The sequence below is a fragment of the Stenotrophomonas bentonitica genome, from assembly GCF_013185915.1.
Lineage (GTDB): Bacteria > Pseudomonadota > Gammaproteobacteria > Xanthomonadales > Xanthomonadaceae > Stenotrophomonas > Stenotrophomonas bentonitica.
In genome coordinates, this window is sequence record NZ_JAAZUH010000001.1 from 1,946,512 (window position 1) to 2,404,426 (window position 457,915).

Annotated in this window: 405 protein-coding genes, 3 tRNA genes and 3 pseudogenes (2 of these 411 running past the window's edge); 224 read left to right on the forward strand and 187 right to left on the reverse strand. The window is 66.5% G+C overall.

Annotation, left to right across the window (positions count from 1 at the left end; all coding sequences use genetic code 11):
• Nucleotides 1-1,516: the 3' portion of a PH domain-containing protein gene (locus HGB51_RS08550; protein WP_343034358.1), read on the forward strand. 8 nt of this gene lie to the left of the window's left edge; 1,516 of the gene's 1,524 nt are visible here — the last part of the coding sequence; its start codon lies off the left edge, out of view; it ends in the stop codon at nt 1,514-1,516.
• Between the two features lie 27 nt (nt 1,517-1,543).
• Here the strand turns inward: HGB51_RS08550 and HGB51_RS08555 are convergent, their stop codons facing one another.
• Complete coding sequence (locus HGB51_RS08555) at nt 1,544-2,602, reverse strand: CDP-glycerol glycerophosphotransferase family protein (RefSeq protein WP_070207590.1); 1,059 nt, start codon at nt 2,600-2,602, stop codon at nt 1,544-1,546.
• Between HGB51_RS08555 and HGB51_RS08560 the strand changes: the two genes are divergently transcribed.
• Together HGB51_RS08560 and HGB51_RS08565 are read left to right on the forward strand one after the other, a co-directional pair.
• Nucleotides 2,601-3,419: a glycosyltransferase family 2 protein gene (locus HGB51_RS08560; RefSeq protein ID WP_070207591.1), complete on the forward strand. Its 819-nt coding sequence runs from the start codon at nt 2,601-2,603 to the stop codon at nt 3,417-3,419. The genes HGB51_RS08555 and HGB51_RS08560 overlap by 2 nt on opposite strands.
• Nucleotides 3,420-3,432: 13 nt before the next feature.
• On the forward strand, nt 3,433-4,569 hold the full coding sequence (locus tag HGB51_RS08565) for a glycosyltransferase (RefSeq protein WP_070207592.1): 1,137 nt from the start codon (nt 3,433-3,435) through the stop codon (nt 4,567-4,569).
• On the opposite strand, the gene HGB51_RS08570 is transcribed toward HGB51_RS08565, so the two are convergent.
• The 5 genes from HGB51_RS08570 to def all read right to left on the reverse strand — a co-directional run bounded on the left by HGB51_RS08570 (nt 4,555) and on the right by def (nt 10,541).
• Nucleotides 4,555-5,844 (reverse strand): O-antigen ligase family protein, encoded by a 1,290-nt coding sequence (locus HGB51_RS08570; protein WP_256123599.1) that lies wholly within the window; start codon nt 5,842-5,844, stop codon nt 4,555-4,557. The two genes, HGB51_RS08565 and HGB51_RS08570, sit on opposite strands and share 15 nt — an antisense overlap.
• Before the next feature lie 70 nt (nt 5,845-5,914).
• Nucleotides 5,915-7,639: an ArnT family glycosyltransferase gene (locus HGB51_RS08575; protein WP_070207593.1), complete on the reverse strand. Its 1,725-nt coding sequence runs from the start codon at nt 7,637-7,639 to the stop codon at nt 5,915-5,917.
• Nucleotides 7,640-7,663: 24 nt separating this feature from the next.
• On the reverse strand, nt 7,664-9,004 hold the full coding sequence (rsmB, locus tag HGB51_RS08580; RefSeq protein WP_070207594.1) for a 16S rRNA (cytosine(967)-C(5))-methyltransferase RsmB: 1,341 nt from the start codon (nt 9,002-9,004) through the stop codon (nt 7,664-7,666).
• 1 nt (nt 9,005) lies between these two features.
• Nucleotides 9,006-9,929, reverse strand: coding sequence for a methionyl-tRNA formyltransferase (fmt, locus tag HGB51_RS08585; RefSeq protein WP_070207595.1), 924 nt, complete (start codon nt 9,927-9,929; stop codon nt 9,006-9,008).
• A gap of 99 nt (nt 9,930-10,028) precedes the next feature.
• A complete protein-coding gene (def, locus tag HGB51_RS08590; protein WP_070207596.1) occupies nt 10,029-10,541 on the reverse strand; it encodes a peptide deformylase in 513 nt (170 codons plus the stop codon).
• Nucleotides 10,542-10,666: 125 nt separating this feature from the next.
• Between def and HGB51_RS08595 the strand changes: the two genes are divergently transcribed.
• The 9 genes from HGB51_RS08595 to HGB51_RS08635 all read left to right on the forward strand — a co-directional run bounded on the left by HGB51_RS08595 (nt 10,667) and on the right by HGB51_RS08635 (nt 20,206).
• Nucleotides 10,667-11,800, forward strand: a complete 1,134-nt coding sequence (locus HGB51_RS08595; RefSeq protein WP_070207597.1) for a LysM peptidoglycan-binding domain-containing protein — start codon at nt 10,667-10,669, stop codon at nt 11,798-11,800.
• A 71-nt stretch (nt 11,801-11,871) separates the two neighbouring features.
• Entirely contained in the window at nt 11,872-13,011 is a 1,140-nt protein-coding gene (gene dprA, locus HGB51_RS08600) for a DNA-processing protein DprA (RefSeq protein WP_070207598.1), read from the forward strand.
• A 42-nt stretch (nt 13,012-13,053) separates the two neighbouring features.
• The gene (locus HGB51_RS08605) at nt 13,054-13,527 is read left to right on the forward strand and encodes a DUF494 family protein (protein ID WP_070207599.1); all 474 of its coding nucleotides are present in this window, start codon (nt 13,054-13,056) and stop codon (nt 13,525-13,527) included.
• A 39-nt stretch (nt 13,528-13,566) separates the two neighbouring features.
• The gene (locus HGB51_RS20465) at nt 13,567-14,343 is read left to right on the forward strand and encodes a pilin (RefSeq protein ID WP_070207600.1); all 777 of its coding nucleotides are present in this window, start codon (nt 13,567-13,569) and stop codon (nt 14,341-14,343) included.
• Nucleotides 14,344-14,389: 46 nt separating this feature from the next.
• The gene (locus tag HGB51_RS08615; RefSeq protein WP_070207601.1) at nt 14,390-15,298 is read left to right on the forward strand and encodes an RDD family protein; all 909 of its coding nucleotides are present in this window, start codon (nt 14,390-14,392) and stop codon (nt 15,296-15,298) included.
• Nucleotides 15,299-15,487: 189 nt separating this feature from the next.
• Nucleotides 15,488-17,986 (forward strand): DNA topoisomerase I, encoded by a 2,499-nt coding sequence (locus HGB51_RS08620; RefSeq protein ID WP_070207602.1) that lies wholly within the window; start codon nt 15,488-15,490, stop codon nt 17,984-17,986.
• 12 nt (nt 17,987-17,998) lie between these two features.
• Complete coding sequence (gene tsaC, locus HGB51_RS08625; RefSeq protein WP_070207603.1) at nt 17,999-18,559, forward strand: L-threonylcarbamoyladenylate synthase type 1 TsaC; 561 nt, start codon at nt 17,999-18,001, stop codon at nt 18,557-18,559.
• A 48-nt stretch (nt 18,560-18,607) separates the two neighbouring features.
• Nucleotides 18,608-19,429 (forward strand): DUF4124 domain-containing protein, encoded by an 822-nt coding sequence (locus HGB51_RS08630; protein WP_070207604.1) that lies wholly within the window; start codon nt 18,608-18,610, stop codon nt 19,427-19,429.
• 33 nt (nt 19,430-19,462) lie between these two features.
• On the forward strand, nt 19,463-20,206 hold the full coding sequence (locus tag HGB51_RS08635) for a DUF4124 domain-containing protein (RefSeq protein WP_070207605.1): 744 nt from the start codon (nt 19,463-19,465) through the stop codon (nt 20,204-20,206).
• A gap of 2 nt (nt 20,207-20,208) precedes the next feature.
• Here the strand turns inward: HGB51_RS08635 and HGB51_RS08640 are convergent, their stop codons facing one another.
• Complete coding sequence (locus HGB51_RS08640) at nt 20,209-20,985, reverse strand: SDR family oxidoreductase (RefSeq protein ID WP_070207606.1); 777 nt, start codon at nt 20,983-20,985, stop codon at nt 20,209-20,211.
• A 139-nt stretch (nt 20,986-21,124) separates the two neighbouring features.
• Here HGB51_RS08640 and HGB51_RS08645 point away from each other — a divergent pair, with 139 nt between their 5' ends.
• A complete protein-coding gene (locus tag HGB51_RS08645) occupies nt 21,125-21,334 on the forward strand; it encodes a hypothetical protein (protein WP_070207607.1) in 210 nt (69 codons plus the stop codon).
• A 35-nt stretch (nt 21,335-21,369) separates the two neighbouring features.
• On the opposite strand, the gene sppA is transcribed toward HGB51_RS08645, so the two are convergent.
• The 4 genes from sppA to HGB51_RS08665 all read right to left on the reverse strand — a co-directional run bounded on the left by sppA (nt 21,370) and on the right by HGB51_RS08665 (nt 26,366).
• The gene (gene sppA / locus HGB51_RS08650; RefSeq protein ID WP_070207608.1) at nt 21,370-23,274 is read right to left on the reverse strand and encodes a signal peptide peptidase SppA; all 1,905 of its coding nucleotides are present in this window, start codon (nt 23,272-23,274) and stop codon (nt 21,370-21,372) included.
• 85 nt (nt 23,275-23,359) lie between these two features.
• On the reverse strand, nt 23,360-24,721 hold the full coding sequence (locus HGB51_RS08655; RefSeq protein ID WP_070207609.1) for an MATE family efflux transporter: 1,362 nt from the start codon (nt 24,719-24,721) through the stop codon (nt 23,360-23,362).
• A gap of 72 nt (nt 24,722-24,793) precedes the next feature.
• Nucleotides 24,794-25,360, reverse strand: coding sequence for a DUF3106 domain-containing protein (locus tag HGB51_RS08660; RefSeq protein WP_070207610.1), 567 nt, complete (start codon nt 25,358-25,360; stop codon nt 24,794-24,796).
• On the reverse strand, nt 25,353-26,366 hold the full coding sequence (locus tag HGB51_RS08665; RefSeq protein ID WP_070207611.1) for a hypothetical protein: 1,014 nt from the start codon (nt 26,364-26,366) through the stop codon (nt 25,353-25,355). The genes HGB51_RS08660 and HGB51_RS08665 overlap by 8 nt, the downstream gene beginning before the upstream one ends.
• A 436-nt stretch (nt 26,367-26,802) precedes the next feature.
• On the opposite strand from HGB51_RS08665, the gene HGB51_RS08670 reads away from it, so the two are divergent.
• The gene (locus HGB51_RS08670; RefSeq protein WP_070207612.1) at nt 26,803-28,989 is read left to right on the forward strand and encodes a primosomal protein N'; all 2,187 of its coding nucleotides are present in this window, start codon (nt 26,803-26,805) and stop codon (nt 28,987-28,989) included.
• Here HGB51_RS08670 and HGB51_RS08675 read toward each other — a convergent pair.
• Entirely contained in the window at nt 28,986-29,606 is a 621-nt protein-coding gene (locus HGB51_RS08675) for a glutathione S-transferase family protein (RefSeq protein ID WP_070207624.1), read from the reverse strand. The two genes, HGB51_RS08670 and HGB51_RS08675, sit on opposite strands and share 4 nt — an antisense overlap.
• Nucleotides 29,607-29,759: 153 nt before the next feature.
• Between HGB51_RS08675 and HGB51_RS08680 the strand changes: the two genes are divergently transcribed.
• Nucleotides 29,760-31,040, forward strand: a complete 1,281-nt coding sequence (locus tag HGB51_RS08680) for an NAD(P)/FAD-dependent oxidoreductase (protein ID WP_070207613.1) — start codon at nt 29,760-29,762, stop codon at nt 31,038-31,040.
• A 9-nt stretch (nt 31,041-31,049) separates the two neighbouring features.
• Here the strand turns inward: HGB51_RS08680 and HGB51_RS08685 are convergent, their stop codons facing one another.
• A complete protein-coding gene (locus HGB51_RS08685; protein ID WP_070207614.1) occupies nt 31,050-31,325 on the reverse strand; it encodes a GIY-YIG nuclease family protein in 276 nt (91 codons plus the stop codon).
• Between the two features lie 83 nt (nt 31,326-31,408).
• Between HGB51_RS08685 and HGB51_RS08690 the strand changes: the two genes are divergently transcribed.
• Entirely contained in the window at nt 31,409-32,026 is a 618-nt protein-coding gene (locus HGB51_RS08690) for a trimeric intracellular cation channel family protein (protein ID WP_070207615.1), read from the forward strand.
• Here HGB51_RS08690 and HGB51_RS08695 read toward each other — a convergent pair.
• From HGB51_RS08695 to HGB51_RS08715, 5 genes are all read right to left on the reverse strand, one after another.
• Nucleotides 32,005-32,496 (reverse strand): GNAT family N-acetyltransferase, encoded by a 492-nt coding sequence (locus HGB51_RS08695; RefSeq protein WP_070207616.1) that lies wholly within the window; start codon nt 32,494-32,496, stop codon nt 32,005-32,007. The two genes, HGB51_RS08690 and HGB51_RS08695, sit on opposite strands and share 22 nt — an antisense overlap.
• 4 nt (nt 32,497-32,500) lie before the next feature.
• A complete protein-coding gene (locus tag HGB51_RS08700) occupies nt 32,501-32,770 on the reverse strand; it encodes a type II toxin-antitoxin system TacA family antitoxin (RefSeq protein WP_070207617.1) in 270 nt (89 codons plus the stop codon).
• A 185-nt stretch (nt 32,771-32,955) separates the two neighbouring features.
• A complete protein-coding gene (locus HGB51_RS08705) occupies nt 32,956-34,029 on the reverse strand; it encodes a 3-deoxy-7-phosphoheptulonate synthase (RefSeq protein WP_070207618.1) in 1,074 nt (357 codons plus the stop codon).
• Between the two features lie 319 nt (nt 34,030-34,348).
• The gene (gene groL, locus HGB51_RS08710) at nt 34,349-35,995 is read right to left on the reverse strand and encodes a chaperonin GroEL (protein ID WP_070207619.1); all 1,647 of its coding nucleotides are present in this window, start codon (nt 35,993-35,995) and stop codon (nt 34,349-34,351) included.
• A gap of 61 nt (nt 35,996-36,056) precedes the next feature.
• Complete coding sequence (locus HGB51_RS08715) at nt 36,057-36,344, reverse strand: co-chaperone GroES (RefSeq protein WP_070207620.1); 288 nt, start codon at nt 36,342-36,344, stop codon at nt 36,057-36,059.
• A gap of 317 nt (nt 36,345-36,661) precedes the next feature.
• On the opposite strand from HGB51_RS08715, the gene HGB51_RS08720 reads away from it, so the two are divergent.
• The 4 genes from HGB51_RS08720 (at nt 36,662) to HGB51_RS08735 (ending at nt 41,819) form a co-directional block, all read left to right on the forward strand.
• Nucleotides 36,662-38,449 carry an endonuclease gene (locus HGB51_RS08720; protein ID WP_070207621.1) on the forward strand — a complete coding sequence of 596 codons (1,788 nt, stop codon included), beginning with the start codon at nt 36,662-36,664 and terminating at the stop codon, nt 38,447-38,449.
• Between the two features lie 105 nt (nt 38,450-38,554).
• Entirely contained in the window at nt 38,555-38,893 is a 339-nt protein-coding gene (gene cutA / locus HGB51_RS08725) for a divalent-cation tolerance protein CutA (protein WP_070207622.1), read from the forward strand.
• Nucleotides 38,893-41,259, forward strand: a complete 2,367-nt coding sequence (locus HGB51_RS08730; protein ID WP_171966789.1) for a protein-disulfide reductase DsbD domain-containing protein — start codon at nt 38,893-38,895, stop codon at nt 41,257-41,259. The genes cutA and HGB51_RS08730 overlap by 1 nt, the downstream gene beginning before the upstream one ends.
• On the forward strand, nt 41,256-41,819 hold the full coding sequence (locus tag HGB51_RS08735; RefSeq protein WP_070209069.1) for a TlpA family protein disulfide reductase: 564 nt from the start codon (nt 41,256-41,258) through the stop codon (nt 41,817-41,819). Before HGB51_RS08730 ends, HGB51_RS08735 begins: the two co-directional genes overlap by 4 nt.
• Here HGB51_RS08735 and HGB51_RS08740 read toward each other — a convergent pair.
• From HGB51_RS08740 to HGB51_RS08775, 8 genes are all read right to left on the reverse strand, one after another.
• The gene (locus HGB51_RS08740; RefSeq protein WP_070209068.1) at nt 41,812-44,448 is read right to left on the reverse strand and encodes an excinuclease ABC subunit UvrA; all 2,637 of its coding nucleotides are present in this window, start codon (nt 44,446-44,448) and stop codon (nt 41,812-41,814) included. The genes HGB51_RS08735 and HGB51_RS08740 overlap by 8 nt on opposite strands.
• On the reverse strand, nt 44,445-47,027 hold the full coding sequence (locus tag HGB51_RS08745; RefSeq protein WP_070209067.1) for a methyl-accepting chemotaxis protein: 2,583 nt from the start codon (nt 47,025-47,027) through the stop codon (nt 44,445-44,447). Before HGB51_RS08745 ends, HGB51_RS08740 begins: the two co-directional genes overlap by 4 nt.
• Nucleotides 47,028-47,179: 152 nt before the next feature.
• A complete protein-coding gene (locus HGB51_RS08750; RefSeq protein WP_070209066.1) occupies nt 47,180-47,962 on the reverse strand; it encodes an SDR family oxidoreductase in 783 nt (260 codons plus the stop codon).
• A gap of 18 nt (nt 47,963-47,980) precedes the next feature.
• Entirely contained in the window at nt 47,981-48,988 is a 1,008-nt protein-coding gene (locus HGB51_RS08755; RefSeq protein ID WP_070209065.1) for a bestrophin family protein, read from the reverse strand.
• Between the two features lie 30 nt (nt 48,989-49,018).
• On the reverse strand, nt 49,019-49,525 hold the full coding sequence (locus HGB51_RS08760; protein WP_070209064.1) for an Ohr family peroxiredoxin: 507 nt from the start codon (nt 49,523-49,525) through the stop codon (nt 49,019-49,021).
• Nucleotides 49,526-49,531: 6 nt separating this feature from the next.
• Nucleotides 49,532-50,281 carry an SDR family oxidoreductase gene (locus HGB51_RS08765; RefSeq protein WP_070209063.1) on the reverse strand — a complete coding sequence of 250 codons (750 nt, stop codon included), beginning with the start codon at nt 50,279-50,281 and terminating at the stop codon, nt 49,532-49,534.
• Nucleotides 50,282-50,411: 130 nt separating this feature from the next.
• Nucleotides 50,412-51,446, reverse strand: coding sequence for a LysR family transcriptional regulator (locus HGB51_RS08770; protein WP_070209062.1), 1,035 nt, complete (start codon nt 51,444-51,446; stop codon nt 50,412-50,414).
• Entirely contained in the window at nt 51,437-51,700 is a 264-nt protein-coding gene (locus tag HGB51_RS08775; RefSeq protein WP_070209061.1) for a hypothetical protein, read from the reverse strand. Before HGB51_RS08775 ends, HGB51_RS08770 begins: the two co-directional genes overlap by 10 nt.
• Nucleotides 51,701-51,864: 164 nt before the next feature.
• On the opposite strand from HGB51_RS08775, the gene HGB51_RS08780 reads away from it, so the two are divergent.
• The 4 genes from HGB51_RS08780 to HGB51_RS08795 all read left to right on the forward strand — a co-directional run bounded on the left by HGB51_RS08780 (nt 51,865) and on the right by HGB51_RS08795 (nt 54,425).
• Entirely contained in the window at nt 51,865-52,344 is a 480-nt protein-coding gene (locus tag HGB51_RS08780) for a carboxymuconolactone decarboxylase family protein (RefSeq protein WP_070209060.1), read from the forward strand.
• Between the two features lie 12 nt (nt 52,345-52,356).
• A complete protein-coding gene (locus HGB51_RS08785; protein WP_070209059.1) occupies nt 52,357-52,770 on the forward strand; it encodes a cupin domain-containing protein in 414 nt (137 codons plus the stop codon).
• A gap of 79 nt (nt 52,771-52,849) precedes the next feature.
• Nucleotides 52,850-53,737 carry an RNA polymerase sigma-70 factor gene (locus HGB51_RS08790; protein ID WP_070209058.1) on the forward strand — a complete coding sequence of 296 codons (888 nt, stop codon included), beginning with the start codon at nt 52,850-52,852 and terminating at the stop codon, nt 53,735-53,737.
• Nucleotides 53,738-53,798: 61 nt separating this feature from the next.
• Complete coding sequence (locus HGB51_RS08795; protein ID WP_141739213.1) at nt 53,799-54,425, forward strand: DNA-3-methyladenine glycosylase; 627 nt, start codon at nt 53,799-53,801, stop codon at nt 54,423-54,425.
• On the opposite strand, the gene HGB51_RS08800 is transcribed toward HGB51_RS08795, so the two are convergent.
• Nucleotides 54,411-55,046, reverse strand: coding sequence for a M23 family metallopeptidase (locus tag HGB51_RS08800; RefSeq protein WP_070209057.1), 636 nt, complete (start codon nt 55,044-55,046; stop codon nt 54,411-54,413). The genes HGB51_RS08795 and HGB51_RS08800 overlap by 15 nt on opposite strands.
• 57 nt (nt 55,047-55,103) lie before the next feature.
• The gene (locus HGB51_RS08805) at nt 55,104-56,255 is read right to left on the reverse strand and encodes a DUF1254 domain-containing protein (protein ID WP_246233415.1); all 1,152 of its coding nucleotides are present in this window, start codon (nt 56,253-56,255) and stop codon (nt 55,104-55,106) included.
• Between the two features lie 113 nt (nt 56,256-56,368).
• Between HGB51_RS08805 and HGB51_RS08810 the strand changes: the two genes are divergently transcribed.
• Together HGB51_RS08810 and HGB51_RS08815 are read left to right on the forward strand one after the other, a co-directional pair.
• Complete coding sequence (locus HGB51_RS08810; protein WP_070209056.1) at nt 56,369-57,058, forward strand: type 1 glutamine amidotransferase domain-containing protein; 690 nt, start codon at nt 56,369-56,371, stop codon at nt 57,056-57,058.
• A 102-nt stretch (nt 57,059-57,160) separates the two neighbouring features.
• On the forward strand, nt 57,161-57,556 hold the full coding sequence (locus tag HGB51_RS08815) for a response regulator (protein WP_171966790.1): 396 nt from the start codon (nt 57,161-57,163) through the stop codon (nt 57,554-57,556).
• Here HGB51_RS08815 and arsC read toward each other — a convergent pair.
• The 9 genes from arsC to HGB51_RS08860 all read right to left on the reverse strand — a co-directional run bounded on the left by arsC (nt 57,522) and on the right by HGB51_RS08860 (nt 64,849).
• Nucleotides 57,522-57,944, reverse strand: a complete 423-nt coding sequence (gene arsC / locus HGB51_RS08820; RefSeq protein ID WP_070207368.1) for an arsenate reductase (glutaredoxin) — start codon at nt 57,942-57,944, stop codon at nt 57,522-57,524. The genes HGB51_RS08815 and arsC overlap by 35 nt on opposite strands.
• Nucleotides 57,945-57,985: 41 nt before the next feature.
• The gene (locus HGB51_RS08825; RefSeq protein WP_070207367.1) at nt 57,986-58,576 is read right to left on the reverse strand and encodes a TetR/AcrR family transcriptional regulator; all 591 of its coding nucleotides are present in this window, start codon (nt 58,574-58,576) and stop codon (nt 57,986-57,988) included.
• A gap of 10 nt (nt 58,577-58,586) precedes the next feature.
• On the reverse strand, nt 58,587-59,186 hold the full coding sequence (locus HGB51_RS08830) for an NAD(P)H-dependent oxidoreductase (protein WP_070207366.1): 600 nt from the start codon (nt 59,184-59,186) through the stop codon (nt 58,587-58,589).
• Between the two features lie 96 nt (nt 59,187-59,282).
• Nucleotides 59,283-60,119, reverse strand: a complete 837-nt coding sequence (locus HGB51_RS08835; protein ID WP_070207365.1) for an oxidoreductase — start codon at nt 60,117-60,119, stop codon at nt 59,283-59,285.
• Nucleotides 60,120-60,144: 25 nt separating this feature from the next.
• Nucleotides 60,145-60,990 carry an SDR family NAD(P)-dependent oxidoreductase gene (locus HGB51_RS08840; protein WP_216666723.1) on the reverse strand — a complete coding sequence of 282 codons (846 nt, stop codon included), beginning with the start codon at nt 60,988-60,990 and terminating at the stop codon, nt 60,145-60,147.
• Between the two features lie 38 nt (nt 60,991-61,028).
• Nucleotides 61,029-61,850, reverse strand: a complete 822-nt coding sequence (locus HGB51_RS08845; protein ID WP_171966791.1) for an alpha/beta fold hydrolase — start codon at nt 61,848-61,850, stop codon at nt 61,029-61,031.
• Nucleotides 61,851-61,887: 37 nt separating this feature from the next.
• The gene (locus HGB51_RS08850; RefSeq protein WP_084738898.1) at nt 61,888-62,397 is read right to left on the reverse strand and encodes a cytochrome P460 family protein; all 510 of its coding nucleotides are present in this window, start codon (nt 62,395-62,397) and stop codon (nt 61,888-61,890) included.
• A 15-nt stretch (nt 62,398-62,412) separates the two neighbouring features.
• Nucleotides 62,413-63,477 (reverse strand): alpha/beta fold hydrolase, encoded by a 1,065-nt coding sequence (locus tag HGB51_RS08855; RefSeq protein ID WP_070207370.1) that lies wholly within the window; start codon nt 63,475-63,477, stop codon nt 62,413-62,415.
• Nucleotides 63,478-63,523: 46 nt separating this feature from the next.
• Nucleotides 63,524-64,849: an epoxide hydrolase family protein gene (locus HGB51_RS08860; protein WP_070207363.1), complete on the reverse strand. Its 1,326-nt coding sequence runs from the start codon at nt 64,847-64,849 to the stop codon at nt 63,524-63,526.
• A 185-nt stretch (nt 64,850-65,034) separates the two neighbouring features.
• Between HGB51_RS08860 and HGB51_RS08865 the strand changes: the two genes are divergently transcribed.
• The 6 genes from HGB51_RS08865 to accC all read left to right on the forward strand — a co-directional run bounded on the left by HGB51_RS08865 (nt 65,035) and on the right by accC (nt 70,182).
• The gene (locus HGB51_RS08865; RefSeq protein ID WP_070207362.1) at nt 65,035-66,570 is read left to right on the forward strand and encodes a PAS domain-containing sensor histidine kinase; all 1,536 of its coding nucleotides are present in this window, start codon (nt 65,035-65,037) and stop codon (nt 66,568-66,570) included.
• Nucleotides 66,567-66,938, forward strand: coding sequence for a response regulator (locus HGB51_RS08870; RefSeq protein ID WP_070207361.1), 372 nt, complete (start codon nt 66,567-66,569; stop codon nt 66,936-66,938). Before HGB51_RS08865 ends, HGB51_RS08870 begins: the two co-directional genes overlap by 4 nt.
• A 32-nt stretch (nt 66,939-66,970) precedes the next feature.
• Nucleotides 66,971-67,591, forward strand: a complete 621-nt coding sequence (locus tag HGB51_RS08875) for a response regulator transcription factor (protein WP_070207360.1) — start codon at nt 66,971-66,973, stop codon at nt 67,589-67,591.
• Nucleotides 67,592-67,807: 216 nt separating this feature from the next.
• Entirely contained in the window at nt 67,808-68,251 is a 444-nt protein-coding gene (gene aroQ / locus HGB51_RS08880) for a type II 3-dehydroquinate dehydratase (RefSeq protein WP_070207359.1), read from the forward strand.
• 67 nt (nt 68,252-68,318) lie between these two features.
• Nucleotides 68,319-68,804, forward strand: a complete 486-nt coding sequence (gene accB, locus HGB51_RS08885) for an acetyl-CoA carboxylase biotin carboxyl carrier protein (protein WP_070207358.1) — start codon at nt 68,319-68,321, stop codon at nt 68,802-68,804.
• Nucleotides 68,805-68,814: 10 nt separating this feature from the next.
• Nucleotides 68,815-70,182, forward strand: coding sequence for an acetyl-CoA carboxylase biotin carboxylase subunit (gene accC, locus HGB51_RS08890; RefSeq protein ID WP_070207357.1), 1,368 nt, complete (start codon nt 68,815-68,817; stop codon nt 70,180-70,182).
• Between the two features lie 60 nt (nt 70,183-70,242).
• Here the strand turns inward: accC and HGB51_RS08895 are convergent, their stop codons facing one another.
• The 3 genes from HGB51_RS08895 to HGB51_RS08905 all read right to left on the reverse strand — a co-directional run bounded on the left by HGB51_RS08895 (nt 70,243) and on the right by HGB51_RS08905 (nt 73,886).
• A complete protein-coding gene (locus tag HGB51_RS08895) occupies nt 70,243-72,375 on the reverse strand; it encodes a hypothetical protein (protein ID WP_070207356.1) in 2,133 nt (710 codons plus the stop codon).
• Between the two features lie 168 nt (nt 72,376-72,543).
• Nucleotides 72,544-72,930: a hypothetical protein gene (locus HGB51_RS08900; protein ID WP_070207355.1), complete on the reverse strand. Its 387-nt coding sequence runs from the start codon at nt 72,928-72,930 to the stop codon at nt 72,544-72,546.
• Nucleotides 72,927-73,886, reverse strand: coding sequence for a hypothetical protein (locus HGB51_RS08905; RefSeq protein WP_070207354.1), 960 nt, complete (start codon nt 73,884-73,886; stop codon nt 72,927-72,929). The genes HGB51_RS08900 and HGB51_RS08905 overlap by 4 nt, the downstream gene beginning before the upstream one ends.
• Before the next feature lie 171 nt (nt 73,887-74,057).
• Between HGB51_RS08905 and prmA the strand changes: the two genes are divergently transcribed.
• The 6 genes from prmA to purD all read left to right on the forward strand — a co-directional run bounded on the left by prmA (nt 74,058) and on the right by purD (nt 80,322).
• Entirely contained in the window at nt 74,058-74,978 is a 921-nt protein-coding gene (gene prmA / locus HGB51_RS08910) for a 50S ribosomal protein L11 methyltransferase (protein WP_070207353.1), read from the forward strand.
• A 29-nt stretch (nt 74,979-75,007) separates the two neighbouring features.
• Nucleotides 75,008-75,844, forward strand: a complete 837-nt coding sequence (locus HGB51_RS08915) for a DUF3426 domain-containing protein (RefSeq protein WP_070207352.1) — start codon at nt 75,008-75,010, stop codon at nt 75,842-75,844.
• A gap of 112 nt (nt 75,845-75,956) precedes the next feature.
• Nucleotides 75,957-76,232, forward strand: a complete 276-nt coding sequence (fis, locus tag HGB51_RS08920) for a DNA-binding transcriptional regulator Fis (protein ID WP_068854228.1) — start codon at nt 75,957-75,959, stop codon at nt 76,230-76,232.
• Between the two features lie 62 nt (nt 76,233-76,294).
• The gene (gene purH / locus HGB51_RS08925) at nt 76,295-77,878 is read left to right on the forward strand and encodes a bifunctional phosphoribosylaminoimidazolecarboxamide formyltransferase/IMP cyclohydrolase (protein WP_070207351.1); all 1,584 of its coding nucleotides are present in this window, start codon (nt 76,295-76,297) and stop codon (nt 77,876-77,878) included.
• A 76-nt stretch (nt 77,879-77,954) separates the two neighbouring features.
• Nucleotides 77,955-78,992: a virulence RhuM family protein gene (locus HGB51_RS08930; RefSeq protein WP_070207350.1), complete on the forward strand. Its 1,038-nt coding sequence runs from the start codon at nt 77,955-77,957 to the stop codon at nt 78,990-78,992.
• A 43-nt stretch (nt 78,993-79,035) separates the two neighbouring features.
• The gene (gene purD, locus HGB51_RS08935) at nt 79,036-80,322 is read left to right on the forward strand and encodes a phosphoribosylamine--glycine ligase (RefSeq protein ID WP_070207349.1); all 1,287 of its coding nucleotides are present in this window, start codon (nt 79,036-79,038) and stop codon (nt 80,320-80,322) included.
• Nucleotides 80,323-80,391: 69 nt separating this feature from the next.
• Here the strand turns inward: purD and rpoH are convergent, their stop codons facing one another.
• The 6 genes and pseudogenes from rpoH to HGB51_RS08980 form a co-directional block, all read right to left on the reverse strand.
• On the reverse strand, nt 80,392-81,267 hold the full coding sequence (gene rpoH / locus HGB51_RS08940) for an RNA polymerase sigma factor RpoH (protein WP_070207348.1): 876 nt from the start codon (nt 81,265-81,267) through the stop codon (nt 80,392-80,394).
• Between the two features lie 445 nt (nt 81,268-81,712).
• The gene (locus HGB51_RS08945; protein ID WP_246233416.1) at nt 81,713-85,318 is read right to left on the reverse strand and encodes a hypothetical protein; all 3,606 of its coding nucleotides are present in this window, start codon (nt 85,316-85,318) and stop codon (nt 81,713-81,715) included.
• 10 nt (nt 85,319-85,328) lie between these two features.
• Nucleotides 85,329-86,885: an Ig-like domain-containing protein gene (locus HGB51_RS20525; RefSeq protein ID WP_425505375.1), complete on the reverse strand. Its 1,557-nt coding sequence runs from the start codon at nt 86,883-86,885 to the stop codon at nt 85,329-85,331.
• Between the two features lie 945 nt (nt 86,886-87,830).
• A pseudogene (locus HGB51_RS20530) lies at nt 87,831-91,445 on the reverse strand (Ig-like domain-containing protein); the annotation flags it as partial.
• Between the two features lie 388 nt (nt 91,446-91,833).
• Nucleotides 91,834-94,035: pseudogene (locus HGB51_RS08975) on the reverse strand (Ig-like domain-containing protein); the annotation flags it as partial.
• Nucleotides 94,036-94,136: 101 nt separating this feature from the next.
• Nucleotides 94,137-96,242 (reverse strand): DUF11 domain-containing protein, encoded by a 2,106-nt coding sequence (locus HGB51_RS08980; protein WP_141739089.1) that lies wholly within the window; start codon nt 96,240-96,242, stop codon nt 94,137-94,139.
• 401 nt (nt 96,243-96,643) lie between these two features.
• Here HGB51_RS08980 and HGB51_RS08985 point away from each other — a divergent pair, with 401 nt between their 5' ends.
• Nucleotides 96,644-97,006: a helix-turn-helix domain-containing protein gene (locus HGB51_RS08985; RefSeq protein WP_070207345.1), complete on the forward strand. Its 363-nt coding sequence runs from the start codon at nt 96,644-96,646 to the stop codon at nt 97,004-97,006.
• Here HGB51_RS08985 and ung read toward each other — a convergent pair.
• From ung to rhlB, 5 genes are all read right to left on the reverse strand, one after another.
• Nucleotides 96,984-97,718: a uracil-DNA glycosylase gene (gene ung, locus HGB51_RS08990; protein ID WP_070207344.1), complete on the reverse strand. Its 735-nt coding sequence runs from the start codon at nt 97,716-97,718 to the stop codon at nt 96,984-96,986. The genes HGB51_RS08985 and ung overlap by 23 nt on opposite strands.
• The gene (locus HGB51_RS08995; protein WP_070207343.1) at nt 97,715-98,557 is read right to left on the reverse strand and encodes a response regulator; all 843 of its coding nucleotides are present in this window, start codon (nt 98,555-98,557) and stop codon (nt 97,715-97,717) included. The genes ung and HGB51_RS08995 overlap by 4 nt, the downstream gene beginning before the upstream one ends.
• A gap of 13 nt (nt 98,558-98,570) precedes the next feature.
• Entirely contained in the window at nt 98,571-99,521 is a 951-nt protein-coding gene (gene ftsX, locus HGB51_RS09000) for a permease-like cell division protein FtsX (RefSeq protein ID WP_070207342.1), read from the reverse strand.
• Nucleotides 99,518-100,204 carry a cell division ATP-binding protein FtsE gene (gene ftsE / locus HGB51_RS09005; protein WP_070207341.1) on the reverse strand — a complete coding sequence of 229 codons (687 nt, stop codon included), beginning with the start codon at nt 100,202-100,204 and terminating at the stop codon, nt 99,518-99,520. The genes ftsX and ftsE overlap by 4 nt, the downstream gene beginning before the upstream one ends.
• A gap of 80 nt (nt 100,205-100,284) precedes the next feature.
• Nucleotides 100,285-101,985 carry an ATP-dependent RNA helicase RhlB gene (rhlB, locus tag HGB51_RS09010; RefSeq protein ID WP_070207340.1) on the reverse strand — a complete coding sequence of 567 codons (1,701 nt, stop codon included), beginning with the start codon at nt 101,983-101,985 and terminating at the stop codon, nt 100,285-100,287.
• Nucleotides 101,986-102,528: 543 nt separating this feature from the next.
• Between rhlB and trxA the strand changes: the two genes are divergently transcribed.
• Nucleotides 102,529-102,858, forward strand: a complete 330-nt coding sequence (gene trxA / locus HGB51_RS09015) for a thioredoxin (protein WP_070207339.1) — start codon at nt 102,529-102,531, stop codon at nt 102,856-102,858.
• Between the two features lie 223 nt (nt 102,859-103,081).
• Nucleotides 103,082-104,857 carry a transcription termination factor Rho gene (gene rho, locus HGB51_RS09020; protein ID WP_171966792.1) on the forward strand — a complete coding sequence of 592 codons (1,776 nt, stop codon included), beginning with the start codon at nt 103,082-103,084 and terminating at the stop codon, nt 104,855-104,857.
• A gap of 61 nt (nt 104,858-104,918) precedes the next feature.
• Here the strand turns inward: rho and HGB51_RS09025 are convergent, their stop codons facing one another.
• Both HGB51_RS09025 and HGB51_RS09030 read right to left on the reverse strand, forming a co-directional pair.
• Complete coding sequence (locus HGB51_RS09025; protein ID WP_141739235.1) at nt 104,919-105,140, reverse strand: hypothetical protein; 222 nt, start codon at nt 105,138-105,140, stop codon at nt 104,919-104,921.
• A gap of 155 nt (nt 105,141-105,295) precedes the next feature.
• Entirely contained in the window at nt 105,296-105,871 is a 576-nt protein-coding gene (locus HGB51_RS09030; RefSeq protein WP_216666725.1) for a hypothetical protein, read from the reverse strand.
• Between the two features lie 184 nt (nt 105,872-106,055).
• Between HGB51_RS09030 and HGB51_RS09035 the strand changes: the two genes are divergently transcribed.
• The gene (locus HGB51_RS09035; protein WP_070209470.1) at nt 106,056-107,615 is read left to right on the forward strand and encodes an MASE1 domain-containing protein; all 1,560 of its coding nucleotides are present in this window, start codon (nt 106,056-106,058) and stop codon (nt 107,613-107,615) included.
• A 63-nt stretch (nt 107,616-107,678) separates the two neighbouring features.
• On the opposite strand, the gene HGB51_RS09040 is transcribed toward HGB51_RS09035, so the two are convergent.
• Nucleotides 107,679-110,207, reverse strand: coding sequence for a glycoside hydrolase family 3 protein (locus HGB51_RS09040; protein WP_084739108.1), 2,529 nt, complete (start codon nt 110,205-110,207; stop codon nt 107,679-107,681).
• Nucleotides 110,208-110,538: 331 nt separating this feature from the next.
• Here HGB51_RS09040 and HGB51_RS09045 point away from each other — a divergent pair, with 331 nt between their 5' ends.
• Nucleotides 110,539-111,546, forward strand: a complete 1,008-nt coding sequence (locus HGB51_RS09045) for a LacI family DNA-binding transcriptional regulator (RefSeq protein WP_070209468.1) — start codon at nt 110,539-110,541, stop codon at nt 111,544-111,546.
• Nucleotides 111,547-111,550: 4 nt separating this feature from the next.
• Here the strand turns inward: HGB51_RS09045 and HGB51_RS09050 are convergent, their stop codons facing one another.
• On the reverse strand, nt 111,551-112,822 hold the full coding sequence (locus HGB51_RS09050) for a sugar MFS transporter (RefSeq protein ID WP_171966793.1): 1,272 nt from the start codon (nt 112,820-112,822) through the stop codon (nt 111,551-111,553).
• Nucleotides 112,823-113,240: 418 nt separating this feature from the next.
• Between HGB51_RS09050 and HGB51_RS09055 the strand changes: the two genes are divergently transcribed.
• The 3 genes from HGB51_RS09055 (at nt 113,241) to HGB51_RS09065 (ending at nt 118,997) form a co-directional block, all read left to right on the forward strand.
• Nucleotides 113,241-116,249, forward strand: coding sequence for a TonB-dependent receptor (locus HGB51_RS09055; protein WP_171966794.1), 3,009 nt, complete (start codon nt 113,241-113,243; stop codon nt 116,247-116,249).
• Nucleotides 116,250-116,313: 64 nt separating this feature from the next.
• The gene (locus HGB51_RS09060) at nt 116,314-117,330 is read left to right on the forward strand and encodes a cupin-like domain-containing protein (protein ID WP_070209596.1); all 1,017 of its coding nucleotides are present in this window, start codon (nt 116,314-116,316) and stop codon (nt 117,328-117,330) included.
• Nucleotides 117,331-117,410: 80 nt separating this feature from the next.
• Complete coding sequence (locus HGB51_RS09065; RefSeq protein ID WP_070209595.1) at nt 117,411-118,997, forward strand: sensor domain-containing diguanylate cyclase; 1,587 nt, start codon at nt 117,411-117,413, stop codon at nt 118,995-118,997.
• Here the strand turns inward: HGB51_RS09065 and HGB51_RS09070 are convergent, their stop codons facing one another.
• From HGB51_RS09070 to HGB51_RS09130, 13 genes are all read right to left on the reverse strand, one after another.
• The gene (locus HGB51_RS09070; protein ID WP_141739251.1) at nt 118,998-119,870 is read right to left on the reverse strand and encodes an energy transducer TonB; all 873 of its coding nucleotides are present in this window, start codon (nt 119,868-119,870) and stop codon (nt 118,998-119,000) included. It abuts the gene before it with no gap.
• A gap of 16 nt (nt 119,871-119,886) precedes the next feature.
• On the reverse strand, nt 119,887-120,768 hold the full coding sequence (locus HGB51_RS09075; protein WP_171966795.1) for an energy transducer TonB: 882 nt from the start codon (nt 120,766-120,768) through the stop codon (nt 119,887-119,889).
• Between the two features lie 57 nt (nt 120,769-120,825).
• Nucleotides 120,826-122,562: a bifunctional isocitrate dehydrogenase kinase/phosphatase gene (aceK, locus tag HGB51_RS09080; RefSeq protein WP_070209565.1), complete on the reverse strand. Its 1,737-nt coding sequence runs from the start codon at nt 122,560-122,562 to the stop codon at nt 120,826-120,828.
• 83 nt (nt 122,563-122,645) lie between these two features.
• A complete protein-coding gene (locus HGB51_RS09085) occupies nt 122,646-123,008 on the reverse strand; it encodes a hypothetical protein (RefSeq protein ID WP_216666726.1) in 363 nt (120 codons plus the stop codon).
• Nucleotides 123,009-123,045: 37 nt separating this feature from the next.
• Nucleotides 123,046-123,483, reverse strand: coding sequence for a roadblock/LC7 domain-containing protein (locus HGB51_RS09090; RefSeq protein ID WP_070209567.1), 438 nt, complete (start codon nt 123,481-123,483; stop codon nt 123,046-123,048).
• Nucleotides 123,476-124,024, reverse strand: a complete 549-nt coding sequence (locus HGB51_RS09095) for a GTP-binding protein (protein WP_070209570.1) — start codon at nt 124,022-124,024, stop codon at nt 123,476-123,478. The genes HGB51_RS09090 and HGB51_RS09095 overlap by 8 nt, the downstream gene beginning before the upstream one ends.
• Before the next feature lie 2 nt (nt 124,025-124,026).
• Nucleotides 124,027-124,980, reverse strand: coding sequence for a hypothetical protein (locus HGB51_RS09100; RefSeq protein ID WP_070209568.1), 954 nt, complete (start codon nt 124,978-124,980; stop codon nt 124,027-124,029).
• A gap of 197 nt (nt 124,981-125,177) precedes the next feature.
• Nucleotides 125,178-125,678, reverse strand: a complete 501-nt coding sequence (locus HGB51_RS09105; protein WP_141739247.1) for a hypothetical protein — start codon at nt 125,676-125,678, stop codon at nt 125,178-125,180.
• Nucleotides 125,656-126,498 (reverse strand): sel1 repeat family protein, encoded by an 843-nt coding sequence (locus tag HGB51_RS09110; protein WP_171966796.1) that lies wholly within the window; start codon nt 126,496-126,498, stop codon nt 125,656-125,658. The genes HGB51_RS09105 and HGB51_RS09110 overlap by 23 nt, the downstream gene beginning before the upstream one ends.
• 332 nt (nt 126,499-126,830) lie before the next feature.
• Complete coding sequence (locus tag HGB51_RS09115; RefSeq protein WP_070208526.1) at nt 126,831-129,056, reverse strand: NADP-dependent isocitrate dehydrogenase; 2,226 nt, start codon at nt 129,054-129,056, stop codon at nt 126,831-126,833.
• A 91-nt stretch (nt 129,057-129,147) separates the two neighbouring features.
• Nucleotides 129,148-129,708 carry a hypothetical protein gene (locus HGB51_RS09120; protein ID WP_246233417.1) on the reverse strand — a complete coding sequence of 187 codons (561 nt, stop codon included), beginning with the start codon at nt 129,706-129,708 and terminating at the stop codon, nt 129,148-129,150.
• A gap of 132 nt (nt 129,709-129,840) precedes the next feature.
• Nucleotides 129,841-130,338: a hypothetical protein gene (locus HGB51_RS09125; protein ID WP_070208524.1), complete on the reverse strand. Its 498-nt coding sequence runs from the start codon at nt 130,336-130,338 to the stop codon at nt 129,841-129,843.
• Nucleotides 130,339-130,381: 43 nt separating this feature from the next.
• Entirely contained in the window at nt 130,382-130,678 is a 297-nt protein-coding gene (locus HGB51_RS09130; protein ID WP_070208523.1) for a LysM peptidoglycan-binding domain-containing protein, read from the reverse strand.
• A 142-nt stretch (nt 130,679-130,820) separates the two neighbouring features.
• Here HGB51_RS09130 and queF point away from each other — a divergent pair, with 142 nt between their 5' ends.
• The gene (queF, locus tag HGB51_RS09135) at nt 130,821-131,639 is read left to right on the forward strand and encodes an NADPH-dependent 7-cyano-7-deazaguanine reductase QueF (protein ID WP_070208522.1); all 819 of its coding nucleotides are present in this window, start codon (nt 130,821-130,823) and stop codon (nt 131,637-131,639) included.
• Here queF and HGB51_RS09140 read toward each other — a convergent pair whose 3' ends face one another.
• On the reverse strand, nt 131,640-132,953 hold the full coding sequence (locus HGB51_RS09140) for a M20 family metallopeptidase (RefSeq protein WP_070208528.1): 1,314 nt from the start codon (nt 132,951-132,953) through the stop codon (nt 131,640-131,642).
• Nucleotides 132,954-133,190: 237 nt separating this feature from the next.
• Between HGB51_RS09140 and HGB51_RS09145 the strand changes: the two genes are divergently transcribed.
• From HGB51_RS09145 to HGB51_RS09185, 9 genes are all read left to right on the forward strand, one after another.
• Entirely contained in the window at nt 133,191-134,435 is a 1,245-nt protein-coding gene (locus HGB51_RS09145; protein WP_070208521.1) for an efflux RND transporter periplasmic adaptor subunit, read from the forward strand.
• A gap of 86 nt (nt 134,436-134,521) precedes the next feature.
• Nucleotides 134,522-137,752 (forward strand): efflux RND transporter permease subunit, encoded by a 3,231-nt coding sequence (locus HGB51_RS09150; RefSeq protein ID WP_070208520.1) that lies wholly within the window; start codon nt 134,522-134,524, stop codon nt 137,750-137,752.
• The gene (locus HGB51_RS09155) at nt 137,749-140,871 is read left to right on the forward strand and encodes an efflux RND transporter permease subunit (protein ID WP_070208519.1); all 3,123 of its coding nucleotides are present in this window, start codon (nt 137,749-137,751) and stop codon (nt 140,869-140,871) included. The genes HGB51_RS09150 and HGB51_RS09155 overlap by 4 nt, the downstream gene beginning before the upstream one ends.
• A 182-nt stretch (nt 140,872-141,053) precedes the next feature.
• The gene (locus HGB51_RS09160) at nt 141,054-143,111 is read left to right on the forward strand and encodes a TonB-dependent siderophore receptor (RefSeq protein ID WP_070208527.1); all 2,058 of its coding nucleotides are present in this window, start codon (nt 141,054-141,056) and stop codon (nt 143,109-143,111) included.
• A 311-nt stretch (nt 143,112-143,422) separates the two neighbouring features.
• Nucleotides 143,423-145,606 carry a YccS family putative transporter gene (gene yccS / locus HGB51_RS09165; protein WP_070208518.1) on the forward strand — a complete coding sequence of 728 codons (2,184 nt, stop codon included), beginning with the start codon at nt 143,423-143,425 and terminating at the stop codon, nt 145,604-145,606.
• 34 nt (nt 145,607-145,640) lie between these two features.
• Nucleotides 145,641-147,530 carry an MFS transporter gene (locus tag HGB51_RS09170; RefSeq protein ID WP_070208517.1) on the forward strand — a complete coding sequence of 630 codons (1,890 nt, stop codon included), beginning with the start codon at nt 145,641-145,643 and terminating at the stop codon, nt 147,528-147,530.
• Nucleotides 147,531-147,726: 196 nt separating this feature from the next.
• On the forward strand, nt 147,727-148,017 hold the full coding sequence (locus HGB51_RS09175) for a CD225/dispanin family protein (protein WP_425505365.1): 291 nt from the start codon (nt 147,727-147,729) through the stop codon (nt 148,015-148,017).
• Nucleotides 148,018-148,060: 43 nt separating this feature from the next.
• On the forward strand, nt 148,061-148,339 hold the full coding sequence (locus HGB51_RS09180; RefSeq protein ID WP_070208515.1) for a CD225/dispanin family protein: 279 nt from the start codon (nt 148,061-148,063) through the stop codon (nt 148,337-148,339).
• A gap of 70 nt (nt 148,340-148,409) precedes the next feature.
• Nucleotides 148,410-148,832: a DUF2752 domain-containing protein gene (locus tag HGB51_RS09185; RefSeq protein WP_425505366.1), complete on the forward strand. Its 423-nt coding sequence runs from the start codon at nt 148,410-148,412 to the stop codon at nt 148,830-148,832.
• Between the two features lie 55 nt (nt 148,833-148,887).
• Here the strand turns inward: HGB51_RS09185 and ampE are convergent, their stop codons facing one another.
• From ampE to HGB51_RS09210, 5 genes are all read right to left on the reverse strand, one after another.
• Entirely contained in the window at nt 148,888-149,781 is an 894-nt protein-coding gene (gene ampE / locus HGB51_RS09190; RefSeq protein WP_070208513.1) for a regulatory signaling modulator protein AmpE, read from the reverse strand.
• Between the two features lie 115 nt (nt 149,782-149,896).
• Nucleotides 149,897-150,802, reverse strand: a complete 906-nt coding sequence (gene nudC / locus HGB51_RS09195) for an NAD(+) diphosphatase (protein ID WP_070208512.1) — start codon at nt 150,800-150,802, stop codon at nt 149,897-149,899.
• Nucleotides 150,803-150,838: 36 nt separating this feature from the next.
• Nucleotides 150,839-151,228, reverse strand: coding sequence for an iron-sulfur cluster insertion protein ErpA (erpA, locus tag HGB51_RS09200; protein ID WP_070208511.1), 390 nt, complete (start codon nt 151,226-151,228; stop codon nt 150,839-150,841).
• 46 nt (nt 151,229-151,274) lie between these two features.
• On the reverse strand, nt 151,275-151,739 hold the full coding sequence (locus HGB51_RS09205; protein ID WP_070208510.1) for a bactofilin family protein: 465 nt from the start codon (nt 151,737-151,739) through the stop codon (nt 151,275-151,277).
• A 5-nt stretch (nt 151,740-151,744) separates the two neighbouring features.
• On the reverse strand, nt 151,745-152,500 hold the full coding sequence (locus HGB51_RS09210) for a DUF6776 family protein (RefSeq protein ID WP_070208509.1): 756 nt from the start codon (nt 152,498-152,500) through the stop codon (nt 151,745-151,747).
• 184 nt (nt 152,501-152,684) lie between these two features.
• Here HGB51_RS09210 and HGB51_RS09215 point away from each other — a divergent pair, with 184 nt between their 5' ends.
• The 3 genes from HGB51_RS09215 to HGB51_RS09225 are packed head-to-tail and all read left to right on the forward strand — an operon-like array spanning nt 152,685 to nt 157,537.
• Nucleotides 152,685-153,302 carry a DUF4126 domain-containing protein gene (locus HGB51_RS09215; RefSeq protein WP_070208508.1) on the forward strand — a complete coding sequence of 206 codons (618 nt, stop codon included), beginning with the start codon at nt 152,685-152,687 and terminating at the stop codon, nt 153,300-153,302.
• Between the two features lie 24 nt (nt 153,303-153,326).
• The gene (locus HGB51_RS09220; protein WP_171966797.1) at nt 153,327-155,204 is read left to right on the forward strand and encodes an EAL domain-containing protein; all 1,878 of its coding nucleotides are present in this window, start codon (nt 153,327-153,329) and stop codon (nt 155,202-155,204) included.
• 38 nt (nt 155,205-155,242) lie between these two features.
• Entirely contained in the window at nt 155,243-157,537 is a 2,295-nt protein-coding gene (locus tag HGB51_RS09225; RefSeq protein WP_171966830.1) for a hybrid sensor histidine kinase/response regulator, read from the forward strand.
• A gap of 1 nt (nt 157,538) precedes the next feature.
• Here the strand turns inward: HGB51_RS09225 and bfr are convergent, their stop codons facing one another.
• From bfr to HGB51_RS09245, 4 genes are all read right to left on the reverse strand, one after another.
• Nucleotides 157,539-158,009: a bacterioferritin gene (gene bfr / locus HGB51_RS09230; RefSeq protein WP_070209597.1), complete on the reverse strand. Its 471-nt coding sequence runs from the start codon at nt 158,007-158,009 to the stop codon at nt 157,539-157,541.
• Nucleotides 158,010-158,094: 85 nt separating this feature from the next.
• Nucleotides 158,095-158,298 carry a (2Fe-2S)-binding protein gene (locus HGB51_RS09235; RefSeq protein ID WP_070209598.1) on the reverse strand — a complete coding sequence of 68 codons (204 nt, stop codon included), beginning with the start codon at nt 158,296-158,298 and terminating at the stop codon, nt 158,095-158,097.
• A 158-nt stretch (nt 158,299-158,456) separates the two neighbouring features.
• A tRNA-Gln gene (locus tag HGB51_RS09240) sits at nt 158,457-158,531 on the reverse strand.
• Between the two features lie 49 nt (nt 158,532-158,580).
• Nucleotides 158,581-158,657, reverse strand: a tRNA-Met gene (locus tag HGB51_RS09245).
• Nucleotides 158,658-158,778: 121 nt separating this feature from the next.
• Here HGB51_RS09245 and HGB51_RS09250 point away from each other — a divergent pair.
• A complete protein-coding gene (locus HGB51_RS09250) occupies nt 158,779-159,414 on the forward strand; it encodes an RNA pyrophosphohydrolase (protein ID WP_070209599.1) in 636 nt (211 codons plus the stop codon).
• A gap of 100 nt (nt 159,415-159,514) precedes the next feature.
• On the opposite strand, the gene rpsI is transcribed toward HGB51_RS09250, so the two are convergent.
• Both rpsI and rplM read right to left on the reverse strand, forming a co-directional pair.
• A complete protein-coding gene (gene rpsI, locus HGB51_RS09255; RefSeq protein WP_017354549.1) occupies nt 159,515-159,907 on the reverse strand; it encodes a 30S ribosomal protein S9 in 393 nt (130 codons plus the stop codon).
• A gap of 2 nt (nt 159,908-159,909) precedes the next feature.
• Nucleotides 159,910-160,338 carry a 50S ribosomal protein L13 gene (gene rplM / locus HGB51_RS09260; protein ID WP_017354548.1) on the reverse strand — a complete coding sequence of 143 codons (429 nt, stop codon included), beginning with the start codon at nt 160,336-160,338 and terminating at the stop codon, nt 159,910-159,912.
• A gap of 150 nt (nt 160,339-160,488) precedes the next feature.
• Here rplM and coq7 point away from each other — a divergent pair, with 150 nt between their 5' ends.
• Nucleotides 160,489-161,133 carry a 2-polyprenyl-3-methyl-6-methoxy-1,4-benzoquinone monooxygenase gene (gene coq7 / locus HGB51_RS09265; protein WP_070209600.1) on the forward strand — a complete coding sequence of 215 codons (645 nt, stop codon included), beginning with the start codon at nt 160,489-160,491 and terminating at the stop codon, nt 161,131-161,133.
• Nucleotides 161,134-161,143: 10 nt separating this feature from the next.
• Here the strand turns inward: coq7 and HGB51_RS09270 are convergent, their stop codons facing one another.
• Both HGB51_RS09270 and speD read right to left on the reverse strand, forming a co-directional pair.
• The gene (locus tag HGB51_RS09270; RefSeq protein WP_070209601.1) at nt 161,144-161,461 is read right to left on the reverse strand and encodes a DMT family transporter; all 318 of its coding nucleotides are present in this window, start codon (nt 161,459-161,461) and stop codon (nt 161,144-161,146) included.
• Nucleotides 161,462-161,630: 169 nt separating this feature from the next.
• Nucleotides 161,631-162,425 (reverse strand): adenosylmethionine decarboxylase, encoded by a 795-nt coding sequence (gene speD / locus HGB51_RS09275; protein ID WP_005411315.1) that lies wholly within the window; start codon nt 162,423-162,425, stop codon nt 161,631-161,633.
• Nucleotides 162,426-162,596: 171 nt separating this feature from the next.
• Between speD and crp the strand changes: the two genes are divergently transcribed.
• Both crp and HGB51_RS09285 read left to right on the forward strand, forming a co-directional pair.
• Nucleotides 162,597-163,262 carry a cAMP-activated global transcriptional regulator CRP gene (gene crp, locus HGB51_RS09280; protein WP_070207875.1) on the forward strand — a complete coding sequence of 222 codons (666 nt, stop codon included), beginning with the start codon at nt 162,597-162,599 and terminating at the stop codon, nt 163,260-163,262.
• A gap of 77 nt (nt 163,263-163,339) precedes the next feature.
• On the forward strand, nt 163,340-164,098 hold the full coding sequence (locus tag HGB51_RS09285; RefSeq protein ID WP_070207876.1) for a sulfite exporter TauE/SafE family protein: 759 nt from the start codon (nt 163,340-163,342) through the stop codon (nt 164,096-164,098).
• Here the strand turns inward: HGB51_RS09285 and HGB51_RS09290 are convergent.
• The 4 genes from HGB51_RS09290 to HGB51_RS09305 form a co-directional block, all read right to left on the reverse strand.
• The gene (locus tag HGB51_RS09290) at nt 164,095-164,811 is read right to left on the reverse strand and encodes a haloacid dehalogenase-like hydrolase (RefSeq protein WP_070207877.1); all 717 of its coding nucleotides are present in this window, start codon (nt 164,809-164,811) and stop codon (nt 164,095-164,097) included. The genes HGB51_RS09285 and HGB51_RS09290 overlap by 4 nt on opposite strands.
• On the reverse strand, nt 164,808-165,611 hold the full coding sequence (trpC, locus tag HGB51_RS09295) for an indole-3-glycerol phosphate synthase TrpC (RefSeq protein WP_070207878.1): 804 nt from the start codon (nt 165,609-165,611) through the stop codon (nt 164,808-164,810). Before trpC ends, HGB51_RS09290 begins: the two co-directional genes overlap by 4 nt.
• 63 nt (nt 165,612-165,674) lie before the next feature.
• Nucleotides 165,675-166,712: an anthranilate phosphoribosyltransferase gene (trpD, locus tag HGB51_RS09300; RefSeq protein ID WP_070207879.1), complete on the reverse strand. Its 1,038-nt coding sequence runs from the start codon at nt 166,710-166,712 to the stop codon at nt 165,675-165,677.
• Nucleotides 166,709-167,299 (reverse strand): anthranilate synthase component II, encoded by a 591-nt coding sequence (locus HGB51_RS09305; protein WP_070207880.1) that lies wholly within the window; start codon nt 167,297-167,299, stop codon nt 166,709-166,711. The genes trpD and HGB51_RS09305 overlap by 4 nt, the downstream gene beginning before the upstream one ends.
• Before the next feature lie 540 nt (nt 167,300-167,839).
• Here HGB51_RS09305 and HGB51_RS09310 point away from each other — a divergent pair.
• From HGB51_RS09310 to HGB51_RS09470, 33 genes are all read left to right on the forward strand, one after another.
• Nucleotides 167,840-168,193 (forward strand): hypothetical protein, encoded by a 354-nt coding sequence (locus HGB51_RS09310; RefSeq protein WP_128457255.1) that lies wholly within the window; start codon nt 167,840-167,842, stop codon nt 168,191-168,193.
• 228 nt (nt 168,194-168,421) lie between these two features.
• Nucleotides 168,422-169,168, forward strand: a complete 747-nt coding sequence (locus HGB51_RS09315) for a hypothetical protein (protein ID WP_003050429.1) — start codon at nt 168,422-168,424, stop codon at nt 169,166-169,168.
• A gap of 119 nt (nt 169,169-169,287) precedes the next feature.
• Nucleotides 169,288-169,500, forward strand: coding sequence for an AlpA family transcriptional regulator (locus HGB51_RS09320; protein ID WP_003050427.1), 213 nt, complete (start codon nt 169,288-169,290; stop codon nt 169,498-169,500).
• A 42-nt stretch (nt 169,501-169,542) separates the two neighbouring features.
• Nucleotides 169,543-170,418, forward strand: a complete 876-nt coding sequence (locus tag HGB51_RS09325; RefSeq protein ID WP_003050424.1) for a ParA family protein — start codon at nt 169,543-169,545, stop codon at nt 170,416-170,418.
• A complete protein-coding gene (locus tag HGB51_RS09330) occupies nt 170,402-170,671 on the forward strand; it encodes a hypothetical protein (RefSeq protein ID WP_003050422.1) in 270 nt (89 codons plus the stop codon). Before HGB51_RS09325 ends, HGB51_RS09330 begins: the two co-directional genes overlap by 17 nt.
• On the forward strand, nt 170,664-172,337 hold the full coding sequence (locus tag HGB51_RS09335; protein ID WP_003050404.1) for a ParB family protein: 1,674 nt from the start codon (nt 170,664-170,666) through the stop codon (nt 172,335-172,337). The genes HGB51_RS09330 and HGB51_RS09335 overlap by 8 nt, the downstream gene beginning before the upstream one ends.
• A gap of 14 nt (nt 172,338-172,351) precedes the next feature.
• The gene (locus HGB51_RS09340; protein WP_003050401.1) at nt 172,352-172,912 is read left to right on the forward strand and encodes a DUF2857 domain-containing protein; all 561 of its coding nucleotides are present in this window, start codon (nt 172,352-172,354) and stop codon (nt 172,910-172,912) included.
• Between the two features lie 3 nt (nt 172,913-172,915).
• Entirely contained in the window at nt 172,916-174,148 is a 1,233-nt protein-coding gene (locus HGB51_RS09345) for an STY4528 family pathogenicity island replication protein (RefSeq protein ID WP_003050398.1), read from the forward strand.
• 419 nt (nt 174,149-174,567) lie between these two features.
• The gene (locus HGB51_RS09350; protein ID WP_003050396.1) at nt 174,568-175,362 is read left to right on the forward strand and encodes a PFL_4669 family integrating conjugative element protein; all 795 of its coding nucleotides are present in this window, start codon (nt 174,568-174,570) and stop codon (nt 175,360-175,362) included.
• Nucleotides 175,359-175,886, forward strand: a complete 528-nt coding sequence (locus tag HGB51_RS09355) for a DUF3158 family protein (protein WP_003050393.1) — start codon at nt 175,359-175,361, stop codon at nt 175,884-175,886. The genes HGB51_RS09350 and HGB51_RS09355 overlap by 4 nt, the downstream gene beginning before the upstream one ends.
• A gap of 73 nt (nt 175,887-175,959) precedes the next feature.
• The gene (locus tag HGB51_RS09360) at nt 175,960-176,412 is read left to right on the forward strand and encodes a single-stranded DNA-binding protein (protein ID WP_003050391.1); all 453 of its coding nucleotides are present in this window, start codon (nt 175,960-175,962) and stop codon (nt 176,410-176,412) included.
• 276 nt (nt 176,413-176,688) lie between these two features.
• Complete coding sequence (locus HGB51_RS09365; protein ID WP_003050384.1) at nt 176,689-178,722, forward strand: DNA topoisomerase III; 2,034 nt, start codon at nt 176,689-176,691, stop codon at nt 178,720-178,722.
• A 929-nt stretch (nt 178,723-179,651) separates the two neighbouring features.
• Nucleotides 179,652-180,209, forward strand: a complete 558-nt coding sequence (locus tag HGB51_RS09370; protein WP_003050381.1) for a hypothetical protein — start codon at nt 179,652-179,654, stop codon at nt 180,207-180,209.
• A gap of 333 nt (nt 180,210-180,542) precedes the next feature.
• Nucleotides 180,543-180,764, forward strand: a complete 222-nt coding sequence (locus tag HGB51_RS09375) for a hypothetical protein (protein WP_070207882.1) — start codon at nt 180,543-180,545, stop codon at nt 180,762-180,764.
• Nucleotides 180,765-180,785: 21 nt separating this feature from the next.
• A complete protein-coding gene (locus HGB51_RS09380; RefSeq protein ID WP_003050375.1) occupies nt 180,786-181,178 on the forward strand; it encodes a hypothetical protein in 393 nt (130 codons plus the stop codon).
• A gap of 180 nt (nt 181,179-181,358) precedes the next feature.
• Nucleotides 181,359-182,045, forward strand: a complete 687-nt coding sequence (locus HGB51_RS09385) for a hypothetical protein (protein ID WP_003050366.1) — start codon at nt 181,359-181,361, stop codon at nt 182,043-182,045.
• A gap of 83 nt (nt 182,046-182,128) precedes the next feature.
• Nucleotides 182,129-182,860 (forward strand): DUF5983 family protein, encoded by a 732-nt coding sequence (locus HGB51_RS09390; protein WP_003050363.1) that lies wholly within the window; start codon nt 182,129-182,131, stop codon nt 182,858-182,860.
• A gap of 96 nt (nt 182,861-182,956) precedes the next feature.
• Nucleotides 182,957-183,235, forward strand: a complete 279-nt coding sequence (locus HGB51_RS09395; RefSeq protein WP_003050361.1) for a hypothetical protein — start codon at nt 182,957-182,959, stop codon at nt 183,233-183,235.
• 288 nt (nt 183,236-183,523) lie between these two features.
• Entirely contained in the window at nt 183,524-184,348 is an 825-nt protein-coding gene (locus HGB51_RS09400; protein ID WP_003050359.1) for a hypothetical protein, read from the forward strand.
• A 124-nt stretch (nt 184,349-184,472) separates the two neighbouring features.
• The gene (locus HGB51_RS09405; RefSeq protein WP_003050357.1) at nt 184,473-184,826 is read left to right on the forward strand and encodes a DUF3085 domain-containing protein; all 354 of its coding nucleotides are present in this window, start codon (nt 184,473-184,475) and stop codon (nt 184,824-184,826) included.
• A gap of 150 nt (nt 184,827-184,976) precedes the next feature.
• On the forward strand, nt 184,977-185,513 hold the full coding sequence (locus tag HGB51_RS20310; RefSeq protein WP_003050355.1) for an XF1762 family protein: 537 nt from the start codon (nt 184,977-184,979) through the stop codon (nt 185,511-185,513).
• A 228-nt stretch (nt 185,514-185,741) separates the two neighbouring features.
• Nucleotides 185,742-186,647 (forward strand): DUF3577 domain-containing protein, encoded by a 906-nt coding sequence (locus tag HGB51_RS09415; RefSeq protein WP_003050351.1) that lies wholly within the window; start codon nt 185,742-185,744, stop codon nt 186,645-186,647.
• A gap of 144 nt (nt 186,648-186,791) precedes the next feature.
• The gene (locus HGB51_RS09420; protein WP_003050347.1) at nt 186,792-187,619 is read left to right on the forward strand and encodes a DUF932 domain-containing protein; all 828 of its coding nucleotides are present in this window, start codon (nt 186,792-186,794) and stop codon (nt 187,617-187,619) included.
• A 94-nt stretch (nt 187,620-187,713) separates the two neighbouring features.
• Nucleotides 187,714-188,403 (forward strand): DUF3275 family protein, encoded by a 690-nt coding sequence (locus tag HGB51_RS09425; RefSeq protein WP_003050344.1) that lies wholly within the window; start codon nt 187,714-187,716, stop codon nt 188,401-188,403.
• A gap of 94 nt (nt 188,404-188,497) precedes the next feature.
• Nucleotides 188,498-188,836 carry a hypothetical protein gene (locus HGB51_RS09430; RefSeq protein WP_003050341.1) on the forward strand — a complete coding sequence of 113 codons (339 nt, stop codon included), beginning with the start codon at nt 188,498-188,500 and terminating at the stop codon, nt 188,834-188,836.
• 106 nt (nt 188,837-188,942) lie between these two features.
• The gene (locus HGB51_RS09435; RefSeq protein WP_003050329.1) at nt 188,943-189,350 is read left to right on the forward strand and encodes a hypothetical protein; all 408 of its coding nucleotides are present in this window, start codon (nt 188,943-188,945) and stop codon (nt 189,348-189,350) included.
• Nucleotides 189,351-189,366: 16 nt separating this feature from the next.
• Nucleotides 189,367-189,627: a hypothetical protein gene (locus tag HGB51_RS09440; protein ID WP_003050326.1), complete on the forward strand. Its 261-nt coding sequence runs from the start codon at nt 189,367-189,369 to the stop codon at nt 189,625-189,627.
• Nucleotides 189,628-189,703: 76 nt separating this feature from the next.
• Entirely contained in the window at nt 189,704-190,354 is a 651-nt protein-coding gene (locus tag HGB51_RS09445; RefSeq protein ID WP_003050322.1) for a hypothetical protein, read from the forward strand.
• 25 nt (nt 190,355-190,379) lie between these two features.
• A complete protein-coding gene (locus HGB51_RS09450; protein ID WP_219641870.1) occupies nt 190,380-191,528 on the forward strand; it encodes a DUF6094 domain-containing protein in 1,149 nt (382 codons plus the stop codon).
• Between the two features lie 49 nt (nt 191,529-191,577).
• Nucleotides 191,578-191,898 carry a hypothetical protein gene (locus tag HGB51_RS09455; RefSeq protein WP_003050315.1) on the forward strand — a complete coding sequence of 107 codons (321 nt, stop codon included), beginning with the start codon at nt 191,578-191,580 and terminating at the stop codon, nt 191,896-191,898.
• Nucleotides 191,899-191,983: 85 nt separating this feature from the next.
• Nucleotides 191,984-192,289, forward strand: a complete 306-nt coding sequence (locus tag HGB51_RS09460; protein ID WP_003050312.1) for a hypothetical protein — start codon at nt 191,984-191,986, stop codon at nt 192,287-192,289.
• Between the two features lie 132 nt (nt 192,290-192,421).
• Entirely contained in the window at nt 192,422-194,701 is a 2,280-nt protein-coding gene (locus HGB51_RS09465; RefSeq protein ID WP_003050309.1) for a helicase-related protein, read from the forward strand.
• A gap of 144 nt (nt 194,702-194,845) precedes the next feature.
• Nucleotides 194,846-195,619 (forward strand): competence protein CoiA, encoded by a 774-nt coding sequence (locus HGB51_RS09470; protein ID WP_003050307.1) that lies wholly within the window; start codon nt 194,846-194,848, stop codon nt 195,617-195,619.
• A gap of 66 nt (nt 195,620-195,685) precedes the next feature.
• Here the strand turns inward: HGB51_RS09470 and HGB51_RS09475 are convergent, their stop codons facing one another.
• The gene (locus HGB51_RS09475; RefSeq protein ID WP_023656982.1) at nt 195,686-197,503 is read right to left on the reverse strand and encodes an ATP-dependent helicase; all 1,818 of its coding nucleotides are present in this window, start codon (nt 197,501-197,503) and stop codon (nt 195,686-195,688) included.
• Nucleotides 197,487-199,253, reverse strand: a complete 1,767-nt coding sequence (locus HGB51_RS09480) for an ATP-dependent nuclease (RefSeq protein WP_228480065.1) — start codon at nt 199,251-199,253, stop codon at nt 197,487-197,489. The genes HGB51_RS09475 and HGB51_RS09480 overlap by 17 nt, the downstream gene beginning before the upstream one ends.
• A 243-nt stretch (nt 199,254-199,496) precedes the next feature.
• Between HGB51_RS09480 and pilL2 the strand changes: the two genes are divergently transcribed.
• The 7 genes from pilL2 to HGB51_RS09515 are packed head-to-tail and all read left to right on the forward strand — an operon-like array spanning nt 199,497 to nt 205,547.
• Nucleotides 199,497-200,096, forward strand: coding sequence for a PFGI-1 class ICE element type IV pilus protein PilL2 (gene pilL2, locus HGB51_RS09485; RefSeq protein WP_020307822.1), 600 nt, complete (start codon nt 199,497-199,499; stop codon nt 200,094-200,096).
• A complete protein-coding gene (locus HGB51_RS09490; RefSeq protein ID WP_003050295.1) occupies nt 200,093-200,737 on the forward strand; it encodes a hypothetical protein in 645 nt (214 codons plus the stop codon). Before pilL2 ends, HGB51_RS09490 begins: the two co-directional genes overlap by 4 nt.
• Before the next feature lie 12 nt (nt 200,738-200,749).
• Nucleotides 200,750-201,487, forward strand: a complete 738-nt coding sequence (locus HGB51_RS09495; RefSeq protein ID WP_003050292.1) for a TIGR03759 family integrating conjugative element protein — start codon at nt 200,750-200,752, stop codon at nt 201,485-201,487.
• A gap of 2 nt (nt 201,488-201,489) precedes the next feature.
• Entirely contained in the window at nt 201,490-202,059 is a 570-nt protein-coding gene (locus HGB51_RS09500) for a transglycosylase SLT domain-containing protein (RefSeq protein ID WP_003050289.1), read from the forward strand.
• On the forward strand, nt 202,056-202,604 hold the full coding sequence (locus tag HGB51_RS09505) for an integrating conjugative element protein (RefSeq protein WP_003050285.1): 549 nt from the start codon (nt 202,056-202,058) through the stop codon (nt 202,602-202,604). The genes HGB51_RS09500 and HGB51_RS09505 overlap by 4 nt, the downstream gene beginning before the upstream one ends.
• Before the next feature lie 4 nt (nt 202,605-202,608).
• Entirely contained in the window at nt 202,609-204,801 is a 2,193-nt protein-coding gene (gene traD / locus HGB51_RS09510) for a type IV conjugative transfer system coupling protein TraD (protein ID WP_003050282.1), read from the forward strand.
• On the forward strand, nt 204,798-205,547 hold the full coding sequence (locus HGB51_RS09515; protein WP_003050279.1) for a TIGR03747 family integrating conjugative element membrane protein: 750 nt from the start codon (nt 204,798-204,800) through the stop codon (nt 205,545-205,547). The genes traD and HGB51_RS09515 overlap by 4 nt, the downstream gene beginning before the upstream one ends.
• A 40-nt stretch (nt 205,548-205,587) precedes the next feature.
• Here HGB51_RS09515 and HGB51_RS09520 read toward each other — a convergent pair whose 3' ends face one another.
• From HGB51_RS09520 to HGB51_RS09555, 8 genes are all read right to left on the reverse strand, one after another.
• A complete protein-coding gene (locus HGB51_RS09520; protein ID WP_425505367.1) occupies nt 205,588-208,155 on the reverse strand; it encodes an AAA family ATPase in 2,568 nt (855 codons plus the stop codon).
• Nucleotides 208,156-208,221: 66 nt separating this feature from the next.
• Nucleotides 208,222-208,947, reverse strand: a complete 726-nt coding sequence (gene nucC, locus HGB51_RS09525) for a CBASS effector endonuclease NucC (RefSeq protein ID WP_003050273.1) — start codon at nt 208,945-208,947, stop codon at nt 208,222-208,224.
• Between the two features lie 36 nt (nt 208,948-208,983).
• A complete protein-coding gene (locus HGB51_RS09530) occupies nt 208,984-209,886 on the reverse strand; it encodes a CBASS oligonucleotide cyclase (protein WP_003050264.1) in 903 nt (300 codons plus the stop codon).
• Entirely contained in the window at nt 209,886-210,386 is a 501-nt protein-coding gene (gene cap7, locus HGB51_RS09535; protein WP_003050262.1) for a type III CBASS phage resistance system CD-NTase-associated protein Cap7, read from the reverse strand. Before cap7 ends, HGB51_RS09530 begins: the two co-directional genes overlap by 1 nt.
• The gene (gene cap8, locus HGB51_RS09540) at nt 210,383-210,853 is read right to left on the reverse strand and encodes a type III CBASS phage resistance system CD-NTase-associated protein Cap8 (RefSeq protein ID WP_003050260.1); all 471 of its coding nucleotides are present in this window, start codon (nt 210,851-210,853) and stop codon (nt 210,383-210,385) included. The genes cap7 and cap8 overlap by 4 nt, the downstream gene beginning before the upstream one ends.
• A complete protein-coding gene (gene cap6, locus HGB51_RS09545) occupies nt 210,850-211,764 on the reverse strand; it encodes a CBASS system CD-NTase-associated protein Cap6 (RefSeq protein WP_003050256.1) in 915 nt (304 codons plus the stop codon). Before cap6 ends, cap8 begins: the two co-directional genes overlap by 4 nt.
• A 17-nt stretch (nt 211,765-211,781) precedes the next feature.
• Complete coding sequence (locus tag HGB51_RS09550) at nt 211,782-212,357, reverse strand: PIN domain-containing protein (protein WP_003050248.1); 576 nt, start codon at nt 212,355-212,357, stop codon at nt 211,782-211,784.
• Nucleotides 212,354-212,824 carry a helix-turn-helix domain-containing protein gene (locus HGB51_RS09555; RefSeq protein ID WP_003050245.1) on the reverse strand — a complete coding sequence of 157 codons (471 nt, stop codon included), beginning with the start codon at nt 212,822-212,824 and terminating at the stop codon, nt 212,354-212,356. Before HGB51_RS09555 ends, HGB51_RS09550 begins: the two co-directional genes overlap by 4 nt.
• Before the next feature lie 293 nt (nt 212,825-213,117).
• On the opposite strand from HGB51_RS09555, the gene HGB51_RS09560 reads away from it, so the two are divergent.
• The 16 genes from HGB51_RS09560 to HGB51_RS09635 all read left to right on the forward strand — a co-directional run bounded on the left by HGB51_RS09560 (nt 213,118) and on the right by HGB51_RS09635 (nt 227,046).
• Complete coding sequence (locus HGB51_RS09560; protein ID WP_484600365.1) at nt 213,118-213,411, forward strand: integrative conjugative element protein, RAQPRD family; 294 nt, start codon at nt 213,118-213,120, stop codon at nt 213,409-213,411.
• Entirely contained in the window at nt 213,408-213,641 is a 234-nt protein-coding gene (locus HGB51_RS09565) for a TIGR03758 family integrating conjugative element protein (protein ID WP_003050225.1), read from the forward strand. The genes HGB51_RS09560 and HGB51_RS09565 overlap by 4 nt, the downstream gene beginning before the upstream one ends.
• A 16-nt stretch (nt 213,642-213,657) precedes the next feature.
• A complete protein-coding gene (locus HGB51_RS09570; protein ID WP_020307818.1) occupies nt 213,658-214,017 on the forward strand; it encodes a TIGR03745 family integrating conjugative element membrane protein in 360 nt (119 codons plus the stop codon).
• Between the two features lie 11 nt (nt 214,018-214,028).
• On the forward strand, nt 214,029-214,427 hold the full coding sequence (locus HGB51_RS09575; protein WP_003050133.1) for a TIGR03750 family conjugal transfer protein: 399 nt from the start codon (nt 214,029-214,031) through the stop codon (nt 214,425-214,427).
• The gene (locus tag HGB51_RS09580) at nt 214,424-215,116 is read left to right on the forward strand and encodes a PFL_4703 family integrating conjugative element protein (protein ID WP_003050116.1); all 693 of its coding nucleotides are present in this window, start codon (nt 214,424-214,426) and stop codon (nt 215,114-215,116) included. The genes HGB51_RS09575 and HGB51_RS09580 overlap by 4 nt, the downstream gene beginning before the upstream one ends.
• Nucleotides 215,113-216,024: a TIGR03749 family integrating conjugative element protein gene (locus HGB51_RS09585; protein WP_003050114.1), complete on the forward strand. Its 912-nt coding sequence runs from the start codon at nt 215,113-215,115 to the stop codon at nt 216,022-216,024. The genes HGB51_RS09580 and HGB51_RS09585 overlap by 4 nt, the downstream gene beginning before the upstream one ends.
• A complete protein-coding gene (locus HGB51_RS09590) occupies nt 216,014-217,432 on the forward strand; it encodes a TIGR03752 family integrating conjugative element protein (RefSeq protein WP_003050111.1) in 1,419 nt (472 codons plus the stop codon). Before HGB51_RS09585 ends, HGB51_RS09590 begins: the two co-directional genes overlap by 11 nt.
• Entirely contained in the window at nt 217,413-217,862 is a 450-nt protein-coding gene (locus HGB51_RS09595; protein ID WP_003050109.1) for a TIGR03751 family conjugal transfer lipoprotein, read from the forward strand. The genes HGB51_RS09590 and HGB51_RS09595 overlap by 20 nt, the downstream gene beginning before the upstream one ends.
• Entirely contained in the window at nt 217,862-220,744 is a 2,883-nt protein-coding gene (locus tag HGB51_RS09600; protein ID WP_003050106.1) for a conjugative transfer ATPase, read from the forward strand. The genes HGB51_RS09595 and HGB51_RS09600 overlap by 1 nt, the downstream gene beginning before the upstream one ends.
• A 24-nt stretch (nt 220,745-220,768) precedes the next feature.
• The gene (locus HGB51_RS09605) at nt 220,769-221,533 is read left to right on the forward strand and encodes a DsbA family protein (protein ID WP_003050104.1); all 765 of its coding nucleotides are present in this window, start codon (nt 220,769-220,771) and stop codon (nt 221,531-221,533) included.
• 176 nt (nt 221,534-221,709) lie between these two features.
• Nucleotides 221,710-222,204, forward strand: coding sequence for a JAB domain-containing protein (locus HGB51_RS09610; RefSeq protein ID WP_003050103.1), 495 nt, complete (start codon nt 221,710-221,712; stop codon nt 222,202-222,204).
• A 163-nt stretch (nt 222,205-222,367) separates the two neighbouring features.
• Nucleotides 222,368-222,814, forward strand: coding sequence for a TIGR03757 family integrating conjugative element protein (locus tag HGB51_RS09615; RefSeq protein ID WP_003050101.1), 447 nt, complete (start codon nt 222,368-222,370; stop codon nt 222,812-222,814).
• Between the two features lie 26 nt (nt 222,815-222,840).
• Nucleotides 222,841-223,758 (forward strand): TIGR03756 family integrating conjugative element protein, encoded by a 918-nt coding sequence (locus tag HGB51_RS09620; protein WP_216666828.1) that lies wholly within the window; start codon nt 222,841-222,843, stop codon nt 223,756-223,758.
• A 10-nt stretch (nt 223,759-223,768) separates the two neighbouring features.
• A complete protein-coding gene (locus HGB51_RS09625) occupies nt 223,769-225,163 on the forward strand; it encodes an integrating conjugative element protein (RefSeq protein ID WP_003050095.1) in 1,395 nt (464 codons plus the stop codon).
• On the forward strand, nt 225,160-225,507 hold the full coding sequence (locus tag HGB51_RS09630; protein ID WP_003050094.1) for a hypothetical protein: 348 nt from the start codon (nt 225,160-225,162) through the stop codon (nt 225,505-225,507). Before HGB51_RS09625 ends, HGB51_RS09630 begins: the two co-directional genes overlap by 4 nt.
• A 15-nt stretch (nt 225,508-225,522) precedes the next feature.
• A complete protein-coding gene (locus HGB51_RS09635; protein ID WP_003050092.1) occupies nt 225,523-227,046 on the forward strand; it encodes a conjugal transfer protein TraG N-terminal domain-containing protein in 1,524 nt (507 codons plus the stop codon).
• 6 nt (nt 227,047-227,052) lie between these two features.
• Here the strand turns inward: HGB51_RS09635 and HGB51_RS09640 are convergent, their stop codons facing one another.
• The 3 genes from HGB51_RS09640 to HGB51_RS09650 all read right to left on the reverse strand — a co-directional run bounded on the left by HGB51_RS09640 (nt 227,053) and on the right by HGB51_RS09650 (nt 228,768).
• Nucleotides 227,053-227,412 (reverse strand): DUF3742 family protein, encoded by a 360-nt coding sequence (locus HGB51_RS09640; RefSeq protein WP_003050090.1) that lies wholly within the window; start codon nt 227,410-227,412, stop codon nt 227,053-227,055.
• A gap of 84 nt (nt 227,413-227,496) precedes the next feature.
• The gene (locus HGB51_RS09645) at nt 227,497-228,129 is read right to left on the reverse strand and encodes an RES family NAD+ phosphorylase (protein ID WP_003050087.1); all 633 of its coding nucleotides are present in this window, start codon (nt 228,127-228,129) and stop codon (nt 227,497-227,499) included.
• A 12-nt stretch (nt 228,130-228,141) separates the two neighbouring features.
• The gene (locus HGB51_RS09650; protein WP_003050085.1) at nt 228,142-228,768 is read right to left on the reverse strand and encodes a hypothetical protein; all 627 of its coding nucleotides are present in this window, start codon (nt 228,766-228,768) and stop codon (nt 228,142-228,144) included.
• A gap of 315 nt (nt 228,769-229,083) precedes the next feature.
• On the opposite strand from HGB51_RS09650, the gene mobH reads away from it, so the two are divergent.
• On the forward strand, nt 229,084-230,946 hold the full coding sequence (mobH, locus tag HGB51_RS09655) for a MobH family relaxase (RefSeq protein ID WP_003050081.1): 1,863 nt from the start codon (nt 229,084-229,086) through the stop codon (nt 230,944-230,946).
• Nucleotides 230,947-230,996: 50 nt separating this feature from the next.
• On the opposite strand, the gene HGB51_RS09660 is transcribed toward mobH, so the two are convergent.
• The 6 genes and pseudogenes from HGB51_RS09660 to HGB51_RS09685 form a co-directional block, all read right to left on the reverse strand.
• Nucleotides 230,997-231,479 (reverse strand): AAA family ATPase, encoded by a 483-nt coding sequence (locus HGB51_RS09660; RefSeq protein ID WP_013520789.1) that lies wholly within the window; start codon nt 231,477-231,479, stop codon nt 230,997-230,999.
• 47 nt (nt 231,480-231,526) lie between these two features.
• Entirely contained in the window at nt 231,527-231,796 is a 270-nt protein-coding gene (locus tag HGB51_RS09665) for a hypothetical protein (RefSeq protein WP_003050070.1), read from the reverse strand.
• A 41-nt stretch (nt 231,797-231,837) separates the two neighbouring features.
• Nucleotides 231,838-232,008, reverse strand: a pseudogene (locus HGB51_RS09670) (IS66 family transposase); the annotation flags it as partial.
• Between the two features lie 46 nt (nt 232,009-232,054).
• Nucleotides 232,055-233,995 (reverse strand): esterase/lipase family protein, encoded by a 1,941-nt coding sequence (locus HGB51_RS09675; RefSeq protein ID WP_003050063.1) that lies wholly within the window; start codon nt 233,993-233,995, stop codon nt 232,055-232,057.
• The gene (locus HGB51_RS09680; protein ID WP_003050060.1) at nt 233,992-235,026 is read right to left on the reverse strand and encodes an Lnb N-terminal periplasmic domain-containing protein; all 1,035 of its coding nucleotides are present in this window, start codon (nt 235,024-235,026) and stop codon (nt 233,992-233,994) included. Before HGB51_RS09680 ends, HGB51_RS09675 begins: the two co-directional genes overlap by 4 nt.
• A gap of 8 nt (nt 235,027-235,034) precedes the next feature.
• Nucleotides 235,035-235,673, reverse strand: a complete 639-nt coding sequence (locus tag HGB51_RS09685) for a TetR/AcrR family transcriptional regulator (protein ID WP_003050058.1) — start codon at nt 235,671-235,673, stop codon at nt 235,035-235,037.
• Nucleotides 235,674-236,124: 451 nt separating this feature from the next.
• On the opposite strand from HGB51_RS09685, the gene HGB51_RS09690 reads away from it, so the two are divergent.
• From HGB51_RS09690 to HGB51_RS09780, 19 genes are all read left to right on the forward strand, one after another.
• On the forward strand, nt 236,125-237,612 hold the full coding sequence (locus HGB51_RS09690) for an efflux transporter outer membrane subunit (protein WP_003050056.1): 1,488 nt from the start codon (nt 236,125-236,127) through the stop codon (nt 237,610-237,612).
• A gap of 14 nt (nt 237,613-237,626) precedes the next feature.
• Nucleotides 237,627-238,706 (forward strand): HlyD family secretion protein, encoded by a 1,080-nt coding sequence (locus HGB51_RS09695; RefSeq protein ID WP_003050054.1) that lies wholly within the window; start codon nt 237,627-237,629, stop codon nt 238,704-238,706.
• A gap of 3 nt (nt 238,707-238,709) precedes the next feature.
• A complete protein-coding gene (gene rbbA, locus HGB51_RS09700) occupies nt 238,710-241,475 on the forward strand; it encodes a ribosome-associated ATPase/putative transporter RbbA (protein ID WP_003050052.1) in 2,766 nt (921 codons plus the stop codon).
• 1 nt (nt 241,476) lies between these two features.
• Nucleotides 241,477-242,607 carry an ABC transporter permease gene (locus HGB51_RS09705; protein ID WP_003050050.1) on the forward strand — a complete coding sequence of 377 codons (1,131 nt, stop codon included), beginning with the start codon at nt 241,477-241,479 and terminating at the stop codon, nt 242,605-242,607.
• A 47-nt stretch (nt 242,608-242,654) separates the two neighbouring features.
• Nucleotides 242,655-243,116, forward strand: coding sequence for a phasin family protein (locus tag HGB51_RS09710; protein WP_003050047.1), 462 nt, complete (start codon nt 242,655-242,657; stop codon nt 243,114-243,116).
• A complete protein-coding gene (gene phbB, locus HGB51_RS09715) occupies nt 243,106-243,852 on the forward strand; it encodes an acetoacetyl-CoA reductase (protein ID WP_003050045.1) in 747 nt (248 codons plus the stop codon). Before HGB51_RS09710 ends, phbB begins: the two co-directional genes overlap by 11 nt.
• Before the next feature lie 85 nt (nt 243,853-243,937).
• Nucleotides 243,938-246,304 carry a DUF3141 domain-containing protein gene (locus HGB51_RS09720; protein ID WP_023656967.1) on the forward strand — a complete coding sequence of 789 codons (2,367 nt, stop codon included), beginning with the start codon at nt 243,938-243,940 and terminating at the stop codon, nt 246,302-246,304.
• On the forward strand, nt 246,301-247,722 hold the full coding sequence (locus HGB51_RS09725) for a bifunctional enoyl-CoA hydratase/phosphate acetyltransferase (protein ID WP_003050041.1): 1,422 nt from the start codon (nt 246,301-246,303) through the stop codon (nt 247,720-247,722). The genes HGB51_RS09720 and HGB51_RS09725 overlap by 4 nt, the downstream gene beginning before the upstream one ends.
• A gap of 43 nt (nt 247,723-247,765) precedes the next feature.
• The gene (locus tag HGB51_RS09730; protein ID WP_003050039.1) at nt 247,766-248,518 is read left to right on the forward strand and encodes an SDR family NAD(P)-dependent oxidoreductase; all 753 of its coding nucleotides are present in this window, start codon (nt 247,766-247,768) and stop codon (nt 248,516-248,518) included.
• 79 nt (nt 248,519-248,597) lie between these two features.
• Entirely contained in the window at nt 248,598-249,836 is a 1,239-nt protein-coding gene (locus tag HGB51_RS09735) for an acetate/propionate family kinase (RefSeq protein WP_003050037.1), read from the forward strand.
• Nucleotides 249,833-251,038: a sodium/glutamate symporter gene (gene gltS, locus HGB51_RS09740; RefSeq protein WP_003050035.1), complete on the forward strand. Its 1,206-nt coding sequence runs from the start codon at nt 249,833-249,835 to the stop codon at nt 251,036-251,038. The genes HGB51_RS09735 and gltS overlap by 4 nt, the downstream gene beginning before the upstream one ends.
• 143 nt (nt 251,039-251,181) lie before the next feature.
• Nucleotides 251,182-252,933 carry a PHA/PHB synthase family protein gene (locus HGB51_RS09745; protein ID WP_020307805.1) on the forward strand — a complete coding sequence of 584 codons (1,752 nt, stop codon included), beginning with the start codon at nt 251,182-251,184 and terminating at the stop codon, nt 252,931-252,933.
• An 87-nt stretch (nt 252,934-253,020) separates the two neighbouring features.
• On the forward strand, nt 253,021-253,515 hold the full coding sequence (locus HGB51_RS09750) for a universal stress protein (RefSeq protein WP_018715727.1): 495 nt from the start codon (nt 253,021-253,023) through the stop codon (nt 253,513-253,515).
• Nucleotides 253,512-254,585 (forward strand): lipid A deacylase LpxR family protein, encoded by a 1,074-nt coding sequence (locus HGB51_RS09755; RefSeq protein WP_018715726.1) that lies wholly within the window; start codon nt 253,512-253,514, stop codon nt 254,583-254,585. Before HGB51_RS09750 ends, HGB51_RS09755 begins: the two co-directional genes overlap by 4 nt.
• Nucleotides 254,586-254,788: 203 nt before the next feature.
• Complete coding sequence (locus tag HGB51_RS09760; RefSeq protein ID WP_003050021.1) at nt 254,789-255,685, forward strand: ribose-phosphate pyrophosphokinase; 897 nt, start codon at nt 254,789-254,791, stop codon at nt 255,683-255,685.
• Between the two features lie 38 nt (nt 255,686-255,723).
• Nucleotides 255,724-258,054 carry a phosphoketolase family protein gene (locus HGB51_RS09765; protein ID WP_020307802.1) on the forward strand — a complete coding sequence of 777 codons (2,331 nt, stop codon included), beginning with the start codon at nt 255,724-255,726 and terminating at the stop codon, nt 258,052-258,054.
• 83 nt (nt 258,055-258,137) lie between these two features.
• Nucleotides 258,138-259,496, forward strand: coding sequence for an MBL fold metallo-hydrolase RNA specificity domain-containing protein (locus tag HGB51_RS09770; protein ID WP_020307801.1), 1,359 nt, complete (start codon nt 258,138-258,140; stop codon nt 259,494-259,496).
• Entirely contained in the window at nt 259,493-261,010 is a 1,518-nt protein-coding gene (locus tag HGB51_RS09775) for a thymidine phosphorylase family protein (RefSeq protein ID WP_020307800.1), read from the forward strand. The genes HGB51_RS09770 and HGB51_RS09775 overlap by 4 nt, the downstream gene beginning before the upstream one ends.
• A gap of 187 nt (nt 261,011-261,197) precedes the next feature.
• Nucleotides 261,198-262,088, forward strand: a complete 891-nt coding sequence (locus tag HGB51_RS09780; protein WP_003050005.1) for a LysR family transcriptional regulator — start codon at nt 261,198-261,200, stop codon at nt 262,086-262,088.
• 18 nt (nt 262,089-262,106) lie between these two features.
• Here HGB51_RS09780 and HGB51_RS09785 read toward each other — a convergent pair whose 3' ends face one another.
• Nucleotides 262,107-262,400: a helix-turn-helix domain-containing protein gene (locus HGB51_RS09785; RefSeq protein WP_070207438.1), complete on the reverse strand. Its 294-nt coding sequence runs from the start codon at nt 262,398-262,400 to the stop codon at nt 262,107-262,109.
• A gap of 106 nt (nt 262,401-262,506) precedes the next feature.
• Between HGB51_RS09785 and HGB51_RS09790 the strand changes: the two genes are divergently transcribed.
• Nucleotides 262,507-263,154: a substrate-binding domain-containing protein gene (locus HGB51_RS09790; RefSeq protein ID WP_020307796.1), complete on the forward strand. Its 648-nt coding sequence runs from the start codon at nt 262,507-262,509 to the stop codon at nt 263,152-263,154.
• Nucleotides 263,155-263,237: 83 nt separating this feature from the next.
• On the opposite strand, the gene HGB51_RS09795 is transcribed toward HGB51_RS09790, so the two are convergent.
• The 3 genes from HGB51_RS09795 to HGB51_RS09805 all read right to left on the reverse strand — a co-directional run bounded on the left by HGB51_RS09795 (nt 263,238) and on the right by HGB51_RS09805 (nt 268,784).
• A complete protein-coding gene (locus tag HGB51_RS09795; protein WP_003060765.1) occupies nt 263,238-264,518 on the reverse strand; it encodes a tyrosine-type recombinase/integrase in 1,281 nt (426 codons plus the stop codon).
• Nucleotides 264,519-264,714: 196 nt separating this feature from the next.
• Nucleotides 264,715-266,190: an anthranilate synthase component I gene (gene trpE, locus HGB51_RS09800; protein WP_070207437.1), complete on the reverse strand. Its 1,476-nt coding sequence runs from the start codon at nt 266,188-266,190 to the stop codon at nt 264,715-264,717.
• 212 nt (nt 266,191-266,402) lie between these two features.
• Nucleotides 266,403-268,784: a Tle-like phospholipase domain-containing protein gene (locus tag HGB51_RS09805; protein ID WP_070207440.1), complete on the reverse strand. Its 2,382-nt coding sequence runs from the start codon at nt 268,782-268,784 to the stop codon at nt 266,403-266,405.
• Between the two features lie 111 nt (nt 268,785-268,895).
• Here HGB51_RS09805 and HGB51_RS09810 point away from each other — a divergent pair, with 111 nt between their 5' ends.
• Nucleotides 268,896-269,762, forward strand: a complete 867-nt coding sequence (locus HGB51_RS09810; protein ID WP_246233419.1) for an ankyrin repeat domain-containing protein — start codon at nt 268,896-268,898, stop codon at nt 269,760-269,762.
• A 27-nt stretch (nt 269,763-269,789) separates the two neighbouring features.
• Here the strand turns inward: HGB51_RS09810 and yegS are convergent, their stop codons facing one another.
• The 4 genes from yegS to HGB51_RS09830 all read right to left on the reverse strand — a co-directional run bounded on the left by yegS (nt 269,790) and on the right by HGB51_RS09830 (nt 272,461).
• Nucleotides 269,790-270,743, reverse strand: a complete 954-nt coding sequence (gene yegS / locus HGB51_RS09815; protein ID WP_070207435.1) for a lipid kinase YegS — start codon at nt 270,741-270,743, stop codon at nt 269,790-269,792.
• Between the two features lie 181 nt (nt 270,744-270,924).
• The gene (locus HGB51_RS09820) at nt 270,925-271,410 is read right to left on the reverse strand and encodes a GNAT family N-acetyltransferase (protein WP_070207434.1); all 486 of its coding nucleotides are present in this window, start codon (nt 271,408-271,410) and stop codon (nt 270,925-270,927) included.
• 2 nt (nt 271,411-271,412) lie between these two features.
• On the reverse strand, nt 271,413-272,090 hold the full coding sequence (gene rpe, locus HGB51_RS09825; protein ID WP_070207433.1) for a ribulose-phosphate 3-epimerase: 678 nt from the start codon (nt 272,088-272,090) through the stop codon (nt 271,413-271,415).
• A gap of 41 nt (nt 272,091-272,131) precedes the next feature.
• On the reverse strand, nt 272,132-272,461 hold the full coding sequence (locus tag HGB51_RS09830) for a J domain-containing protein (protein ID WP_070207432.1): 330 nt from the start codon (nt 272,459-272,461) through the stop codon (nt 272,132-272,134).
• 143 nt (nt 272,462-272,604) lie between these two features.
• On the opposite strand from HGB51_RS09830, the gene HGB51_RS09835 reads away from it, so the two are divergent.
• The 8 genes from HGB51_RS09835 to HGB51_RS09870 all read left to right on the forward strand — a co-directional run bounded on the left by HGB51_RS09835 (nt 272,605) and on the right by HGB51_RS09870 (nt 280,308).
• Nucleotides 272,605-273,531 (forward strand): phosphoribosylaminoimidazolesuccinocarboxamide synthase, encoded by a 927-nt coding sequence (locus HGB51_RS09835; protein WP_070207431.1) that lies wholly within the window; start codon nt 272,605-272,607, stop codon nt 273,529-273,531.
• A gap of 9 nt (nt 273,532-273,540) precedes the next feature.
• On the forward strand, nt 273,541-274,026 hold the full coding sequence (locus HGB51_RS09840) for an Mpo1 family 2-hydroxy fatty acid dioxygenase (RefSeq protein WP_070207430.1): 486 nt from the start codon (nt 273,541-273,543) through the stop codon (nt 274,024-274,026).
• A 368-nt stretch (nt 274,027-274,394) separates the two neighbouring features.
• Nucleotides 274,395-277,223 (forward strand): monovalent cation/H+ antiporter subunit A, encoded by a 2,829-nt coding sequence (locus HGB51_RS09845; RefSeq protein ID WP_070207429.1) that lies wholly within the window; start codon nt 274,395-274,397, stop codon nt 277,221-277,223.
• Nucleotides 277,223-277,609 carry a Na+/H+ antiporter subunit C gene (locus HGB51_RS09850; RefSeq protein WP_070207428.1) on the forward strand — a complete coding sequence of 129 codons (387 nt, stop codon included), beginning with the start codon at nt 277,223-277,225 and terminating at the stop codon, nt 277,607-277,609. Before HGB51_RS09845 ends, HGB51_RS09850 begins: the two co-directional genes overlap by 1 nt.
• The gene (locus HGB51_RS09855; protein ID WP_070207427.1) at nt 277,606-279,141 is read left to right on the forward strand and encodes a monovalent cation/H+ antiporter subunit D; all 1,536 of its coding nucleotides are present in this window, start codon (nt 277,606-277,608) and stop codon (nt 279,139-279,141) included. The genes HGB51_RS09850 and HGB51_RS09855 overlap by 4 nt, the downstream gene beginning before the upstream one ends.
• Nucleotides 279,138-279,641: a Na+/H+ antiporter subunit E gene (locus HGB51_RS09860; protein WP_070207426.1), complete on the forward strand. Its 504-nt coding sequence runs from the start codon at nt 279,138-279,140 to the stop codon at nt 279,639-279,641. Before HGB51_RS09855 ends, HGB51_RS09860 begins: the two co-directional genes overlap by 4 nt.
• A complete protein-coding gene (locus HGB51_RS09865) occupies nt 279,638-279,922 on the forward strand; it encodes a K+/H+ antiporter subunit F (RefSeq protein WP_070207425.1) in 285 nt (94 codons plus the stop codon). Before HGB51_RS09860 ends, HGB51_RS09865 begins: the two co-directional genes overlap by 4 nt.
• Nucleotides 279,919-280,308, forward strand: a complete 390-nt coding sequence (locus tag HGB51_RS09870; RefSeq protein ID WP_070207424.1) for a Na+/H+ antiporter subunit G — start codon at nt 279,919-279,921, stop codon at nt 280,306-280,308. The genes HGB51_RS09865 and HGB51_RS09870 overlap by 4 nt, the downstream gene beginning before the upstream one ends.
• Nucleotides 280,309-280,418: 110 nt before the next feature.
• Here the strand turns inward: HGB51_RS09870 and HGB51_RS09875 are convergent, their stop codons facing one another.
• Complete coding sequence (locus tag HGB51_RS09875) at nt 280,419-281,369, reverse strand: sodium:calcium antiporter (protein ID WP_070207423.1); 951 nt, start codon at nt 281,367-281,369, stop codon at nt 280,419-280,421.
• 30 nt (nt 281,370-281,399) lie between these two features.
• Nucleotides 281,400-282,014 carry a hypothetical protein gene (locus tag HGB51_RS09880; RefSeq protein WP_070207422.1) on the reverse strand — a complete coding sequence of 205 codons (615 nt, stop codon included), beginning with the start codon at nt 282,012-282,014 and terminating at the stop codon, nt 281,400-281,402.
• A gap of 133 nt (nt 282,015-282,147) precedes the next feature.
• On the opposite strand from HGB51_RS09880, the gene HGB51_RS09885 reads away from it, so the two are divergent.
• Nucleotides 282,148-282,699 carry a hypothetical protein gene (locus HGB51_RS09885; protein WP_070207421.1) on the forward strand — a complete coding sequence of 184 codons (552 nt, stop codon included), beginning with the start codon at nt 282,148-282,150 and terminating at the stop codon, nt 282,697-282,699.
• Between the two features lie 13 nt (nt 282,700-282,712).
• Here HGB51_RS09885 and hmgA read toward each other — a convergent pair whose 3' ends face one another.
• Nucleotides 282,713-284,014, reverse strand: coding sequence for a homogentisate 1,2-dioxygenase (hmgA, locus tag HGB51_RS09890; protein ID WP_070207420.1), 1,302 nt, complete (start codon nt 284,012-284,014; stop codon nt 282,713-282,715).
• 14 nt (nt 284,015-284,028) lie between these two features.
• A complete protein-coding gene (gene hppD, locus HGB51_RS09895; RefSeq protein WP_070207419.1) occupies nt 284,029-285,144 on the reverse strand; it encodes a 4-hydroxyphenylpyruvate dioxygenase in 1,116 nt (371 codons plus the stop codon).
• 128 nt (nt 285,145-285,272) lie between these two features.
• Here hppD and HGB51_RS09900 point away from each other — a divergent pair, with 128 nt between their 5' ends.
• Nucleotides 285,273-285,764 (forward strand): MarR family winged helix-turn-helix transcriptional regulator, encoded by a 492-nt coding sequence (locus HGB51_RS09900; RefSeq protein ID WP_070207418.1) that lies wholly within the window; start codon nt 285,273-285,275, stop codon nt 285,762-285,764.
• A gap of 9 nt (nt 285,765-285,773) precedes the next feature.
• On the opposite strand, the gene HGB51_RS09905 is transcribed toward HGB51_RS09900, so the two are convergent.
• The 4 genes from HGB51_RS09905 to HGB51_RS09920 form a co-directional block, all read right to left on the reverse strand.
• A complete protein-coding gene (locus HGB51_RS09905) occupies nt 285,774-286,850 on the reverse strand; it encodes a hypothetical protein (RefSeq protein ID WP_256123595.1) in 1,077 nt (358 codons plus the stop codon).
• Between the two features lie 226 nt (nt 286,851-287,076).
• Nucleotides 287,077-287,682, reverse strand: a complete 606-nt coding sequence (locus tag HGB51_RS09910) for a thioredoxin family protein (RefSeq protein WP_070207416.1) — start codon at nt 287,680-287,682, stop codon at nt 287,077-287,079.
• Between the two features lie 8 nt (nt 287,683-287,690).
• On the reverse strand, nt 287,691-289,193 hold the full coding sequence (locus HGB51_RS09915; RefSeq protein WP_070207415.1) for a peptide MFS transporter: 1,503 nt from the start codon (nt 289,191-289,193) through the stop codon (nt 287,691-287,693).
• Nucleotides 289,194-289,435: 242 nt separating this feature from the next.
• Entirely contained in the window at nt 289,436-290,314 is an 879-nt protein-coding gene (locus HGB51_RS09920) for a tryptophan 2,3-dioxygenase (protein WP_070207414.1), read from the reverse strand.
• 334 nt (nt 290,315-290,648) lie between these two features.
• Here HGB51_RS09920 and pdhA point away from each other — a divergent pair, with 334 nt between their 5' ends.
• From pdhA to HGB51_RS09945, 5 genes are all read left to right on the forward strand, one after another.
• Complete coding sequence (gene pdhA / locus HGB51_RS09925) at nt 290,649-291,731, forward strand: pyruvate dehydrogenase (acetyl-transferring) E1 component subunit alpha (protein ID WP_070207413.1); 1,083 nt, start codon at nt 290,649-290,651, stop codon at nt 291,729-291,731.
• A complete protein-coding gene (locus HGB51_RS09930) occupies nt 291,724-292,791 on the forward strand; it encodes an alpha-ketoacid dehydrogenase subunit beta (RefSeq protein WP_070207412.1) in 1,068 nt (355 codons plus the stop codon). Before pdhA ends, HGB51_RS09930 begins: the two co-directional genes overlap by 8 nt.
• 1 nt (nt 292,792) lies before the next feature.
• A complete protein-coding gene (locus HGB51_RS09935) occupies nt 292,793-293,146 on the forward strand; it encodes an SH3 domain-containing protein (RefSeq protein WP_070207411.1) in 354 nt (117 codons plus the stop codon).
• On the forward strand, nt 293,143-294,534 hold the full coding sequence (locus HGB51_RS09940) for a dihydrolipoamide acetyltransferase family protein (protein WP_070207410.1): 1,392 nt from the start codon (nt 293,143-293,145) through the stop codon (nt 294,532-294,534). The genes HGB51_RS09935 and HGB51_RS09940 overlap by 4 nt, the downstream gene beginning before the upstream one ends.
• A gap of 122 nt (nt 294,535-294,656) precedes the next feature.
• Nucleotides 294,657-296,210, forward strand: coding sequence for a GGDEF domain-containing protein (locus HGB51_RS09945; protein ID WP_070207409.1), 1,554 nt, complete (start codon nt 294,657-294,659; stop codon nt 296,208-296,210).
• Between the two features lie 137 nt (nt 296,211-296,347).
• Here HGB51_RS09945 and HGB51_RS09950 read toward each other — a convergent pair whose 3' ends face one another.
• Nucleotides 296,348-297,283 carry a DUF808 domain-containing protein gene (locus HGB51_RS09950; RefSeq protein WP_070207439.1) on the reverse strand — a complete coding sequence of 312 codons (936 nt, stop codon included), beginning with the start codon at nt 297,281-297,283 and terminating at the stop codon, nt 296,348-296,350.
• A gap of 180 nt (nt 297,284-297,463) precedes the next feature.
• Between HGB51_RS09950 and HGB51_RS09955 the strand changes: the two genes are divergently transcribed.
• The 3 genes from HGB51_RS09955 to HGB51_RS09965 all read left to right on the forward strand — a co-directional run bounded on the left by HGB51_RS09955 (nt 297,464) and on the right by HGB51_RS09965 (nt 307,498).
• Nucleotides 297,464-299,104 (forward strand): ABC1 kinase family protein, encoded by a 1,641-nt coding sequence (locus HGB51_RS09955; protein WP_171966831.1) that lies wholly within the window; start codon nt 297,464-297,466, stop codon nt 299,102-299,104.
• A gap of 162 nt (nt 299,105-299,266) precedes the next feature.
• Nucleotides 299,267-301,369 carry a phosphoglycerol transferase I gene (locus HGB51_RS09960; protein ID WP_070207407.1) on the forward strand — a complete coding sequence of 701 codons (2,103 nt, stop codon included), beginning with the start codon at nt 299,267-299,269 and terminating at the stop codon, nt 301,367-301,369.
• A gap of 111 nt (nt 301,370-301,480) precedes the next feature.
• A complete protein-coding gene (locus tag HGB51_RS09965; protein WP_171966798.1) occupies nt 301,481-307,498 on the forward strand; it encodes a hypothetical protein in 6,018 nt (2,005 codons plus the stop codon).
• 18 nt (nt 307,499-307,516) lie between these two features.
• Here the strand turns inward: HGB51_RS09965 and HGB51_RS09970 are convergent, their stop codons facing one another.
• Nucleotides 307,517-309,898 (reverse strand): DUF3772 domain-containing protein, encoded by a 2,382-nt coding sequence (locus HGB51_RS09970; protein ID WP_084738881.1) that lies wholly within the window; start codon nt 309,896-309,898, stop codon nt 307,517-307,519.
• Between the two features lie 231 nt (nt 309,899-310,129).
• On the opposite strand from HGB51_RS09970, the gene HGB51_RS09975 reads away from it, so the two are divergent.
• From HGB51_RS09975 to HGB51_RS09985, 3 genes are all read left to right on the forward strand, one after another.
• Nucleotides 310,130-310,624: a lipocalin family protein gene (locus tag HGB51_RS09975; RefSeq protein ID WP_070207092.1), complete on the forward strand. Its 495-nt coding sequence runs from the start codon at nt 310,130-310,132 to the stop codon at nt 310,622-310,624.
• 6 nt (nt 310,625-310,630) lie between these two features.
• Complete coding sequence (locus HGB51_RS09980; RefSeq protein ID WP_070207091.1) at nt 310,631-311,845, forward strand: NAD(P)/FAD-dependent oxidoreductase; 1,215 nt, start codon at nt 310,631-310,633, stop codon at nt 311,843-311,845.
• 87 nt (nt 311,846-311,932) lie between these two features.
• The gene (locus HGB51_RS09985) at nt 311,933-312,433 is read left to right on the forward strand and encodes a hypothetical protein (RefSeq protein ID WP_070207090.1); all 501 of its coding nucleotides are present in this window, start codon (nt 311,933-311,935) and stop codon (nt 312,431-312,433) included.
• Between the two features lie 6 nt (nt 312,434-312,439).
• On the opposite strand, the gene HGB51_RS09990 is transcribed toward HGB51_RS09985, so the two are convergent.
• On the reverse strand, nt 312,440-312,874 hold the full coding sequence (locus HGB51_RS09990) for a PepSY domain-containing protein (RefSeq protein ID WP_070207089.1): 435 nt from the start codon (nt 312,872-312,874) through the stop codon (nt 312,440-312,442).
• 120 nt (nt 312,875-312,994) lie between these two features.
• Between HGB51_RS09990 and HGB51_RS09995 the strand changes: the two genes are divergently transcribed.
• From HGB51_RS09995 to HGB51_RS10005, 3 genes are read left to right on the forward strand one after another with little or no spacing between them, the layout of a single operon-like run.
• Nucleotides 312,995-313,294, forward strand: coding sequence for a PepSY domain-containing protein (locus HGB51_RS09995; protein ID WP_141739068.1), 300 nt, complete (start codon nt 312,995-312,997; stop codon nt 313,292-313,294).
• Complete coding sequence (locus HGB51_RS10000; RefSeq protein ID WP_070207088.1) at nt 313,294-313,956, forward strand: response regulator transcription factor; 663 nt, start codon at nt 313,294-313,296, stop codon at nt 313,954-313,956. The genes HGB51_RS09995 and HGB51_RS10000 overlap by 1 nt, the downstream gene beginning before the upstream one ends.
• The gene (locus tag HGB51_RS10005) at nt 313,953-315,278 is read left to right on the forward strand and encodes a sensor histidine kinase (RefSeq protein ID WP_070207087.1); all 1,326 of its coding nucleotides are present in this window, start codon (nt 313,953-313,955) and stop codon (nt 315,276-315,278) included. The genes HGB51_RS10000 and HGB51_RS10005 overlap by 4 nt, the downstream gene beginning before the upstream one ends.
• Here HGB51_RS10005 and HGB51_RS10010 read toward each other — a convergent pair.
• Both HGB51_RS10010 and speA read right to left on the reverse strand, forming a co-directional pair.
• Complete coding sequence (locus HGB51_RS10010; protein WP_070207086.1) at nt 315,264-315,596, reverse strand: DUF6122 family protein; 333 nt, start codon at nt 315,594-315,596, stop codon at nt 315,264-315,266. The genes HGB51_RS10005 and HGB51_RS10010 overlap by 15 nt on opposite strands.
• A complete protein-coding gene (gene speA / locus HGB51_RS10015) occupies nt 315,593-317,482 on the reverse strand; it encodes an arginine decarboxylase (protein WP_070207085.1) in 1,890 nt (629 codons plus the stop codon). The genes HGB51_RS10010 and speA overlap by 4 nt, the downstream gene beginning before the upstream one ends.
• Before the next feature lie 152 nt (nt 317,483-317,634).
• On the opposite strand from speA, the gene speE reads away from it, so the two are divergent.
• Nucleotides 317,635-318,489, forward strand: coding sequence for a polyamine aminopropyltransferase (gene speE, locus HGB51_RS10020; RefSeq protein ID WP_070207084.1), 855 nt, complete (start codon nt 317,635-317,637; stop codon nt 318,487-318,489).
• A 123-nt stretch (nt 318,490-318,612) separates the two neighbouring features.
• Here speE and HGB51_RS10025 read toward each other — a convergent pair whose 3' ends face one another.
• On the reverse strand, nt 318,613-319,518 hold the full coding sequence (locus tag HGB51_RS10025) for an aspartyl/asparaginyl beta-hydroxylase domain-containing protein (protein WP_070207083.1): 906 nt from the start codon (nt 319,516-319,518) through the stop codon (nt 318,613-318,615).
• A 327-nt stretch (nt 319,519-319,845) separates the two neighbouring features.
• On the opposite strand from HGB51_RS10025, the gene HGB51_RS10030 reads away from it, so the two are divergent.
• Complete coding sequence (locus HGB51_RS10030; RefSeq protein ID WP_070207082.1) at nt 319,846-320,493, forward strand: RIO1 family regulatory kinase/ATPase domain-containing protein; 648 nt, start codon at nt 319,846-319,848, stop codon at nt 320,491-320,493.
• On the opposite strand, the gene HGB51_RS10035 is transcribed toward HGB51_RS10030, so the two are convergent.
• Nucleotides 320,490-320,828 carry a P-II family nitrogen regulator gene (locus HGB51_RS10035; RefSeq protein WP_070207081.1) on the reverse strand — a complete coding sequence of 113 codons (339 nt, stop codon included), beginning with the start codon at nt 320,826-320,828 and terminating at the stop codon, nt 320,490-320,492. The two genes, HGB51_RS10030 and HGB51_RS10035, sit on opposite strands and share 4 nt — an antisense overlap.
• A 76-nt stretch (nt 320,829-320,904) precedes the next feature.
• Here HGB51_RS10035 and ubiK point away from each other — a divergent pair, with 76 nt between their 5' ends.
• Nucleotides 320,905-321,171, forward strand: coding sequence for a ubiquinone biosynthesis accessory factor UbiK (gene ubiK, locus HGB51_RS10040; protein ID WP_070207080.1), 267 nt, complete (start codon nt 320,905-320,907; stop codon nt 321,169-321,171).
• A 33-nt stretch (nt 321,172-321,204) separates the two neighbouring features.
• On the opposite strand, the gene HGB51_RS10045 is transcribed toward ubiK, so the two are convergent.
• On the reverse strand, nt 321,205-321,513 hold the full coding sequence (locus HGB51_RS10045; protein WP_171966799.1) for a helix-turn-helix transcriptional regulator: 309 nt from the start codon (nt 321,511-321,513) through the stop codon (nt 321,205-321,207).
• Between the two features lie 214 nt (nt 321,514-321,727).
• On the opposite strand from HGB51_RS10045, the gene HGB51_RS10050 reads away from it, so the two are divergent.
• Nucleotides 321,728-323,230: a YifB family Mg chelatase-like AAA ATPase gene (locus tag HGB51_RS10050; RefSeq protein WP_070207079.1), complete on the forward strand. Its 1,503-nt coding sequence runs from the start codon at nt 321,728-321,730 to the stop codon at nt 323,228-323,230.
• Nucleotide 323,231: 1 nt separating this feature from the next.
• On the opposite strand, the gene HGB51_RS10055 is transcribed toward HGB51_RS10050, so the two are convergent.
• From HGB51_RS10055 to HGB51_RS10070, 4 genes are all read right to left on the reverse strand, one after another.
• Nucleotides 323,232-324,515 (reverse strand): carbohydrate porin, encoded by a 1,284-nt coding sequence (locus tag HGB51_RS10055; protein ID WP_171966800.1) that lies wholly within the window; start codon nt 324,513-324,515, stop codon nt 323,232-323,234.
• Nucleotides 324,516-324,531: 16 nt separating this feature from the next.
• On the reverse strand, nt 324,532-326,136 hold the full coding sequence (locus HGB51_RS10060; protein ID WP_084738877.1) for a CoA transferase: 1,605 nt from the start codon (nt 326,134-326,136) through the stop codon (nt 324,532-324,534).
• A gap of 141 nt (nt 326,137-326,277) precedes the next feature.
• On the reverse strand, nt 326,278-326,925 hold the full coding sequence (locus tag HGB51_RS10065; RefSeq protein WP_070207077.1) for a response regulator: 648 nt from the start codon (nt 326,923-326,925) through the stop codon (nt 326,278-326,280).
• Nucleotides 326,926-326,981: 56 nt separating this feature from the next.
• Nucleotides 326,982-330,581 carry an ATP-binding protein gene (locus HGB51_RS10070; protein WP_070207101.1) on the reverse strand — a complete coding sequence of 1,200 codons (3,600 nt, stop codon included), beginning with the start codon at nt 330,579-330,581 and terminating at the stop codon, nt 326,982-326,984.
• A 356-nt stretch (nt 330,582-330,937) separates the two neighbouring features.
• Between HGB51_RS10070 and HGB51_RS10075 the strand changes: the two genes are divergently transcribed.
• Complete coding sequence (locus HGB51_RS10075) at nt 330,938-333,205, forward strand: ESPR-type extended signal peptide-containing protein (protein WP_070207076.1); 2,268 nt, start codon at nt 330,938-330,940, stop codon at nt 333,203-333,205.
• 59 nt (nt 333,206-333,264) lie between these two features.
• Here the strand turns inward: HGB51_RS10075 and HGB51_RS10080 are convergent, their stop codons facing one another.
• Nucleotides 333,265-336,012 (reverse strand): TonB-dependent receptor plug domain-containing protein, encoded by a 2,748-nt coding sequence (locus HGB51_RS10080; RefSeq protein WP_084738874.1) that lies wholly within the window; start codon nt 336,010-336,012, stop codon nt 333,265-333,267.
• A 311-nt stretch (nt 336,013-336,323) separates the two neighbouring features.
• Between HGB51_RS10080 and HGB51_RS10085 the strand changes: the two genes are divergently transcribed.
• Nucleotides 336,324-337,031, forward strand: coding sequence for a basic secretory protein-like protein (locus HGB51_RS10085; RefSeq protein ID WP_070207075.1), 708 nt, complete (start codon nt 336,324-336,326; stop codon nt 337,029-337,031).
• 92 nt (nt 337,032-337,123) lie between these two features.
• Here HGB51_RS10085 and yidA read toward each other — a convergent pair whose 3' ends face one another.
• The 4 genes from yidA to HGB51_RS10105 form a co-directional block, all read right to left on the reverse strand.
• Nucleotides 337,124-337,957 (reverse strand): sugar-phosphatase, encoded by an 834-nt coding sequence (yidA, locus tag HGB51_RS10090; protein WP_070207074.1) that lies wholly within the window; start codon nt 337,955-337,957, stop codon nt 337,124-337,126.
• Nucleotides 337,958-338,103: 146 nt separating this feature from the next.
• A complete protein-coding gene (locus HGB51_RS10095; protein ID WP_070207073.1) occupies nt 338,104-339,810 on the reverse strand; it encodes a peptidoglycan-binding protein in 1,707 nt (568 codons plus the stop codon).
• Nucleotides 339,811-339,869: 59 nt separating this feature from the next.
• Nucleotides 339,870-340,424, reverse strand: a complete 555-nt coding sequence (locus tag HGB51_RS10100) for a hypothetical protein (RefSeq protein ID WP_246233421.1) — start codon at nt 340,422-340,424, stop codon at nt 339,870-339,872.
• A 49-nt stretch (nt 340,425-340,473) separates the two neighbouring features.
• A complete protein-coding gene (locus HGB51_RS10105) occupies nt 340,474-341,004 on the reverse strand; it encodes a hypothetical protein (protein WP_084738873.1) in 531 nt (176 codons plus the stop codon).
• A gap of 238 nt (nt 341,005-341,242) precedes the next feature.
• On the opposite strand from HGB51_RS10105, the gene HGB51_RS10110 reads away from it, so the two are divergent.
• The 4 genes from HGB51_RS10110 (at nt 341,243) to HGB51_RS10125 (ending at nt 345,265) form a co-directional block, all read left to right on the forward strand.
• The gene (locus HGB51_RS10110; protein ID WP_070207070.1) at nt 341,243-341,920 is read left to right on the forward strand and encodes a VOC family protein; all 678 of its coding nucleotides are present in this window, start codon (nt 341,243-341,245) and stop codon (nt 341,918-341,920) included.
• A gap of 126 nt (nt 341,921-342,046) precedes the next feature.
• Nucleotides 342,047-343,366 (forward strand): peptidase MATCAP family protein, encoded by a 1,320-nt coding sequence (locus HGB51_RS10115; protein WP_216666727.1) that lies wholly within the window; start codon nt 342,047-342,049, stop codon nt 343,364-343,366.
• A 196-nt stretch (nt 343,367-343,562) separates the two neighbouring features.
• Nucleotides 343,563-344,567 (forward strand): hypothetical protein, encoded by a 1,005-nt coding sequence (locus HGB51_RS10120; RefSeq protein ID WP_141739066.1) that lies wholly within the window; start codon nt 343,563-343,565, stop codon nt 344,565-344,567.
• Nucleotides 344,568-344,587: 20 nt separating this feature from the next.
• The gene (locus HGB51_RS10125; RefSeq protein WP_171966801.1) at nt 344,588-345,265 is read left to right on the forward strand and encodes an RES family NAD+ phosphorylase; all 678 of its coding nucleotides are present in this window, start codon (nt 344,588-344,590) and stop codon (nt 345,263-345,265) included.
• A gap of 114 nt (nt 345,266-345,379) precedes the next feature.
• On the opposite strand, the gene HGB51_RS10130 is transcribed toward HGB51_RS10125, so the two are convergent.
• Entirely contained in the window at nt 345,380-345,526 is a 147-nt protein-coding gene (locus HGB51_RS10130) for a hypothetical protein (protein WP_171966802.1), read from the reverse strand.
• Nucleotides 345,527-345,964: 438 nt separating this feature from the next.
• Between HGB51_RS10130 and HGB51_RS10135 the strand changes: the two genes are divergently transcribed.
• From HGB51_RS10135 to HGB51_RS10145, 3 genes are all read left to right on the forward strand, one after another.
• Nucleotides 345,965-346,564, forward strand: a complete 600-nt coding sequence (locus HGB51_RS10135) for a restriction endonuclease subunit S (RefSeq protein WP_070207097.1) — start codon at nt 345,965-345,967, stop codon at nt 346,562-346,564.
• A gap of 107 nt (nt 346,565-346,671) precedes the next feature.
• A complete protein-coding gene (locus HGB51_RS10140) occupies nt 346,672-348,168 on the forward strand; it encodes an HsdM family class I SAM-dependent methyltransferase (RefSeq protein ID WP_171966803.1) in 1,497 nt (498 codons plus the stop codon).
• 217 nt (nt 348,169-348,385) lie between these two features.
• Complete coding sequence (locus HGB51_RS10145; RefSeq protein WP_070207067.1) at nt 348,386-351,229, forward strand: type I restriction endonuclease; 2,844 nt, start codon at nt 348,386-348,388, stop codon at nt 351,227-351,229.
• Nucleotides 351,230-351,248: 19 nt separating this feature from the next.
• Here HGB51_RS10145 and HGB51_RS10150 read toward each other — a convergent pair whose 3' ends face one another.
• A complete protein-coding gene (locus HGB51_RS10150; RefSeq protein ID WP_070207096.1) occupies nt 351,249-352,640 on the reverse strand; it encodes a short-chain fatty acid transporter in 1,392 nt (463 codons plus the stop codon).
• A gap of 136 nt (nt 352,641-352,776) precedes the next feature.
• Nucleotides 352,777-353,670 (reverse strand): 4-hydroxybenzoate octaprenyltransferase, encoded by an 894-nt coding sequence (gene ubiA, locus HGB51_RS10155; RefSeq protein WP_070207066.1) that lies wholly within the window; start codon nt 353,668-353,670, stop codon nt 352,777-352,779.
• 162 nt (nt 353,671-353,832) lie between these two features.
• Here ubiA and HGB51_RS10160 point away from each other — a divergent pair.
• Nucleotides 353,833-353,909 (forward strand) — tRNA-Arg (locus HGB51_RS10160).
• A 61-nt stretch (nt 353,910-353,970) separates the two neighbouring features.
• Here the strand turns inward: HGB51_RS10160 and HGB51_RS10165 are convergent.
• The 5 genes from HGB51_RS10165 to HGB51_RS10185 form a co-directional block, all read right to left on the reverse strand.
• Nucleotides 353,971-354,324 (reverse strand): helix-turn-helix domain-containing protein, encoded by a 354-nt coding sequence (locus HGB51_RS10165; RefSeq protein WP_070207065.1) that lies wholly within the window; start codon nt 354,322-354,324, stop codon nt 353,971-353,973.
• Nucleotides 354,321-354,662, reverse strand: coding sequence for a type II toxin-antitoxin system RelE/ParE family toxin (locus HGB51_RS10170; protein WP_218084532.1), 342 nt, complete (start codon nt 354,660-354,662; stop codon nt 354,321-354,323). The genes HGB51_RS10165 and HGB51_RS10170 overlap by 4 nt, the downstream gene beginning before the upstream one ends.
• Nucleotides 354,663-354,786: 124 nt before the next feature.
• Nucleotides 354,787-356,142, reverse strand: coding sequence for a Gfo/Idh/MocA family protein (locus tag HGB51_RS10175; protein ID WP_070207063.1), 1,356 nt, complete (start codon nt 356,140-356,142; stop codon nt 354,787-354,789).
• Between the two features lie 24 nt (nt 356,143-356,166).
• Nucleotides 356,167-359,154: a TonB-dependent receptor domain-containing protein gene (locus tag HGB51_RS10180; protein ID WP_070207095.1), complete on the reverse strand. Its 2,988-nt coding sequence runs from the start codon at nt 359,152-359,154 to the stop codon at nt 356,167-356,169.
• Between the two features lie 135 nt (nt 359,155-359,289).
• Entirely contained in the window at nt 359,290-362,574 is a 3,285-nt protein-coding gene (locus HGB51_RS10185) for a TIM-barrel domain-containing protein (protein WP_246233539.1), read from the reverse strand.
• Between the two features lie 397 nt (nt 362,575-362,971).
• On the opposite strand from HGB51_RS10185, the gene HGB51_RS10190 reads away from it, so the two are divergent.
• From HGB51_RS10190 to HGB51_RS10215, 6 genes are read left to right on the forward strand one after another with little or no spacing between them, the layout of a single operon-like run.
• Nucleotides 362,972-364,129 (forward strand): SIS domain-containing protein, encoded by a 1,158-nt coding sequence (locus HGB51_RS10190; RefSeq protein ID WP_070208232.1) that lies wholly within the window; start codon nt 362,972-362,974, stop codon nt 364,127-364,129.
• Nucleotides 364,122-365,069, forward strand: a complete 948-nt coding sequence (locus tag HGB51_RS10195) for an ROK family protein (RefSeq protein WP_070208231.1) — start codon at nt 364,122-364,124, stop codon at nt 365,067-365,069. Before HGB51_RS10190 ends, HGB51_RS10195 begins: the two co-directional genes overlap by 8 nt.
• Nucleotides 365,070-365,106: 37 nt before the next feature.
• Complete coding sequence (locus tag HGB51_RS10200; RefSeq protein WP_070208230.1) at nt 365,107-366,414, forward strand: D-tagatose-bisphosphate aldolase, class II, non-catalytic subunit; 1,308 nt, start codon at nt 365,107-365,109, stop codon at nt 366,412-366,414.
• A 33-nt stretch (nt 366,415-366,447) separates the two neighbouring features.
• Nucleotides 366,448-367,224, forward strand: coding sequence for a DeoR family transcriptional regulator (locus tag HGB51_RS10205; protein ID WP_070208229.1), 777 nt, complete (start codon nt 366,448-366,450; stop codon nt 367,222-367,224).
• Entirely contained in the window at nt 367,221-368,336 is a 1,116-nt protein-coding gene (gene nagA / locus HGB51_RS10210; protein WP_070208228.1) for an N-acetylglucosamine-6-phosphate deacetylase, read from the forward strand. The genes HGB51_RS10205 and nagA overlap by 4 nt, the downstream gene beginning before the upstream one ends.
• Nucleotides 368,337-368,385: 49 nt before the next feature.
• Nucleotides 368,386-370,194, forward strand: coding sequence for an MFS transporter (locus HGB51_RS10215; RefSeq protein WP_070208227.1), 1,809 nt, complete (start codon nt 368,386-368,388; stop codon nt 370,192-370,194).
• 16 nt (nt 370,195-370,210) lie between these two features.
• Here the strand turns inward: HGB51_RS10215 and HGB51_RS10220 are convergent, their stop codons facing one another.
• Both HGB51_RS10220 and HGB51_RS10225 read right to left on the reverse strand, forming a co-directional pair.
• Nucleotides 370,211-370,774 carry an HdeD family acid-resistance protein gene (locus HGB51_RS10220; protein ID WP_070208226.1) on the reverse strand — a complete coding sequence of 188 codons (564 nt, stop codon included), beginning with the start codon at nt 370,772-370,774 and terminating at the stop codon, nt 370,211-370,213.
• Nucleotides 370,775-370,838: 64 nt separating this feature from the next.
• The gene (locus HGB51_RS10225; protein WP_070208225.1) at nt 370,839-371,540 is read right to left on the reverse strand and encodes a ComFC family protein; all 702 of its coding nucleotides are present in this window, start codon (nt 371,538-371,540) and stop codon (nt 370,839-370,841) included.
• A 70-nt stretch (nt 371,541-371,610) separates the two neighbouring features.
• On the opposite strand from HGB51_RS10225, the gene bioB reads away from it, so the two are divergent.
• The 5 genes from bioB (at nt 371,611) to bioC (ending at nt 376,430) form a co-directional block, all read left to right on the forward strand.
• Nucleotides 371,611-372,624, forward strand: a complete 1,014-nt coding sequence (gene bioB, locus HGB51_RS10230; protein ID WP_070208224.1) for a biotin synthase BioB — start codon at nt 371,611-371,613, stop codon at nt 372,622-372,624.
• 80 nt (nt 372,625-372,704) lie between these two features.
• Nucleotides 372,705-373,916: an 8-amino-7-oxononanoate synthase gene (bioF, locus tag HGB51_RS10235; protein WP_070208235.1), complete on the forward strand. Its 1,212-nt coding sequence runs from the start codon at nt 372,705-372,707 to the stop codon at nt 373,914-373,916.
• Between the two features lie 22 nt (nt 373,917-373,938).
• Nucleotides 373,939-374,712, forward strand: coding sequence for a pimeloyl-ACP methyl ester esterase BioH (gene bioH, locus HGB51_RS10240; RefSeq protein ID WP_070208223.1), 774 nt, complete (start codon nt 373,939-373,941; stop codon nt 374,710-374,712).
• A gap of 3 nt (nt 374,713-374,715) precedes the next feature.
• Entirely contained in the window at nt 374,716-375,498 is a 783-nt protein-coding gene (locus tag HGB51_RS10245) for an SDR family oxidoreductase (protein WP_070208222.1), read from the forward strand.
• A gap of 47 nt (nt 375,499-375,545) precedes the next feature.
• Nucleotides 375,546-376,430: a malonyl-ACP O-methyltransferase BioC gene (bioC, locus tag HGB51_RS10250; RefSeq protein WP_070208221.1), complete on the forward strand. Its 885-nt coding sequence runs from the start codon at nt 375,546-375,548 to the stop codon at nt 376,428-376,430.
• 120 nt (nt 376,431-376,550) lie between these two features.
• Here the strand turns inward: bioC and HGB51_RS10255 are convergent, their stop codons facing one another.
• Both HGB51_RS10255 and HGB51_RS10260 read right to left on the reverse strand, forming a co-directional pair.
• The gene (locus HGB51_RS10255) at nt 376,551-377,168 is read right to left on the reverse strand and encodes a YdcF family protein (protein WP_070208220.1); all 618 of its coding nucleotides are present in this window, start codon (nt 377,166-377,168) and stop codon (nt 376,551-376,553) included.
• Nucleotides 377,153-378,112 (reverse strand): pyridoxal-phosphate dependent enzyme, encoded by a 960-nt coding sequence (locus tag HGB51_RS10260; protein ID WP_070208219.1) that lies wholly within the window; start codon nt 378,110-378,112, stop codon nt 377,153-377,155. Before HGB51_RS10260 ends, HGB51_RS10255 begins: the two co-directional genes overlap by 16 nt.
• A gap of 113 nt (nt 378,113-378,225) precedes the next feature.
• On the opposite strand from HGB51_RS10260, the gene HGB51_RS10265 reads away from it, so the two are divergent.
• The 9 genes from HGB51_RS10265 (at nt 378,226) to HGB51_RS10305 (ending at nt 388,567) form a co-directional block, all read left to right on the forward strand.
• Nucleotides 378,226-378,759 carry a hypothetical protein gene (locus tag HGB51_RS10265; protein WP_070208218.1) on the forward strand — a complete coding sequence of 178 codons (534 nt, stop codon included), beginning with the start codon at nt 378,226-378,228 and terminating at the stop codon, nt 378,757-378,759.
• 502 nt (nt 378,760-379,261) lie between these two features.
• A complete protein-coding gene (gene mnmG, locus HGB51_RS10270) occupies nt 379,262-381,151 on the forward strand; it encodes a tRNA uridine-5-carboxymethylaminomethyl(34) synthesis enzyme MnmG (RefSeq protein ID WP_070208217.1) in 1,890 nt (629 codons plus the stop codon).
• A gap of 47 nt (nt 381,152-381,198) precedes the next feature.
• Nucleotides 381,199-381,732 carry a gamma carbonic anhydrase family protein gene (locus HGB51_RS10275; protein ID WP_070208216.1) on the forward strand — a complete coding sequence of 178 codons (534 nt, stop codon included), beginning with the start codon at nt 381,199-381,201 and terminating at the stop codon, nt 381,730-381,732.
• An 85-nt stretch (nt 381,733-381,817) separates the two neighbouring features.
• Nucleotides 381,818-382,507: an RDD family protein gene (locus tag HGB51_RS10280; protein ID WP_070208215.1), complete on the forward strand. Its 690-nt coding sequence runs from the start codon at nt 381,818-381,820 to the stop codon at nt 382,505-382,507.
• A complete protein-coding gene (locus HGB51_RS10285) occupies nt 382,504-383,496 on the forward strand; it encodes a stage II sporulation protein M (RefSeq protein WP_070208214.1) in 993 nt (330 codons plus the stop codon). Before HGB51_RS10280 ends, HGB51_RS10285 begins: the two co-directional genes overlap by 4 nt.
• Nucleotides 383,486-385,102 carry a DUF4129 domain-containing protein gene (locus tag HGB51_RS10290; protein ID WP_070208234.1) on the forward strand — a complete coding sequence of 539 codons (1,617 nt, stop codon included), beginning with the start codon at nt 383,486-383,488 and terminating at the stop codon, nt 385,100-385,102. The genes HGB51_RS10285 and HGB51_RS10290 overlap by 11 nt, the downstream gene beginning before the upstream one ends.
• The gene (locus HGB51_RS10295) at nt 385,099-386,274 is read left to right on the forward strand and encodes a DUF4350 domain-containing protein (protein ID WP_070208233.1); all 1,176 of its coding nucleotides are present in this window, start codon (nt 385,099-385,101) and stop codon (nt 386,272-386,274) included. Before HGB51_RS10290 ends, HGB51_RS10295 begins: the two co-directional genes overlap by 4 nt.
• Nucleotides 386,271-387,272, forward strand: coding sequence for an AAA family ATPase (locus HGB51_RS10300; RefSeq protein WP_070208213.1), 1,002 nt, complete (start codon nt 386,271-386,273; stop codon nt 387,270-387,272). Before HGB51_RS10295 ends, HGB51_RS10300 begins: the two co-directional genes overlap by 4 nt.
• Nucleotides 387,269-388,567: a DUF58 domain-containing protein gene (locus HGB51_RS10305; RefSeq protein WP_070208212.1), complete on the forward strand. Its 1,299-nt coding sequence runs from the start codon at nt 387,269-387,271 to the stop codon at nt 388,565-388,567. Before HGB51_RS10300 ends, HGB51_RS10305 begins: the two co-directional genes overlap by 4 nt.
• On the opposite strand, the gene HGB51_RS10310 is transcribed toward HGB51_RS10305, so the two are convergent.
• On the reverse strand, nt 388,568-389,746 hold the full coding sequence (locus HGB51_RS10310) for a glutathionylspermidine synthase family protein (protein ID WP_070208211.1): 1,179 nt from the start codon (nt 389,744-389,746) through the stop codon (nt 388,568-388,570).
• Between the two features lie 4 nt (nt 389,747-389,750).
• Entirely contained in the window at nt 389,751-390,314 is a 564-nt protein-coding gene (locus HGB51_RS10315) for a DUF1190 domain-containing protein (protein WP_070208210.1), read from the reverse strand.
• Between the two features lie 190 nt (nt 390,315-390,504).
• On the opposite strand from HGB51_RS10315, the gene ilvD reads away from it, so the two are divergent.
• Complete coding sequence (gene ilvD / locus HGB51_RS10320) at nt 390,505-392,337, forward strand: dihydroxy-acid dehydratase (protein ID WP_070208209.1); 1,833 nt, start codon at nt 390,505-390,507, stop codon at nt 392,335-392,337.
• 113 nt (nt 392,338-392,450) lie between these two features.
• On the opposite strand, the gene dinG is transcribed toward ilvD, so the two are convergent.
• From dinG to aroE, 3 genes are all read right to left on the reverse strand, one after another.
• The gene (gene dinG / locus HGB51_RS10325; protein WP_070209112.1) at nt 392,451-394,553 is read right to left on the reverse strand and encodes an ATP-dependent DNA helicase DinG; all 2,103 of its coding nucleotides are present in this window, start codon (nt 394,551-394,553) and stop codon (nt 392,451-392,453) included.
• 108 nt (nt 394,554-394,661) lie between these two features.
• Nucleotides 394,662-395,015, reverse strand: coding sequence for a hypothetical protein (locus tag HGB51_RS10330; protein ID WP_256123632.1), 354 nt, complete (start codon nt 395,013-395,015; stop codon nt 394,662-394,664).
• Nucleotides 395,012-395,854 (reverse strand): shikimate dehydrogenase, encoded by an 843-nt coding sequence (gene aroE / locus HGB51_RS10335; protein ID WP_070209111.1) that lies wholly within the window; start codon nt 395,852-395,854, stop codon nt 395,012-395,014. The genes HGB51_RS10330 and aroE overlap by 4 nt, the downstream gene beginning before the upstream one ends.
• A 53-nt stretch (nt 395,855-395,907) precedes the next feature.
• On the opposite strand from aroE, the gene HGB51_RS10340 reads away from it, so the two are divergent.
• On the forward strand, nt 395,908-396,771 hold the full coding sequence (locus HGB51_RS10340) for a TolB family protein (protein ID WP_070209110.1): 864 nt from the start codon (nt 395,908-395,910) through the stop codon (nt 396,769-396,771).
• A gap of 177 nt (nt 396,772-396,948) precedes the next feature.
• Here the strand turns inward: HGB51_RS10340 and HGB51_RS10345 are convergent, their stop codons facing one another.
• The 4 genes from HGB51_RS10345 to HGB51_RS10360 are packed head-to-tail and all read right to left on the reverse strand — an operon-like array spanning nt 396,949 to nt 399,491.
• Nucleotides 396,949-397,218, reverse strand: a complete 270-nt coding sequence (locus HGB51_RS10345) for an SHOCT domain-containing protein (RefSeq protein ID WP_070209109.1) — start codon at nt 397,216-397,218, stop codon at nt 396,949-396,951.
• Between the two features lie 34 nt (nt 397,219-397,252).
• Entirely contained in the window at nt 397,253-398,242 is a 990-nt protein-coding gene (hemB, locus tag HGB51_RS10350) for a porphobilinogen synthase (protein WP_070209108.1), read from the reverse strand.
• A gap of 22 nt (nt 398,243-398,264) precedes the next feature.
• Nucleotides 398,265-399,182 carry a bestrophin family protein gene (locus HGB51_RS10355; protein ID WP_070209107.1) on the reverse strand — a complete coding sequence of 306 codons (918 nt, stop codon included), beginning with the start codon at nt 399,180-399,182 and terminating at the stop codon, nt 398,265-398,267.
• 60 nt (nt 399,183-399,242) lie between these two features.
• The gene (locus HGB51_RS10360; protein ID WP_070209106.1) at nt 399,243-399,491 is read right to left on the reverse strand and encodes a hypothetical protein; all 249 of its coding nucleotides are present in this window, start codon (nt 399,489-399,491) and stop codon (nt 399,243-399,245) included.
• Between the two features lie 200 nt (nt 399,492-399,691).
• Here HGB51_RS10360 and HGB51_RS10365 point away from each other — a divergent pair, with 200 nt between their 5' ends.
• Nucleotides 399,692-400,144 carry a hypothetical protein gene (locus HGB51_RS10365; protein ID WP_070209105.1) on the forward strand — a complete coding sequence of 151 codons (453 nt, stop codon included), beginning with the start codon at nt 399,692-399,694 and terminating at the stop codon, nt 400,142-400,144.
• A 45-nt stretch (nt 400,145-400,189) separates the two neighbouring features.
• Here the strand turns inward: HGB51_RS10365 and HGB51_RS10370 are convergent, their stop codons facing one another.
• The 4 genes from HGB51_RS10370 to HGB51_RS10385 form a co-directional block, all read right to left on the reverse strand.
• Entirely contained in the window at nt 400,190-401,989 is a 1,800-nt protein-coding gene (locus HGB51_RS10370) for a DUF885 domain-containing protein (protein WP_070209104.1), read from the reverse strand.
• Nucleotides 401,990-402,070: 81 nt separating this feature from the next.
• Nucleotides 402,071-402,589 (reverse strand): cytochrome c oxidase assembly factor Coa1 family protein, encoded by a 519-nt coding sequence (locus HGB51_RS10375; RefSeq protein ID WP_070209103.1) that lies wholly within the window; start codon nt 402,587-402,589, stop codon nt 402,071-402,073.
• On the reverse strand, nt 402,590-404,818 hold the full coding sequence (locus tag HGB51_RS10380) for a S9 family peptidase (protein ID WP_070209102.1): 2,229 nt from the start codon (nt 404,816-404,818) through the stop codon (nt 402,590-402,592). It lies immediately after the preceding gene.
• 154 nt (nt 404,819-404,972) lie between these two features.
• The gene (locus HGB51_RS10385) at nt 404,973-405,662 is read right to left on the reverse strand and encodes a glutathione S-transferase N-terminal domain-containing protein (protein ID WP_070209101.1); all 690 of its coding nucleotides are present in this window, start codon (nt 405,660-405,662) and stop codon (nt 404,973-404,975) included.
• Nucleotides 405,663-405,769: 107 nt separating this feature from the next.
• Here HGB51_RS10385 and HGB51_RS10390 point away from each other — a divergent pair, with 107 nt between their 5' ends.
• Together HGB51_RS10390 and HGB51_RS10395 are read left to right on the forward strand one after the other, a co-directional pair.
• Complete coding sequence (locus HGB51_RS10390) at nt 405,770-406,399, forward strand: TIGR00645 family protein (RefSeq protein ID WP_070209100.1); 630 nt, start codon at nt 405,770-405,772, stop codon at nt 406,397-406,399.
• Between the two features lie 186 nt (nt 406,400-406,585).
• On the forward strand, nt 406,586-407,605 hold the full coding sequence (locus HGB51_RS10395; protein WP_070209099.1) for an energy transducer TonB: 1,020 nt from the start codon (nt 406,586-406,588) through the stop codon (nt 407,603-407,605).
• A gap of 65 nt (nt 407,606-407,670) precedes the next feature.
• Here HGB51_RS10395 and HGB51_RS10400 read toward each other — a convergent pair whose 3' ends face one another.
• The 6 genes from HGB51_RS10400 to HGB51_RS10425 form a co-directional block, all read right to left on the reverse strand.
• Nucleotides 407,671-408,855: an ABC transporter permease gene (locus HGB51_RS10400; RefSeq protein WP_171966806.1), complete on the reverse strand. Its 1,185-nt coding sequence runs from the start codon at nt 408,853-408,855 to the stop codon at nt 407,671-407,673.
• Nucleotides 408,852-409,598: an ABC transporter ATP-binding protein gene (locus HGB51_RS10405; protein WP_070209537.1), complete on the reverse strand. Its 747-nt coding sequence runs from the start codon at nt 409,596-409,598 to the stop codon at nt 408,852-408,854. The genes HGB51_RS10400 and HGB51_RS10405 overlap by 4 nt, the downstream gene beginning before the upstream one ends.
• On the reverse strand, nt 409,595-411,106 hold the full coding sequence (locus HGB51_RS10410) for an alpha/beta hydrolase (RefSeq protein ID WP_070209538.1): 1,512 nt from the start codon (nt 411,104-411,106) through the stop codon (nt 409,595-409,597). Before HGB51_RS10410 ends, HGB51_RS10405 begins: the two co-directional genes overlap by 4 nt.
• Before the next feature lie 801 nt (nt 411,107-411,907).
• Nucleotides 411,908-412,312 carry a hypothetical protein gene (locus HGB51_RS10415; RefSeq protein WP_070209536.1) on the reverse strand — a complete coding sequence of 135 codons (405 nt, stop codon included), beginning with the start codon at nt 412,310-412,312 and terminating at the stop codon, nt 411,908-411,910.
• A 310-nt stretch (nt 412,313-412,622) separates the two neighbouring features.
• The gene (locus HGB51_RS10420; RefSeq protein WP_141739242.1) at nt 412,623-412,886 is read right to left on the reverse strand and encodes a hypothetical protein; all 264 of its coding nucleotides are present in this window, start codon (nt 412,884-412,886) and stop codon (nt 412,623-412,625) included.
• Nucleotides 412,887-413,188: 302 nt separating this feature from the next.
• Nucleotides 413,189-413,431 (reverse strand): Imm74 family immunity protein, encoded by a 243-nt coding sequence (locus HGB51_RS10425; RefSeq protein WP_070209534.1) that lies wholly within the window; start codon nt 413,429-413,431, stop codon nt 413,189-413,191.
• Between the two features lie 543 nt (nt 413,432-413,974).
• Here HGB51_RS10425 and HGB51_RS10430 point away from each other — a divergent pair.
• From HGB51_RS10430 to HGB51_RS10440, 3 genes are all read left to right on the forward strand, one after another.
• Entirely contained in the window at nt 413,975-414,550 is a 576-nt protein-coding gene (locus HGB51_RS10430) for a DUF4291 domain-containing protein (RefSeq protein ID WP_070209533.1), read from the forward strand.
• A 119-nt stretch (nt 414,551-414,669) separates the two neighbouring features.
• Nucleotides 414,670-415,881, forward strand: a complete 1,212-nt coding sequence (locus HGB51_RS10435; protein ID WP_246233422.1) for a serine hydrolase domain-containing protein — start codon at nt 414,670-414,672, stop codon at nt 415,879-415,881.
• A 214-nt stretch (nt 415,882-416,095) separates the two neighbouring features.
• Nucleotides 416,096-417,211, forward strand: coding sequence for an ATP-binding protein (locus tag HGB51_RS10440; protein ID WP_070209481.1), 1,116 nt, complete (start codon nt 416,096-416,098; stop codon nt 417,209-417,211).
• A gap of 58 nt (nt 417,212-417,269) precedes the next feature.
• Here HGB51_RS10440 and HGB51_RS10445 read toward each other — a convergent pair whose 3' ends face one another.
• Together HGB51_RS10445 and HGB51_RS10450 are read right to left on the reverse strand one after the other, a co-directional pair.
• Nucleotides 417,270-417,611, reverse strand: coding sequence for a SymE family type I addiction module toxin (locus HGB51_RS10445; RefSeq protein ID WP_084739110.1), 342 nt, complete (start codon nt 417,609-417,611; stop codon nt 417,270-417,272).
• 221 nt (nt 417,612-417,832) lie between these two features.
• Complete coding sequence (locus HGB51_RS10450) at nt 417,833-418,582, reverse strand: ferredoxin--NADP reductase (RefSeq protein WP_084739111.1); 750 nt, start codon at nt 418,580-418,582, stop codon at nt 417,833-417,835.
• A 105-nt stretch (nt 418,583-418,687) separates the two neighbouring features.
• Here HGB51_RS10450 and HGB51_RS10455 point away from each other — a divergent pair, with 105 nt between their 5' ends.
• The 5 genes from HGB51_RS10455 (at nt 418,688) to HGB51_RS10475 (ending at nt 422,967) form a co-directional block, all read left to right on the forward strand.
• The gene (locus HGB51_RS10455) at nt 418,688-419,647 is read left to right on the forward strand and encodes an ABC transporter ATP-binding protein (protein WP_070209484.1); all 960 of its coding nucleotides are present in this window, start codon (nt 418,688-418,690) and stop codon (nt 419,645-419,647) included.
• Nucleotides 419,644-420,444: an ABC transporter permease gene (locus tag HGB51_RS10460; protein ID WP_070209485.1), complete on the forward strand. Its 801-nt coding sequence runs from the start codon at nt 419,644-419,646 to the stop codon at nt 420,442-420,444. The genes HGB51_RS10455 and HGB51_RS10460 overlap by 4 nt, the downstream gene beginning before the upstream one ends.
• 132 nt (nt 420,445-420,576) lie before the next feature.
• Nucleotides 420,577-421,128: a hypothetical protein gene (locus tag HGB51_RS10465; protein ID WP_141739238.1), complete on the forward strand. Its 552-nt coding sequence runs from the start codon at nt 420,577-420,579 to the stop codon at nt 421,126-421,128.
• 82 nt (nt 421,129-421,210) lie between these two features.
• Complete coding sequence (panE, locus tag HGB51_RS10470) at nt 421,211-422,149, forward strand: 2-dehydropantoate 2-reductase (RefSeq protein WP_070209487.1); 939 nt, start codon at nt 421,211-421,213, stop codon at nt 422,147-422,149.
• Nucleotides 422,150-422,151: 2 nt separating this feature from the next.
• Nucleotides 422,152-422,967 carry a Rossmann-fold NAD(P)-binding domain-containing protein gene (locus HGB51_RS10475; protein ID WP_070209488.1) on the forward strand — a complete coding sequence of 272 codons (816 nt, stop codon included), beginning with the start codon at nt 422,152-422,154 and terminating at the stop codon, nt 422,965-422,967.
• 80 nt (nt 422,968-423,047) lie between these two features.
• Here HGB51_RS10475 and HGB51_RS10480 read toward each other — a convergent pair whose 3' ends face one another.
• Nucleotides 423,048-423,863 carry a TatD family hydrolase gene (locus tag HGB51_RS10480; RefSeq protein ID WP_171966807.1) on the reverse strand — a complete coding sequence of 272 codons (816 nt, stop codon included), beginning with the start codon at nt 423,861-423,863 and terminating at the stop codon, nt 423,048-423,050.
• An 81-nt stretch (nt 423,864-423,944) separates the two neighbouring features.
• Between HGB51_RS10480 and hrpB the strand changes: the two genes are divergently transcribed.
• Together hrpB and HGB51_RS10490 are read left to right on the forward strand one after the other, a co-directional pair.
• Nucleotides 423,945-426,449, forward strand: coding sequence for an ATP-dependent helicase HrpB (gene hrpB / locus HGB51_RS10485; protein WP_070207146.1), 2,505 nt, complete (start codon nt 423,945-423,947; stop codon nt 426,447-426,449).
• A 193-nt stretch (nt 426,450-426,642) separates the two neighbouring features.
• Entirely contained in the window at nt 426,643-427,032 is a 390-nt protein-coding gene (locus tag HGB51_RS10490) for a hypothetical protein (protein ID WP_070207147.1), read from the forward strand.
• A 121-nt stretch (nt 427,033-427,153) separates the two neighbouring features.
• On the opposite strand, the gene HGB51_RS10495 is transcribed toward HGB51_RS10490, so the two are convergent.
• Nucleotides 427,154-427,690 (reverse strand): pseudouridine synthase, encoded by a 537-nt coding sequence (locus HGB51_RS10495; RefSeq protein ID WP_070207148.1) that lies wholly within the window; start codon nt 427,688-427,690, stop codon nt 427,154-427,156.
• Between the two features lie 53 nt (nt 427,691-427,743).
• On the reverse strand, nt 427,744-428,598 hold the full coding sequence (locus HGB51_RS10500) for a class I SAM-dependent methyltransferase (RefSeq protein ID WP_070207149.1): 855 nt from the start codon (nt 428,596-428,598) through the stop codon (nt 427,744-427,746).
• Between the two features lie 174 nt (nt 428,599-428,772).
• Between HGB51_RS10500 and HGB51_RS10505 the strand changes: the two genes are divergently transcribed.
• Nucleotides 428,773-429,723, forward strand: coding sequence for an aldo/keto reductase (locus HGB51_RS10505; RefSeq protein ID WP_070207150.1), 951 nt, complete (start codon nt 428,773-428,775; stop codon nt 429,721-429,723).
• Between the two features lie 63 nt (nt 429,724-429,786).
• On the opposite strand, the gene HGB51_RS10510 is transcribed toward HGB51_RS10505, so the two are convergent.
• From HGB51_RS10510 to HGB51_RS10520, 3 genes are read right to left on the reverse strand one after another with little or no spacing between them, the layout of a single operon-like run.
• On the reverse strand, nt 429,787-430,692 hold the full coding sequence (locus tag HGB51_RS10510) for an NAD(P)/FAD-dependent oxidoreductase (protein WP_070207182.1): 906 nt from the start codon (nt 430,690-430,692) through the stop codon (nt 429,787-429,789).
• Complete coding sequence (locus tag HGB51_RS10515; RefSeq protein ID WP_070207151.1) at nt 430,682-431,134, reverse strand: Rrf2 family transcriptional regulator; 453 nt, start codon at nt 431,132-431,134, stop codon at nt 430,682-430,684. The genes HGB51_RS10510 and HGB51_RS10515 overlap by 11 nt, the downstream gene beginning before the upstream one ends.
• A 58-nt stretch (nt 431,135-431,192) precedes the next feature.
• Nucleotides 431,193-432,095, reverse strand: coding sequence for a LysR family transcriptional regulator (locus HGB51_RS10520; protein WP_070207152.1), 903 nt, complete (start codon nt 432,093-432,095; stop codon nt 431,193-431,195).
• Between the two features lie 107 nt (nt 432,096-432,202).
• On the opposite strand from HGB51_RS10520, the gene HGB51_RS10525 reads away from it, so the two are divergent.
• Nucleotides 432,203-433,417, forward strand: a complete 1,215-nt coding sequence (locus HGB51_RS10525; protein WP_070207153.1) for an MFS transporter — start codon at nt 432,203-432,205, stop codon at nt 433,415-433,417.
• Between the two features lie 70 nt (nt 433,418-433,487).
• Nucleotides 433,488-434,291: a 2,5-didehydrogluconate reductase DkgB gene (dkgB, locus tag HGB51_RS10530; RefSeq protein WP_070207154.1), complete on the forward strand. Its 804-nt coding sequence runs from the start codon at nt 433,488-433,490 to the stop codon at nt 434,289-434,291.
• A 106-nt stretch (nt 434,292-434,397) separates the two neighbouring features.
• Here the strand turns inward: dkgB and HGB51_RS10535 are convergent, their stop codons facing one another.
• From HGB51_RS10535 to mgtE, 3 genes are all read right to left on the reverse strand, one after another.
• Nucleotides 434,398-435,087 carry an alpha/beta fold hydrolase gene (locus tag HGB51_RS10535; protein ID WP_070207155.1) on the reverse strand — a complete coding sequence of 230 codons (690 nt, stop codon included), beginning with the start codon at nt 435,085-435,087 and terminating at the stop codon, nt 434,398-434,400.
• A gap of 66 nt (nt 435,088-435,153) precedes the next feature.
• Entirely contained in the window at nt 435,154-437,883 is a 2,730-nt protein-coding gene (locus tag HGB51_RS10540; protein WP_070207156.1) for a bifunctional acetate--CoA ligase family protein/GNAT family N-acetyltransferase, read from the reverse strand.
• 69 nt (nt 437,884-437,952) lie between these two features.
• Nucleotides 437,953-439,320 carry a magnesium transporter gene (mgtE, locus tag HGB51_RS10545; RefSeq protein WP_070207157.1) on the reverse strand — a complete coding sequence of 456 codons (1,368 nt, stop codon included), beginning with the start codon at nt 439,318-439,320 and terminating at the stop codon, nt 437,953-437,955.
• A gap of 306 nt (nt 439,321-439,626) precedes the next feature.
• Between mgtE and HGB51_RS10550 the strand changes: the two genes are divergently transcribed.
• Nucleotides 439,627-441,429, forward strand: coding sequence for a monovalent cation:proton antiporter-2 (CPA2) family protein (locus HGB51_RS10550; protein ID WP_070207158.1), 1,803 nt, complete (start codon nt 439,627-439,629; stop codon nt 441,427-441,429).
• Here HGB51_RS10550 and HGB51_RS10555 read toward each other — a convergent pair whose 3' ends face one another.
• Nucleotides 441,430-444,771, reverse strand: a complete 3,342-nt coding sequence (locus tag HGB51_RS10555) for an ankyrin repeat domain-containing protein (RefSeq protein ID WP_070207159.1) — start codon at nt 444,769-444,771, stop codon at nt 441,430-441,432.
• Nucleotides 444,768-445,040 (reverse strand): YcgL domain-containing protein, encoded by a 273-nt coding sequence (locus HGB51_RS10560; RefSeq protein WP_070207160.1) that lies wholly within the window; start codon nt 445,038-445,040, stop codon nt 444,768-444,770. The genes HGB51_RS10555 and HGB51_RS10560 overlap by 4 nt, the downstream gene beginning before the upstream one ends.
• Before the next feature lie 237 nt (nt 445,041-445,277).
• On the opposite strand from HGB51_RS10560, the gene HGB51_RS10565 reads away from it, so the two are divergent.
• Nucleotides 445,278-446,300: a chorismate transformation FkbO/Hyg5 family protein gene (locus HGB51_RS10565; RefSeq protein ID WP_246233423.1), complete on the forward strand. Its 1,023-nt coding sequence runs from the start codon at nt 445,278-445,280 to the stop codon at nt 446,298-446,300.
• 13 nt (nt 446,301-446,313) lie between these two features.
• On the opposite strand, the gene cydB is transcribed toward HGB51_RS10565, so the two are convergent.
• Together cydB and HGB51_RS10575 are read right to left on the reverse strand one after the other, a co-directional pair.
• Nucleotides 446,314-447,327, reverse strand: coding sequence for a cytochrome d ubiquinol oxidase subunit II (gene cydB / locus HGB51_RS10570; RefSeq protein WP_070207161.1), 1,014 nt, complete (start codon nt 447,325-447,327; stop codon nt 446,314-446,316).
• A gap of 1 nt (nt 447,328) precedes the next feature.
• Nucleotides 447,329-448,726, reverse strand: a complete 1,398-nt coding sequence (locus HGB51_RS10575) for a cytochrome ubiquinol oxidase subunit I (RefSeq protein WP_070207162.1) — start codon at nt 448,724-448,726, stop codon at nt 447,329-447,331.
• A gap of 181 nt (nt 448,727-448,907) precedes the next feature.
• Here HGB51_RS10575 and HGB51_RS10580 point away from each other — a divergent pair, with 181 nt between their 5' ends.
• Genes HGB51_RS10580 through hemF form a run of 4 tightly spaced genes read left to right on the forward strand, consistent with a single transcriptional unit; the run spans nt 448,908 to nt 453,283 of the window.
• Entirely contained in the window at nt 448,908-451,274 is a 2,367-nt protein-coding gene (locus tag HGB51_RS10580; protein WP_070207163.1) for a S9 family peptidase, read from the forward strand.
• Entirely contained in the window at nt 451,271-451,690 is a 420-nt protein-coding gene (locus HGB51_RS10585) for an NUDIX hydrolase (protein ID WP_070207164.1), read from the forward strand. The genes HGB51_RS10580 and HGB51_RS10585 overlap by 4 nt, the downstream gene beginning before the upstream one ends.
• A gap of 26 nt (nt 451,691-451,716) precedes the next feature.
• Nucleotides 451,717-452,328 carry a hypothetical protein gene (locus tag HGB51_RS10590; protein ID WP_141739078.1) on the forward strand — a complete coding sequence of 204 codons (612 nt, stop codon included), beginning with the start codon at nt 451,717-451,719 and terminating at the stop codon, nt 452,326-452,328.
• Nucleotides 452,329-452,377: 49 nt separating this feature from the next.
• Nucleotides 452,378-453,283: an oxygen-dependent coproporphyrinogen oxidase gene (gene hemF, locus HGB51_RS10595; RefSeq protein ID WP_070207166.1), complete on the forward strand. Its 906-nt coding sequence runs from the start codon at nt 452,378-452,380 to the stop codon at nt 453,281-453,283.
• 14 nt (nt 453,284-453,297) lie between these two features.
• Here hemF and HGB51_RS10600 read toward each other — a convergent pair whose 3' ends face one another.
• The 3 genes from HGB51_RS10600 to polA all read right to left on the reverse strand — a co-directional run bounded on the left by HGB51_RS10600 (nt 453,298) and on the right by polA (nt 457,585).
• Entirely contained in the window at nt 453,298-453,834 is a 537-nt protein-coding gene (locus tag HGB51_RS10600; protein WP_141739079.1) for a hypothetical protein, read from the reverse strand.
• Nucleotides 453,835-454,004: 170 nt separating this feature from the next.
• Nucleotides 454,005-454,487 carry a DUF421 domain-containing protein gene (locus tag HGB51_RS10605; RefSeq protein ID WP_070207168.1) on the reverse strand — a complete coding sequence of 161 codons (483 nt, stop codon included), beginning with the start codon at nt 454,485-454,487 and terminating at the stop codon, nt 454,005-454,007.
• A gap of 326 nt (nt 454,488-454,813) precedes the next feature.
• Nucleotides 454,814-457,585 carry a DNA polymerase I gene (gene polA, locus HGB51_RS10610; protein WP_070207169.1) on the reverse strand — a complete coding sequence of 924 codons (2,772 nt, stop codon included), beginning with the start codon at nt 457,583-457,585 and terminating at the stop codon, nt 454,814-454,816.
• A gap of 98 nt (nt 457,586-457,683) precedes the next feature.
• On the opposite strand from polA, the gene HGB51_RS10615 reads away from it, so the two are divergent.
• Nucleotides 457,684-457,915, forward strand: the 5' portion of a protein-coding gene (locus HGB51_RS10615; RefSeq protein WP_070207170.1) for a DUF2782 domain-containing protein. It continues 53 nt past the right edge of the window; 232 of the gene's 285 nt are visible here — the first part of the coding sequence; the start codon lies at nt 457,684-457,686; the stop codon falls past the right edge of the window.

Sequence of the window (457,915 nt, forward strand, 5' to 3'; positions counted from 1 at the left end):
GCAGACGCCTGACGACGACGCGCCCGACCAGCGCCTGCACCCGTGGTCGTGGCTGTTCGTGCTGCTGATGCAGCTGCGCCAGTTCCTGCTGCCGCTGGTGGCGCTGGTGGTGTTCGGCAACCGCGGCGACCGCGACGAGATGTGGTCGAACCTGGCCGCGCTGGTGGTGATCGTGGTGCTGGTGGCGATCTCGATCCTGCAGTACCTGACTTACCACTACCGGATCGGGCGCGATGCGATCAGCGTGCGCAGCGGGGTGGTTTCACGCAACCGCCGCGAGATTCCGTTCGCGCGCATCCACAACGTGGTGGTGCACCAGAATCCGCTGCACCGCATGTTCAACGTGGCCGAGCTGCGCCTGGAGTCGGCCGGCGGCAATCGGCCCGAAGCGGAAATGCGCGTGCTGCGACTGGACCAGGCCCTGGCGCTCGAGCAGCTGGTCCGCCAGCGCGGACAGCAGCCGGTGGCCGCCGCCGAGCCCGGCGGCGAAGCGGCAACGGCACTCCCCGCTGATGACGTGCTGCTGCAGCTGGACACCGCCGACGTGGTCCGGATCGGGCTGTTGTCCGACCGCGGCTGGGTGGTGGTGCTGGCGCTGTTCGGTGCGTCCTACCAGCTGTTCCCGCGCGACACGGTCAACGACGCGATCGAGTACGGCGGCCGCCAGGCGTTCGGCTACGCCAACCACCTGCATCCGGCCACGTGGGTCTGGGTGGTCGCCGCGCTGGTGCTGGTGGTGGGCTTCTGGGTGACGCTGCGGGTGTTGTCGGTGGCGATGGCGTTGCTGCGTTACCACGGCTTCCGGTTGACCGAACACGAGCGCCGCCTGACCGTGGCCAGCGGCCTGCTCACCCGCATGCGCACCAGCGTGGCGCGGCGCAGGATCCAGGCCTGGACCCTGCGTGAGAGCGCACTGCAGCGCTGGTTCAAGCGCCGCCACCTGCGCATCGATATTGCCGCCGGGGTGTCGAACAATGGCGAACGCCGCGACCTGCGCGAGCTGGCACCGCTGGCCACGCCGCAGGCCTGCGATGCGCTGGTGCAGCACCTGCTGCCACAGCTGCAATGGCCACCACCTCAGTGGAACGCGGTGCCGCAACGGGGCTGGTGGCGGCTGTGCCTGCCGGCCCTGGTGATCGTGCCGCTGCTGGCGGCCGGTGCGGTGTGGGAAGTGGGTCCATGGGGAGCGTTGATACTGGCGTGGCTGCCATGGTCGGCGCTGCGCGCGCATCGCACGATGGCGCGCATGGGGTACCACCTGGACGCCCGCTACGTGGCGGTGCGCGGTGGCTGGTGGCAGCGCTGGTGGCGCTTTGCCGAGCTGGACAAGCTGCAGGCGCTGCGGCTGCAGCGCTCGCCGCTGGACCGTTGGCTGGGCACCAGCAGCGTCTGGCTGGATACGGCGGGGGCGCATGGCAGCGTGGGCCTGTGCCTGCGGTACCTGCCGGAGGATGAGGCGCGGGTGGTGTTTGAGCGGTTGAACGCGGCGTTTGTGAAGCGGCGCGTGGGGCGCTGATCGTACGCAGCCACGCAGGGCGTGGCTCTACCGGCGTGAGGGGCCCCAATATCCCAGGTCCTTTCGGATCTGCAGCCCGCGCGTCCACGCGCCGAACGGCTTGCGCTTGAGCACCCCCATTTCGCCTGAGAGGAAATCCTCGGTCGCGGCGATGACGCGCTCGCTGGAGCGCCCATCGCGCCACGGGTGGATGTCGTCGGCATAGCGCCTGATCTCGGCCATCAACACCGGCTCCGGATGCAGCGCGCGCGCAAGCATGGCCGGCAGCTGCGACGGGTCGTCGAAATCGATCATGTGCGGCTGCGGTACCCGGTTGCGGAAGGTCACCACCGGTTTGTGCTGGACCACGAACTCGGACACGATCGACGAGGTGTCCGACACCAGCACGTCGGCGGCACGCTGCGCGGCCATGACCTGCTCGGGCTCGATGAACGCCGCGTTCGGACCGGCCAGCGCGCGATACCGGGCGAACAGCTCCGGCGGGCACTTGGGGTGCAGGGTCAGCAGCCAGTAGTGGGCGCCCCCGGCAATGTCGGCGGCAATCTGTTCGAACAGGTGCGGGGCGGCGCTGAGGCGCTCGGTGAAGGTCGACCCGAACAGGATCACCGGCCGGCCCTGCGCCGGTGCGCGCAGGGCGGCGCTGGCGTCGGCATCGTCCAGGAACAGCGGGTCCAGCTTCGGCCAGCCGGTCTCGGCCACCGCGAAGTGGCCTTCGCGCGCGGCCAGCTCCCGGAACGGCGCGGTGGTCGCCGGCCCCTGCGTGCAGTACAGGTCGAACAACCCGCGCACCCGGAAGTGGCCACGCGCACTGTCGCGCTTCTGTACATTGAAGCCGTGGAAGACCTGCACCTTGGCCCCGGCGATGAACGGCGGCACCCAGTTGGCCGCGCTGAACACCGCCCGTGGGCGCAGCGCCAGCGCCTGCTGCAGGCCGATATCCGGCACGCCCGGGAGGCTGGCCCCGGCCGCGCCGTCGGTGAACCATGCCGACACCGATTGGCCGGACGCGTGCAACGCCTGGGCCAACGGGGCGAGAATAGGCAGCGCATAGCGCTCCGTCGCAAACAGCAGGTACTCGGCCATCATGTCCTCCACGACCGCTCCCGTTGAACGGCCTCGCATTTCGGCCTGCATTATCGCGTTCAATGAGGCAGACCGCATCGGCGACTGCCTGGCCTCGCTGGCCTTCTGCGACGAGGTGATCGTCGTGGACTCGTATTCCACCGATGCCACCGTGGCCCTGGCCACGGCCGCCGGGGCGCGGGTGCTGCAGCGACCGTTCGACGGCTTCCGCAGCCAGAAGGCGTTCTGCGTGGAGCAGGCCACGCACGACTGGGTGCTGTGCCTGGACGCCGACGAGCGGGTCAGCGACACCCTGCGCGAGGCGATCCAGGCAGCCCAGGCCAGCGGCTTCACCGGCCACCATGGCTACCGTTTCGCACGCCTGTCCGAGTACTTCGGCAAGTTCCTGCGCCACGGCAATGCCTACCCGGACCGGGTGCTGCGCCTGTTCGACCGCCGCCATGGCGGCTGGCGCGGCAAGCGCGAGATCCACGAAGCGGCCAGCGTCGACGGCAGCGTCGGCACCCTGCGCGGCGACCTCATCCACTACCCCTACCGTTCGCTGGAACAGCAGCTGGCCAAGACCCAGCGCTACGCGCGGATGATGGCCGAACACGAATTCGCCCGCGGCAAGCGCGCCACCCTGGCCAAGCTGGTGCTGGCACCCGCGTGGCGGTTCTGGCGCGGGCTGCTGCTGCGCGGCGGCTTCCGCGACGGCTGGCACGGGCTGGTGTACGCCTACGTGCGGGCCAACTACGTGCGCCAGAAGACCATCATGCTGTGGATGCTGCAGCACGGGCAGCCGGTGGCCGACCCGCCGCGCGGCGGCGACGCCCCCTGAACCGAAGGCCCCGATGAAGATCCTCTACACCAACTTCCACGCCGGCGATGGAGGTGGCCACACCACCTACCTCGCGTCACTGGCCCGCGCCCTGTCGCCCCGCCACCAGCTGTTCATGGCGGCGCCGGCCGACAGTCGGGTGCTGCGCGTGGTCCGCGAGGAGCGCATTGCCGAACCGGTGGAGATCGCCTTCAGCAGTGGCCTGCCCACGCTGGGACGGCAATGGGCCGACCTGCGCACCCTGCGCCGGTTGATCGTCACCCAGGGCATCGACATCGTGCACGCCAACGGCGCGCGCGACCACCGCGTGGCGATGGAGGCGGTGGCCGGCCTGTCGCGGCGACCGAAGCTGGTGTTCACCAAGCACAACAGCAAGCCCAGCAACACGCTGGGCAACGCGGCGCGCGCCCGCTGGGGCACCGACCGGGTGATCGCCGTGTCCGCGCACACCCGCCAGATGCTGCTCGACAGTCCCTACCGCCACTGCCCGATCGACGTGGTCCGCAACGGCGTGGACCTGCAGCGCTTCTCGCCGGTCGGCCCCGGCGAAGGCGCCGCGCTGCGCGCGCGCTGGACGACCGACCCCGAAGCGCTGGTGCTGGTCAGCAACGCCGGCACCGACGACCACAAGGGCTGGATCGACCTGGCGCGCGCCATCGCCACCCTGCCCGCACCGATCCGCAGCAAGGTGCACATGGCGGTGGCCGGGCGCGATCCGGACCCGCAGCTGGTCGCTGAAGTGGCACGGCTGGGGGTTGCCGCGCAGGTGCATTTCGCCGGCCTGCTCGAAGACATCCGGCCGTTCGTGGCCAGTGGCGACGCAGGCTTCGTGCTGTCCTGGGACGTCGAAACCATCTCCTTCGCCTGCCGCGAAATGATGGCGATGGGCAAACCGGTGATGGTCAGCGACTATGCGGGCCTGCCGGAGAACATCACCCACGGCGAGGATGGCTGGATCGTGCCGGTGCGGAACGTTGCGGCGATCGCCGCGCAGGTGGAAGCGCTGTACGCCCTGCGCGGCACCTTGCCGGCGGTAGGCCAGGCGGCGCGCGCGCGCGCCGAGCGGGACTTCGGGCTGGAGACCTTCAGCCGACTGACCGAAGCCAGCTACGCCGCCGTGCTGGGCGAGGCCGCGTCAGCCGTTCGCTGAGCGCAGCCGCAGTGGGTCGGAAAGGGCCAGGAAGCAGGCCATCCAGGTGGCATAGAACGAGGCGGTGCGCATGTCGCGGAACATCATTTCGGTGATCCCGAACACGGCGAAGCCCACGCAGATCATCAGGCCCGCGCCGGCGAACAGGCGCGTGGGTCGGTCGGTCATGTCCAGCCGCAGGCGGCGCGCGAACAGCCAGCCGGGCGCGATGTACAGCAGCACCAGCCCCAGCCCGCCCAGCACGCCGTAGGTGGCCAGGAAGTACAGCAGGTCGTTATGGGTTTCGCCGAAATCACGCGCGACCGTCGGCGTGACCTGCTTGGCGTCGGCCAGCTTGGCCAGCTCTTCGCGGAAGCGGTCGCCGCCGCCAACGCCGAATACCGGCTCGCTGCGGATCATGTGCCCGGCCGCGCTCCACAGCTGCAGGCGGATGCACACCGAGGTATCGGACAAGTGCGCCACCTGGCACTGATCGAACTCGCTCACGCCCAGGTGGATGCGCTGGCGCATCGATGCATCGCTGGCCACGATCAGGCCGGCCACGCCCAGCAGCAGCGCCGCTGCCAGCAGCTTCAGGCGGTTCATGCGCCGGCCCTGCACCAGCATGGCGATGAACAGGAAAAAGGGAATCGCCAACAGCCCACCCCGGGTCTGTGTGGCCAGGAACGCCGCGACGCCGGCGATGCCGCTGACCAGCTTCAGGGCGAACTCGATCCGGCGGAAACGGGTGATGCGCAGGCCCAGCAGCAGGAACGCGATCATCGAGAACAGCAGGGTCAGGTCTCCGTAGGTCACCGCATTGAACTGCCGGGTGGCCGGCCGTTCACCCGTGCTCAGCACCAGCCAGGCCACGTTGATGACCGCATACCAGATCCCACCGAGCAGGCCGAGCGTAGCGTGGGCAAGGATGTGGCGCGGCACCCGCAGCGCGGCGGCCAGGATCAGCCCCACGGTAAGGAAACGCACGGCCTTCTCGACTTCGGACCCTTTCCAGATCCCATGCACCACCAGGCTGGTGAGCACCCCCACCAGCAGCACCGCCATGCCCGCCACCATCCACAGGTATTCGCGGCGGTTGTCGCACCAGATCGTGCCGTGGGCCGGCCGGCGCACCCAGGCCAGCACGATGAAGCTGAGCAGTACCAGCCCGTAGTAGCCCGCGCTGCCGCCGTCCATGGTCGACATCAGCAGCACCGGCGAAAGGCCGAGTGCCATGGTGAACACCCAGGCCAATGCGGGGTGGATGCCGGCGGGACGGGAAAGCGCGTGGTTCACGTTCAGGGCTACTCGGGCGGAGCGGTCGGCATTGTGGCGGATAGGTCGGGAATGATCCATGAGCGTGCGGCTAGTCCTCGCCGTCTTCCTTGCCCTGCTCGCGCCGGATCCTGGCCAGGTCCACGGCGCTGGGCAGGCAGGGCCCGACGAAGGCGTGTGCCGGCACCAGCCACCAGCCACGCCGGTTGGCCACGCCGATCCGCTCGGCCTGGTCGCGGTCCACGCATTCCAGCAGTGCCGCCTGCTGCACGAGCAGCCAGCGCCGCTCGGGCGCTTCGGCCTGCCAGGCGACGCCGTCCTGCAACTGCCGGTACCAGCGCCGCTTGAAGCCGAAGGTGCGCACGGGGCGGTCGGACATGAGCAGGTTCTGCTCCTTCCAGCCCACCAGCCCCAGCTCGGCGTCGGGGCCGATCCGTTCGCCCACCTCGCGCATCAGCCCGCGCGCGGAGCTGGAATCGTTGAACAACGGGTACCCCACCAGCCCGTAGGCGACCCAGGCCATCGCCAGGATCGACATCACGGCCAGGTGGAAGCGGCGCGGCCCGCTGAACAACAGGCTGACCACGCCCCAGCTGCCCAGCGCGATGCCGACCCAGCCGAGTGCGGCGGTCACCGACGCATCGATTCCCCGCTCCAGGATCAGCCGGCGCTCGAAGCCAGGCTCGCCGCCCAGCATCGCCACGCCCACGCCCAGCAGCGCCACGGTCAGCAGCGCGGCAAACCCGCCCAGCACCCACTGCACGTCACGCCTGCGCAGCAGGCCCGGCAGCAGCGGTGCCAGCGCCAGGCAGAAGATCGGCAACGCCGGCAGGATGTAGACGTCGCGCTTGCCGTGCGGAATCGAGAAGAACAGCACGATGAGCAACCACCAGCCCAGCAGCAGCAGGTAGCGCGGGTCGCGCCGGCGCAGTCGCCGCCACCAGGCTGGAATGGCCCAGGGCACCAGCAGGAAGGCCGGGACCCACATCGACGGCATGGTGGCCAGGAAGTACCACCACGGCTGGTGGTGGTCCCAGGACTGCGCGTAGCGCTTGGCCGTCTGCCGGAACAGGATGTCGTTCATGTACGCGCGGTACTCGACCTGGCCACTGGCGGTAGCGGCCAGCACCATCGGCACCAGCCACAGCGCCACGGCCGCAGCGAACGCCACCGGACCCAGCCAGAACCGCCAGTTGCGCAGGTCCAGCCGTACCCGCGGCCATCCCAGCGCCACCGCGACCAGCGCCGGCACCAGCATGAACAGCGCCAGCACCCCGACGCCCTTGGTGATCACGCCCAGCCCGGCCGCGAACCAGCCCAGCCACCACCAGCGCCAGGCCGGACCGCACAGCAGATGGCGCAGCAGTCCATAGTTGGCGAGGGTGATGAAGAACACCACCAGCGGGTCGATCTGGGCCTTCTTGGCCTGGAAGGTGAAGTGGACCGCGAACAGCAGCGCCCAGGCGGCGTACAGGCCGACCTTGCGGGTCCACAGGCGGCGACCGAGGTCGTACACGCAGGCCAGGGTGCCCAGCGCTGCCAACAGGGTGGGCAGCAGGAACGCCACCCGCCAGTCGCGCAGCAGCGTGTACAGGGTAGCCTGCAGCCACATCAGCATCGGTGGCTTGTCGGAGTACAGCTCGGTACCACGGTGCGGGAACAGCCAGTCCCCGCTCAGCACCATCTGCTTGGCCACCAGTGCGAAGCGCGGCTCGTCCGACGGCCACGGGTCCCGCATGCCCAACCCCGCCCCCAGTACCAGCAGGGCGGTGATGGCGAGCAACCAGAAGTCCCTCGATTGGCGTGTCGTCAGCATGGTGCCGATTCTACCGGTGCCGTGTTACCCCTTTTTCAGCAGGCGCGCATAAAAGAAGCCATCGGCACCGTGTTCGCCCGGCAGGCGCTGGCGCCCGGCCCAGGAATCATGACCGTAAGCGTCACCCAGTGGCAGGAATCCCGCGCGCGGCGTGCGCTGCAGGAACGCCTCGACCTGGAACTGGTTTTCTTCTCGCAGGATCGAACATGTCGCGTACAACAGGGTGCCACCGGGGGCGAGCATGCCGAAACAGGCGTCGAGCAGGCGTGCCTGCAGCGCGACCAGGGTCGGGATGTCGGTAGCACGGCGGTGCAGCAGCACGTCCGGCTGACGGCGGATGATGCCGGTCGCCGAGCACGGCGCATCGAGCAGGATCACATCGAACGGCTCGCCGTCCCACCAGCTGGCCGGGTCGGTGGCATCGGCCGCCCGGACCTGGGCGTGTTCGCCCACGCCGGTGCGGGCGAAGGTCTCGCTGATCCGCTTGAGCCGGCGCGGGTCGATGTCCAGTGCCAGCAGGCGCAGGCTGGGATCGCGCTCGAGCAGGTGTGCGGACTTGCCGCCCGGTGCGGCGCAGGCATCCAGCACGCGCGCGCCGGGGCGCGGCGCCAGGGCGTCGGCCACCTGCTGTGCGGAGAGGTCCTGCACCGACAGCGCGCCGTCGCTGAAGCCCGGCAGTGCGGTCACCGCCACCGGCACCGGCAGGCGGATCGCATCGGCGGCCAGGTCGGTGGCTTCTGCCGCGATGCCGGCCGCTTCCAGGCGCTGCAGCATCGCCGCGCGGTCGCCCTGCTGGCGGTTTACCCGCAGCCACAGCGGCGCCGGGGTGAGGCTTTCGCTGAAGATCGCCTCGGCCTGGTCGGGCCAGTCCTGTTCGATCTGCTCGGCCAGCCACTTCGGGAAGGCGTCGCGTGCCGGCACGGCCGGAATGCCATCACGCTGGGCCCGGCGCAGCAGGGCGTTGACCATGCCGGCCTGGCGCTCGCGACCCAGCGCGCGCGCGGCCTCGACCGTGGCCGAGAGCGCGGCGTGCGCCGGCAGGTCCAGCGCATCCAGCTGCGCGAAGCCGACCAGCAGCAGCGCGCGCAGCTCTTCGTCGCGCGCCCCCAGCGGACGCTGCATCCATTTCGCCAGTGCCGCGTCGTACGCGGTACGCCGGCGCAGCACGGCAAAGCACAGCGCTTCGAGCAGCGCGCGGTCGCGGCTGTCGTCCAGGCTGGGCAATGCAGTGGTGAGTTCGGCCTTGAGCGACCGGCCACGGCCGATCACCTGGGCCAGCACGCGCGCGGCCAGCACGCGGGTCGGAACGCCCGGGGCCATCGAAGACAGCTGCGGGGACGGTTTGCCCTGGCGGGGATGTGCCATCTCAGCCCCCTACGACCAGGTCGCGCCGCGCGTTGAGGTAATCGGCGGCGGTGATCGCCTTGCCGCCCTCACGCTGCAGCACGCGCAGGCGCAGCGCGCCTTGGCCGCAGGCGATGTCGATGCCCTCGCGGCCGACCGCCAGCAGGGTGCCCGGCGCCTTGCCCTGGTTGTCGGCCAGCGCCAGCGCACCGTGGATGCGCACGCGCTCGCCGGCCAGCTGGGCTTCGGCGATCGGCCACGGGTTGAACGCGCGCACGGTCCGTTCCAGCACCTGCGCATCGTCGGACCAGTCCAGCCGCGCCTCGGCCTTGTCCAGCTTGTGCGCGTAGGTCACGCCCTGCGCCGGCTGCGGCTGCGCGATCGGCTTGAGGCCGGCACGCAGCAGGCCCAGGCCGTCGGACAGCACCTGCGCGCCGAGTTCGGCAAGGCGGTCGTGCAACGACCCGCCGAGCTCGCCGGCCTGGATCGGGGTGTGCTGGCGCAGCAGCACCGGGCCGGTGTCCAGCCCGGCCTCCATCTGCATCAGGCACACGCCGGTTTCGGCGTCGCCGGCCTGGATCGCGCGCTGGATCGGCGCGGCGCCGCGCCAGCGCGGCAGCAGCGAGGCGTGCACGTTCCAGCAGCCATGGGTGGGGATGGCCAGCACGGCCTTGGGCAGGATCAGCCCGTAGGCCACCACCACCATCAGGTCCGGCTGCAGGTCGCGCAGCTGCTGCTGGGCCTCCGGCGTCTTCAGCGATTCGGGCTGGAACACCGGAATGCCCCGGGCGATGGCCTCCAGCTTCACCGGCGAGGGCATCAGCCCACGTCCGCGGCCGGCCGGGCGGTCCGGCTGGGTGTACACGCCCACCACCTCATGGTGGCGCGCGGCAGCGCGCAGCGACGACACGGCGAACTCAGGCGTACCGGCAAAGACGATCTTCATGGCGTTCCCACTTGCAGAAAGAAAAACGGCGCCGGAGGTCGGCGCCGAACAACCGGTCGCGGGGCGCGGGCTGGCCGCGCCGCCACGTCCGTGGCCAGGTCAGGCAACGTGCTTGCGCTGCTTGGCCAGCTTCTTGCGGACCATCTCGCGCTTGAGCGGCGAGAGGTAGTCGATGAACAGCTTGCCGTCCAGGTGGTCCATCTCATGCTGCACGCAGACGGCCAGCAGGCCGTCGGTGGTCAGCTCCTGGGCCACGCCCTGGCGGTCCAGGAAGCGCACGGTGATGCTGTCGGCGCGGGTCACGTCGGCGAAGATCCCGGGGACCGACAGGCAGCCCTCCTGGTAGACCTTGCCGCCTTCGCTGGCGGCGATCTCCGGGTTGATGAAGACCAGCGGGGTGTTCTTCTCCTCGCTGACGTCGATCACCATGAAGCGCTTGTGGACGTCGACCTGGGACGCGGCCAGGCCGATGCCCGGTGCCTCGTACATGGTCTGGAACATGTTGTCGATCAGTTCCTGGAAGGCCGGGGTGGTCACCTCGGCGGCGTCGATCCGCGCGGCCTTGGTGCGCAGGCGCGGGTCCGGGAACTCAAGAATGGGCAGGAGAGCCATGGCAAATACCGTTTGGGGGCGCCCTTAAAGCGGCGTACGTCGCAATTCTATCGCCAACGCTTGCCTTGCGCCCCGGTTTCTGGACTATAGTGCTCGAACCTGTTGGGGAATCAGGCACCACACCTATGTTTGAAAAGACACGTACGGTCGTCGCCGTCGCGATGCTGACCGTCGCTACCTATGCTACCGCCGTTGAAGTGAATGGCGGGCACCCGGAAACCTATGTCGTCCAGAAGGGCGATACCTTGTGGGACATTTCCGCGCGCTTCCTTAAAAAGCCGTGGTTGTGGCCGGAAATCTGGCAGGCCAACCCGCAGGTCAAGAACCCGCACCTGATCTACCCGGGCGACGTCCTGAGCCTGGCCTATCTGGACCGCGTCGTGGCCCAGCCCGGCCCGCGCCAGGAAGCGCCGATCAACGCGATCCCGCTCAGCGAGGTCGAGCCCTTCCTGAAGCAGCTCAGCGTGGTCGATGAGATCGCCTCGCTGCCGGACGTGGTCGGCCTGGAAGACAACCGCCTCCGCGCCACCACGGGCCAGGTGGCCTACGTGCGCGGCCTGGACGGCGCCCAGGTGGGCCAGCGCTGGGCCGTGGTCCGCCCGACCGTGCGCTTCTCGCTGCCCAAGCCCACCGAGGACCTGACCGCCCATGGCAGGGTCACCCCCGGCAGCGGCAACCTGTGGGCGAACTTCGTGGCTGAACCGAGCAAGCGCCGCGAGGTGCTGGGCTACGAACTGGCCCAGCTCAACGTGGGTACCGTGACCAAGCTGCCGGACGGCCGCTCGGACGTGACCACGCTGTCGCTGCAGGGCCGGGTCGACGGCCGTGAAGTCCGCGCCGGCGATCGCTTGATCCCGGTCGAAGCCAACCCGTACGACCTGCAGTTCGTGCCCCATGCGCCTGCTGCCCAGACCGAAGGCCTGGACATGCGGGTGCTGGCGGTGACGGACATGTTCAGCGCCGGTGGCCCGCGCGATGTCATCGCGATCTCGGCCGGCAGCGCCGATGGCATCGACAACGGCACCGTGGTCTCGCTGTGGCGCCAGGGGCGGCATGTCGCCGACCGCAAGAAGTACCCGGGCTCCTCGCGCATGGACGACTCGCTCACCGACGGTGCCGGCCGGATTTCGCTGCCGGACGAGTACGCCGCCCATGCGATGGTGTTCCGCACCTTCGACAAGGTCAGCTACGCACTGGTGATGCAGGGCGTGAAGCCGGTGCTGGTCGGTTACTCGGCCAAGCATCCTGACGCGCAATAACCGAAAAACCTGACGCACCAACACGACGGCGCCCGAGGGCGCCGTCGTCGTCTGCGGGCTAGCCTGACCCGATGCCCCAGACGCCCCCGTGTTCCACCGAGGCGCTGCTGCGCCTGGTCCTGGCCGGCGGCGCGATCGGCCCGCGCCGCACGCTGCTTACCCGCTTCGAGACACCCGCCGACGCCCTGCGCAGCGGCCCGGCGGCGTGGCGCGCCGCCGGATGCAGTGCCGAACAGCGGGCCCGGTTGGCCCTGCCCGAGCGCGAGGCGCTTGCCCTCGGGCTGCGCTGGCTGGAACAGCCCGGCCGACACCTGCTGCCGGCCGGCGACCCCGACTATCCGACCCTGCTGGCTGAACTGGACACCCCGCCACTCGCGCTTTTCATCCACGGCGACCCGGCGGCGCTGTGGCATCCGGGCGTGGCCGTGGTGGGCAGCCGAACCCCGTCCCCCACCGGCGGGGAGCTGGCGGCGGAATTTGCCACCGCACTGGCCCGCAGCGGCCTGGCGGTGGTCAGCGGGCTGGCGGCCGGGGTCGATGCGCGCGCCCACCGGGGCGCATTGGAGGTCAGCGACGGGCGCACCGTCGCCGTGGTGGCCACCGGCCTGGACCTGGCCTTCCCGCCGCGCAATACCGCCCTGCAGGCCTGCATTGCCGAGCGCGGCGCGGTGGTCAGCGAGTACCCGCCGGGGACGGCAGCGCGTCCCGGGCAGTTTCCCGCCCGCAACCGGATCGTGGCCGGGCTGTCGCTGGGTACGCTGGTCATCGAGGCGGCGCTGCGCTCGGGCGCGCTGATCACCGCGCGCCTGGCCGCCGAGGCCGGGCGCGAGGTGTTCGCCCTGCCCGGTTCGGTGCGCAACCCCCGGGCCCGGGGCTGCCACCGGCTGATCCGCGACGGCGCGCAGCTGGTGGAAACGCCCGCAGAGGTGGTTGCCGGCCTCAGCGGGGCGGCGGCACAACTCGGTCAGGCCTTGCGTTCCCGCCTGGCAGCCCCCACTGAACAGGCACGGCCCACGGTGCCCACCCCCTCCCCCGCTCTTCCACCCGACTACCAGCGCTTGTGGAAAGTCCTGGATGAAAACCCAACGGGTATGGATTTATTGATCCAGCGCAGCGGATTGACGGCGACGCAGCTGTCGGCCATGCTGCTGATCATGGAACTGGATGGAAAGGTGGTTGCCACCCATGGCCGCTACTGTAGAAAACCCTAGTTTCTTCACCTCCACAGCGTCGTTGACGCAGGCCGAGGGGCAATGAAAGAGAGCATTCTGGACGTCCTGCTGTACCTGTTTGAACACTACTTCAGCGAAGACGCGGACATCGTCCGCGATCGCGATACCCTCCAGAACAGCCTGATACAGGCCGGCTTCAGCCCCACCGAGATCAACAAGGCCTTCGACTGGCTCGACGCCCTCGCCGAGCAGCGCCCGGCCGTGAGCGTGGCCCGGGTCGACGGCCCGGTCCGCATTTTCCATGGCCCGGAGCTGGACAAGCTCGACGTGGAAGGCCGCGGGTTCCTGATGTTCCTGGAACAGCACGGCATCCTGGACGCCAACCAGCGCGAGCTGGTGCTCGACCGCGCCATGGCCCTGGACCAGGACGATCTGGACCTGGACGACCTGAAGTGGGTGGTGCTGATGGTGCTGTTCAACCAGCCCGGCGCCGAAGCCGCCTACGCCTGGATGGAAACCCAGATGTTTGTGGACGAGCCGGAACCGCTTCACTGACCGTACACTGGGTGCTTCGCGCATTCAGGGGAATGGAAAGTGAGCCAGTGGTTCTATGCAGAAGGGAATCGTCAGCAGCGTGGTCCGCTGACATCTGAAGAGTTGGTTGCGAAGTACACGTCCGGCGAGGTTGCGCTGGACTCCCTCGTCTGGCGTGACGGGCTGCCCCAGTGGCAGCCCCTGCGCAGCGTGGCTGACGAACTGGGCCTGGTGATCGCACCGCCGCCCATGGCCGGACCGGACCTGGGCGGCCCACAGCTGGAGCCCGTCGTGCCCAGCCCGCCGCGCATTCCTGGATTCGACTCGCCGTCACCGTCGCCGTCGCCGCACGCCGCCGTGCCGGGCCCGGCGCCGTCCTACGTGCGTACCGCACCGCCGCCGAAGAAGACCTCCGGCTGCCTGGTCATCGGCCTGGTGGTGGGCGTGGGCTTCCTGGTGGTGATGGGCATCCTCGCCGCCATCGCCATTCCTGCCTACAACGACTATCTGCACCGCGCCAAAGTGGCCAATGCGGTCGGCATCGTGTCGCAGTTGAAGTACCAGGTGAACGAGTTCGCCCTGAACACCGAGCGCTGCCCGGTCAACGACGACGACGGCTTCAAGAGCCCGAGCTCCTACGCCGCCGATTACGTCGGCGCGGTGCGGATCGGCCGCTTCGGCGAAGACAAGTGCGGCATCGAGATGGAATTCTCGGTGCCCGGCAAGCGTGCGCTGGATGGCAAGATGCTGTGGTTCGAGTACGACATGCAGAGCCAGGAGTGGACCTGCAGCAGCGATCTCGATGCCAAGTACGCACCGGCGCAGTGCCGCGGCTGAGCCGCGACTTCATGATTACGGATGAATCCAGAAGGGGAAGTACGCAATGACTGAGTGGTATTACGCCGATGGCCAGGAGCGCCAGGGTCCGTTGATGGCCGAAGACCTCCGCCAACGCTTCCAGCGCGGGGAGATCAGCCTCACCACGCTGGTCTGGCGCGAAGGCTATGCCGCGTGGAAGCCGGTGTCCGAAGCGGTGGAGGAACTGCAGCTGCAGAACCTGACCAGCGCGACCGACAACCTGGGCAGCGGTTTCGACCTGCGCGGGGACTACACCGCCATCGACAACGGCACCGCCCCGCTCCCGGGCACCGGGGGCGGCACCTACTCCCCGTACTCCGCGCCCGGCGCCACCGGCAGCTACGGCGCGACCGTGGTCAGTGGCGGCGAGGTGGTCTATGCCGGCTTCTGGAAGCGCTATGCCGCGTACTTCCTGGACTCGATCGTGGTCGGCATCATCAACATCCCGGTCAGCCTCATTTTCAACCTGATCGGCGCGGCCAGCGGCAACGAAACCCTGGCCGTGGCGCTCAGCCTGGTGGCGATGCTGGGCGGCTTCGTGATCGGCATCGGCTACTACGCCGGCTTCCACGCCTCGCGCGGCGGCGCCACCCTGGGCAAGATGGCGGTGGGCATCAAGGTGGTGCGCAGCGACGGCGAGCGGATCACCTTCATGCGCGGCGTGGGTCGCTACTTCGGGTTCATCCTGAGCAGCCTGACCCTGTTCATCGGCTTCATCATGGCCGCCTTCACCGAGCGCAAGCAGGCCCTGCACGACATGCTGTGCGACACCCTGGTGGTGGACAAGTGGGCGTTCACCGAAAACGCCGAGTTCCAGGAGCGCGGGCTGGGCACCGTGACGATCGTGATCCTGGTCATCAGCGGCATCCTGACCGTGATCAGCATCGGGCTGGTGATCGCCATGTTCGGGGTCATCGCCTCGTCCATGTCCTGACCGGCCCTCACACCGGGCCGCTTGACACGGGCGGCCCCGGCGTGATTCCTCTAGCAGGCGCAAAACCTGAACGCCCGGCGCATAACCGGGCGTTCAGCTTATGGAATTCGACGGCTGCCCTTCACTAATGCGGCCTTTTGCTCCACCCTAGCGCCCTCCCCCGGGCCGCTGCCCACAGAAATCAACGACATGCCCAAGCACCTGCTCATCGTCGAATCGCCCGCCAAGGCCAAGACGATCAACAAATACCTCGGCAAGGACTTCACCGTCCTGGCCTCGTATGGGCATGTGCGCGACCTGGTCCCCAAGGAAGGCGCGGTCGACCCCGACAACAATTTCGCGATGCGCTACGACCTGATCGACAAGAACGAGAAGCATGTCGACGCCATCGCCAAGGCCGCCAAGGGCGCCGACGACATCTTCCTGGCCACCGACCCGGACCGCGAGGGTGAGGCGATCAGCTGGCACATCGCCGAAATCCTGAAGGAACGCGGCCTGGTCAAGGACAAGCCGATGCAGCGGGTGGTCTTCACCGAGATCACCCCGCGCGCGATCAAGGAGGCCATGAACCAGCCGCGCGCCATCGCCAGCGACCTGGTCGACGCCCAGCAGGCCCGCCGCGCGCTGGACTACCTGGTCGGCTTCAACCTGTCCCCGGTGCTGTGGCGCAAGGTCCAGCGCGGCCTGTCCGCCGGCCGCGTGCAGAGCCCGGCGCTGCGCATGATCGTCGAGCGCGAGGAGGAGATCGAAGCCTTCATCGCCCGCGAGTACTGGAGCATCGACGCCGCCTGCGCGCATCCCTCGCAGCACTTCAATGCCCGCCTGATCAAGCTGGATGGGCAGAAGTTCGAACAGTTCACCGTAACCGACGGCGACACCGCCGAGGCCGCGCGCCTGCGCATCCAGCAGGCCGCGCAGGGCATGCTGCATGTCACCGACGTGGCCAGCAAGGAGCGCAAGCGCCGCCCGGCCGCCCCGTTCACCACCTCCACCCTGCAGCAGGAAGCTTCGCGCAAGCTCGGCTTCACCACCCGCAAGACCATGCAGGTGGCGCAGAAGCTGTATGAAGGCGTGGCCATCGGCGACGAAGGCACGGTCGGCCTGATCTCCTACATGCGTACCGACTCGGTCAGCCTGTCGCAGGACGCACTGGCCGAGATCCGCGACGTGATCGCCCGCGACTACGGCATTGCCGCGTTGCCGGACAAGCCCAACACCTACCAGACCAAGTCCAAGAACGCACAGGAAGCGCACGAAGCGGTGCGTCCGACCGCTGCGCTGCGCACCCCGGCATCGGTGGCGCGTTACCTGACCGACGACGAGCGCAAGCTGTACGAACTGATCTGGAAGCGTGCGGTGGCCAGCCAGATGATTCCGGCCACGCTCAACACCGTCAGCGTCGACCTTTCCGCCGGCAGCGAGCATGTGTTCCGCGCCAGCGGCACCACCGTGGTGGTGCCCGGCTTCCTCGCGGTCTATGAGGAAGGCAAGGACACCAAGAGCGCCGAGGACGACGACGAAGGCCGCAAGCTGCCGGCGATGCAGCCGGGCGACCGCGTGCCGCTGGACCGCATCCTCGCCGAACAGCACTTCACCCAGCCGCCGCCGCGCTTCACCGAAGCGGCGCTGGTCAAGGCGCTGGAAGAGTATGGCATCGGCCGTCCGTCGACCTATTCGTCGATCATCCAGACCCTGCTGTTCCGCAAGTACGTGGAAATGGAAGGCCGCAGCTTCCGCCCGTCCGATGTCGGCCGCGCGGTGTCCAAGTTCCTGTCCAGCCACTTCACCCAGTACGTGGACTACGACTTCACCGCCAAGCTCGAAGACGAGCTCGACGCGGTGTCGCGTGGCGAAGAAGACTGGATCCCGTTGATGGCCCGCTTCTGGGACCCGTTCAACAAGCTGGTGGAAGAGAAGAAGGAATCGGTCGACCGCGCCGAGGCCAGTGGCGCGCGCGAGCTCGGCACCGACCCCAAGACCGGCAAGCCGGTCAGCGTGCGCCTGGGCCGGTTCGGGCCGTATGCGGCGATCGGCAGTACTGCCGAGGACGCCGAGGAGAAGCCGAAGTTCGCCTCGCTGCGCCCCGGCCAGTCGATGCACACCATCAGCCTGGAAGACGCGCTGGAGCTGTTCCTGATGCCGCGCGCCCTGGGTGAAGACAAGGGCGAAGACGTCAGCGTGGGCATCGGTCGTTTCGGTCCGTTCGCCAAGCGCGGCAGCACCTACGCCTCGCTGAAGAAGGAAGACGATCCCTACACCATCGATCTGGCCCGCGCCGTGTTCCTGATCGAAGAGAAGGAAGAGATCGCGCGCAACCGGATCATCAAGGAATTCGACGGCAGCGATATCCAGGTCCTCAACGGTCGCTTCGGCCCGTACCTGAGCGACGGCAAGATGAACGGCAAGATCCCCAAGGATCGCGAACCGGCTTCGCTGACCCTGGCCGAAGTGCAGCAGCTCATGGAAGAAACCGGCAAGCCGGTGCGCAAGGGCTTCGGCAAGAAGGCCGCCAAGAAGGTCGTGGCCAAGAAGGCTGCAGTGAAGAAAGAGCCGGCGGTGAAGAAGGCGACAGTGAAGAAGGCCGCCGCGAAGAAGGCACCGGCCAAGAAGGCAGCCAAGAAGGCGACGGCAAAGAAGGCCGCCACCAAGAAGGCGGCAACCAAAAAGGCCGTCGCCAAGAAGGCTTGATGTGCCGCGCCCATGAGTGAGCTCACCTTCGACTCGGCCGTCTCCACCCTGCATGCCGGCGGGGTGATCGCCTACCCCACCGAAGCGGTGTGGGGCCTTGGCTGCGACCCGGCCAGCGAAGCCGCGGTCTTGAAGCTGCTGGACCTCAAGCAGCGCCCGGTCGAGAAGGGCATGATCCTGGTCGCCGCCGACCTGGCCCAGCTGGACGGCTGGGTCCGGGTCGATGCCCTGCCCGCCGACCGCCGGGCCGAAGTGCTGGCCAGCTGGCCCGGCGCGCACACCTGGATCCTGCCGGCGGGCCCGCGTGCACCGCGCTGGATCACCGGCGAACACACCGGCATTGCGGTGCGGATCAGCGCACATCCCCTGGTGGCCGCGCTGTGCCGTGCCTGGGGCGGACCGCTGGTGTCGACCAGCGCCAACCTGGCCGGCCACCCGCCGGCACGCACCCGCGCCGAGCTGGATCCCGCACTGCTGGCCCTGCTGGACGGCCTGGTCGACGGCGCCACCGGTGGCCTGGCCCAGCCCACCCCGATCCGCGACGCACTCACCGGGCAGGTGCTGCGCACCTGAGCTGCGGCGTTGTTTACGCGTGCACAGGCAAGGCCGCACACTGCGGCCATGCGCCCATCCCCTGCCCTCTGGTTGTTGCTCCTGCTGCCCGGTGTCGCCGCTCCGCTGGCGGCCCAGGACAGCAGCGTGCGCGTGTACCGCTGCGTGGGCAGCAACGGCGCGGTGTCGCTGCAGGACGCGCCGTGCCGTGACGGCCGCCAGGAAGTGCGCGAGATGCAGCGCCCGCGCGACCCGGCACCGCAGGTGGTGCGCAGCGACCGCGCGCCCTCGACGCCGCCACCTGCCGCGCCGGAACGCGAAGTGCGCTACGTACACGTACAGCCGCCGCAGCCGATGTACGAATGCATCCGCGACGACGGCAGCCGCTATACCAGCGAAACCAGCGAGGGCAATCCGCGCTGGGTGCCGGTGTGGACCAGCGCCTGGTTGCCCGGTCGCGGACCGGGCGGCATTCGACCCGGACCTGGCCCGGGCCCGGGTCCAGGCCCTGGTCCCCGCCCGGATCCCCGTCCGCTTCCGCCTGTCGCACCGATGGGCAGCGGTTCGATCACCTCCAGCGGTGGTTCGCTGACCGTGCAGGGCGGTGGCTCGCGTGGCGGCGGCAGTTTCACCGTGGGCAGCGGCAGCACCCAGTGGCACACCGAAGGTTCGGCCTACCCGGGCACCTACCATGACGTGGTGGTCCCGGCTGGCAATGTGCTGGTGCGCGACCAGTGCCATCCCCTGCCGGCCAGCGAAGTGTGTTCGATCCTCAGCGACCGCCGCTGGGAGCTGGTGCGCCGTTACAACAGCGCGCTGCAGGGCGAACGCGACGCGATCAGCCGCGAACAGCGCGGCGTGGACGCGCGGCTCGACCGCGACTGCCGATAGGGCGGCCGGCCGCGTGCGTTGTATCCTGCGCGGATGAAACCCTGGTGGCTCCTGTTGCTGTGCGTGGCCTCGTCGGCAATGGCCGACGACGCAATCGTGTTCCGCTGTACCGACGCCGATGGCAACAGCACCGTGCAGGGCACGCCGTGCCCGGCCGGCAGCCACCAGGTCATCCAGCGCATGAACGCGGCGCCGTCGCGTGCCGAAGTGTCGGTGTCCAGCAGCATTACGCCGCCCGCAGCGGCTCCACCGCCGGTGCCACCCGCGGCAAGCGCCCCGCCGGCGGCGGGCGACGCGCCCGCTGCGGTACCCGCCTTTGTGCCCGGCAAGGCCCGGCCGGTCGAGCGCATCATTTCAGAAGCCTACGAAGTGCCCACCGGCACCGCGATCCTCGACACCGCCAACCTGCCCAAGCCCGGAGACGATGCAACCGCAGCGGCCACGGACAAGCCGCCGCTGCCGGAGATCTACCAGTGCCAGGCACAGGACGGTGGCCGCTACCTGCATGAGCGCGAGCCCGCGCCGCCGCATTGCCAGCTGCTGTCGGTCACCGCCCTGGGCGGGGCGACGCCGGTCAATGCCGCCAGCTGCGAGGTGATCCGCGACGCGTGCGAGCCGATACCCGAAGACCAGCGCTGCAACGCGTGGCAGCAGCGCTTCCGCGACGCACGCGGCCGCGAGCGGTTCGCTTCGCCGGACAATTCGGCTGCCGCTGCGGCCGAGCGGACCCGCCTGCAGGCGGTGCTGGCCGAATCGAGCTGCGCGGTCCCCGGTTGACGTTAAAACCCGTAACGAAGGAACCCACCGTCCACCGCGATGCATTCGCCGGTGACATAGCTGGCCGCAGGCAGGCACAGGAAGCCCACCGCAGCGGCCACTTCTTCCGGCTCGCCGATGCGCCGCATCGGGGTACGGTCGATGACCTGCTCGTAATAGTCCGGATCGGACAGCGGCCCGGAGGTGCGGCGGGTGCGGATGTACCAGGGCGCTACCGCGTTGACCCGGATGCCGTCTTCAGCCCACTCCACCGCCAGGTTGCGCGTCATCTGGTGCATGGCGGCCTTGGTCATGCCGTACACCGCGCCGCTGCGCACGTGGGTGAGGCCCGACACGCTGCCCACGTTGACGATCGCCGAGGCGGCATGGCGCGCCAGCAACGGGTGCGCGTAACGCGACAGCTCGAAGGCCGAGAACAGGTTGGTTTCGAAGATGCCGCGCCATTCGTCTTCGGTGTACTCGGTGGCCGCCTTGGTGACGTTGCCGCCGGCATTGTTGATCAGCAGGTGCAGGCCGTCGCTGTGGTCTTCCACCCAGTCGAGGATCTCGCGGCGGTCCTCGTCGTCGGAGACATCGGCGGCAAGCCCATGGATCTCACGGTCGGGGTACGCGTCGGCCAGCTCGTCGCGGGCCATCTCCAGCGCATCGGCGTCGCGCCCGACAATCAGCAGGTCGGCACCGAATCCCAGCAGTTCGTGCGCGATCGCCAGGCCGATGCCGGCACTGGCACCGGTGATCAATGCGGTCTGTCCATCCAGTCGCCAACGATGCGCGCTCACCTGCTTCTCCTGCCTTGGGGCCACGCCCCGGATCGAGCGGGCAGGATAGCCCGCACGCCGGTGCAGCGCACCCCGTCACACACGCGCGGGCGCAGCGGTGCGACACTGCGCGTTCCTGGGCTCGCCCCGCGAGGTTGCCATGTTGATCCGTATCGCCCTGCCGCTGCTTGGCCTGCTGGTGCTGAGCGGCTGCAACCGCCCGGTTCCGCGGGATCCCGACAAGCGTCCCGAACCGCAGGCCACCGCCCTGCGCGACGCCGTGCAGGGGCCGCTGGACAAGGCCAAGGCTGCCCGCGAAACGCTGGAAAAGGCCCCCGACACCCGCGCCGCGGATGACACCACGCCCTGAAAAAAAACCCGGCGAATGCCGGGTTTTTTCGGGGTTCAGAGGCCGCAGAAACAATACGCCAGCGCTTTCACCGGAGCACTGCCACGCGGGTCGCGGGCGGCGTCTTCGACGAAGCGCAGCTGGGTATCCACTTCCGGCATCGAACGGGCCAGCATGATCCGCGCCATGCCGGTTTCACCCAGCATCCAGGCACCGGCATGGCTGCCGGCAAAGCCGCTCAGGAACTGCGCGAATGGCGTGGCCGCCTTTTCGATGTAGCGCACGCGGACCTTGTCCGGACCGCCCAGCTTGGCGCGGTTGGCGGCATCGGCAGTGGCGTCCTTCAGGCCACCGAAGGCGTCGACCAGACCGCGCTCCTTGGCCTGCGCACCACTCCAGACACGGCCGCGGGCGACTTCATCCACCGCTTCCACCGGCTTGTTGCGCGCGTCTGCGACCTTGCCGGTGAAGTCGGCGTAGCCCTTGTTGATCACCGACTGGATCACCTGGCCCACGGCCGGGTCCATCGGACGGGTGATGTCGAACGCACCGGCGAAGCGGGTGGTGCCCACGCCGTCGGTATGCACGCCGATCTTGTCCAGCGAACGCGACAGGTTCGGGATCATGCCGAAGATGCCGATCGAACCAGTGATGGTCGACGGGTCGGCATAGATGCGGTCGGCATTCATGCTGATCCAGTAACCACCGGAAGCCGCCAGGTCGCCCATCGACACCACCACCGGCTTGCCGGCAGCCTTCAGCGCCACCACTTCGCGGCGGATCTGCTCGGAGGCGAACACTTCGCCACCCGGCGAATCGACGCGCAGCACCACCGCCTTCACGTTGTCGTCGTCGCGCGCTTCGCGCAGCAGCGCCGAGGTCGACTCACCCCCGACGCGGCCGGCCGGCAGGTCGCCGCCGGCGATTTCGCCCGAGGCCACCACCACCGCCACCTGCGGACGCGAATCCACCGGCGAACCGCGCATGTCGAGCTGGGCCAGGTAGCCGTCCAGGTTGACGCTGCGGAAGCCGCCGTCGGCGTCTTCGTCGGCCACGCCACGGTCGGCCAGCAGGTCTTCGACTTCCTCACGGGTCTTCAGGCCGTCCACCAGCTTCTGCTGCAGGGCGAACTTGGCCAGGTCGCCACCAGCGGCGGCGATGCCTTCGGGCATCGTGTCGATGCCCGCCGCCAGCTGCGCGGCGTCCAGCTTGCGCGCCTTGGCGATGTCGGCCAGATAGCGCTGCCACACGTCGTTCATCCAGAACAGGTCGGCTTCCTTGGCCTGCGGCGAGGCGGCGTCCAGCACGTACGGTTCGGCCGCGGACTTGTACTCGCCCACCTTGAACAGGTGCACGTCCACGCCCAACTTGTCCTGCAACCCGGTGCGGAAGTACTGGCGATAACGGCCAAGGCCTTCCAGCACCACCCCGCCCATCGGGTCGAGGTAGATCTCGTCGGCCTGCGCGGCCAGCAGGTACTGCCACTGGCTCAGGTTGTCGGCGTAGGCCACGACCTGCTTGCCCGACGCGCGCACGGCCTGCAGCGACGCCGCCACTTCACGCATCGAGGCGAAGCCGCTGGGCTGCAGCTTGTCCAGCTGCAGCACCACCCGCTCGATCTTCTTGTCGTCGCGTGCCGCATCCAGCGCGCGGATCAGGTCGCGCAGCTGCACTTCCTCGGCGCTGTTGTCGCCAATGGCCTTGGCGAGCGCACGGCTGACCGGGTCAGCACTGAACTGCTCGACCAGGCGGCCTTCCGGCGCGATCACCAGCGAAGTGCGGTCCTGCAAGGCACGGTTGCTGCTGGCGCCCTTGCCCATCGCCACCACGAACAGGACGAGGATCAGCAGCAGCAGGCCGAAGAACAGCAGGTTGAGGATCAGCCTGCGGGTAAAGTTCATCACATCCCACAGCCCGATGAAGAAGCTGGCGACAGGATTGCGACGCACGGGTTGGTTCATGGGGGAAACTCCAGTTGGCTTCTTGCCGTGGTACCAGCATAGCCGCTGCCGGACAGGCCGGCATCGGACACAAGTAAGGGGGCCGTCAGGCCAGGCTGTTCCCGACGCGACGGCTGCTGACCCGCAGCCGCCAGCCCATCAGGATCGCGGCAGCGGTCAGGCCCAGGATCAGCCCCAGCCACATGCCCTGCGGCCCCATGCCCAGGCCCAGGCCGAGCCCGGCGCCGAGCGGCATGCCCAGGCCCCAGTAAGAGAACATGGCGATGAACATCGGCACGCGGGTGTCCTTCAGGCCGCGCAGCGCGCCAGCCGATAGCACCTGGATGCCGTCGGGGAACTGGAAGGCGGCCGCATACAGCAGCAGGGTCGAGGCCAGCGCGGCCACGCCCAGGTCGGCGGTGTACACGCCCACGATGGCGTCGTGCCCGAACAGCAGCACCAGCGCCGACAGCGTCTGCGTCCCCAGGATGATCAGCAGCCCGGCAATCGAGGCCCGACGCACGCCCAGCCCGTTGCCGCTGCCCACCGCATGGCCGACCCGCACGGTGGTGGCTTCGGCCACGCCCATCGGGATCATGAAGCACAGCTGGGCCACGTTGATGGCGATCTGGTGCGAGGCGGCCTCGGTCGCGCCCAGGCGGCCGATCAGCAGGGCGGTGACGATGAACAGCCCGCCTTCCATCAGCACCGTGATGCCGATCGGCAGGCCGGTACGCAGCAGGTCCCAGATCGCCGACCAGCGCGGCAGTTCCAGGTGCGAGAACAGCTCCAGGTGGGCAAAGCGGCGGGTCTTCCACAGGTACCCGGCAAAGCACAGCGCCTGGATCCACATCATGGTGGCCGAGGCGATGCCCAGGCCTTCAGCGCCCATTTCCGGGAAGCCCAGCTTGCCGTAACACAGCACGTAGCCCAGCGGCGCCAGCACCAGCAGGCCGCCAAAGCCGAGCAGCATGGTCGGCAGCGTCCAGTGCATGCCTTCGCTGAGGTAGCGCATGCAGAAGTACAGGGTGAGCGCCGGGCCACCCCAGCGCACCGCATGCAGGAAGGCGGTTGCACCGGGCACGATGTCCGGCGCGATGCCGAACGCCGGCAGCAGCGGCGGCACCACCGTGAGGAAGGTGAACATGATCAGGCCCAGGCCCAGCGCCAGCCACAGCGCCTGGCGGAACAGCGGGCCGATCTCGCGCTCGCGGCCGGCGCCGTGCAGCTGCGAGACCGAAGCGGTCAGCGAGATCAGGGTGCCGATCGGAATCAGCATCGGCAGCCACAGCAGGGCGGTGCCGATGGTGACGGCGGCCAGGGTCTGGGTGCCGTGGTGCCCGGCGATGACGTTGTCGACGAAGGAAATCAGGCCAGTGGAGATATGGCCGAGCACCAGCGGCAGCGCAAGCAGGCCGGTGGCGCGCACTTCCCGGGAGAGGCGCGGCGTGGAGGTAACGGTAGACATGGGATCACAGACCGCAGACTACGGCAGCGCGCGAAGGGCACAGGCACCGGGTTGCGGGCGGCCATCTTACGCTTACCGCACTACATTTTCCCGCAGCCACGCATCACGGGCGGCCGGCGCCAGGCCCAGGAACTGGTCGCGTACGCGGTCGCGCTCCTGGGGCGGGGTGCGCTGGGCGATCAGGGTGAGCTGGGCCAGCTGGCCGTCGTTGAGCTGGCGCAGGACGGCCAGGGCGGGTTCGCGCTGTTCCACCGGCAGGTAGCCGAACAGGCCCTGCAGCTTGGGGAACTGCTGGCCCAGCTGCGGGCCCAACCGCCAGCCGTCGCGGAAGCGCTGGTCCTGTTCGTCGAAGCGCGCGCGCAGCGCCTGCTGCTGCGCCGCCGGCAGCGCGGCCACGCGGCGCGCGGCCTCGCGGATGCGGGTGCGCTCGGATTCGGGCAGCGCCTGCCACTGTGCGTAGCGGGTGCGCAGCTCGCGCAGCTGTGCCGGATCGAGCGCGGCCGGGGTTGCGGGAATCGCCGGTGCGGTGGTCGGGGTGGGGACGGGCGCGGCAACCGGGGTGTGCAGCGGCAGTGCCCGGGGCGCGGCAGTGGCGCCAGCGGACAGGGCCATCAGGAGCAGCAGGATCGACTTATTCATCGGCGGCAGATGTCTCCAGGCCGGCGGTGGCAGGTTCGGGGCGGTTCGGTTGCGGCTGCGATTCATCGACGGGCACCGGCCCGCCGGCCGCGAACCAGGCATACAGATCGGCATCGCGGGCCAGCATCAGTTCGGGGTCAGCCAGCATCGCCGCATCGCTGGCGGCATGCGCGGGGTCGGCCGGCGCGGCCACCGGCAGGTCGTCGGCCGGCAGCTGTTCCACGGCCACCGGGTCGGCGGTGGACACCGCACCATCGGGCACGCTCGCCTCGGGCGGCACGGCGGCCGGCCGATGCTTCCACCAGGCCGCGCCACCCAGCAGCACGCCGGTGGTGACCAGCAGGATCAGCAGGCCTCGCCACAGCGGCCGCCGATTGCCGGCACGGCGGCGGGCAGGCGTGCGGCGGGTGGCAGCCTCTGCAGGCGCGGGCGCGCGCCACGAGGCCGGCCCCTTGTCCTTGCCCGCTGCGGGCACGGCGGCCGGCTGATGCAGCTGCTGCAGGCGGCTGGCCGGCATCTCGCGCAGGCGCTGCTGGACCTGCTCGGCCAGCGCGCGCCAGCCGGCGGCGTCCGGGTGGCCGTGTGCGTCGCGCGGGCAGGCCTCGGCCAGCGCGTGCTGGTAGTCGGCCACCGGCATGTCCAGGATCTGTGCGGCGGCGGCCTCGTCCAACCCGCCACCGACCCGCAGCAGCAGGGCCAGGCGCGCTGGCGGGGCCAGCTGCGGCAGGTGCGACAGTTCCGGTGCCCACTGCCCGCCTGCGGCGGGAACGCGGATCGGGGTGCGGTGCGCCAGCAGGATCCAGAAGCGGTCGGGCCATTGGGCCATCGGCACATCACTGGCGATCCCGGCGAACGCGCGCATGACCGCGACCAGGGCCTGTTCGGCAACGGTCGGATCGCCGCACTGCAGCTCGGCAACGACCAGGGCACGGCGTTCAACGCCTCGCAGGAACGCGGACAGTGCGCCCGCTGCGTTAGAGGAAACAGAGGCGTTCACAGCCGTCATAGCAACTCCATCAAGTGCCGGAATGATAGCGAGTGCGCCCCCGGTCGGGCATGCCGTTGCGGGCCGCAGGCGGCCTGACATACGCCCGGGAACGCTTGACAGCCGCGCAGGTTGTGCACAGCACCAACAAAAACGGCACAAAACCGGGGGGTGAAGCCCGCGTCACCCGTGTGTCAGCTTTGTTTCACAGCCATGCTGTTGATTTTATTGGCTTTTACTGTGTGGCTATTTTTTGACCAACACAGGTATGAGGGCGGAACTCCCTGACAATCAGCTCGGAGTTCGACACTCGCACACAGACTTATCCACAGAAGATGTGGATAAGACCGAATCTCCAATAGCCACGGATATTTAGCCGGTATTTAGGTTCCACGGCAGGCGCCGACAGGGGATTCTCCGACTGAACAGGCCGGTCCACGACCGCTACACTGGCCCGATGCTTTCGCCCGCCCCCACGCCCAGCCTGCAGGTCGTCCTGCCCGTGCCCCTGCCGCAGTGGTTCGACTATGCCCCCCCGCCGGGGGAGCTGCCGCACCCGGGCATGATCGGCCGTCGGCTGCGGGTCCCGTTCGGCTCCCGCGAGCTGGTCGGCGTGGTGGCCGGAATCGGCACACTGGCCGACGGCGCCACCCTTCGCGCCGCGGTGGCGTGGCTGGACCCGGCCCCGCTGCTGGGCGGGGAACTCTGGTCCTCGCTGCAGTGGTTGTCGCGCTACACGCATGCGCCGCTGGGGGAGGTGGTCAGCACTGCCCTGCCCGCCCCGTTGCGCAAGGGCGAACCGGTTCCTGACACCCACCGCTGGGGCTGGCAGCTCACCCCTGCCGGCCAGGACCCGGGCGTGAAACTGCGCGCGGGTACCCGGCCCCACCGCCTGGCCGAGCTGCTCGGCAACGGCAGTGTCGATGAAGACCTCCTGGACGAAGCACTGCATGACTGGCGCACTGCCGCCCGCGCGCTGGCCAAGCGCGGGCTGGTCGAGCGCGTTGCGCTCGCGCACAGCGCGGCGTTGCCCAGCCTCCGTCCCGGTCCGTGCCCGAATGCGGAGCAGGCCGACGCGATCGCTGCCATCACCGCCGGGATGGGCTTCGGTGCATTCCTGCTCGATGGCGTGACCGGCAGCGGCAAGACCGAGGTATACCTGCAGGCGATCGCGGACTGCCTGGCGCGCGGTCGCCAGGCGCTGGTCCTGGTGCCCGAGATCGGGCTCACCCCGCAGACCCTGGCCCGCTTCCGCAGCCGCCTGGGCATCACCGTGCATGTGCTGCACTCGGGCTTGAACGACAACGAGCGCGCGCGGGTATGGGCAGCCGCCGCACGCGGCGAAGCGCAGGTGGTCGTGGGAACACGCTCGGCGGTGTTCACCCCGCTGCCCAACGCCGGCCTCATCGTGGTCGACGAAGAACATGACGGCAGCTACAAGCAGCAGGACGGAATCCGTTACCACGCCCGCGATTTCGCGCTGGTGCGGGCCAAGGCGCTCGACATTCCCGTGGTGCTGGGCAGCGCCACCCCGTCGCTGGAGTCGCTGCACAACGCACACGCGGGTCGCTACACCCACCTGCGCCTGAAGCAGCGCGCCGGCGAGGCCCGACCGCCCACGGTGCGGGTGCTCGACGTGCGCAAGCGCCCGCTGAAGGACGGCCTGTCGCCGGAGGTCATGCAGGGTATCGAACAGCACCTGCAGGCTGGCCACCAGGTGCTGGTGTTCAAGAACCGGCGCGGCTACGCGCCGGTGCTGCTCTGCCACGACTGCGGCTGGACCGCTCCCTGCAAACGCTGCGATGCGCCGATGACCGTGCACGCTGGTGGGCGGCGCCTGCAGTGCCACCACTGCGGCGCGCGCCAACCCGCGCCGCTGGCCTGCCCGGACTGCGGCAGCCTGGCGCTGCAGCCGCAGGGCATCGGCACGGAACGGCTTGAAGAGCATCTGGTGGAGGCGTTCGCCGATTACCCGGTGATCCGCATCGACCGGGGCACCACGAACCGGCGCGACGCACTGGAAACCCAGTTGGCGTCGCTGGGCGACCGTGCCGGCATCCTGGTCGGCACGCAGATCCTGGCCAAGGGCCACGACCTGCCCAAGCTAACCCTGGTAGTGGTGGTGGGGATCGACGAAGGCCTGTTCTCGGCCGATTTCCGCGCCAGCGAAAAACTGGCCCAGCAGCTGATCCAGGTAGCGGGGCGCGCCGGGCGCGCGACCGATCCCGGCGAGGTCTGGCTGCAGACCCACCATCCCGGGCATCCGTTGCTGGAAACGCTGGTCAATGGCGGTTACCACGCCTTCGCCGACGCCGAGCTGCAGCAGCGCGAAGCGGCGGGCTTCCCGCCGTTCGCACACCTGGCGCTGCTGCGCGCCGAGGCGCAGCAGGTGGAGCATGCCAACGCCATGCTGAGCGGCGTGCGCGAGCTGATCGCGCATGACAGCCCGGTGGAGCGGTTCGGCCCGATGCCGGCGCCGATGCCACGCCGCGCCGGTTACCAGCGCACCCAGCTGCTGTTGTCGGCGCCGTCACGACGGCCGCTGCATGCACTGTTGGACCAGATCATGCCGCAGGTGTACGCGCTGCCGCAGGCGCGGAAGGTGCGCTGGTCGCTGGATGTGGATCCGATGGACCTGTATTAGGTCAGCGGGGTCATCACCGCCTTGATGTACGCAGGGCGCTGCTGCAGGCGCTGGTACCACGCTTCCAGGTGCGGCAGCGACGGGCGCTGGATCGGCAGTTCGAACCACGCATAGACCAATGCGCCCAGCGGGATGTCGCCCATCGCAAACTGCTCGCCGGACAACCACGGTTGCCGCTCCAGCGTGGCATCGGCCATCGCCAGCAGCTCACCGGCACGCACCACGGCCGCGTTGATGCGTGCTTCGTCGCGGTTGGCAGGGGCGGTGCGCATGATGCCCCAGATCAGTTCGCTGTACAGCGGCGCCATCCGCGAGGTGCTCCAGTCCATCCACTTCTCGGCCTGGGCACGCGCCATCGCGTCTTCCGGGTACAGCGTGCCCAGTGCGTAACGCGCGCTCAGGTAGCGCACGATGGTGTTGGACTCCCACAGCGGCAGGCCATGGTCTTCGATGACCGGCACCAAGCTGTTGGGATTCATCGCGGTGTATTCCGGCGACTGCGTGCCACCGAACGGACCACCCACTTCGATGGACTCGTACGGCAGGCCGATTTCCTCGGCGCACCACAACACCTTGCGCACGTTGCTGGAATTTTGCCGGCCCCAGATCTTCAGCATGTTGGTTTCCTGATTATTGAAGTGCGCCGCTACGATACGCCGATGGCCGTACCGCTGCGATGGCCGCTGAACCGGGTTGCAGGCATCCACGTGCACATGCAGCCCGGCATGCGACGATGCCCACATTGGAATCGACCATCCAGGAGTGTCTGCATGACCCGCGATCCCCTGCCCCACCTGGTCATCATCGGGGGTGGTTTTGCCGGCCTCTGGGCCACCCGCGCGCTCGCCAGCGCGCGCGTCCGCATCACCCTGGTGGACCGTCGCAACCACCATCTGTTCCAGCCGCTGCTGTACCAGGTCGCCACTGCGGGCCTGTCCGCACCCGATATCGCCGCACCGCTGCGCCACATCCTGGGCGAGCAGCGCAACGTGGAAGTACGACTGGGCGAAGTCACCACCATCGACAAACACGCGCGCCAGATCACCCTGGCCGATGGCAGCACGCTCGGTTACGACACGTTGATGCTGTGCACGGGCGCCACCCACGCCTACTTCGGGCACGACGAATGGGCCGCCGATGCGCCCGGCCTGAAGACACTCGACGATGCCATCGCGCTGCGCCGCAAACTGCTGCTGGCGTTCGAGCGCGCCGAGGCCGAACCCGACCCGGCGCGCAAGGCAGCCTGGCTCAGCTTCGCCGTGGTGGGCGGTGGTCCCACCGGCGTGGAGCTGGCCGGCACCCTGGCCGAGATCGCGCGGCACACCCTGCGCAACGAGTTCCGCCACATCGACCCGGCCAGCGCCAAGGTGCGGCTGGTGGAAGCGGGCCCGCGCGTGCTCTCCAGCTTCCCCGAAGTGCTCTCGCTCAAGGCGCGTCGCCAGCTGGAAAAGCTCGGCGTGGAAGTACTGACGGGAACGCCGGTGAGCAACATCAACGGCGAGGGCTTCCAGCTCGGCGAGCAGTTCATTCCCGCGCGCACGGTGGTCTGGGCTGCCGGTGTGGCGGCTTCGCCGCTGGCGCGCACGCTGGAGGTGCCGCTGGACCGCGCCGGGCGCGTGCCGGTGCAACCGGACCTCACCCTGGCCGGACACCCGGAGATCTTCGTCGCAGGCGACCTGGCCGCGCTGCAGCAGGCCGACGGACGCCCGGTGCCGGGCGTGGCGCCGGCGGCCAAGCAGATGGGCAAGCACGTGGCCGCCACCGTACGCGCAAGACTGGAGGGCAGGCAGGCACCGGGACCGTTCAAGTACCAGGACTTCGGCAACCTGGCCACGATCGGCCGCATGGCCGCCATCGTGCACCTGGGTCGCCTGCAGCTGTCCGGCGTGCTGGCCTGGTGGTTCTGGCTGGCCGCGCACGTGTTCTTCCTGATCGGCTTCCGCAACCGGATCGTGGTGCTGCTCAACTGGGCCGTGGCGTACTGGAGCTACCAGCGCAGCGCGCGGATCATCTTCGGCGACGACCAGGACGACCGCCGTCCCAGGCCGTGAGCCGCATGCTCAGGCCGGTTCCGCGTCGCCGGCCTGCAGCCACGCCAGCTTGCGCTCGCGGGGTTGCTTCTTGAGTGCCCACTCGGCCTTCGACGCCGCCGCACGGTCCGGATAGGCGCGCACGGCCAGCACCTTCAGCGGCGGATTGGCACGGGTGTAGCGCGCGCCCTTGCCGCACAGATGCGCCTGGAAGCGGGCGTCCACGTCGTTGCTGATGCCAGCGTAATAGCTGCCATTGCGGCATTCGAGCAGGTACACGTACCAGGGGGCGGGTTCAGCGGGCATACCGGGATTATCCACCGGCGCGGGGATGCTGGCTGATAGAATCCGCGCCGGACGCGGCCCCGCCTGCGTCCTGGAGTTCCCCCATGCTGCTCGCTGTCATCTACCTCATCGCCATTTCCGCTGAAGCCATGACCGGCGCCCTGTCGGCGGGCCGGCGGCGCATGGACCTGTTCGGCGTGGTCATCATCGCCTGCGTCACCGCGCTGGGCGGCGGCTCGCTGCGCGACATCGTGCTCGGCCATTACCCGCTGGGCTGGGTCCAGCACCCCGAGTACCTGGGCTTCACCATCTGCGCGGCCTTGATCGCCACCTGGCTGGCGCGCTGGATGCATCATTTCCGTCGCACCTTCCTGGTGCTGGACGGCCTGGGGCTGATCGCGTTTACGCTGATCGGGTGCGCCGTGGCGCGCGACGCCGGCCACTCGGTGCCGATCGTGTTGATCGCGGGCATGCTGACCGGCGCCTTCGGCGGCGTACTGCGCGATGTGCTGTGCAACGAAGTGCCGCTGATCTTCCAGAAGGAGCTGTACGCGGTGATCACCCTGTTCACCGGTGCCGCGTGGCTGGGCCTGCTGGAGCTGGGCGTGTCGCTCAATGCGGCCATGCTCTGGTCACTGGGCGGCGGCTTTGCATTGCGCCTGCTCGCGATCCACTACAAGTGGGAAATGCCGAAGTTCGTCTATCGTGACGAAGTGCACTGAAGCGGCAGCATCACCGTAAGCGGATGGATCGGTGACACGACGAACCCGTGCTTGAGGTAGAACGCCTTGGCCGGTTCATCGATGGCGTGGCAGAGCAATGCACGGGCACCCAGTTGGCCGCAGGCCTGCAAGGCGCGCAGCACGGCATCTTTCAGCAGGCCCTGGCCGATCCCCTGCCCGGCCCACTCTGCATGCACGGCCAGCCGCCCGAGCACGATGACCGGGATCGGATCCGGCATGTTGCGACGGACCCTGCCCGGTGCAGTGTCGTGTGATATCCCGCCAGCGGAAAGCGCGTAGTAGCCGACCACGCGTTGCTGCTCGTCGCAGCTGACAAAACACCGCGAGGCGCCCGACACCTGGTTCTGGTGCGCGCGCTCAAGCAGCCAGCGGGTCAGCGCAGGGGCGCTGCAGCGGAAGCCATCGAGCAGATGCTCCGCCTGCAGCGGTACGGGAGCGGAGAGCCGCAAGGGCTTAACGCTCCCAGGGTGCGGGCGTGCTCAACAGCCGGCGCAGCGCCGGGTTGTCTTCGAGCGGCGAGTCCAGCAGTGCGTTGAACCGCTGCAGCTGCTCCGCACTCACGTTGAACTGCGTCTGGTCGGCCAGGACTTCGCGCGCCCGGTCGCACGCCGCATCGAGGATGAACTCGGTGCGGTTCACACCGCTGATCTCAACGGCGCGGTCGATCAGATCCTGCTTGTCGGCCGGTGCGCGGAAGTTGATGACTTTGCTTGCGGTTCCCATGGGGAGCACTCGCACGTTGCTGGATTGTGCATACATTGTACATACACCTTATGGAGCCCTCAAGCGAGGCCTGAAGTCTGCGCCACTTGGGTAGGGTGTATCCAATTGATTCTAATTAATAAAACTGGGATTTCAGTAGGCCTGGTCTTTCGCGGAGCCGGCCGCTGGCCGGCCCCGCACCCGCCTCAGGCAGCCGCTGCCAGACGGCGTGCACGCCGCGCGCGCACCGCCTGGGCCAACGATTCCAGCACCTCCAGCGAGGTGTCCCAGCCGATGCAGCCGTCGGTGATGCTCTGGCCGTAGGTCAGCGGCTGGCCTTCCACCAGGTCCTGGCGACCGGCGACCAGGTGGCTTTCCACCATCACCCCGACGATGCGTTCTTCACCGCCGGCCAGCTGCGCGTTGATGTCGGCAACCACTTTGGGCTGGTTTTCCGGATTCTTGCTGCTGTTGGCGTGGCTGGCATCGATCATCAGCCGCGCCGGCAGGTGCGCCTTGCCCAGGGTCTGGCTGGCCGCATCCACGCTGGCCGCGTCGAAGTTCGGCAGCTTGCCGCCGCGCAGGATCACGTGGCAGTCCGGGTTGCCCGCCGTAGCCACGATGGCGGTGTCGCCCTGCTTGGTCACCGACAGGAAGTGATGCGGGTTGGACGCGGCACCCACCGCATCGGCAGCGATCTTGATGTTGCCGTCGGTACCGTTCTTGAAGCCCACCGGGCAGGACAGCCCCGACGCCAGCTCGCGGTGCACCTGGCTTTCGGTGGTCCGCGCGCCGATCGCGCCCCAGGCCACCAGGTCGGCGATGTACTGCGGCGAGATCACGTCAAGGAATTCCACGCCGGCGGGCAGGCCCAGCTTGTTGATGTCGCGCAGCAGGCCGCGCGCGATGCGCAGGCCCTTGTTGATCTGGAAGCTGCCGTCCAGGTCCGGGTCGTTGATCAGGCCCTTCCAGCCAACGGTGGTGCGCGGCTTCTCGAAGTAGACGCGCATGACGATCTCCAGATCGCCCGCATAGGCGTCGCGCAGCGGCTTGAGGCGATGGGCGTACTCGATGGCGGCCACCGGATCGTGGATCGAGCACGGACCGATCACCACCGCCAGGCGGTCGTCGCGGCCGTGCAGGATCTCGTGCAGGGCCGCGCGCGAGGCGCTGACCGTGTCGGAGGCTTCGTCGTCGCAGGGCAGCATGGCGATCAGCTGCGCCGGCGGGGTCAACGGGTCGAGTTTTCGGATGCGCAGGTCGTCGGTGTGCGGGGGCATGGGGGGGTCTCCTGGAAGGTGGGGGTCCCCAGCGCGGCGGCAACAAAAAAGCCGCCAGGTGCGCTGGCGGCTTTCGGGTATGCGTCTGAAGCTTTCTTCAGGTTGAGCGCATGCCTTCCTCCGCCGGTGGCTTCGGAAAGTAATACCAAAAGTAGGAACTGGCGGGGCGTGCGTTCATTGGGGACTATTGATAACACAGCTTTTGTGCGACGCAAAATGTTTCATTCGCAACTGCGACGGTGGGTCGCACACAAAAAACCCCGCCTCACGGCGGGGTTCTTCGTATGCATCACGACAGGATGTCGTGGGTGCGCGGACCTTAGAAGTCCATGCCGCCCATGCCACCCATGCCGCCCATGCCGCCGCCGCCCATGGCCGGCTCGTCCTTCTTCGGCGCTTCAGCCACCATCGCTTCGGTGGTGATCATCAGGCCGGCGATGGACGCAGCGTTCTGCAGGGCCGAACGGGTCACCTTGGTCGGGTCCAGGATGCCGAAGGCCAGCATGTCGCCGAACTCGCCGCTGGCGGCGTTGTAGCCGTAGCTGCCGGTGCCTTCCTTGACCTTGTTGACGATCACGGACGGCTCTTCGCCGGCATTGGCGACGATTTCACGCAGCGGGGCTTCCATCGCGCGCAGGGCGATCTGGATGCCGTGGTTCTGGTCTTCGTTGGCACCCTTCAGGCCGGCCAGCGCGGTGACCGCACGGACCAGGGCAACGCCGCCGCCCGGCACCACGCCTTCTTCGACCGCTGCACGGGTGGCGTGCAGGGCGTCGTCGACGCGGTCCTTTTTTTCCTTCATTTCGATTTCGGTCGACGCGCCGACCTTGATCACGGCAACACCGCCGGCCAGCTTGGCCACGCGTTCCTGCAGCTTTTCACGGTCGTAATCGGACGAGGTGTCTTCGATCTGGGTCTTGATGCGGGCCACGCGCGATTCCACGGCTGCCTTGTCGCCCAAGCCGTCGATGATCGTGGTGTTTTCCTTGGAAACCTGCACCTTCTTGGCGCGGCCCAGGTCGTTGATGGTGGCCTTCTCCAGCGACAGACCGATCTCTTCGGAGATCACGGTACCGCCGGTCAGCACGGCCATGTCTTCCAGCATCGCCTTGCGACGGTCGCCGAAGCCCGGCGCCTTGACGGCCACGACCTTGACGATGCCACGGATGGTGTTGACCACCAGGGTGGCCAGCGCTTCGCCTTCGACTTCCTCGGCCACGATCAGCAGCGGCTTGCCAGCCTTCGCGACGCCTTCCAGCACCGGGAGCAGGTCACGGACGTTGGAGATCTTCTTGTCGTGCAGCAGGATGTACGGGTCGTCCAGGTCGGCGGTCTGCGCCTGCTGGTTGTTGATGAAGTACGGGGACAGGTAGCCGCGGTCGAACTGCATGCCCTTGACCACGTCCAGCTCGTTTTCCAGGCCCGAGCCTTCTTCAACGGTGATCACGCCTTCCTTGCCGACTTCCTTCATCGCTTCGGCGATGATGTTGCCGATCGACTCGTCCGAGTTGGCCGAGATCGTGCCGACCTGGGCAATGGCCTTGTCGTCAGCGGTGGGCTTGGAGATGTTCTTCAGCTCGGCGACAGCGGCGACCACGGCCTTGTCGATACCGCGCTTGAGGTCCATCGGGTTCATGCCGGCGGCCACGGCCTTGGCGCCTTCGCGGATCAGGGCCTGGGCCAGCACGGTGGCGGTGGTGGTGCCGTCGCCGGCGTCGTCGTTGGTACGCGACGCGACTTCCTTCACCATCTGCGCGCCCATGTTCTCGAACTTGTCAGCCAGTTCGATTTCCTTGGCGACGGACACGCCGTCCTTGGTGATGGTCGGGGCGCCGAAGCTCTTCTCGAGCACGACGTTGCGGCCCTTCGGGCCCAGGGTGGCCTTGACGGCATTGGCGAGAACGTTGACGCCGCGCACCATGCGCGAACGGGCGTCTTCACCGAAACGAATTTCCTTGGCAGCCATTGCGATTACCTTCTGAATAATTGGGGGACAGGTGGCCGGGCGCTCGGCCCGGCGGCATCAATCAGCCGATGACGGCGAGGATGTCGTCTTCGCGCAGGACCTTGTATTCCACGCCTTCGCTCTTGTAGCTGCTGCCGGCGTACTGGCCGTAGATGACCTTGTCGCCGACCTTCAGCGCCGGGGCGCGCACGCTGCCGTTGTCGAGCGCCTTGCCGGTGCCCACGGCTACGACTTCACCCTTGGTCGACTTTTCCTTGGCCGAATCCGGGATCACGATGCCGCCGGCGGAAACTTCGTCGGCTTCGATGGGCTTGACCACAACGCGGTCGTGAAGCGGCTTGATGTTCATGTGGGACCTCTTAAGTGATTGATTGAGCTGAAAAAGTCCGGCGATGTTAGCACTCACCCCAGGTGACTGCCAGCACCGCTCGCGAAAAAACCCGCCAGTGCGGGACAGGGCAGAGATGGTGGCCCACAGGTGCCTTTCAAGGGGCCGGGCCCGAATTTTTCGCAGATGGGGAAACGTCGGAGAGGCTCAACCCGACAAAGTTCCGCCAATTTCTTGACGCACGTCCCATTGCGGCGTGCCGAATACGACATATCGATAGATGTGTCATATGGATTGGCTAGATTCGGCGGGCAAAACCCAATCACAAGGAGCCGTAGATGAGGTTGCTCACACCGCTTTCCCTCGCGTGCCTGCTGGCGCTGGCCGCCGGCCCCGCCCGGGCCGACGTGTTCATCAATGAACTGCACTACGACGACAGCACCCCCGCCGGGGACGTCGGCGAAGCCATCGAGGTGGTCGCCACCGGCGGCGAGGACCTCTCCAGCTACACGCTCTACCTGTACAACGGCAGCACCCCGTCCGCCGCCACCGTGTACGCCAGCAACCCGGTACCGGCCGGCACCGCCGCCGGCTGTGGCAAGGCCAGCCTCGCCACCTTCACCTATCCCACCAACGGCCTGCAGAACGGCGCCAACGACGGCATCGCGCTGGTCGATGGCAGTGGCAAGGTGGTGCAGTTCATCAGCTATGAAGGCACGGTCACCGCCGCGAGCGGTCCGGCGGCAGGGCTGACCAGCCAGAACATCCCGGTCAGCGAGACCAACAGCACCGCGCCGGGTACCTCCCTCCAGCTCACCGGCAGCGGCAGCCAGTACGCCCACTTCACCTGGGCGCCCTCGGCGGCGCAGACCTTCGGTGCCTGCAACAACGGCCAGACCTTCAGTGGCAGCGGCGCCACCGGCCCGAACACCCCGCCCTCGGTCCGCACCACCACCCCCGAGCAGGGTGCCACCACGTTCCCGGCCGCCGCGGACCTGGCGGTGACCTTCAGCGAGAACGTCACCGCCAGCAGCGGCGCGTTCGTGCTGAGCTGCGGCCAGTCCGGCAGCGTGCCGCTCACCCACGCCACCAGCGGCACCACCTTCACCCTGTCCACCAACACCGCGCTGGTGGCCGGCGAGGCCTGCCGGTTCGATATCCGCGCCGCCCGGATCAAGGACGCGCAGGGCGCCCGCCCGGCCGCCGACACCCGCATTGCGTTCACGGTGGCTGCGGGCGGCGGCACCGATCCCGGTCCCGACCCGGACCCGGGCAGCTACTACTCGAAGGTGAACACCTCCAGCCCGAGCCAGCTGCGCTGTTCGCTGCATGAAACCATCAAGGGCCACACCTCGTATCCGTACAGCGGCTCGGGGACCAGCACCTGGACCATCCTGGAGATCGCCGACGAGGATCCCAACAACAGCGGCCGGATCCTGGACGCGTACCGCAACCGCAGCTACGCCAAGGTCAGCGACCGCGCGGGCACCGGCAGCGGCCTGACCTACAACCGCGAGCACACCTGGCCCAACTCGCTGGGCTTTGCCAGCACCACCGGCGACAAGGGCCTGCCGTACGCGCCCTACACCGACACCCACATGCTGTACCTGACCGACACGCAGTGGAACGCCGACCGCGGCAACAAGCCGTTCGCCAAGTGCGACGCCGCCTGCGGCGAGCGCGCTACCGAGAACAACAACGGCCAGGGCGGAGGCAGCGGCGGGTATCCGGGCAATTCCAACTGGGTGCGCAACCCGGACGGCAATACCGGCACCTTCGAAGTGTGGGGCCAGCGCAAGGGCGACATGGCGCGTGCGGTGATGTACATGGCGATCCGTTATGAGGGCGGCAAGGACGCGGCCACCGGGCAGTCCGAACCGGACCTGGAGCTGACCGACGACCGCAACAAGATCGTCAAGACCTCGTCCTCGCCCGCCTACATGGGGCTGCTCTCGACCCTGATCGAATGGCACCTGGCCGACCCGCCGAACGCGGCTGAAAAGGCCCGCAATGAGGTGGTCTTCAGCTTCCAGGGCAATCGCAACCCGTTCGTCGACCACCCCGAGTGGGCCACCCCGGCCCTGTTCACCTCCGCGAAGCCGACCAGCTGCCAGCTGGCTGACTGACGGGTTACGTGGAGCCGGCCAGCGGCCGGCAGTACCGCTGTGTTGGCCGGCCCCGCTTGGGGGCCGGCCGGCAGCGGTGGAATTCCATCCCTATAATCGGCGGTCATGTCGACCGCCGATTCCGTATTCATTCTTCTGACCACCTGCCCCGACGCGGCCACCGCCGCGCGGGTGGCGCATGCGCTGGTCGAAGAACGCCTGGCCGCGTGCGTGACGCGGCTGGACGGGGCGCACTCGACCTACCGCTGGCACGGCGAGGTCACGGAGGACGCTGAGGTCCAGCTGCTGATCAAGACCACCGGCAGCCGCCTGGATGCGGCCATCGCCCGGGTGCAGGTGCTGCACCCATATGAACTCCCCGAGTGCATCGCGGTCGAAACCCGCGCTGGCCTTCCGGCCTACCTGGATTGGATTCGGGCCCAGACCCGAGAGGAAACCGATTGATGACGCTGTTTGGTCGCTTTGCCGCGCTGTGCGCGCTGTTCGTGGTGTCCCTGCCGGCCCTGGCCGTCAGCGAAAAAGACCTGCTGCCGGTGGATGAGGCCTTCGGGCTGAGCGCGCAGGCGCGCGACCGCGGGCATATCGAGGTCAGCTGGAAGATCGCGCCGGGCTACTACCTCTACCGCCACCGGACCACGGTCAAGAGCGACGCGGCCTTCAGCGCCGACGCGCTGCAGATGCCGGCGGGCAAGAAACACCACGATGACTTCTTCGGCGAAGTGGAAACCTACCGTGATCGGCTGGTCGCCGTGCTGCCGGGCAAGGCCGCCGACGATGCCGGCACGGTCACGCTGGAAGTGCGTTACCAGGGCTGCGCCGACGCAGGCGTGTGCTACCCGCCGCAGAAGCGCAGCCTGCAGGTGAAGCTGCCCGGCGGAAGCGGATCGGGCGCAAGCGCGGTAACCCCGGCCTTCAACGGCGCGGCCGCTTCTCCCTTCAACACGCCGCTGGCCGGTGGCGATGCCGGCGGTGGCCTGCGCCTGCCTGGAACGTCCAACGCCCAGGCACTGCCGCTGCCGTCAGAGCGCGCGTTCGGCTTTGAAGCCATCGTTGGCGACGGCAACACGGTGCTGCTGCGTTTCAGCCCGGCGCCGGGTTACTACCTGTACCGCGACCGCACCTCGCTGAAGCTGGAAGGCGCCCCCGGCATCCGCGCCGACACGCCGCGCTGGCCTGCGGCCAAGTCGCACCGCGACGAACACTTCGGCGACGTGGCGGTGTACTTCGACCAGACCGAGGTCACCCTGCCGTTGCGTCGCAGCGTCGCCGACGCCGCCGAGGCGACCCTGGTGATCACCTTCCAGGGCTGCCAGACCGACGGGATCTGCTACCCGGCGATGACGCGCCGCGTGAAGCTGGCGCTGCCGGCCGGCAAGGTCAACGCCAGCGCCGATGAGACGGTGCGCCGCAGCGACGTGATCACGCCGCTGGCGAGCCGCGACAAACGCCCGCAGCCGCGCGAAGCCAATGGCATTGCCACCCAGCCGATGCTGATCCGGCCGAACGAGCCGGTGGCGGACGCGGCACAGGCCGACGCGCCCGATGCCAGCGCCGACAACGCGCAGCGCACGCCCCCACCGGGCAACAGCGACGCCACCCCGACCACGCTGATCGCGGCCCTGCTGCTGGCGCTGGCCGGTGGCCTGATCCTCAACCTGATGCCGTGCGTGCTGCCGATCCTGTCGCTGAAGGTGCTGGGCGTGGCGCAGAGCGGTGAAAGCCGCCAGCGCGCGCGCAGCCATGCGCTCTGGTACACCGCCGGCGTGCTGGTGGCGTTCGCGGCGATCGGCGCGCTGGTGCTGGCCCTGCGTGCGGCCGGCCAGGCCGCAGGGTGGGGCTTCCAGCTGCAGCACCCGTGGTTCATCGCCGCGCTGGTGTACCTGATGTTCACCGTGGGCCTGAGCCTGTCGGGCGTGTTCACCCTCGGCGGCAGCCTCGGCGGCGTGGGCCAGTCGCTGGCCTCGCGCAGCGGTCCGGTCGGCGATTTTTTCACCGGCGTGCTCGCCTGCGTGGTCGCCAGCCCGTGCGTGGCGCCGTTCATGGGTGCGCCGCTGGCCTACGCGTTCACCGCGCCGGCCCTGCCGGCGATGCTGGTGTTCCTGGTGCTGGGCCTGGGCTTGGCGCTGCCGTTCCTGCTGATCGGCTTCGTGCCATCGCTGGCCAAGCGCCTGCCGCGCCCCGGTGCATGGATGGAAACGCTGAAGCAGGTGCTGGCCTTCCCGATGTACGGCACCGCGTTGTGGCTGCTGTGGGTGCTGGGCAAGCAGCGCGGCGTGGACGCGATGGCGCTGGTGCTGGCCGGGCTGGTGGTGGTGGGCCTGGCGCTGTGGTGGTTCGAGCGCAGCCGGTGGCGCAGCCAGCGGGTGGGCGCGGTACTGGCCCTGGTACTGCTGCTGGGCGCGCTGGTGCCGGTATGGGCGGTGACCCGCATCGACGCCCCGGGCAAGGCCACGGCGCCCACCGCCGACAACGTGGTGGCCTATTCGCCGCAGATGCTCGACCGCCTGCGCCAGGACAACCGCGTGGTGTTCGTCAACATGACCGCCGACTGGTGCGTGACCTGCAAGGCCAACGAACGTGCGGTGCTGGGCACCCATGCGTTCGAGGAAACCCTGCGACGGACCAACGCGGTGTACATGCGCGGCGACTACACCAATGTCGATGAGCAGATCACCGCGTTCCTAGACGAGCACAAAGCGGTCGGCGTGCCGCTGTACGTGGTCTATGGTCCCGGCGCACCGCCGACGGTGCTGCCGACCGTGCTGACCCAGGCGCTGGTCGACGAAGCGCTGCTGCGCACCGCACGATGAGCGCACCGCCGCGCAGGTCGCTGCTGGTGGTAGGGCTGATCGCGGCGGCGCTGGGGCTGGGTACCGGCCTCTACCAGTTCGCGCGTGAACCGCCGGAAGCCCGTGTTGCTGCGGTGAAACGTCCTGGCGCCGTCCCGGCCAGGCCCGGCGATCCGATGCCGGCGGTCACCCTGCCCGACGTGGACGGCGCGCCGGTGGACTTCGCCCGTTTCCACGGCCGTCCGCTGCTGATCAATGTCTGGGCCAGCTGGTGTGGCCCCTGCATCGAGGAGATGCCGATGCTGGCCGCGTTCGCTGCCGCGCAGGGCGCCGACGGCGTGCAGGTGGTCGGCCTGGCCATCGATACACCCGACGGCGTGCGCGATTACCTTCAGCAGGTGCCGGTGAGCTACCCGATCGTGGTCGAGCAGCCCGCGCCGGATGACGCGAGCGTACGCCTGGGCAATGCGCAGGGCCTGCTGCCGTATTCGGTGCTTGTGGACGCCGAGGGCAGGATCGTCAAACAGAAGCTCGGGCCGTTCGCCGCAGGCGAAGTGGAGACGTGGGCGAGCCTCAGGTAAAGAAGCGCCGCAGATAGCGCGCGGTCTTTCCCTGTTTCGAACGACTGACCTGCTCGGGCGTGCCTGCAGCCACCACCTGGCCGCCCTGCTCGCCCGCGCCCGGGCCCACATCGATCACCCAGTCGGTATCGGCGACCACGCGCAGGTCGTGCTCGACCACCACCACGGTGTTGCCCGCATCGACCAGGCCGTGCAGCTGCGCCATCAGCTTGTCCACGTCAGCCGGGTGCAGGCCGGTGGTGGGTTCGTCCAGCACGTACAGGGTATTGCCGTGCTGGCTGCGCTGCAGTTCGGTGGCGAGCTTGATGCGCTGCGCTTCGCCACCGGACAGTTCGGTGGCCGGCTGGCCCAGCCGCAGGTAGCCCAGTCCGATGTCGCGCAGCAGCTGCAGCGGGCGCTGCACCACCGCTTCGTCGACGAAGAACGCCAGCGCCTCCTCCACGGTCATCGCCAGCACCTGCGCGATGTTGCGGCCGTTCCACTCCACCTCCAGGGTTTTGGCGTTGTAGCGCTGGCCGTGGCAGGTCGGACATGGCGCGTACACGCTGGGCATGAACAGCAGTTCCACGTGCACGAATCCTTCGCCTTCGCAGGTTTCGCAGCGCCCTTGGGCCATGTTGAAGGAGAAGCGGCTGGCGCTGTACCGCCGCGCCTTGGCCATGCGGGTTGCCGCGAACAGCTTCCGCACGTGGTCGAACAGGCCGGTGTAGGTGGCCAGGTTGGAACGCGGGGTGCGGCCGATGGGCTTCTGGTCGACGTTGACCAGCCGCTTGATCGCGGCCTGCCCGGCATGCAGGCGGCCGCGCGTGCGCTCGATCCGGCTTGGCTGCGGCAGGTCGTCGTCGGTGTCCGCTGTCGGCGGCTCATGGCCCAGGTGGTCGCCGACCAGCTCCACCAGCGCCTGGCTGACCAGGCTGGATTTGCCGGAGCCGGACACGCCGGTGACCGCGCAGAACGTGCCCAGCGGGAAGCGTGCGTCCAGCCCGTGCAGGTTGTTGCGATGCACGCCGCGCAGCTCCAGCCAGCCGGCCGGTTCGCGCGGCGTGCGGCGCGTGGCCGCGTGGGTGTCGAACAGATAGGGCGCGGTGGCCGAGGCCTTCACCGTGCGCAGGCCGTCCGGCACACCGCTGTACAGCACCTGCCCGCCGTGCTGGCCGGCACCGGGGCCGACGTCCACCAGCCAGTCAGCGCGGCGCAGCATTTCCAGGTCGTGCTCGACCACGAACAACGTGTTGCCACCGGCCTTGAGCTGGTCCAATGCGTCGTACAGCGCCTCGCCATCGGCCGGATGCAGGCCGGCGGTCGGTTCGTCGAGGACGTACACCACGCCGAACAGGCTGGAGCGGATCTGGGTGGCCAGGCGCAGTCGCTGCAGCTCGCCCGGCGACAACGTGGGCGTGGCGCGGTCCATCGACAGGTAGCCCAGCCCCAGCGCTTCCAGTGTGCCGATACGCTCCACCAGGTCCTGCGCGATGCGCTGCGCGGCAATGCGCTTTTCTTCGGACAGGTCCGGAGTACGGCGCACGTCGCTGCTGCCTGCGTGCTGCAGGCCGCCGGCGGCCACACGCTCCTGCTCGGCCTTGCGCCCGGCGGCACGGCTGCGCGGTGCGCGTGCCGCAGGCGCTTCGAATCGGCCTTCGGCGGCCGGCCGCAGCGCGTCGGCCATGGCCGCCAGTGACAGCTGCGACAGCGCGCCGATGTCCAGCCCGGCGAAGGTCACCGACAGCGATGCGCGCTTCAGGCGCTTACCCTCGCAGACCGGGCACACGGTACCGACCATGTAGCGCGCCACGCGCTTCTTCATCATGGCGCTCTGGGTGGTGGCGAAGGTATGCAGCACATAGCGCCGCGCGCCGCTGAAGGTGCCCATGTAGCTGGGCTCTTCCTTGCGGCGCAGCGCAGCGCGGGTTTCGGCAGGGGTGAACCCTGCGTACACCGGCGCCACCGGCTGCTCTTCGGTGAACAGGATCCAGTCGCGCTGCTTCTTCGGCAGGTCGCGCCAGGGAATGTCGACGTCGTAGCCGAGCGTGACCAGGATGTCGCGCTGGTTCTGCCCGTGCCACGCCGGTGGCCACGCGGCGATGGCGCGTTCGCGGATGCTCAGCGAAGGATCGGGCACCATCGACTGCTCGGTCACTTCGTACACGTGGCCCAGGCCGTGGCAGTTCGGGCAGGCGCCCTGCGGCGTGTTCGGCGAGAAATCCTCGGCGTACAGCATCGGCTGCTTCGCCGGATACGTACCGGCACGCGAGTACAGCATGCGCAGCAGGCTGGACAGCGTGGTCACGCTGCCCACGCTGGACCGCACGCTGGCGGTGCCGCGCTGCTGCTGCAGCGCCACCGCCGGGGGCAGGCCTTCGATCGCGTCCACGTCGGGCACGCCGACCTGGTCGATCAACCGCCGCGCGTACGGCGACAGCGACTCCAGGTAGCGCCGCTGCGCCTCGGCGTACAGCGTGCCGAAGGCCAGCGACGACTTGCCGGAACCGGAGATGCCGGAGAACACCACCAGCGCATCGCGTGGAATGTCCACGTCGACGTTCTTCAGGTTGTGTTCGCGGGCACCGCGAACGCGCACGAATGCGTCAGCGGCAGCGCGGGGTGGAACGGGCTTCTTTCGGGTGCTCATGCATCCAGCATACCCACCGCGCGCATGCGCCTGGTGACGGGCGCCGCCGGCCGTTCCAGCACGAACGCGGCCACCGCTTCGGACAACTGCCCGGCCTGCCGCTGCATGGCCTGCGCCGATGCACTGGCCTCCTCCACCATCGCGGCATTCTGCTGGGTACTGCCGTCCATCTGCAGCAGGGTCTTGCCAACCTGCTCGATCCCCTCGCTCTGCTGCTGGGAGGCGGCGGAAATGCTGGCGGTGATCGCAGTGACCTGCTCCACGCTGCTGACGATGCGGGTCATGGTCGCACCGGCCTGGTCGACCTGGCGGGTGCCCGCATTCACGTTATCCACCGACGCTTCGATCAGGGTCTTGATCTGGCGCGCGGCGTCGGCACTGCGCTGCGCCAGCAGCCGCACTTCGCCGGCCACCACTGCGAAGCTGCGCCCCTGTTCACCGGCACGTGCGGCTTCCACCGCCGCGTTGAGCGCCAGGATGTTGGTCTGGAAGGCAATGCCATCGATCACCCCGGTGATGTCGCCGATCCGGCGCGACGAGGCGGCGATGTCGTGCATGGTCGCCACCACCTGCGCGACCGCGCTGCCGCCTTCCACTGCGATGTCCGCGGCGCCCACCGCAAGCCGGTTGGCCTGCAGCGCGGAATCGGCGTTCTGGCGCACGGTGGCGGTGAGTTCTTCCATCGACGAGGCGGTCTCTTCCAGGTGCGCAGCCTGGCGCTCGGTACGCTCGGCCAGGTCGCGGTTGCCCGCGACGATCTCGTCGGCCGCGCCATGGATCGCGCCCGTGGCCTGCTGGATGCGCACCACGATGTCGGAAAGCTGCTGCACGCTGGCGTTGGCGTCGTCGCGCATCTGTGCGAACACGCCCTGGAAGTCGCCCTGCATGCGCAGGCCGAGGTCGCCACGCGCGAGCCCCGACAGCAGCGCCTGCAGCCCGGCCAGGTTGCCCTGGAAGGTGTCCAGCAGCCGGTTGATGCTGACCGCCAGGGTCAGCACGAAACCCTGCTTGTCATGCACCGCGATGCGCGCGTCCAGCTCGCCATGTGCGGCAGCGTCCACCAGCGCGGCCACCTCGGTTTCCACCGTGGTCTCCAGCGCGCGGCTGCGCCATTCCACCGCAGCGCCGAGCAGCTGGCCCTCGTCCAGGATCGGATTGAGCACCAGCTGGTAGCGGACACCGCCCTGCTCGACCTCATGGGCGCTGCCCTTGCCACGCTGCAGTTGCGCGGCCACGTTGCCGAACACCGGGTGCAGCCGATGCGCGGGCTCACCGCGCCACTGTTCCGGCGTGCAACCCAGTGCGCTGCACAGCGCGCGGTTGAGGAAGCCGATGCTGCCGTCCGGGTCGAGCACCATCAACCCGGTCTGGGCACTGTCCAGCGCCTGGCGGGCGCGGGTGTTGTCGCGCGCGGCCGCGCGCTCGGCCTCGATCCGGCTGCGCAGCCGGCCCTGCATGTGCAGCAGCCGCTGCGCCAGCTGCCCGAACTCGTCGTGCGGATTACGCACGAACAGCATCGTGTCCAGCCGGTCTTCGGCGATGTCTTCGGCGAAACGCAGGGTGTCGGCGATCGGGCGCTGCACCGCCTGCAGGGTGAGCAGCAGGGTGGCGACCAGCAGCAGTGCAACCAGCAGCAGGGTCACCGCGAACGCGACCGTCATGGTCCGTGCCTGGCTCTGCAGGCGACCGCGCGCCGCCTCCAGCGACGCGGCCTGCGCCTGCTGGACCTGTTCCAGGCTGGGCGCGATCTGCGCGGCGGTGTCGGCCAGCGATTGCGCCTCTATGTCCAGGCCGACCCGGGCGGCCGTGTAGCCCAGCAACGCACCCTGGTAGGCGTCCATCGCCGCGCGCAGCGCGTCCTGCGCGTCTGCACGCAGGCCCGGCGCGGCCACCGCCAGCTCGAAGGGAAGCTTGGCCTCGCTGGCCCGGTCGGTGTGGGCGGAATCGCCGGTAAGCAGCAGAAGCGCTTCCTGCCGACGGATCGTCTGCCATTGCGCGTCCAGCGCCGGGCGCTGCACCGTGGCCAGGGCATCCTCCATTGCAGTCGCGGCGGCCTCGACCTGCGCGCGCAGGTTCTCGTCGCCACGCCCCATTTCATCCACGCGTGCGTTCAGCGCGGTGATGCCGTCGGCAAACTCGGCGATGCGTGCGGCCAGTGCCTGCAACGCCTCCGCCTTGCCATTGCCTGCGGCGGCGCGCTGCAGTGCGGCCAGCGAATCCTGCAGTTCCTGCCGGGCCTGCTGCAGCGCCTGGCGGTCGGCGTCATCGAAGCTGGTCGCATAGCGGGTCTGCAGGCGGCGTGCGTCTGCGACCTGGGTGCCCAGGGCCGCTACCAGCCCGGTGACCTGCTGGTGCCTGTCGAACGTGTCGGCGGCACGCTCGCTGTTGTACCGTGTCCACGCGTATACGATGGCCACCAGCAACAGGCCCGATACGCAGGCGACCAGGCTGATCTTCAGCTTGCGCGCCACGCTCAGCCGGCGCAGTGCAACCAGCCCGTCGCGCAGCGCATGCCGGACAGGAACGGACTCACCGCGTCGGGTGAGGGACAACCAAAGGCGGCGGGGGAAGGCCGACATCGCGTACTCCAGGCGGAATGACGCATCGGTATCGGCCAGGTCTGGCGGAACTTTAGGGTTGTTGATGCAGAACCTTGAGCGCCGTCAAACTACGCAGCCGTTGTAACGTGCGTAGACGACGGGAAGATGACGAACCGAGCCCTTCAGCCGGATCAAGGCAACGGCAGGTGCACCAGCGGCAGCGGACCGCGCGTGTGGCTGTCCAGCCAGTCGGCGAAGCGGGTGCTGCCCAGCAGCGCGCCCGGTTCCGGAGTGAGGGTGGTGTCCTTCAGCCGGGCGCCGTAGTAGCGCGCATCGGGGTCTTCCACGACCGGGCGGTCGTCCTGGTTGAAGTACATCACCCACTCCACCAGCTCGAACAGGCGGTGGCACTCGGGACCGGCGATCTGCACCATGCGCCGGGTGGGCGCGGCCGTCGCCACCTGGGCCACCAGTGCTGCGAGATCGTCGGCGGCCACCGGCTGGACCTTGGCGGGCGACAGGTGCAGGGCCCGGCGCTGGGCCAACGGGGCTACCAGCTGGGCCATGAATTCATGGCATTGCGTCGCGCGCACCAGCGTGGAGCGCAGTGCGGATTGCCGTATCAGGCCTTCCTGCACCGCCTTGGCGCGGAAGTAGGGGCTGTCCTGCAGGTAGGGCGTACCAACGATGGAGAGGGCCACCAGATGGTGCACACCGGCGCGTTCGCAAGCCGCCAACAGCTGGGTGGTGGCCCGCTGGAAGAAGTCGCCGACCTGCGGGGCGTCGAAGATCGGCGCATTGGCGGCGTCCACCACGACCTGCGCACCCTGCAGTGCGGCGGCCAGTCCCTCGCCGGTCACCACGTCCACGCCGGTGCGGCGCGACGCGGCCAACGCTTGATGTCCCTGGGCGGCCAGATGTTCCACCACCCGGCTGCCGATCAGCCCGTGGCCCCCGATGACGACGATCTTCATGTACGCGGTCCTTGTGGGTTACATCACGATGGCGCTGGCCGGTGCCTGCTGCACCGGGACATCGCGCTCATCCAGCATCTGCCGCAGGTCGCTTTCCACCGTGCTGCACAGCTGCGAGATCGGAATGTCGTTTGCACCGCCCTCGAACGGGTTGGCACTGTTCTCACCGACCTGGTCCAGCGCGGCGTACATCCACGACACCAGCGCGCCCAGCGGGATCGCCAGCCACACCATGTGCCCGGCCATCGCACCGCCTACGGTGTCGTTCATCGGCGCTATCAGGTCGATCATTCCCAGCGGCAGCAGCAGGCACAGGATGCGCACGAAGATCACGTTGATCACCGCGTACTGGCGTGGGTACGGGTAGTTCTTGATGCGCTCGCTGCGCGATTGCTGGTCGTGCAGGTCACGCAGCACGCGCTGCAGCTCTGCGAAGCTGGCCTGCGAAATCTGTCCGTCGTCGAGCAGTTGGCGCAGCGCGGCGCCCTGCAGCGACAGCGCCTCAGTGGCCCTGCTGGTCGCGCCCAGGATGCGCGCGCGCTCGTCCGGGGTCACGTACTTGGTCAATTCCGCGTCCAGCGTGCGTGCCTTTTCCGGCACATCGTAATGCTTGCGATACTCCATGTTCGGCGTCAGCTTCTGGGTTTCCCACGGCTTGCTCTCGCGCATCTGGTAGCGCAGCGCGGTCAGCCAGGCCAGGTGCCGGTACACCAGTCGCCGGGTGTGTTCGGGATGGGCCACGTAGTCGCGGCTCATCGTGCCCCACAGGCGGCTTGCCGCGGTGATCGAAGCCCATACCTGCTGTGCTTCCCATAACCGGTTGTAGGTCTGTGTGTTCTTGAAACCGGCAATCAGCGCCACGCTGGTGCCGAGCATGAAGATCACATTCCACGGCAGGGTCAGCCAGTGCAGGCCGACGACCTGGTACAGCGCCACCAGCGCTGCATTCCAAAGGATCAGCAGGTACAGCGGGCGACGGGTCCAGACCAGGAATTCGGTAAGGGTGTATGAACGACCGGCGTGCATGAGGGTTCTCTCCAGTAGGGGAAGCGGCGCTCATGGCGCTGCGGTGGGCACCACGCTCACCACGTGGGTGATGCCGTTGCGGAACATCTTTGCGTAGGGGCAGACGCGTTCGGTGTTGCGGACCAGCTCGGCGGCCACGCTGCATTCCAGCCCGGGCAGGTAGGCCTCCACCTCGGCCGACAGCAGGTACAGCCCGTCGATCGGGTCACGCGAGAAGGTCACCGCCACTTCAATACATGCATCCAACAGCACCAGTCCGGCGCGGCTGGCGAGCAGGCTCATGGCGCCGTGGAAACACGCGGCGTATCCGGCCGCCAGCAGCTGCTCGGGGTTGCTGCCACCGCCGGGACCGCCCAGCGACGGCGGCAGGCGCAGGTCCAGCGACAGCGCGCCATCGTCGGACACCACCACTCCCGAGGCACGGCCATGGCCGGTGACACCGCCCTGGACCCGTACCCGCCCGGTATAGAGCGGACGCACTTCATCGCCACGGTATTTGTCGAGTACGGCAGGCGACGGCGGCTTCAGGTCGGACATGGCCGGTCAGCGCACCAGTCCGGACTGCTGCAGCCAGGCGTCGAAGCCCTGGCGGCCCAGCCATGCCTGTCCCGCAGGAACCAGGGTGTCGTCCTGCAGCTGCGCACCGAAGTACGGGGCCTGCGCGTCGCCGACCACGCGGCGCGGGTCGCCGGTGCGGTCCATGAAGCGCTGCGCCAGCTCGTCCATCCGCGCGCGCTCGGGGCCGGCAATCTCCACCACGCCATTGACCGCGGGCTTCTGCGCCACCGCCGCCACGGCATCGGCGACGTCGTCGGCCGAGATCGGCTGTACCAGGGCGGTGGGCAGGCGCAGCGCGTCACCCGCAGACTGGATGATGCCCGGCAGGAACTCGAAGAACTGGGTGGAATGGATGATGGTGTAGGCGATGCCCGCGTCGCGGATCAGCGCCTCCTGCGCGATCTTGCCGCGGAAGTAACCGCTGGCTGCCAGCTTGTCGGTGCCCACCACCGACAGCGCCACGTGGTGATGTACGCCCGCCGACTTTTCGGCGGCCAGGATGTTGCGGCCGGCGGTCTGGAAGAAGGCCAGCACCGCCCCGTCCTCGAACGACGGCGAGTTGGCCAGGTCGATGACCACGTCGGTGCCCACCATCGCCGCGTCCAGTCCCTCGCCGCTGATGATGTCGATGCCGGTGGAAGGCGCTGCAATGACGATCTCGTGCCCGGCCATGCGCAGGCGGTCAACCACTTTGCTGCCGATGCGGCCGGTGCCGCCGATGACCAGGAACTTCATGGGAGTGCTCCACTGCTGGAAGGGGACGCCCCGCCGGAGCGGGGACTTGTGACGATGCTAGGCAGGCCGCCACGGCGGCAGTAGATCCGCGCTTGGACGCGCACTGTTGCCCGCCGGGAACCAATCGGGGTCACCGCCATGCCCCGACGTCGATGTCGCGCGCCGGGGCGCCGGCGTGCTGCACGCTTTCCCAGTGGGTGACCACGTCCAGGTCGAGCGCGCGGACCTCGCTGGTAATGAAGTCGATGAACGCGCGGATCCGTTTGGGCAGCTGGCGCCGGCTCAGGTAGCACAGGTAGTGGCCACGGTCGTCGGCCGCATACTGGTCCAGGCAGCTCACCGCGAGGCCGGCGTCCAGCGTCGCACGCACCTGGTAGTTCGGCAGCTGCGCCAATCCCTGGCCCTGCAGCACCGCCTGCAGCGCCAGGTCGGCGTCGTTGAACACCAGCGCCGAGGACGGCTCCACGCTGAGCGGCTTGCCGTCGACCCGGAATTCCCAGGGCTGCAGGCGCCCGTTCGGCTGCCGCTGGCTGATGCAGGCATGCGTGGCCAGTTCGGCCACGGTGCTCGGCAGGCCGTGCTGCTGTACGTACGCCGGGGCGGCGCAGACCAGCAGCTGCATCGGGATCAGATGCTTGGCGATCACTTCGCTGTCTTCCAGCACGCCATCGCGGAAGGCCACGTCGATGCGGTCGGCGGCGAGGTCCAGCGCGCGTTCTTCCAGCTGCAGTTCCAGGGTGACATCCGGGAAACGTGCACGGAATGCAGAGAGCAGCGGCGCGATCACCTTGCGCCCGAAGCCGTAGGTGGCGCTGACCCGCAGGTGGCCGCGTGGCGGTCCGTCGCGCAGGTCGCGCATCTCTTCCAGCGCCTGCAGGATGCGGTCCACGCCCGGGCGACAACCGTCATGGAACAGCTCGCCCTCGCGGGTCAGCGAGGTGGAGCGCGTGGTGCGCAGGAACAGGCGTACGCCCAGCTGTCCTTCCAGCTTCTGCACGCTGCGGCTGACTGCCGAGCGGCCGATGCCGAGGCGGTCTGCCGCGCGCGAGAAGCTGCCCTCGTGGGCCACCGCGATGAAGGCCATCACCCCGGCATAGCTGGCCGAAAAGCCAGTGGTGAGCGGATCGACACCGTCCTCGACGGCGCTCGTTTCGGTCAGGGACATGGGGGTAACACTCCAGAGAGGCGCGCGTGGTCACGCAGGCAGGCATGGGCGGCTTGCAGACGCTGCCGGCAATCGGTGGCGGAGAGTCCAAGCAGGGGCATGAGCGCTTCGATGGACGCCCCGGCCACGTCGTGCAGCAACAGCAGCAGGCGCGCGTCAGCAGGCAGGGCGTCCAGCGCGGCCAGGAACGTCGTCCATACCTGGTCGGCGGGGCACGGCGGGCCTGCAGCATCGGTGGCGTTCGGGGTGCTCATACCGGTCAGACGGACCAGCGCATTGCGCTGTGACAGACCCACTCCACCGGGATTGGTGCATTGCGCTCAACACGGTGCGTCCGCCGCGCCGGCTACCGGCGCAGCGGCGCCGCGCCTAGCCTGCAGCCTCCGATCTGCCCCCCTCTACCGCCAGGAACACGACCATGAGCGAACGTCTCGACTATCAGAAGCAAGCGCCCGCCCTGTTCAAGAAACTGCTCGACTACAGCATGGCCGCGCATGCCACCACCATCGAAGAACCGATCCAGGACCTGATCGCGATCCGCGCGTCCCAGCTCAACGGCTGCGGCTTCTGCGTGGACATGCACGTCAAGCAGGCCACGATCCACGGCGAGCGCCCGCTGCGCCTGCACCACCTGGCAGTGTGGCGCGAATCCACCCTGTTCAGCCCGCGCGAACGCGCCGCGCTGGCGTGGACCGAAGTGCTCACCCAGTTGCCCGCGCACGGCGTGCCGGACGAACTCTACGAGCGCGTGCGTGGCCAGCTTTCCGAACAGGAAGTGCTGGATCTCACCCATGCGGTGATGGGCATCAATGCCTGGAACCGCATCAACATCGCCTTCCGCAGCGAACCGGGTTCGCGCGACAAGGCCTGGGGCCTGGACAAAGCCGACCTCAACTGAAGGAGACACCCCATGCGCCTGTCCCTGTTCCTGTGCCCGCTGCTGCTGGCCGCCGCCAGCCCTGCCGCTATGGCGGCCACGCCCGCCCCTGCCGCACCCGAGCCGGTGGTGACATCGGTGATGAGCAAAGCCCTGCCCGAGTACCCGGGCAAGGAAGCGTTGATCCTCACCGTGGAGTACCCACCCGGCAGTGCCGACCCGATCCACAGGCACGACGCGCATGGATTTGTCTACGTTTTGGAGGGAAACATCGTGATGGGCGTCGCTGGTGGTCCCGAGGTCACGCTGGGCCCTGGCGAAGCGTTCCATGAAGGTCCGGACGACCTGCACACCGTGGGCCGCAATGCGAGCAGCACCAAGCCGGCGCGATTCGTGGTGTTCCTGCTCAAGGACGCCGACAAACCCGCCGTACTGCCACCGCAGTGAGCGGGGCGTTGCACGCCGCAGGAACCGTGCTCCTCTCCCGGCACTGTTCCTGCGGCCCCTGCTCGTGTTGAATGCCGCGATGGATACCTCCCCCGACCTGTTTACTTCGTTGCGCCCGCGCGTGCTGGGCGTGGCCTACCGCATGCTGGGCTCGATGGCCGAGGCCGAAGACGTGGCGCAGGAGGCATGGCTGCGCTGGAATGGCACCGACCGCGCGGCCATCGAGAACGCCGAAGCGTGGCTGGTCGCCACCGCCACCCGCATCGCCATCGACGAACTGCGCCTGGCCCGGCGCAGCCGCGAGCAGTACGTGGGCATCTGGCTGCCCGAGCCGGTGCCGACCGAAGACGCGGACACACCCGAGCGCCTGCACGAAGCAGCCAGCGATCTTTCGGTGGCGTTCCTCGCCGTGCTGGAGCGTCTGGCACCGGAAGCGCGCGCCGCCTTCCTGCTGCACGATGTGTTTGACCGCGACTACCCGGAGATCGCCGGGATCCTGGACAAGAGCGAAGCCGCCTGTCGGCAGATCGTGCATCGCGCGCGCAGCCGCCTGCGCGAGGAACGACCGCTGCACGTGGTGCCGCACCGTACCCATCAGCAGCTCCTGCATGCCTTCGCCGACGCGCTGGACAAGGCCGACCTGAAGTCGATGATGGCGCTGATGGACAGCTCGGCGCAGCTGATCGGCGACGGCGGCGGCATCGTCAGCAGCTTCCCCAAACCGATGCTGGGCGGCGCGCGCATCGCGCAGCTGCTGTTCGCACCCACGCTGCGGCGGCGCGCCGAGCTGCGCATGGTGCCGGCGTTCTTCAACGGCCGCATGGGACTGCTGCGTTACTTCGGCGACCACCTGGAATCGGCAATGTCGTTCGACACCGACGGCGAGCGCATCACCCAGATCCTGGTGCAGCGCAACCCGAACAAGCTGGCACGGATCCTGGCGCAGCAGCCGTTGGCGCTGCGCTGAGGCTTGATGCAGCGACGACGGCAGCCGGTGCATGCTGCGGGTATCCACGCTGGAACCTGACATGCCCGCATCCGTCCTGCTGCCCCCGTCGCGCTGGCGCACGCTGCCGCGCCGCTTCTACCGGCGCCACCCGACCGAGGTGGCGCCGGAGCTGCTCAACAAGCTGCTGGTCCGCGACGACGGTCGTGCCGGGCGGATCGTGGAAGTGGAGGCCTACGCCGGCGACCAGGACCCGGCGGCGCATTCGTTCCGAGGCATGACCGCGCGCACCGCCAGCATGTTCGGCGAGTGCGGGCACCTGTATGTGTATTTCACCTACGGCATGCACTGGGGCAGCAACGCGGTCTGTGGTGAGGTCGGTCAAGGGTGGGGCGTGCTGTTGCGGGCGCTGGAACCGGTGCAGGGCCTGGACCTCATCCGCGAAGCGCGCCCGGCGATCCGCCGCGACCGCGAGCTGGCCAGCGGTCCGGGACGGCTGTCGCAGGCGATGGGCATCGACAAGGCACTGGATGGCGCCGACCTGGTTCGCAATGATCGCGGCATCCGCATCGTCTCCGACGGCATGCCACCGCCCGATCATCCGGTGGCCGGGCCACGCATCGGCATCCGCCGTGCGGTGGACTTCCCGTGGCGTTGGCACGTGCGCGGGCATGCGCATGTGTCCGGGCCGGTATCAGGGCGGGGTTGAGCCGCGCGGTTCACCGGTGGCGTGCGCGCGGAGCAATGGCAACGGATCGTAGGCGCCACTACTGCCATAGATGCCCCAGTGCAGGTGCGGCGGCGTGCCGGCCGCATTGCCGCTGTCGCCCACATAACCCAGCACATCGCCTTCGGCGAGCACGTCACCTTCGGCCAGGCCTTCGCGCCAGTCGTCCAGATGCGCATAGTAGTAGCGCTCGCGCGCCGGCCCCACCACCCAGACCTGGCGCCCGCCCAGCCCGCTGTCGCGCACGGACACCACCACGCCCGGACCGGCGCTCACCACTGGCGTGCCGCGCTTGGCGAAGATGTCCACCCCTGCATGGGTCCGGTCACGCCCACGTGGCGCACCGAAGGTATCGGCAATGCGCCGGGCGGGAACGCCTTCCACCGGAACCGGCAACGACGTGGGTGCGGACATGCGCGACAGGTCCCACATCGCGCGGGGCGCCCTGAGCCATTCACTGTTCCAGAGCGCGAGCACGGCAACGGACAGGACGACCGGCACCACAAGCCACGCGAGCCACCGGCGAATGGCGAACGCCCGCGAGCGCGGGCGTCCATGGTCTGTGGTTGTGGGTTCAGCGTCGGGAGGCAGCGACTGGTTCATGCTCCCAGCATTGCAGAACGCACGTGCAGAGCGTGCGTTCGCTGCCTATGGTGCAGCTCACTGCACGGCTACCGCCTCCGGGAAGGTCCAGCGTCCATCCAGAATCTCGGCACGTGGCTGGTACAGCCGCACCAGGTAGTTCCAGCCCGCCATCGTCGGCAGGCAGTTGGGCACCTGCCCATCGCAGCCGCCAAACTGGATGTCAAACGAACCGTCCGCGTTCTTCTTGGCGGTAAGGTTGTTCAACGTGTAGGCGTTCTGCTCGTTCTTCTCGTAGTAGCCCTTGGCGTTGTACAGGCTGACCGACCAGAACCCGTCCACCGGCACCTCCCCCACATGCAGGCGGTACACGGTCTTGCCATCGTTATGGCTTGGGGTGACATTGAGATAGATCGCTTCGTTGTCCGGGTTGCCGCCCCAGGCGGCCGCTGCGCCAATGACGCGGCGGACCGGGTCGGTGTTCTCGCGGGTCCCGAACATGCGGCGACCGTCAGGTAGCGTGGCCGCCAATGCAACCAGGGCGTCGCGGACCTTGTCCTGGCTGACGGTGTCCCATTTGGGAACCTCGAAGGTACCCACTGCCGCCTGCTGCACCTTGATCGCATCCTGAAGGGCATGCACCTTGGCCACGTCGTCCGGGCTGTTGGGATCCACCAGCGTGCGTATGCCGACCACTACATAGCGCGTGCCATCCTTGCCACGGCTCAGCGTGTATGCGCCTGGCTTGTGGTTGACCTGGGTGGTGTACTGGTCTTCATCGATGACCTGCATCGACATGAAGCGCCCTGCGGCGTCCGGCAGGGTGACGGTGACCGGCCCGGCATCCAGGTCGAACACCGCGCTGGAATAGAGCGTGTCGCGGTTCAGCCGCACCACGGTCTGGTTGTCGATGGACGCCGGCTCACGGTGATGGAACAGCTTGCCCAACCCGCCTTCCTTCACCAGGTTGCCGAAGTAGCGATCTGTTTCGGCACGGACGAAGTTGTCGGCGGTGACCGGTACGCTGTCCGGTGCAGGCGTCGCCGCAGCTGGTGCCGGCGCGGCAGGCTCGGTGGCGGTGGCGGCGGGGGCGGTAGCAGGAGCCGGTGTATCGGCAGCAACCGGAGCTGTTGCCCCCGGTTCACGCTTGCAGCCTGACACCGTTACCGCCAGCGCCACTGCGGCCGACAGTAAAGCAACGTACCTGCGGGGCAGATGCTTCATCTTCATGGCGGCAGTTCCGGTCGGGGATGGGCGCAGCCTAACAACGGCAGGGGGCGACCAACACCGTACTTTTACTGTGTGTGGGCGACACTGGGTGACATCCCCCGAAAGGCCACACCATGAACGTACTGATTGTGCTCACCTCCCACGACCAGCTTGGCGACACCGGCAGGAAGACCGGCTTCTGGCTGGAGGAACTCGCCGCTCCCTATTACGCCTTCCTGGAAGCCGGCGCCACCATTACCCTCGCCTCGCCGAAGGGCGGCCAGCCGCCGCTGGATCCGAAGAGCAACGAACCGGATTCGCAGACCGATCTCACCCGCCGCTTCGAGGCCGATGCCGAAGCCACTGCCAAACTCGGTAACACCGTGCGGCTGGACAGCGTTTCGCAGGCCGACTTCGACACCGTGTTCTACCCCGGCGGCCACGGTCCACTCTGGGATCTGGCAGAGGACAGGAATTCCATCGCCCTGATCGAGTCCTTCATCGGTGCCGGCAAGCCGGTGGGTCTGGTCTGCCATGCCCCGGGCGTGCTCCGCCACGTCAAGGCCGCCGATGGCACGCCGCTGGTCAAGGGCAGGAAGGTCACCGGTTTCACCAATTCTGAAGAAGAAGGCGTCGGTCTCACCAAGGTCGTGCCGTTCCTGGTGGAGGACACCCTCAAGGAACTGGGTGGAAACTACTCGAAGGGCGCCGACTGGGGCTCTTACGTGGTGAGCGATGGCCTGCTGGTTACGGGACAGAACCCGGCCTCTTCGGCTGAAGCCGCATCGGTGCTGCTGAAGGCGGTCTCCAGCCAGAGCCACTGATTGCAGGCATTTTCACGCGATGAAGGCGGGGGCAAGAATACTTGCCCCCGCGTTGACACGCGTTGGAGCAGTATGACGATGCCTTCCTTGTGCGTTGAGAAAATGAGTAGCGTGGCTGTAGCACCTGTCAGCACCACCGTCCTGGTGGTGGAAGATGAGATCGAGCTGTCGCGGCTGTTTGTCGAAGTGCTGACTGCGGCCGGCTACGCACCGGTTCCCGCCTATTCGGTGACCGATGCGCTTGCCGCCTTGGCGTACCAGCACTTCGACGCCGCCATTCTGGACGTGGAACTGCGTGATGGCGCCATCTTCCCGGTGGCGGACCAGTTGGCCGCGCAGGGGACGCCTTATCTGTTCGCGTCGGCCATCTATTCACAGGCCATTCCGAAGGAACACCAGGACGTGCCGTTCGTCGGCAAGCCGTTCAACATCGACGACCTGCTGTTGCGCGTCGAGCAGATCATCAGCGGTGTGGATCTCGCTTCGCCTGCGGGCTGACCACCTCACCGTCCTCCTTGGCGAACGGAGCGCTGATCTCCGGAAGAATTTCCAATACCCGTTCTGACGGCCGCGCCACGCGCGTACCAAGCCCGGTCTCCACGATCGGACGCTGGATCAGGATCGGGTGGGCCACCATCGCGTCCAGAAGCGCATCCTCACCCAGCGCTGGATCGGCCAGACTCAGCTCGGCGTAAATGGCCTCCTTGACGCGAATGGCGTCCCGGACATCCAGTCCCGCTGCTGCAATCAGCTCGGCCAACCGCGTGCGCGTAGGCGGATTGCGCAGGTACTCCACGATCTCCGGTTCGATCCCCGCATGCCGGATCAGTGCCAGCGTGTTGCGAGAGGTGCCGCATTTTGGGTTGTGATAGATGACAGCGTGCATGGTTTTTCCGATAGCGCTGAGGGGATGTGAAGCTGCTGATTCTATCGGCGGAGAACCGCAGCGATGATGAGCCGCACCAGCTCCTGCTCCGCTTCGCCTTGGACCACCCGCCCCGCTGCAACCGCTTCAGACAGGGACTCTGCTGCACCGAGGATCGCCCAGTAGCTGGCCTCCGGCACATCGTGAGCGGGCGCGAATCCACTGAGCCACTCCGCGCACTTCCCGATGAAATCCAGCTGGTAGCCGCGCTTCACCGCCACCAGTTCGGGGGAGCCGGCCAGTGCCGCGAGGATTGCCTGGATTTCGGTGCCCTGCGACAGCACACAATCGATGTAGCCGCTGGCAATCGCCCTTGCCCTGTCCTTCAACTGCGACTTCGCCTGTTCAATCCGCGCTTCGAACACGGCTGTCTGCCGCTGATCGTAGTCCTTGTAAAGCGCAGCCAGCAGGCCGTTGCGGGTGAGGAAATGGTCGTACGCCACCGGCTTGGTCACCCCGGCTGCTTCGGCGAGACGACCCAACGACAGCGCGTCGGTGCCCTCTTCACCCACCAACTGCCACGCCACGTCCAATAGCTGGCGGGCACGCTGCTCGCGCGGCAGTCGGCGGCGGCGGAGGGGTTCAGAGGGCATGGACGAGGTTTCAAGCGGCAGCGGAAGCCCCAATGGTACGTCCGATGCCAGCGGCGGTATGCAGATGCGCGTCTGCCGCACCGCTGTCCGAGTCCAGCAACAGCGTGGAGGACTCCACACGCGCGCCGCAGTAATCAAAAATGCCCACGTCGATCTGGGTCTTCATCGCCGCACCGTAGCCGCGCCGCTCGATCATGCCGGCATCGGCCCCGCCCAGGCCGACCAGATGCACCTGCAGCCGACCCAGCTTCTTGAGCACTTTGCCGTCGGCACCATCGGCGTACGCCCACCCCTGCGTGAACACACGGTCGATCCAACCCTTCAACAGCGCCGGGAATGACCACCAGTACAACGGATACACCAGTACCAGCGTGTCCGCGCGGTCGATACGGGCATGCTCGGCGGCCACGTCGGCCGGCACGGATGCAGTCTGCCGGAACAGGGCGTTGTCACCCGCGTTGAAGCGCGGGTCGAAGCCCTCGGCCGCCAGGTCCGCCAGCTCAACGGTGTTTCCATTGCTGGCGGCAAGGATGGAATCGCGGATCTGGTGCGCTACGGCATGGGTCAGCGAACCGGATTCAGGGTGGGCAACTACGATCAGGCTGTGCATGGGGATGTCCCTCGAAAGACGTTACCTACCAAAGGTAACATCGAGTTTGTGCGACACCAGTGCCATGGACGGAACGCTGGGGCGACACGAGGGCTGTCACCCTGTCTCGGGATAGTCCGTCGAGACGCTGAGTTCCCGCCACCGCTCAAGTTCCTGCAACCTGGCGCGATCAGCATTGGCAATGATCTCCAGCGCATCACTTCCCAGCGCCAGGCGCAGCGGCGGCCGCTCCAGTGCTGCAAGCTTCAGCAGCGCGGCGGCGGCCCGCGCCGGGTCGCCGGGCTGGCGTCCGTCATAGGCACGCTGCGCCCGTGCGGTGGCGCCTACCACCGCGTCGTACTCGCGGCGGCCCTCATGCAACGTGGTGGACGTACCAGCGAAGTCGGTACGGAAGCCGCCGGGCTCGACCACGGTGACCTGCACGCCGATCAAGGCCATCTCCCTGGCCAACGACTCGGAGAAGCCTTCGATGCCCCATTTGGCGGCCGAGTACGCCGCACGTCCGGGTGCGCCGATCCGCCCACCGACTGAGGAGAACTGGATGATGTGGCCACTGCCCTGTTCGCGCATCAACGGAATGGCCGCCTTGGTCATGATGATGGTGCCGAACAGGTTGGTTTCGATCTGCTGGCGGAACTCGGCGAGGCTGGCATCTTCCACGGAGTTCACATCGCCGTAGCCGGCATTGTTCACCAGCACGTCCAGTCCGCCGAACGCCTCCCGTGCAAGCGCCACCGCTTGAGCCGCCTGGCTGGGGTTGGTCACGTCCAGCGCGAAGGTTCGCACCGCGTCGCCATGTCGATGCAGCAGGTCGCCGAGACGGGCGGCATCGCGGGCGGTGGCAACCACCTGGTATCCCGCCTCGAGCACCGCTTCAGCCAGTGCACGTCCTATTCCTCGTGATGCGCCGGTGATGAGCCATCGTTGTGCCATCGGTATTCTCCTTGCGGAATGTGAGTCAGAGCACGGCCGAACCTGCGCCGGGATAATCGGTCTGCGGCGCCGTCAGTGCCGCCGCATCGAGGTCCTGCTGCAATGCCGCCAGCTTCGCGCGGATACGGCGCAGGGCGTCACTACCGAGTACCAGCCAACGGCGACCGGTGGATGAGACGGTTTCGTTGTAGATCGCCGCAGCTACACGTGCCGGGTCGCCGGGGAACATGTCAGGAGTCACGGTCGCCACCTGCCCCCTGAACCGCCCAGAGGTTGCCGCATAGTCGGCTATCGCGCTTCCGGAAGCATGCGTGCGTGCTTCAATGCCGGTTCGCACCGAACCGGGCTGCACGGTGAACGCGCGTATACCCAGCGACTCAAGCTCCACGCGGAGGGCTTCTGTCACACCTTCCATTGCGAACTTGGTGGCCGAATAGAAGCCATTGCCGGGCAGGCTGGCAATTCCGTTCATGGAGGAGACGTTGACGAGCGTTCCAGCCCTTCGCGAGCGCATGCCTGGAAGCACCAACCGGATCATGTCGACAGCGCTGAACAGATTGACCTCGAATTGCGCCCGGCAGTCGGCATCGCGTTGTTCTTCGATGGCGCCGATGAAGTCGACGGCCGCGTTGTTCACCAGCACATCAATGGCACCGAACTGCTGGATCGCATGTTGCACCGCCGCGCTGCGCTGGGCACTGCTGGTGACGTCCAGCACCACTACCCGCGCTGTCAGCGGGAAACGCGCAGCCAGCATATCCATCGCAGCCGTGCTGCGTGCTGCCAGTACGACGCGGTGCCCATGCACGAGCGCATGTTCGGCGAGGGCGTGGCCGATGCCACTGGATGCGCCCGTGATCAACCAGGTCAATGGCGGGCTACTGACGGACGAGGACCTCGACTGTCCGGTCATCTTGCACCTCCATCGGACTTGGCCGCCTTCTCGATCAACGCCACCACGGTATCCGGATGAGACACCATGACCACGTGCGAGCCGCCCTTGACCACCACGGTCTCGCGCGACTGCGCGCGTTCAGCCATGAAGGCCTGCGCGGCGGCCGGAATGTTGAGGTCGGCATCGCCGTATACGAACCAGCTGGGCAACGTCTTCCACGCCGACGCCGGGCTGGCCTCGTTCAGTGCGGCCTCGGTGATCGGGCGCTGGCCTGCCGCCATCAGGCGTGCCTGCGCTGCGGGGACGTCCGCTGCGAACTGGGCATGGAACTTCTCCTGATCGATGTAAAGATCCTTGCCGCCGTCGGCCAGCACCACCGGCGGTGCCAGCGCGGCACCAAGGCTGCTGCCCGGGAACTTGCCGGACAGCTGCGCCGCGGTTTCGCCTGCCGTTGGCGCGAACGCGGCGACGAACACCAGCGCCTTGACGTTGGACGCGCCATCGGCGGCGGCGCTGATGACCAAACCGCCATAGGAGTGCCCCACCAGCACCACCGGCCCGGGGATGCTGCGAAGCAGGCTGCCGACCTCTGCCGCGTCGGCGCGAACGCTTCGCAGTTCGTTGGGCGCCGCTATCACGCGGTAGCCATCGGCGTGCAAGCGGTCGATGACGCCGTTCCAGCTGGAACTGTCGGCGAAGGCGCCATGTACCAGCACCACCGTTGGCTTGGTCGGCGAAGCTGGGGCCGCGAAGCCGGCCAGCGGCGTGGCCAGTGACAACGCCAGCAGCATCAGGGTGCCGGCAAGGGAGGTTGAGCGGCGATTGCGCAGGATCATGGGGGCATTCCTCAGTGGGAGTGGATGGCGGGGCCGGTCAGGGCGCCCACCGGGTGAACACAAGGTCGTGGTCCTTGACCCGCGATTGATGGCAGGCCAGGCAGGTGTCGTGCTGGGCGCGGTCGGCGGGCTGCCCGTCGATGAAACGGCCAAAGCCCCAGCCGCCGGACGAGCCGTACTTCCTGGAGTCCTTGACCATCACCTGCACGGTGGTGGCTGCGCCGGGAACCGAGGCCGGGGCGAACTCGCCCGACGGCACGTCCTTCCAGGCCAGCTTCACCAGTACCGTCCCGTCGGGGAAGGGCAACCTGCCCTCCCGATAGGCGCGCACGGCCACATCGTTGCCCAGTACCGCACGCAACTCGTTCAACGGTGCAGCTTCCTGCGCCACGCCCACCAGCTGCCAGCGCCGGTAGTTGTCCGGCAGAGTCACGCCATAGATCGGCGATGCCGGTTTGGCGGCGGGCGCGCCGCGTGCGATGAAGATGGTGCCGAACACGACCAGTGTGCAGACCAGCACGAACAGAAGGATCCGGAGGATTTTCATCGGTGTCTCCGCGGCTTACAGGTGGTCGACGTCGATCACCGCCTGCGCGAACGCCTGCGGACTTTCCTGCGGCAGGTTGTGGCCGATGCCGCCGCTGATCAGCCGGTACTCGTACTTGCCGGTGAACCGCTTCGCGTAGCTCTCAGCGGTGGGGTGCGGCGCACCGTTGGCATCGCCTTCCATGGTGATGGTCGGCACGCCGATGCTGGGAAGGCCGGCCAGGCGCTGTTCCAACGGCGCGTACCTCGCCTCACCTTCGGCCAAGCCCAGGCGCCAGCGGTAGTTGTGGATGGCGATGGCCACCTGGTCGGGGTTGTCCAACGCTGCGGCGCTGCGCGCAAATGTGGCGTCATCAAACTTCCACTGCGGCGAGGCCAACTGCCAGATCAGGCGGGCGAAGTCGTGCCGATTCTTGTCGTAGCCATCGCGGCCACGGCCGGTGGCGAAGTAGAACTGGTACCACCACTGCAGCTCAGCCTTCGGCGGCAATGGCGCACTGCCTGCCGCCTGGCTGCTGATCAGGTAGCCACTCACCGACACCAGCGAGCGCACGCGCTCGGGCCACAGCGCGGCCACGATGTTGGCCGAACGCGCGCCCCAGTCGAAGCCTGCAAGCCCGGCGCGCTTGATGCCCAGCGCATCCATGAAATCGATCACGTCCTGGGCCAGCGCGGCGGGCTCCGCATTGCGTGGGGTGTCACTTGAGAGGAAACGGGTGTCGCCATAACCGCGCGCGAACGGAACCAGCACCCGGTAGCCCTTTGCTGCAAGCAGCGGCGCCGCTTCGTCATAGCTGTGGATGTCGTAGGGCCAGCCGTGCAGCAGGATCACCACCGGCCCTTTGGCCGGGCCGAGTTCGGCATACGCCACGTCCAGCACGCCAGCCCGCACGTGCTTGAGCGCGCCCAACGCGCCCTGCGCATCCGCGGCTGCGGGTGCGGCTGCGGCTGCGGCTGCGGCCGGCAAGGTGGCCGAAGGCGCTGCAGCGGCGCTACCGACCAGGCCCAGCTGGAACAGGCAGGCCAACAAGGAAGCGCCCAGCACGTTGAAGCGGTGGGGCACGGCAGTTGCGCGAGTCATCAAGGTATTCATCATCGTCTCCAGAAGGAAAGCCCGTGGTGCGGAATCAAGGCGCGGAATGGCGCAACGGCGCGAACGCGGTGCGCAGTTCTTCGGCAAACAGTTGGGGTTGTTCCCATGCGGCGAAGTGGCCGCCCTTGCCGGCTTGGTGGAAGTAGTAGAGCGAGGGGTAGGCCTGGCGCGTCCAGCTTTCCGGGGCGCGGTAAATCTCGCCGGGGAAGACCGTCACCGCGACCGGCACACGGATGCTGGCCGTCTTCTGTGCGGCGGCACTGAAGTTGTTGTTGTTGTTTTCCCAGTAGAACCGCGATGAAGACGCGCCGGTTCGGGTGACCCAATAGAGGGTCAGGTCATCGAGGATGGCGTCGCGCCCGAGCACGGCTTCGGGGTGGCCGTTGCTGTCGGTCCAGGCGGCAATCTTCTCGTAGAGCCACGCCGCCATGCCGGCCGGAGAGTCGGTCAGCGCATACCCCACCGTCTGCGGGCGGGTCACCATCATTGCGCCGTAGGCGGCATTACGGCCGAAGAACGTACTCAACTGGTCGTATGCCTGGCGCTCGCTTGCACCCAGTCCTGCCGGCGCTGCATGCCCGGCATTGATGCCCTCCACCAGCTCGGCCGGAATGGTGGCCGGCATGTTCAGGTGGATGCCCAGCAGCCCTTGCGGCGCCTGGCGCGCCAGCGCGTCGGAGATGACCGACCCGTGGTCGCCCCCCTGCGACACGTAATGGGTGTAGCCCAGACGCTTCATCAGCACGTCCCAGGCCCGCGCTACCCTATCCGGATTCCATCCCGGCGCGGTTGGCCGGCCCGAAAAACCGTAGCCGGGTATGGCTGGAATCACCACGTCGAAGGCGTCTTCGGCGCGACCGCCATGGGCTACCGGATCGGTGAGCGGCCCGATCGCGTTGATGAACTCCAGCGGCGAACCCGGCCAGCCATGGGTGAGCACCAGTGGCATCGCATGCGGCTCGCGCGAGCGGACGTGGATGAACTGGATGTCCACCCCGTCGATGGTGGTGATGTACTGCGGCAGGCTGTTGAGCCGCTTCTCCACCCGGCGCCAGTCGTAGCCGCTGCCCCAGTACCCCAGCAGGTCCTGCAGGGCCGCCAGCTGCACGCCCTGGGACGTGTCGCTGACGGTTTCCCGGTCGGGCCAACGGGTCTGCGCGATGCGCCTGCGCAGCTCGACCAGCTCCGACTCGGGAACATGCACGTGATAGGGACGAATACTGGTATCGGGCGAGCTCGGCGCGGGGGCGACCGGCGCGGCAAGCGCCGGGGCAAGCGGGCAGGCGACGGCAAAGCCGAGTACGGCAACCAGGCGAAGACAGGCGGCAGTTCGACGAGTACAAAGGACGGTGGAGGACATGGGGAGCTCCGCACGACGGAAGCGTCGCAGTGGGTGCATATCAGCAGGCCGCGCGCCGGCGCACACTTGAACCAAGGTATCGGTCGATACCTTTGTATGAGCCCGGCGGATCGACACCGAGGTATGGTTGTTACGCGGCGCAGCGACGCGCACCCTTTCCCGTTGACACTCGTCGAGCAGAGCCCATGGCGAAGACAGAACCCAGCGGTGGGCCGGAAGACCCCACGATCGCCACGTTCCGTGCGCTGGCCGACGCCATGCCGGCATCGGTACTGCTGATGACGCCCGACGGCCAGGTGGAGTACGCCAATGAGCAGGCCATCGCATTCCGCGGTGCCAGCCTTGAGGAACAGCGCGCATGGAAGACTGCAGAGCTGATCCATCCAGACGAGCTTGCGCAGGCCATCGAACAGTGGTCGCACTGCGTGGCTACCGGAGACCGGTTCGAGATGGAGTACCGCGTACGTCGCGCCGACGGCGCGTACCGCTGGTTCCACGTGCGCGGCCAGCCAGTCAGGGACGCAGCAGGCAGCATCCAGCGCTGGTGTTTCCTCGACGTGGACATCGACGACCGCAAGCGAGGTGAAGCGCTGCTGGCGCAGACACTGGCGGAACTGGCCGCCTCGAAACAGCGGCTGCGGGCCCTGATCGACACCGTGCCGGGGTTCGTCTGGCAGGCTGCACCGGACGGCAGCGTGGAGTTCCTCAACCAGCGCTGGTTCGACTACACCGGCATGCAGCCGGAGGACGCGCTGGGCAGCGGTTGGACTTCGCGCATCCATCCCGCCGACGCAGCGCCGCTGGGCGCGTACTGGCACGCCCTGCTGGCATCCGGCGAGCAGGGCAGCTTCGAGGCCCGGCTGCGCGCTGCCGATGACAGCTACCGGTGGTTCCTGATCCGCGCCGTGCCGCTGCTGGATGACAGCGGGAAGGTGCTGCGCTGGTACGGGCAGAACACCGATATCGAGGACCGCAAGCAGGCCGAACTGTCGCTGGCACGGGTCCGCTCGGAGCTGGCCCACGTGGCCCGCGTGGCGAGCCTGGGCGCGCTGACCGCCTCCATCGCACATGAGGTCAACCAGCCGCTGGCCGGCATCATCACCAACGCCAATACCTGCATGCGCATGTTGAACGCAGATCCCCCCAACCTGGTAGGCGCACGCGAAACGGTGCGGCGCACCCTGCGCGACGGCAACCGTGCATCGGACGTGGTCAAGCGCCTGCGGGCGCTGTTTGCCAAGGCCGATGCCACCGCCGAGCCGCTGGATCTCAACGAAGCGACCCGTGAAGTACTGGCCCTGGTCTCGGCCGAACTGGACCGCGCCGGCATCTCCCTGCAACTGAGATTGGAGGACCCGTTGCCGCCGGCTTGGGCCGACCGCGTGCAGGTGCAGCAGGTCATCCTCAACCTGCTGCTCAATGCCAGCGAGGCCATGTCAGCCCTTGAACACCGCAGCAGGCGGCTGTGCGTGACCACCTCTGCCGAAGGCACCGACCGCGTGCGCCTGGCGGTGAGCGACTCGGGCGACGGTGTCGATCCGCACGACGCGGAGCGCATCTTCCAGGCCTTCCACACCACCAAACCCAGCGGCATGGGAATCGGCCTTTCGGTGAGCCGCTCGATCATCGACAGCCACGGTGGCGCACTCTGGGTGGAATCGTCCGACATGGGCGGCGCCCAGTTTGCCTTTACCCTGCCGCGCGCGGAGGCACGCGCATGAGCCCTGCCCTGTTGGTGTCGGTGGTGGACGACGACGAATCGGTGCGCGAGTCGCTGCCTGACCTGCTGCGCGAATTCGGCTACACGGTCGCAGCGTTCTCTTCGGCCGCCGAGTTCCTTGCCTCTCCCGAAATCGAGAGCACCCGCTGCCTCATCCTGGACATCGCCATGCCTGGCATGAGTGGCCCAGAGCTGATGCTGGAACTGCGCCGGCGGCAGTACGCGATACCGCTCATCTTCATCACCGCGCACGGCTCGGCCAGCGAACGTCCGCGCTTGATCCGGCAAGGTGCAGTGGAGTGCCTGGCCAAACCCTTCAGCGAGGCCGAGCTGCTGCGTGCGCTCAACGCCGCGCTGCCGCAGCCGTAAGCGACTGCCCGCCGAACCCCGGATAACGCCCCATGCCGCATGCTTCCGCCCTGGTGTACGTGGTTGACGACGATGTCTCGGTGCGCGAGTCGCTCGAGCTGCTGATCGAGCATGCCGGCTGGCAACCGGTGTTGCTCGGTTCCGCCACGGCATTCCTCGAACAGCCACGGGCACAGGTACCGGCGTGCCTCGTGCTGGACGTCCACCTTCCCGACCTGAATGGTCTGGACCTGCAGACGTCGATGGGATCGCAACGACCGGACCTGCCGATCATCTTCATTACCGGGTACGGCGACATCCCGTTGACGGTGCGCGCCATGCGCGCCGGCGCCGTTGAGTTCCTGACCAAGCCGTTCGATGACATCACGCTGCTACGCGCCATTTCGGAAGCGCTGGCCTCCAGTGAGGCCGTACTCCAGGGGCAGGCCTCCGTACAGTCGCTGCAGGACGCCTATACGTCGCTGACCCCGCGCGAGCAGGACGTGCTGGGCCTTGTGGTGCGCGGCCGTCTGAACAAGCAGATCGCGGCGGAGCTGGGCATCAGCGAGATCACGGTCAAGGCGCATCGCGGCAAGGGGATGCGCAAGATGGGCGCACGTTCGTTGCCTGAGCTGGTGAAGCAGGCGGCGGTGCTTCATCTGGGTAACAACTGAAACCTGCTCCGCCCGCCCGCCCGCGCCTCGCGGGAAGTAGCACCCAGCTCGACCCCTGATGGCCCGCCGCACAGCGCTTGCGGCTGTCGCTGCCTGGAACCAGCCAGACCCGACACCCACATTTCAAACAAACGATTGAAACGCGCGTAACTTCGCCGAACTGGACACCATCCACCGGTTCCGCCAGACTTCGCCCTTTCCTGTTACGTGGCACCCATGGCGAAACTGCTGGTCCTGCACGGCCCCAACCTCAACCTGCTCGGTACGCGCGAGCCGGGGGTCTATGGCCACACCACGCTGGCGCAGATCGACCAGGCCCTGCTGGCGCAGGCGCAGGCCGCCGGGCACGCGATGGAGAGCCTGCAGTCCAACGCCGAGCACGTGCTGGTGGACCGGGTGCAGGCCGCCCGTACCGACGGTACCACCTTCATCCTGATCAATCCGGCCGCGTTCACCCACACCTCGGTGGCCCTGCGCGACGCGCTGGCCGCGGTGGACGTGCCGTTCATCGAAATCCACCTGTCCAACCCGCATGCCCGCGAACCGTTCCGCCAGCACAGCTATTTCAGCGACAAGGCGGTCGGCGTGATCTGCGGCTTCGGGGCCGACAGCTACCGTTATGCCATGGACGCGGCGCTGGCCCGGCTGGCAGCGGCCTGAACCCCATTGAATTGACCCGAGCGCAACGCGCTTCCCACCACACTGACATCAAAAACAAGAGGCCCCTATGGATCTCCGCAAAATCAAGAAGCTGATCGACCTGCTGGAAGAGTCGAACCTTGCCGAAATCGAAATCAAGGAAGGCGAAGAATCCGTTCGCCTGTCGCGCGCCCCGGTCTCCGGCTACGGCATGGTGCAGGCGCCGCAGATGATGATGGCACCGGCACCGGCCCAGGCCGCCGTGCAGGCGATGCCGATGCAGTCGCCGACCGAAGCCTCCACCGGCGGCACCGCCAAGCCGGGCCCGGCCCTGCCGGAAGGCCACGTGCTGCGCTCGCCGATGGTCGGCACCTTCTACACCTCGTCCGCGCCGGACAAGCCGGCCTTCGTGTCGGTGGGCCAGCAGGTCAAGGCCGGCGAAACGCTGGCGATCATCGAAGCAATGAAGATGTTCAACCCGATCGAAGCCGATGCTTCCGGCACCATCGTGGCCATCCTGGGTGAAAACGGCCAGCCGGTCGAATTCGACCAGCCGCTGTTCGTGATCGGCTAAGGATCCGTCCATGCTCGACAAAGTCGTTATTGCCAACCGGGGTGAGATCGCGCTGCGCATCCTGCGCGCGTGCCACACCCTGGGCATCCGCACGGTGGCCGTGCATTCCACGGTCGACCGCAACCTCAAGCACGTGGCCATGGCCGACGAGTCGGTCTGCATCGGTCCGGGCCCGTCGCCGGAAAGCTACCTCAACATTCCGGCGCTGATCGCCGCGGCGGAAGTCACCGACGCCCAGGCCATCCACCCGGGCTACGGCTTCCTGTCCGAGAACGCCGACTTCGCCGAGCGCGTGGAGGAGTCCGGCTTCATCTTCATCGGCCCCAAGGCCGACACCATCCGCATGATGGGCGACAAGGTCGAAGCGATCCGCGCGATGAAGGCCGCCGGCGTGCCGTGCGTGCCCGGCTCGGGCGGCCCGCTCGGCGACGACATCGTGGCCAACACCAAGATCGCCCGTGAGATCGGCTACCCGGTCATCATCAAGGCCGCGGGCGGCGGCGGTGGCCGCGGCATGCGCGTGGTGCACGCCGAGGCGTCGCTGAAGACCTCCATCGAAACCACCAAGAGCGAGGCCAAGGCCGCGTTCGGCAATGGCGAGGTGTACATGGAGAAGTTCCTGGAAAATCCGCGCCACGTGGAGATCCAGGTGCTGGCCGACGGCCAGGGCAACGCCATCCACCTGGGTGAGCGCGACTGCTCGATGCAGCGCCGCCACCAGAAGGTGGTGGAAGAAGCGCCGGCGCCGGGCATCAGCGCCGAACAGCGCGAAGAGATCGGCAAGGTCTGCACCGAGGCGTGCGTGCGCATCGGCTATCGCGGTGCGGGCACCTTCGAGTTCCTGTACGAAGACGGCCGCTTCTACTTCATCGAAATGAACACCCGTATCCAGGTGGAACATCCGGTGACCGAAATGGTGACCGGTATCGACCTGGTGGTGGAGCAGCTGCGCATCGCCGCCGGCCACAAGCTCAGCATCAAGCAGAGCGACATCGTGCTGACCGGCCACGCCATCGAGTGCCGCATCAACGCTGAAGACGCCGAAACCTTCGTGCCGAGCCCGGGGCAGATCACCGCCTTCCATCCGCCGGGTGGCCCGGGTGTGCGCGTGGATACGCACATCTACGCCGGCTACCGCGTGCCATCGAACTACGACTCGATGATCGGCAAGCTGATCGTGCACGGCCCGGACCGCGAAACCGCGATTGCACGCATGCGCGTGGCGCTGAGCGAGATGGTGGTGGACGGCATCAAGACCAACGTCGCCCTGCAGCAGCGCATCATGCGCGACAAGGGCTTCCAGGCCGGTGGGCAGAACATCCACTACCTGGAGAAGCGTCTGGCCGAGCGCAAGAACAAGTCGATTGCGTTGACCTGATCGCGTTTGGTTGTTGGATTGCGTGGAGCCGGGCAGAGCCCGGCTCCACGCGTTTTGGGGCTAGTCCCGTAATGGGGTTGCCAGCAGGGGTTGCGCGCCGAGCGTGCCCAGCGCCTGGCGTGCGGCGCCCAGCTCTTCCAGTTGCAGTTCGCCCGGCGCCTTGCCGGTGACCTTGAACAGCACGTTGTTGCCGATCATCACCTGCGCTTCGTCCTGCAGCGAGAGCAGGCCGGTGGGGTGCGCATGCTTCTGCACCTGCAGGGTCACCACCGTTGAAGCCCCCTGTGGACCATCGCCCGCGCCTGCCGCCGCGCTTACCGCGCGTCCCCGGTCGCCACTGGCCACGAGGAAGGTGCGGCTGTAGATGATGTGGCCTTCCTGCAAGCCGGCCAGCTGCGCGGCGTCCAGCGCGAGCGCCACGTACACGCGACCCGGGTGCGGCGGGATCCGCGCCAGGCCACGGTTGATCCGCGCCACCACCTGCTCGGAGTCGCGGAACACGGGCTGCAGGCTGCCGTACTGCAGGAAGTCGTCCATTGAACGCCGACGCCACGTGAGGTAGCTGCGGATCGCGGCGCGCTGGAGCTGGCTCAGCCGCAGCCGCTCGTTATGTTCCACCGCGCTTTCATACACCTTTGCCGCTTCCAGGCTGGGCATGCCCCGGTACTCCACGTTGAATTCTGCCTGGGTCATGAAACGCCGCTCCTGTTCGGGAATGGCCCAGCGCATGTCCACGATGCGGTGCGCCAGCTGGCCGCTCCGGTGCAGGCGCGCGGCGCCGGTGGCACGCGGCAGGTACACCGATATGCGCCGGGTGTGCTTGTCCACGTCGCGGATGCGCACCCGGAAGTAGCGTTCCCGGTACCGGACGAAGTGGCGCAGGCGGCCGCCCTTTTTGCTGAAGTACCAGCCCGGCCTCCCGTCATCGGCCTGCAGTCCGCGCGCACGTGCCTGCTGCGCGTCGAGCGCCCGCCCGTAGTGTGGCTCAAGCGTGCTGGACAGCTCCGCGGAGAACTCCGGGGCCAGTGTCGCGCACCCCTCACCCGGCGACCGCCGGCAGCGCAACGTGCGTACCGGTGTGGGGGCCTTCTCACGAAGGTAGTACACACCCCCACGCTTGACCAGGTCCAGCGTGCCGATGCGCAACGCAAGGTCTTTGTCGACTGTGACCGCGTAGTAACGGCCATCCACGCAGACCGCGTTGCCGGCGCGTCCGCTGACAGCATCGTTGTAGTACAGGATGCCGTCCGGGCCGAGCAGGTCCAGGCGCAGCGTGGCGCGATCCAGTGGCCGCTGCGCCTTCACCTGCGCCGCCACCGCGTCAAACAGCGCGATGGAACTGTCCATGCGCGCAACGTGGGTCGATGCGGCCTCAAGGGACGGAGCGCGTTTCCAGGTCCAGTCGCTGCCGTCGAACTCGACATCGACGTAGCCGGTGTCGCCCAGCACCTGCAGGCGTCCTTCGCTGATCCCCAGCGCGCGCTCGCGGCCTTCGAACGGCACCAGGATGCGGCCGTCGTGCAGTTCGGCGCTGGTCTGGCGGATGCCCACCTGGGGGCCGCGCGCGCGGCGGGGGTCCTCGACCGGGTCCGGATCCAGCCGGGCAGGGCCCGGCTCTACCAGGCCTCTTGCCCCACCGAGGGCGAGGGCGGCGTCGGTCAGTTCGGCTCGGCCCAGTGGCTTGTGCTCGAGCGCGTCGGCGGTCAGGTCGAGCGCTTCTCCTGCCGTCTGCAGGGCGAAGACGCCCCGCGCGCCAATGCCGGCGGCTTCGACGATCGTGGCAGCCGCATCGCCCACCTGCAGCAGCATGCGCATGCCAGGGCCCAGCGGCGGCGCGCAGCGCACGCCTTCGTGGCGCTCCCAGGCGTTGCGGGCGTCGGTGAACAGTTCGCTCACCGGGCTGCGCAGAAGGCCCGCCACGGTGTGCAGTGCACCTGGCATGCCGGATGCGGGCGGTACGGGAATGCAGTTCGACGGCAGCAAGCGGTTTGCCGGCAGCACAGGCGGGCGACCTGTTGTGGGCGGCATGCCGGTCGCATTGGTGATCGACAGCACTGCGGCCAATGCCTGCACCGGGGTTTCAACCCGGCGGATGGCACGGGCGTCCAGCGGTTGCGGCGTGGGGGCGAAAACAGGGCGGCGGGCGTGGTGGCGACCGGTGGTGTGCCGGTGCTCGGCAGCGGAAGTGGGCATGGGCGGCTCGATGGAAGGGCGTGCCCGATGAAATCGAAGCTACGCGCTCCTGTCCAAGCGACGCTGCCTACCTCAATCGCAGAATCGATAGATGCTGTGAATCATCGTGACGCAATCGGCACGATCAGCGCATGATCGGACCCGGCACAGGGTGCCGGGCCCGTATCGTCAGCGGGCGGCGTCGGCCGCGGTGACCTCGGCCGCGGTGACCTGGGTGTCCTTGACCGGTGCCACGCCGAGCGACGAGGTCGGGTCGACGATCACCATGGTTTCGGTGGAGCCATCCGGCCACACCACCTGGAAGGTGCTGCCGGCTGGCAGCGAGGCGAACGGCATGCCGCTCTGCGCGCGGTACACCGCCGCGACCTGGCTGGCACCGGCACGGCGCACGTCTTCCTGCGTCTTCACCGAGGTGAGTGTCACCTTGGACAACTGCCGGTACCGGTCATCGTAGGTATCGATCATCACCAGCCCCACCGCGCCGGCCGAGTACGCCACGAACAGCGCCACCCAGAACCAGAATTTCGCACCATGCAGGAATCGACGGTAATTCATGCGCGGCCACTCCGCTTGATCAACTGTTCAACCAACGTCTTCATTTTTCCCGCACCTTGCCGCGATACCGCGGCGTCATACACGAATGTGGAAAAGTCCTGCCCACCGTCCTGCGAACAGATCCCTCCGTTCGCACAGAAATTGTTCATCAACACACTGTCCGGCCCGCAGGCCATGCCCAGTTCGCAGGCCGCAAGGCGCCACGCCAGCTCACTGAACTGATCACCCGCCACCAGGCCCTGCAGCGCGGCGTCGCCACTGGCGCGCTGGCCCATGGCCGTGGATATCGCCATGTACGCTTCCGGATCGCGCGAATCCATCACCCGCTCGACCAGGTTGCGACGGTACTCAGGGCCATCCTTCAACGGCTGGCCGTCGGCGAACAGCGCCGCTTCGGCGGCCAGGTTGCCCGCGCGTGCGGCCAGCGTGCGCTGGGTCAGGATCAGGCTGCGACCCAGCCCATCGCTGGACACGAACCCGGCACAGCGCCGCGCCACGCGTTCGCGTGCCTGCACCATCGGTGCCGACGCGTTCATGCCCATGCCGGTCAGCAGGGTGTTGTCGAGCTGGTAACCGCCCGGGTCCATCGCATAGATGGCGCAGTAGTCGTACACGCGGCTGACCATCCAGCCGGCCTCGGCATTGCCGTTGGCCGCCTGCAGGCGCAGGCGCTGCGCATAGGCGAACAGGTCGGTGTCGCCCTCGATGTCGGCGCGGATGTCCAGCGGCAACCCCGACGGCACCGCAGCGCTACGCTCGCTGGTCAGCAACTGGCGCGCCAGCTGCTGGGCCTGCTGCGGGATCATCGTGCCGCCGGCGGTCGGCGTTTCGTTGGCGGCCGCAGGTGCCTCGTCCAGATGCAGCGCACGGCCGCCCGCGCGATACCCCACCACTCCCAGCAAGGCCAGGGCCGGTACCACCAGCAGCCAGGTTTTGAGGGTGGGCACGAGGGCCATTCAGGGGAACCGGTTCGCGGAACAAGCGCCGCAGGCTGCGGAGTTTAGCAATGACGCTTCCTGCTGTCTGAACACGGCATCCCATTGATTCTCAAGCCGGGTGGAGACCGAAGCTGCCGCCGCCCGGCGCAATGGTCTAGCATTCACCGTTTTCCGCAGGTTGTTACCGACATGCCGTTCCTGGAACTCACCCTCCACTGCACCGAAGCCACCCAGCCCCGCTACGAGAACGCGCTGGACGACGTCGGCGCGCTGGCGGTGACCCTGCTCGACGCCGATGCCGATACCAGCAACGAGCGCGCCATCCTGGAGCCCGGCGTGGGCGAAACGCCGCTGTGGAACGATCTGGTGCTGAGCGCCCTGTTCCCGTCCGACACCAATGCGCTGGCGCTGCTTGCCGCCCTGGAGGCGTTCGACCCGGGCCTGGAATGGAGTACCGCCAGTTTCCGCGCGGTGCAGGACGAGGACTGGGAACGTGCCTGGCTCGACCAGTTCCAGCCGATGGCGTTCGGCGAGCGCACCTGGATCGTGCCGTGGAACCATGAACTGCCGGACGCCGCGCAGGCCGCCGACGCGTCCGTGGTGCGCCTGGACCCGGGCCTGGCGTTCGGTTCGGGCACCCACCCCACCACCGCGCTGTGCCTGCGCTGGCTGGACGGGCTGGCCGCCGAGGGCGCGTTGGCCGGGCAGACTGTGCTGGACTTCGGCTGCGGCTCGGGAATCCTGGCGCTGGCCGCGCTCAAGCTCGGCGCCGCCCGCGCGGTGGGCGTGGACAACGACCCGCAGGCGGTGATCGCCACCGGCGACAATGCCGAACGCAACGGCCTGCAGGACCAGGTGCGGGTCTTCCTGCCCTCCGACGAACCCCAGGCGACCTACCCGGTGGTGGTGGCCAACATCCTGGCGTCCGCGCTGGATGCCCTGGCCGACATCCTCGCCGCGCGCGTGGCGCCGGCTGGCCGGATCGCGCTGTCGGGCATCCTGCACGGACAGGAAGACGAACTGCTGGTGCGTTACGCACCGTGGTTCGAGCAGCTTGAAGTGGCCCAGGACGGCGACTGGATGCGCATCACCGGCATCCGTCGTGCTTGAATGAGGCACCTTCGCCCGGCGCTGACCCGATGACCGAGTCCACCCCGCCCCCGCGCCGCCCGCTGGCCACGTTCCTGCGTGCGTCTTCTGCGGCACCTTCGGATGACGCCACGGTGCCGCCGACGGACGCCGTCGGGACGACAGCGGACAAGGAACGGGACACGGAAGTGGACAGCGTGTCGGACAACCCGGTCAGCGCAAGCGACCGCGAGGACATCGCTGCGCCGGATGCAGCCATCGAACCGGTTGTCGCCGAAGCGGTCCCCTTCGACAGCGCGGACGACAGCGTTGCGCACGATGCCGCAGGCGATGAAGCGTTCAGGCGTTTGGCGGAGCAGCCTGAAGCGGAGGCGGCACCCGCCGCGCCCAGCTTCATGCGCGCACCCGAAGCGCCGTTGCCCACCCCGCGCTGGCAGTGGGGACTGGTGGCGGGCCTGGTCGTGGTGCTGGCGCTGCAGATCGCCGTGGCCGACCGCGCGCGGCTGGCCGCCGACGCCGGCAGCCGCCCGTGGATCGCCGGGCTGTGCAGCGTGCTGCGCTGCAGCCTGCCGGCGTGGCGGGAACCCACCGCCTTCAGCATGATCGGCCGCGACGTGCGCCCGGTGCCAGGCCAGGCCGGGACCCTGCAGGTGCAGGCCAGCTTCCGCAACGATGCGCGCTGGGCACAGGGCTGGCCGTCGCTGCGGCTGTCGCTGTCCGACGCCGATGGCCGCGTGATCGGCACCCGCGTGTTCGCCCCGCAGGACTACCTGGACCCCTCTGCGGACGCCGCAGCGGTGCTGGAACCGGGCCAGAGCGCGCAGATCGCGTTCCGGGTGCGCGAGCCGGCCGCCTCCACCGTCGCATTCACCTTCGAATTCCTGTAACCCGGCATCCTGTCGGCGAGCGTGGCGGGGCGGCGGCGCACGCGCTAGACTGACCCCCTCCAAATTTTCCGCCAGGGTTGTGGTCCGCCCTGGCTTCGCACCGGGATCCTTCTTGAACGCAGTCCTTTCTCGTCCTGACAATAGTCGTGGCGCGCCGAAGCCGCCGCTGCGCGAACACGTGGCCCAGTCGGTGCGTCGCTACCTGCGCGACCTGGATGGCTGCGACGCGGACGACGTGTACGAAATCGTGCTGCGCGAGATGGAAATCCCGCTTTTCGTGGAGGTGCTCAACCACTGCGAAGGCAACCAGAGCCGTGCGGCGTCGATGCTGGGCATCCACCGCGCCACCCTGCGCAAGAAGCTGAAGGAATACGGCATCGCCACCTGATGCCCGGGGGTGGTCGGGACGGCCTACAATATGGGCCCGCTCCGCTTCGATCTCCTGCCCCCATGAGTTCCGATCTGCTGCCCGTGCGCCGGGCCCTGCTTTCCGTTTCCGACAAGACCGGCCTGCTTGACCTGGCCCGTGCACTGGCTGCGCGCAACGTCGAACTGCTTTCCACCGGCGGCACCGCCAAGGCCATCCGCGACGCGGGCCTGCCGGTCAAGGACGTGGCCGATGTCACCGGCTTCCCGGAAATGATGGACGGCCGGGTCAAGACGCTGCACCCGCTGGTACACGGTGGCCTGCTCGGCCGCGCCGGCCAGGACGAAGCGGTGATGGCCGAACACGGCATCGCGCCGATCGACCTGCTGGTGCTGAACCTGTATCCGTTCGAGAGCGTCACCGCCAACGCGGACTGCACGCTGGCCGATGCGGTGGAAAACATCGACATCGGTGGGCCGGCCATGCTGCGTTCGGCCGCCAAGAACTTCGCGCGCGTCGCGGTGGCCACCGACCCCTCGCAGTACGCTGAACTGCTGGCCGAGCTCGATGCGAATGATGGCAAGCTCTCGGCCGCCAAGCGCTTCGCGCTGTCGGTCGCCGCGTTCAACCGCGTGGCCCAGTACGACGCGGCGATCAGCAACTACCTGTCGGCCGTCACCGCGACCGACGCGGCCGTGCCGCTGCGCACCGAATTCCCGGCGCAGATGAACTCCAGCTTCGTGAAGGTGATGGACCTGCGCTACGGCGAAAACCCGCACCAGGCCGGCGCGTTCTACCGCGACCTGTACCCGGTGCCGGGCACGCTGGCCACGTTCCAGCAGCTGCAGGGCAAGGAACTGAGCTACAACAACCTGGCCGACGCCGACGCGGCGTGGGAATGCGTGCGCCAGTTCGACGCGCCGGCCTGCGTCATCGTCAAGCACGCCAACCCGTGCGGCGTGGCCGTGGGCGCCGGCAACGGCGATGCCTATGAACTGGCCTACGCGCCCGACCCGACCAGCGCGTTCGGCGGCATCATCGCCTTCAACAAGCCGCTGGATGCGGCCACCGCCAAGGTGATCCTGGACCGCCAGTTCGTTGAAGTGCTGATCGCGCCGGACTACGAACCGGCCGCGCTGGAATACGCGCAGAAGAAGGCCAACGTGCGCGTGCTGCGCATTCCGCACGGCGAGGGCCGCAACAACTACGACACCAAGCGCATCGGTTCGGGCCTGCTGGTACAGAGCGCGGACAACCGTGGCATGAGCCGCGACGAGCTCACGGTGGTCAGCAAGGTTGCACCGACCGACAAGCAGTTCGCCGATCTGCTGTTCGCCTGGAACGTGGCCAAGTTCGTGAAGTCCAATGCGATCGTGTATGCAAAGGACAGCCGCACGATTGGCGTAGGCGCCGGCCAGATGAGCCGCGTGTACTCGGCGCGCATCGCCGGCATCAAGGCGGCCGATGCGAACCTGGTGGTGGAAGGTTCGGTGATGGCATCGGATGCATTCTTCCCGTTCCGCGACGGCATCGACGCTGCTGCGGCTGCCGGCATCAAGGCGGTGATCCAGCCGGGGGGTTCGATGCGCGACGCTGAAGTCATCGCGGCAGCCGACGAACATGGGCTGGCGATGGTGTTTACCGGCGTGCGTCACTTCCGGCATTGACGGATCGGCGTAAGGTAGGTGCCGACGTATTGTCGGCGCCTGCTGACGGAACCTGACCGGACTTTGGGGTGATCGCATGACCGACAACTATGGCGAGCTGATTCTGTACCGCACTGAAGACGGGCGGACAGCCGTTCACTTGCGCGCAGAAGGTGGAACTGTCTGGTTGACGCAGGCCCAGCTTGCCGAGCTGTTCGACACCACCAAGCAGAACGTGAGTCTTCACATCCGCAACATCCTGGAAGATGGGGAGTTGCAGGCTGAGGGAACCGTCAAGGATTACTTGACAGTTCAAACCGAAGGCGCGCGAAAGGTCAGCAGATCCGTTCAGCTGTATCGGCTGGAGATGATTATGGCGGTGGGCTTCCGGGTCCGTTCCCCTCGGGGGAGCCAGTTCCGTCGATGGGCCAGCGACTTCCTGTCCGAATACCTCGTCAAGGGTTTCGTGCTGGACGACCAGCGGCTCAAGGACGCCGAGCGCGCGGACTACTTCAAAGAGCTGCTGCACCGCATCCGCGATATCCGCAGCTCCGAGAAGCGCTTCTACCAGACGCTACGCGACCTGTTCAAAGCCAGCAGTACCGACTACGACGGCACTGCCAGTACCGCCAAGACGTTCTTTGCCACCATCCAGAACAAGCTGGTCCATGCCGTCACGGGCTGCACCGCCGCCCAACTGATCGTGGAGCGTGCTGACCCCAGTGCACCTCAAATGGGGCTGACCAATTGGACAGGCGAAAGACCCCGGAAGTCGGATGTAGTCGTCTCCAAGAACTACCTGCTTCAACAGGAACTCGAGCAGCTCAATAGACTGGTTTCCATGTTCCTTGACTTCGCCGAGGACCGCGCCGAACGTCGCGTGGAAACCCGCATGTCGGACTGGATCAAGCAGACCGACCGATTCCTTGATTTCAATGAGCGCGCAATTCTGGACGGTCCCGGCAACGTATCGAACGTTCAGATGGAAGCCATCATCTCGGAGCGCTACGCGGAGTTCGACGCGATGCGACGAGCCACGTTAGCGATGGCTGCCGAACGCGAAGCCGAGCTGGATCTGCAATCGCTCACTGCCGAAGCAAAGCGCGTGGCGTCCAGCAAGAAATCGGCTGACTGAATCCTCCACCCTCTACCTCCTTGTTATCCAGGACACCCACTCAATGAAAATCCTCGTCATCGGCTCCGGCGGCCGTGAACATGCGCTGGCCTGGAAGCTGGCCCAGTCTCCCCGTGTCAGCGAAGTGCTGGTGGCGCCAGGCAATGCGGGTACGGCAACTGAAGCCAGGTGCCGCAATATGGCGGTGAAGGTCACCGACCTGGACGGCCTGCTGGAGCTGGTCCAGGAAGAGGGCGTTGAACTGACCGTGGTGGGTCCGGAAGTGCCGCTGGTGGCGGGCGTGGTGGATCGTTTCCGCGCTGCGGGGCACCGCATTTTCGGGCCGACCGCCGCTGCCGCGCAGCTGGAAGGCAGCAAGGCCTACGCCAAGGACTTCCTGGCCCGCCACGGCATTCCCACCGCGTTCTATGCGGTGCACACCGAGGTGGACGCGGCGCTGGCCTACCTTCGCGAGAAGGGCGCGCCGATCGTGGTCAAGGCCGACGGCCTGGCCGCGGGCAAGGGCGTGATCGTGGCGATGACCCAGCAGGAAGCCGAGGATGCGGTGCGCGACATGCTGTCGGGTAATGCCTTCGGCGACGCCGGCGCACGCGTGGTGATCGAAGAGTTCCTCGACGGCGAGGAAGCCAGCTTCATCTCGATGGTCGATGGCGCCACCGCGTTGCCGATGGCGACCTCGCAGGACCACAAGCGCGTTGGCGACGGCGACACCGGCCCCAACACCGGTGGCATGGGCGCGTACTCGCCGGCACCGGTGGTGACCGATGAGGTGCATGCGCGGGTGATGCGCGAGGTGGTCAATCCCACCGTGCAGGGCATGATCGCCGACGGCATTCCGTTTACCGGGTTCCTCTATGCGGGCCTGATGATCGATGCCAGCGGCGCGCCGAAGGTGATCGAGTTCAACGTGCGCTTCGGCGACCCGGAGACCCAGCCGGTGATGCTGCGCCTGCAGTCGGACCTGGTGGAACTGGTCGAAGCGGCCATCGATGTGCGCCTGCATGAAGTAGACGCGCAGTGGGACGCGCGCCCGTCGCTGGGCGTGGTGATGGCGGCCTCGCCCTACCCCGAAGCGCCGATCACCGGCGATGTCATCCACGGCCTGGACCAGGTGCCGTCGACCGCCAAGGTGTTCCATGCCGGCACCACGCTGGACGCGCACGGCCAGGTGCTCAGCGCCGGTGGCCGCGTGCTGTGCGTGGCGGCGTTGGGCGACAGCGTGGGCGATGCGCAGGCCAATGCGTATGCAGGCGTGGCGAAGATCACGTGGGACCACGAGTTCCATCGCAACGACATCGGCTGGCGTGCGATCGCGCGCGAACAGGCCTGACCCCACGATCGAACGGACAACAAAAAACCCGGCATTGCCGGGTTTTTTGTCTGGTGCGTTGAACCTGCATCAGGCAGTAAACAGCGCCTTCATCTTCTTCAGCGCGTTCGCTTCGACCTGGCGGATGCGTTCGGCGGAAACGCCGTACTCGTCGGCCAGTTCCTGCAGGGTGACCTTGCTGTCGGCGTCCAGCCAGCGGCGACGGATGATGTCGCGCGAGCGGGCGTCGAGCTCGGCCAAGCCCTCGCGCAGCAACTCCAACTGGTTGTCTTCGCTGTCGGCACGCTCGTAGGCCTGCGACGGATCTTCGTCGTTGGCGACCAGGAACGCAGCCGGCGACGGCGGCGCGTGGTCGTTGTCTTCGTCGGTCGGTGCGTCGAATCCGATATCGCGGCCAGACAGGCGCGATTCCATCTCGAGCACTTCGCGCTCGGACACGTTGAGGTCCTTGGCCACGGCGGTGACTTCGGCCGCGTTCATCCAGCCCAGGCGGGTCTTGGACTTGCGCAGGTTGAAGAACAGCTTGCGCTGCGCCTTGGTCGTGGCGACCTTGACGATGCGCCAGTTCTTCAGGATGAACTCGTGCATTTCGGCACGGATCCAGTGCACGGCGAAGGAGACCAGGCGAACGCCCATGTCCGGGTCGAAGCGCTTCACCGCCTTCATCAGGCCGATGTTGCCTTCCTGGATCAGGTCGCCCAGCGCAAGGCCGTAGCCGTTGTAGCCACGGGCCACGTGCACCACGAAGCGCAGGTGGGAATGGACCAGCTCGCGCGCGGCGTCCAGGTCCTGCTCGTCGCGGAAGCGGCGGGCCAGGTCCTGCTCGTCATCGACCGTCAACACCGGGATCTGGTGCACGGCGCCGATGTAGGCGTCCAGCGAACCGAGCGCACTGGGAATCGGAAGATTGTTTGCCACAAGGGCAGTAGACATGTTCTGGCTCATAGGTTGGCATTTTAGCAGTCACGGAATTGGACTGCTAAGGGGTGGAAAAGTTCCAGCGTCTCACTGATGAAACGATGGATCGGATCACCCCTCTAACCTACAGGGAAATGGTGACACTGGCGAGTGGGCCCGCCCAGGAAGAAACTCCAATGAATTCATGCATTTGAGGCTGATCGCGTCATGATTTCGTGGTTTGGGCCAGACAATCCCGTCCCGAGAGACGCATTCAGCATGGAAACGTTGCCAGTCGTTCAGCCCCCCAAGGCGCCCGACCCGGCCTTCGGACAGTCCGCGAAGCCAGGCAGGGCCTAGCTCTACCCCAAGAAAAGCATCCGAAGCCGACACCCGAAGCCGCCATCTCCGGTAGTGCCACGCCATGCGTGTCAAGCCAGACAATGCCGAAGCCGCGAGCCGCCACGCGTGTCAAGCCAGACAACACCGAAGCCTAGTAATACCCCGAAAGGTTCAGGAAGAACCCTTTGCTTTCATACCGCAGCTCGGTCAGGTCATCGCTGAACTCGGTGAAGTTGTACCCCGCGCCGATCTTGAAGTTCTGCCCCACCTGCCGGTCCACCCCCACCAGCCAGCCCTTCCTGTCGCCCCCCTCGCGCACGTCCAGCCAGCGGTACTCGCCCATCGCCTCCCACTGCGCGAACAACCGGTAGCGCAGCTGCAGGGCCGAGAAGTTGACCCGGCTGTCCAGCCACGCACCCTCGCCACGCCCGGTGCGGTAGTCACCCCAGCGCCCGGCCAGCTTGGCCGCCAGCTCCCAGCGGTCGCTCAGCTGCATCACCCCTTCGAACGAGAGGATCCGCGACTTCTGGTCGTACACGTTGCCACCTTCCTGGCCCAGCGACGCCACGTCATACAGGTAGGTGTACTTGCCGAACGCCGCCCAGCGCGTGTTGTCGTGCGGGCGCCACGCAAAGCCCAGGTTGGACTCGACCAGTTTCGCGTCGGCCAACGGGTTGCGTGCGTCGTCGGTGTCGGCGTAGTTGGCGCGCAGCGCGATGCGCCAGTCTTCGTTGACCTTGTACAGCAGCCGGTTGGTGGTCACCCACTGGCGGCGCTCTTCGGCACCTTCGTCGCGACGGTACTCCAGCTTGCTGGTCCACTGCGTATTGGCGTCGGTACGTCCGCCATTGACGCTGTACGCGCGGCGGTCGACCCGGCCGGTGGTGGCATCCAGGTTGCCGTCCATCACGCTGAAGCCCAGTGTCCAGCCCTGCGACGGATAGAAATCCATGCCGAAGGTGTTGACCAGCCCGGCACTCTCGTCACGGCGGTCTTTCAGGTACTGGCTTTCGTTGAACACGTTGACCTGGTTGCTCAGCCGCCAGCGCTGGCCCAGCGTCCACCCCGACTGCAGCCCGGTGTCGTTGTACAGCGGATCGGTGGTGGTCCGGTCGGTGCTGTAGGTGTAGTTTCCGTAGAAGCTGTGCTCGGGCGTCATCCAGTACTCGCCTTCGAGCTTGGCGCCTTCGCCGCGGCTGCCGCTGCTGACTTCCGCGCCCAGGCTGGAGCGGTTGCCGAACAGGTAACGCGCGCCCAGCGTGGCCAGGTTGTTGTCTTCGTAGGCGCCGCCATCGTCGTCCACGGTCAGCTGCCCTACCCCGTACAGCTCCCACTTGGCGCCCAGGCGCTGCCGGTAGCTCAACGCGGCCAGCGTACCGGCGACATCGATACCGGCGTTCTCTTCCTGCACCCGGCGCAGCTCAGCGCCGAGCTGGCCGTCGTTGCCCAGCCGCCAGTCCAGCGTCAGCTGCGACTGCTCCACCGCCACCTCGCCCCGCTCGGCACGGCTGTAGCGGCCGTACAGACTGAGGTTGTCGGTGAAGTAGCCGAGGAACTCCGCGCCGTACTCTTCCAGCGCCAGCCCGCTGTCCATGCGCGAGACCGAGAACCCGGCATCGACGTCGCGCCACCACGCGCCCATGCTCCAGTCTTGTTCGGTCCAGCCCAGTTCGCGCAGGTTGGCACGCGCCTCGACCGCACGCGCGTCGCCCTTCCGGTCGGGACTGACCGGGTTGCGCTGGATGAAGCTCAGGCCGCCGTTGTCCGAATAGAAGATCGGTGCGGCCGTGGCTTCGGTGCGGGTCTGTTCCAGCTTCAGGTAGGTGCCGCGCCCGGCCTGCAGGGTCAGGTCGGCGCCCATCAGGCTGTAGTCGTCGCCACTGCGGTTCTCGTCGACGTACGTGCCCCCCAGTGCCACGTGGTCGCCGAGCCACTGCTTGCCGCGCACGCCCGCGCTGACGTCGTCGGTACTGAAGCCGAGCGGGATGTACTCGTAGTCCACCAGCAGCAGCTGGTCGTAGCCGTCCAGCGGCGTGTCGCGGGTCAACGTGCGCACGTTCTCGCGGGTGATCTGCGCCAGCGCGCGGGTCAGGAACAGGCGGCCCTGGATCTCGTTGATCTCGTAATCCACGCCCCGGGTCAGATTGGTGCGCACCTCGGTGCGCCCGGTGGTGCGGTCGCGTACTTCCAGCACCACCTGTTCCGAACCGGGCAGCAGGTCGGTATGGCGCAGGTAGTACAGGCTGCCGCCGGTGCCGAGGAATTCGCTGTGGCCCAGCGCGGACTGCGCTTCGGAACCGAACGCCTTCAGCAGCGAACGCGGATCGCCCAGCGGGGTGGTGGCGCGCGAACGCCAGCTCACGGCCGCGCCGTAAAGCGAACGCACGTACTGCCCGTATTCGGTGCCGGTGAAGCCGGTGGCGAAGTTGCCCCACAACGCCTGGTTCTGGTCCCAATCCACGCGCACGTACAACCGGCCCTGGGTGTCCACGTCGCGGTAGGTGGTCGAATCGTCGCCGTACACCGGGTAGTACTGGTCCGGATCGAGGCGGCGGAACACATCGCGCGCGTCGGCATCGAGGAAGCCATCGAACAGGCGCTTCAACTCCTGGTCGTAGGTGTCGGCCTGCGCGGTCACCAGGTACTTCCCGCGATACTTGCTCTTCAGGTAGAACGCGAGCCGCCCCTCGCTGAGGAAGCTGTCGTCCTGGTCGCGGTCGGCCGCGAGCGGGTCGAGGTTGCCGCTGGCGGTGTTGCTGGACAGCGTCACGTCGGCCAGCGCCACCAGGAAGCGGTAGCTGCCGGTCACGTCCACGTCCAGGGTGCGGGTCAGGGTCGGCGCGTCCAGCGCCTCCACCTGCACGCTGTAGCGGTGCTGGCCGATCGGCTCCAGGAACTCGGCGGCGAACTTCTGCTCCAGGTCCACCGGGAAGCTCTGCCCGTTGATCATCACCCGCGCGTTCGGGCTGAGGCCGCGCCCATAGACGCGCACGCGCGAACCGTAGATCGGGATGTTCTGCTGGCGCAGCGCGTTCTGACCGTAGATCGCATTGCTGAGCTGCTGCGCCTGCGCGTCATCGCCGCTGAGCACGCGGCCCAGCGAACGCTGCACGTCATCGCGCACCAATTGGGTACCGCGTTCGTAGTCGGTGGGCAGCACCAGCTGGAAGCGCTGCACGCTGGTTTCGTCGAAGGAACCGTCGCGCCCGTAGGCGCGGGCGATGTACTGCAGGTCGTCGCCCACGCGCAGGTTGAGGTTGTCCGGCAGCTGGCCATCCCACTCGGTGTTGGCCACGTAGTCCACGGGCATGTCGATGCGTGCCAGCGGCGTCACCAGGTCGGTGTCGCTGCCGCGGTAGATCACCACCTCGAGCCGTTCGATGAACGAGGAATAGTTGTTGTACCCGTGGAAACGCAGTGGCCTGGTCAACCGCCCGTTCTCGAACGGCGCCATCGAACCGGTCTGCACGTTGAGCACCGGCGCGGACAGGGCCGGATCTTCGGTGGCCCACACCACCGCGCCGTCAGGCAGCTCGGTGGACGAAGCGGTGAGCGAACCGGGCGCTTCAGCGACCGGCGCCGCCTCCGCTGCGGCAGGGTGTACCTGCAGCAGCAGGTCATTGCCCTGTCGGCACCCGTCCACGCCGCACAGCGTGGCGGGTACGTCCGGCACGGGTTGGGCCTGCTGGGCCCAGGCTGACGGCAGCCAGAGGACCAGCAGGAACATCAGGGCGCTGAATGAGGTCTTGGTGGTCATGGTCATCTCCTCAGCGATCCGCACGGGTGGCGGGGCGGTCGGGTGCAGCGGGCTGCACCTGGACCTGCACATGCGCGGCGACGTCGGCAGGCAGGCGCGGCAGCAGCGCGTTCCGCAGTGCTTCGGCGCGCTGTGCGGCCAGCGCGGGCGTCGCCTGCCCCTTCGCAACGTCGACCCGTCCGCCGCCCTGGGCCTGCAGCGTGCCTGCGGCATGCGCCAACACCGCTTCGGCGGCGGCACCCAACATGGCCTGGCCCGGAACGAACAGCGCTTCCCCGACCTCCAGCACCTTCTGTGGGCCTTGCGGTGGCCCTTCGCCCAGTTTTCCCTCCGGCATGGCCACACCGAAGTCGAAGCGCACCGGCAGCCCCGGGGTGATCCGGCGTACCAGCGGATTGCGCGTGGTGAAGCGCGCCTCGGCCGGCAGCGTGGTCGGATCCACCTTGAGGATGAAGTTGCGTCCGCGTGCCTGGCCGCCGTTGATGCCGACCAGGTGGTAGCGACCCCAGGCGTCGGTCTCGATCACCAGGCCCTCCACCGACACCACGCGAACGCCGGGAATGCCGCGTTCGCCGGGATCCTGTGCGCCGTTGCCATTGCGGTCGTCGAACACGCTGCCAATGACCAGGCTTTCGTCCAGCAGCGGGTCGCCGATCACCTCGACATCGGCCGAGGCCACGTTGCTGATGGTGGTTCCCAGCACATCGTTGGCGGTGATGCGGTTGGTGTGGATGCCCATGCCCACGCCAGCACCCACCCGCAGGTAGTAAACCAGCGTGGCGGTGCCACCGGCCGGGACATCCACGCCGTCGATGCGCAGCGGGGCCACGCCACTGGCGCGGGCCGCGTTGTCGGCATCGCGGGCTTCGAAGCCACCCGGGATGAAGGTGAAGCCGCTCGGCAGCGTGTCGTACAGGGTCGCGCCCAGTGCATCGACATCGCCCATGTTTTCCACGGTGACCACGTAGCGCACCACATCGCCCACCTGCACGCTGCGCTGGGTGGCCTGCTTGGTCAGCCGCAGCACGATCGTATCGGCGGTGACCACCACGTTGACCCAGCCCTCCACGCAGACCGGCGTGGGCAGCGAGCGGTCGCAGATGTTGTAGCTGAAGTTGTCCAGCCCGCTGTAGCCGACGAACGCGGTGTAGACGCAGTCGCCGTTCGCGCAGGTGGCACGCCCACTCGAGGCGGCCCGACCCAGGCGCATGGAGGCCGGGTTGATGCGCGCGCCGCTGGTGGTGAGGTTGTCCAGCAGCGGCACGGTGGTGGTGGTGCCGCTGAGCACGGTGATGTTCTCGTCCACCACGTCCACGTCGTTGACCTGCACCTGCACGTTGACCGTCGCGGTGCTGCAGTCCGGCGGCGAGGCCTGGTTGCAGACGGTGTAGGTGAAGCTGTCGGCGCCGCTGTAATCGGGCGTTGGCGTGTAGCGCACGCTGCCACCGGGCAGGACGACCGCCGTGCCCGAGGTGGGCGCGGTGCCGATGGTCACGGCCACGGTGGTTGGATCCAGCGCTGCGCCGTTGGCCTGGTCATTGGCCAGCACCGGAACATCCACTGCCATCTCCTGCGGCGTGGTGGCCTGGTCGTCCGCCGCCACCGGCACCACGTTCGGTGCAGCGGCCAGGGTCACCGAGAGCGTGCCGGTGTCGCACACGGTCGGCTGCGCCACCAGGCAGATCTGGTAGGTGGTCGTGTAGGTGCTGCCCGGGGTACCCGGCGCCACGGTCACACTGCCATCGGGCTGGATGGTCAGCGCCGGCGTATTGACCGGAGTCAGGATCACGCTCGCCGGGTCGACCGGCGCGCCGTTGAGGGTGTCGTTGTCCAGCACGTTGCCCAGGCCACTGCCGCCGCCCGGGGGCGCATCGGGCACGTTGTCGTCGGCCGCCACCACCACACCCGCGTTGGCCAGGGTGACCGACACCGTGCCGACGTCGCACACCGCCGGCTGCGCCACCAGGCAGATCTGGTAGGTGGTGGTGTAGGTGGTGCCGGGCGTACCGGCCGCCACATCCACGCGGCCATCGGGCTGGATGGTGATCGCTGCGGTGTTGGCCGGGGTGAGCACCACGGTGGCCGGATCGAGTGCCACGCTGTTGTAGGTGTCGTTGGTCAACACGTTGGCTACACCGGTTGCACCAGCGACCGGCACGTTGGCTACGGTGTCATCCACCGCATCGAGCAGGCCCGGCGTGCTGGCCAGGGTGACAGACACGGTGCCGATGTCGCATACCGCCGGTTGTGCAACCAGACAGATGCGATAGGTCGTGGTGTAGGTAACGCCCGGCGTACCGGCCGCCACGTCCAGACTGCCGTTGGGCTGGATGGTCAGCGCGGTGGTGTTGTTGGGCGTGAGCTGCACGGTGGAGGGATCGAGCGCGGCGCCGTTGAAGGTGTCGTTGGCCAGCACGTTCACCACACCGAGCGCACCGGTGGCCGGCACGTTGGTGAGCGTATCGTCCACCGCATCCGGCGCGGAAGCCGCTCCTACCGCGATCGACAGCGTCGCGGTGTCGCACGCTCCCGCATAGGGCGACGGCAGGCAGACCTGGTAGATGAAGCTGTCGGGGCCGGTGAAGCCGGACACGGGGGTGTAGACGTAGCTGCCACTGGCATTGAGCACCACCGTGCCCTGGGCCGGGGCGGTCACCAGGCTGTACGCGGCAGTCGGCGGCGCGTTGTCGTTGCCCGCCAGGTTGCCACTCACGGCCTGCCCGCTGGGCGTGCTGACGGTGTCATTGACCGCATCCGGACGGACCAGCACCAGCGCGGTGGCGGTATCGCAGTTCGCCGCGTTGGTGGTTTCGCAGATCTGGTACTGGAGCTGCACCGCGCCGGCGGCGGCACTGCCGGCGATGCTGATGACGCCGTTGCTGTCGATGCTGATGCCCGCCGGCGGGGCGACCAGGGTCACCACCACCTGCGCCGGCTGCACCGGCACGGTGTTGAGGGTGTCGTTGGCCAGCACCGACGGCGTGGTGCCCCCACCACCGGGCAGCGTGGGCGATCCGCTGAAGTTGTCATTGACTGCATCCAGCGAACTGGCGGTGACCGTCAGCGCGACGGTCGCGGTATCGCACACGTTGAGGTTGGGCGCCGGCAGGCAGACCTGGTAGGTGAAGGTGTCGCTGCCGGTGAAGCCTGCGGTGGGCGTATAGCTGATGGTGTTGTCGCCGTTGACTACGGCAGTGCCATTGGTCGGCGGCACCAGCACCGTGAACACGGGGTTTGCCGGCAGCGTGTCGTTGGTGGCGACGCTGAGCACCGTGGTGCCGGTCCCTGCAGACAAGGTGTCGTCGGCCGCGTCGGGTCGTACCGCGACCACCGCAGTGGACTGCGCGCAGTTGGTCGGCACTGCGATTTCGCAGACCTGGTAGTTGAGGGTGGCGGCGGCCGGGGTCGTGCCCGCCACGACCGTCACCACGCCATTGGCGGCCATGCTGTACCCCGCGACCGGGGTCACCAGCGATGCAGCCACCGGCGTGGTGCCCGGCACGATCGGCGCACCATTGAAGGTGTCGTTGAGCAGCACGCTTGCGGTGGTGCCACCGCTGGCCGGTGCAATCGGCGCGGCGGTGAAGTCGTCGGCGGATGCGGTGATGCTGCTGGTACCTACCGTCACGGTGACCGTGGCGGTGTCGCACACCGCCGCGCCGGGCGCTGGCAGGCACAGCTGATAGGTGAAGGTGTCCGGACCGGTGAAGCCGGCAGTGGGCGTATAGCTGATGGTGCCGTCGCCGTTGACGGTCGCGGTCCCGTTGGTGGGCGCCACCGCAACCGTGACCGTCGGATTGACCGGTGCAGTGTCGTTGGCGAGGACGTTCAGTACGGTGGTGGTGCCGGCGGTGGCCGACAGGGCGTCGGCCACCGCATCCGGGCTGACCGCGACCACGGCGGTGGCACCGGCGCAGTTGGTCGGCACCGCGTTCTCGCAGACCTGGTAGTTCAGGCTGACCGCCGCAGGCGTGGTGCCGGCGGCGACGCTGATCACGCCGTTGGCGGCCATGGTGTAGCCGGGTACCGGCGAGGACAGTGTTGCAGTCACTGGCGTGGTGCCCGGCACGATGGCAACGCCGTTGAAGCTGTCGTTCAGAAGTACGCTGGCGGTGCTTCCGCCAGCGGCGGGTGCGATGGGTGTTGCGGTGAAGTCGTCGTTGCTGGCGGTGAGCGTGGTGGCGCTGACCGTGACCGCCACGCTGGCGGTGTCGCAGACGCCAGCACCCGGCGCCGGCAGGCAAAGCTGGTAGGTGAACGCGTCGGCGCCGACAAAGCCCGCGGTCGGCGTATAGGTGACGCTGCCGTCGCCGTTGGCCACGGCCTGGCCGTTGGACGGTGCGCTGACAATGCTCACGACCGGATTGAACGGCGCTGCGTCGTTGCCCAGCACGTTGAGCACGGTACTGGTGCCGGCGGTGGCGGGTAGTGCGTCGTCGACGGCATCCGGGCTCACCGCGACCACCGCGGTGGCCGCCGCGCAGTTGGTCGGCAGCGCGGTTTCGCACACCTGGTAACTCAGGGTGACGGCTGCCGGCCGGGTGCCGGCCGCGACCGTCGCCACGCCGTCCGGCGCGAGGGTATAGCCGGGCACCGCGTTGAGCAGCGTGGCGGTGACCGGAGTGGTGCCGGGTACGATCGGGCTGCCGTTGAAGGTGTCGTTCAGCAGGACGCTGGCGGTGCTGCCGCCCGCCGCCGGGGCGATCGGCGTGGCGGTGAAGTTGTCGTTGGCCGCAGTGACCGTGGTCGCGGTTACGGTCAGCGCCACGCTGGCGGTGTCGCAGACACTGCCGTGCGGCGCCGGCAGGCACAGCTGGTAGGTGAAGGTGTCGGGGCCGACGAACGCACCGGAGGGCGTGTAGCTCACCGTGCCATCGGCGTTGGCTACCGCCGTACCGCCCGCCGGAGCGACGGTGACGGTGACCACCGGCGCAACCGGCGCCAGGTCGTTGGCGAGCACGTTGAGTACGGTAGTGGCACCGGCCGTGGCCGGCAATGTGTCATTGACCGCATCCGGACTCATCACCACTACGGCGGTGGCGGTGGCGCAGTTGCCGGGCGACGCGGTTTCGCAGACCTGGTAGTTGAGCGCGACCGAGCCGGGCGGAGTACCCGCCGCCACGCTGATCACCCCGTTGGCGGCCATGCTGTAACCGGACACCAGCGTGGTCAGCGATGCCGTCACCGGGGTGGTGCCCGGCACGATCGCTGCACCATCGAAGGTGTCGTTGAGCAGCACGCTGGGCGTGCTGCCACCGGCGGGCGGGATCGGGCTGGCGCTGTAGTCATCGTTCACTGCCACCAGCGCGGCGGCGGCGATGCTGATCGCCACCTGCGCGCTGTCGCAGACAGCGCCATCCGGCGCCGGCAGGCAGACCTGGTAGGTAAGCGTGTCCGCCCCGCTCTGCCCGGCGGTCGCGGTGTACTGCAGGGTGCCATCGGCCGCGAGCGCGCCGGTGCCCTTGGTCGGGGCGACGGTCACGGTGAAGGTGGCGCCGGCCGGCACGTTGTCGTTCGCGGCCAGGTTGAAGCTGCCCGGCTGCGTGCCGGTGACCGCGACGCTGTCGTCCAGCGCATCCGGCGCGATCAGCACCTGCACCGCAGCGGTGTCGCAGTTGGTGGTGGAGCCCAGTTCGCACAGCTGGTAGCTGAGCGTAGTAGCGCCCGCCGGGGCGAAGCTGGCCACGTTGATCACACCGGCCGCATCCATGCTGAAGCCCGTCGGCGCGCCGACCAGGTTCACGGTGACCTGCAGCGGATTGGCCGCCGCACCGTTGAATGTGTCGTTACCCAGCACGCTGGGCGTACTTCCACCGATGCCCGGCGCGAAGGCCGGTGTACGGAAGTTGTCGTCCAGCGCATCCAGGGTGTTGGCAATGACGTTGATGTTGACCGTGCCGGTAGCACAGGTGCCGGCGTCAGGTGCGGGCAGGCAGACCTGGTACTGCAGCGTCTGCGCACCGGCGCCGGCCGGGGAGTAGACGAAGGTGCCATCGGCCTGCAGCGCGAAGCTGCCCGCCGCCTGGGGCGTCAGCACGCTGTAGGTGGAACCGGCGGGCGCGTTGTCGTTGAGGCTGACATCGCCCGGCAACGGCTGGCCGGCCGGCCGGGGTGGTGTAGGTGTCATTGGCGGCCGCAGGCGCGATCAGCAACGCCACCTGCGCGGTGTCGCAGTTGGTGGTCGTACCCGCTTCGCACAGTTCATAGGTGAGACTCACCGCGCCGGCGGCGGCACCCGCCGGTACGTTGATCACACCGGCGCTGGTGATGGTGTAGCCCGGCGGCGGTGCATTGACCAGGCTCAGCGTGACCTGGGCGGCGGCGGCAGGCGCGCCGTTGTACAGGTCATTCCCCAGCACCGACGGCGTGCTGCCGCCGGTGACCGGCGAGATCGCCGGAGTGGTGAACGGATCGTCCACCGCGTCGACCGCATTGGCCGCATTGGCCGCAATCACCAGCGTGGCGGTGGTCGATGCGCACACCGTCGAATTCGGTGCAGGCAGGCAGACCTGGTAGTTGAAACTGGTGCTGCCGGTGCTGCCAGCCGGCGAGGTGTAGCTGAAGGTGCCGTCGTCGTTGAACACCAGCGTGCCCACCGTGGGCTGGGTGAGCGCGGCGAACACCGCACCGGTGGGCGGCGCATCGTTGCTGCCCACGTTGCCACTGAACGACTGACCCGACTGGACGTTGAACGTATCCGGCTGCGCCGGCGGGCTGACCAGCACCTGCACGTTGGCCGTACTGCAGTTGGCCGGCACCGCGTTCTCGCACAGCTGGTATGTCAGCGCGGTGGCACCGGCAGGTACACCGGCCACCACCGCGATCACGCCGGTGGACGCATCCAGCGTAAAGCCGGCCACGCCGCCCTGCAGGGTGGCGGTCACGGTGCCGGGCGTAACCACCACGCCGTTGAGGGTGTCGTTGCCAAGCACGCTGGGCGTGCTGCCGCCGGTCAACGCCGATACCGGCGTCGGGAACAGGTCATCGTTGGCCATCAGCGCATTCGCGCCCAGGGTCACGGTGACGGTGGCGGTATCGCAGACCCCCGCCGGCGTGGGCAGGCACACCTGGTAGCCGAACGTATCGGTGCCGGTGACGCCGGCGTTCGGGGTGTAAGTGAACGAACCGTCGCCATTGAGCGTGACACTGCCCTGGGTCGGTGCGGCGCCCGCTGCGCTGAACAGCGATCCGGCCGGGGTGTTGTCGTTGCTGCCGACGTTGGCCGACACCGGCTGACCCGCGCCGGGCGTGGCGACCGCGTCATCCACGGCGTCGGGTGCTACCACCAGCTGTACCGTGGCGGTGTCGCACAGCGTGGGCGCGGCGGTGACGCAGATGCGGTAGGCCAGGCTGACCGGACCGGCCACGGCGTTGGCCGGCACGCTGATCTGGCCGGCGGCATTGATGGTGTAGCCGGCCGGCGCGGTGATCAGGGTGGTGGTGAGGTTGGCCGGCACCACCGGTGCGGTGTTGAAGGTGTCGTTGCCCAGCACGCTTGCCGTGGTGCCACCGGCGGCTGCCGGTAGGGGCGCGGCGCTGAAATCGTCGTTGACGGCGTCGATCACGTTGGCGGTGAGGTTCACCGTGACCGTGGCGGTATCGCAGACGCCGCCGTTCGGCGCGACCAGGCACAGCTGGTAGCTGAAGGTGTCGGTGCCGGTCGCGCCGGCGTTGGCGGTATAGGTGAAGTTTCCGTCGCCCAGCAGTTGCAGCGTGCCCTGGGTCGGGCCCGCGCCGGTCTGGGTGAAGGTGGAGTCGACCACGTAGTTGTCGTTGTCGCGCACGTTGCCGGTGAGAACCTGGCCGGCCTGCACCGAGTAGCTGTCATCCACCGCATTGGGCGCCACCACCAGGCTGACGTTGGCGCTGGCGCAGTTGCTCGGCGAGGCGGCTTCGCAGATCTGGTAGGTGAGCGTGACCGCACCGGCAGCCGCAGTCGCCGGCACACTCAGCGTGCCGTTGGCGTTGATCGCATAGCCCGCCGGTGCCGCCGTGAGCGTGGCGACCACGGCCGCGTCGGCGAATGCGGCGCCGGCCAACGTGTCGTTGTCGAATACGCGCGCGGTGGTGCCACCGGCGCCCGGTGCCAGCGGCGTGGCGCTGAAGTCGTCGTTGTTGGCGACGATCGCTGCGGCCTGGACCGGAATGGTCGGGGTGGTGCCGGTGTTGTCGCCCGGGGTCGGGTCGGTCGTGCCCGGCGGCGCGGTGATGGTGGCGGCGTTGGCCGCAATGGTGGCCGGCGTGACGGTCGGTGCGGTGCCGTTGACCAGCACGACCAGCACCTCGCCCACGCCAACGCTGACGCCTATGTTGAGGCTGCCGGTGCCAGAGGCAGTGGCGCAGCTGGTGGCGGCCGACACCGGCGCGCAGGTCCAGGTGACGCCGGTGAGTTGTGGGGGCACCGGATCGGACAGGGTGGCGCCCACCGCCTGCGACGGCCCCGTATTGCGCACTTCGATGCGGTACTGCACGGCACCACCGGCGGCGACCGGCACCGGTGTGGTGATGGTCTTGAGCACGCTCAGCTGGGCGGTGGCCGCGAGCGTGTTGGTGTCGCTGCTGCTGTTGTTGCCGGGCGTGGGATCGGAGATGTCGGCCGGTGCCGCAACCGTGGCGCTGTTTACCAAGGGGTTGCGGTACGCCTGTGCGTGGACGCTGGCGGTGGCCAGGGTCAACAGCAGTGCGGTAACAAGGCGGCGGGCGCTGGCGGTCGACATGCAGGAATCCTCGAAAGCACCGCGCGGGGGGCTCCCCACGCGCTACGCATTGCGACGTTGCTGTCGGCGCGCCACCGCGGCGGTGCGCCGGATGAAGACGACTAGTACGCGGCGGGGTCCGCGCTGAAGATCACCGGCACGGTGATCGTCGCCGTCCCCCCATTGATCAGGTCCACACCCAGGCTCACCCCATTGGTGCCGGCGGCACCCCCACTGGCCGCACTGCAGACGCTGCCCGCCGACGCGGTGCAGCTCCACGGCGCACTGAGCGTGGCCCCCGCCGGCAGCGTGTCGCTGACCTGCGCGGCGGTCACCGCGTCGGGCCCCGCATTGCTGACGGTGATGACATAGCTGGCCGTGCTGCCGGGCGTGTACGTGCCGCTTCCATCGGTCTTGGTGATGGAGAGATCGGCCTGTCGCGTTCGGTTGGTGATCCGGCAGACCACGTTGAGGGGTTGCGCCGACAAGGCCGGCGAGGTGAAGGTGAAGTTCTGCCCGGTTCCGCTGGTCAGCGTGGTGCCCGCCTGGTCCTTGCACTCCCAGGTGCTTGCGTACCGCGCCAGCACGGTGGCGGTACCGGCGGTTTCAGCCAGCGTGTAGACCGATCCCGGCGTTGTCACCACTGCCGTGGTGGCACCGTTGTTGCCCACATTGGCGACGCTGGCGAGCACGGTGGCGCCCTGCGCGACACTGAGGTTGAACACGCCCGGGTCGGTGGTCGGCGCCAGCGTCTTGACCAGCTGCACGGTGGCCGCGCAGCTCTGCGAGATGCTTTCAACGGTGAACACCGCCTGGCCGATGCGAATGCCGAGCAGGCCGAGCAGGTTGTCGATGACGCCGCCGAGCACGGCGGAAAGAACCGGGGCGACCACCGCGTTGACTGCCAGCCGCAACGGCGGCAACAGAGCCCCCACCAGCGCGTTGACGATGGTGTTCACCGGCAACGGCAGCACGATCAGGTTGTTGACCAGCCGCACCACCGGCGTGCCGCTGGTGATCTGCACATCCAGTGAGTTGACCAGCGAGGTCACCATGGTGGTCGCGCTGACCGTTCCGCTGGTCAGGGTGCGGGTCTGCTTGAACGGTCCGGTGAACACCACCGACTGCGTGGACGGCGTTGCGGTGGCCACCGCGCGCAGCGACACGGTGAGGGGTACGTCGACGTCGGCCACCTTCAGCCCGCTCAGCAGGTTGACCCCCACCGTGACCGCCAGCGAGGTGGCGTTGATCGGGGTGACGCTGGCCGGGGTCAGCACGGCGGTGCGGTTGAAGAACACGGCATCGCTGATGGTGCCGACGTACAGGTTCACCAGGCCCGGTCGCGCCTGCAGGGTGACGGCGTTGCTGGCCAGGTTGACCGCGTTGATGGTGCCTTCGGCGCGGGCCACATCCGCGTACACCGACAGATGCAACAGCGAAGCGGTGATGTTGGTGCCGGCCAGCGAGATCAGGCCACCCACGTTGAGCCCATTGAGGGCGGACACCAGCGGCGCGAGGGTCAACCCTTGGGCGATGTCGAAGTCGAGCTTGAGGCGGATCGCGGCGCTGTGGAAGCCGGTGCCGACCGGGCCGCAGTTGTAGGTGGGCGGTTCGACCACCTGGGCCCAGACCCGTACGTTGGCCAGTCCGCCCAGTCCGAGCGGGGCCAGTTGCGCGGTGGTCAGGGTCACCGGCGTGGGCGTGGTCAGCACGTTGCGGAAGTTGTAGAGCTGGATGCCGCCGGTGATCAGGTCGAGCACGTCCAGGTTGACGTTGGCCAGCGAGCCGGGCGGCAGGCTGACCTGCAGCAGGTCGGCGAGGCGGATGTTGCCGGTAAGGCCGCCGATCGACGGGGTGAGCAGGTTCAGCGCATTGGCCGCAGCGGTCTGCCCGTCGGCCTGCAGCACCGAGACCAGCGCAGCCTGCAGCTGGCCCAGGGTGATGTTCGCATTGAGCACCTGAGTGGGGTCACTTGCGACAACGCCACCATTAAGTTGGGTCAGCAGCGCATTCAGATTTACATCGGCGGCAGCGAGATTGTTCCAGTCCAGCGCCGTTAGATTGATATTCGTGCCGGGCAGCAGCGTGGAAAACAGCAGATTCAGGACAGGGCTCTCACTGCTGGTGACCTGGACCAGTCGGGGACCCGCTGAAACGCACGCACCATTCGCTGTACAGGCGTCCTGTGCCTTCACGCTGAAGGCGGCCCCGAATAATGAGATAACCATCACAGACAGCATCAGGATGTTTCGAATCCTGAATTGCCGTGACACGGCGTTCACACCCCAGCGATTATCCATTTCCCGTCCCCCTGCGCCGGGCTGCACTGCTCCCGCACGGTCGGCGAGCCGACCATGGGAGCAGGCAGAACCTGCATTTTTCGACGTTTTTTGAATTGCCGGCGTTATGTGGCCGGTTTCACACTTAATTACGTCGGCGAACGGATAGACGCAAACAAGGTCGTGTGAAGACCGTAGTTAGCAGTACTGACGTTCACGGGAGAACAGATGGGAAACCCTTGGGCGGCAGACACGGACAGTGATTCTGTACAGGCGAAAAAAAGAATTGCTGTCTGGTAAGTATCGATAACTACCCATCGCATCAAGGACAGGCAAAAGGGGGATTCCAGATGCTGTCGATGTCGGATCGAATTCGAGCAGCAAGGGCCACTGCAGGACTTTCGCAGTCGCAGTTGGCGACACAAACCGGAGTAAAACGCAGTGCGGTCGCGCAATGGGAGCGAAAGGAGGGCACCACACCAAGCGTGTCGCATCTGGCACAAATCGCGGTCGTGACCAAAGTGCGATTTGAGTGGCTGGCCACCGGCAGGGGGTGCGCCAAACCCGATGGGGACGGGCTGCACGGCACCGTGCAGCCGAATGCGGACTACGTACAGAACGACCTGGAAGGCAACATCCTGTCGCTTGTGCGGCGGCTGCCACTGCGCAAGCGCAAGGTGGCCCACGACATCATCGAGATGCTGGGGGTGTAGCTGCGTCCAGCGCCGCCCTCGGCGGCAGCGACCAGTCGACGCGGCCCAGGCCGCGTCGCTCCAGGTACTCGTTGGCTGCGGAAAAATGCCCGCAGCCCAGGAAGCCACGGTGCGCCGACAGCGGCGAGGGATGCGGCGCCTTGAGCACGCGATGGCGCGAGGTGTCGATCACCTTGCCCTTCTGCTGCGCGTAGCTGCCCCAGAGCAGGAACACCAGGCCCTCCCGCTCTCGGTTGAGGGTGTCCACCACGTGGTCGGTGAAGCCTTCCCAGCCACGCTTCTGGTGCGCGCCGGCCTGCCCTTCTTCCACGGTCAGCACCGCATTGAGCAGCAGCACGCCGCGCTGCGCCCACGGCAGCAGGCAGCCATGGTCCGGACGCGGCAGGCCAAGGTCCGACTCCAGCTCCTTGTACATGTTCAGCAGCGACGGCGGCACCGGTACGCCGGGCATCACCGAGAAGCTCAGGCCATGCGCCTGCCCTGCCCCGTGGTACGGGTCCTGGCCGAGGATGACCACCTTGACCTGGTCGAACGGGGTGGCGTCGAAGGCGGCGAAGATCTGCGGGCCGGGCGGGAACACATGCGCCCCGGCCGCCTTGCGCTGGCGCAGGAACGCCGCGAGCTCACGCATCTCCGGGCGCAGCAGGTAATCGCCGATACGGGCCTTCCAGCTGGGTTCGAGCTGGATGCCCGCCTGTACGTCGTCGTTCATCGCACCATCGGTTTTTCGTTGAGACGGGCCAGGCGCAGCTGGAACAGCACCTTGGTCACCAGCAGCCGTTCTTCGATCGGCTTCTGCACCAGGTCGTTGGCACCGGCCTGCAGCAGGCTGGACTGGTTCAGCGGATTGCCGTCGCCGGTCATCACCAGCACCGGCAGGCGGCGCTTGCCGTAGCCGAAGTCCACGCGCACGCGCTCGACCACGTCCAGGCCGCTGAGCTCGCCCTTGAGGGTCACGTCGGTCAGCACCAGGTCGATGCGGTGGCTGCTGCGGCCCAGCGACTCGGCGGTAAGCAGCGCGAACGCTTCTTCGGCCGTCATCACGTGCAGCACGTTGAGGCTCTGGCGCTCGAGCATGCGCTTGGTCGCCTCGGCGACCACGCGGCTGTCTTCCACGTACAGGATGGTGGCGCCGGGAATGGTTTCCGGCTGCACATAGCCGCGGATGAAGGTCGCCAGCGCCTCATGCCCCAGCGCCTTGTCGAAATAGTCGGTGACGTAGTCGGTGAAGCGGCGCTGCTCCAGGTGCTGCTGGGCGTCGCCGGAGACCACGATCACCGGCACATAGGCCTGCCCGGCGGTCTCGCGGACCAGCCGCGCCAGCGCCAGGCCGTCGCCGTCGCTGAGCGTGAGCGAGGTGGTGACCAGGTTGACCGGGCCTGCTTCCAGCGCCATGCGCGCGTCTTCGATGCTGGCGCAGCCCACCACTTCCACGGCCGGCAGTTCGCGCTGCAGCACGTCGGCAATGAGCTTGCGGACCAGCTTGGAACCATCGACCACCATGACGCGCGGCGCGTCGTCGACCAGGTGCTTCAGTACTTGCGGACGCATGCAGGATGGGCCTTCAGGTTTCGGTCGGACGGGTCTGGCGCAGGAAGTGTCCCGTCACCAGCCACGCGCCCAGCCAGCCCAGCACGACGGTGCCGACCAGCACGAGCGAGGAATGCAGCAGGTCCAGCCCATGCAGCACGAACGGGCTGGCATAACTTTGCGACAACGCGGCCAACGGCGGGCGCAGGGCCAGGCCGGCCCCGCCGACCAGTGCCAGCGCCAGCGCGCCGGCGCCCAGGCCATACCACGCGCCCAGGTACAGGAACGGGCGGCGGATGAAGCCGTCGCTGGCGCCCAGCAGCTGCAGCACGCCGATCTCATCGCGGCGTGCCTGGATGTCCAGGCGGACCGTGTTGCCGACCACCAGCGCCGCACCCAGGCCCAGCAGCACCGACAGCACCTGCACCAGGCGCGTGCCGAAGCCCAGCCAGGCGTCCAGGCGCTTGCGCCACAGCGCATCGTGCTGCACCAGGTCGGCCTGCGGCATGCCTTCCAGCGACTGCGCCAGGCGTGCATCGTCGGTGCCATTGGCCGGGGTGATGATCAACAGCGACGGCAGCGGATTGTCATGCAGTGCATCGATCGCCTCGCCCAGGCCCGCGCTGTCGCGCAGTTCGGCCAGGCCTTCGTCCGGCGAGCGCAGGGTCACGCCGGCCACGTCGGCGCGGCCGCGCAGGGTGTCGGCCACCTGCTTCGCGGCGGCGGCGTCCACGTCGGTCTTGAGGAACAGGTTGATGTCGCGCGACTGCTGCACGCTGCCGGCAAAGTGCTTGAGGTTGTCCAGCGCGATCGACAGGCCCAGCGGCAAGGCCAGCGCGAGGGCCATCACCATGATGGTCAGCAGGGTCGCCCACGGCTTGCGCCAGGCGCGGCCAAGGCTGAACACCACGCTGTGGCCGTGGTGGTGCAGCCACACGCCCAGCCGCGACGGCGCGGCGGCTTCCTTGTTGGTGGCAGTACTCATTCGGCCAAGTCCTGCGGCGAGATGTCGTCGATCAGTTTGCCGTGGTCCAGGATCAGCACGCGCTTGCGCATGGCGCGCAGCAGCGCGAGGTCGTGGCTGACCACCAGCACGCTGGTGCCGCGCGCGGGCAGTTCGGCAAACAGCGCCATGATTTCCGCAGCCAAGGTCGGGTCGAGGTTGCCGGTGGGTTCGTCGGCGACCAGCAGCTTGGGTTCGCCGACGATCGCACGGGCGATGCCGACGCGCTGCTGCTCACCGGCCGAGAGCTGCGAAGGCAGCGCTTTTTCGCGGTGGCCCAGGCCCATGCGTTCGAGCACCGAGCGCACCCGCTTGCCGATGTCGCCGCGCCGGGTACCGCGCAGGATCAGCGGCAGCGCGACGTTCTCGGCAATGCTGCGGTCCATCAGCAGGCGGTGGTCCTGGTAGACCGCGCCGACCGCACGGCGATGGTGCGGGATGTCGCCACCGCGCACCTTGAGCAGGTTGCGTTCGTCGAACACCACCGCGCCGCGGCTGGGCCGCTCGTCAAGGTGGATCAGCTTGAGCAGCGTGCTCTTGCCGGCACCGGAGTGCCCGGTAACGAACAGCATTTCGCCGGGCGCAACCTCGAAGCTGACGTCCACCAGTGCCTGGTGGCCGCCCGCATAGTGTTTGCTGACATTGTCAAAACGCAGGACGCTCATTCCCCGATTATGCAGGAGCGAAGCGACGGCGTGGGGATGCGGTGGCGCCCGTCCAACCGTTGGGCACCACCGTTGATCGGTCAGCTGCCCGAGAGCATGCGGCGGATCTTGCGGCCGATGCGGGTCAGGAACGAAGCGCCCGGGTCGGCGGCCGGTGCCGGGTTGCGCATCGACTTGGCGGTGACCTGCACCGGCGTCACCGGCTGGCCAGCGCCGCCTTCGGCGGTTGCGCCTTCGACCGGACGGCCGTGGCGACGACGACGGCGCTTGCGCGGTGCGCGCTCGCCTTCCACTGCCGGGCTGTTGGCGGCCGAGGGGGCGCCAGCCTGCACCGGCGGCTGCGGCTTCGGCGCGCCTTCGGTGGCCGGCTGTTCGCCTTCCACGCGCGGCTTGCGCTCACGGCGCGGCTTGCCATCGCTGCTGCGCTCGGCCGGGCCACGGCGTTCGCCACGGCCACCGGAGGGCTTGCCACCACGGCTGCTGCCACCGCCACGGCGCTGTTCTTCGGCGGCACGCGCTTCGCGCGCCTCACGGAAGATCTGGCCCACGCTCTCGTTGTCGTCGGCTTCGCCTTCCGGCAGCGGCGCGCGCTCGGGGCGCGGCAGCGCGGTCAGCAGTTCGCTGGTGACCGCTTCAACCGGAATCTTCTGCTCGATGTAGGCCTCGATGTCCGGCAGGCCCATCGCGTAGCGCTCGCACGCGAAGCTGATCGCATCGCCTTCCTCGCCCAGGCGGGCGGTACGGCCGATGCGGTGCACGTAGTCTTCGGCGTCGAACGGCAGGTCGTAGTTGTAGACGTACTTGATGCCGTCGATGTGCAGGCCGCGCGCGGCCACGTCGGTGGCCACCAGGATTTCCAGCTGGCCCTTCTGGAAGCGGTTGAGCAGGCTCTCGCGCTTCTTCTGCGGCACGTCGCCGGACAGCACGCCAACGCGGTAGCCGGCCTTCTCCAGCGAACGCGCCACGCGCTCGACGAACACCTTGGTGTTGACGAACACCATGGTGCGCGCGCCTTCGCTGCGCGACAGCAGGCCCAGCAGCAGCGGGATCTTCTCTTCGTCGGCCGGGAAGTAGATGCGCTGGCGCACCCGTGCGGCGGTGATCGACTCGCTTTCCACCACCAGCTTCTGCGGCTCGTTCATGTGCTCATAGGCCAGCTCCAGCACGCGGTGGCTGAGGGTGGCGCTGAACAGCAGGGTCTGGCGCGTGGTGCGCTCCGGCATGCGGCGCAGCAGGAAGCGGATGTCCTTGATGAAGCCAAGATCGAACATGCGATCGGCTTCGTCGAGCACGCAGATTTCGCAGGCGTGCAGCGAAACCACCTTGTGCTGCTTGACGTAATCGATCAGGCGGCCCGGGGTGGCGATGATCACGTCCACGCCCTGCTGCAGCAGTTCGCGCTGCTTGTCGTAATCCACGCCGCCGTAGACCAGCGCGAAGCGCAGGCCCAGCTCCGAACCGAACTTCACCGCGTCCTTGTGGATCTGGATGGCCAGTTCACGGGTCGGCGCCAGGATCAGCGCGCGCGGGTCTTCCGGCTTGCGGTCGGCCAGCGCCGGGCGGGTCAGCAGGCGGTTCACTACCGCGACCAGGAACGCCAGGGTCTTGCCGGTGCCGGTCTGCGCCTGGCCGGCGACGTCGCCGCCGGGCAATGCCACCGGAAGGGTCAGTGCCTGGATCGGGGTGCAGCGGGTGAAACCAGCGCCTTCAAGGCCAGCCTGCAGGGCCGGATGCAGCTCGAAGGAGGAGAAAGTCAAATCGGTCAGCGGTTTGTCGCTCATGGGTCCGTCTTGGTAAGGCCAGCCGACGAAGAGCGGGTGGCTTGCAATCTTGGGGGGCACCGTCGCCACTGCGGGCCCTGCGCCGGGGAAGGCGGAGGCCGGACCCAACCGGGTCCCGGGGCGCCGCACAATGACCCAGTTTAGCGCAAACCCGCCCGGATACCGGAGCACCCCGTCGCACACCCCGCTGCGACAGGCCCATGCCGCGTAGCGACACGCCACGCGTGTCCCGCGAAATGCACCCGAAGACACTTCCCCTTCACCCCCCCAACCCCCAGTTGAACGCCTCACCCCAGCAGGCTGGAACCGCCGTCCCCCACCCCCACATAGCTAAAGCCAACCCCGGCAAAGCGCGACGACTGTCACAGGACAATTCTTTCCAACCGGCACCTGCCACCCCGCGACGATAGGGGTACACTGCCGGCCGTGAGCGTCCAGGCATCCATCGGGCGCACCGCCGACGACCCCAGGGGGAACGAGGCAGCAGAGCGGATGAGGCCTTGAATGGCCGCGTCCAGGTGCACTCCAAAACGAGAGACCAAGATGAGCGACAAGGTTGTACACGTCGGCGACGCCGACTTCGATAGCGCCGTACTGAACTCCAAGGAACCGGTCCTGGTCGATTTCTGGGCCGAATGGTGTGGCCCCTGCAAGATGATCGCCCCGGCCCTGGACGAACTGGCCGACGCCTACGACGGCCGCGCCAAGATCGTGAAGGTCAACGTGGACCAGAGCCGCGCCCTGGCCGCCAAGTACCACGTGCGTTCGATCCCGTACCTGGTGGTGTTCAAGGACGGCGAGAAGGTCGGCGAACAGATCGGCGCAGTGGGCAAGGCCCAGCTGGCGGGCCTGATCGACCGGGCCCTGGCCTGATCCACCCCGGCAGCCGGCCACGACCGGCTGCCCCGCGGGCCCCACGCCCGCATGAATGACCCTGCCCCACCCGGCTTGCGCGCCGCCGCGAGCCGGTGTTAGTGTCGGCACATCCGGCCGCATTCGCGTGCCGCATCTTCTGGACGACGTTTCTTTCCAGAATCCCTTCCCAACGTTCGCCGCCCTGCCGGGCGCTCGCACCTTCCAGCGAGGAATTCAGCACTTGTCCGATATCACTACTTCCGAACCCGGGAGCGCCGACGCGCCCGCCGAGAAGCGCGTGCGCAAGCCGCGCGTCGCCAAGGCCGCTGCTCCCAGCGCCGACACCGGGTCCACCCCCGCCCAGAACGCCCTGCCCCTGGCTGCCGCGCCCGCCGCGCCGGCGCCGGCTGCTCCGGCACCTGTACAGGCACCTCCGGCACCGGCCGCGTCCAGCGGCGATGCCCCGGCCCCGCAGGGCGGTGGCCAGGACGCCGGCGACGGCGGCCAGCGCAACAACAACAACAACAACAACAACCAGCAGGGCGGGCAGAATCCGTACCAGCAGGGCCAGAACCAGGGCGGCCAGAACCAGGGCCAGGGCCAAGGCAACCGCCGCGACCGCTTCCGCAATCGCCGTGACCGCGACCGCAATCGCGGCGGCGGCGGCTACCGCGACGACGGCATGCCGCAGGACAATGGCGAGCAGCAGCCGTTCGTGCGTACCCAGCAGGCCAACGTGCCCGAAGGCTTCCCGGTCTACTCGCTGAGCGACCTCAAGCGCATGCCGGCGCAGAAGCTGCTGGACATTGCCGACCAGCTGCAGATCTCCGAAGGCGTGGCCCGTGCCCGCAAGCAGGACGTCATCTTCGCCCTGCTCAAGGTGCTCACCCGCCATGGCGACGGCGTTGCCGCCGACGGCGTGCTGGAAATCCTGCCGGACGGTTTCGGCTTCCTGCGCGCCGCCGAAGCCAGCTACCTGGCCGGCCCGGACGACACCTACATCTCGCCCAGCCAGATCCGCCGCTTCAACCTGCGTACCGGCGACCACCTGTCCGGCCGCATCCGCTTCCCGAAGGACGGCGAGCGCTACTTCGCGCTGTCGATCGTGGACACCATCAACGGTGAGCCGCTGGAAGCGTCCAAGAACAAGGTGCTGTTCGAGAACCTCACCCCCCTGTTCCCGCGCAAGCGCTTCACCCTGGAACGCGGCAACGGTTCGTCCGAAGACATCACCGGCCGCATCATGGATCTGATGGCCCCGCAGGGTAAGGGCCAGCGTGCGCTGATCGTGTCCCCGCCGAAGGCCGGCAAGACCATGCTGATGCAGCAGGTGGCCACGGCGATCACCACCAACCATCCGGACGTGCACATGATCGTGCTGCTCATCGACGAGCGTCCGGAAGAAGTGACTGAAATGCAGCGCACCGTGCGCGGCGAGGTCATCAGCTCCACCTTCGACGAACCGGCCGCGCGCCACGTGCAGGTTGCCGAAATGGTGATCGAGCGCGCCAAGCGCCTGGTGGAACACAAGAAGGACGTGGTGATCCTGCTGGACTCGATCACCCGCCTGGCCCGCGCCTACAACAACGTGGTGCCCAGCTCCGGCAAGGTGCTCACCGGCGGCGTGGACGCCAACGCCCTGCACCGCCCGAAGCGTTTCTTCGGTGCCGCGCGCAACGTGGAAGAAGGCGGCAGCCTGACCATCATCGCCACCGCGCTGGTCGACACCGGCAGCAAGATGGACGAAGTGATCTATGAAGAGTTCAAGGGCACCGGCAACAGCGAAGTGCACCTGAACCGTCGCATCGCTGAAAAGCGCGTGTACCCGGCCATCGACATCAACCGTTCCGGCACCCGCCGCGAAGACCTGCTGATCGAACCGGAGCTGCTGCAGAAGATCTGGATCCTGCGCAAGCTGCTGCACCCGATGGACGAAATCGCCGCGATGGAGTTCCTGCTGGACAAGATGAAGAACACCAAGTCCAACGACGAGTTCTTCGGTTCGATGAAGCGCTGATCGGCGCGGCTATCGAAACAGAAAAGGCCCCGTATTGCGGGGCCTTTTTCATGGATGCGCGTCAGGGCCGCATGCGATCCAGCAGCGGCCCGAAGTGGATCGGGCCCAACGTTGCCACCGGATCCAGCGGCGGCTCCGCCATCTCCCCAGTCGCATCGACCTCAGCCTCCTCCTGCCCGGTCGCCCCATCCCCATGCTCGAACCCGATCCCCCCCCTGATCATCGTAGATACGGCGACAAGGATGAGCAGCGACAGCCCACCCAGCACATGCATCAGCGTCACATCGATCTCCCCGCGCCTGTGTAGCCATCACGCTACCGATCATGCGAAGAGCATCCATTGCAACAACTCCCATTTTCGCGGTGATTCCGACACAAACCGTCGGTAGAGCCGGGCTCTGCCCGGCTCCACGTCGAAGCCGATCCGCTCGTGCACCTTTACCTGGGATCCCCCTGGCGCTGCACGGACCACACAGCCGCACCGTCAACGACATACCTCACGATCATGAACTCCGGGCTCCGATAGACAACCGCTGATGGCGCCTCCACTGGAATCACGAGTCGTTTAGCGGGAAGAGATATGCGGAAAGGAGCTATACCGGCGGGAAGTGCCCAGAAGACGTCGTCCACCCTGGCGACGATCATATGTACCTGGCCGGCAAGATCATTTACTTGGTAGTACGAGATTCCCTCGCGCTCGAACTGATAAACCAACCAGTTGCGGTCATGGCTCACATTGGCTGCCAGCGGAGAAGACTGCCCGAGCCCAAACGACTGCAGTTCATTGCCATGATGGTCACTTAGTTGAGCCATTGCCGACACCGGCAACACTGCGATCAGCAGGGTAGGCAACGCAGTACGGGCGGAAAGAAACTTCACTTCAACCTCCGGAAGACGACGGCAATGGCGCCACGTGCAGCCTATCGGCCAATCCCATGAGTGCCGCTGATACTTTTCCGAATCCAACGTGCATTCCGCGACTATTTCGCCCTTCGCCGTGATGCGCTTCTCCATACAGATCTGACCCGCGTCACCGACAGAGCGTGATGTCGAACAACCTCGCTCGCGCCTGCGTCTTCGTATCTTTCCTATAATTCAAAACGGCCATTGCACTGCACTGAGTTCACCGATACCGTCCCGCCTCGACTCTCTCTTGAACGAGCCGGTAACGAGTCGCGAACTTGAATGGAGAACAAGCATGCAAACGGCATGGTGGAGGCATGGGCTGCAGTTCAACTTCCGCATCCACCCACTCGGACTCTGCCTCGCCATTGGCTATGCACTTGCGTACTGGTCTGCGCGCCAGCTCTCAATGGATCAGTTCTACCTTCCGGCAGGCGTACGCGTTGCGGCGCTTCTACTGAGCCCGCCCAGGTTCTGGGCCTACCTCCTCGTTGGCGAGTACTTCTACTTCGGCGTCGCGAGGTACCCACTTGTCGAAAAGTATGGAATCACGTGGGTCATTCTCGGCTCCGCATTGCTGATGCCGACGGTGATGCTGATCATGAGCACCTGTCGCAGGTTCCTGGTCGCCACCACCGAGCTCTGGCTGATGTGTGTCGCGGGGGCTTCGACGCTTGCCGTAACAGGTTTGAACCTTCTACTGGCGCATCTGCTCTGGCCGACACCACCAGCGGCAAGCCTGGGTACGGACCTGGTTCGATTTCTGGTCGGGGATTTCATTGGCGTGCTCACGATCGCGCCACTCGCGCTGCTTTGGGTCAAGCGAAGAGCCTGTGCTCCTCCAAGACGGGAGCTGCTCGTGCCGACGTCCATCGCGCTCGTCCTGATGGCGATCATTGGATTCGCTGCTGTCTGGATACCTACCGAATCGGGTTCGGAGAAGACGAGCATGCTGTTGCTGCTCGCCCTGCCGGCCATCGCGCTTACGTGCATGCACGGGTGGCAAGGTGCAGCCGTCGGTGTCCCGATATGGAGCCTGGCCGTCAGGCTCACCATGCCCGCCTCGGGAATGGCCGACAGTTTCGATCCAGCCGCGTTCTCGGTGCAGCAGACTCTTGCCGTAGTCGGCGGCGCGCTTCTGGCTGTGGGCGCTTGTCTGTCCCATCACTACCGGCAATCCAGGGCCAGGCAACTGGACAGTGAGAGGGTGCTATCCCACGCACGGTCAGCATTCATATCGGCGGAGCAGGACCTGCGCAGCAGGGCCCTCGACATCCGGCAGCTTGAAGAGAGCTTCGATGCGTCGCTCTGCAGCGTCGCAGAGGGACTCAGGGTCGATGGACACGAGGCACTGGCGGGCGGGCTGTTGAAGGTCACCACCCTGCACTCCCGCAAGGTGCGCGAACAGGTGACGATGGTGTATCCCACCTCCCTTGAGCATGTGGGCCTCTACCTTGCTCTGCAGATCGGAGGCATCAATGAGGTTTGGAAGTCGACGGAGCGGGTGGCAGCCCATCAGCTGATTGGTGACCCTTGCCGCCTGAGTATCGACCTTCAGCTCTCTGCCTACAGATTGATCCAGGACGCCGTCACCCTGCTCCTGCAGAAGGAACCGGGGCAGATCCGGGTCCGTGCGCGCTGCGGGCGCGCAAATGGCAACACCGGCATCCTGATTACCGTCGGGACTGTCGACGCGGGACATGGACTCTCCACCTGCACGGAGAGCCTGGCAGTCGAACAGCTTTCTGGTCGTGCAACCGCGTATGGCGGGACGGTGGGGTGCCGGGGGAATCGTATCCGGATGCTGCTGATCGAGCCCGGAACGGAAGAGGTGCGCTGGAAGAACCGGGCGTAGAGCCGGGCTCTGCCCGGCTCCACGGAGCGCAGGAACGGCCGGGCAGAGCCCGGCGCTACGGGGTTACCTGCAGGCGACCACGCCTTCTGCCTTGTCGGCCTTCGCTGCCACCCGCACCTGGGTGAACGCCGCTGCAAACGGCTTGTCGGCGGTGACCACGAACGGCGCTTCCACCGCGCCCAGGTCCACACCCTTGCTGGCGAAGCAGGCCAGCGGGATGGTCACGGTGCGCTTCTGGCCCGGCTGCAGCGAGGCCAGCGTCGAGGCGATGTCCACGCCGCCTTCGCAGCCGGTGCCGCACTGCATGGTCACCTTTACCGCCGACGCCGGCTGGTGCTGCACCATCACGTCGAACTGCAGGGCGCCGTTGCTGCGCGCCAGCGCGCTCAGGTTGCGCCGCGAGGTGCTGCGTGCGATCAGCTGTGCCGGGGCCAGCCAGGTCACTTCGCGCGCGTCCTGCTGGGTGTTGATCTGCACGGTGCGCACTTCGGCCACCGGCTTTTCCTTCGGCCAGCGCAGGCTGGCGTTGAGGTCGTTGCCGAGCGGCTGGGTGGCACCGTTGGCCGCGATGTGCAGCGAGAACGGCGCAGTGTCCAGGCGGTTGAAGATCGGCAGGGTGGTCACTTCGCCGCAATGGTCGGCGTTGACCTCCGGCAGGCGGGCGACCTGCGCCGGCTGCGCGTAGCTCAGGCCATAGCCGAACGTGAACAGCGGCGGGCGCTTCGGGTCCGGGCGGTCGATCGGCGCCGGGCACGGCACGCCCGGCCACGGGAAGCTCAGCCGACCGGTGAAGTCATGCGCCGCCTTGCCGTCCTTGCCGGCCACCAGCACGTCGGTGATGCCCTTGCCTTCGGAACCCGGCAACCACGCGGCCACGAACCCCTGCGAGAGATTGAGCAGGTCGTTGGTGTACATCGGACGGCCGGAGAAGTACACGGTGACCACCGGCTTGCCGCTGGCGGCCGCCGCCTTGAGCACGGCCAGGTCCTTCGGCTGCGCGCGGCTGTGGCTGACCGTGTCCGAGGCAAGGATGTCGCCGTTGGTTTCGGCGTACGGCGTTTCGCCGATCACCGCCACCACCACGTCGAACTGCGTGGCGTCGATGTCCTTTGCGTCAGCATTGAAGGTGACCTGCGCTGCGCCCAGTTCAGCGCGCAGCGCGCCCAGCACCGAGTCGGCGTTGGGGAAGTCGGCATTGGTGTTCTCAGTGCCCTGCCAGGTCAGCGACCAGCCACCGGCCTGGTTGGAGAGGTTGTCCGCACTCTCGCCGACCACCAGCACCCGTGCGTTGCGCTTGAGCGGCAGCACCGCGTCCTGGTTTTTCAGCAGCACCAGCGATTCGCGCACCGCTTCGCGCGCCAGCTCGCGATGCTGCACGGCCGCGCTGTCGCCGGCGAACTGGCTGTCCGAAGGCTTGTGGTCGAACAGGCCGGCACGCAGCTTGACTCGCAGGATGCGGGTCACCGCATCATCGATGCGGGCCATGGGAATCTCGCCGCTTTCGACCTGGGCCATGGTGTTGGCGATGAACGCCTTCCAGTCGTCGGGTACCATCACCATGTCGATGCCGGCATTGATCGCCTGCGCGCAGCTGTCGTTGCGGCAGCCCGGCACCTGCGCGATGCCGTTCCAGTCGGACACCACGAAGCCGTCGAAACCCATCTTGTCCTTCAGCGCGCCGGTGAGCAGCACCTGGCTGCCGTGCATCTTGCCGTAGTCCACGCCACCGGCGCGGTCGTTCCAGCTGTTGAACGAAGCCATCACGGTCTGCACGCCTTCGCCCAGCGCGCCGAAGTAGCCCTGGCCGTGCACGTTGATCATGGTCGCCTTGTCGACGGTGGACTCGCCCTGATCGCGGCCGTTGTCGGTGGCGCCGTCGCCGATGTAATGCTTGGCGGTGGCCACCACGTTGCCGTCGGCGGTGAAGCGGCCCTGCGCGCCCTTGACGTACGCCGTGGCGAACTCACGCACCACCGCCGGGTCGGAGGAGAAGCTTTCGTAGGTCCGCCCCCAACGCGGGTCGTGCGCGACCGCCAGGGTCGGCGCGAACACCCAGCCGATGCCGGTGGCACGGGTGGCGGTGCCGGTGGCCGCGCCGATGCGTTCGATCAGCGCTGCATCGCGGGTCGCGCCCAGGCCGATGTTGTGCGGGAACAGGGTGGCGCCGTAGACGTTGCTGTGGCCGTGCACCGCGTCGGTGCCCCAGATCACCGGCACCGGGGTGCGCGCATCGGTGGACAGCGAAGCTGCATGGTAGGCGTCGGCCAGCTTGACCCAGTCGGCGACGCTGGCGTGCTTGTCCATGCCCGGCCACGAGCCGCCGCCGTTGAGCACCGAGCCGATGTAGTAGGTGCGCACCTGCTCCGGGGTGATCTGCTTGATCTCGGGCTGGGTCATCTGTCCGATCTTCTGGGCCAGCGTCATCTGGCCCACGATGGTGCGCACGCGGGCTTCGATGGCCGGGTCGGCAGCGATGGCGCTGGTCACCCGGGGCCAGTCCTGCAGGCGCTCGGCGGCGGAGACGGCGGGGGCCTGCGCGGCCAAAGCCGTCAGTACACAGAGGGCAAGAACGGTCTTCCGGGCGCTGCTCACGGACATCTACCTCCAAAGGAAAGTCATCGGCAAGGGGGCGGATCGCGGCCGGTCCGGCGCATCCGCTGACAGCGCTGTCATATAAGCCGGGCGTGGCGCTGTCAACCATTGGCGCGCGCGGATGTCCTGCAATCACCGCCGCTGCTGGGCCGGCGCTGTCCGCGTGCGCTGTCCACGGGCCATTGCTGTTGCATCGCCGCATGGAATCGGATGACCGTGCACGAGTGCCCCGCAACGTGGCACCATCCGCCTGCTTCGGTAACCCCGAAACGACACAGGCGCATTACCATCGGCAGCGGCCGACCGGCACTTCCAGAGGAACCATCGCACCATGCGTAGTCGTATCGAAGATGTCGCTGCGGTTGCGGGCGTTTCGATCAAGACCGTCTCGCGCGTGCTCAACCATGAGCCCAACGTGCGCGAGGAAACGCGCGAGCGCGTGCTCGCGGCGGTGACGCGGCTGGGCTACAAGCCCAACCTTTCCGCGCGCAGCCTGGCCGGGCAGCGTTCGTATGCGCTGGCGCTGGTGTACAACAATCCCTCGCGCAATTACCTGATGGAAATCCAGAACGGCATGCTGGAAGCCTGCCATGCGCACCACTACAACCTGATCCTGGGGCCGGTGGGCATCGGTCGGCGCACCCTGCCGGACCTGTCGGCGCTGTTCGAGAATTCGCGGCCCGACGGCGTGGTACTGATTCCGCCGCTGACCGACGACGCCGTGGTGCTGGCCTACCTGGAAGAGAACGAGATTCCGTTTGCCAGCATCGCGCCGCGCCACCCCGAAGGCATCATCGGCGTGCGCATGGACGAGACCACGGCGGTGGTGGAACTGATCGGGCACCTGGTCAAGCAGGGGCACCGGCGCATCGGGCACATCAAGGGCCCACGTGCGCACGGCGCCTGCCAGTGGCGCCTGGCCGGTTACCGCCAGGCGCTGCGCGATGCGGGGATCGAGTACGACCCGAGCCTGGTGGTGAACGGTCAGTTCTCGTTCGAGTCCGGCATCGAGGCTGCCAATGCGCTGCTCGACCTGCCCGAACCGCCCACCGCGATCTTCGCGGCCAACGATGACATGGCGGCCGCCGTGTTCCGCGTGGCCGGGCAGCGCGGGTTGCGCGTGCCGCGCGATCTTTCGGTGTGCGGCTTCGACGACACGCCGATTGCCGGCCACATCTACCCGGCGTTGACCACGGTGCGCCAGCCAACCGACACCATGGGGCGCATCGCCACCGAACAGCTGATCGAACGGATCCGTTCGTCCGGCGCCGGCAGCATGGTCACCGTGGACCATGCGGTGCTGGTGCGTGAGTCCACCCACGCACCGCGCCGCCGCTGATCGCTCAGCCGACCCGGCGCGAACCGCGCCAGGCGTAGAACACGATGAACAGGTAACACAGCAGCGGCAGCAGGAACGACGCCTGCAGGCCGTACTGGTCGGCCAGCCAGCCGACCGCCAGCGGAATCACCGCACCGCCGACGATCGCCATCACCAGCAGGCTGGAACCCTGCCCGGTCAGCGGGCCCAGCCCGCCGATGGCCAGCGCGAAGATGGTCGGGAACATGATCGAGTTGAACAGGCCCACGCTGACCACGCTCCACTTGGCCAGGTTGCCGGTGCCGAGCATGGTTACCGCCAGCAGGCCCATGACGATCAACGCAAAGATCCCCAGCAGGCGGCGCGGATCGAACTTCGCCAGCAGGAACGTACCCACCAGGCGGCCGACCAGTGCACCACCCCAGTACAGCGACACGTAGTGCGTGGCCTGCTGTTCGGTCAGCCCCTCGCCGATGCCGGGCATGGACAGGAAGTTGACCAGCACGCTGCCGATGGACACTTCCGCGCCCACGTAGAAGAAGATCGCCAGGACACCGAACGCCAGGTGCTTGTGGCGCAGCGCGTCACCGAGTGTTCCCGGGTGCCTGGTGTCTTCCACGCCGGCGATGCTCGGCAGGCGGAACATCCAGATCGCTGCGGCCAGTACGAACAGCGCAACAGCGAGCCCGAAGTACGGCAACTGCACCGATTGCGCTTCGGCCGCGCGGTAGGCCAGCGCTTCGGCCTGCGGCAGCAGTGCCAGCTGTTCGGCGCTTCGCGGTTCGGCGGCGAGGATGAGCAGGCCACCGAACAACGGCGCGATGGTGGTGCCGAGTGCGTTCATCGACTGCGCCAGGGTCAGCCGGCTGGAGCTGGTCTGCTCCGGGCCCAGCAGCGCCACGTACGGGTTGGCCGCTACCTGCAGCACGGTGATGCCGGTGGCCAGCACGAACAGCGCGCCCAGGAACAGGCCATACACGTGCAGCGCAGCGGCCGGCCAGAACAGCAGCGCGCCGACACCCGCAATGGCCAGGCCGGCCACGATGCCGCGCTTGTAGCCCGCGGCCGCCACCAGGCGACCTGCCGGCAACGACATCAGGAAGTACGCGCCGAAGAAGGTGAACTGGATCAGCATCGCCTGCACCCAGGTCAGCGAGAACGCGGCCTTGAGGTGCGGAATCAGGATGTCGTTGAGGCAGGTGATGAAGCCCCACATGAAGAAGATGGCCGTGACCACGGCCAGGGCCGTGCGCGTGCTCTGTACGTGGTGCCCGCGAACCGCGGTGGAAGTGTCCATTGCGTGTCCTTCTGAAGGGAATGCCAGCCATGCGGCGGCCAGACATGGAACCCGCTCGTGACGAGATTGTCCAGCGCTGTCAGACAATCGGCCAGATCACGCGACAGCGCTGTCAGCGAGCACGCGATCACGGTTTGCGCAGTTCCATTCTGCACTGCACAACGGACGGGCGGTGCTGGATCGGGTGCGCCACGTCACGCTTGAATTCGCGCGAAAGGCTTGCGCAGCAGCGTTTTCAGCCGATGCACGCGGCGACTTTGCGCGCGCGGGTGCGTCGGCGGCAGCCAATGCAACAGGAGGTTGCATGGCAGTTTGTTGACAACGCTGTCAGGCGTGGGCCCAATCCGCCCAGAACGTTGTTGATTCGTGCCAGACACCGTAGGACTGCCATTACCGATTTCCCTGGGGAGGGAGCGCAATGAAGACGTACAAGGCTGTACCCCGCAAGGCAATGCTCACTTCCGCGCTGCTCGCCGTGCTGGCCGGGCCGGCGTGGACCCAGGACACCAGCCGCGACGGCGCTGCGTCGTCTTCGCAGGGGCTCGACCCCGCCACGCTCGATACGGTGCAGGTCACCGGTATCCGCGGCAGCCTCACCTCGTCCATGAACCTCAAGCGCGACAGCCAGGGCGTGGTCGACGGCATCGTGGCCGAAGACATCGGCAAGTTCCCGGACACCAACCTGGCCGAATCGCTGCAGCGCATCAGCGGCGTGTCGATCGACCGCACCTCGAGCGGCGAAGGCTCCAAGGTTACCGTGCGCGGCATCGGCCCGGACTTCAACCTGGTGCTGCTCAACGGCCGTCAGATGCCGGCCTCCAACCTCGGCAACGGCGGTGGCGGCCTGTCCGGCTCGCGCTCGTTCGACTTCGCCAACATCGCCTCCGAGTCGATCTCGGCGGTGGAAGTGTTCAAGACCACCCGTGCGGACAACCCGACCGGCGGCATCGGCGCCACCATCAACGTCGAGACCCTGCGTCCGCTCGAGGCGACGCCGGTGGTCAGCGTCGGCGTGAAAGCGGTCAATGACACCTCCAACGACAACCTGCCGCGCACCCTGAAGGGCTCGGACTTCACCGGCGAGCTGTCGGGCATCTTCAGCGACACCTATGCAGACGGCCGTTTCGGCGTGATGCTGAGCGGCAGCTACCAGGAGCGCGACTCCGGCTTCAACCAGGCCACCGTGGCCGAAGGCTGGGCCACGTTCGAAGGCGACAACACCACTGACTGGCGCGTGCTGCCGCAGCCGGGCCAGGGCTATGCCGACCGCATCCAGAACCGTCCGGGCCCGAACGATGTGTATGGTCGCCCGCAGAACACCGCGTACAACGTAAACGGCGTGCAGCGCCAGCGTACCAACGGCCAGGCCACCCTGCAGTGGAAGCCGGTCGACAACGTGACCACCACGCTGGACTACACCTATGTGGAAAACAAGGTGCAGCAGCAGCGCAGCGAACTGTCGGTGTGGTTCAACTACGGCCCGGGCGACAGCATCTGGACCAACGGCCCGGTCGCCGCGCCGATCATCTACAGCGAAGACATGGTCAATTCGGACGTGTCGATGGGTGGCGCGCAGCTGGCCACCAAGAACACGCTGGACTCGCTGGGCTTCAACGTGGAATGGGAAGTCAACGATGCGTTGACCCTGAACTTCGACGCCCACAACTCCACCGGCGAGTCGCAGCCGGACAGCCCGTACGGTTCGGCCGGCGTGCTCGGCGTGGCCGCGTTCGTGCGCGGCAAGACCACCGTGGACTACAGCGGCGACCTGCCGATCATCAACATCGCGTTGCCGCCGGGTGGCGTGCAGGCCGCCGATGCGCTGGTCACCGGTTCGGTGTTCCAGAACAGCTACAACAAGTCCGAAGTGGAGCAGTACCAGGGCCGCGGTACCTTCAAGTTCGCCGACTACTCCGCGCTGGACTTCGGCGTGGGCTACACCGACGTGAAGAACCGCTCGGCCTCGGCGATCATGCAGCGCAATACCTGGGGCGGCCTGGGCACGCCCGCCGACTACGATGACAGCATCTGGTACGCCGACGACATGGCGAAGTACTTCGATGCGTTCTCCGGGCACAGCGACCCGCGCCTGACCGGCCAGTTCCTGGTATTCGACTTCGACCGCCTGATCAACCGCGCCGCCCAGGTCGGTACCGCCTCCGACCCGGCCTGTCCGACCTGCTACGTGGCGCCCACCGAGTACTCGCAGGACATCCGCACCAACGAGAAGTCCAAGAGCGCCTTCCTGCAGTACCGCACCACCTTCGACTGGTCGATGCCGCTGAACGTGGCGGTCGGCGTGCGTTATGAGCAGACCGACGTGGACTCCACCGCGATGGTGCGCGTGCCCAACGGGATCAGCTGGAGTTCGGCCAACGAGCTCAACATCGACTATGCCAGCGAGAGCGGCTTCATCAGCGACAGCGGCAAGTACGACTACGTGCTGCCCAACATGGACCTGAAGCTGGACATCAGCGATACGATTGCGCTGCGCGGCAGCTACAGCCGCAGCCTGGGTCGCGCGGGGTGGGACCAGATCCAGAGCGGGCAGTCGCTGGCCGACATCGTGCGTACCCAGGGCGGTAGCGGGTCGCGCGGCAACCCGGCGCTGGAACCGCTGCTGTCGGACAACTTCGACCTGTCGCTGGAGTGGTACTACGGCGAGTCCAGCTACGCCTCGGTCGGCTTCTTCCGCAAGAACATCAAGAACTTCATCAGCAACACCATCGTCCGCGAGAACACCGGCGACCTGCACACACCGGTGGGTGGCGCGTACTGGAATGCGGCGCTGGCGGCGGGCTGCGGCGTGTCCGACATGCCCTGCATCCGCGATTACATCTTCACCAACTTCAACGGCCAGCCCGGCGTGACCGCCACCGGCACCAACTCGGCCGGCCAGCTCACCGGCACCATCGTCGGCCAGCCGGGCGACCCGATCGCCGGGTTCGACATCACCCTGCCGGCCAACCAGCGTTCGGACCATCTTGATGGCTGGGAAATCGCGGTGCAGCACCTGTTCGGGCAATCCGGCTTCGGCCTGGCCGCCAACTACACCAAGGTGAAGTCGGGGCTGACCTTCGACAACCTGAGCCTGGGCGACCAGTACCCGATGGTCGGGCTGAGCGACTCGGCCAACCTGGTGGCGTTCTACGACAAGAACAGCTGGCAGATCCGTGCGGCCTACAACTGGCGCGACAAGTTCCTCAACGGCATCGGCGGCCAGGGTCCGAACCCGAACTACACCGATGACTACGGCCAGCTCGACCTCAACATCAGCTATGCGGTCAACGACCAGCTGTCGCTGAGCGTGGAGGCGATCAACCTCACCGACGAGACCATGCGCACCTACGCGCGCCACACCAACATGCTGCGCTACGCCACCCAGACCGGCCCGCGCTACATGTTCGGCGTCCGCTACAAGTTCTAAGGACCCAAGGCGGTCTGGCGGGTCTACACTCGCCAGACCGTCCCTGCCCCGCAAGCGACCCGCCATGCCTGCAACGCCCGGCCCGATCGACGAAGTCCGCGACCTCGACCGCAGCCAGCTGCCGGCGCTGCTCCCCACCTGGACCACGCCCAAAGTCATTCGCGGGCTGGTCGGCGACTGGCCGATGGTGGCCGCCGCCCAGGCCTCGGCCGATGCCGCCGTGGCCCATCTCAAGCAGTACGACCACGGCACCCTGCCGGTGACCGCGACCACCGCCCCGCCCGAAGCGCAGGGCCGTATCTTCTACAACGCGGACATGAGCGGTTTCAATTTCCGCCGTGAGCAGATTCCGCTCAAGGTGGTGCTCGACACCCTGCTCAAGTACCGCAACGCTCCCGCTGCACCCACCATCTATGTAGCGTCCACGACGCTGGACAGCTTCCTGCCCGGCTTCCGCCAGGACAACCCGATGGCGCTCGGCGTGGACGACCCGCTGGCGAGCATCTGGATCGGCAACCGTTCGCGCATTGCCGCCCACCACGACGTACCGGACAACCTGGCCTGCGTGGCCGCCGGCCGTCGCCGGGTCACCCTGTTCCCGCCCGACCAGGTCGGCAATCTGTACGTGGGCCCGCTGGACTTCACGCCGGCGGGCCAGGCGGTGAGCCTGGTCGACTTCGCCGCGCCGGACCTGGACCGCTTCCCGCGCTTCGAGCGGGCGTGGGCCAGCGCGCAGGTCGCCGAGCTGGGGCCGGGCGATGCGGTGTTCATTCCCTCGCTGTGGTGGCACCACATGGAAGGGCTGGACGACTTCAACGTGCTGGTGAACTACTGGTGGCGCCCGGTGCCGGCATGGACCGATGCACCGATGAACGCCCTGATGCTCTCGCTGCTGGCCCTGCGCTCGTTGCCACCGGCACAGCGCCGACGGTGGCGGGCGATGTTCGACCACTATGTATTCACGGCAGGCGGCGACGCAACCGCGCATATCCCGGAACACGCACGCGGGGTACTGGGGCCGCTGGACGAAGCGATGGCGGCCAACGTACGCAGTGTCCTGCGCAAACGGCTGGACCGGTAGCCCCGGCGGTTACCCATCGACCGGCGAATCCGTGATAATCCGCGCCGTGATCGATCGTCACCCTGCCGGTAGCCCCGTCCATGCCTTTGCTGTCGTCCCGCCTCAACCTGGGCAAGCTGATCCTGGCGCTTGCCCTGCTCAGCTCGCTGGTGGCCCTGGCCAACACCCTGCACGCCAGCTACCGCGTACAACGTGAGCAGCTGATCGGCACCACGCTGGAGTCCAACCGGGTCTACGCCAGCAAGCTGGCCGAGAGCACCCAGAACTTCGTGCTGTCGGCACAGCAGCAGCTGGCCTACGCTGCCATCGAGCTGGGCAAGCAGAACCATGACCGCGCCGGGCTGGAAGCCCACGCCGCGCGCCTGCAGCTGCAGACCAACAGCTTCAATTCGGTGCTTATCGTGGACCCGGCCGGCACGGTGCTGGCCACCTCGCCCCTGAGCCTGGCGCTCACCGGCATAACGCTCAACAGCCAGGGCAACAGCGAAGCGCTGAAACGCCGCGAGCCCTACATCAGCGATCCGTACCAGTCGGCCACCGGGCGCCTGCTGGTGGCGATCTCGCACCCCATCTTCGATGCACAGGGTCAGTACCGCGGCTACGTCAGCGGCACCATCTACCTGCGCGAACGCAGCATCCTGCAGAGCCTGCTCGGCAAGCACTACTACCGCGACGGCTCGTACCTGTACGTGGTCGACCGCAACGGCCGCATCCTGTACCACATCGAGCCGACCCGGGTGGGGCAGTTCGCGCTGGAGAATCCGGCGGTCAAGGCCGTAAGCCAGGGCCACTCGGGCGCGCAGGAAGTGCGCAACAGCCATGGCGTGCTGATGCTGGCCGGCTACGCGCCGGTGCCCAGCGTGGGCTGGGGCGTGGTGGCGCAGCGTCCCACCGCCGCCACCCTGGCGCCGTTGTCGCGGCTGATGAAGGCGGTGATCTGGAATGCCATTCCGCTGGGCGTGCTGTCGCTGCTGGTCACCTGGTGGTTCGCGCGGCGCATTTCGCTGCCGCTGTGGCAGATGGCGCGCAACGTGCAGAACCGCGACACCGGCATCGCCATCCGCCATGTCAGCGGCATCCGTGCGTGGTACTACGAGGCCGCGCACCTCAAGCAGGCGCTGCTGTACAGCTTCAACCTGCTGCAGGACCGCATCGGCAAACTCAGCCGCGCCAGCATGACCGACCCGCTCACCGGCCTGCAGAACCGCCGTGGCCTGCAGGAAGGGCTGGAAGACTGGCAGGCGCGCGGTCAGCCGTTCGGCATCGTCGCGCTGGACATCGACCGCTTCAAGACCATCAACGACCGCTTCGGCCACGCGGTGGGCGACGCGGTGATCCTGCGCATCGCGCAGATCATGCGCGACGATTCGCGCGACACCGACCTGCTGTGCCGCAACGGCGGCGAGGAATTCCTGATCCTGCTGCCGGGCATCGACGTCGCCGCCAGCGCCGCCATCGCCGAACGCCTGCGCCTGCAGGTGGAAGCGGAGGTGTTCGACGAGGTCGGCACGGTGACGGTGTCGCTGGGCGTGGCCCACTACCCGAGCTACCACGAAGACCCGCACCAGGCGCTGCGCCTGGCCGACAAGGCGCTGTACATGGCCAAGGAACAGGGCCGCAACCGCACCGTGGTGTACCCGGCGCCGGACGGACCGGCGCAGGGGTGATCAACCGCCCAGCGGGGTGAGCAGGCGTGGGCCGTTGTCTGCGCCAGCCATGTAGACACCGCCAGCCGGGAGAAGGCCGGCCAGGTCTTCCTCGCGCTGTTCGCCGGTGAGCCAGGACGCTTTCGCGCGCGGGCCGGGAATGTAGACGTTCCACTTGCCGTAAGCGCGATTGACTTCACCGAAGTCAAAGCTGACCGGCACCCGCACCGTCCAGAACGGCTTGCCCACCTCGTCACCGGTGGTGGGCGCACGGAAGGTCCAACGGCGCAGTGCGGTGTTCACGCTCTGCCGCGCAAAGGCCTCGCGCAGCTTCTGCATGCGGCGTTCATCGCCCAGCACGCGAAGGTTGACCTGCTCGGCGACCACGTCCATCACCTTGCCATCGCGACCCACCTGGACCAGCAGCATCACGTCGCCACTGCCACCGAGATCCACGGCGAGCGACGGGAACCCCGGCGGGGGCATGGCCACGCTGGTCACCTGGTCGGTGCTGGTCTGGTCGTACTCGCCAAAGTTGGCCGCATCCAGCGTGACCCGGTCATTTCCACTTTCGCCGGGCTGGGCCAACAGACGGATCGACACCCGGGTGCGCGCATGCACGGGCTTGCCGTCGCGCACGATCGGCTCGAAACGCCAGGTCTTGACAGAGCGTTCGACGAAGCCGGTCATTTCGGCCGGCACCTTCTCGCGCTGGTCCAGGGCGAACGCCTCCACCTCGCCCTCCAGACCGATGTTGATCTGGCCGGTCAGCACCATGCTGCCTTCGGCGGTCCTGCGCACTTCCGCGCGCGTCTGGGCCGTGGCAGGCGGTACTGCGGCGAGAACGCCGCCGGCGATGGCCAGCGCCAGCATCAGACGAATTGAACTACACATTGCACATCTCCTTGTGTCAGCTACCCAGCGGGGTCAGCAGGCGCGGACCGTCGTCCTGGTCGGCCATGTAGAGGCCGCCGTCGGCCAGCAGGTCGGGGGCGGCACTCGCGTCTACGCGGGCGCCGCTGAAGGATGCGCGCTCGCGCGGGCCGGGAATGTAGGCTTCCCAGACGCCATAACGTTCCATGCGCGGTTCGCCCATGGAGTAGCTCACCGGTACGCGCACGTTCCACGACTCGGCGTCCTTGGCCGGGCCGCTGGTCGGCGGGCGGAACGTCCATGTCCGCGCAGCGGATTCGGAGGCACGCGCCAGTGCGTCGCGCATGGCGCGCATCTGGCGCTCCTTGCCGACCACGCGCAGGTTGACCTGCTCGGTGAACACATCGGCCACGCTGCCATCGCGTGCCACCTTGAGCAGCATCAACACGTCGCCACGCCCGCGCATGGCATACACGTCCTTCGGGTAAACCGGTGCGGGCCGTGCGATGAAGGTGACGCGGCTGGTGTCATCCGGATCGTACTTCGCGAAACTGGCGCCGGTCACACGCACCTGCGCACCGTCGCCGCTCGGGTCAGGCTGCTGCACCAGTCGCAGGATCACCGGGGTCTGGGTCGCCACTGCGGCACCGTCCACGCGCATCGGCTCGAAACGCCACGCCTGCACCTGGCGGGTGACGAATGCGGCCAGGTCGGCCGGCACCTTGTCGGCGTGCGACAGCGCAAAGCCGGTCACCTGCCCTTCGCTGCCGATGTCGATGGTGCCGCCCAGCGTCATGCTGGCTTCGGCGGTCTGCCGCACTTCGCGTGCGTTCTGCGCGATGGATTCACTGCTTGCAACCAGTCCGGCGCCGCCAACGGCGAGGGCCAAGGCCAGGGCCAGAAGGGGGGAATAACGCATCTCACCTGCTCCTTGTGATGGACCCCGAGGGTACCCCACCCGTGGGTCAGGAGGAAATCACGCCAGCCGGTGGGTGTCTGCATACGGCAGTGTGTCGGGAAGATCCCCCGCCGCGAAACGGGCCTGCAGCCCCTGCCACCACAGCGGATCGAACAGATGCGCGTGGTGTTCGCGCACCGCTGCCAGTTCCGCAGCGGGCAGCCCCATGAACGGCGCGAACCGCTCAGGGAAGACATCGCGCGGCCCCACATGGAACCAGGGCTCTTCAGCCATTGCTTCGTCGGCATTGCGCGGCTGCGGCCACGCGCGGAACACGCAGTCGCTGACCAGGCACAGTTCGTCGTAGTCGTAGAACACCGCACGACCATGCCGCGACACACCGAAGTTCTTCGGCAACATGTCACCGGGGAAGATGTTGTTGCGCGCCATGTCGGTGATGGCCTGTGCGTAATCCAGCGCGGCCGCGCGGCGCGCTTCGGCGGTCTGCTCGCGCAGGTACAGGTTGAGCGGGCGGAAGCGGCGCTGCACGTAGCACAGCGCGATCACCAGGCTGTCGCCTTCCTCGCGCACGCTGGCGGCGCACTGGGTCAGCAGCTCTTCGCGCAGTGCCGCAGAGAAGCGCGCTTTCGGGAAGCGCAGGTGCCGGTAGGGCTGCGCGTCCAGCAGCCGGCCCACGCGGTCCAGGTTGAACACCAGCGCGTACTTCTCTTCAACCTGGTGCCGGGTCATGGTTTTGGGCCAGGCGAATTGATCGCGGATCAGCTTGAACACCAGCGGGTAGCTGGGCAGGGTAAACACCGCCATGACCATGCCCGGCGTGCCTTCGGCATGCACCAGCTGTTCGTCGGGATGATCCAGGAAGTGACGGAAGAAGGTGCGGTAGCGCTCGGTCTTGCCCTGCTTGGCGCGGCCCAGCACGGTGTAGATCTCATCGATGGGCTTGGCCGGCAGCAGGCTGCGCAGGAACACCACCGCATCGCCAACCGTGGCCAGGTCAGCCTGGAAGTAACTGCGCGACACGCCGAACAGGTGCGCCACGTCGCGGCGACGGGTCAGCACCGCCTCGGCACGCAGGCCGGCGCCGTCGTTGACCAGGGCAATCACGCAGGGCGAAAAGCGGTGTTCACCAAACACCCGCCCCACCAGGTAGGCGCGGCGCTCGCGGTAGAACACGGTGTCCAGCAGTTCGATGCTGCGCACCGGATGCGTGCCCCAGTGCTGCAGGTCGTCCTGCAGGCGCACTGCGATCGCGGCCGCGCAGCGCAGCTGGTGCGCGTAGGGCACCTCGAACCGGTAATCGCCCAACACCCGCATGAACGCCTCGACCGGGCGTGTGGTGGACACCGCATAGGTGTGCCGTGCGACCGGATGGGTGATGGCATCGGACGGCTCCACGTCCAGGGCCATGAACTCGACCTCGGCATCCACGCCTTCGGTGGCGAACAGGCGCCGCGCCAGGGTGTTGTAGAAGGTCTTGTACAGCTCGGCGTCGATCAGTGGTCCGACCAGGCCGGCGTACACGTCGTGAACCTGCAGCCACAGGCTGCGCCTTCCCACCCACTCGCCTGCCGTGCGGCGCAGTGCGTCCACCGTCTCGGCGATGCAGCGGTCGTACAGCCCTATGCGCTCCACCGCGTCCGCCTGCGCCCCGCCCCAGTCACGCGTCTCGAACCGCACCCGCGCACGCCGGGTGACGCTGGCGAACCGCGCGTGATAGTCCTCGAAGCCCCCGCGCACCCGCAGGGCAAGGGACGCGGCCAGCGCAACTTCGTCGTGGGAATCGGCAACGGGCATGCAGGGCAACCGGAAGGACCGTCCCCATTGTGCGCCCGCGCGGCCTGCGCCGACCACCCCACGGTGGTCGGCGCGTGCAACAGTCACATCACCAGCGCGCCTTCCACGTCCTGCACCTTGCGGCGTGCAAGCGCCAGGTTGGACTTGTTGCGGTCGAGCACCAGGTACAGGAACAGACCCTTCTTCTTCGCTACCGGGCGCAGGATGTGGTACGCGGTGCCCAGCGAGATCAGGATGTCTTCGATGGTGTCGTTGAGGTTCAACGACGCGGCCGTCTTCATCTTCGCGCGGATCACTTCGGTGTTGCCCGCCGCGGCCACTTCCATGTCCATGCCCGAGCCGGCTTCGCCCAGCAGCATGCCGCTCTCGTAGTCCACAAGCGCCACTGCTTTCGCGCCATCGATCTGCATCAGCGAGTTCAAGGTTTCGCTCACTGCGTTGTTCATGTTGCCCATGCTGCACCCCGTTCTGGTTGTCGAGCCCCTAGGTTCCCTGCGGATCGGCTCGTGATCCGCTGAGTTCGGCCATGATGTTGCGGCCACATTCCTTCGCACTCCAAAGCACCTTGCCGATCACGCAGGTCGCGTCGCAGGCGGTCATCAGCAGCAGCGGTGCCGGCGTGCACGGCAGGGCCAGCATCAGCACCTTGCCTTCGCCGGCCTCCAGCATCAGCACTTCCAGCTTGCCCAGCGCCAGCTCGCGCCCGACGGCGGCCGCCAGCGCCAGCATCGCGCTGGTCATGGCGGCCAGGCGTTCGCCGTTGCCGTGGGTGCCCGCCGCCGGTACCAGTGCAAAGCCATCCACGCTGGACAGCACCGCGCTGCGTACGCCGTTGATGTCATCGGCGAAGGCCTGCAGGTGCCGGATCACGCGCTCACGCGTGGTCGGGTCCAACCGGCGTACATCGTGTCCGTCAGCCATGGCCCGGTACCAGTTCGTGGGCTTCCATCTCGCTCATCAGCACATCCATCAGCGACAGACCCTGTTCGCGGTTGCGCGCGTCCACCGGCATGACCGGCAGCATCCGGTCGCCCCAGCCCGCCACGGCGGTGCATGTTTCGAGGTCGAACGAAGGCGCCAGGTCCAGTCGCGAGACGCCGATCACCGCCGGCACGTCGGCGGCATGCTGGCGCAGCACCGCGACGTAGTCCTTGAGCTCTTCCACCGCTGCCCAGCGGGTGGCGTCGAGCAGCAGCACCACACCGCTGGCGCCCTGCAGCAGGATCGGCCAGATGAAGTCGAAGCGCTGCTGCCCGGGCGTGCCATACAGGCGCAGGCGGTCGCCGTTGGGCAGGTCGATGTCGGCGTAGTCCATCGCCACGGTGGTGGACGCCTTGTCGGCACCCTCGCGGTCGCTGTTGGGCACATCGGTGTCCACCACCGCGCCGGCCGCGATCGCGCGGACCAGGGTCGACTTGCCACTGCCCATGCCGCCCAGCACCACGACCTTGTGTTCGCGCACGCTCAGCTCCCGCCCCGCTGGCGCACGCTGCGCCACATGCGCGACAGCAGCGTGCTGCCGCCGTTGGGCGCGCGCACCGGCGACGCGTTGGACTGGAAGTCTTCCAGCGCAGCGTAGCCACACAGGTATGCCGGATGCACGACGCTGCGCACGGCCTCGTCCGGCACATCCAGCAGGGTCGCGCACTCTTCCACGCTGCACGCGCGCTTGAGCAGCAGCGAACACAACCGGAAGCTGTCGTGCTGGTTGCCAAGTACACGGAAGTCGGGCCACCTAAACAGTTTGACCCGTGCACCGCGTTTCAGGCGCGCGTCCAGGTCCTGCCAGTGCGCGGGACGCTGGCCCCATTGCCACAGCAGCGGGCGCAGTGGCTGGCGCGGCAGGGCCGCAGCCAGCTCCTGGTAGCGGCGCTCGGAAAGACCGTGCAGGGACAGCATCTCGAACACGTCCGACAGGTCCTGCGCCAGGCTGGCGCCCGGCACCCCGACCGGCACCACCATCTGGTCCTGCACGAAATCCAGCAGCAGCTGCGGTTCGTCGTCCAGGACCAGCGCGGCATGCCCCTGGCGCGACTGCAGGCGTTCGCGCAGCGCGCGCGTGATCGCCTTCGCGCCCTGTGCGCTGCGCGGTTCGTCGATGCTGTTGGTGGCGGCCGGCATCCGTCGCAGCGCGCACTCGATGGCGCTGTCGTCGAGCACGCCGCGATTGGCACCCTGCCCCGGCCGCAGCTGGCCGTCCTGGTCTTCCACCCAGAACTGGATGCGCGGACGTTCGCGCACCATGCGCAGCGCGGCGTTTCGCAGCGCCGGCGTGTCCTTGATCACCAGCAGGTCGCACTCATCAAGATCGCGACAACTGCGCACGGTGTCGGCCGGCAATGACGCGGCCACACGCAGGCGTTGCAGCAATGCACGTTCACCCTGGATGTCCGATCCGACCACGAGAACCCTGGCCATCGCCTTCCCCCTGGTTGCGCTTCCCTGCCACCCCCACATGCGTGGCGGAGCACAGCGTGCCAGAACTCAATCGGCCGACGTCACGTATTTGCGGGCAAAAATGAGCGTTCATGTCGGTAAACGGATTGCCCAACAAGAAACCCACGCCGAGACGCGGGTTTCCTTTCGAACACTTGACGCGCAGCCAGTGCGCAACCCTAGTTCTCGTGGTTGGGAGGCCTGACCTGATCGGGCTCACCGACCGTCACGGTGCCAGATCCACCGCCGCCACTACCGCCACCGCCACCGCCCGACCCACTACCACCACCTGAGCCACCACCCGGATTGCCATTCCCGCTACCAATACCGCCCGGCGGCGGATCAATAGGCATCCTCTTGTCAGTTACGTAATCACCATTGAGATTCTGCACGTAGGTCGCACAATGCGTCGCGTTGCAGATCATGTAGCTTGTACCCGTTGCATACATCCACATCGGAATCCAATCGTCGATGATTGCAAGATTCTTCTCCAGGAACTCCTGCGTTGCGGAATCTATGATTGGCGAACGCACTTCGCAATTGTTGTCGCAGACGATCGGCCCCCTATTGAACGCGTACAACAACGAGCAGGCCAACGCAGCGACGGCCAGCACTGCGATGGCCGCCACAAACTTCATGGCACTTGATCCATTGGTGTTAGTGAGTCGTGCAACATTCATCATAAATTTCCTCTGCCTTGACCTTTGATTCCCTGATCTGCTCAACACTCAATCTATCCCGAAGCCACTGCTGCCGATTGCTTGAGACGGTGCCCGGAGCAGCGCGCTCTGCCGCCAGGTAGTAGGCATAGCTGGTGGTGTTGTCCTGCTCCGTCATCACCCCGACCTGATGAGCGTTGCCGAGCCGCAGCAGTGCATCCATGCTTCCGCGATCGGCAGCTGATTCCAGGTATTCCATCGCTTGACGCTTGTACTCGATCACTACGTCGGGATTCTTGAAGATCTCCTGGAGACCACCAAGCGCCTGCTCTGGATCGGCCACGAACACGAGCTGTGCGCCTAGATGACCTTGCTCGGCACCCCGTCTAAGCCAGTCCGACTTTGCCGCCAGGGACTCCACAGGAATATCCCGACATTCCTCTTCGCTTTTCGCATCCAGAGAAGAGCGCGCTCTTCTACTCAGGCCGATCAAGGGCATGCATTGTGAGATCTTCAGATAGATTTCGTAGGACGCCTTGCCATCTCCTGCGCGCGCCAGCGGCTCCAATCCACGGATTGCAGAAGCAGCGTTGCCCTCTGGTGCTGAGCCGAAATCCTTCACATTGAAAGCGCGACCACCTAGAGGTGTTTTCACAATCCCGTATCGAGCCTCCGGGTCGACGGGCATGTTGTTCACCATGATGTCGGGGCTCTTACTGGCATCCGTCGATGCGCCGAACGGTGGCTGCCTCCGGTCCTTTGATGACTCAGCGGGCCTGTCGCTGGTTCCACACGCACCCAACAGCATTGCCAATGCAACTCCATGAGGCACTTTGACCATCTGCTGGACCTCCATTCAATGTGTGTGTGATCTAAGTCGAGTCAGTCGGGGTCGCCATTGAGACCATTGATTCAACGCGTCAATCAATGAGTGCCTCCGCCGACTGTTTGCAGACTGTTGCGCGTCACCAACACCTCTCTGAATTTCACGTCGGTTACGTCGTAGGACAACCTTATGCGTTGCGTCACACCGAGAAAATCAGAGTATTTCAGTCCCTATCATCAGACTGTTCCAGCGTTGAACATCAGATGTTCCCCCACCGGGCGCATCAAAAAAAAACCCGCGCCGAAGCGCGGGTTCTCTATCGAACACCAGCAAGGTGGTATCGAGGGCTACAGCGCCGCCAGGGCCGCGTTGAAGGTGGTGCTCGGACGCATCGCGGTGCTGGCCTTGGCCACGTCCGGGCGGTAGTAACCGCCGATGTCCACCGGCTTGCCCTGCGCGGCAATCAGCTCGGCGACGATGGACTGCTCGTTGTCGGTCAGTGCCTTGGCCAGCGGCGCAAAGCGGGCCTTCAGTGCGGCATCGTCATCCTGCGCTGCCAGGGCCTGGGCCCAGTACAGCGCGATGTAGAAGTGGCTGCCACGGTTGTCGATGCCACCCAGCTTGCGCGACGGCGACTTGTCGTTGTCCAGGAACTGGCCGTTGGCCTGGTCCAGGGTCTTTGCAAGCACGCTGGCACCGGCGTTGTTGTAGCGGTTGCCCAGGTGTTCCAGCGACGCGGCCAGGGCCAGGAACTCGCCCAGCGAATCCCAACGCAGGTAGTCTTCCTCGACGAACTGCTGCACGTGCTTGGGCGCCGAACCACCCGCACCGGTTTCGAACAGGCCGCCACCGGCCATCAGCGGCACGATCGACAGCATCTTGGCGCTGGTGCCAAGTTCCATGATCGGGAACAGGTCGGTGAGGTAATCACGCAGCACGTTGCCGGTCACCGAGATGGTGTCCTCACCCTTGCGGATGCGGTCCAGCGAGAACGTGGTGGCCTCCACCGGTGCCAGGATGCGGATGTCCAGGCCGCTGGTGTCGTGGTCCTTGAGATAGGTTTCGACCTTGGCGATGACCTGCGCGTCGTGCGCACGTGCAGCGTCCAGCCAGAACACGGCCGGGGTGCTGCTCAGGCGCGCACGGTTGACCGCCAGCTTCACCCAGTCCTGGATCGGCGCGTCCTTGGTCTGGCACATGCGCCAGATGTCGCCGGTCTGCACGGCGTGTTCGAACACCACGGTGCCGGCGTCGTCGGTGACGCGCACGGTGCCGTCGGCCGGGATCTGGAAGGTCTTGTCATGCGAGCCGTACTCTTCGGCCTTCTGCGCCATCAGGCCGACGTTCGGCACCGAGCCCATGGTGGCCGGGTCGAACGCGCCGTGCGCGATGCAGTCGTCGATGACGGCCTGGTACACGCCGGCGTAGCAGCGGTCGGGGATGACGGCCTTGGTGTCCTGCAGCTTGCCTTCGGCATTCCACATCCCGCCGGAGTCGCGGATCATCGCCGGCATCGAGGCGTCGACGATCACGTCGCTGGGCACGTGGAGGTTGGTGATGCCCTTGTCGGAGTTGACCATGGCGAGGCCCGGGCGCTTGCCGTATTCGGCAGTCAGGTCGGCCTTGATCGTTTCCTGGGTGGCTTCAGGCAGCTGCGGCAGGCGTGCAAACAGGTCGCCGATACCGTTGTTGGGATCGAAGCCGGCCTGCTTGAGCACGTCGGCGTGCTTGGCCAGCACGTCCTTGTAGAACTCTTCGACGACCACGCCGAACATGATCGGGTCGGAGACCTTCATCATGGTGGCCTTCAGGTGCAGCGAGAACAGCACGCCCTTGGCCTTGGCGTCGGCGACCTGGGCCTGCACGAAGGCAGCCAGCGCGTTGCGGCTCATCACGGCGGCGTCGACGATCTCGCCGGCCTTGACTGCGGTCCTTTCCTTCAGCACCACGACGGTGCCGTCGGCCTGCTGCAGCTCGATCTTCAGGTTGCCGGCGTTGGCCAGGGTGGCCGACTTTTCGCTGCCATAGAAATCGCCGCCGTCCATGTGGGCCACGTGCGACTTCGATTCGGGCGACCACTTGCCCATGCGGTGCGGGTGCTTGCGGGCGTAGTTCTTGACCGACAGCGGTGCGCGGCGGTCGGAATTGCCTTCGCGCAGCACCGGGTTCACCGCGCTGCCCTTGACCTTGTCGTAACGGGCCTTGATGTCGCGCGAGACGTCATCGGTGGGGACGTCCGGGTAGTTCGGCAGGGCAAAACCCTGGTCCTGCAGTTCCTTGATCGCGGCCTTCAGCTGCGGCACCGAGGCGCTGATGTTGGGCAGCTTGATGATGTTGGCGTCCGGGGTGGTCGCCAGCTGGCCCAGTTCGGCCAGGTGGTCGGCTTCCTTCTGGTCGTCCTTCAGGAAGTCCGGGAACAGCGCCAGGATGCGGCCGGACAGGGAGATGTCACGGGTTTCCACGGCAATGCCGGCGGTGGCGGTGTAGGCCTCGACGATCGGCAGCAGCGACTGGGTCGCCAGGAACGGGGCTTCATCGGTAAGCGTGTACAGAATCTTGGGCGTGTTCGACATGGGGGTCTGATGCTCTCCGGGTAACCCCCTCATTGTCGCGGTTTCGGACCCGGGGAGCAAAGCCGCGCCATACGCCGTGGTATGCGCCCCACTACTTGCCTTCGGCGGAGCCGACACCCTTCTTTCCAATTACCCACTCAGCAAGTTGCTCGCCCCAAGGCGACTTTCGCGGGCAAACCAGCGTCTGGCTGTCCTGACTTCGCCTGAAACTACATCCACGAAACCCGCCAAGCACCGCTGCCAACTGCAAGCGTTCGTCCGCATCGGCGACGGCTGCGACAAGGTGCAATGCGGGAGTGTCCCTTTTGTCCTGACGTACAAATACTTCGTAACGAACCCTTTCGCCCTCCTCGCTTCTGGATCCAGTCACCGTGTACCCGCCTTGACGCAAATTGATCTCCGGCACACTTCCCTTGGCGGGGCGCTGCGGCGCGTTCCCTTCATACACAGTGAGTACCTCCCGCCCTCCGCTGTCGATCCGGTGCAGCCCGAAGTCCGCCGGGACCTCGTATGTGAGCGACATTCCACTTGGAACACGCAGACAAGCGCCGTACATGAAGTGATCGCAACTGTAGTTCCACAGTGCACCGCTCTGGGCGAAAGAGGCTGGTGGACACATCAAGAGGACCAGTAGTAGCAAGCGAGCGAACATTGCGACCTGCCTCTCCTGGCGCTGGCGTTGGGTTCGAAGTTTCTCCCTGTACGCCGGAACCTTACAATAAAAAAGACGCAGCCTCGCGGCTGCGTCCATCGTGAGCCCGTGCCGGGAGAGAGTCGGCGGGACTTACTTGACCTCGAACTCCTGCGGCGTTCCAGCCGCCTTGCCATCTACCATGACTTCCGCGCGGTACTTGCCCGTCGGCCAGCCATTGGCATTCGTGAAGCTGATGTTGGTGGTCTCGGCACCGGTGGTGTTCAGTGCCTGGCTCTGTTCGCCTGCCACCTGGCCGTCCTGGTAGGTCAACTTGGCGCCGACATTGGCGTTGTTGGCGGTACCGTCGGTGCGGATCGAGACGATGATGATGTCCTTCGGCCCGAACAGCGCGGTCGGTGCAACCGACTTGTCGGCGGCGGCGGTCTTGCCGACGCTTACAGCGGAGACGTTCACCGGAGCAGCAGCGGTCATCGGCTGCGGCGCGGCCGGTTCGGCCGGTGCAGTCGCAACCGGAGCGGCCGGCTGCGCGTTGTTGTCGGCGGTGTCTTCCTTCTTCTTGCAGCCGGCTAGCGCAACGGTGGCCAGCAGGGCGGCAAGAGCGGCGGTACTGATGGACGTCTTCTTCATGGAATTCCTCCCTGGGAATGAGTGGCGTGCAGTTCGAGTGGGATCAGGATTTCGCCGGGATCTTCAGGACCTGGCCGGGCTGGATCTTGTCCGGGTCGTCCAGAAGGTCCCTGTTCGCCTCGAAAATACGGTTCCAGGCGTTGGCATCGCCCAGCTCGTTCTTGGCGATCTTCGACAGCGAGTCGCCCTTCTGTACGGTGTAGGTACTGCCCCCCACCTTTTCGGCCGTGGTATCGACCGAAGCGGTCACGCCGGAGAAATCGGCCTTTTCCACTTTTTGTGCCGTGGTATCGACGCTGGCTTTGACACCGGAGAAATCGGCTTTCTTGTCGGTACTCATCCACGCGCTCCTTTCTGGATATGACAACCTGGATCGCACGGTGTCACAGGCCTTGTTAATGGGGCATGGCGCGGACGTGAAGGATTCGGGTGCTTTTCTGAACAGGGCCCGGGGCGGCGGCCGGCCACGCTAAAATGGCCCCATGAATACCCCCCAGGACTCCAGCCTCGGTCGCGAGGTTGCTTACCCCTCCCAGTACGATCCCGCCCTGCTCTTCCCGATCCCCCGCCGCGCCGCGCGCGAAGAGATCGGGGTGGAGGAGGCCAACCTGCCGTTCGTCGGCCACGACCGCTGGCAGGCCTATGAGCTGAGCTGGCTGGACCGGCGCGGCAAGCCGCGGGTGGCAGTGGCCACGGTCAGCGTGCCGTGCACCTCGCCGAACCTGATCGAATCCAAGTCGTTCAAGCTTTACTTGAACTCACTCAACAGCACCCGCTTCGATGACGACGAGCAGGCCCGCCAGCGCATTGCCGGCGACCTGTCGGCCTGTGCCGGGGCGGTGGTGAACGTGGTGTTCGGGGTGCCGCCGCTGGTGGACGGCGCCGAGGGCGAGTCGCTGGACGATCTGGACGTGGCGATCGAACGGTATGGCCCGCCCGCGCCGGAGTACCTGTCGGCCAATGCCGGCCAGGTGGTGACCGAGACCCTGAGCTCGGCCCTGCTCAAGTCCAACTGCCCGGTCACCGGGCAGCCGGACTGGGCCAGCGTGAGCGTGCGCTACCGCGGTCCGCGCATCGACCGCGAAGGCCTGCTGCGCTACCTGGTGAGCTACCGCGAACACGCCGAATTCCACGAGCAGTGCGTGGAACGGATCTTCAACGAGATCACCCAGCGCTGCCAGCCGGAATGGCTGGAAGTGGAAGCGCGTTACACCCGCCGCGGCGGGCTGGACATCAACCCGTGGCGGGCCAGCGCCGGCATTGAAGCGCCGGCGCGGACCGTGCGGGAAATCCGTCAGTAATCAGGTCGCGGGCGCGTTGAGGAAGTCCAACGACACCTGCAACAGCGCCCGCAACCCGACATCCAGCGCCTTCTCGTCCAGCAGGAACTTCGGCGAATGGTTGGCCGGGGCGGTGGCCGGGTCGATGCCTTCGCTGGTGGCGCCGACGAAGAAGAACATGCCCGGCACCTGCTGGGCGTACAGCGAGAAGTCTTCGGCGCCCATCTGCAGCGGCGGTTCGTAGACGTTGGCTTCGCCGACCACGGCCTGCAGGCTGGGCAGCATGCGCGCGGTCAGTGCCGGGTCGTTGACCGTGGCCGGGTTGCCTTCGGCCTCGTAGATCTCGGTCTGCGCCTTGGCACCATGCGCGGCGGCGGTGTGCTCGGCCACGTTGCGCAGGTCCGCGAAGATCTGCTGGCGCATGCCCTCGTCGAAGGTACGGATGGTGCCCACCATCTCCACTTCATCGGGAATGATGTTGTAGCGGATGCCCCCCTTGATCGCGCCGAAGGACACCACGGCCGGCTGCTTGGAAATGTTGGAACGACGGCTGACGATGGTCTGCGCGGTGCCGACCAGGTCGGCGGTGGCCACGATCGGGTCGACCCCGTTCCACGGTGCCGAACCATGGGTCTGGCGGCCGATCACCTTGATCCCGAAGCGGTCCGAAGCAGCCATCAGCGGGCCGCTCCGGACCGCGATCTGCCCGGCCTGGACGCTGGAGAACACATGCAGGCCGAACACCGCATCCGGCTTGAAGTCGGCGAAAAGGCCTTCCTTGAGCATCAGCGAGGCGCCGCCTTCTTCCGGTGCCGGCGCGCCTTCCTCGGAGGGCTGGAAGATCAGCATCACTTCGCCGGGCAGGTTCGCCTTCATCTTGACCAGTGCGTCGGCCACGCCGAGCAGGGTGGCGGTGTGCGCGTCGTGGCCGCAGGCGTGCATCACCCCGACCGGCTCGCCGCGGTAGGTGCTGGTGGCCTTGGAGGCGAACGGCAGCCCGGTCTGTTCTGTCACCGGCAGCGCGTCCATGTCGGCCCGCAGGGCGATGCGCGGGCCGGGCTTGCCGCCCTTGATGATCGCGACCACGCCGTGGTGGGCGATTCCGGTCTTCGGCTTCAGGCCCATCGCACGCAGCTGCTCGGCGACCTTGGCGGCGGTGCGCTCTTCGCGGTTGGACAGTTCCGGGTGCTGGTGGAAGTCACGGCGCCATTCCACCACCTGGGCCTGCAGGCGGGCGGCGGCGGCGGTGACTTCCGGGCGCTCGGCCGGGGCGGCGGCGGCCAGCGCGGGCGAGGCGAGCAGCAGGGCGGACAGCAACAGCGACAGACGGGGCATGCAGGTCTCCACGAAGGCAATCAAGGTGATGAACCTGAATGTAGGGCATCCGGATGGGTTCGGAAAGCCGACTGGGGTCGGCTTCTACCCCCAAGATCCCCGCATCTGGGGAACCTCGGGGGGCTGCGCGGGTCTGACCGCCCGTCCCATCCGTCATGCATTCAGGGTCACGCCGGGCGGGTATCCTGCGTACCTGCCAACCGGGCCCCGCCCCTCGCCTGCCTCAGGAGTTTTTGAATGTCGCGTTTCTGGAAGATCGTGCTGCTGGTGATCGCAGTGCTGGTGGTCGGGCTGGTCGGCATGCGCATGCTCGGCGGCGGCAAGGCGAAAGACGCCAAGGGCGGCCCGCAGGCCGAGGCCGGTAAGGACGGCGAGCGCGACAACGGCCCGGTGCCGGTGACCGTGATCGACGCCGCCCGCCAGGACGTGCCGGTGTATGCCAGCGCGCTGGGCACGGTAAGCGCGATGAACACCGTGACCGTCAGCCCGCAGGTCGGCGGCCAGCTGCTCAGCATCAACTTCAAGGAAGGCCAGGAAGTGAAGCAGGGCGACCTGCTGGCGCAGATCGACCCGCGCACCCTGCAGGCCAGCTATGACGAAGCCGCCGCTGCCAAGAAGCAGAACCAGGCGCAGCTGGCCACGGCCCGCTCCAACTTCCAGCGCTCCAATTCGCCCGAGTACCGCCAGTACGTTGCCAAGACCGACCTGGACACCCAGCGCAACCAGGTGGCCCAGTACGAAAGCGCGGTCGCCGCCAATGAAGCGAGCATGCGCGCGGCCCAGGTGCAGCTGCAGTACACCCGCGTCACCGCGCCGATCTCCGGCATCGCCGGCATCCGTGCGGTCGACGCCGGCAACGTGGTCAGCGCCGGTACCGCGATTGTCACGCTGACCCAGGTCCACCCGATCCACGTGGTGTTCAACCTGCCCGAGCGCCAGCTGCCGGAAGTGCGCCAGGCGCAGCAGGCCGGCCCAGTGACCATCGCCGCGCTCGATCGCAACGACGCCCACGTGCTCACCGACGGCGGCACCCTGGACGTGGTGGACAACCAGATCAGCAGCGACAGCGGCACCTTCCGTGCCCGCGCCCTGTTCGACAACAAGGACAACAGCCTGTGGCCGGGCCAGTTCGTCAACGTGCGCATGCAGCTGCGCACGATTGCCGGTGGCGTGGTCATTCCCACCCAGGCGGTGATGCGCGGCCCGGACGGCGAGTACGTCTACATCGTCAAGCCGGACAACACCGTGGCCATGCAGACCGTGAAGAGCGGCGTGGAAGTGGGCGACAGCCACGTGCAGGTCACCGAAGGCCTGAAGGGCGGCGAGCGCGTGGTCAGCGAAGGCCAGTTCCGGCTCAAGCCGGGCAGCAAGGTCACCGCGCTGAAGCCGGGCGAAACCCCGGCCGCCCCGACCGAGGCCGAACTCAAGGCCGCCGCGCAGAAGCAAGGCGGCGGTGGTCGCCGTGGCGGCGGCCCGCGCTGACCGCGCGCCCCGTGTCCGCGACGCCGGCCGGCTGGCCGGCGTTCGTGTCCTGCATCGCCGTTTGACGTAACAGCAAGGATCCGCCCGTGGGCTTTTCGACGATCTTCATCCGCCGCCCCATCGCCACCTCGCTGCTGATGGCGGGCCTGCTGCTGCTCGGCATCCTGGGGTATCGCCAGTTGCCGGTGTCGGCGCTGCCGGAGATCGACGCGCCCAGCCTGGTGGTCACCACCCAGTATCCCGGTGCCAACGCCACCACCATGGCCTCGCTGGTGACCACGCCGCTGGAGCGCCAGTTCGGGCAGATCTCCGGGCTGGAGCTGATGACCTCCGATTCCTCGGCGGGGTTGTCCACGATCATCCTGCAGTTCTCGATGGACCGCGACATCGACATCGCCGCGCAGGACGTGCAGGCGGCAATCCGCCAGGCCACCCTGCCCTCGTCGCTGCCCTACCAGCCGGTCTACAACCGGGTGAACCCGGCCGACGCGGCGATCATCACCCTCAAGCTCACCTCCGACACGCGCCCGCTGCGCGACGTGAACAACTACGCCGACTCGATCCTGGCCCAGCGCCTCTCGCAGGTGCAGGGCGTGGGCCTGGTCTCGATTGCCGGCAACGTGCGCCCGGCCGTGCGCATCCAGGTCAACCCGGCGCAGCTCTCGAACATGGGCCTGACCCTGGAAGACCTGCGCAGCGCGCTGACCCAGGCCAACGTCAACGCGCCCAAGGGCTCGCTCAACGGCAAGACGCAGTCCTACAGCATCGGCACCAACGACCAGCTGACCAGCGCCGCCGAGTACCGCGAGACCATCATCAGCTACAAGAACGGCGCACCGGTGCGGCTGTCGGACGTGGCCCAGGTGATCGACGGGGTCGAGAACGACCAGCTCGCCGCCTGGGCCGATGGCAAGCCGGCGGTGCTGCTGGAGATCCGCCGCCAGCCGGGTGCCAACATCGTGCAGACCGTGGAGCGCATCCGTGCGCTGATGCCGCAGCTGCAGAACGTGCTGCCGGCCGACGTGCACCTGGAGGTGTTCTCCGACCGCACTGAAACCATCCGCGCCTCGGTGCATGAAGTGCAGTTCACCCTGATCCTCACCATCGGCCTGGTGGTGGCGGTGATCTTCGTGTTCCTGCGCCGGCTGTGGGCGACCATCATTCCCTCGGTGGCGGTGCCGTTGTCGCTGGCCGGTACGTTCGGGGTGATGGCATTCGCCGGCATGTCGCTGGACAACCTCTCGCTGATGGCGCTGGTGGTGGCCACCGGCTTCGTGGTCGACGATGCGATCGTGATGATCGAGAACATCGTGCGCTACATCGAGCAGGGCAAGAGTGGCCCGGAAGCGGCCGAGATCGGCGCACGCCAGATCGGCTTCACCGTGCTGTCGCTGACGGTCTCGCTGGTGGCGGTGTTCCTGCCGCTGCTGCTGATGCCGGGCGTGACCGGGCGCTTGTTCCACGAGTTTGCGTGGGTGCTGAGCATCGCGGTGGTGCTGTCGATGCTGATCTCGCTGACCCTCACCCCGATGATGTGCGCCTACCTGCTCAAGCCCGACGCGCTGCCCGAAGGCGAAGACGCGCACGAGCGGGCCAACGCGGCCGGCAAGCAGACCGTGTGGAGCCGCACCGTGGGGCTGTACGAGCAGAGCCTGGACTGGGTGCTGGAACACCAGCGCCTGACCCTGGCGGTGGCGGCCGGCGCGCTGGTGCTGACCGTGGTGCTGTACATCGTGATCCCCAAGGGACTGCTGCCCGAGCAGGACACCGGGCTGATCACCGGCGTGGTCCAGGCCGACCAGAACATCGCCTTCCCGCAGATGGAACAGCGCACCCAGGCAGTGGCCGAAGCGCTGCGCAAGGACCCAGCCGTGACCGGCGTGGCCGCCTTCATCGGCGCCGGCAGCATGAATCCCACCCTCAACCAGGGCCAGCTGTCGATCGTGCTCAAGGAACGCAGCGACCGCGACGGCCTGGACGACATCCTGCCGCGCCTGCAGCAGGCGGTGGCCGGCATTCCGGGCGTGGCGCTGTACCTCAAGCCGGTGCAGGACGTGACCCTGGATACCCGCGTGGCTGCCACCGAGTACCAGTACTCGCTGTCGGACGTGGACAGCGCGCAGGTCGCGCTGCAGGCCACGCGCCTGACCGAGGCGCTGCGCCAGCGCCCGGAACTGGCCGACGTGGACAACAACCTGTCCAACCAGGGACGCGCCCTTGAGCTGACCATCGACCGCGACAAGGCCAGCGTGCTGGGCGTGCCGATGCAGACCATCGACGACACCCTGTACGACGCGTTCGGCCAGCGCCAGATCTCGACCATCTTCACCGAGCTCAACCAGTACCGCGTGGTGCTGGAAGTGGCGCCCGAGTTCCGCACCAGCACCGCGCTGATGAACCAGCTCGCCGTCGCCTCCAACGGCGCCGGCGCGCTGACCGGCAGCAACGCCACCAACTTCGGCCAGGTCACCTCGTCCAACTCGTCCACCGCCACCGGCATCGGCGCGCAGAACACCGGCATTCCGGTCGGTGCGGGCAACATCATCCCGCTGGCGGCGCTGGCCGAAGGCAAGGTCACCAGCACGCCGCTGGTGGTCAGTCACCAGCAGCAGCTGCCGGCGGTGACGGTGTCGTTCAACATCGCGCCGGGCTACTCGCTGTCCGACGCGGTCAAGGCGATCGAAGAGACCAAGGCCAGCCTGGACATGCCGTCGCAGGTGCATGCGCAGTTCATCGGCAAGGCCGCCGAATTCACCGGCAGCCAGACCGACGTGGTGTGGCTGCTGCTGGCGTCGCTGGTGGTGATCTACATCGTGCTCGGCGTGCTGTACGAAAGCTACATCCACCCGATCACGATCATCTCCACCCTGCCGCCGGCCGGCGTAGGTGCACTGCTGGCGCTGATGGTGTGCGGGCTGAGCCTGTCGGTGGACGGCATCGTCGGCATCGTGCTGCTGATCGGCATCGTCAAGAAGAACGGCATCATGATGGTGGACTTCGCCATCGAGGCACGCCGTGCCGGCGCCAACGCGCACGAAGCGATCCGCCGCGCCTGCCTGCTGCGCTTCCGCCCGATCATGATGACCACCGCCGCGGCCATGCTCGGCGCGCTGCCGCTGGCGCTGGGAACCGGCATCGGCTCGGAACTGCGTCGCCCGCTCGGCATCGCCATCGTCGGCGGCCTGCTGATTTCGCAGCTGGTCACGCTGTACACCACGCCGGTGATCTACCTGTACATGGAGCGCTACTCCGAGTGGCTGCGCCAGCGCCGTGAGCAGCGCGCGCTGCGCAACGGCACCGCGCAGGACCACGCGTGAACATCTCCGGCCCGTTCATCCGCCGCCCGATCGGCACCGCGCTGCTGGCCATCGGCTTGTTCGTGGTCGGCCTGATGTGCTACCTGAAGCTGGGCGTGTCGGCGCTGCCGAACATCCAGATCCCGGTGATCTTCGTGCACGCCAGCCAGTCCGGCGCGGACGCCACCACCATGGCCTCCACGGTCACCGCACCGCTGGAACGCCACCTGGGCCAGCTGCCCGGCGTGGATCAGATGCGCTCGTCCAGTTCGGAAGGCAGCTCGCTGGTGTTCATGGTGTTCCAGAGCGGGGTCGACATCGACTCGGCGGCGCTGGACGTGCAGACCGCGATCAATTCGGCGCAGGCCGACCTGCCCTCCGGGCTGGGCTCGCCGATGTTCCAGAAGGCCAACCCGAACGACGACCCGGTGATCGCGATCGCGCTGACCTCGCAGACCCAGTCGGCCGACGAGCTCTACAACGTGGCCGACTCGCTGCTGGCCCAGCGCATCCGCCAGATCAGCGGCGTGTCGTCGGTGGATATCGCCGGCGCCTCCACCCCGGCGGTGCGGGTAGACGTGAACCTGCGCCTGCTCAACGCGCTGAACCTCACCCCGGACGACCTGCGCAACGCGGTGCGCGCGGCCAACGTGACCTCGCCCACCGGCTTCCTCAGCGACGGCAACACCACCACCGCGATCATCGCCAACGACTCGGTGGCGCGCGCGGCCGACTTCGCCAACCTGGTGATCAAGACCCAGGACGATGGACGGGTGATCCGCCTGAAGGACGTGGCCAACGTCTACGACGGCCAGCAGGACGCCTACCAGGCGGCCTGGTTCGACCACAAACCGGCGGTGGTGATGTATGTGTTCACCCGCGCCGGCGCGAACATCGTGGAGACGGTGGATCGGGTCAAAGCGCAGATTCCGATGCTGCGCGACTACCTGCAGCCGGGCACCACGCTCACCCCGTACTTCGACCGCACCCCGACCATCCGCTCCTCGCTGCATGAAGTGCAGATCACCCTGCTGATCAGCCTGGCGATGGTGATCCTGACCATGGCGCTGTTCCTGCGCCGGTTGGCGCCGACCTTGATCGCGGCGATCACCGTGCCGCTGTCGCTGGCCGGTGCGGCGCTGGTGATGTACGTGTTCGGTTTCACCCTGAACAACCTGAGCCTGCTGGCGCTGGTGATCGCGATCGGCTTCGTGGTCGACGATGCGATCGTGGTGATCGAAAACATCATGCGCCACCTCGACGAAGGCATGCCGCGCATGCAGGCGGCGTTGACCGGCGCGCGCGAGATCGGCTTCACCATCGTCTCGATCACCGCCTCGCTGGTGGCGGTGTTCATTCCGCTGCTGTTCGCCAGCGGCATGGTGGGTGCGTTCTTCCGCGAGTTCACCGTGACCCTGGTGGCGGCGATCGTGGTTTCGATGATCGTCTCGCTGACCCTGACCCCGGCACTGTGCAGCCGCTTCCTCAGCGCGCATGCGGAACCTGAGAAGCCGTCGCGGATCGGCCGTTTCCTCGACGCCACCCACGACCGCATGCTGCGGGTCTACACGGTGTGCCTGGACTTCTCGCTGCGCCACGCGCTGCTGCTGTCGCTGACCCCGATCCTGCTGATCGTGGCCACGGTGATGCTGGCCGGTGCAGTCAAGAAGGGCTCGTTCCCGCCGCAGGACACCGGCCTGATCTGGGGCCGCGCCAACTCCAGCGCCACGGTCTCGTTCGAGGACATGGTCAACCGCCAGCGCCGCATCACCGACATGCTGATGGCCGACCCCGCGGTGAAGACCGTGGGCGTGCGCCTGGGCAGTGGCCGCCAAGGCTCCAGCGCGCAGTTCAACATCGAGCTGAAGACCCGCAAGGAGGGTCGGCGCGAGACCACCGCACAGGCGCTGACACGGTTGAGCGCCAAGGCCGACCGTTACCCGGACCTGGAACTGCGCCTGCGCGCGATCCAGGACCTGCCCAGCGACGGCGGCGGTGGCAACAGCCAGGGCGCGCAGTACCGCGTGTCGCTGCAGGGCAACGACCTGGCCCAGCTGCAGGAGTGGCTGCCCAAGGTGCAGGCCGCGCTCAAGAAGAACCCGATGCTGCGCGACGTCGGCACAGACGTGGACACCGCCGGCCTGCGCCAGAACATCGAGATCGATCGCGCCAAGGCGGCGCGTCTTGGCGTGTCGGTCGGCGCCATCGACGGCGCGCTGTACGGCGCGTTCGGCCAGCGCCAGATTTCCACCATCTACTCGGACATCAACCAGTACAGCGTGGTGGTCAACGCGCTGCCCGAGCAGACCGCCACCCCGCGTGCGCTCGATGAGATCCACGTGCGCGCAGGCAATGGCGAGATGATTCCGATCACCGCCGTGGCCCGGCAGGTGCCGGGGCTGGCGCCGCCGCAGATCACCCACCAGAACCAGTACACCACCATGGACCTGAGCTACAACCTGGCGCCAGGGGTGAGCTCGGGCGAGGGCGACGCGATCATCAAGGCCACCGTGGATGGCCTGCGCCTGCCCGGCGACATCCGCATCAGCGATGGTGGCGGCTTCAACGTGCAGCTCAATCCCAACTCGATGCTGATCCTGGTGCTGGCCGCCATCATCACCGTCTACCTGGTGCTGGGCATGCTGTACGAGAGCCTGGTGCATCCGGTCACCATCCTGTCCACCCTGCCGGCGGCGGGCGTGGGTGCCTTGCTGGCGCTGTTCGTGACCAATACCGAGCTCTCGGTGATCTCGATGATCGCGCTGGTGCTGCTGATCGGCATCGTCAAGAAGAACGCGATCATGATGATCGACTTCGCGGTAGTGGCCCAGCGCGAGCACGGCAAGAGCCCGCTGGAAGCGGTGCGCGAAGCCAGCATCGTGCGCTTCCGCCCGATCATGATGACCACCATGGTGGCGATCCTGGCGGCGGTCCCGCTGGCGATCGGCCTGGGCGAGGGCAGCGAACTGCGCCGCCCGCTCGGCATCGCGATGATCGGCGGCCTGCTGTTCTCGCAGAGCCTGACCCTGCTCAGCACCCCGGCGCTGTACGTGATCTTCTCGTGCCTGCAGCAGCATTGGCGCGCCTGGCGGGCCCGGCGGCGCGAGAAGGTGGCCCTGCGCCGCGCAGCGCGCGCATGACCGTTATTTGACGGAAGACATCCAAAAGAGAACAATTCGCATCAGCCACGGTCCTGCCGCGCCTCGCGCACCGCGCTGAATCCGCCTTCCGCGGGCAGTGCCCCGACTCAGCCACGCCCTCTTCTTTCCGCCATCCACCGATCGCGGACGGTGTGCTGCTGTCCGCAGAGGACCCCCACTACATGCGTGCTTCCGTTCTTCCGCGCCGCGCCCTGCGCCCGGCCCTGCTTGCGCTTTCACTGTCGCTGGCCTGCACCGTCCACGCCCAGTCCCGCTCGGCCACCGAGCTGGACGCGGTCAAGGTCACCGCCGAACGCACCCACACCGATACCGGCGCACTGGGCGACCGCCCGGTACGCGACACCCCGTTCGCGATCTCGGTGATCGGCCGCGAAGACATCGAAAAGCGCCAGGTGGTCTCGCTGGGCGAAGCCTTCCTGACCGACCCCTCCGTGGTCACCCAGGTCAGCGCCTACGCCAGCGGCTGGAGCTCGCCGATCCGCAACCGCGGCATCGACCTCAGCTACGACAGCTACCGCGTCAACGGCCTGCAGGTCTCCTCCTGGGGCACCGAATGGCCGCTGGAGGTGATGGAGCAGGTGGAGCTGCTGAAGGGTCCGGGCGGTTTCATGTACGGCTTCGGTCAACCCGGCGGCATCATCAACTACGTCACCAAGAAGCCCACCGACACCCCGACCTTCTCCGCCCAGCTCGGCTGGCGCGAACAGGGCATCGTCAGCGGCCAGGTCGATGCGGGCGGTCGCTTCGGCAACGAACAGATGTTCGGTTACCGCTTCAATGCCTACCAGGAGAAGGGCGAAACCTTCAACGGCGGCGATGTCGACCGCAAGGTCGGCGCACTGTCCCTGGACGCCCGCCTCAGCGACGCCGTGACCTGGACCTTCGACGGCGTGTTCCAGCAGCGCGACCTGGGCGAAGAGTCGCCGCAGTACTACTTCATCGGCCTGACCGAACTGCCTCGCCCGATCGCCGGCGACGTCAACAACGCCATCCCCGGCACCTTCTACGACACCCGCTCCAGCCTGCTCTCCACCGCCCTGCACTGGCAGATCAACACCGACTGGAAGGCCAGCCTGAGCTATGGCTACACCTCGTCGTGGAACGACGTGAACAAGATCTTCGCCTACATCGACGACGTCAACGGCGATTACGACATCAACGCCTACGAGCTCGGCGGCAAGAGCGAGTGGAAGCTCGCCCAGGCCATCGTGCAGGGCCGCTTCCAGACCGGCCCGCTCTCGCACCAGCTGGTGGCTGGCGTCTCGCACCAGACCGGCCTCGGCTGGGACCGTCCGTACGAATGGAACACCATCGGCCGCGGCAACCTGTACCAGCGCCCGACCGTGCGCCACGACGCGGTCGGCTCGCACGAACTGACCCGCGGCAGCGAAACCATCCAGCAGGCCGTGTTCCTCAGCGACACCGTCGACTTCGGCCACGGCTGGTCGCTGCTGGCTGGCGCCCGCTACAACGACTTCGAGAACAAGGGCAGCTACCACACCTACCCAGTCACCCCGACCTACGCGGTCATGTACAAGCCCGCCGACGAAGTCACCCTCTACACCAGCTACGTCGAGTCCCTCGAAGCCGGCAGCCGCGTCGGCAGCGACTACATCAACGCCGGCGACGTCCTCGACCCCACCATCAGCAAGCAGTTCGAGATCGGCGCCAAGATCGAATACCCGCGCTGGAACGCCAACGCCGCCGCCTTCCGGCTCGAGCGCGGCGCCAACATCGACCGCCTGACCAGCGCCGGCAAACTGCTCGTGCAGGACGGCATCACCCTGTACGAAGGCGTGGAAGTCAGCGGCAATGTCCTGCTCAGCGACGCCTTCAGCATCGGCGGCGGCGTCACCTGGCTCGACCCCACCTACGACAAGCTCTCGCCCGACAGCATCACCCAGCAGGGCAACCGTACCGCCGGTGCCGCACGCTGGAACGGCGTAGTGCACGCCGATTACAGCGTGCAGCAGGTGGAAGGCCTGAGCCTGTATGCGTTGGCGAGGTATTACGGCGATGTCTATTACGACGCCGAGAACACCTTGAAGCTGCCGGATTACACCCTGGTCAACGCAGGCGTGGGATACCGCATGCAAGCGAACGGGCATCCCGTCACATGGCGCGCAAGCGTGGAAAACCTGGCCAACAAGAAGTATTGGTCAAACGCAGGCATAGGCCTGCCGCGAACCTTTGCAGTAAGCGTGAGGTTTGATCTGTAGTTGATTGCCCATCCGCACACGACGCTGTGTGGGGGCGGCGGCCGGGTAGCCCCCGGAGGGACGCTAGAAAACATGGATGTTTTCTAGCAGCCCCCATGGGTGAAGGCGCACTGCTTGCGAGGCACTGCCTCGCGTGCGACTGAACGCCCAATCGCTGGCGATTGGGCCGGGGCCCGGAGGGCGGTTCACGGCGTGTCCCGGAGCCGGGCTGCCCGGCCGCCGCCCCAGCCAGTAGCAATGAAAACGCTGCTTTTCGCACGGAGCCAATAGCAAACACGCAATAATGAAGTGCCCCCGCACCACGAGTCCGCATGTCTGCCCGAGAATCCCGCCTGAGCCGCCTGTGGGCGCATGAGAAGGCCAGCTATGGCCTGCGGGTGTTCATCGCATTGTCCGCCGCCATGGGCGTGTGCTGGCACCTCGACCAGCTGCCCGCCCTGCCCGGCGTGTTCCTCGGCATCATCGCCAGCGCCATTGCCGAAACCGACGACAACTGGTGGGGCCGGACCAAGTCCGTCGCCCTCTCCCTGCTCTGCTTCATCGCAGCCGCCGCCGCCGTCGTCCACCTGTTCGCCTGGCCCTGGCTGTTCATTGCCGCCCTCGCCCTCGCCACCTTCAGCCTGACCCTGCTCGGCGCCCTCGGCGAACGCTACGCCTCCATCGCCCAGGCCACCGTCACCCTCGCCATCTACACCATGATCGGCCTCGAACAGCATGGAGCCGCCGACCGCGCCCAGGCCTTCAGCGCCGTCAGCCACCTGCTTGCCGGCGCCCTCTGGTACGGCCTGCTCTCCATCCTCTGGACCGCCCTGTTCGCCAACCGCCCCGTCCGCGAACGCCTCGCCCGCCTCTACATCGAACTCGGCCGCTACCTCCAGCTCAAGGCCGACCTGTTCGAACCCGTGCGCGACGCCGACGTCCAGAAGCGCCAGCTCGCCCTCGCCGAACAGAACCGCCGCGTCGTCGACGCCCTCAACACCGCCAAGACCGCCATCCTCGCCCGCTTCGGCCGCTCCGGCCGGCCCGGTGTCCAGTCCGGCCTGTACCTGCGCCTCTACTACATGGCCCAGGACTTCCACGAACGCGCCAGCTCCTCCCACTACCCCTACGGCGCCCTCACCGACGCCTTCTTCCACAGCGACGTCCTCTACCGCTGCCAGCGCCTGCTCGCCCTCCAGGGCGAAGCCTGCGCCAGCCTCGGCACCGCCATCCGCCTGCGCCGCCCCTTCGACTACGGCGAACGCACCCGCCAGGCCACCGCCGACCTCACCGACTCCCTCGCCTGGCTGCGCGCCCAGCACAACCCCCAGTGGCAGCGCCTGCTGTCCTCCCTCGACCTGCTCGGCCACAACCTGCAGAGCATCGAACGCCGCCTCTCCGAAGCCGCCCAGTCCGAATCCACCCTCGACAACGTCGACACCCGCCTGCGCGACACCAACCCGCATACCCTGCGCGAAATGGGCGTGCGCATCCGCCAGCAGCTCACCCCCGGCTCCGTCCTGTTCCGCCACGGCCTGCGCATGGCCATCGCCCTGATCGTCGGCTTCATCGCCATCCGCCTGTTCAACACCCAGAACGGCTCCTGGGTCCTGCTCACCATCGTCTTCGTCTGCCGCCCCAACTTCGGCGCCACCCGGCAACGTCTCGCCCAGCGCGTCGCCGGCACCCTGATCGGCCTCGTCCTCACCTGGGCCCTGCTGCAGCTGTTCCAGGACCTGCGCCTCGAACTGCTGATCGCCCTGCTCTCCGCCCTGCTGTTCTTCTTCACCCGCAGCGACCGCTACCTGGTCGCCTCGGCCGCCATCACCGTCATGGCCCTGACCTGCTTCAACCTGATCGGCGACGGCTTCCTGCTGATCTGGCCGCGCCTGGTCGACACCCTGCTCGGCTGCGCCATCGCCGCCGCCGCCGCGTTCCTGATCCTGCCCGACTGGCAGGGCCGCCGCCTCGACCTCGTCATGGCCCGTGTGCTGCAACGCTGCGCCGGCTACCTGCAGGCCGTGCTTGGCCAATACGGCAGCGGCATGCAGGACGACCTCGCCTACCGCGTTGCCCGCCGCGACATGCACAACGCCGACGTCGCCCTCTCCACCGCCCTGTCCAACATGCTGCGCGAGCCCGGCCACGTGCGCGGCAACCTCGACGCCGGCTTCCGCTTCCTGGCCCTGTCCAACACCCTGCTCGGCCACCTCTCCGCCCTGGGTGCCCACCGCGCGCAGCTCGACAGCTACGCCCAGGACCCCCTCGCGCGCTCCAGTGGCGAACGCGTGCAACAGGCGATGCAGGAGATCGCCGGCGCGCTGGAACGGCGCGAGGCGGTGAACGAAGACGCCAACGACGGCGACCGTGCCCTGGCGGGTCAACTTGAACAGATCACCGACGACATGCCGCCCAAGTTGCAGCTGATCCGCACCCAGATGGCGCTGATGCTGCGGTTGTTGCCCAAGCTGCGCGCGGCGGCGAATGAAGTGGGAGGCGGTGCGGCGACACCTTGAAATGGTAGGCTGCGGCGGTCTGCAAGGAGACTCCATGTCCGGCCACAGTCAGTTCGCCCTGCTCCGCCAGCGCCGCTTCCTGCCCTTCTTCATCGTCCAGTCGTTGGGTGCCTTCAACGACAACGTGTACCGCCAGGCCATCATCGGCCTGCTGTTCTACCTTGGCGTCAGCCAGGAAGAACAGTCGCTGTACACCACGCTGGCCCCGGCCATCTTCATCCTGCCCTACTTCCTGTTTTCCGCCCTCGCCGGCCAGATCGCCGAGAAGCTGGAGAAATCGCGCCTGATCGTGATCACCACCACCATGGAGATCGCGATCATGTCACTGGCCGCCGTCGGCTTCCTCACCCAGAACATGCCGATCCTGCTGGTGGCGCTGTTCTGCACCGGCCTGCAGTCCACCCTGTTCGGCCCGGTGAAGTACTCCGTGCTGCCCTCGGTACTCAAGCCGGAAGAACTCACCGGCGGCAACGGCCTGGTCGAGATGGGCACCTCCATGTCGATCCTCACCGGCATGATCAGCGGCGGCATCATCTTCACCCTGGCCGGCAGCTTCGGCCCGGTCGTGGCCGCCACCGCCGTGATCGGCCTGGCCATTGCCGGCAACATCACCGCACGCATGATCCCCAAGGTCGACGCCGGCGCGCCGGACCTGAAGATCAACTGGAACCCGATTCCCGAATCGCTCGCCGTGCTGCGCCTGGCCAAGAAGCAGAAGGCCGTGGCCAACGCCATCCTGGGCGTGTCCTGGTTCTGGTTCGTCGGCACCATGCTCACCTCGCAGCTGCCAACCTACGCGGTGGTCAACCTCGGCGGCGAACCCACCCTTTACATCTTCGCGCTGGCCTTGTTCTCCATCGGCACCGGCGTCGGCTCGCTGCTCTGCGAAAAGCTGTCCGGGCGCACCGTGGAAATCGGCCTGGTGCCGCTCGGCGCATTCGGCATGACCGCCTTCATGCTCGACCTGTACTTCGCGCGCGCCGGTACCGCCACCGCCGCTGGATTGGGCGTGGCTGCGTTCGTCTCTGCGCCGGGCAGCGTGCGCATCATCGTCGATCTGGTCGGCATCGGCCTGTTCACCGGCTTCTTCGTGGTGCCGCTGTTCGCGTTGATCCAGAGCCGCACCCCGAAGTCGGAGATGTCGCGCGTGTTCGCCGCGCTCAACATCCAGAACTCCGGTTTCATCGTCGCCGCCGCCATGATCGCGCTGGCCACCCAGAAGTTCCTGCACTGGACCATTCCGCAGCTGTTCCTGGCGTTGGCCATCGCCAATGCCGTGGTGGCGATCTACATCTTCACCATCGTTCCCGAATTCCTGATGCGCTTCCTCAGCTGGGTGATGGTGCGCTTCCTGTACCGGCTGCGCCCGCACGGCATCGAAGCGAACGTGCCCGACGAAGGGGCCGCGCTGATCGTGTGCAACCACGTCAGCTACATGGACGCGCTGATCCTGTCGGCGACCATCCCGCGCCCGGTGCGCTTCGTCATGTACTACAAGATCTTCAACATTCCGGTGATGCGCTGGATCTTCCGCACCGCCAAGGCGATTCCGATCGCCGGCGCGCGCGAGGACCCCGCGCTGATGCAGGCCGCGTTCGACGAAGTGGATCGCGCGCTGGCCGAAGGCGAACTGGTCTGCATCTTCCCCGAAGGCGCGCTCACCCGCGACGGCGAAATGGCCGCCTTCAAGTCGGGCGTGGAGAAGATCCTGGAACGCCGGCCGGTGCCGGTGGTGCCCATGGCATTGCGTGGCATGTGGGCCAGCATGTGGAGCCGGCGCGACAGCCGCCTGGGGCGGATGCGGGTGCCGCGCCGCCTGCGCGCGCACATCGAGGTGATCGCCGGGGCGCCGGTCGACGGCGCCACCGCGACGGCGGAAGGGCTGGAAGCACAGGTCCGCGCACTGCGCGGCGATCAAGGCTAAAACCGACAAAACACGCCGGATCGTGCAAGCAACGGGCCGCATGCGGCCCGTTTCCGTTCGTGCCCGCATGGGAAAAATCCCAAAACGTGGGCATGTAAACGCATACATCCGGCGGAACTTCGGTTAGATTACCGGCCATAGGGGAGTCTATTGGCGTTGGGAGACGTCAGGGACAACCAATGGAATGGAGCCGTACTTGAATCATCTGCCGCCACCGACCCCGTCGGGTGTAGTCGTTCCCAACAATCTTGTATGGGCGATCCTGACCACGCTGTTCTGCTGCCTGCCGTTGGGGGTAGTGTCGATCGTGTACGCCGCACAGGTCGATGGCCGCCGCGCGGCCGGCGACGTGGCCGGTGCGTATGCCGCATCGCGCAAGGCCGCGGGCTGGGCATGGGCGTCTGCGTTGGCGTTACCGGTCCTGCTGCTGTTGTGGTTTGGTCTGTTCGGCGGCATCGCCGCGCTGGGCGCTCTTTCCGAACTCTGAAACACCTTTCGTTCAACCCACCCTTGAAAATGGAGCTTCCTCGATGAACGCCACTGCCCCGCAAGTCCCCAACAACCTGGTCTGGGCGATCCTGACCACCCTGTTCTGCTGCCTGCCGGCCGGCATTGTCTCGATCGTGTTCGCCGCGCAGGTCAACGGCAAGCTGGCCGCCGGTGACATTGCCGGTGCGCAGGAGTCGTCGGACAAGGCCAAGAAGTGGGCCATGTGGTCGGCCATCATCGGCGTTGTCGGCATCGTCCTGTACATCGTCCTGGTGATGGTGATGGGCATTGGCGGCGCGATGAGCGGCGGCAACTACTGATCGCACCCTGGACGGCCCGGTCCGGCGCCCCTGCGGGGTGTTCGGCTCGGGCCGTTCTGCCGTCATGACGATGCCTTCCCGTTCCGTTCTGTCGCGCTGGGCGCCGCTGGCGGTCAGCGCCGGCCTTGCCGCCGGCGCGGCCGTGGTGCTGCGCCATGTCAGCCCGTATGCCGCGAACAGTCCGCTGCCGGGCTGCCCGTTGTATGCGTTGACCGGGATCTACTGCCCTGGCTGCGGCAGCACGCGCTGCCTGTATTCGCTGGTGCACCTGGACTTGGCCGGTGCGATGGCGATGAATCCGCTGCTGGTGATTTCGCTGCCGTTCCTGTTGTTGATGCTGCTCAACAACGCGGGCGTGCGCGTGCGTGCGCTGGACCCGTTGATGCGGGTGTTGGCCAATCCCATGGTGTGGTTGGTGGTGTTGGTGGGGTATGCGGTTTTGCGGAACCTGCCTTGGTATCCGTTCACCGTATTGGCGCCTGGCGCAGGATAGACCCCTTGGGTCGGCCAACGGCCGACGCTACCGGCGAACGGTGCATCAACCTTGTTTACGTCACCCAGCCTGCGATCACCAGCAGGGCGAGGGCGGCCATCCACAGCAGCAGCATGCGCCAGACCAGGCTCATGGCGTCGCGCAGTTCGGGAAGGCGGCGCCATACCGGCGCCATGCCGGCATCGCTGTAATCGTGCGCGTCTTCGCGCAGTTCGGCGCTGACACTGGCGCGCGCAACCGCGCCCAGGAAGTCGGTCGACGCCACCCAACGGTTGCCGTGCGCGTCGCGCCACGCCTTGAAGGCCGTGTCGAAGTTGCCGACCAGCGCCATCGACAGCGACATCAGCTGCGCCACCGGCCACTCCAGCCATGACAGCACCTGGCGTGCGCCCACCACGGTTTCCACGTCGGCCAGTGAGCGCATCGGCCCCACCGCCAGCAGGGCCAGCAGGCGGTACGCCAGCGCCCCGACCGGGCCCAGCAGCAGGAACCAGAACAGCACCGCGAACCAGCGCCGCAGCGCGTTGAGCAGGGTCGCCTCGACCAGCGACGGCACGTCCTCGTGCAGGCTGCCGCCGGCCGACTGCAGCTGGGCGATGGCGGCGTGCCGGGTGGGCGCGTCGTCGGCGTCCATCACCGCTTCCACGTCGCGGTCCAGGTCGCGCGGGCCCCAGCAGATCACCAGCGTGGCAATGCCCAGCAGCAACGACGGCAGGCCGAACAGGCGGTCGTGGAACAGCCACTGCAACAAGGCCAGGCCCACCACGAACGGCAGCAGCGCCAGCAGCCATCCGTGCCGGCCGCGCCAGACGCCGGCCTCGGGGGCATGCGCGTCCAGCCACTGCAGCCAGCGCCGGTAGAGGCCGAACCGGCGCAGCGCCACTGCCGCGGCAGGCGCGACGTGGCCCAGGGCCAGGGCGACCAGGACTGCGACCAGGGTGGTGAACATGACTGCCTCCGTTCGGTTTCTGGCCGCTACTATGCCGTGCGCCCCGGCCATTCCCCGGGGCCACAGGTAATGTACGCCGCCCCGTGTTCAGGCAGCGGCAACGCTTCGCCCCGGGTCACCCGACCTGGCGGCGGTACCAGTGTTCGATCAGGCTGCGCGAAATCGAGATCGGCGGCGACAGGCGGATCCCCTGCCCGTCGTCCTCGATGTCCCGGGCCAGCGCAGCGCCCACTTCCTCGGCGGTGAACCAGCGCGCGTCTTCGAGCTCGCCATTCACGGTCGGGATGTCGTTTTCGGCAGTTGCACTGAAGCCCAGCATCAACGCGCCCGGGAACGGCCAGGGCTGGGTGCCCAGGTACTGGCAGTGCCGCACCCGCACCTTGCTCTCCTCGAACACCTCGCGGACCACGGTCTGCTCCAGCGATTCGCCCGGCTCGACGAACCCGGCCAGCACCGAATAGCGGCGCGGCGCCCAGTTGGCCTGGCGGCCGAGCAGCAGCCGTCCGTCGTTCTCCACCGCCACGATCACCGCCGGGTCGACCCGCGGGTAGTGTTCGGTGTTGCACTTGGCGCAGCGGCCGATGAAGCCGCCCCGGGTGAAGGCCACGGCGCCGCCGCACACGCCGCAGAAGCGCGTGCGCGATTGCCAGTAGGACATGCCGCGTGCGTAGCAGAAAGCGCTGGCGTCGGCGGCCGACCAGGTGGTGGCCGACTCGCGCAGGTCCACCCGCTGCGGCGCGGTGGCATCCACCGCGGCCGATTCCACCGAGAACCACGCCTGCTGGCCGCGCAGACCCAGGAAGATCGCCGTGCCGGGGCCGCCGCCAACCTCGGCACCGGTCAGCGCCAGCGGCTGGCCGTCGTCGCCGGCCAGCGCGCGGCCATCGGTGTCGATGACCAGCACGCGCGCCTCCGGCCACAACTGCAACAACGCGTCGGCGTCGTCGCGCATCGTGTCGGCGCGTTCAAGGGGATCGGTGGTGAATGCAAAACCGGCCAGCGGCAGGGAGATGTTGGACATCCGCAAAGCCTGCCGCGATTCAACCGGAACAGCAAGTCACATGCTGAAACTGCTGCCGCAACCGCAGGTGGTCTTTGCGTTTGGATTGCGGATCACGAACTGTGCGCCGGTCAGGCTTTCGGTGTAGTCCACCTCAGCGCCCATCAGGTATTGCAGGCTGAGCGGATCGACCAGCAGGGTCACGCCGTTGGTGTCCACGGCCAGGTCGTCGTCGGCGCGGTTCTCGTCGAACTCGAAGCCATACTGGAAACCGGAGCAGCCACCGCCCTGGATGTAGACGCGCAGGGCGAGCGAATCGCTGGCTTCGTCCTGGATCAGTTCCTTGACCTTGGCCGCGGCGGCCTCGGTGAAGTTCAGCGGACGGTCCAGCGACTGGTAGTTCGGCGCGGCGGCAGGGGCGCCGGGCAGGGAAACAAGCGTGCTCATGCACCCAGCATGGGGGTGCATGGGCACGCTTTCAAGCGCCCGGCATTCAGGCCATGGCGTCGGCGAGCTTCCGGCGGGCGTTGCCGTCCTTGCCATCCTTGATCACAGCGGGCTCTTCGGCCGGCGGCGGCAACGCCATCTGCGCGGCCCCGTGGATCAGGCGGCCGGTCAGCTGCGCGCCGGCATTCATTTCCACCACCTGGTAGTGGATGTTGCCGGTCACGCGGGCGCTGGGGGTCAGTTCGACCCGCTCGCTGGCGTGCACGTCGCCATCCAGGCGGCCGCTGAGCACCACCACGTGGGCGCGGATCTCACCTTCGATGCTGCCCTGTTCGGCCAGGGTAAGGGTGGCGTTGGTGGCGCCGTCCTGGGCGATCACCTTGCCCAGGATGGTGCCTTCCACGTACAGGCCACCGCTGAATTCCACGTCCCCGCGGATCACCACCTGCGCGCCGATCAGCGCGTCCACGACCAGATGCCCGTCGCGGTTGGACTTGTTGCTGCCAAACATTGGGTTTACTCCCCTTTTTCTGCCGTTGCTGGTGCAGCCGGTGCGCCGGCCTGCTTCCAGTCGAATACCTGGGTGGCGCCCCCCGCGCCGGTTCCCAGCGTGACCCGCACGCGTTGCGGGGTGAAGTCTTTTGGCAACATGACGCTGCCGGTGAGCTGCTGGAAGTACCGGAAGGAGTAATCCTGGCCCGGCACCTTGGTACGCTGGTGCAGCTCGTCCCAGCTGACCGAGGTCAACTTGCCGTCCTTGACGCCTTCCACCGTGAAGCGCATCTGGCCCTGGCTGATCGCGCCACGGTTCAGGTTCTGGGTCAGCACCACGGCGTACTGCCAGGTGCCGCCCGCTTCGGGCGAAAACTCGATGGAATGGGTGTTCAGGCCCTTGCGCTGGCTGGTGGCACCGACCAGCCGTTCGTAGAAGGCCACGTCGGCGCGCAGGCCGGCGATTTCCTCGTCGCGCTCGCCCAGCGAGGTCTGCACCTCGTTGTTGGCGGCGCGGCTGATCCGGTCCGAAGCCTGCAGGGTGGCCTGGCGCTGCTGCAGGTCGGTGACCTGCTTCTGCAGCGTTTCGGCACGTGCCTGCGCAGCGTCGAGCTGGCGGCCGACGTCGCCGCCGGGGCTGCCCATCCAGCGGCCGAGCAGCACGGCCAGGACCAGGCTGGCCAGCCAGATGCCGCCGAGGATCAGCAGGCGGCGGCGATCGGGCCCCACCGGACTGCCCGGGCGCCGGATCTGGATACGCGAAGGTGTCGGATTGTTCATGGCGTTTACGGCGGTAGCGCCGCGTGGGCGATACCGACACGACCCCTGTCGGAAAGAGCGACTCCCTAGTGTAAGTCAGGGTTGGCACATATTTCGCCCTACCCCCCGCCCCGGGCAGTAGCGTTCAGGGACGTCATCCCCGATAGTGTGGGCCTGTGCACACTTTGACGCCGGAGCGCCTGCCATGACCGAGGCCCACCTGTTCGTGATCGGCATCCTGCTGGCGTGGCTGGCCGGCATCCGCGTGTACCTGACCGTGTTCGGCGTTGGCCTGGCCGGCCTGGTCGGCTGGGTCGAGCTGCCGCCGGCCCTGCAGGCCACCGAGTCGTGGTGGGTGCTGGGCACCTCGGCGGCGCTGGCCGCGACCGAGTTCGTGGCCGACAAGATTCCCGGGGTGGACTCGGCCTGGGACCTGGTCCAGACCCTGGCCCGGGTGCCGGCCGGCGCCTTCCTGGCCGCCGCCACGCTGTCGCCCGATGGCGAGCTAAGCGCCACCTCTCTGGCTGCCGGGGCCGGTGTGGCACTGGCCAGCCATGGGCTGAAGTCCGGCACCCGCGCCCTGCTCAACACCTCGCCCGAGCCGGCCAGCAACTGGGTGGCCTCGGCCGCGGAAGACACCGTGGTGGTGGGCGGGCTGGCGCTGGCGCTGGCCCATCCGTGGCTGGCGCTGGTCGTGGTGGTCGCCTGCAGCCTGATCGGCGCGCTGGTGGTCTGGCTGGTCTGGCGCACCCTGTGGAAGGGCATGCGCTGGCTGCTACGGCAACCGGCCAGCCGCGTTCCCGCCACCCGCGATACCGCATAATTGCGCCGCAGACAGGGAGTACTGATGGCCGTCCAAGACAACGCTGTTGCATCCACCCGCGCCACCCGCGCCGAGACCCCGCCCGCCGACCACTGGCAGCGCTGGGCCAGTGCGGAGGCCGTCGCTGCGGCGCGTCCGCCCAGCAACGTGGTCCCGCTCAATGCCGGCACGGCCGCGCCCGCGGCCCCGACGCCGCCGGTCCTGCCGCCGGCGCAGTGGCAGGACGACGGCGCGCAGCTGCCGCTGGGCAGCGAGGCCCCCTACCGCGTGCTGATCGTCGAAGACGACCGTTCGCAGGCGCTGTTCGCACAGAGCGTGCTGCATGGCGCCGGGATGGAGGCGATCGTGCACAGCGAAGCCGAAGGCGTGCAGCAGGTGATCACCGAGCAGCGCCCCGACCTGATCCTGATGGACCTGCACCTGCCGGGCCTGGACGGCATGCGCCTGACCGCGCTGATCCGCCAGCAGCCGGGCCAGCAGCTGCTGCCGATCGTGTTCCTCAGCGGCGACCCCGACCCGGAACGCCAGTTCGAAGTGCTCGACAGCGGCGCCGACGATTTCCTGAGCAAACCGATCCGTCCGCGCCACCTGATCGCGGCGGTCTCCAACCGGATCCGCCGCGCCCGTGCGCAGGCCGCGATGCAGCCCGGCGCCCAGGGCGCCCCTGCGATGAACAATCCCGAGACCGGCCTGCCGACCCGCCACCACGTGATGCAGCAGCTGACCGGTGCGCTGGCGCACGGCGAGCACGGCGGCCTGTTCTTCATCGAGGTGGCCAGCGCATTGGGCCTGCGCGAACGCTACGGCTATGCCGCGTTCGAACGCCTGATGGTGCAGGCCGCGCAGCGGCTGGCCGACAACGCGCACCCGCACCTGTTGGCGCGCTTGAACGACAACAGCTTCCTGGTGCTGGCGCGGGGACTGGACGAGGACACCCTGGACGCCATGGCGCACCAGTTGCGCGACGAGCTGTCCGCCCGCGCGTTCGTGATCCGCGACGAAGAGTCGGTGCACCTGCGCGGCGTGGTCGGGTATACACAATTGTCCGGCGGCTTCAGCGACGCTGGCACCGCGCTGGAAGCGGTGGAGCGCACCACCCTGCAGGCGCGCCTGCTGCCGTCCGGCGTGGCCGCGCACGTGCGGCGGGAAGACGTGGCCGCGCAGGAACACCTGGCCATGCTCGAAGGCCAGCTCGAACCGGCCTACCAGCCGATCGTCGCGGTGGCCGGTGGCAACACCGCCCAGTACCAGGTGCTGCTGCGCCTGCGCCAGGCCGATGGCAGCGTGCTCAACGCCGGCCAGGTGATTCCGGCCGCGGAAGCCGCCGGGCGCATTGCCGACCTTGACCAGCAGGTGCTGGACCATGCACTGGGCCTGCTCGACCTGTACCAGCACGCAACCCAGCCGCTGAGCCTGTTCGTGTCGCAGTCGCTGCGCACCCTGGCCCGCGACGCCTTCGCCGACTGGCTGCTGGAAACCCTGCAGCAGCGCAACCTCCCCGGCAGCGCGCTGGTCATCGACGTGCGCCTGCCCGACGCGCTGATCCACACCGTGACTCTGCAGCAGTTCTGCACGCGGATGAGCGCGGCCGGGGTGCGCTTCTGCCTGAGCCAGTTCGAGCCGGGTGGCGAAGCCAATGCACTGTTGAACCAGCTGCCGCTGGCGTTCGTGCGCATGGCCGCGCGCTTCTCCAGCAGCCATGCCAACCAGCAGACCCGCGATGAACTGCGCGCGGCCATCGACGCCGCGCATCGCGCCGGCGCGATGATCATCGGCCAGCAGATCGAAGATCCCCAGGCCGCCGCGGCCATGTGGATGGGCGGGGTCGATTTCATCCAGGGCAACATGGTGCAGTCGGCCGGAAGCGAACTGAACTTCGACTTCCACAACGCGGTGCTCTGACCATGACGACCCAAGGACGGGTTCCCTTCGCACTCTGGCTGGCGGCGATTGCCGCCGCGCTGGCGGCCACCGCCAGCGGCATGGCACTGGCCGGCGCCAACGGACCGTGGCCGGCGATTGCCGCCGGCACCGCCGCCGCCGCCGTGATCGCCGCGCTGCTCGCCGTGGGTCGTTGGCGCGAGCTGCAGGCACAGCTGGTACTGGGGCAGCGCCGCAGCGAGGCGCTGGCCGGCGAGCGCGACCACCTGCAGCGCGCCGTGCAGCAGCAGGACATGCTGGAGCGGGAGCTGCTGCAGGCCAAGCAGGCTGCCGAAGCGGCCGCGTTGGCCAAGGGCGAATTCCTGGCCACCATGAGCCACGAGATCCGCACCCCGCTCAACGGCATCCTGCCAATGCTCGACCTGATCGCACGCGGCCAGCTCGGGACCGACCAGCGCCAGATGCTGGCCACCGCCACGGTCAGCTCGCAGCAGCTGCTGCGGATCGTCGACGACATCCTCGATTACTCCCGTCTGGAGGCCAAGGGCCTGGACCTGGAGATCACCACCTTCAACCTGCGCGAGCTGCTCGAAGGCATCGTCCAGCTCATGCAGCGCAGTGCCGAGGCCAAGGGCCTGGCGGTCTCGCTCGAACTGGACCCGGCGGTGCGGCTGTCGGTGCGTGGCGACCCGGTGCGGCTGCGCCAGGTGCTGGGCAACCTGATGGTCAATGCGATCAAGTTCACCGAGCGCGGCCAGATCCGCCTGAAGGTGACCCGCCTCGGCGAGACCGGCAGCGAACACCAGCTGCGCTTCGAAGTGATCGACACCGGCATCGGCATCGACGGCACGCAGCAGGCGCGGCTGTTCCAGTCCTTCAGCCAGGCCGACGCCTCGACCACGCGCATCTATGGCGGCACCGGCCTGGGCCTGGCGATCTGCAAGCGCATCATCGACCTGATGCACGGGCAGATCGGGGTGAGTTCGACCCCGCGCCACGGCGCCACGTTCTGGTTCGAGATTCCGCTGCTCAAGGTGGCCGGCGACCTGCCTGCGGTGCCCGCCACCACCCGTGCACTGCTGGTCAGCGAAGACCCGCTGCTGGTGCAGCGCCTGCAGCGCGTGCTGCAGCACCACGACATCCGCCTGCACACGGTGGACAGCGCCTCGGCCGCGCTGGACATCCTGCGCGCGCCGGTGCGACCCGGGATCGAACCGGACCTGGTCTGGGTCATAGCCGATACGCATGCGCTGCGCCACGGTGCGACCGCGCTGCATCGCGCGGTCCTGCACGACGCCCGCACGCCGACCCCGCGCCTGCTGTGGCTGCAGGGCGAGGAACCGCTGGCGGCGCTGCTGCGCGAGAACACCCAGGTCCTGCCGCGCGACACCGACGAGGCGCTGCTGCATGCGCTGCTGCGCCCGGCGCAGGTCAGCGCGCGCCCGGCGCCGCTGCTGGCCAGCGTGGAGCCGTACAGCGGCCCGGTGGAGGCCCCGCAGCTCGGCCTGCGCCTGCTGCTGGTGGAAGACAACAGCACCAACCTGCTGGTGGCCCAGCGCCTGCTGCAGGTGCTGGGCTGCACCGTCACCACCGCCAACGACGGTGAGCAGGGCCTGGCGCAGTTGCAGCGCCAGACCTTCGACCTGGTGTTGATGGACTGCCAGATGCCGGTGCTGGACGGCTACAGCGCCACCCGCCGCTGGCGCGAACAGGAAGCCGAGCAGGGCCACACGCGCCTGCCGATCGTGGCGATGACCGCCAACGCGATGGCAGGCGACCGCGAGCGCTGCCTGCAGGCCGGCATGGACGACTACCTGTCCAAGCCGGTCAACCGCGAGTCGCTGCAGGCCTGCCTGCTGCGCTGGCAGTTCCGCATGGAAGACAACGCCGCCGACGCACGCAATGTGCGGGCGGCAGCGCCGTCCGCCCCGAGTCCCCCGCCGCTGCCGCCGGTGATGGCGCCTGCGCTGCTAGATAGCAGTGATGAGCCCAGCCCTTCAGTGCTCGACGCCGAGGTGCTGGACGAACTGCAGGAGGTGATCGGCGCGGAGATCGCGACCATCATCGGGGTGTTCCTGGAAGACACGCCGCCCCTGATCCGCCAGTTGCAGGACGCCTCGGTGGAGGCCGACCTGGAACGACTGCGGGCACTCGCGCACAGCCTGAAGTCGGCCAGTGCGAACGTGGGGGCGATGGCGCTCTCGGTGGCGGCGCGTCGGATTGAACACGACGCCCGCGCCGGTACGCTGGAACGCCCGGCCGTGGCCGTGGCGCTGCTGATTGCCGAGTACGCGCGGGCCCGGCTGGCGCTGGCCGGCTACCAGGCCAGCGTGCGCGCCAGCGAGCTGCGCTGACTCACTCTTCCAGCTTGGTGAGCAGGTAGTTCGGCTCGCCGATGCGCTCGATCAGTTCCAGCTGGGTTTCCAGCCAGTCGATGTGCTCTTCCTCGTTGTCGAGGATCTTCACGAACAGCTGGCGGCTGACGTAGTCGGCTACCGAATCGGCATACGCCACCGCTTCGCGCAGGGTGACCACGCCTTCGCGTTCCAGCGCCAGGTCGCACTGCAGGATTTCGGTGGGGTTCTCGCCGATGCGCAGCTTGCCGAGCGCCTGGAAGTTCGGCAGGCCTTCAAGGAACAGGATGCGATCGGAGAGCACGTCGGCGTGCTTCATCTCCTCGATCGATTCCTTGTACTCGTGTTCGGACAGTTCCTTCAGACCCCAGTTCTTCAGCATCTTGGCGTGCAGGAAGTACTGGTTGATCGCGGTCAGCTCGTTGTAGAGGACCTTGTTGAGGAATTCGATGACCTTGGCGTCGCCCTTCATGACCGTGCTCCTGCAGCGTGAAAACGCCGGCACTGTAGCGCGTCACGCGCCGTCATGATGAAACGCGAATCAGAACCGCTTGCCGTCAGGCAACCAGGCCCAGGACAGGCAATGGCAGGTCATGGGTGTTACGGGCCTTGGCCAGCAGGTCGGCGGCCATGTCCAGGCAGGAACCGCAGGTGGCGCCACAGCCGGTGCGCATGGTCAGCTCGGACACGCTGGCGACACCGCTCTGGGCGGCTTCGCGGATCTGGTGGTCGGTAACCCCATTGCAGATGCAGACGTACACGGACGGACTCGGCAGGCAGGCCGGGATCGGCCTTTGGCTATTTCAATCGAAACGAGAATGGTTGTCAATTCCGTGAATGAATCATTCTCGATACGGTTCAGCCTGCCCGCCGGGCGGCAAAAAAAAAGACCGATCTTTCGATCGGTCTCTCTCGTATTTGGCTGCCCCGGATGGATTCGAACCACCGAATGCCTGAGTCAGAGTCAGGTGCCTTACCGCTTGGCGACGGGGCAATAACTGCGTGCAATTGTTGCACTTTTTCACTAGAAAACCAAGCGGACTTGGTGGCTATGGGTGGACTCGAACCACCGACCCCAGCATTATGAGTGCTGTGCTCTAACCGGCTGAGCTACATAGCCCTAGTGAGCCGGCAATTCTGGACATGTAAACCGAATCTGTCAACACTTTTTCACCGCGCTTGTGAGTGGAGTGCGGGCATGGCACAGTCCCGACCAGTAGATTTTTCTAGGAGTCCGCATCGTGATCGATCCGGACGGCTATCGACCGAACGTCGGCATTGTGCTGATGCGGCAGGACGGGCAGGTGTTCTGGGCACGACGTGTGCGCCGGGATGGCTGGCAGTTCCCGCAGGGTGGCATGAACACCGACGAGACGCCTGTCGAAGCCATGTATCGCGAGTTGCATGAAGAAACAGGCCTGTTGCCCGAGCACGTGGAAGTGCTGGGTGCGACACCCGGCTGGCTGCGCTATCGTCTGCCCGCCCGTGCCATCCGCCGCAATGAGAAGCAGGTCTGCATCGGCCAGAAGCAGGTCTGGTTCCTGCTGCGCCTGGCCGGCGACGAATCGCACGTCAAACTTGACCATACCGACAGCCCCGAGTTCGACCAGTGGCGCTGGGTGGACTTCTGGTACCCGGTGGAACACGTGGTGATGTTCAAGCGCGGCGTGTATGCGCGCGCGTTGCGCCACCTGGCGCCGCTGGCGCGGGGCGTGGCCGGCACCGGCGTGGATTCGATGCCCAGGTCCGCACAGGAAGCCTGGATGCCCGGCAATGCGGCCGGGCACGACCGTCCGCGCAAGCGCGCTCCGGCGCCCAAGCGCGGCGGCGGCTACTGGCCGCGCAGCAAGGCCAAGGGCGAGCCGGGCGCGGTCTGAACCCTTTTGACCCCGCTGAAACGACAAAAGCCCGGCCGAAGCCGGGCTTTTGCTTTCCTCCCAGCGGGATCCCGAAGGATCCCACGCCAGGCGCGATGGATCAGCGCTTGGAGAACTGGGTGGCGCGACGTGCCTTGTGCAGGCCGACCTTCTTACGCTCGACTTCACGGGCGTCACGGGTCATGAAGCCGGCCTTGCGCAGTTCGGACTTCAGGGTTTCGTCGTACTCGACCAGCGCGCGGGCGATGCCCAGGCGGATCGCACCGGCCTGGCCGGTGGTGCCGCCGCCAGCGGCGGTGACCATGATGTCGAACGATTCGGTGTTCTTGGTCAGTTCCAGCGGCTGACGCACGATCATGCGTGCGGTCTCACGGCCAAAGAACTCGTCCAGCGGACGGCCATTGACGGTGATGTTGCCGGCGCCCTTGCGCAGGAACACGCGGGCGGTGGAGGACTTGCGGCGGCCGGTGCCGTAGTTTTGAGTGATAGCCATGATTAGATATCCAGAACCTGGGGCTGCTGAGCGGCGTGCGGGTGCTCGGAACCCGAGTACACCTTGAGCTTGCGGTACATGGCGCGGCCCAGCGGGCCCTTCGGCAGCATGCCCTTGACGGCGGTTTCGATGACGCGTTCCGGGTGGCGCTCAAGCGCCTGGGCCAGGGTTTCGGTCTTCAGGTTGCCGATGTAGCCAGTGAAGCGGTGGTACAGCTTGTCCTGCAGCTTGTTGCCGGTGACGGCAATCTTTTCTGCATTGATGACAACCAGGTAATCACCGGTATCAACGTGGGGGGTGTAGACCGGCTTGTGCTTGCCGCGCAGACGGCGGGCCAGCTCGGTGGACAGACGGCCCAGCGTCTTGCCGGAGGCGTCGACGAGATACCAGTCGCGCTGGACGGTCTCGGACTTTGCAGTGAAAGTGCTCATGAAGGAACTCAGGTAGGTCGGGCTCATTGCGGCCATGGAGCGGCCGGAACTCTGCCACGCGTTGTGAAGAGGCGGGATTGTACAGTGCAACCCTTGACCATGCAAATGGGCGAGAATCACCCTTCCCCCGCCGCCGCGATGCCCACCCGGATGACCGCGAACCGCCAGATCACCCCGCTCGACCACCTGCTGACCGAGGCCCAGCGCGCCCTGGACACGGTGTTCGGCAACCCGCCCGCGAGCCGACCCTACCCGGCCGAGGCCACCGACGAGGCCCCGTTGGCCGGCGCCGAGCGCCGCCATGCAGCGGGCCTGATGCGGATCAACCATGTCGGGGAGGTCTGCGCGCAGGGCCTGTACTTCGGCCAGGCGGCCGTGGCGCAGGAGCCGCAGACCCGCGCCCACCTGCTCGAGGCGGCCCAGGAAGAGACCGACCACCTGGCCTGGTGCGCGCAGCGCCTGCGCGAGCTGGACAGCCGGCCCAGCCTGTTCAACCCGATCTGGTATGCCGGCAGCTACACCATCGGCACCCTGGCCGGCCTGCGCGGAGACGGCTGGAACCTCGGCTTCGTGGTCGAAACCGAGCGCCAGGTGGAAGCCCACCTGGATGAGCACCTCGACACCCTGCCCCCGGCCGACCAGCGCAGCCGCGAGATCCTCAAGGTGATGAAGATCGACGAGGCCCGCCACGCCGACCATGCCGAGCATGCCGGTGCGCGCAAGCTGCCGTTCCCGATTCCGGGGGTGATGGCGTTGGCTTCCAAGGCAATGAAGACCATCGCGTACCGGTTGTAACGCACGACGGTCAGCCGGAAACCAGCTTCAATCCAATCACGCCCGCCACGATCAGGCCGATGCACGCCAACCGTGGCGCCGAGGCGCTGTCGCCGAACAGGAAGATGCCGAGGATCGCCACGCCCAACGCGCCGATCCCGGTCCAGATGGCGTAACCGGTCCCGACCGGGATGGTGCGCAGGGCCTGGGTAAGCAGGTACAGGCTGATGCCCGCCGAGATGATGGTGGCCACGGTCGGCCAGGGCTTGGTGAAGCCGTCGCTGTATTTCAGGCCAAGCGCGAAGCCGATTTCGAACAGGCCGGCCAGCAGCAGATAGATCCAGGGCATGGGGATTGCCTCCTAAACAAAAACAAAACGGCCCGGTGTCTTCACACCGGACCGTCATCGGTAGCTTGCCGTGGAACAACAACTCTGCGCAAAACAGATGTTCCACAGGGCGGGACGTCCCGCCTTGTGCAGCACCGCCCGGGCCAGGACCGGGCGGGTGTCGCGTGTATTACTCGGACAGATTGCGCCCGTGGAACAGCTCTTCGATCTCACGCTTGAGCAGCGCTTCGATCTTCATGCGTTCCTTGAACGACAGGTTCTTGGCCTTCTCTTCGAACAGGTACTGGTCCAGGTCGAAGTCCTTCAGGTGCATCTTCGTGTGGAAGATGTTTTCCTGGTAGACGTTGACGTCGAACATCTCGTAACGCGACTTGATGTTCTTGGCCAGGAAGTTCTGGATCGAGTTGATCTTGTGGTCGATGAAGTGCTTCTTGCCCTTCACGTCACGGGTGAAGCCACGGACGCGGTAGTCCATGATCACGATGTCCGATTCCAGGCTCTCGATCAGGTAGTTCAGCGCCTTCAGCGGCGAAATCACGCCACAGGTAGCCACATCGATGTCCGCGCGGAACGTGGCGATGCCTTCCTGCGGGTGGGTTTCGGGGTAGGTATGGACAGTGATGTGGCTCTTGTCCATGTGCGCTACCACGGCGTCGGAGATCAACTCCTTGCCCGCCAGCTTCTTGTCGATCACCGGCTCTTCGGAGATCAGGATCGTCACCGAAGCGCCCTGCGGATCGTAGTCCTGGCGCGCGACGTTGAGGATGTTGGCGCCGATGATCTCAGCGACATCGGTCAAGATTTGAGTCAGCCTATCGGCGTTGTACTCTTCATCGATGTATTCAATGTAACGCTGACGCTCCTCTTCGGTGCGGGCGTAACACACGTCATAGATGTTGAAGCTCAGCGCCTTGGTGAGGTTGTTGAAACCCTGCAACCTCAGGCGAGGCAACGGCTTGACCACGGCGGTCGATCCTGTGTGTGGTGGGAAAGGAACAATTATGGGGCAAACTGATCGAGGGCGAAACTTGCATTGAAACAAGTTGCTGTGTTGGGGTTTGCCCTTCACAACCCTGATCGTTAAGCTCGCGGCACATAGCCGTGAATTGTTCATGAGCAAAGGGAGCGCCTCAACGTGTCATCTGTGCGCCTTGCCACGAGTCCATTGGCCCTGGACATCGCCACCATAGATCGCTTTCTGGCCCACAGCCACCGACGCCGCTACCCAGGCCGCACCGATGTTTTCCGCCCCGGCGACCCCGCGGGCACCCTGTACTACGTGATCAGCGGCTCGGTTTCCATAATTGCCGAGGAAGAGGACGACCGCGAACTGGTCCTGGGCTACTTCGGCTCGGGCGAGTTCGTGGGCGAGATGGGCCTGTTCGTGGAGACCGAGCGCCGTGAGGTGATCCTGCGCACCCGCACCCCGTGCGAGCTGGCCGAGATCAGCTACGAGCGGCTGCACCAGCTGTTCCTGGGGCCGCTCTCCACCGACGCCCCGCGCCTGCTCTACGCGCTGGGCCAGCAGGTCTCCAAGCGCCTGCTGGACACCAGCCGCAAGGCCAGCCGGCTGGCGTTCCTGGATGTCACCGACCGCATCGTGCGCACGCTGCACGACCTGGCCCGTGAGCCCGAAGCCATGAGCCATCCGCAGGGCACCCAGCTGCGCGTGTCCCGCCAGGAGCTGGCGCGGCTGGTGGGCTGTTCGCGTGAAATGGCCGGGCGGGTGCTCAAGAAGCTGCAGAGCGACGGGCTGCTGCACGCCCGCGGCAAGACCGTTGTCCTGTACGGGACGCGCTGATTCCGGTTGCCGGCCCACGGCCGGCCGTACGGTGGGGCATGACAGTGCCCTTCACACGGTGCCGGTAGGCTGAATGCATGGCACCTGGCAGCGAATTCTACTGGTTCATCCTGATCGGCCTCGGCGCGCAGCTGGTCGACGGCGCGCTGGGCATGGCGTTCGGGCTGGTGTCCTCGTCGGTGATGCTCAGCATGGGCATCCCCCCGGCGGCGGTCAGCGCAAGCGTGCATACCGCCGAGGTGTTCACGACAGGCGCCTCCGGGGTGTCACACCTGGTGGCGGGCAACGTGGACAAGCGCCTGTTCCTGCGCCTGGCGTTGCCCGGCGCGGTGGGAGGGGTGGTCGGCGCCTATGTACTGACCCAGCTGCCGGGTGAGGCGATCCGCCCCTTCATCTATGGCTACCTGCTGGTGCTGGCGGTGTTCATCCTGCTGCGCGCGGCCGGGCGGCTGGTGCCGCGCCAGGAAGTGAAGCGGGTGCCGGTGCTGGGCTTCTTCGCCGGGCTGCTGGACGCCAGCGGTGGCGGCGGCTGGGGTCCGGTCGCCACCTCCACCCTGCTCGCCCGCGGCGGTCAGGCGCGCACCACGATCGGCACGGTCAATGCCGCCGAGTTCGTGGTGACCCTGGCGGTGTCGATCACCTTCCTGCTCTCGATGGGACTGCAGTACCTGAACATCGTGGCCGGCCTGCTGATCGGCGGCATGATGGCCGCCCCGCTGGCGGCCCTGCTGGTGAAGCGCGTGAAGGAACGCTGGGTGCTGATCGCGGTGGGCGTGCTGGTGCTGTCGATCAGCCTGTTCCAGATCGGCCATGCGTTGAAGGGGTGGTTGGGTTAACCCCGGTCACCGCCTCTATCCACGCAACCCCAGTTGAGGATCCGGGTGCCGGGCTTCAGGACCTGGCGGAAGTAGGCCACCTTGGACACCTTCGGGTTCACCACCACCGGCTCCTTCGCGGCCAGCAGCAGCGGCAGGTCGGCGGTACTGTCCGAATAGGCTACGTCGATGTCGCCGTAGCCCCGCTCGCGCAGCATGCGCATCTTTTCTTCGTTGTGGCAGTGCCGGGTGGCGCCCACCGCACCAAAACGCGGCCCGACTTCGCTGCCGATCACCGGCACGCCCTGGTGGGCCACGAACGCCAGGATCGCGCGGGCCAGCTCCGGCGGTGCGCCGGTTGCCACCACCACGCGGTCGCCCTTGGCACGGTGTTCGGCGAACACCTGCAGCGCCTGCGGCAGCAGCTTGGCGCGCAGCTGCGCCTCGTGCTTGAGCACGTAGGCGTCGATCACCCGGTTGAATTCACGCGCACGGTGCAGGCCGAACGTGGCGATCCAGACATAGACCGAGATGCCGGTACGCCGCGTCGGCAGCATCGCCACCAGCGGCCCGGCGACCGGGGTCACCAGCAGCGCGGCGAGCAGCCGCAACGGGTTGCGCTTGATCAGCGAGGCGAACAGGTGGCTGCCGGAGTCGCCGTCGTACAGGGTGTGGTCGAAGTCGAAGACCACCAGCGGCGCGTCGTCGTGCGGAGTCGGGTAGTTCGCTGTCATGCGCTGAAGAATAGCTGACGCAGGCCCTCGCCGGGTTCTTCGACGCGCATGAAGGCCTCGCCGACCAGGAACGCATGCACCCCGGCGTTGCGCATCAGGGTCACGTCGTCCGGGCCGAGGATGCCGCTTTCGGTGACCAGCAGGCGGTCGCGCGGCACGGCCTGGCGCATGTCCAGGGTGGTCTGTAGCGACACCTCGAAGGTGCGCAGGTTGCGGTTGTTGATCCCGATCAGCGGCACCGGCACCTGGATGGCGCGCTCCAGTTCGTCGATATCGTGCACTTCCACCAGCACGTCCATGCCCAGCTGCATCGCCAGGTCGGACAGCTCGGCCAGCTGGCGGTCTTCCAGGGCGGCCACAATCAGCAGAATGCAGTCCGCGCCGAGCACGCGCGCTTCGTACACCTGGTAGGCGTCGATCACGAAATCCTTGCGCAGCACCGGCAGCGTGCACGCGTCGCGCGCCTGCTGCAGGTAGGCGTCGGCGCCCTGGAAGAAGTCCACGTCGGTCAGCACCGACAGGCAGCTGGCGCCGCCGAACTCATAGCTCACCGCGATGTCGGCCGGGTGGAAGTCCGGGCGGATCACGCCCTTGGACGGGCTGGCCTTCTTCACCTCGGCGATCACCGCCGGGTTGCCGGCGGCGATGGAGGCGCGCAATGCATCGGCGAACCCCCGGACCGGCGGCGCCGTGGCCAGGCGTTCCTGGAGCGCTTCCAGCGGCACCCGCGCACGGCGCTCGGCCACTTCTACGGCCTTGCGGGCCAGGATGGTCTCGAGGATGTCGCTCTTGTCGCTCATGTCGTTCGGGGTCCTTCAGGGCGGCCATTATCGGCCAGCCCCGGGTGATGCGTGAAGGCGGGCTCAGCCCGCCGTGCGGATGCGCCGGGTGGCGTCCACGTAGTCGTGCATGCGCTGGCGGGCGCTGCCATCGGCAATGGCGGCGCGGGCACGGGCCAGGCCGTCGGCGATGCTGCTGGCCACGCCGGCCACGTAAAGCGCCGCGCCGGCGTTGAGCGCCACGATGTCCAGCGCGGGGCCCGGCTCGTTGTCGAGCACCCCGCGCAGCATCGCGATGGACTCTTCCGGACCGCTCACCTTGAGGTTGCGGCTGGCCGACATCGCAATGCCGAAATCTTCCGGATGGATCTCGTACTCGCGCACCTTGCCATCGCGCAGCTCGCCGACCAGGGTGCCGGCGCCCAGCGAGATCTCGTCCATGTTGTCGCGGCCCCACACCACCATGGCGCGCTCGGCACCCAGCTCGCGCAGCACGCGCGCCTGGATACCGACCAGGTCGGGATGGAACACGCCCATCAGCACGTTGGTGGCACCGACCGGATTGGTCAGCGGACCAAGGATGTTGAAGATGGTGCGTACGCCCATCTCGCGGCGCACCGGCGCCACCACCTTCATCGCCGGGTGGTGCATCGGCGCGAACATGAAGCCGATACCGGTTTCCGTAATCGCCTGCGCCACTTCTTCCGGGCGCAGTTCGATGACCGCACCCAGCGCTTCCACTGCGTCGGCGCTGCCGGACTTGGAGGACACACTGCGGTTGCCGTGCTTGGCAACCCGCGCACCAGCCGCAGCGACCACGAACATGGCGCAGGTGGAGATGTTGAAGGTATGCGAGCCGTCGCCACCGGTGCCGACGATGTCGATCAGGTGCGACTTGTCCTGTACCGGTACCGCCAGGGCCAGCTCGCGCATCACCGTGGCCGCACCGGCGATCTCGCCGACCGTTTCCTTCTTGACCCGCAGGCCGGTGAGGATCGCCGCGGTCATCACCGGCGAGACCTCACCGCGCATCACCTGGCGCATCAGGTCGACCATTTCGTCGAAGAAGATTTCGCGGTGTTCGATGGTCCGCTGCAGCGCTTCGTGGGGGGTGAAGGTCATGCGCGGTGTCCTTGCAGGAAATTCTTCAGCAGGGCGTGGCCATGCTCGGTCAGGATCGACTCGGGGTGGAACTGCACGCCTTCGACCGGGAACTCGCGATGGCGCAGGCCCATGACTTCTTCCATGGAACCATCCTCGTTCTCGGTCCAGGCGGTCACTTCCAGGCACGCCGGCAGCGTGGCCTTGTCCACCACCAGCGAGTGGTAGCGGGTGGCCTGGTAACGGTCCGGCAGGCCGGCAAACACGCCCTTGCCTTCATGCCGGATCGGCGAGGTCTTGCCATGCATGATGGTGCCGGCACGGATCACGTCGCCGCCATAGACCTGGCCGATGCCCTGGTGGCCCAAGCACACGCCGAGGATGGGCGTGGTCGGGCCGAGCCGCTGGATCAGCTCCAGCGACACACCCGCTTCGTTGGGCGTGCACGGGCCGGGCGAGATGACGATGCGCTCGGGTTTCTGCGCGGCAATCTCGTCCACGCTCATCGCGTCGTTGCGCACCACCTTCACCTCGGCACCCAGCGTCTGCAGGTACTGCACGAGGTTGTAGGTGAAGCTGTCGTAGTTGTCGATCATCAGGAGTCTCATGATTCTAAGTCCTTGATTTCATTAATGTTTTCCATTACACACAACCTCCATTACCCACTTTATTACACACATCGACAGTTGATTGCGATGGACGAAGCGCGAGCATGTGCTGGCTCAAGGTAGCAAGGGCTCCTGAGAGATGTCTTGGCGTGCGCCAGTGCGGTGTACTGACGCAGCGACGGCGCCCGCATGCCAGGGCCAAGTGCTGAGACTGGGCGGACAGACCTACCCCTCGCGGCGACACAGCGCGCGGGGCATCAGTTCTACGACGGGGCTGGGGTGCCAAGGGCATCGGGCAATCTCCTCAAATCTTGGAGCCGCCGTGCCGGGGAGCCTTCTTGAAACCTTGCCTGCCGGTACGGCGGCAAGGTGCGGTCAAGACCGCAACGACATGCCGCTTCCTATTGGAAGCGCCACCACAGAGCGATGTTGGTCGAAGCGGTACGGGTCATGGACAGACCAAAGTGTTGAATTTAAAAGCCAGAACTCGGCCCGAGTACACCCGAACGGAATTCCAAAGTAAGCCTGGGGAATTTTACCATGAGCATGTTAGGCAAAGCCACTTCCTGGAATGCCAGGGCATTCATCACCCCGCCCATCTACCTCGGACCGGACGACAACACTTCCAGTCTCGAAACCAGAGAGCAAGTAGACCAACTGCTACGGACTTGTGAGCATCGAATCTCAGGTTGGCAGTCATCTGGACCTGCGCGGGTGATGCTATATCGCTATATCAGCATCCGGGGCAGATATGACACCGCCGGATTTTCTCTGCCGACCCTAGGTCCCGGAGAACAGAAGCCGTTGATCGCAGCTTCTGAAACCATCGCCGTATCAGACCATACCAAATCGGTTTTGCGGGGAACAGCGCAGCGCATGACGCTGGTACCGTGAGCGCCAATATCGAGCTTTCGTCCTCATCGCTCGATGGGCCGGCAACCGATCGATTCTTGCACAACGAGCAAGACGAGGCCACCTACAGCGGACGCCAAACCAATCACCTCGCCCGTCTACGTTCAGGGCATCTTCCCAGGCACCCGCGGAAGGTCATAACGACACAGCAGCCCTTGGCAGGGCAAGAAAGGAGCCGGTGATGTAGCGCTTCCGAAAGGAGACGAAGACATGCACAAGGACATTCCAACATCGAAGGTGTTCTATCGTCCCATCGAGGCTGCCATACGGTGGGCCGGGTTGCTGCGGTACCTGCCGATGATCCTGGCTGCGATCGCGTCACCGCGCTTCCTGCCTCCATCGTTGAATTGCCCGCGATGGAATGAGTGCCGGCTGTACTCGGAGCGTATCTATGACGGCATCCTCAACGGGGAGCTGCCCTACGGCCAGAACGGCATCACGCTCAATGATCCGAAGCTGCTGCAGTCGCCGGATCTGACCGTTCGCCATGTCGATCTGAAGCGCTGGATGCGCAACCACTATCCCGAGCACCGGCCAGGATTCCTGTTCAGCCGTGGCGAACGCATGGCGCATCCTTTTATCACCTTGGAAACAGGACAGGCGATCCTGATCGAGCGACTGGCCCTTCAGGCGGCCCTGGAGCATGCGCGTCGCCAGATGCAGGAATTGCAGGAGCAGCGCGACACCTTGCTCAAGCAGTCCACCGCGCTGCTGGCTTCCAAGCAATGCGAGATCAGCGAGCGAGCGGAGACGACGTATCTCAACATCATCGGCGGGATGCTGACGCTGATGCTGGGCCAGTCCCCTTCGGGTGTGCCCTATTCCAGCTTCAAAACACAGGAGGCACTCGTCTCGGCATTGGTCGCCCACTTCGGCGGCACCATGGGCATCACGGAGCGAACCTTGAACGGCAAGTTCGCCAACGCCAGGAAGTACGTCCGTAGCGCAAGCGCATGAGGTTTTTCCAGCTTGTATGTGCAACCGCGGAGATTGCATTTGCAATGTCTTTCCGCAGCCAGGTCTATTGAATAAAGGTCACGCCAACAAACGCCACCGAGCGTTCAGGAGTGACCGCCATGTCGCAGCCCCCTGTACTCCCGCCGAACGAGCGCCGCATCCTGCGGCTCGATGAAGTCGAAGCCAAGTCCGGCTTCAAACGCGCCCACATTTACAACCTGATGAAGAAGCGCCAGTTTCCCCAGGCGCTGCGCCTGGGCGTGCGCGCCGTCGGCTGGGATTCGATCGAAATCGACCAGTGGATCGCCGAGCGCCTCAACCACCGGACCTGACCCGTTCTCCCGCGGACTTCCCATTCCCAGCCGGAGAGCGCCATGCAGGTCGTATCCATCATTTCAACGAAGGGCGGCGTCGGCAAGACCACGACGGCCGCCAACCTGGGCGGGCTCGCCGCGGACGCGGGCCTGCGCGTGCTGCTGCTCGATCTCGACGTGCAGCCCACCTTGTCCTCCTACTACGAACTGACCCAGCGCGCGCCGGGCGGCATCTATGAGCTGTTGGCCTTCAACGAGCGCGACCTTGGCCAGCTCGTGTCCCGCACGATCATCGCGGGCCTGGACCTGGTGCTGTCCAACGACCACCGGGGCGAGCTGAACACCTTATTGCTGCATGCGCCGGATGGCCGCCTGCGGCTGCGGCATCTGCTGCCAGCACTTGCTCCCCTCTACGACCTGGTGCTGATCGACACCCAGGGCGCGCGTTCCGTGCTGCTGGAGATGGCGGTGCTCGCCTCCGACCTTGCGCTGTCGCCCGTCACGCCGGAAATCCTCGCGGCCCGGGAGCTTCGACGCGGCACCATGCAGTTGCTCGAAGACATCGCGCCGTACCGGCACCTGGGCATCGAACCGCCGCCGCTGCACCTGCTCATCAACCGCGTCCACCCGGTGTCGGCGAACGCCCGACTGATCCAGCAGGCCCTGCGCGACCTGTTCCAAGACCATGCCGGCATCCGCGTGCTCGCCACCGACGTGCCAGCCATCGAAGCCTATCCGCGCGCCGCGACGCGCGGCCTGCCGGTGCATCGGGTCGAGCACCGCCAGCCGCCCGGCAGGGTCGCGCCGGCCTCGCTCGACACGATGCGCGCGCTCGCAAGCGAGCTGTTCCCGCAATGGCAGGACAGATTTGCCGCAATGTCCGGTCGCCCGCCACGTCCTCTTGATGCCGGGAGGTCCCATGGCGAACGCACATGAACTGGCCCGCGGCCACAAGCGGCTGCGCGCGCTGATCGAGTTCGCGGTCGGTGAAGGCTGGCACGTCAAGCGCACGCCGGGCGGGCACCTCAAGTTCACCAAGGCCGGCTGCGCGGCGATCTACACCAGTTCGACCGCGAGCGACCACCGGGCCGAATTGAACGCCCGTGCGCAGATCCGCCGCGCCGAGCGAGAGGCCCGCATGGCGCCGGCCGGCGGTCGTGGGGACTGCGAGGGGTGCGGCCATGGCTGACATGACCTCGCAGGACATGGCCGGCAAGCTGCTCGCGGCCGGCTTCGAGCGCAGCGGCCCAGCGGCTACGGCCTTGAGCGACCCGATCGCGGACACGCCCATGGTCGTGACGCTGGACCAGCTGCGGCCCTACGACCATGACCCGCGCATGAAGCGCAACCCCGCCTACGAGGAAATCAAGGCGTCCATCCGCGAGCGCGGCCTGGACGCGGCGCCAGCCATCACCCGCCGGCCCGGCGAGGACCACTACATCATCCGCAACGGCGGCAACACGCGGCTGGCGATCCTGCGCGAACTCTGGTCGGAGACCAAGGACGAACGCTTCTTCCGCATATCGTGCCTGTTTCGGCCATGGCCGGAGCGCGGTGAAATCGTCGCGCTGACCGGGCATCTTGCCGAGAACGAACTGCGCGGTGGCCTCACGTTCATCGAGCGCGCGCTCGGCGTCGAGAAAGCACGCGAGTTCTACGAGCAGGAGAGTAGCGCCGCCCTGAGCCAGTCGGAACTGGCCCGCCGCCTGGCGGCCGATGGGTTCCCCGTCCAGCGGTCGCACATCACCCGCATGGCCGACGCGGTGCGCTACCTGCTGCCCGCCATTCCCACTGTGCTCTATGGCGGCCTGGGGCGCCACCAGGTCGAGCGGCTGTCGGTCATGCGGACGGCCTGCAAGCGCACCTGGGAGCACTATGCCAAGGACCGCACGCTGCCGCTGGACTTCGACAGCTTCTTTCAGGAGGTGCTGGCGCAGTTCGACACGCAGGGCGACGAGTTCGCGCCGCAGCGCGTGCAGGACGAGCTGATCGGCCAGATGTCCGAGCTGCTGGGCATCGGCTACGACGTGTTGGCGCTGGACCTGACCGAATCGGAAAGCCGCCACCGGGCGCTGGTCAGTGACCCGACGCCACCTGCGGCGCCGCCGGCGTTGCCTTCGCCCACCGCCGGCACGCCGCCTCCCCCGGGCGTAGCATCGTCCATCGCCAAGCCTGCAGCGGCGGCCAGTCCTCCACCCGCCAGCCCTCCGGCGTCCGAGCCCACCTTGCGCGAGGATACGGCCCGAGAGACGACAACGGAAAGCCCCACGGCCGCACCAGGCGATCTGCTTCTCGAGCACATCGTCTCGCCGGCACCGACGACCGAACGGCTGCAGTCGATCCAGCGCATGGTTGCCGACCAGTTGGGCGATGCGCTGCCGCCCGACTTCTCGGCGAGCGTGCTGCAGTCCATCCCGGTGCAAGCCGGCGGGCTCTATCCGATCTCCGACGTCTGGTACATCGACGCCGGCCTGGACACGCCCGATCGGCTGCGCATCCACATCGCGCAGTTCGCGCGCGAGATCGCCGGGGAGGCAGCCCTGGACGAGTGCATCGAGGATCGCTCCGATGGCATCGGCTTCGTTTGCTGCGCGCCCGCCCATGCACCATCGCCGCTCGGCCGGGCGGTGCTGGCGCTGCTCATCACTCTGACGGGTCAGCCCACTGCTGAAGCGGGCGTGGATGGCGCGCAGCTCGCCGCCGACTTGCCAGCACTGCTGCACGGCCAGGGTCAACACCACGGCGACTGCACAAGGCGCTTGAGCGACACGGCGTTGGTCAAGCTATTTCGGCTGCTCCGCCTGGCCCGGCGTCTGCTGGACCTGGAAGCCGGCACCACGGCGCCCGGGACGTGAGCGAGGGAGGCCGCATGTCCACATCGCATCCGCTCAACCAGGCCGTGATTGCCCAGGCGCTGTATGACCTTCGCAACGGCCAACTGCGCCGCTGCAAGGCCATGGGCTTCGGCGAGGCCGAGCTGGATGCGCTCAAGCACCCCGCGCTGATCAGCGTGCTGGCCAACGCCAGCGTCTCGTGGTGCTCGGTCACGGTCAACCGCGAAGTGCTGCAGCGCCTGCTCAACCAGGCACAGGACGTGGAGAAGGAAATCGCCACGGTCGATCGCATGCTGCGGCTGGGGGCCAGCACGGAGATGGTCAGCCGCTTCTATGGCCTGACCCATCAGGAAGTCGCCCTGCGGCGGGAGATCCTCGGCCTGCCCAAGCGCAAGGGGCGCCACCCCGTCCTGGACGAGACCCAGGACACCGAACTTTGGCGGCAATGGAAAGCCGTGACCAGCAGCAGGAACGTCGATCTGGAGGATGAGACCTCGATTCTCGATGCGGCCATGGACCTGGCCGAGGGCATGTCACTGCCGCTCTCGGTGGTCTGGGCCGCGATCAGGAACTGGGTCGATCAGGGATTGGACTAGGCCATGGCCGTGGACGACACCGCCCCACGAGCCCCGCGTCAAGGCCCCATCGCACTCGCCGACCTGTTCGACGCTGCGCTGAAGGACCTCACGCCCAATCCAAATCCCCGCGCGCCAGCGCCCATGGCAGTGCCCACGCCTGCGGCGTCCGGCGACGCCTTCCTATTCAGTGGCAATCGGCACGAGAGCGTGCCGCGGCGGCTGTTCGTCGACCGCCGCCTGACACCGCTGGAGCGCAACGCCTGGCAGGTGTTCCGGCTGATGCTCAACGACGACGGCGTCACGACGTTCCCGACCTATGAGCAGTTGCGCCCATGGCTGGCGTCCATGCCCTGCGCGGGACAAGCCTCCCACGAGACCGTCGCGCGGGCGCTGACGCTGCTGCGCCTGACGCGCTGGCTGAGCCTCGTGCGACGACGGCGCGACCCCAAGACCGGCCGCATCCTCGGAAACCTCTACGTCCTGCACGACGAACCCCTGACACTGTTCGAGGCCATGCAGCTCGACGCCGACTACCTGGCCCTGGTCAGCCAGTCGCTGGGGCATTCCGCCAAGGCCGTCCAGGTGGTGGGACTCAACACCCTCCAGGAGATCGCGGACGACCCGATGTTGTCCGGACGCACCTTGCCGTCGCGGCTGCAAGTGCTCGCCGAGCGCCTGGCCGACCAGGGCATCACCGCCACCGCAAGTTATCCACAGGAGGATGCGATCCACGATTCCGAAGAAGGGCCCGCCAGCCTTCTTCGGAATGGCGAACGCCCTTCTTCGGAATCCGAAGCAGGGCCGAAACCCGCGCCAGACGGCGCTCTTCGGAATCCGAAGCAGGACCGTACAGTACGTAGTAGTCGTATTGATGAAGTACGTACTACCGCGCAGGCGCGCGCGCTGGGCGACCTGCAATGGCCCAAGCGTTTCGCGGAACTGAAGGCGGAACAGCAAGCCGGCGCCAGGATGGCGTTGCAGCAAGTGGACGCTGCCCTGCGGCAGGCTGTGCTGGACGAGTGGGCCGCACGGTGCGGCAAGCATGGCATCCGCAACCCCGCCGGGTACCTGTTCGGCATCATCCAGCGCGCCATGCGCGGCGAGTTCAATGCGTGGGCCAAGCAGACCAGCCCGGCAGCGCCAACACCATCGGCGGCGCGAGCGCCACCGCCCGAGCCGCCGCGCAACGTCGTGCCGCCCGCGGTGGCCCGGCAGCACATCGAGCGCCTGCGCGATCTGCTGCGCAAATCCTGAGCGCAGGGCCTGGCAAGGCCATGAAGCAGACCTCCTTGGCGGTCGGCAGAAACGGTCCCCAGGGGACGGCTGTGTGGTGAAACGCCGGACGACGGCGCGACATGCTGCGCAAAACCTGAGTAGAGCGCCTGCAAGACCATGAAGCAGACCTCCATGGCGCTCAACGGAACGGTCCACTGGGGACGGCTGCGCGGCGAAGGATCGTGTCGAACGGCAGCGCGACGTGCGGTGCAGTACGCATACCGTCAACGACCGAGGCACGGAGCGCCAACGTGAATGCTCCGGCCTCCAAGGGACCGTTGCGCGCTGCGCCGCCAGCGCGCATAGAACCGGGGGCCGGCTCATTTCGGTTTGTTGACTGACTGCCTTCCGCTGCATGCGGATGCTGGCGGCTCCCTGTCCAACTGCGAGCGCTCACCATGGCAACCAGCAACGAACCATTGCAACTCAACCTCGGCTCCCTGCGCAGCGCGATGTCGCTGACGCTGCACACGCATCACGCTTCCCGCATCTGGCACGGCCGCGCCGCCGCCGAAGGGCGACCCGGCATCGTCGGCCTGAACGGCTACATCGCGGTGATGAATAAGATGAAGCGCGGCTCGGAGCAGGACGACCCCTACAGCGACTGGTGGATGCTGCGCATCGAGGACAAGCTCGACCAGACCAGGACCACGCTGCAGACCTTGCGCAAACAAGTGGACCAGGCACTGGCGGGCGTGCCTGCGGCATTGAGCCTGGGCGAGAACCTCAACGTGCAGCCCGTCAAGCTGCCGCTGTTCGTCAATGCGCAGTTGGGCTTTGCCGCCGTCTATCTCCTGGCCGACTACGACGACATCGCGCGCAAGCTGATCCTCGCCCACCACACCGCGCTGATCGACCGCAGCACTTTGGAGCGCTGGCTCAACGAGGGCGCGCACGCGCTGCGCAGCCTGTTCTCGCTGGCCCAGCAGTACCGCTACTCGGGCTGCACCCGCGACGATTTCGCGGCGAAGAATGCCGCAGCGCGGGTCGCGCTGGAGAAGTTCGGCGAGTTGCCGCAGGACGTCCTCGAAGGCACGCGCCGCTCGACGTTTGCGCCACCCATGGTGCGCCGTGGTCTGCAACAGCGCGGTGAGAATCCTGCCGCAGCCGCTACCAGCGTCGATGGTGATGCGGCCGCTGCTGCCGACCCGTCCGAAGGCGCAGCCACTGCCGGCGAGGACGAATCCGCATGAGCGATCTGAACCAGCCGACCCGCTACTTCCGGGGCCTGCAACAGGGAGCCTTCATGCGCCTGGAACACGCGGCCTCTCTAAAAGGCCTTTTAAAGCCTTTTAAAGGTAAAGGGGACTTGGAGGCCTGGGCCAGCCAGTGCTTCGCCATGCGCGACGAGTTGATCGGCCTGGCGCAGCGACAAGTGCTGCAACAGGCCGGTGGGCATCCCTTCCATCTGCTGCCCGTGGAACTGGCCCAGCAGACCACTGGCGCGGGAACGACGTTCCTGCGCTGGCGCAGGAACGACCGCTCGGCCATGGGCGTGGCCCTGTGGCAGGAGCTGATGGCGAGCACCAGCACGCCGGTCAACCTGCTGGCCGACCTGCACGCGATCGAGCTGCAGCGCATCACGCTGAACATGCAGATCAGCCTGTTGCACACCCTGGGTAGGCAGGCCCAGGAGTGCGCCAGCAAGGCCGCCGAGGCGGAAGACGCCTACCTGCGCCGGCTCGCGTCCATACCCCCCGGAGTGCGCGATCGGTGATCGCGTCGGGCACCCCAGCACGCGCCCGACGCCGACATGGCACGGGTATTTCAACCACCAAGGAGATTGCACCATGAGCACGCATTTTTCGGGCGAAGGCAACATCGGCTCGCCCCCCGAGTACCGGGAGTTCCCCAACGGCAACGACGAACCGCGGCGCTTGTTGCGGCTGAACGTGTATTTCGACAACCCCGTTCCCACCAAGGGCGGTGACTTCGAGGACCGCGGCGGCTTCTGGGCGCCGGTGGAAATCTGGCACCGCGACGCCGCACACTGGAAGGACCTTTACCAGAAGGGCATGCGCGTGCTGGTCGTCGGCCGCATGGAGCGCGAACCCTGGACCGACAACGAGGATCAGCCGCGCGAGACCTGGCAGATCAACGCGCGCAGCGTCGGCATCCTGCCGTTCCGCATCGAGTCCGTCGTTCTGAGCCCCAAATCGCAGGAGACCGCACAGGACGCGCAGCCCAAGCCCCAGGCCGCCCAGGAACCGGCAGCGTCGAAGGAGCCCAAGCGCAGGAAGTGATCCGGCGTGGGGGCGGCCGCAGTACGTTGCCGCCCCCCATGTCCTCGCGAGCTATCCCCAGGGGATAGCTCCATCAGCGTCCACCGGCTTCCGCGCGCTCCCGAACATCGCGGCTCCCGGCTCGCACACCGCCGGCCGCACGCCATCCCGCCCAAGCCGTTCCATCGGCGTGAAAGCGGTCGCTGCCGCATGCAGCTTGTTTGCTGCTGCCCCAACAGGCGCTCGGCATCCTCGATCCCAGCAACTCCATGAACAACGGGAAGCGGATGGACGGACATGCGGCTGTTTCTGTGCGAGAAGCCCTCCCAGGGCAAAGACATCGGCCGGATTCTCGGCGCCACGCAGCGCGGTGAAGGCTGCCTCAACGCCTCCGGTGTCACGGTCACCTGGTGCATCGGCCATCTCGTCGAAGCGGCAGCACCCGAGGTCTATGACGCGGCGCTCAAGCGCTGGTCGCTGGAACAGCTGCCCATCATTCCCCAGCAGTGGCGGGTCGAGGTCAAGCCGAAGACCGCCACGCAATTCAAGGTCGTCAAAGCGCTTCTGGCGAAGGCGACCCAGCTTGTCATCGCCACTGACGCCGACCGCGAAGGCGAACTGATCGCACGCGAGATCATCGACCTGTGCGGCTACCGCGGTCCCATCGAACGCCTGTGGCTGTCGGCGCTCAACGATGCGTCCATCCGCACCGCGCTCGCCAAGCTGCGGCCCTCGGCCGAGACGCTGCCGATGTATTACTCGGCGCTGGCGCGCTCGCGCGCCGACTGGCTCGTGGGCATGAACCTCAGCCGGCTGTTCACCGTGCTCGGGCGGCAGGCCGGCTACGATGGCGTGCTGTCGGTCGGGCGTGTACAGACCCCGACGCTCAAACTCGTGGTGGACCGCGACCGAGAGATCGCGGCCTTCGTGTCCGTGCCGTACTGGGCCATCGACGTGTCGCTGTCCGCAGGCGGTCAGACGTTCACCGCGCAGTGGGTGGCACCCGATGCCAGCACCGACGACGCCGGCCGCTGCCTGCGGCAGCCCGTCGCACAGCAGGCCGCGCAGCAGATCCGCGCCGCGGGCAGTGCCCAGGTGGTGTCGGTCGAGACCGAGCGCGTGCGCGAAGGCCCGCCGCTGCTGTTCGACCTGGGCACCTTGCAGGAAGTCTGTTCCAAGCAGCTTGGGCTGGACGTGCAGGAAACCTTGGAGATCGCCCAGGCCCTGTACGAGACGCACAAGGCCACGACGTACCCGCGCTCGGATTCGGGCTACCTGCCCGAAAGCATGTTCGCCGAAGTGCCCACGGTCCTGGACAGCCTGCTCAAGACCGATCCCACGCTGGCCCAGATCATGGGCCAGCTCGACCGCACCCAGCGCTCGCGCGCCTGGAACGACGGCAAGGTGACGGCGCACCACGGCATCATCCCGACGCTCGAACCCGCGAATCTCTCCGCCATGAGCGAGAAGGAACGGGCGTTGTACCGGCTGATCCGGGCACATTACCTGGCCCAGTTCCTCCCGCACCACGAGTTCGACCGCACCGTGGCGGATCTCTCCTGCGGCCAGCAGAAGCTGGTGGCTACGGGCAAGCAGGTCGTCGCCCGCGGCTGGCGCCTGGTGCTGGCCGAGTCCGAACGTGAAGGCAGCGCCGATGAGGATGGCGACGCCCCCGTGCGCACCCAGGTGCTGCCTGCGCTGCGTGACGGGATGGCATGCCAGGTCGCCGGGGCCGACATCAAGGCCCTCAAGACGATGCCGCCCAAGCCCTATACCCAGGGCGAACTGGTCAAGGCGATGAAGGGCGTTGCGCGTTTCGTGACCGACCCGCGCCTGAAGCAGAAGCTCAAGGACACGACGGGCATCGGCACCGAGGCGACGCGGGCCAACATCATCAGCGGGCTGATCGCCCGCGGCTATATCGTGAAGAAGGGGCGCTCCATCCGCGCATCGGATGCGGCGTTCACGCTGATCGACGCCGTGCCCGCGGCGATTGCCGACCCCGGCACCACCGCCGTCTGGGAACAGGCGCTGGACATGATCGAGGGCGGACAACTCACCCTGGATGTGTTCATCGGCAAGCAGGCCGCCTGGATTTCGCAGTTGATCGCGCAATACGGCAGCACGTCCCTGTCCATCAAGGTTCCCCAAGGACCGGCTTGTCCGCAGTGCGGCGCACCCACGCGCCAGCGAACCGGCAAGAGCGGCCCGTTCTGGTCGTGCAGTCGCTACCCCGACTGCAAAGGCACGCTGCCGGTGGCAACCGGCACGTCCAGGCGTGGTGCCTCGCGTCCACGCCGTACCAGTGGCGGTGGCCGCAAAGGCGCCTGACCGCCCCCGTTCCCCGTGAGCCATGCCCGCCATCGGCGGCGTGGCCCGTGTCCCGCATGCCCTGCGGGACGCCCCAGCGCGCAACGCCTTCTTGCTCCGTGTGCGCGTCCCGTCCGGCCGGCCCCGGCCGCGGGACCTGAAGGTGGCTTCTCCGCGAACCGCACCCCGCGCGTTCTCCTCGTCTGCATTCCTTCCGCCGCTGCGAAGGGTCCCCCGATGGCTTGCCTGTGCGAGCCATCCGGAGACCCTTCGCGGTCAGCGGTATTCGGTGCCGGTGCCCGCCGGCGCAAAAACGGGCTCCCTTTGTGCGCGGATGTGCGCCAGACGATGCCGGCCCCAGCCACGACATGGGCCGGGTGTGATTGCTGGATGAGCAGACGGTTCTAGCGACGACCGGGCCTGCCAATCAGCCCACGGGTGGTTCTTCTTTCCTCCCGAGCCGAAGGCCCCTGGGGCCTTCGGCGCCTTTCTCCTGCCTTTCAACGCCCCGGCCAGGGCGATGGCCCTGCGCCACACGAACGGGAGACCCACATGACCGCCAACATTGCAATCCGCCTCACTACGCACCGCCGATGCACCGAACTGCAAGGCGATCGGCAATTCCATGGCCGTGCTGTGCGTCGCGTGGCTGGGGACGCCGGCTGGTGCAGTACCTGCACAAGACGGGATCGATCGCTTCGGATTGATGCAAGACGCGGCCGGCGGGTCGCGCGATCCTCCCTCCTGCATTGCCGACGCATCGGCAACAGCCAGCAGCCAGGGTGTCCAGACTGCCGTGGGTTCCGCCCACGCCACCCGCCAGTTCGCCCCGGCATCTCTCCGGCGAACGCTGCCCACCGGGCATCGATGCCACCTTCCTCCAACCCACGGGATGTATGCCGCGTCCCGTCAGGGGCGTGTCGTCAACCCGGTCGATATCAGGACTTCCCATGGACACCATCACCCGACAAGACCGCATCACCCTCAAGAACCTCAAGGTCGCGGATTTCGCGAGCGAGGAAACGCTGTGCTTCACCGCCACCGTCATGTTCGACGGCAGGCCCATCGCCGAAGCCCGCAACGACGGACACGGCGGCTCGACGTTCGTGCGCGCGTTGCAAGGCCAGGCCGCGCTGCTGGCCCAGGCCGAGGAATTCGCCAAGAGCCTGCCGCCGGCATCGCTCGACGTCGAACGCGAAGACGACGAGCCGCTTCTCATCGACATGACGCTCGACTTCCTAGTGGACCAATTGGCCGATGCCATGCACGCGGAGCGCAAGCTGCGCACCGCGTTCAACCGCGACATCGGCAACAAGGTGCTGTTCATCAAGGACGGCAGGCTGCTGTTCCTCAAGGGCATCAAGCTCAAGGCCATTGCCGACCGCGCAGCGTATTTCGCAAAGCTGCGCAGCCGACAGGACCAGCCCATCGTCATCCTGGCCGAGCTGCCAGCGGACGAGGCATTCGCCATCTGGAAGCAGCATGTCCTGGGCGACAAGCCCCGCTGATCCAGCCTCACCGCACCGTCATGACCGCCCCGCACTTGCTGCGGGGCTTTTCTTTGTCTCTGCGTACATCAATCGGGGCTGGACCAGATGCCGATTTCCAACTGACGTGGCGCGCCCCCCCCACGAAGCTGCCCGCATGCTCGCTGATTCGTCAGCACATGCCAGCAGCCAGGGTTTCAGGCTGCCGCGGGGTTCTCCCCGCGCAACCCACCAGTCCGCATCGCATCCATTGCGCGGACGCGCGTCGCCAAGACGCTGATGCTTTTTTTCAACCGCGTGCGGGAGCTGCCATCCCGTGAGGGACAGGGCCCCGCTTTTCCAAGGAGCCCATCCATGTCCCAGCAAGCCTCTTTCGGCCGATTCGGTCAATTGGCCTTGACCTACTGCGGCAAGTTCCTGCCGCTCGAAGTCCTGCACAGCGCCGCCGGCCACTACATCGGCACGCGCGATACCGAAGGTCCCGTTTCGCGGGAATCTCGTGAGTACTTCCGCAGCCATGCCGCGGCTCAACGTGCCCTCGAAAGAGGCGGCTGGTCCCAGCTCGCCGTTACCTGATCCAACTGGAGGAATCACGTCATGAACCAGCTACTGCCGCAGGAAGTCGTCGATCAGATCGTTCGGGAAGAACGGCATTTCAGCGCCGCGCCCCAAGCCTTTTTCGAGGCATGGAAGCGTGGTGTCGAGATCGCCGGCCCGCAATGGTTTGGCGATGGCACCCGTGAAGGTCTGAACCAGGCCAAGAGCAAGTGGGATCTGCGCCCCGACATGCTGCGCCTCAACGACGCCCTCGGCGTCCTGAGCAGCGGGGAACGCATGTTCCTGTCCGCGATGGTCAGCTTCTACAACGCGCGCGAGGGCGGTGCCATGCTCAAGCGCTGCCACTTCAACGGGTTGTCGGACTTCGACGGCCTCGATCTGCCTCGTCGCCAGGTGATCGCCGACCTCCTGCTGAACTACAGCGGTTGGTGAGCCGGTCCCCGGCACACCTTCATCACTGCGTTCACGCGACCCCATGAGGGACATGCGCCTCGCCCGAGGCCATGTCCCTCGCGTTTCTCCCCGCCCAGTGCCATCCGGCATCAGGCGGTTCCCCTGCGGATGCCATCGTCCGCAAGGGCTGGCTCCGTTCATTCATCGAAAGGAGCCTTCATGGCCAACAATTACTACGAAGCCACCGGCGTTCTCGTGCTCGACCGTGTGACGCCCGTCATCCAGGCGCTGTTCGGCGCCTTCGCGCTGGACGAGAGCCATCCCGGCAACGGGCAGGCCTACATCGCCCAGATCGCCGAGACCACCAATCCGCAATGGCCGGACGTGCTCGATGGCCTGGAAGACCTGGCCACGCAACTCGGCATTCCGATGCCGGACGACGAAGGGCTTTCGATCCCGCCGCTGCTCGAACTGCTCGCCGTGCACTTCGGTGCCGATGAGGACGAAGAGCTGGGGAACTTGATCGAGCGTCATTCGTTCGAGGACACCGCCGATCTCGACGCATTGTTTCTGATCGCCACCCGATTCGATGACGGCCACCACCTGACCGCCATCCAGTTCGAGGGATGCTGGTATTGCAGCAAGCCGCGGCTGTTCGAGTTCGGCGGCAACGGCTGCTACCTGAGCCGCGAGGTCCGCGTCATCAGTTCCTCCTCGCAGGCCCTCCAGCTCGGCGACCAACTGCGCAAGGCCATTGTGGCCGCCGACATCGAAGAGGCCTCGGCCCTGATTGCGCTGGAGACCATCAATCTGCTGGCGGGCGTCAGCGACGAGCCATTCCGCATGAATTTGCGCCGACGCGTCGCCGAGCGATTGGCCCAAACGCCAACGATCAGCGTCACCTGACGCTGTTTCCTTTCTTTCCACCCACCGGGGTCAATTCCCGGTGGCGGGGATTGGCTCCATCATTATTCTGTTGGAGAAATCCCATGTCCCAGAATCCCAATCCCTTTCTACGCGGCTACTGGAATCTGAAAATCGTCCGCACGCTGTCCATCAGCCACGAGGACGGAAGCCCGCATGTCTGGCGAAACATCCACCAGAGCCAAGAACACCTCTCCGATGAGGAGCTGGTTTCAGCATCCTGCATCGTCACCAGCGATTTCGCCGTAGTCAGCAATGGCCCAGACTCCGTGAGTGCCGAGGTGCTGGCCGAACGCGATGCCGGTGAAGGCGCCTACGGCGTGGTGGGTGCCGTGGTGTACGCGATCCACGGCGACGACTTCGACGGCCTCCCCGTCCACATTGGCGACACTTATTCGGCCGAGGCCGCACGGGAAGTCGTGCAGCGGTTGAGCTTCGAGACCGGCTACTACAGCCGGTGCTGGGAAATCAGCAGCGCGCACATCAGCCACGAAACCGGCCAGTACCTGGCCAACCTGGCTGACCTCGCGACGCCGGAAGCCTTTTTGTTCATTGCGTTCCGGGTTCCCTACAGCCCGGCGATCGGCGTCAAGCTGATTTCCACGCCCTGGACGGGCCAGCACCTGCAGGACGTCGAGGAGATCTCCGCCGAGCAGCTTCGGCAGGAGCACTGCAGCAAGGGCATGCCGGACGACCTGGCACAGATCCTTGCACTGGCCGGCCAGGCCGATGTGCGCATCCTCATTCTCGATGCCGACGCACCCGTGTTGCCGGGCCTGCCGTTGGCCGGCGAATAACTGCCAGACACATCCCCAGCCTACCTTTTCCTCACCGCATGCCGGCCCGTCTCCCGCCAGGGAGCCGGGCCGGTTCACTTTCATAGGAGCGATCCCATGTTCCCCGATCTCATCTCGCCCGTATCGGACTTCGAGCACCAGCTTGGAGCCTGCTTCAATGCCATGAGCCAGGACGATGCCATCGGCCAGATCCTGGTAGTCGAGCGCATGAGCGGCATGCTGCACATGCGCCATATCGCCAGCGCCGACCTGATGGACACCGACGTGGACGACTACGAAATGGTCATCTTCGACGGTGGCAACACAAGCGGGGACACGTGGAAGCACGTGTTCTTTCCGCGTCAGCGCGAGCACTACTTCGTGTACCAAGCCTGACCCCTCCGGCCCCTTTCGAGGGGCTTTTTCTTGTACGCAGCACAGGAATGCGGGCATGTTGCGGTGCCGTTTCCTGCGGGCAGGCCGACCACCCCGGGGCCATGCTTACCCCATGTCCGTCGGCGCTGCCGACACATGCCCAGGCAGTCGAGACCTTCGAGGCTGCAAGCACGGGAAACCGTGCTGGTCGTTTCTTCCTACGGACCTACCGCGTCCATCCACGCCACCCACAAGGGACCTCTCCCTTGCGGGCGGGGAATCCCTTGTTATTTCTCAAGGAGTTTCCCCATGGACCGTTCCCTCATCAAATCCATGATGCCTTCGCTGGTCGCAGGCCATGTGCCCCGTAACGTGCGATCGTTCAAGTACCGCGTGTTCGATGATCAGCCGCTGTCCTCAACGCTGGGCTTTGCCATCGACCCCCAACCCTTCGACGGCAAGGTGGTCGCTGCGACCGACGATGCCATCGTCGTCAAGCTCAAGCCTTCCGAGTTCGCGGTGCTCGATCCCAGCCTGGTGACCACGGTTCCTGCCGAAGGCGCCAAGGTGCATGTCCAACCCTATGCCCGTCGTCGCTTCGACGGACTGCGCGCGGACACGCCGGAGGTCATCACCGAGAAGACTTCGGACGGCACGCCGTACACCATCACGAGGCACATCCTCGGCTCGGCGCCGGCCAAGCTGCCCATTCCCACGCCGCAGTGCATGGAGTTGGGCCAGCTCATCGAGCAGTTGGAAGAGATGCCGGCCCCCGATCGCTTCCGGCGCATCACCCACATGCTGGTGGATGCCGGTGCCCGCGACTTCACCTGGGTCGATCCCACGCCCTCCAAGATCATCGAGACCCCGCCGGCGATCAGCTTCACGGTCTCGACCGCGAAGTTCGAGGGCCGGGTGACGATCCTCTACGACCGCGGCGGAGACACCTACGTGGTGGAACTGCACCGTCAGAACGGTGAATCGGTCGAACTGGTCGATCGGCACGACGAGGTGTATTTCGACATGCTCGGCGAAGTGCTGGAGCGGCTCATCGACGACGGGCGCTGGCGCCAGATCGACGTGAGCATCCTCGACGCGAAGGCGGCCCGTAAGCGCCAAGCCGTCCCGGCATGACGCCCCTCGGCTGACCCGAGGCACCCGCCACGGCGTTCCAGCCATTCCGGCCGCGTGACCTACAGGCCCTTCATCCCATCGGGTGGAGGGCCTTTCTCTTTTTTTAACACAGGAGATTTCATCCATGTCACTGCGATTCAAAGGCGCCGACCTGCGCCCCGTGCTGACCGAAGCCATCGCCAATCAGTGCCGCATCGTCCTGGTCAAGGACCAGGGCGTGTACTTCCTCGCCGAGCGTGGGGAGCGTCGCCCGGATGGACGCCAGCAACTGCTCGCCTACGCCGTCGGCTGCAACCCGGACACCGACCCGTTCGATGACTGGTGGCACCTCGCCGGCCGCGAGCTGGGTGGCGACGATTTTGCGGAGTATTTCGACCCGAAGGACGGCCTGTTCACGCGCCTCCTGCACTCGGCGGACGATCTCGTGCTGTCCGCCACCGCCACGCACCTGTCCTTGGCCGTGGTGCCTCCCGCCTGAAGCGGCAACCGCCGCGCAGCCCTCGCAGCCCCCGCACCGGGGGCTTTCTTTTGTTCGCACCGCGGCCATCGCCGCGCATGCGCGTTCGTCTCCAGCCGCCAAGGCACGCCCCGCGGGCCACAGCGCCGGCATGCCACCGGAGACGACCGCATGAACACATCATCGACCTCGCCGAGGCTGCACCTGCTGCCGGTGTCGCTGCGCACGGCCAACGTCTTCGTGCTGGCACACCATCACCGTCCGGTCCAGGCTGCGAAGTTCGCCCTGGCCGTCACGCTGGTCGACAGCGACCTGATCCGCGGCGTGGCCATCGTCGGCCGGCCGGTCGCGCGGCACCTGGACGATGGCTGGACGCGGGAAGTCACACGGCTGTGCACCGACAGCACACCCAACGCCTGCAGCAAGCTATACGGCGCGGCCTGGCAGGCGGCAAAGTCGCTGGGCTACATCCGCCTGATCACCTACACCTTACCCGACGAAGGCGGCGCCAGCCCGCGCGCCGCCGGCTGGCGGCTGATTGGCGCGCGCGGCGGCGGCGCCTGGAGCCGTCCCAGCCGCCCCCTCGCCGATACCCCGAGCACCTGCGCCGCCCCAAATGCCTGTGGCAGGCGCCGGGCGGCGCGGACAAAGGGAAGCACCCGGATGCCGATTGATTGCTGCCGCGCGCGCGAGGCCCGGCCATGCTGACCCCATGCCTGCTGACGTTGTCAGCGACATGCCAGGCAACCATCGGTCTTCGAGGTTGCGGCGCAGTTCCCACTGCGTGACCGAGCCAGCTCGCACCGCATCCATCCGCGAGCGGCCACCAGCCTCTGGTGGCGGATGCTTTCGCCTTATCAACCCACCGCGGGGTTACGCACCTTCCCCGCATGCGTGGGCCGGTGTGTCTCCGCTTCATCCCAATGGAGATTCACCATGAACACCACGTCCAACGAGAAATCGTATTTCGACCTCCACACCTCGGGCATCGGCTACGTCCAGCGTGTCCGTGAAGTGCCCGTCCGGGGCGGCCGCCGTGCGCAGCCTTTCCTTGCTTGCACCATCGCCGCGCTGGTCGGCCCCGCCCGGGACCCCAGCTACCGCTACTTCGACGTCAAGGTCTCGGGTGCCGAGGCCAAGAAGCTCGTTCAGCGCTACATCGGCGTTGACGATCCCAAGCAGCGCCCGCTGGTGCGATTTCGCCTCGGTGACCTGTGGGGCGATGCGTACATCCGCGACAAGGGTGAGCAGAAGGGTCAGGCCGCCGCGTCCCTCAAGGCGCGACTGCTCAAGGCCGAACTGATCGACCGGGCCGAACTGGCTTCGATCGAGCAGCACGAGCTGATCACCCGCGGCATCGGCTATCTCAATCGTGTGAAGGACGTCACCCCAAAGGCTGGCGACTCGTTCCTCTCTTGCACCGTCGCAGCACTGGCCGGGCCTGTCGATGAACCGGAGTATCGGTACTTCGACACCATCGTCGCCACCCCGGAAGCCGAGCATCTGGTTCGCCGGTGCGTTCAGGCCATCGAGGGTGACCGCAAGGTGCTGATCGCCTTCCGTCTGAACGACATGAAGATCGATCCGTACATCCGCACCAAGGGCGAGCACGCCGGGGAACCGGCCGCAAGCCTGGAATCGACGCTGGTCCACATCGGTCTGATCAAGATCGACGGCACCCAGGTCTATCCGACGAGCCAGGCGCAACCCGAGGCGCCGCCGGCCGAAGACGCATCCGCGTCCGAAGCCGACGACGCCATCGACACGGCCACCGAGCCCGCCGAGCGCGAGCCCGAGGCGCAAGTCGAGGAGCAGGAGCCGGCATTGGCTGCTTCGTTCTGATACGGCATGGCCCCTCACGGGGCCTTGTCGCTTCTCTTCCCGCATCCGCCGCGTCCCCATGACGCGCGCTTGCGCATTTCATCCCCCGAGTTCCGCGTGGTCTCACCGCCGCGCGGTTACCGCATTTCTCAAAGGAGATCAGCCATGTCTCTGGCATCCCGTTTTGCTCCGCAATCCCCGATCCTGCGCTCCGATCGTCCACTCTCGGACGACCGCATTCGTGCCGTCGTTCCGTCGATCTTCGCCGACGCTCCGCATGGGAGCCGGTCCGATCGGTATGCCTACATACCGACCTCGACCGTGCTGACCAAGCTGCGCCAGGAGGGCTTCGAGCCCTTCATGGTGTGCCAGACACGCGTGCGCAACGAAGACCGGCGCGAGTACACGAAGCACCTCATCCGACTTCGCCATGCGAGCCAGATCAACGGCGACGAGGCGAACGAGATCATCCTGCTCAACAGCCACGACGGCACGAGCAGCTATCAGATGCTCGCCGGCATGTTCCGGTTCGTCTGCCACAACGGCCTGGTTTGCGGTGACACCACCGCCGACATCCGCGTTCCCCACAAGGGCGACGTGGCCAGCCAGGTGATCGAAGGTGCCTACGGAGTCCTCGAAGGCTTCGAGCGCGTGCAGAACGCGCGCGATGCGATGCGCACCATCACCCTCGATGAGGGCGAAGCGGAGGTCTTTGCAAACTCCGCGCTCGCACTCAAGTACGACGATCCAGCCAAGTCCACGCCTGTCACGGAGAGCCAACTGCTGGCACCCCGGCGATGGGACGACCGCAAGAACGACTTGTGGGCCGTCTTCAACCGCGTCCAGGAGAACCTCGTCAAAGGGGGCCTGAACGGACGCACGGCCAACGGCCGCAATCAGCGCACCCGTCCGGTGCAAGGCATCGACCAGAACCTGCGCCTGAACCGGGCGTTGTGGCTGCTGGCCGAAGGCATGCGCCAGCTCAAGGCGTGATGCCACGCGGACCTCGCCCACCTCGGGCGAGGCCATTTCCTCTCATCCACCGGGTGCCGTCGGCGGCCCGTCATTCATCATCAGGAGAACCATCATGGCAACCCCATCGGCTTCCGAGAAATCGGTTGCGCCCATCGTCGTCCCCGGCCAGCTCACGCTGCGTACCATCCGCGGCAAGAACGGCCCGTTCACGGTTGGCCGCCTCGCCACGCACCTCGGTACTTTCGAGGTCAAAGACCCGGAGCTGGAGCAGTACCCCGAAGGCAAGTACGACGGGGAATTCATCATCAGGTACATCTTCCCGAAGTCCTATCCGGTCGGCGGCGGCATGCGGTTCGAGATCCGTGCCAGCCTCGACGGCATGACGCTCAACGGCATCGACAAACTCAGCCGCGACGAAGCCCGCAGCTTCGCCACCCAGGACGTCGATCCGCTCGATGAAGAGCAAGGGGCGCAGCCTGCGACAACGCCGGCCAAGCCGACCAAAGCGTCCAGGCCCGCCAAGCCCGCACCCGTGCAGGCGTCCGCGGACCCGATGGTCGATACCACGCCCTTTGGCGTGGATGCGCCGCCACCTGCTGAGGCTGCTGCCCCCGGCAGCACCCAAGACGGTGACCCCGCGCTCTTCGGCCTGCTGTGGCCGCTGGGCGAGTCCGTGAAACTGGATTCGACCATCGACCGCCGCGCTTTGCGTGCACAGATCGCCCGCCTGGGCGAGCTGGGCTACGCGCTGGACTTCAAGACGCAGGAGTGGAGCCGCCAGGCCGAACTGCAACCTGCGTGATCGTAGACGCCGCATGCGCGGTGTTCTTCATCCACCCGCCGGGGTTCCTTCCCCATGCGGGGGAGGCCCTGGCCATCTTCTGGAGGTCTTCATCATGTCCACCATCGCTTGCGATATCCCCCGCTCCGCGCTGGATGAACCCGCGTGGCGGGCTCTCTGCGAGACGGCAGCCGCACAAGCCACCAAGGGTTGCGGACTGTCTCACGACTACTACGTCGAACGCTTCAGTTCGGCGATCGACGCGCAACTCGGTCGATTGCCGGAAGAACAGCGCGCACAGGCGCTGAAGATCGCACAGGAATGGGACTACGCAACACCGGCCGAACGGCAGGAAACCCAGGACTGGAATGCGGAGCATGGCTATTGCTCGCATGGGATCGAGTTCGGCTGCTGTCCGGCCGGTTGTGATCGCGACGATGACGACTGGGACTAAGGGTAAGGCATAGGTTTTCCTTCGCTGCACCTGCGGCATTCCATCACCCACTGGGGGTTCTTCCCCACGGGGAGGCCTCCAGCTCAACTTTTCGAGGAGGCCTCTCATGGGCTGGTATTTCTCTCCCCAATCGCGGTCTGAACTGATCGCGGAACTGATCGCACCACAGCAGACCGAGCGCGTCAGCGCGAAGGTTATCGCTCACGCATTGCGCGGCAACGTGCTGTGGTCAGTGGTCGAACTGACCGCCAAGGTCGAAGGTGTGCATCGTGATCTCGCGCCGGGCCAGTCCTTGCGCTACATCCGCTGCGATCTGCTGGAACGCAGCGGCAACCAGTGGGGCTACAAGCCGTTGGAAGAGTCCATGCACCCGTACTACTACTCGTGCCCGCTGTCCTATCTGGACCTCGCACCGGAGCAGTCCGCCGACTGGCGTGCAGGCGTTCGCGCCTACCACGCACGGCGGCGCACACCCACGGCTGTCACGGCTCCCGCCGCGACGCTGATGGCCTGAGCCAGGAGGAACCAACATGGACCCGATCCTGGCTGCGCTCTCACCCTCGCTGCTGGCACTCGTTGAAGGAAGTTTGTCCAACGACGAAGTGTCCTCCGACGAGGAGATGCTGGAGTACTTCATCAGCAACGGCCTCACCGAGGAACAGGCACGGCAGGCACTGACCTACCGCGATCAGTACCTCAACAACATCTACCTGGACGGCTTCACGCCGATCACGGCGGTGGACGAGGCGCTTCACTTCAACCCGCACACCCGGCAATTCGAGCCGGACTGAGCGTTTTTCTTCCACCCCCTGGGGCAGTACTTGCCCCAGCGGGCGGTGCTGTTCCCGTTAATCCGAGGACACCACCATGCTCGCAAACACTTCTTCCACCACGCTGTACCGCATCGACGAATGCCCGGACGTGATGGCCGACGCTTGCGTCGGCGATGACCAGGGCAACCTGATCTTCCTGTCCATCTGGGCGCGCGACACCGCCGTCCAGCAGTTCCTGGCTCGCCTGACCCTCGGGCGCGACGAGCAGGGACTGGACCAGTTCCACATCATCACCGACCAGGGCGGCAGCGTCCCGGTGTTCATCGGCAACGTCGATCGCCTGGAAAAGCGCGTCACGCGCGCCTATCGGCGAACGCTGTTCGGTTCGCTGTCCAACGTGTGGCTGTTCGACCGCCGCTGCGTCAAGCCCGACAAGGCCAACGCCAGCGCACTGGCACTGCTGCCGCGCGACAGCGCCCACCGGCTCGACCGCCTGTGGATGCTGGTGCGGGACACCTGCCCATTGCCGCTGCTCGACCACTGGCGCGAGACCGTGCTGGAACTGCTGCAAAGCCGCGAGATGCTGGCCCGCCTTCCGTTCGCCCTCGGGCCGCTGGAAGGCCATCGGCTAGCCATCGACGTGCCGGCGCTGACCTTGGCGCTGGGTTCGCTGATCCGCAGTGATGTGCTCACCGCCTATCCATACCCGGCCAAGATCTGGACGCCGGAAGTGGTAGCGGCCTGACCCACCCACGGAGGCACGCCTTGGCGTGCTTCCGTGTTTCCTCCCCGCCAACCAGGAGACTTCCATGGCCCTCATGTTCCCGCGGCTCGCCCGCAATTTCGCTAAGAACGGTTACTACCCGACTGACGAACCCACGCTCGAAAGAGCCCTCAACGCACTGATGCCCAGCGACGGGCCCATGTGCATCCTCGATCCCTGCGCCGGCGAAGGCGTGGCGATCGCCGAAGCCGCCCATGCCCTCGGGCGCGAGCAGGCCAAGGCGTTCGCGGTCGAGTTCGACGCGGAGCGGGCACGCCATGCCCGCGGCCTGGTCGATCACTGCCTGCACGCGGACCTGATGGACACGATGGTCTCCAAGCAGTCGTTCGGGCTGCTCTGGCTCAACCCGCCGTATGGCGACTTGTCCAAGGACGTCAACGGCAACATCGGCTATCAGGGCCAGGGCCGTGCCCGCCTCGAAAAGCTGTTCTATCAGCGTTCGCTGTCGCTGTTGCAGTACGGCGGCGTGCTGGTCTTCATCGTCCCCGCCTACGTGCTCGATGCGGAGCTGGTCGGCTGGCTGACACGCCACTACACGGACCTGCGCATCTACCGAGCGGTGGAGACGCAGTTCAAGCAGGTGGTGATCTTCGGCCGAAGGGTGCGACAGCGTGAACAGGCTCCCGATGGCGTCAAGGCCGTGCGCAATCTGCTGCTGCAGGTTGGGCTTGGCGAAGTCGAAGCCGAGGAGCTGCCGAGCGATTGGCCGTTCCTGCCGTACATCGTCCCCGCCAGTCCGGCCGAGCCGGAGCATTTCTTCCGCGTGACGATGGAGCCGGAGCAGTTCGCCGATGAAGTCGGCCGGCTGCAAGGCCTCTGGCCGTCGCTGGACACGCACCTGGGGGCCGCGCAGCAGTCGCTGCGTCCGCCGGCGCGTGCCTTGTCCCACTGGCATCTCGCCCTGGCTCTGGCCGCGGGTGCGATCTCGGGGGTTGTGCGCTCCAAGACCGGGCGCGTGCTCGTCGTCAAAGGTGACACCCACAAGGACAAGACGCTCCAGCGGGAATTCACCGAACGCGAAGACGGCTCGATCGCCGAGACCCGCATCCTCACCGACAAGTTTGTTCCCGTCATCCGCGCATGGGACATGACGCCTGGCTCCCCGACACGGGGCGAGGTGCTGACCATCCGCTAATCCCCCGGACGCCTGACGTCCCGCTGCACTTCATCGAAGGAGAAACACCATGTTCCCCAATCCGTTCAAGCGGCCCGCGCCGCACAAGCAACCCTTGTTCGCACCGGCCTCGTTGCAGTTGAGCGAGAAGGTGCATTGGCTGGCCCGCCGAGGTCTCATCGATCCCTTGTCCTATGTGCAGCGCCACGTGCGCGGCGACTGGGGCGAGATCGACGAGGCCACCCGCCAGGCCAACGATGTCGCACTCGATCAGGACAACCTGATGATCTCCCAGTACCGGATCACGCCGGAACTGGTGTTGATCGTGAAGACCAGCGAAGACCACCAGACCACGGTGGTCCAGCTTCCCGAAGAGCGCGACCTGATCTGAAGGCACCGCCTCGTCATCCCATCCACCTGACGGAGCCACTTCACTCCGCCAGGGGTGTCGTGGCTCAATAACCAAGGAGGAGCCCATGGCATCGCATCGCATCGAAACCTACTGCCAGAGGCTGGCGTTCCCCATCGGGGCGCTTATCTTCAGCAGAGCCGTTGACCGCCTGGTCCGCGCGGGTCGCCTCGACCCAATCCCGTACTTCAGGCGCCACACCCGTGGCGACTGGGGAGACGTCAACGTCCAGCAATGGCAGGCCAACAGCACCGCGCTTCAATCAGGTGCTTCGCTGGAGTCGCACTACGTGATCCACCCAGGGCTGGCCATTCGCATCGTTACCGACGCGCAGCGCAGCGCCACCGTCATCGTGTTGCCGTCCGAGGACTGAGCACGGTTCACTCGCAGGCCACCCAGGCCCGCACCTTCAACCTTCGGCCACGCGCCGATTCTCTTCCCACTCCGGGGCATGCCATAGCCCCGTTGGGGGTGGTGCATGCCCCATTTTCTTTGGAGCATCACCATGTCCCTCGATCTCGACACCACTACCGCTGAAGCCACACCCGTGCAGGGCGAACTGCTCGACGCGGAATCCAACCCTCTGACCCTGAGCCTTCAGGATTTCGTTGGCGAGTTCGGCGACGAACTGCTCGACGCCCTCAACAGCGCCAATCCGCCGGTCTATACCGGCCAACCGCAGGCGCACCGGCAACTCATCGTCGCCAGCCTCAAGCGCAAGCTGTTCCCGGCCCAGGCCGAAGTCGTCCACGCTGCTGCCGAGCTGCTGATCGACCGTGGCGAACGCGCCGCGATCGTCAACGGCGAGATGGGTTGCGGGAAGACGACCGTCGGCATCGCCACGGCTGTCGTGCTCAACGCCGAAGGCTACCGCCGCACTCTGGTGCTTTCGCCACCGCACCTGGTTTACAAGTGGCGGCGCGAGATCCAGGAGACGGTAGCGGGCGCCAAAGTGTGGGTGCTCAACGGGCCGGATACGCTCGTCAAGCTCATCAAGCTGCGTGAGCAGTTGGGTGTCCAGCCCACGGGTCAGGAGTTCTTCGTCCTGGGCCGCGTGAGGATGCGGATGGGCTTCCACTGGAAGCCCGTTTTCACCACGCGGCGCACCCGCCACGGCGACGTGGCAGCGTGCCCGGACTGCGGCACGGTCATCACCGACCTCGACGGCGAGCCGGTCAACCCGGTCGCGCTCGAAGCCGAGGAATCCCGCAGGAAGTGCGGCCATTGCGCTGCGCCCCTGTGGACACTGATCCGCCCGCGCAGCCTGTCCGGCAGCGACCAGTCCTCGGCCGTGCTCAAAGCCTTGAAGCGCATCCCGACGATCGGGGAAGTCACCGCGCAGAAGCTGATGCAGAAGTTCGGCGACGGCTTCCTGGCCTCGATGCTCGGCGACAACATTCACGAGTTCATCAACCTCATGGATGGCAACGGCGAGCTGGTGTTTTCCGACCGTCAAGCCACGCGCATGGAACGTGCGATGGCCAACATGGAGTTCGGCTTTGGCGAGGGCGGCTATCAACCGTCCGAGTTCATCAAGCGCTACCTGCCGCAAGGCACGTTCGACCTGCTCATCGCCGACGAGGCCCACGAGTACAAGAACGGCGGCAGCGCCCAGGGCCAGGCCATGGGCGTGCTGGCGGCGAAGGCTCGCAAGACCTTGCTGCTGACCGGCACGTTGATGGGCGGCTACGGCGACGATCTGTTCTACCTGCTGTTCCGAGCCCTTCCCGGGCGGATGATCGAAGACGGCTATCGCCCGACCACGAGCGGCAGCATGACCTCGGCCGCGATGGCGTTCATGCGCGATCACGGTGTCCTGAAGGACATTTATTCCGAGAGCACCGGGACGGCGCACAAGACCGCGAAAGGCACGAAAGTCAGTGTCAGAACGGTCAAGGCCCCGGGCTTCGGCCCGAAGGGTGTGCTGCGCTGCATCCTGCCGTTCACGATCTTCCTCAAGCTCAGAGACATCGGCGGCAATGTCCTGCCGCCGTATGACGAAGAGTTTCGTGAAGTCGCGATGGACACGGCGCAAGCCGCGGCCTACCGCGATCTGGCAGGTCGGCTGACCGCGGAGCTGAAACAGGCTCTGGCGCGACGCGATACTACCTTGCTCGGTGTAGTCCTCAATGTGCTGCTGGCCTGGCCGGATTGCTGCTTCCGGTCGGAGACCGTTGTGCATCCGCGTACGCGCAACACCCTGGCGTTTGTCCCGGCTCAGTTCAACGAGTTCGAGATCAGCCCCAAGGAGCGTGAGCTGATCGACATCTGCAGGGAAGAGAAAGCACAGGGCCGCAAGGTTCTGGCCTACACCGTCTATACCGGCACGCGCGACACGACTAGCCGGTTGAAGGTATTGCTGGAGCAGGAAGGCTTCAAAGTGGCGGTACTGCGCGCAAGCGTGGATGCCAGCCGCCGCGAGGACTGGATCGCCGAGCAGTTGGACCGTGGCATCGACGTGCTCATCACCAATCCGGAGCTTGTCAAGACGGGATTGGACCTGTTGGAGTTTCCGACGATCGTGTTCATGCAGTCGGGCTACAACGTGTATTCGCTCCAGCAGGCGGCACGCCGCTCTTGGCGTATCGGGCAGAAGCTGTCCGTGCGCGTGATGTACCTGGGCTACGCCGGCTCCTCGCAGATGACCTGCCTGGAGCTGATGGCCAAGAAGATCATGGTCTCGCAGTCCACTTCGGGCGATGTACCCGAATCGGGGCTCGATGTCCTGAACCAGGATGGTGATTCCGTGGAGGTCGCATTGGCCCGGCAATTGGTAACTGCGTGATCTGCTGTCTGCCGGCATCCTTTCGGGGGTGCCGGCATTTTTCTAGGAAATTGCTGCTCGGAGGATTCGATCACCGCCCCGCTCCCAGCGCGGGGAAGGCTAAACTGATTAGACAATACCGAGATTCAAGGAGGCACTGTGGCTATGGTGATCGAAGCAGCATATGCAGATGGTACTGGTGCAGCCAACGCACTGCATATGTCTCAGGCGCAGTGGGAAGAGTTGCAACGGGCGTACTGCGTCGGTGATCTGCTGATGCCTTGCTGCAACGCTCCAGCGATTCCCAAGGTTAGTGCTAATGGGTACCCCTTCTTTGCGCATCTAGGAGGTGCGTGCAGTACTTCCGAAGAAAGCCAATGGCACCTGGCGGCCAAGATACTTGTGCGCAGCGTGCTTGAAGATCTTGGATGCCGTGCCTCGGTTGAAATGCCGGGTTCGGGTGATGCAGGTCGCTGGCAGGCTGATGTCTGGGGTGAGCGCAATGGGGTTAGGTTGGCTGTCGAGATCCAAAGATCGTATCAGTCGCTCCGTGACTACCGTAAACGCCAAGAGCGGTACCGCGAGGCGGGCGTCAAGTCTCTTTGGTTGCTGCGGCAGGAGCGATATAGCACACTCACCAAGAGCATGGGAAAGGAGCGTCTGCGCACCGAGTTTGGGGGCAAGTTCCCTTCGGCCGGCCACTTCGGCCCGTGCCTTTCTGACCTGCCGGTCGCGATGCTTGAGCTAGATCCGGCCCCAACGGTCAAGGGTGCCGGATTCTTCAACGCAACCCTTCCAAACATACTTGAAGCAGTGCTTAGTGAGCGCTTTCTTTGCATCAACGGTCTATGGTGTATCGATAACCTAGACTCGATGAATAACGCCGCCAGACTCTCGCGCGAGCGTTTTGCAGCCAATCGCTTGGCTGCAAAGATGTAGCTCGACTGTGGTGTTGCTCGACATGCGCCGACGCAGCACCGACACTCCAGATTCCCTGGTTCACACTCAAATGCCAGCGGCACGCATTCGCGCCTCCAGCTCATCAAGGAATGGCGAGCGCCCAAAGCGCATAGGGCCATAGCGGCCATCAACGAAGCCCGAATACAGCATGTGGACCTCGTCGCGAGCACGTGTGAGTCCCACATAGAAGAGCCGGCGACTTTCGCGCAACTTCTCTGGAGTTTCATTGCGCCACGGCAGATTTCCGAGGTCGAGTCCAACCATGATGACGACGTCGTACTCACAGCCCTTTGCGGAATGCAGTGTCAGCAGATTCAGGTGATCGGGCGAACCGTCCCGACCGCCCAAACTAGTGATGTCTAGCGAAGCCAGTGCACCGCCTTCGGCGAGCGCTGCCGTCATGCGATCCAGTTGCTCTTTCTGATCAGCGAGCGCCAATTCAGCCGCCAGCAGATGATCCACTACACCGTTGCGCAACGAAGCAACAAATTCTCGCGCAGGTTGCTGGTCAGCGCGCAGCTCCCATAGCAAGGCGGTTAGCTCTTGCTCTTCGCGCTTGGCCTGTGAATCGTCCAAGCTCGCCCGATGAAATGCGCGATAGCGGTCGAGTAGTCCACGCAATTGTGGGCGTCCAACACGCCAGCCACCCGCGCACCACGCCGCACAATCTTCTACCCAACTTGTTAGGGCAACCTTGCGGTAAGGTGCTGCGGTATCCACACGGATGTAATCGAGACCGCCGGTTGCCACAGCTTTAGCCACGATATCGCCTGCGCGATAGTCTTTGTATAGGATCGCGATATCGCCCAGTGTTCGTCCCGGCTTGGAGGCTAAGGCCGCCGGAATGATCTGCGCGACGGCGTGCGCAGCCTGGTCCGCCGTACCACCCGGGCGCAGGACAAATTCGATGGTCGTTTGTCGCGCAGGATCGCTCGCTTGATAGCCTCGGGCTTCTCCAAGCGCCATCTCTGACGCAGTCACGATCCCTGCACCAGAACGGTAATTTAATTGAAGCTGGACAGGCTCAATGTCTCTGCGAGCCGCCAATTCCATGAGCAACGCGCCATCAGCCCCCGTAAATCCATATATCGACTGATCCGCATCCCCGACAGCGAAAAGTCGGACACCCCCGTCGAAGGCAAGGCGTTTGACGATGCGATGCAGTGCTACACCTAAATCCTGGTACTCATCCACCGCGAGCACGGGGAATTTTGCCTGAACCAGAGGTAGTACCCAGTCGTGCTCGGCGATCAAACGTTGGCCGAAGACAACCATGTCATCGTAGTCAATCAGCCCCTCGTCGCGCAGAGCGGCCTCGTAGGTCTCGGCCCAGGCAGCGAGTTCCTCCTCGCTACGCCAAGCGACGCTATTTCGATTGAGCACGGAACGGCGATGCCGTCCGAGGTCAATAACTTTGTACGGATGGTTCTGGCCGAAAAGCGCATCTCCAGTTTGCTTCAACAACCGATCACTGACTCGTTGAGTGGCCACCGAAAGTGGGAAAGATATGGGCAGGCCGGCCAGGCGTCCATACGGCATCAAGAGATGACGCAGACAGAACCCATGGACCGTACCAATGAAAAGATTAGGTGCCTGCTGAAGTCCCAAGCTTTCAATTCGGCGAGCGAGTTCGCGAGCGCACTCCTGACTATAAGTGATGCACGCAACGCCACGAGGGGCCTCGACGTCTTCGGCTAGGATGCGGGCGAGCTTTAGGACGAGTGTCTTGGTCTTACCGCTCCCGGGACCGGCGAGTACCACACAATGTCCTTGAGAGTTGTAGGCTGCCAACTGACCCGGATTCCCAGCCAGTTCGGCAGCCTGAGCCAAGTAGGCTGTGCTGACACTACGCGATGGCGTCACGGATATGCTCCAGAGCGGAACGAATGTAAGCCGGACAAACGTCCTGTGACACCGACGGTGCAAGTGCCTGCGCAAACCTCCCCTTTCCGATCCTCTCGATCAATCTGAGCAGCCAGTCTTCATCAACCTGATCAGGATCGTCCACCCACTGCTGCAAGGCATTCAGAGTTTCTCTCCTTAATCGCGGCAGTTCCTCCCGAATTACCTCCTGCATGTCCTGCGCCAGTCCACCTGCAAATAGTTCGGGCTCCAACGTGTTCTCGTTGACGAAGTATCCGTACTGCTCGGCAAGCTCGATCACTTCATCCGCATCCAAGTTTTCGTGATCGACACCGCCCTCAATCACGTCAAGGACATTGATAAGCCGCCTGCGAACCAATGGATGATTACCATTGGTTGGATCCCGGTCCGTCAGGATCACATGGGGAATGTTGAGTCCTTCAGGGCCCAGTAGCTTCACATACGGGGTGAAGTTAGTCCCCCCCACCGAGCACACAGTGATTCCAAGCATATCGAGGGGAATATCGAGTACCTCGGCAAACGCGGGAACGATGAAGCGCTCGGCGTCGCCTTCGACCAGAATCACCCCCCGAGAAAAGAAAATCTCGCCGCGAGTGACGTCAATGTAACGTTGAAGATCCTCTTCATCCCGCTGCGTGAAAGGTGCGTTTGCTGTCGAGACCGCGACAGTCTTGCCTTCCGCTGTGTCATGGCGCAGCAGAACAATAGATCTGATCGGCGCAACGCTTGCGATATGTGGCGAGTGGGTTGTGAGGATTGTCGTAAGCGGTGGCTGTTCCTCACCATCTTCCGCCCCCGTGCCAAGGAAGTAACGATAGATTAGACGCTGCACGTGCGGGTGCAGGTGCGCTTCGGGCTCCTCGACTACGAAGAAGGTGTGGTCGCGCTCTCCATCGGAAACGAGGCGGTCCAGTTCGAGACTCTTCAGCGCCAGGAAGATCAGGTTCGCGGTTCCCAAACTGGCATCGCCGACTCCGCGTACGCCGTTGTCGATCAGCAGCCGCAGGCTGCGCAGCAACGCGTCGACTCTAGTTGGTGCAAGTCCGAGCGATACCGGAACGGCATGTTGCCCCCCAGCGATGGCGATCAGCCGTTCGCTGATCCGTTCTGCTGTCGCTACCACTTCCTCGTGTCCAGCCAGCTCTCGCTGTGCTTGGTCGACCTGATCCTGAATCTCCTCACGGGCGTCATCATCCAACGACGCGGCAAGATCCTCAATGAGCGGCCTCAATGGCGAATTGCGCCAGCTCGCAAGGTCCTTCTCAGCGTCACGCAGGGCTACCTGAACATCTATTGGCAACATCCGGCGGAGTGCGCCGCCGATACGCATGTCGGGATCGTCGCCACCGAAGATCACATACTCATAGTCCTTCAACGATTCCGGAGCGCGCCCCAGGCCCGCCTTAGGCTGGAAGCGGTAGGTGAGTCGGGCCACCATGGGTGGGCCAGGATCAATCACGCAATCGTTGAGGTGAGCCATCAGTCGGGGATCGTTTGTGAAGTCCGTTAGATCCACAGAGACCTCAATGGTCGCACCAACCTTGTCTTCGCCAAGTCCGTCCCAGAAATGTTCAAGCCCCAGTTGTCGATCGCGCTCAGACAAGCCCGGATCAAGGATCAACTGCAGGCCGCGAATGAAATTGCTCTTGCCAACCTTGTTCTCTCCCACGATGACGATACTTTCCCCCGTCTCGACATCAACATCCGAGAAATTGGCGAAATTGATCAACCTGACCCGAGAAACCCTCATTTACGCCCCCGTCCACTGGTGTTTTAACAAATAGTAGCAGTCAAGCGGCCGGCCTCCATCCGCCGACCGCGACCGAGCTTTTCCGTTACGGCCCCCTCAAGGCCGCTTTTGTTCGACTAGACCGCTGCCGGTAAATCGGACGCAGCGTGGTTCGCATTGTTTGCTGCTGCCCCGGGTCTTAGCGGCGATGGTGAGGGCTCGATGTTTCAGGACGCCGAGCTTATGTGCCCCTCTCCACCTTGGTTTCACCATCCCGAACGCCGCCTGCTGGCTGGAGTCCTCGGCCTGCTCTGGTCGGTGCTGGCTGGCGGCTGCGCTACGACGACTGCGCCGCCCGCACCTGATGCCATCGAGGAAGTCTCGGCCGCGCCCGAACCCGAGGCGCCCGAGTACATCCCCGTCGTGCGCTACGGTCGCTACACGCTGGTCGAGCTGGCACCCAGAGCGGCGCAGCGCGACCTGCTGTTGCAGACCATCGACGTGTCCATGCCCGAAGATGCCCGTGCCACCGTCGGCGATGGGCTGCGGCATGTGCTCAAGCGTAGCGGTTACAGCCTGTGCCAGACGGCACACGCGGTAATCGAGCTGTACGCGCTGCCGCTGCCGGCGGCGCACCTGCACCTCGGCCCCATGACCTTGCGCGATGCGCTGCTCACGCTGGCTGGCCCGGCCTGGGAACTGCACGCGGATGACCGCGCACGGCAAATCTGCTTCGAACGGCCCGCCGACAGCGCGGTCATCGAACCCGCATCCGAGCCACCCGCCGCCGAGGCGGTGCAGACGTTCCCGCTGGAGCCTTCGGTTTCGGGAGGCCAGCCATGAGCTCCCCACAGTCTGCCCGGCGCCCGGGCGCCGTCGTGGTGGTGCAGAGCCTTCTGTGGCTCTGGTTGGTCTTCCTCAGCGTCTTGGTGGCCCTGGGCTACCAGGCCCTCAGCGACCAGGCCGACCAGGAGCGGCTGGATTCCCGCCTGCAACGCCTGGAAGTGCAGGCAACTGGCTTGGCCGAGACGATCGAGGCCATCCAGCAGCGCCCGGCCGTCGCGACGGACGCTGACCTCAAAGACACCCGCCAGATCCTGGAAGCACGCGCGGCCCAGGTCGAGAAATCTCTCAGTGGCTACGCAGCGGCCGACGACCTCCAGGCGCTTCGCGCGGAGGTCGAGCAGATCAAGGCGCGCCAAGCCGCCGCACGTGCCACCGCACCCGCCCAGCGGCGCGCATCGCGCACGTCCGCCGCCTCCAAGACCGAGCTGTCGCCGCTGTCATTCCGCGTCGTCGGCGCCGAACTGCGCGCCGGCCAGCGCAGCGTGTCCGTCGCGCCGAGCACCGGGGACTTCACGCCCGCCCAACTTCAGGTGCTGCTGCCCGGGGATGCGGTCGGCCCGTGGCGCCTGCAGGCGATCGAGGGCAACACCGCAGTGTTCCAGGCCGGCAACCACACCCGCCGCGTGGCGATTCCCTGACCGGAGCACCCCATGAAGCCGTCGATCCTCCTTTTCGCGGTCCTGGTGGCGTCGTCGCAATGGCCCGCCTGGGCGCAGCAGCCCGCAACGACCCCGGCGCGCAACGCACAGAGCCAGGAGCGCCCGCTGGCCGCCCGCGTGCTGGACGACCGGGTGGCAACCGAATGGGGCTTGCAGCCACAAGAATGGGCACGCTACCGCGAGCTGATGGATGGGCCGCTGGGTATCTACTCGCCCAACCTGGACCCGCTGTCCGCCCTGGGCATCGAAGCTCGCACGGACGAAGAACGGCGCCGCTATGCGGAACTGCAGGTGCAGGTGGAAGCGCGCCGCGTCGAGAAGCTGCTCGCCTACCAGCGCGCCTACGACGAGGCCTGGCAGCGCCTGAATCCGGGGATGCAGCGCGTGAACCTGCCCGACGACAAGCCGGGCGCCGGCACATCCAGCAGTCCCTTGCGCGGCAGCGGCCGCATGGCGGTGTTCGTCAAGGACGGCTGCGCAGCCTGCGGACAGCTCGTGCAGCGCCTGCAATCCTCGGGCGCGGAGTTCGACCTGTACATGGTGGGCAGCCGCCAGGATGACGCGCGCATCCGCGACTGGGCCAAGCGCGCGCAGATCGACCCGGCGCGCGTGCGCGCCGGCAGCATCACGCTCAACCACGACGGCGGCCGCTGGCTGTCGCTGGGCCTGCCCGGCGATCTGCCCGCCGCCGTGCGCGAAGTGAACGGCCAATGGCAGCGCCAGCCGTAGCCATGCCCCTGCGCGCACTGGTGCTCACTGCCGGCCTGTATGCCGTTGCCGCCCTGGCCCAGGAGGTTCCGCCACCGGCTTACCAGCTTGCCGCCCAGCGCGCAGGCATCCCCTCGACCGTGCTCTACGCCGTGGCCTTGCAGGAGAGCGGCATCCGGCGCAACGGGCGCCTGGTGCCGTGGCCGTGGTCCCTCAACGTCGCCGGCCAGTCGCGCCGCTTCGCCACGCGCGCCGACGCCTGCGCTGGCCTGCAGCAGGCGATGCGCGCCACGCCGCACACGCGCATTGATGCGGGCCTGGGCCAGATCAACCTCGGTTACCACAAGCACCGCTTTACCGGCGCGTGCGACCTGCTGGATCCGTATCGCAACCTGGCCGTTGCCGCCGAGATCCTGAAGGAGCAGCACACCCCCGGCGAGGACTGGCTGCTGGCGATCGGCCGCTACCACCGCCCCGCAGGCGGCGAGCCCGCCGCCCGCTATCGGCGCAGCGTGTCGCGCCACCTTGCCCGCGTGCAGGGCACGCGACCAGCCGCCGCGGTCCTCGCGGCGCGCCAGGAGACCTCCCCATGACGAAACCCCATCCCGCCCATCTCGCGTTCACGGGCCTACTCATGCTGCTGTCAGGCCTGCCGCTGGCCTCGCGTGCCGGCGAGCCACTGATCGTTGTCGAGGACCGTGGCGGCACGTCGGCATTGCCGTACTACGAAGCCCTGAATCTCCAGCCGCGCGCCAACGCACCGGCGCGGCCGTCCATCCCGACGCCCCAGCTTCCTGCCACACCGGCGGACGAAGCCGCGATGCTGCCGGTGCGCAGCGCCAAGCTCACGCCTGGCACCGTCGCGCGGCGTGTGATTGAAGCGCCCGGCCTGCGGCCGTTCGTGGTCATCGGCGACGACGAGGCTTCCCGGGCCTGGTTGCAGCGCCGCGCCGCCGCTTTGCGCGAACGTGGCGCGGTCGGCCTGGTGGTCAACGTCGAGACCGCGCAGGGCCTGGCGCGGCTGCGCGCGCTGGCGCCAGGCTTGCCGCTCGCCCCCGTTGCCAGCGACGACCTGGCCGATCGCCTGGGCCTGCGGCACTACCCGGCGCTGATCACGGCCACTGGCATCGAGCAATGAAGCCATGTCGGGGAAACAGCCGGTCGAGGTTCTGCTACGCCCAGCGGTGGAGCTATACACCATCGCGGCGTGTGCAGGCGCCGCGTTTCTGTGCCTGGTGGCCCCATGGTCGCTCGCGCTGAGCCCTTCGATGGGCGTCGGCAGCGCCTTGGCATTCGGTGCCTACGGCGCGATCCGCTACCGCGATGCCCGCGTCATTCTGCGCTACCGGCACAACATCCGCCGCCTGCCGCGGTACGTGATGACGAGCAAGGACGTGCCGGTCAGCCAGCAGCGCTTGTTCGTGGGGCGCGGGTTTCTCTGGGAGCAGAAGCACACCCATAGGCTGATGCAGACGTACCGGCCGGAGTTTCGCCGCTACGTCGAGCCGACGCCGGCCTACCGGCTGGCCAGGCGCCTGGAGGAACGGCTGGAGTTCGCGCCGTTCCCGCTGTCCCGGCTGCCCGCGCTCACGGGCTGGGACGTGCCTTTCAACCCCGTGCGCCCGTTGCCGCCTGTCGGCGGCCTGCCGCGCCTGCATGGCATCGAGCCCGACGAGGTGGACGTCAGCCTGCCGCTGGGGGAGCGCGTCGGACACTCGCTGGTGTTGGGCACCACGCGGGTGGGCAAGACGCGGCTGGCCGAGTTGTTCGTCACGCAGGACATCCGCCGCAAGAACGCCGCAGGCGAGCACGAGGTCGTGATCGTCATCGACCCCAAGGGGGACGCGGACCTGCTCAAGCGGATGTATGCCGAGGCCCAGCGCGCGGGCCGTGAAGGCGAGTTTTACGTCTTCCACTTGGGCTGGCCGGACATTTCGGCGCGCTACAACGCGGTTGGCCGCTTCGGCCGCATCAGCGAAGTGGCGACCCGGGTGGCGGGGCAGCTCTCCGGCGAAGGCAACAGCGCGGCGTTCCGCGAGTTCGCATGGCGCTTCGTGAACATCATTGCCCGCGCCCTGGTGGAGCTGGGGCAGCGCCCGGACTACATGCTGATCCAGCGGCACGTCATCAACATCGACGCGCTGTTCATCGAGTACGCCCAGCACTACTTCGCCAAGACTGAGCCCAAAGCCTGGGAGGTGATCGTCCAGATCGAGGCCAAGCTCAACGAGAAGAACATCCCGCGCAACATGATCGGGCGCGAGAAGCGCGTGGTGGCGCTGGAACAGTACCTCTCCCAGGCCCGCAACTACGACCCGGTTCTCGACGGCCTGCGCTCGGCGGTTCGCTACGACAAGACGTATTTCGACAAGATCGTCGCGTCGTTGCTGCCGCTGCTGGAGAAGCTCACCAGCGGGAAGATTTCCCAGCTTTTGGCCCCAAATTATTCCGACCTGGCCGACCCGCGCCCGATCTTCGATTGGATGCAGGTCATCCGAAAGCGCGCAGTCGTCTATGTGGGTCTGGACGCGCTATCCGACGCCGAGGTTGCCGCAGCGGTCGGCAATTCGATGTTCAGCGATCTCGTGTCGGTCGCCGGGCACATCTACAAGCACGGGATCGACGATGGCCTCCCGGGCGCAACGGCCGGTGCGCGCGTGCCCATCAACGTTCATGCCGATGAATTCAATGAATTGATGGGCGATGAATTCATCCCGCTAATCAACAAGGGCGGCGGTGCCGGCCTGCAAGTCACGGCGTACACGCAGACGCTCTCGGACATCGAGGCCCGCATCGGCAACCGCGCGAAGGCCGGTCAGGTGATCGGTAACTTCAACAACCTGTTCATGCTCAGGGTCAGGGAGACGGCCACGGCCGAACTGCTGACGAGGCAGTTGCCGAAGGTCGAGGTCTATACCACCACCATCGTCTCCGGCGCGACCGATAGCTCGGACATCCGTGGGGCGACGGATTTCACCAGCAACACGCAGGACCGCATCAGCATGTCCAGCGTGCCGATGATCGAGCCGTCGCACGTCGTTGGACTGCCCAAAGGCCAATGCTTCGCGCTGCTGCAGGGCGGCCAGCTTTGGAAGGTACGCATGCCGCTGCCGGCGCCGGACCCGGATGAAGTGATGCCGGCGGACCTGCAGCAACTGGCCGGGTACATGCGCCAGAGCTACAGCGAGGCCACGCAGTGGTGGGAGTTCACCAGCTCGCCGGCCTTGCAGGATGCGGCCTTGCCCGACGACCTGCTGGACGATGCCGCTGCGGCCGAGCCCGACGCGGTGGCCACCGGCGCCGACGATGGCGCGGGCAACGAGGCCGTGCCATGAAGGATGCCGCCTCGACCGCGCAGCGGGAGCAGAACCAACGCCAAGGCTTGATCGTCGGCACCCTCACCTTACCGTTCCGGTTACTCGGGGTGCTGATCGGCTCGCTGCTGTTCTCGATCGTGGTGGAGTGCGTCGGCATGCACCTGTTCTGGAAGGACCAGGGCTGGCGCCACTCCCAGCAGATGCTGCAGTACGAACTCGGGCACCTGTCCAGCCACTTCACGCGCAGCGTGGTCGTACAGGAGCCGGGACGGACGGCGCACGAGCTGGTGGACACCGGATACGAATGGGTGTTCGTGCGCTCGGGGCTGCTGGAGCACATGAGCCAGACCGCCGAGCGCGCCCGAGCGCCCAGCCACGGGCAGACCCACAACTTCCGCTACTGGATCAGCCAGGTCTATGTCTGGACCGAGAGCTACCTGATCGCTGCGGCCTTCACGACGCTCACCTTCCTGGTGCGCCTGCTGGTCTTGGTGCTCACGCTGCCGCTGATCCTCACGGCGGCATTCGTCGGCCTGATTGACGGCCTGGTGCGACGGGATGTGCGCCGGTTCGGCGCGGGCCGCGAATCCGGCTTCATCTACCACCGCGCGAAGGCCAGCCTGATGCCGTTGGCCGTGCTGCCTTGGGTCACCTATCTCGCTCTGCCCATATCGGTGCATCCTCTGGTCATCCTGCTGCCCAGCGCGGCGTTGCTGGGGATGGCAGTTAGCCTGACCGCAGGCAGCTTCAAGAAGTACTTATGAGGTGACACGGGCGGCACTGCTCTGCAAAGCCGTGTGCCGTTCATCGGTTCTGCAGGGTATCAAGAGCAGCATCCAACGCCGTAACCGCCTCGACGACCGTTCTTACCGTCGCCCGATCGAACTCATGATCGCGCTGAGCGTCGTGCACACCGCTATTGAGGTAACCCCATTCAATACTCGTACCGCTGACATTGAGCAGCCTGACCAACGCCCCCACGGCATCCGGCGCACCCGCGTGTTGCGCCGCGATACGCTCGACGGCCGACCGCAACTTGGTGCATTTATTGTTCAGCTCCCAAGGCGCGCGGGGCCCGCTCAGCTTGATGTCGATCCGGCCGTCCGTCCGCCGACCCAGCCACGTCCACAGGCGGTCCGTCAGACTCTCCAGCGCCGGCCGGGCCTGACGCAGTGCCTCGCGTTTCTCGTCAGCCGCCAACGCCTGCTGGGCCAGAAGAACATAGTTCTTCGCTGGCGGGTCGCTGTCGACCCGCAGTTCGTGCTCTCCCTGATGCGGGAGAAACTTGTAGCGCTTGATGGCGCCAGCGCGCCGGGCGCCCAGCTCCTGCTGGATGCGATGCAGGAATTCCTCGGCGTGCGAGGTGAGGATGACCTGCTTACCGTCGAGCAGGCCATCCTCGAAGAAGGTGCGCCAGATGCCGTCGCGGTGGTCATCGTCGATCGCATTGACGACGTCATCAAAGATGACGACGGGACAACCCTGCGCGATATTTTTGGCGAGTAGTATCGCCAGGCCGAGGCACTTGATGTGCCCCTCGCTGAACACGATTAGCGCGTCGTAACGGACACCCGGCTCCCCAGCGAACTCCACCTCGATCTTGCCGTTCTCGGCCACTGGCAGCCACAGCGCGTGCAGCAGATCGCCGGGCGGATCGGCCCGGTTGAATGCGTTGTAGAGCTGGCGCGCTTGCTCTCCCAGCCCTTGGAGCAGCACACCTGGAAGTGCGGCAAGGTAGGCCTGAATCTCGGGCAAAAAGCCGTCGTAGGCAACCTTGACCCGCTGATGGTGCGCCACCACCGCCACTTCCGCAGCAACGACCTCGATCAGTTCGCGGTTCGCCTCGTCGAACTGGGCGACGGTCTGGCGGGCAGTGGCCAGATCCTGATCGGCCGCCCCCCGCAAGGTGCGCAGTCGTTGGACCTCCAACTGGTGCTGCTGTAGGCCATCTCGCTCCTGTGCCAATGCGCCGCGCTGGGCATGCACTTCCCGCGCCTGCGCGTCGACCCCTTCAATGATCTCGGCGATCCGCAGCAGAGCGTTCCAGGCACGTCGATCTCCATCGACCCAGGCACCAAGCCAATTGCCGGCCGCAGTGGGAGGCAGCAGCGGCAGGCCAGCACCCTGTGATTCGGCCGGACAGGCAACGGCACCCGCCGTTACCACGCGGCGCATCTCCTCCCACAGAACTCGGACCGCCTCGCTCAACTGCGTGCGATGTCCGGTCTCCTGCTGTTGGAGGGCAGCCAGTTGAGCAAGCTGCTCCAGGCCCGCGCGTGCCTTCGCGAACGGATCCTGCGCCACAGCGGCCAGTGCAGTTCCACAGGCGGGGCAAGCCGTCGCCCCGTCCGCCAGCGCCAACACGGCCTCGTAGAGCTTCGCGTATGACACCTCGCCGGCGCGGGCGGCAAGCTGCCCGGAAGACGCCCGCCACAGTCCCTGGATCCGATAAGCCTCTGCCAGCAACGCCTGCAGACGGGCCTGCGTCACTTCATAAATGGCAGGCGGGTTGGCGTCCAGTTGTGCCTGGACGTACGGCAGCCGCCCTTGTTGCTGCGGTGTGCCGAGCAGCCAGTCGACGCAGGCCTGGTAGGTCGCGCCAGGCCACATGCGCTGCGCCAAGGCCTGCTCTAGGGCCTCGACCGCAGCAATCTTCTGCGGATAGGCGGCGATCGTCTGCTCGGAGTTCGCCAACTGTACGCGGCGTTGTGCCAGCTGCGCAGCTTGGACACCGGTGAGCATCAGGTCCTGATCAAGCAAAGGGTTGAAGCCCCGCACGAATTCGCTGAACTGGTCCACGCCGAACAGGGTTGCGATCAGTTGCCGCTGGTCGCCCGGCGTCCGCGCGGCGATGCGGGCGAAGTCGTCAAGGCGGTTCTTCTCGATGAAGCAGAAGCGGTATTCGGCTTCATCTGGCTGGACGGCCTGGGGCTGGTCTTCCGCCCGGGACGATAGGACAGGCGCGACATGACGGCGCAGGCGAGCGTTGTTGCAGTACGTCCGCTGGTCGACCCGCTTGGCCTGCGCTTCGCTGATCGAACCGAGCATCGCCACTTCCAAGGCTTCGCAGAAGCTGCTCTTGCCGGTGCCGTTGGCACCGTAGACCAAGGTGATGTCATGGCTGAGGTCGAACGTCTCCTGCCGCATGAATCCTCGAAACGGCCCGACTTCGAGCTGGTGCAGTCGCCCGAGCGCCGGCCCGTTTTCGGGGCCGCGCGCGTCCCCGTTGTAGGCGACAGGCATCTGCGCCAGATGCGCGATGGCCAGCGGCGCCAAGCGCGTGGAGCGCCCCCGGCGTGCAGCACCGACCTCGGCCAGTGGCTGCAGGTGATCGAGCACCAGGTGCGCCAGCCGGCGCACGTCGTCGTGCACGTGCCGCTGCGCCAAGTGCGCTAGGAACCGGTGGTACTCCGAACGTATGCTTGCCACAGCGACCCCTCACTTGGTCAACCACTGACCGTAAGCCTCCACATCGATCATGGGGACCGTTCCACTGAACTGAAGCTGCGCGATCAGCTTGAAAAGAAACGCGGTCGCCGGCTTGTTTTCGTTGGTGTAGCTGTACGCGCCGCTGGCTTGGTCATAGAAAAAGTGCCCGTGGGCGGCAACGCATCCGATGTCCAGACGCCCCTCGGTGAGGTTTGCGTTCAGCGCCTTGTCCATGGATGGGCCCAATGCTGGACTCCATTCGCTCTCGAAGGTGAGCAAGCCACCCAGAATCGGAATCAACGGCTTCGCTGGGTAGGTCCCGCCAGCGTGCGGGATCGGCAGGCTCGTGCGGTGCAGCCTGCGCACACTGGCGACCTTCTCCTGGGCATAGGCCACAAGCCCCGCGTCAGCCGTCTGCTTGGCCTCGAACACGGCGTACACGCTTTCGGCTGGGATGATCGTCTCGTTCTCGTAGGTGAAGATAAAAGGCGAATATTGCCGATCAAACACCACCACATCGATCTGCTGGCTGAAGTTCCCCAGGCTGTCCACCACATGCGCCTTGGCCGCCTGGTACCGTTTGGGCAGATAGGTATCCAGCATGTCGATCCAGACGTTCTCGCTCGCATCCCCCTTCGTGCCCGGGTGACCGAAGGTCTTGCGTACTACGGACAGGCGCTGCTGGATGTCCTCGTGCAAGGACGACAAGAGTTGGGAAAGCGACCACTGGGACATGTTGTACCTCGATTGGACGTATGGCAGCCGACGGGGTCAGGAAAGCGGGAACTTGGGGCCAAACAGCGCACGCCAGGCTCGAAGCGCTTCGAGATTGCGACCGCGACGCGCGTGGTCGATGGCGACACTTGCGTCCTGGCTCGCTTGCGACAGCAGTTGCTGCGCGCGCTGCTTGCGCGCAGCGTCCATGTCGTTGCTGATCGCCGGCCCGAGGCCGGCCGGGTCAGGCCACTCGTCATGGACACGATCAGCGAGCGTGGCAAAGAATGACTGGATCTCGCGATCGAACGATCCACCCCAGCCGCCGTAGAGACATTCCAGTGCCATCACCTCGATAAGGAATGAGGGCTTCACCGGCTTCTGATCGCCGTGCTTGGGATTGTTGTTCCAGTACTTCACCATGCGCACGAGACCTTTCCACTCATTGCCATAGGCTTGGTGCGCTGCGGTCGCCTTGTCCTTATGGATCTCCGGGTCCGTCTTGATCCACTTTCCGGACGCCGAATCGGGGATCTCATACTGGTCGCCGGTGTCGAATGCGGGCACCGCATCCACGCTGACCACCCGGTAGTCCGTGTTGTCCTCCGCGTCGATGTGAACACCGAAATCCACGTTGATCGAGCGCGCCTGTTTGCGCACGGCTGCCGAACCGTATTTCTCCACCAATGCAGAGTGGAAATCATCCAGCACTACCGATGCGGCCTTGCCGTGGTAATGCTTCTCCGAGTCCTTCAGCACGAAGAAGATGTCGATATCCTTGAGCGGCTTCGTCTTCGTGTATCGAGCATAGGAGCCGGTCAGGAAGCTGCGCGCAATACCGAATTTCGTCTGCAGGTAGTCTCGCACTTCGTTCTGGCGCTGCGAGGCATTCTTCTGCTCGCGCTCGTTGAGTTCCAGGCGCGACTTGAACTTGCGAAAAGCTTCATCGATCGACAGCATCAGCGTTGCCTCCAATATCCAGCCTGACCCGCCAGGCCGCTGTGTTCCACAGTCGAGCCCAGGCTCTGCTTGACCATCCCATCCGTCGAGCGATAGCTTCCTTTGCTCCACCCATCCACGTCAGGCCGCCCGGGCTTTGTATCAAGCATGACTTTGTACTTAGCCTGCGATGGCAACAGCCCAGCCTTCTTGATCGCGTATTTCAACTGCTCGGTATCTGTCCAGAAGCTGCCGTCGCCATCGGACCACCCATACACGATGTCGATATCCCATCGGGTCACAAGCTTGTCGGTTGCCGGGTTGTAGATCTCCAGAATCACCTTGCGCAGATCACCGGTCCCGAGCCACGTCTTGATGGCTCGGGTATTGCTCTCCCAGCGATCCGCAAAGTGCTCAGGGTCCAGCCCACTGAGCAGGATGATGTCTTTCAAGCTCTTGAGGATGTTGTCGGTCACATAGGTAACCGAGTGCGTGTACGAGTAGGTGGCGACGGTGCTCATGACTTGAGGAAACCTCCGAGGTCGAGCGACAGCGCTTGCCCAGCATCGTCCTGCGCCTGCGTGGCAATTCCTTGGCTCAAGTCCCGTGCAATGATGCGAGAACAGTGCTTTTTGAGCGCGGTTTGCACCCAGCCGAGCTGCTCCTTCGGACACGGCAGCGAGACTCCCCAGTCTCCCTTCAACGGCTCGAACCCCAAGACTTCTTCGTTGGCATCATCACCATCGATCGCGTCTTCGTCGAAGAGGCAGTAGATCCTGGTCCGTGGTCCATCGCATGTCGCAACGATGGGCGCGCTCTTGGGTGCCTGGTCGGCGATCAAGCTGGCGGCCACGCCCGCCACGGCCCTGAGTTCAGAGCGAGCCGTGCCGTCCTTGCCCTGAGTGAGCAGTTCGACAATGGCATCCCACGTCTGCAACGCATCGCGGTGCGGCGAACTGCGAAACGTCCGGCTGACAACGGTGGTCATTTTTGCTTCCCTCCTTGAAGGCGCATTTGCTTTGCCTGTCGTATCGCACTGCGCAGGTGCTCTACGGAAAGCTTGTTCGGATCGATAGCCACTTGCGGGTCGGCCGCGAGGGCGTTGGCTACGACCTTGCGAATGGCCCGACCATCCAATCCGACGCACTCGCCAGCACACGCGTCGAACTGGTGAGCCGAGGAAAGCTTGCCAATCCCCGGAAATGTCTTTGCCAGGCCATTCAGGCAGTCCACCAGGATCTGCTTGCAGGCATCCTTGCCGGGCAGTGGCACCTCCATCACCATGTCGCAACGAGACAGGAAGGCACTGTCGACGGCCTGTGGGAAGTTGCTGGTGGCCACGAACAGCAGATGCGGGTTGCGTTCGGCCAACATGTCCAACTGCACCAACACCGCATCGGTGGCCCGGTGCACATCAACCGGGTTGGCTTCCAGGCTGAGCTTGGCTCGATCAGCCGCAAGCGTTTCGACCTCGTCCAGAAGGACGATCGTCGGGCCCGCCGCTGCGGATTCTGCGATCGATTGCGAGAACAGGTCTGCCACGGCGCGTTGAGTCTTTCCCATTGCAGAGCTCGTCAGCGTGTGAGGCTCCACTTCCAGCAATCGAAACTTCGCAGAAGAAAAAGATTCGGCCACACGATGCGCCAAGCCCCGTGCCAAGGAGGTCTTCCCAGTCCCCGGTGGGCCGACCAACAAGATCACGCCGTGCAGGGGGAGTACCGTGCGCTCCACCTTGGGGCGCACCGTGAAGTTGACGATCGCTTGTGACAGCAACTGTTTTTTGATGGCTTCGTCCATCACGATCGAATCCCACAAGTCACCCAGCGACTTGTCCGGCAGCTTCCAGCTTCGATGGATGCCTTTCGGCAAAGTGGCGTCTGATGAAGGATTCTTGGTCATCCGTGGCTCTCGGCGGGTCAGAGAATGGTGCGATAGGTCGCCAGCACCTTGGTCGTTTGCACAAGGCCTTGGCGCAGCAGGATTTCGAGATAGCGGTCCACATCGATCGGCGGATGCTTGAGTTGGGCACGCTGGCGCTGCGCAGCCGACACTACGGCGGCCGCATCCAGATCCAGCAGGTTGTCCACAAACTCATCGGGGTGCTGCGATTCGATGCCGTACGGAGCCAGCAGATCGTTCGGGAAATCCCGTTCGTTGAACGTCACAATCACGCTCGCACCGCAGCGAATCGCCGCAGCCAGGACGTGCCGATCGTCCGGATCGGGCAATGTCAGGCCTGCCACGAGCGCTTCGTAGCCCTCCACCAAGCCGTCCGGAATGGCCCTGTCCATGAGATCCGACGTCCTGTCGACCTGAACCCGGGTGAGATCGGGGCGGTTGATCAACAGGTTGCGTTTCCACTCCTCATGAATGGCTTGGCTCCACCGCGCCCGGAAGCGGCCAGACAGGCCGAGCCACATCAGGAAATCCCGCAGTGGCGCGGGATATAGAACGCACGCGTCGTAGACGGCGGTGAATGGGGAATGCCTCATTCGTATCCCATTCCCAACTCTTGCGACTGCTGAGCGAGTTCGGCCATCGCCTGCTCACTGGCGCGCTCGCGCGCTTCCTTGTACTGCATCAGATCGGCGAACCTCACCCTGCGGTGCTTGCCGGTGCGATGAAATGCCAACACCCCATCTTCTAGCAGCTTGACGAAATGGGGACGGGACACGTTGAGCAAGTCCGCCGCCTCTTGGGTCGTCAGCTCTGCATGGACGGGCACCACCTTTACTGCATTGCCATCGGCCAACTCGGCCAGGATGTCGACCAGCAGGCGCAACGCCGAGGTAGGCAGTTCCACCTGATGAGCCTGTTTGTGGTCATCAAAGATCTGGATGTGCTGCGTCTCGAACTGGGTTGCGAGGTAAGCCGCCAAGGCACGTTGACCCTGGACGGCTGCCTTAACCTCTCCCGCGGCGGGAAGGGTCATCTTGGATTGGGCAGTGGCGGTGGTCATGGGTAGCTCCTAAGCGAAAACGGTTGCAGAGCCGATCATATTCGAAACACTCGAAAAACGCAATAATCGAAACGCGACCCGGGCTTTTGTAGGTTCGCTCGCGGCATGCCCAATCCGGTCGTCCGCCAGTTCCTATTGTTTGCGGCCTAAAACAGCCCTGATCTCCACGATCACCCCATTGCTGATCACACAGGAATGGCGCGATGGTGGCTTCGATCTGGCTGCGCGCCGCGCATCGCGGCGTACCCACTCTTCTCGTGACGGCCCTCCTGCTGGGTCAGTCCCCGATGCCCTTGGCCGAGTCCCCTGCGCAGCGCCAGGAGCTGGTCGCCGCACTGCGCCAGCTCGACGCGCTGGAGCGCACCGTCGCGGACAGCGCCGCGCATGCCCCCATCCAGCCGGGCGAGCGCTACCACTTCGACTACCCGCGGCTGCTGGCTGACCTGGCGCGTGTTCGCGCCGGCATCCAGTTCCATCTGACGCCATCGCGCGCCCAGCCGCGCGACCCCTCCGAACTGGCCGGCGACTACCGCACCGAGCGGGCGACCGAGCCGCTGCCGGCGACGACTGCGGAGGGCAAGCCATGAACGGCGCCCAGGTCTCAGCATTTCAAGCCAACAGCGGCATCGCGCCTTCCGCGATGGCGACCGTCCTGGTCGGCGTCGTGTTCGCGGTCCTGCTCGTGTGGGGCGTCTGGGCCATCCGAACGGCCTACGTGGGGTGGTCCGAGAGCCGCCTCAACCAGCGCCAGTTCCTCGGCGTCTGCATCCGCTTCGTCGCGATGTACCTCGTCCTGAGTTTCTTCCTCCTGTCCTGACCTGAAAGGCCCGACCATGCACAACCGCATCTTCACTTCCCGTTTTGCCCAGCGCGCCGCCGTGGCCCTGGGCGCCGCCGCGCTGCCCGCGCTGTCGTTCGCGCAAGGCTTGCCGCAGTTGGAGAACCCGACGCGCGGCACCGGCAACGGCATCATGGAGACGATCCGCAACTACGGCTACGACATCATCATGCTCGTGGCCCTGTTGGTGGTGGCGTCGATGTTCATCGGCGTGTGCTACCACGCCTACGGCACCTACGCGGAAATCCACACCGGCCGCAAGACCTGGGGCCAGTTCGGCCTCACGGTCGCCATCGGCGCCGTGCTGCTCGTGATCGGCATCTGGCTGCTCACCGAAGCCACCGGCATCCTGTAAGCGAGGCCGGTATGTCCGAGCAGCAGCACGTCCGTGCGGACGGAACGGTCACCTTCCTTCCGCACCGGCTCAACCGCCATCCCGTTGTCGTGCGCGGCCTCACCGCCGACGAGCTGTGGATCTGCTGCGGCCTGTCCGGCGCCGCCGGCCTGCTGGTCGGCGCGCCGCTGTCCTGGGTGTTCCGCACGATCGCGCTGGCGCCGACGTTCGTCGTCCTGGGCGTGGCCTTGGGCGTGTTCATCGGCGGCGGCATCCTGCGCCGCCTCAAGCGTGGGCGCCCCGACACCTGGCTGTATCGGCAACTGCAATGGCGCATCGCCACGCGCCATCCGCTGATGGCTGGCTGGGTCGGTGGCCATGTGCTGATCTCGCGCTCGGGCTTCTGGTCCACCCGCAGGAGCATGCGATGAGCCGCTTCAAAAACGAGGTTACCCACCTGCAGGCGCACATCAAGACCTTGCGGCTGGGCGCGGGCGCGCTGGTCGTCGTCGCCCTGGTCATGGGCGGCGGCTGGTGGAGCGCGCCGCGCGACCTGACCATCCACGTCCCGCCCGACCTGCGCTCTGGCAGTACCCGCAAGTGGTGGGAAGTGCCGCCCGAATCGGTCTATGCGTTCACGTTCTACGTGTTCCAGACGCTGAACCGCTGGCCGACCAATGGCGAAGAAGACTACTCGCGCAACCTCCACACGCTCTCGCCGTACCTCACCCCGTCCTGCCAGGCCTTCCTGCGGGCGGACTATGACTACCGCCGCTCCACGGGCGAGCTGCGTCAGCGCGTGCGCGGCATCTACGAGATTCCCGGCCGCGGCTATGGCGACGACCCCACGGCGCGCGTGCGCACCGTATCCGATCGCGACTGGGTGGTGACGCTGGACATCACGGCGGACGAGTACTACGGCGCCGAGCAGGTTAAACGCGCCCTGGTGCGCTATCCGATCAAGGTCACGCGGGTGGACGTCGATCCCGCCCGCAACCCGTTCGGCCTGGCGCTGGACTGCTATGAGGGCGCGCCCCAGCGCATCAGTGCACCGGAGCCGGCGCGCCCGGCGCCGAGTGGCCTTTCTCCGCAAGCGCCTCAAGGAGGAAACACCCCATGAAGCATCCTGTACTCGCGCTGCTGGGGCTACTGGCCGTGGCCGCGGCACCCGTCGCCCAGGCGGTGGAGATCCTGCGTTGGGAACGCATGCCACTGGCAGTGCCGCTGAAGGTCGGTCAGGAACGCATCGTGTTCATCAACCGGAACGTGCGCGTGGGCGTGCCCGCGGGCGTGGGCGAACGCCTGCGCGTGCAGAGTGCGGGCGGCGCGGTGTACCTGCGCGCCAGCGAGCCGATCGAGCCCACGCGGTTGCAACTGCAGGACGCCGACACGGGCGCGCTGATCCTGCTGGACATCGCAGCTGAACTGCCCAAGGACGGGGAAGCCGAGCTGGAGCCGGTGCGCATCGTCGAGGGTGACAGCGCACCGGGACGCTATGGCGAGCAAGCCGACAGTGCCGAGGCCCCGGCACGCGCCCAGGGCCAGGCAGGTGCGCGGACCGCGCGGCGCGAAACTCCGGTCCCTGTCGTGCTGACGCGCTTCGCCGCGCAGAACCTCTACGCACCGCTGCGCACCGTCGAGCCGCTTCCGGGCGTCATGCGGGCCAACCTGCCCCGCGACCTCGACCTGGACACACTGATGCCAACGCTGCCGGTGCGCGCGGTCGCGCTCGCGTCGTGGCGCCTGGAAGACCAATGGGTGACTGCCGTGCGCCTCACCAACACCGGCGCCGACTGGGTCGCGCTCGACCCGCGCGTGCTGCAAGGCGATTTCCTCACCGCCACCTTCCAGCACGAGGCGCTGGGTCCGCGCGGCACGCCCGAGGACACGACCGTCCTCTACCTGGTCACGCGCGGCCGCGGCCTCGCGCAGTCGCTGCTGCCGGCGATTCACCGCTTCGACCCTGCCGTGCATCTGCCGCAGCCGGACGGCGACGAGAACGTCGAGGAGGCCCGCCATGCGCAGTAACGGCCTGCTCAAGTGGCTGATGATCCCTGTCGCCATCCTGGTGCTGTTCGTCGGTATCCGGCTGTTCTCGGGTGGCGGCAGCACGGCGCCACCCGCGGCGGACAACGGCGCCCAGCTCACGCCCGAGGAAATGAAGGCGCTGGGCATCGAAGGCGACACCCCGCGCGACACCGTGGCGACGCTCGTTGCCCAAGTGAAGCAGTTGCGCACCGAGCTTCAGACCGCGCTCTCGGACAACAAGTCGCAGCGTGAAGAGAACCAGCGGCTGCGCCAGCGCGAGAACTCCATCGACCAGCGCATCAACTCGGCGCTCGAATCCGAGCGGTCCAACCTGCGCCGCGACCAGGAGCAGGCGGCCAGCGCGCGCCAGCAGACCGAAGGGCTGCTCGCCGACCTGCAGCGGCGCCTGGACAGCATCGGCGGGCGCGGCGGCGGCCATGCGGACCTGCCCGTGGGCCTGGGGCTGCAGGGCGGCGACGAGGCCGGCATGGAGGGCGGCGTGCGGTGGGTCGAGCCGGACGACGCAAAGCCCGCCGAGGGGCGCAACGCCGGTCGTGGCGCGAGCGGCGGAATGAGCTTCCCCACGAGCTTCGGCCCGGCGCAGAGCACGCTCGAAACCACCGCGGAAACCGTGGCGAACGCGGGCGCGCAAGTCGCGGGCGTCAAGACCGCGAAGCCCGTCTATACCGTGCCGACCAACTCCACGCTCATGGGCTCGGTCGCGATGACGGCGCTGATCGGCCGTGTGCCGATCGACGGCACGGTGAACGATCCCTATCCGTTCAAAGTCCTGGTCGGGCCGGACAACCTGACGGCGAATGGCATCGACATTCCCGATGTGGCCGGCGCCGTGTTCAGCGGCACCGCCTCGGGCGACTGGACGCTTTCGTGCGTGCGCGGCCAGGTGCGCAGCATCACGTTCGTGTTCAACGACGGCACGATCCGCACGATCCCCGAAGACCGCGAGGGCAACCAGCAGAATAACCAGCAACGCGACGGCTTGGGATGGATCAGCGACCCGCACGGCATCCCCTGCGTCAGCGGCGAGCGGCGCAGCAACGCCCAGCAGTACTTGGGCTCGCAGGCCCTGATCACGGCGGCCGGTGCCGGCGTGGCCTCGCTCATCGAGAGCGACAGCGGCCGCATGTCGTATGTCGGCTCGGACGGCTCCATCGGCACCGTGGGCATCAGCGGCCAGGAGGCGGTCGGCCAGATTCTGGCGGGCGGCGTGCGGGACATGTCGGCCTGGGTCAACAAGCTCTACGGCCAAGCGTTCGCCGCCGTCTATGTCCAGCCCGGCGCGAAGGTCGCCGTCCACCTCGAAAAGCCGCTCGCCATCGACTTCGATCCCGAAGGCCGCAAGGTCGATCACCGCACAGGAGAAAGCCATGCTCTCGAACTTGAATAGCTTGGCCCGTGGCCTGGCGCTGGTCCTCGCCGTCGCGGCGCTCGCCGGCTGCGCCACCAGCAAGGAAAAGCTGCTGACCCACGGTGACCGCACGATGATGGACATCTGGCAGCAGGAGGCCGGGGACGGCGGTGGCGCAGCCGGACGGAACGCCGGCGGCCAACTGCTCGATGCGCGCCAGAGCCTGCGTCGGCCGCTGACCGACGCCGATATGCAGGCCGCACCTGCCGAGCAGATGCGCTACACGCGCACCGCGCGCAACGAGGTCCATCGCCAGTTCCAGCGCCTGCCCAATCCCGATCTCGTGATGTACGTGTACCCGCACCTGGCCGGCACCGATCCCGTGCCGGTGCCCGGCTACACGACCGTCTTCCCGCTGTACCAGCGCATTCAGTACGCGATGCCGGGTGAGCGCGTGGAGGACTACTGATGCGCTGGAAACTTCCCTGGCCTAAGCCGGCCGCGCTGAAGCTGGCCGCATCCGGCGCTGGTGATGACGAGCAGCCGGACGGCTGGCAGCGCCACATTGAGGCCTTGCGCCAAGCCGGCATCCCCGAACCCGGCTCGGCAGTCCGGGGCCGCAAACCGGCGACGGAGGCCGACGAGCAGGCGCTGTACGAGGTCGCACCGTCCTTCGTGGAACTGCTGCCCTGGGTCGAGTTCTTGCCCGAGTCAAGGTCCATGTTGCTGGAGGACGGCCAATCGGTGGCGGCCTTCTTCGAGCTGGTGCCGCTGGGGACCGAGGGCCGGGAACCGGGCTGGCTTGCCCACGCCCGCGACGCCTTGGAGAACGCGCTGCAGGACAGCTTCGATGAGCTGGACGAGAACCCCTGGGTGCTCCAGCTCTATGCCCAGGACGAGCCGAGTTTCGACCAGTACATGCAGACCCTGCGTGACTACGTGCAGCCACGTGCCCGCGGGACAGCGTTCACCGAGTTCTACCTGCGCTTCTTCGGCCACCATCTGCGTGCGGTGGCCAAGCCCGGCGGCCTGTTCGAGGACACGGTGGTCACGCGGCTGCGCTGGCGCGGGCAGACGCGGCGCGTGCGCATGGTGGTCTATCGACGTGCCACCGGGCAGGCAAGCCGCCGCGGCCAGACGCCCGAGCAGATGCTGAACATCGTCTGCGACCGCCTGTGTGGCGGGCTGGCGAACGCCGGCATCCAGGCACGGCGCATGGTCGCAGCCGACGTCCACGACTGGCTGCTGCGGTGGCTCAATCCGCGCCCCGCGATGCTCGGGCCCAGTACAGAGGACCGGGAGCGCTTCTACGCACTGGCGCGCTACCCGGACGAGACTGAGGCCGGCGAGATCGAACTGGCGAGCGGGCGGGATTTCAGCCAGCGGCTGTTCTTCGGCCAGCCACGCTCCGACGTGGAGCACGGCACCTGGTACTTCGACGGCATGCCGCACCGTGTGCTGATCACCGACCGGCTGCGCATGCCGCCCGGCACGGGACATCTAACCGGCGAGACCCGCAAGGGCGATGCGATCAACACGCTGTTCGACCAGATGCCGGAAGACACCTTGCTTTGTCTCACGATGGTTGCCACGCCCCAGGATGTCCTGGAATCGGATCTGAACCACCTGGCGAAGAAGGCCGTGGGCGAGACGCTGGCGTCGGAGCAGACGCTCAAGGACGTGCATGAAGCCCGCTCGCTGATCGGCAGCGCGCACAAGCTCTACCGGGGCACGCTGGCGTTCTACCTGCGCGGGCGCGACGAGGCGGAACTGGATCGGCGCGGCCTGGACCTGGCGAACGTGATGCTCAACGCTGGTTTGCAGCCGGTGCGAGAGGATGATGAGGTGGCGCCGCTCAACAGCTACCTGCGCTGGCTGCCGTGCTGCTACAACCCCGGCAAGGATCGGCGCCGGTGGTACACGCAACTGATGTTCGCCCAGCACGCGGCAAACCTGTCGCCGGTGTGGGGCCGTGCCCAGGGTACGGGGCATCCAGGCATCACGATGTTCAACCGCGGCGGCGGGCCGATCACCTTCGATCCGCTCAATCGCCTGGACCGGCAGATGAACGCCCACCTGTTCCTGTTCGGCCCGACGGGTTCCGGCAAATCGGCCACGCTCAACAATCTGCTGAACCAGGTCACGGCCATTTATCGGCCGCGCCTCTTCATCGTGGAAGCCGGCAATAGCTTCGGCTTGTTCAGCGACTTCGCCAGGCGCCTGGGCCTGACCGTGAATCGGGTCAAGCTGGCCCCCGGATCGGGCATCAGCCTAGCGCCGTTCGCCGACGCGCGCCGGCTGATCGAAACGCCCAGCGATGTGCAAACGCTCGATGCCGATGCGCTGGACGAAGACCTGCCACCCGATGCCTCAGCCATGGAGGCGGACGAACAGCGCGACGTGCTGGGCGAACTGGAGATCACGGCGCGGCTGATGATCACTGGCGGCGAGGACAAGGAGGAAGCCAGGATGACGCGCGCCGACCGCTCGCTGATCCGCCAGTGCATCCTCGACGCCGCCGAGCACTGCGTGGCCGAGAAGCGCACGGTGCTCACGCGCGACGTGCGCAATGCGCTGCGCACCCGCGGCCAGGACCCGACGTTGCCCGAGATGCGGCGCGTGCGGCTGCTGGAGATGGCGGACGCGATGGACATGTTCTGCCAAGGCACGGACGGCGAGATGTTCGACCGCGACGGCACGCCGTGGCCCGAGGCCGACATCACGCTGGTGGATCTCGCGACCTATGCCCGTGAGGGCTACAACGCGCAGCTCTCGATCGCGTACATCAGCCTCATCAGCACGGTGAACAACATCGCGGAGCGTGACCAGTATCTCGGCCGCCCGATCATCAACGTGACCGACGAAGGCCACATCATCACGAAGAACCCGCTGCTCGCGCCGTATGTCGTGAAAATTACAAAAATGTGGCGCAAGTTGGGCGCCTGGTTCTGGCTGGCGACGCAAAACATCGACGATCTGCCGCGCGCCGCAGAGCCCATGCTCAACATGATCGAGTGGTGGATCTGCCTGTCGATGCCGCCGGACGAGGTGGAGAAGATCGCACGATTCCGCGAACTCTCGCCGGCGCAGAAGGCGCTGATGCTTTCGGCACGCAAGGAAGCGGGCAAGTTCACCGAGGGCGTCATCCTCTCCAAAAGCATGGAGGTGCTCTTCCGCGCCGTGCCGCCGAGCCTGTATCTCGCGCTCGCGCAGACCGAACCCGAAGAGAAGGCCGAGCGCTACCAGCTCATGCAGCAGCACGGCGTCAGCGAGTTGGATGCCGCCTTCAAGGTGGCCGAGAAGATCGACCGGGCACGCGGCATCGAGTCGCCGGCCCTGGCCCTGCCCTGAATCTGCCGTGCACCGGAGAACGCCATGGAACAGAAACGCTCATCCATTCCGATGCAGGTCCAGGCGTTCCGCCGTCGGCGCTGGCGGGCCCGCTGGCCATGGGCGTTAGGCGCAGTGCTGGTTGCGCTGCTGCTGATCTGGCTCGTGTCCCGTTCGCCAGGCGAGTCCACGCCCCAAACCTCGGCGCCTGTCAGCGAGACGCAGGTGGCCGGGCCTCCTTGGCAGATGGGCAACCCGGCAGGTCGTTTCACGCTGACGCTCTACGCGGACCTCGAATGCCCGTTCTGCCGGTCCTATTTCCCTGTCCTCAAGCGTTGGGTGGCCGGCAATGCGGACGTGGCCTTGCAATGGCACCACCTGCCGTTGGCCGCGCATGAGCCGGCCGCGTCCGCCGAAGCGCGCTTGGTGGAATGCGCGGGCGAAGCCGGCGGCCATCCCGCCTTCTGGCAGGCTGTCGAGTGGGTCTATGTCCACACACACAGCGACGGCCAGGGCTTGCCCGAAGACCTGCGCCACCCCGCCCTGACGCCAGCCATCGAACAGTGCATTGCGAGCGAGCGGCCCGACGCGGCGATTCGTACCCAAACTGCGGAAGCCACGAACAGCGGCGTGACCGCCACGCCGTCGCTGCGGCTGCACGATCGCGAAACCGGCAAGGCGATCCTGCTGCAGGGCCCGATCGAGGGCGATGCCTTGCTGTCGGCCATGGACATGCTCGCGGCCGGCGATCCCGCCGCCACACCCACATCGGAAATGCCTGCCGACGTCGTCGGCGACATGCCCAGGTAGCCCCGGTCTTCAAGGCTACGGCGCAGTCCGCTGCGCTGACCACAACCCCGTTCGCCTCGCATCCTGGCCGCGAACGATCACCGCTGCCGCGGTGATGGATGCACCTTGTTCGTTCCCCAGGAGGGCTTGCCCTCCCAGGGCGAGTGCCCTCCGATCTCACCGTCTGGAGGTTCGCCATGTCTTTCGCCGTCAATGACTCCTGCCTGGAGTCGCTTTCCGCCATCGCTGCCCAACACGAGGACTGGATCATCCAGCAAGCCATCGTGCTGCTGGAGAGACGGGTCTTCAAAGCTGGACCGTGCCTCAGCCAACCGGCCGCTGTACGGGACTACCTGCGTCTGAAACTGGTCGCTGAGCCCAATGAGATATTCGCCGCTGTGTTCCTGGACAGCCTGCACCAGGTGCTGGCCTACGAGCCGCTGTTCAGGGGCACGATCAACGCGACTTCGGTCTATCCGCGTGTCGTCGTGCAGCGTGTGCTGGAGTTGAATGCCGCCGCGGTGGTCTTCGCCCACCAGCATCCTTCGGGCGTCTCCGAGCCGTCCAGCGCGGATCGCATGCTGACCCAGCAACTGCAAGCCGCGCTGGCGCTCATCGATGTGCGGGTACTGGACCACATCATCGTCGGCCAGGGTGCCCCGTTCTCCTTTGCGGAATCCGGCCTGCTGTAGCAATGGCACCGGCTCCTTGATCCACGCGGAGGCTTCGGCCTCCGCTTTTCATTGGCGCAAGACAAGCAGGTATGCGGGCAGTCCGCGATGCGCATTGTTTGTTGGGGCCGCATGGCGTTCGGCGTTTGACTATGGCCCTTGACAACTCTTGGGGGCGCTCGACATGCCAGCATCTTCATCCAGGTTCGCATCGGGCTGGCGAACCCTTGGCCTGGCCGTTGCGCTGCCGGCTTCCCTGGCCGTGTTCAGCCCGGCCAGCTTCGCCGCCGATGTGGTGATCATCACCGACAGCCGTCACCCGGTCAGGACCATGGGTGGCGAGCAGCTGATCGAGCTGGATGAAGCGCCCCGGATCGAAGCGGAGCTTTCTGCGGCGCTGCCCGCCGATCCCGGACAGGCAACAGCCATCGTGAAGCGCCGGCTGAGCCAGGGGGGCGCTGACCTCCAGCGTCGCATCGCCACCGAATACCAGGGCGTTGCCGACGCATGGAGCCTGGGCATCACCACCATTCCGGCTGTCGTGGTGGATCAGCGCTACGTGGTCTATGGCGAGCCTGACGTGGCCCGCGCCATCGCGCGCATCGAACAGCACCGGAGGGCCGAACCGTGATCCGCTCATTCGACCTTCTGCGCCGCATGCGGGCTGCCGTCACCTCCGTGCTGCTGCTCAGCGCCACGGGCAGCTACGCCCTGAACACGGCGACCATCGTGGGTTCAGTGGCTTCGCCCGATTGCCTGGAGTACCGGGTGGTGGGTATCTGCTACTGGCTCTACTGCACCTGGACCGGCTGCACGGTGCGCACGTCCGTCAAGGTCAGGCACTACATCCCCGATGCGGTGGTTTCGTCCTACTCGAACACCGGCGAGAACCCCTGGGTCGAAGTGCGCGCCATGAGCACGCCCAACCCTTCGGCCCAGGCCGGCGGGGACGGCACCACCAATGAAGATCACGAAAACAATCTCGCGAAGTTCAAGAACGCGGACGTCATCGGCCACCCCGGCGTCGAGGTGTTCAACCAGTTCGTCTCGTCCTCGGGCTATTTCTGCGAGGGCGCAGGCACGGCCTTCATGCCGTACCTGCTCAGTACGCTGGACACGCCGGCCTGGCGCTACAACGTACCGGAGATGGTGTACCCGGAGGCATTGATCCCGGGCATGCGCGAGGTCGGCACGCGCTCGACCCTGAACCTCTGGGGCAACGTCTATCCGCGCGGCGGCTTCCTGCACCAGACGGACGACCACAAGGCCGGTGCCGTGGTGGCCCAACGGGCCGGCGATGTGGTCACGCGCCGCGGGCAGATCCACGTCTATCAGCCGCTGCTCGCCAACTCCCGCGATGGCTACTGGCCGGCCGGCGCGCTGATGGAGGGCGATGCCTCGACCGGCAAGTGGCAGGAACTCACGCCCGTCCTGTCCTCGTCCTGCACGGTCTTCCCGCGCAACGGCTTCCTGACACAGGCCCAACAAGGCGACTACGCCTGGGCGTTGTGGCGGCCCTATGCGTGCTGCGAACGCCGGGGCCAGGTGTTCCTCGGCAGCGTCGATTTCTATTGAGGGTACGGCGATGAAGCGTCCTGAACTGATGAACCCATCCGCCAAGGTTCGCCGCCCGCTGCGCCCCACGGCGCTAGCCGGCGCGCTCGCCCTGGTCTGTGGCCTCGCGTGGGCGCAGGCCGGCTTCCAGACCAGCGGCCCCGTCATCGGCGATGAGGTCATGTACTCGATCGGCGGTGGCAGTGCGGTGTCCATGGGCCGCGCCGCTGGCATGCGTTCGATCGGGGTCGGCCTGGGTTGGAACAGCAACCTCATCTGCGGCGACATGAGCATCCAGACCACGCTGCGCAATCAGCTCAATGGGATCACGAATGGGTTCCAGCAGATCATGAGCAACGTGATCCAGAGCGCGACCAGTGCCGTGGCATCGCTGCCGGCGCTGATCATCCAGCGTGCCGATCCGGGGCTGTACAACCTGCTGACCAATGGTGTGCTGCAGGCGAGGCTGGATTTCGACCGCTCCAAGCTGACGTGTCGCGCGATGGCCGAGAAGATGGCCGAGACGGCGGGCGGCCAGCTCGGATGGAGCCAGATGGCGGAAGGCATGGCGCTGCGCGATGCGGTGTCGAGCACGGATGCCGTATCGGCGATCGAGCAGGCCGAGACGCGCCGCGGCAACGACGGCGTGCCCTGGGTGGGCGGCAGCAATGCCGGCGGCGCGGGCCAGTCGGCCATCCGGGTGGTCGGTGACGTGACGCGGGCGGGCTACAACCTGGTCAACGGGCGCAGCGTGACTGACACGTCCTCCATCGCGCCCGCCAGTTGCGCGAGCCTGTCCTGCCAGACCTGGACGTCGCCGCAGCAGGCGACCGAATGGGCGACGCGGGTTCTCGGGGAACAGGTACAGCGCACGTGTGATTCCTGCACCAAGACCGAGACCGTGCCTGGCGTCGGGCTGACGCCGCTGATCCAGGAGGAGTACGAGACCAAGCTGGAGGCCTTGCAGGAACTGGTCTCTGGGACGCGCAACACGACGTTCGAGAACCTGCATGCAGCCGGCAGCACCTCGCTGCCCATTACACGCGGCGTCATCGAGGCGCTGCGCGACGAGCCAGACCAAGACCTGCTGGCGCGACGTCTCGCGTCCGAGGTCGCGTTGTCGTCCGTGCTGGAGAAGGCATTGCTGCTCCAGCGGACCCTGCTGACCGGCAAGAAGGAACCCAACGTGGCGGCCAACCAGTTGGCGGTCGAGGCCGTGAACCACGAGAGCGACACGCTCGATCAGGAGATCCGCAACCTCAAGACCGAACTTGAACTGCGGCGCGAACTGGCGAACAACTCGCCCATGGCCATCATCCAGCGCCACGGGACGCGCGCGGCCGGCTCGCGCGGCATCTACGAAGGCGACCCGGTGCCCGACCGCCTCGATCGGTTGCAGCGGGGCAACCCGGGAGGCACGCCATGAACGCGGCCTGGCTGCGCCCGCGCTGGCTTTTCAGCCGGCGCGCGGCAAAGGCGCTGCTCCTGGCGGTGGTCATCATCGCCGCGGCCGTGGGCGCCAATCTCGTCGGCATCTACCTCGTCGGCAGCGTTGCCGGCTGGGAGCGGTGGCTGGCTGCCAGCGCGGGCTACTTCCTGGTGTGGCGGCTGTGCCTGTACGGCGCGACGGTCTATGGCTGGGTCTGGATGCGCCGCCGGCTGCTGGCCCGCGAGGAAGACGCGCAAGCGCGGCGACGCCTGGTGCGCAGCGAGATCGCCGGCGTCGTCGCCATCGTGGCGCTGGAAGCCAGCCTGCTGATGCAGAGCTGAAGAGGGAGCCGCGCCATGACGCTTTTTACGACCGACTACCTGGAGTACTACCTGACGCTGGTGTCCTGGATCGTCAACAACGGCATCTGGGCGGTGCTGGTGTCGAGCGGAGTATTCGCGCTGCCGTTCGTCGCCATCATCGTGCAGGAGTGGTTGAAGGCCCGTGCGGAAGGTGCCGACGAAGGCAACAAGGGCGTGCTCTCGGCTGCGCGCATCGAGAACCGGGTCTTCGTCGCCATCGTGGTGGTGATGTTCGCTGGCATCCCGTTCATCGACGTGGACCTCAACACCATCCAGTACGACAGCTCGCGCTCGGCCCAGTGCCAGGTCAGCGTGCCGCAGCCCACGGATACCGGCTGGTCGCAGTCCTTCAGCACCATCAACAACCAGTCGGCGAAGGTGCCGGTCTGGTGGGCTTTCATGCACGCGCTCTCGCGCGCCGTCACGAGCGCCTCGGTGGCGGCGATCCCATGCGGCACGGACCTGCGGCAGATGCGCATGGAGATCGACGCGACCCGCATTGACGACCCGGTACTGGCTCAGGAAGTAGCGGATTTCTCGCGGGATTGCTATGGGCCTGCGCGGGCCAAATTGTTCATGCAGCGCCCTCAGCTTGATGAGCAGCAGATGCACGACGTGACCTGGATAGGGTCGAGGTTTTTCACGGACACGGGCGGCTACTACGACACCTACCGCTCAAGCACGCCGCGCGACGACTGGCCCTACGACAGCACCCGCGATGCGGGGCTTGCACAGGTGGGCAGCGGTGGCGGCTACCCGACCTGCAGGCAGTGGTGGGCCGATGGCGGCAATGGCCTGCGGGCACGCCTGCTGGGACAGGTGGACCCGAACCTGTTGAATCGCCTGGCAGGCTGGGCCGGGTTCCTGAGCAGGGCCGAGGTGGACGACTCGGTGATCCGCGCCATCGCGTCACCGCGGCAACAGAAATTGAACCAGGGTAGCGTCTATACGGACTATGGCGGCCAGATCGACAAGACCTTGCCGAACATCGTGACGCGGGCCACGGGAGACGTTGGGATGGCCGTCGGCGCGATTGCCGCGTTTCCCGCCATGGACGTCGTGAGACAGTCTCTGCCCATGGTCCTCGCCTTGCTCAAGATGGCGCTGGTCATCTGCATCCCGCTTGTGCTGGTCGTAGGCACCTACGATCTGAAGACGGTCGTTACCGTCAGCGTCGTGCAGTTCGCGCTCTTCTTCACGGACTTCTGGTTTCAGCTTGCGCGCTGGATCGATTCGACGATCCTGGATGCGCTCTATGGCTGGGGGTTCGGCTGGAATCGGCCGCACACCAACTTCGACCCGCTGGTGGGGCTGAACAACGCCTTCGGAGACATGCTCCTGATGTTTGTCACGGGCACGATGTTCATCGTACTGCCTACGTTCTGGATCATGGCCTTGGCTTGGGCGGGCGTTCGTGCCGGCAACGTGTTGCAAGGCCTCGCAGGAGCCACCGGAGATGCCAAGGCTGCTGGCGGAAGGGGAGGAAGCATTGCGATCAATGCAGTGTCGAAGAAGTGATCGCTGCTAGTCGTCCTCGACATGAGGATCAATGCGGAAACCGTCGTAGGTGTATAGGCCGAATCCTGCTGGTCCGTTTCGCCACTCTGGCTCGGGCAACTCCTCGCCCAAGTCGGTGTTGCGGGCCATCCAGGCAACCACCATGACGCACACCATCACCAGGGCCAGCCAGAAGGTGGTGTACAGCAGCACCCCGAGCGCAGCCAGCTTAACCATCCACACGAGCGCGGTGGCTCCAGCCGTCGGCATGCCCTTGGAAACCAACCAGTTCGACGCCCGCCGTTCACAGCGCGCGTAGGCACGCCATCCGCGGCCAAAGGCGCGGCCGAGGCGTTCTGCGGTGCTGGTGCGAGTCGTGGTGTTCATGGTCGTCTCCTACTGCTGAGGGATGCCTATTTCAGTTTGGTCCATTTCATTCTGTTTAGGGCTTCAATGTGTTCTCTTGCTGCTTCAGGACGCTTCGTCATCCGGTTCCAACGGGCCAGGGTCGGGCTCCACGCCGATGCGGTATGTAGCAACGAAACGCGGCCAGTCCACATGGTCAACGAGATCGATGTCCTCGATGACACTGACCTTCGCGCTGGCACGCTCGAACAGCGCGATGCTCTTGGCGGGATAGTTGTTGCGCGACGGATAGAGCACCCCGTCGAACAGCACCTGGCCGTCATCTCCAAGCATCGCATGCACCTGGGCCGACACCTGCTGCGTGTGCGTGTAGTCGCGGCTGGCCAACTGCTCCAGGTTCAGGCCGAAGTAGCCCGCCATGACGCCCGGCGCCGTGAGGTCGGCCAGAAGCACGTCGTCCATCACGCCCACTGCGCGCACCATCCGGCTCTGGACTTCTTTCAGCGCGATCGAGCGCTTCGTGTCCGCAAGCCACTGGTGCTTATGAAACACCGACTCCATCAGCGCCGTGGGCAGGTCGCGCCCCAGGTAGAGCACCCCGTAGGCCTGGGCCGGGTCATCGTAGCGATTGGTGCTGCTGCGGCCATAGTACAGCGGGCTGCCCCGATAGACGACGCGGCTCACATGCTGGAGCAGCTCACCGGCATCGATCAGGAACGAAGGCAGCTCGTGGCTCATGGCGATCTCGCTTCAATGCACCTGAACGCCCAGCACGTTGAACACGGCCTCGGCCACGTCGTCGATCGTGCCATGCGTCACCGCATCCACTGGCGAGCGGCCGCCCAAGCCTTCGAGCGGTTCGGACAGTGCGCGGTAGATCGTCCAAGGGTCGATGCCCTCGACCTCCTGAAGCACGGTTTGGGTCAACTGCTGCTTCACCGGGTCGAGCTGCCAGTCGGGCAGTTTCTGGCCTCGCGGCCCCACGTTCAGCGCCAGCAGCCGACGGGCGAGGATGTCCTTGTAGATCTGCTGGCGCGACTTGTCCGCCAGCTTGGCGTACTCCGCGGGCGGCAGGTTGTGCGGCTGGTTGAAGGTTTCCAGCAGCACGGCGCGGCCTCGCTGGACGTCGGTTTCAGTCGGCGCCCAGCGCGTCTCAGCGCGCAGCGCAGCCGTCTTACGCTTCAAGGCGTGCTCCACCGTTTCACCTTCGAGGTTGGCTGGCAGCTTTACCGCCTCCACGCGCTCGTGAATGAACGCCTGCAACTCGGCCGCGAAAGCCGGCGCATCCCGGATTTCGACGGTATCCGCGAAGCGGCGCACATCCTCCACGGTGACACGCGGCAGACGGTCGGCAATGAATTCAATGGCGGTGGGCATGGTCATCTCCCAGGTAGGTTTGAGACAGGACTTACTCTAGTCGCCTTTGTCGCATTTGTCAACTTTGACGCCTAGAGAGCAACCTACCTGGCGAAAACAGCGTCTCCGCAGCATAGGCCGAGGCCAGCGGCTGGTCGCCGCGCAATCCATTCGTGCGGGTTCCACATTGACGCTGGAACCGCAACCCAGGCCCCGCTATACCGAAACGGTTAAAGGCCAAAGGGCCGAAACGGCAAGGGAATGGGGTGCAAGGGGAAAGGCCCTACCTCGAAAAGGCAAAAAGGCCTCCCGGTCGGCCCGCCACAGGACACCCGCATGCTCTCCCTGTTCCAGCGAAAACGGCCCCCGGTCGCCGGCGCGCCACCGCCAGCACCCGCCACCGTCCTCCCGAAAGGGTTGATGCGGCCCGAGTCGGCCGCATCGCTGCTGGCCACCCCGCGCCGGCAGAAGCTGCTGGAGCACATTTGGCAGCGCACCTCGCTGTCGCGCAGGCAATTCGCCACGCTGTACCGAGCGCCCCTGGAACGCTACGCCGAGCTGGTCCAGGCCTTCCCGGCCTCCGAGGCGCATCACCATGCCTATCTGGGCGGCATGCTCGACCACGGCCTCGAAATCGTCGCCTACAGTCTGAAACTGCGGCAGTCCCATCTGCTGCCCATCGGCGCCAGCCCCGAAGACCAAGCGGCACAGTCCGAAGCCTGGACCGCCGCCGTCGCCTACGCCGCGCTGCTGCACGACATCGGCAAGATCGCCGTCGATCTGCACGTCGAGCTGGCCGACGGCAGCATCTGGCACCCTTGGCACGGCCCGCTGCGCCAGCCATACCGATTCCGCTACCGCGACGATCGCGAGTACCGCCTGCACAGCGCCGCGACAGGTTTGCTCTACCACCAACTGCTCGACCGTGAGGCCCTGGACTGGCTCAGCGGCTATCCGTCCCTGTGGGCACCACTGCTCTACGTCCTGGCCGGGCAGTACGAGCACGCCGGCGTACTGGGCGAACTTGTCGTGCAGGCAGACCGGGCCTCGGTGGCCCAGGAGCTGGGCGGCGATCCGGCCCGCGCCATGGCTGCGCCCAAGCACGCGCTGCAGCGCAAGCTGCTCGACGGGTTGCGCTACCTGCTCAAGGAACAGTTGAAACTGAACCAGCCGGAAGCCTCCGATGGCTGGCTCACCGACGATGCCCTGTGGCTGGTGAGCAAAACGGTCTCGGACAAACTGCGTGCGCACCTGCTGTCCCAAGGCGTCGATGGCATCCCTGCGAACAACACCGCGGTGTTCAACGTCCTCCAGGATCACGGCATGTTGCAGCCGGCGCCCGACGGCAAGGCTATTTGGCGCGCGACCATAACCAGTTCCACCGGCTGGTCCCACTCGTTCACCCTGTTGCGCCTCGCTCCTGCGCTGATCTGGGAATCTGGCGAGCGACCGACGCCTTTTGCAGGCACGGTAGCGATCGACGCGGCAGTCGCCGAAAACGACGCCGAGGCGCCGAAAATGCCGCCTGCGGCCATGGCGAAGGCAGCCCCGAACGGTCAGAAACTTCCATCTTGGGAAGGCAGTAGTACCGTCACCGCCTCACCGCCTAAGGCCCAGCCCGTGTCCGATGTCATGGAGGACATGCTGGCAATGGTGAGCACGAGCGGCTCGCCTGGTGCCGAGCAGGATGTGGAGCCGGTTGCACAGAGAAGCTACCCCGCAGACCCCAGCACTCCTATGCCAGCGACTGCCGCAGTGCTTCCTTCGCCACCACCATCTACTGCTAAACCACCCCTAACAGCAGCGCCCCCGTCAGGCGAACATTTCATGATGTGGCTGAAACAGGGAATTGCTTCGCGCCGGCTCATCATCAACGACGCAAAAGCGCTCGTGCATTCCGTGAATGACACGGCCTACTTGGTCAGCCCAGGTGTGTTCCAGCGCTACGTCCAGGAGCACCCTCATGTCGGCACGCTGGCACGGCAGGACAAGATGCCGGATTGGCAGTGGGTGCAGAAGCGCTTTGAGAAACTGGGGTTGCATCGAAAGCACGACAGCGGCTTGAACATCTGGATCTGTGAAGTCACCGGGCCGCGCAAGTCCCGGAAGCTGCATGGGTATTTGCTGATCGATGCGAATTGGTTGTTCGATGCAGTACCACCCAACAATCCTTATCTCAGAGTTACGCAAGAGATTTGAGCATGGAGTCCTACGTGGCGGTGAGATACGGTAGAGTTCGCCTTGGTAGGTTAGCGGCTAGCCAAGGTGTCCAGCACAAAGTCAGCGCGTTGCGCCACTCTGATCTTGGGCAACCGCGATACCGCATAGCCCAGCGCTGGATAGGTGCGCTGAAGCCGCTCGAATTCAGCCCGCGCTTCATCCATGCTGTGACGGCGTTCTTCGTCCTGCACATAGATTTCAGGCCACGGCGGGGCCAGAAAGATGCGCGAGTGGTAGCGATGCGACTGGGCAATCGTGTCCAGAATAGTAGTGCCGTCCAGTGCCTGGGGTGCTGCCGCCGCGTCGATCAGGCCACGGTCGAAGAACACCCATTGCGTATTGCTGCGTGGCGCATTGGCATGGTTGTCTAGCGCAAGGTCGATGGCCCCGCGCAGGAAGGCCGTCATGTCGAGCCACGGCAGGGCCTGGCCGCCCGTGCGTGTTTGTTCCTGAACGATACGCCGTCCAGGCTCCTCAATTACGGCATCCCTGGATTTCCATTCAACCCCCACAAACGAGAACGACGATCAACTATCTCCTGAAAGGCCATCAGCATCCATCAAGGCCAGCATGCCAACAATGAGTGCGTGCATGCCCTGTTGAGTTCGGCCTCCATCTCGGCTTCCTCCGTCGCACGGTCTGCATCCACGACGGGTTCCCGTTCGGCGACCGAGTACACCGTGTCGGCCACGGCAAGGCAGTGGAACGCCACGGTGGTCAACAGCCAGCGCGCATGCTCCATCGATATGCCGTAGGCCTGAGCGATGTGGCGTTGGTGGCCGACGATCTTGTCGAGCATGGGCTGGGTCGCCGCCAGACGGCGGATCACGTTGGGTACGCCTTGCCGTCGCCAAGATGCTTGGGCTTGAGCATCGGCGTCTCGTGGGCGTGCAGCACCACGTGGCGACGCAGTTCGTCATCCAGCGCCTTTACCATCGGCTGCAGTTGCGCGCCGCACGCACCGACCCACTGTGCCAGCGTCGAGCGGGCAACAGTAAGTCTGATGCTCTTTGCGCATTCAGATGAATGCATTACGCCCATACGAAATCCGAAATCAGCTCGGCCGCGCACAGCAGATGGCAGTTGTCTATGGCTGTAAATGCGCTTCCCGCAGAGCCATGTCCTCTCTCAGAATACGCTGGATCTCCAGTATCGCGGCCGCGCTCTGTTGCACGCTGTGCCCCGAAATAATGACTTTCTCGGACTGTGCGCCGGGAAGATGTGCGCTGCGATAAGGCACAAGACCGTCATCGGAATCATCGAGGGCCACTTCGGAATTGGCTTGGGCCACGATCGAGTGATAGCGCACCTGGGATGAGATGGGAAAGCCCGCCGCCGTACGCACGAACGGATCGTTTTCGTCGAGATTGTTCACGCTATTGGGAATGGTTGCCAGGCTTTCACGGCTGCTGGCGGCCGCATTGGGTGTCAGTGTATGGGCGAGTTCTTCGAGCACCGTAATGGGAAAGCGGATAAATCCCGCCATCCAGCGCCCCAGGCGTCCACCCGCGACCGATGTGCCCCGATGAGGCGCCGCGATGAAGATGGCACTGCTGACATTCGGGAAGGGCTCGAAGCGCAACATGGGATCAATGCGCCTGATCTGCTGCGGCGTCAACCGACTGTGATCCGCAGCCAATTGCACCAGCGATTGATCGGTTGACGACACCATCAACCGCGCGATGACCCCGCCCATGCTATGCCCCACCAGCACGAGGTCGGACGACGCCGGCGCTTGGCCGGATGGGTCGAAATGCGTCAGCGTATCCCCGAGCGCCCTGCGAATCATGGCGTGGTTCAACGCGACTGGCATGTTGGTCGGGTAGTAGACCTGCCAGATCTGGTAATGCTGGCGCAGGGCCTCATCGCCCAGGATTTCGTTGGCGAGTTCCACCCAGGCTTCAGGGCTGCTGGCCAGTCCGTGCAGCATGACGATGATCCGCCTGTTCGGATCGTAGGGCTGCATCAAGTAGACGTGCGGGCGGTCGATGCCACCCTCGCGCCCGAGCAGGCTGCGCAGCGACTGGCGGTTGAAATTGGCACGGGCCAGCCATACGCCATAGCCGGCCGTGAAATTGGCCGCCAGCGGCACACGTTGGCCGCGCAGCATAATGGCCGATTCCACATAGGGGTCATGCACCGTCAGACGGGCTGTACGAGCATGCAGCACGCTGTCCAAGTTGTCTCCGTCGGGATGCAGCAGAACCGTCATGGACGGCGCGGGCATCTCGCTCCAGGGCAGCGGTTGCTGATCATGTTTTGCCGCTGGGCGACCACCCCGAGTTGGGGCGGCGCTCAGGGACTCGTCCGGAATGACCGCCACAAGCTCGGCGCCAAAGCCGTCGCGCCGGTAGAGGCTACGCAATCCACGGAAAGACAGGGACGAGGCTGGCAGGAGTTCGGCTGGCACCGCCGTACTGCCCGGTAAGCGCGCGCCGCGCATATCCAGCTTCAGTTCCCAGCCTGCAATGTTCCAACTGGTCTGGTCGGACAACTGCGTCGGCATTTGTTGCCGAACTTCGAACATGCCGGTGGCCGCATGCTCGACGGCATAGTTATACCAATCCCGCACTTGGGTCTGGCGATCCTCGAAGGCCCGCTCTCCCGGAGTATGGTCACCAAGGAACAGATAAGCATAGGCATAGCGAATCGTCTCAAGCCAGGCGGCTTGCTGCGCTGAACCGGGCTTCATGGCCTGAGCCTGCGCCAGCCATAGTTCGGACAGTGCAGCCAGGCGTCTATCCGTGGCAACCCCCGTCACGGTAGCCAAGGCCTCCGCGCACTCCGAGGAGATCGGCTTTGCGCATGCCTGCTCATCCAATGCCGCCACCCTGATGGTCTGGACAGTCGCATCGCTGAGCTTGCCACGTGTCAGGATGTCGCCGCGCTTGAGTTCGATGGCCTCCCTGGTAGGTAGCGTATGAACTTCAACCACTGGGCCGAACTCGCGCAGGATCGAGCAGCCCCCCAGCAGCAGCGGAGCAAGAGCGGCGCATGTAATGAGAAGGCAGGCCTGCGGGAACCTCATGGATTCACCTCGTTGGCAGGGATGCCTGGCACGCCTTGTCGAATCGACATCGAGAAGTCATCCTCTGACACATCGGAAGCAAGGGCACGTTCGTTGATATGCCCCAGTGCCTGCAATTCATCGTAACGATAGCCAGGCGTCAATCCATGCATGTCGTAGACGTACCGCGCAAAATATCCAGACAGCAGCAGGCGATAGTCCATTGGCAATGCGGGCGCAATGACCCGGGCCAGCTCGAATACGATGGTCGTGCAGTTACTGGTTAACGTGTTGTAAAAGCGCGGTTTCTGCCGCAGTTCATTGGCCGCGTTCAGAAACTCCAGAAACAACGCGCGGGCACTCGCCTGATTCATCTGCAAGCGATAGAGATAAACATCTTCGCCTCGCGCGTTGCTGCGCGTACGCACAATGTCTCGCTCATCGGCGGCTACCAGGATCTGCTCGAACTGACGGAAGAATCCTCCTACCGCCGAGAAGGACTCATGGCGTTCCTTGCGAATTTCCAGCGAGAACACCACGCGATCACCGCCATCGAAGCCGAACGACACCAGGGTGTGGGCGATGTGCGGCCCCATCCAGTAGGAAAGCACCAAGTCGGCGCTGCGCAGACGATCCAGGTCGTATGTGCGGCTCTCCCACTGCGGGGTGTAGTCGGTTTCGCTGCGCCACTGGAAGTTGCGCACATTATTCAGGTGAACATGGTTGCCGTCGATCCTGGCCTCCAGCAACTGGGCGACATCGTCAGCCCATACACGCTGGTGTGACGGCTGCAGCGTCCCCCACCACATGAGCAGGGAGGCGGCTGCGATCACAAATGCGAATCCGGCGATGTTGCGATTGCGCCGCCCAAGCAAGCCCGCCCGCGACAAGACAACGGTCACACCCAACGTAGACCACATGGCAATGACGAACCATCGCACCACCGAAGGTCCCGGCATCTGATGCCACAGAGCCAGCGCACCCCACACAGTCAGCAGCAGTACCACAAAGCCGATCGCCAAGCCTGCAAGGGCGCGCAGGACTCTGTGCATCACTCCGCTCATTGAGGCTGCAAAAGCTCAAGCAACAGTTGCCGGTGCGCATCCCGTAACTGCACCAGCGAGATGGAAGGACTGCCCTTGGACAGCATCGAGGAACTCAGCCACAGCACTGCGGGCGCGAGCGCCAACGGGAAGAAGTGTTCGGTCAAGACGCCTGGGCGAATGACGCCTCGGCGTATGTTGCGGTGGATGATGGTCTGCGCCCGCTCTTTCAGCCCGAGCGCAACTTCGTTGTGCCAACGCTGCACCAGCTCTGGAGTTCGGGCGCTTTCGGCCAGAAGCAGCCGGTAGATCGACATCGTGGCAGGGGAGCTGAAGGTCGCGTACAGGCGATCCAGGTAGACATCTACCAGCTCTGGCAACGTCAGATCCTCATCCGGGAGCCAGCCCTGGAAATCACAAATCTGCTTCGTCGTACGTTCGAGCAAGGCGTGAAAAATTTCTTCCTTGCTTTTGAAGTGGGCATAGATGCCAGCCTTGGACAAGCCCGCGCATTCCGCCAGGCGCTCCATCGACACTGCGTTGTATGTCCGATCCGCGAATTCGACCAGGGCCGCGTCGAGTATTTCCTCTTTCCTGGCGGCAGAGGACAGGTAGGGGCGCTTGTTGTCTGGCGCGTCATCTTTATTGGGTGGCATTCAAAGGCTCTGTTCAAAGATCTGAGGGGTGTTCCCATGGGCCTGTCACCGGCTCTACCAAGAATCAGGGCCTTCCTTGAACCCAAGCCGGCAGCTCGAATTGACCTGCGTCAATGACCGACGAGCCCGCTGATTGCGGTTCTTGGATTGTAACGTATAATTGAAAGCAACCGTCCAGTCGTTTGTTTTCAGATTTCACAATGCAGATCAACACAGGGCGCGAGTGAACCCGGCACATCGGGTTACGACACAGGAAGAGCGCCCTATCAACCAGCCGGGGAACACGGGGATGCACATATCAACAAGGAGATGAAGTGGGCTTGACAGCACTTGCAAGCAAGAAAGTAGGGCCTGCGGACACCAGCCACGAACCCCGCATTGCGGGGGTGGCAGCCATTCCCTCCTCTGCGACCAGACCCTCTTCAGCCCGATACCTGTACGGAACGTGACCATGCTCCCAACTTCCCCGTTGTTTCCCGCGTTCAGATTGCGCGCTGCCTCGTTGGCCCTGAGCGCCGTCGTCTTGACCGGCTGCATGTCGCTCGCTCCGGCGCCAGACACCCCGCCATTGCCCGTGCCCGAAGCCTGGCCCGCGCATCTTGGATCAGGCACCGACGGCGCCCACGCGGGAGAGCTTGCCTGGCAGGCGTACTTCACCGACCCCCTGCTGCAACGCCTCATCGAGACTGCGCTGGAAAACAACCGCGACCTGCGCGTGGCCGCGCTGCGCGTCGAGGAAGCCAGCGCCACATTCCGCATTCAGCGCTCGGATCGTTTTCCTGCCATGGGCGTGGGCGCCCAAGGTGGACGCGCGCGGGTCCCTGGCGACCTGAACATGTCGGGCCGATCGCAGGTGGGCGGCGAGTACCGGGCCGAGGTGGGTTTGACCACCTGGGAACTGGATCTGTGGGGTCGGATCCGCAACCTGGAAGACGCCGCCCTGCAAACTTGGCTGGCTTCCGACGCGGCTCGCCAGGCCGTCCATTTGGCGCTGATCGCCCAGGTGGCAGACGGCTATCTTGGCCTGCGCGAGATCGACGAACGCGTGGCGATCGCACGGCAAACCGTGACCACCCGCGAGGAGTCCTATCGCATTTTCCGGCGCCGCGTCGAAGTCGGCTCGACCTCGAAGCTGGATCTCACACAGGTCCAGACCCTGCTGAACCAAGCTCAGGCGCTGCTGACGCAGCTTGAGCAGGCTCGCACCACGCAACTGCACGCCCTGGCACTGCTGGTAGGCGCTGATCCCGGCCCGCTGCCCGCCAAGGCACCCTTCGATGAAACGACGGTTCTGGCTGAGCTGCGGGCCGGTCTGCCTTCGGAGCTGCTGGTCAGTCGCCCGGACATCATTTCCGCCGAACACCAATTGCGTGCCAGCAATGCCCACATCGGCGCGGCCCGCGCGGCGTTTTTGCCGCGCATTGCGCTGACCGGCAGCTTCGGCACGGCCAGCTCCGACTTGAATGGCTTGTTCGATTCCGGCAGTCGTGCCTGGACCTTCATGCCCACCCTGTCGCTGCCCATCTTCGATGGCGGGCGCCGCCGCGCCAATCTGGAGCTGAGCGAAGTGCGCCGCGACATCGCCGTCGCCGGATACGAAAAAACCATTCAAACGGCCTTCCGCGAGGTGGCCGATGCGCTGAGCGCAAAGCACTGGCTGGCTGAGCAGTTGACGATCCAGAGAGCCAACCTGGAAGCGCAAAGCGAACGCGCACGCCTGGCCAAGTTGCGCTACGACAACGGCTCGGCCGCCTTCTTGGAAGTGCTGGATGCCCAACGCGATCTGCTGGGAGCCCAGCAACAACTGGTACAGGCGCGCCGCGCGCTGCTGTCCAGCCAGGTGGCGCTGTATGCCGCGCTCGGCGGCGGCACCCTCGCCGCAGCCGGCGAGGCACAGGGTGCGGCCTCGACTCCCGCTTCCACCCCATCAACCCGTTAAGGCACGCCGAACCCATGACTGTCTCCCCCTCTCTCAAGAAAAAACTCCTGGTCGCTTTCGCTGCAGCGGTTGTTGCCGCGCTGGCCTGGTGGAGCTGGACGAGGTTTACCGACAGCGGCCCGGGCGAAGGATTCGTCAACGGCAATGGCCGCATCGAAGCCACCGAGATCGACGTGGCCACCAAACTTCCCGGCCGCATCGAAGACATCCTGGTGCGTGAAGGCGATTTCGTCACAGCCGGCCAGCCACTGGCCAAGATGCGGCTGGAAACGCTGGAAGCGCAGCGCGACGAGGCCCTGGCCATGCGTCAGCAGGCTGAGCATTCGGTGACCGCGGCGCAGGCACAGGTGGCGCTGCGTGAAGCCGACGTGACTGCCGCCTTGGCTCTGGTTGGTCAGCGCGAGTCCGAACTGGACGCCGCGCAACGGCGCCTGACACGCTCCAGCACGCTGTCGAGTGAGGGAGCCGCCTCGATCCAGGAACTGGACGATGACCGGGCGCGCGTACGGGGCGCCCAAGCGACCCTCGCGGCCAGCAAGGCACAGGCCGCCGCTGCCCGCGCCGCGGTCGAAGCCGCCAGGGCGCAGTTTGTCGGCGCGCAGTCCAGCGTGTCCGCCGCTACGGCCAGTATCAGCCGCATCGAAGCCGACATCCGCGACAGCGAACTGCGGTCTCCGCGCGACGGACGGGTTCAGGTGCGTGTCGCGCAACCCGGCGAGGTGCTTGGAGCGGGCGGACGTGTCTTGAACCTCCTTGATCTGTCGGACGTGTACATCACCTTCTTCCTGCCCGAAACCGTGGCCGGCCGCGTTGCGCTGGGCTCGGAGGTTCGCATCATTCTGGATGCCGCGCCCGAGTATGTGATTCCAGCCACCGTTTCCTTCGTCGCCAGCGCAGCGCAGTTCACCCCCAAGACGGTGGAAACCGCCAGCGAGCGACAAAAGCTGATGTTTCGCGTGCGCGCGCAGATTTCGCAGGAGCTGCTGCGTGAGCACCTGAACCAGGTCAAGACCGGTCTGCCCGGCGTAGCCTGGGTCAAGCTCGACGCCAAGGCCGAGTGGCCTCAGAACCTCTCCGTTCGTGTGCCGGAGTAAGATATGAGCCACAGCGCGCAGCTCGCGACCGTTGCAAGTGTCCGCCAGGTAAGACTGCGCTACCGCGACGTCATTGCCTTGGATGGCATTGACCTGGACATCCCCGCTGGACGGATGGTCGGTCTGATCGGCCCCGACGGCGTGGGCAAATCCAGTCTGCTCTCATTGCTGGCGGGTGTGCGCATCATCCAGGAGGGCACGGTCGAGGTGCTGGGTGGCGACATGGCCAGCAAGGCCCATCGCAAGCAGGTATGCCCGCGCATCGCCTACATGCCGCAGGGACTGGGCAAAAACCTGTATCCGACGCTCTCGGTCGAGGAGAATCTGCAATTCTTCGCGCGCCTGTTCGGTCATGGCGCCGCAGAGCGCCGCCAGCGGATCGACGAACTGACTCAGGCCACTGGCCTGTTCAAATTCCTGGAGCGCCCGGCAGGCAAGCTGTCCGGGGGCATGAAGCAAAAACTCGGCCTGTGCTGCGCGCTGATTCATGACCCGGATTTTCTGATTCTCGATGAGCCGACGACTGGCGTGGACCCGCTGGCGCGCGCGCAGTTCTGGGATCTGATTGACCGTATCCGCGCCGATCGCCCCGGCATGAGCGTGATTGTGGCCACGGCCTACATGGATGAGGCCCAGCGCTTCGACTGGCTGGCCGCCATCGACGACGGCAAGGTCCTCGCCACCGGTACGCCGAAGGAATTGCTGGAGACAACAAACAGCCCGAACCTGGAAGAGGCATTCATCCGCCTGCTCCCGGAAGAGAAAAAGCGCGGACACCAAGCGGTTGTCATTCCGCCTCTGCCTGAGGACGGCGCGGACGATATCGCCATCGAAGCCGAGGGGCTGACCATGCGCTTTGGCGACTTCGTTGCTGTCGACAGTGTCTCCTTCCGTATCCGGCGCGGTGAGATCTTCGGCTTCCTCGGTTCCAACGGGTGCGGCAAGTCCACGACGATGAAGATGCTCACCGGCCTGCTGCCGGCGAGCGAGGGCCGGGCCTGGCTGTTCGGCCACGAAGTGAACCCGCATGATCTGGGCACCCGCCGCCGCGTCGGCTACATGTCCCAAGCGTTCTCGCTCTACAGCGAAATCACGGTACGCCAGAACCTGGAGTTGCACGCCAAGCTGTTCAGCGTGCCCCCGAAGGACATTCCGGGCCGCGTCGAAGAGATGGTGGAGCGCTTCGGCCTGGTGGACGTCATCGACAGTCTGCCGGCCAGTCTGCCTCTGGGCATACGCCAGCGCCTGTCGCTGGCCGTTGCCATGGTGCACAAGCCAGAGTTGCTGATTCTGGACGAACCGACCTCCGGCGTCGATCCGGTGGCACGCGACGCGTTCTGGCGGCTGCTCATCGAGCTGTCGCGGCGCGACCGGGTGACGGTCTTCATTTCCACCCACTTCATGAACGAGGCCGAACGCTGCGACCGCATGTCGATGATGCATGCGGGCAAGGTGCTCGACAGCGACGTGCCCGCCAGACTGGTTGAGAAGCGTGGTGCCAAAACCCTGGAAGAGGCCTTCATCGGCTACCTCGTCGAAGCGGAGGGCGGCACGGCCGCCCCGGCCAGCCAGCCTCCGGCTGCCGACCAGGCGGATCAGCCACCCGCGGTGCCCGCCGAACACGGCGGCGGTCACTCCGCTGGCGGTTTCAGTCTGCAGCGCATGTTCAGCTATCTATGGCGCGAAACGCTGGAACTGCAGCGCGACCCGGTGCGCGCCACGCTGGCGCTGGGCGGTTCGCTGCTGCTGATGTTCGTGATCGGCTTCGGCATCACCATGGACGTCGAGGACCTGAGCTATGCGGTGCTCGATCGCGACCAGACCACGCTTAGCCAGAACTACACGCTGAACTTGGCCGGATCGCGCTACTTCACCGAGCACGCGCCGATCATCGACTACGAGGACCTTGATCGACGCATGCGCAACGGCGAACTGTCGCTGGCCATCGAAATCCCCGCTGGCTTTGCCCGCGACGTGTTGCGGGGCCAGAACGTGCAGATCGGCGCCTGGCTCGACGGCGCCATGCCGCAGCGCGCGGAAACCGTCCAGGGCTACGTTCAGGGCATGCACCAGCACTGGCTGCAGATACAGGCCAGCGAGCGCGGCGGCGCCAGCATGGCTGGCAACACCAACGTCGAGACGCGCTTTCGCTACAACCCCGATGTCAAGAGCCTGCCGGCCATGGTGCCTGCGGTGATCCCTCTGCTGCTGCTCATGCTGCCGGCCATGCTGACCGCGCTGGCGGTGGTGCGCGAGAAAGAGACGGGATCGATCACCAATCTCTACGTGACGCCGGTCACGCGCATCGAGTTCCTGCTTGGCAAGCAGTTGCCCTATGTCGGCCTGGCCATGGTGAACTTCCTGCTGATGAGCCTGCTCGCAGTGACCATCTTCGGTGTGCCGGTCAAGGGCAGCTTCTTCACCCTGGCGCTGGCCGCGCTGATCTTCTCCTTCGCCGCGACAGGCATGGGGCTGCTGGCCTCGGCCGTTACACGCAGCCAGATCGCGGCCATGTTCTTCGCCATGATCGGCACCCTCATACCGGCCACCCAGTTCGCCGGCCTGATCGATCCCGTGTCCTCGCTCGAAGGCTCCAGCAAGTTCATCGGCGAGATCTACCCCGCCACGCACATGATTTCCATCAGCCGTGGCGTATTCAGCAAAGCGCTTGGCCTGGCCGACCTGACAGGGCCGCTGTGGTCGATGCTCATTTCGGTTCCGGTCATTCTCGGCGTGGCTGTTTTGCTACTCAAGAAGCAGGAGCGTTGAGATGCGCAGAAGAAACCTGGCCAACATCTACGACCTTGGTGTCAAGGAGCTGTGGAGTCTTTGGCGCGATCCGATGATGCTTGTGCTCATCGTCTACGTGTTCACCGCGTCGGTCTACACCAAGGCCACGTCCATGCCGGAGACGCTGCACAACGCGCCCATCGCCATCGTCGACGAGGATAATTCGGCGCTGTCCCAGCGGGTTGCCTCGGCCTTCTACCCCCCGCAGTTCACGCCACCGGCCATGATCGACTATGGGGACGTGGACCCGGGCATGGACGCGGGGCTGTACACCTTCGCTCTGGTCATTCCGCCCAACTTCCAGCGCGACGTGCTGGCGGGGCGATCGCCTGCCGTGCAGCTCAATGTCGACGCCACCCGCATGAGCCAGGCCTTCACCGGCAGTGGCCATGTTCAACAAATTTTCACCGGTGAAGTCAACGAGTTCGTCAAGCGTTATCGCAGCACCACCGCGCCACCCGTGGATCTGGCCTTGCGCGCGCGCTTCAACCCCGCCCTCGACAAGGCCTGGTTCGGCTCGGTGGTGCAGATCATCAACCACATCACACTGCTGTCCATCATCCTGACCGGCGCAGCGCTGATCCGCGAGCGCGAGCACGGCACCATCGAGCACCTGCTGGTGATGCCGGTCACGCCCGCGCAGATCATGCTTTCCAAGGTCTGGTCGATGGCTCTGGTCGTGCTGATCGCCTCCTTCCTGTCCCTCAACCTCATGGTGCGCGGCGTCCTGGGCGTGCCCATCGAGGGCTCCCTTGCGCTGTTTTTCGCCGGCGCGGCGCTGAGTCTCTTCGCCACCACGTCGATGGGCATCTTCATCGCCACGCTGGCGCGCAACATGCCGCAGTTCGGCATGTTGATGATGCTCACCATCATGCCGCTGCAGATGCTCTCGGGTGGCACCACGCCGCGCGAAAGCATGCCCGAGATCGTGCAGAACATCATGCTGATCGCGCCCACCACCCATTTCGTGGAATTGAGCCAGGCCATTCTCTACCGGGGTGCGGGCCTGGAGACGGTGTGGCAGCCCTTTCTGGCGCTGGCCTTGATCGGCACGGTGCTGTTTTCCCTGTCGTTGGCGCGTTTTCGCAAAACCATCGGCCAGATGGCCTGATCGGTTCACCGCCCACTTGGGCATTTCAACCAGTAAGGAGCTTGACCATGAGCAACGAAACTATCCCCCTGAACCTGTTCAAGGCGAACGTGGAACTGCAGTTACGCCTACAGCGCTTGATGCAGGAAAACGGCCAGCAATGGCTGGAGAACGCCACGCGCGCGGGCAGCGAGAGCATTGCCGAGTCCGGCGCCGAAATCGAAAGCCTGCTCAAGGCCCAGAATTGGCAGGAACTGGCCACGCTGCCCGCACAAGCCTTCTGGCGTCAGTTCCAGTACCACGTGGGCGGCGCGCAGGCGCTGACACAAGTCGCGATCAAAAACCAGACAACCTTCACCCAAGGCCTGCAAATAGCTATTCAAGACTGGCAGAAATCGGTTACGCAGGCCGTAGGCCAGGGCGATGCGGTACTCCCGTTCCAGGATATCTTCAAACAGTGGGGAGCCGTGTGGGCCTCGGCGCAGGATAAGGAGGCACCGGGCAAGACCGGTGGCCGCAATGCCGGCTGAACAACGTACCGCCCTGGTCACGGGCGGCACTGGCGGCCTGGGCGAAGCCATCGCCCGGGCCTTGCACGATGTTGGCCATACCGTGCTCGTCGTCCACTCGCCAGGCAATGCCAGCATCGGCGCGTGGTTGGAAGCCCAGACGGACGAAGGCTACAACTTCATCGCCTACGGCGCGGATGTGGCCGACCATGCCTCCTGCCAGGAGTTGGCCGGCCTCATTCAAGCAGACGGTTACCACATCGACATTCTGGTCAACAACGCGGGCATCACGCGCGATGCTACGTTCCGCAAGCTGAGCTACGCCGATTGGGATGCGGTCCTGCGCGTCAATCTCGACTCCGTTTTCAACGTCACCCGGCCATTCATCGACGGCATGCTCGAACGCGGCTGGGGCAGGATCGTCAACATCGCCTCCATCAACGGCTCCAAGGGGCAGTTCGGCCAGACCAACTACTCCGCCGCAAAGGCCGGCATGCATGGCTTCACTAAAGCCCTTGCGCAGGAGGTGGCGCGCAAGGGCGTGACGGTCAACACCGTCTCGCCGGGGTATCTGGATACGAAGATGGTGACGAGCATGTCGGAAGAAGTGGTCAAGCAAGTGATTGCCGGTATTCCCGTGGGTCGTCTGGGACGGCCTGAGGAAATCGCTGCACTGGTTGCATTCATCGTCAGTGAATCTGCGGGGTTCATGACCGGCAGCAATGTATCGATGAACGGTGGCCAGCATATGTACTGAGTGAGGAAGGGCCAGCAAGACGATGTGCCTGCGGCCCCTTGCCATTCAATTTTTCAGTTTCATCACAGAAGGAGTGCCCATCGCCATGAATCGAGACACCACGACATCACCAGCGGCCGATTGGGGGCAGTTGCTGTGGGACCCGTTGCGACTATCGGCGATGGCAACCGAGTATGCAGTGGATGCCTGGCAGCGATCCATTCTGTATGCCGACGTTCGCCGCCAACGCGGCAACCAGTACCTGGAGCATTTGCAGGAGCAGACGCCGAACGTACTCGACTTCGCCTCCGAGGTCATCATGTCCGGGCTGGATCTTCCGCGGCCAGTCAACTATGGCCTCGTGCGCATCCTGCCGCCAGCCGACACGCCGAGCGATCCCCGCAAGCGACCGTTCGTGGTGGTCGATCCACGCGCGGGCCACGGCCCGGGCATCGGCGGCTTCAAACCCGACAGCGAGGTCGGGGCAGCCCTCAAGGCAGGGCATCCCTGCTACTTCGTTGGCTTTCTGCCCGATCCCGTTCCCGGCCAGACCGTCGAGGACGTCATGCGCGCCGAAGCGGCCTTCGTGCGCAAGGTCGGCGAGCTGCACCCCGGCAGCCGCGGCAAGCCCGCTGTCATCGGCAATTGCCAGGCGGGCTGGCAGATCCTGATGGCAGCTGCCGTCTGGCCCGAACTGTTCGGACCGATCATCGTCGCCGGCGCGCCGCTGTCGTACTGGGCGGGCGACATGCCGATGCGCTATGCAGGCGGCCTGACCGGCGGTAGTTGGTTGACGGCATTGACCGGCGATCTGGGCGCCGGTCGGTTCGACGGCGCCTGGCTGGTACAGAACTTCGAGAACCTGGACCCGGCCAATACGCTGTGGAGCAAACAGTACAACCTGTACGCCAAGGTCGACACGGAAGGCCCGCGCCACTTGCAATTCGAGAAGTACTGGGGCGGCCACGTGTTCCTGAACGATGTGGAAATACAGTACATCGTCGATAACCTGTTCATCGGCAACAAGCTGAGCACCGCCCAACTGATGACATCCGATGGCGTGCGCATCGACCTGCGCAATATTCGCTCGCCGATCCTGGTGTTCTGCTCCTATGGGGACAACATCACGCCACCGCCCCAGGCCCTGGGCTGGATCACCGACCTGTACCGCAACGACCTGGACGTGCTGGGACATGACCAGACCATCGTCTACGCTACCCATGACAGCATCGGACATCTGGGAATCTTCGTCTCCGGCAGCGTCGGGCGTAAAGAGCACCAGGAGTTCGCTGAGAACATCGACATCATCGACGTGCTGCCGGCAGGCATTCACCACATGCAGATCGACGAGCATCACGACGAGGCGCAGGAACACGAGCCAGCCAGTGACGCCTATCTGACCCGGATTCGCCGCAGCAACATCGATGAAATCCGTGAGATCGTTCGCCCCGATCCCGAGAGCGATCGCCGTTTTGCCGCCGCTGCGCGGATCTCCGAGATCAACTTGGCCTGCTACCGCAGCTTCGTGCAGCCGTGTGTACGCGCCTGGGTCACGACCGAGGGCGCACGGTCGCTGGAGCCCCTGCATCCCCTGCGCGTCGGCTACGAACTGTGGTCCGACCGCCAGCCGCTGGCAGCCGCTGTGCAAGAGGCTGCGCAACATGTGCGCGAGCACCGCCAGCCCGTCGCCGAGGCCAATCCTTTCCTGCAACTGCAGGCACAGTTTTCCACCGCTCTCGAACAGACGCTGGATCAATTCCGCGATTGCCGCGACCGGATCTACGCGCAAGCCTTTGACACGCTGTACAGCCTGCCGCTGGTGCAGGCCATGACAGGGCAGAGCCTGCACGATGAGGCACCGCCGCGGGCCCATCCCAGCGAGACGCCCGAGCACCGCCAGTATCTGGCGCAAGAGTTGACCCGCCTCGAAGGAGCCGTTCACAGCGGTGGGCTGGTGGAAGCAGCCATACGGGCACTGTTCTTCGTGCTGGCCGAGCGTGGCGAGGCCGATGAACGGCATTTTCGCCACGCAGAAGAGCTGGTGCGCCCCCAACTGGGCAACGACTTCGACATGCAGGCCTTCCGCCACCTCGTGCGTCGCCAGGCTTTGCTCATGAGGCTCCACGAGGACGCCGCGGTGTCCGCCATCCCCGGGCTGCTGAACAACGTAGCGCCTGATGACATCCGACAGGTTGCGGGGATGATCGCGCAGGTGCTCGGCAGCGGCGATGCGCTGTCCGCACCAGAGCAAGCCAAGTTGAAGCAGGTGTCTACCCTGTTCGAGCAGGCGATCCGCCGGGCGCAGGCGGCTTCGGCGCCCGCTATGCCCTCTGCCCATGACGCACCCTCTGCGGTCGCGGACACGAAACCCAAGACCTCCTCGCCAAAGCCGAAGGCGCCTCAAAAGACAACCGCGTCCAAGACACCCGCCGCGCCGCAGACAAGACAAACACGGCGAGGAAAAAGCACATGACGACTTCGCCCAAACCGGTCGATGCCACTGCCGATGCATGGCATGTCCTGCGCAACCGCACCTTCGACGAGATCGCCATCGGCGACAGCGCCAGCCTCGAACGCGCGTTTTCGTCGCAAGACATCCACATGTTCGCGCTGCAATCGGGCGATGTGGATCCAGAACCTGCTGTGTCCTCAAGCGCTCGGGGCACCACGGAGGCCATTTGTGCAAACGCCCTGATCTCGGCTGTGCTGAGCACACGCCTGCCGGGGCCTGGAACCCGCTATGTCAACCAGAATCTGTGCTTCCTCGGGGCCGTTCGACCCGGCGACAGGCTGACCGTGCGGATGCAGGTGACCAGCAAGGACACGGCCAACCACCATGTCACGCTGGCCTGCACCTGCACCAACCAGGAGGGGGTAGCGGTTTTCCAAGGCCAGGTAGAGGTCGTGGCGCCCACCGAACGCTTGGAACGAACGCGCACCGTGTTGCCGGAAATCCACCCGAATGCGCAGGGCCGCACAGGCCTGCAAAGCCTGCTGGCGCACGTCGCGCACTTGCAACCGATTCGGGTGGCCGTCGCCCATCCCTGCGATGCCCCCAGTCTGTCCGCTGCGCTCGAAGCACGCCACGCGGGGTTGATCGAACCGGTGCTGGTCGGATCACGGGCGCGGCTGGAAGCAGTCGCCACAGAGGCCGGGCTGGATCTGGCCGACGTCACCATTGTGGACACACCCCACAGCCACGCCGCCGCGCAGCAAGCCGTAGCCTTGGCGGCCAATGGCGAAGTCGAAGCCCTGATGAAAGGGAGTCTGCACACCGACGAACTGATGTCCGCGCTGGTTTCGGCAGCAGCGGGGTTGCGCACCAAGCGCCGGGTCAGCCATTGCTTTTTGCTACAGACACCGGCCTATCCGCGCCCGTTCATCGTCACCGATGCAGCGATCAATATCGCCCCGACTCTGGAACAGAAGGCAGACATCATCCGCAACGCCATCGAGCTGGCGCAGGTGATCGGCGTGCGCGAACCCAAGGTCGCAATCCTGGCCGCAGTCGAGACGGTCAGCCCGACGATGACGGCCACGCTGGACGCTGCGGCGCTGTGCAAGATGGCCGATCGCGGCCAGATCACTGGCGGCCTGCTCGACGGGCCGCTGGCCTTCGACAACGCCGTCTCCATCGCCGCTGCGCGTATCAAGGGGATCGTTTCCGAGGTCGCCGGGCAAGCTGACATCCTCGTCGTGCCTGACCTGGAGAGCGGCAACATGCTTGCCAAGCAGTTGATCTTCATGGGCGGCGCAGCCAGCGCCGGGATCGTTCTTGGAGCCAAGGTGCCAGTCATTCTGACCAGCCGCGCCGACTCGCGTGATACACGCATCGCCTCATGCGCGATCGCACTGATGCTGGCCCACCACTATCGGCTGTCACCCCCTTGAGCGGACTTGTTAGCAACTTAACCACCCCTTTGGAGGAAACACCATGCAGTACTCATTCTCTGGCCGCGTAGCCCTGGTCACCGGTGCAGGGTCTGGCATTGGCGAGGCCATTGCCCGGCTGCTTGCAAGCAACGGCCTGAATGTCGTCGTCTCCGATGTCAGCGCCGACAATGCGCAGCGCGTCACCAGCCTCATCAACGCCGAGGGCGGCCACGCCGTGGCCAACGTGGCCGACGTGGCATGCATCGATGAGGTCCAGGCTGCCGTGGCCTGCGCGGTCGATACGTTCGGCGACCTTCATTTTGCCGTCAACAACGCCGGTATCGGTGGCGACCAGAGCCCGGCGGGAGAACTGGACCCTGCCGCCTGGCGCCGGGTGATCGATGTCAACCTGAACGGCGTGTTCTATGGCCTGCGCCATCAGATTCCCGCCATCCTGCGCTCGGGAGGCGGCGCCATCGTCAACGTCTCCTCCATCCTGGGGGTGGTGGGCGACGCAGCGAACCCTGCGTACGTCGCAGCCAAACATGGCGTGACCGGGCTGACCCGCTCGGCAGGACTGGCCTATGCGTCCAAGGGAATCCGGATCAATTCGATTCATCCCGGTTACGTGCGTACGCCCATCCTGGATTTCCTGGATGAATCGGCCCTCCAAGAGGCCGTTGGCCTGCATCCGATCGGTCGCCTGGGTACACCGGACGAAATCGCCCATGCCGTGGCGTTTTTGCTGTCGGAAGGAAGCAGCTTCCTTGTGGGCACCCAGCTCATCGCCGATGGCGGCTACACGGCGCGCTGAGTCTGAAGACGATGAGACAGCAGACACCCCCGCACACCTCGGCGAAGTCGCGCGGACGGCGCGCAGAGAGGACGACCTGATGGACGTCACCATGGCCCGCTCCGGGCGCCGCGAACACGGACTGATCCTTGTGCTGAACTGCGGTTCATCCAGCATCAAGTTTGCGGTGTTCGATTCCTCGGCCGCGCCACTGCCGCGTCAGGCATTGTGGAATGGCAAGGTGCAGGGAATCGGCGGCGCCAACCCGGATTTCGGAGAGACCGGAGTTGCGCCGTTCTCGATCGAACTGGACACGGCACATCCGTATCGCGCCGCACTGCGCCTCATCCGCGATCGTGTCAGCCGGCGGCTCGACGGCCGCCGGATCGGTGCGGTCGCCCATCGTATCGTCCACGGCGGCAGTAAATACTTCATGCCCGTGCGCGTGGACGCGAATGTCCTGGCCGACCTCAAGGGCTACATTCCTCTGGCCCCGCTGCACCAGCCATTCGCGCTCGAAGCCGTGGAGATCCTGCTGCGGGAGCAGCCAGATCTGCCACAGATGGCCTGCTTCGACACGGCCTTCCACCACACTTTGCCCCAGGTCGAGAAGGTCCTGCCGTTGCCCTATGCCGCATGGGAGCGCGGTCTGCGTCGGTACGGGTTTCACGGCCTGTCGTATGAGTACATGGCAGTGGCCTTGCCCGAACGCCATGGCGACGCCGCGCGCGGTCGCACCGTCGTTGCCCATCTGGGCAGTGGCGCCAGTCTGTGCGCCATGCGTGGACTCAAAAGCGCGGCCACCACCATGGGCTTCTCCGCGCTTGACGGCCTGATGATGGGCACCCGCACCGGCGCGCTCGATCCGGGTGCGGTGCTCTACCTGATGGAAATCGAGAAGCTCTCACTGGAGCAAGTGGGGCGCGTCCTCTATCACGAGTCCGGCCTGCTCGGCGTTTCGGGAATCTCGGCCGAGCCGCGCGTCATTGTCGGACACGAGAACGATGCAGGCGAAACGGGGGAGCGAGCGCGCTTGGCACTGGCCCTTTACGTGCGCCGCATCGTACGCGAGATCGGGGCCTTGGTCGCCGTGCTGGGTGGCCTGGACATGCTGGTGTTCACGGCGGGTGTCGGTGAACACAATGCGTTCATTCGCGAGCGCATCTGTGCGGCGCTGGGCTTTTTGGGCATTGCCTTGGATACCGATGCCAACGCCAGCCACGCGGCGAAGATTTCCAGCGATCACAGTCAGGTCACCGTGGCGGTCGAGCCCACCAACGAAGAGTGGATAGCCGCCAGCCATGCGCTGTCCTGCCTGGACAGGGAGAAGGCGCGATGACGATCGATGCCTTCCATGGATTCACGCTCGCCATCCTGCTGTTGTTCGTGGGCAAGGGCTTGGTTGCGCGTTGGGGCATCTTGCGTCGATACAGCATCCCGGAATCCCTGGTGGGCGGCTTGGCCTGCGCCCTGGTTGTCTTCGCCCTGTACTACGGTGCGGGGATCGTCATCAGTTTCGATCTCGAAGCGCGTGACGCGCTGCTGCTGTACTTCTTTGCGGCCATTGGCCTGGGTACCGACGCCCGCACGCTGCGCCATGGTGGACGGCCCTTGCTGATCCTGTCGGGGTTGGCCATCGGGTTCATGGTGCTGCAGAACCTGGCCGGGATGGAGATGGCACGCGCCTTCGGCCTGGATCCGCGCACCGGGCTGATGGTGGGATCGATTTCCCTGACAGGAGGCGTGGGCACCACCTTGGCCTGGTCCGATCACTTCGTTCACAACCTCGGCATTGCGCAAGCGCAGGAACTGGGATTGGCAGCGAACATGATCGGCCTGATCGCGGCCTGCACCATCGGGGGCCCAGTCGCAAGCTTGCTCATGCGTAGGCATCGGCTTCAAGCCTCTGGGGACAGCGCCCTGGAAATTGGCACGCTGCACAGGGATGAGCAGCATGCCCGCCTGGACTACTACGGCCTGCTGCTGGCATTGCTCTGGCTCAACTTCGCCTTGATGTTGGGATACGGAATCAATGCCTTGGTCGCGCGTACCGCCGTCACGCTGCCCGCCTTTGTGGGCTGCCTGCTGGCCGGAATTCTCCTGCGCATGGCGGCCGACTGGATGAGGCCAAGTGGGCGCGGACGTTTATGGAACTGGCCGAGCATGCAGCCAGGCATCGCCCTGGTTTCCGACATGTCATTGGGCCTGTTTCTGACCATGGCGCTGATGGGACTCAGGCTCTGGGAACTGCAGCCCGTGCTCGCCTTCATCACGGCGGCGATGCTGGTGCAGATTGCCTTGGTCATCGCATTCGTTTTGCTGATTGTTTTTCGGGCAATGGGCAAGGATTACCAAGCCGCCGTGGTGTGCGCGGGTTTCGGCGGTATTGCGCTGGGATCTACCGCCACTGCCATCGCCAACATGACGGCGGTGACTCGGGAGCATGGTGCGGCACGCGAGGCGTTCATTGTGGTGCCCTTGGTATGTGGGTTCGTCATCGATATTGCGAACGCACTGGTAATCAGCCTGATGGCCGGTTAGGCGAAGCGAAACAGCGGAGCGAGCTGGCAGATGGATACATCGCTGACGCGCTGGCGAGGCGTCGTCGCCCAGGAAATCGCAATCGACTCCCGTTTTCAAGCAAGGGGCTCTTTCTACTTGTGCAGAAATAGAGGTAATACGCTTTGACGAATAAAAAGAACGGCAATATCGACTCAGCCATCAATCCGAAGTTGGATGGGGATGCCCATGTCGCTTGGGCACAGGCTTGGTCGTCTATTTCGCCGGAGACATCGTTGCTCGCGTGGGTGGACTGGGCGAGCCATTTAGCAAACAGTCCTGGCAAGCAAGCCGAGCTTTTGGCGTTTGCAGCCTCCCTGTCCGAGCAATGGATGGCCGTATTGAAGAAGAATCCGGCCAACCCGGACCGGGGAGCCACCGCTCCTGACCGGTCACCTGTCAATGACCGCCGCTTCAACGATCCTGCATGGGATCAATGGCCCTACGACCTTTTCCGCAGTTCATTCGTCAATCAGACCAAATGGTGGGAGCAGGCCACGCAGGGGGTGTGGGGAGTGGATCCGAAACACCAACGCCTGCTGGCGTTTGGCGCCAAACAGTGGCTGGAAATGCTTTCGCCCGCCAACGCTGCGGTTTTCAACCCCGTTGTCCTGAAAAGAACCATCGCAGAGCAAGGCGCCAATCTAGCGCGGGGGACGTCCAACTTTCTCGACGACTTGCGTCGGCAACTATCCGGCCAGCCTCCCGCGGGAACGGAGAACTTCGTCGTTGGGCGCGACGTAGCGGTCACGGAAGGAAAAGTCGTTCTGAGAAATCGACTGATCGAACTGATTCAGTACACGCCCACTACCGAGAAAGTCCATCCCGAACCGATCCTGATCATTCCTGCCTGGATCATGAAGTACTACGTACTGGATCTGTCACCGCATAACTCGCTGATACGGTATCTGGTTGCGCAAGGGCATACGGTTTTTTGCATCTCCTGGAGAAATCCGGATGCTGAGGATCGAGATTTGGGCATGGATGAGTACCTGGAGTTCGGCCTGCATGCAGCGCTGGACGCTGTGACTTCCGTCGTCCCCGGGCATGGAGTCCACGCGGCTGGTTATTGCCTGGGCGGAACGCTACTGGCCATTGGTGCTTCAGCCATGGCGCGTGATGGCGATACGCGGCTGGTGTCGGTAAGCCTGCTTGCCGCACAGACGGACTTCAGCGAACCGGGCGAGCTGAGTCTTTTCATCAACGAGAGTCAAGTGGCGCTGTTGGAAGCCAGCATGGCTCAAACCGGTTATTTGACCTCCGACCAGATGAGCGGAGCTTTTCAGCTACTGCGTTCCTACGATCTCATATGGTCTCGCATGATTGACGAATACCTATTGGGCGATCGCCGGGCAATGACCGACCTGATGGCTTGGAATGCCGATGGGACTCGCCTCCCCGCGAAGATGCATTCGCAGTATCTCCGACGCCTTTACCTGAATAACGATCTCAGCGCGGGGCGTTATCCCGTCACGGGTCGCCCCGTTTCAGTGGGAGACATCGCTGTACCGGTGTTTTGCGTCGGCACTGCCTCGGATCATATTGCGCCTTGGCGCTCGGTTTACAAGCTGCATCTCCTGTCTTCGGCCGAGCTGACTTTCGTGCTGACCACTGGAGGACACAACGGCGGCATCGTGAGCGAGCCCGGCCGAGGTAACCGCCAATATCAAATCCATACCCGCGCGGCCGGTGATGGATACATGGCGCCGGATGAGTGGCAAGCGACGATGCAGACGCATCCGGATTCCTGGTGGCCCGCATGGTCGGCGTGGCTGCGAGAGCGTTCCGGTGATGTTGTTGCGCCTCCGCTCATAGGTGCTGAATCCAGTGGATACCCCACTGTTTGCGACGCCCCAGGGGAATATGTACGCAACTGAATAAGCGTATCCCGCGTCCGCTATTGCGACACGGTATACGCAATATCTGTTCGTCATCCCGTTCTACTCTGATAACTGGAGACATTCATGTACTCAAGAATCCTGGTTCCGCTCGACGGAAGTCCTACTGCCGATTTGGCGCTCCACCACGCTGCGGTGCTGGCACGCCTGAATGGCGCAACCATCGTCTTGCTGCACGTCATCGAGGAGATGAAGCACAGCAACGGCTTCGAGAGGCCGAGGATCTATATTGAAGAAGTGAGGCCGGGCTTCCTGGCGGCCGGGCAGAAGCTGCTGGACGAGGCGGCGCTGCGGCTGAGGCAGGAAGGCCTGGCGGTTGAGACCGTCCTTCTGGAAAGCAAGGGCGAGCGCGTCTCGGTGCTCATCGCTCAGCAGGCACTGACCACTCAATGCGAGTTGGTGGTGTTGGGTACTCACGGACGCCGGGGCGTGGACAGGCTGCTGATGGGAAGCGATGCAGAGCAGCTCGCTCGCATCGCACCAGTTCCGGTGATGCTGGTGCGCCAGCCCCAATCGGTCATTGCGACTGCAACCCCTGGGCAGGGTGGCACGCCAGCGTGACGAAGGTTCAGTCCACCGACCAAACTGAATGGAGGCTGAAAGTCGCAGCCCCCTTGCTGCTGCTATTGCTGAGCGCCTCCGCACAGGCCCAGTCCTGCCACCAGGACAACCCGCTGCGCTCAACGGGAACGCTCAATCTGCGGATCGACAACGACATGTTCGGCGGCATTGGACAAGACCAAGGGTACTCCAACGGGTTTCTCGCCAGTTGGGTTTCCCCCAACCTCGTGGACTATAGCGATGACCCTTGTCTACCGCGTCTCGTCCGTGGGCTGAATCGCTTTCTCACGATGCTCCAACCCCAAGGCTTCGACGAACAGAACATGACCATCGGCTTCGGGCAGATGATGTACACCCCGAACGACAAAACGCGCAGCGATCTCATCAAGGATGATCGTCCTTTCGCGGGCGCCTTGATGTTGAGCCTTGGCTATAACGCGAGGCGGGGCGATACGCTGCGCACTTCGCAACTCCGCGTGGGGGTGGTGGGGCCCTCCTCCCAGGCCAGGCAAGTCCAGAACTGGTGGCATGACACCGTCGGAGTGGACAGATTCAATGGCTGGAGACATCAACTGCGCGACGAACCCGTGCTGCAGTTGCTCCACGAACGCCGAACACGAGTCATCAGGCAAGAAAACGTCAGCGGTTGGGGTTGGGATCTGACCCGCCACTGGGGCGGCAGCTTGGGCAATTTCGCCACCTACGCGAATGTCGGCGGAGAACTGCGCTATGGCCTACGCCTGCCGGACGACTTAGGCACCGCACCGCTGCGCCCGGCTGGAGAAAACACCTCGCCCGTGCGTAAGACCGCTGGCAGCAACTGGAACGGGCACCTGTTCGTGGCACTCGACGGTCGCTGGGTTTTGCACGACATCACGTTGGACGGCAATACGTTCAAGTCCAGTCATAGTGTTGATAAACGGCCATTCGTGGCCGATGTGGGCTATGGCATCGCGATGACTCAGGGCAACTGGCGCATCGCGATAGCCCGCTACCACCGCACCCGCGAATTTCGTGGACAAAAGGAAATCCCGGTCTACGGAACGATCACCGTAGGACGGCGATTCTGATGCAGATCGATTCCTTGAACGCCATGCAAGCCACTCTGTTGCTGTTCATGACAAGAGCCTGGTTGCTTGTGGAGCTACCACGTCGACGCAGTACTGCCAATGCCGTCGTCATTAGCCAGTTGGCAAGGTGAACACAGCGAGCTGAACGATAAGGCACCCGCGCTCGATAAGAGACCAAGGACAACAAATAAGGAGATAAATGGATGCAACGACTCACCCTGGCCCTACCCGGCAATGAAGATCTGGCCCGCGGCATCGCGCAGGCATGCGGCAGCGAAGCCGGCCGCATCGAAACGCGCCGATTCCCCGATGGCGAGAGCTATGTCCGGTTGCATGGCGAACCTGCCGATCGGATCGTGGATGTGATTTGCACGCTGGCCCATCCTGATCCGCAGTTCCTGCTTCTGGCTTTTGCCGCTGACGCGGCGCGCGAACTTGGCGCGCAAGAGGTGAACCTGATCGCACCGTATCTGGCCTACATGCGCCAGGACAAGCGATTCCATGACGGAGAAAGCGTGACGTCGCGGTCCTTCGCACGTCTGGTCTCATCGACCTTCGACAAGCTGCTCACGGTGGATCCGCATCTGCACCGCTATCCGACACTATCAGCGGTCTACACGATCCCCACCATCACCTTGCATGCCGCACCACTGCTGGCCGACTGGATCGCGAATCATGTCGAAGAACCTTTGATCGTGGGCCCCGACGAGGAAAGCGAGCAGTGGGCCGGCGCCATCGCGTCCCGCATCGGCGTACCGCACGCTGTGCTTCGCAAGACACGCCATGGCGATCGCAGCGTGGACATCGATGTTCCCGACCTGTCGATCTGGCGCGGCAGAACGCCGGTGCTTGTGGACGACATCGCATCATCAGGCCGCACGCTCGCCGTCGCGGCGCGCAAGCTCGCCGAGCAAGGAATGCGCAAGCCGGAGTGCGTAGTGGTGCATGCCCTGTTCGCCGAGGATGCCTGGGCCCAATTGACACCGTTGTTTGCCCGAATTACGTCCACCGACGCAGTACCGCATCCGAGCAACCGGATTGGTCTCGCTTCGCTGATTGCCGACGCTCTCTCTAGCGGGAAAACCGATCCGCGAGGCTGATCTTTTTATCGATCCAACTATTTTCAAGGAGACCTGAAATGTCCTCTCAAGCTAACCTCGCAACCGATTGGCGTGCTGGTTACGGGCCCATCGCGCACAGGTCTGAAACCATCGAACGTATGCAGGCCCTAGTGCAACGTCTGGTCGCGCAAAGGCGTATAGCAGACGAAGCCTCGGCCCATGCGCTGCTGGCTGCAGCCGACCGGGTGGCCTGCACGGCCATGAGCGTAGTGGCGCATATGACCTATGCCCGGCGCATCGACCGAAGCGGCTGCCCACTGGGCTCCGATGATTTCAAACAAACGCCCGAAGGCCACACCGGCGGCTCGCTCAACATGGTGCCAGCCTTCGTGGGTTATCTGTTGGCCAACGCGCTGACCGGGACGACACGCGGCTGGCTCATGGGGCAGGGGCACTGCGTGGCCGCGATCGAGGCGGTGAACGCACTGACCGGCGATGTATCCGCCGCCCAGCGTGGACGCTACGACCGCAGCGAGGCGGGCCTGTCGCGTTTGATCGCGGACTTCTACTCCTATGCCATCGATAAGCAGGGTCGGCCCGCGGTACCGCTGGGTAGCCATGCCGGGCCGAACACGGCCGGCGCGATCTCCGAAGGCGGCTATCTGGGGTTCGCCGGGCTGCAGTATGTGCACACGCCGTTGCCGGGAGAAAGCCTGGTGGCATTCCTCAGTGATGGCGCTTTCGAGGAACACCGTGGCTCGGACTGGGCGCCGCGCTGGTGGCGCGCCGAGGACTGCGGCTTCGCCATCCCGGTCATGATTCTCAACGGACGGCGCATCGAGCAGCGCACCCAGATCGTGCAGGAAGGTGGCGCTACCTGGCTGGCCGAAGATCTGCGCCACAACGGCTTCGATCCCGTCATCGTTGATGGACGTGATCCGATGGCGATCGCATGGGCCATTGTTGAAGCCGAAGACACGCTGAGCGCCTTCGCCGCACGCTCGGATCGGCGCTATCCGGTCAAGCTGCCCTACGTGATCGCCGAGACGGAGAAAGGTTTTGGCTTCCCGGGCGCGGCGACCAATGCCGCCCACAACCTGCCGCTGAACGGCAATCCGCGCGAGGATGCGCAGGCACGCGAGGCCTTCAACGCAGGGGCTGCGGCGCTGTTCGTGCCCGAGAGCGAACTGGAAAACGCGCTCACCGTCCTTGCGAATCACGGCCAGAGCCAGCGCTCGCGCGAAAGCGAGCACCCCATGGCCCTACGCCATCCAGCGAGCCCTCATCTGCCGATGCCGGCCTGGGCGCCAACGGAGGTATCGGGCAGCGCCATGTCCGCACTGGACCGTTGGTTCGTGGAGCTGGTGCAGGCAAATCCACAGTTGCGCATCCGGATCGGCAATCCCGACGAACTGGCCAGCAACAAGATGGGGGCCACTCTGGCGCTGCTCAAGCACCGCGTCAACGTGCCCGAACCCGGCGTCCCGGAATCGACGGATGGCTCGGTGGTCACCGCACTCAATGAAGAAGCCGTTGCGGCCGCCGCCCTCGCCAACAAAGGGGGGCTGAACCTGATCGTCAGCTACGAGGCATTCGCGGTCAAGATGCTTGGATTGATGCGCCAGGAGATCATCTTCGCGCGTCGGCAGAAGGAGCTGGGCCAGCCGCCAGGCTGGATCTCCGTCCCGCTGATCGTCACATCCCACACCTGGGAGAACAGCAAGAACGAGCAGTCACACCAGGACCCGACCATTGGCGAAGCATTGCTGGGGGAGATGTCGGACACCGCACGCGTGTTGTTCCCGGTGGATGAAAACACGGCGTGCGCCGCGTTGCGAGCGGTCTACGCCAGCCGCGGCCAAGTGGCTTGTGTGGTGGTCTCCAAGCGCGACACGCCGAATCACTTCAGTGCCGCCGCGGCTCAATCGCTGATCGAGCATGGAGCAGCCCATGTAGCCGGCGATCCGTCCACCGCACAACTGCAATTCGTAGCGATTGGCGCCTACCAGTTGGAGGAAGCGCTCAAAGCCCATGCCCGCCTGGAGCACCATGGGCTTGCGTCGTGCATCACCGTGGTGGTCGAGCCCGGCCGTCTACGCATTCCGCGAGACGAACTTGAGGCCGCCTTCGTGCTCGGTGACGAATCCCTGCAAGCGCTCTTCCCGCCTCACCTGCCGCGCGTGTTGATAAGCCATACCCGCCCTGAGCCGATGCTGGGCGTGCTTCGCCGCATTGACAGCGGCCCTTCGAAGACGCGGGCTTTGGGCTACATCAACCACGGCGGCACCCTCGATGTGGCTGGAATGCTGATCGCCAATCGATGCACCTGGGTGGATGCCATCTATGCCGCTGCGCAAGTGACCGGCTGGAACAGTTCGCAGGCTGCTGCTGCCGCGACCGACGCGTGAATTTCAAGTGGTTCTGACACGGTCCGCAGTGACCGCGCCAGCTCCTGATTTCACAACCCACCAACAAGCGAGGAGACAACTTCATGCTCTCACTGACCAGCCTGGGCGGTGCCGGTACCGTCACCGGCTCCAAACACCTGATCACATATGGCAGTACCCGCATCCTGATCGACTGCGGACTTTTCCAAGGACTGAAGAACCTGCGCGAGCTGAACTGGCAGCATCTTGTCGTTGAGTCCAAGGACATCGATGCGGTTGTACTGACGCACGCGCACCTGGATCATTGTGGATATCTCCCCCGATTGGTGCTGAACGGGTTCCGCGGGAAGATTTTCTCGACGCCAGCCACACGGGACGTCGCCGAACTCATCCTGCTCGACAGTGCTTGGTTGCAGGAGAAGGATGCCGAGTTCGCCAACCGGAAGGGATTTTCCAAGCACAAGCCAGCCCTTGCCCTGTATCGGGTCCGAGATGCCGAACGCACGCTCTTGCAGTTCAAGCCCGTGCCACTGCATCAGGAGACGGTATTGCCGGGCGGTGCACGCCTGGTTCTACGCAGGGCCGGCCACATTCTTGGAGCGGCGACGGCGCAGATCGACATCGGCGGCAAGCGTTTGGTGTTCTCCGGCGACCTGGGCCGCTATGACGATGCGGTCATGCCTGATCCTGAACCCGTCACGGAAGCGGACTACATCATCATCGAGTCCACCTATGGCAATCGTCATCATGACCGTTCCGATGCCGTCGAAGCGCTAGGCGACATCATCGAGCGTACGACTCGCCGCGGAGGCACCGTAGTGATTCCCGCTTTTGCCGTAGGACGCGCGCAGTCGTTGATCTATGACCTATGGCTGTTGCGACAGCGCGGTCGGCTCCGCAACGTGCCCGTCTATCTGGACAGTCCCATGGCCACCAGCGCAACTGCGCTGCTGCACCGCCATGCCGACGACCACAAGCTCGCTCAACACGATTTCGAGACGGCATTCTCAGAAGTCACATACGTGCGCGACGTTGAAGAGTCCAAGGCGCTATCGGCGAATCGATACCCCAAGGTGATTATTTCCGCCAGCGGCATGGCCACCGGCGGCCGCGTGCTGCATCACATAGAAGCGTTTGGCGGTAGCCATCAGAACACGCTGCTGTTCTCTGGATTCCAAGCAGCAGGTACGCGCGGGCGCAAGCTGCTTGAGGGCGCTCGCGAAGTCAAGATCCATGGACGCTGGATGCCGATCAAGGCAGAGGTCGCCGAGCTTGCGATGTTGTCGGCTCATGCCGACAGCGATGAGCTGATGCGATGGCTGCGCGGCTTTACCAAGGCGCCGGAAAGAGTGTTCATTGTTCACGGTGAATCTGATGCCTCTGAGGCGCTGCGCGAACGTATCCAGCGCGAACTCAATTGGCACGCATCGGTGCCCATGCAAAACCAGGAGTTCGCCCTGTGAGTGCCCGCATCACGCCCCAGACACCCGCCTTGCAAGCATTGCGCATGCGACTGCATGCCCAGCATCAACCCGTCGTCTTGATGCGTACCGATTGCCATGTCTGCCGTGCCGAAGGGCTGGCACCGCGGTCACAGGTACTGATCATTGCCGGCGACCGCACTGTGCAAGCGCTACTGTACCAAATCGACAGCGATCTGCTCAAAACCGGACAGATCGCTCTGTCCGAGGCCGCCTGGGATGCCCTGGACATTCATGAGGGCGATCTTGTGCAGGTTCGGCATCCTCCGCTGCTCGAATCGTTGTCGGCCGTGCGTGCGCGAATTCACGGCCACCGACTGCAAACGACGGAGTTGCAGGCGATCGTCCGTGATGTGGTCGATGGTCGCTATACCGATGTCGCACTTTCGGCCTTCCTGACCGCAACGGCGGTACTGCCTCTGGATATGCAAGAGACCATCCATCTCACCCGTGCGATGGTCGATGTCGGGGATCACCTGCAATGGCAGGCTCCGATTGTTGTGGACAAGCATTGCGTGGGCGGATTACCGGGAAATCGCACCACGCCGTTGGTGGTTGCCATCGCCGCAGCCAATGGATTGGTGATGCCCAAGACCTCATCACGCGCCATCACCTCTCCCGCTGGCACCGCGGACACCATGGAAACGCTGGCTCCTGTAGACCTGGACCTGGATACGCTCAGAAAGGTCGTGGAGAAAGAGGGTGGATGCGTGGCGTGGGGCGGCGCGATGCACCTCAGCCCCGCGGACGACATCTTCGTGCGTATTGAGCGTGAACTGGATATCGACACGCAAGGACAACTGATTGCCTCGGTGTTATCCAAGAAGATTGCAGCAGGGGCGACCCACATCGTGATCGATATTCCGGTTGGGCCAACCGCAAAAGTCCGCAGCCGGGAAACTGCCGAGCATCTTGCGCATCACCTTTCGGAAGTCGCCGCGTCATTTGGCCTTGTATTGCGTTGCCTGTTTACAGACGGGAATCAGCCTGTCGGCAGAGGTATCGGCCCGGCGTTGGAGGCGCGCGACGTGTTGGCCGTATTGCGCAACGAGGCGGATGCGCCGCAAGACCTATGTGACCGCGTGGCGTTGGTGGCGGGCGCGGTGCTTGAGCTTGGCGGCGTCGCCAAAGAAGGGGAGGGACTTCGGTTGGCTCATGAGACGATCAGCAGTGGCCGCGCGTGGGAAAAATTTCAGAGAATCTGCGCGGCTCAGGGGGGATTTCGTGAGCCGCCCCAAGCTCTCTATGTCGAACCGCTTTTGGCAACCACTTCAGGCCGAGCAGTACACATCGACAACCGTAAGCTTTCTCGTTTAGCCAAATTGGCCGGTGCGCCTGAGAGTCCAGCCGCAGGGATTCAATTGCAGGTGCGCTTAGGTGACGAGATAACACGCGGACAACCATTGATGTTTTTGCATGCGCAAACCTCTGGAGAGATGGCCTATGCACTCGCATACGTACAAGGCATTGGGGACATTGTAAAGATTGAACCTTAGCGCCGTGGATAAACAGGGCTCTTGAATGCTCGGTCAAACACAGCCCGGCCTCTCGTTTGGAAAAGTTGAACGCCTACATCTCATGCTCAAGAACATATGAAAAAACATCGCTTAAAAGAAGTTTTCAACCTGCATCGCGTGGAGCAAACAGAAGGAGGTCGTCAGCGCCTGAATAGGAACATTGCTCATGGAACTGCGGCACCTGCGTTGCTTTATCGTTTTGGCCGAAGAACTTCATTTCACACGGGCGGCTGAGCGTCTTCACATTGAGCAACCTCCTCTGTCCCGCGCCATCAAGGAGCTTGAGGACGAGTTAGGCGCTGTGCTCTTCGACCGGGACCGCCGGGGCACCCGACTGACCGCTGCGGGTGCCGTGTTCCTGCAGGACACTCGCCGGCTATTCACCGTCCTGGAGCAGGCCCGCGAGAACGTCAAGGCTGTCGCGGCGGGCTTGCGAGGCAGCCTGCGCATCGCCGTATCCGACGGCGCGCTCGATCCCCGGCTGTCGGCGTTTCTAGCCCGTTGCCGTGCCGAAGAACCCGAGATCGAGATACGGATGTCCGAAGTGCCTTTGGCCGAGCAGTTGCGCGGCCTGCGCTCGGGCGACTTCTGCATCGGATTCGCTCATACCGCCGACGTCGGTGATGGCATCGTCGCCGAACCTATCTGGCAGGACCCGCTGGTGGTCGCCTTGCCAGCCCGGCACGCACTGCTCGTCCACAAGGAGGTTCCACTCCATGAACTCCGGGGGCATCCTCTTGTCCTGTGCGATCCCCAGGTGTGCGAAGGCTACTGCCGCGAGTTGGCGCGCCTCCTGCAGACCCAGGAACACAAACTGAATGTCGTTGAGGAGGTTTCCTCGCTGGACATGATGCTCACCTTGGTCGGTGCCGGCTACGGCGTGGGCTTCATGACGGCGACCAAGATTCCGGTCAGCCAGCGACCGGACGTGGTGATCCGTCCATTGGCGCTGGATACAGCCGTGATCACCACCTACCTGCTTCGACTCGAAAGCAGCAACTCATCGGCTTCGCTGGTGCGATTTATCGACCGCCTCCGGGACCCTTCGAGCGACTGACGCAACGGACCGCACCACTTAAGATTGGGCATCGGCACGAAGATTGCGTTCCGTTGCACTCATCAGCTCTGCCGCACTTATGCTGAGGGCAGCGGAGATTTTCAGTATCAATGCGAGCGTGGGCATGTGCTCCCTACGCTCGATCTTGCCCATATGCGAGCGAGCTATACCAGCCATGGACGCGAATTCATCCTGAGCGACTCCCTGCGCCAAGCGGGCAGCACGCACCGCTTGGCCGAAGGCCAGTGCCGGCTCGGCTTCATAGGTGGTTGTGCCAGGGGGGCGGCCCGGTTGAACGCTGCGCTTCTGCATCACCAGAAGCGTCGATCAATCGACCGAATTTAACCACGTTAAAGATATCTCTTTTGGCTATCATGGTGGCTCGCCTTTTTGATCCGATCGCTTTGTGGGGGCTCTCATGCACGACGCCACCAGCCAGTTTTCCTTTTCCAATTTCAGGCTTGCCATAGCGCCTGGCGTACCGTCATCGCATCTTTCGGCATTGCTTGCGTTGCAGCGTGCGGAAGAGCCGGAAGTCACCATTTCGTTTCATGAGGTCACAGCCGATGATTTGATTGCGGGACTTCGGGAAGGCCGCTACGACGCGGGCATGACGCTTGAAGGATCGAGCGATCCGTCGCTGAAAAGCCAACCTCTATGGACCGAGAACATGGCCGTCGCCATGCCGTTGCGCTTTCCCTTACTTGACCAGGCGAAGCTCACGATCGCCGAACTGTTGGACTACTCCGTCTTTCGCTGGCCTGCAGAGAATTGCCCTTTGCTGGATCAGCGGCTGCCTTCTCTTCCCGCGGTGAGTCAACAGAACATTCAGCGTGTCTCTTCCTTCGAGATGATCGCGCTATGGGTCGCTGCCGGCTACGGCGTCGGGGTATCCGCGCAATCGCGCATTGAGCATGCGCAGGGATGGGGCATTCACACACGGCCGCTGTCTGACGGACCCTACGAGATCGTGACCCACCTGCAGCGGCCCTGCGGACAAGCCGACGTTGTTTCAGAGCGGTTCGAGCGCAGAGCACTGCAGGTCGCCAAGAATGCTCCAACCTAGTCGAGTGCCAATGTCCTCGTTCTGCGTCTTCAGTTCAAGGTGCTACACGTGCATTAGGCATTCCACTCGCCAAGCAGCAGACATCACTCGCGCTCTATGACACGGAGCAGCGCCGTTCTACGCTTCGACATGGGGCCAAACGCCTTCGTGACCCCTTCAACGGGTTTCCCTGCCTGCAATGAGTCAAGGATGTCAGCCCAGTCCTGCATGATTACCTTGCGGGACTCCACAAACTTCGTGTGATCGTAGGGCGCGCGCGATGAGTCCTTGCTCTTTTTGGAATGAGCGAGTTGAAGATCGACCCGCTTCTCCGGATATCCCAACAGTCCAAGGATCGTCGTTGCGGTCGAGCGGAAGCCATGGGACGAAAACCGTCCGCCATAACCCATGCGCTTGAGTGCTTGATTGAGCGTCGTTGCCGACATCACTTGTCCCGGCTTTCTGTAGCTCGGGAACAATACTTTGCCGCCGCCAGTTAGAGCATGTAGTTCCCTAAGAGCGGCCACCGCCTGCCGTGACAGGGGAACCAGATGGGGGCGTCGCATCTTCATGCGCTCGGACGGAATCGACCACATGGCGTTGTCCAGGTCGAACTCTTCCCAGGAGGCCTTGCGCAGTTCTACGGTGCGCACGTAGGTCAAAGCCATCAGCTTGAGGGCGAGGACTGTCGTCTGGTAACCCCCTTCGTTGTCCACACGATTGAGAAAGTCCGGGATCTCTGCCCATGTCAACGGAGGGTTGTGGCGGACCTGAGGGCGCTTGACCAGTCCCTTGAGCAAGGCGGCAGGATCGTATTCGCAGAGACCTTGGGCAGCCGCATAACTGAAGATTTGCCCACACCACTGGCGGATGAGGATCGCCACAGTCTTCGCGCCACGAGCCGCCACATCCTTGATGATGGGGCGCAGATGTGGAGCCCTGATGCTGCTGATCGGCAACTTGCCAATCCGGGGGAAAACATCCTTCTCAAGGTAGCTGGTGACCTGGTTGGTGTAGTACTCGCTCCAGTGAGCATTGCTGACGATCCACTCCCGAGCAACGGTCTCGAACGTGCGTTCGTATGTGTCGGCCTGGAGGGCGATCGCCGCCTTTTTCTCCACGATGGGGTCGAGGCCCTTCTTGACCAACGCCTTTGCCCGGTCCCGTTCCGCACGGGCTGCCTCCAGCGTGACCTTTGGGTACACCCCGATTGAGTACACCTGTTCAGCGCCGCCCAGCCGGTAGCGGTACCACCAGAGCTTGGAGCCGTTGGGCTGAACGCGCAAAAAGAGGCTGCCTCCGTCCCGGAGTTGGTACACCTTGGGCCTGGGCTGCGCCGTTTCCACTTTGCGCGCCGAGAGAAGATTGAGTGCTGTGAGTGCCATGTGTATAACGCCTCCAGTTTGGCCCGTTACACACTCCATTACACACATGAGCACTGGATTTGTCCAGCTTTCAGAATCGCTCGATGGACGATCAACCCTTTAAAAACATAGACTTAGAGTTGTTCCATGGAGGTTGATAGACGCCAGTAGACCTCAATCGTAGTTATCGATCATCCACAACATCGGAATTTCCTGGTCAGAGGCCCTTGGCGGCCTGGGCTACAGCGCGGAACAGGGCGCGGCCCTTGTTCATGGTCTCGTCCCATTCCTTGCCCGGGTCCGAGTCGTAGACGATGCCGGCGCCGGCCTGCACGTGCAGGCGGCCGTCCTTGATCACCGCGGTGCGGATCGCGATGGCGGTGTCGGCGTCGCCATGCCAGCCGATGTAGCCGATGCTGCCGGCATACACGTTGCGCTTGATCGGCTCCAGCTCGCGGATCACTTCCAGCGCACGGATCTTCGGCGCGCCGCTGACGGTGCCGGCAGGGAAGGTCGCGCGCAGCACGTCGGCATAACTCAAGCCCGGCTGCAGCTGGCCGGTGACTTCGCTGACGATGTGCATGACGTGGCTGTAGCGTTCGATCACGAACTGCTCGCCTACCTCCACCGTGCCCGCCTTTGAAACGCGACCCGCATCGTTGCGACCGAGGTCGATCAGCATCAGGTGCTCGGCGCGTTCCTTCGGGTCGGCCAGCAGCTCGGCTTCCAGTGCGTTGTCTTCTTCCACCGTGGCGCCGCGCGGACGGGTACCGGCGATCGGGCGCACGGTGACCTCGCCGTCCTGGAGCCGCACCAGGATTTCCGGCGAGGAGCCGACCACCTGTACGTCGCCGGTGTCGAGGAAGTACATGTACGGCGACGGGTTGAGGGCGCGCAGCGCCCGGTACACGTCCACCGGGCGCGCCTTGAACGGTACGCTCAGACGCTGGCTGAGCACCACCTGGAAGATGTCGCCCGCGCGGATGTATTCCTTGGACTTGTCCACCGCAGCGATGAACCCTTCGCGGGTGAAACCCGACACGAAGTCGTTTTCGTCCAGCACGTCGCGGGTGATCGGCGCCGGGTAGCCCGCGCCCGGGGCGCGCAGCTTGGACACCAATGCATCCAGGCGCGCCTGCGCGTCGTCCCATGCGCCGGGCTGGCCGGGGTCGGCATGCACGATCAGGTACAGGCGGCCCTTGAGGTTGTCGAACACCGCCAGGTCTTCGGAATGCAGCAGCAGGATGTCCGGGGTACCCAGCTCATCGCGTCCGCGCGGCGGGGCCAGGCGCGGTTCGATGTAGCCGATGCACTCGAACCCGAACCAGCCGACCAGGCCACCGGTGAAGCCGGGCAGGCCCGCCAGTTTCGGCACCGAATGGGCGCTGCGCAGCGCCTCGACTTCGGTAAACGGGTCGGCCACGTCGCGGGTTTCCACCACCTGCCCCGCCTCGCTGACGGTCAGGGTATGGCCATGGAAGGCATACACGCGCCGCGCCGGCAGGCCGATGATCGAGTAGCGCCCGAAGCGTTCGCCGCCTTCGACCGATTCGAACAGGTAGGTGTGCGGGCCGTCGGCGAGCTTCAGATAGACCGAAAGCGGCGTGTCCAGGTCGGACAGCACTTCGCGGACGACGGGGATGCGGGTATGGCCTTCAGCGGCCTGCTGCTGGAACTGCTCGAGCGTGATCAAGACGACTTTCCTTCCGGGAAACGGCGGTGGCGGGACGGACGACGGCAACAGGCCACCATCGCCAACCACGGCGAGCGGAAGAAAGGGTATGCGGGGTCGTCAGAATGGACACCCGGGGACTGTACCGCATTGGCGGCACCGGATGGAACCCGCCTACGCCCGGTCGAATCCCGGCCCCGTCGGCGGTTCAGCCGCCGACAAGGCCAGATGCGTCAGCCCATGCGGCGCGCGGCCTGCTGCTCCTGTTCGCGCTGTTCGGCGCCCAGGTCGGCCGCCAGCGCCGGCGCCGCGGCGGATCGCTCCTGCTGGCGCTGGACCTCGGCCACCTGCTCGGTGCTCACGCTGAGCGGCTGCTGGCGGCCGGCAACCACGTCCACCTGCGCCAGCTGGCGGTGCACCGAGGTCAGGTCCTGGGTATCGACGGCGAACACGCGGGTGCGGTCCTCGCTGAGTACGACCCGCTCGATGCGTTCCAGGCCTTCCTGCGTGGCCTTGGCCGCCAGTGCACCGGCCAACTGGTCGCTCTGCAGGTCGGGCACGCGGTTGTGGGCTGCATCGATGCCATGAACACCCGACTGGGCACCCTGGAACATGTGGTACTGCCTGTGGCCGGGGTCGTTGATGCCGACCACCAGCGTGGAGGGCTCGGCGGCGATCGCAGCGTGCTTTTCACCCGGGTGCTGGATGCGTTCGTGCTTTTCCAGCAGGTCGCGGGCGCGGGCCTCCTGCTTCTCCAGTTCGGCATCGAGGCTTGGAATGACGGTATCTGCCATGCCATGGCGCGCGGCCGCCTCGCCGAAGGACGGCATGATGCGGTTGGCGAACACGGCGGTTTCGGCGAGGTTGAGCAGGTTCTGCGGGCGGTTGGCGGTCGGCACATGCGTGGCAACGGCCGCCGCGGTCGCGGTACCCACGCCACCTACGGTGGCGAGTACGGCAGGCGCCTGCGCGGTGACGTTCTTCACGTGGTACGCAGAGAAGTCGTAGCCCTGGTCGACGTAGGCACCGGCGGTGGCGTAGCCATTTCGCAGGGTGCCGGCCACCCACTGTCCCTGACGGTCGATGCCGTCAGCGACGCGTTGCCCGGCCGCACGCACGGTGGCGGCGTCTTCGCGCGCCTCGCGCTCGGCTTCAACGGCGCGGCTCTCCTGTGTGGTACGGATCTGCTCGGCGTTTGCCTGCAAGCGCTTCGATACGTCGTCCAACCCGATCAGGTCCGCACCGGCAGACAGCGCCGACAGCGGCCCGGCCATCAGGTGGCCGCGCACGCGGTCGCGGGTAGCTTCCACCATGCCGGTCAGTTCGCGCCCACTGGCGATCACCGTGGTGCCGCCCTGCACGCCGACCCGCAGCGTGGCCGACCCGGTTTCCACCACCTTGCCGACCACCATGCCCTGCACCCGTGCGACCTGCTCGAGGCCATCACCGGTCTTGTCCAGTGCGTACGCCACGCCAGCACCGGCACGTTCGACCTGTTCGCCCGCTACGCGACCGGCGCGCATGCCCTGCGCACCGGCGTGCAGCACGGTGGACAGCGGACCCGCAAGTTCGGCGACCTGGCTGGGCGCGGCGGTGCGTGCACGGTCGACCAGCTCGCCCGCAATGCGCGTCTTGGCATCCAGCACGATCTCCATGCGACCGGCCGCCACCGGAACGTTGCGCAGCGCTTCATTGCCGGGCTTGGACCCCAGCTGCTCGACGAACTGCGCGGCGGCGGTCTGCGCACCGGGCGGCAGCATTTCGCGCATCTTCTCGGTGACCAGCGACTGCATCATGGGTTCCTGCAGCAGCTTGCTGGCTTCGTTGGCCAGCAGTCCGTAACCGTTGCGCTGGCGCTCGTTCAAGCGCTGCAGGCCGTTCTGCACATCGTTGAGTACTTCACCACTGGTTTGATACGTATGCACGGTCTGCTGCGGATTGAATGTAGGCAGCCCGTTGTCCTTGGCGTACCGCGAAGCGGTGTCGGGATGCAGGCCGGCTGCATTGAAGGTGGTGGCACGCGCACCGGTCACGGCCGACGCCGCAGAGGCCATGCCGCCACCGAGGGAGTGGCCGGCGATTTCGAAATTGCCCGCCGTTTTCTGGTTCAACAGCGCACCCAACTGCATCGCGCGATCATAGTAATCGCTGCGCATGCCAATACCCTGCTGGCCATTGTTGAGGAAGTCTTCGCCGCCCGATTCGCGACGACCACTCGGCGCGGCAGGATCGATGATCTCGCCGGTCGAACCTTTGAACACCACTACGGGCTTGGCATCATCTCCAAACACGCGCTTGTCTGGAAGGTAGATTTCCGCACGGAACCCTGAATCTGGCGGCTGCAGGCGGACTCGGATTTCCGCGTCCGACATCTCGATGCCAGCGGCCCGCAGCGCCGCAGGATCCACGCTCGCGCGTGTCCAGCCTGCAGGCGGCTCGCCATCGTGCTTTGCCGAAAGATAGACGTCTGCGGCCAGACCGGACATCTCGCGCGCGTGATAGGTCTCCTGCAGTCGATCTGCCGCGTTGTCGTTGCCGCTGTCGCGCAGTTGCTGGACGAGACGATTCTGTTCCTGGATGGCGCGGCTGCGCGCCTCGTTGTCGGGACCACTCATGGCATGCTCCATTGCACAGTGAAAGCGCGCGACGCTCTCGCGTCGCACGCCTTATCGAATACTAGAACACTTTGCTACTGTCACCCTTCACGGACCGAATTGAGGAAGATCATGCCGTTGCGCCTTCACACGATGACAACGAAATCCGTTCTTTTTGCGGCGTGGCTGACAGTTTTTCTCCTTTGTGGATGCACGGCATCATCTGCACAGGGCGCGGGACAGTACTTCGAAGGCAAGGCGCTTGCACTGGCCGTTGCCAGCGAACGTGGCGATGCTGCGGAAGTGCAGCGCCTGATGAAAAGCGATGGGGTCGACCCCGACGTCGAGTTCGCCAAACGCGATGGAATCCCGCTGCTCGCGTGGCCGTTGCGCGCGCGCAATCTGGAAGGACTACGCGCGATGCTGGACAACGGCGCCAACCCGAATGCACGGCGGGTGCGGGAGGTCGATGGCAAGCCGTTCAAGTACAACAACGCCATGGTGTATGCGGTGCGCCTGGAAGATCCGGCATTCCTGCGGCTGTTGCTCAAGCATGGCGGTGATCCCAACACCCGCAGCAGCGGCGGAGAGTCGCTGCTGTTCCAGGCGTTCATCAACGGCAATCAATGGAAGAATGTGCAGCAGCTGGTTGAGGCTGGCGCCAGGGTCAACGACAACAATCTTGGCCAGGCCGACACGGTACTGAGCTGGTACACGGCACGTGGTGGCTTCGACGCGGCGTACTGGTTGCTGGAACATGGGGCGGACCCGACGATATCCGCGCCCGCTGCGGCGGGGTCGAATGGTCCCGCGCGCCAGATGATGGTGGAAGACATTTACTGGGAAATCACCACACCGGATCTTCTGCCGTGGCAAAAGAAGAGCCAGGCATGGCTGATTGCGCGCGGCATTGAACGTCCACCGATGCCTGAGCACATCCGGAAGAAGCGGGAGGCGTTCAAGTTCCCGTCGCGCGAGGAAGATGTGCCGTTGCTTTGATGTGTGGCAGCCACGCAAGGCGTGGCTCTACCGCAGGGTGGGTGCCGGGCGAAGCTCGGCCAGGAGCGCGCTGTCCAGCGGCAGGTGCATGCGCAGTCGCGATGCGACGCAGTCGATGCGGAAACGGCGCGCCTTTACCGGTTCTCCGTCCAGATTGAGTGTCATCGGTTCGTCGGCGTCGATCTCCACCCACGGCGCCCGGGTACGTTCGGCCACCTGCTCCAGTGCACCCTGCTTGCCGCCACGCACCAGCGCGGCGAGGGTGGACGCGACTTCGCCACTGAGCTCTGGAATGACGGTGACATCCAACAGGCCATCGTCGACCAACGCCTCCGGGCACAGCACCTGCCCGCCGCCGGCCTGGCGGCCGTTGCCGATTCCCAGTGCGATGAAGCCCCCTTCCCAACTGAAGTCCGGCGTGCGCAGCCGTGCACGGATCGGCTCGATCCGGCCAAGCCGGGAGATGCCGGTGACCAGATAGGCCAGGCCACCCAGCACCTTCTTCAGACCTTCGTCGGTTTCCACCGTCACCTCCGTGCCGAAGCCGCCACTGGCCACGTTGGCGCACCACCAGAGATCGCCTTCGGCATCGATGCGCAGCAGGTCCAGCGGTCGGGCGGTTTGGGCCAGGATCATCTGCAGGGCCTGCAGCGGCTCGTCCGGTATGCCGGCGGCCGTGGCAAAGTCATTGGCGGTGCCCAGCGGCACCAGTCCAAGCGAAGGCAAGGCGTCGGCCGGTTCGTCGCGGTGCGCCAGGGTCTCAGCGACCTCGCTCAGGGTGCCGTCGCCCCCGGCGGCAATGATGGTATCCACCCCGTGCTCGATGGCTTCGGCCACGTACCGCTCGGCATCGCCATCCTCCCAGGTGACCCGGACCTCCAGGGTCACCCCCTGCTCGCGCAGCGCATGCACCGCCTCGCGCACCTCCTGGTTGCCGGTCGACTTGCCATTGAGGATCAGACGCCAGCGAAGACCACGCATACAGCACTTCCACGGTAGGGGGAGGCGCAGGCTATCAGGGGGATATGTCAGGCCCGGTGAACGTCATCAAACGGTCACCGATCGTCCGGAGAATGGAAGTCCATAGCAGGGACGACGGATGGAGGCAGGATCAGCCTCCCGCTATTCCCAGGGCCGCATTCGCAGGAGTGCGGTCTTTTTTTTACGACGCGAAGTTCTTCAACGCGTCGCCTTCGAGCCGATACACCGTCCACTCACTCTGCGGCTTCGCGCCCGCCGCTTCGTAGAACTTGATGGCGGGCTCGTTCCAGTCCAGCACCGACCATTCGAAGCGGCCGCAGCCTTCGGCGACGGCGATGCGGGCGATGTGCTGCAGCAGTGCCTTGCCGGCGCCGCTGCCGCGGTGATCCGGGCTGACGTACAGGTCTTCCAGGTAGATGCCGTTGCGGCCCAGCCAGGTGGAATAGTTGTAGAAGTACACCGCGTAGCCGATGGCGGTGCCATCGACTTCGCACACCAGCGCGCGGGCCTTGGCGTCGCCGCCGAACAGGCTGGCGACGATGCCGGCTTCGTCGGTCTGCACCGACGATTCGGCCTTCTCATAGATCGCCAGTTCGCGGATGAAGCGCAGGATCAGCGCGGCATCGGCGGCGGTGGCGGTACGGATCTGCAGGCCGGCCGCGCCCATCCTCAGCCCCGCGCCTTGGCTACGTTGTGGCGCATCTGGTCGATCACGTCCTTGTAGCTGATCGGCGCATTGAAGATCGCCGAGCCGGCCACGAAGGCATCGGCACCGGCGGCGGCGATCGCGCCGATGTTGTCGGCCTTGACCCCGCCGTCGATCTCCAGGCGCACATCGCGGCCGCTGGCATCGATCTTCTGGCGGACCACGCGCAGCTTGTCCAGCGCCGAGGGAATGAAGGCCTGGCCACCGAAGCCCGGGTTGACCGACATCAGCAGCACCAGGTCCAGGTCGTCCAGCACCCAGTCCAGGATGTCGACCGGGGTGCCCGGGTTGAGTACCAGGCCCGGCTTGCAGCCCAGCGAGCGGATCAGCTGGATGGTGCGGTGCACGTGGCGACTGGCTTCAGGGTGGAAGCTGATGTACGTGGCACCGGCCTCGGCGAAGTCCGGAATGATGCGATCCACCGGCTCCACCATCAGGTGCACGTCGATCGGCGCGGTCACGCCGTGCTTGCGCAGCGCCTGGCAGACCATCGGGCCGATGGTCAGGTTCGGCACGTAATGGTTGTCCATCACGTCGAAGTGGACCCAGTCGGCGCCGGCGGCGAGCACGGTGTCCACTTCCTCGCCAAGGCGGGCGAAGTTGGCGGACAGGATGGACGGGGCAATGATGCAGTTGGACATGGCCGGGGCCTTCAGGGACGTGGAGAGGGGGCGGCGCGCGCTCAGCGCTTGCGCAGGGTCTTGATGCGGTCGTAGGCGGCGTTGAGCTGGCGCGACCGGCGTTCGGCCTGCTGGCGCAGCTCGGGGGCGGCGCCCACGACCTTGTCGGGGTGGTACTGGGACATCAGCCGGCGGTAGGCCAGGTCGACCTCGGCGTCGGTGGCCTCGGAGGTCAGCCCCAGCTCGCGGTAGGGGTTCTCCCTGTTCAGGCGGAACCAGTCGGAGTCAAAGGCATGCCCGATGAGCAGGCCGACCACGGCGCCAAACAGCGGATTGGGCCTGAAAAGCAGGGCGCCGGCGATGAATCCGAGCAGTTTTCCGTACCAGCGCATGGTCGTCGGGGCGGCCGTGGCAACAAGGGATCCTCATTTTACGTCACAGCGGGCCCAACCCGCTTTACACTAGGCCGCCCGCTGTCCCTGCGGGCCCTCCGGGTGCCCTGGGCAGCTGTCTCGACGAAGCCTCAGGAGTGCCCGTGCCGACCACGTTGTTGCAATCCGATCTCCCCGGCCTGCCCTTGCGCCATCGCGGCAAGGTGCGTGATGTTTTCGACATTCCACGCGAGCGGCTGCCTGCCGGCACCCCGCCGGGGGACTACCTGCTGATGGTCGCCACCGACCGTCTGTCCGCCTTCGACGTGGTGCTGCCCGATCCGATCCCGGGCAAGGGCGAAATGCTCTGCCAGGTGTCGAACTTCTGGTTCGCCAAGACCGCGCACCTGATGCCCAACCACCTGACCGGCATCGACGTGGCCAGCGTGCTGCCCGAAGGCGTGGACCCGGCCCTGTATGCCAAGCGCGCCGTGGTGACCCGCAAGCTCAAGCCGGTGCCGGTGGAAGCCATCGCCCGCGGCTACCTGATCGGCAGCGGCTGGAAGGACTACCAGCGCACCGGCAAGGTCAGCGGCATTGAACTGCCTGACGGCCTGCGCCAGGCCGAGCAGCTGCCCGAGCCGATCTTCACCCCCTCGACCAAGGCCGCCGTGGGCGACCATGACGAGAACATCGACTTCGACGCGATGGTGAAGGCGGTCGGTGCGGACCTGGCCGAACGCGTGCGCGACGCCACCCTGCGCATCTACAAGTTCGCCGCCGATTACGCGCGCGAGCACGGCATCATCCTGGCCGATACCAAGTTCGAGTTCGGGACCGACGCCGACGGCCGCCTGTACATCATGGACGAGATGCTGACGCCGGATTCCTCGCGTTACTGGCCGGCCGACGAGTACGAAGTCGGCACCAGCCCGCCGAGCTACGACAAGCAGTTCGTCCGCGATTACCTGGAGACCCTGGACTGGGGCAAGACCGCTCCGGGCCCGGCGATTCCGGCGGAGATCATCGAACGCACGCGCGCCAAGTACGCTGAAGCACTGCAGCGGCTGGCGGGAATTTCGGTCGATTGAGGAACCTCGATGTCCACGACTACCCAGCTTGTGCGACCCATCGACCGGTATTTCGCCAGCTACTCGGCTGACCACCGCAATACGCTGAACCAGCGCATCCATGTGGTGGCGGTACCGGCGATCCTGTGGTCGGTGGTCGCCCTGCTGTGGTGCCTGCCGCCGTTGATCACCTGGTTCCAGTACGGGGTGTGGGCGGGGGTGGCGATGTTCACCGCGTGGTGCTTCTACAACCGGCTCTCGCGCCGGTTGGGGCTGGGCATGCTGGCCTTCTTCTTCGTCTCCGGCTGTACCTGCCGGCTGCTGGAAGCCGAGATCGGCCTGGCCAACCTGGCCTGGCTGGGGCTGGGCGTGTTCGTGGTGGCATGGATCGCGCAGTTCATCGGCCACAAGTACGAAGGGCGCAAGCCCAGCTTCCTCACTGACCTGACCTATCTGTTGATCGGCCCGGCCTGGGTGATGGCCAAGTTCTACCACCGGATGGACTGGCGGTATTGAGCATGCGCCGGGCAGCGCCCGGCGCCACGCGAACCTGAACGAAAATCATGCTCACTCCTGCTCCACGCGGGCGGGTGGAGCATGGCCGTGGGAGTGCGGTTGGACGGGGGAACCGTTCATGTTCTGGACGCGGCTGCGCAGCGCGCAGCCCCCGTCATTGCTGGGCCGACCGGCCGCCGGACCGCGCGTTGCGCGGAATGTCCGGACGACTCCATACGCGATGGAACGTACCCGAATGGGCGTGTGCGTGGCGATAGAGAAAATGAATCACGCACGTTGCCTGCAATTGATGGCGTAATCGAGTCTTTCCGCGACAAATCCCCGCCTGTTAGACTGAAAGGCCTGCTCGTGAATCCCGCATTCCCTGCATGAATCCCAACCTTCTCCTGCTGCTTGCCCTGCCCTTCCTGCTGGCGGTGGCCGTGGCCGTGTTCAGCCGCAGCTCCCGCGCTACCGCCGCCTGGATGGCCGCCGCTGCCCCCGTGGGCGGCCTGGCGCTGCTGGCAACCATGACCCCCGGCATCCTGGATGGCGGGGTCGTGCGCAGTTTCGGGGAATGGCTGCCGCAGATCGGGCTGGCCTTTTCGCTGCGGCTGGACGGGCTGGCCTGGATGTTCGCCGGCATGGTGCTGGCGATCGGCGCGCTGGTGGTGATGTATGCGCACTACTACCTGAGCCCGCGCGACAACGCCCACCGCTTCTATTGTTACCTGCTGCTGTTCATGGGCGCCATGCTGGGCATGGTGCTGTCGGGCAACCTGCTGTTGCTGATGGTGTTCTGGGAAATGACCAGCATCAGCTCGTTCCTGCTGATCGGCTTCTGGTCGCACCGCCAGGACGCCCGCGAGGGCGCGCGGATGGCGCTGGTGGTGACCGGCGGTGGCGGCCTGGCGCTGCTGGGTGGCGTGCTGCTGATCGGACGCATCGTCGGCAGCTTCGAGCTGGACGCGGTGCTGGCCGCCGGCGACCTGATCCGCAGCAGCCCGCTGTACCCGTACGCGCTGTTCCTGGTGCTGGCCGGCATCTTCACCAAGAGCGCGCAGTTCCCGTTCCACTTCTGGCTGCCGCATGCCATGGCCGCACCGACCCCGGTGTCGGCCTACCTGCATTCGGCCACGATGGTGAAGGCGGGCGTGTTCCTGCTGGCGCGCCTGCACCCGGCGCTGGCCGGTACCGATCTGTTCTTCTATACGGTCAGCGGGATCGGCGCGCTGACCCTGCTGATCGGCGCCTGGAATGCGATCTTCCAGCACGACCTGAAAGGCCTTCTGGCCTATTCGACGATCTCCCATCTTGGCCTGATCACCCTGCTGTTCGGCCTGTCTACGCCGATGGCGGTGGTGGCCGGCGTGTTCCACATCCTCAACCACGCCACCTTCAAGGCCTCGCTGTTCATGGCCGCCGGCATCATCGACCATGAAACCGGCACCCGCGACATGCGCAAGCTGGGCGGGCTGCGGCGGTTGATGCCGTTCACCAGCGCGCTGGCGATCATCGCCTCGCTGGCGATGGCCGGCATTCCACTGCTCAACGGCTTCCTCTCCAAGGAAATGCTGTTCGCCGAGGCGATCACCGCGCAGGGACCGGAGCCGATGCGCATGGCGGTGTCCGTCGCCGCGCTGCTGGCCGGCGTGTTCGGCGTCGCCTACAGCCTGCGCTTCGTGCACGACACCTTCTTCGGCAAGGGCCCGCACGACCTGGACCGCGTGCCGCATGAGCCGCCGCGCTTCATGAAGGTGCCGGTGGAGATCCTCGTCATCATCTGCGTGGCGGTGGGCATCGCCCCGGCGATCACCGTGGCTCCGGTACTGCACGCGGCCGCCTTCTCCATCCTCGGTCCGGCCATGCCGCAGTACAGCCTGGCGCTGTGGCACGGGTTCAACCTGCCGCTGATGATGAGCATCGGCGGCGTGCTCGGCGGCATCGCGCTGTACTTCGGCCTGCGCCGCCTGATCAACCTGCATGCGGTGATCACCCGCGCCACCGGCCGCAACCTGTTCCACAAGCAGCTGGACGTGGTATTCGGCTTCGCCCACTGGCTGACCCACACGCTGGCCAACGGCAGCCTGCAGCGCATGCTGATGGCGCTGGTGGTGGTCGCCATCGTGGTCGCCGCCGCGCCGTTCGTGGCCAACCCGGTCTCGCCCAACTGGCCCTCGCCGCAGCCGCTGTCGCTGCTGGGCTGGGTGGTGTGGCTGGTGATGATGGCCTGCGCGCTGGGCGCGTTGTTCCTGTACCGGCAGCGCCTGCTGGCGGTGCTGGTGGTGGGCGGCACCGGGCTGATGGTCTCGCTGACCTTCGTGTACCTGTCCGCCCCCGACCTGGCGCTGACCCAGCTGCTGGTGGAGATGGTCACCCTGGTGCTGATGCTGCTGGGCATGAACTACCTGCCGGCGCAGTCGCCGCCGGAGAAGTCGCCGTGGCGCAAGCGCCGCGATGCGCTGATCGCAGTGGTCGGCGGTGCCGGCCTGGCCGCCATGGCCTACAGCGCCATGACCCTGCCGCCCAACACCATGGCCGGCGAAATGCTGGCGCGCGCCCTGCCCGAGGCGTATGGCGAGAACGTGGTGAACGTGATCCTGGTCGACTTCCGCGGGTTCGATACCTTCGGCGAGATCACCGTGTTCGGCATTGCCGCGCTGGTGGTGCACGCCATGCTGCGGCGCTCGCGCATGGCGCCGGAGCAGATCATGCCCGGCCCGCCGATCAAGCTGCCGGTGCCGGCCGACCTGGCCCAGGTGATGTTCCCGCTGACCCTCACCGTGTCCATCTTCCTGTTCCTGCGCGGCCACAACGCGCCGGGTGGCGGTTTCATCGCCGGCCTGGTGCTGGCGGTGCCGCTGCTGATCCAGTACGTCATCCAGGGCACCGAATCGGTGGAGTCGCGCTTCGGCTTCGACTACATCCGCTGCATCGGCGCGGGCCTGTTGATCGCCATCGTCAGCGGCAGTGCATCGATGCTGTTCGGCGTGCCGTTCCTGACCAGCGGCCACATCGACCTGGAACTGCCGTTGATCGGCACGGTACCGCTGGCCAGTGCAATCGGCTTCGACACCGGCGTGTACCTGGTGGTGTTCGGCGGGGCGATGCTGATCCTGTCGATGATGGGCACGGTGAAGCCTTCGCGTACCCGCGACTCGCGCAAGGGCGAGATCGATCCCACCCGCCGTTCGGCACTTACCGGGGAGACCCACTGATGGAACTGGCCCTGGCAAGTGCGATCGGCGTACTGGGTGCGATCGGCATCTACCTGCTGCTGCGTGCGCGCAGCTTCGATGTGATCCTCGGCATGACCTTCCTGTCCTACGCGACCAACCTGCTGATCTTCGCCGGCGGTCGCCTGGTCAGCGGCAAGGCACCGGTGCTGCGCCAGGGACTGGATTCCAACCTGGGCAACTACACCGACCCGCTGCCGCAGGCGCTGGTACTGACCGCGATCGTCATTGCCTTCGCGATGACCGCGGTGAGCATCGTGCTGGCCATGCGCAGCCGCAGCGACAACCACAGCGACCATGTCGACGCGCACGAGGATGAGGCGGCCGAGCAGCCCGACACCGCGCCCGGCCGGGAGGGCGGCGCATGAACCATGCGGTGATCCTGCCCATCCTGATTCCGCTGGTCGGTGCTGCGTGTTCGCTGTTCGTCGAACACCGTCGCTACGGGCCGACGGTGCAGCGCACGGTGGCGTGGACCACGTTGGCCGCGCTGGCCGCGGCCGTGGGACTGTTGTTCGCGCAGACCGCCGACGGCAGCATCGCGGTCTACCTGCTGGGCGACTGGCCGTCGCGGCTGGGCATTTCACTGGTGGCTGACCGGCTGTCGAGCTGGATGCTGCTGACCACCGTGCTGCTGGCCATCCCCTGCCTGCTGCACGCCTGTTCGGGCTGGGACCGCCGCGCGCCGCACTTCCATGCGCTGTTCCAGTTCCAGCTGGTCGGCCTGAACGGTGCGTTCCTCACCGGCGACATCTTCAACCTGTTCGTGTTCTTCGAGGTGATGCTGATCGCCTCGTACGGCCTCCTGCTCAGCGGCGGGCGCGGCCTGCGCATGCGCATCGGCCTGCACTACGTGGTGTTCAACGTCACCGCCTCGACCCTGTTCCTGATCGCACTGGGCCTGCTGTATGCCTCGCTGGGCTCGCTCAACATGGCCGAGCTGTCCCAGCGCATCGCCGAAGTACCTGCCAGCCACCTGACCCTGACCAAGGCCACGATGGGCCTGCTGCTGCTGGTGTTCTGCAGCAAGGCGGCGCTGATGCCGCTGTACCTGTGGCTGCCTGAAGCCTATGCGCGCGCGCCGGCGGCGGTGGCTGCCCTGTTTGCGATCATGACCAAGGTCGGCCTGTACGCCGTGCTGCGGGTCAGCAGCCTGTGGTTCGGCGAGGACGCCGGTGCCATGGCGGGCTACGGCAGCCAGTGGCTGTTCTGGGCCGGCGTGGGCACGCTGCTGCTCGGTGGGCTGGGCGTGCTGGCCGCTGCCCGCCTGCGCGTGCTGATCTCCTACCTGGTGGTGGTGTCGGCGGCGACGCTGTTCATCGCCTTCTCCATCCGCACCCCGGAGGTGCTCTCGGCCGGGCTGTACTACCTGCCGCACAGCACCTTCGTGGCCGCCGCGCTGTTCCTGGTTGCCGACCTGATCCGACGCCGCCGTGGCGGCGCCAGCGACCGCAAGGAAATCATCGCGCCGATGCCGGGCAAGGAAACGCCTGCGGTGTTGTTCCTGATCGGGGCGGTGTCGGTGGCCGGTCTTCCACCGCTGTCCGGGTTCCTGGCCAAGGCGGCGCTGCTGGCCGGCATGCCGGCGCAGTACACCGCCGTGGTCTGGGCCGCCGTGCTCGGCAGCAGCCTGATGGTGATCGTGGGCATCACCCGCGGTGGCATCCGCCTGTTCTGGCACGTGCCGGTGCTGGAAGAAGGCGTGCCGCCGCCGCGCAAGGCCCCCACGCGCACCGTTGAGCTGTTCGCGGCCGCGCTGCTGCTCTGCTACGGCATCGGCATGAGCGTGTTCGCCAATCCGTTGATGCAGTACACCGATGCCATGGCCGCCCAGCTGCTCACGCCGCAGGACTACGTGGGCGAACTGCGTGCCACCACGCCGGAGATCCGCAACCCATGAGCCGTCGCCCGCTGTTCCGCCGCGTGTTTCCCTCGCCGTCGCTGAGCGTGATGGTGACGGCGTTCTGGGTGCTGATGTCCGACAGCTTCACCCTGGGCCAGATCCTGCTGGGCATGGTGTTGGGCGTGGTGGTGCCGTTGTTCGCCGCGCGGCTGGACCGTGAGTTCGCCCGCATCGGCACATTGCGGCCGCTGCCCAAGCTGGTCTGCGTGACGCTGTGGGACATCCTGGTCTCCAACATCCGCGTGGCGATCCAGGTGCTGGGGCCGGAGCGCCGGATCCACCCCGGCTTCATCTGGCTGCCCCTGGACATCGCCAACATCCACGGGATTGCCGCGTTGACCAGCATGATCACCCTGACCCCGGGCACGGTGTCGGCCGCGCTGTCCGACGATCGCCGCTATCTGCTGGTGCATGTGCTGCACCTGGAAGATCCAGACGCGCTGATCAGGGAGATCAAGCGCCGTTACGAAGCCCCGCTGATGGAGATTTTCCCATGACCGGTTTCACCTTCATCCAGACCACCATGGCGGTGTGCATGCACATCGTCGGACTGGCCATGCTGATGGCCACCTGGCGCCTGCTGCGCGGACCGACCGTGCCCGACCGCATCCTGGCGCTGGACACCATGTCGGTCACCGCCATCGCCGAACTCATGCTGTTCGGCATGTACCTCAACTCGGCGGTGTACTTCGAAGCGGCGCTGCTGATTGCGATGCTGGGCTTCGGCAGCACCGTGGTGCTGAGCAAGTTCGTGCTGCGCCGGGACATCGTCGAATGATCACCTTCATCCAGATCGCGCTGTCGCTGCTGCTGCTGTTCGGCTGCTTCTTCATCCTGGTCGGTGCGCTGGGGCTGGTGAAGCTGGACACGTTCTTCAAGCGCCTGCATGCGCCGACCAAGGCCAGCACGCTGGGCGTGGGCTGCGTGCTGGTGGGCTCGGTGCTGTACCACATCTTCCTGGGCGAAGACCCGCAGCCGCGCGAGCTGCTGATCACCGTGTTCCTGTTCATCACCGCCCCGATCAGCGCGCACATGATGGCCAAGGCGGCGCTGTCGCTGATGATGGAAAAGCGCCCGAGTCTGCCGGGGAATGAGACGGCGGAAGAGGAGCAGTTGCCGCCGCCTCGTCCGGAACCCGCTGGGGACCCGGAACAGAAGAGCTGATCCGGCACCGCGTGGGACACGCATGGCGTGTCGCTACGCGTGCTGGCGAGCCCATTGGCGTAGCGACACGCCATGCGTGTCCCACGCGGTCCCGAAACGTTCCAAAGCAATCAACCCAACAATGCCAGCTCGAGAATCACCCAGCCCACGAAGGCCACCAGCAGGATCCCGCCTTCCTTCCGGCTGACCACCAGGTCGCCGCGCAGCATCGGGTACAGCACCAGCACGAAGGCGATGGCCGCCGGCAGCTCCAGCTTCACGAATGATTCGGGCAGCGCCAGCGGGCGCAGCGCGGCCATGCCGCCTACCACCACCAGCAGGTTGAACAGGCTCGAGCCGATCACGTGGCCCAGCACCATGTCGCCCTGGCCACGGCGTGCCGCCACGACGGCTGCCGCCACTTCGGGCAGCGCGGTACCAATGGCGACCGGCAGCAGGCCGACCAGCAACGGCGACCAACCCAGGCTGGCGCCCATCACCGGCGCCGCACCGACGATCCAGCGCGCGCCGTAGTACAGGCACACCGCCGCGAACACCACCCGGATCAGGTTGAGCCCCAGGCCGGTGCGGGTCATCGCGTAACCAGCAATCGCTTCCCGCACCGGTTCCGATTCCCGCTTCGCCGCACGCAGCACGAAGGCCAGCAGCGCAACGAAGCCCAGCAGCAGCACCGCGCCTTCCCAGCGCGCGATCACCCCGTCCAGGCCGAACACGATCAGCGCCAGGCTGGCCACGGCCAGCAGGATCAGCAGCGGCGAGAGCAGCCGTGCCCGCACCAGCAGCGGTGCCGCCAGCGCCGCCAGGGCAAGGGTCAGGCCCACGTTGACGATGTTGCTGCCCACCGCGTTGCCCAGCGCCAGGTCCTCGGCGCCGACCACGAACGCGCGTGCATTGACCACCAGTTCCGGCAGCGAGGTGCCGAAGGTGACCAGCAACAGCCCCGCCACGAAGGGCGAGGCGCCGAAGCGCTGGGCCAGCCCGGAGGCGGCCTTGACGATGGAGTCGCCACCCAATGCAAGCAGCAGCAGGCCCAGCAGGAACCAAGCGGTAGCAGCGATCATCGGTGGATCCCCAGGTGTCGTGGCCCGATTCTAGGAACAGCCTTCCACGTAGTCCACCTGCGGGGTCTGCCCGACCCGCCAGGCGGTGACCTTGCCGTCGCCGTCGATCTCGAAGTTGATCAGCGCGCCGCCCTCGGCCACCGGACGCACCCGCAGGTTGTGGCCGCGTTCGTCGTACTTGTGCGGCATCAGGTCGCCGCGTTCCGGGTACAGGGTCTGCAGCTGGCCCAGCGACATGCCGACCTTGCCGCCACCGGGTGCGGCGATCCGGTCGTTGCGCACGTCATAACGGACCAGGCGGTTGCCTTCGATCATCAGGATCACATCGTCGGCCTGGCTGCCCTGCGGCCGCAGGGCGTGGCAGTAATCATCGGGAACCTCTCCCTGCAGGGGCTCCTTCCACGCGCTGCGCACGTCCTCCAGGGACGAACCGAGGGTCAGCGGACCGTAGCCGTCGAGGCGTGCCGGACCCTGCGCGGCGGGCTCTGCGGCCGACGTGGCAGGCGAGGTGCCCGCAGGAGGTGCGGCCGCAGCCGGCTCGGCCACCGCCGCCTCCGCGTCGGTCGACGGGGTTTCCGGGGCGCGATCGCAGGCACTCAGTGCCAGCGCGATGCCCAAGGCCAGAATGCCTCCCAGCTGTTTCATATGCACGTCCTCCTCTGGATGGTCCGCAGGCTAGCGTGGGCAATGTGCAGCCCATGCATGCAGAGCGTGCCTGTCATCACAGTTACACCTGGGCCGTTCAGGCTCGGCGTGCACCGCTTCGACCCCTATGCCCATGCAACCGCGCAAGACCGATCTCGCCCGCGACGCCCTGCAGGCCCACCGTGCGCCCCTGGACATGCGCCAACGGCGCCTGCTCATCCTGTGCGATGGCCAGCGCGACCTGGCCCAGCTCTCAGCCATGATCGGGCCGGAGGCGTCGGCCATGGTGATCCAGCTGATCCAGGCCGGGTACCTGATGTCGACGGCACCGGCGGAACCCGCACCCGCAGCTGCACCGCTGACCTCCCCGTCAATCGCTGCACCCGCGCCTGCGGCGTCCACGGCCGCGCCGGTCACCGAGCGCCGCCGCTCGATGGTGGCCGCACGCATCTACCTGCTCGGCATCCTGGAACTCCAGCGGCACCCGCAGGCCGCCGCACTGCTGTACGCGCTGCAGCAGTCGCGCAGCGACGACCAGGTGATCGCGGCCCTGCACAACGCGCTGGACGCCCTGCCCGGCCTGACCTCGCCCGGCTACTGCGAGCGGGTCCGCCAGCGCCTGTTCGAGGTGCTGCCGGAGTCGCACCTGGCGCAACTGGAACAGGCCGGGGTGGTGGCGGGCTGACGCCCGCCTCGAATCACGCGCTGAAGTTCTTCTTCAAACCCTTCCAGCACTGCTGGTAGCCACGCTGGCGGTGCGCAGCGTCCATCGCCTGCGCGGTGGGACGGATCACGCCGCGGGTCTCGAACATGAAGGCCATGGTGTCCTTGATCACGTCCGGCTTGCTGAGGTCGGCGGCAGACGCCTTCTCGAACGTGGCCGCATCCGGGCCATGCCCGCTCATGCTGTTGTGCAGGGACGCACCACCGGGCACGAAACCTTCGGCCTTGGCGTCGTACGCGCCATGGATCAGGCCCATGAACTCGCTGGCGATGTTGCGGTGGAACCACGGCGGCCGGAACGTGTCCTGCGCCACCAGCCAGCGGGGCGGGAAGATGGCGAAGTCCATGTTGCTGGTGCCCGGCGTGTCGCTGGGCGAATGCAGCACCAGGAAGATCGACGGGTCCGGATGGTCGTGGCTGATCGAGCCGATGGTGTTGAAGCGGCGCAAGTCGTAGCGGTACGGCGCGTAGTTGCCATGCCAGGCCACCACGTCCAGCGGCGAGTGGTCGATGGGCGCACGCCACAGCTGGCCCTGGAACTTGGTGATCAGTTCGAAGTCGCCGTCCACATCCTCGTAGGCGGCGTGCGGGGTTTCGAAATCGCGCGGGTTGGCCAGGCCGTTGGAGCCGATCGGCCCCAGGTCGGGCAACTTGAGCAGCGCGCCGAAGTTCTCGCACACATAGCCACGTGCCTGTCCGTCCGGCAGTTCGACGCGGAAGCGCACGCCGCGCGGGATCACCGCGATCTGCTGCGGTTCGATCTCGATCACGCCGAGCTCGGTAAGCAGGCGCAGCCGACCCAGCTGCGGCACGATCAGCAGCTCGCCGTCGGCGTCGTAGAAGTAACGGCCCTGCATGTCGGCGGTAGCCGCGTACAGGTGGATGCCCACCCCGCCATGCGCGTCGGGCGAACCGTTGCCGCCCATGGTGTACAGGCCGTCGACGAAGTCGGTCGGCGTGCCCGGCAGCGGCAGCGGGTCCCAGCGCAGCTGGTTGGGCGACACCGCGCCGTGCGCGAAGTCGCTGTGCAGGTGCGGCTGCGCGTACGGCTGGAACTCGCCGTGCGTCACCGCCGGGCGGATCCGGTACACCCAGCTGCGCCGGTTGCTGCCGCGCGGTGCGGTGAAGGCGGTGCCGGACAGCTGTTCGGCATACAGCCCGTGCGCGACCCGCTGCGGTGAATTGCGGCCAACCGGCAGCGCGCCCTCCACCGCCTCGGTGGCGAACTCGTTGCCGAAACCGGTCTGGTAGCCGCGTGCGGAGATGGAGGACGTCATGGTCGGTTCCCTTTTTACAGAACGCCGCGCTTGATCTGGTCGCGCTCGATGCTTTCGAACAGCGCGGTGAAGTTGCCTTCGCCGAAGCCTTCGTTGCCCTTGCGCTGGATGATTTCGAAGAAGATCGGCCCGATGCAGTTGGTGGTGAAGATCTGCAGCAGCTTGCGCTGCTTGGTTTCCGGGTCGGCGTCGATCAGGATCTTGTTCTTCGCCAGTCGCGCCACGTCTTCGCCGTGGCCCGGCACGCGCATGTCGATCACGTCGAAGTAGGTCTCCGGCGTGTCCAGGAACTCCACGCCCTGCGCGCGCATCGCTTCCACGGTGTCGTAGATGTTCTCGGTGAAGCAGGCGATGTGCTGGATGCCCTCGCCCTTGTACGCGTCCAGGTACTCGTTGATCTGGCTCTTCGGGTCGGACGATTCATTCAACGGAATGCGCACGATGCCGTCCGGCGCGGTCATCGCCTTGGACACCAGGCCGGTCTTCAGGCCCTTGATGTCGAAGTAGCGGATCTCGCGGAAGTTGAACAGGCGCTCGTAGTAATCCGACCACTGCTGCATGTTGCCGAAGTACAGGTTGTGGGTCAGGTGGTCGATGAAGGTCAGGCCGAAGCCGACCGGCCGCTGATCTGCACCTTCGATCGGCGCATAGTCGGTGTCGAACATGCTGCCGTTGGCACCATAACGATCCACCAGGTACAGCATGCAGTCGCCGATGCCCTTGATCACCGGGGCCGGCACCGCCTTGGTTTCCGGCTTGAAGTCGACCACCTCGGCACCGTTGCCCAGCGCAAGCTGCAGCACTTCCTCGCCCGGCTTCTTGAAGCGGATCGCGAAGCCGCAGGCGCACGGACCGTGCTTGTCGGCGAAGTCCGAGGCGAACGAATCGGGTTCTTCATTGACCAGGAAATTGACGTCGCCCTGGCGGTACACGGTGATGGCGCGCTGCTTGTGGCGCAGCACGGCGGTGAAACCCATCTTGCGGAAATACGCGTGCAGTTCGGCACCCCGACCGGCCGGCGCGGCGAATTCGACGAACTCGAAGCCGTCGATGCCCATCGGGTTCTCGAAGGTGGTGACCTGCATGCCGGGGTTGGGGGCGTGCGACGCGGTTGCGGGCTGGCTGCTCATGATTGGGCTCCGAAGCGGCCCACCCCCGGAAAAAACCAGGTGCGGGCGGAAGGCAGACCCGCGAGAATGCGGAATCCGGAAACAAGGTTATAGTTTCACATGAAACCACCATCAAGGTGCACCGCAGCATGAGCCCAGCCGATCCCAGCAGCCACAGCATCCGTGCTTCGCACGCCCTGCTCGACCTGGAGCAGTTCCTGCCCTACCGGCTGAGCGTCCTGTCCAACCGGGTCAGCGGCAATATCGCCAAGCTGTATGGGGACCGATACGGTCTGGCGATTCCCGAATGGCGGGTGATCACCATCCTGGCGCTGTATCCGGGCTCGTCGGCCAGCGAGGTCTCCGACCGCACCGCGATGGACAAGGTGGCGGTCAGCCGGGCCGTGGCAAGACTGCTCGAACGCGGCTTCATCAAGCGTGAAACCCATGGCGACGACCGCCGCCGCTCGGTGCTGGCGCTGTCTGCGGCCGGCTTCGAGGTGTACGAGACCATCGCCCCGCTGGTGATCGAGATCACCCGCAAGCTGATGTCGGTGCTCAGCGAGGAGGAGGAGCAGATGCTGGAAAAGCTGATCCTGCGCCTGGCCGGGGATGGCCTGCAGCGGATGGACGAGGGCTGACCGGACGCGTCAGCTCAGATGCTTCCGCCGCGCATGCACCCACGGCGCGGCCAGCGCACCGATCGCACCGGCGGCCAGGCCCAGTGAGGCGGCCACGGCGGCCGCTTCCAGCGCGCCCGGCAACGCCAGCGCGGCAATCACCAGCAGCGCGGCCGGCAGCGCGATGAAGGTGGCCAGGAAGTACCGCCAGCGCGGCGCCCACGTCCCCACCTGGAGCAGGCTGACCGGCATCCAGGTTTCGCCTGACGCGTCTTCGGCCAGTTTGGCCACCACCTTGGGCAGGTCCACTTCCACCGGACCTTTGCCGGTGCGTGCGGTGGCCAGCGCCCGTGCCACTTCGTCGATGGCCGGGTACGACGCCGGCCAGGGCGTGGGAGCTCCCACGCCGTAGGCGGTCAGCAGCGGCACGCTCAGCCACGGCGCCAGCAGGGGGCGCAGCTTGCGACGGTCGAGCACGCACCAGACCTGGGGCACGCCATGGGCCACCACGCTGTACAGCGCCAGCTGGCCGGGTTCGGGATACGGCAGCACATGCACCCGCGCGGCCATGCTGGGGTAGCCCATCTGGCGCAGGAAACCGGGGCGGGTACGCCCTTCCTGCGCCCAGGCCAGGCCCAGCGGCGTAACCAGGTAGGCTTCGGCCGGGTCTTTCACCCCGGCGCTGGCGCGGTCGTCGCTGGCCAGGAAGAACGCCAGCGATTTCGGTTCCGCCACATCGGCGTGGTTCCAACGACCGCTGTCGCCCAGCACGTGCCTGAGCGGCAGCCGCGCCGGCGCGGTTTCGGCCTTGGTTGTGTTGTGCAGGTAGGGCAGCACCGAGAGCACGAAGGCCTGCAGGTCCACGCCGCGCGTGCCGTTGCCCTGCCATTCGGCCGGCAGCACGCCGGCCAGCGCCGGGTTGCGCGCCAGTGCGTCCAGCTGCGTCTTCTGCTCCACCAGCTTCTGCACGGCCGCCTTGAGCAGCACGTTGTCCGGGACCGACACCAGCGGCAGGCGGTAGAACATCGCACCCGGGTCGGGCGTGTCGGCATCGCCACCGTGCGCGGAGTGGTCGTCCAGCAACACGTCCGCCGGCGGCAGGCTCACGCCGCCCGGTGCTTCGAGGGCGGTGTCTGATGTGCTGTCACTGGAGGCAGGCTGCATCCGTTCATTAGCGGCGCCACATCCAGGAACTGTAGTGCCGGCCGCCGGCCGGCTCCCCATGGAACCTCGCTGTGCGAGGAGCCGGCCAGCGGCCGGCACTACGTCTAAGCCGGTCCACGGGAACCATCGCAAAAAAAATGCCGCGATGATCGCGGCATTTTCCGGGCTATCAGGGCGCCTGTGGCGGCGCCCAGTCCTTCATGAAGGCCACGAACTTGTCGCGGTTGTAGCCCTTGGGCTGGCCCTTGTCGGCTTCCAGCTCGCCGGTGAACTGCGAGTGCAGCAGCTTGCCCTGCGCGTCCAGCACGAACAGGTGCGGGTAGCCCTTGATCTGCGGGTACTGCGACAGGAACGCGGCGTTCTCGTTGTCCTCGCTGTAGTTCACCTTCATCCAGACGTAGTTGGCGTCGCGGAAGCTGCGGATCTCCGCATCGCCCTCGACGAACGCGTCCAGCAGGTGGCACCACGAACACCACTCCCCGCCCACGTCCAGCACGATCCGCTTGCCACCGCGCTGGGCTTCGACCTTGGCGGTGGCCAGGTCGGCCACCGGGTCGCGGGCCGGGTCGAACTGTGCATTGAGCGCGGCCACCGCAGCGACGTCCGCGGCAGCCGGCGTGTTGCCCGAGGCCACCGGTTGGCTGGGATCGGCCACCGGTGGCTTCTGCTCGGTGGTGTCCAGCGGCTGCGCAGGTGCGGCGGTGGGCGCAGACGGCGAACAGGCGGCCAGCAGGCCGGCCACGATCAACGAAGAACCCAGAGCAGACATGCGCATCGCAGACCTCACTTGACGCCGTGCATCAGCTTGTTGATCAGCGGCGCGATCAGGAACAGCACCACGCCCGACCCGATCAACGCCCAGAAGCCGAAGGTGTACCCCTTCAGCGCCGACTCCACGGTCATGCCGCCTTCGCCGCTCACCGCGCCGGCGAAGATGCCCGACAGGTTGTTGCCGATGCCGGTGGACAGGAACCAGCCACCCATGCCGAAACCGACCAGGCGCACCGGCGCCAGCTTGGTCACCATCGACAGGCCGATCGGCGACAGGCAGAGCTCACCCACGGACTGGATCACGTAGACCATGAACAGCGTCCAGAACGGGATCTTGCCGTCCACCACCATGCTGGACAGGGCCAGCATCAGCAGCGCGAACGCAGCGCCGTTGAACAGCAGGCCCAGGCCGAACTTGCGCGGGATGGACGGGTTGGCACGGCCGAGCTTGATCCAGATCCAGGCGATGATCGGGGCCAGCGCGATGATGGCCACCGAGTTCACCGACTGGAACCACGCGGTCGGGAAGGTCCAGCCACCCAGGTTGCGGTTGACGATGTTGTCGGCCAGGAAGGTGAAGGAGCTGCCGGCCTGTTCGAAGAACATCCAGAACATCACGTTGAAGGTGAAGATGATCAGCATCGCGATGACGCGGTCGCGCTGGACCTTGCCTTCGCGGATGCCTTCCACCAGCAGCAGCGCGCCCAGCGCCACGAACATGATGCCGAGGATCCAGGCCAGCGCGGTGGCGCCGGTGGAGAGCAGGAAGTAGGCCACCGGAATGGCGACCAGCGAACCGACGAACACCATCACCACGCGGCCCATGCCTTCGCCACCGGCCGGCGGCGCGCCGATGCCCTTGAGGCCAGCGCGACCGATGTAGAACCACACCAGGCTGAGCAGCATGCCGATGCCCGAGGCGATGAACACCATCTTGTAGGACGGCATCGCTTCGGTACCGAACACCTTCTCGGCCAGGAACTGGGTCAGCACCGGGGCGATCATCGCGCCGATGTTGATGCCCATGTAGAAGATGGTGAAGCCCGAGTCGCGGCGCTCATCCTTCAGGCCGTACAGCTTGCCGACCATGGTGGAGATGTTCGGCTTGAACAGGCCGTTGCCGATGATGATCGTGGCCAGGCCGAATTCGAACACTTCCTTGTTCGGCATCGCGACCATGAACAGACCGGCCGCCATGATCACCGCACCGGTCAGGATCGAGCGCTGGTAGCCCAGCACGCGGTCGGCCACATAGCCGCCGAAGATCGCGGCCGCGTACACCAGCGCCAGGTAGGCACCGTAGGTGCGGCTGGCCGCAGCCTGCCCGGCCGAGTCGCCATTGAAGAACTGGGAGACGATGTACAGCACCAGCGCCCAGCGGATCCCGTAGAACGCGAAGCGCTCCCAGAACTCGGTCATGAACAGCATCCACAGCGGGCGCGGATGGCCCAGCGTGGTCTTGAACTCCGGCAACGCCGGTTCGGGAACGGATTTCGCGGCGGCGTCTACGCTCATGCGGGATTCCTGGGTTCGGTGGAAGACATGCACGTCCGATGTGCGAAACAGCGCGGGAGAATCCCAGAACAACGGCGTTCACGTCAAATACACACCGATCCTTGCAGGTGACGGCAAGGTTGCTGAACTTGCACCTGCAACCATCGCCCCACCGCCGCCAGTGCAGCAACGGCGGGGCCTGCCGCACCGTACGGCGGTTCCGGCAGGCAAACATGAATGGGTGGCGGCAGCGCCGCGCCGGCTCAGGCGTCCGGCGGCAGCGGATCGTCGTTGCGGATCGTGGTGCGCACCTGGAACAGCTCCGGGAAGAAGGTCAGCTCCAGCGCCTGGCGGAGGAACCCCACCCCGCTGGACCCGCCGGTGCCGCGCTTGAAGCCGATCACCCGCATCACCGTACGCATGTGGCGGAAGCGCCACAGCTGGAAGGCGGTTTCCAGGTCCACCAGGTCTTCGCACAGCGCGTACTCGCGCCAGTAACGGTCGGTGTTCTGGTAGATCCGCTCGAACACCGGCAGCAGCGTGTCGTCGGAGACATGCGGCGACTGCCAGTCGCGCGCCTGGTAACCGTCCGGGATGTCGTGGCCGAAGCGTGCCAGGTAGCGCAGGAATTCCTCGTACAGGCTGGGCGCGTCCAGTACCTGCTGCAGCTGCGCCTGCCCGGCCGGGTCGTGCGAGAACACCTGCAGCATCTGCGCGTTCTTGTTGCCCAGCAGGAACTCGATGTAGCGGTACTGCAGCGACTGGAAGCCCGAGGACGGGCCCAGCACGTCGCGGAAGCCCATGTATTCGGATGGGGTCAGCGTTTCCAGCACCGACCACTGCTCGGTGAGCTGGCGCAGCACCTGCTTGCTGCGCGCCAGCACCTTCTGGCACTGCCAGACCTGGTCGTTCTGCAGGAAGCCGATCGCCGCGCGCAGCTCGTGCCCCAGCAGTTTCAGCCACAGCTCCGAGGTCTGGTGCTGGATGATGAAGAGCATCTCGTCGTGGTGCGGCGGGTTGGACAGCGGCTGCTGCGCCGAGAGCAGCTGGTCCAGCCGCAGGTAGCCGCCATAAGTGAGGCGGCCTTCCAGGTCGGTGTGGATGCCGGCTTCCAGATCGCGTTGGTTCTTGTCGACAGACATGGCGGGGACCGCTTGAGGGGGAGAAAGGGTAGCGCAGTGGCCGCGTCCCTGGGCAGGCCGCACCCTACGCTGGCGTGTGGAGCCGGCGGGGTCCCGCGTTCAGCGCGGACGGCGGCCGGGACCGGCTTGGGCGGGGCCGCAGGCGGCGAACCGCTCATGCGCCGTTGATACAACTGAATACGTTGATGTTATTGGCGTTGGGGGTCCTTCCCGGGGTATACCGGGGTGCTGCCCGGGGCAGTTCTTGCTGCGCCGCAGGACGGCTTTTTCATACGCCTTCCTTAACATGGCAATTCATATCATTTGTAACTTCCTGTCGAAGGTGCAGTACGCAATGACGGTTGCCGCTGAGTTCAAGATCGAATACCTGCAGTACCTGGACACGGACGGCACGCTCGTCCGCGATGACCTGCCCGAAGCCCTGCGCGACCCGCGCGCGCTGCTGCCGATGTTCAAGCAGATGCTGTTCGTGCGCGTGTTCGACGGCAAGTCGATCGCGCTGCAGCGTACCGGCAAGCTGGGTACCTACGCCGCCTGCCTGGGCCATGAAGCCGCGCACGTGGGCATTGGCGCGGCCATGCAGAAGGACGACGTGTTCGCCCCCTCCTACCGCGAGTATGGCGCCATGTTCATGCGTGGCGTGCGCCCGCGCGACGTCCTGATGTACTGGGGCGGCGACGAGCGCGGCAACGACTACGGCGGCAATGCGGCCAAGGACTTCCCGTTCTGCGTGCCGATCTCCACCCAGTGCCTGCACGCCGCCGGCGCTGCACTGAAGTTCAAGCTCAACCACGAGAAGCAGATCGCCGTGGCCGTCTGCGGCGACGGCGGCAGCTCCAAGACCGACTTCTACGCTGCGCTGAACTCGGCCGGTGCCTACAAGCTGCCGCTGATCCTGTGCATCGTGAACAACGGCTGGGCGATCTCGGTGCCGCGTTCGGCCCAGACCGGCGCGGAAACGCTGGCCCAGAAGGGCCTGGCCGGTGGCCTGCACTGCCTGCAGGTGGACGGCAACGACCTGATCGCGGTGATGGCCGCCATGCTGCAGGCGCGTGAGCGCGCGCTGGCCGGCGACGGTGGCACCGTGCTGGAACTGATGACCTACCGCCTGTCCGACCACACCACCGCCGATGACGCGCGCCGCTACCGCGGCGATGCCGAGGTGAAGGACGCCTGGCAGCGCGAACCGATGCTGCGCCTGCGCAAGTACCTGATCGGTGCCGGCGTGTGGAGCGAGGAAGAAGAGCAGGCGTGGACCGTCGAGTGCGGCAATCGCGTGGACGAGGAAGTGAACCTGTACCTCAACACCCCGGTGCAGCCGGTCGAGGCGATGTTCGATTTCCTGTATGCCGATCCGCCGCAGGACCTGCTGGCCCAGCGCGCACAGGCGATTGCCCTGGAGCAGCGCCATGGATGAGATCAAGAACGGCGCCTCCGGCGCGCAGACCAACGCCGCCGACAGCGCCGCCGTCGCGCGCGGAGAAGAGACGATGACCAGCACCCCCATCACCCTCATCGAAGCCATCACCCAGGCCCTGGCCTGGGAGCTTGAGCACGACAAGTCGGTGCTGGTGCTCGGCGAGGACGTCGGCGTCAACGGCGGCGTGTTCCGCGCCACCGCCGGCCTGCAGCAGCGCTTCGGCGCCGACCGCATCCTGGACACCCCGCTGGATGAAACCACCATTGCCGGCCTGACCATCGGCCTGGCCGCACAGGGCATGAAGCCGGTCGCAGAAGCCCAGTTCGACGGCTTCATGTACCCGATGGTGGACCACATCGTCTGCCACGCCGCGCGCCTGCGTTACCGGACCCGTGGCCGCCTGCACTGCCCGATGGTGCTGCGCGTGCCGTGGGGCGGCGGCATCCGTGCGCCGGAACACCACAGCGAAGCCAACGAAGCGATCTTCACCAACGTGCCGGGCCTGCGCGTGGTGCTGCCGTCTTCGCCGCAGCGCGCCTACGGTCTGCTGCTGGCCGCGATCCGTGAACCGGATCCGGTGATCTACATGGAACCCAAGCGCATCTACCGCCAGTACAAGGAAGTGGTGGTCAACGACGGCGAAGCGCTGCCGCTGGACGTGTGCTTCGTGCTGCGCGACGGCACCGACGTGACCGTGGTGACCTGGGGCGCGCAGGTGAAGGAAGCGCTGGAAGCGGCCGACAAGCTGGCCGGCGAAGGCATCAGTGCCGAAGTGATCGACGTGGCCACGCTGCGTCCGCTCGACTTCGCCACCATCGCCGAGTCGGTGGCCAAGACCGGCCGCTGCGTGATCGTGCAGGAAGCCCCGAAGACCGCGGGCTTCGGCGCTGAAATCGCCGCGCGCCTGGCCGAGGAATCGCTGTACGACCTGCTCGCACCGGTCGAACGCGTCACCGGCTACGACACCCACATTCCGCTGTTCCGCCTGGAAATGAAGTACCTGCCGAGCGTGGACCGGATCGTCAGCGCGGCCAAACGCGCGGTGGCGGCAGGCTGACATGCGGGCCCGTCTCCTAGGCCCGTACCGCAGCCAGTACCCCAACCCGCTCCGGTTCCGCACCGGCCAGATCGTCGAACTGGGTGTTCGTGACGAGGAATGGCCGGCGTTTGCCTGGGTACGCACCGATGACGGGCGTGCCGGCTGGGCACCGGTGGCGTGGTTGCAGCGGTTGGACGACGGTCGCGCAGAGGCCCTGCGCGACTACGACGCCCGCGAACTGGACGTGGACAGCGGCGAAATGGTCAAACTGCATCATGAACACGGCGGCTGGTGGTGGTCCGAACGCGCGAACGGCGCGACGGGCTGGCTGCCGGCCCGCGATCTCGAACTGCTGGAAGAGAACTGCACATGAGTGAGAACAAGAATTTCCACCTGCCCGACCTCGGCGAAGGCCTGCCGGACGCCACCATCGTCGAGTGGTTCGTCAAGGAAGGCGACGTGATCAAGCTGGACGAGCCGCTGGTCTCGATGGAGACCGCCAAGGCCGTGGTTGAAGTGCCCTCGCCGTTCTCCGGCAAGGTACTGAAGCTGGCCGGCGGTGCCGGCGACATCATTCCCACCGGCAGCGTGCTGGCCCAGTTCGAACTGGACCCGAACCTGCCGCAGCGCGCCGATGGCCAGGACACCGGCCACAGCCACGGCCACGCGGCCGCGGCGCCGACCCCGAGTACCGGCCAGACTGCTCCGGCCCAGCCGGCCAAGGTGGTGGCTTCGGACGACGGCGGCGAGATCGCCAAGCCGGGCGCCGAGCGCGAAGACGAAGGCACCGTGGTCGGTGCGATGCAGAGCTCCAATGCCGTGCATGCCGAACAGGCTGTGGCGGTAGGCGGGGTCAAGGCCGTGCCGGCGGTGCGCGCCACCGCGCGCAAGCTGGGCGTGGACCTGACCCGCGTGCGCGCCACCGGCGCCGACGGCGCGGTGACCATGGCCGACGTCAAGCAGGCCGCTGCCGATGGCAGCGCCAAGGTCGGTGCCGCACCGGCGCCTGCCGCGGCTGCCCCGGTGGCGGCTGCCGCGCCGGTCGCACGCGCCGCTGAAGCCCGCGCACCGTTGTCGGCCGCCGGCAAGCCGATGCGCACCCAGCCGCCGGGCGTGGTCGCCAAGGGCCAGCCGGAACAGCTGAAGGGCGTGCGCCGCAACATGGCGCGGGTGATGGCCGACGCGCACAGCAAGGTCGTGCCGACCACGCTGAACGACGACGCCGACATCCATGCCTGGGCCCCGGGCAACGACATGACCGCCCGCCTGGTGCGTGCGATCGTGGTCGGTTGCCAGAAGGTCCCGGCGCTGAATGCCTGGTTCGACGGCGACGCCCTGACCCGCACCCTGCACGCGCACGTGGACGTGGGCATCGCGGTGGACACCGACGACGGCCTGTTCGTACCGGCCCTGCGCAACGCCGACGTGCTGGATGCACGCGGCATCCGCGAAGGCGTGAACCGCCTGCGTGAGCAGGTCGAAGCGCGCTCGATCGCGGCCTCGGAGCTGAGCGGCTATACCATTTCGCTCTCCAACTTCGGCATGTTCGCCGGCCGCTATGCCACCCCGGTGGTGGTACCGCCGTGCGTGGCCATCGTCGCCGCCGGCCGTGCCCGCCACCAGATGACCCCGGTCATGGGCGGCGTGGAAGCGCACAAGGTGATCCCGCTGTCGGTCACGTTCGACCACCGCGCCGCCACCGGTGGCGAAGCCGCCCGCTTCCTGCGCGCGATGCTGGACGACCTGGCCCTGGCCAACTGACCGGCGCCAGGTGAGGAAGTGACGACGGCCACCGCAGGGTGGCCGTCGTCGTTTGAGGGGGTTCAAGCCGGGCCCCGCCGCGCCGATACTGTTCCAACCTCACCCTGTCCCAAGACCGCCGCATGAAGGACCCGCAGGACGCCCTCCCCAGCCCCGGCCCCGGCACTGCCGTGGGGCGGCTGCTGTCGCGCCGCCTGGGCGCGGCCAAGGCGGCCGGGGACACGGTGGAGACGCCTGTCACCACGGGCGGCAGCAGCGCCCAGCTGCAACGCCTGTTCGCCGGCGCCGAGCAGCCCGAGCCGCTGCTGGCGGCGTTCGCCGAAGGCATGGCCACGCTGCCCGGTGAGCTGGGCGACATGGGCCAGCGCCTGCAGTCGGCCCAGCGCAGCGCCGACTGGGTCAGCTACGGCCGCGCCATGCGCCAGCTGATCGACAAGTACATCCGCACCATCGAGCAGGACAGCCCTGACGGCCCGCCCGACAGCCTGCGCCTGCGCGAGCTGCTGCGCATGACCCTGGGCGTGACCGTGGCCAGCCTGCTGCAGAACATGCCCGAGCTGAAGGATGAGCCGGTGCAGCTGGCCGCCGAGCTGCGCCACTGGCACCCCGGCCAGCCGCTGCAGCCACTGGAACTGCGCCTGCGCGAGCTCACCCACCAGATCGGCGTGCGCAGCGACGGTTGGCAGGAACAGCAGGAACTGCTGCTGAGCCTGTTCGACCTGCTGCTGGACAACATCGGCGAACTGCTCGACGACAGCAGCTGGCTGCATGGCCAGCTGCATGCCGTGCGTGCGCTGATCGGCGGCCCGCTGGACCGCGACTCGGTCGAGCAGGCGCGCTCCAACCTGCGCGAAGTGATCTACAAGCAGGGCCTGCTCAAGCAGGGCATCGTCGACTCCAAGGCCGCCATGAAGAGCCTGATGGGCGACTTCATCGAACAGCTGGACGGCATGGCGGTCAGCACCGGCGAGTACCACGACCGCATCAGCAGCTATGCGCTGGCGTTGAAGGAGGCGCGCAGCATCGCCGACCTCAACCAGCTGCTGCAGGACGTACTGCAGGACACCGGCCGCGTGCAGGAGCAGGCGCTGCAGGCGCGCGACCACCTGGGCAACGCGCGTCGCGACGTGGAACAGGCCGAAGCGCGCATTGCCGAGCTCGAACAGGAACTGCGCGACGTCTCCGGGCTGGTGCGTACCGACCCGCTGACGGGGGCATTGAACCGGCGCGGCTTCGACGAGCTGCTGGAGCGCGAACTGGCCCGCGCCGAACGCCACGGCCACCCGCTTGCGCTGGCGCTGCTGGACCTGGACGACTTCCATCAGACCAACAGCGACCACGGCCATCCCGGCGGCGACGCGATCCTGCGCCACCTGGTCACCGTGTGCCAGCTGCTGCTGCGCAGCTCGGACACCATCGCGCGCATCGGTGGCGATGAATTCGTACTGCTGATGCCGGAAACCCCGGGCGCCGACAGCATGTCCACTTTGCAGCGGCTGCAGCGCTCGCTGGCGCAGCGGCCATTGCAGCTGGACGGCCAGCGCGTACCGGTACATTTCAGCGCCGGCCTGAGCCAGTGGCAGCCCGGTGAAAGTGCCGACGCGCTGCTGAAGCGGGCCGATGCGGCGTTGTATGCCGCCAAGCGCGTAGGCAAGAACCGCGTACAAGCCGGCTGACGGCCGGCTGCGGTAGAGCCACGCCCTGCGTGGCTACGCCATGTCCGACACCGCGACAGCCACGCAGGGCGTGGCTCTACCGGGCAATGCGCACCCCGCGTAGCGACACGCCACGCGTGTCCCAAGCGGTGCAGGATTCAATGCGCGGTCTTGCCGCGCGCCTTCTGTATCCCCATCACCACCGCCAGCACCACTGCACCGGCAATCACGCCGACCACCACGTTGCCCAGCGCGCTCACCAGCCACCCCCACTGGCCATCCCCGCCCAGGCCCTGCACGAAGTGATGCAGCGCCGGTACGTTGTGCACCAGGATCCCGCCACCGACCAGGAACATCGCGGCCGTACCGGCCACCGACAGGAATTTCATCAACCACGGCGCCGACACCAGCAGGCCGCGACCGAACGCCGCCAGCGCGCCACCCTTGCGCGACAGGTACAGGCCCGCGTCATCCAGCTTCACGATGCCCGCCACCAGCCCATACACGAACACCGTCATGCCCAGCGCAATCACCACCAGCGCGGTCACCTGGTTCAGGAACGGCGCGGCCGATACCACGCCCAGCGACAACACGATGATCTCGGCAGACAGGATGAAGTCGGTGCGCACCGCGCCTTTGATCTTGTCCTTCTCCCACGCCACCATGTCGACCTTCTCATCGGCCAGCGCCGCAACCCGCTCGGCCTTCTTCTGCGCGTCCTCTTCCTTCGAATGCAGGAAGCGGTGTGCCAGTTTCTCCACGCCCTCGTAGCAGAGGAACGCGCCGCCGATCATCATCAGCGGCACCACGATCGGAATCGGATAGCCCTTGGCCTTCAGCCAGGTTTCCAGCGCGCTGATCGCCAGCGCCGCCGGGACCAGGATCGCCTTGTTCACCAGCGAGCCCTTGGCCACCGCCCATACCACCGGCAGCTCGCGGTTGGCGCTGACCCCGGTGACCTGCTGCGCGTTCAGCGCCAGGTCGTCGCCCAGCACGCCGGCGGTCTTCTTCGCCGCCACCTTGGTCAGGATGGAGACGTCATCCAGAAGGGCGGCAATATCGTCGAGCAACGCAAACAGGCTGGCACCGGCCATGGTCATCCAGGAATCGAAGGGTGGCAGCGATTCTGCCCGATACGGCCGCATTCGTGGAAGATCGCCGGCATTCACCGGCCCACTACTTCCAGGCGGCGACACTTCGGGTCCGTATCGCCCCCGGAGCCCTGCTTGACTACCACGCCCCTCGTCCCCGGCTCGCCCTCGCTGGTCAAAGGCATGAACCGCCGCAGCCAGATCCTGCGCCTGTTGCTGCGCTACCGGAATTCGGGCGTGTTTTCGGGCATGAACCTGGATTCACGCGCTGTCCACGACCTGCCCCCGGAGGGCAACCCGGAGCAGTTCGTCACCGACCTGGAGTCGCTGGGCCCGACCTTCGTCAAGCTCGGCCAGATGTTGTCCACGCGGCCTGACATGGTGCCCGCCGAGTACGTCGTGGCACTGGAGCGTATGCAGGAGAAGGTGGCACCGATCCCGGTCGAGCGGGTCTACGGCATCATCGAGCAGGAACTGGGCGCGTCGGTGACCAAGCTGTTCGCCAGCTTCGACCCGGTGCCGCTGGGCTGCGCCTCCATCGCCCAGGTGCACCGCGCGCAGCTGCATGACGGCCGCGAGGTCGCGGTGAAGGTGCAGAAGCCGGAAGTGGCCGCACAGCTGCGTTCGGACCTGGAGGTACTGCGCAGCTTCGCGCTGGCCGCCGACCACCTGACCCAGGTAGGCCGCCGGGTGCGCCTGCGCGACTGGCTCAACGAATTCGCCAAGACCCTGATGCAGGAGCTGGACTACCAGGCCGAAGCCGAGAACCTGCAGCGCTTCGGCCAGCACCTGCGGCCGTTCAAGCCGCTGTGGGTGCCGCAGCCGATCTGGGACTACTGCAGCCACCGCGTGTTGACCATGGAACTGGCGCAGGGCGTGCGCGTGGACATGATCCCCGACGTGCGCCGCACCGAAGAACCGATGGCACCGCTGGCCGCCGCCCTGATCCGCGGCTACATCGACCAGATCTTCGTGCACGGTGAGATCCACGCCGACCCGCATCCGGGCAACCTGCGGGTCACCCCGGACGGCCGCCTGGCGATCTTCGACCTCGGCATGGTCGCGCACATGCCGCCGCGCCTGCGCGAGCGCCTGCTCAAGCTGCTGTTCGCCGCCGTCGACGGACGCGGCGAGGAAGTGGCCGATGAGATCATCGGCATCAGCACGCGCCTGGAAGCCTTCGACGAGGAACGCTACCTGCGCGAGACCGGCCAGGTCATCGCGCGCTACGCGGCCAGCGGCACGTTCTCCGAAGGCCGCGTGGTGCTGGACCTGGTGCGCATCGCCACCGCCAGCGGGCTGCGCACGCCGCCTGAACTGAGCCTGCTCGGCAAGGCGCTGCTCAACCTGGAAACAGTGTGCCGGCTGCTCTCGCCCGACCTGGACACCCGCCGCATCGTCGAACGCCAGCTGCAGCACGTGATGCGCGCGCGGCTGAAGAAATCGCTTTCTGCCGCCAACCTCGCCAGTGAGGCGATGGAAGTGCAGCAGCTGCTGCGCGAAGGCCCGCGCAAGATGTCCGACATCCTGGCACTGCTGGCCGAGAACCGCCTGCAGATGAAGGTAACCGGGCTGGAAGAATCGCGCCTGATGGAGAACCTGCAGAAGATTGCCAACCGCGTGTCGGCGGGCATCGTCACTGCCGCGCTCATCCTTGCTGCGGCGTTGATGATGAAGGTGGATACCGGTTGGCACTTCTTCGGCTATCCCGCCATCGCATTCACCTTGATGCTGATCGGCGTGATCCTTGGGCTGGGCATCATCCTCAGTGCATTGCTGTTTGATCGACGTGCGCGTTCGCGCGAAGAACGCGGTCATCGCTGAGGCTTCACGCGCGCTTTACCCTTTGCAACGCAATGCGGTGTAGGCACCCAGCGCGCGTATTCAACAAACATTTCAGTCAGGTTCGTGCATGCATGATCGGGTCATCGGCCTGTCATGTGGGTGTGCTTGGCAGCCGGTTCGTCTCCGCTGCCGATGATGCCTATGCCCTGGATCCTGCTGCTGTCGCTGTTGCTGCTCACCTGGCTGTTGCTTGCCTCGGGTCGCTGGGCATGGTGGAAGGCCAGCTTGATGTCGGTGCTGTTGCTGGCGCTCAGCGCGTGGTGGCTGATCAACAAGTTGTCCGGCGACGGGCTGAATGCAGCAACGCTGTATCACCTTGGCGCGGACATGGAAGGCGCCGGCGTTTCCGATTTCAAGGGCTACATCGCCGGCTTCATCGCACTGGTCCTGCTGTCGCTGCTGCCGCTGCTCACCCCGCGGATCAAGCGCTGGCACCGCACCGCACATGGCCGCAGCGTATTTGCCGGCTTCCTTGCGCTGTGGGTAGTGGCGATCGGGGTCAGCCCGCTGTATCGCGACGGCCAGCGCCTGTACCAGCAGACGCGTCCGGTCGACTACAGCATGGTGGCGCCGGAGTATCGCGTCCCGCAGCAGGCGCTGCGCGCGCCGCGCAACATCGTGTGGATCTACGGCGAAAGCCTGGAACGCACCTATCTCGATGAATCCACATTCCCGGGGCTGATGCCCAACCTGAATCGCCTGGCCGGCCAGTCGCTGGACGTGCGTGGGCTGGTCTCGGCCGAAGGCGGTGGCTGGACCATCGCCGGACTGGTGTCGTCCATGTGCGGCGTGCCGCTGACCACCGCGCAGGGCGATGAGAACAGCATGGACCGCATGGGCAGCTTCCTGCCCGAAGCGGTGTGCCTGGGCGACTATCTCAAGCAGCAGGGGTACACCAACCACTACATGGGCGGCGCCAACGGGCTGTTTGCCGGCAAGGGCCAGTTCCTGGCCACGCACGGTTTCGACGCGGTCGACGACCTGGCCTGGTTCAAGGAGCAGAAGATCGCGCGTGCGCACTTCTCGCCGTGGGGCGTGCACGACGACGTGCTGCTGGACAAGGCGTTCGACCGCTTCATGCAGCTGTCCAAGGCCGGCCAGCCGTTCATGCTGACCACGCTGACCATGGACACCCACCACCCGGCCGGCCACCTGCCGGTGGCGTGCAAGCGCACCCGCTACCAGAGTGAGTACGGCAACATCGGCATGCTCAATGCGCTCAAGTGCACCGACGTGCTGATCTCGAAACTGGTCGACCGCATCCAGGCCAGCGCCTACGGCGACGACACCCTGATCGTGATCGCCTCCGACCACCTGGCCATGCCCAACGACCTGAGCCACATCCTGGCCAAGCAGAAGCGCGAGAACCTGCTGCTGTTCCTGGGCAAGGACATCGCACCGCGCCAGCTGGCCGCGCGCAATGGCTCGACCCTGGATTCGGGCGCCACCCTGCTCAGCCTGGTCGACCCCGGGATCGGTGAGATCGGCTTTGGCCGTTCGCTGCTGCATCCGGAACAGTCCAACAGCGCCAGTGCCGCCGCGTTCCGCGAGGGCGGCAAGGACTTCCCGCGCTACCTGGCGTTCTCGCGCTCGCTGTGGCTGGGCGACAAGACCCGCCAGCTGCGCATCGACGAGGACAACCAGGTGGTGATCGGCCTGCAGCACGTGCAGCCGCCGGTGCTTCTGGAGTACGACAAGACCTGGGACCTCAAGTCGGTCTACCTGGAAAACACCTCCAAGCAGTTCGACCTGGCCGACCCGGCCAATACGCTGGCTTACGTGGACCGCTGTACCGCCTTCGAGGACGGCTCGGCCGACGGTGACTGGTGCGCGATGCTGGTCAACCGCGACAAGGGCATCAAGCTCTACCGCGACGACCAGCTGCGCGAGGGCTTCGCCGTGGATGCGCCACTAGACCCGTTCAATGGCCCGCGCCCCAGCATCCGCCAGGCGCACATGATTACCCAGAAAGGCCGCCGCACCCGCGCCGGCCAGTACATGCTGCAGCTGGTCGCGAAACAGTCGCCCGACCGTGGCTTCTGGATCGAAGCGGTGTCCTCCAAGCGCAAGGTCGTGGTGGCGCAGCAGTGGGTGCAGCCCGACGCCGAGGGCCGCATCACCGTTCCTGTCGGCCTGGATCACGAAGTGGATGACCTGGAGATCCGCGCCTGGTTGAACCATGCCGAGAAGCTGGCAGTCGACACGTTCGCGCTGATTCCGTCACGACGTGGCAATCGCGGCTGAAAGTGGCGCGGCGCGTCGCACAACGGGCTCATTCTGGGATGACCCGCACAGCCTGATCGGTGCCGGATCGGCAGAATCGGCGCCCGCCGCTGTCGATCCGGGGAGCACATCATGCTGGGCCCACTGCAGGGCGCGAGCCGTCCTGCGGCGCCGCCGCCCAGTGCTGTTCCTGCACCGATGGAACCGACACCCGGCGTGGCGCCCGTCAGCCTGCGCAACGCGGCATGGGACGGTGGTAACGACACGACCGACGTCCCGCTCACCCCTGCACTGACACGCCTGCTGCGGCGTTGCCCGCTGCTTCCCTCCGAGCTCACCCGCGTTGAAGCGAGGCTCCGCGACGCACTCGCCACCACCTCGCCGGAGGCATTGGGCATGCAGTTGGCGGCCGTGCTGAAGGATGCGCCGCTGGCGGCCCGACCCGCGGCGCTCGACACCGCACTAGCCGCCCAGTCCACCGTGCCCCTGCCGACGCCGGACGCGTGGGCACAGGAATGCAGCCGGGTGGTAGCAGCGCTGCTCCGCGGGCTGGGCCAGCTGCAGTGCAGGCGCGCGGCCGGGCTGGCGCTGTACGCCGTCAGCAATGCGGCACTGGGCCCGGAGGGCGCGCGCCTGCTGGCGTGGTCGCAGCAGGCCGCGGCGCTGCCGCAGCTGCTGCACGCGCGGAGCGCACTGCCTTGGCTGGAATGGCTATGCCAGCTGCCGCTGCCCTCGCTGCGCGGTGGCGCGTGGGTCGAACCGCTGATCGCACTGCTGCCGCACTGGCTGGACGGCACGCTGCAGCAGGCCGCCTCCGGGCATCGCGAACTGCACCGGGCGCTGGAACTGCCGTCCGCGCCGCTGCGCCTGCTGCTGCTCGGCACGGTGTGGGCGCTGTGGTTCCGGCAGCAGGCCCCTGCACCACCGACCACGACCGTCGGGCAGCGGCTGGCCCGGCTGCCCGCTGCGCTGGACCAACTGGACCGGCTGGGCACTGGCGCGCGCGCGTTGTTCGCGCCTGTCGCGCCCGCACTCACCGATGCTGCGTCGTCTCCCTTTCCCTGCACGGCGCTGGCGATTACAAGTGCGGCTGCCTCCACGCGTCTGCTGCACCCCGCGTTACCGGTGGCGATGGCCGGCGCAGCCACGCTGCCCGCGCTGGCGCGACAACTAGGGCGGCAGCGCGGCGCAGCCCTTGCCGTGGGCGTGGCCGCTTCGACGACCGCTGCCGGTCTGGCCACCTGGGCGTTGAACACGGCCACCACCTCGGCACCGGGCACGAACAGCGCGCCATTCGAACCTGTATTTCGCACCGACGCACCACCGGCCACCGACAGCGAACCCACGCCGCCGCGCCGCCCGGTTCGTTCGCTGGATACGGCAACTGCAGGGCAGACCGAGGCAGCGGCACAGGACCAAGTGGCCCTGATCGAAGCGCTCTGGTCGCTGCGCGATGCCGCCGTCACGCAGGGCAGCGTGATGATCCCGCGCACCGCGTTCACTCCCGCCGCCGGCTCACCCTTGGCGATGGCGCTGCTCGGAATACGCGAACAGCTGGGCTGGCTCTACCGCCAGGACGACTTCCAGCAGCGCCTGTACGCCGAGCGCACGCCGCCGTCGACGATCCGGGTGGCGGACGGTCAAGTGCATGCCGCACGCGCGACCTCCGGCACGGTGATCCAGCTGCATCCGCAGTTCGATGCGGAAGGCATCAACACCTGGTCGACGCCCACCGAGGTACTGCTGCTGGACCTGCAGCGCATCGTGCGCAGCGCCGGGGGATGTTTCGACAACGCGGTGCCCGGCCGCCTCGATTGCGCGCTCGGGTTCTACCTGGGCCACCCGGCGTCCACCGGCACGCAGCGACCGCTGGCGATCGACAGCGCCATCCAGCACCTGGAGCGGCTGCTGCAGTTGCCGGATGGGCAGACCGCCGCCACCAACGAGACCACCACGCTGCTGGCGCTCGAGCAGGACGTGCGGGCGCTGAAAGCAGCGCCGATCCGCGGGCTGGAACCCATCTGGCGCAGCTGGCGGCCCGATCCACGCTCGCACCTGGGCCACAACATGGCGCTGGCCCGCAGCCTGCTGCTGCAGGTTTCGCAGCACGCCGACGTGATCGCGCAGTGCTGGCACCAGCACGCCGACCCGGCGCAGCTGGAGTACCCGGCGCAGGGACCGGTGCTGGCGCGCGGCCTGCAGGGCACCCGCAGCGTGCCGCTGTTCGATGCCGGTGATCCGCCTGCGGCCCTGGCCTCGATCGACAGCCTGCTGCGTGGCCTGGCCACGCTGCTGCATGCTCCAGTGCGTTCGGACGGTCGACTGCGGGTGCCGGAAATGCTGGCCTACTACGCCGCACCGCTGCCCGCCGCGCCGATCGACGATGCACCGTTCGACACCTGCCTGGCCGCACTCGAACGGCAACTGGCACCGTCACCGCCGCCGGTGCCCGAACCGCGTCGCGTGGCGATCGAGTGGGGCCAACGCAGCGACGCCCTGGCTCAGCAGGATCACCAGCGGCTGCTGTACCGCCTGTGGGAGCGCTTCGACGCGCTGCCCTACACCTGGGAGGAGGCGCTCGAACAGCAGAGCCTGGCCCCCACCGCGTCCTCGCCGCTGCTGGCCGCATGGCGCGAGGCACAGCAGCAGCTGCGCCTTGTCTTCGAGCAGCCCGACATCTGGCTGGCAATGCGCCGCCAGAATGCAACCTTCACCACCCTGCGGGTCGGCACCGACGGGCTTACCGCGCAGGTGCGCGGCGGCGGGCGCAGCGTGATCATCGCCGACGGCCTGCCTGGCAGGTTTGCGCCGCCGCTGTCGGGTTGGCTGGAAGCGCTGTACCGCATGACAGACCGGTTGGGCCGATTCTCATCGGGTACGACAGTGCCGCTGGGCAATGCGCTGCAGTTCCATGGCGCCTTGCCGCCCCGTTCGGCGCTGCCGTGCGCGGTGCCCACCCTGTGCACACAGGCCCACCTGTTGCTGGCCATCGCGCGGGTGCAGGAGAGCTGGGTGCAGCACTCGCCCCCGCAGTCGGCCTGGCACCAGGCGAGCAACGAACTGCAGGACCTGGGCCAGCTGCTCACCGAGCATCCCGACGCCACCGGCGAGGACCATCGGGCGGCGCTGGGCACTACCACCACCAGCACCCTGTACCCGGCGCTGCAGGCCTTCGCCGCGCTGCTGGCCTCGCCGGGGCTGCAGGCCGCGCTGCAGCGCCAGCAGTGGGTCCCGCGCTGGATCAGCGTCGATATCGACGGCAACGTGACGGCGCTGGACGCGGCAGGTGTGCTGCACCCGCTCGATCGCAACGACCGCTGGCAACACGCACCTGACGCTGCAGCGCAGCTGGCCACCGTGCGTGCGGTCGCTTACCACCTGGGGGGGCAGGTCCGCTCCGACGGTCGGGTCAATATCTCGGACATCCTCACCGCGCACGGCGGCTGCGGACCCGAAGAGGAAACCCACTTCGACGGTGCGGCACGTTGCGTGGAACGACTGCTGGCGGAACTTCGGCTGGGCATGCGCGCCGACCTGCTGCATGCGTGGGATGCGCTGGATGCCAACGACCTTGTACAGGTCCGCGCCACCACCACCGCCTTCCTCGCGCAGCGCGCGCCGGGCGAGCAGACCCTGCTGGAGTACCTGGCGCGGCCGTTGATCGAGCGCGGTGAGATGGCCTGGGACCAGGTCCACCGCGCCAGCCATTTCATCGCCGCCATGGCGCGCACGCCGCGCGCGCAGGTGCTGCAGACCGCGCTGCTGCGCGCGCTCGGCTGGTACCAGGGCAGCACCCATGCGCCCACCTCCCCGACCCTGCTGGCCAGCCTGATGCGGGTGGCGATCGTGCTCGACCTGGGCCCGCCCTCCAACCGCGACGCGCGCGTGCTGCTGGGCTACCGCCTGCACAAGCCCTCCAACTGGGGGCGCACGTTCGCCCAGATCCGGCTGGACTTCCTCGACTACCTGCGCAGCATGGGACGTATTCCCACTTCGATGCTGGGCATGGCAACAACGCTGGCGCTGCAGGATGCCGCGCCGGAGCTGCTGGCGCGCGACGTGCCACCCAACCTGGTGTATGCCAACACCATCGCCTCGATTCATTTCGTCTGCGGCGTGCATCTGGCCGAACGGATCCGCCGCGGATTGTCGCAGCAGATGCGTTTCAGCGAACTGCTGACCCTGTCGGCCGACCTCATGGAGGGAGAAGACGTGCCGGAACTGGTCAAGCAGATGACGCTTCAGGCGCGACGCCTGCCGACCCAGGACTGGTACGTGTTCCGCCAGCTGGAACGCAACTCGGCACGACCGCTGCGTCGCTCCGCACGCATGGAAGCCGCACTGCTGGCGTTCGAACAGCGCGTGGCCGACATCGAGCACGCGGTAGCGGACGTGCTGGCCCCGCTGCCCTACCGCATGCCACTGGTCGAGGCAGAGATCCACCGCCTGTTCCCGACGTTCCCCGGCGTGCTCGCCGAGCATGCCTGGAATTCCACCGCCTTCCTGCTCTGCCACGACGACAACCACTTTGGCCCCAGCTTTCCATTCTTCGAACTGGTCGCAGCCGGGGCGCTGCGCAACAGCAGCGATCGCTGGCGGCCGTGCCGCACCTTCGTTCCAGACACCCCACTGAACCGCGCGCCGGGCAATCCCCGCTATGAGGCCGCCCTGCAGGACGCCTTTGTGCAGATGAAGCCCGCGCTGCGGCGCCTGGCCGACATCAATGCGCGCTATCAACACCGCTTCGACGGGTACTTCCGCAAGGCGCAACGTGGCTACGGGGTATTGATCGAAGAGGCGCTGTACCAGCGGCCGGAAGCGGAGCGCGATGCGCTGCGCCGCGGCGACGTGCAGGTGTTTACCCTGCGCACGCATGAGCCGGACCTGGAAGCCGGGCAGGAAACCCGCAACGACACCGACCCGTATCGGGGCCGCTTTGGCGTGGTTTATTCGCTGAACGTGACCGGGCAGCTGCGTCACTTCCAGCTGTTCCCGCTGCAGAGCCGGATCGTGCCGCTGCCGTTGGACGGACCACTGCCGCTGGGCGGCGAGCTGCAGAAGCGCAAGGTGCGCCTGCGCAGCGGAAACACGGCCACCGTATACGTCCGCCGCGGCACGCCCCTGCCGGTGGATTGGGATGCCTTTTCCAGCGACAAGGCACCGACCGCCGGCAAGCTGTCGAACGTGATCGTCGAACCCCTGCTGGCGCCACCGCGCGCGGGCGACCACGACAACGCCACCCGCTCACCGTTCCATGCCCTGGTCGACCCCGTCCAACGGGAGTTCTTCTGGCTCGAGCAGGAAAGCTTCCATCGCGAAGGCTTCGCCATCACCGGCTATGAAGCGCACATGCAAGACGCTCCGCTCTGGCTCAGGGCCGCGGACTTCATCGTGCCATTCGTGGAGAACCTGCGCCGGATGTCATCGAAGAACCGCAACGAAGTCGCGTTCGCGGTGTTCGGGTTCTATCTTGAAGCCGTGATCGTGTTCGGCCCGGTGCTCGGCAGCGTAGCCAAGGCGCTGGCCAGGCCGGGAGCGAAGCTGACCAGCGCGCGCCTTGCCGAACTCTCGAAGATTGTCGGGCGCGGTACCGTGGACGCGCTCAACCCGGCGGCTGGCAGCGTAGCGTTGATGGGCCTGGGGGTCAGCGTGGTCCAGCGCGTGGCGCGCGGCAGGCTTCGCTTTCTGTGGAAGCTGATGGGTCGACAGCCACCACCGGCGCGCGCCCTGGGCATGCGCTGGGCGATGCGCGAAGGCATGGCCATCGCCAAGGAAGGCAGCTCGCTGGCGTCCCCGCTGTATGAGATCAAGGTGCGCACCGTGGACGGCATTCCCGGTGCGCTGGTGGCGCCGCCGCCGCTCGCCGGGAGCAGCCGGACCCTGCACCTGGTCGACCCCGCCACGCTGACCCTGTACGGACCGGCGTTCCAGGAGCGGCTGGGCGAAGGTGGCAACGCGGCCGGGATGCTGATCAAGGTGGGCGGCAGCCCGCGCACCCCGCATGTGTCGCCGGGCAAGGCGCTCAAGCCGATCAAGCAGGGCGGCAAGGCCTCCGACGAAGAAGGCGATGCCGAACAGGGCGAACTGCAGCCGCCCGTGGTGGTGCTGCCCGACCATCGCGCCCTGGGGATACCTGCGGCCCACCGATAAGGCGGACCGCAGGTGCGGTCAGGGCGTTTCCGGTGGCAGCGACGGGTCGCGCACCAGGTGGATGTCGGTGGGCGCGGACAGCGCGATATCGGCTTCCGCGAATTTCTGGAGCATGGTGAAGTACAGGTCGCTGCGCACGCCGTACACCGCGCGCGGGCCGGAGGTGTAGGCGAAGCTGTTGATCGCCACCTGGCCGTTGGCGATCGAGTCGATGAACACCGACGGCGCCGGGTCGGCCAGCACGCCCACATGGTCGGTGTACGCATCGAGCAGGATCTGCCGCACCAGCGCCACGTCGGTACTGAGCGGCACGGTGAACTGGATCTGGATGCGGCCCTGCGCGTTGCCCATGGTCATGTTGCGGATGGTCTTGGTGATCAGCTCGGAATTCGGCACGATCAGCGTCGACTTGTCGCCCACCTGGATCTCGGTGGAGCGCACATTGATCCGCTTGATGTCGCCCTCCTGGTCGCCCAGCTTGACCCAGTCGCCGATCTTCACCGGCCGCTCGGCCAGCAGGATCAGACCGGACACGAAGTTCTGGGTGATCGCCTGCAGGCCGAAACCAATACCCACGGACAGCGCACTCACCACCAGCGCCAGCTTTTCGAAACCGATGCCCAGCGCGGTCAAGGCCCACAGCACCGCCGCGATGATGCCCAGGTAGCGCGTGACTGTACTGATCGAATTACGCGCGCCAGCGTCCAGCTCGGTCTTGGGCAGGTAGGTGTCGCTCAGCCAGCGCTGGAACGCCTGCATCACGCCCCACACCAGCAGGAAGGCGAGCACCGCGTACAGGATGTTGCTGGGCTTGAGGGTCAGGTTGTCGCCAAGGCTGATCCCCTTGGACAACGTATCCAGCCCACCGTACAGCGCACTGACGTTGCCGAACGGTGCGGTCAGCGCGATCACCGCCAGCAGGATCACGCCGATGCGCAGCGCCGCCGACAGCAGAACGCCGGCCTGCACCACGCGCGACTCGCTCAGCCCGGTGGTCAGCAGCACGGTGCGGCCGATGCTGCTGGTCGGGCACAGCAGCCAGGTGGCCAGGTCGTCGGCGAACTTCATCAGCAGCGAGGCGGCCATCAGCACCACCGCGCCCCAGACCAGCTGCTGGCCGACGAACAGCGCCAGGTTGAGATAGCCCAGCAGGGTAGCGATCACTGCAGCTGCCACCACCACGTGGCCGGCCAGGCGCGCCACCACGATCCAGCCACTGCGGCGCGGCGGGCCCTTCGGCTTGGCATTGGGATCGGCCTGCGCCTGCGCTTCCAGCTTGGCGGCGGCTTCGTCGGTCTGGCGGCGGTGCAGGCGTGCCAGCGAGATCAGGATGGCAATGATCAGCGCCATGTAGGTGATCGCGATCAGGCCATCCACCGCCACGGTGGTGATGGTGCTGGTGCGTGCCGCGCGGTTCAGCGCGACCAGCACGACGCTGAGCCAGGTCAGGCCGGCCGCGCCCCAGGCGTACTTGCGCAGCCGCCAGGCGGCGGTGTCGTCCAGGTTGAGCAGGCGCCACGAAGGGCGCTTGGGCACCAGCAGGCAGGCGCTCAGCGCGGTGATGAACGCCGCGATGAAGGTGGCCACCTGAAGGCTCATCGCCACGTTCTGCAGGCGGGGTGGAATCGCGCCGATCGCATCCAGTGCACCGATCAACACCACCCCGGCCAGGCCCGGCAGCATCGTGCCCACCAGCAGCAACCACACCGCCAGCCCGGACCGGCGCAGGCGTCCATCCGGAGCGCGTTCAGAAGCCGCGTAGCGTCGCCCGGCCGCGCGCAGCCACAGCCGCAGCGGGAAGAACATCAACAGCGCCAGCACCAGGCCGGTCAGCGGCGCACCCCAGCCGTGCTGGGCAATGGCCTTGCGTGCGGTGCTTTCGCCCTGCCGGTACAGCGCGCCCAGCCGCTGCATGTCGGCCGGCACGTCCTTGGCGAACTGCCGCCACAGGGTCGGCGACAGCGGCGAGTTCACCTTGCGGGCGAGATCTTCGCTCAACTGGGTGACACGCATCTTTTCGATGTCCGCGCCCAGCTGCTTTGCGTCCACCCCCAGCAGCTTGGCGCGGGCGATCGCCGAGGCGATGTCGGCGCGCTGCTGGGTCAGTGCCTTGCGCTGCTGGGCCAGCTCGCGCGCTTCCACCGTGCCCTCGGGCACCGTGCCCAGCTGGGTCAGGCGGTTGTCGAGCTGGTCCAGCTCCGGCTGCAGGGCGCCCTGCGCACCATCGGCATCACGCTGTACCTTCATGGCGCGGTCGAACAGCGAGCTCAGGGTCTCGCGGGTTTCGGCGTCGGCCAGCGCGTCACGGATCGCGTCCAGTTCCTTGCCGGCCTGGGACAGCTGCGCCTTGGGCTGCGCGGTGGGATCGTCGGTGGCCTGCGCCCAGGCCCCGGGGGCCATGCACAGCCAGACACTCAGCAGCAACGCGGCCAGCGGCCGCAGCAGGGAATTACGAGGACGGAAAGACAAACCTGCACCTGGAGTTCACGCGGACCACCGCGCCTGCCGGGGACTATAAACCGAGCCCTGTTCACACCGGGTATGCATGTGTAAATCGCATCGTTCAGGCTTCACCCGGCCATGGCGGCGGCCCCGGCATCGTGGCGTCCACTTCCACTACGGGGGCACTCAATGACCACGCATTCCGAACTGAAAACCGTTGCCAACCTGCAGCTGCCGCGTTACCTCGGTACCTGGTACGAACTCGCCCGGCTGCCGATGTCCCATGAGCCGGAAGACTGCACCGATGTCACGGCCCACTACGCATTGAAGGACAACGGCCACGTGGCGGTGCGCAATCGCTGCCGGATCGGCGACAAGGTCGAAGAAGCCGAAGGCGAAGCCACTCCGGTCGGTGACGACCCCGCACGCCTGGAAGTGAGCTTCCTGCCGGCAGGCCTGCGCTGGATTCCCTTCACCAAGGGCGACTACTGGGTGATCCAGGTGGCGCCGGACTACAGCGTCGCCCTGGTCGGCAGCCCGGATCGCAGGTATCTGTGGTTGCTCGGGCGCGAGCCCACGCTGGATGCCACCACCGCCGAGCACTACCTGGAAGTGGCGCGCCTGCAGGGCTTCGACCTGACCCCGCTGATCCGCACCCCGCACACCGGCCATCCCACTGCCTGATCGCGCATGGACCTCAAGAGCGGCTATCCCTTCTGGGCGGTCAGCAACGGGCTGATGCATGCCTTCCCACCGCTGCGCGAAGACCGCAGCTGCGACGTGCTGGTGGTGGGCGGTGGCATCAGCGGCGCACTGATCGCCAATGAGCTGTGTGCGCACGGCCATGACGTGGTGCTGGTCGAGCAGCGCGACATCGGCTGGGGCAGCACGGCCGCCAGTACCGCGCTGCTGCAGTATGAGATCGACACCCATCTGATCGACCTGGCCAAACGCTTCGGTGAGGCGGATGCAGTCAAGGCCTATCGCGCCTGCGCCGAGGCGATCCCGGCACTGCGCGTGGTGTCGGCCGGGTTCCGCGGCGTGGATTGCCAGCCGATGCAGAGCCTCTACTACGCCAGCAAGCGCCGCCACCGTTCGGTCCTGCAGGACGAATTCGATCTGCGCCGGAAGCACGGCTTCGACGTGCGCTGGCTGGACGCGGATACGGTTCGCGCCGAGTACGGCGTACCCGCACCCGGCGCGATCCTCAGTGCATTGGCTGCCCGGGTCGACCCGTACCAGCTCACCTATCGTCTACTGATGCGCTTGGCAAAGGCCGGGTGCGCGGTACACGACCGCACCGTACTGCACAGCCTGGAGTCCACCGCACGCGGGGTCACCGCGACCACGCCGGAAGGGGTACGCATCCGCAGCCGCCACGTGGTGTTGGCCACCGGCTACGCCGGTCAGCACTGGCTGAAGCAGAAGGTGGCGCGCAACCGCAGCAGCTACGCCTTCATCACCGACCCGATCGATAAGGACCTGCTCGGCCCGCTGGCCGACACCATGGTCTGGGAGTCGGCGCGGCCCTATCTGTACATGCGCAGCACCGGCGACCACCGGCTGCTGGTCGGCGGCGAAGACGACACGGTGGACATTCCGGCCCGGCGCGACCGCCGCGTTGCCGGCAAGACCGGCACCCTGCTCAAACAGGTCGGCAAACTGTTCCCGCACCTGCCGCTGCAGCCCGCCTTCTCCTGGGCAGGCACCTTCGCCGAAACCGAAGACGGGCTGCCGTTCTTCGGACCGCACCCGCAGTGGGGGCCCCGGGTCCTGTTCGCCATGGCCTACGGCGGCAACGGCATCACCTATTCGATGATCGGTGCCGAGCTGCTGCGGGCGCAGATCGAGCGCCGCCGCCACCCGCTGGCCGGGCTGTTCGGGTTCGAGCGCCTGGAGCGCTGACCCAAACGGCGCCACTACAGGCATCATTCAAGCAACGGCTGCTAGCGTCAGCGCTGTCGGCCGCCTTGCCTTGCCCCGGAGCCCACCATGATCCGCCCGCTTTCCCTGCTGCTGTTGCTGCTGGCCCCCGGCGTCGTGCTGGCACAGTCCGCGGCCGGTGCCACCGGCCCGCAGTCGGCCACCGACCTTGACCTGTCGCTGCCGCAGAAGCCGCTACAGTACATGAACGACCCCACCCTGCGTGGCGACCCGCCCGGCACCTTCTACGGCGACAAGAGCGGCCGCCGCGCGGTATCGCGCGATGCGGCGGGCAACCGCATCGCCGACGTGGTCGACGACAAGCTGCGGGTCAACGGCAGCATCACCACCGGGATCGGCTATGCCAAGAACTTCGGCAACACGCACTACAACGCGGCCGAGTTGAACCTCAACAAGAATTACACCAACGACGAAGGCAAGACCCGCAACATGAACCTCAACATCCAGATCAGCGAGGGCAAGGGCCCTGGCTTCTATGGACCGTATGGGGGTGGTTACGGCGGGTACGGCCCCGGCTACTGGGGCGGTCCGCCGCCGGTCGGCTGGTAAGCCGGCTCAGTCCCACCAGTTGTCGCGCTGGGTGGAAATGATCCGCCCGTCATGGCCGCTCATGCGCACGTCCACGCGCTGGTTGCGGGCATTGCGCGCCTCCAGGGTCCAGGTGGCGCCATCGCGTTCCACCGACTCGATCTTCGTCAGTCCGGCCTTGCCAGCCAGGCTCAGGATCTGCCCGGCCTCCAGCATCGGGCGGCCGCTGAGCGGATCGAAGATCTCGCCGTTGGCCGGGTCGACGATCACTTCGGCCAGGCGGCCGTCGGCGCGGATGACATCGGCTTCCCACACGCCATCGTCGCGCTCGAGTTCCATGACCTGGGTGTAGCCGGCGGCGCTCAGTTTGGCCTGCACCTCGGCGGCGTTCAGGGAGGCGGCGTATGCCGGGGCGGTGGTGAAGGTGGCCGCCAGCGCGGCGGCAAGGATCAGCTTGTTCATGGGGTGTTCCTGGAAAGAGACCGGATCATCCCGGCACCGCCAGTCTGGCAAGCGCCCTTAAGCGCAGCATGAGGCCCGCTGTTAGGACCCGTTTAAAGGTCCCGCGTATACCGTATGGCCATGAATACCCTCGCGCTGCTGCTGCCCCTGCTGTTGACCGCCTCGGCCCAGGACCCCATGCGGGTGCTGGACGGCGGTGCGCGCCAGCAGGACGCGGTGCGCCAGGCAGTCAAGCAGGGCCGCTACGTCCCGCTGGAAACCGTGGTGCGCGACGCCCTGCGCCGCTACCCCGGGCAGCTGCTGGAGGTCGAACTGGACGACGGCGAGTACGAGATCGAGATCCTCGGCCCCAACGGCGTGGTGATGGAGCTGGACTATGATGCGACCAGCGGCCGCCTGCTCAAGATGGAAGAGGACTGATGCGACTCCTGCTTGCCGAGGACGATGCCCTGCTCGCCAGCCAGCTGCAGCTGCTGCTGGAAGACGCCGGGTACGTGGTGGTGCACAGCAGTGAGGGCGTGGACGCCGAGTACCAGGGCCAGGTGGAAGACATCGCCGCGGCGGTGGTCGACCTTGGACTGCCCGGTCTTGATGGCCTGAGCGTGATCGAGCGCTGGCGCCAGGCCGGGCGCGATTTCCCGGTGCTGGTGCTGACCGCGCGGACGCGCTGGCACGACAAGCTGGCCGGCTTCGACGCCGGTGCCGATGACTTCCTGACCAAACCGTTCCAGCCCGAGGAGCTGCTGCTGCGGCTGCGCGCGTTGATCCGGCGCAGCGCCGGCCATGCCAGCCCGCGCCTGCAGTGGGGCCCGCTGCGGCTGGACGTCAACGCCGGCCGCTTCGAACTGGACGGGGTGCTGCTGCCGCTGAGCCCGCAGGAACACCGCATCCTGAGTTACTTCATGCACCACCCGGACGTGGTGATCAGCCGTTCGCGGCTGGGCGAGCATGTCTACGAGTCCGGCTTCGATCCCGACTCCAACACCCTGGACGTGCTGATCGGCCGCATCCGCCGCAAACTCGGCAGCACGCTCATCCACACCCACCGCGGCCAGGGCTTCCGCCTGTCGGCGCAGCCATGAACACCCGTTCGCTGCGCAGCCGCCTGCTGCTGGCCGGTGGACTGGGCATGGTGCTGGTCTCGGCACTGGCCACCTGGTGGCTGGGCGCGATGTACGAGCGCTCCGCGCAGTCCACCCTGGACCAGCAGCTCAACACGGACCTGCTCGCGGTGCTGGCCCTGCTGGAGGTGGACGCGCAGGGGAACGTGCAGGTGCGCGACGAGCTGCGCGGCGAGCGGTACCGGCGGGTGTTTTCCGGTGCGTACTGGCAGTTGCAGGACGCGCGGGGCCAGCCACTGGGGCAGTCGCGCTCGCTGTGGGACGAAACGCTGCCTGCGCCGGCCAAGCTGCGTACCGGCCCGGCCCGGTCGTTCGATACCAGCGGCCCGCTGCAGCAGCCGCTGCGCGCGATGGCGCAGCAGGTCACCCTGCCCCGTGCCGCCCTGCCGCTGCGGGTGGTCGTGGCCACCGACCGCAGCCAGCTGGATGCCCAGGTCACGGTCTTCCGGCAACGTACCGCGCTGGCGCTGATGGTGCTGATCGCCCTGTGGTTTGCGGTGCTGGTGGCCCAGGTGCATTACGGGCTGCGCCCACTGACAGGACTCGGGCGCATTGCCGAGCAGGTGCGCAACGGCGAGGACGTGCGTTTTCCGCAGCAGGGCCTGGTACGTGAAGTCGCGCCGCTGGCCGCCGAGCTCAATGCGTTGCTGGACCACCACGGCCGCATGGTGCTGCGCGCGCGACGCAGTGCCGAAGACCTGGCCCACGCCCTGAAGACGCCGCTGACCGTCCTGTCCACCGAAGCCGCAGGTGCCGGCACCGACTGGCGACAGACGCTGCGCAGCGAGACCGCACGCATGCAGGCCAGTATCGACCGCTACCTGGCGCTGGGCGTGGCCGCTGACCACCAGCAGCGCACGCCGGTGGCGCCGGTGGTCAGCGCGCTGTGCGGGTTGATGCAGCGCGTGCACGGCGAGCGTGGCGTCGCGTTCGTGTGCGCCGCCGACGCACCGGGTGTGTTCGCAGGCGCGCGCGAAGACCTCGAAGAAATGCTGGGCAACCTGCTGGACAACGCGGGCAAGTGGACGGCGCAGCGGGTGGAGGTGGGCGTTGCGCTGGCCGACAAGCGGCTGCGGATCACCGTCAGCGACGACGGCGACGGCCTGCCCGAGGAAGACCTCGCACGCGTGCTCGGCCGCGGCGTGCGGCTGGACCAGCGCGCGCCGGGCAGCGGGCTGGGCTTGGCGATCGTGGCGGATATCGCCGAGAGTTACGGCGGCGGGTTGGTGTTGCGGAATGGGATGCGCGGATTGGTCGCGGAGCTGGTGTTACCCGCGGGCTGATCCCGCGTGCATGAGCCAGCAGTCAATCGCATCCAGCACGATATGGATCATCAACCCGATCCCGAACAACCGCGTCTTCTTCGGAACGCACAACCCCGCATACACCGCGATCGCCGGCGCCGTATGCAACGGATGGAAGCCGATGCTGCAGCGGTTCGGCGCATAGATCGGATCAGCCAACAGGTGATCCAGGTCGATGATCCAACCGAGCAGCATCAGCGCCCACGCCGACAGGAAGCGCTTGCGCCAGAACATCCACGCCAGCAACGCCGGTATGGCGGCGTGCAGGAACAGATGGAAGATGGCGCGACTGCTCAGACCAGCGGCTCGTCAGACAGGTACGTGTAACCGGTCAACCCGGCTTCCAGCGCCTCGGACAGCTCCTGCGCGCGCTCCGGCGACAGGTTTGCCGCGGCTACGCGCTCGGCGTAGCTGGCACGCAGGTCGGCCAGGCTGTAGCCCACGTAGTCCAGCATCACGTCGGTGGTGTCGCCCCGGCGCTGCTGGGTGATGGCGTAGCCGTCGGCATCGGCCAGCACTTCCACCGCGTCGGTGTCGCCGAACAGGTTGTGGATGTCGCCCAGGATTTCCTGGTACGCGCCCACCATGAAGAACCCGATCCGGTAGCTTTCGCCCGGGCGCACCGCGTGCAGCGGCAGCGAGGTGTCCAGGCTCTCGTTCTCGACATAGGTCTTCACCATGCCGTCCGAATCGCAGGTCATGTCGGCAATGATGCCGCGACGCTGCGGCACTTCGTCCAGGCGTTCGATCGGCACGATCGGGAACACCTGGTCGATCGCCCACGCGTCCGGGATCGACTCGAACACGCTGAAGTTGACGAAGTACTTGTCCACCAGGCGCTCGTTCAACTCGTCCAGCGCCGGGCGGTGGCTCTTCTCGTCGTAGCTCAGGCGCGCCCGCACCGCGTGGGCGATGGCGTAGAACAGGTCGTCGATGCGCGCACGCTGCGGCAGGTCGATCTGGCCCAGCGCGTAGCTGGCCAGGCCTTCGGCATGAAAGTGCTGCGCTTCCTGGAACAGCTCCACCGCCGGGCGCTGGTCGAGGTCGGCATGGATCTCGCGCAGGTGGCGGATCGCGGCCGGCTCGTCGTCGTGCTGGTCCGGCACGCGGCCTTCCTGCGCTTCTTCGACCTCGGAGACGTTGGCGATCAGCACCGCATGGTGCGCGGTCATCGCGCGACCGCACTCGGTGACGATGCGCGGCGGGGTCAGGCCGTGTTCTTCACAGGCATTGGCCAGCGGCTGCACGATGTTGCCGGCGTACGAATCCAGCCCGTAGTTGATCGAGCAGAAGCTGCGCGAACGGGTCCCTTCGTAATCCACGCCCAGCCCGCCACCCACGTCCACGTGGGTGATCTTCGCGCCCAGGCGCGACAGCTCCACGAAGTAACGGGTAGCTTCGCGCATGCCGTTGGCGATGTCGCGCACGTTGGAGATCTGCGAGCCCATGTGGAAATGCAGCAGGCTCAGGCAGTCGGCGTATTCGGTGTCGCGCAGCGACTTCCACAGGTCCAGCAGCTGGCGCGGGGAGAGGCCGAACTTGGCCTTGTCGCCGCCGCTGTTCTGCCACTTGCCCGCGCCCAGCGAGGCCAGGCGCATGCGCACGCCCAGGCCCGGCTTCACGTCCAGCGCCTTGGCTTCTTCCAGCACCAGCTTCAGCTCGGACGGCTTCTCGATCACGATGAAGGTCTGCAGGCCCAGCTTGCGGCCGATCAGGGCCAGCCGGATGTACTCGCGGTCCTTGTAACCGTTGCAGACGATCAGCCCGCCCGGGCGCGACAGCGCCAGCACCGCCATCAGCTCCGGCTTGCTGCCGGCTTCCAGGCCAAAGCCCTCGCCATGGTGGCTGGCCAGGGTGCCGGCCACGCCCCGGTGCTGGTTGACCTTGATCGGGTACACGGCGGTATAGCCGCCCGGGTAGTCCCAGTCGGCCTGGGCCCGGCCGAACGCGGCCTGCAGCTTGCCCAGGCGCTGGCCCAGGATGTCCGGGAAGCGCACCAGCAGCGGCAGCTTGGCCCCACCTGCCCGCGCGGCGTCCACGATGTTGGGCAACGACACCACCGGGCCGTCCTGGCCAGTCGGTCTCACCACCATGTGTCCAGCCTGATCCACGTCGAAGTAGCCATCCGCCCAATGCGGAATCGAGTAGGTCTTGCGGGCTTGGTCGAGGGACCAATCGGTCATTTCAGTGGGCCTGGTTGGTAAAAAAGGGGGTGCATGATAACGCCTAACAGGCGACAGCTCCGTTATCATGCGCGCCCGCGCCCGACCCCGGGGATTGAACCTGAACAGGCGCGGACCCCGGCTCCACCTTCTCCGAACAGGACTGTTACACCATGACTGACAACACCAACTGGTACATCGAGCATTTCGAGCGCACCGGCTCGGCCATCGGCTATCGCCTGAAGGGCAAGCTGGACGAGGTCCAGTCCCCGTTCCAGAAGATCGAGATCTTCGCGACCACCGACTGGGGCAACCTGATGACCATCGATGGCGCCATCATGCTGACCAGCAAGGACAACTTCTTCTACCACGAGATGATCAGCCACCCGGTGCTGTTCACCCACGCCGCGCCCAAGCGCGTGGTGATCATCGGCGGCGGCGACTGCGGCACCCTGCGCGAAGTGCTCAAGCACAAGGGCGTGGAGAGCGTGACCCAGTGCGACATCGACGAGCAGGTCACCCGCATGGCCGAGAAGCACTTCCCGGAGCTGTGCGATTCCAACAACGACCCGCGCGCCGAGCTGATGTTCGACGACGGCGTGGCCTACATGGCCAACTGCCCGGCCGGCAGCGTGGACGTGGTGATCGTGGACTCCACCGACCCGGTCGGCCCGGGCGAAGGCCTGTTCAACAAGGCCTTCTACGAGAGCTGCTTCAAGGCGCTGAAGGAAGACGGCATCCTGGTGCAGCAGTCCGAGTCGCCGCTGATGCAGCTGGACCTGATCAACGAAATGCGCACCGAGATGGGCAAGGCCGGCTTCCAGTCGTTCAAGACCCTGCCGTTCCCGCAGCCGTGCTACCCGACCGGCTGGTGGAGCGTGACCCTGGCGCGCAAGGGCCAGAGCAGCTTCGACTTCCGCCAGGCGGATTCGGCCTCGAAGGGCTTCGAGACGCTGTACTACACCGCTGCGCTGCATACCGGAGTTCTTGTGACCCCGCCGTTCGTGCAGGCTGCGCTGAAGAGCTGAGGTTACGGAGGAGCCGGCCGGCGGCCGGCACTACGGCAAGAAAAAACCCGCGCCGGTGACGGCGCGGGTTTTTTTGTGCGTGGGCATCCGGTAGTGCCGGCCGCCGGCCGGCTCCAGGCGATCCTAGATCGCCCAGATCCCCGCAATCACCAGCACCACCAACCCCCACTTGATCGCGTGATACGCGAACGCATTGCGCGCGCGCAGGGCCTTGGCCTTCAGCCGCACCTTGTACAACCCACCAAACGCCTTGTTTACCCCACCGGTCGGGTCGCCCGGGAAGTTCGGCGAAGCGCCGCCGGCCAGCAGCGTGGCGGCCACGGCACGGTTGAACAGGCCCGGCAGGCCGAAGCGCAGCGGGCGGGCGATGTCGCAGAACAGGATCACCCGGTCCGCCTCGGTTTCATTGTGCGCGTGGTGCACGTAGGTTTCGTCGAACATCATCCACTCGCCGTCGCGCCAGCTTTTGCGGATGCCGTCGACCTCGATGTAGCAGCGGTCGTCGTTCGGCGTTGCCAGGCCCAGGTGCAGGCGCAGCGAACCGGCGAACGGGTCGCGGTGCGGGCGCAGCTCGCTGCCCGGCGGCAGCTGCGCGAACATCGCCGCGCGCACGTCCGGAATCGACTCCAGCAGCGCGGTGGTCTGCGGGCAAAGCGACTTGGCCGACGGGTGCGACGGTCCGTACCACTTCAGGTAGAAGCGCTTCCAGCCACGGCGGAAGAACGAATTGAAGCCGGCGTCGTTGTACGAGCTGGAGGCCGCGATCTTTTCCGCATCGCGCAGCGCCAGCGCCTCGTCGCGGATCATCTTCCAGTTCGCCCGCAACGGTTCCAACTGCGGGAACTCCTTGCCCGGATCCAGGAACGGCGTGGTCGGCACCTTGGAGAACATGTACATGACCACGTTGATCGGCGCCATGAAGCTGGAATGGTCGAGCAACTGGCGCGACCAGCGCGCGCGGACCTTGCCGCGGTAGTGCACGTACAGCACGCAGGCCACGAACAGGGCCACCACAATAATCTTGATCATCAAGCATCCACCGGCCGCTGCCGGAACCCGAAGGTGTAAGGGGGAAAGCCAGGCGCGACGGAGACGTGCCGTCAGGTGCGGGACTGCCGCGCGGGCGCATTCAAGCCCGCTATGGTCCGGGCCAGCCGGTCCTGGGTCAAGCCAGTCCCCACGGGACATTCAGACGCGCGACGCTCTGTTCCACCCCCGGTTACGACATTTTTCCGACAAACACTGGTTTCGTGTACTCCCGAGTACTAAAATTAACGAAACCTTCATCCCTCCCCCATTCAGTAGCACCGGTACGCCTGACGCTTTGCGCCGACCGCCGGGTCGCCTTGGAACGTCATGAATACCCCTGTTGCTGCGTGTGTCGACGACACCGCCCCCGCCGAGCTGCTCAAGCGCGGCGAACGCCTGTTGGAACCCGATGTCTACCGCACCTGCCTGAATGGACAGCCGGCCGTGGTCAAGGACTACACCCGATACCGCGGCACCCCGCTGTCCCCGGTGGCCCGCCTGCTGGTCCGCCGCGAGGCCCGCATCCTGCAGCGTCTCAGTGGCTGGAAGCACGCCCCGGCCCTGCTTGGCACCATCGGCGGCCTCGCCCTGGGCATGGAGTTCATTCCCGGCCAGACCCTGAGCGCGGCCCAGTCGGTCGGCATCGAAGTGTTCGAACAGCTGCAGCACGCGCTGGGCCGGCTGCACGCGGCCGGCATCACCCACAACGACCTGCATGGCACCAATGTGATGGTGAGCGGCGGCGTGCCGGTGCTGGTGGATTTCACCTCGGCCTGGCGCAGCCCGCGCTGGCTGCCGGTTCACCCGGTATCACGGCAGCTGCGCCGCAGCGACATGAAGAACCTGCTGAAGATGCGCCAGCGCCTGACCGGCGCCCGCCCCAGCCCCGCCGAAGCAGCCCAGGTGGCCGACCCGCGCTGGGTGGCCGGGGTGCGGGTGGCCTGGAAGCGGTTCTATCGGTGGTTCAAGGGCTAGAGCGCGTCCGCGTCCAACTCGCCCGTACGAATCCGCACCACGCTGCCAAGGTCATAAACAAACACCTTGCCATCGCCGATCTTGCCGGTGCCAGCCGCCTTGACGATGGCTTCCACCACCTCCTCGACCTGCTCGTCGGTCACCGCCACCTCGATCTTCACCTTCGGCAGGAAGTCGACCACGTACTCGGCGCCCCGGTACAGCTCGGTATGCCCTTTCTGGCGGCCGAAGCCCTTCACCTCGGTCACCGTGATCCCGGTGACGCCGCGTTCGGCCAGCGCTTCGCGCACATCGTCGAGTTTGAACGGCTTGACCACCGCCATGACCATCTTCATCTATCGGCTCCTTTGATCTGCGGCGCAAGGATAACGCTATCCTAGTGCCTGGCCAGCCCCACCCGCAGAGATCCCCATGATTGACCTCAACCAGCTCGATGACCTTGCACGCCGCCTGAGCGACATGGTCCCGCCGGGCCTGCGTCAATCCCGCGAGGAGCTGCAGGCCACCTTCAAGAGCGCCCTGCAGGCCGGCCTCGGCAAGCTGGACCTGGTGACGCGCGAAGAATTCGACGTGCAACGTGCGGTGCTGCTGCGCACCCGCGAGAAGCTGGAAGCGCTGGAAAAGACCGTGGCGGCACTGGAAGCCGGCGCTGCCGCTCCGGAGCGTCCGGCGCCCTGATCTGCATAGCGGCATATTGTTGAGCCGCAACGCTCATCGCCTAGTCCCGGGCGGCCGACGCAGACGCGTGTCCTGAAGTTCTCGCCCCAGCGCATCTTCTTTGGCAAGAAGGTCGATGTCTCCGTCAAGCCCGAGCGCCCTCAATGCTCGAATGATGGTGGAGAAGCTTGTCGAACTGTCTCCGACCTCCAGCTTTGCAATGGTAGGAACACTCACACCAACCCGTGCGGCCATGTCGGCTTGAGTCATTTCCCGGCGCAACCGCGCCTTACGCAGCCGCTCACCGAGGGACTTTAGTTGCCGCTGGGCGCGAGGCATCATTGGTGGAGTGCGCTTGGCCATACCCGATTAAGTTTGTCCTTCCGTTCTCAAGATGAATTTAATTTTGTATTGAACAGCTTTCAGACCAGCTCGGGGCGAGATCTTAGACGGCAAGGGCCGATCTTCTGCAAGTCAGCCTAGCGAATTTCCTACAAGGTCGTTCGCCACCAGCTGACATCACGACGATGCGCTAGCGGGCACGCTGTACAACCTCACGACCAACCCGGAAACCTGCATGAGCATTGCGCTGGTGCACAGCCGCGCGCGTGTTGGCATTGCTGCGCCGGCGGTACGCATTGAAGTGATGTTGAGCGGTGGGCTGCCGCATACCACCATGGTCGGCCTGCCCGAGGCCGCCGTGCGCGAGTCGCGCGACCGGGTGCGTGCCGCGCTTCTCTGCGCACGCTTCGACTACCCGCAGCAGCGCATCCTGATCAACCTGGCGCCGGCCGACCTGCCCAAGGAGGGCGGGCGCTTCGACCTGGCCATCGCGCTCGGCATCCTGGCCGCCAGCGACCAGATCGACCGGCACCTGCTGGCCAACTACGAGTTTCTTGGCGAACTCGCCCTCACCGGCGAACTGCGCGGTGTGGATGGCGCCCTCCCCGCTGCCATTGCCGCCGCCCAGCAGGGGCGTACGCTGATACTCGCGGCGGGCAACGGTGAAGAAGCGGCACTGGCCCAGCACGCCGACGTGCGGGTAGCCCGCACCCTGCTGGAGGTCTGCGCCTCCCTGGCCAGCCGCTCGCTGCCGCATGCAGTACCCGCTCCTGTCACGCCGTTGGCGGTCGCCGACCTGCGCGACGTACGCGGCCAGCTGCAGGCGCGTCGCGCGCTCGAAGTGGCGGCGGCCGGCGGCCATCACCTGCTGCTGCTTGGCACGCCGGGCTGCGGCAAGACCCTGCTGGCCTCACGCCTGCCGGGCATCCTCCCCGATGCGACAGAAGCCGAGGCACTGGAAACCGCCACCATTGCCTCCTGCAGCGGCGCCGGCATCGACGCAGCCCGCTGGCGGCACAGGCCTTATCGCGCCCCGCACCACACCGCCAGCGCAGTCTCGCTGGTCGGCGGGGGAACGCACCCACGACCGGGTGAAATCTCCCTTGCGCACAACGGTGTGCTGTTCCTGGACGAACTGCCTGAGTGGAGTCGCCACACCCTTGAAGTACTGCGCGAACCGCTGGAGTCCGGCACGGTGATGGTGGCGCGTGCCGCGCGCACCGACCAGTTCCCTTCCCGCTTCCAGCTGGTGGCGGCCATGAACCCCTGCCCCTGCGGCTGGGCCGGCGACCGCAGTGGCCGATGCCGTTGCAGCGGTGAAGCCATCCAGCGGTATCGCGGTCGCGTGTCCGGCCCGCTGCTGGACCGAATTGACCTGCACGTGCAGGTGCCACGACTGGAACCAAGAGAGCTGCGCAGCAATGCTCCCTGCGGCGAAGACAGTGCCACCGTTCGCGCACGCGTCGTGGCCGCGCGCAATGTGCAGCTCGAGCGCAGCAGCAAGCCCAATGCCCAGCTGCTACCGACGGAGCTGGACCTCCACTGCCGACTCGAGCCCGACGATCAACACCTGCTGGAATCAGCGGTTGAACAGCTTCAGCTCTCAGCCCGCTCCATGCACCGGATCCTTCGCGTTGCCAGAACCCTGGCGGATCTGGCGCATAGCGAGCGGATCGCCACCGGGCACCTGGCTGAGGCAATCGGCTATCGGCAAGTGGACAGGGGCTGTTCGGGTTGAGCTAGAACGTCACCCGCGCCCGCACGCTTGCCACCCAGAGGATGCTGGTGTCAGGGTTCGTAGAAGGATCAATCACCGCCTGCAGGTCTGGGGTGATCGCCAGGTTCCGCGTGATATGGAATCTGTAGAACACCTCGGCGGTGTACTGGGAGCGCAGGAACGAGGACTCCGGCTCGGTCCAGCCGATTCCAACGCCCACCAGGTCCGAAGGCGCGCCGCCCGGACGCCAACCTACGCCGGTTGAGACGCTTCTCTTGAGTGCCCAGTCTTGGGACCAGCCGCCGCGCACGAACACCATCGCGCTGTCACCTACCATCCAGTTGGCGTTGAATGCGAACCCGTACGAGCGCGGCGTGCCGTCGGCCTGCGCGTCGCGATACCAGCTGGTCAGGTGGACGTTGTCGCTGTCGGTAGGTCCGCGCGCCTCGATGGGCAGTCCCGCGCGGGGTCGTCCTGAGTACCCGATGTCGAAGTGATAGAAGCGCTCCGACGTGTTGAAGAAGTCATCGATCGTGCTCCCCGTGTCGTCGCTGCGCGCCGTGTAGACCCCGCTCTGCAGGTAAAGACCGGATGCTGTTGGATAGTACGCAGCCACCATGCCAAAGCCGCGCAGCGGGGTCTGGATGGTCGGGCTGGTCGAGAACTGCTGATTGAGGAACTGACGGTTGTCGTCAAAGAACGGGTAAGCGTTGACGAAGTTCGGCGCGAAGATCTTGCCAATGGTGTACTGGAACCTGTTGCCGAACAGGTTCTGGCGGATGTAGGCCTGCGTCACACCAACGTCGAAGTCGCCCCAGGTCGCGGCGGTGGGCGTTGCCGAGCCCGCTGCGAAGCCGGCGAAGAGCGGCGCAAGGTCGCTTCCGAACACAGGGCGCCGGTCTTCCACCGCCATTGCGAAGGTCAGCGCCTCCGGCGAGTTCCGGCGGAACAGGTCATACGCCAGGTTGAGCGTGAACTTTGATCCGGTGGACTGGTGCTCGTCGACGCGACTGCTGGAGTAGTTCTGGTAAAGCAGCCCCCACGACCCACCAATGGTCAGGCCGGTTCGTTGTTGCAAACGCTGTTTGTACGCGAGCCAGGGCTCAAGGACGGAGTCGCGCGGGAACGGAGACCGTGTGGCTTCTTCATCAGCCGCCTTCTGGTCACCGTCGGCAGAAAGCGTGCCTTCGAGCAACGGCGGGTAAAGCACCATCGGGGCGGCTTGATCCGGCCCGGCTACTTCCTGCGCCGAGGCATCCGCAGCCCACAGCGGTAGGAGCAGGGCAAGATGGAGGACAGTTCGCATGGCTGCGCTCCCGTTATCAGGACCACGTGGGGAGATCGCTGCCGCGTACGGCGACCAGCGGGTCGCGCCATCGCCCCGGCGTACGGGAAAGACGCACCTGGGGCGCCAGTCTTTCGACCTCACCGTACGGGGTCTGCCGCCTGATCGTCTCCGGCGTACCGATGCGATGCTCGGGCTGGGTAGCATCGAAGTCGGTCGTGGCGAACTGTCCGAGCGACTTGTACCACATCGCCGCGCGGGTCAAGGACACCCTGACATGGTAGGAGCCGCCCTCGACGGCACGCCGCCGCAGCGCCGCTATCACGCCTGCGGCCCCCAGATAGCCGGCGATGTAGTCATTCATGACCAGGGTGGGCGGGAATCGGGGGGTGCCCTGCCCTTCAGCCATGGTGAATCCCGAAACGGTCAGGCCTTCCATGTCGAAGCCGGCCCTGTTGCGCCACGGGCCGTCGTAGCTGTAGCAGCGCACCGACAGGTAGATGATGCCCGGGCGACGCGACGCCACCTCCGCTGGGCCGAACCCCAGCCGTTCGATGGCACCGCCACGGAAGGACTCGGCGAACACATCCGTCTGCGGCAGCAGCTGCTCGAAGCGCTGCCGCTGGCGGGCATCGCGAAGGTCGACGAAGGTTGAACGCATTCCCACGTTGACATCCATGACCAGCGCCTCGTGCTCGAAACCCTGGTCCCTGGCGATGTGCAGCACGTCCGCACCGTACTCGGCCAATGTGCGTGACGCCGTACTGCCGGCAATGACATGGGTACAGGAGACGACCTTGATGCCAGACAGCGGCTGGGTCGGCTCCCGGGTAAACGGAATCGGCGCGGACTCGCCGATCTTGACGATCTCGACCAGAGGCTTTCCTGCCAGGAAGATGCCCTCCGGATGGCGCGCCCATTCCTCGGTCGTTCGATGCATCGCGCCGGCCGCACGGGCCTCGGCCAGGGCATCTTCCAGTTCCAGGGCATTCCACTTGCGGCTTGCTGCCTCGATCGCCTGCAGATTGGGCGGGCACTTCAGTGTATTGAGGATCCTGTCGCTCAGATGCGGGTAGGCACCGGTGAAGTTCATGAAGCGACCGTCCTGCGTGGCGAACGGACGGAACGACATGGGGTGATCCAGGCCGAGCGGTGCCTGCATCATCAGCCCGTTGACCGTGGGCATCCAGGTCAGATTGGCCGGGATGGGGTCGGCCGGAGGAATGCGACCCGCGGCCTGCAGCTGCCTGGCAACCAGCCCCACCATCGGGTTGACGTTCCAGACCGCATCCCGCAGATCCACCTTGAGGTCCTGGCCTTGCCCGGTGCGAAGCTTCCAGACGGCGGCCGCACCGACACCCGCACCCATGGCGGGTATGGCCATGCTGGCACCAATACGGAAGTGGCTGCGCAGGATCGGATCGGCGCCGGTGAAGGTTACGCTGCCGCCACCGTCTGCTGCGGTACCACCCAGGTCACGCATGAAGGTTGCAAATGCCTGGTTGATGTCGAACGCCGTACTGCCATCCGGCGTGGCACTGGCAGGCGCCTGGGCATGCAGGGCTGAAGACACCGCGAGGCCCAGGACGGCCAGGCTCGAATTGACAAGGAACTCGCGACGCGCAGGGTATAAGGCTTTCATCTGGGCACCTTTCGCATTGGAAAGCAGAAGAAACACAGCATTGGCCGGGCGATGCGAGTAGAAGTATCCGCGTTCGACAGGCGGCCCACAATCTTCGCTGCGACTATCCAGATACCGCCATGACTGCAACCGCGGGCCCTGTCATCGACTCAGGAGCCCGTGGTGTTGCGCGTACTCGAACAGTCCTGCATCGCTGTCGATTCCCAGCTTGCGCATTGCCGTCCCTTTCTGCCGACTGATCGTGCTGATCGTCCGGTCAAGTCGTGCGGCGATCTCGCTCACACTGAATCCACTGGCCAGCAGCCTCACCACCTCGTACTCCCTGGGCGACAGCCGGACCTGTCGCGAGCCGGAGACCCGTCCCCTGCGGTCGGCCTCGAGCGGCTCGCGCCACCTTTCGGCGACATAGACGCCGCCCTGTTTCACCACGTTGACGGCATTTGCCAGCCCCGCCATCGTGGACGACTTGTCGATCAAGCCGGAAACACCCTTGGACATCGCGGTTTTCAGCACGCCAGCGTTATCCAGCATGGTCAGGAGCACGATGGGAAGCTGCGGATGACGGTGATGGATGACGTCCAGCATCCGCAACCCATCTGCGTAGCGCGTGCCTGGCATGGAGAAGTCGGTGACCAGTACATCGCACTCGACGTTGTCCAGCAGATCGATCAGCGCGTCCGTACTGCCGGCTTCACCCACGATCACGCCGACGCGTGCCGACTCGATGATGGCCCTCGCACCGATCAGAACAACAGGGTGATCATCAGCGATGACGATCCGGGTTTCCATGGGATCACCTTACAAGCCTGCGTGGGCCGGGTAGGGGTTGGGCAAGCATACTCCCGCTACACCCGACGGCCGTGGAGCTCCGCTTCGATCGTTTCGACCAGCGCTTCCACATCGGTCACGAGCTGGGTCAGCTCCGATCGCGCTTCTTCAACGCCCGACAGCAGCCCCTGCCGTACCGCGTTTGCGCGTTCGCCCAGTGACGGCTGCTCCACCGTGTACAGACCTCCGGCAAGGTGGTGGAGGACAGGCGCCATGACCTCCAGCGCACCGGCACGCAATTGCGCCAGGCGTTTCAGGTCCTTGCGGATGGTGTCGCAGAAGCTGGCGAGCATCGCGACGGCCACTTCGATGGAGCCATACTGGTTCGCAAGGCGCGCCTGGAGCCCCACCAGCGCGTCCACCGGCGCCAACGCCGCTGGCGGCAATGATGGAATGTCGGAACCGTCGGGTGCCAGGGCGTCGCCCCGCGTGAATCGGTCAACCGTAGAACGAATGGCTTTGAGTGACACGGGCTTGGCCAGGAACCCGTCCATGCCTGACGCCTTCCAGAGCTCTGCTTCGCTTCCGTACACGCTCGCCGTAATGGCGACGATGGGCAGTCGTGTCGTACCCTCGCGCGTCTCCTGGCTGCGAATGGCCCGTGCAAGCTCGTAACCGTCCATCACCGGCATGCGCCCGTCAGTGATGAGCAGGTCGTATGTATTCCGCTCCAGCGCGGCGAGCGCCTGCCGACCGTCGGAAACAAGGTCATGGTGCAAGCCAAGCTGCTTCATGTACCACGTCATCAGGATCCTGTTGGTCGGGTGATCCTCCGCAATCAGGACGCGAAGACCACCGCGGCTGGCAGGTGAGCGGTTGGAATCCTCCTCCTGAATCCGCTGCAGCTCCAACTGCCTGTCGCCCTCTGTCGCCAGGCGCAGCGGGAACTCGACGCACACCTGCGTGCCCACCGCTGGCGTGCTCCGCAGCGTCATCGTGCCCCCCATCAATGCAACGATGCGCTGGCAGATGCTCAACCCCAACCCGGTACCGCCGATGCGGCGCGTGGTCGCGGTCTCCGCCTGGGAGAACGGCTGGAACAGCCGCTTCTGAACCTCCGGCGCTATGCCGATTCCGGTATCGGTCACGACCAGGGTGAGCGACTGCACGCCGTCCGCTTCCGAAGTGGACCGGATCACCAGGGAGACCCCGCCCTGCTCCGTGAACTTCATCGCATTGCTCATCAGATTGAAGAGAACCTGCCGAAGACGCACGTCGTCGCCTACATGCTGGGGCGCGACGCCCGCGTCGACGGACGCACTGACTTCAAGCCCCTTCTCCTCGTAGAGCGGCTCGAACATGCGCACCGTCCCATACGCAATGTCGCGGATGTCGAGAAGGCGTGGCTGCAACGTCAATGCCCCCGCTTCCAGGCGGGAGAAGTCCAGGATGTCGTCCAGGATCCTGCGCAGCATCAGTGCAGAATCTTCAATGGTGTCGAGAATCTTGTCCTGTTCGTCGTCCAGCGGTGTATGCGAGAGCACCTCCAGCAGTCCCACCACTCCATTCATGGGGGTCCGGATCTCGTGGCTCATGGTCGCCAGGAAATCGGCTTTGGCGCGGGCTGCATTCTCTGCGGAAGACTTCGCCTCCAGCAGATCCTGCCACTGGCGGTGCTGGTCGGTTACATCGATCCAGTAACCCGTCCAATGCCTGCGCTGGTCCTCGGCCTGGTAGGGAAGACTGTTGGCGCGGATCCACCGCCACCCGTTGCCGGATCTTGCACGAAACTCCATGTCGACGCCCGTGTCGCCTTCGATTGCACGGTCGATCGCTTCGCGAAGCCTCACGCGGTCGGAGGGTTCGACCCGATCCACCAGCAATTGGCCATCGGCCATGGCCTGCTCGGCCGAGATCCCGAACATGGGCACCAGATCCCCCACGACGAAGGGGAACACGATCCGGCCCTGTTCGTCTGCAGATGCCTGATAGACCACAGCCGGGAGGTTGAAGGTCACCTCGGCAAAGCGACGCTCGAGCGCCCGTCGCTGCCTGACCTCATCACGCAGTCGGCGGTAGCCACGTGCGTGCATCAGCAACGCGATGGCGATTGCCACCAGAATCGGGACGAGCCAGCGCGAGACGCGCTGCCAGTCGATTCCATTGCCGTACTCGACCGCCAACCAGTCGTTGCGGATCGCCGAGCGCTCCCGGGGAGACATGGACGCCAGCATCCGGTCGAATGCGGAAACGACCCGGTACCGTTCCTTCCGGACCGACAGTACGAAGCTGTCGTCGAACCCTGCCGGGGCGGAGACCTGGAGTTCACCTGCGAACCGTCCGCGCAGTGCGGCGTCTACCACGGCCAGGTTGCCGACATAGGCGTCTGCCTTCCTGCCACGGACAAGCTCCAGGCCATGTTCCGCATCGGACGCATGGATGAATGTCACCGCGCGCGCCGTCCGGGACACCAGGCGCTCCAGGCGTGCAGGATCGGAAATCGCTATCGTCCTGTTGGAGAGCGCACGTAGGTCGATTACGCGTTCATTGGCGCCGCTCCTGACCACGATGACGTTGGGAACGGTCACGATCGGTTGGCTGCGGATCCAATCCCGGCTCGCGTCCAAGGGATCAAGCGCCGCTATGACGGCATCCACTTCAGTCTGCTGGGCGGCCCCACGCGCACCCGCAGTCGCCCCCTGGGTGGGAACGAAGGTTGCGCCCATCTCCTCGAAGCGCCCCAGATAGTCGGAAACCAGGCCACCGGGCCTGCCGCTGTCGTCTGCGAAAATGATCGGAGCCGCGCTGGGAGGGAAGGCCAACCTTAGTGGCTTCTTCAGCGCCGCCTCCTCTTCCTCGGTCAGTATCGAGTCGTCCGCGTTGATCCACCTCAGGTCGGGAAGCCAGCGAAGCTCGATGCTTTCCCGGCCCGCCTGCGGGGCGGCCTGCATCGCGACGTTGATCGCCTCGGCCAGCGCCCGGTTCGCATTCGGGGCGGCAAAGTGGATCGAGAATGCCGGCAACGCGCTGACACGGATCAGACCGATGTCGCCGAACCCGCCTTCGTCGATCAGGTGTGCCGCGACGTACGCGTTGCCCACATACAAGTCTGCCGTTCGATTCTCGACCGCCTGCAGCGCCTCCGTGGTGGTGTCGACATATATGTGCGTGGCTCGCGGGTATTGCTCCTGCGCGGAATCACCCGTGGAGAAACCCCGCTCGGTGACAATGCGAAGACCACGGAAGTCGCTCGACAAGGCCGGTCGGGGATCGTCAACGTGGGCGACGACGGCCACCGGCACCCTGGCGTACTCGCGGGTGAACACCAGGCACTCGGTACGTTGCGCGGTAATGGAGATGTTCATCACCAGATCGACCTCGCCGTCGCAGGCCGCCCGTACCATTTCCGGCCAGGAATCGAACGGTACATAGCGCGGCGTGAGTCCAAGGCGGGGAAGCGTTTCGCTGAGATAGTCGATACCCAGACCGCGAGGCTGCCCGTTGTTCCACTCCTCGAAAGGCGGCCATCCCGCCGTATAGACCGCAACGCGCACCGTCTGATGCTCCCGGACCCACGCCTCCTGCTTGGGCGAAAGAGTCAGGCTCTGGGCATTGCACAGGGCCGCCAGAAACAGCGCGAACAAGCCTCCGGCAACGGTGACAATCACGCGGCGCATGGAGCGTTCCTTGGCAGGCCCCAAGGCGGCCTGCAGCTCGAGTTTCCAATGATGCTATCCCCGTTAACCGCGCGTGTCATCCCCGAGATTATCCGCGCTATGGATATGCAATTAGTTGTACATTCCGCGGATGAGGGTGAATGAAAGCCTGCCCGGGGCCTCATTTTCGCAACTTTCATAAATGTTGCATCGATGCTTCGATGCAGGTTCGCTACATTGCACCGGTCGCCGAGACGCATGCCTGCCTCGACAACGCCGCACTCCGTTCCGCGCCATCGCGCTGCGTGGCCATACGGTCATTACTTCGTTTACCGAGCCGCCGAGCGCCCACCGCGCTGGGTGAGGATACCTTTGTCATGAATACCGTTTACAGCGTTGTCTGGAATGTCAGCAAGCGTACGTTCGTAGTTGCCAGTGAGTTGGCGAAGAAGCACTCCGGCACCAGGAAGCAGGCACGGCACGTCCAGCACGCCGGTGCCTTGGCCATTGGCATCGCCGTAATCCTTCTGTCCATCTCAGCGCAACCCGCTTACGCGGAGAACTCGGGCCTGCAGCTCTGCAGCCCGAATGGCGACGGCACCAGCGGACCCGGCATTTCGATGGGATCTGCCAGCGTCACGGACCCGGCGGGCCTGACCTGCGTATCCGGCTTCGCGTTCTCATTGAACAATCGTGGCACGGACACCGGGGCGCAGGGCTTCAATGTCTCCACCGCTCGCGTATCCGGCTACTACGATGGCCTGCTGGAACTCAAAGGCGACGCTGGCATCTCGATGCTGGGTACCGTCAGAATGAATGGCAATCAGATCACCGACATGGCCGCGGGCGCGCTGGGCGAAGACAGTACCGACGCGGTGAACGGATCGCAGCTGTTCGCCACCAACCGCTCACTCGCGTCTCTCGGCGACCGCGTGAGCGTGGCCGAGGGAAACATCGTCACGATCCAGGGCGATATCTCAACGATCAACAACGGTCTCGACACTATCGGTACGGAGCTGAGTGGGCTTGGCGACCGCCTCACCGTGAATGAGGGGAGCATCAACCTGCTTTCCACCAGCGTCGACAACGTCGACGGCCGCATGTCCAATGTTGAGGGCAGCATCTCCACGCTGCAGACAGATATCACAAACGTCAACAACACCTTGATCACCAGCATCAGCGATGGGGCAATCGGCCTTGTCCGCCAGGACGCCGCATCGTTGGCCCTGACCGTGGCGGCCGACAAGGGCGGCACTGCGCTGAGTATTGCCGGCACCGACGGGGCACGCACGCTCTCCGGCGTTGGCGCTGGCCGCGTCCGCGCGGACAGCGACGACGCAGTGAATGGTTCGCAGCTGTTCGCCACCAACACTGCCGTGTCCCAGCTGGACGGTCGTGTCACCAGCGTGGAAGCCTCCATCAACAACCTGGGCGACCAGGTAGACAGCGGCGTGCTTGGGCTGGTCAAGCAGGACGACGTGAGCCGCGACATCGAGGTGGCGAAGGTTCGGGACGGCAGGCTGGTCGACTTCACCGGCTCCGAGGGTACACGCACCCTCGAAGGAGTGTCGGCCGGTACGGTGGACGGCGCGAGCCGGCAGGCTGTGAACGGCGCGCAGCTCTTTGCCACCGGCCACTCGTTCGCGAATGCACTCGGCGGCGGTGCCACCATGAACATCGACGGCACAGTCTCCGCACCTACCTACCATGTGAATGGCATTGCGGTGAACAATGTCGGGGATGCAATTGCCAGCCTTGATGGGCGCGCCAATCAGGCAAGCAGCGATATTGCCGGGTTGAGGCAGGAGCTGAACGCACTTGGGACAGGCAGCATGGGCACCGGCGCGGACCATACGTCCCGCATTGAAGACATTGAGCGGAATGCGCAGGACTTGGGCGGTCGCGTCGACGAACTGGAGGCGAGCTTTGCAGCCGGTGGCATGGGCGACAGCGGGTTGATTGCCAGCAACGTCACCGACCGTGAGCATCAGCCTGCCATTGCCTCCGGCGAAGGTGCCCTTGCGGTGGGTTCGGACAGCGTTGCATCTGCGTCCAATGCCGTGTCCATCGGTAATGGTTCCGTTGCCGATCGCGCAGACACTGTGTCTATCGGGACGCAGGGACAGGAGCGCCAGCTGACCAACCTTGCTGCGGGTAGCGAGGACACCGACGCGGTCAACATGGGCCAGCTCAGGCAGTCGGTCCGTTACGACCAGAACAACGGTGTGACTGACTACTCCCGGGTAACCCTGGGTCAGCAAGGCACGCCCGTCACGATGTCGAATGTTGCCCGTGGCAGGGTTGCCTCGGACAGCACGGAAGCCATCAACGGCTCCCAGCTCTACGACTGGACGTTGAATCGCAGCAATGAGTTCAGCAATGCCACCCTGGGGCATCGGATCAAGGAGGTTGAGCAGGCCATGCATGCCGGCATTGCAACCGCCCTGGCGGCACGACAGGCGCCCTACGTGCCCGGCCACGTCACGTACTCGGTAGGTGCGGCTGGCTACAAGTCAGAAGGCGCTGCAGGTGTCAGTACCCGCTACACCGCCGAAAGTGGCCGTTGGAGTCTCGAAGGTGGCTTCTCCAACAACCGCGACGGCACCGGCTTGTACGTTGGTTTGAGCGGTGTACTGGGCGACTGACGTCAGGGCAACCGCCATTGCCATGGGGTGGCCGCAATAGCGGCCACCCCGGCACTCCATTACTGGAAGTCCAGCGACAGCTCAACGAACATCGAGCGGCCAAACGCGTTGTACACACCCTGGTCGTAGTACGGCCAGTTGCCGTTGGTGCGATCCACCGGCGGTCGCTCGTTGGTCAGGTTGTTGGCCGTCAACATCACGCTGGCCAGCTTGTTGATGCGGTAGTTGACCGTCGCATTCCAGGTCGTCCACGGGCCGATGTTGCGCTCCTCGCCAACGGCATTCCAGGTCGGCGCGTTGCGGATGCCGTACACGTTGGTGCTGAACGCCCCAATGTTCCAGTTCGCACCGAACGTCGCCCGGTAGTGCAGCTCGTTGGAGTTGGCGCAGCAAAGCATGTCGTAGACCGGGTCGCCTTCCTGCTGCTGCAGCTCGTGCTTCAGCGGCCGGTAGTAGCCAGCATTCACCCCGAAGTCGCCCGCACGCCCTGCGCTCCACTTGTAGTCGGCCGCCGCCTGGATACCGGTCTGGCGCTGCTTGGCCAGGTTGATCGGGTACGAGAACACCTTGGACACACCGTTGGGATTGATCGGGTCGGTGGCCGGGAGGCGCTGTACCTGGGCCAGGATCTGGCGGCAGGTCGGCGAGTTGATGTCGAAGTTCACGTCACCGTTCTCCGACGTGCCCAGCCGGCAGTTGGCTTCGGAGGTGAGGATGCTGTCGGTACCGAGGATGGACACCTCGTTCTCGATCTTCACCGAGTTGTAGTCCACCGACAGGTTCAACGCATTGTCCAGCGCCGACCAGACAAAGCCGTAGGTGAACGTTTCCGCCGTGATGTCCTTCAGGTCGCGGTTGCCGGTGCTGGAGGACAGCACCGACAGCGACGACTGCGGGCACTCGTCGAAGTTCTCGGAGGTGAATCCCGCCTGCCGGCACAGGAAGGTGTCCACGTTGGTGGTGTAGCCGCTGCTCTCGCGCGAGTACAGGTAGAACATGTCCGGCGAGCGGAAGGCGGTCGCATAGCTGCCGCGCAGCAGCAGCGAGTCGATCGGGCGATACTCCAGCCCCAGCTTCCAGGTTGCCTTGCCGTTGCCACCGCCGCCCTGCAGCGAGTACTTGTCATAGCGCCCGGACAGGTTGGCACTGAAGGTGTCGAAGATCGGCACCTGCAGTTCGGCGCCAATCGCGTACAGGTCACGCTGGCCTTCGGCCGAGGTTCCCGCAGTCTGGCCGCGGAACAGCACTGCGGAATTGGGATCTGCGGACTGGTTGAAGAACTTCTCGCGCGTGCCCTGCAGGATCATTGCAAAGCCCACGTCGCCGGCAGGCAATCCGAACAGCGAGGTATTGGTCACCAGCGCGGTCACGCCGGTGCGCGACGCGTTGGATTCAGCACGGTTGGTGCCACTGAACTGGTCGTACTGCCCACGGGTCAGCGGCTGGTACAGCACATCCAGGTTCGGCGCATAGGCGTCGTAGCCATTGACCTTGCCCAGCAGCGGACCGAGGTAGTAGTCATCGATGCCGCCCACCGCCAGGAAGTCGGTGGACTTGCGGGTCACGTCGGTGCTGGAGCGGTTCACGTACACGTCGTAGTCGAACCCGGTATCGCCCAGCCCGCCGCGCGCACCTGCGGTGATGTTCCACGAGCGGGTGTAGACGCGCTGGTCCTTCGAATCCATGCCCACTTCTTCGGGCGCGTAGATGCGTTGCCACTGCTCGTAGTTGCCGCTGGTCTGGTTGTAGAAGGTCTTGTTCCAGAACGGGCTGCCGCCCGAGTAGGTCGGCCGGCCGTAGCTGAAGAGGATGTCCGAGTACAGCTCGGTGGTTTCACTGAGGTGGTAGCGCAGGAAGGTGGTTGCGTTCACGTCCTCGCTCTTGTTGTAGAGCGTGGCGGTGCCGACGTTGTTCGGGCTGCCGCAGTAGTAGCCGGTGCCCGCCGCGTTGCGGTGCGCGTAGCTGGTGCTGCCATCGAACAGATAGGACAGCGGCGCGCACGTGGCCTGGCCCGGGTCGATGTAGCCGTTGGGCGACATCTGCATGCGCAGGAAGGTACGCGACGGATCCTGCGGACCGGTCGGGCTGTCGTTGACGCTGTCGATGTCGCTGCGGTCGGAGGCGAAGATCGGCTTCTGCTTTGTGTACTCCAGCCCATAGCTGAGGTCCAGGTCGCCGAAGGTATGGCCGTTGCTGAAGATGAAGCGCTGGCTGGAGCCGCCCCCGTCGCTGTAGCCGCCGGCGCGGTAGCGGAAGTGCGCGCCCTCCACCTTGTCCTTCAGCACGATGTTGATCACGCCGGCCACGGCCGACGAGCCGTACACCGAGGACTGCCCGCCGGTGAGCACGTCGATGCGTTCGACCATGCCCAGCGGAATGTTGGCGATGTCCACGATGCTGGTGTTGCCGTTGTAGGCCAGCGGGTAGCTGTTGAGCGGGCGCCCGTTGAGCAGCGTGAGCGTGTAGCTCGGGTCCAGCCCGAACAGGCTGACCGTCTTCGCGCCCGGCGTGTAGAAGCCGGTGCCCTGCGAGTCCTGGACCGAGCCGTTTGCTACGGGCAGCGAGCGCAGCGCGTCGAACACGGTAGTGAAGCCTTGGGCTTCAATCTCTTCGGCAGTGATGGTGGTCACCGGCGAAGGGCCTTCGATCTGTGCGCGGGGAATCAGCGAGCCGGTGACATTCACCGCATCGAGCTGGCGCGTGGCGGGCTCGGCACCCTTTTCTTCCGGTGGGGTGGTTTGTGCCTGGGCGGCAAGGGGGGACATCAGTACGGACGACACCAGCAACGACAGCAACGTGCGCTTCATTCTGCAGCTCTCCAGTACAAGGTCTCCCGCTGCCGGTCCGGCGCAGGAGGGTTGGGTATGCGGGGGATCCGTGGTGCGTGGGGAAGCGACTTTTCTAGATCGATCTAAATTGAATGTCAATAATTTGTAATGAAACTATTTCTGCCGGATTAGATCGAACGAAATGGCACTTGCGGGCATTGCGTCGGCTGATGCAGGATCAGCGCGCTTGTCGGCCTCGACAGCCGCCGACAACACGTTCCTCGCGCCGCACTGCAGCATTCCTGGCTGTGGTCGCCACGCGTTTCCCGTCACGTCCCGGAGTGCCGTCCATGCGTTTGCGCCGTTGCCTGATCGTTCCTGCCGTTGCCGCCGTCCTCGCCTTCCCCGCCGCACATGCTGCGGACATCACGCAGACCCGCGACGGGGTCACGCTGACCTACCAGGACCCGAGCGGTTCAACGAACGCAGAGGTGCGCGACCGCATCATCGCCACCTTCTTCTCCGCCTACCCGCGCGAACGCGCCGACTTCCACCCGGCCGCGCCCTCCAGCGTACGCATCGTCATGGACCCGTCCTACGACGGTGTTGCCTATGTCGGCGAGAAGGAGAAGGCCGCCACCATCACCATCAATCCGCGCTGGCTGGAGAAGCATCCCAACGACACCGACCTGGTCACCCATGAAGCGATGCATATCGTGCAGAGCTACCCGGGCTATGCCAGCGAGCAGGCGCCGTCGTGGCTGGTGGAAGGCATTGCCGACTACGCGCGCGATGTCTACGGCGTGGACAACGCCGCCGGCGGCTGGGCGCTGCCGGCGCAGGTCAAGGCCGAGCACAAGGTGGATACGGGTTACCGGGTTACCGGCGCGTTCCTGAAGTGGAGCGAGGCGGAACATCCGGGGTTGGTCGAAGCGCTGGATGGAGCGCTGCGCAAGGGCAGTTATACGCCAGCGTTGTGGAAGCAGCGCACCGGGAATGATCTGGCCACGCTGTGGGAGGCTTATGTTGCGCAGCGGGCGGGCGGGAAGCAGGCGTGATGCGGTGGCGTATCGCCCGAAGCATCTCTCCGTTTGAGGTCAGTGCGCTAATGCACTGACCATCGTTACGTGCGGTCGTTTGGGAACCGACCCTACCGGAGAACGAATCGTTCGATTGCCAAGGCGACACCGTCTTCCGCGTTTGTTGATGTCTGGTGCAATGCTGTCGCCTTGACGATGTCGACAGCATTGCCCATCGCCACGCTGGTTCCTGCGTACTGCAGCATGGTCAGATCGTTCTCCTGGTCGCCGATGGCCATCACCTGGCTGCGGTCGATGCCCAGGTGTTCGGCCAGCTTCTGCAGGCTGGGGCCCTTGCCTGCGCGGTGGTCGAACACTTCCAGGAAGAACGCGGCGCTCTTGAGCACCGCGAAGCGTTCGGTCAATGCGGCAGGCAGGCGCGGAATGACCGCGTCCAGCACCTGCGGCTCGTCCACCATCATCAGTTTGATGAAGGACATTTCCGGGTCCATCTCGGCCACGCTCCGGTACGAAAGCGGCACGCGGGAAAGGTGGGAGTCGGCTACGGTGTAGATGCTGATGTCACGGTTGGGCGTGTACAGGCGCTCGCCGTCCAGCGCCTGGAAGTGCACGCCCATCTCGCGCGCAACCTGCTCGCAGAACAGGAAGTCGTCGAAGCCCAGCGGGTACTCCACCACCACCTCGCCGGTGGCAACGCGCGTGACCAGCCCCCCATTGCAGGCGATGCAGTAATCCTCGGCGCCGTCGATGCCCAGTTCGTCCAGGAACGGCGCCAGGCCGGAAACAGGCCTGCCACTTGTCAGCACGATGCGGACGCCCTGCTCGCGGGCGCGGGCGATGGCCTGCTTCACCCGCGGGGTAAGACGATGTGCGGGATCCAGCAGGGTGCCATCCATGTCGATGGCCACCAGTTCAATCGCCGCCGGACGCTGCCCACTCTCCATTTCGTTCAACCCTGTTCACTACCGGTACCCGGGCACCGCCCAGCGCCGTAGTTTAAGGCAGCCGAGCACCGGAACAAAAAGAGCCAACCGGGTTGCCCCGGCTGGCTCCATCACTACACACGCTTCAAGCTTAAGGCGACGCGGGCTTAGCGGCCCATCGCCACCTTCTGCTGCTCTTCCTGCACCTGGCGCTGCTGCTGGGCCTCATTGTTGCCCAGCAGAGCCGCATTGGTCTGCTCCAGCGGTGGGGCCTGGCTGAGGTCCACCGCCGCGCGGTAGCCCGGCGTGGTGCCCATCACGAAGGCCTTGCCGTCCTGCACGCTCACGCTCTGCAGCTTCTCTGCCGAGTCGATGCCGGCCTGCTTGGCCTGCAGCGTGACGTTGGCCGCCGCCTCGTTGGAGATCGCCGCCGGCAACTGGCTGCGGATGGCGTTGTGCAGCGCCGTGTCCGGGTGCGCCTTGTCGCCGAGCTGCGGGCCGGTGGGGCTGCGGGTCTCCGCTGCCTGGACTTGGGTGGCGGCCAGCCTGGCGGAGGTCTCGCGACCCACCACGCCGTCGTCCTTCAGGCCCTGCTGCTTCTGGAACGCCAGCACCGCTTCGCGCGTGTTGTCGCCGAACTTTCCGTCTTCGGCGAGGCGGTTGCCGTTGGCATCGCGTACGCCCTGGCGGTTCAGCGCCTGCTGCAGCTCGGTCACCTCGTCGCTGCGGTCGCCCTTGCGCAGGGTGCCGGCCGGGGCATGCTCGTGGTCGTGCCTGCCCGCCTCCTGCTGTACGCCCTTGTTCCAATAGCTTTCCGGGTTGATCAGCTTTCCGGACGCGTCCTTCATCTGGTAGTGCACGTGCTGGGCGTACTGGTTCGCGCCCTGCGGGCCGCGACCACCCATGGTACCGATCGGATCGCCCGGTTCCACGTGCTGGCCAACCTTCACCTGGGTGCTCTGCATGTGCAGGATCTGGTGCGAGATACCGTCCGCGTCCTGGATCATCACCGTGCCGTACTTCCCGCCCACCGAGGTCACGGTGCCGGCAATCGGCGCGTGGATGGTCGGGTGCTGCAGGTTGCGGCCGGTCTGGCCCCCCACGTAGTTGAAGTCGCTGCCACCGTGCGCCTTCTCGCCGCGGTGCTCACCGAAGTGCCCTGTAATGTGCGGCTTCACCCCGTTCTGCGGCGGCAGCATTACCTGCATGGTGTGCTCGTACGAACGCGCCTGCGCCGCCGCACCGACGGCCGCTGCGGCGGCACCCGGTGCCGCTTGCTGCTGCTGGGTGGGACTCTGGTCCAGGGTCTGGCCCAGGCGCTGGTTCACGAACTGCTCGTACTCATCCAGGTGCGGCGCCACCTTGCGCTGCGACAGGCCGAGGCCGCCGTAGTCCCTGGTCGGGCCGTCGTGGTGGTACTTGTAGATGTAGTCTTCGCCCTGGCCGCGATCACGCGCCAGGTTGCGGTTGTCGACGAAGTGCGCCACCAGTGCGTCGGACTGCGCGTCCACGTCGAAACGGTTGGCATTGTTCAGGCCGTAGTGCTTGCCGGTCCTGTCGATGAACTGGCCCAGGCCCGAGGCCGAGGTGGTGCCGGCGGCGGCATCCGGATTGAAGCCGGATTCCACGCGGGCAATGGCCAGTACGTAGGCGGTTTCGCGCGGGGTCAGACCGGCCTCGCGCGAGGATTCGATCAGTGAGTCGATCACGCGCGACTGCACTTCCGGCGAGGCGTCGCCCCAGCGGCGCGACTGGCCATGCAGGGGTCGGGTTTCGTCGATCGGCTCGCGGTAGTGGCTCCACGGCTCGATCTGGCTGCTGCGGTACGCCGCTCCGGGCGGCTGCACCATGCTGGTGTAGATGTCGTTGGGCATGTCTGTGCTATCCATTCTGTGAGAAAGGGGCTTTCCTTAAAGGGTGTTGCTCCAGTGTTTCAGTCTTCGATGTCGTCCACCTCCGGGTGTTTGATGCCGAGCTTGGCGATGAGCTGGGAGTACTCGTCGTTGTTGGGCGACTGCGCCTCGCCTTCGCCGCGCACCGGCGGGTTGCTGTGGGTGAGCTGCTTGCCATTGGCGTCGTACAGGTAGAACCATTCGCAGAACGCACAGCCGTACGGCAGCTCGCCGTACTGCACCACGAAATACGGTGTTCCCTGCGCGTCTTCAACGCAGGCCAGGCCAACGGCGGTGTAGCCACTCATTTCAGCCGGGGCATCGACGGTGCGGCGCTGGCCGTCCTTCTCGATGTCCAGGCGCGTCTGCGTCGCCTGCCCGTCCTGGGCTGGCAACGCGGTCAGGTGCAGCCGTGCACCTGCGCATTCCTTGTGCATGCCTTTCTCTTCCTGCTGGGTGGGTGAAGGGGTAGCCGCGGCGGCCGCCGGCGCTGCGGCGGCAGGCTCGGGTGTGGCGGCGGCGCCGGGTGTTCCGGTGGGTGCACTGCACGCGGCCAACAGTAGGGCGAACGCGGGTACGAAACGCAGTTTCGACATCACAGGCTCCGTTGTGGAAAAGGGCCGCGTGCGGACGCGGCCCTGCAACTCAGATCGACTCGTCGGTCATGCGCACCAGCTGCCAGCACGGGCGCTGGGCGAAGTAGTACGACTGCTGGTTGCTGGTGTCGGGCGTACGGATCAGCACCTTCATGCTGCCGTCGTCCTGCCGGCTCACCTGCATCTCCCGGCCCATGTCCTTCAGACCGGACGGATTGGGCATCACCGGCCAGGTCACATCGGCCAGCGGCACGTTTTCGGTCACTAGTTTGGGCTCGTCGCCCTGGGTGTCGTAGCGCTCGCTGACCAGGGGGTCGGCCACGGATTTTTCCTGCAGAGTGATTTCGCGGCCGAACTGCGGCAGGAACGCTTCGAAGTCTGCGTGGGCGCAGCTGGCGGTCGCATCAGCGGTGGTCGCAGCGGGTGCGGCAGGTTCGCTGGCTTCGGGGGCGACGGTGGACGCCGTGGTAGACGGTGGGGTCGCGTTTGCAGGTGCGATGGCGGCGGCGTCGGGCTTGCACGCGGCCAGCAGGATGCTCAGCGAAACGGCGAGCAGGGTCATGGAACGATGATGGGACAACGGATCCTCCTGATTCGTGTCGTGGCGCACATCACACTACGCCGGGTCGCGTAGCATAGCGACGCGCCAATGCGATGGCGTTCACATATCCGCTACATCGCGGCTTGCGCATGCCATGCGTGATGTGAGGCACGTGATTTACGTGAAGCTCATCACACTGTAATGCGGGTGCTTTTATTGTCTTCCCTGGCGATGTCAGCCCTTTGACACCCGCCCCTGCGTTCTGGTGATTGGCACGATGCGTATCAACGTTCTCCAGCTTCCGGTCTCTGATGTAACCGCAGTCGCTTCGTGGTTCGGCGAGGTCATGCAACTGCCTGTAACGGGGAGTGCCGTTCAGATCGGCTGGACCACGCTGCAGCTTCGCGACGCGGGCAGTGACCCGGTAGGTGGCGTCCACCTTGCCTTCAACGTCCCGGCCGACCGCTTCGAGGCCGCCACCACCTGGCTGCTGGAACGCTCGCCGTTGCAGCGCAATGCCAAGGGCGAGGCGCACTTCACCTTCGGTGGGCGCTGGGAGTCGGAGTCGATCTACTACGACGGCCCCGACGCATTGATCCTGGAACTGATTGGTCGGCGGCGGTTGCCTGCCTCCGGGCGTACCGGCGCGTTCCACGGCAGCGAGCTCACCTGCATCAGTGAAGTGGGCCTGCCCACTGCCGATGTCGCCGCGCTGACCGCCCGCGCCGAGGCGGCCTTCGGGCTGCAGCCGTTCAGCCCGCCGACCCCGCACTTCGCCGCACTGGGCGACGACGAAGGTCTGTTGATCGTCGTGGATGCCACCCGCCACTGGTTTCCGGAGCAGAAGGTGCTTCCCAATGCACGCGGGATCGAGGTCACCCTGGGCGATGTGGACGCCGGGCAGCTGGCCGATGACGTCGAAGGTTGGCAGCTCACTGCGCCCCAAGCAGGCTGAACACGCCGCGTTCGCGTATTCACCTGGGCAGCCAGTACATTTGCTGAGCCGCGACGGGTAGAAGGACCGTTGCGCGCCCAGCGTACCCGCAACACAGTGGGTGCAGCCCACCCCAGGTTGCCCGCCGTGGAACTGCTGACCGCCGCCCCCGCCACCGATCCCACCCGGGACGATCCTGCCCTTGCGCCCCTGCTGGAGGTGGACGCGCAGCTCGCCAAACTCGGCGGCAGGATCCGCATCCTCTCCGGCCTGGCGTGGCCCATCGAAACGGAGACCCGCTTCCTGGAGGGCTGGCGTGCCGGCAAGCCGGAACTGCCGGCCCCGCCTACCCAGCCGCAGGACCACGCCGAAACCATCGCCGCGCTCGACGACATCCTGCAGCGTCTGGATCGCGGCCACCCGGTGGGCGACTGGCTGTACCGCACCGCGTGGAGCATGCGCGTGGCCGCGCGCATGCTCTCCAGCATCGGCACACCGCAGTTCACCGAGTGTTCCACCCTGCTCTACGGGCACCCCAGTACCCAGTACCGCTCACAGACCACCACCACGGCGCAGTCGGCCGCGCAGATGCTGGCCATCACCGACCAGCTGCTGGGTTCGCAGTACGTCCCCCGCATTGCCTATGACATTCCCGCGCCGGACTTCTCGGAGATGTTGCGCAAGCGCATCGATCCCTTCTTCACCGACGACCCGGTGAAAGTGGTGCTGGATACCGAACTGGCCTCCAAGGCCGCGGCCGGCAGCAAGGTCATCCGCCTGCGCGCGGACGCGCTGTTCTCGCAGCTGGACCTGGACCAGCTGGTGGAGCACGAAGCCTTCATCCACGCCGGCACCCTGCTCAATGGCAAGCACCAGCCATGGCTGCGTTGCCTGGGTACAGGCTCGCCACGCACGACGCGTACGCAGGAAGGCCTGGCCACGTTCTCGGAAATCATCACCGGATCGATGGACATCAACCGGCTGCGCCGCCTTGCGCTGCGCGTGGTCCGGTTGCAGGAAGCCTTGGAAGGCGCGGACTTCATCGATGTCTTCAAGGCCTTCCTGGCCGCCGGCCAATCCGAGGAAGACAGCTACCGAAGCGCCGCGCGCATCTTCCGTGGTGGCGACGTTCGCGGCCGCGTGTGTTTCACCAAGGACGGCGCCTACCTCGAAGGCCTGCTGCTGGTCACCGCATTCATCAAGCGCGCCCTGCATGAAAATCGCGGCGACACGCTGAGGCTGTTGTTCTGCGGCCGCGTGGACCTGGGTGACTTGGTCACGCTGGCACCATATCGCGCCTCCGGGCTGATCGCGCCACCGCGCTATGTGCCGCCATGGGCGCAGCATCCGGAACGGGTGCTGGCAACGCTGGCGTTCTCCACGGCTGCGCAGGCGATGCGGCTGGATACGTTCGACCTGGGGCGGTTCTCGGCGGTTGAGGATGAGTTGATGGCTGGAGCGGGGTAGCAGTTTGAACCGCCGCTTGCATGGCCTGGGGGCACTGCACCTGCTGTTTGGAGGTTGACCCGGCCCAAGCAGTCCCAGCCCGTGCCAAGGCATCGCTCATTGTCGGTTTAACAGGTCTAACATATAGTGGCCAGTGGGGGTCAACGTGCGCCGAGTCTCACCGCACGTCTCCGACAACCTGCATCTGGAGGATGTGATGGCCGCTCAGCAAGTTCGATTCGAGTACTTGGAAGTCGGCAACGTCGACGGACACATCATCATGGATCGCGACATGGGCACGATTGATGGACTCCTGGGAAGGGACAGTCATGTGCAAGGAGTAACCGCCCGGCTCCTGACACCCGCCCACGATGACCGCCAAGACGGCCCTTCGCCTTTTCTGGTCAACATGGCCAAGGCGTTGGACGGCGCCTTCCATACGCTCTTTTCGCCTGCCTGCTTCGCCACCGCCACGGCCAGCAAGAAGCGGCTCAAGGCAGCGCCCTTCTATGTGAAGAACGTCGCGAAAAGACGTCTTTACCTCTGGTCTCCAAACGGTCAGACAAGTTCAATTAACGAGGTAAGCCGGGCTGATTCTCTCAGGGCCTGGACGAGAGATGCATTACACGGAAATGTGATGATCGACTTCCTGAGCACGGACTTGGACAATCTTAGAAGCACGCAGCGGGCGTGGAGCCAGCTCTATGGCGACATCATTGATCCGCCTCTGTCGAGGCGTGCCAGCCGGCCGTCCTCTGCGGTCGAGTTGGCAGGGCCGCAAGACGGACAAACCTCGAAGCTAAGCCTGGCCGCAGCTTCTGCCGCAAAAAGGATCGCGCTGGCGCAGCACTGGCCCACAGCCATCGAAGTAAGTCGCGCCCTGGGAACCACAGCAGAGAACGAAAGCCAGCTGGCCACACGGTATCGTCGCGAAGGAAAGCTGCTTGCGGTCTACCTTCCCACTCCGACCGCAAGCTGGCGTTTTCCAACTTGGCAATTTGATAAAGACGGCCAGCCTCACGCGAAGTTTGCCGAGATCCTGCGCGTCGTTCGCGAGCATGGGAATTTCTTCGACAACCAGCGCCGCACGACGGGGTGGGGCGAAGTGGCGTGGTTCAACGCGCGCCGACACTCTCTCGACGGAGCGTCCGCTGCTGAACTGCTGGAACGTGCCCCTGACCGCGTTCTTGCTGTCGCCAGAGCGGGGGTAGAAGAAGCCTGATGCCTGCAGGTGCGCCATGGATGACCACCGAACCAACGTGGCTTGAAACTCCGACCGAAGTTCTCTATCGCGTTCATAGAAGGAAGTACAGCGCTACTGCGGCCAATCAGGCAAGCAGAGCCCGGTTCGCTTTGACTGGCGGCTCCCACGCCATGTTCTACGCCGCCGATAGTGTGGAGGGGGCTCTCTGGGAGGTTCTGCTCCGCGACATTCTGCTTGGACCCGGCGGCGACTGTGAACTGCCAACCGACATGCTCAAGGACTTTGTTCTCTCAAAGGTGCGCTGGACTGGCGCCGACAAACGTCGGATATCACTGAGCAGACCAGGTGTTCTGCACCTGTTCCCCAATGGCGATGGCCCTGAAGTCCTGGCGGTCAATGAATTGACCCGTACCAACGATCACGGGTCGACTCACGGGGAGGCCCGGGAGATGCTGGACTGTCTACGCAGCCTGGTGCCGCCCATCTCGAAGATGCCGATGCTGAGCTGGAAGTCTCGCCAGTTCGAAGATTCCACTGTGTTCCTTACCTACAGTTTGCCTTCGGCGCCATCGGGGTGGATAAAGGTTGGACGCTCCATGAACCTGGACAGTGATAAAGGAATTGAACTCATTGTTCGTACTCTGCGGCAACACGGGTTCCACTGGACGCCCTACGACAGACTTGCGACATCGATCATCGACGACGATGTGACGTAGTACCCGGCCTCCTGCAAGGTGATGATTAGTGGTCCGGGGCATCCGCACCTGGCATATCAGAGCAAAAAGGCCCCGCCGAAGCGGGGCCTCATCGTCCGGCGCTACAGCCAGCCGTCACTCTTCTTCGTCCTTCCAGCCCTGCTGCTGGTTCTGGTTGCGCTGCTGCTGTTCCTGCTGCTGTTGCTGCTGCTGGTCGCGTCCGCGCCCCTCCTGCTGACCACGCTGGTTCTGCTGGGAACTCTGATTGCGCTGCTGGGCCATCTCGGATCTCCGGAAGCCGCGGGCGGGATGCCGCGGTCAGGATCATGCTGTGCAGGGGACGGTTAAAACCATGTGGCAATTTGCATACGAATTCGTCAAGCGTGGGCCTGAACTCTTACCCAAACACCTTGTTTTCATGGATTTTGCCGAGATCCATGGCAAAGCTTATTCCACGATGGAATGCACTCATGTCCCTATCCGCTTTCCGGCGCAGTCAGAAGCATGAACACGCACCCGTGTGCGGATTTGCCTCCCTTCGATTTGCGCAACCTATCGAAGTCCGATTGATGCCGTCTTTGGCATTCGGGAAAGCAATTTCACAGGCCCTATCAGTAAAGCGCCAAACACGTTCCAGTTCCAGCACCTGAATTCGCATCATTTGAAATGGTGCAGATACGCGCGTTGACGCCTCTCGGGGTGCCGCGCATGTTCCCTGCGATGAACACCTCACACACCATCGCACGGCTGGGAGACATCGCCAGCATCCGCCAGGGACATCCTTTTCGCGGAGCGATCAGAGCAGCCGAGGATGGATCGGTGCGGGTCATCCAGTTGAAGAACGTCGGTGTGAATGGCATGGACGATGTGCATGAGCTGATGCGCACGCATCTGAGCAACCGAAAAGCCCCGGACTGGGTGAAAGATGGGGACGTGGTACTCGCTGCACGGGGTAGTCGCCCCGTGGCAGCGCTGCTCACCCACCCACCGGAGAACACGGTGTGCAGCCCGCACCTTTACGTGATCCGGGTAGCTGACCTGGCCAGGACGCTGCCTGCGTTCATCGCTTGGCAGTTGAACCAGTCGTCGGCCCGGGAGCATTTACACAGGCAATCGGCCGGATCACGTCAGCAGAGCCTTCGGAAGAAGTCTGTTGAGGACCTGCGGATGAGGCTGCCGCCGCTTCTCCATCAGCAGCGCATCGTGACCATCGCCAGAGCAGCACTGCTTGAACGATCCCACTGTGAGCAGTTGATCGCAGCGCGCACCGAAGAGGTCTCCCGCTATGCGGAACGCCTCCTCCGCGGCGTCTCTACCTGACCCGGTGATGCACAGTTATGCCCATGATTTATCGGGAAATATCGCGTTTTCCGATATTAAGAATCCGGGTGTAGAGTCGGCGAACCGATCACTCCGTACACGCGATGATGACAACAGAAACTCCGGCCACCCTCGCCGCCCTGGTCCATGCGCGTGATGCTCTTGGCGAGGTCAGGCGTCCCGATGCCGACACGCATCTGACCCTGTCCCTGCTGCTGCTCAAGCTGGCCAGCGACGCGCACCAGGCCTGCACCCCACCCTCTGCACAGGCGCCGTTCGATCGGCTGCGTTCCGTGCCGTTCTGCGTGCCGGCGCATGCGCGGTTCGAGACGCTGTACCGGCAACGCCACGCGCAGGGCAACGGGCTGCGGGTGATGACGGCGCTGCGAGTGTTCACGCTGGCCAATCCGCGCAAGCTGGGCGGCATCTTCCCCGCGCTGCAGCTGGGCGATGCGCTGCCTTCAGATGAAACCCGCCGCGACGAGGTGCTGCTGCACCTGCTGGAACGCCTTGCCCTGCCGGCGCTGAATTTCCGTGGGCACCCCGGCTTTGGAAATGTCTGCATCAGCGATGCGGTGGAAGGTCTGCTGGAGCGCCCGGTGGCCGGGCGCGGCCCGGTCGAGGCGGGCCAGGTACCGGGTGCGTTGGCCTGGTTGATGACAGCGCTCACTGATCCGGACGCCCGCGAGTCTGTGTACGACCCCATCTGCCGGCAGGGCACGTTGCTGCTGGCGGCCTCACGTCGGATGCGCAAGGCGGGCGCCGAGGCCAGTCCGGCTTACCGCTACCCGTTGTATGGGCAGGAGGCCGACCCGCTGCTGTGTGCTGTTGCCCGCCTTCGCCTGCTCCTGCATGGCAGCGACAACCCACACCTCCGCTCGCGCGACGCATTGGAGGATCCGCTGCTGGAAGACGGTCGCCTGCAGCGCTTCCACGTGGCGCTGGCTTGCCCGCCGCTGCACCTCAAATGGGTGTCCGCGCAGGCTGCGCACGACCCGTACCTGCGCTTCCTGCACGGCACCGCGCCCCGCCAGTGGGCGCACGCGGCGCTGATCCAGCACATGCTGGCCACGCTGGATCCACAGCGCGGCCGCATGGCGGTGGTGGTGCCGCACGGCGTGCTGTTCCGCGACGGCGAGGAAGCCCGGATCCGCCAGGCGTGGCTGGATGCCAATCTGGTGGAAACCGTGATCGGGCTGCCCGACCGCCTGTTCGCCGGGTCGTCGGTGGCGACCGCGCTGCTGGTGCTGCGCAGGGCGCGCAAGGACGAAGCGGTGCTGTTCATCGACGCCCGCCGGCTGTCCACTGCAGGCAAGCGCGGTCCGCGCCTGGGCATGGAGGCAGCAGACACGCTGCATCGCCTTTGCGCAAAGCGCACAAGCGCGCCAGGATTGGCGCATCTGGCACGGTTCGATGAGATCACCGCCAACCACGGCAACCTGAGCATTGCGCGTTACGTGCGGCCGGTACCGGCTACCGCTGCTACCGACCTGGCAACGTTGCGCTCGCGGCGTGCAGCGCTGGAAGCGACATTCGCAGCGATCCAGCAGGAGTTGAACGCAGAGCTGGACGCGCTGGAGCGCGAGTTCTCGAAGCTGGCCTGAAACGACGCGCTCGGGTGCGACCGATTGGCGTTCTCTATCCCATTTCGAAAATGGATTGAGAATGCGTTCCGTCTTCTGCACATCGAACGCATGATTCGGAATGATGCACACAGTGTGAGATGGATGTGATCGAACACACTGTCCGCATGAACATCGCCCACCTCACTTTCGTCGTCGCGGACACACGTCTCCGTCCCTGTCTCTCCGTGGTGCTCGCATGAGCATCAACCACGGCAGATTTGGCGTTCGCCACTCGGTACTGGGCTGGTTGCGTCGGCTTGGCTGGAACTACCTGGAAGCACGCGAGCTGAGGCCGCTTCGCGGACTCGCCGAAAGCACGCTGCTCGAGAACCGCCTGCTGCCGTGGCTGCGGCGCTTCCGCTTCGAGCGCAACGGCGAGCTGCTGCCGCTTTCGCCGCAGGGCGTCCACGAGATCATTTCCACGGTGGACTCTTGCTGCCACAGCCTTGACTGGGAGGCATCCAGCGCAACCGTACATCGCCTGCTGGTGGAAGGCGCGCGTACGGTGCAACAGCTGCCGGATGGAAGCAGCACCGAGGTGCTGGTTCCGCTGATCGACTGGGAACATGTGCAGCGCAACCACTGGGACGTGGCCGATGCGGAGCCATACCCCGATCCCCTCGATCCCGACATCCGCGAGCTGGTCGGGTACGTCAATGGCATTCCGTTGGTCGTGCTGGCGTGCGTGGAGCGCGACCGCGAGAAGCGCTGGGGCACCGCCGCTGCCGGGATTTCCCACCTGTGGCGTGGCAAGACCGCCTTTGTGTCCCATCGGCCAGCGCTGCACGCGCAACTGCTGCTGTGCCTGGACCGGCGCGGCGGCTGCTATGCCAGCGTGGGCACGCCCGCCCATGGCTGGATGCGCTGGCGGGAACATGGCTGGAGCCGCGAGACGGAGGGCCAGTTGCGCGACCGTCCGGTGCCCTTCGCCGAGGTAGCGCTGGACCCGCCGTGGGCCGCGCATGCCGAGCTACTGCGCGGTGTGCTGGGGCCGCAGCGGTTCCTGCAACTGCTGCGCGGCTTCCTCCGCTCCGGCGCGCATGGGCGGCGCTATGTGGCGCGCCCTGGGCAGTTCTTTGCCGTGCAGCATGCGCTGCAGGCGCTGCGCAGCCGCGATGCCGCCGGAAGGCGGGGCGGCGGACAGCTGTGCCTTGCCGCCGGCAGCGGGCTGCAGCGCGCACGATACTGGCTGCTGCACGCGTTGCGCGCGGATCCCGAGTTCGAAGGGCTGCGCATACTGCTGCCGGTGGCCCGCCCCACCCCGGCGCCACAGGACCACAAGCGCAGGACGGGCCCGCAGGCGTCCGACCAGCTCACCGAGTTCCTGGCCGGCCATGCCAGCTCGCCACATGAGGTTCCGCTACGGGTGTTTCGCGGCTGGGGACGCAAGGCCGCCCCGCCGACGCCTGCGGAAGAGGCTGGTACCGAGATCCTGCTCGTGGTCGACGCAAATTTCTGGGAGAGCCCGCCTGCCCTGCTGCGCCGTCTGCGTCGCTGTCTGCCGCGTTCAACGTGGCTCACGTTGAGCTCGCAGCCCATCCTGCTGCCCTCGGCGGACCTGGACCCCGGCGCTCCGCTGTACCACTACCCGCCGGAGCATGCGGTGGCTGATGGCGTGGTGGTGCCGGCGTGGCGCGATGGCGGAGCGATCTTCCCGGTACTCAGCCGCGACATGCCAGCGGATTCCGAGGCTAGCCCTGGCGAGCTGCGTCAGGCACAGGTGGCCACGGCGATCAGCCAGCACTTCCACGGCGTTGTTCGCGTGGCAGAGCGCAACCTGCGGGGCACGCTGCTGGTGGAGACGCCGAAGGAAGCAGAGGACTACCAGCGTGCGCTCCATGCCGATGGGCGCCTGCAGACCCAGTTGACCGGCTACGACAGTCGAGGCCTGCCCACGCAGCGGGCATGGGAAGGCATTTCGCCGCAGGTGGAGCTGGTGATTGCACATGGCGATCTCCCGGCGTCGCAGGACGCGCGGCTGGGCCTGTTGTACGTGGACCGCCCGCTGTCGGACCCCGAGCGGCTGCGCGCGGTGGGGCTGATCAATGCCCCCCACCCGGACAAGCGCGCCGCACTGGTCGTGGACTTCCATGCCAGCGGGATGAATGACGCGGCCGGACAGGAGTGGTTGCCCGGCTCGGTGCAGGTCAACCGCGACGCGCTGGCGGGGGATGATCGGCGCCTGCAGGGGTTGTTGCCCGAACGTGCAGAGGAGAACTTCCACGCCTGCCGCGATCACCTCGCGCCGGAGTGGACGCTGGGCACGCATGGCGACGACATCGACCTGAACCGGCGCCGGCGTGACCTGCTGCATCGTCGCGTCACGGAGTTCGGCCAGAGGCTTCAGGTGGCAATCGCGTCGGAAGCCGCGTTCACCGGTGAACAGGCCGCAGTGAGTGCGCGCTACCGCAGCACCCTGCATCGCTACTCGGTATTGCGCGACGCGGTCAGCCAACTGGCGCTGGAAGAGGACCGCTTCAACCCCGAGGACCTGCGCGTGCGGCACTGGGCACGCGAGCGCGCACCGGCAGTGCACGAGGAGCCGCTGGACTACCAGGTATTCGCTCCGGTTGAGCAGAGCGACCCGGCAGGAAGACAGCAGTCCAACGAGATGTACACCCGCCTGCGTCACCAGCTCGGCCAGACCGGTGAAGAACCGCATCTGATCGAGCAGGCGCGCTACAACCTGAGCCAGATACTGCTGAGCCCCGCCGGCCAGATGCGACTGGACGCGCTGCAGGCATTCGAAGCCACGCGGCAGGTGTCACTGCACGGTGGCAGCGGCGGCTGTGCACCGTCACGCGGCCTGGCAGTACTGGAAGGCCTGTTCGGCGCCACCCGGCACCAGGCCGACCGCATTTCCATGGGCGCCCTGATCGACGTGGTGGTGGCCGAAGCGCACGCCGGCCCCCGCATCCTGTTCCACGAACACCTGCGCGATCGGCTGGAACCCCTGCTGCGCCGGCACCTGAAGGAAACCCAGGTGCAGGCCGTGCTGCACGCAGTCCTCGCGCGCGCGCATGACTGGCCGCCGGGGTGAGCCCGGCGGCCGGGACCGCCTACGGCATTACCGGCGGGACATAGGTCAGGGTCATTCCGAGCACCCACAGCAGGCCCAGCACCAACGGGATGTGCACCAGCAGCTGGATAAAGGTGAAGCCGACAATGTCGCGCGCCTTGAGGCCCAGCACGCCGAGCAGCGGCAGCATCCAGAACGGGTTGATCAGGTTCGGCAGGGCTTCGGCGGCGTTGTAGACCTGCACGGCCCAGCCCAGGTGCGCCTTCAGCTCATTGGCCGCCTGCATCACATAGGGCGCTTCGATGATCCACTTGCCACCGCCGGAGGGCACGAAGAACCCCAGTACCGCCGAGTAGATGCCCATGACCAGCGCGAAGGTGTCGGTGGTGGCGATATGCACGAACACGGTGGACAGGCGGTGCGCGAGGGTTTCGCCGCCACTGCCCACGGCGTGGGTAAGGATCATGGCGATGCCGCCATACAGCGGGAACTGGATCAGCACGCCGGTGGTGCTGGGCACGGCTTTGGCCACCGCGTTGAGGAAGCTGCGCGGGCGCCAGTGCAGCAGCAGGCCCAGCGAAATGAACAGGAAGTTGTAGGTGTTGAGGTTGGCAATGGCCGTGACCACCGGCTTGCTGGCGAACTCGCTGAACAACCAGCCAAAGGCCAGCAGCGAAAGCAGCACGGTGAGCAGCGGGCTGTACTCCAGCCATTCGCCGGCACGCGTACGCGGCTGAAGTGGCTCCGGTTCGGCCTCGGCCGCGCCGGCAAAGTCGCGCGAGGTGCGTGCCGTCGCCGGGCCCGGTGCGGTCAGCCACGCGATCAGCAGCGAGACCAGGATCAGCGCGGCCGTCAGCGCGATCGACTGCCACAGGAAGATGGTTTCAGTGAAGGGCAGCACGCCGGTGATCTCCACCAGGCCGGGCGGCATGCTGGCCGGGTTGGCCTGCAGCTGCGCGGCCGAGGAGCTGAGCCCCATCGCCCATACCGCCCCCAGACCCAGGTACGCCGAGGCACCGGCTGCGCGGTAGTCCATGTGCAGTTCTTCGCGGCGGGCCAGTGCGCGCACCAGCAGCCCGCCGAACACCAGCGAGAACCCCCAGCTGAGCAGCGAGGCCAGCATGCTGACCAGGCCCACGTACACCACCGCGCCCCGGCCGGTGCGCGGCACCCGGGCCAGCAGCTCGATGAAACGTGCCACCACCGGCGCGGTGGCCACCGCATAGCCACCGATGACCACGAAGGCCATCTGCATGGTGAAGGGAATCAGGCTCCAGAAGCCGTCGCCGAAGGCCTTGGCGGTCGCCTGCGGGGTGGCACCGAAACCCATGGCGGCCAGCGCCACGATCACCACGCCCAGCACCGCGAACACGTAGGCGTCGGGGAACCACTTTTCTGCCCATGCCGCCGAACGCAGCGCCGCGCGCGCCATCCAGCCGTCCTGCGTTGCTGCCGATGCCGTAGTGGCCATGCCCTACCCTCCCAGGTTCAATGGCGGGCAGTGTGCAGGAGGTCGACGGTGCTGTCTGTGACCTATTGGTAGCACCCGGGCCCTGCCCGGGTGACCCTCAGCCCAGGGCCAGCGCTGCGGCAATACCCACGAACAACGCCGCACCCACCCAGTTGTTGTGCAGGAAGGCCTTGAAGCAGGTGTCGCGCTCGCGCTTGCGGGCGATCCAGAATTCGTACGCAATCAGCCCGGCGGCCACGGCCACGCCCAGCCAGTAGTAGAGCCCCAGCCCGCTTCGCATGCCGACCATCGCCATGGTGCCCAGGAACAGCGCGTACAGGATGCCCTGGATGACCAGGTCCAGGTCGCCGAACAGGATGGCCGTGGAGTGCGAGCCCATCTTCAGGTCGTCGTCGCGGTCGACCATGGCGTACCAGGTGTCATACGCGGTGGACCACAGGATGTTGGCGCCGTACAGCAGCCAGCCGACCACCGGCACTTCGCCCTGGATGGCGGCGAACGCCATCGGGATGCCCCAGCCGAACGCCATGCCCAGGTACACCTGCGGCAGGTGGGTATAGCGCTTGAGGTAGGGATAGCTGGCGGCCAGGAAGATGCCGATGAAGCTCATGCCGATGGTCAGCGCGTTCAGGGTGAGCACCAGCGCGAACGCCACCAGCATCAGCCCGGCAAACAGCACCAGCGCCTCGCGCCCGGACACGCGCCCACTGGCCAGCGGGCGGTCCTTGGTGCGCTTGACGTGCGGGTCCAGCCAGCGGTCGGCGTAGTCGTTGATCACGCAGCCGGCCGAACGCGTCAGCCAGACCCCGGCGGTGAACACGAACAGGATCCACAGCGGCGGCAGGCCGCCGGCAGCCAACCACAGCGCCCACCACGTGGGCCACAGCAGCAGCAGGGTGCCGATCGGGCGATCGGCGCGCATCAGTTTCCAGTACTGGCCCCAACGCGACGGCGGAGCGCCGGCGGGGGCGTCAAAACGTTCGTAAGCCATGCGTAAAGGATACCGCCAAGCCCCCCGACGGGGTGCGCTGCGACGCGATTGGCCCGAGGGGGCAGACCTGCGCCGCGTTTACGGATAGAATGCCCGTCCCGCACCGCCTCATGGCGCTGCGATGCCCGCCCCGGCTTGCCGGTGGCGCGGCGGTCCTACAACGCGCCCGTAGCTCAGCCGGATAGAGTAGTGGCTTCCGAAGCCATTGGTCGGGGGTTCGAATCCCTCCGGGCGCGCCATTTGATCTTTGCAGACAGTTTCAAACGCGCAGTGCTTCGGCCCGCGTGGTGCTGCTTTGACTCAGGCCACCTGACCGACGGCGCTCTTTCTGCGTTTTGTGACTTGCGTCTTGGCTACAACCACATCGGGTGCAACCAGATCGACTTTGATTCGATAGCCCAACGCAGTCGCCGTGCGGCTGAGCGTATCGAGCGTGAGCCCGGTGTCGGCTTCATCCAACACGCGATCCAGTTGTGAACGACTGGTGTGCATTCGCTTGGCCAACGTAGCCTTGCTGACATTGCCAGCTTTCATCGCCTCAGCGACCTGCCACGCAATCACACGTTTGACAGCCAACGCCTCAGACTCTTCCAGCAGCCCTTCGGACTCCAGGAAGTCATCAAAACTTGATCCAACGTGTTTGTTCCTGCTCATTTGATTACCTCATCCCGGCGCTTCTTCGCCAGTTCCAAATCTGACTTTGGAGTCTTCTGGGACTTCTTTACGAACCCGTGCAACAGCACCATGTCCCGTTGCAGGGTGGTGAACATGACCCGTGCAACACCTTCTGGGAATGAGCTGCGTACTTCCCACAGCCGTTCATCCATCTTTCTTACCAGGGGCATGCCCAATGGCCACCCCAGCTGGACAGTCTTGATGTCTCCGCCGATTCCCCTGCGCGCATCGGCCGACACCTCATCCTTGAGCCAACTCCGGACGGGCTCGTCACCGGAGGCCGAACGATAGAACTTCACATCCAAGATCGCCTTCACGCACGTCCCTGCTGACATGACGTTGCCGATGGAAGGCAACGGGGTCAGTATACCCGAGTGTACATAAATAAGTACACTTTGCAGGTAATATGGCCGCCCGGCGGTTGCACCGGGCGGCGGCCGATCAATACGTCCCGTCGAACGCAAAGATCGGCTTTCGCTGCTTCCACAGACCTGCCGTGAAGTCCGGGAACTCCAACGTCTGGAAGCTGTTGGCGATGGACTGCTCGGACAGCGGGGTGATCGCACTCCAGGTGATCGCGTCGTAGATGTCGATCGGCATCGGGGCCTTGGCCTTGAGCGATTCGACGAACGCGTGGATCACGAACCAGTCCATGCCGCCATGGCCGGCGCTGGCGGCGGTGTCGGCGTGCTGCTTCCACAGCGGATGTTCGTACTGATCCTGGTAGGTCTGGAACGCTTCCCACTTGTGCGGCGGGCTGCGGCCTTCGATGTGGATGGACTGGTTGACGTCCATCCACAGGCCCTTGGTGCCCTGCACGCGGAAGCCCATGGAGTACGGGCGCGGCAACGAGGTGTCGTGCTGCAGCAGGATGGTCTCGCCGTTCTCGCAGGCCAGGGTCGTGGTCACGATGTCGCCCAGCTTGAACTTCACCTTGGTGCTGGGGTGGGTGGTGCCGCCACTCTTGGCCACGGTGTACTCATGCAACCCGCGCGACTTGCTGGCGAACGCGTTGATGTGGGTGAAGCGGTTGCCGCGATTGATGCCGGTGTACATGGCACACGGACCGATGCCGTGGCTGGGGTAAAGCTCGCCGTTGCGGTCCACCGAGTGCTGGGTGCGCCAGCGCGCTTCGGACCAGGCATTGGGACCGAACTCCACGCCGCTGTCGTACGGCTGGGAAGGATCGCCGGAGTTGAACTTCACCCCGCGCAGGTCGTGCTGGTAACCGGCCTGCAGGTGCACCAGTTCACCAAACACGCCCTTGCGCACCATCTGCAGCGCGGCCATCACGTCGCGGCGGTAGCAGACGTTCTCAAGCAGCATGTACGGCGTGCCGGTGGAGAGCTGGGTCTTGAGGACGTCCCAGTGGTCCTGCAGGGTGATGCCGGCCACCACTTCGCAGCCCACAGCCACCTTGGCCTGCATGGCGGCAATCGCCATCGGGGCGTGGTATTCCCACGGGGTGGCGATGATCACGCCGTCCAGGCCGCGCTGCTCGAGCAGGCGCTTCCAGGCATTGCGGTCGCCGTCCTGGCCGTAGGCCTTGGGTGCAGGCTTGCCTGCCTTCGCCACCATGTCCATGCCCTTCTTGAGCATGATCGGTTCGATGTCGCACAGCGCGACCACTTCAACGTCGTCGCGACGCACCAGCTCCTTGAGCAGCACCTGGCCGCGCATGCCGGTGCCGATCAGGCCCAGCCGCAGCGTACGCCCGCGGGCCCAGGCCGGGGTTTCCGGCAACAGGCTGGTGGCGGCCAGGGCCGCACTGGCCGCAATGAATTCCCTACGTTTCATGGAACGATACTCCCGTTGGAACAATCAGAACTTGTAGCCGACCTGCAGACTGTAGCTGCGGCCGAAGATGCTGGCATAGTCACTGGAGTCACCCAGGAAGCTGTTCGGGTCGTAGAACGGCAGACGGTTGAACAGGTTCTTGACCGTGAAGCCCAGGCTCCAGTGGTCGTCCGGGCGCCAGCCGACGCTGAGGTTGGCGGTCCACCACGACGGCACGCCGTCGCACTGGGCCGGGTTCACCGGCAGGTAGCCGGCCGTGCAGGTTTCCGGGTTGTTGTCTTCCGCATCGATCTGGTCCCACGCCCACTTGGTGGTGCCCACGTAGTTTATGAAGAAGCTCGTGGTGACCTGCTTGTAGTTCCAGTCCGCGTTGAAGGTGGCGCGCAGTCGGGGATTGCCGTAGTAGCCGATGGTGTTGCCGTAGTACCAGCGCAGTTCATCGCCGGTGTAGGTCTCCTTGCGCCGCGCGATGGTCGCCGCCACGCCGATGTTCATCGAGCCCCAGTCGCCCAGCGAGAAGCGGCTGCGTGCGTCGATGTCGAAGCCGTCAACCAGCGTGCGGCCCTGGTTCTTGTACTGACCCACCACGCTGGAGACGTTACCCACGCTGTAGCCCGGCAGCGTGGTCGGGCAACTCACGCCACTGGCGGGATCGGCGCACATGGCCGCCAGCGCCGCCTGGTTGGCGCGGTCCGCGTCGGTGATCGGCGAGCGCGTCATCGACTGGATGTCTTCTTCCTTGCTGTAGTCGGGTGCAGCGATCTCGTTGCGGCGATAGATGAACCAGTAGTCGGCGGAGATCGACATCCAGCTGGCCGGCTCGTAGACAAAGCCCAGCGTCGAGATCTTCGCCTTTTCCGGTTTGAGGTCCGGGTTGGGCTGGGTCATGCGCGCCACGGTGCGGCTGCAGTCGCTGTTGAGCAGCGAGTTGCCCAGCTCCACGTCGCCGCTGCGGCTGGACTGGCGCAGCAGGTTGGCGATGGCATTGGTCTCGTCGCAGCGGATCTCATCACGGAAGCCGCCCAGCTGGGCGAACACGCCACCGGTACCGGCCTCAGCCAGGCTGGGGGCACGGAAGCCCTCGGAGTACGTGCCACGCAGCAGCAGCTGCGGCAGCACCTGGTACTTCAGGCCGATCTTCGGAGCGAGGTTGGCGCTGAAGTTGGGGTACTTGTCCACGCGCAGCGCCGCATCCAGTTCCAGCTTGTCGGTCAGGGGCGCCACGGCTTCGGCAAACAGCGCATAGGTACTGCGCTTGCCATCGAACCACGAGCCGCCCTGCTGGGTGATCAGGCCGTTGGCCGCGTCCGGGTTGCCGGGCGTGTAGAACGTTTCGCGGGTGGCATTGAAGCCGAATGCGGCGCGCACGTCGCCAGCAGGCATGCTGAACAACGGTCCCTCGATCTTGCCGTCCAGGGTATGCAGGCGGGTCCAGGACTGGATGTCGAAGGTCGGGAACGCTTCGCGGATCAGCTGCGCGTTCTTCTCATTGATCACGCCGAACTGGTAGGCCGGATGGTCGGAGATGATCACGCGCCCGGTGCCCGGGTCCACGGTGTAGGGCCCGAACGCACGCTCGAAGCCTTCCAGGTTCACGTTGGTGGTCTGGTAGGTCACCGAGTGGGTGCCGGCGGTGGCGAAGGCCGTTTCCCAGTTCCAGTTTTCGCCCAGGCTGCCACGCAGGCCGGCCAGTACACGATAGCTCTGGTCGGTGTTGCGCTGGCCGAAGTGGTTGGCACCGACGTCCTGCAGCAGGTACTGCAGGCCTACCACGCCGCCCATCATCGCCTTGAGCTCCGGGCTGGCGAGGTTGTACTCGTTGTTGGGGCCGAGGTACGGGTACAGGAACTGGTTGACGGTGGTACCGGTGTTGCGCGAGAACCAGCTGGTGGGATTGCCGGTGGTGGTGTTGTAGGCGCGCGGCGTGCCGCCATTGGCGGTCAGGTCGATGTCGGTGTAGGTGGCTTCGGCGAATGCCTCGGTGGACTCACCCAGCAGGAAGTGCCCGTTGAGGTAAACGGTGTTGCGCTCGGTCTTCGCGCCGGCGTCGATCTCGTTGTTCATCCACGTTTCCCAGATGCAGCGCGGACCCGCTGCTTCGGTAGTGAGGATGTTGTTGCAGCCGGGCGCGGCCTCCTGGACTTTCGCACCGGTGACCGGATCGAACGCAAAGTAGCTGCCCGGGTTGAACACGCCCGGCTTGCTGCCGGTACCCAGGCGCAGGTTGGTGATGTAGTTCGGGTTGTTGACGTAGTACTGGCTGGGCCGCTTGTCGTAGAAGTCGCTGAGCGGGATCGCGTTGCGCCGGTACAGGTTGACCGAGGCGTAGATGTTGTAACGGTCCTCGTCGAGGTCGCCGAAGCCGGCGGTGATGCTGCCCTGCTGTTCGCCATAGGAGTCGATGCGCGAGGAACGGTCGGCGGTGATGTTGACCTCCGCGCCCTGGTAGCTCTGCTTGGTGATCACGTTGATCACGCCGGCCACCGCGTCGGTACCATATACGGCAGAGGCGCCGTCGGTGAGCACTTCCATGCGTTCGATGGCGGCAGCGGGAATGGCGTCGATGTTGACGAACTGGGTCTGGAACCCGGCCGGCGCACCGTAGTACGAGAGGCGGCGACCGTTGAGCAGCACCAGCGTGCCCTGCGCGCCAAGACCGCGCAGGTTGGCCTGCGAGGCGCCGTCGGAGCCGGTGAACAGCGAACGCGAATCCTGCTGGCCGGGCCGTGCCGCCGGCAGGTTGTCGAGCACCTGCAGCAGCGTGCGCGCGCCTATGTTCTCGATGTCCTGCTTGCTGATCACCTGCACCGGCGAAGACGTTTCAACGTCGCTGCGGCGGATGTTGGAGCCGGTGACCTGCACGCGCGCAAGTTCGGTGGCGTTGGCTTTGGACTTAGCGTCGGTGGCGGTGTCGTCGTCCTGCGCGAACGCGGGGCCGCTCACGGCCAGGGCAAGGCCCAGCGCGACGGACAAGGGTGTGGCGGGGATGCGGCGATGGCGTGCGTTCAACATCGTTGGCTCCTTGTACATTCCGCAGCGTGGGGCTGCCAGGGTGGGGTTTTTCGGGCAACAGTTCCCCGCACCTCGGCCATGAGGCCGAAGTCGGGAAACCGTGGGGTGAGGTGGTATGACGCGTAGTGCGGTGGGTTACGGCGATACGATGCTGGCGGTATCGCCCTCCTGTCCGATCAGTGCGGCGTTGGCCCAGTTGCCGCATACCTGCGTGGGCTGCGCGCCTTGTGCGCCCAGGGTGCGCAGGCTCAGGCTCTGCAGCCCGCGGATGTCGAGTTCGGGTTTGACCACGCCCGGCGCCTTGACCAGGCCGCTGTCGTACAGCAGCCGACCGTCGCCCCAGACCTGGAACTGCATGCCACCAGCGGTGCGGCAGGCGTCATCGATACCGAGGTCGGCACGCAGCAGGCGCCACTGGCCCTGCAACTGCAGGTCGATGCGGCTGGCCGGACCCACGCCCAGTCCACGGCGGAACAGCAGGCCGTTCATGCGCATCGGCTGGCCGCCCTGGAAGGCGAGGTCGGCACGCACCTGTGCGTTGGCGGCGGCGGGCAACGGCAGCTCGGAGATGTAGCGCTGCTGCGCCGGACGCTCGGCTACCTGGTGCTCCAGGATCTGGAAGGTACTGAGGGTGATCGGCCCGACGTCGCGCGGTTGCAGTGCATCCACCGCGCGGGCGACGCTGCCCTGCGCGGCCGTGACCATCGGATCGCTGCCGGCGGCGCCGTCGCCTTCCGGGTTCTGCACGCTGAGCACGCGGAAGCGCAGCAGGCGGCCGGCGTGCGCGGGGAAGTCGATCTGCTGCTTGTCCTGCTTGAGTGCCAGGCGGCCGCGCTTGATCGGCTCACCCCATTCGCCGTTGGTGTCGGCCAGGTAGATCTCGTAGTCGCGGACCTGGCCACTCTTCCAGTGCTGGTCGTTGCGCGGCGCGAGCACGATGCCGTCGACCAGGCGACGTTCGCCGAAGCCGATCACCCATTCGTGCGCGCCGGTGCGCACGGCCTGGTTGCGCACGGTGCGGAACCAGGTGGCCGGGTCGTCGTCGAAGGCCTTCTCCAGTTCGTAGCCGCGCTCTTCGGCCGGGCGGTTGACCACCAGCAGGCTGTCGGCGGGCAGCGCGCGGCCCAGCACCGGCGCGGCGGGGAAGACGTCGTCAGCGGGCGCCGCAGCCTGCGGAATATCGAGCTGGAAGGCCAGCGGCGTGCGGATATCCACTGCAGCGGTGCGCACATGCACGGTGCCCTTGCGCTCGGCAGGGTCGTAGTACCAGCCCTCGCTGGCCCCGTTCCACGCGTCAGCGTCGGCCAGCAGCGGCAGCGCGCGGCCGTCGAGGTTCACCGCCGTCGGGCGCTGCCGGCTCAGCACGCGCAGCGCATAGCGGCGCTGCGCCAACTGGCCCTGGTACTGGCCGCGCACGCCGTCGATGCTGACCTGCACCGGACCACTGCCCTGCTCAGGCGCCTGCATGCGCACCTGCTGCTGGCTGGACTCGCCCTTCTCGTAGCGGCGGGTGTTGCCGTCGTCTTCGTACAGCGTGTACTGCGAACTGCCCTGCGGATACAGGTCGAAGGTGACTTCGTCGAGCGGCTTCTCGCCGTCGTACAGCATCTCCGGGTACATCGGCACGATCGCACCGGCGCGCACGAACAAAGGAATCGTGGCCAGTTCCACCGGGCGGTCCAGGGTGCGGCCCTCCGCCCCCACCTGCAGCGCGCGACCGTCCCAGTAGTCGATCCAGCGGCCCTGCGGCAGGTGAACGTCACGTCGCCAGCCACGGCTGGCGGCCTGGCTGCGGTACACCGGCGCCACCAGCAGGTCGCGGCCGAGCAGGAACTGGTACTTGTAGGTTTCGTCCCACGCACTCGGATCCTGCGGGTAGTCCCACATCAGCGCGCGCAGGATCGGCGCGCCGGTGGTGGCTGCCTCGTGCGCCAGCCCGTACATGTACGGGGTCATGCGCATCTTGAGCTTGAGGTAGTCGCGGTTGATGCTGCGGTAGGGCTCGTCGTACCACCACGGGTGCTTGCGCGCACTGCCCGACCAGCCGGACATGCCCATCAGCACGGGGGTGAACGCCTTCCACTGCAGGTCGCGGGTGAAGGTTTCGGCGCTGCCGCCGAAGATCGCATCCACATCGCCACTGGCGTAGGCCATGCCGGACAGGCCGGAGCCGACCAAGGTGGGAATGTGCCAGCGGATGTAGTCCCAGCTGCTGCTCTGGTCGCCGGTCCAGGCGACCGCATAGCGCTGGATGCCGGCCCAGCCCATCACCGTCCACAGGAACGGCCGCGAGTCGGAGTTGTGCAGGATGCCGTTGAACGCGGATTGGTTGGCGTCCATCGCGAACTGGTAGCCCTTGCCGGTCCAGGCCACGTCCAGCTTCTGCACCCGGGTACCGGCGGTGCCCACTTCCCAGGCGATCTTGTCCACGCCGTTCTCGGTCCACAGCCCGGTCTTGAAACCGTAGCCGGCCAGGCCCTTCACCGTTTCCGGCAGGTTCCTGTAGCCGCAGCCGTAGCCGTCGTTGGGCAGGATCCAGCCACCGGGCATGTCGTGCGCGCGGTACTGCTTTGCCACACTGTCGACCACGTCCGGGGTGGTGCCGGTGGGGCCATCGCTCCAGCCTTCGGGCACGCTGCCGGGCTTCTTGATGTTGTCGCCGTCGTTGTAGCAGTCAGCATCGCCATACGAGAACGCCCAGCGCGGCAGCAACGCGGCGCGACCGGTCAGTGCGGTGTAGCGGTCCAGCAGCGCGGGCAGACCGTCGCCGACGAAGTAATAAGCATCGAAGCGGTCTTCGCGATGCAGCAGCGTGGCCTGGTCGGCCTGGCGCAGGTCGTAGCTGCCATCGCTCCAGGTGTTGCGCAGCATGCCCCAGCCACGCGAGCTGAGCAGCATCGGCGCAGGGTTGGGGCGGTCGCCCTCTTCCCAGCCGCCGGAGTAGGACACTTCAAGTTCGCGCCCCTTGAAGGCGAACCGGCCGTTCTGCTGGCCGCCGCCGACGAACTGCTCGTCCGGCTGGCTGCTGAGCACCTGCACGCTCTGTGCGGTATCCAGGTCCAGCGGTTGCAGTTCGCGCCACAGCGTCACGTCCTTGCCGCCCTCGCGGCGGTCCAATGCCAGCCGCAATGGCTTTCGCTGGATGTGCAGCACCAGCGCGTCGGTGCGGATGCGCACCTCGGCGGCATCTTCCTCAAGGGTGAACGGCACGGCGCCGGCGGGCTGCGGCAGCACGATCGGCGCGGCCTTGTCGCCCGCCGGTTGCAGCTTGCCGGTGCGGCTGGCCTGCACGCGGAGCAGGTCGGTGCGCAGCAGGTCCACGCGCACGGTCATGCCATTGTCGGTAGTGAGGTTCCAGGCGGTTGCCTCACTTCCAGGCGCAGCCTGCACCGTGGCGAGATTGCCCAGCGGCGCGGCCATCGCAGGCAGGGTCGCCAGCGACAGGGACGAAAGCAGCGCGATGGCCAGTACGGTGCGTCGACAACGGGTAACCACTTCGCCCCCAAAGCCCGCGGTAGGCGGGTGTCCGAAACCAGTGCGGCCGACTATGGGGCAGGCTGTCGAAAGATGTCAATAAATTGCAAAGAAAAAAGCTTAGGAATTTGTCTGAAAAGAAAGTTGATGCAAAGCACCACTTGCTTTCTGCCACCTGAATGCGCGAATTTTCCCTTGAGTTATCACGGCGCACACCATTCCGATTGCGCTGCCGGGAAAATTGCGATTGCAAACTGTGATCGACCAATCTTATTTATATCTTTCGTTATTTGACATTTCGAAAGAAAACGAAGATTGTTTGCCTGCCCAACAGGAATCGCGAATGGACGTCACCCTGCTCCCTGACTTGCCCGCCTGGCAGCGCCTTGGTGGCGCGCACACCGCTGAAGAGATCGCGCAGCAACCGACCCTGTGGTCGGCGCTGGCTGGGGTGATCGATGGCGCGCGCGAACGCATCGACGCCTTCCTGGGCGACGCCTTGAGCGATCCCAACCAGCGGGTGATCTTCACCGGTGCCGGCAGCTCGGGTTTCATTGCCGAGATGGTGGCCGACCAGATCAACGCGCAGTGGCCGGCCGACGTGCGCGCCCTCCACACCACCAGCCTGCTGACCCACCCGGCGCTGTACCTGCAGCGCGACCGCCCGACCCTGCTGGTGTCGTTCGGGCGCAGCGGTTCCAGCCCGGAGAGCGTAGCGGCGGTGGAACTGGTGCGTGCGCAGGTAGATGAGGCGCGCTTCCTGGACATCACCTGCAACGCCGAGGGCGCGCTGGCACAGCGCGGCCAGGGTCGCAGCGACACGCTGTCGCTGCTGATGCCGCCGGCCAGCTGCGACCGCGCGTTCGCGATGACCAGCAGCCTGAGCTGCATGCTGCTGGCCGCCTTGAGCGTGTTCGACCGCGCTCCGTGGGCCGACCGCAGCGCGCGCCTGCGCAACCTCGCAGAGCTTGGCGCACAGGCCGTGCAGGCCTGGGACGCACCGGTCGCTGCGCTGGCGCAGGGCGACATCTCGCGGGTGATCTACCTGGGCAGCGGACCGCTGGAAGCCACCGCACGCGAAGCCGCGTTGAAGGTGCTGGAACTCACTGCCGGGCGCGTGCTCGCACTGGCCAACACGCCGCTGGGCTTCCGCCACGGCCCCAAGTCCACGCTCAACGGCACCACGCTGGTGGTGATGCTGCGCAGCGCGCAGCCACTGGCACGCCGCTACGAACAGGACCTGCTGGAAGAACTGCGCCATGATGGCATCGCCGCGCACGTGATTTCGGTAGGCCCGGCCGCAGCGGACAGCACCGAAGGCGACTTCGTGCTCGACGTACCCGCCCTGCCCGACACCTGGCTGGCCCCGCTCTGGCTGGTGATGCCGCAGTGCTTCGCACTGCAGCGGTCGACCGCGCTGGGCCTGACTCCCGACAATCCCTTCCCCGACGGCACGGTCAACCGCGTGGTGCAGGGCGTGACCATCCACGACCATGGCTGAGTCCGACATGCCCGTGCAGCGCTGGTATGGCATCGACATCGGCGGCACCAAGATCGAACTGGTGGCCTGCGACGCCGGGCTGACGGTGCACCACCGCCAGCGCGTGGCCACCCCCACCCACGACTACGCGGCGTTCGTCGAAACCATCGGGCAGCTGGTGGACGAAGCCGACGCCGCGCTCGGCGTGCGCGCCAGTGCGGTGGGCATCGGCCTGCCCGGCGTGCGCGACCGCGACAGCGGTGTGCAGCTCAGCGCCAACGTACCGGCCCTGAGCGGGCGTACCGTGGGGCACGATCTGGAAGCGCGGCTGCAACGCCCGCTCGCGCTTGGCAACGACCTGCAGTGCTTCGCGCTGTCCGAGGCGCACGACGGCGCGGCGGCCGGTTACCCGAGCATGTTCGGCGTCATCCTGGGCACCGGTGCCGGCGGCGGCTACTGCCTGCACGGCCAGCTGGTGGCCGGCAACAACGGCATTGCCGGCGAGTGGGGGCACTGGAGCCTGCCGGCCACCCTGCAGCTGCGCCACGACCTGCCGCTGCTGGACTGCGGCTGCGGCCTGCGCGGTTGCCTGGAGCGCTACGTGTCCGGCAGCGGCCTGGCCATGATCCACGAACGCCACGGCGGCCAGGCCCGCGACGCCACCACGGTGGTGGAGCTGGCGCAGGCCGGCGACCCGACCGCGCTGCACGCGCTGGCGATCCACCGCGACCTGCTCGGTTACAGCTTCGCCAGCCTGATCCTGGCGCTGGACCCGCACGTGATCGTGCTGGGCGGCGGGCTGTCCAAGCTGGAACAGCTGTACCGCGACCTGCCTGCGGCCATCGCGCCGTACCTGTTCAATGGCGTGCGCGTGCCGCCGATCCTGCCGCCGGTGTTCGGCGATGCAGGCGGTGCACGCGGCGCGGCGTTGCTGGCCCGCCAGCTGCACGGCGCGCCCTGAATCCCTCCCCCCATTCTGCTGCGCCAGGAGTGCTGCCATGTCTGCCGTTCAATCGTTGATCGCTGCCCATCGCCAGGGCCAGCCCGTTGGCCTGTACAGCGTGTGCTGCAGCAACGAGCAGGTGCTGCTGGCGGCCATGGACGTGGCGCGTGCGTACGACACGGTGCTGCTGGTCGAAGCCACCTCCAACCAGGTGGACCAGTTCGGCGGCTACACCGGCATGACCCCGCCGCAGTACCGCGACTACGTCCTGCAGCTGGCACGCAACCACGATTTCCCGGTGGAGCGGCTCATCCTGGGCGGCGACCACCTCGGCCCGAATGCCTGGCAGAAGGGACCGGCCGAGGTGGCGATGGCCAACGCACGTACGCTGATCGCCGCGTACGTGGCCGCCGGCTTCCACAAGATCCACCTCGACTGCAGCATGTCCTGCGCCGACGATCCGACGCCGCTGCCCGACGCCATCGTCGCGGCGCGTTCGGCCGAGCTGGCGCGCATTGCCGAGCGTACCGCCGCCGATAACGGCCTGCCGCCACCGGTGTATGTGATCGGCACCGAAGTGCCGGTGCCCGGCGGTGAGGCCTCGCTGGAAGGCGGGCTGGCGGTGACCACGCCGACGGCCGCCGCGCTCACGCTGGCGATCCATCGCGAAGCATTCTCTGCACCGGACCTGCAGCCGGCGTGGGAACGGGTGATCGCGATGGTGGTGCAACCCGGCGTGGATTTCGACCACAGCAGTGTTCATTACTACGACCGGGCCGCCGCACAGGCGCTCTCCGCCTTCGTGGAAACCCAGCCGCGCATCGTGTTCGAAGCCCACTCCACCGACTACCAGACCGAAGCGGGCCTGCACGCGCTGGTGCGCGACCATTTCGCCATCCTCAAGGTCGGCCCGGCCGCGACTTATGCGTTCCGCGAAGCGGTGTTCGCGCTGGCGATGATCGAACGCGAACTGCTGCCCGCCGCCGAGGCCTCGCAGCTGATCGACGTGCTGGAGCGATGCATGCTGGACAAGCCGGGCAGCTGGGCCAGCTACTACACCGGCAGCGCGCACGAACAGCGCCTGCTGCGTGCGTACTCGCTGAGCGACCGCAGCCGCTACTACTGGGGTGAGCCGGCGGTGCAGGCGGCGTTGGCCACGCTGGTCGACAACCTGACCCGGGTGCCGCCGCCGCTGATGCTGCTCAGCCAGTTCCTGCCCGAGCAGACCCGTGCGGTGCAGGCCGGCGTGCTGGCCGCCGAGCCGCTGGCGCTGGTCCGCCACAAGGTGGGCCTGCGCCTGGCCGAGTACGCGCGCGCGTGCATCAACGAAAGTTTTTCTGCCACGGAGGTTTCGGAACGGTAAGCTTCGGCTTTCCTTCCGAATGGAATCGCCTCCATGCGAAACACACGGCAGCGCCGCCAGCAGATCCTGCAGTTGCTGGTCGACCACGGCAACGTGCAGGTCAGTGAACTGGTGGACCGTTTCGGCGTGTCGGCCGTGACCATCCGTGCCGACCTGACCCACATCGAGTCGCAGGGCCTGGCCACGCGCACCCACGGCGGTGCCACGCTGGTGCGCAAGCCGCCGCTGGAGCAGGACATCCACCAGAAGGACACGCTGAACCTGCCGCTGAAGGACAGCATCGGCGCGCATGCCGCGCGGCTGGTGCGGGCCGGCGACAACATCATCATCGACTCCGGTTCCACCACCATGACTCTGGCCCGCCACCTGCGCGGGCACCAGGACGTGACGGTGATGACCAACGGGCTCAACATCGCCTGGGAACTGGCCAACGCGCCGGGCGTGGAACTGCTGCTCACCGGCGGCCTGCTGCGCAAGCAGTCGCTGTCGCTGCAGGGCAGCCAGGCCGAGGCCAGCCTCAACACCTACAGCTTCGACACCCTGTTCCTGGGCGTGGACGGCCTGGACCTGCAGTTCGGGCTCACCACCCACCACGAAGCCGAAGCCCGCCTCAACCACCGCATGGTGGAGCGCGCGCGCCGCGTGGTGGTGCTGACCGACGCGTCCAAGTTCGGCCACGTCAGCCTGCACCGCATCGCCCGCCTCGACCAGGTCCACACCATCATCACCGATGCCAGCATCGACCCGGACTACCTGGACGGGCTGCAGAAGCTGGGCATCGAAGTGATCATCGCCGAGTCCCCGCCGTGAACCCTGCCGCCTTCCTGCATGGCCGCGTACTGACCCCGTCCGGGTGGGTGCGTGGCGACATCCACTTCGACCAGCGCATCGTTTCGATCCGCAGCGACCACGCCGACCCGCGTGGCGAGAACGAGGTGCCGTACATCCTGCCGGGCTTCATCGACCTGCATGTGCATGGCGGCGCCGGGGTGGACATCATGCAGGGCGGCGACACCGCCGTGACCGTGGCGCGCGCGCATGCGCGGCATGGCACCACCGCGTTGCTGGGCACCACCATGACCGCCGAGGCGGACGACATCGTGCGGGCGTTGCAGGGGTTGGCAGGGGCGATCGCGCAGCGCGCGCCGGGCACCGCACGCGTGCTGGGCGTGCATCTGGAAGGTCCCTTCATCAGCGCCGAACGGCTGGGCGCGCAGCCGCCGCTTGTAGTGGAGGCCACGCTGGACGACGTGCGCCGCCTGCATGCCATCGCGCCGATCAAGGTGCTGACCATGGCGCCGGAGATCGGCCAGCACCTGGCCCTGATTCCCGCGCTGAGTGCGCTGGGCATCCGCGTGCAGCTGGGTCACAGCGCCGGCAGTTATGAAGAGGGCGTAGCGGCGCTGGACGCCGGCGCAGCGGGCTTCACCCATCTGTTCAATGGCATGACCGGCGTAGACCACTACCACCCCGGCATCGCCACCGCGGCGCTGGCGCATGCGCAGTACGCTGAACTGATTCCCGACCTGCAGCACGTCCACCCTGGCGCGATCCGCACCGCATTGCGCGCGATCCCGCGCCTGTACTGCGTGACCGACGCCACGGCCGCCACCGGCATGCCCGATGGCGAGTACGCGCTGGGCGTGCAGCGGGTGCACAAGTGCCTGGGCTGCGTGCGCCTGGAAAGCGGTTCGCTGGCCGGCAGCGCACTCACCATGGACCAGGCACTACGCAACCTGGTTGCGCTGGGACTGGCGCTGGATGACGCCTCCGACCGTGTTTCACGCTTCCCGGCCGACTATCTGGGGCTGGAAGACCGGGGCCGCCTGCAACCGGGCGCCTGGGCCGACCTGGTGGTGCTCGACCGCGACCTGCGCGTGCAGCAGGTGGTCGTGGAAGGCGAACGCATCGCGCTCGACTGACTGATCCCGCGCCGCGCACGGCGCGTTCCAACGTAGACAGGACCGCACCATGAACGACGTTTCCGCCGCCATGCCCGTGCCCGCTGCCGCCGACGCGCCGCGTTGGCCGGTGCGCTATCTGTTGTTCATCGGCGGCATGGGCGGGCTGCTCTACGGCATCGATATCGGCATCATCGCCGGCGCCCTGCCCTACCTGGAAGCCACTGCAACCGCGAGCTGGCAGCTCACCACCCAGCAGCTGGGCTTCGTGGTGGCCGCGGTGCTGCTGGGCAGCGTGCTCTCGTCGCTGTTTGCCGGCGCGGTGGCCGACCTGATCGGGCGGCGCGGGGCGATGGTGCTGGCCGGGCTGTTGTTCACCGCCAGCATTCCGGTGATGGCGCTCTCGGAGGGCTACGGTCCACTGTTGATGGGGCGGCTGTTGCAGGGCATCAGCGGCGGCCTGATCGGCGTGGTGGTGCCGCTGTACCTGGCTGAAGTCCTCAGCCCGGAGCGGCGCGGGCGGGGTGCGGCAATGTTCCAGCTGCTGCTCACCATCGGCCTGGTGCTGGCGGCGGTGATCGGCCTGTACCACGCGCACAGCGTGGACGTGGCCACCGCAGCCGTGGCGCACCTGCCCGGCGAGGAGCAGCAGCGGCTGCTGTTCGCGGTGAAGGACCATGCGTGGCGCACCATCTTCTGGAGCTGCCTGCTGCCGGGGCTGGTGTTCACCGGCGGCGCGCTGCTGATCAGCGAATCGCCGCGCTGGCTGGTGCGCCGTGGTCGCATCGACAAAGCCCGCCGCGCACTGCAGCGCACCGTTGCGCCGACCGAGGTGGAAGCCACCCTGGCGCGCATGCAGGCGCCCGACGCCCCGGCCAGCGACGGCGCGCCGGCCAGGCGCGACCCGCTGCTGAGCCGCCGCTATGTGTGGCCGTTCGTGCTGGCCTGCCTGGTGCTGGCCTTCACCCAGGCCACAGGCATCAATTCGGTGCTGGCCTATGCGGTGAACATCCTGCACCAGGCCGGCCTGCCCGGTGCGGTGGCCAACTGGGCCGACGTCTCGATCAAGCTGCTCAATGCGCTGATGACCGTGGTCGCGCTGGTGCTGGTGGACCGCAGGGGCCGCAAGTTCCTGCTGATGCTGGGCACCGGCGGCATCACCGTGGCGCTGCTGTGCGCGGCACTGCTGTTCGTGCGCAGCGAACACGGCCGGTTGGACGTGCACACCACGCTGCAGCAGCAGCTGGTCGGCGATTCGCTCGCGCTGCCGATGGACGCTTCGCAGTGGCGCCGCCTGGACGGCAGTGCCGAGGGGCAGCCGCTGCAGCTCACCGTGTCTTACTCCTACGGCGGCTTCAGCAACGTGCGCTCGCTGCGCAGCGACAACCCGATCGATACCACCCTGCAGATCCGCCGCGAAGACGCGGTTTCGGCCGACAGCGTGATCGGCGCGTTCTTCCGTCGCATCCACCTCAATCCGTTCCCAGACCCGGCCGCCGCCGCAAGCGCGCCGCTGGTGATCGAACGCGCCGTGATCGGGCCGGTGCCGTCGCCAACCCATGGCTGGATGGTCGCCGGTTGCATCCTGCTGTTCGTGGCCTTCTTCGCGGTCGGCCCCGGCGTCTGCGTGTGGCTCGCATTGTCCGAGCTGATGCCGACCCGGATCCGTTCCAATGGCATGAGCATCGCACTGCTGATCAACCAGTTCGTGTCCACCGTGATCGCCGCGATCTTCCTGCCCACGGTCGGCCACCACGGCTACGCCAGCATGTTCTTCTTCTGGGCCGGCTGCACGTTGCTGTACTTCCTGGTGGCCGCGTTCCTGCTGCCGGAAACCAAGGGCAAGACACTGGAAGAAATCGAAGCGCGGTTCCGCTGACCGCGCTGCGGAAGCCTCAGCGCAGCTTCCGCAGGCGGAATGCCACTGCGATCTGCAGGAAGCCGTAGAGCAGGCTGCCGATACCGATCCACAGCGTGGTCACCGCCACCCCGCCCAGCGGGTTGGCGAACATCATGCCACCCAGCACGATGGCCAGCAGGCCGCTGACGATGAGCAGCCATTCGCCTTCGATCTGCTTGCGCACGCGGATCGCGTAGACGATGCGGTACACGCCGGCCATGACCAGCCAGATCGCCAGCAGGAGAACCAGGACCTTGGCGGTCACCAGCGGATTGATCACCGCCAGCGCACCGAAGCCGACGGACGCCACCGCGTAGACCAGCGCCCAGCCGCGCGGCGCGCCGCTGTTGCCGCCGAACACCGCGAACAGGCTGATCAGGCCTTCGATCAGGGCCATGACCCCGATGGCCCAGGCCAGGCCGGCTGCCGCCGACAGGGGTCGCATCACCGCGATCAGTCCGAAGCCGATGGCCACCAGCCCGTACAGCAGCAGTACCCACCAGCTGCGGCCTACCCACGACAACAACGAGGTACCGCGCAGATCCGACGCCTGGCTCATGACGGTGTTCCTGTGAAGGAGGTCAAGCGCGATGCTAGGCCTGGAGGGGCGTCGCGACAAGGCGTCAGGGCGCGCGGGCACATACCCACAGCGTGGCCTGCTCCATCCCGGACCGTTTCAGTGCGCGCAGGGCCGCATCCAGGGTGGCGCCGGTGGTCATCACATCGTCGACCAGGGTCAGCCTGGGCGGCGGGGTGGCCGTTACGGCGAAGGCCCCGCGCAGGTTCTGGCGGCGAGCCTCCGCGTCCAGCGTCGACTGCGCCACCGTGGCCCGGCTGCGGCACAACCCTGACCACAGGGGCACACCCAGTTCGCTCGCCAATGGCCGGGCCAACTCCCGCGCCTGGTCGTACCCGCGCTCGCGCAGCCGCCGCCGGTGCAGCGGCATCGGCATCAGCGGGTCCAGCGCGAACTCCGGCACTGCCTGCAGCATCAGTTGGGACAGCAGCCGTCCGGCCGCCAGGTCCTGGTGGAACTTGAAGCGCAGCACCAGACGGTCGATCGGCGGCGCATAGATGAAGGTAGCCGCCGCGCCCACCTGCCGTGGCGGCTGACGCAGACATGCCCCGCAGATGGCCGCCGGCTCCCCCGGCGGCAGGGGCAGCGCGCACAGCGGGCAGGCATGGTCGTTCCAGGGCAGCTCGGCGTAGCACGCGACGCACAGGTCCAACCCCTCGTGACCCGGATCGGCGCAGACCATGCAACGCAGCGGCAATGCCTGACGTCCCAGCCACCTCAGGGCGTCGTAAACTTTACTGAGATCCATATGGTTGACAGTATCGTGCAACCTCACCAGACTGCCGCCCCTCGCTTCCGCAATCTGTCAGGACACTCCCATGGCTTCTGTCATCCGCCACGACTGGCACCCCGAGGAGCTGCTGGCGCTGTTTGAGCTGCCCCTCCCGGAGCTGCTGTACCGGGCCGCGGGCGTGCATCGGGAGGCGTTCGATCCGGCCGAGGTGCAGGTGTCCACCCTGCTCTCGGTCAAGACCGGCGGCTGCCCGGAAGACTGCGCGTACTGTCCGCAGGCGCAGCGCTATGACACCGGGGTGGGCGCGCAGAAGCTGATGGCCACCGACGAGGTGGTCGCCAAGGCCCGGCAGGCCAAGGCAGCGGGCGCGTCGCGGTTCTGCATGGGTGCGGCCTGGCGTTCGCCCAAGGACCGCGACATTCCGAAGGTGGCGGCGATGATCCGCGAGGTGAAGGCGCTGGGGCTGGAGACCTGCGCCACCCTGGGCATGCTCGACGGCCCGCAGGCGGCCGCGCTGCGCGAGGCCGGGCTGGACTACTACAACCACAACCTGGACACCGCGCCGGACTACTACGACTCCATCATCCATACCCGCCAGTACCAGGACCGGTTGGATACGCTTGAACACGTGCGCCAGGCCGGGCTGAAGACCTGCTGCGGCGGCATCGTCGGCATGGGCGAGACCCGCGCGCACCGCGCCGGGCTGCTGCTGGCGCTGGCCAACCTGCCGGCCCACCCCGATTCGGTGCCGATCAACCGGCTGGTGCAGGTGGCTGGCACGCCGCTGCACGGCAGCGCCGGGCTGGACCCGTTCGAATTCGTGCGGATGATCGCAGTGGCCCGCATCACCATGCCGCAGGCGATGGTGCGGCTCTCGGCCGGGCGCGAGACGATGAGCGACGAACTGCAGGCGCTGTGCTTCCTGGCCGGGGCCAACTCCATCTTCTACGGCGAGAAGCTGCTGACCACCGGCAACCCGGACACCGAGCGCGACCTGGCCCTGTTCAGCCGGTTGGGACTGCGCCCGATGGCGGTGCAGGTGGATGCCACCGTGCATGCCGACATCACCTGTGGCCGCGGTTGCGGACAAGCGGCCTGAGCCCCGCCCCGGGCGGTGCAGCGCAACGCACGGCAACCGGGTACGCTAGCTCCCCTGCCCGCCCATGAGACATGACGACCATGGCCCGTCCTGACCTGCACGACCGTATTCAGTCCCAGCGCAAGCTTCGCGATGCGCAGGGCCGGATCCGCGTGCGCCGCACCATGACCCGCCGGGATGGCGTGCGTCTGGAACTCAATGGCCAGTGGCTCACTGGCTTCTGCAGCAACGACTACCTGGGCCTGTCCCAGCAGTTCGGCGTGGTCAGTGCCCTGCAGGACGCCGCCGCGCGCGAAGGCGCCGGCGCCACCGCTTCGCATCTGATCTGCGGACACCATGCGCTGCACGAGGCGCTGGAACAGGAAGTGGCCGACTGGCTCGGCTACCCGCGCGCGCTGCTGTTCGGGAGCGGGTTTGCCGCCAACCTGGCCGTGCAGCAGGCGCTGCTGACCGAAGAAGACGATGTGTGCGTGCAGGACCGGCTCAACCACGCCAGCCTGCTCGATGCCACGCGCCTGGCCGGTTGCCGCCTGCGCCGCTACCCGCACCTGGACACCGAAGGCGCGCTGCGCCAGCTCAAGCACGCGGCCGAAGGCGCGGCGATGCTGGTCACCGATGGCGTCTTCAGCATGGACGGCGATATCGCGCCGCTGCGCTCGCTGTCGCTGGTGGCGCGCATGCAGCAGGCCCTGCTGTATGTCGACGACGCGCACGGCGTGGGCGTGGTCGGCGAGCATGGCCGTGGCTGCGTGGCCGAGGCCGGGCTGGGCGTGGCCGACGTGCCGCTGCAGCTGGTGACGCTCGGCAAGGCCCTGGGTGGCAGTGGTGCGGTGGTGGTCGGCAATGACGCGCTGATCCAGCACCTGGCCGAAACCGCACGCCCCTACATCTACACCACCGCCGTGCCGCCGGCGCAGGCCGCTGCCGCCCTGGCGGCGGTGAAGCTGGCCCGCCGCGACGACTGGCGCCGCGAGAAGCTGGCCGAGCTGGTCGGCGTGTTCCGTGCCGGCGCGCGCCAGCACGGGCTCGAACTGATGCCGTCGGACACGCCGATCCAGCCGCTGCTGTGCGGGGCCGAGTCGACCGTGATGGCGCTGTCGGCCGCCCTGGAAGCAGCTGGTTTCCTGGTCAGCGCGATCCGCCCGCCGACCGTGCCCGAGGGCAAGGCACGCCTGCGCGTGACCCTGTCCGCGCTGCACACCGTGCCGGAAGTGCGCGCGTTGACCGACGCGATCGCGCACGCGCGCGACCATGTGCTGCGCCAGCAGTCACTGGATGCACTGAGCGCGTGATGCACGGGCGGTACCGGTGAGCATGCATATCGAGGTGACCGGCAGCGGGCCGGCACTGGTGCTGATCCACGGCTGGGCCCTGCATGGCGGCGTGTTCGCGCCGCTGGTGGAGCGGCTTTCCGCGCAGTTCGAGCTGCACCTGGTGGACCTGCCCGGGCATGGCCACAGCCGCGACGATGCCACGCCGCTGCGCCTGCCTTTCGTGGTCAACGCGATTGCCACCGCCACCCCGCCAGCCGTGTGGTGCGGCTGGTCGCTGGGCGGCCTGTTCGCACTGCACGCCGCGGCCACCGTACCCAAGGTGCGCGGGCTGGCGATGATCGCGGCAACGCCGCGCTTCGTGCGTGGCGAGGACTGGCCGCACGCAGTGGAACCGTCCGTGTTCGAACAGTTCGGCCAGGACCTGGCCACCGACTACCGCGGCACCCTGGAGCGCTTCCTGGCACTGGATGCGATGGGCTCCGAGCACGCGCGCCAGGAGCTGCGCAGCCTGCGCGCCATGCTGGTGGAGCGCGGCGAGCCCGCGCCGCGCGCCCTGCAGGAAGGCCTGCGCCTGCTCGAGGGCACCGACCTGCGCGGCGCCCTGCCCAGCCTGCCGGTCCCCAGCCTGTGGCTGGCCGGGCAGCGCGACCGGCTGGTGTCGGCGCGTGGCATGCAGGCCGCTGCGGCGCTGGCACCGCGTTCCAGCGTGCATGTGGTCACCCATGGCGGCCACGCGCCGTTCCTCGGCCACACCGACGATGTGGCCGCACAGCTGCTCCACTTTGTTTCCACCCTTCCGCCTTTACGGAACTGAGCCATGGACCTTGGAATTGCCGGCCGCTGGGCCCTCGTCTGCGCCGCCAGCAAGGGATTGGGCCTGGGTTGCGCCCGAGCACTGGCCCGCGAAGGGGTGAACGTGGTGATCGCCGCACGCGGTGAACAGGCTCTGGACCAGGCGGGAGAGGAACTGCGGGCGCTGCCCGGCGCCGGCCAGGTGGTCACCGTGGTCGCCGACGTCACCACCGAAGCCGGCCGCGCCGCCGCGTTGGCTGCTTGCCCGCAGGTGGACATCCTGGTCACCAACGCCGGCGGCCCGCCGGCCGGCGACTTCCGCCAGTTCGAACGGGAGGACTGGATCGCGGCGCTGGACGCGAACATGCTGGCGCCGATCGCGCTGATCCGCGCCACCGTGGACGGCATGATCGAGCGCGGCTTTGGTCGCGTGGTCAACATCACGTCCTCGTCGGTGAAGGCACCGATCGACATCCTGGCGCTGTCCAACGGCGCGCGCTCGGGCCTGACCGGTTTCGTGGCTGGGCTGGCGCGACGCACCGTGGCCCACAACGTGACCCTCAACAACCTGCTGCCCGGCCAGTTCGATACCGACCGCCTGCGCGGCAATTTCGCCTACATGGCGCAGCAGCAGGGCGTGGACGCCGGGCAGATCGCCGAGCGCAAACGCACCCATATTCCCGCCGGCCGGTTCGGCAGGGCCGACGAATTCGGCGCGGCCTGTGCGTTCCTGTGCAGCGCGCAGGCCGGCTACATCACCGGGCAGAACCTGCTGATCGACGGCGGCGCCTACCCCGGCACGTTCTGACCCGTACCTTCCTGTTTTCCGCAGTTGTTTTCCGCAGTGAGCCTTGCATGACCACCGACTTCGATCCCCAGCATGTCCGCCGCGCGTTCTCGCGTGCCGCCACCAGCTACGACGCCGCCGCTGCCCTGCAGCGCGAGGTGGAAAAGCGCCTGCTCGAGTCGCTGGATTACCTGGAAGCGCGGCAGCCGGAGGTGGTGCTGGACGTTGGCAGCGGCACCGGGCATGCCAGCGCGGCGATGAAGAAGCGCTGGCCAAAGGCGCAGGTGATCGCACTGGACATGGCCTTGCCGATGCTGCGCGAGTCGAAGAAGCAGGCCGGCTGGTGGAAGCCGTTCGCACGCGTGTGCGGCGATGCGCGCGCATTGCCGCTGCTGGACCAGAGCGTGGACGTGATCTACAGCAACCTGTGCCTGCAGTGGGTGGACGACCTGCCGGCGGTGTTCGCCGGCTTCCGCCGCGCGCTGAAGCCGGGCGGGCTGCTGGTGTGTTCAACCTTCGGACCGGAAACGCTGATCGAACTGCGCGACGCGTTCGCCAGCGCCGACGACGTCCCGCATGTGAGCCGCTTCCCGCCGATCGCGCAGTTTGGCGACGCGCTGATGATGTCCGGGTTCCGCGACCCGGTGCTCGACCGTGACCTGTTTACGCTGACCTACAAGGACATGGACGCGTTGATGCGCGAGCTGCGCGCGATCGGCGCCACCAACGCGCGCCAGGACCGCCGCCATACCCTGACCGGGCGTGGCCGTTTCGCTGCAGCGCGTGCCGCCTACGAGCCGCTGCGCCGCGAAGACGGCACGCTGCCGAGCAGCTGGGAAGTGATCTACGCGCATGCGTGGGCGCCCGAAGCAGGGGCGCCGATCCGCGAGCACGGCCACGACGTGGCCACGGTGCCGGTGTCGGCCATTCCGATCCGTCGCAGGACGACCTGAGGAAATGGTCTTCGGCCGGCGGTCCGTGGGACACGCATGGCGTGTCGCTACGCATCAGGCATCGCGGCCAACGCGTAGAGACACGCCATGCGTGTCCCAAGCAGTGCCGACCGCAGCCGACTAAGCCCCGGTCGAGATCATGTCCCGGTGGAAGAAATAGATTTCCTGCGCCAGGAACTTCCAGCTGGTGTGGAAACTGCGGAACCGCGTGCTCGGCGTTGACGAGGCCAATGCATCGATGCCCAGCTCATGCGCCAGGCGCAGCGCGCGCGCCATGTGCAGCGGGTCGCTGACGATGATCACCCGGTGCAGCTTGCGTTTCTCCATCAGGCGCTGCGCTTCCACCAGGTTCTGCCGGGTGGTGCGCGAGGCGGTTTCGATCAGGATCGCGTTCTCCGGCACGCCCTGCTTCAGGGCATAGCGGCGCGCCACCTGCGATTCGGAAAAACGTGCACCGGTGCCGCCATAGCCGCCGGTGAAGATCAGCAGCGGCGCATAGCCCTGGTGGTACAGGTCCAGGCCATGCCGGATGCGCTCTTCGAACACCGGCGACGGCTTGGCGTCGTAGGCAGCGGCACCGAGCACGATGATCGCGTCGGCCTTGGCGGCCTGGTCACGCTCGCCGACCCAGACGATCCACGCGGTCACGCACAGCAGCCACGCCGCCAGCAGCAGGCACAACCGCCACAGCCAGCCGGCCAGTCCGACCCGGTGGCGCCGGGTCATGCCAGCGCCCATGGCAGCGCGTCCAGGTCCACATTGCCGCCGGACAGCACCACCCCGACCCGCTGCCCGGCAAAGCGTGCCGGCTCGGCCAGGATCGCGGCCAGGGCAATGGCCGAGGAGGGTTCCACCACCTGCTTGAGCACCTGCCAGAGCAGGCGCATGGCCGCCACGGTCGCCGCGTCATCCACCACGACCACCTCCGCCGCGCCGTGCAGCAGTGCGAAGTTGGGCGCGCCCAGGGTGCCGCGCAGGCCGTCGCAGATCGTGTCGGGGGTGAAGTCCAGGCGCAGCGCGCCTGCGGCCAGCGAACGTGCGGTATCGGCCGCGCCAGCCGGTTCGGCCAGCACCAGCCGGGCATTCGGAGCGGCGGCCTGCAGTGCCAACCGGGTGCCCGCCGCCAGCCCACCACCGCCCACCGGCACCACCAGCGTGTCGAAGGGCCCGTGGCTGCCGATCAGCTCCAACGCGGCGGTGCCCTGCCCGGCGATCACCCGCGCGTCGGCATAGGGATGCACCAGCGTCGCACCGGTGTCGGCCTCAACCTGGGCGCACATCGCCTCGCGTGCGGCAATGCTGGGCGCGCAGCGCCACAAGGTCGCCCCGTGGCGTTCGATATTGGCCAGCTTGGCCGCGACCGCACCGTCCGGCACCACCACGTGGCAGGCAATGCCCCGGGTGCGCGCGGCCAATGCCAGCGCGGCACCATGGTTGCCCGAAGAATGCGTGACCACCCCGCGCGCGGCGACTGCCTCGGGCAGGGCCCAGACCGCATTGCAGGCGCCGCGGAACTTGAACGCGCCGCCACGCTGCAGATGCTCGGCCTTGAATGCCAAGTGCGCGCCGCTCAATGCGTCCAGCGCGCGCGACTGCAGCACCGGGGTTACGCTGGCATGCGGCGCGATCCGCGCGGCGGCGGCCAACAGGTCATCGACGCAGGGCAGGGATGAATCGGTCATGACACAAGATTAACGGATGAAACGGCAACGGTTCATCCGCACCGGCCCGAGTTAAGGGCCGATTCAATGCCCCGGCCCGAAGCTGGACGCCTACCCTAGGGGGGACTCGAATCATGAAGATGCGCCTGATGTTCGCCGGCGGCCTGTTGTTGGCCCTGTCCGGCTGCGCGACCTACGACTACGTGGGTGGCGGCGGTGGCGGCAGTGGCTACTACCACGGTGCGCCGTCGGTGGAGTACCGCTACCCGGCCGGCTATCCATATGGCTATGGCAGCGGCTACTACGGTGGCGGCGGCTACTACGGCTATGGCGGTTACGGTGGCTACTACAACTACCCGATCTACCGCCCGTACCCGAATTACCGCCCGCCGCACAACCATCGTCCGCCGCCGCGTCCCGGCAACGGCAATGGCGGCCAGGTGCGTCCGCCGGACCGTCCGCGCTCGCCGTACAACGGTGGCTCGCCGTGGCGGAACATGGACTCGGTGGGTCGCCCGCAGCGTCCTGACCGTCCGCCGCAGCAGGTCCAGCAGCAGCGTCCGGTCAGCGCGCCGCAGTCCCGGCCGAGCCCGCCGCAGCAGCAGCGCAGCAATGGTTCACCGTGGCGGAACATGAATAAGTTGAACCAGCGCACACAAGAGAACTGAGACCGCTTGATTTTCACCTGCCTGCCGGTTCAATCTAGGCGGGCAGTGACGGCCCCGGTCGAAAAGTGACAAAAACGACCACGGGCGTCACATTGAGCTCTACGTCGATATCCGACAGGAACATCTGGATCCCCCCTGTTCCGGCCCTGTCGGATGTCGGCACCTACAAAACAGAAGGCCCCGCCAATGGCGGGGCCTTTTGTTTGCTGGCGTAGGGTGAGGCAAAAAACAGGGCCGACAGTCCCCCGACTGCCGGCCCCTCTGCTTCCCCGGGATGCGCATGGATCAGCCCCTGTTCCAATTCCGATCCGTAGCGCCTGACGGCGCCTGCCATCCTGGGTGCTATTGGGTTATCTGCAGATAACGTGCCAACTTGAGGGCCAATTGCGGATTTTTTTGCATACCCCCATTCAGGGAAGCGCTCCGAACGGCGCTAAAATTGTCGCCCGCGCCCTGCCCCAGGGCTGATCCGGGCCGTTCCGGCCCTGCTCCGAGCACCCCCATGACCGATTCTTTCTACGGCTACGACGTCATCGTGATCGGCGGCGGCCATGCCGGCACCGAAGCCGCGCTGGCGGCTGCCCGCAGTGGCGTACGCACCCTGCTGCTGACCCACAACGTGGAAACCATCGGCGCGATGAGCTGCAACCCGGCCATCGGCGGGATCGGCAAGGGCCATCTGGTCAAGGAGATCGACGCGCTGGGCGGCGCCATGGCGCATGCCGCGGATCGCGCCGGCATCCAGTGGCGCACGCTCAACGCCTCCAAGGGCCCGGCCGTGCGCGCCACCCGCTGCCAGGCCGACCGCAATCTGTACCGCATGGCGATCCGCGGCATGGTCGAGGCGCAGCCGAACCTGACCGTGTTCCAGGCCGCCGTGGACGACCTGGTGATTGAAGGCGACGCGGTGCGCGGGGTGATCACCCAGACCGGGCTGCAGTTCAACGCACCGGCGGTGGTACTGACCGCCGGTACCTTCCTGGCCGGCAAGATCCATGTCGGCCAGACCCAGTACGCCGCCGGCCGCATGGGCGACCCGCCGGCCACCACCCTGGCCGCGCGCCTGCGCGAGCGCCCGTTCGCGATCGACCGGCTCAAGACCGGCACGCCCCCGCGCATCGATGGCCGCTCGCTGGACTACAGCGTGATGGAGGAGCAGCCCGGCGACGATCCGCGCCCGGTGATGTCGTTCCTGGGCAGCGTGGACGAGCACCCGCAACAGGTGAGCTGCTGGATCACCCACACCAGCGAGCACACCCACGACATCATCCGCAGCGCGCTGCACCGCTCGCCGCTGTACAGCGGGCAGATCGAAGGCATCGGCCCGCGCTACTGCCCGTCGATCGAAGACAAGGTGGTGCGCTTCGCCGAAAAGGCCAGCCACCAGATCTTCGTCGAGCCCGAAGGGTTGGACGTCGTCGAGATCTACCCCAACGGCATTTCCACCTCGCTGCCGTTCGATGTGCAGCTGGCGCTGGTGCGCAGCATCCGCGGTTTCGAGAACGCGCACATCACCCGCCCGGGTTACGCCATCGAATACGACTTCTTCGATCCGCGCGGACTGAACAACACGCTGGAAACCAAGGCGGTGTCGGGACTGTTCTTCGCCGGGCAGATCAACGGCACCACCGGCTATGAAGAAGCGGCCGCGCAGGGCCTGCTGGCCGGCTTGAACGCCGCCCGCCGCGTACGCGACCAGGCCGGCTGGTGCCCGCGCCGCGACGAGGCCTACCTGGGCGTGCTGGTCGACGACCTGATCACCCACGGCACCACCGAGCCGTACCGCATGTTCACCAGCCGCGCCGAGTACCGGCTGCAGCTGCGCGAAGACAACGCCGACGTGCGCCTGACCGGGATCGGTCGTGAGCTGGGCGTGGTCGGCGACCGCCGCTGGGCTGCGTTCCAGGCCAAGCAGGAAGCGGTGGCGCAGGAGTCGGCGCGCCTGCGTGCGCTGTGGGCCACGCCGGCCAACGCGCTGGGTCGCGAAGTGGAGGCCACGCTGGGCGTGGCGGTAAGCCGCGAAACCAACGTGCTGGACCTGATCAAGCGTCCGGAACTGGACTACGCCAAGCTGATGCAGGTGCCCTCGCTGGGCCCGGGCGTGGACGATGCGAAGGTGGCCGAGCAGGTGGAGATCGGAGTGAAGTACGCCGGCTACCTGGACCGCCAGCGCGAGGAGATCGAGCGCCAGCAGCGCCATGAGAACACGGTCATCGACGCCGGCTTCGATTACGCGGGCGTGCGCGGGCTGTCGGCCGAGGTGCAGCAGAAGCTGGAGCGGGTGCGGCCGCAGACCATTGGGCAGGCACAGCGCATTCCGGGCATGACCCCGGCGGCGATTTCGCTGCTGCTGGTGCATCTGGAGCGCGCGCGGCGTGTTCGCGTCGCCTGATTGATTGTTTCAGCCACGCAGGGCGTGGCTCTACCGGACCTCTTCCCATGGTTTCTCTTCGTCCTTTTCTTGACACGTTCCCCGTCGTTGGCGAACGCGCCTATATCGACCCGGCCTGCACGATCATCGGTGACGTGGTGCTGGGCGACGACGTGTCGGTGTGGCCCGGCACGGTGATCCGTGGCGACGTCAACCATGTGCGGATCGGTGCGCGCAGCAACATCCAGGACGGCACCATCATCCATGTCAGCCACCACAGCCCGTACAACAAGGGCGGCTACCCGACCCTGATCGGCGAAGGCGTCACCGTCGGCCATGGCACCATCATCCATGCCTGCACCATCGGCGAGTACAGCCTGATCGGCATGGGCGCCTGCATCCTGGACGGGGCCACGGTCAGCCGGCACAGCTTCGTCGGGGCCGGCGCGGTGATCGGGCCGGGCAAGCTGGTCGGCGAAGGCGAGCTGTGGGTGGGCAACCCGGCGCGCCCGGTGCGCACGCTCAGCGCCCAGGAGATCGAGTCGCTGCACTACTCGGCCGACCACTATGTGCGCTTGAAGGACAAGTATTTGGGAATGTGAGCGGCGCGCGGTACAGTCGACACCCGACCCAGGAAGCCGTCGAGAACCGCATGCCGTTGGCAGCCGTCCGGAGTGACGTGTGCGCATGAGCGCGCCCATGCTGGATACCTACCGTGAAGTGATCACGCCCGAAGGCGTGCCCCTGCACCTGCCCGCCGCCGGCCCGGTGCCGCGCGCGCTGGCCTGGGCGATCGACTTCGTGATCCGTGTCGGCGCGCTGATGCTGCTCAGCATTCCGCTCACCGTGCTGGGCGAGTTCGGCCAGGGCCTGTACCTGGGCCTGATGTTCCTGCTGATGTGGGCCTACACCATCGTGCAGGAAGCCCTGTGGGGCCGCACCGTGGGCAAGCGCGTGCTGGGGCTGCGCGTGGTCGCGCAGGACGGCGCACCGATCGGCTGGATGGCCGCCATCACCCGCAACCTGCTGCGCACCGTGGACATGCTGCCGTTCGCCTACGCGCTGGGCCTGCTGTCGAGCCTGTTCGACCGCAACGGTCGCCGCCTCGGCGACCTGGTGGCCGGCACCGTGGTGGTGCACGACAGCGCCCGGCCACTCCCGGGCAGCGTGGCCATCGACACCGTGCTGGCCCCGCCGCAGCCGCTGCAGCCGGCCGAACAGGCTGCGATCGTCGCCTTTGCCGAGCGCGCGCCGCGGCTGTCCGGCCCGCGCCAGCAGGAACTGGCCGCGGTGGCCGCACCGATCAGCGGCGGCCAGGGCCAGGTCGGCGTGCTGCGCCTGTATGCCATGGCCAACTGGCTGCTGGGGCGCCGATGAGGCAGGAACAGTTCGTGGCCCGGTACCAGGCCGAGTGGCAGGCATTGGAGCGCTGGTTCGCGCTGCGTGGCGACCGTGCGCGGCACGCGCGCAACACCCTGGACCCGACCACGCTCAACGACGAAGATTTTCCACAGCGCTACCGGCGCCTGTGCCAGCAACTGGCGCTTGCCCGTCGGCGCGGCTACAGCCCACAGCTGGTGGCGCGCCTGCAGCTGCTGATGCAGCAGGGCCACGGCGTGCTCTACCGCACCCCGCCCCCGCGCTGGCGGCGTGCGCTGGAATTCCTGCTGGCCGATTTCCCGCTGCTGGTGCGCAGCCAGGCACGCAGCATGTGGGTGGCCACCGCGCTGTTCGTGGTGCCGCTGGTGGGCAGCTTCGCGCTGCTGCAGTGGCACCCGGAACTGGTCCACCTGCTGATGGACAACGCCCAGATCGCCTCCATGGAACGCATGTACGACCCGTCCTCCCCGCACCTGGGGCGGGACAGCGGTACCGACTGGATGATGTTCGGCTACTACATCATGAACAACATCAGCATCGGCCTGCGCACCTTCGCCAGCGGCCTGCTGGCCGGACTGGGCACGGTGCTGGTGCTGCTGTTCAACGGGCTCACCATCGGCGCCGCCGCCGGCCACCTGCAGCACATCGGCCACGGCGATCCGTTCTGGCGCTTCGTGGTCGGCCACGGCGCGTTCGAGCTGACCGCGATCGTGATTGCCGGCGGTGCCGGCCTGCAGCTGGGCATGAAGCTGCTCGCGCCCGGACGGCGCCGACGTATCGACGCGCTGGTCGACGGTGGCCGCATCGGCGCACGCCTGTGTCTGGGGGTGGCGGCGATGCTGCTGGTGGCCGCCTTCATCGAAGCGTTCTGGTCGTCCATTGCCGAAGTCCCCGCGTGGGGCAAGTACAGCGTGGCCGCCGTGTTGTGGATGGGCGTGCTGGTGTGGCTGTGGCGCGGTGGACGCGGAGCCGGCGATGCGGATTGACCAGCTCAACGTCACCCTGCGCGCGCGCTCGGAGTGGGAAGCGATGGAACTGGGCACCGCACTGGTGCGCCGCCATTCGCGCGCGATCTGGCTGCCGCTGGTGTGCGTGTCGCTGCCACTGTTCGCGCTGGTCAACGCCGCGGCCTGGTGGGCCGATGCGTTCGGCTGGGCCTGGCTGCTGATGTGGTGGCTCAAGCCGATCTCCGACCGGATCGCACTGTATGTGATGTCGCGGGGCGTGTTCGGCGAGGAGCCACGCCCGCTGCAGACCCTGCGCGCGCAGCGCCACTGGGGCTGGCGCGGCTTCTGGGGCTACCTGGGCTGGCGCCGCTTCAGTCCGTTCCGCTCCCTGCTGCTGCCGGTGAACCTGCTCGAAGGCAGCGATGCCACGCAGCGCAGCGTGCGGCGCCGCGCGGTGCTGGGCGGCACGTTCGGACACGCGGTGCTGCTTACTTTCATGTGCATGGTGTTCGAGGTGGTGATCGTCAGTGGCTGCATCGCGGCGATCTTCCTGTTCGTGCCGCTGGAGCTGCTCTCCGATTCGTGGCGCGCGGCGTGGGACATGGTGCGCCAGGACATGCCGGCCTGGGCGAAGCTGGGGGTGAATTTCCTGTTCTGGCTGGCGGCCACGTTGATCGGGCCGTTCTACGCCGGCGCCGGCTTTGCGCTGTACCTCAACCGCCGCACCGAGATGGAAGCCTGGGACGTGGAGATCGCGTTCCGCAGCCTGCGCGAACGCCTGCAGCAGGCCGCGCCATTGTTGGTGCTGGCGCTGGTGCTGTGCTGGCCGATGGGTGCGCTGCATGCGCAGGCGTCCGATGAGGCACCCAGCTGCGGTACGCCGGACGGTTTCCATGAAGACGCCGATCCGGACGCGGACGATGAAGGCATTCCCGAAGGCGTACCGGCGGACGATCCTTCCAACACCCCGGCGGTCATCTTCGGCGGCGCCCCCGACACCGCCGGCTTCCGCCAGGCCGTGCAGCGCGCCTATGAAGATCCGCTGGTGACGCCCACCCGCGAGGTCAGTCGCTGGGAACGCACGCTGAGCGATGCGGAGAAGGAGAAGAAAAAGCGCGAGAAAGACAGGAACAAGGACGCCAACCCGTACGCCAAGGGCCCGCGCCTGCCGGCGCAGATCGCCGAATGGCTCCTGTGGGGCCTGGTCGGCGCGCTGGTGCTGTTCCTGCTGGTCACTTCCCCCTGGTGGTTGCGCTGGTTGCGCGGCACCGGCACACGCCGACACCGAACGGAAGGCGCGGTGGTGGAAGAAGCGGTGGAACTGCCCGAGGTGATTCCGCCGGATCCGGCCGCGCGCGCGCGCGACCTGTGGCAGCAGGGCCGCCCACGCCAGGCGCTGGCCCTGCTGTACCGCGCCAGCGTGGAGTCGATGAGCGAACGCGCCGGGGTGGTGCTGCCGCCGGGCGCGACGGAGTCGCAGTGCCTGCGTGCGTCGCGACGCATGCCGGACGAGGCCGACCGCACCCTGTTCGCACGCGTGGTGCGGGTCTGGCAGTACGCGGCCTACGCCGGTCGCCTGCCGGAGCCGGATGACTTCGAGAACCTGGCCAGCACCCTGCAGTCGCAGTTCCGGTGGCGCGCATGAGCGCCCGCCTGCGCTGGCTGCTGGTGCTGGGCGTGCTGCTGGCGATCGGCGTGCCGCTGTCGATCGTGTTCCTGCGCACGCACGAAAAAGTGAGCCACACCGAACACCTGCCGCCGCAGGGTGAGGCCAGTTACAACCCGCTGTACGTGCTGGGCCAGGCGCTGCGCGCCGACGGCCTCACCACGCACGGCAGCCCGCGCATCGACCTGCCGCGCATGCAGCTCACGCCGGGCGACACGGTGCTGCTGTTGCAGGACAGTGTGGATGTACCCGGGCCTACCGCGCAGGCCCTGCTGGCCTGGGTCGAACGCGGCGGCCATCTGCTGCTGCGCACCTCCTCGCCCTACAGGGACGAGGACACCGCGCAGGGCCCGTTGCTGGATGCACTGGGCGTGGACACCGATTACTACGAGGGCGTGTGCAAGCCGTTCCACGTGGCCGACGACCCGGGCCACTCCGAGTTCTGCGCAGGCCTGCGTTTCGGCATCGACCCGCCGGAAGGCGTCCGTGTGGAGCGCGAGTGGGGCGACGACGACGGGCTGGTGTTCGTCCGCCTGCGCAAAGGGACCGGCACCATCGATGTGCTGTCGGACATGGAGTTCCTGAAGGGCACGCCGCGCAGCTTCACCGTGGACGACCCCAAGGGCAGCCTGGCCGACGGCCTGCACGACACCGCCCACCGCGACCTGACCCGCTACCTGCTCGAGCCCAACTACGGCAAGGGCACCGTGTGGCTGATCTACGGCTCGCGCCCGCCGACCCTGTGGTCGCGGATCTTCTACCAGGGCTGGCCGGTCTGGGTGCCGCTGCTGCTGGCGCTGCTCGGCTGGCTGTGGCAACGCGCGCAGCGTCTGGGCAGCGAACTGCCGGCGCCGGCCACCGAGCGCCGCTCGCTGCTGGAACACGTGCACGGCAGCGGCGAACACCTGCTGCGCTATGGCAAGGCGCCGCTGCTGTACGACGCGGTGCGCCGTGCTTTCCTGGCGCGGCTACGCCGGCGCGCGCCGACCGCCGCCGCGTTGAGCGGCGAAGCGCAGGTGCACGCCATCGCCACCCTGTTGCAGTGGCCACACACCCGCGTCCAGACCGCCCTGCAGGTGCCGGCATCGAAGGATGTCGCCGCCCTGCGTGACCGCATCCGCCTGCTGATCCAGATGAGAAACCTGCTATGACCGAGCCGACCGTTCCGCCGCCGCTGTCCCCTCCCGCGCTGACCGGCCAGAGCCTGGTCGAGCGTGTCGATGCCGTGCGCGAGGCCGTCGGCCGCGCCTTCATCGGCCAGGCCGAGGTGCTCGACCAGATCCTGATCGCGCTGCTGGCCGGTGGCCACGTGCTGATCGAAGGCGTACCCGGGCTGGGCAAGACGCTGCTGGTGCGCGCATTGGCGCAGGCCCTGGAGCTGGACTATGGGCGCGTGCAGTTCACCCCCGACCTGATGCCCAGCGACGTCAGCGGGCATGCGGTGTACGACCCGAAGTCGGAAAGCTTCAAGATCCGGCGCGGCCCGGTGTTCACCAACCTGCTGCTGGCCGACGAAATCAACCGCGCCCCGGCCAAGACCCAGTCGGCGCTGCTGGAAGTGATGCAGGAAGGCCAGGTCACCATCGAAGGCAAGGCGTTCGTGCTGAGTCCGCCGTTCCTGGCACTGGCCACGCAGAACCCGGTGGAGCAGGAAGGCACCTACCCGCTGCCCGAAGCGCAGCTGGACCGCTTCCTGCTCAAGGTGATCATCGACTACCCGGCGCTGGAGGACGAGAAGCGCATGGTGGACGCGATTACCACCGGGCGCAGCGCGTCCGACTTCGACCTGTCGCAGGTGCCGCGCGTGCTCAACGCCGCCGAGGTCATCGCGCTGCAGCAGGCCACCGCGGCGATCACGGTGGATCCGGAGGTGGTGGACTATGCGGTGCGCATCGTCGCCGCCACCCGCCATTTCCCCGGTATCGCACTCGGCGCCGGCCCGCGCGGCAGCATCGCGCTGGTGCGTGCGGCGCGCGCCCAGGCGGTCCTGTCCGGGCGCGACTTCGTCACCCCCGATGACGTGCGCGAAGTGGCCCGCCCGGCGCTGCGCCATCGCATTGCACTGGCCCCGGAGCTGCAGATCGAAGGCCAGTCGGCCGACGATGCACTGACCGCGTTGCTGGCCAAGGTGGAAGCGCCGCGCAAATGAGGCCAGGCCCGCTGCTGCTGGCGTTGCTGGTGGGCTGGGGACTGCTCGGCCTGCCGGTGGCGTTCGGGTTGCTGCCCCTGTGGGCGTGGCAGGCTACCGCCGCTGCAATTGCAGTGGTGGCGCTGATCGATCTGTTGCGGTTGCGCGCGCAGCCTTCGCCCACCGTGCAGCGCGAGCTGCCCGAGGCGCTGGCGTTGAACGTGGAACGGCGCACCACGCTGCGGTTTGAATCCAGCCGCCGCCAGCGCGTGGACGTGTTCGACCTGGTGCCGGGTGCGTGGGCACTGCAGGGCCTGCCGCGTGCTCTCACGCTCAAGCCGCTGGTGGCCAGCAGCGTGGAGTACACGCTCACGCCGACCGCGCGTGGTCGCTTTGAGTTCGAAGGCGTGCACCTGCGCGTGCATGCACCGTGGCGGCTGTGGCGCCAGCGACGCGTGTTGCCACCGGCGCTGACGGTACGCGTGTATCCCAATTTCGCACCACTGACCCGCTTTGCGTTGTTCAGTGCCGAACAGGCCTCGCGGCTGGTCGGCGCGCACCTCAAGCGGCGTCGCGGTGAAGGTACCGACTTCCACCAGATGCGCGAGTACCGCATCGGCGACAGCCTGCGCCAGATCGACTGGAAGGCGACCTCACGCGCGCGCAAGCTGATCTCGCGCGAGTACCAGGACGAGAAGAACCAGCAGCTGGTGCTGATGATCGACACCGGCCGACGGATGATGGCCAGCGAAGGTGGCATCTCGCATTTCGACCACGTGCTCAACGCGTCGCTGGTGGTGTCCTACCTCGCGCTGCGCCAAGGCGACGGGGTGGGCCTGTTTGCAGCCGGCGGCGAAAGCCGCTGGGTGGCACCGCAGCGCGGCATGGGCGCGATCGACGCGCTGCTGCGCGCCAGCTACGACCTGCAGGCGCAGCCGGTGGCGACCGACTACCTGGCGGCGGCTACCGAACTCAGCCTGCGCCAGCGCCGGCGCTCACTGGTGATGCTGGTCACCAACGTGCGCGACGAAGACATTGAAGACCTGCTGGTGGCGGTGCGCCTGCTGCAGCGCCAGCACCTGGTGTGCGTGGCCAGCCTGCGCGAGCGCGAGCTGGACGTGGCGCTGGAGCAGGAGGTGGAAACGCTGCAGGACGCCACGCAGGCGGGTGCGATCGCGCGTTATCTGCAGCAGCGCAATGACGCGCATGAAGCGCTGCGCAGCCATCGGGTGATGGTGCTGGATGTGACTGCGGATGCACTACCGGGAGCGTTGGTGGAACGCTACCTGGCGGTGAAGCGCGATGGATTGTTGTGATCAGACGTAAATGCGCGTGGGTGCTTCGTCGATGATCGCGTGCGGTACGAAGCGGGCGCTGTCGCGGGTGATCCGGCTGTTGTCCTCGCGGATGCCCATGCCACAGGCGTGGTCGCCGACCACCCAGCTGCCGATCAGCGGGTAACCGCCGTCGAACGCGGTGAGCGGGTGCGCGGCCTGGCGGATCGCCGGGCCGGTGTACGGGCCTTCGCTTTCCTGCCAGCTGCCGTCGGCCAGGTGCATGGCCACGTTCGCACCTTCGCGCGAGAACAGCGGCTTGCGCACCCAACCGGCGGGCAGCGCGCTGCCGTCGTCGAACTCGGCCGCGAGCAGGTTGGGATGGCCCCGGTGGCGCTGCCACAGCAGCGGCAGCACGCCCTTGTTGCTGAGAATCGCCTTCCACGCCGGTTCCAGCAGCTGCACGCCGGAGGTGGGCAGCGCCTGGCCGAACGACTCGGTCATCAGGTCTTCCAGCGGGTACAGCTTGAACAGGCTGCCGATGACGGTGTCGTCCAGCGCGGTGAAGCGGCCGTCTTCGGACAGGCCGATGTCTTCGATCGCGATCGCCTCGCCACGCAACCCGGCCTGGGCCGCGCAGTCGCGCAGGTACGCCACGGTGCCCTGGTCTTCCTCCGAACTGCCTACCGCGCTGAAGTACAGCGGCGGCGGCAGCTGCGCGCTCAGTTCGGCGAACCGGTCCACCAGCGCTTCATGGATCGCGTTGAACTGGTCGGCCTGCGGCGGCAGGCGGTTCTGGTTGCGCTGGTCTTCCAGCCATTGCCACTGGAAGAACGACGCCTCGAACAGCGAGGTCGGTGTGTCGTAATTGAGCTCGTAGAGCTTGGCCGGGCCGGTGCCGTCGTAGGCAAAGTCCAGCCGGCCATACAGGTGCGGTTCGCGGCGGCGCCAGCTGTCGGCGATCCAGTCGCGGAATGCCGGCGGAATCGCCAGCTGGTCCATCAGCTGTTCGCTGCGCACGACCTCGTCGACCAGGTCCATCGCCATCGCATGCAGCTGGGCGCTGGGGTCTTCGATGTCGTTTTCGATCTGGCGCAGGGTGAACGCGTAGTAAGCGGTTTCATCCCAGTACGGCAGCCCGTCGATGGTGTGGAAGCGGAAGCCGGACTCGGCCGCACGAGCGCGCCACTGGCTGCGCTCGTCGATACGCACACGCTTCATTGGATCAACCGCCGTAGCTGCTGCGGCTGCTGCTGGTGTTGCCGAAGCCGCCACGGCTGGCGGTCACGGCACGGTTCGGGGTGGCGTTGACCGGGGCCAGGCCGGCCTTGCCGGCGCCGATGCCACTGGCGGTGTTCAGGCCGCCGCTGCCGCCCGGGGCCGGGCGCGCCCAGCCGTTGGCCTTGTCCTGGTAGGCCGGCGACGCCGCCGGAGCCTGCGCCAGGCCGGCGCCACGGTTGCTGAGCATCTGCGACATGAAGAAGCCCATCATCATCGGCCCGATGAACGAATGGCCGGTGGAGGTGGTCTGCTGCTTGCACTGCTCGGCCGGGTAATCGGCTTCGCATTCGGCGCGCGAGGCGTACTTGGGCGCCGCGTCGGCCGACTGCTTCTGCGCTTCGGCAAAGGCGGTACGGCAGCTGGAGGGGTCGCCGGTGGCTTCGGCACAGGCCTCCACCGAGGTGTAGAGCCCCTCCTGCGTCTGCACGCCTTCCTGCTTGGAGCAGGCGGTGAACAGCAGCGGTGCGGCGCTCATCAGCAGCAGTGCGGTGGTCCTGGAACGTTTCATGGCGGCGTGCCCCCTGTCAGTCATCCCCTCAATCATGCCTGATCGGGGCCAACAACCAAAACCGGCAAAGTCGAAAAGATGAACGGCGTTTCAGGATGCCGTGCCCGTTCGGTTGCAAACGCAACCGGATTTTTTCGGCAGAATCGAGTGGCAACGCGCCCCCACGGCCCGCCAGATCCTGCCAGCCCCCATGCCTGAATACCGCTCCCGTACCTCCACCGCCGGCCGCAACATGGCCGGTGCCCGCGCCCTGTGGCGCGCCACCGGCATGACCGATGCGGACTTCCACAAGCCGATCATCGCCATCGCCAATTCATTCACCCAGTTCGTGCCCGGCCATGTACACCTCAAGGACCTGGGCCAGCTGGTGGCGCGCGAGATCGAACAGGTGGGCGGGGTCGCCAAGGAGTTCAACACCATCGCGGTGGACGACGGCATCGCGATGGGCCACGACGGCATGCTCTATTCGCTGCCCAGCCGCGAGATCATCGCCGACTCGGTGGAGTACATGGTCAACGCGCACTGCGCCGACGCGCTGGTGTGCATTTCCAACTGCGACAAGATCACTCCGGGCATGCTGATGGCCGCGTTGCGGCTGAACATTCCGGTGGTGTTCGTGTCCGGCGGGCCGATGGAAGCGGGCAAGACCCGCCTGGCCGAGCACAAGCTGGACCTGGTAGACGCGATGGTGATTGCCGCCGACGCCAGTGCCTCCGACGAGAAGGTGGCCGAGTACGAGCGCAGTGCCTGCCCCACCTGCGGGTCGTGCTCGGGCATGTTCACCGCCAATTCGATGAACTGCCTGACCGAAGCGCTGGGGCTGTCCCTGCCGGGCAACGGCTCGACCCTGGCCACCCATGCCGACCGCGAGCAGCTGTTCCGCCGCGCCGGGCGGCTGGTGGTGGAGCTGTGCCATCGCTGGTACGGCGCCGAAGATGCCACCGCATTGCCGCGCGGCATCGCCACCCGCGATGCGTTCGAGAATGCGATGACGCTGGACATCGCGATGGGCGGTTCCACCAATACCATCCTGCACCTGCTGGCGGCCGCGCAGGAGGCGGAGGTGGACTTCGACCTGCATGCCATCGATGCGTTGTCACGGCGCGTGCCGCAGCTGTGCAAGGTGGCGCCGAACACGCCGAAGTACCACATGGAAGACGTGCACCGCGCCGGTGGCGTGTTCGCGATCCTGGGCTCGCTGGCGCGCGGCGGGCTGCTGCATACGCAGGTGCCGACCGTGCACAGCCGCACCCTGGCCGACGCGATTGCGCGCTGGGACGTGGCGGTGACCGACGATGCCGGCGTGCATGAATTCTTCAAGGCCGGCCCTGCCGGAATTCCCACCCAGGTGGCGTTCAGCCAGGCGACGCGCTGGCCGTCGCTGGATGTGGACCGCGCCGAGGGCTGCATCCGGGATGTCGCCAATGCGTATTCGGCCGATGGCGGGTTGGCGGTGCTGCGCGGCAATCTGGCCGAGGATGGCTGCGTGGTGAAAACCGCTGGCGTGGATGAGTCCATCCATGTGTTCGAAGGCAACGCGCGCGTGTTTGAAAGCCAGGATGCGGCCGCGCAGGGAATCCTGGCTGATGAAGTGAAGGCAGGCGACGTGGTGGTGATCCGCTACGAAGGCCCGCGCGGGGGTCCCGGCATGCAGGAGATGCTGTACCCGACCAGTTATCTGAAGTCCAAGGGCCTGGGCAAGCAGTGCGCGCTGCTCACCGATGGGCGCTTCTCCGGCGGTACCTCCGGGTTGTCGATCGGGCATGCGTCGCCGGAGGCGGCGGCGGGTGGCGCCATCGGGTTGGTGCGCGATGGTGACCGGATCCGGATCGATATTCCGGCGCGGCGGATCGATGTGTTGCTGGATGAGAGCGTGCTGGCGGCACGGCGTGCGGAGCAGGATGCGCTGGGTTGGCAGCCGCGTGAGGCGCGGCCGCGCAAGGTGACCGGCGCATTGAAGGCGTATGCGTTGTTGGCGACCAGTGCGGACAAGGGTGCGGTTCGGGATTTGAGCAAGGTGTGACACCGCGTTGACACGCATGGCGTGTCACTACGCGGTCTGAGCCATCCCGCAACCGGCGCGCCACCGCGTAGCGACACGCCATGCGTGTCCCACGCACTGCATGCACCGTCCGGTTACCCGATCACCCGCTTGAACGGCGGCAACGCATCGATGATGCGCTTGCCATATCGCCGGCTGATCAACCGCGAATCCAGGATGATCACCCGCCCGGTGTCTGTGGAGGTACGGATCAAGCGTCCGGCGAACTGGGTCAGCGTGCGCAGCGCATGCGGAATCGCAATCAGGTTGAACGCGTTCAACCCACGGCTCTCGAACCACTCGCTCAGCGTGGAGGTCTGCGGGTCGGTGGGTACCGCGAACGGCACCTGGGTGATCACCACCGTGGTGCAGGCTTCGCCCGGCAGGTCCAGGCCTTCGCCGAACGAGTTCAACCCGAACAGCACCGAGCCCTCGCCCGCCGCCGTACGCCGCAGGTGTTCGTCGATCATCTTCTGCTTGGCCGTCTCACCCTGCACCAGCACCTGCTTGCGCTGCGCGGCCGGCATCAGTTCGGCCACCTTCTCCATCTTCCAGCGCGAGGTGAACAGCACGATGCTGCCCTTGCTCCAGTCCAGTTCCTTGACCAGGTACTTGGCCACTTCCTTCGGATGGCGGTCGCGGTCGTCCGGGGTCACCGGGAAGTTCGGCACGATCAGTTCGGCCTGGTTGGGCAGGTCGAACGGCGAGGCCAGCGAGACCATTTCGGCTTCCTGCGGAATGCCGTTGTCGATCGCCAGCGCCTGGAAATCGCCGCCGCCGGTCAGCGTGGCCGAGGTCATCACCACCGAATCCACTTCGTCCCACAGCAGCTTGCGCAGCACGTTGGCGGCCGATACCGGCGAGCCATGCAGGATCAGGTCGCCATCGCGCGACAGGGTGACCCAGCGCGCGGTCGGCGGCTGGCCGTCCTTGTCCTCGCGGCGCCAGGCCGTCCACAGGTTGTGCTGCTGCTCGATCATCTCCAGCGCCATGCCCAGGGTGCGCTGCAGGCGTTCGCGCGCGGCGTCTTCGGGCTTGCCCTTGGCCACCTGCGACTGCGCGGCATGGGCCCAGTTGAACAGCGCACGGGTGTCGTCGGCCAGCGCTTCGATGTCGGCCATCCAGATGTCCGGCAGGCGCCCGTTCGGCGCGCGCCACATCGGCTCCTGCGCGGTCGGGTCGGGCTGCCAGCTGCGGTCGATGACGTCGCGGAACGCGCGCAGCTGCTTGCTGACCCGCGCGGCCACGTCGATGGCCTCGTTCGGCAGCAGGTTGCCCAGCTTGTCCTTGTCCACCGCGCGGTAGGCGGCGGCGATCAGGATCTGCAGGCGGCCGGTGCGCTTGGCCATTTCGTCCAGGGCCAGGCTGGCCGCGCCCTGGTCGATGGCCACGTTGCCGATGTGGTGGCCTTCGTCCAGCACCAGCAGCATGTCCGACGGCGGCGCGATCAACGGCTGGCCGTTGTCGCTCTCGCCAATGGACAGCGCCGACAGCAGCAGGGCGTGGTTGGTGACCACGATCTGCGCGTCGCGCACGGTGTTGCGCGCGCGCAGCACCGCGCACTGCGCCGAGTAGGCGCACTTGCGCCCGGCACAGCCCGAGGCCGGGGTGGTGATGCGCGAGCGCAGCGAAGGGCTGATGGTGTCCGGCGCGTTGTCCAGGTCGCCGTTCCAGCGCCCTTCCACGAAGTCCTTGCTCAGCTTCTGCGCCAGGTCCATTTCAATCGGCGCCAGCGGGCGGTCGAACAGCGGCTGCTCGTCCTCGAACATGCCTTCCTGGGCGCCGTCGCCATGGGCTTCAGCGGCATTGCGCGTGCACAGGTAGCGGGTGCGGCCCTTGGCCAGGGCGACGGTGGCGTCCAGCCCGGTGGCCTTGAGGAAGTTGGGGATGTCGCGCTCGACCAGCTGCGACTGCAACGCCACGGTGCCAGTGCTGATCACCAGCTTCTTTTTGGTCGCCAGCGCAATCGGCACGCCGGCGGTGAGGTAGCCCAGGCTCTTGCCGACGCCGGTGGGCGCTTCAACCACGCCCACGCCGCCGCTCTGCGACAGCGCACGCGAGACCACGCCGATCATCTGGCTCTGCGAACGCCGCGTGCTGAAGCCGGGGGTATTGGCCTGCAGCTTGGCGTAGGCATCGCGGATGACGGTCTTGAGCTCGTCGTTCAGCGCGCGCGGGGCTTCAACTTTTTCGGTCACGCCGGAGGGGTCCTGCCTGGATCAGGCGGGTATTTTCTCATGTCCGGGGGCCGGGACCGGCGCAGAGTTTTCCGCGCCGGTTCAGATCCGTGACCGGGGTCGCCCTGATCAGGGCGCCGGTGGCGCGCTGCGGTTGCGCAGGGCGCGGGTCATGGCCCAGACCAGCAGCACCATGCCCAGCGCATTGACCAGGCTGAGCGCGAAGTGGCCGCCGCGCAGCCATGCGGACAGCATCTGCACGTTGCCGTAGCTGCCCTGCTGGACCAGGTACGTGGGCACGATGTTCAGCACCAGCCCGGCCAACGTGCTGACCGCCAGCAGCGCCAACGCCCACAGCGCCACGCTGCGGATCGCGCCGCGCGGGGTGTCCACCACCCACACCAGCGAGATCCCCAGCGCGATCAGCAGCGGCAGCCGCACGGCGGCCATGCCGAGCAGGCTGAGCAGCAGGTCCAGATTCACTCGGCGCCTGCCAGCACGTGGCGGGCGCGAAGCTCGGCGTACACCGGGTCGGTCTCCGGACGCACTTCGTGCCACTGCTGGAAGCTGGTGGCGGCCTGCTCCACCAGCATCCCCAAGCCATCGACCATGTTCCGGCAGTTCATTGCGCGGGCCCAGGCCAGGAAGGCAATGGCGGCCTCGCCGTAGTTCAGGTCCACCGCCGTGGTCATGCTGTTGACCAGCGACATCGGCAACACGAAGTTGGCGGTGGGGTCGCGGCCGGCCGAGGTGGCGTTGACGATCAGCTCGAAGTCGCCAAGCTCGTGCAGGTCTTCCCAGCGCCGGGTCTTGGCGCGGCCGGGTTCGCCGATGGCGTCCACCAGTTCGTCGGCGCGCTCGGAGGTACGGTTGACCACCATCAACTCCAGGATACCGGCATCGAGCAGGGCCGGGGCCACGCTGCGTGCCGAGCCACCCGCGCCCAGCAGCAGCACGCGGCGGCCACGCAGGTCCAGCAGATGGCGCTCGGTCAGGTCGCGCACCAGGCCGACGCCGTCGGTGGTGTCGCCGTGCCAGCTGTCGCCCTTGCGCAGCAGCGTGTTGACCGAACCGGCCAGCTTGGCGCGCGAGGTGAAGGTCCTGCACAGCGCAAACGCCACTTCTTTCAGCGGCGCGGTCACGTTGGCGCCCATGCCACCGTTGGCGGCGAACGCTTCAAGCACGGCCGGGAACTCGGCGGCACTGGCTTCAATGGCCTCGTACTCCATCGCGATGCCTTCCTGGCGCGCGAACGCGGTGTGGATGTGCGGCGACAGCGAGTGGGCGATGGGCTGGCCGAATACGGCGTAACGGGCGGTCATGGGTGTCTTAAACTCCGGCCTGGATTGAAACGCAAACCCCAATGGAAGCGACTATGCGCACTCCCTTGTCTCTGCTCGCGCTGAGCCTGAGTTTACTCTTCGCACCGGGCGCGATGGCGCTTTCCGAGTTCGGCATCGAGGGCATGGGCGTGGTCTCGACCAAGGCCAATGAAGTCCAGGCCACGATCTCACCCGACGGGCAGCGGATCGTGTGGGCCAGCGACCGGGCCGGCGGCGACGGGGGCTGGGACCTGTGGCAGGCCCGCCTGCGGGATGGGCGCTGGCAGGACCCGGAGCCGCTGGCGGTGAACACCGGCGCGGACGAAACCGATCCCTATTTCAGCCATGACGGGAAAGACCTGTTTTTCGCCTCGAACCGGCCGGGTGGACGCGGGGGATTCGACCTGTACCGGCTGGCGGTGCTGGCGGACGGCGGGTTTGGTCCGGTGGCGGCGCTACCGGCGTCGATCAACACACGTGCGGACGAGCGTCGCCCTGCCCTGCGCCCGGATGGGCGGGTGCTGTTGTTCGCGCGCAATGGCAAGGGGGGCCAGGGCGGGTTTGATCTGTATCGGGCCGAGGTGGCGGGTACCGGATTTGCGGAGGCCTCGGCGTTGCCGGCGCCGCTGAACAGTGCGGCCGATGAGTTGGGTGCGGAGTGGCTGGGGAACGACGGGGCGCTGGCGCTGACCCGCGTGGCCGATGGGCATTCGCAGGTGTGGGTGGTGGGCTGCGATCATGCGCAGGCGGCGGTGCCGCTGGGGCTGTCGTTCAATACCGCCGAGGGGCAGACCGGGGCGCCGGTGGTGGATGCGTCCAAGCCCGGGGAGCTGGTGGTGGCCGGGCAGGCGCGGTCGCCGAAGGCGGGGGGGTTGGATCTTTATCGGATGCGGGCGCCGGGGGTGGTTTGCCATTGATCGCGATGGCCAGCGTCGGTAGGGTCGCATCCCAATCGACCGCCATGGATGTAGATCGATGCGGTTGGGCATGACCTCACCGGAGAGGCATCTCCGTTGAGGGTCATGCGTCCCAGCGCCGATCAATGCTGTCGGCGGTCGTTTGGGAACCGACCCTACCGGTCCTGCGAGCGTTGTTCAGGTCGCGCGCAATAACGCGGCGCGCTGCTGTTCGTACTCGGCTTCGCTGATCTCGCCGTTGTCCTTGCGCCGGTTCAATGCGGCCAGGTTGGCCTGCACGGCCGGCGACAGGTTGGCTTCACGCGCCAGGCGGGCGGCCGCCGAGGGTTGCTCCGGCGCGCGCTTGGACGCACGCACCGCGCTGCGGATGACCAGGGCGATCACCACCGCGAACACCGTTACCCCGGTGCCCCAGGTCAGCCACTGTACCCATCCCATCGTCTGCATCGTCGTCGTCCTCGATTCCTGTTGGCGCGTATTGTCAGCGTTCGCGCAGCCAACGCGCCACCTGCGGCGCGAAATAGGTCAGCACACCATCGGCACCCGCCCGCTTGAACCCGATCAGCGACTCCAGCACGCAGGCGCGCTCGTCCAGCCAGCCATTGGCGAAGGCGGCCTTCATCATCGCGTACTCGCCACTCACCTGGTACGCAAACGTCGGCACGCCGAACTGCTGCTTCACCCGGCGCACCAGGTCCAGGTAGGGCATGCCCGGCTTGACCATCACCATGTCCGCGCCCTCCTCCAGGTCCAGCGCGATTTCGCGCAGGGCCTCGTCGCCGTTGGCCGGGTCCATCTGGTAGGTCTTCTTGTCGGCCTTGCCGAGGCTGGCCGAGCTGCCCACCGCGTCGCGGAACGGACCGTAGAACGCCGAGGCGTACTTGGCCGAGTAGGCCATGATCCGCACGTTGACGTGGTTGCCGGCGTCCAGCGCGCGGCGGATCGCGCCGATGCGGCCGTCCATCATGTCCGAGGGCGAGACGATGTCCACGCCCGCTTCGGCATGCGACAGCGACTGCTTGACCAGCGCGGCCACGGTGATGTCGTTGAGCACGTAGCCCTTGTCGTCGATGATCCCGTCCTGGCCGTGGGTGGTGTACGGGTCCAGCGCCACGTCGGTCATCACCCCCAGCTCGGGGAAGCGCGACTTCAGCGCGCGGATCGCCCGCTGCGCCAGGCCGTTCTCATCCCACGCGGCGGCGGCGTCCAGCGACTTGCCAGCCGGGTCGATCACCGGGAACAGGTCGATCACCGGAATGCCCAGCTCGAGCGCTTCCTCGGCCACCTTCAACAGCTCGTCGATGGACAGGCGCTCCACGCCCGGCATCGAGGCCACCGGCGCGCGCCCGGCCAGCTCGTGCACGAACACTGGGTAGATCAGGTCGTCGGTGGTCAGCGTGTTCTCACGCATCAGCCGGCGCGAGAACTCGTCGTGGCGCATGCGGCGGGGGCGGTAGTCGGGGTGGGCCATGGGATGCTCCAGACAGGGTCGGTTACTGCAGCAGGTAGCGCTGCGGTTGCAGGGGTTCCGGCAGCGGGCGCTCGCCCAGGCTGTCGAGCAGGTCGATTTCCAGGGTACGCACCATGGCGTCCAGCGGCAGGTCGTTGGGCTCCAGCCCGAACGGCTCCTCCATTTCCTCGCCCAGCTGGTCCAGCCCGAAGAAGGCATAGGCCAGCACCGCCGACACCACCGGGGTGGCCCAGCCCAGCGAACTGGCCAGGCCGAACGGCAGCAGCACGCAGAACATCCACGCGCAGCGGTGCAGCAGCAGGGTGTAAGCGAACGGAAGGGGGGTCAGCAGGATCCGCTCGCAGCCGGCCTGGACGCTGGACAGCGCATGCAGGCGGGCTTCGAACTGGGCGAACAGGATCGAGTCGATCTCACCGGCGCGCAGCGCGGCGGTGGTTTCGGCGGCGATCATCGCCAGCAGCTGGTCCGGCATGTTCTGGCGCTGCGCGTAGCGCGCGCGGTCGGCCTCGCCCACCCACGGCAGTCCGGCCAGCGCCGCGTCCTGGCCGCGCAGGCGGGCGGCCAGGGCGTGCGCGAAGCCGATGCACAGCCGGCAGATGCGCGCGGCGCGCTGCGGCTGGCCGGCCAGCAGCGTGGTGCACAGGCGGGCCAGGCTGCGCGCTTCGAAGATGAGCTGGCCCCACAGCTTGCGCGCTTCCCACCAGCGGTCGAAGCAGGCGTTGTTGCGGAAGCTCAGGAAGATCGACAGCACCAGGCCCAGCAGGGTGAACGGTGCGACCGAAACGCGCTCGATGCCCGGCGGGTGGGCCAGCTCGGCAAAGGCGGCCACGGCGACGGCCAGCACGAAGATGGCGGCGACCTTGGGCGCGATGGCAGGCACGATGGAGCCGCGCAGGATGTACAGCAGCTGCCAGCCGTGGGGGCGGGGACGAATGATCATGGGGCGGTCATTCTACGCCCTTGGGTGCGACAACCCGGAGGGTGCGACGGGGTGTCGCAGTCAGATCACGCCGCCGCCGATGGACAGGCGGACGATGCCTACCACTACGACCACGGCGTTGAGGATCAGGCCGGTCCACGCACGGCCGCGCTTGGTCGGGTGGGTGAACAGGATGCCCAGCGCGCCGATCACCGCGCCCACCGCGGCGAACGGGATCAGGAACCAGTTGCCCCAGCCGAGCAGCGGAATCAGCGCCAGGATCATCCACAACAGTGCCAGCACGCCCCACAACAGACTGATCAATCCCATGTCCCGCTCCCCCTGCTTGAAATGCTGGCCGCAGCGTAGCGACTGGCCTGCCTGCGGCGTGTGATGGCGGCGGCAAGACCGGGATGCGGCGGACTCACCCGGTCGATGTTACCGTCTGCCAGAGTGGGGTTGGCACCGATTCAGCGGCCAGCCCGGATGATCCAGGCGCAGGCCGACCCGGCCGAACAAGGGGTGTAGCGATGAACCTTCGAATGCTTCCACTGCTGGGCGTGCTGCTGGTGATGACCGGCTGCGCCAGCTCGTCCAAGGTGATGATCGGGCAGGCCCGTGCGCCAACCGATCCGGCGCTGGTGCAGATCTATTCCACCCCGCCGCCGGGGTCGATCGAGATCGCGCAGCTGGAGTCGTCCAGCGCGGCGGGCTTTGGAACCCAGGGCCAGACCGATGCGGCGATCGCGCGGTTGAAGAAGGAAGCCGCTGCGCTGGGCGCCAACGGGGTGATCCTGATGGGCGTGGAGTCCAGCAGCTCGGGCGGCGGCCTGTCGGTGGGCGGCGGCAGCTACGGTTCGCACAGCGGTGGCGGCGTGGGCATCGGTATTCCGACCACGCAGCGTCGCGCGGCCGGCGTGGCCATCTGGGTGCCGAACCCGGCGCCGGTTGAACGCCTGCCGGCGCAGACCATCAAACCGTAATTCCCACCGGTGGTGGTGCCGGCCAGCGGCCGGCACCACGTCTCCTCAGCGGTATTTCGGAATGAACACTTCGTTGACCGCCTTGGCCAGCTGGTCCGGCGGCAACAGCCCCTGGTCCAGCAGGAAGTTGTTGAACGCCAACCGGTCGAACTTGTCGCCCAGCGCCAGCTCGGTCTGCATGCGCAGTTCCAGGATCCGGGTGTAGCCGTAGAAGTAGCTGCCGGCCTGGCCCGGCGAACGCACCATGTAGCGGTCCAGTTCCTGGGTAGCCATGGCCTGCGACAGGCCCACTTCGTCGATCAGTACGCGTTCGGCCTTCGCACGGTCGATCAGGCCCAGGTTGAGCATCGGGTCGAGCATCGCGCGGGCCGCACGCAGCAGGCGGAACTGCAGCGCGATCAGCTGCCCGTCCAGCGGTTCGTACGGGACCATTTCGGCTTCGGCATACAACGCCCAGCCTTCCACGTTGACCGAATTGAACGCGAACATCGTGCGCGCCAGCGACACGCCACGCTCCACCATCGCGGTGAACTGCAGCTCGTGGCCGGGGCGACCTTCGTGCGCGCTCAGCGTCCACGCAGCGGAGCCGAAGTTGAAGTCGTCGTACTGCGCGGCCTTGTCGCCGGCGGCCGGGTTGCCCAGCGGCAGCACGAACGTGCCCTGCTGGCCGGTGTTGCCCACCAGCGGCGCCGGCAGGAAGTGCGGTGCGGGCGAGGCGGCGCTTTCGGCCGCGGAGCCCAGGCGCATCTGCATCGGGCGCTGCGGCACGTCGACGATCTTCTGCGCGCGGATGATCGGGTCGATCGCATCGATGACGCCGCGGTAGTGGTGCTCGAGCTGGTCGTTGGCGATCTTGTCGGTCTTCAGCGCGCGGATCACCGCGACCGGATCGGTCGGGTCGGCGACCTTCAGGCCCTTGGCCTTGACCACCAGCGGCGCCAGCTGGCGCATCGCCGAACGGGTTTCCATGAACTCCAGCTGCGCACGCTGCATCAGCAGCTGCGGGTCGATGTCGATGCCCACGCGCTTGAGCTGGAACGCGTACAGCGGCTCGGGCAGGCGCGCGTCGGCGCGGGCCCTGGGCAGCACCTCTGCGCGAGTCCAGTCGCGGTACTCGCGCAGTTGGGTGGCAATCGCCTTCAGGGCCTCGTCGGCGCCGGCCACCTTGTACTTCTCGAACAGTTTCTCGATACCGGTGATGTAGGTATCCACGTTCGCCAGCGACTGTTCAACTTCGATCTTCGTCGGCTGCAGCAGGGTGGTGTCCTTGAGCCGCTCTTCATAGCGCTGGCGCGACAGCGTGGTCACGGCGGTGCTGCCCGGGGCCAGGCCGGCGTAGGCCTTCAGGCGGTCCAGCGCCTTGGCGCGGCGTTCGGCCGGTACCTGGTCGGAGAGCAGCAGGTTGATGCCGCTGAACACTACCTGCGGGGTGTCGGTCCACGGCAGCAGGTACTTTTCGTTGAGTTCGCTGCCTTCGATGTTCTCGGTGGCGGCGGCGATCATGATCGCCAGGTCCTGGCGCACGTTCGGGTCGCGCTCGGTCGCCAGCTTGGCCTGCAGTTCGCTCCGCGCCTTGGCCATCGCTTCGCGGTAGCGCTTGCCGTTGTCCGGGCCGAAATCGGCCACCTTGTCGTCGTAGCCGGGCACGCCGAAGAAGCCGGTTTCTTCCGGCTGGAACGGACCCTGCGCATCGAGCAGGATCTGCGCCAGTTCGTTGCTGCGGGTCACCCACGCGGCACTGGCCGGTGCCTTGCTGGCAACAGGAGCGGCGGCAAGGGCCGGCGGCGCACTGAGCGCGGCGGGAACGGAAAGGGCCAACGCGACGGCAAGGGCAAGCGGCTTCATGCAGGACTCCGGTGAGCGGTTCCCTGCGACCCTACGCACTCAGGCGTTACGCGGCAATCGGCCGGAGGTCATGCCCGCCGCTCAGCGGCCCCAGCGCCCGCCCGGCAACGGGCAGTGGCCCTGTTCGCGGCAGTCGCGCAGCGCGCATTCACCGGCCGCTTCGGCGTCGTCCAGGGCGGTCAGGTCGATGGCGGTGTCATTGCGGGTGATCGCGTACAGCAGTGGGTAGTCCCACGCGCCGTTTTCGCGGTGCGCTTCCAGGTACAGCTCGGCCTCGCCGCGCGGGCCGGACAGCGACACCACGTACTGGCTGGACGCGCTGCCGTTGGCGTTGCGCTGCACGCTGCCGGTGGGCAGGAACCCATCCTGGATGGGTTCGCCCAGCACCGCCACCAGTTCGATGCTGCAGCGCGCGCGGCGCATGGCTTCCTGGTACGGCTCGCTGGCGCGGCTCCAGCGCGACCATTCGACCAGCGCCAGCCAGACGATCCCCGCCACCATCAGCAGCACCGCCAGCACCGCCAGCGGCATCGCCCAGCGCCAGTGGCGTTGCCACCAGCCGGGCGGCGGCGCCCGGGTCAGTGGGGGTGGCAGGGTCATTTACGGCGTCAGGCAGCGGCCCAGGAAATCCTCGGCCAGGCGGTAGCGGTGCAGCGCATTGCTGCCGGACAAGCCGTGCTTGGCGCCCGGGTAGGTCATCAACTCGAACGGCTGGCCGCGCTTCTGCAGGGCGCTCATCAGCGAGGTGGAGTTGGTGAACAGCACGTTGTCGTCGGCCATGCCGTGGATCAGCAGCAGGCGCGAGCGCAGGCCGTCGATGTGGGCCAGCACGCGCGCCTCTTCATAGCCCTTGGCGTTGCGCGCCGGCAGGTCCATGTAGCGTTCGGTGTAGTGGCTGTCGTACAGGCCCCAGTCGGTCACAGGTGCGCCGGCCACGCCGCAGGCGTACTGGTCCGAGGCCTTGGCCAGCAGCATCAGGGTCATGTAGCCGCCGTTGGACCAGCCCTGCACGCCGATGCGCGCCGGGTCCACCCAAGGCTGCTGCTTCAGCCATTCCACGCCCCTGAGCTGGTCGGCCACTTCCACGGTGCCCTGCACGCCGTACAGCGCGCCACCGAAATCGCGGCCACGCCGCGGGGTGCCGCGATTGTCCAGCGAGAAGACCACGTAGCCCTGCTGGGCCAGGTACTGGTTGAACAGGTGGTCGCCACGGCCGGGCCAGCTGTCGGTGACGGTCTGGCTGGCCGGGCCGCCATACACGTACACCACCACCGGGTAGCGCTTGGACGGATCGAACCCGGCGGGTTTGATCAGGCTGTAGTTGAGCGGGGTGCGGCCATCGGCAGCGGTGAGCGTGCCGAAGGTGACCGGGCGCTGCGCGTCCAGGTAGCGCGCGTACGGGTGGTTGGGATCTTCCAGGTTGTTTTCCACCAACGTGGCGATCTTCTCGCCGCTGGCCCGGTGCAGCGCGATCTGCGGCGGCGTGGTGGTGTTGGACCAGCTGTCCACGTACACGCTGGCGTTGCGCGCGAAGCTGGCGGTGTGCATGCCCGGCTGCTGCGACAGGCGCTGCAGCGGGCCGCCCTGCAGCGGCACCGCGTAGATCTGGCTTTCGCGTGCGTTTTCCACGCCAGCGCGGAAGTAGACCTTGCCGGCGTCTTCGTCCACCGCCAGCAGTTCGTCCACCGGCCAGTTGCCGTGGGTCAGCGGAACGATGCTCCGGCCATCGTCGGACACGCGGTACAGGTGCTGGAAGCCACTGCGCTCGGAGGACCAGACGAAGCCGCCCTGCCGGAGGAAGTGCAGGCTGTTGTGCAGCGGCACCCAGGTCGGCGAGGTTTCGGTCACCAGCGTCTGCTGTTTGCCGCTGGCCAGGTCGGCCTGGATCAGTTCCAGGGTCTTCTGGTCGCGCGACTGGCGCTGGAAGGTCAGGCGCTGCGGGTCGCGCCAGTCGACGCGGGCCAGGTAGATGTCTTCATTGCGGCCGAGATCGACCCACTTCGGGGCGGCTTCGGCGCGCGGGGCGATCACGCCCAGCTTCACGGTGACGTTGTGGTCGCCGGCGGCCGGATAGCGCTGCTCGATCATCTCGGTGCGGTCGGCGTACATTTCATAGCGCTTCTGCACCGGCACCGGCGATTCGTCGATGCGGGCGAAGGCAATGGCCGAGTCGTCCGGCGCCCACCAGTAGCCGGTGTGGCGGTCCATTTCCTCGTCGGCCACGAATTCGGCCACGCCGTTGCCGATGGTGTCGCTGCCGTCACGGGTGAGCTGGAGCTGCTTGCCGCTGGCGAGGTCGATCACCCACAGGTTGCGGTCGCGCACGAAGCTGACGAAACCGCCCTTGGGCGAGAGCTTGGCGTCGGTGGCAAAGCCCTCGCCCTGGGTGAGCTGGCGCACGGCGGCCTTGCCCTGCTTGCCCAGGTCGTACAGGTACAGTTCGCCGCCGAGCGGGAACAGCAGGGTGCGGGCGTCCGGCGACCACTGGTAATCGACGATGCCGGTCATGGCGGCAATGCGCTGGCGTTCGCGGCGCGCCTTTTCGGCATCGCTCAGGGTTTCATCGCCGGGCAGCACCACCTTGGAGTCCACCAGCAGGCGGATCTGGCCGCTGCCGATGTCGTAGGCCCACAGGTCCAGCTGGTTGCGGTCGGCCTCCTTGCCACGCAGGAAGCTCACCCGCGAGCCGTCCGGCGCCACCTTCGGCTTCATCAGGGTCGGCCCGGACAGCGGCAGCGGCCCGGTGATGGCGTCCAGGGTCAGCTTTTCGGCGTGGGCGACGGTGGTGGTGGCGAGCATGAGGGCGAGCGAGGCAACAAGGTGGCGCATGAAAGGTTCCGGCGGCGGCAGGGCGTTCGGGGCGCAAGGCGACCCGGACACGCATCCTACCGCAGGTGGTGCCGGCCGCCGGCCGGCTCCACGCGCTGCCGGACACCCCTTGGAGCCGGCCAGCGGCCGGCACTACCGCGGTAACCGTTTCCGGTTACCGCTTGCCGAACAGGTGCTTGCGCTCTTCGTCGCTGAGCGGCTTGCCCGCGTCCGGGTTCACCTTCTGACGCAACGCATAGGCCCGCCCGGTGGCCGGCCGCGCGGCAATCGCCTCGTGCCAGCGCTTCAGGTTCGGGAACGCGGCGAAATCCGCCGGCAGCTTGTCGTAGGCGCCAATCCACGGGTAGCTGGCCATGTCGGCGATGCTGTATTCGTCCCCGGCCAGGAACGCGCTTTCAGCCAGGCGCTTGTCCATCACCCCGTGCAGGCGGCGCACTTCATTGCCATAGCGTTCGATGGCATACGGAATCTGCTCGGGCGCATACACACTGAAGTGCCCCATCTGCCCGCTCATCGGGCCCAGCCCGGCCATCTGCCAAAACAGCCATTCCAGCACCGCCACCCGGCCGCGGGTATCGGCCGGCAGGAATTTGCCGGTCTTCTCGGCCAGGTACAGCAGGATCGCGCCGGATTCGAACACGCTCTGCGGCGCGCCGCCGTCGGTGGGCTGGTGATCCACCAGCGCCGGCATCTTGTTGTTCGGCGAGATCGCCAGGAATTCCGGCTTGAACTGGTCGCCGCTGCCGATGTTCACCGATTTGATGGTGTACGGCAGGCCCAGCTCTTCCAGCAGCAGGGTGACTTTGTGGCCATTGGGGGTAGGCCAGTAATACAGATCGATCATGACAGGACCCAGCGGTTCAGGAATCTCGAGTCTAGTGCGTCAGTCGGGTTGGCAGGGTCATGAAGGCCCGGTACCCTGCGGCGTCCCCAGCAACGCAGCATTCCAGCATGAGTTCTTCCGCCAAGCCCATCAGTCCTCTGTCGTCCCTGATCTTCGCCTCTCGCTGGCTGCAGCTGCCGCTGTACCTGGGCCTGATCCTGGCGCAATGCGTTTATGTGTTCCTGTTCGGCAAGGAGCTCTGGCACCTGGTGCACAAGGCCAACGCCATGGGCGAGCAGGAGATCATGCTGCTGGTGCTGGGCCTGATCGACGTGGTGATGATCTCCAACCTCCTGGTCATGGTGATCGTGGGTGGCTACGAGACCTTCGTGTCCCGCCTGCGCCTGGAGAACCACCCGGACCAGCCGGAATGGCTGAGCCACGTCAACGCCAGCGTGCTGAAGGTGAAGCTGGCCCTGTCGATCATCGGCATCTCCTCGATCCACCTGCTCAAGACCTTCATCGGTGCGGGCAACCTGGACGGCGTGCCGCTGTGCAATACCGAGGCCTACTACGCCGCTGCAGCCGACCTGACGCTCAAGTACGGTCCGGATGCCAAGCTGATCTGCACCACCATGACCAGCGACGGCGTGATGTGGCAGACCATCATCCATGCCGCCTTCATCCTGTCGGCGATCGGCATCGCCTACACCGACAAGCTGATGGCCCACACCCCGAGCAAGTCGCTGGCCCACTGAGACCGGCCCTTGGGCGGCGGCGCGCTCCGGCGTGCCGCCCTGCCCCACCTGCCGCCCCCCAGCGGGGCGCGGGGATGCTAGATTGAGCACTTGTTGCATGGCCTGGACGCTGGGAATCGTCCAGGCCCCTCGGTCGGCCTGACCGCATCAGGCCCTACGTATCGCCGTTCTTCAAAGGGGAGTTGGATGTCGCACGTCAACACGAACGCCAAGGCGCGCCTGCTGGTGCCGCTGACCCTGGTGGTGGCTCTGGCCGCCTGCTCGGGCAAGGATGAAACCGCAACGCCAGCCGCGCCGACCGCCGCAGCACCGGCTGCCGCACCCGCCGCCACGCCGGCACCGGCACCCGCCGTGTCGGCCAAGGTCCAGTCGATGGGCACCGAGGAACTGCGCGAGCTGGCCAGCAAGGCGCTGCGCGAGAACCGCATGTACGCCCCGGCCGGCGACAACGCCATGGAGTACTACCTGGCGCTGCGCGAGAAGACCCCGGACGACGCCTCGATCAAGAGCGCGCTGACCGACCTGCAGCCGTACGTGCTCATTGCCGCCGAGCAGAGCCTGGCCCGTGAGGACTTCACCGAAGGCCAGCGCCTGGTGGCGCTGATCGAGAAGGTCGACCCCAACGCAGCCGCCCTGCCGCGCCTGAAGACCGGCATCACCAAGGGCACGGAAATCGCGCTGAAGCGGACCCAGGAAGAGACCGACAAGGTCAAAAAGGACGCCGAGAACAAGACCAAGCAGCTGGCCGAACAGCAGCGCCAGCAGCAGGCCAGCGAGGCCGAAGCGGCCAAGCAGATCGCCGCGCAGCAGGACGCCGCCCGCCGCGAAAGCGAACGCCAGGACGGTGAGCGCCAGGCTGCGGCGCGTCGTGAGACCGAACAGCGCCAGCAGGCTGCTGCTGCCGCACAGGCCGCTGCGGCCCGCGCGCCGGCCGCCGCACCGGCTGCCGCTGCCACCCTGCGCCCGATCAGCACCCCGGCGCCGCGTTACCCGGCCGACGCGCTGCGCTCGGGCACCTCGGGCGAAGTGCTGGTGGAAATCACCGTGGGCACCGACGGTTCGGTCACCAACGCCCGCGTCCTGCGCGCCACCCCGGCCCGCATCTTCGATCGCGAAGCGCTGGGCGCGGTAAAGAAGTGGAAGTTCGAGCCGGTGGCCGCACCGACCACCACCCGCCGCACGCTGGCATTCGCGCCCGGCGGTTGATCGGTAGCATTGCCGCAAAAGAAAAACCCCGGAGCGATCCGGGGTTTTTTGTTGGTCCGGTAACGTCAGCCCGAGATCGCCAACCGCTCCTGGTGGTAACGGCGTACCGCCGCGAACCACAGCAGCGCCGCCAGGCCGAAGCCGGCCGCCAGATACACGCCCCACATCTGCGCGCTGATCGGCTCGTGGCGGATGATCTTCAGCAGCATCTGGTTCTGCGCCAGGAACGGCACCGCCAGCTGCCAGAGCTCGCTCTTCACCGGGTACACCATCAGCGCATAGCCCGGCAGCATCGGCAGCAGCATCAGCCAGGTCATGTGGCTCTGCGCTTCCTTCATGCTCTTGGCCGCCGCCGAGAGGAAGGTCAGCAGCGAGGTACCGATGAACAGGATCGGCATCATCACGAACAGCATCTGCAGCATGGACAGCAGGCCCATGTTGAGCTGCCGCGCGGCCGCGCCGGTGGAGAGCTGCGCGCTGAGCTTGAACGCCGCCAGCGTCAGCAGCAGCGAGACCACGCCCACCACGCAGGCCGCCGCGATCTTGCCGCTGACGATGGCACCGCGCTTGGCCGGGGTGGCCAGCAACGGCTCCAACGACTGCCGCTCGCGCTCGCCGGCGGTGGTGTCCATCACCAGGTAGGCACCGCCCAGGAACGAGGTGATGGTGAGCAGGATCGGCAACAGCAGCGACAGCATCACCCCACGCTTGGCCTCGACCGTGGCCAGGTCCTGGGTGGCCACGTCCAGCGGACGTGCGACCTGGGCGTCGATGCCGCGCGCCAGCAGCCGCAGCGAACCAACCTGCTGGCTGTAGCCGCTGAGCGCGGCCTTCAGGCGCGCGGTCGGAATGTCGGCGTCGCGGCGCGTGCTGTCCTGCACGATCTCCACCAACGCCGGGCGTCCTTCTGCCCAGTCCTTGCCGAAGTCCGGGCTGATCCGCAGCGCGATGTCGATCTTCTGGTCGCGGATCTCAGCGGTCAGGTCCTTCGGCGGGTCCACCGCGTTGAGTCCCTGCGAGGCCAGGAAGCGCACCAGGTTGGGGGCGTTCTCGCGGCCGATGGTGGGAATGTCCAGGGGCTTGTCGATCTGGGTCTTGACCCGGCTCTCGGCCAGCTTGCCCATGCCCAGGATCAGGATCGGGTACAGCAACGGTCCCATCAGCAGGGTGAGCGCCAGGGTACGGCGGTCACGCGAGAGGTCGCGCAGTTCCTTGCGCATTACGGTCAACAACGTGGCAAACGCGCTCATGCGTGCAGTCCTTCTTCATTGCCGATGGCCTTCACGAAGGCATCTTCCAGGTTCGCTTCACCGGTCTGCGCGCGCAGTTCGTCGGCGGTGCCGGCCGCCATCACCGTGCCCTTGGCGATGACCACGATGGTGTCGCACAGCGCGGCCACCTCCTGCATGATGTGGCTGGAGAAGATCACGCAGCGGCCTTCGTCGCGCAGCTCGCGCAGGAAGCCTCGCAGGGCGCGGGTGGTCATCACGTCCAGGCCGTTGGTCGGCTCGTCCAGGATCACGTTGCGCGGGTCGTGCACCAGTGCCCGCGCGATGGCGGTCTTGGTGCGCTGCCCCTGCGAGAAACCGTCGGTCTGGCGGTCGAGGATGTCTTCCATGTCCAGCGCCTTGGAAAGCACCTTGGTGCGTTCGCGGATGTGCGCGGCGCTCATCCCGTGCAGCTCACCGAAGTAGGCGATGTTCTCGCGCGCGGTCAGCCGCTTGTACACGCCACGCGCGTCGGGCAGCACGCCGAGTCGACGACGGACTTCCACCGCCTGGGTGGAGGCGTCCAGGCCATCCACCAGCACCCGGCCCTGGTCGGGCGTCATCAGGGTGTAGAGCATGCGCATGGTGGTGGTCTTGCCGGCGCCATTCGGGCCGAGCAGGCCGGTGATGCGGCCGTCTTCGGCCTGGAAGCCGACGTTCTCCACCGCCTTGATCAGGCCGGTCTTGGTCTTGAAGGCTTTATGCAGGTTCTCGGCGACGATCATGGTTCCCATCCGTTGAACGAGGTGAAGGCCGGCACCGGCGCGAGGGTATCCAGGCAGGAGGCGTCGAGCGCCTTGGCGTCGGTAGTGTCCATGAACTGCGCCAGCAGGCGCGGCATGCAGCCAGCGCCGAGGGTGCCGTGGCCCTGCCCCTTGGCCACGATGTGGCGGCCGTTGGGCAGGTGCTTGACGACCTGTTCGGCGTAGCGCGGCGGGGTGACCGGGTCGAACTCGCCGGACAACAGCAGCACCGGCACGTCGGTGCTCAACGGTGCGGTGAAGTTCTTTGGGCGGCTGCCGACGTTCCAGACCGGGCACGCAGCGAAGAACATGCGCGCCACTTCCGGGCCGAGGATGCGGTCGCCAGCCGGTGCTTCCACATAGCGGTCGGCATCTTCGGCACAGATCACCGACCACTGCATGCCCTGGTTCAACTGCCCTGCCATGTTGCGGGTGGCGAGGCTGTTGAGCGACATCAGCGGCGCGTAGCGGCCTTGTGCGGCCTCATCCAGCACCACCGGCAGCAGCGAGGCCGACTCCGGCATGTACGAGAACATGAAGGCCAGGTTGATCACGGTATTGGAGCTGATCGGGTCACGCCGGACCGCGGCGGTGCCCGGGTCTCGATACTCGACCTCGACCGGGGCCTTGGCCAGCGTGGAGATCACGTTGCGCAGCTGGGTGTGGGTATCCACCGGGAAGCGCTTGGCGCAGGCGGCGTCCTTCTGGCACTGGGCTGACTGCAGTTCGATCGCCGACTCGAAGGTGTTGGCGAAGTCGCCGCCCACCGCCAGGTCGTTCGGTGCCACGCCGTCGATCACCACCGCACGGGTGTGCTGCGGGAAGCGCGCGGCGTACTGCTGGGCCACGCGGGTGCCGTAGGAGCCGCCGACCAGGTTGATCCTGTCCACGCCCAGCGCGGCGCGCACGGCGTCCAGGTCGCCGATGGCTTCGGTGGTGGTGTAGAAGCGGGTATCGGCACGGTCCACCAGCGCCGCTGCGCAGCGCTTGGCGTACTCGGCCATTGCCTCGGGCGTGGGAGCCGCGTTCTCGTCGAACGTCAGCGCGTTGCCGTCGGCGTCGACGCAGCTGAGCGGGTTGGACTTGCCGGTGCCACGCTGGTCGACCAGGATGATGTCGCGCTTCTTGCGGACCTCACGCAGCGACTGCTTGATGATCGCCGCCACTTCTGTGGCCGACTGGCCCGGGCCACCGGCCAGGAAGAAGACCGGGTCCTGCTTGCCTTCGCCCTCGTTCTCGGTATCGAGCAGGGCGATGTTCAGGCCGATCCTGCGGCCATCCGGCGCGGCCGGGTTCTCCGGCACTTCCAGCGTGGCGCATTCGGCTTCCACGTTGCTGCTGGCCTGGGCGCTGGTCAGGGTGCAGGGCTTGAACGTCAGTGTTCCGTACTGGCGCGCCGCCCCTTGCGGGGGCGCTTCCGGGGTGGCCTGGCAGGCAGCCAGCAGCAGCACGGCTGCGCTGGCGGCCAGGGGACGGCGGGAAAGTCGCATTTCGATCACGTCCTTGGTTGAAGGGGCTCAGCATGCCATGACGGATGGGCGGGCTGGATGTGACCGAAGTAGGTGGGTAAGTTACCGATCCCCGCCTGTGGAGGCGTCGAGCGACAGCGCGCGGCGGACATTCACCCGTGCAGAGGGCTCCATTGCCAGACCCTGTCTCCACTTTCGTCCGGGAGTTCTCTGGAAATGCTGGTCGACGCAGCACGCCTGACACCAGTGCCTTCGCCAGTACAGGCCCTACCTGAAAGTTCAGCGGGGTGACACGAAAAGCACACCTTGAAGAGCGCGTTCTACTGCCAAAGAGGGGTCCGCTTCACGCCAACCATCTCTTCTCAGCCAAGCTTTATCGCCAGCGAGAACGTCACAACATCTATTGACGAGCCCCGATGCATAAACCCTGACCGAAGCAACCAGCCTACCTTCCAACAATGCCTGATCGCTGTACCCGGCCCGATCGCTTGGGGTGAACCGCTGCATGACCAATGGACGCAAAGTGTACGAAGCCAGCTGCTCTCGCCCAGTTCGCTCGATGTACGAAAGTTCGAGGCCGTCCCGATCCGCGGAAAATCTCAATGCGTAGCCCGAACCAACAAGCAGCGCTTCTGTTTCACTGACGCGAACAACCTTCATCCGGAAACCGTCGATCAACGGACCCAATTCTACGGTCAACAAGACAGTCAGATCACCGCCCATTCCTGCATTCACGGGTTGGTCGCCACGCCTTCGGTTGCTGGATCATACTTCAGCTTGGTCCACCATACTCTGCCCATGGACATCCCGATTGGATAGCGCTCAACTCGGCTGATCGATTTCCGTCAGGAATGCAGCGAGCACCGCCCTATCCTGATCTGAAACTGCGCCCAGAACAGTGGCGCTGCTTAGGTGATACGTCAGCAATCGCAGCCTCGACTTGTCGCTGGGCAGGGTGTTCCTGAGCGTTGCCACAAAGCGCCTTACGCTCATGAAGGAAAGGAATATCAAGTAGGGCCTGTCACTGGCGAATGGAATTCCCGCGAGGTAATGGTCGGCAAGGCGGACTTGATCACCTCGGAGCCAGGACCGCCGAGTAAGCAGGTTGAAAGCGCGCCCATAGTTGAGCGATCCTGCCGGATAGGCATGCATCAGCCAGTCGGCCGCATCCAGAGACGACATCGCGCGAATCATCTTCGCCTCACGATTGACTTCTATGTCATCCATACGTCCTCGCAATGAAGCCGACCTGGTTGTTGAGGAACAGCGCGGCGAGTTGCTCTGGACCGACCAGCCCGCCGCAGACGTATCAGAGAGTTGAGGTCATCTCTCTGAAAACCCCGTTTCATACCGTCTGCCAAGCCAGCCCATAGCCCCTTCGCCCACTAGTAGCGCCCTGAACTGTCTCCAGTGCGAGAGAGCGAGCTGAAACTGCTCATAGGTGAAGTGCTGAGGGCGACCGCCATCTTACTTGTGTTCCGCCGCCGTCCACGTCCAGTCCAAGGCATTCATTCGGCTCGATGCAAAGCCTTGAAGTTCAGCGGAGCAACTCGCGATGTATCTCTATGAGCCACTGCCTTGCCTCTTCATCACTGTTTAACGCCAAACCAGTCACTTCGTTCAACTCCTCAATCGGAACGCGGTCCGATCCAACGAGACGTTCGAGCTGGGCCTTAAACTCGTCGGCATTAAAATCCGCATCACCACGCTTGATGATAGTCACCAACTCATTCAACTCATACCACTCTACATAGCGGAACGTTCGTAGAACCAGGCGCAGCAACTCAGGAATATTTCTCATAGTGTTGAACTTACATCGGAGATCTTCGTTATGGTTACGCTTCAGCGCATCCCCGGCACCTGATTAGTCCGGCACTTCAGCCAATTTGCCGATTGGGTCAATAGTAGTGGCGACCCAGTCGTTCCTACGCTGCATGGCTTCAAGGGCCGACAATGTTTGTGCAGCTCCCCCTGTGGGAGCAAAAGCGAGATTTCCGCACTCGCCCTAACGTGATAGCTCTCACGCTCAGCCCCTCGAGCGAGCGAACTCTCCTTACCGCAATCAGTTCCATCTGCTCGACAACGATCGGTTCATTGCACTGATCATGCGATGTTGAGAACATGCCCACCCTTTTCGAAGTCCGCCCTGATCCCTGCAACGATGTGATCAACCTCGTCCTTACCAATCTCAACATCCTCGTGCGGCGGATCCCAGCATCCAACTTGGTCTAGAAACAAAGTAAACCCCAAGTTCCCGTTCTCCGGGAAGAACATCTCCCCGGGTATGGTTGCGGTTTTCTCCTCCATCGCAACCTTTATGCAACCCCTGGTGACCTCCCTAATCATGACTCACCTCGAACGAAGATTGGTCTGTGCACGCCGGTCGCCGGGTCGCAAGTATTCTTTGCGCCGTGCGATGTACGTCTCTCGGCAAGGGTCACCCCTTCGCATCCAGTGATAGTAGATCTGACGCCCAAGCACGCTTCTTCTGACCTGTGACCGGGTGGAGGGCATCGCCCCCGGTCTGGGTAGGAAGGCACAACTTTGAAGCTCCGTACTGACCATTTGAAGATTACTTCGGAAGTCATAGTCAGTTTGCATCGTTCATCGTGGTGGGAATGGATGGGGCACATCTATCGGGCGCCGGCAACTCTGGCTTTGACTTTAACTGAGTTGAAGATCAAGCCGGGAGAGACGTTGTCACCAGGCAGAAATCGCCCTGCAGGCGTCGATATTGCATCGTGCTGGGCATAGTCGTCTTCAAGCGGGCAACCATGTCGGGGCTTCCCGGATTCCGCGATCCCCCGGGACGGGCCGGTTGTCAGCCACTCGCCACCGTCCGTCATCCCGGAAGTACTCGAATCGATTGCCTCGGCTATAAAGCACGCAATGACAACGATAATAATTCCGGCGCGGCAGATCCGCGCCCAGTACGATGATGCCACCCTCCGCGTTTACCAGGCCTACTCGGATACCATCGCCGAGAGTGCCCTGAAGCACCAGACCTTTGTCGCACCGCCGTTCAAGATGGAGCGGATGACGTGGATCAAGCCCTCCTTCCTGTGGATGATGTATCGCGCAGGCTGGGGCTACAAGGACGAGGGTCAGGCCCGGATCCTTGCGATCGACATTGCCCGCGAGGGCTTTGAGTGGGCATTGGCGCACAGCTGCGCCAGCCATCCCGAACCGGGGATGGGCGAGCAGGAGTGGGATGCGCTGAAGAAGCGTTCTCCCGTACGGGTGCAATGGGACCCCGAACGCGACCTGCACCACCGCCCCCTTGAGCACCGCGCGATCCAGGTTGGCCTGAGTGGTGAAGCTGTCCGCCTCTACGCCGGGGATTGGATCAAAAGGATTACCGACGTCACACCCCTTGCCCATCGGATACATGCGCTGGTAGCGGAGGATCGGCTGGAGGAAGCGAAGGCCACCCTTCCCATTGAAAGACCGTACTTGCCGGGCTGAGCAACGCACGGGGCCCGCCCTCTGGACAACGACGGGACCTGACGGCCGTTTTGACGGGGCTACCGCGGACGCGGCGATGCGGTATCGTCGCTCCACTTCAGCCATGCCCGGAACCGTCGATGCACTTCCGCAACATGCAGCAGGCCACGCCCCTTCGGGTTGCGCTCATGACGGCCGTCTTCGGCCTCTGCAGCGCTCCGGCCTTGGCCGGCGACGCCTCTGGTGGCTTGCAGGAGGACCGCGTCGCGCGCGTGGAGTCGGGCCTTTCCACCCCGGTAGTCATCAGAGGCGCCGGCGGCGGAAAGATGGACCTGCGCGAGCGCATGGCCTTCCACAAGGTGCCGGCTGTCAGCATCGCGCTGATCGAGAACGGCCGCGTCGAGTGGGCGCGTGCTTACGGCATGGTAAGCGCCGATGGGGAGCCGCCCCGCCCTGCCACGGTAGACACCTTGTTCCAGGCCGCGTCGGTCAGCAAGCCTGTAAGTGCGCTGGGCGCCATGCAGCTCGTCCAGCAGGGCACGCTGGCGCTTGATGCGCCGGCCAATGGCCACCTCAACGCATGGAAGATTCCGGACAACGCGTTCACCCGCGCTACGCCACCCACGCTCCGCATGCTGCTGAACCACAGTGCGGGCACGACGGTGCACGGCTACTTCGGGTATCCACAGGGAACGGCGTTGCCCTCCCTTCTACAGGTACTGGACGGCGCCCCACCGGCCGATTCGGATCCGGTACGGGTGGATGTGCAGCCCGGCACCCTGTGGCGCTACTCGGGCGGTGGCTTCAGCGTGGTGCAGCTGATGGTCACCGAAGCGACCGGGCAATCGTTCGGCCAATACATGCAGCGGTCGGTGCTTGGCCCGCTGGGAATGACCCACAGCACCTTTGACGTGGACCTCTCACCGCGCCAGCGTGCACTCGCGGCGACCGGGTTCAGCGCGGAGGGAACTCCCGTCGCGGGGGGCTGGCGGCGTTATCCGGAGTCGGCTGCCGCCGGGCTGTGGACGACACCCACGGACCTGGCGCAGGTAGTGCTTGAAGTGCAGCGCGCTGCTGATGGCGCAGCCGGCAAGGTACTGACGCACGCCAGCGCCCAGCAGATGCTGACGCGTGGCTTGGGCGAGTACGGGTTGGGGCTGTACGTGGAAGACCTGGGCGGGCGCACGAGCTTCGCGCACAGCGGTGGTACCAACGGCTTTCGGGCGCAGATCTATGGCTACACCCACAGCGGCCAAGGCGTGGCGATACTGACCAACAGCGACAATGGCGCGGCCTTGATCTCGGAGATCCTGGCCAGCATCTCCGCCGAGTACGACAGGACATGGTGTTGAACGTCACCCGCAATGCAGACGACAAGGTGACGGGGTTCTCGCTGGTCCGGGGCGCGAGCACCTACCAAGCCACTCGCAGCTGAGCATTCCACCTCAGATTGGACATGACGCTTGTGGCCCAAGGGTTTCGGGCACGCCGTCACAGCTTGCTGGGTCCATTCATGGCAGATTATGGCAAGACCCATAATTATGGCGATTGGCATAATTTTTCATAATGAACACGCTTGCGGACATCCACTACTTTCCCCGAGAAAAGTTGGTCCAGACAGTTCACCAGGCGCTGGGCTCGGGGCTGACGCATGCAATCACCATGTTCGCTGCACGGCGCATGGGCAAAACACTTTTCGTGAAGAATGACCTTGTTCCAGCTGCAGAGGCGTGGGGTTGGCGGGCGTGCTACATCGACCTGTGGGTCAGGCGCGACCACCCAGAGGCGGCGCTGGTCCAGGAACTGGAAGCTGCCGTGCGGCCCAAGGGGCTCCTGGCGCGGGCGATCAAGCCTGACAAGTTGACCGCAAAGGCGGGCTACGGAGGATCAGGTGTTCATGCGGAGTGGCTGCCAAACACTGCTGAGCTGGACTTGCAGGGCAGGCTGAGGAATGCGATGCGTAGTTTGGCGCATGCCAATGATCAACCTGTCCTGCTCATCCTGGACGAGTTCCAGACGCTCGCCAACGGCATGCACGAAGATTTCATCGCTGCCTTCCGCGCCTCGATGCTGGAACTTCAACCCAGGTTGAAGTTGTTTTTTACCGGCTCTTCCCGCGAAGCACTCAATGCGATGTTCCGCAAGCGAAAAGCCCCCCTCTTCGATGCCGCACTGTCGTTGCCGCTTCCCGAGCTGGACGAAGACTTCGTGCAGAACCGCGCTTTCATCTTTCAGAAGATGACGGGACGGACCGTTGACGAGGCGGAGTTGGGCAACGTCTTCGAGCGCATTGCGCACGTACCGCTCTACCTCAATCAGATCATCCTGCACATGGTGGTGGGCATAACGTCCGACCCATGGGAGGGCCTGCGCAGGTGGCAGGACGAGATAGGCGAAACAGGATTGCGCGAGCAGTGGCTCATGCTGAAGCCGGTAGACAGGTTCATCCTGGTGCATCTGGCAACCCGGCAGTCGGAGAGCCTTTTTGGCAGCGAGTTCAGCGCTCTGGCGACTGAGCGACTTGACGACAATACCTCGTACAACCCACAACGCATCCAGACCGCCGTGGCCCGACTTGTAAAGGCCTTGGTGCTCGCGCCAAAGGGTGTCAAGGGCGAGTACGAAATCGAGGATCGTGCACTGGCCACTTATCTCGCAAGCGGGCCAAGCGTGGTGGGATGAAAGTAACAATGCCCGCACGTGGCGGGCATGGGTTGGCATTCGCAGGGGCCAGGTCACCTCAATGCGTTTCTGCTTCCACCTTCGCGTAGAAGTACCTTGTCGGGGTGATCCGGGACATCGGGTGGTAGGTCACCCCAGGACGACCCGTGGCGAGTGGAAACTTCACAGGCGGATCCACCTTGATGGTGATGACGCCTTTCCTGGCTTCGATCTTCAGCTTCGCGCCTGCGGTGAAGCCGATCTCACGCAGCCATTGGCCCTGGATCTTCAAGACCGGAATCTGCTTCTGCACGGTTGACCTCCAATGGTTGTAGCCCTCGACGGAATGGCGAGGGGATCGGAGCCCACATCCAGCATGCTCAAGAGTTTTGCGCTCCGACCTGCACCGTGCGCGCTGGATCGCAGGGAGGCAATTAGGTTTTTTCTATTGGTTTTCGCAGTCTCATTGACGGCGCCTACCCATTGACGCTTCTGCCATCTAATGGGGCTTCCGATAGATGGTGTGAATCGAAGTACTGAGACCTGCGTTCGCGATGGACGCCTGAAGCGTCCAGCGACTCAAGGAGGTTCCATCGGCCACGGTTGACGTTATGAGCAAACCCCGCCGGGCAGAGCCCGGCGCTACTTGCTGCTGACGTACTTTTCGCGGCGGACCTGCGGGGTGGGCAGGCCGGCGTCCTTCAGGACCTCGAAGGTGGCGTCGACCATGTCCGGGTTGCCGCACAGGTAGGCGATGTCGGTGGCCGGGTTGGGGGCGAACTCGGCCAGGTGCTGCTGCACGTAGCCGTGGCGCACGTCCGGGTGCGGGGCGTCCGGCAGCTCGCGGGACAGGCACGGGACATAGCGGAAGCCCGGATGGGCGGCGGCGAAGGCGTAGAAGTCGTCGCTGTAGAGCAGCTCGTCGGGGGTGCGGGCACCCTGCAGCAGCACCACCTCGACCCCGCGCTCGGCCATGGCGGTGGCCAGCAGCGGCAGCATGGAGCGGTACGGGGTGACCCCGGTGCCGGTCGCGATCAGCAGGTAGCGGGCGTTGTGGTCGCCGGGCATCAGGCAGAACCGGCCGAACGGGCCGCTGGCGGTCACGTGGCCGCCCAGGTCCAGGCCCTCGAACAGGGCCGTGGCAGCGCCGCCGGGCACGAAACTGACTGCAATATCAACGGCTTCGCCCGGTGCCAGGGCGTGGTCGTGGATCGTGGCCAGGGAGTAGCTGCGCTTGGTGGCGGTGCCGTCGGCGTACTCGAAATGGACCTGGATGAACTGTCCGGGCTGGAAATCCAGCGGCTGGCCGTCATCACGCAGGAACTGGTAGTGGCCGACGGTGGGGGCCAGCATGCGCCGGTCGATCAGCTTGAGGGGGAATTGAACAGGCACGAATTTGGGAAACAGTGTGTAGCCGGGGCAAACCCCTGAGGCCTTCTATAATAGCCGCTCCCCCGCCCCTATCCAGCGCCGACCCTTGGGCGCGAAGGCAAGAGCTTGGCATCCCAGAATCCCCCCGCGACCAGTACCGCCCCCGCCCTGCGGGTGCGCGACCTCCGCAAGACCTATGACAACGGCACCCAGGCGCTGAAAGGCGTTTCGCTGGACGTTGCCCCGGGTGACTTCTTCGCGCTGCTGGGCCCGAACGGGGCCGGCAAGTCCACCCTGATCGGGATCATCAGCTCGCTGGTGAACCTGAGTGAAGGCCAGGTGGAGGTGTTCGGCAGCGACCTGGTGCGCAGCCGCAGCGCCACCATGCGCCTGATCGGGCTGGTGCCGCAGGAAATCAACTTCAACCTGTTCGAGAAGCCCTTCGACATCCTGGTGAACTACGCCGGGTTCTACGGGGTGGCGCGCGCGGAGGCCGAGCAGATGGCCGAAGTGGAGCTCAAGCGCGCCCACCTGTGGGAGAAGGCGCAGGTGATGAGCCGCACGCTGTCGGGCGGCATGAAGCGCCGGCTGATGATTGCCCGCGCGATGATGACCCGGCCGCGGCTGCTGATCCTGGACGAACCCACCGCAGGCGTGGACATCGAGATCCGCCGCGACATGTGGCGGGTGCTGAAGGAGATCAACGCGGCCGGTACGACGATCATCCTGACCACGCACTACCTGGAAGAAGCCGAGCACCTGTGCCGCAACCTGGCCATCATCAACCACGGCCAGATCGTCACCCAGGGCCCGATGCGCGAGCTGCTGGCCAAGCTGGACGTGGAAGGCTTCCTGTTCGATATCGACGGTGAGCTGCCGGCGCAGCTGCCGGTGATCGAGGGCACCACGATCACGGCGATCGACGGGCACACGCTGGACGTGGACATGCCGCGCGCGATGGACCTGAACCGGGTGTTCGCGGCACTGAACGCGTCGGGGATCCGGGTGCGTTCGATGCGGACCAAGAGCAACCGGCTGGAGGAGCTGTTCGTGCGGCTCACCGGCAACCAGGAGAATGCGGCATGAGCAGCACCCCGACCCCGGTCCTGACCGACGGCCAGCGCAACCGGATCGCGCTGATGACGATCGTGCGCCGCGAAGTGGCGCGCATCCTGCGCATCTGGGGCCAGACCCTGGTGCCGCCGGCGATCACGATGACGCTGTACTTCCTGATCTTCGGCGGGCTGATCGGTTCGCGCGTGGGCGAGATGGGCGGCTACAGCTACATGCAGTTCATCGTGCCGGGCCTGGTGATGATGAGCGTGATCCAGAACAGCTACGGCAACATCAGTTCGTCATTCTTCGGGGCGAAGTTCGGGCGGCACGTGGAAGAGCTGCTGGTGAGCCCGATGCCGAACTGGGTGATCCTGTGGGGCTACGTGGCCGGTGCGGTGTTGCGTGGTCTGATGGTGGGCATCATCGTGCTGATCATCGCGATGTTCTTCACGCCGGTACGCATTCCGCACCCGCTGGTGACGCTGACCACGGTGCTGCTGGGCGCGACGATCTTCTCGCTGGCCGGCTTCATCAATGCGGTTTACGCCAAGAAGTTCGATGACGTGGCGATCGTGCCGACCTTCATCCTGACGCCGTTGACCTATCTGGGTGGCGTGTTCTATTCGGTGAAGCTGCTGCCGGGCTGGGCCGAAGCGGCCACGCATGCGAACCCGATCTTCTACATGGTCAACGCGTTCCGCTACGGCCTGCTGGGCAGCAGCGACGTGCCACTGTGGGTGGCCTACGCGCTGATGATCGGCTTCGTGGTGGCACTGACCGCGCTGGCGCTGTGGTTGTTGAAGCGGGGTGTCGGGATGCGGAGCTGATCTGCCTCCTCCCCCCCTCTTGATTGGCGGCCGAAGCCGCCGTTTAATACCTCGGCGTCACCCAACCGAACCCGTCCCTGGCCGAGCCAGGGGCGGGTTTTATTCGTGTAGCACTCCACAGGGGATACCAGGATGGTTTTCAGCAACACACGGAATACGTTTGGATGCATCGGACTCGCAATTGCCCTGCTCGCGCTCTCGGGCTGTTCCACCAAGCCCATACCGCTCAACTACGCGCCAAGTTCGGTGCTTTCGGCCCATGGCACGGTCAATGTAACCACGTTCGAGTACCTGCCTGCCAAGGGAGGCGAGATCAAACCGAACCAGGTGCGCAACACCGCCATGGGGGACGTGCTTTTCGAGCGCAACGTGGACGTGATCCTGCGCGACGCGGTGTTCTCCGAACTGCGTCTGGTCGGGGTCACCATGGATGGACAGGCGGACGCGCTGAGCGGCCAGATCCAGGAGTTCCTGATCGATGATCTGGGTTACAGCGTGGATTGGACGCTGCGCATTCGCTATGTGCTGAAAGACAAGGACGGCAAGGTGGTTTACGACCAGGTCAAGGAGACCAAGCGGAACACCAGCAAGTTCGTCAATGTATTTGCCTCGCTTAACGAGACAATCAAGCACAACGCCGAACTGATCATCCAAGACCAGGCGTTCATCGGCGCGATCAACTAGCATCCGCCCGGGTGGTGCCCGTGCAAACGGGCACCACTGCTTGGGGTAAGGTGATGTACCCCTACCCTGTTGACACGACTTCATGCGCATCCTTGTTCTCGGCGCCGGCGGAACCGGCGGCTACTTTGGGGGACGGCTGGCCCAGACCGGGTTGGACGTGACCTTCCTGGTGCGCCCTGTCCGCGCCGCTCAGCTGGACCAGGATGGACTGGTTATCCGCAGTCCGCTGGGTGATGCAGCGTTCCCGGTGGCGCATGTCACGGCTGACGCGCTGCCCGCGCTGGCGGCGGAACAGCCGTTCGACCTGGTGATGTTGAGCTGCAAGGCCTACGACCTTGAGAGCTCGATCGAGGCGATTGCGCCCGCGGTGTCGTCGCGTACCACGGTGCTGCCGATCCTCAACGGGCTGCGCCATTACGCAGCGCTGGATGCGCGTTTCGGGCGCGATGCGGTGCTGGGCGGGCTGTGTTTCATCAGTGCGACCAAGGCGGACGATGGGGCGGTACTGCATCTTGCGCCTGCCGCAAAGATCACCTTTGGTGAGCGCGATACGCCCGGCAGCAGTGCGCGGGTGTTGGCACTGGCCGCGGCCTGTGTGCAGGCCGGGGTAGACCATGTGGCCAGTGAGGCGATCGGGAAGGAACAGTGGGTCAAGTACACGTTCCTGACCGCGCTGGCGGCCGCGACGTGCGTGATGCGGGCCGATGTGGGCATGATCGTGGCGACCGACGACGGTGCTGCGGTGGTCCGCGGCCTGTATGACGAGTGCCTGGCGGTGGCCGAGGCGGCCGGAGAGCCGGTTCCGGAGAAGGCGCGCACGATTGCGCTGTCTGCGTTGACCCAGGAAGGCTCTGCGTTGAAGGCGTCGATGCTGCGCGATCTGGAAGCCGGCCAGCAGGTGGAGGCGGAGCAGATCGTGGGCGACATGTTGGCGCGGGCACGCGCTGCTGGCCAGGCGGCGCCGCTGCTGGCGGTGGCGTACGCGCATCTGCAGGCGTACCAGCGCAGCCGCGCGGGTTGAACATGACGGCCGGTGCGCTTCCGGCGCGGGTGCTGGTGCTGGGAATGGGGTATGCCGGGCGACATGTTGCGTCGTTGCTGCAGTCGCTGGGCGTGGCGTGCAGTGGGTCGGTGCGCGATGTTGCGGTGGCGCCGGAGGTCATCCGCGATGCGGAGGCGGTGCTGTGTACGGTGCCGCCGGATGAGGACGGCGACCCTGTTCTGCGCTTGCTGATGACACAACTGCGCGACAGCCCTTCGATGCGCTGGGTGGGGTATCTCTCTTCTACTGCCGTGTATGCCGACCGCGACGGTGGCTGGGTGGATGCGCATTCGGCTGCCGATGCGGTGGATGAATCAGCGCGACGGCGTTTGCTGGCGGAGCAGCAGTGGCGCGCACTCGCGCTGGAAAAGGGCATCGCATCGGCAGTGTTCCGCCTGCCCGGGCTGTATGGGCGTGGGCGCAATGCGCTGGTGCAGTTGGCCGAAGGACGCGCACGGCATGTGCTGAAGCCCGGGCTGGTGTTCAACCGGCTGCACGTGGAAGACCTTGCGACGGCGGTGGTGGCGGCCATGCGCCGTGCCGAGCCCGCGGCGTTGTATCTGCCCTGCGATGATGAAGCGGCAGCGCCACAGCAGGTGCTGGCGTATGCGGCGGCGCTGGGCGGATTCGAGATGCCGCCCGCAATGGCGTGGGACGATCCCTCGTTGAGCCCGGCGTTGCGGCGGTTCTATGCCGGGTGTAAACGGATCGACAGCCTAGGGACGCGTGAGGCGCTGCAGTGGGCGCCGAGGTTCGCGACGTATCGCGAAGGCCTCCAGGACGCGTTCAACGGGTAGAGCCACGCCCTGCGTGGCTGCAATGCCCGGATACCAGGAAGGGTCGGCGCGTCAGCCACGCAGGGCGTGGCTCTACCGCCTCATTCAACGGGTGGAATGCGGAAGAAGGCGCGCGTTGCGGCCGTGGCATTCGCTGCCGTGGTCGCCACGTCCTCGCCTCGATCCCGCGCCAGGTCTTCGACGATGTGCTTCAGGAACATCGGCTCGTTGCGGCGGTCCTTCGGCATCGGCTTCAGGCTGCGCGGCAGCAGGTACGGCGCGTCGGTCTCCATCATCAGGCGCGCGGCCGGAATGTGCTTGACCAGTTCACGCAGGTGCGCGCCACGGCGTTCGTCGCACAGCCAGCCGGTGATGCCGATGTACCAGTCCTGGTCCAGGTAGTCGAACAGCTCCTGGCGCTCGCCGGTGAAGCAATGCACCACCGCCGCGCCGATACGACCGTCGAAGTTCTTCATCTGCGCCATGAAGTCGGCATGGGCGTCGCGCTGGTGCAGGAACAGCGGCTTCAACGCGCCATCAGCACCGCGCACCTCGCTGGCCAGCTGCAGCTGCCGTTCGAAGGCGCGGTGCTGGGCCGGGCGCGGGGCGAAGTCGCGGAAGTAGTCCAGGCCACACTCACCCACCGCCACTACTTCGGCATGCGCATGCAGGGCACGCATTTCGGCGTCGCACTCGTCGGTGTACTCCACCGCGTGGTGCGGGTGCACGCCGGCAGTGGCGTACAGGAAACCGGGATGCTGGCGGGCCAGGTCCAGCGCCATCGGCGAGTGCTCGCGGCTGGCGCCGGTCAGCACCATCTGCACCACGCCGGCCTCACGGGCGCGGGCCAGTACGGCGTCGCGGTCGCGGTCGAAGGAATCGTGGGTGAGGTTGGCGCCGATATCGATCAGTTGCATGGGGCAGGTACAGGGCAGTTGATCGCGCCATTGTAGCGTGCCGCCCGTGCGGGCCCTGCCCGCGGCCCGTATCCTTGCGGCATGAGCTCGCCTGATTTCCCGATTTCCCCGCTGCTGCCGCAGATCGCCACGCACCTGGCCGCGCATCCGCGCCTGGTGCTGGAAGCGCCACCTGGCGCGGGCAAGACCACCCAGGTGCCGCTGGCACTGCTGGACGCGCCGTGGCTGGAAGGGCGGAAGATCATCATGCTGGAACCGCGCCGGATCGCCGCGCGTAGTGCCGCGCAGTTCATGGCGCGGCAGCTGGGCGAAGACGTCGGCGAGACGGTGGGCTACCGGATCCGCTTCGAGAACAAGGTGTCGGCGCGCACCCGGGTGGAGGTGGTCACCGAAGGCATCCTGACCCGCATGCTGCAGGACGACCCGATGCTGGAAGGCGTGGGTGCGCTGCTGTTCGATGAATTCCACGAACGCCACCTCGCCGCCGACCTTGGCCTGGCGCTGGCGCTGGATGTGCAGGCACAGCTGCGTGATGACCTGCGCATCGTGGTGATGTCGGCCACGCTGGACGGTGAGCGGCTGGCGCAGTTCCTGGACGCGCCACGCCTGGGCAGCGAGGGACGCAGTTTTCCGGTCGCGGTCAGCCACTTCCCGGCCCGCCGCGACGAGGCGCTGGAAGCGCAGGCGCGGCGCGCGGTGGAACAGGCGCTGGCGGAACATCCCGGCGACGTGCTGGTGTTCCTGCCCGGCCAGCGCGAGATCTCGCGCACCCTGGCGGCGCTGGAGCAGGCGCTGCCGGCCCACATCCAGGTGCTGCCCCTGCACGGCGAACTGCCGGTCGAGCAGCAGTCGCGCGTGCTGCAGCCGGACCCGAACGGACACCGCCGGGTGGTGCTGGCCACCAACGTGGCCGAGTCCTCGGTGACCCTGCCGGGCGTGCGCGTGGTGATCGATGCAGGGCTGGCGCGCGAGCCACGCTACGACCCCAACAGCGGTTTCTCGCGGCTGGACGTGGTGAGCATCGCGCAGGCCTCGGCCGACCAGCGCGCCGGCCGTGCCGGACGCGTTGCGGACGGCTGGGCGTGGCGGCTGTGGCCGCAGTCGCAGCGGCTGGAAGCGCAGCGCCGACCGGAGATCGCACAGGTCGAACTGGCGGCGCTGGCGCTGGAACTGGCGGCATGGGGCAGCGACGACCTGCGTTTCGTGGACGCTCCGCCGGTGGGTGCGATGGCGGCCGCGCGCGAGCTGCTGCAGCGGCTGGGCGCGCTGGGCGGAGACGGCGCGCTGACTGCGCTGGGCCGGCGCATGCTGGCGCTGGGCACGCACCCGCGCCTGGCGGCGATGTTGTTGGCGGCCGGCAACGGCAGCGAACAGGCGCTGGCCTGCGACTTGGCCGCACTGGTGGAAGCGCGCGACCCGCTGCGCCAGGGCGGTGATGCGCTGGCCGCGCGCTGGCGGGCGCTGGCGGCGTTCCGGCAGGGGCGTGCACCGCACGACGCCAACCGCGGTGCGCTGGCGGCCATCGATGCGGCCAGCAAGCAGTGGCGTCGGCGCCTGCGCTGCGACAGCGCGCTGCCGACCACGGTGGAAGCGCACCAGCTGGGCGACCTCCTTGCGCATGCCTTCCCCGACCGCATTGCCGCCCGCCACCCGACCGATCCACAGCGCTACCTGCTGGCAAACGGCCGCAGCGCGCGCCTGTTCGACCCCAGCGACCTGCGCGGTGAACCGTGGCTGGTGGCGGTGGAACTGCGCTACGAGGCCCGCGATGCGCTGCTGCTGCGTGCGGCGCCGGTGGACGAGAACGGGCTGCGCCGCGATTTCCCCGACCGCTTCCAGCAGGAAGACGTGGTGCGCTGGGATGCGGACAAGCGCGCCCTGGTGGCCCGCCGCGAGAGCCGCTTCGACCGCATCGTACTGGACAGCCGTTCGGCTGGCCGGGTCGACCCGGCCCAGGCCGCGCAGGCCCTGACCGACGCGGTGCGCGAGCTTGGCCTGGAGGCCCTGCCGTGGACCGATGGGCTGCGCCAGTGGCAGGCGCGCGCCGTTGCACTGCGCACGTGGATGCCGGAACTGGAACTGCCGGATGTCTCCGATGCCGCGCTGATGGCGTCGTTGCCGACATGGCTGACCCCGGCATTCAACGGGAAAACCCGGCTGGATGCGCTGGATGAATCGGCGTTGGGCGAAGCGCTGAAGTCGCCGATGCCGTGGGCGCAGCGGCAGCTGGTCGACCGCCATGCACCGCTGCGGATGGCGGTGCCGTCGGGGATGGAGCGCGGCATCCAGTACGCGCTGGAGGCGGACGGCCACACCCCGCAGCCGCCGGTGCTGGCAGTAAAGCTGCAGGAGCTGTTCGGGCTGGCCGACACTCCGCGCATCGCCGACGGGCGCGTGCCGCTGACGCTGCACCTGCTGTCCCCGGGGGGACGCCCGCTGCAGGTGACCCAGGACCTGCGGAACTTCTGGGCGAACACCTATGCCGAGGTAAAGAAGGAGATGAAGGGGCGGTATCCGAAGCATCCCTGGCCGGATGATCCCTGGACGGCTACGGCTACGCATCGGGCAAAGCCTCGGGGGACCTGATTCCGCGTGGAGCCACGCAGGGCGTGGCTCTACCGGTTTCCGTTCATGTCTGGGGGCCAACCGGCGTTTTGGGCGCAGCTGAATCGATTGCGGGTATTGGTTATGGTGGTGACCGGATCGTGGCCGGCGGATAACACGCCCTACACGGCCCCCGCGCGACACTGGATTCCGAACCGAGGCAAAGGACCCCCCAATGAGCAGACTGACCGTGATTACCGACCGCGCCCTGGAGCGTGCACTGGATCTGGCAAGCAACGCCGGCGACGGCCTGAAGCATGCCGGCAGCCACCTGCGCCACCTCGGCCCGCAGGCGACCGACTGGATCAAGACCGGTGCGGCGCTCGGGGCGGTGAAGACCGGCAGCAAGGTCGCGGCCAAGGCCGTGCGTCGCAACCCGGCGGCGACCATCGCAGTGGCTGCGGTGGGCGTGGGCCTGCTGGGCTATGCGCTGTACCGCAAGCAGCAGAAGAAGAAGCTGGCCAACGGCCACGTCGTCAACGGCCAGGCCGAGCGCATCAATGCGCGCAACCGCCGCAACACTACCGTGGTGGACGAACACAGCGACATCGGCAGCGACGCCTGATTGTTGCATCAAACCGAATTGAGAAACCGCCGGCCTGCCCGGCGGTTTTTCTTTGCCGGTAGAGCCACGCCCTGCGTGGCTGCGATGTTGATCGGCACATTCAGCCACGCAGGGCGTGGCTCTACCGGAGGGTGTGCCATTCGCCGGGCTGCAGACCTTCGAGGCTGTGCGGCCCCATCGCCACGCGCACCAACCGCAATGTCGGCAATCCCACCGCTGCGGTCATGCGCCGCACCTGCCGGTTCCGTCCTTCGCGCAACGTGATCGCCAACCACGCATCCGGCACGGTCTTGCGAAACCGCACCGGCGGCATGCGTTCCCACAACGCCGGCGTCTCCAACCGCTCCACCCGCGCCGGCAAGGTCGGCCCGTCGTTCAATTGCACGCCACGGCGTAGCGCCTGCAACTGTTCGTCGCCAGGCGTGCCCTCCACCTGTACCCAGTAGGTCTTTTCTTCCTTGTGGCGTGGGTCGGTGAGCCGGTGCGCCAGCCGGCCATCGTCGGTCAGCAGCAGCAGGCCTTCACTGTCATAGTCCAGCCGCCCGGCCGCATACACGTCCGGCGGCAGCCCGAACCCGGCCAGCGTGGCACGCGGCGGCTGGCTGCTGTCGGTGAACTGGCACAGGACGTTGAACGGCTTGTTGAAGGCGATGAGCATGGGTGGGACAGCAGCGACGGTGCGCCATTGTCCCACCCATCGAGGCTGCGGCGTTACGACTTCACGAAGCGCAGGGTCATGCGGTCGCTTTCGCCGATCGCCTTGTACTTCGCATCGTCTGCGGCGTCATGGTTGTTCACCGGCGGCAGGGTCCACACGCCGTTGGGGTGGTCCTTGGTGTCGCGCGGGTTGGTGTTGATCTCGCTGGTGCCGGCCAGCTTGAACCCGGCCGCTTCGGCCATGGCGATCACCTGGGCCTGGCCGACGTAACCGCTCTTGTCGTCGGCGGGCACGTCGGTCTTGGCGCGGTGCTCGACCACCCCCAGCACGCCGCCCGGCTTGAGCACCTTGTAGAAGCCCTTGAACATGCCCTCGGCCTGGTTGGCGGTGCGCCAGTTGTGCACGTTGCGGAAGGTCAGTACCACGTCGGCCGAGTTGTCCGCGCCGAACGTGGGCGCGTTCGGGTCGAACTGCACCACCGTGGCCTTGTCGTACATGCCCGGGGTCGCCGCGAATTTCTTCTGCAGGCCGTCGATCTGGCGCTGCTGGTAGTCGCGGCCCTTGCCTTCGGCCACGGCCTTGGGATCGACCACGGCGGCCACGTAGGCGCCCTTGTCGCGCAGCAGCGGTGCCAGGATCTCCGAGTACCAGCCGCCACCGGGGGTGATTTCGACCACGGTCTTGCCCGGTTCCACGCCGAAGAAGGACAGTGTCTGCGCCGGGTGGCGGTACGCGTCGCGCTTCACGTTGGCCGGGTCGCGGCCCTTGCCGTCGACGGCAGCCTGCACGGCCGGGGTGATGGCGACCTGGGCGTTGGCGCCGGCCGGCTTGATCGCCATGGCGGGGGCCGCGAGCAGCAGGGTGGAGACGGTGAACAGGCAGGCACAGCTGAGCGAACGGGCTTTCATCGAATCACCTACGGTGGACGGGATGCGGCGAGCCTAGCAGCCGCGATGTCAAAGGTGTTCACAAAACGTTAGTGCAGTGCAGCGAAGCGGAACACTGTTTTGTGGCCGGCGCCGCAGCGGTGTCATGGACGGGCACTTATGCTGTGACTCTTGCTTTGGATTGGAGGATTGCCCATGACTGCACCCCGCGAACTCGGCCGTTCCGGCCTGAAGGTGCTTCCCATCGCGTTCGGCGGCAATGTGTTTGGCTGGGGTGCGGACGAGAAGACCTCGTTCGCACTGCTCGATGCGTTCGTCGACGCCGGCTACAACCTGGTCGACACCGCCGATGTGTATTCGGCCTGGGTACCGGGCAACCAGGGCGGCGAGTCCGAAGCGATCCTGGGCCGCTGGTTCCAGCGCAGCGGCAAGCGCGACAAGGTGGTACTGGCCACCAAGGTCGCCAAGTGGGCCGAACACCCGGGGCTGTCGGCCGACAACATCAGCGCGGCAGTGGAGGATTCGTTGCGTCGTTTGCAGACCGATGTGATCGACCTGTACCAGGCGCACGAAGACGACGAGTCCACGCCGCTGGAAACCACGCTCGCCGCGTTCGGCCGGCTGATCGAACAAGGCAAGGTGCGCGCGATTGGCGCGTCCAACTACAGCGCCGCGCGGCTGCAGGCGGCGTTGAAGGTCTCCGAGGATTACAAGCTGCCGCGTTATGAGACGCTGCAGCCGGAGTACAACCTGTATGACCGCGCCGGTTACGAAGACGGGTTGGAGGCGGTGGCGCGCGAACATGGGCTGGGCGTGATCAGCTACTACTCGCTGGCCAGCGGCTTCCTGACCGGCAAGTACCGCAGCGCCGATGATGCGGGCAAGAGCAGTTCGCGCGGCAGCAGCGTGGTGGGCAAGTACGTGAACCCGCGCGGCCTGCGCATCCTGCAGGCGCTGGATGACGTGGCCGGCAGCCACAAGGCGACGCCGGCGCAGGTGGCGATTGCGTGGTTGATCGCGCGGCCGGGCATTACCGCGCCGATTGTGAGCGCCACCAGCGTGGCGCAGCTGCAGGACGTACTGGCCGCGGCGAAGGTAGACCTGACCGCAGAAGACGTAGCCCAATTGGAGTCCGCAAGCGCGTAGTGCCGGCCGTTGGCCGGCTCTGCACGGGGTCTGGCATCGCCTGGAGCCGGCCAGCGGCCGGCACTACGGGGTTGCCGGATCTTCCGCGATCAACGCGTGGTGCAGGCTGACGCCTGCACGCACGCCTTCGGCGCTGGCCAGGGTGATGTTGCCCATCACGGTGGCATCGCCGGCCGCGTACACGCCGGGCACCGTGGTCTGCTTCTGCGCGTCCACGCGGATCAGCACGCCAACCGGGCTTTCATCCAGTTCGCAGCCCAGCTGCTCCACCAGCGGCGATGCCATCTGCTGGCGCGCGCTGACGAACAGGGCACGCAGGTCGATGCGGCGGCCGTCGGCCAACAGCACCGCGCTCAGTTGCGGGGCCTCGCCTTCGAGCGCGACCACCTGTTCGGTTTCGATGCGCACACCGCGCCGCTGCAGGGTGGCAAGGGTCTCCTCGTCGAAGCTCATGCCGTGCGCGAACAGGGTGACTTGGCCCCAGTCGGCGAGCACGCCGGCCATCATGCTGGACAGTGCATGGCCGCCGAGCAGGCCGATCTGGCCGCCGCCGATCTCATAGCCGTGGCAGTAAGGACAGTGCAGCACGCTGTGGCCCCAGCGCTCGGCCAGCCCGGGCAGGTCGGGCAGTACGTCGCGGATGCCGGTGGCAAGCAACAGCTTGCGTGCCGCCCAGGTTTCACCACCGGCGCTGGTGACCGCAAAGCCATCGACCGTGGGCTGCGCGTCGATGACGGTTTCGGTGGCCCAGCGCACGGTGGAGTAGTCCAGCAGCTGTGCCTTGGCCTGGCGCAGCAGATCGCTGCCGGCGATGCCGTCCAGGCCGAGCACGCCATGCGAATGGCTGGAGAAGCGGTTGCGCGGCAGCCCGCTGTCGACCACCAGCACGCTGCGACGCGCACGCGCCAGCATCATCGCGGCGGACAGGCCGGCGAAACTGCCGCCGACGATCACGGCATCAAAGCTCATGCGGAACTCCTGCTGCATGGTGGGCCAGGTGCTGGGCGAAGGCCTCGCCCAGGGTGGCCAGGGTGGTGGCACGCAGGCGGGCTTCGAGCAATGCCTGCGCCTGTTGGTAGCTTTCATCCAGGGCGGTGTTGACCACCTGCTGCACCGGGCAGCCCCGGCCGGTTTCGCGCACGCCGGTGTGCAGCAGCGCGGGCGAGCCGATCGCACGGTAGACGTCGTGCAGGGTGATGCTGGCCGGGTCGCGCGCGAGCTGGCTGCCACCGCCATGGCCGCGCGCGGTGTGCACCAGCCCGCCCTTGTGCAGGGCGGCGAGCAGGCGCCGGATCACCACCGGGTGGGTCGGCAGGCAGGTCGCAAGCTGCTCGGAGGTGCGCGGTCCGGCCTGGCCAACCAGGTGGGCCATGATGTGGAGCGCGTCGGAAAACTGGTTGCTGGATTTCATGTAACAACGATAGTTACATATTTGGCAGCCGTTGGGTAGCGTCGGCCGTTGGTCGACGCTACCGGAGAAACGCCTTGCCCGTGAGGTTGTCTGCCAGGTGATCCAGGAAGCTGGTGATCCGCGCCGATACCGCCGTGTTGCGGTAGTAGACGGCGTGGATGGGCTGGCGCACCTCCACGGTGAGGGCGGGCAGCACCTGGATAAGGGTGCCGGCATCGCGGTCGCGCTGGGTCATGAAGTCGGACAGGCAGACCATGCCGGCGCCTTCCAGCGCCAGCCGGCGCAGGGTTTCACCACTGGACACCGCCACCGCCGGGCGGATGTACAGCAGCGCGTCGGTGTTTCCGGGCAGCGGCCAGTGGTTGAGCGAGTCGGGTTCGTTGAAGCCGAGCAGTGCGTGCCCGGCCAGGTCGTCCACGGTCTGCGGCGTGCCGTGCGCGGCCAGGTAGGCAGGACTGGCCAGCACCCGCAGGCGGCTGTGCGCGAGCGGGCGCGCATGCAGGGTGGAGTCGGCCAGCGGGCCGATCCGGATCGCCACGTCGGTGCGGCGTTCGAGCAGGTCGATGTAGCGCTCGCTGCTGTTGAGTTCCAGCTGCACCTCGGGGTACCGCGCACGGTAGCCGGCCACCAGCGGGGCGATCACGTGCAGCACGAACGGGGTGGCCGCATCCACGCGCAGCCGCCCGGCCGGACGTTGCCGGCGCGCGGCGACCTGCTCTTCCGCTGCTTCGACCGAGGCCACGATGGCACGGGCCTGGGCGAGGAAGGCGTCGCCTTCTTCGGTGAGCTGCAGGCGCCGGGTGGTGCGGGTCAGCAGCGTGGTGCCGAGCTTTTCCTCCAGCCGCGCCAACGCGCGGCTGACCCCGGAAGTGGTCTGGCCCAGCTGCTCGGCGGCAGCGGTGATCGAGCCGCTGTCGATCACGGCGATGAACGCCTGCATTTCATCGAGGGTGGTCTTCATACCGCCTATTATTGACCATGAAGCAAGAGTCATTGGCGTGAAGACCGGTTTTTCGGCAAGAGTGCGGCGCGCAGACTGCGCACCTCCTTCTTCCACCGGTAACCGTCATGTCCCGTGGCATTCCCTTGGCCTTGTTGGCGCTCACGCTCGGTGCGTACGCCATCGGCACCACTGAATTCGTCATCGTCGGGCTGGTCCCGACCATCGCCACCGACCTGGGCGTGTCCCTGCCCTCGGCGGGCCTGCTGGTCTCCCTGTACGCGCTGGGCGTGGCCGTAGGCGCACCGGTACTGACCGCGCTGACCGGGCGGGTGCCGCGCAAGACGCTGCTGGTGGCCTTGATGGTGCTGTTCACCCTGGGCAACGTGATCGCGTGGATGGCGCCCAGCTACGGGTCGCTGATCGTGGCGCGGGTGCTGACCGGCCTGGCCCACGGCGTGTTCTTTTCGATCGGCTCGATCATCGCCACCTCGGTGGTGCCGAAGGAGAAGGCCGCCAGCGCCATCGCGATCATGTTCACCGGGCTGACCGTGGCGCTGGTCACCGGCGTGCCGCTGGGCACCTTCATCGGCCAGCACCTGGGCTGGCGCGCCACCTTCCTGGCGGTCGCCGCGCTCGGCGTGGTCGCGCTGCTCGGCAGCCTGCTGTTCGTGCCGCGCAACCTGCAGCGCAGCAAGCCGGCCACCTTCGGCCAGCAGCTGGCGGTGCTGGCGCAGCCGCGCCTGCTGCTGGTGTACGCGATCACCGCGCTGGGCTACGGCGGTACCTTCCTGTCGTTCACCTACCTGGCCTCGATCCTGCAGGACGTCACCGGCTTCTCGCCGAACGCGGTGAGCCTGGTGCTGCTGGTGTACGGCGTCTCGGTGGCGGTCGGCAACCTGTGGGGCGGCCGACTGGCCGACCGCCGCGGCCCGGTGCCGGCGCTGAAGCTGATTTTCGGGTTGTTGGCACTGGTGCTGTTCGCGCTGACCTTCACCGCGCACAACACGTGGCTGGTGCTGCTCACGGTACTGGCGCTGGGCGCGGTGGCGTTCGGCAACGTGCCGGGCCTGCAGGTGTATGTGGTCAAGCAGGCGCAGCGCTTCGCCCCGCAGGCGGCAGACGTGGCCTCGGGCCTGAACATCGCCGCGTTCAACGTCGGCATCGCAATGGGCGCCTCGCTCGGCGGCCTGGTAGTGGACCACCTGGGGCTGATGCACACGCCGTGGCTGGGCGCGCTGGTGGTGCTGGGTGCGCTGGGTCTGACCGTGCTGAGCGGCCGGCTGGATCGCCGCGACGGTGTTGCCGAACGCGCAGAAGGCCTCGTGGTCGCCGCGCATTGATCGGTTCGATTTCCCTCGTTTAACAGTGCCCGGCGTAGCCTGCACTGCCCTCCCCCCTGAAGGAGTTTCCATGAGCATTCCCGCATTTGGCCTCGGCACCTTCCGCCTGAAAGGCCAGACCGTCATCGACTCGGTCCGCAACGCATTGGACGTGGGCTACCGCGCCATCGACACCGCGCAGATCTACGGCAATGAAGCCGAGGTCGGCCAGGCCATCGCCGAGTCCGGCGTGGCGCGCGGGGACCTGTTCCTCACCACCAAGATCTGGATCGCCAGCTTCCAGCACGACGCGTTGCTGGAAAGCCTGCGCGAGAGCCTGCGCAAGCTGCGCACCGACCATGTCGACCTGACCCTGATCCACTGGCCGTCGCCGAACGACGCGGTGCCGATGGCCGAGTACCTCGGGGCGCTGAAGCAGGCGAAGGACGAAGGACTGACCCGGCAGATCGGCATCTCCAACTTCACCATCGCGCTGACCCGCCAGGCCATTGAGATCCTCGGTGCCGATGCCATCGCCACCAACCAGGTCGAGGTCCACCCGTACCTGCAGAACCGTGCGCTGATCGCATTCCTGCGCGAACAGGGCATCCATGTCACCGCGTACATGAGCCTGGCCTATGGCGAGGTGCTGAAGGACCCGGTGATCCAGGCGATTGCCGACCGCCACGACGCCACCCCGGCGCAGGTGGCACTGGCCTGGGCGCTGCAGCAGGGCTTCGCGGTGATTCCGTCGTCCACCCGTCGCGAGAACCTGGCCAGCAACCTGCTGGCGGCGGACCTGACGTTGACCGACGAGGACATGGCGCAGATTGCGACGCTGGATCGCGGGCATCGGTTGGCGAACCCGGAGGGGATTGCGCCGGCGTGGGATTGAGGGCGGTCAGGTGCAGCGTTTCGTTTGTGGGTCATGCCACAACGGGATGTTGCACCGTTATCGGCGGTCGATCGGGATGCGACCCTACCGGGTAAATCCGCGCACGTCAGGCCAGCAACCACTCCCGCATGGCGTTGCTGACTTCTTCCGGCTTCTCCATCGGTGCGAGGTGGCCGCAGTCGGGAATCACCACCAGGGTTGAGCCGGGGACCAGCGCGTGCATCTCCTCGCTGATCGGCAGCGGGGTGATGCGGTCGTTGGCACCGCAGACGATCAGAAGCGGGTCGCGGTAGCCGGCCAGCACGTCGTGGCCGTCGCTGCGCTCGAGGGCGCTCTGGCGCAGGAAGACCTCGGCGCCCAGGCGCGCGGTCATGTCGCGCACGCGCTGCACCAGTACGTAGTCGTCCAGCCGCGAGGCGTCGATGTAGCTGCGCATCAGCTTGTCGCCGAAGCCATGGAAGGTACCGGGCAGGCGCACGCTGGCGCGCTGGCTCTGGCGCTGGGCGGCGCGCTCGGGCGAGTCGGCATGGATGGAGGTGTCGATCAGCGCCAGCCGCAGCACGCGTTCTGGCGCTACGCGCAGGATCTGCTGGGCGACGAACCCGCCCAGCGAGAAGCCGGCCAGGGCGAAACGCGGCGGCGCCTGCGCCAGCACGTCGTCGACCACGGCCTGCAGGGTTTCGCCCCTTGTCTGATCGCCCACGGTGCAGTCGGCGATGTCCGCGATCTGCGCGCGCCATAGTTCGGCGTCGTTGAGCAGGCCGGGCAGCAGCAACAGGGGAGTGCGTTCGGTCATGCGGCCATTGTCGGCGATCCTGCCGGCAATGGCGTCTTGCCACCGGTCCTGTGTGTTCCGCCCCGGTCAGTGCGTGATGCCCTCCGGCGGTACCGCCGCCTGCGCCTCCTGCACCGGCAGGGTCACCACCATCACGGTGGGATCGTCGGGGTCGAGCTTTGTCTTGAAGCCCAGCGCCTGGCACATCGCCAGCATGGTGCTGTTCTCGCGCAGCACCTGGCCTTCGACGATGTTCAGGCCGAGCCACTGGGCGTACTCGATCATGATGCTCATCAGGCGCCAGCCGATGCCGTGGCCCTTGAGGTCCGAGCGGATCAGGATGCCGTACTCGCCCCGGTCGTAGTCGGCGTCGGCGTGCAGGCGCACCGCGCCGAGCATGTCGCCGCTGCGCGGGTCGATCGCCACCAGCGCGATGGAGCGGGCGTAGTCGAGCTGGGTCAGGCGTGCGATGAATTCGTGGCTGAAATGCTTCACCGACTGGAAGAAGCGCAGGCGCAGGTCGTCATCGGTCACGCGCGCGAAAAAGGCGCGGAACAGCGCGTCGTCTTCCGGGCGTACCGGGCGCACGAACGCCGGCGCGCCGTCGGAGAGGGTGAGGGTGCGCTCCCACTCCTTGGGATACGGGAACACCGCAAAACGAGGATGGCCACGGCCCTTGTGCAGCTTGCGCGACGGCGCGATGGCCACGCGTGCGTCCAGCGCGATCACCCCGTCGCGGTCGGCCAGCAGCGGGTTGATGTCCAGGGTGCGCACTTCGGGAATGTCGGCGGCGAGCTGGGCCAGCTTGACCAGGATCAGCGCGACCACGCGCTCGTCGGCCGCCGGCACGTCACGATACGCCTTGAGGATGCGCGAGACGCGGGTACGGCCGATCAGCTCATGGGCCAGGCGCAGGTCCAGCGGCGGCAGTGCCAGTGCCTTGTCGTCGATCACTTCCACGGCGGTGCCGCCGCGGCCGAACACCACCACCGGGCCGAAGGTCGGGTCGTCGGCGATGCCGGCGATCAACTCGCGCGCCTTGGGCCGCACGATGGTGGGCTGCACCAGCACGCCCTCGATGCGCGCGTTCGGGCGCAGTTCGCGGGCGCGGGCGAGGATGGAGCTGGCCGCGGCCTGCACCGCCTGCAGCGTGCCCAGGTTGAGGCGCACGCCATCCACGTCGGACTTGTGCGGGATGTCGGCGGAGAACACTTTCACCGCCACCGTGGCGCCCTGCTCCAGCAGGGGCTGGGCCAGGTCCATCGCTTCGTGCGCGTCGCGCGCCTGCATCACCGGCGCGGACGGGATGCCGTACGCCGAAAGAAGCTGGTGGGTGGCGATCGGGTCCAGCCACTGCTGCCCGGCCGCCAGCGCAGCCTCGACGATCGCGCGCGCGGCGGCGGTGTCGACCACGAAATCCTGCGGCAGGCTGGGCGGGGTTTCCATCAACGCGGCCTGCGCGTCGCGGTAGCGCACCAGGTGCTGGAAGCCGCGCACGGCTTCGGCCTCGGTCGGGTAGGTCGGTACGCGCGCGGCGTTGAGGGTGGCGGTGGCGCGGTCGTCGTTGCCCAGCCACACCGCGAACACCGGCTTGTCGCGGTGGTGGCGCGGGCGCAGGCCGAGCGTGCGGGTGAGCGCCTGTGCGGCGTCGGCCGACGACGTGAACGCGGTCGGCACGTTGACCACCAGCACGGCGTCGTTGCCGGGGTCGGACATCAGTGCGTCGATGGCGGCGGCATAGCGCTCGCCGTCGGCGTCGACCACGATGTCGACCGGGTTGCTGCGCGACCAGCCTTCCGGCAGGACGGCGTCGAGGGCCTCGACGGTGCCCGGCGAAAGCTCGGCCAGGCTGCCGCGCAGGGCCAGCAGCTGGTCCACGGCCAGCCGCCCCACCCCGCCGCCGTTGCTGAGGATCGCCAGCCGACGGCCCGGGAAGGTGCCGAGCCGGCCCAGCGTTTCAGCGGCGGTGAACAGTTCGTCCAGCGCGCTCACCCGCAGCAGGCCGGCACGGTTGAACGCGGCGCCATACACCGCGTCGGAGCTGGCCAGAGCCTGCACGTGGGTGTCGCCATCGGGATCGACGCGGATGTGGCGGCCGGACTTCACCACCACCACCGGCTTGGCGCGCGCGGCGGCACGTGCGGCCGACATGAACTTGCGCGCGTCACGGATTTGTTCGACGTAGAGCAGGATGGCGCGGGTACGGTAGTCGGTGGCGAAATAGTCGAGCAGGTCGCCGAAGTCGACATCCAGCGCGTCGCCGAGCGAGACCACGGCGGAAAAACCCACCGAGCGCGCCACGCCCCATTCGACCAGCGCAGCCGCAATCGCGCTGGATTCGGAGATCAGCGCCAGGTCGCCGGCCTGCGGGAAATGCGCGGCAATGCTGGCGTTGAGGCGCGCGTGCGGGGCGATCACGCCCAGGCAGTGCGGGCCGAGGATGCGCAGGCCCTTCGGGCGTGCGGCAGCTTCGACCTGCTCGCTGAGCGAACCCGGTCCCTGGCCGAGGTTCGCGGTGAGGATGATGGCCGCTGCCACGCCGCGCTCGGCGGCGGTGGCGACCACCTGCGGCACGATGCTGGCCGGTGCGGTGATGACGATCAGCTCCGGCACCCAGTCCAGGTCCTTGAGCCGCTTGACCGTGCTGATGCCGTCGATCTCGCCGTAACGCGGGTTGATCCACGCGACCTTGCCCGGGAAGCCGGTGGCGCGCAGGTTGCGCATCACCGCGCGACCGGCGGAGCGCTCGCGCGGGCTGCCGCCGACGACGGCCACCGACTGCGGACGGAATACGGACTGCAGGTGGTAGGTGCTCATGGCATACACGGTACACGGGTGGCCGTGCCGGGGCGATGATCCAACGCAACCCCGACACGGGTCCGCGCGTTACAACAACGTGCCGCTCAGGATGGCGGCCGCGATGCTGAAGTAGATCACCAGGCCGGTCACGTCGACCAGCGTGGCCACGAACGGGGCCGAGGCGCTGGCCGGGTCGAAGCCGAGGCGCTTGAGGATGAAGGGCAGCATCGAGCCGGACAGCGAGCCGAAGGTAACGATGCCGACCAGCGCCGCGCCGATGGTGACCGCCAGCAGCTTCCAGTGCTCACCGTAGTCGTGCAGGCCCAGCAGCTGCCAGGACACGATGCGGATCATCGCCAGCACGCCGAGGATCGCGCCCAGGGTGATGCCGGTAGGCACTTCGCGCAGGGCCACCTTCCACCAGTCGCGCAGGCGCAGTTCGCGCAGCGCCAGGCTGCGGATCAGCAGCGAGGTGGCCTGCGAACCGGAGTTGCCGCCCGAGCTCATGATGAGCGGAATGAACAGGGTCAGCACCACGGCGCGGGCCAGTTCGTCTTCGTAATGCTGCATGGCGCTGGCGGTGAGCATCTCGCCCAGGAACAGCACGCTGAGCCAGCCGGCACGCTTGCGCAGCATCTCGAAGAAGCCGATCTGCATGTACGGCTTTTCCAGCGCTTCCATGCCGCCGAACTTGTGCACGTCTTCGGTGGACTCTTCGATCAGCGCGTCCAGGATGTCGTCCACGGTGACGATGCCGAGCACCTGCTGGCGCGCGTCCACCACCGGGATGGCGAGCAGGTCGTGGCGGCGGATCAGCTGGGCCACTTCTTCCTGGTCGAGCAGCGCGTCCACGGTCACCGGCGGATTGACCTGGGCCACGTCCAGGATCGGCTCGTCGGGCAGGCCGGTGATCAGCCGGCGCATGGTGACCACCTGCTGCAGGGCCTGGGTGCGCGGGTCGAGCACGTAGATGGCGTACACGGTTTCGCGGGTGCGCTCGACCTCGCGGATGTGCTGCAGGGTGCGGCCCACGGTCCAGTCGGCGGGCACGCTGACGAATTCGGTGGTCATCAGCGCTCCGGCGGTATGCGCCGGGTAGCTGAGCAGCTGCTGGATGGCCTGGCGCGATTCGACGCTGAGCAGCGGAATCAACCGCGCGCGTTCGTCTTCGTCCAGCTCATGGACGATGTCGGTGGCACGGTCGTCGGCCATCAGGCCGAGCAGCGCTGCCGCCTTGGTCACCGGCAGCGCGGCGACAAGGTCGCCACTGCGGGTCAGCTCGGGCTGTTCGAGCATCTTCACCGCACGTGGCAACGGCAGCGCGGCCAGGGTGTCGGCGGCGCGCGACAGCTCCAGCGTATTGAGGTATTCCACCGCGTCGGCGGTGTTGAAGTCCTGCAGGGGGGCGCTCAGGGCGGCGTCGGCCGCCGGGCGCAGGAGGTCTTTCTGGTTCATGGGGTTCGCCTTGTGGATCGCGTTCGCGCGACGCCAACGCTGGCGAACCGTCCCGTGTCAGGCGGTGGCCATCGCTGGCGTCGAGCAAGGTCGACTTCTACTGTCGCTGGACATGGGTTTGGACTCCGGAAGGGTGTTGCGGGGCGCACCGGTGGGCGCGGCCAGCCGGCGGGAGTCTGGACCCGTGGACAGGCCGGGTCAACCCCTGCGGCGCATGGGGTCAGGCGCGGTTGAAGGTCGTTGACGCGACGGGCCGCATAATGGGCCACCGGCGACAGGCCGATGATGCGATGCGCGGGTTTTCACATGCATAGCGGTGCGCTGGTCCTGGCCCTGGTGTTGCTGCTGGCTGCGGTGATCGCCGTGCCGGTGTTCAAGAAGCTCGGGCTGGGCGCGGTGCTGGGCTACCTCGCCGCCGGCGTGGTGCTGGGTCCGGACGGGCTGGGCTTCGTGCAGGACGCCGACCGGATGCTGGGCGCGGCCGAGATCGGCGTGGTGATGCTGCTGTTCGTAATCGGGCTGGAACTCTCTCCGACCCGCCTGAAGGTGATGCGCCGGTCGGTGTTCGGTGCCGGGACCGCACAGGTCGCGCTTTGCGCCTTGGTGTTGGGCAGCCTGCTGATGCTGGACCACTTCCAGTGGAAGGGCGCGCTGATCGTGGGCATCGCGCTGGCGCTGTCGTCCACTGCGGTGGGCCTGCAGCTGCTGTCCGAACACAAGGGCCTCAACACCGATTACGGGCGGCTGGGCTTTGCGATCCTGCTGTTCCAGGACCTGATCGCGATTCCCCTGCTGGCGGCCATTCCGCTGCTGGGCGGGGCCAAGAACGAAACCCTGCAGTGGAACGACGTGGCGATTGCGCTGGGCGCGCTGGCGGTGGTGATCGTGTGCGGACGGCCGGTGCTGCGCTGGCTGTTCAGTACCGTGGCGCGCACGCGCAGTCCCGAGGTGTTCACCGCGATGGCGCTGCTGGTGGTGCTGGGCACCGCGTGGTTCATGCAGGAGGTCGGGCTCAGTCCCAGCCTGGGTGCGTTCCTGGCCGGCGTGCTGCTGTCCGATTCGGAGTTCCGCCACGAGCTGGAATCGCAGATCGAGCCGTTCAAGGGCCTGCTGCTGGGCCTGTTCTTCATCGCGGTGGGCATGGGCATCGACCTGGACCGGGTGGTCGCCGAACCGGGGGCGATCGCCATCGGCGTGGCGATCCTGCTGGTGGTGAAGTTCAGCCTGCTGTTCGGGATCGGCAAGCTCGCAAAGCTGAGCACCCGGCATGCGCTACTGCTGGGCAGCGTGCTGTGGCTGGGCGGCGAGTTCGCGTTCGTGGTGTTCAACGAAGCGCAGCGCGCGCACCTGCTGGGCAATGCCAACCATGATCGCCTGGTGGCGATCGTGGGCCTGTCGATGGCGCTGACCCCGCTGTTGATGATCCTGCTGCTGAAACTGCTGGGCAGCGAACATGAGGCGGTGAAGGACAAGCGCCCACCCGACAAGGTCGACACCGGCGGCACCGAGCCCAGCGTGATGATCGCGGGCATGGGCCGCTTCGGCCAGGTGGTGGCGCGCCTGCTGACCGCGCAGAAGATTCCGTTCGTGGCGCTGGAGGCGAACCCGGACACGGTGTCGGACCTGCGCCGGTTCGGCAACAAGCTGTACTACGGCGACCCGACCCGCCCGGAGATCCTGCGTGCGGCCGGCGGCGAACACGTGCGCGTGTACGTGGTGACGCTGGATGAGCCGGAGGCGAACATGCGCGCCACCCGCCTGATCCGGCGCATGTATCCGGACGCGGTGGTGCTGGCCCGCGCGCGCAACCGCCAGCACGCTTGGCGGTTGATGGACATGTCGGCCGAACCGTTCCGCGAGGTGCTCGGGTCGAGCCTGGACATGGGCGAACGCGTGCTGACCGCGCTGGGCATTTCCACGGCGGTTGCCGAAGCGCATGTGGAGCGCTTCCGCGAGCACGACGAGAAACTGCTGCGCGACCAGTACCTGGTGTACGACGACGAGGCAGCGGTGATCCAGACCTCACGCGATGCGCGGGCGGACCTGATGCGGTTGTTCGAAGCGGATGCCGAACGCGACGGCGGAACGGACAACGACCGCCGCGAGTGATCAGCCGTTGTCGCGCAGGAACCGGGCCATCGAAGACACGCCCGGTACGCGCGGTTCGAATTCGCCGGCGACGTCGATGAAGCCGCGCATCACCGCGATCTCGCGCGGGCTGCGGTTGAGCGCGTCGCGCACGTCCGGGTCGGCACCGGCGCGCAGCAGGCGCTGCACCAGCAGCGGCAGCCCGTGCAGGGCGGCCAGGTGCAGCGGACCGAAGCCGCGCGGATCGCGTGCATCCAGCGACACGTCCTCATCGAGCAGGCGTTCGACCGCAGCCAGTACGACCTGTTCGTCGCAGGCGGTGCCGGGCTCGGCGCGGGCGCCCAGCACCAGCAGCAGCGGCGTGACCGAACCGGCGGCCGCCTGGTCGGGCTCGGCACCGGACAGCAGCAGCGTGTCCAGCAGCGCCAGCAGGCGCGAGCGGTCGCGGGCGCCGAAGCCGTACAGGGCCGCGCAGTGCAGCGGACCGAGCTGCTGCGCGTCGCCGGCATGCACGTTGGCACCGGCGGTGAGCAGGCGCGCAGCGATGTCGGGCAGGCCCAGCGCCGAGGCCAGCATCAGCACGGTCACTCCCCCCGGCAGGCGGTACTCCAGCTCGGCACCCGCATCGAGCAGGGCCGAGACGATGTCGATCTGGCGCATGCTGACCGCCGCCGACAACGGCGTGGCGCCGCTCGCGGCCGCGTGCTGCGGGTTCGCCCCGCGCGCCAGCAGCAGGTCCACAACCGCCAGGTGGCCACCGCCGGCGGCACGCAGCAGCGCGGTGCAGCCCTGCGCGTCGACCACGTCGATCGCAAAGCCCAGGTCGTTCAAACGGCGCACTGCGTCGGCGTCACCGGCCATTGCCGCCGCCGGCAGGTCGGCGGCGCGCAGCGCGCGGCCGGGCAGCGGCCACACGCGCCAGTCCAGCCAGTCGGCGAGGTCGCGGCGGCCGATCGACAGCGCCACGCCCAGCGGGGTCTGGCCGTCGGCGGCACGCGCTTCGGGCGAGGCGCCCTGCTGCACCAGCAGCTTCAACGAGCCTTCGCGGGCCAGCGCGGTGGCCAGGTGCAGCGCGGTCATGCCGTGGCTGTCGCGCGCCTCGCGGTCCACGCCCAGGGTGAGCAGGGCCTGCTGCAGGCGCAGCCAGCCCAACCGCACCGCCAGCGACAGCGGCGGGTCGCCGGCCGGCGAGGCGGCGAACGGGTCGGCCCCGCGCTCAAGCAGTTCCAGCGCCAGCTGTTCCAGTCCGCGCGCGGCCTGGTCGTGCTGCGCGCAGGCCGCCAGCAGGCGCGCCAGGCCACCGGCACCGGCCGGCGACACGCCCCGGCGCAGCAGCACCTGCAGCGCGGGCACTGCATCAACACCACGCGCCAGCAGCGCGAACATCGGGGTGTCGCCACAGGCATCCAGCACTTCCGGCGCGGCGCCGTGCGCCAGCAGCCATTCCACCGCATGCGGATCCAGCGCCAGCTCGGCGTCGTGCAGCAGGCCGCCCAATTCTTCGGGGTTGCACAGGCGCGCCAGGGTGGCCATGCCGTCCACGTTGCCGAAGCCCAGCGCTTCGCGCAGCAGGTCCAGTGGCGGGCGGTCCGGCAGGATCGGCGTGCCTGCGTCGGCGTCACTGTCGGCGGCACTGGCCAGGCCGTCGCTCACCGCGGCCGGCAGTGGATAGCTGCGATCCAGCAGCGACACGATGGTCCAGCGTCCGGCGGCGGCGGCGATGTCCACCGCGCGGCGGCCCTGCGGGTCCGGCACGTCCGCGGCAATGCCCAGGTCGAGCAGGCGGCGTACCATGACCGGCGACACGGTATCGGCCATGCAGGCCAGCAGCACCGCGTTGCGGCCTTCCACGTCCACCGCGTGCAGGTCGGGTTTGTGCGGCAGCAGGTGTTCGACCACGGCGGCGCGACCGGCACGGGCCGCTTCCAGCCACGGCGTGCGCGACAGCGCATCGCGCGATTCCAGGTTGGCGCCGGCGGCCAGCAGGACCTCGATGATGTCCACGTGCCCGGCCAATGCGGCTTCATGCAATGCACTGCGGCGCTGGCGGTCGCGGGCGTCGGCGCGCGCCTTGTGCTTGAGCAGCAGCTGCACGCCGGCGGTATCGTCTTCTTCGGTGCCGGCCGCAGCCAGCAGCACCGGGGTGCCCTCGGCCGGCTCGGTGCGCGCGCCGCGCTCGAGCAGGAAGCGCGCCAGGCGCCAGTTGCCGACCTGGCAGGCCACCGCCAGCGGCGACCAGCCGTCGTTGTTGAGCGCGTCCACTTCGGCGGCGGCGTCGCGCAGCAGCGCGGCCACGCCCGGGTCGGAACTGCGCGCGGCATGGTGCAGGGGGGTGTTGCCGTCGCTGTCGACCGCACGCGAATCGGCACCGTTGGCGAGCAGGGTCATCACCGCTTCGGGGCGACCGTGCCAGCTGTCGCGGGTGGCCGCCAGCAGCGGGGTCATGCCGCGGTGCGGGGTGTTGACGCCCACGCCGCGCGCGATCAATTCGCGCAGCAGGCGCAGGTCGGGAAGCACCGCCGCCAGCACTACCAGGCTGCGCTGGTCGCGCCAGTTCGGATCCGGCAGGCCGTGCGGGTCGGCGCCCGCGGCCAGCAGCTGCAGGGCGCGGTCGACCCGCCCGCTGCGCGCGGCGTCGTACAGCGCCGGCAGGCGTTCGTGCTGGCCCAGCGGTTCCAGCGGCTGGCTGGCATCGTCCGGGTGCGCGGCGGCGGCGAAGGCGTCGCCCGCCGGTTCCAGCACGCTGCGGGTGGGCAGCGGGTCGGCCGGTGCAATGCGCTGCAGGGCGAAGTGGGCCAGCGGCGAACCGATCAGCACCAGCAGCGCGAACGGCCAGCGCAGGGTGTCCGGCAGCAGGCCCGGCCAGGCCGGCACCACCACCAGCGCGCAGACCGTAACCACCAGGCCGGCCACGATCAGCCCGCGCCAGGCGCTCAGGTCGCGCGCGGCCAGCGTGCGCCAATGCCGCGCCAGGCTGCCGTCGCTGCGTTCGATTTCATTCCAGAGTGGCCAGGTACGCCACACGCCGAGCAGCGCGGCGCTGACCGCCACGCTCAGGCCGAGCACGGCGGCGAGGCTGCCGCTGTCGTGCAGCGCGCCCAGCGGCCAGGACACCAGCAGCGCGAACAGGGCCGGGCCGAGTGCCCACAACCCTGCCAGTGCCGGCAGGTCCTGTCGGCCAAGCTGGGCCAGCGTCGGCAGCGCACGGCTGCGCCGCCACCACGACACGCCCAGCGCGAACGCCGGCTGCGCCAGCGCCGCACCGAGCGCGGCCGGCACGCCGCCCAGCACCACGGCCAGCGACAGCAGGCCACCGGCGGCAACGGCAATGGCGGCAGCGCGGGTGCGCAGGGCGTCAGTCATCGCGGGTCATCACGGCGCGGCACGCGCACCGGCGGGACCGGCGGCGGGGGCATCTGCAGGTGGAAACCGCGCTCGGCGAGATTGGCGCGCACCTGGTCGACGTCGGCCAGTGCGAGGCGACGGTCCGGGGTCAAGGCGACTTCCAGCACGAATGCGAACGGCGCCAGCGTGGCTTTCAATGCATCCGGGATGGCATCGAAGGCGTCACGGGCGGCGAGGTAGACGTAGGTGTCCTGCTTGCGTTGGCTTTTGTAGACGTAGGCTTGCATTGCCCGCGGGGCGGTTGCCCTGGGAATAGATGCGTCGATTGTGTCGGAAACCACGCAAGTCCGATAGGTATCTGCCGCGTGGGGCGTCGGTTTTCAGGCGCGGGGCAGATTCAGGTTCATCAATGTCGCGACGTGGTTCAGGCAGCCGGGCGGGCGTTGCACCGCGCCCGCAGGCCGGAATCCAGGGCGCGCACGCTATGATGGCGTCATTCGCACCCGCAGCATTCATCAACTGAAATGAGCAGCACGATCCACAGCGTGGCAGTGCCACCGGCCCTGTCTTCTACGGCCGCCGCCGCGCCCTTCCATGCGTTTTACGCACCTGCCACGGAGCGCGACGCGGTTCTCGCCGACCCGCGCACGCTGGCCGTGTTCGGGTTCGGTGCCGCTGGCCAGGAGTGCGCCGACCCGCGCTGGCTGCAGGTGCCGCTGGCCGAACAGGGACCGGCACGGATCGAGGTCTGGCAGGGCGCCGGCCCGGTGCAGCACGGGGTTCGCGACGGGGTGCGCTGGTCTGCTACCGACACGCTGCTGTTCGGTGCGATCGAGATTGATGAAGTCGACAGCGATATCGAGTCGGCCGCGGCAGATGCCTACGCGCGCATGAGCGGGTTTCTGTCCACGTGCGGCTTCCCGCACCTGCTGCGAACCTGGAATTACCTGGATGCGGTGACCGAAGGCGATGGTGACCAGGAGCGCTACCGGCGCTTCTGCGTGGGCCGCGTGCGCGGGCTGCGCGAGCTGGACGAGGCCGCGTTGCCGGCGGCCACCTGCATTGGCCGCTTCGACGGCGTGCGTCGGCTGCAGGTGTACTGGCTGGCCGCGCGCGAGCCGGGCCTGCCGCTGGAGAACCCGCGCCAGGTCAGCGCGTTCCGCTACCCGCGCCAGTACGGGCCGCAGTCGCCGAGCTTCTCGCGTGCGCTGCTGCCGCCGCTGGCGACCGGCCTGCCGCTGCTGCAGTCGGGGACGGCTGCGATTGTCGGCCATGTCTCGCAGCACACCGGCTCGGTGGAAGAACAGCTGGCCGAGACCCTGACCAACCTGCAGAGCCTGGTGGATGCCGCGCGCGTGCAGCGCCCGGCATTGCCGGCGCAGCTGGGCGTGGGCTCGCTGTTGAAGGTGTATGTGCGAAGGGCCGAAGACATGCCGGCGATTGCCGCGCGGATGGCCGAGCTTCCAGGTTCACCGGCCTTCGTGGTGCTGCACGCCGAGGTGTGCCGGGCCGAATTGCTGGTGGAGATCGAAGGCCTGCACGGGTAACGCGGCCGGGCCATCAATGGTATCCCGCGTCCGCGCGCACCTTGCCCCGGAACACCCGGTACGACCACGCGGTGTATCCCAGGATCACCGGCAGCAGCACCACCAGCCCGACCAGGCTGAAGCCCATCGACGAGGCCGGCGCGGCCGCCTCCCACAAGGTCATGCTCGGCGGCAGCAGGTACGGCCACATGCCCAGCACCAGCCCGATGAAGCCGAGCACGAACAGCGCCAGGGTCAGCAGGAACGGCGGCAGGTCGCGGCGCGGGTGCATGGCGCTTTGCCACAGCGCCACTGCCACGGCCAACGTCAGCAACGGCACCGGCGACAACCACCAGAAGTTGCCGTCGCTGAACCAGCGCGCCATCAGGCGCGAATCCAGGAACGGCAGCCAGGCGCTGACCAGGCCCATGAACACGATCACCGCCACCACCAGCGGCCGGGTCAGGGTGCGTGCCACCGCCTGCTCGCGACCTTCGGTCTTCAGGATCAGCCACGTACTGCCCAGCAGCGCGTAACCAAAGACCACCGCCGCTCCGGTCAGCATCGAGAACGGGCTGAACCAGCCGAACGGCCCGCCCACGTAGTTGCCGTTCACCACCTGCAGGCCCTGCACCAGTGCGCCCAGGATCACGCCCTGGGCGAACGCGGCCAGCAGCGAGCCCAGCCCGAACGCCACGCTCCACAGCCGCCGCGAACGGTGCGCCTTGAAGCGGAACTCGAACGCCACGCCGCGGAACACCAGCGCCACCACCAGCAGCAGCACTGGCAGGTACAGCGCCGACAGCAGCGCCGCGTAGGCCTTGGGGAAGGCCGCCATCAGCCCGGCCCCGCCCAGCACCAGCCAGGTCTCGTTGCCGTCCCAGATCGGCGCGGCGGTGTTCATCATCACGTCGAGCTGTTCTTCATCCTCGGCCATCGGCGCGAGGATGCCGATGCCGAGCACGAAGCCGTCCAGCACCACGTACATCAGCACGCCAAAGCCGATCACCGCGAACCACGCCACCGGCAGCCAGGTCGTCATCTCCATGTCAGCGCTCCTCCAGCGGTTCGTCGGCTGCGGACAGCGGCCGTGCCGGGGTGTGGCTGCCGTCCTCGATGGGCGGTTGCTGGTCATGCGGCTTGGGCCCCGTTCGGATGATCTTCACCAGGTACCAGATGCCCCAGCCGAACACGAACGCGTATCCGACGATGTACACGCCCAGCGACAGCGCGGTCATCCACGCGCTCTGCGGCCCCACCGCGTCGGCGGTGCGCAGCACGCCATACACCACCCACGGCTGGCGGCCCATTTCGGTGACGAACCAGCCCGAGACCAGCGCGATGAAACCGCTGGGCAGCATCCAGTTCCAGCCGCGCACCAGCCAGCGCGATTCCAGCAGGCGGCCGCGCCACCACTGGAAGGCCGAGGCCCAGGCCAGCAGCAGCATCAGGGTGCCCAGCCCGACCATGATCCGGAATGCGTAGAACACCGGCACCACCGGCGGCCGCTCGCTGGCCGGCACCGAGGTCAGCGGGTCGAAGGTACCGTCCAGCGAATGGGTCAGGATCAAGCTGCCCAGCCGCGGAATGGCGATCTCGAAATCGTTGCGCTCGGCCTTTTCATTGGGCACGGCGAACACCACCAGCGGCACGCCTTCGCCCTCGCCTTCCGCATGCCAGTGCGCTTCCACCGCGGCGATCTTCATCGGCTGGTGCTTGAGCGTGTTCAGGCCGTGCATGTCGCCGACGAAGATCTGCACCGGCACCGTCAATGCGGCAAACGCGACCGCCGCCAGCAGCATGGTGCGACCGGCTTCCACATGGGTGCCCTTGCGCAGGTACCACGCGCCCACGCCGCCGATCACGAAACAGGTGGTGATGAACGAGCCCAGCGCCATGTGCGCCAGCCGGTACGGGAAGGAGGGGTTGAACACCACCTGCCACCAGTCCTGCGGCACCACGATGCCGTCGATGATGGCGTGCCCGGCCGGGGTCTGCAGCCAGCTGTTGGAGGACAGGATCCAGAACGTGGAGACCAGCGTGCCCAGCGCCACCATACAGGTGGAGAAGAAGTGCAGGCGCGGCGAGACCTTGCCCCAGCCGAACATCATCACGCCCAGGAAGCTGGCTTCCAGGAAGAACGCGGTGAGCACCTCGTAGGTGAGCAGCGGCCCGATCACGCTGCCGGCCACCTGGCTCAGGCGCGGCCAGTTGGTGCCGAACTGGAAGGCCATGACGATGCCGCTGACCACGCCCATGCCGAAGGACACCGCGAAGATCTTCTGCCAGAAGAAGTACAGCTCGCGCCAGATGGGCTTTTTCGTGCGCAGCCACTGGCCTTCGACGAAGGCAAGCCAGCTGGCCGTACCGATGGTGAAGGCGGGAAACAGCACATGGAAACTGATCACGAACCCGAACTGGATCCGGGACAACAACAACGCGTCCAAGCGACGCCTCCGCACATTCTGGAATCCGCACCAGTCTGGGCCTGTTTTCGTGAAGAGGGCATGCGACCGGGTGACGCGCTGCATCAATCGGTCGCAGGGGGCGCTCCATTACCTGTGGCCCCCTCCCTGCGCGGGCGTGACTGCTACCCTTGCCGGGTTTTCCTTCACGGTGCTGCCCGCAATGCCCAGAACGCTGCCCTTGTCCCTGCTGCTGCTTGCCGCCCTTGGCGGTACGGCCCATGCGGCACCGACGCCGATCACCATTGAACAGGCCATGGCCGACCCGGACTGGATCGGTCCGCCGGTCGAAAGCGCATGGTGGTCGTGGAACAGCCAGCAGGTCGAGTACCAGCTCAAGCGCACCGGCAGCCCGGTCCGCGACACCTTCCGCCAGCCGGTCAACGGCGGCACGGCCAGCCAGGTCGCCGATGACCAGCGCGGCAGCCTGGACGTTGAGAACCCGGTGTACGACAGCGCCCGCCAGCGCGCGGCGTTCGTACGCAACGGCGACGTGTTCCTGCGCGACCTGCGCAGCGGCACGCTGACCCAGCTGACCCGCAGCACCGAGAAGGCCGGCGCGGTGGGCTTTGCCCGCGACGGCGGGGTGATCTGGCGTACCGGCCAGAACTGGTTCCACTGGACCGCCGCCGGCGGCGTGCAGCAGGTGGCCAGCCTGAAGGCCGAGAAGAACCCGGACGACGCGCCCAAGCCCGACGTACTGCGCGACCAGCAGATGCGCACCCTGGCCACCCTGCGCAACGACCGCGCCCAGCGCGATGCGTTGAAGGAGCAGGAAGCCAGCTGGCGCCGCGCCGACAGCACCCGCGCGCCGGGCCCGGTGTACCTGGGCGCCGACGTGGAGATCGTCGACAGCGCGCTGTCGCCGGACACCCGCAGCCTGATCGTGGTGACCAAGCCGAAGGGCTTCGACGAAGGCCGCGGCGGCAAGATGCCGAAGTACGTGACCGAGTCGGGCTACGAGGAATTCGAAGACACCCGCACCCGCGTCGGCCGCAATGATCCGGAACCGAACGCGCTGTGGCTGGTCGACGCGGTCACCGGCACGGTCAAGCCGCTGTCGCTGGACGGCCTGCCGGGCATCGGCACCGACCCGCTGGCGGCGCTGCGCAAGGCCGCCGGCAAGGACGCGCTGAAGGGCAACCGCCCGGTGCAGGTCCTGGGCGGCCCCGGCGCGCCCGGCATCCGCTGGAGCAACGACGGCCAGCAGGCCGCGATCCTGCTGCGCGCCAACGACAACAAGGACCGCTGGATCGCCAGCGTGAGCCCGACCGAGGCGAAGCTGCAGACCCGCCACCGCCTCACCGACAACGCCTGGATCAACTGGGGCTTCAACGACTTCGGCTGGTCCAGCGACAACCGCACGCTGTGGCTGCTGTCCGAAGAGTCCGGCTACTCGCACCTGTACACGCAGCAGGGCACGGCCAAGCCGCAGGCGCTGACCAGCGGCAAGTGGGAGACCTCGATGCCGGTGCCCAGCGCCGACGGTCGCGGCTTCTACGTGCTGTGCAACCAGCAGGCCCCGGGCGACTACGAGGTCTGCGCGGTGGACACCGCTTCGCGCCAGGTGCGCGAGCTGACCTCGCTCAACGGCGTGGAAGACTTCTCGCTGTCGCCGGACGGCCAGCAGCTGCTGGTGCGCTACTCCGGTGCCTACCTGCCGGCGCAGCTGGCGGTGGTGCCCAGCGCCGGTGGCCAGGCCAAGGTGCTGACCGACACCCGCACGGCCGCCTTCAAGGCCCGCGAGTGGATCCAGCCGAAGCTGGTGCAGGTGCCGTCGAAGCACGGCGCCGGCGTGGTCTGGGCCAAGTACTACGGCCCGGAGAAGATGGAACCCGGCAAAAAGTATCCGATCGCCATGTTCGTGCACGGCGCCGGCTACCTGCAGAACGTGCACCAGCGCTACCCGGCCTACTTCCGTGAGCAGATGTTCCACAACCTGCTGGTGCAGCAGGGCTACGTGGTGCTGGACATGGACTACCGCGGCAGCGAAGGCTACGGCCGCGACTGGCGCACCGCGATCTACCGCAACATGGGCCACCCGGAACTGGAAGACTACAAGGACGGCCTGGAGTGGCTGGTGGCGACCCAGCAGGGCGACCGCGACCACGCCGGCATCTACGGCGGCTCCTACGGCGGCTTCATGACCTTCATGGCGCTGTTCCGTTCGCCGGGCACCTTCAAGGCCGGCGCCGCGCTGCGCCCGGTGGTCGACTGGCACCAGTACAACCACGGCTACACCGCCAACATCCTCAACACCCCGGACATCGACCCGGAGGCGTACCGCACGTCGTCGCCGATCGAGTACGCCGAAGGCCTGCAGGACAACCTGCTGATCGCGCACGGGATGATGGACGACAACGTGTTCTTCCAGGACTCGGTCAACCTTACCCAGAAGCTGATCGAGCTGCACAAGGACAACTGGAGCATCGCGCCCTACCCGCTGGAACGCCACGGCTATGTCCGTCCGGACTCCTGGCTGGACCAGTACAAGCGCATCCTCAAGCTGTTCAACGAGACCCTGAAGTGAGCCACGCCGCGGCGACGATACGGATCGTCGCCGCGGTCATCGCCGACCCCGCGCAGCGGGTGCTGGTGGTGCGCAAGCACGGCTCGGCGGTGTTCATCCAGCCCGGCGGCAAGCCGGAGCCGGGCGAGGCGCCGCTGGCCGCGCTGGCGCGCGAGCTGGACGAGGAACTGGGCGTGCAGCTGGCCCCCGCTACGGCGGTGCCGCTGGGCACCTTCAGCGACTGGGCCGTGCATGAGACCGGCTGCCGGGTACAGGCCGAGGTGTGGTGGGTCCGGGTGTCCGGAATCCCCCAGGCCCGCGCCGAGATCGCCGAGCTGGCCTGGGTGCCGCTGCGGCCCCCGCACGGGCACCGCTTGGCACCCTTGAGCGAAGACCATATCCTGCCGGCGGCCGCGCGCGTCATTGCGCCGGGCTGACCCCACCGCTACCCGCAGGACACCGGATGTCATCGACGCTGCCCCCGCTTCTGCCTTCCGCTGCCGCCGCAGCGGCGGCCCGCCCCACGGGCGAGGCTGCGCCACGCTTCCTCGGCCCGATGGCCAAATCGATCCTGGTGATGTGCATTGTCTCGGCGGTGTGCTGGGCCGGCTGTGTCGTGCTGGCCCTGCTGCTGCACAACTCGGCATGGCTGCAGGAACAGCTGCACGGTGCGGACCTGTCGTGGGTACCCCCATCGCTGCGCTGGTTCGGCCGCCACGCGGTGGCGGTGAACCTGGGGCTGTTCGCCCTGTGCGTGGCCGGCGCCGTGGCCTGCTGGGGGCTGCTGCGCCGCCAGCGCTGGGCGCTGTGGACCTTCATCGTTCTGCTGGTGCTGACCGCCCTGCTCAACTTCGTGGGCGTCTGGGTGATCGACGAGATCTTCAGCTACCTGATCGTGCACCTGCCGGGCCACATGGACCCTGCAGACGCCGACCAGGTGCGCACCGACCTGCGCCTGCAGCGCGTGCTGTACACCGGCATCACCGTGATGACCGCGCTGTCCTTCGCCGCCCTGCACGCGTGGCTGGTGCTGCGCCTGCAGCGCCCCGATGTACAACGCTGGTTCAAGCGCTGACCGGCGACGTAGCGCCGGGCTCTGCCCGGCCGTGCGGTACATTACCGCCATGAACGAATTCGAGCGCGTACGCAGCTACCTCACCGATCTGCAGGACCGCATCTGCGCCGCAGTGGAAACCGCCGACGGCCAGGCCCGCTTCGCCGAGGACCTCTGGCAGCGTGCCGAGGGCGGTGGCGGGCGCACCCGCATCCTGCGCGACGGCGCGGTGTTTGAGCAGGCCGGCATCGGCTTCTCTGACGTGTCCGGCACCCGCCTGCCCCCGTCGGCCTCGGCCAACCGCCCCGAGCTGGCCGGTGCCTCGTGGCGCGCCACCGGGGTGTCGCTGGTGTTCCACCCGCTGAATCCGTACCTGCCCACCACCCACGCCAACGTGCGCTACTTCAGCGCCGAGCGCGACGGCGAGCAGGTGGCGTCATGGTTCGGCGGCGGCTTCGACCTGACCCCGTTCTACCCGTTCGACGAGGACGTGCAGCACTGGCACCAGGTCGCCCACGACCTGTGCGCGCCGTTCGGCGAGGAGCGTTACGCGGCGCACAAGCGCTGGTGCGACGAGTACTTCTTCCTGCGCCACCGCAATGAGACGCGCGGCGTGGGCGGATTGTTCTTCGACGACCTGCATGGCGACTTCGAGCGCGACTTCGCCTACCTGCGCGCGGTCGGCGACGGCTTCCTGGACGCCTACCTGCCGATCGTGGAGCGCCGCAAGGACACCGCCCATGGCGAACGCGAGCGCGAGTTCCAGCTGTACCGGCGCGGCCGCTACGTGGAATTCAACCTGGTCTACGACCGCGGCACCCTGTTCGGCCTGCAGAGCGGCGGACGCAGCGAGAGCATCCTGATGAGCCTGCCCCCGCGCGTGCGCTGGGAATACGGTTTCCAGCCCGAGCCCGGCAGCGCCGAAGCGCGGCTGGGCGACTACCTGGTACCCCGCGACTGGCTCGACCTGGGCTGAGCCAGGTTAAGGGTTCAGCTTTGACGGGCCAAGTGCTCCTTCAGCAGCTTTTGCTTTTTTTCTTCGTAGTGCTGGACTTCGCACTGTGCGAGGTACACCACCGAGCATTCCTCGTAGTCGAACAGGCCACCGGCACCAGCGCTTCGTAGCGAGTGCGAGCAGTCCGCATGCTCGACCTGCAGCAGCCTCAGGTTGTCGCGCGCCGCCTCCAGCTTTTCCTGTGTACGTACGCGATGCTTCGCCTGCAGCTGTTCTGCCTGCGTCACCTGCTCCGCGGTCCGTGCGACTTTTCTCTGGAGCTTCAAAAGCTTGAGCTGCAGCGCCTGCGGATCTGGTGAGGTCCGGAAATGCCGCCGGAACCAGGACGCCTTGTTGGCTACCTGCACCGGCGCGGCAGATGAGGAAGGCCGCTCCATTTCCGCCAGTCCCATCGCTTTGACGTAAGACGGCCGACTGTCTTCGGTGCGCGGGGATGCGGGGCGGTTTTCGTAAACCTCAACCCACGGACGGCGGGTCGGCGGTGGAGTTGGCGAAACTAGGCCCAGGGGCATACAGGCATCTCCTTTGCGGGGACCACCCGGATGGCGGGCCCTGATGCCCTCGATTTCAGCAGGGCTGGATCAGTAGCGCTTTCAGCTTTCGATCTGTGTTAGCTCGAAGGGTCCGCATGCTGAGGGACCGCCTGGGTCGGCCAGCGGCCGACGCTACCGGTCCGATGGGGTCAGGTCGATTTTTCGCGCGGCACGATGGTGATGTGGCCGTTGATTTCGAGCAATGCCATCGAGACTTCGCTGATGTGGGTGCAGCCCTGCTGGCGCATCGCGGCGTCCAGGTCCTGCAGGGTGACCAGCTCGCGCCGCAGCACCGACTCGAGCACCTTGCCGTCGCGCGCGATCAACACCGGCTCGCCTTCCACCAGCCGCTCCACGCGCCGGCTGCGGGTGCTCAGCCAGCCCACCCCGTAGTTGAGCAGTATCAGCGTGGCGGCGAGCAGCAGGCCGCCGCCCAGGGAGGTGTCCTTGCCCAGCAGCGCGTTCTGCACCGCGTTGCCCAGCAGCACGATCAGCAGCACGTCGAACGGAGTGATCTGGCCCAGCGCGCGCTTGCCCGACAGCCGCACCATGCCCAGCACCACCACGTACACCACCACCGCGCGCAGGATGAATTCCCACCACGGCATGGCGAGGTCGAACAGGTCTGTCATGCGGGCGTTCCGAAGGATGATGCGGCGAGCATATCGGTCGGGGCTGTCTGGGGGCCGTAAATAAAAAGCCCCGCCGACCAGGGGGAGGTCAGCGGGGCCGGGGAACGGGCGCTTGGGGAGGAGCCCCCGTTCCGAGATCTGCTCCAGGGGATGGGAGAGATCCACAACAGGCGTTGCGCCTGTCGAGGTCTATAAAAGCACCTCGAACATTGATGATTCGTGAAGGGGGCCAATTAATACTGCAGTGAATCTTGAAACATTCATCAAAGAGTCAGTTTTTGACCCCGGCGTGAACCAATTCAGCTTTTTCAACGCGATTTCCGGGCTTAATGCGCCTCGTCCCAGTTATCGCCAACGCCGGCGTCGACCACCAGCGGAACGCGCAACTGTGCAGCAGACGACATTAGTTCGACCACCTGCGTGCGCAAGGTTTCCAGAAACTCGCTTTCGGTTTCGAATACCAGTTCGTCGTGCACCTGCAGAATCATCCGTGCGCGACCGCCCTGCCCCTGCAGCCAGTCGTCCACCTTCACCATGGCGCGCTTGATGATGTCCGCCGCGGTGCCCTGCATGGGGGCGTTGATCGCGGCGCGCTCGGCACCGGCGCGCAGGCCCTGGTTGCGGGCGTGGATGTCGTTCAGGTACAGCCGGCGGCCTTCGATGGTTTCCACGTAGCCCTGGTCGCGGGCCTGCTGGCGCATGCGTTCCATGAAGTCGCGCACGCCCGGGTAGCGGCTGAAGTACAGCGCCACGTAGTCCTGCGCCTGGCCACGGTCGATGCCCAGGTTGCGGGCCAGGCCGAACGCGCTCATGCCATACATCAGCCCGAAGTTGATCGCCTTGGCCGCACGCCGCTCGTTCGGGGTGACCTCGTCAAGCGCGCGGCTGAACACTTCGGCCGCGGTGGCGCGGTGCACGTCCACGCCCTGCTCGAAGGCGCGGACCAGGCCGGGGTCTTCGGACAGGTGGGCCATGATCCGCAGTTCAATCTGCGAGTAGTCGCAGGCCAGCAGCTTGTGTCCCGGCGGGGCCACGAAGGCGCGGCGGATGCGGCGGCCGTCCTCGGTGCGGATCGGGATGTTCTGCAGGTTCGGGTCGGAAGAAGACAACCGGCCGGTGGCCGCGCCGGACTGGTGATAGCTGGTGTGCACGCGGCCGGTGTCGGGGTTGACCATTTCCGGCAGCTTGTCGGTGTAGGTGCTGCGCAGCTTCGCCAGGCCCCGGTACTCCAGGATCACCCGCGGCAGCTCGTGCTGCTCGGCGATCGCCTCCAGCGCTTCTTCATTGGTGCTGGGCTGGCCCTTGGGGGTCTTGACCAGCGCCGGCAGCTTCAGCTCGTCGAACAGCACTGCCTGCAGCTGCTTGGGCGAGTCCAGGCTGAAGGTGTGCCCGGCCAGCTCGGTGGCCTTCTGCTGGGCGGCCAGCATGCGCGCGCCCAGGTCCTGGCTCTGCCGGCGCAGCTCGGCGCTGTCGATATAGACGCCGTTGGCCTCGATCCGGGCCAGCACCGGCACCAGCGGCATTTCGATGCTGCGGTACACGTTGTCCAGCGGGGCCGAGGCCAGCAGCTGCGGCTGCAGCACCCGGTGCAGGCGCAGGGTGATGTCGGCGTCTTCGGCCGCGTAGCGGCTGGCTTCGTCCAGCCCCACCTGCGAGAACGGGATCTGCTTGGCGCCCTTGCCGGCCACGTCCTCGAACTTGATGGTGGTGTAGCCCAGGTAGCGCATCGCCAGCGAATCCATGTCGTGGCGGGTGGCGGTGGAGTTGAGCACGAAGCTCTCGAGCATGGTGTCGTCGTGGTAGCCCTGCACGTCCACGCCGTGGCGGCGCAGCACGTGCAGGTCGTACTTGCCGTGCTGGCCGAGCTTCTTCTTTTCGGGGTTCTCCAGCACCGGGCGCAGCGCGTCCAGTACCTGCTGGCGCGGCAGCTGCGCCGGGGCGCCGGGGTAGTCATGCCCGACCGGGATGTAGGCCGCCTTGCCCGGCTCCACCGCCAGGCTGATCCCGACCAGGTTGGCGCGCATCGCGTCGAGGGCGTCGGTTTCGGTGTCGAAGGCGACCAGCTCGGCCGCTTCGGCACGGGCGACCCATGCCTGCAGCTGTTCGGTGGTCAGCACCGTCTCGTACTCGCCCGGGGCCGACAGCGCGGGGTCGAGCGCGGTGGCCGGCTCGCCGGCCGGGGCCTTCGCGTAGCCGGCGGCGGTGCCGCGCAGGCTCACCGGCGCGTCGCTGGCGGCGGTGGCCGCTGCGGCCGGACCGCCGAGTTCCTTCAGCGCCTGGGTGAAGCCATAGCGCAGGTACAGCTCGCCCAGCACCGGCACGTCCGGGTCGCGCAGCGCCAGGGTCTGCGGGGTGGCGTCCAGCGCCACGTCAGTTCGGATGGTGACCAGTTCGCGGTTCAGCGGCAGGCGCTCCAGCGCGGCGCGCAGATTCTCGCCGATCTTGCCTTTCATGCCTGGCGCGGCGGCCATCACCCCGTCCAGGTGCTGGTACTCGGCCAGCCACTTGGCGGCGGTCTTCGGGCCGCACTTCTCCACGCCCGGGACGTTGTCCACGGCGTCGCCCATCAGCGCCAGCAGGTCGACGATCTGGTCGGCGCGCACGCCGAACTTCTCCATCACCGCCGCGTCCGAGTCCATGCGGCTGCCGGTCATGGTGTTGACCAGCTCGATGCCCGGGCGGACCAGCTGGGCGAAGTCCTTGTCGCCGGTGGAAATGGTGACCGTCATGCCTTCGCGGTGGCCCTGCAGGGCCAGGGTGCCGATCACATCGTCGGCTTCCACGCCGGGAATGCGCAGGATGCTCAGGCCGAGCGCCTCGACGATCCGGCACATCGGTTCGACCTGCGGGCGCAGGTCGTCGGGCATCGGCGGGCGGTTGGCCTTGTAATCGGCATACAGGTCGTCACGGAAGGTCTTGCCAGGGGCGTCAACCACGAAGGCCACGTACTCCGGGCGCTCCTTCAGGGTGGCGCGCAGCATGTTGACCACGCCGAACAGCGCGCCGGTGGGTTCACCGGCCGCGTTGGTCAGCGGCGGAAGCGCGTGGAACGCGCGATACAGGTAACTGGACCCGTCAATCAGGACTAATCGGCTCATGCGACGATTCTACGCGCCCGGCCGTGACCGATCGCGGCACCGGCATCACGGGGCATGGGGCATAATCACGGCTCCCCCCGCCCCAGGAACCCCGGTCCATGAAGACACTGATGCTGGCAGGTCTGCTTGTGTTGGCTGGTTGTGCGACCACCGGCGGTGCCGGCGTTCCTCCGGTCGACGTGACCGGCGCCGATGTTGCCAAGCGCACCATGGACAACGGCGACACCATCGAGGAGTACCGGGTGGGTGGCCAGCTCCGCATGGTCAAGGTCACGCCCTCGCGCGGGGCCCCGTATTACATGTACGAAGGCAACCGCACCGGCGGCGTGG

Excerpts from the sequence above, each read along its gene's own strand:
- HGB51_RS08905 (WP_070207354.1), bottom strand. The coding sequence starts at position 73,886 with ATGGCCCTCGTGCCCACCCTCAAAACCTGGCTGCTGGTGGTACCGGCC.
- HGB51_RS09055 (WP_171966794.1), top strand. The coding sequence starts at position 113,241 with ATGAAGACGTACAAGGCTGTACCCCGCAAGGCAATGCTCACTTCCGCG.
- HGB51_RS08770 (WP_070209062.1), bottom strand. The coding sequence starts at position 51,446 with ATGTCCCTGACCGAAACGAGCGCCGTCGAGGACGGTGTCGATCCGCTC.
- HGB51_RS08860 (WP_070207363.1), bottom strand. The coding sequence starts at position 64,849 with ATGTCCTCCACCGTCCTTTGTACTCGTCGAACTGCCGCCTGTCTTCGC.
- accC (WP_070207357.1), top strand. The coding sequence starts at position 68,815 with ATGCTCGACAAAGTCGTTATTGCCAACCGGGGTGAGATCGCGCTGCGC.
- dprA (WP_070207598.1), top strand. The coding sequence starts at position 11,872 with ATGCCCCAGACGCCCCCGTGTTCCACCGAGGCGCTGCTGCGCCTGGTC.
- HGB51_RS09645 (WP_003050087.1), bottom strand. The coding sequence starts at position 228,129 with ATGAGCCACGAGCTGCCTTCGTTCCTGATCGATGCCGGTGAGCTGCTC.
- HGB51_RS10375 (WP_070209103.1), bottom strand. The coding sequence starts at position 402,589 with ATGACCCTGCCACCCCCACTGACCCGGGCGCCGCCGCCCGGCTGGTGG.
- HGB51_RS09950 (WP_070207439.1), bottom strand. The coding sequence starts at position 297,283 with ATGGCCGGTGCCAGCCTGTTTGCGTTGCTCGACGATATTGCCGCCCTT.
- HGB51_RS10415 (WP_070209536.1), bottom strand. The coding sequence starts at position 412,312 with ATGGATGACATAGAAGTCAATCGTGAGGCGAAGATGATTCGCGCGATG.
- HGB51_RS09705 (WP_003050050.1), top strand. The coding sequence starts at position 241,477 with ATGCGCAGAAGAAACCTGGCCAACATCTACGACCTTGGTGTCAAGGAG.
- HGB51_RS09575 (WP_003050133.1), top strand. The coding sequence starts at position 214,029 with ATGTCCGAGCAGCAGCACGTCCGTGCGGACGGAACGGTCACCTTCCTT.
- yidA (WP_070207074.1), bottom strand. The coding sequence starts at position 337,957 with ATGGAGAGTGGGCAGCGTCCGGCGGCGATTGAACTGGTGGCCATCGAC.
- HGB51_RS09090 (WP_070209567.1), bottom strand. The coding sequence starts at position 123,483 with ATGGCTGACGGACACGATGTACGCCGGTTGGACCCGACCACGCGTGAG.
- HGB51_RS10120 (WP_141739066.1), top strand. The coding sequence starts at position 343,563 with ATGGCCGCTCAGCAAGTTCGATTCGAGTACTTGGAAGTCGGCAACGTC.
- HGB51_RS09635 (WP_003050092.1), top strand. The coding sequence starts at position 225,523 with ATGACGCTTTTTACGACCGACTACCTGGAGTACTACCTGACGCTGGTG.
- aroQ (WP_070207359.1), top strand. The coding sequence starts at position 67,808 with ATGGCGAAACTGCTGGTCCTGCACGGCCCCAACCTCAACCTGCTCGGT.
- HGB51_RS10005 (WP_070207087.1), top strand. The coding sequence starts at position 313,953 with ATGAACACCCGTTCGCTGCGCAGCCGCCTGCTGCTGGCCGGTGGACTG.
- nudC (WP_070208512.1), bottom strand. The coding sequence starts at position 150,802 with ATGTCCAACATCTCCCTGCCGCTGGCCGGTTTTGCATTCACCACCGAT.
- trpD (WP_070207879.1), bottom strand. The coding sequence starts at position 166,712 with ATGACCTTCACCCCCCACGAAGCGCTGCAGCGGACCATCGAACACCGC.
- HGB51_RS09675 (WP_003050063.1), bottom strand. The coding sequence starts at position 233,995 with ATGAGGTTCCCGCAGGCCTGCCTTCTCATTACATGCGCCGCTCTTGCT.
- HGB51_RS08555 (WP_070207590.1), bottom strand. The coding sequence starts at position 2,602 with ATGATGGCCGAGTACCTGCTGTTTGCGACGGAGCGCTATGCGCTGCCT.
- coq7 (WP_070209600.1), top strand. The coding sequence starts at position 160,489 with ATGACCGCGAACCGCCAGATCACCCCGCTCGACCACCTGCTGACCGAG.
- HGB51_RS09035 (WP_070209470.1), top strand. The coding sequence starts at position 106,056 with ATGCAAACGGCATGGTGGAGGCATGGGCTGCAGTTCAACTTCCGCATC.
- HGB51_RS09445 (WP_003050322.1), top strand. The coding sequence starts at position 189,704 with ATGCTCGCAAACACTTCTTCCACCACGCTGTACCGCATCGACGAATGC.
- HGB51_RS10370 (WP_070209104.1), bottom strand. The coding sequence starts at position 401,989 with ATGAAGCCGCTTGCCCTTGCCGTCGCGTTGGCCCTTTCCGTTCCCGCC.
- HGB51_RS10440 (WP_070209481.1), top strand. The coding sequence starts at position 416,096 with ATGAACACGCTTGCGGACATCCACTACTTTCCCCGAGAAAAGTTGGTC.
- HGB51_RS09120 (WP_246233417.1), bottom strand. The coding sequence starts at position 129,708 with ATGTTCGCTCGCTTGCTACTACTGGTCCTCTTGATGTGTCCACCAGCC.
- HGB51_RS09970 (WP_084738881.1), bottom strand. The coding sequence starts at position 309,898 with ATGGCCCCCGGGGCCTGGGCGCAGGCCACCGACGATCCCACCGCGCAG.
- HGB51_RS08675 (WP_070207624.1), bottom strand. The coding sequence starts at position 29,606 with ATGCTGAAGATCTGGGGCCGGCAAAATTCCAGCAACGTGCGCAAGGTG.
- HGB51_RS09935 (WP_070207411.1), top strand. The coding sequence starts at position 292,793 with ATGCGGGCCCGTCTCCTAGGCCCGTACCGCAGCCAGTACCCCAACCCG.
- HGB51_RS09160 (WP_070208527.1), top strand. The coding sequence starts at position 141,054 with ATGCGTGCTTCCGTTCTTCCGCGCCGCGCCCTGCGCCCGGCCCTGCTT.
- cap8 (WP_003050260.1), bottom strand. The coding sequence starts at position 210,853 with ATGACCACCGTTGTCAGCCGGACGTTTCGCAGTTCGCCGCACCGCGAT.
- HGB51_RS09515 (WP_003050279.1), top strand. The coding sequence starts at position 204,798 with ATGAAGGATGCCGCCTCGACCGCGCAGCGGGAGCAGAACCAACGCCAA.
- HGB51_RS09695 (WP_003050054.1), top strand. The coding sequence starts at position 237,627 with ATGACTGTCTCCCCCTCTCTCAAGAAAAAACTCCTGGTCGCTTTCGCT.
- HGB51_RS09105 (WP_141739247.1), bottom strand. The coding sequence starts at position 125,678 with ATGAATGTTGCACGACTCACTAACACCAATGGATCAAGTGCCATGAAG.
- HGB51_RS10260 (WP_070208219.1), bottom strand. The coding sequence starts at position 378,112 with ATGACCGATTCATCCCTGCCCTGCGTCGATGACCTGTTGGCCGCCGCC.
- HGB51_RS08985 (WP_070207345.1), top strand. The coding sequence starts at position 96,644 with ATGCTGTCGATGTCGGATCGAATTCGAGCAGCAAGGGCCACTGCAGGA.
- hmgA (WP_070207420.1), bottom strand. The coding sequence starts at position 284,014 with ATGACGTCCTCCATCTCCGCACGCGGCTACCAGACCGGTTTCGGCAAC.
- HGB51_RS09065 (WP_070209595.1), top strand. The coding sequence starts at position 117,411 with ATGCCTTTGCTGTCGTCCCGCCTCAACCTGGGCAAGCTGATCCTGGCG.
- HGB51_RS09920 (WP_070207414.1), bottom strand. The coding sequence starts at position 290,314 with ATGTCTGTCGACAAGAACCAACGCGATCTGGAAGCCGGCATCCACACC.
- HGB51_RS09340 (WP_003050401.1), top strand. The coding sequence starts at position 172,352 with ATGTCCACATCGCATCCGCTCAACCAGGCCGTGATTGCCCAGGCGCTG.
- HGB51_RS10590 (WP_141739078.1), top strand. The coding sequence starts at position 451,717 with ATGTCATCGACGCTGCCCCCGCTTCTGCCTTCCGCTGCCGCCGCAGCG.
- HGB51_RS09780 (WP_003050005.1), top strand. The coding sequence starts at position 261,198 with ATGGAACTGCGGCACCTGCGTTGCTTTATCGTTTTGGCCGAAGAACTT.
- HGB51_RS09030 (WP_216666725.1), bottom strand. The coding sequence starts at position 105,871 with ATGGAGAAGCGCATCACGGCGAAGGGCGAAATAGTCGCGGAATGCACG.
- HGB51_RS08790 (WP_070209058.1), top strand. The coding sequence starts at position 52,850 with ATGGATACCTCCCCCGACCTGTTTACTTCGTTGCGCCCGCGCGTGCTG.
- HGB51_RS09995 (WP_141739068.1), top strand. The coding sequence starts at position 312,995 with ATGAATACCCTCGCGCTGCTGCTGCCCCTGCTGTTGACCGCCTCGGCC.
- HGB51_RS09315 (WP_003050429.1), top strand. The coding sequence starts at position 168,422 with ATGCACAAGGACATTCCAACATCGAAGGTGTTCTATCGTCCCATCGAG.
- HGB51_RS10400 (WP_171966806.1), bottom strand. The coding sequence starts at position 408,855 with ATGAGCGCGTTTGCCACGTTGTTGACCGTAATGCGCAAGGAACTGCGC.
- HGB51_RS09470 (WP_003050307.1), top strand. The coding sequence starts at position 194,846 with ATGGTGATCGAAGCAGCATATGCAGATGGTACTGGTGCAGCCAACGCA.
- HGB51_RS09185 (WP_425505366.1), top strand. The coding sequence starts at position 148,410 with ATGCCTTCCCGTTCCGTTCTGTCGCGCTGGGCGCCGCTGGCGGTCAGC.
- HGB51_RS09795 (WP_003060765.1), bottom strand. The coding sequence starts at position 264,518 with ATGGCACTCACAGCACTCAATCTTCTCTCGGCGCGCAAAGTGGAAACG.
- cap7 (WP_003050262.1), bottom strand. The coding sequence starts at position 210,386 with ATGAGCACCGTCGCCACCTACTCGTACACGCACTCGGTTACCTATGTG.
- HGB51_RS09325 (WP_003050424.1), top strand. The coding sequence starts at position 169,543 with ATGCAGGTCGTATCCATCATTTCAACGAAGGGCGGCGTCGGCAAGACC.
- HGB51_RS09215 (WP_070208508.1), top strand. The coding sequence starts at position 152,685 with ATGACCGAGGCCCACCTGTTCGTGATCGGCATCCTGCTGGCGTGGCTG.
- HGB51_RS09605 (WP_003050104.1), top strand. The coding sequence starts at position 220,769 with ATGGAACAGAAACGCTCATCCATTCCGATGCAGGTCCAGGCGTTCCGC.
- HGB51_RS09585 (WP_003050114.1), top strand. The coding sequence starts at position 215,113 with ATGAAGCATCCTGTACTCGCGCTGCTGGGGCTACTGGCCGTGGCCGCG.
- HGB51_RS09685 (WP_003050058.1), bottom strand. The coding sequence starts at position 235,673 with ATGCCACCCAATAAAGATGACGCGCCAGACAACAAGCGCCCCTACCTG.
- HGB51_RS10310 (WP_070208211.1), bottom strand. The coding sequence starts at position 389,746 with ATGAAGCGTGTGCGTATCGACGAGCGCAGCCAGTGGCGCGCTCGTGCG.
- dkgB (WP_070207154.1), top strand. The coding sequence starts at position 433,488 with ATGAGCATTCCCGCATTTGGCCTCGGCACCTTCCGCCTGAAAGGCCAG.
- HGB51_RS10580 (WP_070207163.1), top strand. The coding sequence starts at position 448,908 with ATGCCCAGAACGCTGCCCTTGTCCCTGCTGCTGCTTGCCGCCCTTGGC.
- HGB51_RS08660 (WP_070207610.1), bottom strand. The coding sequence starts at position 25,360 with ATGAATAAGTCGATCCTGCTGCTCCTGATGGCCCTGTCCGCTGGCGCC.
- HGB51_RS10280 (WP_070208215.1), top strand. The coding sequence starts at position 381,818 with ATGAGCGCGCCCATGCTGGATACCTACCGTGAAGTGATCACGCCCGAA.
- HGB51_RS10150 (WP_070207096.1), bottom strand. The coding sequence starts at position 352,640 with ATGGCGCGCGCGGCGCTGCGTTCGGCGGCATGGGCAGAAAAGTGGTTC.
- HGB51_RS08745 (WP_070209067.1), bottom strand. The coding sequence starts at position 47,027 with ATGTCGGCCTTCCCCCGCCGCCTTTGGTTGTCCCTCACCCGACGCGGT.
- HGB51_RS09930 (WP_070207412.1), top strand. The coding sequence starts at position 291,724 with ATGGATGAGATCAAGAACGGCGCCTCCGGCGCGCAGACCAACGCCGCC.
- hrpB (WP_070207146.1), top strand. The coding sequence starts at position 423,945 with ATGAGCTCGCCTGATTTCCCGATTTCCCCGCTGCTGCCGCAGATCGCC.
- HGB51_RS10085 (WP_070207075.1), top strand. The coding sequence starts at position 336,324 with ATGCGTTTGCGCCGTTGCCTGATCGTTCCTGCCGTTGCCGCCGTCCTC.
- HGB51_RS10300 (WP_070208213.1), top strand. The coding sequence starts at position 386,271 with ATGACCGAGCCGACCGTTCCGCCGCCGCTGTCCCCTCCCGCGCTGACC.
- HGB51_RS10380 (WP_070209102.1), bottom strand. The coding sequence starts at position 404,818 with ATGCGCCACCTTGTTGCCTCGCTCGCCCTCATGCTCGCCACCACCACC.
- HGB51_RS09555 (WP_003050245.1), bottom strand. The coding sequence starts at position 212,824 with ATGACCACCGCCACTGCCCAATCCAAGATGACCCTTCCCGCCGCGGGA.
- HGB51_RS09395 (WP_003050361.1), top strand. The coding sequence starts at position 182,957 with ATGTTCCCCGATCTCATCTCGCCCGTATCGGACTTCGAGCACCAGCTT.
- HGB51_RS09365 (WP_003050384.1), top strand. The coding sequence starts at position 176,689 with ATGCGGCTGTTTCTGTGCGAGAAGCCCTCCCAGGGCAAAGACATCGGC.
- HGB51_RS09350 (WP_003050396.1), top strand. The coding sequence starts at position 174,568 with ATGGCAACCAGCAACGAACCATTGCAACTCAACCTCGGCTCCCTGCGC.
- HGB51_RS09530 (WP_003050264.1), bottom strand. The coding sequence starts at position 209,886 with ATGCTGTCGATCGATGAAGCTTTTCGCAAGTTCAAGTCGCGCCTGGAA.
- HGB51_RS09750 (WP_018715727.1), top strand. The coding sequence starts at position 253,021 with ATGTACTCAAGAATCCTGGTTCCGCTCGACGGAAGTCCTACTGCCGAT.
- HGB51_RS09760 (WP_003050021.1), top strand. The coding sequence starts at position 254,789 with ATGCAACGACTCACCCTGGCCCTACCCGGCAATGAAGATCTGGCCCGC.
- HGB51_RS09830 (WP_070207432.1), bottom strand. The coding sequence starts at position 272,461 with ATGCGCTGGTACGGAAAACTGCTCGGATTCATCGCCGGCGCCCTGCTT.
- HGB51_RS20525 (WP_425505375.1), bottom strand. The coding sequence starts at position 86,885 with ATGGCAGTGGATGTTCCGGTGCTGGCCAATGACCAGGCCAACGGCGCA.
- HGB51_RS09380 (WP_003050375.1), top strand. The coding sequence starts at position 180,786 with ATGAACCAGCTACTGCCGCAGGAAGTCGTCGATCAGATCGTTCGGGAA.
- HGB51_RS08825 (WP_070207367.1), bottom strand. The coding sequence starts at position 58,576 with ATGCCCTCTGAACCCCTCCGCCGCCGCCGACTGCCGCGCGAGCAGCGT.
- HGB51_RS09865 (WP_070207425.1), top strand. The coding sequence starts at position 279,638 with ATGACCGGTTTCACCTTCATCCAGACCACCATGGCGGTGTGCATGCAC.
- ubiK (WP_070207080.1), top strand. The coding sequence starts at position 320,905 with ATGATTGACCTCAACCAGCTCGATGACCTTGCACGCCGCCTGAGCGAC.
- HGB51_RS10460 (WP_070209485.1), top strand. The coding sequence starts at position 419,644 with ATGAGCAGCACCCCGACCCCGGTCCTGACCGACGGCCAGCGCAACCGG.
- ftsE (WP_070207341.1), bottom strand. The coding sequence starts at position 100,204 with ATGAGCGTCCTGCGTTTTGACAATGTCAGCAAACACTATGCGGGCGGC.
- HGB51_RS10065 (WP_070207077.1), bottom strand. The coding sequence starts at position 326,925 with ATGGAAACCCGGATCGTCATCGCTGATGATCACCCTGTTGTTCTGATC.
- HGB51_RS08620 (WP_070207602.1), top strand. The coding sequence starts at position 15,488 with ATGCCCAAGCACCTGCTCATCGTCGAATCGCCCGCCAAGGCCAAGACG.
- gltS (WP_003050035.1), top strand. The coding sequence starts at position 249,833 with ATGACGATCGATGCCTTCCATGGATTCACGCTCGCCATCCTGCTGTTG.
- aroE (WP_070209111.1), bottom strand. The coding sequence starts at position 395,854 with ATGACCGCCCGTTACGCCGTATTCGGCCAGCCCATCGCCCACTCGCTG.
- HGB51_RS10340 (WP_070209110.1), top strand. The coding sequence starts at position 395,908 with ATGCGCACTCCCTTGTCTCTGCTCGCGCTGAGCCTGAGTTTACTCTTC.
- HGB51_RS10130 (WP_171966802.1), bottom strand. The coding sequence starts at position 345,526 with ATGGCCCAGCAGCGCAATCAGAGTTCCCAGCAGAACCAGCGTGGTCAG.
- HGB51_RS09320 (WP_003050427.1), top strand. The coding sequence starts at position 169,288 with ATGTCGCAGCCCCCTGTACTCCCGCCGAACGAGCGCCGCATCCTGCGG.
- HGB51_RS08795 (WP_141739213.1), top strand. The coding sequence starts at position 53,799 with ATGCCCGCATCCGTCCTGCTGCCCCCGTCGCGCTGGCGCACGCTGCCG.
- HGB51_RS08855 (WP_070207370.1), bottom strand. The coding sequence starts at position 63,477 with ATGACTCGCGCAACTGCCGTGCCCCACCGCTTCAACGTGCTGGGCGCT.
- hemF (WP_070207166.1), top strand. The coding sequence starts at position 452,378 with ATGAACGAATTCGAGCGCGTACGCAGCTACCTCACCGATCTGCAGGAC.
- yegS (WP_070207435.1), bottom strand. The coding sequence starts at position 270,743 with ATGCGTGGTCTTCGCTGGCGTCTGATCCTCAATGGCAAGTCGACCGGC.
- pilL2 (WP_020307822.1), top strand. The coding sequence starts at position 199,497 with ATGTGCCCCTCTCCACCTTGGTTTCACCATCCCGAACGCCGCCTGCTG.
- HGB51_RS08775 (WP_070209061.1), bottom strand. The coding sequence starts at position 51,700 with ATGAGCACCCCGAACGCCACCGATGCTGCAGGCCCGCCGTGCCCCGCC.
- HGB51_RS10385 (WP_070209101.1), bottom strand. The coding sequence starts at position 405,662 with ATGATCGATCTGTATTACTGGCCTACCCCCAATGGCCACAAAGTCACC.
- HGB51_RS09990 (WP_070207089.1), bottom strand. The coding sequence starts at position 312,874 with ATGAACAAGCTGATCCTTGCCGCCGCGCTGGCGGCCACCTTCACCACC.
- HGB51_RS09100 (WP_070209568.1), bottom strand. The coding sequence starts at position 124,980 with ATGGCCAGGGTTCTCGTGGTCGGATCGGACATCCAGGGTGAACGTGCA.
- HGB51_RS10140 (WP_171966803.1), top strand. The coding sequence starts at position 346,672 with ATGACAACAGAAACTCCGGCCACCCTCGCCGCCCTGGTCCATGCGCGT.
- HGB51_RS09415 (WP_003050351.1), top strand. The coding sequence starts at position 185,742 with ATGAACACCACGTCCAACGAGAAATCGTATTTCGACCTCCACACCTCG.
- HGB51_RS09910 (WP_070207416.1), bottom strand. The coding sequence starts at position 287,682 with ATGCGCATGTCTGCTCTGGGTTCTTCGTTGATCGTGGCCGGCCTGCTG.
- HGB51_RS08980 (WP_141739089.1), bottom strand. The coding sequence starts at position 96,242 with ATGGTTATCTCATTATTCGGGGCCGCCTTCAGCGTGAAGGCACAGGAC.
- HGB51_RS09720 (WP_023656967.1), top strand. The coding sequence starts at position 243,938 with ATGAATCGAGACACCACGACATCACCAGCGGCCGATTGGGGGCAGTTG.
- cydB (WP_070207161.1), bottom strand. The coding sequence starts at position 447,327 with ATGGAGATGACGACCTGGCTGCCGGTGGCGTGGTTCGCGGTGATCGGC.
- HGB51_RS09810 (WP_246233419.1), top strand. The coding sequence starts at position 268,896 with ATGCCGTTGCGCCTTCACACGATGACAACGAAATCCGTTCTTTTTGCG.
- ubiA (WP_070207066.1), bottom strand. The coding sequence starts at position 353,670 with ATGGCTTACGAACGTTTTGACGCCCCCGCCGGCGCTCCGCCGTCGCGT.
- mnmG (WP_070208217.1), top strand. The coding sequence starts at position 379,262 with ATGACCGATTCTTTCTACGGCTACGACGTCATCGTGATCGGCGGCGGC.
- HGB51_RS09425 (WP_003050344.1), top strand. The coding sequence starts at position 187,714 with ATGGCAACCCCATCGGCTTCCGAGAAATCGGTTGCGCCCATCGTCGTC.
- HGB51_RS09400 (WP_003050359.1), top strand. The coding sequence starts at position 183,524 with ATGGACCGTTCCCTCATCAAATCCATGATGCCTTCGCTGGTCGCAGGC.
- HGB51_RS09915 (WP_070207415.1), bottom strand. The coding sequence starts at position 289,193 with ATGAGCGTAGACGCCGCCGCGAAATCCGTTCCCGAACCGGCGTTGCCG.
- HGB51_RS09900 (WP_070207418.1), top strand. The coding sequence starts at position 285,273 with ATGAGCCCAGCCGATCCCAGCAGCCACAGCATCCGTGCTTCGCACGCC.
- HGB51_RS09550 (WP_003050248.1), bottom strand. The coding sequence starts at position 212,357 with ATGAGGCATTCCCCATTCACCGCCGTCTACGACGCGTGCGTTCTATAT.
- HGB51_RS08810 (WP_070209056.1), top strand. The coding sequence starts at position 56,369 with ATGAACGTACTGATTGTGCTCACCTCCCACGACCAGCTTGGCGACACC.
- HGB51_RS09285 (WP_070207876.1), top strand. The coding sequence starts at position 163,340 with ATGGCACCTGGCAGCGAATTCTACTGGTTCATCCTGATCGGCCTCGGC.
- HGB51_RS10355 (WP_070209107.1), bottom strand. The coding sequence starts at position 399,182 with ATGATCATTCGTCCCCGCCCCCACGGCTGGCAGCTGCTGTACATCCTG.
- HGB51_RS10215 (WP_070208227.1), top strand. The coding sequence starts at position 368,386 with ATGAACGACGTTTCCGCCGCCATGCCCGTGCCCGCTGCCGCCGACGCG.
- HGB51_RS10165 (WP_070207065.1), bottom strand. The coding sequence starts at position 354,324 with ATGAGCAGGAACAAACACGTTGGATCAAGTTTTGATGACTTCCTGGAG.
- HGB51_RS09060 (WP_070209596.1), top strand. The coding sequence starts at position 116,314 with ATGCCTGCAACGCCCGGCCCGATCGACGAAGTCCGCGACCTCGACCGC.
- HGB51_RS08930 (WP_070207350.1), top strand. The coding sequence starts at position 77,955 with ATGACCGACAACTATGGCGAGCTGATTCTGTACCGCACTGAAGACGGG.
- HGB51_RS10600 (WP_141739079.1), bottom strand. The coding sequence starts at position 453,834 with ATGCCCCTGGGCCTAGTTTCGCCAACTCCACCGCCGACCCGCCGTCCG.
- HGB51_RS10060 (WP_084738877.1), bottom strand. The coding sequence starts at position 326,136 with ATGAAAGCCTTATACCCTGCGCGTCGCGAGTTCCTTGTCAATTCGAGC.
- HGB51_RS09725 (WP_003050041.1), top strand. The coding sequence starts at position 246,301 with ATGACGACTTCGCCCAAACCGGTCGATGCCACTGCCGATGCATGGCAT.
- HGB51_RS08755 (WP_070209065.1), bottom strand. The coding sequence starts at position 48,988 with ATGCACGCCGGTCGTTCATACACCCTTACCGAATTCCTGGTCTGGACC.
- HGB51_RS10035 (WP_070207081.1), bottom strand. The coding sequence starts at position 320,828 with ATGAAGATGGTCATGGCGGTGGTCAAGCCGTTCAAACTCGACGATGTG.
- HGB51_RS08655 (WP_070207609.1), bottom strand. The coding sequence starts at position 24,721 with ATGTCTACCGTTACCTCCACGCCGCGCCTCTCCCGGGAAGTGCGCGCC.
- panE (WP_070209487.1), top strand. The coding sequence starts at position 421,211 with ATGCGCATCCTTGTTCTCGGCGCCGGCGGAACCGGCGGCTACTTTGGG.
- HGB51_RS09420 (WP_003050347.1), top strand. The coding sequence starts at position 186,792 with ATGTCTCTGGCATCCCGTTTTGCTCCGCAATCCCCGATCCTGCGCTCC.
- HGB51_RS08615 (WP_070207601.1), top strand. The coding sequence starts at position 14,390 with ATGACTGAGTGGTATTACGCCGATGGCCAGGAGCGCCAGGGTCCGTTG.
- HGB51_RS09980 (WP_070207091.1), top strand. The coding sequence starts at position 310,631 with ATGGACCTCAAGAGCGGCTATCCCTTCTGGGCGGTCAGCAACGGGCTG.
- HGB51_RS10030 (WP_070207082.1), top strand. The coding sequence starts at position 319,846 with ATGAATACCCCTGTTGCTGCGTGTGTCGACGACACCGCCCCCGCCGAG.
- HGB51_RS09765 (WP_020307802.1), top strand. The coding sequence starts at position 255,724 with ATGTCCTCTCAAGCTAACCTCGCAACCGATTGGCGTGCTGGTTACGGG.
- HGB51_RS09945 (WP_070207409.1), top strand. The coding sequence starts at position 294,657 with ATGAAGGACCCGCAGGACGCCCTCCCCAGCCCCGGCCCCGGCACTGCC.
- HGB51_RS10560 (WP_070207160.1), bottom strand. The coding sequence starts at position 445,040 with ATGCAAGCCTACGTCTACAAAAGCCAACGCAAGCAGGACACCTACGTC.
- HGB51_RS10190 (WP_070208232.1), top strand. The coding sequence starts at position 362,972 with ATGGACGTCACCCTGCTCCCTGACTTGCCCGCCTGGCAGCGCCTTGGT.
- HGB51_RS10365 (WP_070209105.1), top strand. The coding sequence starts at position 399,692 with ATGAACCTTCGAATGCTTCCACTGCTGGGCGTGCTGCTGGTGATGACC.
- HGB51_RS10145 (WP_070207067.1), top strand. The coding sequence starts at position 348,386 with ATGAGCATCAACCACGGCAGATTTGGCGTTCGCCACTCGGTACTGGGC.
- HGB51_RS09370 (WP_003050381.1), top strand. The coding sequence starts at position 179,652 with ATGGACACCATCACCCGACAAGACCGCATCACCCTCAAGAACCTCAAG.
- sppA (WP_070207608.1), bottom strand. The coding sequence starts at position 23,274 with ATGAACCAACCCGTGCGTCGCAATCCTGTCGCCAGCTTCTTCATCGGG.
- HGB51_RS10405 (WP_070209537.1), bottom strand. The coding sequence starts at position 409,598 with ATGATCGTCGCCGAGAACCTGCATAAAGCCTTCAAGACCAAGACCGGC.
- HGB51_RS09940 (WP_070207410.1), top strand. The coding sequence starts at position 293,143 with ATGAGTGAGAACAAGAATTTCCACCTGCCCGACCTCGGCGAAGGCCTG.
- HGB51_RS09045 (WP_070209468.1), top strand. The coding sequence starts at position 110,539 with ATGCGTAGTCGTATCGAAGATGTCGCTGCGGTTGCGGGCGTTTCGATC.
- HGB51_RS10070 (WP_070207101.1), bottom strand. The coding sequence starts at position 330,581 with ATGCGCCGCGTGATTGTCACCGTTGCCGGAGGCTTGTTCGCGCTGTTT.
- rbbA (WP_003050052.1), top strand. The coding sequence starts at position 238,710 with ATGAGCCACAGCGCGCAGCTCGCGACCGTTGCAAGTGTCCGCCAGGTA.
- HGB51_RS09975 (WP_070207092.1), top strand. The coding sequence starts at position 310,130 with ATGACCACGCATTCCGAACTGAAAACCGTTGCCAACCTGCAGCTGCCG.
- HGB51_RS10265 (WP_070208218.1), top strand. The coding sequence starts at position 378,226 with ATGAAGATGCGCCTGATGTTCGCCGGCGGCCTGTTGTTGGCCCTGTCC.
- HGB51_RS10205 (WP_070208229.1), top strand. The coding sequence starts at position 366,448 with ATGCGAAACACACGGCAGCGCCGCCAGCAGATCCTGCAGTTGCTGGTC.
- HGB51_RS10225 (WP_070208225.1), bottom strand. The coding sequence starts at position 371,540 with ATGGATCTCAGTAAAGTTTACGACGCCCTGAGGTGGCTGGGACGTCAG.
- HGB51_RS10510 (WP_070207182.1), bottom strand. The coding sequence starts at position 430,692 with ATGAGCTTTGATGCCGTGATCGTCGGCGGCAGTTTCGCCGGCCTGTCC.
- HGB51_RS08915 (WP_070207352.1), top strand. The coding sequence starts at position 75,008 with ATGACCGAGTCCACCCCGCCCCCGCGCCGCCCGCTGGCCACGTTCCTG.
- fmt (WP_070207595.1), bottom strand. The coding sequence starts at position 9,929 with ATGAAGATCGTCTTTGCCGGTACGCCTGAGTTCGCCGTGTCGTCGCTG.
- HGB51_RS09050 (WP_171966793.1), bottom strand. The coding sequence starts at position 112,822 with ATGGACACTTCCACCGCGGTTCGCGGGCACCACGTACAGAGCACGCGC.
- HGB51_RS10360 (WP_070209106.1), bottom strand. The coding sequence starts at position 399,491 with ATGGGATTGATCAGTCTGTTGTGGGGCGTGCTGGCACTGTTGTGGATG.
- HGB51_RS10025 (WP_070207083.1), bottom strand. The coding sequence starts at position 319,518 with ATGATCAAGATTATTGTGGTGGCCCTGTTCGTGGCCTGCGTGCTGTAC.
- HGB51_RS10520 (WP_070207152.1), bottom strand. The coding sequence starts at position 432,095 with ATGAAGACCACCCTCGATGAAATGCAGGCGTTCATCGCCGTGATCGAC.
- HGB51_RS10500 (WP_070207149.1), bottom strand. The coding sequence starts at position 428,598 with ATGAAAGCCCGTTCGCTCAGCTGTGCCTGCCTGTTCACCGTCTCCACC.
- HGB51_RS08785 (WP_070209059.1), top strand. The coding sequence starts at position 52,357 with ATGCGCCTGTCCCTGTTCCTGTGCCCGCTGCTGCTGGCCGCCGCCAGC.
- speE (WP_070207084.1), top strand. The coding sequence starts at position 317,635 with ATGACTGACAACACCAACTGGTACATCGAGCATTTCGAGCGCACCGGC.
- HGB51_RS10100 (WP_246233421.1), bottom strand. The coding sequence starts at position 340,424 with ATGTCGAAACTGCGTTTCGTACCCGCGTTCGCCCTACTGTTGGCCGCG.
- HGB51_RS09735 (WP_003050037.1), top strand. The coding sequence starts at position 248,598 with ATGGACGTCACCATGGCCCGCTCCGGGCGCCGCGAACACGGACTGATC.
- rsmB (WP_070207594.1), bottom strand. The coding sequence starts at position 9,004 with ATGGCACATCCCCGCCAGGGCAAACCGTCCCCGCAGCTGTCTTCGATG.
- HGB51_RS09880 (WP_070207422.1), bottom strand. The coding sequence starts at position 282,014 with ATGAAACAGCTGGGAGGCATTCTGGCCTTGGGCATCGCGCTGGCACTG.
- HGB51_RS10285 (WP_070208214.1), top strand. The coding sequence starts at position 382,504 with ATGAGGCAGGAACAGTTCGTGGCCCGGTACCAGGCCGAGTGGCAGGCA.
- HGB51_RS09455 (WP_003050315.1), top strand. The coding sequence starts at position 191,578 with ATGTTCCCCAATCCGTTCAAGCGGCCCGCGCCGCACAAGCAACCCTTG.
- HGB51_RS09770 (WP_020307801.1), top strand. The coding sequence starts at position 258,138 with ATGCTCTCACTGACCAGCCTGGGCGGTGCCGGTACCGTCACCGGCTCC.
- HGB51_RS09310 (WP_128457255.1), top strand. The coding sequence starts at position 167,840 with ATGAGCATGTTAGGCAAAGCCACTTCCTGGAATGCCAGGGCATTCATC.
- HGB51_RS08565 (WP_070207592.1), top strand. The coding sequence starts at position 3,433 with ATGAAGATCCTCTACACCAACTTCCACGCCGGCGATGGAGGTGGCCAC.
- HGB51_RS10135 (WP_070207097.1), top strand. The coding sequence starts at position 345,965 with ATGAACACCTCACACACCATCGCACGGCTGGGAGACATCGCCAGCATC.
- HGB51_RS10275 (WP_070208216.1), top strand. The coding sequence starts at position 381,199 with ATGGTTTCTCTTCGTCCTTTTCTTGACACGTTCCCCGTCGTTGGCGAA.
- bfr (WP_070209597.1), bottom strand. The coding sequence starts at position 158,009 with ATGAAGGGCGACGCCAAGGTCATCGAATTCCTCAACAAGGTCCTCTAC.
- HGB51_RS09330 (WP_003050422.1), top strand. The coding sequence starts at position 170,402 with ATGGCGAACGCACATGAACTGGCCCGCGGCCACAAGCGGCTGCGCGCG.
- HGB51_RS08830 (WP_070207366.1), bottom strand. The coding sequence starts at position 59,186 with ATGCACAGCCTGATCGTAGTTGCCCACCCTGAATCCGGTTCGCTGACC.
- HGB51_RS09640 (WP_003050090.1), bottom strand. The coding sequence starts at position 227,412 with ATGAACACCACGACTCGCACCAGCACCGCAGAACGCCTCGGCCGCGCC.
- HGB51_RS09610 (WP_003050103.1), top strand. The coding sequence starts at position 221,710 with ATGTCTTTCGCCGTCAATGACTCCTGCCTGGAGTCGCTTTCCGCCATC.
- HGB51_RS08995 (WP_070207343.1), bottom strand. The coding sequence starts at position 98,557 with ATGCGTCCGCAAGTACTGAAGCACCTGGTCGACGACGCGCCGCGCGTC.
- cutA (WP_070207622.1), top strand. The coding sequence starts at position 38,555 with ATGTCGACCGCCGATTCCGTATTCATTCTTCTGACCACCTGCCCCGAC.
- trpC (WP_070207878.1), bottom strand. The coding sequence starts at position 165,611 with ATGAGCGACAAGAGCGACATCCTCGAGACCATCCTGGCCCGCAAGGCC.
- HGB51_RS09070 (WP_141739251.1), bottom strand. The coding sequence starts at position 119,870 with ATGTGTAGTTCAATTCGTCTGATGCTGGCGCTGGCCATCGCCGGCGGC.
- HGB51_RS08705 (WP_070207618.1), bottom strand. The coding sequence starts at position 34,029 with ATGCCCCCGCACACCGACGACCTGCGCATCCGAAAACTCGACCCGTTG.
- HGB51_RS10435 (WP_246233422.1), top strand. The coding sequence starts at position 414,670 with ATGCACTTCCGCAACATGCAGCAGGCCACGCCCCTTCGGGTTGCGCTC.
- HGB51_RS10180 (WP_070207095.1), bottom strand. The coding sequence starts at position 359,154 with ATGTTGAACGCACGCCATCGCCGCATCCCCGCCACACCCTTGTCCGTC.
- HGB51_RS10220 (WP_070208226.1), bottom strand. The coding sequence starts at position 370,774 with ATGAGCCAGGCGTCGGATCTGCGCGGTACCTCGTTGTTGTCGTGGGTA.
- HGB51_RS10395 (WP_070209099.1), top strand. The coding sequence starts at position 406,586 with ATGTCGCACGTCAACACGAACGCCAAGGCGCGCCTGCTGGTGCCGCTG.
- HGB51_RS10540 (WP_070207156.1), bottom strand. The coding sequence starts at position 437,883 with ATGAGCACCTACCACCTGCAGTCCGTATTCCGTCCGCAGTCGGTGGCC.
- HGB51_RS08815 (WP_171966790.1), top strand. The coding sequence starts at position 57,161 with ATGAGTAGCGTGGCTGTAGCACCTGTCAGCACCACCGTCCTGGTGGTG.
- purD (WP_070207349.1), top strand. The coding sequence starts at position 79,036 with ATGAAAATCCTCGTCATCGGCTCCGGCGGCCGTGAACATGCGCTGGCC.
- HGB51_RS09580 (WP_003050116.1), top strand. The coding sequence starts at position 214,424 with ATGAGCCGCTTCAAAAACGAGGTTACCCACCTGCAGGCGCACATCAAG.
- HGB51_RS09375 (WP_070207882.1), top strand. The coding sequence starts at position 180,543 with ATGTCCCAGCAAGCCTCTTTCGGCCGATTCGGTCAATTGGCCTTGACC.
- HGB51_RS10565 (WP_246233423.1), top strand. The coding sequence starts at position 445,278 with ATGAGCAGCACGATCCACAGCGTGGCAGTGCCACCGGCCCTGTCTTCT.
- HGB51_RS08645 (WP_070207607.1), top strand. The coding sequence starts at position 21,125 with ATGTTGATCCGTATCGCCCTGCCGCTGCTTGGCCTGCTGGTGCTGAGC.
- HGB51_RS10255 (WP_070208220.1), bottom strand. The coding sequence starts at position 377,168 with ATGGGCGCTGGCATGACCCGGCGCCACCGGGTCGGACTGGCCGGCTGG.
- HGB51_RS09140 (WP_070208528.1), bottom strand. The coding sequence starts at position 132,953 with ATGCCCCGTCTGTCGCTGTTGCTGTCCGCCCTGCTGCTCGCCTCGCCC.
- ftsX (WP_070207342.1), bottom strand. The coding sequence starts at position 99,521 with ATGAGTACTGCCACCAACAAGGAAGCCGCCGCGCCGTCGCGGCTGGGC.
- HGB51_RS08870 (WP_070207361.1), top strand. The coding sequence starts at position 66,567 with ATGAGCCCTGCCCTGTTGGTGTCGGTGGTGGACGACGACGAATCGGTG.
- bioC (WP_070208221.1), top strand. The coding sequence starts at position 375,546 with ATGACCACCGACTTCGATCCCCAGCATGTCCGCCGCGCGTTCTCGCGT.
- HGB51_RS10295 (WP_070208233.1), top strand. The coding sequence starts at position 385,099 with ATGAGCGCCCGCCTGCGCTGGCTGCTGGTGCTGGGCGTGCTGCTGGCG.
- HGB51_RS09850 (WP_070207428.1), top strand. The coding sequence starts at position 277,223 with ATGGAACTGGCCCTGGCAAGTGCGATCGGCGTACTGGGTGCGATCGGC.
- HGB51_RS10420 (WP_141739242.1), bottom strand. The coding sequence starts at position 412,886 with ATGAGAAATATTCCTGAGTTGCTGCGCCTGGTTCTACGAACGTTCCGC.
- HGB51_RS10290 (WP_070208234.1), top strand. The coding sequence starts at position 383,486 with ATGCGGATTGACCAGCTCAACGTCACCCTGCGCGCGCGCTCGGAGTGG.
- HGB51_RS08805 (WP_246233415.1), bottom strand. The coding sequence starts at position 56,255 with ATGAAGATGAAGCATCTGCCCCGCAGGTACGTTGCTTTACTGTCGGCC.
- hppD (WP_070207419.1), bottom strand. The coding sequence starts at position 285,144 with ATGAGCAGCCAGCCCGCAACCGCGTCGCACGCCCCCAACCCCGGCATG.
- HGB51_RS09595 (WP_003050109.1), top strand. The coding sequence starts at position 217,413 with ATGCTCTCGAACTTGAATAGCTTGGCCCGTGGCCTGGCGCTGGTCCTC.
- HGB51_RS10535 (WP_070207155.1), bottom strand. The coding sequence starts at position 435,087 with ATGACCGAACGCACTCCCCTGTTGCTGCTGCCCGGCCTGCTCAACGAC.
- HGB51_RS09360 (WP_003050391.1), top strand. The coding sequence starts at position 175,960 with ATGAGCACGCATTTTTCGGGCGAAGGCAACATCGGCTCGCCCCCCGAG.
- HGB51_RS09855 (WP_070207427.1), top strand. The coding sequence starts at position 277,606 with ATGAACCATGCGGTGATCCTGCCCATCCTGATTCCGCTGGTCGGTGCT.
- HGB51_RS10245 (WP_070208222.1), top strand. The coding sequence starts at position 374,716 with ATGGACCTTGGAATTGCCGGCCGCTGGGCCCTCGTCTGCGCCGCCAGC.
- hemB (WP_070209108.1), bottom strand. The coding sequence starts at position 398,242 with ATGGCCCACCCCGACTACCGCCCCCGCCGCATGCGCCACGACGAGTTC.
- rpe (WP_070207433.1), bottom strand. The coding sequence starts at position 272,090 with ATGTCCAACTGCATCATTGCCCCGTCCATCCTGTCCGCCAACTTCGCC.
- HGB51_RS09170 (WP_070208517.1), top strand. The coding sequence starts at position 145,641 with ATGTCCGGCCACAGTCAGTTCGCCCTGCTCCGCCAGCGCCGCTTCCTG.
- HGB51_RS09650 (WP_003050085.1), bottom strand. The coding sequence starts at position 228,768 with ATGCCCACCGCCATTGAATTCATTGCCGACCGTCTGCCGCGTGTCACC.
- HGB51_RS08945 (WP_246233416.1), bottom strand. The coding sequence starts at position 85,318 with ATGACCACCAAGACCTCATTCAGCGCCCTGATGTTCCTGCTGGTCCTC.
- HGB51_RS08665 (WP_070207611.1), bottom strand. The coding sequence starts at position 26,366 with ATGACGGCTGTGAACGCCTCTGTTTCCTCTAACGCAGCGGGCGCACTG.
- HGB51_RS09390 (WP_003050363.1), top strand. The coding sequence starts at position 182,129 with ATGTCCCAGAATCCCAATCCCTTTCTACGCGGCTACTGGAATCTGAAA.
- HGB51_RS09860 (WP_070207426.1), top strand. The coding sequence starts at position 279,138 with ATGAGCCGTCGCCCGCTGTTCCGCCGCGTGTTTCCCTCGCCGTCGCTG.
- HGB51_RS10125 (WP_171966801.1), top strand. The coding sequence starts at position 344,588 with ATGACCACCGAACCAACGTGGCTTGAAACTCCGACCGAAGTTCTCTAT.
- HGB51_RS09465 (WP_003050309.1), top strand. The coding sequence starts at position 192,422 with ATGTCCCTCGATCTCGACACCACTACCGCTGAAGCCACACCCGTGCAG.
- groL (WP_070207619.1), bottom strand. The coding sequence starts at position 35,995 with ATGGCTGCCAAGGAAATTCGTTTCGGTGAAGACGCCCGTTCGCGCATG.
- HGB51_RS08780 (WP_070209060.1), top strand. The coding sequence starts at position 51,865 with ATGAGCGAACGTCTCGACTATCAGAAGCAAGCGCCCGCCCTGTTCAAG.
- HGB51_RS10110 (WP_070207070.1), top strand. The coding sequence starts at position 341,243 with ATGCGTATCAACGTTCTCCAGCTTCCGGTCTCTGATGTAACCGCAGTC.
- HGB51_RS08750 (WP_070209066.1), bottom strand. The coding sequence starts at position 47,962 with ATGAAGATCGTCGTCATCGGGGGCCACGGGCTGATCGGCAGCCGGGTG.
- HGB51_RS08700 (WP_070207617.1), bottom strand. The coding sequence starts at position 32,770 with ATGGGAACCGCAAGCAAAGTCATCAACTTCCGCGCACCGGCCGACAAG.
- HGB51_RS09505 (WP_003050285.1), top strand. The coding sequence starts at position 202,056 with ATGACGAAACCCCATCCCGCCCATCTCGCGTTCACGGGCCTACTCATG.
- HGB51_RS09600 (WP_003050106.1), top strand. The coding sequence starts at position 217,862 with ATGCGCTGGAAACTTCCCTGGCCTAAGCCGGCCGCGCTGAAGCTGGCC.
- accB (WP_070207358.1), top strand. The coding sequence starts at position 68,319 with ATGGATCTCCGCAAAATCAAGAAGCTGATCGACCTGCTGGAAGAGTCG.
- HGB51_RS09820 (WP_070207434.1), bottom strand. The coding sequence starts at position 271,410 with ATGGGCGCGGCCGGCCTGCAGATCCGTACCGCCACCGCCGCCGATGCC.
- HGB51_RS10555 (WP_070207159.1), bottom strand. The coding sequence starts at position 444,771 with ATGACTGACGCCCTGCGCACCCGCGCTGCCGCCATTGCCGTTGCCGCC.
- queF (WP_070208522.1), top strand. The coding sequence starts at position 130,821 with ATGAATACCCCCCAGGACTCCAGCCTCGGTCGCGAGGTTGCTTACCCC.
- HGB51_RS09435 (WP_003050329.1), top strand. The coding sequence starts at position 188,943 with ATGGGCTGGTATTTCTCTCCCCAATCGCGGTCTGAACTGATCGCGGAA.
- HGB51_RS10515 (WP_070207151.1), bottom strand. The coding sequence starts at position 431,134 with ATGAAATCCAGCAACCAGTTTTCCGACGCGCTCCACATCATGGCCCAC.
- mobH (WP_003050081.1), top strand. The coding sequence starts at position 229,084 with ATGCTCTCCCTGTTCCAGCGAAAACGGCCCCCGGTCGCCGGCGCGCCA.
- HGB51_RS10495 (WP_070207148.1), bottom strand. The coding sequence starts at position 427,690 with ATGCTCATCGCCTTCAACAAGCCGTTCAACGTCCTGTGCCAGTTCACC.
- HGB51_RS09125 (WP_070208524.1), bottom strand. The coding sequence starts at position 130,338 with ATGAAGAAGACGTCCATCAGTACCGCCGCTCTTGCCGCCCTGCTGGCC.
- HGB51_RS09570 (WP_020307818.1), top strand. The coding sequence starts at position 213,658 with ATGCACAACCGCATCTTCACTTCCCGTTTTGCCCAGCGCGCCGCCGTG.
- HGB51_RS09500 (WP_003050289.1), top strand. The coding sequence starts at position 201,490 with ATGCCCCTGCGCGCACTGGTGCTCACTGCCGGCCTGTATGCCGTTGCC.
- HGB51_RS09385 (WP_003050366.1), top strand. The coding sequence starts at position 181,359 with ATGGCCAACAATTACTACGAAGCCACCGGCGTTCTCGTGCTCGACCGT.
- erpA (WP_070208511.1), bottom strand. The coding sequence starts at position 151,228 with ATGAGCACGCTTGTTTCCCTGCCCGGCGCCCCTGCCGCCGCGCCGAAC.
- purH (WP_070207351.1), top strand. The coding sequence starts at position 76,295 with ATGAGTTCCGATCTGCTGCCCGTGCGCCGGGCCCTGCTTTCCGTTTCC.
- HGB51_RS10080 (WP_084738874.1), bottom strand. The coding sequence starts at position 336,012 with ATGAAGCGCACGTTGCTGTCGTTGCTGGTGTCGTCCGTACTGATGTCC.
- HGB51_RS08720 (WP_070207621.1), top strand. The coding sequence starts at position 36,662 with ATGAGGTTGCTCACACCGCTTTCCCTCGCGTGCCTGCTGGCGCTGGCC.
- HGB51_RS09085 (WP_216666726.1), bottom strand. The coding sequence starts at position 123,008 with ATGAACAACGCAGTGAGCGAAACCTTGAACTCGCTGATGCAGATCGAT.
- HGB51_RS09145 (WP_070208521.1), top strand. The coding sequence starts at position 133,191 with ATGTCGCGTTTCTGGAAGATCGTGCTGCTGGTGATCGCAGTGCTGGTG.
- phbB (WP_003050045.1), top strand. The coding sequence starts at position 243,106 with ATGCCGGCTGAACAACGTACCGCCCTGGTCACGGGCGGCACTGGCGGC.
- HGB51_RS10050 (WP_070207079.1), top strand. The coding sequence starts at position 321,728 with ATGAGCATTGCGCTGGTGCACAGCCGCGCGCGTGTTGGCATTGCTGCG.
- HGB51_RS09680 (WP_003050060.1), bottom strand. The coding sequence starts at position 235,026 with ATGCACAGAGTCCTGCGCGCCCTTGCAGGCTTGGCGATCGGCTTTGTG.
- mgtE (WP_070207157.1), bottom strand. The coding sequence starts at position 439,320 with ATGAACCAGAAAGACCTCCTGCGCCCGGCGGCCGACGCCGCCCTGAGC.
- HGB51_RS09690 (WP_003050056.1), top strand. The coding sequence starts at position 236,125 with ATGCTCCCAACTTCCCCGTTGTTTCCCGCGTTCAGATTGCGCGCTGCC.
- HGB51_RS09115 (WP_070208526.1), bottom strand. The coding sequence starts at position 129,056 with ATGTCGAACACGCCCAAGATTCTGTACACGCTTACCGATGAAGCCCCG.
- HGB51_RS09730 (WP_003050039.1), top strand. The coding sequence starts at position 247,766 with ATGCAGTACTCATTCTCTGGCCGCGTAGCCCTGGTCACCGGTGCAGGG.
- HGB51_RS08680 (WP_070207613.1), top strand. The coding sequence starts at position 29,760 with ATGACCCGCGATCCCCTGCCCCACCTGGTCATCATCGGGGGTGGTTTT.
- HGB51_RS10185 (WP_246233539.1), bottom strand. The coding sequence starts at position 362,574 with ATGGCCGCGCCGCTGGGCAATCTCGCCACGGTGCAGGCTGCGCCTGGA.
- tsaC (WP_070207603.1), top strand. The coding sequence starts at position 17,999 with ATGAGTGAGCTCACCTTCGACTCGGCCGTCTCCACCCTGCATGCCGGC.
- HGB51_RS09875 (WP_070207423.1), bottom strand. The coding sequence starts at position 281,369 with ATGATCGCTGCTACCGCTTGGTTCCTGCTGGGCCTGCTGCTGCTTGCA.
- speA (WP_070207085.1), bottom strand. The coding sequence starts at position 317,482 with ATGACCGATTGGTCCCTCGACCAAGCCCGCAAGACCTACTCGATTCCG.
- HGB51_RS09590 (WP_003050111.1), top strand. The coding sequence starts at position 216,014 with ATGCGCAGTAACGGCCTGCTCAAGTGGCTGATGATCCCTGTCGCCATC.
- HGB51_RS09130 (WP_070208523.1), bottom strand. The coding sequence starts at position 130,678 with ATGAGTACCGACAAGAAAGCCGATTTCTCCGGTGTCAAAGCCAGCGTC.
- HGB51_RS08865 (WP_070207362.1), top strand. The coding sequence starts at position 65,035 with ATGGCGAAGACAGAACCCAGCGGTGGGCCGGAAGACCCCACGATCGCC.
- HGB51_RS08575 (WP_070207593.1), bottom strand. The coding sequence starts at position 7,639 with ATGCTGACGACACGCCAATCGAGGGACTTCTGGTTGCTCGCCATCACC.
- HGB51_RS10480 (WP_171966807.1), bottom strand. The coding sequence starts at position 423,863 with ATGCAACTGATCGATATCGGCGCCAACCTCACCCACGATTCCTTCGAC.
- HGB51_RS09615 (WP_003050101.1), top strand. The coding sequence starts at position 222,368 with ATGCCAGCATCTTCATCCAGGTTCGCATCGGGCTGGCGAACCCTTGGC.
- rpsI (WP_017354549.1), bottom strand. The coding sequence starts at position 159,907 with ATGGCTATCACTCAAAACTACGGCACCGGCCGCCGCAAGTCCTCCACC.
- HGB51_RS08715 (WP_070207620.1), bottom strand. The coding sequence starts at position 36,344 with ATGAACATCAAGCCGCTTCACGACCGCGTTGTGGTCAAGCCCATCGAA.
- HGB51_RS08760 (WP_070209064.1), bottom strand. The coding sequence starts at position 49,525 with ATGTCCGACCTGAAGCCGCCGTCGCCTGCCGTACTCGACAAATACCGT.
- HGB51_RS10430 (WP_070209533.1), top strand. The coding sequence starts at position 413,975 with ATGACAACGATAATAATTCCGGCGCGGCAGATCCGCGCCCAGTACGAT.
- HGB51_RS08560 (WP_070207591.1), top strand. The coding sequence starts at position 2,601 with ATGTCCTCCACGACCGCTCCCGTTGAACGGCCTCGCATTTCGGCCTGC.
- HGB51_RS10490 (WP_070207147.1), top strand. The coding sequence starts at position 426,643 with ATGAGCAGACTGACCGTGATTACCGACCGCGCCCTGGAGCGTGCACTG.
- HGB51_RS08740 (WP_070209068.1), bottom strand. The coding sequence starts at position 44,448 with ATGAGCACCCGAAAGAAGCCCGTTCCACCCCGCGCTGCCGCTGACGCA.
- HGB51_RS09985 (WP_070207090.1), top strand. The coding sequence starts at position 311,933 with ATGATCCGCCCGCTTTCCCTGCTGCTGTTGCTGCTGGCCCCCGGCGTC.
- HGB51_RS09840 (WP_070207430.1), top strand. The coding sequence starts at position 273,541 with ATGTCCACGACTACCCAGCTTGTGCGACCCATCGACCGGTATTTCGCC.
- HGB51_RS09210 (WP_070208509.1), bottom strand. The coding sequence starts at position 152,500 with ATGAACAATCCGACACCTTCGCGTATCCAGATCCGGCGCCCGGGCAGT.
- polA (WP_070207169.1), bottom strand. The coding sequence starts at position 457,585 with ATGAGCCGATTAGTCCTGATTGACGGGTCCAGTTACCTGTATCGCGCG.
- HGB51_RS08845 (WP_171966791.1), bottom strand. The coding sequence starts at position 61,850 with ATGATCCTGCGCAATCGCCGCTCAACCTCCCTTGCCGGCACCCTGATG.
- HGB51_RS08735 (WP_070209069.1), top strand. The coding sequence starts at position 41,256 with ATGAGCGCACCGCCGCGCAGGTCGCTGCTGGTGGTAGGGCTGATCGCG.
- arsC (WP_070207368.1), bottom strand. The coding sequence starts at position 57,944 with ATGCACGCTGTCATCTATCACAACCCAAAATGCGGCACCTCTCGCAAC.
- bioB (WP_070208224.1), top strand. The coding sequence starts at position 371,611 with ATGGCTTCTGTCATCCGCCACGACTGGCACCCCGAGGAGCTGCTGGCG.
- HGB51_RS09110 (WP_171966796.1), bottom strand. The coding sequence starts at position 126,498 with ATGGTCAAAGTGCCTCATGGAGTTGCATTGGCAATGCTGTTGGGTGCG.
- HGB51_RS10390 (WP_070209100.1), top strand. The coding sequence starts at position 405,770 with ATGAGTTCTTCCGCCAAGCCCATCAGTCCTCTGTCGTCCCTGATCTTC.
- HGB51_RS08900 (WP_070207355.1), bottom strand. The coding sequence starts at position 72,930 with ATGAATTACCGTCGATTCCTGCATGGTGCGAAATTCTGGTTCTGGGTG.
- HGB51_RS09355 (WP_003050393.1), top strand. The coding sequence starts at position 175,359 with ATGAGCGATCTGAACCAGCCGACCCGCTACTTCCGGGGCCTGCAACAG.
- HGB51_RS09440 (WP_003050326.1), top strand. The coding sequence starts at position 189,367 with ATGGACCCGATCCTGGCTGCGCTCTCACCCTCGCTGCTGGCACTCGTT.
- HGB51_RS09965 (WP_171966798.1), top strand. The coding sequence starts at position 301,481 with ATGCTGGGCCCACTGCAGGGCGCGAGCCGTCCTGCGGCGCCGCCGCCC.
- HGB51_RS09870 (WP_070207424.1), top strand. The coding sequence starts at position 279,919 with ATGATCACCTTCATCCAGATCGCGCTGTCGCTGCTGCTGCTGTTCGGC.
- HGB51_RS08690 (WP_070207615.1), top strand. The coding sequence starts at position 31,409 with ATGCTGCTCGCTGTCATCTACCTCATCGCCATTTCCGCTGAAGCCATG.
- HGB51_RS08895 (WP_070207356.1), bottom strand. The coding sequence starts at position 72,375 with ATGCCCACTTCCGCTGCCGAGCACCGGCACACCACCGGTCGCCACCAC.
- HGB51_RS09885 (WP_070207421.1), top strand. The coding sequence starts at position 282,148 with ATGCAACCGCGCAAGACCGATCTCGCCCGCGACGCCCTGCAGGCCCAC.
- HGB51_RS10605 (WP_070207168.1), bottom strand. The coding sequence starts at position 454,487 with ATGACAGACCTGTTCGACCTCGCCATGCCGTGGTGGGAATTCATCCTG.
- HGB51_RS09460 (WP_003050312.1), top strand. The coding sequence starts at position 191,984 with ATGGCATCGCATCGCATCGAAACCTACTGCCAGAGGCTGGCGTTCCCC.
- HGB51_RS09960 (WP_070207407.1), top strand. The coding sequence starts at position 299,267 with ATGCCCTGGATCCTGCTGCTGTCGCTGTTGCTGCTCACCTGGCTGTTG.
- HGB51_RS10425 (WP_070209534.1), bottom strand. The coding sequence starts at position 413,431 with ATGATTAGGGAGGTCACCAGGGGTTGCATAAAGGTTGCGATGGAGGAG.
- ung (WP_070207344.1), bottom strand. The coding sequence starts at position 97,718 with ATGAACGACGACGTACAGGCGGGCATCCAGCTCGAACCCAGCTGGAAG.
- HGB51_RS10550 (WP_070207158.1), top strand. The coding sequence starts at position 439,627 with ATGCATAGCGGTGCGCTGGTCCTGGCCCTGGTGTTGCTGCTGGCTGCG.
- HGB51_RS09490 (WP_003050295.1), top strand. The coding sequence starts at position 200,093 with ATGAGCTCCCCACAGTCTGCCCGGCGCCCGGGCGCCGTCGTGGTGGTG.
- HGB51_RS09625 (WP_003050095.1), top strand. The coding sequence starts at position 223,769 with ATGAAGCGTCCTGAACTGATGAACCCATCCGCCAAGGTTCGCCGCCCG.
- HGB51_RS08685 (WP_070207614.1), bottom strand. The coding sequence starts at position 31,325 with ATGCCCGCTGAACCCGCCCCCTGGTACGTGTACCTGCTCGAATGCCGC.
- HGB51_RS10000 (WP_070207088.1), top strand. The coding sequence starts at position 313,294 with ATGCGACTCCTGCTTGCCGAGGACGATGCCCTGCTCGCCAGCCAGCTG.
- HGB51_RS09430 (WP_003050341.1), top strand. The coding sequence starts at position 188,498 with ATGTCCACCATCGCTTGCGATATCCCCCGCTCCGCGCTGGATGAACCC.
- nucC (WP_003050273.1), bottom strand. The coding sequence starts at position 208,947 with ATGTCCCAGTGGTCGCTTTCCCAACTCTTGTCGTCCTTGCACGAGGAC.
- HGB51_RS09180 (WP_070208515.1), top strand. The coding sequence starts at position 148,061 with ATGAACGCCACTGCCCCGCAAGTCCCCAACAACCTGGTCTGGGCGATC.
- HGB51_RS09220 (WP_171966797.1), top strand. The coding sequence starts at position 153,327 with ATGGCCGTCCAAGACAACGCTGTTGCATCCACCCGCGCCACCCGCGCC.
- rhlB (WP_070207340.1), bottom strand. The coding sequence starts at position 101,985 with ATGAGCGACAAACCGCTGACCGATTTGACTTTCTCCTCCTTCGAGCTG.
- trxA (WP_070207339.1), top strand. The coding sequence starts at position 102,529 with ATGAGCGACAAGGTTGTACACGTCGGCGACGCCGACTTCGATAGCGCC.
- cap6 (WP_003050256.1), bottom strand. The coding sequence starts at position 211,764 with ATGACCAAGAATCCTTCATCAGACGCCACTTTGCCGAAAGGCATCCAT.
- HGB51_RS10055 (WP_171966800.1), bottom strand. The coding sequence starts at position 324,515 with ATGCGAACTGTCCTCCATCTTGCCCTGCTCCTACCGCTGTGGGCTGCG.
- HGB51_RS08730 (WP_171966789.1), top strand. The coding sequence starts at position 38,893 with ATGACGCTGTTTGGTCGCTTTGCCGCGCTGTGCGCGCTGTTCGTGGTG.
- HGB51_RS10200 (WP_070208230.1), top strand. The coding sequence starts at position 365,107 with ATGTCTGCCGTTCAATCGTTGATCGCTGCCCATCGCCAGGGCCAGCCC.
- HGB51_RS09565 (WP_003050225.1), top strand. The coding sequence starts at position 213,408 with ATGAACGGCGCCCAGGTCTCAGCATTTCAAGCCAACAGCGGCATCGCG.
- HGB51_RS09630 (WP_003050094.1), top strand. The coding sequence starts at position 225,160 with ATGAACGCGGCCTGGCTGCGCCCGCGCTGGCTTTTCAGCCGGCGCGCG.
- HGB51_RS09205 (WP_070208510.1), bottom strand. The coding sequence starts at position 151,739 with ATGTTTGGCAGCAACAAGTCCAACCGCGACGGGCATCTGGTCGTGGAC.
- HGB51_RS08800 (WP_070209057.1), bottom strand. The coding sequence starts at position 55,046 with ATGAACCAGTCGCTGCCTCCCGACGCTGAACCCACAACCACAGACCAT.
- HGB51_RS08835 (WP_070207365.1), bottom strand. The coding sequence starts at position 60,119 with ATGGCACAACGATGGCTCATCACCGGCGCATCACGAGGAATAGGACGT.
- rplM (WP_017354548.1), bottom strand. The coding sequence starts at position 160,338 with ATGAGCACTTTCACTGCAAAGTCCGAGACCGTCCAGCGCGACTGGTAT.
- HGB51_RS09335 (WP_003050404.1), top strand. The coding sequence starts at position 170,664 with ATGGCTGACATGACCTCGCAGGACATGGCCGGCAAGCTGCTCGCGGCC.
- HGB51_RS10315 (WP_070208210.1), bottom strand. The coding sequence starts at position 390,314 with ATGAAACGTTCCAGGACCACCGCACTGCTGCTGATGAGCGCCGCACCG.
- pdhA (WP_070207413.1), top strand. The coding sequence starts at position 290,649 with ATGACGGTTGCCGCTGAGTTCAAGATCGAATACCTGCAGTACCTGGAC.
- HGB51_RS08605 (WP_070207599.1), top strand. The coding sequence starts at position 13,054 with ATGAAAGAGAGCATTCTGGACGTCCTGCTGTACCTGTTTGAACACTAC.
- HGB51_RS10465 (WP_141739238.1), top strand. The coding sequence starts at position 420,577 with ATGGTTTTCAGCAACACACGGAATACGTTTGGATGCATCGGACTCGCA.
- HGB51_RS10410 (WP_070209538.1), bottom strand. The coding sequence starts at position 411,106 with ATGCGACTTTCCCGCCGTCCCCTGGCCGCCAGCGCAGCCGTGCTGCTG.
- HGB51_RS09495 (WP_003050292.1), top strand. The coding sequence starts at position 200,750 with ATGAAGCCGTCGATCCTCCTTTTCGCGGTCCTGGTGGCGTCGTCGCAA.
- HGB51_RS09805 (WP_070207440.1), bottom strand. The coding sequence starts at position 268,784 with ATGAGTGGTCCCGACAACGAGGCGCGCAGCCGCGCCATCCAGGAACAG.
- rpoH (WP_070207348.1), bottom strand. The coding sequence starts at position 81,267 with ATGAGCCAGAACATGTCTACTGCCCTTGTGGCAAACAATCTTCCGATT.
- HGB51_RS10475 (WP_070209488.1), top strand. The coding sequence starts at position 422,152 with ATGACGGCCGGTGCGCTTCCGGCGCGGGTGCTGGTGCTGGGAATGGGG.
- aceK (WP_070209565.1), bottom strand. The coding sequence starts at position 122,562 with ATGCCCGTTGCCGATTCCCACGACGAAGTTGCGCTGGCCGCGTCCCTT.
- ilvD (WP_070208209.1), top strand. The coding sequence starts at position 390,505 with ATGCCTGAATACCGCTCCCGTACCTCCACCGCCGGCCGCAACATGGCC.
- HGB51_RS08765 (WP_070209063.1), bottom strand. The coding sequence starts at position 50,281 with ATGAAGTTCCTGGTCATCGGCGGCACCGGCCGCATCGGCAGCAAAGTG.
- yccS (WP_070208518.1), top strand. The coding sequence starts at position 143,423 with ATGTCTGCCCGAGAATCCCGCCTGAGCCGCCTGTGGGCGCATGAGAAG.
- HGB51_RS09785 (WP_070207438.1), bottom strand. The coding sequence starts at position 262,400 with ATGCAGAAGCGCAGCGTTCAACCGGGCCGCCCCCCTGGCACAACCACC.
- HGB51_RS09955 (WP_171966831.1), top strand. The coding sequence starts at position 297,464 with ATGAACCGCCGCAGCCAGATCCTGCGCCTGTTGCTGCGCTACCGGAAT.
- HGB51_RS08635 (WP_070207605.1), top strand. The coding sequence starts at position 19,463 with ATGAAACCCTGGTGGCTCCTGTTGCTGTGCGTGGCCTCGTCGGCAATG.
- HGB51_RS10305 (WP_070208212.1), top strand. The coding sequence starts at position 387,269 with ATGAGGCCAGGCCCGCTGCTGCTGGCGTTGCTGGTGGGCTGGGGACTG.
- HGB51_RS09405 (WP_003050357.1), top strand. The coding sequence starts at position 184,473 with ATGTCACTGCGATTCAAAGGCGCCGACCTGCGCCCCGTGCTGACCGAA.
- bioH (WP_070208223.1), top strand. The coding sequence starts at position 373,939 with ATGCATATCGAGGTGACCGGCAGCGGGCCGGCACTGGTGCTGATCCAC.
- HGB51_RS10045 (WP_171966799.1), bottom strand. The coding sequence starts at position 321,513 with ATGGCCAAGCGCACTCCACCAATGATGCCTCGCGCCCAGCGGCAACTA.
- HGB51_RS20310 (WP_003050355.1), top strand. The coding sequence starts at position 184,977 with ATGAACACATCATCGACCTCGCCGAGGCTGCACCTGCTGCCGGTGTCG.
- HGB51_RS08875 (WP_070207360.1), top strand. The coding sequence starts at position 66,971 with ATGCCGCATGCTTCCGCCCTGGTGTACGTGGTTGACGACGATGTCTCG.
- HGB51_RS09710 (WP_003050047.1), top strand. The coding sequence starts at position 242,655 with ATGAGCAACGAAACTATCCCCCTGAACCTGTTCAAGGCGAACGTGGAA.
- HGB51_RS10075 (WP_070207076.1), top strand. The coding sequence starts at position 330,938 with ATGAATACCGTTTACAGCGTTGTCTGGAATGTCAGCAAGCGTACGTTC.
- HGB51_RS10345 (WP_070209109.1), bottom strand. The coding sequence starts at position 397,218 with ATGCAGACGATGGGATGGGTACAGTGGCTGACCTGGGGCACCGGGGTA.
- HGB51_RS09845 (WP_070207429.1), top strand. The coding sequence starts at position 274,395 with ATGAATCCCAACCTTCTCCTGCTGCTTGCCCTGCCCTTCCTGCTGGCG.
- HGB51_RS08630 (WP_070207604.1), top strand. The coding sequence starts at position 18,608 with ATGCGCCCATCCCCTGCCCTCTGGTTGTTGCTCCTGCTGCCCGGTGTC.
- HGB51_RS09075 (WP_171966795.1), bottom strand. The coding sequence starts at position 120,768 with ATGCGTTATTCCCCCCTTCTGGCCCTGGCCTTGGCCCTCGCCGTTGGC.
- ampE (WP_070208513.1), bottom strand. The coding sequence starts at position 149,781 with ATGTTCACCACCCTGGTCGCAGTCCTGGTCGCCCTGGCCCTGGGCCAC.
- HGB51_RS08850 (WP_084738898.1), bottom strand. The coding sequence starts at position 62,397 with ATGAAAATCCTCCGGATCCTTCTGTTCGTGCTGGTCTGCACACTGGTC.
- prmA (WP_070207353.1), top strand. The coding sequence starts at position 74,058 with ATGCCGTTCCTGGAACTCACCCTCCACTGCACCGAAGCCACCCAGCCC.
- HGB51_RS08595 (WP_070207597.1), top strand. The coding sequence starts at position 10,667 with ATGTTTGAAAAGACACGTACGGTCGTCGCCGTCGCGATGCTGACCGTC.
- HGB51_RS10505 (WP_070207150.1), top strand. The coding sequence starts at position 428,773 with ATGACTGCACCCCGCGAACTCGGCCGTTCCGGCCTGAAGGTGCTTCCC.
- HGB51_RS09305 (WP_070207880.1), bottom strand. The coding sequence starts at position 167,299 with ATGAGACTCCTGATGATCGACAACTACGACAGCTTCACCTACAACCTC.
- HGB51_RS09790 (WP_020307796.1), top strand. The coding sequence starts at position 262,507 with ATGCACGACGCCACCAGCCAGTTTTCCTTTTCCAATTTCAGGCTTGCC.
- HGB51_RS10175 (WP_070207063.1), bottom strand. The coding sequence starts at position 356,142 with ATGAAACGTAGGGAATTCATTGCGGCCAGTGCGGCCCTGGCCGCCACC.
- bioF (WP_070208235.1), top strand. The coding sequence starts at position 372,705 with ATGGCCCGTCCTGACCTGCACGACCGTATTCAGTCCCAGCGCAAGCTT.
- HGB51_RS09345 (WP_003050398.1), top strand. The coding sequence starts at position 172,916 with ATGGCCGTGGACGACACCGCCCCACGAGCCCCGCGTCAAGGCCCCATC.
- HGB51_RS09270 (WP_070209601.1), bottom strand. The coding sequence starts at position 161,461 with ATGCCCTGGATCTATCTGCTGCTGGCCGGCCTGTTCGAAATCGGCTTC.
- HGB51_RS10095 (WP_070207073.1), bottom strand. The coding sequence starts at position 339,810 with ATGCCCAACGACATCTACACCAGCATGGTGCAGCCGCCCGGAGCGGCG.
- HGB51_RS09290 (WP_070207877.1), bottom strand. The coding sequence starts at position 164,811 with ATGACAGCGAACTACCCGACTCCGCACGACGACGCGCCGCTGGTGGTC.
- traD (WP_003050282.1), top strand. The coding sequence starts at position 202,609 with ATGTCGGGGAAACAGCCGGTCGAGGTTCTGCTACGCCCAGCGGTGGAG.
- HGB51_RS09620 (WP_216666828.1), top strand. The coding sequence starts at position 222,841 with ATGCGGGCTGCCGTCACCTCCGTGCTGCTGCTCAGCGCCACGGGCAGC.
- HGB51_RS10195 (WP_070208231.1), top strand. The coding sequence starts at position 364,122 with ATGGCTGAGTCCGACATGCCCGTGCAGCGCTGGTATGGCATCGACATC.
- def (WP_070207596.1), bottom strand. The coding sequence starts at position 10,541 with ATGGCTCTCCTGCCCATTCTTGAGTTCCCGGACCCGCGCCTGCGCACC.
- HGB51_RS08670 (WP_070207612.1), top strand. The coding sequence starts at position 26,803 with ATGCTTTCGCCCGCCCCCACGCCCAGCCTGCAGGTCGTCCTGCCCGTG.
- HGB51_RS10525 (WP_070207153.1), top strand. The coding sequence starts at position 432,203 with ATGTCCCGTGGCATTCCCTTGGCCTTGTTGGCGCTCACGCTCGGTGCG.